The sequence below is a fragment of the Bacillus sp. WMMC1349 genome (assembly GCF_013155385.1).
In the GTDB taxonomy this organism is placed as follows: Bacteria; Bacillota; Bacilli; order Bacillales; family Bacillaceae; genus Bacillus.
Genome location: NZ_JABJUQ010000007.1, coordinates 1,714,659 through 2,176,031 on the forward strand (window position 1 = coordinate 1,714,659; position 461,373 = coordinate 2,176,031).

At 38.1% G+C, this 461,373-nt stretch carries 452 protein-coding genes, 1 tRNA gene, 26 pseudogenes and 1 riboswitch (3 of these 480 only partly in view); of the genes and pseudogenes, 217 read left to right on the forward strand and 262 right to left on the reverse strand.

The annotated features are described in order from the left end of the window. A protein-coding gene (locus tag HOO54_RS11115; RefSeq protein WP_172295207.1) for a CPBP family intramembrane glutamic endopeptidase crosses the window boundary here: on the forward strand, window positions 1-21 show its 3' end. It extends 624 nt beyond the left edge of the window; 21 of the gene's 645 nt are visible here — the last part of the coding sequence; its start codon lies off the left edge, out of view; its stop codon occupies window positions 19-21. Next, window positions 1-352, forward strand: the 3' portion of a protein-coding gene (locus HOO54_RS11120) for a hypothetical protein (protein ID WP_253907656.1). 5 nt of this gene lie to the left of the window's left edge; the window shows 352 of its 357 coding nt (coding positions 6-357); its start codon lies beyond the left edge, outside the window; it ends in the stop codon at window positions 350-352. The genes HOO54_RS11115 and HOO54_RS11120 overlap by 26 nt, the downstream gene beginning before the upstream one ends. An 89-nt stretch (window positions 353-441) precedes the next feature. Continuing rightward, window positions 442-885, forward strand: coding sequence for a YpbF family protein (locus tag HOO54_RS11125; RefSeq protein WP_172295209.1), 444 nt, complete (start codon window positions 442-444; stop codon window positions 883-885). A gap of 26 nt (window positions 886-911) precedes the next feature. Further along, entirely contained in the window at window positions 912-1,691 is a 780-nt protein-coding gene (locus HOO54_RS11130; protein WP_172295211.1) for a metallophosphoesterase, read from the forward strand. Window positions 1,692-1,855: 164 nt separating this feature from the next. Beyond that, entirely contained in the window at window positions 1,856-2,440 is a 585-nt protein-coding gene (locus tag HOO54_RS11135; protein WP_172295213.1) for a genetic competence negative regulator, read from the forward strand. A gap of 160 nt (window positions 2,441-2,600) precedes the next feature. Further along, entirely contained in the window at window positions 2,601-3,875 is a 1,275-nt protein-coding gene (locus HOO54_RS11140; RefSeq protein ID WP_172295215.1) for a Glu/Leu/Phe/Val family dehydrogenase, read from the forward strand. An 88-nt stretch (window positions 3,876-3,963) separates the two neighbouring features. Next, on the forward strand, window positions 3,964-4,932 hold the full coding sequence (locus HOO54_RS11145) for a YpdA family putative bacillithiol disulfide reductase (RefSeq protein ID WP_172295217.1): 969 nt from the start codon (window positions 3,964-3,966) through the stop codon (window positions 4,930-4,932). A gap of 217 nt (window positions 4,933-5,149) precedes the next feature. Beyond that, entirely contained in the window at window positions 5,150-5,818 is a 669-nt protein-coding gene (gene prsW / locus HOO54_RS11150) for a glutamic-type intramembrane protease PrsW (RefSeq protein WP_172295219.1), read from the forward strand. Window positions 5,819-6,232: 414 nt separating this feature from the next. Next, on the forward strand, window positions 6,233-7,261 hold the full coding sequence (gene sleB, locus HOO54_RS11155) for a spore cortex-lytic enzyme (RefSeq protein ID WP_172295221.1): 1,029 nt from the start codon (window positions 6,233-6,235) through the stop codon (window positions 7,259-7,261). Window positions 7,262-7,277: 16 nt separating this feature from the next. Further along, window positions 7,278-8,627, forward strand: a complete 1,350-nt coding sequence (gene ypeB, locus HOO54_RS11160; protein ID WP_172295223.1) for a germination protein YpeB — start codon at window positions 7,278-7,280, stop codon at window positions 8,625-8,627. A gap of 118 nt (window positions 8,628-8,745) precedes the next feature. Next, a complete protein-coding gene (locus HOO54_RS11165; protein ID WP_172295225.1) occupies window positions 8,746-8,922 on the forward strand; it encodes a YpfB family protein in 177 nt (58 codons plus the stop codon). Between the two features lie 76 nt (window positions 8,923-8,998). After that, window positions 8,999-9,679, forward strand: coding sequence for a (d)CMP kinase (gene cmk / locus HOO54_RS11170; RefSeq protein WP_172295227.1), 681 nt, complete (start codon window positions 8,999-9,001; stop codon window positions 9,677-9,679). A 204-nt stretch (window positions 9,680-9,883) separates the two neighbouring features. Next, window positions 9,884-11,029 carry a 30S ribosomal protein S1 gene (gene rpsA / locus HOO54_RS11175; RefSeq protein WP_172295229.1) on the forward strand — a complete coding sequence of 382 codons (1,146 nt, stop codon included), beginning with the start codon at window positions 9,884-9,886 and terminating at the stop codon, window positions 11,027-11,029. A gap of 13 nt (window positions 11,030-11,042) precedes the next feature. After that, complete coding sequence (gene fni / locus HOO54_RS11180) at window positions 11,043-12,092, forward strand: type 2 isopentenyl-diphosphate Delta-isomerase (RefSeq protein WP_172295231.1); 1,050 nt, start codon at window positions 11,043-11,045, stop codon at window positions 12,090-12,092. Window positions 12,093-12,318: 226 nt separating this feature from the next. Further along, window positions 12,319-12,571 (forward strand): annotated as a pseudogene (locus HOO54_RS24270) (transposase); the annotation flags it as partial. Window positions 12,572-12,930: 359 nt separating this feature from the next. Here the strand turns inward: HOO54_RS24270 and HOO54_RS11185 are convergent. Continuing rightward, complete coding sequence (locus HOO54_RS11185; protein WP_172295233.1) at window positions 12,931-13,062, reverse strand: YpzI family protein; 132 nt, start codon at window positions 13,060-13,062, stop codon at window positions 12,931-12,933. 71 nt (window positions 13,063-13,133) lie between these two features. On the opposite strand from HOO54_RS11185, the gene HOO54_RS11190 reads away from it, so the two are divergent. The 36 genes from HOO54_RS11190 (at window position 13,134) to ypjB (ending at window position 44,970) form a co-directional block, all read left to right on the forward strand. Next, complete coding sequence (locus HOO54_RS11190; RefSeq protein WP_172295235.1) at window positions 13,134-13,736, forward strand: YphA family membrane protein; 603 nt, start codon at window positions 13,134-13,136, stop codon at window positions 13,734-13,736. Further along, window positions 13,733-14,632, forward strand: coding sequence for a YIEGIA family protein (locus HOO54_RS11195; protein ID WP_172295237.1), 900 nt, complete (start codon window positions 13,733-13,735; stop codon window positions 14,630-14,632). Before HOO54_RS11190 ends, HOO54_RS11195 begins: the two co-directional genes overlap by 4 nt. Next, window positions 14,629-14,823: a capping complex subunit for YIEGIA gene (locus HOO54_RS11200; RefSeq protein ID WP_172295238.1), complete on the forward strand. Its 195-nt coding sequence runs from the start codon at window positions 14,629-14,631 to the stop codon at window positions 14,821-14,823. The genes HOO54_RS11195 and HOO54_RS11200 overlap by 4 nt, the downstream gene beginning before the upstream one ends. A gap of 129 nt (window positions 14,824-14,952) precedes the next feature. Beyond that, window positions 14,953-16,263 (forward strand): ribosome biogenesis GTPase Der, encoded by a 1,311-nt coding sequence (gene der / locus HOO54_RS11205; RefSeq protein ID WP_172295240.1) that lies wholly within the window; start codon window positions 14,953-14,955, stop codon window positions 16,261-16,263. A gap of 15 nt (window positions 16,264-16,278) precedes the next feature. Then, a complete protein-coding gene (locus HOO54_RS11210) occupies window positions 16,279-17,319 on the forward strand; it encodes an NAD(P)H-dependent glycerol-3-phosphate dehydrogenase (protein ID WP_172295242.1) in 1,041 nt (346 codons plus the stop codon). A gap of 498 nt (window positions 17,320-17,817) precedes the next feature. Beyond that, window positions 17,818-18,021, forward strand: coding sequence for a DUF2768 domain-containing protein (locus tag HOO54_RS11215; protein ID WP_172295244.1), 204 nt, complete (start codon window positions 17,818-17,820; stop codon window positions 18,019-18,021). Between the two features lie 20 nt (window positions 18,022-18,041). After that, window positions 18,042-18,758, forward strand: coding sequence for a hypothetical protein (locus HOO54_RS11220; RefSeq protein WP_172295246.1), 717 nt, complete (start codon window positions 18,042-18,044; stop codon window positions 18,756-18,758). Between the two features lie 189 nt (window positions 18,759-18,947). Next, the gene (spoIVA, locus tag HOO54_RS11225; protein WP_172295248.1) at window positions 18,948-20,426 is read left to right on the forward strand and encodes a stage IV sporulation protein A; all 1,479 of its coding nucleotides are present in this window, start codon (window positions 18,948-18,950) and stop codon (window positions 20,424-20,426) included. Between the two features lie 374 nt (window positions 20,427-20,800). Continuing rightward, the gene (hbs, locus tag HOO54_RS11230; protein WP_172295250.1) at window positions 20,801-21,079 is read left to right on the forward strand and encodes a non-specific DNA-binding protein Hbs; all 279 of its coding nucleotides are present in this window, start codon (window positions 20,801-20,803) and stop codon (window positions 21,077-21,079) included. A 187-nt stretch (window positions 21,080-21,266) separates the two neighbouring features. After that, on the forward strand, window positions 21,267-21,839 hold the full coding sequence (gene folE / locus HOO54_RS11235; RefSeq protein WP_172295252.1) for a GTP cyclohydrolase I FolE: 573 nt from the start codon (window positions 21,267-21,269) through the stop codon (window positions 21,837-21,839). A gap of 24 nt (window positions 21,840-21,863) precedes the next feature. Next, window positions 21,864-22,094, forward strand: a complete 231-nt coding sequence (mtrB, locus tag HOO54_RS11240) for a trp RNA-binding attenuation protein MtrB (protein ID WP_172295254.1) — start codon at window positions 21,864-21,866, stop codon at window positions 22,092-22,094. A gap of 118 nt (window positions 22,095-22,212) precedes the next feature. Next, a complete protein-coding gene (locus HOO54_RS11245) occupies window positions 22,213-22,989 on the forward strand; it encodes a heptaprenyl diphosphate synthase component 1 (RefSeq protein WP_172295256.1) in 777 nt (258 codons plus the stop codon). Between the two features lie 4 nt (window positions 22,990-22,993). Then, window positions 22,994-23,692 (forward strand): demethylmenaquinone methyltransferase, encoded by a 699-nt coding sequence (locus tag HOO54_RS11250; RefSeq protein ID WP_172295258.1) that lies wholly within the window; start codon window positions 22,994-22,996, stop codon window positions 23,690-23,692. A 27-nt stretch (window positions 23,693-23,719) separates the two neighbouring features. Then, complete coding sequence (gene hepT / locus HOO54_RS11255) at window positions 23,720-24,682, forward strand: heptaprenyl diphosphate synthase component II (RefSeq protein ID WP_172295260.1); 963 nt, start codon at window positions 23,720-23,722, stop codon at window positions 24,680-24,682. 245 nt (window positions 24,683-24,927) lie between these two features. Beyond that, on the forward strand, window positions 24,928-25,374 hold the full coding sequence (gene ndk / locus HOO54_RS11260) for a nucleoside-diphosphate kinase (protein ID WP_172299495.1): 447 nt from the start codon (window positions 24,928-24,930) through the stop codon (window positions 25,372-25,374). 129 nt (window positions 25,375-25,503) lie between these two features. Continuing rightward, window positions 25,504-26,271, forward strand: coding sequence for a CheR family methyltransferase (locus HOO54_RS11265; protein WP_172295262.1), 768 nt, complete (start codon window positions 25,504-25,506; stop codon window positions 26,269-26,271). A 71-nt stretch (window positions 26,272-26,342) separates the two neighbouring features. Then, complete coding sequence (gene aroC / locus HOO54_RS11270) at window positions 26,343-27,515, forward strand: chorismate synthase (RefSeq protein WP_172295264.1); 1,173 nt, start codon at window positions 26,343-26,345, stop codon at window positions 27,513-27,515. Further along, on the forward strand, window positions 27,515-28,603 hold the full coding sequence (gene aroB, locus HOO54_RS11275) for a 3-dehydroquinate synthase (protein WP_172295266.1): 1,089 nt from the start codon (window positions 27,515-27,517) through the stop codon (window positions 28,601-28,603). The genes aroC and aroB overlap by 1 nt, the downstream gene beginning before the upstream one ends. Beyond that, a complete protein-coding gene (gene aroH, locus HOO54_RS11280) occupies window positions 28,600-28,983 on the forward strand; it encodes a chorismate mutase (protein WP_172295268.1) in 384 nt (127 codons plus the stop codon). The genes aroB and aroH overlap by 4 nt, the downstream gene beginning before the upstream one ends. 246 nt (window positions 28,984-29,229) lie before the next feature. Further along, entirely contained in the window at window positions 29,230-30,747 is a 1,518-nt protein-coding gene (trpE, locus tag HOO54_RS11285) for an anthranilate synthase component I (RefSeq protein ID WP_172299497.1), read from the forward strand. Next, window positions 30,719-31,744, forward strand: a complete 1,026-nt coding sequence (trpD, locus tag HOO54_RS11290; protein WP_172295270.1) for an anthranilate phosphoribosyltransferase — start codon at window positions 30,719-30,721, stop codon at window positions 31,742-31,744. Before trpE ends, trpD begins: the two co-directional genes overlap by 29 nt. After that, on the forward strand, window positions 31,725-32,489 hold the full coding sequence (gene trpC / locus HOO54_RS11295) for an indole-3-glycerol phosphate synthase TrpC (protein ID WP_172295272.1): 765 nt from the start codon (window positions 31,725-31,727) through the stop codon (window positions 32,487-32,489). Before trpD ends, trpC begins: the two co-directional genes overlap by 20 nt. Continuing rightward, the gene (locus HOO54_RS11300; RefSeq protein ID WP_172295274.1) at window positions 32,482-33,120 is read left to right on the forward strand and encodes a phosphoribosylanthranilate isomerase; all 639 of its coding nucleotides are present in this window, start codon (window positions 32,482-32,484) and stop codon (window positions 33,118-33,120) included. The genes trpC and HOO54_RS11300 overlap by 8 nt, the downstream gene beginning before the upstream one ends. After that, window positions 33,120-34,322 carry a tryptophan synthase subunit beta gene (trpB, locus tag HOO54_RS11305; protein ID WP_172295276.1) on the forward strand — a complete coding sequence of 401 codons (1,203 nt, stop codon included), beginning with the start codon at window positions 33,120-33,122 and terminating at the stop codon, window positions 34,320-34,322. The genes HOO54_RS11300 and trpB overlap by 1 nt, the downstream gene beginning before the upstream one ends. Further along, on the forward strand, window positions 34,315-35,127 hold the full coding sequence (gene trpA, locus HOO54_RS11310) for a tryptophan synthase subunit alpha (protein WP_172295278.1): 813 nt from the start codon (window positions 34,315-34,317) through the stop codon (window positions 35,125-35,127). Before trpB ends, trpA begins: the two co-directional genes overlap by 8 nt. Before the next feature lie 5 nt (window positions 35,128-35,132). Continuing rightward, complete coding sequence (gene hisC / locus HOO54_RS11315; RefSeq protein ID WP_253907657.1) at window positions 35,133-36,224, forward strand: histidinol-phosphate transaminase; 1,092 nt, start codon at window positions 35,133-35,135, stop codon at window positions 36,222-36,224. 31 nt (window positions 36,225-36,255) lie between these two features. Then, window positions 36,256-37,371 carry a prephenate dehydrogenase gene (locus HOO54_RS11320; protein ID WP_172295282.1) on the forward strand — a complete coding sequence of 372 codons (1,116 nt, stop codon included), beginning with the start codon at window positions 36,256-36,258 and terminating at the stop codon, window positions 37,369-37,371. A 10-nt stretch (window positions 37,372-37,381) separates the two neighbouring features. Beyond that, on the forward strand, window positions 37,382-38,668 hold the full coding sequence (aroA, locus tag HOO54_RS11325) for a 3-phosphoshikimate 1-carboxyvinyltransferase (protein WP_172295284.1): 1,287 nt from the start codon (window positions 37,382-37,384) through the stop codon (window positions 38,666-38,668). A gap of 188 nt (window positions 38,669-38,856) precedes the next feature. Beyond that, entirely contained in the window at window positions 38,857-40,131 is a 1,275-nt protein-coding gene (locus HOO54_RS11330; protein WP_172295286.1) for a tetratricopeptide repeat protein, read from the forward strand. A gap of 71 nt (window positions 40,132-40,202) precedes the next feature. Next, entirely contained in the window at window positions 40,203-40,754 is a 552-nt protein-coding gene (locus tag HOO54_RS11335) for a ReoY family proteolytic degradation factor (protein WP_172295288.1), read from the forward strand. Between the two features lie 62 nt (window positions 40,755-40,816). Continuing rightward, the gene (locus tag HOO54_RS11340; RefSeq protein WP_172295290.1) at window positions 40,817-41,263 is read left to right on the forward strand and encodes a YpiF family protein; all 447 of its coding nucleotides are present in this window, start codon (window positions 40,817-40,819) and stop codon (window positions 41,261-41,263) included. Window positions 41,264-41,409: 146 nt separating this feature from the next. Beyond that, window positions 41,410-41,916, forward strand: coding sequence for a QcrA and Rieske domain-containing protein (locus HOO54_RS11345; protein WP_172295292.1), 507 nt, complete (start codon window positions 41,410-41,412; stop codon window positions 41,914-41,916). 2 nt (window positions 41,917-41,918) lie between these two features. Further along, window positions 41,919-42,593 carry a menaquinol-cytochrome c reductase cytochrome b subunit gene (qcrB, locus tag HOO54_RS11350; protein ID WP_172295294.1) on the forward strand — a complete coding sequence of 225 codons (675 nt, stop codon included), beginning with the start codon at window positions 41,919-41,921 and terminating at the stop codon, window positions 42,591-42,593. Window positions 42,594-42,625: 32 nt separating this feature from the next. Next, window positions 42,626-43,393, forward strand: coding sequence for a menaquinol-cytochrome c reductase cytochrome b/c subunit (locus HOO54_RS11355; RefSeq protein WP_172295296.1), 768 nt, complete (start codon window positions 42,626-42,628; stop codon window positions 43,391-43,393). A 119-nt stretch (window positions 43,394-43,512) separates the two neighbouring features. Further along, window positions 43,513-44,097, forward strand: coding sequence for a lipoprotein heptaprenylglyceryl N-acetyltransferase LhaT (gene lhaT / locus HOO54_RS11360; protein ID WP_172299499.1), 585 nt, complete (start codon window positions 43,513-43,515; stop codon window positions 44,095-44,097). Window positions 44,098-44,166: 69 nt separating this feature from the next. Then, a complete protein-coding gene (gene ypjB, locus HOO54_RS11365) occupies window positions 44,167-44,970 on the forward strand; it encodes a sporulation protein YpjB (protein ID WP_172295298.1) in 804 nt (267 codons plus the stop codon). Between the two features lie 221 nt (window positions 44,971-45,191). Here ypjB and HOO54_RS11370 read toward each other — a convergent pair whose 3' ends face one another. After that, window positions 45,192-46,064, reverse strand: coding sequence for a YitT family protein (locus HOO54_RS11370; protein ID WP_172295300.1), 873 nt, complete (start codon window positions 46,062-46,064; stop codon window positions 45,192-45,194). A 133-nt stretch (window positions 46,065-46,197) separates the two neighbouring features. Here HOO54_RS11370 and HOO54_RS11375 point away from each other — a divergent pair, with 133 nt between their 5' ends. The 18 genes from HOO54_RS11375 to HOO54_RS11460 all read left to right on the forward strand — a co-directional run bounded on the left by HOO54_RS11375 (window position 46,198) and on the right by HOO54_RS11460 (window position 62,343). Next, a complete protein-coding gene (locus HOO54_RS11375) occupies window positions 46,198-46,533 on the forward strand; it encodes a nucleotide pyrophosphohydrolase (RefSeq protein WP_172295302.1) in 336 nt (111 codons plus the stop codon). A 12-nt stretch (window positions 46,534-46,545) separates the two neighbouring features. After that, window positions 46,546-47,349 (forward strand): 4-hydroxy-tetrahydrodipicolinate reductase, encoded by an 804-nt coding sequence (gene dapB / locus HOO54_RS11380; protein ID WP_172295304.1) that lies wholly within the window; start codon window positions 46,546-46,548, stop codon window positions 47,347-47,349. Window positions 47,350-47,371: 22 nt separating this feature from the next. Continuing rightward, window positions 47,372-47,785: a methylglyoxal synthase gene (mgsA, locus tag HOO54_RS11385; RefSeq protein WP_172295306.1), complete on the forward strand. Its 414-nt coding sequence runs from the start codon at window positions 47,372-47,374 to the stop codon at window positions 47,783-47,785. Further along, window positions 47,778-48,479, forward strand: coding sequence for a bacillithiol biosynthesis deacetylase BshB1 (gene bshB1, locus HOO54_RS11390; protein ID WP_172299501.1), 702 nt, complete (start codon window positions 47,778-47,780; stop codon window positions 48,477-48,479). Before mgsA ends, bshB1 begins: the two co-directional genes overlap by 8 nt. Continuing rightward, entirely contained in the window at window positions 48,479-49,657 is a 1,179-nt protein-coding gene (gene bshA, locus HOO54_RS11395) for an N-acetyl-alpha-D-glucosaminyl L-malate synthase BshA (protein ID WP_172295308.1), read from the forward strand. The genes bshB1 and bshA overlap by 1 nt, the downstream gene beginning before the upstream one ends. Then, a complete protein-coding gene (locus HOO54_RS11400; RefSeq protein WP_172295310.1) occupies window positions 49,617-50,810 on the forward strand; it encodes a CCA tRNA nucleotidyltransferase in 1,194 nt (397 codons plus the stop codon). Before bshA ends, HOO54_RS11400 begins: the two co-directional genes overlap by 41 nt. Beyond that, window positions 50,795-51,775 (forward strand): biotin--[acetyl-CoA-carboxylase] ligase, encoded by a 981-nt coding sequence (locus HOO54_RS11405; protein ID WP_172295312.1) that lies wholly within the window; start codon window positions 50,795-50,797, stop codon window positions 51,773-51,775. Before HOO54_RS11400 ends, HOO54_RS11405 begins: the two co-directional genes overlap by 16 nt. Window positions 51,776-52,027: 252 nt before the next feature. Beyond that, on the forward strand, window positions 52,028-52,861 hold the full coding sequence (panB, locus tag HOO54_RS11410) for a 3-methyl-2-oxobutanoate hydroxymethyltransferase (RefSeq protein ID WP_172295314.1): 834 nt from the start codon (window positions 52,028-52,030) through the stop codon (window positions 52,859-52,861). 1 nt (window position 52,862) lies between these two features. Further along, window positions 52,863-53,726, forward strand: a complete 864-nt coding sequence (gene panC / locus HOO54_RS11415) for a pantoate--beta-alanine ligase (protein WP_172295316.1) — start codon at window positions 52,863-52,865, stop codon at window positions 53,724-53,726. After that, the gene (panD, locus tag HOO54_RS11420; RefSeq protein WP_172295318.1) at window positions 53,726-54,109 is read left to right on the forward strand and encodes an aspartate 1-decarboxylase; all 384 of its coding nucleotides are present in this window, start codon (window positions 53,726-53,728) and stop codon (window positions 54,107-54,109) included. The genes panC and panD overlap by 1 nt, the downstream gene beginning before the upstream one ends. An 86-nt stretch (window positions 54,110-54,195) precedes the next feature. Then, a complete protein-coding gene (gene dinG, locus HOO54_RS11425) occupies window positions 54,196-56,982 on the forward strand; it encodes an ATP-dependent DNA helicase DinG (RefSeq protein WP_172295320.1) in 2,787 nt (928 codons plus the stop codon). A 141-nt stretch (window positions 56,983-57,123) separates the two neighbouring features. Next, the gene (locus HOO54_RS11430; RefSeq protein ID WP_172295322.1) at window positions 57,124-57,294 is read left to right on the forward strand and encodes a YpmA family protein; all 171 of its coding nucleotides are present in this window, start codon (window positions 57,124-57,126) and stop codon (window positions 57,292-57,294) included. 9 nt (window positions 57,295-57,303) lie between these two features. Continuing rightward, window positions 57,304-57,792 (forward strand): cell wall elongation/penicillin-binding protein regulator TseB, encoded by a 489-nt coding sequence (tseB, locus tag HOO54_RS11435; protein ID WP_172295324.1) that lies wholly within the window; start codon window positions 57,304-57,306, stop codon window positions 57,790-57,792. Window positions 57,793-57,815: 23 nt separating this feature from the next. Beyond that, window positions 57,816-58,994 carry a pyridoxal phosphate-dependent aminotransferase gene (locus HOO54_RS11440; RefSeq protein WP_172295326.1) on the forward strand — a complete coding sequence of 393 codons (1,179 nt, stop codon included), beginning with the start codon at window positions 57,816-57,818 and terminating at the stop codon, window positions 58,992-58,994. A 114-nt stretch (window positions 58,995-59,108) separates the two neighbouring features. Then, a complete protein-coding gene (asnS, locus tag HOO54_RS11445; protein WP_172295328.1) occupies window positions 59,109-60,401 on the forward strand; it encodes an asparagine--tRNA ligase in 1,293 nt (430 codons plus the stop codon). Between the two features lie 78 nt (window positions 60,402-60,479). Then, window positions 60,480-61,175 (forward strand): DnaD domain-containing protein, encoded by a 696-nt coding sequence (locus tag HOO54_RS11450; RefSeq protein WP_172295330.1) that lies wholly within the window; start codon window positions 60,480-60,482, stop codon window positions 61,173-61,175. Between the two features lie 17 nt (window positions 61,176-61,192). Next, window positions 61,193-61,855 carry an endonuclease III gene (gene nth, locus HOO54_RS11455; protein WP_172295332.1) on the forward strand — a complete coding sequence of 221 codons (663 nt, stop codon included), beginning with the start codon at window positions 61,193-61,195 and terminating at the stop codon, window positions 61,853-61,855. Continuing rightward, the gene (locus HOO54_RS11460; RefSeq protein WP_172295334.1) at window positions 61,852-62,343 is read left to right on the forward strand and encodes a YpoC family protein; all 492 of its coding nucleotides are present in this window, start codon (window positions 61,852-61,854) and stop codon (window positions 62,341-62,343) included. The genes nth and HOO54_RS11460 overlap by 4 nt, the downstream gene beginning before the upstream one ends. Window positions 62,344-62,503: 160 nt before the next feature. On the opposite strand, the gene HOO54_RS11465 is transcribed toward HOO54_RS11460, so the two are convergent. Together HOO54_RS11465 and recU are read right to left on the reverse strand one after the other, a co-directional pair. Next, window positions 62,504-65,158 (reverse strand): transglycosylase domain-containing protein, encoded by a 2,655-nt coding sequence (locus HOO54_RS11465; RefSeq protein ID WP_172295336.1) that lies wholly within the window; start codon window positions 65,156-65,158, stop codon window positions 62,504-62,506. A gap of 58 nt (window positions 65,159-65,216) precedes the next feature. Then, on the reverse strand, window positions 65,217-65,813 hold the full coding sequence (recU, locus tag HOO54_RS11470; RefSeq protein ID WP_172295338.1) for a Holliday junction resolvase RecU: 597 nt from the start codon (window positions 65,811-65,813) through the stop codon (window positions 65,217-65,219). 54 nt (window positions 65,814-65,867) lie between these two features. On the opposite strand from recU, the gene HOO54_RS11475 reads away from it, so the two are divergent. Beyond that, a complete protein-coding gene (locus tag HOO54_RS11475; RefSeq protein ID WP_172295340.1) occupies window positions 65,868-66,833 on the forward strand; it encodes a DUF2515 domain-containing protein in 966 nt (321 codons plus the stop codon). A 24-nt stretch (window positions 66,834-66,857) separates the two neighbouring features. Here the strand turns inward: HOO54_RS11475 and sspM are convergent, their stop codons facing one another. Then, window positions 66,858-66,962: an acid-soluble spore protein SspM gene (gene sspM / locus HOO54_RS11480; protein WP_172295342.1), complete on the reverse strand. Its 105-nt coding sequence runs from the start codon at window positions 66,960-66,962 to the stop codon at window positions 66,858-66,860. 184 nt (window positions 66,963-67,146) lie between these two features. On the opposite strand from sspM, the gene HOO54_RS11485 reads away from it, so the two are divergent. Together HOO54_RS11485 and HOO54_RS11490 are read left to right on the forward strand one after the other, a co-directional pair. After that, window positions 67,147-67,344, forward strand: a complete 198-nt coding sequence (locus HOO54_RS11485; RefSeq protein WP_172295344.1) for a DUF5446 family protein — start codon at window positions 67,147-67,149, stop codon at window positions 67,342-67,344. Further along, entirely contained in the window at window positions 67,344-67,760 is a 417-nt protein-coding gene (locus tag HOO54_RS11490) for a YppE family protein (protein ID WP_216664760.1), read from the forward strand. Before HOO54_RS11485 ends, HOO54_RS11490 begins: the two co-directional genes overlap by 1 nt. 55 nt (window positions 67,761-67,815) lie before the next feature. Here the strand turns inward: HOO54_RS11490 and yppF are convergent, their stop codons facing one another. Beyond that, window positions 67,816-68,019: a YppF family protein gene (gene yppF, locus HOO54_RS11495; protein ID WP_172295346.1), complete on the reverse strand. Its 204-nt coding sequence runs from the start codon at window positions 68,017-68,019 to the stop codon at window positions 67,816-67,818. 165 nt (window positions 68,020-68,184) lie between these two features. On the opposite strand from yppF, the gene HOO54_RS11500 reads away from it, so the two are divergent. Beyond that, entirely contained in the window at window positions 68,185-68,550 is a 366-nt protein-coding gene (locus tag HOO54_RS11500; protein WP_172295348.1) for a YppG family protein, read from the forward strand. Window positions 68,551-68,565: 15 nt separating this feature from the next. Here the strand turns inward: HOO54_RS11500 and HOO54_RS11505 are convergent, their stop codons facing one another. Further along, entirely contained in the window at window positions 68,566-68,985 is a 420-nt protein-coding gene (locus tag HOO54_RS11505; protein WP_172295350.1) for an Hsp20/alpha crystallin family protein, read from the reverse strand. Between the two features lie 153 nt (window positions 68,986-69,138). On the opposite strand from HOO54_RS11505, the gene HOO54_RS11510 reads away from it, so the two are divergent. The 4 genes from HOO54_RS11510 (at window position 69,139) to HOO54_RS11525 (ending at window position 72,139) form a co-directional block, all read left to right on the forward strand. Then, on the forward strand, window positions 69,139-69,645 hold the full coding sequence (locus tag HOO54_RS11510) for a PTS sugar transporter subunit IIA (RefSeq protein WP_172295352.1): 507 nt from the start codon (window positions 69,139-69,141) through the stop codon (window positions 69,643-69,645). Window positions 69,646-69,906: 261 nt separating this feature from the next. Next, window positions 69,907-70,701 (forward strand): metallophosphoesterase family protein, encoded by a 795-nt coding sequence (locus tag HOO54_RS11515; protein WP_172295354.1) that lies wholly within the window; start codon window positions 69,907-69,909, stop codon window positions 70,699-70,701. Between the two features lie 87 nt (window positions 70,702-70,788). Beyond that, a complete protein-coding gene (locus HOO54_RS11520) occupies window positions 70,789-71,130 on the forward strand; it encodes a hypothetical protein (protein ID WP_172295356.1) in 342 nt (113 codons plus the stop codon). Between the two features lie 256 nt (window positions 71,131-71,386). Continuing rightward, entirely contained in the window at window positions 71,387-72,139 is a 753-nt protein-coding gene (locus tag HOO54_RS11525; RefSeq protein ID WP_172295358.1) for a T7SS effector LXG polymorphic toxin, read from the forward strand. Window positions 72,140-72,380: 241 nt separating this feature from the next. On the opposite strand, the gene HOO54_RS11530 is transcribed toward HOO54_RS11525, so the two are convergent. Then, complete coding sequence (locus HOO54_RS11530) at window positions 72,381-72,917, reverse strand: GNAT family N-acetyltransferase (RefSeq protein ID WP_172295360.1); 537 nt, start codon at window positions 72,915-72,917, stop codon at window positions 72,381-72,383. A 1,303-nt stretch (window positions 72,918-74,220) separates the two neighbouring features. Here HOO54_RS11530 and spoVK point away from each other — a divergent pair. From spoVK to glnA, 7 genes are all read left to right on the forward strand, one after another. After that, window positions 74,221-75,189, forward strand: coding sequence for a stage V sporulation protein K (spoVK, locus tag HOO54_RS11535; RefSeq protein ID WP_172299505.1), 969 nt, complete (start codon window positions 74,221-74,223; stop codon window positions 75,187-75,189). 238 nt (window positions 75,190-75,427) lie between these two features. Beyond that, on the forward strand, window positions 75,428-75,856 hold the full coding sequence (locus HOO54_RS11540) for a UPF0715 family protein (RefSeq protein WP_172295362.1): 429 nt from the start codon (window positions 75,428-75,430) through the stop codon (window positions 75,854-75,856). Between the two features lie 37 nt (window positions 75,857-75,893). Further along, the gene (locus tag HOO54_RS11545; RefSeq protein WP_375335805.1) at window positions 75,894-76,178 is read left to right on the forward strand and encodes a DNA-binding protein; all 285 of its coding nucleotides are present in this window, start codon (window positions 75,894-75,896) and stop codon (window positions 76,176-76,178) included. Window positions 76,179-76,546: 368 nt separating this feature from the next. Further along, the gene (hflX, locus tag HOO54_RS11550) at window positions 76,547-77,809 is read left to right on the forward strand and encodes a GTPase HflX (RefSeq protein WP_172295365.1); all 1,263 of its coding nucleotides are present in this window, start codon (window positions 76,547-76,549) and stop codon (window positions 77,807-77,809) included. A 17-nt stretch (window positions 77,810-77,826) separates the two neighbouring features. Continuing rightward, window positions 77,827-79,083, forward strand: a complete 1,257-nt coding sequence (locus tag HOO54_RS11555; protein ID WP_172295367.1) for a methionine gamma-lyase family protein — start codon at window positions 77,827-77,829, stop codon at window positions 79,081-79,083. An 85-nt stretch (window positions 79,084-79,168) separates the two neighbouring features. Beyond that, the gene (locus tag HOO54_RS11560; protein WP_172295369.1) at window positions 79,169-79,564 is read left to right on the forward strand and encodes a MerR family transcriptional regulator; all 396 of its coding nucleotides are present in this window, start codon (window positions 79,169-79,171) and stop codon (window positions 79,562-79,564) included. Between the two features lie 59 nt (window positions 79,565-79,623). Then, the gene (glnA, locus tag HOO54_RS11565; RefSeq protein WP_172295371.1) at window positions 79,624-80,958 is read left to right on the forward strand and encodes a type I glutamate--ammonia ligase; all 1,335 of its coding nucleotides are present in this window, start codon (window positions 79,624-79,626) and stop codon (window positions 80,956-80,958) included. 112 nt (window positions 80,959-81,070) lie between these two features. Here the strand turns inward: glnA and HOO54_RS11570 are convergent. After that, window positions 81,071-81,673: pseudogene (locus HOO54_RS11570) on the reverse strand (site-specific integrase); the annotation flags it as partial. 151 nt (window positions 81,674-81,824) lie between these two features. On the opposite strand from HOO54_RS11570, the gene HOO54_RS11575 reads away from it, so the two are divergent. The 3 genes from HOO54_RS11575 to HOO54_RS11585 all read left to right on the forward strand — a co-directional run bounded on the left by HOO54_RS11575 (window position 81,825) and on the right by HOO54_RS11585 (window position 86,568). Beyond that, window positions 81,825-83,012, forward strand: a complete 1,188-nt coding sequence (locus HOO54_RS11575; RefSeq protein WP_172295375.1) for a permease — start codon at window positions 81,825-81,827, stop codon at window positions 83,010-83,012. A gap of 218 nt (window positions 83,013-83,230) precedes the next feature. Then, window positions 83,231-84,952, forward strand: a complete 1,722-nt coding sequence (locus tag HOO54_RS11580) for a pyruvate oxidase (protein WP_172295377.1) — start codon at window positions 83,231-83,233, stop codon at window positions 84,950-84,952. Window positions 84,953-85,041: 89 nt separating this feature from the next. After that, on the forward strand, window positions 85,042-86,568 hold the full coding sequence (locus tag HOO54_RS11585) for an FMN-binding glutamate synthase family protein (protein WP_375335834.1): 1,527 nt from the start codon (window positions 85,042-85,044) through the stop codon (window positions 86,566-86,568). Between the two features lie 201 nt (window positions 86,569-86,769). On the opposite strand, the pseudogene arcC reads toward HOO54_RS11585, so the two are convergent. After that, window positions 86,770-87,615: pseudogene (gene arcC / locus HOO54_RS11590) on the reverse strand (carbamate kinase); the annotation flags it as partial. Continuing rightward, entirely contained in the window at window positions 87,587-87,745 is a 159-nt protein-coding gene (locus HOO54_RS25170; RefSeq protein ID WP_375335835.1) for a hypothetical protein, read from the reverse strand. The gene HOO54_RS25170 and the pseudogene arcC, both read right to left, overlap by 29 nt. A 260-nt stretch (window positions 87,746-88,005) precedes the next feature. On the opposite strand from HOO54_RS25170, the pseudogene HOO54_RS24915 reads away from it, so the two are divergent. The 5 genes and pseudogenes from HOO54_RS24915 to HOO54_RS25370 form a co-directional block, all read left to right on the forward strand. Further along, window positions 88,006-88,147, forward strand: a pseudogene (locus HOO54_RS24915) (hypothetical protein). An 18-nt stretch (window positions 88,148-88,165) separates the two neighbouring features. Next, entirely contained in the window at window positions 88,166-88,429 is a 264-nt protein-coding gene (locus HOO54_RS11600) for a phage holin (RefSeq protein ID WP_172295381.1), read from the forward strand. A 53-nt stretch (window positions 88,430-88,482) separates the two neighbouring features. Beyond that, a complete protein-coding gene (locus HOO54_RS25360; protein WP_253907659.1) occupies window positions 88,483-88,758 on the forward strand; it encodes an N-acetylmuramoyl-L-alanine amidase in 276 nt (91 codons plus the stop codon). Further along, window positions 88,740-88,991 (forward strand): peptidoglycan recognition protein family protein, encoded by a 252-nt coding sequence (locus HOO54_RS25365; RefSeq protein WP_483861929.1) that lies wholly within the window; start codon window positions 88,740-88,742, stop codon window positions 88,989-88,991. Before HOO54_RS25360 ends, HOO54_RS25365 begins: the two co-directional genes overlap by 19 nt. A 61-nt stretch (window positions 88,992-89,052) precedes the next feature. Beyond that, a pseudogene (locus tag HOO54_RS25370) lies at window positions 89,053-89,307 on the forward strand (peptidoglycan-binding domain-containing protein); the annotation flags it as partial. A 295-nt stretch (window positions 89,308-89,602) separates the two neighbouring features. Here HOO54_RS25370 and HOO54_RS11610 read toward each other — a convergent pair. Next, the gene (locus HOO54_RS11610; protein ID WP_253907660.1) at window positions 89,603-89,926 is read right to left on the reverse strand and encodes a hypothetical protein; all 324 of its coding nucleotides are present in this window, start codon (window positions 89,924-89,926) and stop codon (window positions 89,603-89,605) included. A gap of 1,198 nt (window positions 89,927-91,124) precedes the next feature. Between HOO54_RS11610 and HOO54_RS11615 the strand changes: the two are divergent. The 6 genes and pseudogenes from HOO54_RS11615 to HOO54_RS11640 all read left to right on the forward strand — a co-directional run. Beyond that, window positions 91,125-91,271: pseudogene (locus HOO54_RS11615) on the forward strand (peptidoglycan-binding domain-containing protein); the annotation flags it as partial. A gap of 813 nt (window positions 91,272-92,084) precedes the next feature. After that, window positions 92,085-92,234, forward strand: coding sequence for a hypothetical protein (locus HOO54_RS11620; RefSeq protein WP_172295383.1), 150 nt, complete (start codon window positions 92,085-92,087; stop codon window positions 92,232-92,234). 63 nt (window positions 92,235-92,297) lie between these two features. After that, on the forward strand, window positions 92,298-92,495 hold the full coding sequence (locus tag HOO54_RS11625; RefSeq protein WP_253907662.1) for a hypothetical protein: 198 nt from the start codon (window positions 92,298-92,300) through the stop codon (window positions 92,493-92,495). Beyond that, entirely contained in the window at window positions 92,473-92,703 is a 231-nt protein-coding gene (locus tag HOO54_RS11630; protein ID WP_172295387.1) for a helix-turn-helix domain-containing protein, read from the forward strand. The genes HOO54_RS11625 and HOO54_RS11630 overlap by 23 nt, the downstream gene beginning before the upstream one ends. A 223-nt stretch (window positions 92,704-92,926) precedes the next feature. Further along, window positions 92,927-93,082 (forward strand): hypothetical protein, encoded by a 156-nt coding sequence (locus HOO54_RS11635; protein ID WP_172295389.1) that lies wholly within the window; start codon window positions 92,927-92,929, stop codon window positions 93,080-93,082. A 220-nt stretch (window positions 93,083-93,302) separates the two neighbouring features. Beyond that, window positions 93,303-93,464 (forward strand): annotated as a pseudogene (locus tag HOO54_RS11640) (peptidoglycan-binding domain-containing protein); the annotation flags it as partial. On the opposite strand, the gene HOO54_RS11645 reads toward HOO54_RS11640, so the two are convergent. Then, complete coding sequence (locus HOO54_RS11645) at window positions 93,454-93,786, reverse strand: hypothetical protein (RefSeq protein ID WP_172295391.1); 333 nt, start codon at window positions 93,784-93,786, stop codon at window positions 93,454-93,456. The pseudogene HOO54_RS11640 and the gene HOO54_RS11645 overlap by 11 nt on opposite strands. Window positions 93,787-94,028: 242 nt before the next feature. Further along, complete coding sequence (locus HOO54_RS11650) at window positions 94,029-95,039, reverse strand: helix-turn-helix domain-containing protein (RefSeq protein ID WP_172295393.1); 1,011 nt, start codon at window positions 95,037-95,039, stop codon at window positions 94,029-94,031. A gap of 600 nt (window positions 95,040-95,639) precedes the next feature. On the opposite strand from HOO54_RS11650, the gene HOO54_RS11655 reads away from it, so the two are divergent. From HOO54_RS11655 to HOO54_RS11670, 4 genes and pseudogenes are all read left to right on the forward strand, one after another. Then, on the forward strand, window positions 95,640-96,779 hold the full coding sequence (locus HOO54_RS11655) for a tyrosine-type recombinase/integrase (RefSeq protein WP_172295395.1): 1,140 nt from the start codon (window positions 95,640-95,642) through the stop codon (window positions 96,777-96,779). 225 nt (window positions 96,780-97,004) lie between these two features. After that, window positions 97,005-97,429 (forward strand): annotated as a pseudogene (locus HOO54_RS11660) (transposase); the annotation flags it as partial. Window positions 97,430-97,660: 231 nt separating this feature from the next. Continuing rightward, window positions 97,661-98,623: a helix-turn-helix transcriptional regulator gene (locus HOO54_RS11665; protein ID WP_172295399.1), complete on the forward strand. Its 963-nt coding sequence runs from the start codon at window positions 97,661-97,663 to the stop codon at window positions 98,621-98,623. Window positions 98,624-98,698: 75 nt separating this feature from the next. Continuing rightward, window positions 98,699-99,331, forward strand: a complete 633-nt coding sequence (locus HOO54_RS11670; RefSeq protein ID WP_172295401.1) for a type 1 glutamine amidotransferase family protein — start codon at window positions 98,699-98,701, stop codon at window positions 99,329-99,331. Between the two features lie 32 nt (window positions 99,332-99,363). Here the strand turns inward: HOO54_RS11670 and HOO54_RS11675 are convergent. Then, window positions 99,364-99,639: pseudogene (locus HOO54_RS11675) on the reverse strand (transposase); the annotation flags it as partial. A gap of 472 nt (window positions 99,640-100,111) precedes the next feature. Continuing rightward, the gene (locus HOO54_RS11680; protein ID WP_172295403.1) at window positions 100,112-101,371 is read right to left on the reverse strand and encodes an MFS transporter; all 1,260 of its coding nucleotides are present in this window, start codon (window positions 101,369-101,371) and stop codon (window positions 100,112-100,114) included. Window positions 101,372-102,308: 937 nt separating this feature from the next. On the opposite strand from HOO54_RS11680, the gene HOO54_RS11685 reads away from it, so the two are divergent. The 6 genes and pseudogenes from HOO54_RS11685 to ltrA all read left to right on the forward strand — a co-directional run bounded on the left by HOO54_RS11685 (window position 102,309) and on the right by ltrA (window position 109,105). Beyond that, entirely contained in the window at window positions 102,309-103,448 is a 1,140-nt protein-coding gene (locus HOO54_RS11685) for a Rap family tetratricopeptide repeat protein (RefSeq protein WP_172295405.1), read from the forward strand. Continuing rightward, entirely contained in the window at window positions 103,435-103,584 is a 150-nt protein-coding gene (locus HOO54_RS11690) for a hypothetical protein (protein WP_172295407.1), read from the forward strand. Before HOO54_RS11685 ends, HOO54_RS11690 begins: the two co-directional genes overlap by 14 nt. 283 nt (window positions 103,585-103,867) lie before the next feature. Next, window positions 103,868-104,179 (forward strand): annotated as a pseudogene (locus tag HOO54_RS11695) (GTPase); the annotation flags it as partial. Window positions 104,180-104,478: 299 nt separating this feature from the next. Beyond that, entirely contained in the window at window positions 104,479-105,747 is a 1,269-nt protein-coding gene (locus HOO54_RS11700; RefSeq protein WP_172295409.1) for an MFS transporter, read from the forward strand. A 173-nt stretch (window positions 105,748-105,920) separates the two neighbouring features. Beyond that, window positions 105,921-106,489, forward strand: a pseudogene (locus HOO54_RS11705) (RNA-guided endonuclease InsQ/TnpB family protein); the annotation flags it as partial. 813 nt (window positions 106,490-107,302) lie between these two features. After that, entirely contained in the window at window positions 107,303-109,105 is a 1,803-nt protein-coding gene (gene ltrA / locus HOO54_RS11710; RefSeq protein ID WP_172295411.1) for a group II intron reverse transcriptase/maturase, read from the forward strand. A 980-nt stretch (window positions 109,106-110,085) separates the two neighbouring features. Here the strand turns inward: ltrA and HOO54_RS11715 are convergent. The 3 genes from HOO54_RS11715 to HOO54_RS11725 all read right to left on the reverse strand — a co-directional run bounded on the left by HOO54_RS11715 (window position 110,086) and on the right by HOO54_RS11725 (window position 113,558). Next, entirely contained in the window at window positions 110,086-110,601 is a 516-nt protein-coding gene (locus tag HOO54_RS11715) for a hypothetical protein (RefSeq protein ID WP_172295413.1), read from the reverse strand. Window positions 110,602-110,963: 362 nt separating this feature from the next. Further along, complete coding sequence (gene alr / locus HOO54_RS11720) at window positions 110,964-112,145, reverse strand: alanine racemase (protein WP_172295415.1); 1,182 nt, start codon at window positions 112,143-112,145, stop codon at window positions 110,964-110,966. 897 nt (window positions 112,146-113,042) lie between these two features. Then, window positions 113,043-113,558, reverse strand: a complete 516-nt coding sequence (locus HOO54_RS11725; RefSeq protein WP_172295417.1) for a cupin domain-containing protein — start codon at window positions 113,556-113,558, stop codon at window positions 113,043-113,045. 161 nt (window positions 113,559-113,719) lie between these two features. Between HOO54_RS11725 and HOO54_RS11730 the strand changes: the two genes are divergently transcribed. From HOO54_RS11730 to HOO54_RS11790, 13 genes and pseudogenes are all read left to right on the forward strand, one after another. Then, a complete protein-coding gene (locus tag HOO54_RS11730) occupies window positions 113,720-114,841 on the forward strand; it encodes a GNAT family N-acetyltransferase (protein ID WP_172295419.1) in 1,122 nt (373 codons plus the stop codon). Between the two features lie 69 nt (window positions 114,842-114,910). Beyond that, the gene (locus HOO54_RS11735; RefSeq protein ID WP_172295421.1) at window positions 114,911-115,798 is read left to right on the forward strand and encodes an AraC family transcriptional regulator; all 888 of its coding nucleotides are present in this window, start codon (window positions 114,911-114,913) and stop codon (window positions 115,796-115,798) included. Then, window positions 115,795-116,222, forward strand: a pseudogene (locus tag HOO54_RS24735) (DUF3788 domain-containing protein). The gene HOO54_RS11735 and the pseudogene HOO54_RS24735 overlap by 4 nt, the downstream one beginning before the upstream one ends. 138 nt (window positions 116,223-116,360) lie before the next feature. After that, window positions 116,361-117,026 carry a sulfotransferase family 2 domain-containing protein gene (locus tag HOO54_RS11745; protein ID WP_172295423.1) on the forward strand — a complete coding sequence of 222 codons (666 nt, stop codon included), beginning with the start codon at window positions 116,361-116,363 and terminating at the stop codon, window positions 117,024-117,026. Between the two features lie 95 nt (window positions 117,027-117,121). Then, on the forward strand, window positions 117,122-118,558 hold the full coding sequence (locus HOO54_RS11750; protein ID WP_253907785.1) for a flavin monoamine oxidase family protein: 1,437 nt from the start codon (window positions 117,122-117,124) through the stop codon (window positions 118,556-118,558). Window positions 118,559-118,638: 80 nt separating this feature from the next. Continuing rightward, window positions 118,639-119,142 carry a Rok-like winged helix domain-containing protein gene (locus tag HOO54_RS11755; protein ID WP_172295427.1) on the forward strand — a complete coding sequence of 168 codons (504 nt, stop codon included), beginning with the start codon at window positions 118,639-118,641 and terminating at the stop codon, window positions 119,140-119,142. 42 nt (window positions 119,143-119,184) lie between these two features. Then, complete coding sequence (locus HOO54_RS11760; RefSeq protein ID WP_172295429.1) at window positions 119,185-119,541, forward strand: hypothetical protein; 357 nt, start codon at window positions 119,185-119,187, stop codon at window positions 119,539-119,541. A gap of 276 nt (window positions 119,542-119,817) precedes the next feature. Continuing rightward, the gene (locus HOO54_RS11765; protein WP_172295431.1) at window positions 119,818-120,348 is read left to right on the forward strand and encodes a stress response protein YvgO; all 531 of its coding nucleotides are present in this window, start codon (window positions 119,818-119,820) and stop codon (window positions 120,346-120,348) included. 660 nt (window positions 120,349-121,008) lie between these two features. Further along, window positions 121,009-121,815 (forward strand): DUF2935 domain-containing protein, encoded by an 807-nt coding sequence (locus tag HOO54_RS11770; RefSeq protein ID WP_172295433.1) that lies wholly within the window; start codon window positions 121,009-121,011, stop codon window positions 121,813-121,815. A 76-nt stretch (window positions 121,816-121,891) separates the two neighbouring features. Further along, the gene (locus tag HOO54_RS11775; protein ID WP_309244871.1) at window positions 121,892-122,182 is read left to right on the forward strand and encodes a hypothetical protein; all 291 of its coding nucleotides are present in this window, start codon (window positions 121,892-121,894) and stop codon (window positions 122,180-122,182) included. Window positions 122,183-122,321: 139 nt separating this feature from the next. Beyond that, on the forward strand, window positions 122,322-122,465 hold the full coding sequence (locus tag HOO54_RS11780) for a hypothetical protein (RefSeq protein ID WP_172295435.1): 144 nt from the start codon (window positions 122,322-122,324) through the stop codon (window positions 122,463-122,465). Further along, window positions 122,458-123,282 carry a prohibitin family protein gene (locus tag HOO54_RS11785; protein ID WP_172295437.1) on the forward strand — a complete coding sequence of 275 codons (825 nt, stop codon included), beginning with the start codon at window positions 122,458-122,460 and terminating at the stop codon, window positions 123,280-123,282. Before HOO54_RS11780 ends, HOO54_RS11785 begins: the two co-directional genes overlap by 8 nt. Before the next feature lie 102 nt (window positions 123,283-123,384). Beyond that, complete coding sequence (locus HOO54_RS11790; protein ID WP_172295439.1) at window positions 123,385-124,224, forward strand: thymidylate synthase; 840 nt, start codon at window positions 123,385-123,387, stop codon at window positions 124,222-124,224. A gap of 82 nt (window positions 124,225-124,306) precedes the next feature. Here HOO54_RS11790 and HOO54_RS11795 read toward each other — a convergent pair whose 3' ends face one another. Together HOO54_RS11795 and lexA are read right to left on the reverse strand one after the other, a co-directional pair. Continuing rightward, entirely contained in the window at window positions 124,307-124,735 is a 429-nt protein-coding gene (locus tag HOO54_RS11795; RefSeq protein WP_172295441.1) for a DUF6892 domain-containing protein, read from the reverse strand. 224 nt (window positions 124,736-124,959) lie between these two features. Further along, the gene (gene lexA, locus HOO54_RS11800; protein WP_172295443.1) at window positions 124,960-125,583 is read right to left on the reverse strand and encodes a transcriptional repressor LexA; all 624 of its coding nucleotides are present in this window, start codon (window positions 125,581-125,583) and stop codon (window positions 124,960-124,962) included. 156 nt (window positions 125,584-125,739) lie between these two features. On the opposite strand from lexA, the gene yneA reads away from it, so the two are divergent. The 6 genes from yneA to HOO54_RS11830 all read left to right on the forward strand — a co-directional run bounded on the left by yneA (window position 125,740) and on the right by HOO54_RS11830 (window position 130,093). Continuing rightward, the gene (gene yneA / locus HOO54_RS11805; protein ID WP_172295445.1) at window positions 125,740-126,051 is read left to right on the forward strand and encodes a cell division suppressor protein YneA; all 312 of its coding nucleotides are present in this window, start codon (window positions 125,740-125,742) and stop codon (window positions 126,049-126,051) included. Between the two features lie 20 nt (window positions 126,052-126,071). Beyond that, complete coding sequence (locus HOO54_RS11810) at window positions 126,072-126,764, forward strand: YneB family resolvase-like protein (RefSeq protein WP_172295447.1); 693 nt, start codon at window positions 126,072-126,074, stop codon at window positions 126,762-126,764. A gap of 11 nt (window positions 126,765-126,775) precedes the next feature. Next, entirely contained in the window at window positions 126,776-127,009 is a 234-nt protein-coding gene (locus HOO54_RS11815) for a DUF896 domain-containing protein (protein WP_172295449.1), read from the forward strand. A gap of 169 nt (window positions 127,010-127,178) precedes the next feature. Continuing rightward, window positions 127,179-129,182, forward strand: coding sequence for a transketolase (gene tkt, locus HOO54_RS11820; protein ID WP_172299513.1), 2,004 nt, complete (start codon window positions 127,179-127,181; stop codon window positions 129,180-129,182). Window positions 129,183-129,349: 167 nt separating this feature from the next. Further along, entirely contained in the window at window positions 129,350-129,790 is a 441-nt protein-coding gene (sirA, locus tag HOO54_RS11825; RefSeq protein ID WP_172295451.1) for a sporulation inhibitor of replication protein SirA, read from the forward strand. Window positions 129,791-129,874: 84 nt separating this feature from the next. Next, window positions 129,875-130,093: a YneF family protein gene (locus HOO54_RS11830; protein WP_172295453.1), complete on the forward strand. Its 219-nt coding sequence runs from the start codon at window positions 129,875-129,877 to the stop codon at window positions 130,091-130,093. Between the two features lie 68 nt (window positions 130,094-130,161). On the opposite strand, the gene HOO54_RS11835 is transcribed toward HOO54_RS11830, so the two are convergent. Then, on the reverse strand, window positions 130,162-130,332 hold the full coding sequence (locus HOO54_RS11835) for an aspartyl-phosphate phosphatase Spo0E family protein (RefSeq protein ID WP_172295455.1): 171 nt from the start codon (window positions 130,330-130,332) through the stop codon (window positions 130,162-130,164). 420 nt (window positions 130,333-130,752) lie between these two features. On the opposite strand from HOO54_RS11835, the gene HOO54_RS11840 reads away from it, so the two are divergent. Further along, window positions 130,753-131,118, forward strand: a complete 366-nt coding sequence (locus HOO54_RS11840) for a response regulator (protein ID WP_172295457.1) — start codon at window positions 130,753-130,755, stop codon at window positions 131,116-131,118. A 62-nt stretch (window positions 131,119-131,180) separates the two neighbouring features. Continuing rightward, window positions 131,181-131,681 carry a CcdC family protein gene (locus HOO54_RS11845; RefSeq protein ID WP_172295459.1) on the forward strand — a complete coding sequence of 167 codons (501 nt, stop codon included), beginning with the start codon at window positions 131,181-131,183 and terminating at the stop codon, window positions 131,679-131,681. Between the two features lie 30 nt (window positions 131,682-131,711). On the opposite strand, the gene HOO54_RS11850 is transcribed toward HOO54_RS11845, so the two are convergent. The 4 genes from HOO54_RS11850 to sspO all read right to left on the reverse strand — a co-directional run bounded on the left by HOO54_RS11850 (window position 131,712) and on the right by sspO (window position 133,160). Then, a complete protein-coding gene (locus tag HOO54_RS11850; RefSeq protein WP_172295461.1) occupies window positions 131,712-132,140 on the reverse strand; it encodes a DUF2621 family protein in 429 nt (142 codons plus the stop codon). A gap of 227 nt (window positions 132,141-132,367) precedes the next feature. Further along, window positions 132,368-132,748: an Hsp20/alpha crystallin family protein gene (locus HOO54_RS11855; RefSeq protein ID WP_172295463.1), complete on the reverse strand. Its 381-nt coding sequence runs from the start codon at window positions 132,746-132,748 to the stop codon at window positions 132,368-132,370. 92 nt (window positions 132,749-132,840) lie between these two features. After that, window positions 132,841-132,987, reverse strand: coding sequence for a small acid-soluble spore protein P (locus tag HOO54_RS11860; protein ID WP_172295465.1), 147 nt, complete (start codon window positions 132,985-132,987; stop codon window positions 132,841-132,843). A gap of 26 nt (window positions 132,988-133,013) precedes the next feature. Further along, entirely contained in the window at window positions 133,014-133,160 is a 147-nt protein-coding gene (sspO, locus tag HOO54_RS11865; protein WP_172295467.1) for a small acid-soluble spore protein O, read from the reverse strand. Between the two features lie 229 nt (window positions 133,161-133,389). Between sspO and acnA the strand changes: the two genes are divergently transcribed. From acnA to HOO54_RS11890, 5 genes are all read left to right on the forward strand, one after another. Then, on the forward strand, window positions 133,390-136,113 hold the full coding sequence (gene acnA / locus HOO54_RS11870) for an aconitate hydratase AcnA (RefSeq protein WP_172295469.1): 2,724 nt from the start codon (window positions 133,390-133,392) through the stop codon (window positions 136,111-136,113). Window positions 136,114-136,250: 137 nt separating this feature from the next. Beyond that, window positions 136,251-136,376, forward strand: a complete 126-nt coding sequence (locus HOO54_RS11875; protein WP_172295471.1) for an FbpB family small basic protein — start codon at window positions 136,251-136,253, stop codon at window positions 136,374-136,376. 55 nt (window positions 136,377-136,431) lie between these two features. Beyond that, window positions 136,432-136,575: an acid-soluble spore protein N gene (locus HOO54_RS11880; protein WP_172295473.1), complete on the forward strand. Its 144-nt coding sequence runs from the start codon at window positions 136,432-136,434 to the stop codon at window positions 136,573-136,575. A 27-nt stretch (window positions 136,576-136,602) separates the two neighbouring features. Next, window positions 136,603-136,845, forward strand: coding sequence for a small acid-soluble spore protein Tlp (tlp, locus tag HOO54_RS11885; protein WP_216664764.1), 243 nt, complete (start codon window positions 136,603-136,605; stop codon window positions 136,843-136,845). An 89-nt stretch (window positions 136,846-136,934) separates the two neighbouring features. Beyond that, a complete protein-coding gene (locus HOO54_RS11890; RefSeq protein ID WP_172295475.1) occupies window positions 136,935-137,354 on the forward strand; it encodes an acyl-CoA thioesterase in 420 nt (139 codons plus the stop codon). Window positions 137,355-137,510: 156 nt separating this feature from the next. On the opposite strand, the gene HOO54_RS11895 is transcribed toward HOO54_RS11890, so the two are convergent. Continuing rightward, window positions 137,511-137,786: a HesB/YadR/YfhF family protein gene (locus HOO54_RS11895; RefSeq protein ID WP_216664889.1), complete on the reverse strand. Its 276-nt coding sequence runs from the start codon at window positions 137,784-137,786 to the stop codon at window positions 137,511-137,513. A 30-nt stretch (window positions 137,787-137,816) separates the two neighbouring features. Next, window positions 137,817-138,413 carry a glycerol-3-phosphate 1-O-acyltransferase PlsY gene (gene plsY / locus HOO54_RS11900; protein WP_172295479.1) on the reverse strand — a complete coding sequence of 199 codons (597 nt, stop codon included), beginning with the start codon at window positions 138,411-138,413 and terminating at the stop codon, window positions 137,817-137,819. A gap of 175 nt (window positions 138,414-138,588) precedes the next feature. Here plsY and HOO54_RS11905 point away from each other — a divergent pair, with 175 nt between their 5' ends. The 3 genes from HOO54_RS11905 to parC all read left to right on the forward strand — a co-directional run bounded on the left by HOO54_RS11905 (window position 138,589) and on the right by parC (window position 143,631). Continuing rightward, window positions 138,589-139,002, forward strand: coding sequence for a CoA-binding protein (locus tag HOO54_RS11905; RefSeq protein WP_172295481.1), 414 nt, complete (start codon window positions 138,589-138,591; stop codon window positions 139,000-139,002). A 231-nt stretch (window positions 139,003-139,233) separates the two neighbouring features. Further along, window positions 139,234-141,204 (forward strand): DNA topoisomerase IV subunit B, encoded by a 1,971-nt coding sequence (gene parE / locus HOO54_RS11910; protein WP_172295483.1) that lies wholly within the window; start codon window positions 139,234-139,236, stop codon window positions 141,202-141,204. Window positions 141,205-141,207: 3 nt separating this feature from the next. Further along, window positions 141,208-143,631: a DNA topoisomerase IV subunit A gene (parC, locus tag HOO54_RS11915; protein ID WP_172295485.1), complete on the forward strand. Its 2,424-nt coding sequence runs from the start codon at window positions 141,208-141,210 to the stop codon at window positions 143,629-143,631. A 224-nt stretch (window positions 143,632-143,855) separates the two neighbouring features. Here the strand turns inward: parC and HOO54_RS11920 are convergent, their stop codons facing one another. The 3 genes from HOO54_RS11920 to HOO54_RS11925 form a co-directional block, all read right to left on the reverse strand. Then, entirely contained in the window at window positions 143,856-144,638 is a 783-nt protein-coding gene (locus tag HOO54_RS11920; protein ID WP_172295487.1) for a (S)-acetoin forming diacetyl reductase, read from the reverse strand. A gap of 625 nt (window positions 144,639-145,263) precedes the next feature. Further along, window positions 145,264-145,389, reverse strand: a complete 126-nt coding sequence (locus HOO54_RS24740) for a hypothetical protein (RefSeq protein WP_301539282.1) — start codon at window positions 145,387-145,389, stop codon at window positions 145,264-145,266. 27 nt (window positions 145,390-145,416) lie between these two features. Continuing rightward, window positions 145,417-145,758 (reverse strand): hypothetical protein, encoded by a 342-nt coding sequence (locus HOO54_RS11925; protein ID WP_172295489.1) that lies wholly within the window; start codon window positions 145,756-145,758, stop codon window positions 145,417-145,419. Between the two features lie 264 nt (window positions 145,759-146,022). Between HOO54_RS11925 and HOO54_RS11930 the strand changes: the two genes are divergently transcribed. Then, a complete protein-coding gene (locus tag HOO54_RS11930) occupies window positions 146,023-147,435 on the forward strand; it encodes an alanine/glycine:cation symporter family protein (protein WP_172295491.1) in 1,413 nt (470 codons plus the stop codon). A gap of 346 nt (window positions 147,436-147,781) precedes the next feature. Next, entirely contained in the window at window positions 147,782-148,081 is a 300-nt protein-coding gene (locus HOO54_RS24920) for a hypothetical protein (RefSeq protein ID WP_172295493.1), read from the forward strand. A 190-nt stretch (window positions 148,082-148,271) separates the two neighbouring features. Here the strand turns inward: HOO54_RS24920 and narI are convergent, their stop codons facing one another. The 8 genes from narI to HOO54_RS11975 all read right to left on the reverse strand — a co-directional run bounded on the left by narI (window position 148,272) and on the right by HOO54_RS11975 (window position 158,059). Further along, on the reverse strand, window positions 148,272-148,958 hold the full coding sequence (gene narI / locus HOO54_RS11940; RefSeq protein ID WP_172295495.1) for a respiratory nitrate reductase subunit gamma: 687 nt from the start codon (window positions 148,956-148,958) through the stop codon (window positions 148,272-148,274). Beyond that, a complete protein-coding gene (narJ, locus tag HOO54_RS11945; protein ID WP_172295497.1) occupies window positions 148,955-149,497 on the reverse strand; it encodes a nitrate reductase molybdenum cofactor assembly chaperone in 543 nt (180 codons plus the stop codon). The genes narI and narJ overlap by 4 nt, the downstream gene beginning before the upstream one ends. A 15-nt stretch (window positions 149,498-149,512) precedes the next feature. Next, on the reverse strand, window positions 149,513-150,982 hold the full coding sequence (gene narH / locus HOO54_RS11950) for a nitrate reductase subunit beta (protein ID WP_172295499.1): 1,470 nt from the start codon (window positions 150,980-150,982) through the stop codon (window positions 149,513-149,515). Further along, window positions 150,972-154,646 carry a nitrate reductase subunit alpha gene (locus HOO54_RS11955; RefSeq protein ID WP_172295501.1) on the reverse strand — a complete coding sequence of 1,225 codons (3,675 nt, stop codon included), beginning with the start codon at window positions 154,644-154,646 and terminating at the stop codon, window positions 150,972-150,974. The genes narH and HOO54_RS11955 overlap by 11 nt, the downstream gene beginning before the upstream one ends. 171 nt (window positions 154,647-154,817) lie before the next feature. Beyond that, window positions 154,818-156,056 carry a DUF438 domain-containing protein gene (locus HOO54_RS11960; protein ID WP_172295503.1) on the reverse strand — a complete coding sequence of 413 codons (1,239 nt, stop codon included), beginning with the start codon at window positions 156,054-156,056 and terminating at the stop codon, window positions 154,818-154,820. After that, a complete protein-coding gene (locus HOO54_RS11965; protein WP_172295505.1) occupies window positions 156,053-156,295 on the reverse strand; it encodes a DUF1858 domain-containing protein in 243 nt (80 codons plus the stop codon). The genes HOO54_RS11960 and HOO54_RS11965 overlap by 4 nt, the downstream gene beginning before the upstream one ends. Window positions 156,296-156,377: 82 nt before the next feature. Beyond that, window positions 156,378-157,490: a TIGR04053 family radical SAM/SPASM domain-containing protein gene (locus HOO54_RS11970; RefSeq protein ID WP_172295507.1), complete on the reverse strand. Its 1,113-nt coding sequence runs from the start codon at window positions 157,488-157,490 to the stop codon at window positions 156,378-156,380. Window positions 157,491-157,597: 107 nt separating this feature from the next. Further along, window positions 157,598-158,059, reverse strand: coding sequence for a cyclic nucleotide-binding domain-containing protein (locus tag HOO54_RS11975; RefSeq protein WP_172295509.1), 462 nt, complete (start codon window positions 158,057-158,059; stop codon window positions 157,598-157,600). A gap of 128 nt (window positions 158,060-158,187) precedes the next feature. Between HOO54_RS11975 and HOO54_RS11980 the strand changes: the two genes are divergently transcribed. Then, window positions 158,188-158,910, forward strand: a complete 723-nt coding sequence (locus tag HOO54_RS11980; RefSeq protein ID WP_172295511.1) for a YwiC-like family protein — start codon at window positions 158,188-158,190, stop codon at window positions 158,908-158,910. A 223-nt stretch (window positions 158,911-159,133) separates the two neighbouring features. Here HOO54_RS11980 and HOO54_RS11985 read toward each other — a convergent pair whose 3' ends face one another. Together HOO54_RS11985 and HOO54_RS11990 are read right to left on the reverse strand one after the other, a co-directional pair. Next, window positions 159,134-159,847, reverse strand: coding sequence for a fumarate/nitrate reduction transcriptional regulator Fnr (locus HOO54_RS11985; RefSeq protein ID WP_172295513.1), 714 nt, complete (start codon window positions 159,845-159,847; stop codon window positions 159,134-159,136). 121 nt (window positions 159,848-159,968) lie between these two features. Beyond that, window positions 159,969-161,153, reverse strand: a complete 1,185-nt coding sequence (locus tag HOO54_RS11990) for a nitrate/nitrite transporter (protein ID WP_172295515.1) — start codon at window positions 161,151-161,153, stop codon at window positions 159,969-159,971. Window positions 161,154-161,276: 123 nt separating this feature from the next. Between HOO54_RS11990 and HOO54_RS11995 the strand changes: the two genes are divergently transcribed. The 3 genes from HOO54_RS11995 to HOO54_RS12005 all read left to right on the forward strand — a co-directional run bounded on the left by HOO54_RS11995 (window position 161,277) and on the right by HOO54_RS12005 (window position 164,710). After that, window positions 161,277-161,519, forward strand: coding sequence for a DUF2164 domain-containing protein (locus HOO54_RS11995; RefSeq protein WP_172295517.1), 243 nt, complete (start codon window positions 161,277-161,279; stop codon window positions 161,517-161,519). 34 nt (window positions 161,520-161,553) lie between these two features. Beyond that, window positions 161,554-162,231 (forward strand): Crp/Fnr family transcriptional regulator, encoded by a 678-nt coding sequence (locus HOO54_RS12000; protein ID WP_216664765.1) that lies wholly within the window; start codon window positions 161,554-161,556, stop codon window positions 162,229-162,231. A gap of 124 nt (window positions 162,232-162,355) precedes the next feature. After that, the gene (locus HOO54_RS12005) at window positions 162,356-164,710 is read left to right on the forward strand and encodes a nitric-oxide reductase large subunit (protein ID WP_172295519.1); all 2,355 of its coding nucleotides are present in this window, start codon (window positions 162,356-162,358) and stop codon (window positions 164,708-164,710) included. A gap of 52 nt (window positions 164,711-164,762) precedes the next feature. Here the strand turns inward: HOO54_RS12005 and ric are convergent, their stop codons facing one another. After that, on the reverse strand, window positions 164,763-165,476 hold the full coding sequence (gene ric, locus HOO54_RS12010; RefSeq protein WP_172295521.1) for an iron-sulfur cluster repair di-iron protein: 714 nt from the start codon (window positions 165,474-165,476) through the stop codon (window positions 164,763-164,765). A 152-nt stretch (window positions 165,477-165,628) separates the two neighbouring features. Between ric and HOO54_RS12015 the strand changes: the two genes are divergently transcribed. From HOO54_RS12015 to HOO54_RS12030, 4 genes are all read left to right on the forward strand, one after another. Further along, on the forward strand, window positions 165,629-166,000 hold the full coding sequence (locus HOO54_RS12015; protein WP_172295523.1) for a DUF1360 domain-containing protein: 372 nt from the start codon (window positions 165,629-165,631) through the stop codon (window positions 165,998-166,000). 299 nt (window positions 166,001-166,299) lie between these two features. Next, entirely contained in the window at window positions 166,300-167,766 is a 1,467-nt protein-coding gene (locus HOO54_RS12020) for a cellulase family glycosylhydrolase (RefSeq protein WP_253907786.1), read from the forward strand. Window positions 167,767-167,866: 100 nt separating this feature from the next. Next, window positions 167,867-168,118 (forward strand): YnfE family protein, encoded by a 252-nt coding sequence (locus tag HOO54_RS12025; RefSeq protein ID WP_172295527.1) that lies wholly within the window; start codon window positions 167,867-167,869, stop codon window positions 168,116-168,118. Between the two features lie 135 nt (window positions 168,119-168,253). Beyond that, a complete protein-coding gene (locus tag HOO54_RS12030; protein ID WP_172295529.1) occupies window positions 168,254-169,183 on the forward strand; it encodes an ornithine carbamoyltransferase in 930 nt (309 codons plus the stop codon). Window positions 169,184-169,479: 296 nt separating this feature from the next. Here HOO54_RS12030 and HOO54_RS12035 read toward each other — a convergent pair whose 3' ends face one another. The 11 genes from HOO54_RS12035 to HOO54_RS25175 all read right to left on the reverse strand — a co-directional run bounded on the left by HOO54_RS12035 (window position 169,480) and on the right by HOO54_RS25175 (window position 179,265). Next, a complete protein-coding gene (locus tag HOO54_RS12035; RefSeq protein ID WP_172295531.1) occupies window positions 169,480-170,055 on the reverse strand; it encodes a YdhK family protein in 576 nt (191 codons plus the stop codon). Window positions 170,056-170,394: 339 nt separating this feature from the next. Beyond that, complete coding sequence (locus HOO54_RS12040; protein WP_172295533.1) at window positions 170,395-170,613, reverse strand: hypothetical protein; 219 nt, start codon at window positions 170,611-170,613, stop codon at window positions 170,395-170,397. A gap of 21 nt (window positions 170,614-170,634) precedes the next feature. After that, on the reverse strand, window positions 170,635-170,769 hold the full coding sequence (locus HOO54_RS24745; RefSeq protein ID WP_301539283.1) for a hypothetical protein: 135 nt from the start codon (window positions 170,767-170,769) through the stop codon (window positions 170,635-170,637). Between the two features lie 355 nt (window positions 170,770-171,124). Next, entirely contained in the window at window positions 171,125-171,757 is a 633-nt protein-coding gene (locus HOO54_RS12045) for a Vat family streptogramin A O-acetyltransferase (protein WP_172295535.1), read from the reverse strand. Between the two features lie 49 nt (window positions 171,758-171,806). Next, window positions 171,807-172,868 carry an enoyl-CoA hydratase/isomerase family protein gene (locus HOO54_RS12050; RefSeq protein ID WP_172295537.1) on the reverse strand — a complete coding sequence of 354 codons (1,062 nt, stop codon included), beginning with the start codon at window positions 172,866-172,868 and terminating at the stop codon, window positions 171,807-171,809. 15 nt (window positions 172,869-172,883) lie between these two features. Next, a complete protein-coding gene (locus tag HOO54_RS12055) occupies window positions 172,884-173,669 on the reverse strand; it encodes an enoyl-CoA hydratase-related protein (protein ID WP_172295539.1) in 786 nt (261 codons plus the stop codon). 82 nt (window positions 173,670-173,751) lie between these two features. After that, window positions 173,752-175,206, reverse strand: coding sequence for a CoA-acylating methylmalonate-semialdehyde dehydrogenase (locus tag HOO54_RS12060; protein ID WP_172295541.1), 1,455 nt, complete (start codon window positions 175,204-175,206; stop codon window positions 173,752-173,754). Window positions 175,207-175,223: 17 nt separating this feature from the next. Next, the gene (locus HOO54_RS12065; protein ID WP_172295543.1) at window positions 175,224-176,111 is read right to left on the reverse strand and encodes an NAD(P)-dependent oxidoreductase; all 888 of its coding nucleotides are present in this window, start codon (window positions 176,109-176,111) and stop codon (window positions 175,224-175,226) included. Between the two features lie 15 nt (window positions 176,112-176,126). Further along, entirely contained in the window at window positions 176,127-177,839 is a 1,713-nt protein-coding gene (locus tag HOO54_RS12070) for an acyl-CoA dehydrogenase family protein (RefSeq protein WP_172295545.1), read from the reverse strand. A 797-nt stretch (window positions 177,840-178,636) separates the two neighbouring features. Continuing rightward, complete coding sequence (locus HOO54_RS12075; protein WP_253907665.1) at window positions 178,637-179,143, reverse strand: methyltransferase domain-containing protein; 507 nt, start codon at window positions 179,141-179,143, stop codon at window positions 178,637-178,639. A 23-nt stretch (window positions 179,144-179,166) separates the two neighbouring features. Continuing rightward, window positions 179,167-179,265 (reverse strand): hypothetical protein, encoded by a 99-nt coding sequence (locus HOO54_RS25175; protein ID WP_375335806.1) that lies wholly within the window; start codon window positions 179,263-179,265, stop codon window positions 179,167-179,169. 1,344 nt (window positions 179,266-180,609) lie between these two features. On the opposite strand from HOO54_RS25175, the gene HOO54_RS12080 reads away from it, so the two are divergent. Then, window positions 180,610-181,419 (forward strand): DUF2262 domain-containing protein, encoded by an 810-nt coding sequence (locus tag HOO54_RS12080; RefSeq protein ID WP_172295547.1) that lies wholly within the window; start codon window positions 180,610-180,612, stop codon window positions 181,417-181,419. 98 nt (window positions 181,420-181,517) lie between these two features. Then, complete coding sequence (locus HOO54_RS12085) at window positions 181,518-182,207, forward strand: DUF1963 domain-containing protein (RefSeq protein ID WP_172295549.1); 690 nt, start codon at window positions 181,518-181,520, stop codon at window positions 182,205-182,207. 147 nt (window positions 182,208-182,354) lie between these two features. Here HOO54_RS12085 and HOO54_RS25375 read toward each other — a convergent pair whose 3' ends face one another. From HOO54_RS25375 to HOO54_RS12130, 10 genes are all read right to left on the reverse strand, one after another. Continuing rightward, window positions 182,355-182,738, reverse strand: coding sequence for a four-helix bundle copper-binding protein (locus HOO54_RS25375; protein ID WP_483861931.1), 384 nt, complete (start codon window positions 182,736-182,738; stop codon window positions 182,355-182,357). A gap of 85 nt (window positions 182,739-182,823) precedes the next feature. Then, window positions 182,824-183,018 carry a hypothetical protein gene (locus HOO54_RS12090; protein WP_172295551.1) on the reverse strand — a complete coding sequence of 65 codons (195 nt, stop codon included), beginning with the start codon at window positions 183,016-183,018 and terminating at the stop codon, window positions 182,824-182,826. Window positions 183,019-183,033: 15 nt separating this feature from the next. Beyond that, complete coding sequence (resA, locus tag HOO54_RS12095; RefSeq protein WP_172295553.1) at window positions 183,034-183,567, reverse strand: thiol-disulfide oxidoreductase ResA; 534 nt, start codon at window positions 183,565-183,567, stop codon at window positions 183,034-183,036. 150 nt (window positions 183,568-183,717) lie between these two features. Continuing rightward, window positions 183,718-184,560 carry an MBL fold metallo-hydrolase gene (locus tag HOO54_RS12100; RefSeq protein WP_172295555.1) on the reverse strand — a complete coding sequence of 281 codons (843 nt, stop codon included), beginning with the start codon at window positions 184,558-184,560 and terminating at the stop codon, window positions 183,718-183,720. A 205-nt stretch (window positions 184,561-184,765) separates the two neighbouring features. Further along, entirely contained in the window at window positions 184,766-185,710 is a 945-nt protein-coding gene (gene manA, locus HOO54_RS12105) for a mannose-6-phosphate isomerase, class I (protein WP_172295557.1), read from the reverse strand. A 16-nt stretch (window positions 185,711-185,726) separates the two neighbouring features. Next, window positions 185,727-187,655, reverse strand: coding sequence for a PTS fructose transporter subunit IIABC (locus HOO54_RS12110; RefSeq protein WP_172295559.1), 1,929 nt, complete (start codon window positions 187,653-187,655; stop codon window positions 185,727-185,729). A 153-nt stretch (window positions 187,656-187,808) separates the two neighbouring features. Then, the gene (manR, locus tag HOO54_RS12115; protein WP_216664766.1) at window positions 187,809-189,740 is read right to left on the reverse strand and encodes a mannose transport/utilization transcriptional regulator ManR; all 1,932 of its coding nucleotides are present in this window, start codon (window positions 189,738-189,740) and stop codon (window positions 187,809-187,811) included. A 237-nt stretch (window positions 189,741-189,977) separates the two neighbouring features. After that, on the reverse strand, window positions 189,978-190,616 hold the full coding sequence (locus HOO54_RS12120; protein WP_172295563.1) for an ABC-2 transporter permease: 639 nt from the start codon (window positions 190,614-190,616) through the stop codon (window positions 189,978-189,980). Then, entirely contained in the window at window positions 190,600-191,472 is an 873-nt protein-coding gene (locus tag HOO54_RS12125) for an ABC transporter ATP-binding protein (RefSeq protein WP_172295565.1), read from the reverse strand. Before HOO54_RS12125 ends, HOO54_RS12120 begins: the two co-directional genes overlap by 17 nt. Window positions 191,473-191,474: 2 nt before the next feature. Further along, window positions 191,475-191,849, reverse strand: coding sequence for a GntR family transcriptional regulator (locus HOO54_RS12130; RefSeq protein WP_172295567.1), 375 nt, complete (start codon window positions 191,847-191,849; stop codon window positions 191,475-191,477). Between the two features lie 133 nt (window positions 191,850-191,982). On the opposite strand from HOO54_RS12130, the gene HOO54_RS12135 reads away from it, so the two are divergent. Together HOO54_RS12135 and HOO54_RS12140 are read left to right on the forward strand one after the other, a co-directional pair. Continuing rightward, window positions 191,983-192,489, forward strand: coding sequence for a ferritin (locus tag HOO54_RS12135; RefSeq protein WP_172295569.1), 507 nt, complete (start codon window positions 191,983-191,985; stop codon window positions 192,487-192,489). Window positions 192,490-193,064: 575 nt separating this feature from the next. After that, the gene (locus HOO54_RS12140) at window positions 193,065-193,520 is read left to right on the forward strand and encodes a hypothetical protein (RefSeq protein WP_172295571.1); all 456 of its coding nucleotides are present in this window, start codon (window positions 193,065-193,067) and stop codon (window positions 193,518-193,520) included. A 316-nt stretch (window positions 193,521-193,836) separates the two neighbouring features. On the opposite strand, the gene HOO54_RS12145 is transcribed toward HOO54_RS12140, so the two are convergent. From HOO54_RS12145 to HOO54_RS12195, 13 genes and pseudogenes are all read right to left on the reverse strand, one after another. Next, window positions 193,837-194,385, reverse strand: a complete 549-nt coding sequence (locus HOO54_RS12145) for a methylated-DNA--[protein]-cysteine S-methyltransferase (protein WP_172295573.1) — start codon at window positions 194,383-194,385, stop codon at window positions 193,837-193,839. Further along, entirely contained in the window at window positions 194,375-195,025 is a 651-nt protein-coding gene (locus HOO54_RS12150) for a bifunctional transcriptional activator/DNA repair enzyme AdaA (protein ID WP_216664767.1), read from the reverse strand. Before HOO54_RS12150 ends, HOO54_RS12145 begins: the two co-directional genes overlap by 11 nt. Before the next feature lie 508 nt (window positions 195,026-195,533). Continuing rightward, complete coding sequence (arsC, locus tag HOO54_RS12155; protein ID WP_172295575.1) at window positions 195,534-195,968, reverse strand: arsenate reductase (thioredoxin); 435 nt, start codon at window positions 195,966-195,968, stop codon at window positions 195,534-195,536. Window positions 195,969-195,986: 18 nt separating this feature from the next. Beyond that, complete coding sequence (locus HOO54_RS12160) at window positions 195,987-197,285, reverse strand: arsenic transporter (RefSeq protein WP_172295577.1); 1,299 nt, start codon at window positions 197,283-197,285, stop codon at window positions 195,987-195,989. A 6-nt stretch (window positions 197,286-197,291) separates the two neighbouring features. Beyond that, on the reverse strand, window positions 197,292-197,639 hold the full coding sequence (locus HOO54_RS12165; RefSeq protein ID WP_172295579.1) for an ArsR/SmtB family transcription factor: 348 nt from the start codon (window positions 197,637-197,639) through the stop codon (window positions 197,292-197,294). Window positions 197,640-197,821: 182 nt separating this feature from the next. After that, window positions 197,822-198,082 (reverse strand): metal-sensitive transcriptional regulator, encoded by a 261-nt coding sequence (locus HOO54_RS12170; protein ID WP_172295581.1) that lies wholly within the window; start codon window positions 198,080-198,082, stop codon window positions 197,822-197,824. 156 nt (window positions 198,083-198,238) lie between these two features. Then, entirely contained in the window at window positions 198,239-198,466 is a 228-nt protein-coding gene (locus tag HOO54_RS12175) for a sulfurtransferase TusA family protein (protein WP_172295583.1), read from the reverse strand. Window positions 198,467-198,479: 13 nt separating this feature from the next. Then, window positions 198,480-199,667 (reverse strand): MBL fold metallo-hydrolase, encoded by a 1,188-nt coding sequence (locus tag HOO54_RS12180; protein ID WP_253907787.1) that lies wholly within the window; start codon window positions 199,665-199,667, stop codon window positions 198,480-198,482. Further along, window positions 199,662-199,928, reverse strand: a pseudogene (locus HOO54_RS24310) (rhodanese-like domain-containing protein); the annotation flags it as partial. The pseudogene HOO54_RS24310 and the gene HOO54_RS12180, both read right to left, overlap by 6 nt. A gap of 116 nt (window positions 199,929-200,044) precedes the next feature. Beyond that, window positions 200,045-200,524: a DsrE/DsrF/DrsH-like family protein gene (locus HOO54_RS12185; RefSeq protein ID WP_172295587.1), complete on the reverse strand. Its 480-nt coding sequence runs from the start codon at window positions 200,522-200,524 to the stop codon at window positions 200,045-200,047. Window positions 200,525-200,865: 341 nt separating this feature from the next. Beyond that, window positions 200,866-201,192, reverse strand: coding sequence for a hypothetical protein (locus tag HOO54_RS24315; RefSeq protein ID WP_253907666.1), 327 nt, complete (start codon window positions 201,190-201,192; stop codon window positions 200,866-200,868). A 326-nt stretch (window positions 201,193-201,518) separates the two neighbouring features. Beyond that, on the reverse strand, window positions 201,519-201,977 hold the full coding sequence (locus HOO54_RS24320; protein ID WP_253907667.1) for a response regulator aspartate phosphatase: 459 nt from the start codon (window positions 201,975-201,977) through the stop codon (window positions 201,519-201,521). A 222-nt stretch (window positions 201,978-202,199) separates the two neighbouring features. Beyond that, a complete protein-coding gene (locus HOO54_RS12195; protein ID WP_172295589.1) occupies window positions 202,200-202,649 on the reverse strand; it encodes a hypothetical protein in 450 nt (149 codons plus the stop codon). Between the two features lie 251 nt (window positions 202,650-202,900). On the opposite strand from HOO54_RS12195, the gene HOO54_RS12200 reads away from it, so the two are divergent. Beyond that, window positions 202,901-203,626, forward strand: coding sequence for an endonuclease/exonuclease/phosphatase family protein (locus HOO54_RS12200; protein WP_253907668.1), 726 nt, complete (start codon window positions 202,901-202,903; stop codon window positions 203,624-203,626). A 37-nt stretch (window positions 203,627-203,663) separates the two neighbouring features. Here the strand turns inward: HOO54_RS12200 and HOO54_RS12205 are convergent. The 24 genes and pseudogenes from HOO54_RS12205 to HOO54_RS12320 form a co-directional block, all read right to left on the reverse strand. Further along, a pseudogene (locus tag HOO54_RS12205) lies at window positions 203,664-204,794 on the reverse strand (glycoside hydrolase family 10-like protein); the annotation flags it as partial. Window positions 204,795-204,875: 81 nt separating this feature from the next. Beyond that, window positions 204,876-206,078 carry a DHH family phosphoesterase gene (locus tag HOO54_RS12210; protein ID WP_172295595.1) on the reverse strand — a complete coding sequence of 401 codons (1,203 nt, stop codon included), beginning with the start codon at window positions 206,076-206,078 and terminating at the stop codon, window positions 204,876-204,878. Between the two features lie 109 nt (window positions 206,079-206,187). Next, window positions 206,188-206,931 carry a pyruvate formate-lyase-activating protein gene (pflA, locus tag HOO54_RS12215; RefSeq protein WP_172295597.1) on the reverse strand — a complete coding sequence of 248 codons (744 nt, stop codon included), beginning with the start codon at window positions 206,929-206,931 and terminating at the stop codon, window positions 206,188-206,190. Window positions 206,932-206,989: 58 nt separating this feature from the next. After that, entirely contained in the window at window positions 206,990-209,215 is a 2,226-nt protein-coding gene (gene pflB / locus HOO54_RS12220; RefSeq protein WP_172295599.1) for a formate C-acetyltransferase, read from the reverse strand. A gap of 306 nt (window positions 209,216-209,521) precedes the next feature. Next, window positions 209,522-210,991 (reverse strand): glycosyltransferase family 4 protein, encoded by a 1,470-nt coding sequence (locus HOO54_RS12225; protein ID WP_172295601.1) that lies wholly within the window; start codon window positions 210,989-210,991, stop codon window positions 209,522-209,524. A 156-nt stretch (window positions 210,992-211,147) separates the two neighbouring features. After that, on the reverse strand, window positions 211,148-212,623 hold the full coding sequence (gene dacB, locus HOO54_RS12230; protein ID WP_172295603.1) for a D-alanyl-D-alanine carboxypeptidase/D-alanyl-D-alanine endopeptidase: 1,476 nt from the start codon (window positions 212,621-212,623) through the stop codon (window positions 211,148-211,150). A 40-nt stretch (window positions 212,624-212,663) separates the two neighbouring features. Beyond that, window positions 212,664-213,242, reverse strand: coding sequence for a hypothetical protein (locus HOO54_RS12235; RefSeq protein WP_172295605.1), 579 nt, complete (start codon window positions 213,240-213,242; stop codon window positions 212,664-212,666). A 131-nt stretch (window positions 213,243-213,373) separates the two neighbouring features. Then, on the reverse strand, window positions 213,374-214,552 hold the full coding sequence (locus tag HOO54_RS12240; RefSeq protein ID WP_172295607.1) for an NAD(P)/FAD-dependent oxidoreductase: 1,179 nt from the start codon (window positions 214,550-214,552) through the stop codon (window positions 213,374-213,376). 39 nt (window positions 214,553-214,591) lie between these two features. Next, window positions 214,592-215,020 carry a DUF1641 domain-containing protein gene (locus tag HOO54_RS12245; protein WP_172295609.1) on the reverse strand — a complete coding sequence of 143 codons (429 nt, stop codon included), beginning with the start codon at window positions 215,018-215,020 and terminating at the stop codon, window positions 214,592-214,594. Window positions 215,021-215,399: 379 nt separating this feature from the next. Then, window positions 215,400-215,630 carry an excisionase family DNA-binding protein gene (locus HOO54_RS12250; protein ID WP_172295611.1) on the reverse strand — a complete coding sequence of 77 codons (231 nt, stop codon included), beginning with the start codon at window positions 215,628-215,630 and terminating at the stop codon, window positions 215,400-215,402. 941 nt (window positions 215,631-216,571) lie between these two features. Beyond that, window positions 216,572-218,506, reverse strand: coding sequence for an AMP-binding protein (locus tag HOO54_RS12255; protein WP_172295613.1), 1,935 nt, complete (start codon window positions 218,504-218,506; stop codon window positions 216,572-216,574). Between the two features lie 26 nt (window positions 218,507-218,532). Further along, entirely contained in the window at window positions 218,533-220,062 is a 1,530-nt protein-coding gene (locus tag HOO54_RS12260) for an acyl-CoA carboxylase subunit beta (RefSeq protein ID WP_172295615.1), read from the reverse strand. A gap of 24 nt (window positions 220,063-220,086) precedes the next feature. Continuing rightward, window positions 220,087-220,866 (reverse strand): enoyl-CoA hydratase, encoded by a 780-nt coding sequence (locus tag HOO54_RS12265; protein WP_172295617.1) that lies wholly within the window; start codon window positions 220,864-220,866, stop codon window positions 220,087-220,089. A gap of 19 nt (window positions 220,867-220,885) precedes the next feature. Beyond that, window positions 220,886-221,797: a hydroxymethylglutaryl-CoA lyase gene (locus HOO54_RS12270; RefSeq protein ID WP_172295619.1), complete on the reverse strand. Its 912-nt coding sequence runs from the start codon at window positions 221,795-221,797 to the stop codon at window positions 220,886-220,888. Between the two features lie 11 nt (window positions 221,798-221,808). Next, window positions 221,809-222,027, reverse strand: a complete 219-nt coding sequence (locus HOO54_RS12275) for an acetyl-CoA carboxylase biotin carboxyl carrier protein subunit (protein WP_172295621.1) — start codon at window positions 222,025-222,027, stop codon at window positions 221,809-221,811. A gap of 19 nt (window positions 222,028-222,046) precedes the next feature. Then, window positions 222,047-223,387, reverse strand: a complete 1,341-nt coding sequence (locus tag HOO54_RS12280; RefSeq protein WP_172295623.1) for an acetyl-CoA carboxylase biotin carboxylase subunit — start codon at window positions 223,385-223,387, stop codon at window positions 222,047-222,049. A 42-nt stretch (window positions 223,388-223,429) separates the two neighbouring features. Beyond that, window positions 223,430-225,067, reverse strand: a complete 1,638-nt coding sequence (locus HOO54_RS12285; protein WP_172295625.1) for an AMP-binding protein — start codon at window positions 225,065-225,067, stop codon at window positions 223,430-223,432. A gap of 38 nt (window positions 225,068-225,105) precedes the next feature. Next, a complete protein-coding gene (locus HOO54_RS12290) occupies window positions 225,106-226,260 on the reverse strand; it encodes an acyl-CoA dehydrogenase family protein (RefSeq protein ID WP_172295627.1) in 1,155 nt (384 codons plus the stop codon). A 152-nt stretch (window positions 226,261-226,412) separates the two neighbouring features. Further along, window positions 226,413-227,681 (reverse strand): glutamate-5-semialdehyde dehydrogenase, encoded by a 1,269-nt coding sequence (locus HOO54_RS12295; RefSeq protein WP_172295629.1) that lies wholly within the window; start codon window positions 227,679-227,681, stop codon window positions 226,413-226,415. A gap of 20 nt (window positions 227,682-227,701) precedes the next feature. Continuing rightward, the gene (gene proB, locus HOO54_RS12300; RefSeq protein WP_172295631.1) at window positions 227,702-228,823 is read right to left on the reverse strand and encodes a glutamate 5-kinase; all 1,122 of its coding nucleotides are present in this window, start codon (window positions 228,821-228,823) and stop codon (window positions 227,702-227,704) included. Window positions 228,824-228,863: 40 nt separating this feature from the next. Further along, window positions 228,864-229,715, reverse strand: a complete 852-nt coding sequence (proC, locus tag HOO54_RS12305; protein ID WP_253907669.1) for a pyrroline-5-carboxylate reductase — start codon at window positions 229,713-229,715, stop codon at window positions 228,864-228,866. Window positions 229,716-230,032: 317 nt separating this feature from the next. After that, window positions 230,033-230,710: a DUF421 domain-containing protein gene (locus HOO54_RS12310; protein ID WP_172295635.1), complete on the reverse strand. Its 678-nt coding sequence runs from the start codon at window positions 230,708-230,710 to the stop codon at window positions 230,033-230,035. Window positions 230,711-230,818: 108 nt separating this feature from the next. Then, window positions 230,819-231,955: a sulfate permease gene (locus HOO54_RS12315; RefSeq protein ID WP_216664769.1), complete on the reverse strand. Its 1,137-nt coding sequence runs from the start codon at window positions 231,953-231,955 to the stop codon at window positions 230,819-230,821. Between the two features lie 13 nt (window positions 231,956-231,968). Further along, complete coding sequence (locus tag HOO54_RS12320; protein WP_172295637.1) at window positions 231,969-232,679, reverse strand: phosphoadenylyl-sulfate reductase; 711 nt, start codon at window positions 232,677-232,679, stop codon at window positions 231,969-231,971. Window positions 232,680-233,020: 341 nt separating this feature from the next. Here HOO54_RS12320 and HOO54_RS12325 point away from each other — a divergent pair, with 341 nt between their 5' ends. Further along, a complete protein-coding gene (locus tag HOO54_RS12325; protein ID WP_172295639.1) occupies window positions 233,021-233,785 on the forward strand; it encodes a phosphosulfolactate synthase in 765 nt (254 codons plus the stop codon). Window positions 233,786-233,805: 20 nt separating this feature from the next. Here HOO54_RS12325 and HOO54_RS12330 read toward each other — a convergent pair whose 3' ends face one another. From HOO54_RS12330 to HOO54_RS12360, 7 genes and pseudogenes are all read right to left on the reverse strand, one after another. Then, entirely contained in the window at window positions 233,806-234,429 is a 624-nt protein-coding gene (locus tag HOO54_RS12330; RefSeq protein WP_172295641.1) for a YitT family protein, read from the reverse strand. Window positions 234,430-234,510: 81 nt separating this feature from the next. Beyond that, window positions 234,511-235,617: a mandelate racemase/muconate lactonizing enzyme family protein gene (locus tag HOO54_RS12335; RefSeq protein WP_172295643.1), complete on the reverse strand. Its 1,107-nt coding sequence runs from the start codon at window positions 235,615-235,617 to the stop codon at window positions 234,511-234,513. 17 nt (window positions 235,618-235,634) lie between these two features. Continuing rightward, complete coding sequence (locus HOO54_RS12340; RefSeq protein ID WP_172295645.1) at window positions 235,635-236,888, reverse strand: MFS transporter; 1,254 nt, start codon at window positions 236,886-236,888, stop codon at window positions 235,635-235,637. A 78-nt stretch (window positions 236,889-236,966) separates the two neighbouring features. Continuing rightward, complete coding sequence (locus HOO54_RS12345) at window positions 236,967-237,974, reverse strand: glycosyltransferase family 2 protein (protein ID WP_172295647.1); 1,008 nt, start codon at window positions 237,972-237,974, stop codon at window positions 236,967-236,969. Between the two features lie 27 nt (window positions 237,975-238,001). Further along, on the reverse strand, window positions 238,002-239,624 hold the full coding sequence (locus HOO54_RS12350; protein WP_375335836.1) for a DUF6044 family protein: 1,623 nt from the start codon (window positions 239,622-239,624) through the stop codon (window positions 238,002-238,004). A gap of 292 nt (window positions 239,625-239,916) precedes the next feature. Further along, window positions 239,917-240,330: a hypothetical protein gene (locus HOO54_RS12355; protein WP_172295651.1), complete on the reverse strand. Its 414-nt coding sequence runs from the start codon at window positions 240,328-240,330 to the stop codon at window positions 239,917-239,919. Continuing rightward, window positions 240,314-240,463: pseudogene (locus tag HOO54_RS12360) on the reverse strand (helix-turn-helix transcriptional regulator); the annotation flags it as partial. The gene HOO54_RS12355 and the pseudogene HOO54_RS12360, both read right to left, overlap by 17 nt. A gap of 162 nt (window positions 240,464-240,625) precedes the next feature. Here HOO54_RS12360 and HOO54_RS12365 point away from each other — a divergent pair. Next, the gene (locus HOO54_RS12365) at window positions 240,626-240,970 is read left to right on the forward strand and encodes a hypothetical protein (protein ID WP_172295653.1); all 345 of its coding nucleotides are present in this window, start codon (window positions 240,626-240,628) and stop codon (window positions 240,968-240,970) included. A gap of 1,002 nt (window positions 240,971-241,972) precedes the next feature. Here HOO54_RS12365 and HOO54_RS12370 read toward each other — a convergent pair. Next, window positions 241,973-242,656, reverse strand: a complete 684-nt coding sequence (locus HOO54_RS12370; RefSeq protein WP_172295655.1) for an ArsR/SmtB family transcription factor — start codon at window positions 242,654-242,656, stop codon at window positions 241,973-241,975. A gap of 103 nt (window positions 242,657-242,759) precedes the next feature. Between HOO54_RS12370 and HOO54_RS24925 the strand changes: the two are divergent. Beyond that, window positions 242,760-242,870 (forward strand): annotated as a pseudogene (locus tag HOO54_RS24925) (isocitrate lyase/PEP mutase family protein); the annotation flags it as partial. A gap of 195 nt (window positions 242,871-243,065) precedes the next feature. On the opposite strand, the gene HOO54_RS12375 reads toward HOO54_RS24925, so the two are convergent. The 3 genes from HOO54_RS12375 to HOO54_RS12385 are packed head-to-tail and all read right to left on the reverse strand — an operon-like array spanning window position 243,066 to window position 246,300. Beyond that, window positions 243,066-244,457 (reverse strand): MFS transporter, encoded by a 1,392-nt coding sequence (locus tag HOO54_RS12375; protein ID WP_172295657.1) that lies wholly within the window; start codon window positions 244,455-244,457, stop codon window positions 243,066-243,068. Beyond that, window positions 244,457-245,407 (reverse strand): methionyl-tRNA formyltransferase, encoded by a 951-nt coding sequence (locus HOO54_RS12380; RefSeq protein ID WP_172295659.1) that lies wholly within the window; start codon window positions 245,405-245,407, stop codon window positions 244,457-244,459. Before HOO54_RS12380 ends, HOO54_RS12375 begins: the two co-directional genes overlap by 1 nt. Continuing rightward, window positions 245,404-246,300 carry a ThiF family adenylyltransferase gene (locus tag HOO54_RS12385; protein ID WP_172295661.1) on the reverse strand — a complete coding sequence of 299 codons (897 nt, stop codon included), beginning with the start codon at window positions 246,298-246,300 and terminating at the stop codon, window positions 245,404-245,406. The genes HOO54_RS12380 and HOO54_RS12385 overlap by 4 nt, the downstream gene beginning before the upstream one ends. A 111-nt stretch (window positions 246,301-246,411) precedes the next feature. Between HOO54_RS12385 and HOO54_RS12390 the strand changes: the two genes are divergently transcribed. Beyond that, window positions 246,412-247,518 carry an ArsR/SmtB family transcription factor gene (locus HOO54_RS12390; RefSeq protein WP_172295664.1) on the forward strand — a complete coding sequence of 369 codons (1,107 nt, stop codon included), beginning with the start codon at window positions 246,412-246,414 and terminating at the stop codon, window positions 247,516-247,518. A 319-nt stretch (window positions 247,519-247,837) separates the two neighbouring features. Next, the gene (locus HOO54_RS12395; RefSeq protein WP_172295666.1) at window positions 247,838-248,131 is read left to right on the forward strand and encodes a DUF5316 domain-containing protein; all 294 of its coding nucleotides are present in this window, start codon (window positions 247,838-247,840) and stop codon (window positions 248,129-248,131) included. Between the two features lie 261 nt (window positions 248,132-248,392). Here the strand turns inward: HOO54_RS12395 and HOO54_RS12400 are convergent, their stop codons facing one another. From HOO54_RS12400 to gltB, 3 genes are all read right to left on the reverse strand, one after another. Beyond that, a complete protein-coding gene (locus HOO54_RS12400) occupies window positions 248,393-248,587 on the reverse strand; it encodes a hypothetical protein (RefSeq protein WP_216664770.1) in 195 nt (64 codons plus the stop codon). A gap of 136 nt (window positions 248,588-248,723) precedes the next feature. Beyond that, window positions 248,724-250,205: a glutamate synthase small subunit gene (gltD, locus tag HOO54_RS12405; RefSeq protein WP_172295668.1), complete on the reverse strand. Its 1,482-nt coding sequence runs from the start codon at window positions 250,203-250,205 to the stop codon at window positions 248,724-248,726. 17 nt (window positions 250,206-250,222) lie between these two features. Continuing rightward, entirely contained in the window at window positions 250,223-254,785 is a 4,563-nt protein-coding gene (gene gltB, locus HOO54_RS12410) for a glutamate synthase large subunit (RefSeq protein ID WP_172295671.1), read from the reverse strand. A 145-nt stretch (window positions 254,786-254,930) separates the two neighbouring features. Between gltB and gltC the strand changes: the two genes are divergently transcribed. Next, window positions 254,931-255,833 (forward strand): glutamate biosynthesis transcriptional regulator GltC, encoded by a 903-nt coding sequence (gene gltC, locus HOO54_RS12415; RefSeq protein WP_172295673.1) that lies wholly within the window; start codon window positions 254,931-254,933, stop codon window positions 255,831-255,833. Window positions 255,834-256,689: 856 nt separating this feature from the next. On the opposite strand, the gene HOO54_RS24325 is transcribed toward gltC, so the two are convergent. Next, complete coding sequence (locus tag HOO54_RS24325) at window positions 256,690-257,064, reverse strand: DUF7878 domain-containing protein (RefSeq protein ID WP_483861932.1); 375 nt, start codon at window positions 257,062-257,064, stop codon at window positions 256,690-256,692. A 632-nt stretch (window positions 257,065-257,696) separates the two neighbouring features. Then, complete coding sequence (locus HOO54_RS12425; RefSeq protein ID WP_172295675.1) at window positions 257,697-259,628, reverse strand: electron transport protein; 1,932 nt, start codon at window positions 259,626-259,628, stop codon at window positions 257,697-257,699. 184 nt (window positions 259,629-259,812) lie between these two features. Here HOO54_RS12425 and HOO54_RS12430 point away from each other — a divergent pair, with 184 nt between their 5' ends. From HOO54_RS12430 to HOO54_RS12445, 4 genes are all read left to right on the forward strand, one after another. After that, the gene (locus HOO54_RS12430) at window positions 259,813-260,259 is read left to right on the forward strand and encodes a MarR family winged helix-turn-helix transcriptional regulator (protein WP_172295678.1); all 447 of its coding nucleotides are present in this window, start codon (window positions 259,813-259,815) and stop codon (window positions 260,257-260,259) included. After that, window positions 260,256-261,983 carry an ABC transporter ATP-binding protein gene (locus HOO54_RS12435; RefSeq protein WP_172295680.1) on the forward strand — a complete coding sequence of 576 codons (1,728 nt, stop codon included), beginning with the start codon at window positions 260,256-260,258 and terminating at the stop codon, window positions 261,981-261,983. The genes HOO54_RS12430 and HOO54_RS12435 overlap by 4 nt, the downstream gene beginning before the upstream one ends. Continuing rightward, entirely contained in the window at window positions 261,980-263,788 is a 1,809-nt protein-coding gene (locus tag HOO54_RS12440) for an ABC transporter ATP-binding protein (protein ID WP_172295682.1), read from the forward strand. The genes HOO54_RS12435 and HOO54_RS12440 overlap by 4 nt, the downstream gene beginning before the upstream one ends. A gap of 562 nt (window positions 263,789-264,350) precedes the next feature. After that, window positions 264,351-265,778, forward strand: a complete 1,428-nt coding sequence (locus tag HOO54_RS12445; RefSeq protein ID WP_172295685.1) for an MDR family MFS transporter — start codon at window positions 264,351-264,353, stop codon at window positions 265,776-265,778. Between the two features lie 943 nt (window positions 265,779-266,721). Here HOO54_RS12445 and HOO54_RS12450 read toward each other — a convergent pair. Together HOO54_RS12450 and HOO54_RS24330 are read right to left on the reverse strand one after the other, a co-directional pair. Continuing rightward, entirely contained in the window at window positions 266,722-267,345 is a 624-nt protein-coding gene (locus HOO54_RS12450) for a hypothetical protein (protein ID WP_172295687.1), read from the reverse strand. A 329-nt stretch (window positions 267,346-267,674) separates the two neighbouring features. Beyond that, a pseudogene (locus tag HOO54_RS24330) lies at window positions 267,675-268,187 on the reverse strand (phosphatidylglycerol lysyltransferase domain-containing protein); the annotation flags it as partial. 493 nt (window positions 268,188-268,680) lie between these two features. Between HOO54_RS24330 and HOO54_RS12460 the strand changes: the two are divergent. The 4 genes from HOO54_RS12460 (at window position 268,681) to HOO54_RS12475 (ending at window position 272,997) form a co-directional block, all read left to right on the forward strand. Beyond that, window positions 268,681-269,559 carry a PA5033 family protein gene (locus HOO54_RS12460; RefSeq protein ID WP_172295689.1) on the forward strand — a complete coding sequence of 293 codons (879 nt, stop codon included), beginning with the start codon at window positions 268,681-268,683 and terminating at the stop codon, window positions 269,557-269,559. A gap of 152 nt (window positions 269,560-269,711) precedes the next feature. Continuing rightward, window positions 269,712-270,578, forward strand: coding sequence for a PA5033 family protein (locus HOO54_RS12465; protein ID WP_172295691.1), 867 nt, complete (start codon window positions 269,712-269,714; stop codon window positions 270,576-270,578). 425 nt (window positions 270,579-271,003) lie between these two features. Continuing rightward, entirely contained in the window at window positions 271,004-271,234 is a 231-nt protein-coding gene (locus tag HOO54_RS12470; RefSeq protein WP_172295693.1) for a flagellin family protein, read from the forward strand. A gap of 269 nt (window positions 271,235-271,503) precedes the next feature. Beyond that, window positions 271,504-272,997 carry an MDR family MFS transporter gene (locus HOO54_RS12475; protein WP_172295695.1) on the forward strand — a complete coding sequence of 498 codons (1,494 nt, stop codon included), beginning with the start codon at window positions 271,504-271,506 and terminating at the stop codon, window positions 272,995-272,997. 33 nt (window positions 272,998-273,030) lie between these two features. On the opposite strand, the gene HOO54_RS12480 is transcribed toward HOO54_RS12475, so the two are convergent. The 8 genes from HOO54_RS12480 to HOO54_RS12510 all read right to left on the reverse strand — a co-directional run bounded on the left by HOO54_RS12480 (window position 273,031) and on the right by HOO54_RS12510 (window position 283,098). Beyond that, window positions 273,031-274,140: a spore germination protein gene (locus HOO54_RS12480; RefSeq protein ID WP_172295697.1), complete on the reverse strand. Its 1,110-nt coding sequence runs from the start codon at window positions 274,138-274,140 to the stop codon at window positions 273,031-273,033. 41 nt (window positions 274,141-274,181) lie between these two features. Further along, window positions 274,182-275,387, reverse strand: a complete 1,206-nt coding sequence (locus tag HOO54_RS12485; protein ID WP_172295699.1) for a Ger(x)C family spore germination protein — start codon at window positions 275,385-275,387, stop codon at window positions 274,182-274,184. After that, entirely contained in the window at window positions 275,371-276,474 is a 1,104-nt protein-coding gene (locus HOO54_RS12490) for a spore germination protein (RefSeq protein WP_172299529.1), read from the reverse strand. Before HOO54_RS12490 ends, HOO54_RS12485 begins: the two co-directional genes overlap by 17 nt. A gap of 24 nt (window positions 276,475-276,498) precedes the next feature. Beyond that, the gene (locus tag HOO54_RS12495) at window positions 276,499-278,070 is read right to left on the reverse strand and encodes a spore germination protein (RefSeq protein WP_172295702.1); all 1,572 of its coding nucleotides are present in this window, start codon (window positions 278,068-278,070) and stop codon (window positions 276,499-276,501) included. 4 nt (window positions 278,071-278,074) lie between these two features. After that, on the reverse strand, window positions 278,075-278,200 hold the full coding sequence (locus tag HOO54_RS24750; RefSeq protein WP_301539284.1) for a hypothetical protein: 126 nt from the start codon (window positions 278,198-278,200) through the stop codon (window positions 278,075-278,077). A 134-nt stretch (window positions 278,201-278,334) separates the two neighbouring features. After that, on the reverse strand, window positions 278,335-280,026 hold the full coding sequence (gene abc-f / locus HOO54_RS12500; protein WP_172295704.1) for a ribosomal protection-like ABC-F family protein: 1,692 nt from the start codon (window positions 280,024-280,026) through the stop codon (window positions 278,335-278,337). 280 nt (window positions 280,027-280,306) lie between these two features. After that, window positions 280,307-281,497, reverse strand: a complete 1,191-nt coding sequence (locus HOO54_RS12505; protein ID WP_172295706.1) for a Ger(x)C family spore germination protein — start codon at window positions 281,495-281,497, stop codon at window positions 280,307-280,309. Between the two features lie 23 nt (window positions 281,498-281,520). Beyond that, window positions 281,521-283,098, reverse strand: a complete 1,578-nt coding sequence (locus tag HOO54_RS12510; RefSeq protein ID WP_172295708.1) for a spore germination protein — start codon at window positions 283,096-283,098, stop codon at window positions 281,521-281,523. Between the two features lie 140 nt (window positions 283,099-283,238). Here HOO54_RS12510 and HOO54_RS12515 point away from each other — a divergent pair, with 140 nt between their 5' ends. After that, a complete protein-coding gene (locus HOO54_RS12515; protein ID WP_172295710.1) occupies window positions 283,239-284,327 on the forward strand; it encodes a GerAB/ArcD/ProY family transporter in 1,089 nt (362 codons plus the stop codon). A gap of 96 nt (window positions 284,328-284,423) precedes the next feature. After that, window positions 284,424-286,409, forward strand: coding sequence for a methyl-accepting chemotaxis protein (locus tag HOO54_RS12520; protein WP_172295712.1), 1,986 nt, complete (start codon window positions 284,424-284,426; stop codon window positions 286,407-286,409). Between the two features lie 301 nt (window positions 286,410-286,710). Here HOO54_RS12520 and HOO54_RS12525 read toward each other — a convergent pair whose 3' ends face one another. Beyond that, window positions 286,711-287,553: an SDR family NAD(P)-dependent oxidoreductase gene (locus HOO54_RS12525; protein ID WP_216664772.1), complete on the reverse strand. Its 843-nt coding sequence runs from the start codon at window positions 287,551-287,553 to the stop codon at window positions 286,711-286,713. Window positions 287,554-287,861: 308 nt separating this feature from the next. On the opposite strand from HOO54_RS12525, the gene aprX reads away from it, so the two are divergent. After that, the gene (aprX, locus tag HOO54_RS12530; RefSeq protein WP_172295716.1) at window positions 287,862-289,190 is read left to right on the forward strand and encodes a serine protease AprX; all 1,329 of its coding nucleotides are present in this window, start codon (window positions 287,862-287,864) and stop codon (window positions 289,188-289,190) included. 210 nt (window positions 289,191-289,400) lie between these two features. Here aprX and HOO54_RS12535 read toward each other — a convergent pair whose 3' ends face one another. Together HOO54_RS12535 and HOO54_RS12540 are read right to left on the reverse strand one after the other, a co-directional pair. Next, the gene (locus tag HOO54_RS12535) at window positions 289,401-289,556 is read right to left on the reverse strand and encodes a hypothetical protein (protein ID WP_172295718.1); all 156 of its coding nucleotides are present in this window, start codon (window positions 289,554-289,556) and stop codon (window positions 289,401-289,403) included. Window positions 289,557-289,655: 99 nt separating this feature from the next. Further along, window positions 289,656-290,264 carry an ATP-grasp domain-containing protein gene (locus tag HOO54_RS12540; protein ID WP_172295720.1) on the reverse strand — a complete coding sequence of 203 codons (609 nt, stop codon included), beginning with the start codon at window positions 290,262-290,264 and terminating at the stop codon, window positions 289,656-289,658. On the opposite strand from HOO54_RS12540, the gene HOO54_RS12545 reads away from it, so the two are divergent. Further along, on the forward strand, window positions 290,250-290,549 hold the full coding sequence (locus tag HOO54_RS12545) for a LysR substrate-binding domain-containing protein (RefSeq protein WP_172295722.1): 300 nt from the start codon (window positions 290,250-290,252) through the stop codon (window positions 290,547-290,549). The two genes, HOO54_RS12540 and HOO54_RS12545, sit on opposite strands and share 15 nt — an antisense overlap. Window positions 290,550-290,691: 142 nt before the next feature. On the opposite strand, the gene HOO54_RS12550 is transcribed toward HOO54_RS12545, so the two are convergent. The 3 genes from HOO54_RS12550 to HOO54_RS12560 are packed head-to-tail and all read right to left on the reverse strand — an operon-like array spanning window position 290,692 to window position 292,411. Next, a complete protein-coding gene (locus tag HOO54_RS12550; RefSeq protein ID WP_172295724.1) occupies window positions 290,692-291,144 on the reverse strand; it encodes a GyrI-like domain-containing protein in 453 nt (150 codons plus the stop codon). Then, window positions 291,141-291,422: a zinc ribbon domain-containing protein gene (locus HOO54_RS12555; protein WP_172295726.1), complete on the reverse strand. Its 282-nt coding sequence runs from the start codon at window positions 291,420-291,422 to the stop codon at window positions 291,141-291,143. The genes HOO54_RS12550 and HOO54_RS12555 overlap by 4 nt, the downstream gene beginning before the upstream one ends. Before the next feature lie 53 nt (window positions 291,423-291,475). Continuing rightward, complete coding sequence (locus tag HOO54_RS12560) at window positions 291,476-292,411, reverse strand: helix-turn-helix transcriptional regulator (RefSeq protein ID WP_172295728.1); 936 nt, start codon at window positions 292,409-292,411, stop codon at window positions 291,476-291,478. A gap of 93 nt (window positions 292,412-292,504) precedes the next feature. Here HOO54_RS12560 and HOO54_RS12565 point away from each other — a divergent pair, with 93 nt between their 5' ends. Further along, entirely contained in the window at window positions 292,505-293,020 is a 516-nt protein-coding gene (locus tag HOO54_RS12565; RefSeq protein WP_253907671.1) for a CcdC protein domain-containing protein, read from the forward strand. Here HOO54_RS12565 and czrA read toward each other — a convergent pair. Both czrA and HOO54_RS12575 read right to left on the reverse strand, forming a co-directional pair. Further along, window positions 292,998-293,318 carry a Zn(II)-responsive metalloregulatory transcriptional repressor CzrA gene (czrA, locus tag HOO54_RS12570; protein WP_172295730.1) on the reverse strand — a complete coding sequence of 107 codons (321 nt, stop codon included), beginning with the start codon at window positions 293,316-293,318 and terminating at the stop codon, window positions 292,998-293,000. The genes HOO54_RS12565 and czrA overlap by 23 nt on opposite strands. A 114-nt stretch (window positions 293,319-293,432) precedes the next feature. Beyond that, on the reverse strand, window positions 293,433-293,684 hold the full coding sequence (locus HOO54_RS12575) for a YnfE family protein (RefSeq protein ID WP_172295732.1): 252 nt from the start codon (window positions 293,682-293,684) through the stop codon (window positions 293,433-293,435). A 238-nt stretch (window positions 293,685-293,922) separates the two neighbouring features. Here HOO54_RS12575 and HOO54_RS12580 point away from each other — a divergent pair, with 238 nt between their 5' ends. Both HOO54_RS12580 and HOO54_RS12585 read left to right on the forward strand, forming a co-directional pair. Then, on the forward strand, window positions 293,923-294,570 hold the full coding sequence (locus HOO54_RS12580; RefSeq protein ID WP_172295734.1) for a lysozyme family protein: 648 nt from the start codon (window positions 293,923-293,925) through the stop codon (window positions 294,568-294,570). 218 nt (window positions 294,571-294,788) lie between these two features. After that, window positions 294,789-295,226: a terpene synthase gene (locus tag HOO54_RS12585; RefSeq protein WP_172295736.1), complete on the forward strand. Its 438-nt coding sequence runs from the start codon at window positions 294,789-294,791 to the stop codon at window positions 295,224-295,226. Window positions 295,227-295,532: 306 nt separating this feature from the next. Here HOO54_RS12585 and HOO54_RS12590 read toward each other — a convergent pair whose 3' ends face one another. The 6 genes from HOO54_RS12590 to HOO54_RS12615 all read right to left on the reverse strand — a co-directional run bounded on the left by HOO54_RS12590 (window position 295,533) and on the right by HOO54_RS12615 (window position 300,782). Next, window positions 295,533-296,522: a polysaccharide biosynthesis protein gene (locus HOO54_RS12590; protein ID WP_172295738.1), complete on the reverse strand. Its 990-nt coding sequence runs from the start codon at window positions 296,520-296,522 to the stop codon at window positions 295,533-295,535. A gap of 35 nt (window positions 296,523-296,557) precedes the next feature. Continuing rightward, window positions 296,558-297,196 (reverse strand): DUF1796 family putative cysteine peptidase, encoded by a 639-nt coding sequence (locus HOO54_RS12595; protein WP_172295740.1) that lies wholly within the window; start codon window positions 297,194-297,196, stop codon window positions 296,558-296,560. Between the two features lie 195 nt (window positions 297,197-297,391). Continuing rightward, window positions 297,392-297,742, reverse strand: a complete 351-nt coding sequence (locus tag HOO54_RS12600; RefSeq protein ID WP_172295742.1) for a hypothetical protein — start codon at window positions 297,740-297,742, stop codon at window positions 297,392-297,394. Window position 297,743: 1 nt separating this feature from the next. Beyond that, window positions 297,744-298,967 (reverse strand): glycosyltransferase family 4 protein, encoded by a 1,224-nt coding sequence (locus HOO54_RS12605; protein ID WP_172295744.1) that lies wholly within the window; start codon window positions 298,965-298,967, stop codon window positions 297,744-297,746. A gap of 146 nt (window positions 298,968-299,113) precedes the next feature. Continuing rightward, on the reverse strand, window positions 299,114-299,644 hold the full coding sequence (locus HOO54_RS12610; RefSeq protein ID WP_172295746.1) for a DUF420 domain-containing protein: 531 nt from the start codon (window positions 299,642-299,644) through the stop codon (window positions 299,114-299,116). 133 nt (window positions 299,645-299,777) lie between these two features. Beyond that, complete coding sequence (locus HOO54_RS12615) at window positions 299,778-300,782, reverse strand: hypothetical protein (RefSeq protein ID WP_172295748.1); 1,005 nt, start codon at window positions 300,780-300,782, stop codon at window positions 299,778-299,780. Between the two features lie 181 nt (window positions 300,783-300,963). Between HOO54_RS12615 and HOO54_RS25380 the strand changes: the two are divergent. Beyond that, window positions 300,964-301,161 (forward strand): annotated as a pseudogene (locus HOO54_RS25380) (transposase); the annotation flags it as partial. Between the two features lie 185 nt (window positions 301,162-301,346). Here HOO54_RS25380 and HOO54_RS12625 read toward each other — a convergent pair. The 4 genes from HOO54_RS12625 to HOO54_RS12640 all read right to left on the reverse strand — a co-directional run bounded on the left by HOO54_RS12625 (window position 301,347) and on the right by HOO54_RS12640 (window position 305,680). Continuing rightward, a complete protein-coding gene (locus tag HOO54_RS12625) occupies window positions 301,347-302,309 on the reverse strand; it encodes a hypothetical protein (protein ID WP_172295752.1) in 963 nt (320 codons plus the stop codon). A 338-nt stretch (window positions 302,310-302,647) separates the two neighbouring features. Further along, window positions 302,648-303,694 (reverse strand): hypothetical protein, encoded by a 1,047-nt coding sequence (locus HOO54_RS12630; RefSeq protein WP_172295754.1) that lies wholly within the window; start codon window positions 303,692-303,694, stop codon window positions 302,648-302,650. Window positions 303,695-303,922: 228 nt separating this feature from the next. Beyond that, window positions 303,923-304,747: a LysM peptidoglycan-binding and 3D domain-containing protein gene (locus HOO54_RS12635; RefSeq protein WP_172295756.1), complete on the reverse strand. Its 825-nt coding sequence runs from the start codon at window positions 304,745-304,747 to the stop codon at window positions 303,923-303,925. A gap of 528 nt (window positions 304,748-305,275) precedes the next feature. Beyond that, window positions 305,276-305,680 (reverse strand): DUF2178 domain-containing protein, encoded by a 405-nt coding sequence (locus HOO54_RS12640; protein WP_172295758.1) that lies wholly within the window; start codon window positions 305,678-305,680, stop codon window positions 305,276-305,278. Window positions 305,681-306,255: 575 nt separating this feature from the next. On the opposite strand from HOO54_RS12640, the gene HOO54_RS12645 reads away from it, so the two are divergent. Then, window positions 306,256-306,429 carry a YjfB family protein gene (locus tag HOO54_RS12645; RefSeq protein ID WP_172295760.1) on the forward strand — a complete coding sequence of 58 codons (174 nt, stop codon included), beginning with the start codon at window positions 306,256-306,258 and terminating at the stop codon, window positions 306,427-306,429. A gap of 107 nt (window positions 306,430-306,536) precedes the next feature. Beyond that, window positions 306,537-306,610, forward strand: a tRNA-Arg gene (locus HOO54_RS12650). Between the two features lie 189 nt (window positions 306,611-306,799). Here the strand turns inward: HOO54_RS12650 and HOO54_RS12655 are convergent. The 5 genes and pseudogenes from HOO54_RS12655 to HOO54_RS12670 form a co-directional block, all read right to left on the reverse strand. Beyond that, window positions 306,800-307,201 carry a DUF1878 family protein gene (locus tag HOO54_RS12655; RefSeq protein WP_172295762.1) on the reverse strand — a complete coding sequence of 134 codons (402 nt, stop codon included), beginning with the start codon at window positions 307,199-307,201 and terminating at the stop codon, window positions 306,800-306,802. A gap of 545 nt (window positions 307,202-307,746) precedes the next feature. Continuing rightward, window positions 307,747-307,998 (reverse strand): hypothetical protein, encoded by a 252-nt coding sequence (locus HOO54_RS12660; protein WP_172295764.1) that lies wholly within the window; start codon window positions 307,996-307,998, stop codon window positions 307,747-307,749. 411 nt (window positions 307,999-308,409) lie between these two features. Then, window positions 308,410-308,616, reverse strand: a pseudogene (locus HOO54_RS24335) (hypothetical protein); the annotation flags it as partial. Between the two features lie 147 nt (window positions 308,617-308,763). Next, window positions 308,764-309,914, reverse strand: a protein-coding gene (locus tag HOO54_RS12665) for an IS3 family transposase (protein ID WP_172295766.1) whose coding sequence is annotated in 2 segments (ribosomal slippage) — window positions 308,764-309,653 and window positions 309,653-309,914 — 1,152 coding nt in all. Because the reading frame shifts where the segments join, the coding sequence is not laid out codon by codon here. 180 nt (window positions 309,915-310,094) lie between these two features. Beyond that, a complete protein-coding gene (locus tag HOO54_RS12670) occupies window positions 310,095-310,334 on the reverse strand; it encodes a hypothetical protein (RefSeq protein WP_172292301.1) in 240 nt (79 codons plus the stop codon). A 195-nt stretch (window positions 310,335-310,529) separates the two neighbouring features. On the opposite strand from HOO54_RS12670, the gene HOO54_RS25180 reads away from it, so the two are divergent. After that, on the forward strand, window positions 310,530-310,613 hold the full coding sequence (locus HOO54_RS25180) for a putative holin-like toxin (protein ID WP_375335837.1): 84 nt from the start codon (window positions 310,530-310,532) through the stop codon (window positions 310,611-310,613). Between the two features lie 1,313 nt (window positions 310,614-311,926). Here the strand turns inward: HOO54_RS25180 and HOO54_RS12675 are convergent. Further along, window positions 311,927-313,210, reverse strand: coding sequence for an IS110 family RNA-guided transposase (locus tag HOO54_RS12675; protein WP_172291902.1), 1,284 nt, complete (start codon window positions 313,208-313,210; stop codon window positions 311,927-311,929). A gap of 215 nt (window positions 313,211-313,425) precedes the next feature. On the opposite strand from HOO54_RS12675, the gene HOO54_RS12680 reads away from it, so the two are divergent. The 3 genes and pseudogenes from HOO54_RS12680 (at window position 313,426) to HOO54_RS24755 (ending at window position 314,852) form a co-directional block, all read left to right on the forward strand. Next, window positions 313,426-313,638 carry a hypothetical protein gene (locus tag HOO54_RS12680; protein ID WP_172295768.1) on the forward strand — a complete coding sequence of 71 codons (213 nt, stop codon included), beginning with the start codon at window positions 313,426-313,428 and terminating at the stop codon, window positions 313,636-313,638. A gap of 7 nt (window positions 313,639-313,645) precedes the next feature. Further along, on the forward strand, window positions 313,646-314,293 hold the full coding sequence (locus tag HOO54_RS12685; RefSeq protein WP_172295770.1) for a hypothetical protein: 648 nt from the start codon (window positions 313,646-313,648) through the stop codon (window positions 314,291-314,293). 265 nt (window positions 314,294-314,558) lie between these two features. Further along, a pseudogene (locus tag HOO54_RS24755) lies at window positions 314,559-314,852 on the forward strand (Imm70 family immunity protein). A 500-nt stretch (window positions 314,853-315,352) separates the two neighbouring features. Here the strand turns inward: HOO54_RS24755 and ybaK are convergent. The 3 genes from ybaK to HOO54_RS12705 all read right to left on the reverse strand — a co-directional run bounded on the left by ybaK (window position 315,353) and on the right by HOO54_RS12705 (window position 317,370). Further along, window positions 315,353-315,838 (reverse strand): Cys-tRNA(Pro) deacylase, encoded by a 486-nt coding sequence (ybaK, locus tag HOO54_RS12695; RefSeq protein ID WP_172295772.1) that lies wholly within the window; start codon window positions 315,836-315,838, stop codon window positions 315,353-315,355. Window positions 315,839-315,925: 87 nt separating this feature from the next. Further along, window positions 315,926-316,738, reverse strand: a complete 813-nt coding sequence (gene bla, locus HOO54_RS12700) for a subclass B1 metallo-beta-lactamase (protein WP_172295774.1) — start codon at window positions 316,736-316,738, stop codon at window positions 315,926-315,928. 410 nt (window positions 316,739-317,148) lie between these two features. Continuing rightward, window positions 317,149-317,370 carry a CotD family spore coat protein gene (locus HOO54_RS12705; protein ID WP_172295776.1) on the reverse strand — a complete coding sequence of 74 codons (222 nt, stop codon included), beginning with the start codon at window positions 317,368-317,370 and terminating at the stop codon, window positions 317,149-317,151. 440 nt (window positions 317,371-317,810) lie between these two features. Between HOO54_RS12705 and rpsN the strand changes: the two are divergent. Next, a pseudogene (rpsN, locus tag HOO54_RS12710) lies at window positions 317,811-317,949 on the forward strand (type Z 30S ribosomal protein S14); the annotation flags it as partial. A 40-nt stretch (window positions 317,950-317,989) separates the two neighbouring features. On the opposite strand, the gene HOO54_RS12715 reads toward rpsN, so the two are convergent. Next, entirely contained in the window at window positions 317,990-319,207 is a 1,218-nt protein-coding gene (locus HOO54_RS12715; protein WP_172295778.1) for a YhgE/Pip domain-containing protein, read from the reverse strand. Between the two features lie 177 nt (window positions 319,208-319,384). Here HOO54_RS12715 and HOO54_RS12720 point away from each other — a divergent pair, with 177 nt between their 5' ends. Then, entirely contained in the window at window positions 319,385-319,990 is a 606-nt protein-coding gene (locus HOO54_RS12720) for a TetR/AcrR family transcriptional regulator (protein ID WP_172295780.1), read from the forward strand. 52 nt (window positions 319,991-320,042) lie between these two features. Next, window positions 320,043-320,153, forward strand: coding sequence for a biofilm-forming protein (locus HOO54_RS12725; RefSeq protein ID WP_172295782.1), 111 nt, complete (start codon window positions 320,043-320,045; stop codon window positions 320,151-320,153). Window positions 320,154-320,530: 377 nt separating this feature from the next. Here the strand turns inward: HOO54_RS12725 and HOO54_RS12730 are convergent, their stop codons facing one another. From HOO54_RS12730 to HOO54_RS12745, 4 genes are all read right to left on the reverse strand, one after another. Further along, the gene (locus tag HOO54_RS12730) at window positions 320,531-321,157 is read right to left on the reverse strand and encodes an FMN-dependent NADH-azoreductase (protein ID WP_172295784.1); all 627 of its coding nucleotides are present in this window, start codon (window positions 321,155-321,157) and stop codon (window positions 320,531-320,533) included. A gap of 139 nt (window positions 321,158-321,296) precedes the next feature. Then, complete coding sequence (locus HOO54_RS12735; RefSeq protein WP_172295786.1) at window positions 321,297-321,641, reverse strand: PH domain-containing protein; 345 nt, start codon at window positions 321,639-321,641, stop codon at window positions 321,297-321,299. A 212-nt stretch (window positions 321,642-321,853) separates the two neighbouring features. After that, window positions 321,854-321,979, reverse strand: a complete 126-nt coding sequence (locus HOO54_RS12740; protein ID WP_172295788.1) for a YozQ family protein — start codon at window positions 321,977-321,979, stop codon at window positions 321,854-321,856. Between the two features lie 68 nt (window positions 321,980-322,047). Next, the gene (locus tag HOO54_RS12745) at window positions 322,048-322,251 is read right to left on the reverse strand and encodes a DUF6501 family protein (protein ID WP_172295790.1); all 204 of its coding nucleotides are present in this window, start codon (window positions 322,249-322,251) and stop codon (window positions 322,048-322,050) included. 251 nt (window positions 322,252-322,502) lie between these two features. On the opposite strand from HOO54_RS12745, the gene HOO54_RS12750 reads away from it, so the two are divergent. Beyond that, window positions 322,503-323,990 (forward strand): aldehyde dehydrogenase family protein, encoded by a 1,488-nt coding sequence (locus HOO54_RS12750; protein ID WP_172295792.1) that lies wholly within the window; start codon window positions 322,503-322,505, stop codon window positions 323,988-323,990. 49 nt (window positions 323,991-324,039) lie between these two features. Here HOO54_RS12750 and HOO54_RS12755 read toward each other — a convergent pair whose 3' ends face one another. Together HOO54_RS12755 and HOO54_RS12760 are read right to left on the reverse strand one after the other, a co-directional pair. Beyond that, window positions 324,040-324,600 (reverse strand): TetR/AcrR family transcriptional regulator, encoded by a 561-nt coding sequence (locus tag HOO54_RS12755; protein WP_172295794.1) that lies wholly within the window; start codon window positions 324,598-324,600, stop codon window positions 324,040-324,042. Then, on the reverse strand, window positions 324,581-325,468 hold the full coding sequence (locus HOO54_RS12760; RefSeq protein ID WP_172295796.1) for an SDR family oxidoreductase: 888 nt from the start codon (window positions 325,466-325,468) through the stop codon (window positions 324,581-324,583). Before HOO54_RS12760 ends, HOO54_RS12755 begins: the two co-directional genes overlap by 20 nt. Before the next feature lie 135 nt (window positions 325,469-325,603). Between HOO54_RS12760 and HOO54_RS12765 the strand changes: the two genes are divergently transcribed. Both HOO54_RS12765 and HOO54_RS12770 read left to right on the forward strand, forming a co-directional pair. Next, window positions 325,604-327,478 (forward strand): terpene cyclase/mutase family protein, encoded by a 1,875-nt coding sequence (locus HOO54_RS12765; protein ID WP_172295798.1) that lies wholly within the window; start codon window positions 325,604-325,606, stop codon window positions 327,476-327,478. After that, window positions 327,475-328,302: a superoxide dismutase gene (locus HOO54_RS12770; protein WP_172295800.1), complete on the forward strand. Its 828-nt coding sequence runs from the start codon at window positions 327,475-327,477 to the stop codon at window positions 328,300-328,302. Before HOO54_RS12765 ends, HOO54_RS12770 begins: the two co-directional genes overlap by 4 nt. Before the next feature lie 198 nt (window positions 328,303-328,500). On the opposite strand, the gene HOO54_RS12775 is transcribed toward HOO54_RS12770, so the two are convergent. The 3 genes from HOO54_RS12775 to HOO54_RS12785 all read right to left on the reverse strand — a co-directional run bounded on the left by HOO54_RS12775 (window position 328,501) and on the right by HOO54_RS12785 (window position 332,145). Next, entirely contained in the window at window positions 328,501-328,701 is a 201-nt protein-coding gene (locus tag HOO54_RS12775; protein WP_172295802.1) for a hypothetical protein, read from the reverse strand. Between the two features lie 54 nt (window positions 328,702-328,755). After that, the gene (locus HOO54_RS12780) at window positions 328,756-330,294 is read right to left on the reverse strand and encodes an ABC-F family ATP-binding cassette domain-containing protein (RefSeq protein ID WP_172295804.1); all 1,539 of its coding nucleotides are present in this window, start codon (window positions 330,292-330,294) and stop codon (window positions 328,756-328,758) included. A 507-nt stretch (window positions 330,295-330,801) separates the two neighbouring features. Then, the gene (locus HOO54_RS12785; RefSeq protein ID WP_172295806.1) at window positions 330,802-332,145 is read right to left on the reverse strand and encodes a sodium-dependent transporter; all 1,344 of its coding nucleotides are present in this window, start codon (window positions 332,143-332,145) and stop codon (window positions 330,802-330,804) included. A gap of 211 nt (window positions 332,146-332,356) precedes the next feature. Between HOO54_RS12785 and HOO54_RS12790 the strand changes: the two genes are divergently transcribed. Beyond that, the gene (locus HOO54_RS12790; protein ID WP_172295808.1) at window positions 332,357-333,322 is read left to right on the forward strand and encodes a bile acid:sodium symporter family protein; all 966 of its coding nucleotides are present in this window, start codon (window positions 332,357-332,359) and stop codon (window positions 333,320-333,322) included. 243 nt (window positions 333,323-333,565) lie between these two features. On the opposite strand, the gene odhB is transcribed toward HOO54_RS12790, so the two are convergent. The 6 genes from odhB to HOO54_RS12820 form a co-directional block, all read right to left on the reverse strand. Beyond that, entirely contained in the window at window positions 333,566-334,795 is a 1,230-nt protein-coding gene (gene odhB / locus HOO54_RS12795) for a 2-oxoglutarate dehydrogenase complex dihydrolipoyllysine-residue succinyltransferase (protein WP_172295810.1), read from the reverse strand. 15 nt (window positions 334,796-334,810) lie between these two features. After that, window positions 334,811-337,645 carry a 2-oxoglutarate dehydrogenase E1 component gene (sucA, locus tag HOO54_RS12800; RefSeq protein ID WP_172295813.1) on the reverse strand — a complete coding sequence of 945 codons (2,835 nt, stop codon included), beginning with the start codon at window positions 337,643-337,645 and terminating at the stop codon, window positions 334,811-334,813. A 347-nt stretch (window positions 337,646-337,992) separates the two neighbouring features. Next, window positions 337,993-339,903 (reverse strand): nitric oxide reductase activation protein NorD, encoded by a 1,911-nt coding sequence (locus tag HOO54_RS12805; protein WP_172295816.1) that lies wholly within the window; start codon window positions 339,901-339,903, stop codon window positions 337,993-337,995. Between the two features lie 10 nt (window positions 339,904-339,913). Beyond that, complete coding sequence (locus HOO54_RS12810; protein ID WP_172295818.1) at window positions 339,914-340,807, reverse strand: ATP-binding protein; 894 nt, start codon at window positions 340,805-340,807, stop codon at window positions 339,914-339,916. Window positions 340,808-340,891: 84 nt separating this feature from the next. Further along, on the reverse strand, window positions 340,892-341,476 hold the full coding sequence (locus tag HOO54_RS12815; protein WP_375335838.1) for a superoxide dismutase family protein: 585 nt from the start codon (window positions 341,474-341,476) through the stop codon (window positions 340,892-340,894). A gap of 410 nt (window positions 341,477-341,886) precedes the next feature. Continuing rightward, a complete protein-coding gene (locus HOO54_RS12820; RefSeq protein ID WP_172299535.1) occupies window positions 341,887-343,179 on the reverse strand; it encodes a C40 family peptidase in 1,293 nt (430 codons plus the stop codon). A 1,039-nt stretch (window positions 343,180-344,218) separates the two neighbouring features. On the opposite strand from HOO54_RS12820, the gene HOO54_RS12825 reads away from it, so the two are divergent. Then, the gene (locus HOO54_RS12825; protein WP_172295821.1) at window positions 344,219-345,577 is read left to right on the forward strand and encodes an MATE family efflux transporter; all 1,359 of its coding nucleotides are present in this window, start codon (window positions 344,219-344,221) and stop codon (window positions 345,575-345,577) included. A gap of 283 nt (window positions 345,578-345,860) precedes the next feature. Here HOO54_RS12825 and bshB2 read toward each other — a convergent pair whose 3' ends face one another. Genes bshB2 through rarD form a run of 4 tightly spaced genes read right to left on the reverse strand, consistent with a single transcriptional unit; the run spans window position 345,861 to window position 348,140 of the window. Continuing rightward, entirely contained in the window at window positions 345,861-346,526 is a 666-nt protein-coding gene (gene bshB2 / locus HOO54_RS12830; RefSeq protein WP_172295823.1) for a bacillithiol biosynthesis deacetylase BshB2, read from the reverse strand. A gap of 16 nt (window positions 346,527-346,542) precedes the next feature. Further along, window positions 346,543-346,893 carry a YojF family protein gene (locus HOO54_RS12835; RefSeq protein ID WP_172295826.1) on the reverse strand — a complete coding sequence of 117 codons (351 nt, stop codon included), beginning with the start codon at window positions 346,891-346,893 and terminating at the stop codon, window positions 346,543-346,545. A 1-nt stretch (window position 346,894) separates the two neighbouring features. Next, window positions 346,895-347,170 carry a hypothetical protein gene (locus tag HOO54_RS12840; protein ID WP_172295828.1) on the reverse strand — a complete coding sequence of 92 codons (276 nt, stop codon included), beginning with the start codon at window positions 347,168-347,170 and terminating at the stop codon, window positions 346,895-346,897. Window positions 347,171-347,213: 43 nt separating this feature from the next. Then, window positions 347,214-348,140, reverse strand: a complete 927-nt coding sequence (gene rarD / locus HOO54_RS12845) for an EamA family transporter RarD (protein ID WP_172295831.1) — start codon at window positions 348,138-348,140, stop codon at window positions 347,214-347,216. A gap of 90 nt (window positions 348,141-348,230) precedes the next feature. Between rarD and HOO54_RS12850 the strand changes: the two genes are divergently transcribed. Beyond that, entirely contained in the window at window positions 348,231-348,698 is a 468-nt protein-coding gene (locus HOO54_RS12850; RefSeq protein ID WP_172295834.1) for a spore gernimation protein GerT, read from the forward strand. Window positions 348,699-348,868: 170 nt separating this feature from the next. After that, complete coding sequence (gene exlX, locus HOO54_RS12855; RefSeq protein WP_172295837.1) at window positions 348,869-349,567, forward strand: expansin ExlX; 699 nt, start codon at window positions 348,869-348,871, stop codon at window positions 349,565-349,567. A gap of 43 nt (window positions 349,568-349,610) precedes the next feature. Here the strand turns inward: exlX and HOO54_RS12860 are convergent, their stop codons facing one another. After that, window positions 349,611-349,856, reverse strand: a complete 246-nt coding sequence (locus tag HOO54_RS12860; RefSeq protein WP_172295839.1) for a hypothetical protein — start codon at window positions 349,854-349,856, stop codon at window positions 349,611-349,613. A gap of 97 nt (window positions 349,857-349,953) precedes the next feature. Continuing rightward, window positions 349,954-350,271, reverse strand: coding sequence for a transcriptional regulator YodB (gene yodB / locus HOO54_RS12865; protein ID WP_172295841.1), 318 nt, complete (start codon window positions 350,269-350,271; stop codon window positions 349,954-349,956). A gap of 134 nt (window positions 350,272-350,405) precedes the next feature. On the opposite strand from yodB, the gene HOO54_RS12870 reads away from it, so the two are divergent. After that, window positions 350,406-351,017, forward strand: coding sequence for a nitroreductase family protein (locus HOO54_RS12870; RefSeq protein WP_172295843.1), 612 nt, complete (start codon window positions 350,406-350,408; stop codon window positions 351,015-351,017). A 125-nt stretch (window positions 351,018-351,142) separates the two neighbouring features. Next, a complete protein-coding gene (locus tag HOO54_RS12875) occupies window positions 351,143-352,378 on the forward strand; it encodes an MFS transporter (protein ID WP_172295845.1) in 1,236 nt (411 codons plus the stop codon). 308 nt (window positions 352,379-352,686) lie between these two features. Here the strand turns inward: HOO54_RS12875 and HOO54_RS12880 are convergent, their stop codons facing one another. Then, complete coding sequence (locus HOO54_RS12880) at window positions 352,687-354,075, reverse strand: S41 family peptidase (RefSeq protein ID WP_172295847.1); 1,389 nt, start codon at window positions 354,073-354,075, stop codon at window positions 352,687-352,689. Between the two features lie 135 nt (window positions 354,076-354,210). Here HOO54_RS12880 and HOO54_RS12885 point away from each other — a divergent pair, with 135 nt between their 5' ends. After that, window positions 354,211-354,921 (forward strand): class I SAM-dependent methyltransferase, encoded by a 711-nt coding sequence (locus HOO54_RS12885; protein WP_172295849.1) that lies wholly within the window; start codon window positions 354,211-354,213, stop codon window positions 354,919-354,921. A 91-nt stretch (window positions 354,922-355,012) separates the two neighbouring features. Then, complete coding sequence (locus HOO54_RS12890) at window positions 355,013-355,264, forward strand: hypothetical protein (RefSeq protein ID WP_172295851.1); 252 nt, start codon at window positions 355,013-355,015, stop codon at window positions 355,262-355,264. 41 nt (window positions 355,265-355,305) lie between these two features. Here HOO54_RS12890 and HOO54_RS12895 read toward each other — a convergent pair. The 16 genes and pseudogenes from HOO54_RS12895 to HOO54_RS12970 all read right to left on the reverse strand — a co-directional run. Beyond that, a pseudogene (locus tag HOO54_RS12895) lies at window positions 355,306-355,950 on the reverse strand (M15 family metallopeptidase); the annotation flags it as partial. A 31-nt stretch (window positions 355,951-355,981) separates the two neighbouring features. After that, window positions 355,982-356,440: pseudogene (locus HOO54_RS12900) on the reverse strand (M23 family metallopeptidase); the annotation flags it as partial. 201 nt (window positions 356,441-356,641) lie between these two features. Continuing rightward, entirely contained in the window at window positions 356,642-357,760 is a 1,119-nt protein-coding gene (locus HOO54_RS12905) for an RsiX protein (protein ID WP_172295853.1), read from the reverse strand. Further along, entirely contained in the window at window positions 357,696-358,280 is a 585-nt protein-coding gene (gene sigX / locus HOO54_RS12910) for an RNA polymerase sigma factor SigX (RefSeq protein WP_172295855.1), read from the reverse strand. Before sigX ends, HOO54_RS12905 begins: the two co-directional genes overlap by 65 nt. Window positions 358,281-359,101: 821 nt before the next feature. Further along, window positions 359,102-360,883 (reverse strand): ATP-binding protein, encoded by a 1,782-nt coding sequence (locus HOO54_RS12915; RefSeq protein WP_172295857.1) that lies wholly within the window; start codon window positions 360,881-360,883, stop codon window positions 359,102-359,104. After that, a complete protein-coding gene (locus HOO54_RS12920; RefSeq protein ID WP_172295859.1) occupies window positions 360,880-361,602 on the reverse strand; it encodes a response regulator transcription factor in 723 nt (240 codons plus the stop codon). The genes HOO54_RS12915 and HOO54_RS12920 overlap by 4 nt, the downstream gene beginning before the upstream one ends. Before the next feature lie 120 nt (window positions 361,603-361,722). Beyond that, a complete protein-coding gene (gene ccsB / locus HOO54_RS12925; protein ID WP_172295861.1) occupies window positions 361,723-362,898 on the reverse strand; it encodes a c-type cytochrome biogenesis protein CcsB in 1,176 nt (391 codons plus the stop codon). Window positions 362,899-362,910: 12 nt separating this feature from the next. After that, a complete protein-coding gene (gene resB / locus HOO54_RS12930; RefSeq protein ID WP_172295863.1) occupies window positions 362,911-364,545 on the reverse strand; it encodes a cytochrome c biogenesis protein ResB in 1,635 nt (544 codons plus the stop codon). Further along, the gene (gene resA, locus HOO54_RS12935) at window positions 364,542-365,078 is read right to left on the reverse strand and encodes a thiol-disulfide oxidoreductase ResA (protein WP_172295865.1); all 537 of its coding nucleotides are present in this window, start codon (window positions 365,076-365,078) and stop codon (window positions 364,542-364,544) included. The genes resB and resA (HOO54_RS12935) overlap by 4 nt, the downstream gene beginning before the upstream one ends. A gap of 86 nt (window positions 365,079-365,164) precedes the next feature. Beyond that, window positions 365,165-365,899 carry a 23S rRNA pseudouridine(2605) synthase RluB gene (gene rluB / locus HOO54_RS12940; protein ID WP_172295867.1) on the reverse strand — a complete coding sequence of 245 codons (735 nt, stop codon included), beginning with the start codon at window positions 365,897-365,899 and terminating at the stop codon, window positions 365,165-365,167. A gap of 126 nt (window positions 365,900-366,025) precedes the next feature. Next, on the reverse strand, window positions 366,026-366,562 hold the full coding sequence (locus HOO54_RS12945) for a spore maturation protein (RefSeq protein ID WP_172295869.1): 537 nt from the start codon (window positions 366,560-366,562) through the stop codon (window positions 366,026-366,028). A gap of 4 nt (window positions 366,563-366,566) precedes the next feature. Continuing rightward, window positions 366,567-367,154 (reverse strand): nucleoside recognition domain-containing protein, encoded by a 588-nt coding sequence (locus HOO54_RS12950; RefSeq protein WP_172295871.1) that lies wholly within the window; start codon window positions 367,152-367,154, stop codon window positions 366,567-366,569. After that, window positions 367,142-368,293 (reverse strand): D-alanyl-D-alanine carboxypeptidase family protein, encoded by a 1,152-nt coding sequence (locus HOO54_RS12955; RefSeq protein ID WP_172295873.1) that lies wholly within the window; start codon window positions 368,291-368,293, stop codon window positions 367,142-367,144. The genes HOO54_RS12950 and HOO54_RS12955 overlap by 13 nt, the downstream gene beginning before the upstream one ends. Window positions 368,294-368,415: 122 nt before the next feature. Beyond that, complete coding sequence (locus HOO54_RS12960; protein ID WP_172299539.1) at window positions 368,416-368,889, reverse strand: DUF3907 family protein; 474 nt, start codon at window positions 368,887-368,889, stop codon at window positions 368,416-368,418. 361 nt (window positions 368,890-369,250) lie between these two features. After that, a complete protein-coding gene (gene scpB, locus HOO54_RS12965) occupies window positions 369,251-369,841 on the reverse strand; it encodes an SMC-Scp complex subunit ScpB (protein WP_172295875.1) in 591 nt (196 codons plus the stop codon). Further along, entirely contained in the window at window positions 369,831-370,589 is a 759-nt protein-coding gene (locus tag HOO54_RS12970) for a segregation/condensation protein A (protein WP_172295877.1), read from the reverse strand. Before HOO54_RS12970 ends, scpB begins: the two co-directional genes overlap by 11 nt. Before the next feature lie 180 nt (window positions 370,590-370,769). Between HOO54_RS12970 and HOO54_RS12975 the strand changes: the two genes are divergently transcribed. Continuing rightward, the gene (locus HOO54_RS12975) at window positions 370,770-371,273 is read left to right on the forward strand and encodes a DUF309 domain-containing protein (protein WP_172295879.1); all 504 of its coding nucleotides are present in this window, start codon (window positions 370,770-370,772) and stop codon (window positions 371,271-371,273) included. 14 nt (window positions 371,274-371,287) lie between these two features. Here the strand turns inward: HOO54_RS12975 and HOO54_RS12980 are convergent, their stop codons facing one another. From HOO54_RS12980 to HOO54_RS13010, 7 genes are all read right to left on the reverse strand, one after another. Further along, entirely contained in the window at window positions 371,288-371,662 is a 375-nt protein-coding gene (locus HOO54_RS12980) for a GNAT family N-acetyltransferase (RefSeq protein ID WP_172295881.1), read from the reverse strand. Between the two features lie 101 nt (window positions 371,663-371,763). Continuing rightward, window positions 371,764-372,228, reverse strand: coding sequence for a 6,7-dimethyl-8-ribityllumazine synthase (gene ribH / locus HOO54_RS12985; RefSeq protein WP_172295883.1), 465 nt, complete (start codon window positions 372,226-372,228; stop codon window positions 371,764-371,766). A gap of 35 nt (window positions 372,229-372,263) precedes the next feature. Further along, complete coding sequence (locus HOO54_RS12990; protein ID WP_172295885.1) at window positions 372,264-373,460, reverse strand: bifunctional 3,4-dihydroxy-2-butanone-4-phosphate synthase/GTP cyclohydrolase II; 1,197 nt, start codon at window positions 373,458-373,460, stop codon at window positions 372,264-372,266. A 17-nt stretch (window positions 373,461-373,477) separates the two neighbouring features. After that, the gene (gene ribE / locus HOO54_RS12995) at window positions 373,478-374,128 is read right to left on the reverse strand and encodes a riboflavin synthase (protein ID WP_172295887.1); all 651 of its coding nucleotides are present in this window, start codon (window positions 374,126-374,128) and stop codon (window positions 373,478-373,480) included. A gap of 10 nt (window positions 374,129-374,138) precedes the next feature. After that, window positions 374,139-375,227 (reverse strand): bifunctional diaminohydroxyphosphoribosylaminopyrimidine deaminase/5-amino-6-(5-phosphoribosylamino)uracil reductase RibD, encoded by a 1,089-nt coding sequence (gene ribD, locus HOO54_RS13000; RefSeq protein ID WP_172295889.1) that lies wholly within the window; start codon window positions 375,225-375,227, stop codon window positions 374,139-374,141. A gap of 118 nt (window positions 375,228-375,345) precedes the next feature. Then, a riboswitch (FMN riboswitch) is annotated at window positions 375,346-375,493 on the reverse strand. 60 nt (window positions 375,494-375,553) lie between these two features. Further along, window positions 375,554-375,898: a hypothetical protein gene (locus tag HOO54_RS13005; RefSeq protein ID WP_172295891.1), complete on the reverse strand. Its 345-nt coding sequence runs from the start codon at window positions 375,896-375,898 to the stop codon at window positions 375,554-375,556. 707 nt (window positions 375,899-376,605) lie between these two features. Continuing rightward, the gene (locus HOO54_RS13010; protein ID WP_172295893.1) at window positions 376,606-377,043 is read right to left on the reverse strand and encodes a peptidylprolyl isomerase; all 438 of its coding nucleotides are present in this window, start codon (window positions 377,041-377,043) and stop codon (window positions 376,606-376,608) included. 329 nt (window positions 377,044-377,372) lie between these two features. Here HOO54_RS13010 and HOO54_RS13015 point away from each other — a divergent pair, with 329 nt between their 5' ends. Continuing rightward, the gene (locus HOO54_RS13015; protein WP_172295896.1) at window positions 377,373-378,248 is read left to right on the forward strand and encodes a DUF1002 domain-containing protein; all 876 of its coding nucleotides are present in this window, start codon (window positions 377,373-377,375) and stop codon (window positions 378,246-378,248) included. 48 nt (window positions 378,249-378,296) lie between these two features. On the opposite strand, the gene lysA is transcribed toward HOO54_RS13015, so the two are convergent. The 8 genes from lysA to HOO54_RS13055 all read right to left on the reverse strand — a co-directional run bounded on the left by lysA (window position 378,297) and on the right by HOO54_RS13055 (window position 384,851). Further along, on the reverse strand, window positions 378,297-379,613 hold the full coding sequence (lysA, locus tag HOO54_RS13020; protein WP_172295898.1) for a diaminopimelate decarboxylase: 1,317 nt from the start codon (window positions 379,611-379,613) through the stop codon (window positions 378,297-378,299). Between the two features lie 293 nt (window positions 379,614-379,906). After that, a complete protein-coding gene (locus HOO54_RS13025; RefSeq protein ID WP_172295900.1) occupies window positions 379,907-381,400 on the reverse strand; it encodes a spore germination protein in 1,494 nt (497 codons plus the stop codon). Continuing rightward, window positions 381,393-381,962 carry a stage V sporulation protein SpoVABEA gene (spoVAEA, locus tag HOO54_RS13030; protein WP_172295902.1) on the reverse strand — a complete coding sequence of 190 codons (570 nt, stop codon included), beginning with the start codon at window positions 381,960-381,962 and terminating at the stop codon, window positions 381,393-381,395. The genes HOO54_RS13025 and spoVAEA overlap by 8 nt, the downstream gene beginning before the upstream one ends. Before the next feature lie 7 nt (window positions 381,963-381,969). Next, window positions 381,970-382,320 carry a stage V sporulation protein AE gene (gene spoVAE / locus HOO54_RS13035; RefSeq protein ID WP_172295904.1) on the reverse strand — a complete coding sequence of 117 codons (351 nt, stop codon included), beginning with the start codon at window positions 382,318-382,320 and terminating at the stop codon, window positions 381,970-381,972. 1 nt (window position 382,321) lies between these two features. Then, window positions 382,322-383,341 carry a stage V sporulation protein AD gene (spoVAD, locus tag HOO54_RS13040; RefSeq protein WP_172295907.1) on the reverse strand — a complete coding sequence of 340 codons (1,020 nt, stop codon included), beginning with the start codon at window positions 383,339-383,341 and terminating at the stop codon, window positions 382,322-382,324. 12 nt (window positions 383,342-383,353) lie between these two features. Beyond that, window positions 383,354-383,803 carry a stage V sporulation protein AC gene (gene spoVAC, locus HOO54_RS13045; RefSeq protein WP_172295909.1) on the reverse strand — a complete coding sequence of 150 codons (450 nt, stop codon included), beginning with the start codon at window positions 383,801-383,803 and terminating at the stop codon, window positions 383,354-383,356. 12 nt (window positions 383,804-383,815) lie between these two features. Next, window positions 383,816-384,241 (reverse strand): stage V sporulation protein AB, encoded by a 426-nt coding sequence (locus tag HOO54_RS13050; RefSeq protein WP_172295911.1) that lies wholly within the window; start codon window positions 384,239-384,241, stop codon window positions 383,816-383,818. After that, on the reverse strand, window positions 384,231-384,851 hold the full coding sequence (locus tag HOO54_RS13055) for a stage V sporulation protein AA (RefSeq protein ID WP_172295913.1): 621 nt from the start codon (window positions 384,849-384,851) through the stop codon (window positions 384,231-384,233). Before HOO54_RS13055 ends, HOO54_RS13050 begins: the two co-directional genes overlap by 11 nt. Window positions 384,852-385,084: 233 nt before the next feature. Between HOO54_RS13055 and HOO54_RS13060 the strand changes: the two genes are divergently transcribed. Continuing rightward, window positions 385,085-385,246: a hypothetical protein gene (locus HOO54_RS13060; RefSeq protein WP_172295915.1), complete on the forward strand. Its 162-nt coding sequence runs from the start codon at window positions 385,085-385,087 to the stop codon at window positions 385,244-385,246. 729 nt (window positions 385,247-385,975) lie between these two features. On the opposite strand, the pseudogene HOO54_RS13065 reads toward HOO54_RS13060, so the two are convergent. From HOO54_RS13065 to HOO54_RS13120, 12 genes and pseudogenes are all read right to left on the reverse strand, one after another. After that, window positions 385,976-386,299: pseudogene (locus HOO54_RS13065) on the reverse strand (transposase); the annotation flags it as partial. Between the two features lie 499 nt (window positions 386,300-386,798). Next, window positions 386,799-387,566: an RNA polymerase sporulation sigma factor SigF gene (gene sigF, locus HOO54_RS13070; protein WP_172295917.1), complete on the reverse strand. Its 768-nt coding sequence runs from the start codon at window positions 387,564-387,566 to the stop codon at window positions 386,799-386,801. 12 nt (window positions 387,567-387,578) lie between these two features. Beyond that, complete coding sequence (gene spoIIAB, locus HOO54_RS13075) at window positions 387,579-388,019, reverse strand: anti-sigma F factor (protein ID WP_172295919.1); 441 nt, start codon at window positions 388,017-388,019, stop codon at window positions 387,579-387,581. Continuing rightward, a complete protein-coding gene (gene spoIIAA / locus HOO54_RS13080) occupies window positions 388,016-388,369 on the reverse strand; it encodes an anti-sigma F factor antagonist (protein WP_172295921.1) in 354 nt (117 codons plus the stop codon). The genes spoIIAB and spoIIAA overlap by 4 nt, the downstream gene beginning before the upstream one ends. Window positions 388,370-388,463: 94 nt before the next feature. Continuing rightward, the gene (locus HOO54_RS13085) at window positions 388,464-389,639 is read right to left on the reverse strand and encodes a D-alanyl-D-alanine carboxypeptidase family protein (protein WP_172295923.1); all 1,176 of its coding nucleotides are present in this window, start codon (window positions 389,637-389,639) and stop codon (window positions 388,464-388,466) included. Between the two features lie 150 nt (window positions 389,640-389,789). After that, on the reverse strand, window positions 389,790-390,596 hold the full coding sequence (locus HOO54_RS13090; protein ID WP_216664892.1) for a purine-nucleoside phosphorylase: 807 nt from the start codon (window positions 390,594-390,596) through the stop codon (window positions 389,790-389,792). 20 nt (window positions 390,597-390,616) lie between these two features. Next, complete coding sequence (gene deoB, locus HOO54_RS13095; RefSeq protein ID WP_172295927.1) at window positions 390,617-391,801, reverse strand: phosphopentomutase; 1,185 nt, start codon at window positions 391,799-391,801, stop codon at window positions 390,617-390,619. Window positions 391,802-391,935: 134 nt separating this feature from the next. Then, window positions 391,936-392,826 carry a site-specific tyrosine recombinase XerD gene (xerD, locus tag HOO54_RS13100; protein WP_172295929.1) on the reverse strand — a complete coding sequence of 297 codons (891 nt, stop codon included), beginning with the start codon at window positions 392,824-392,826 and terminating at the stop codon, window positions 391,936-391,938. A gap of 6 nt (window positions 392,827-392,832) precedes the next feature. Continuing rightward, a complete protein-coding gene (locus HOO54_RS13105) occupies window positions 392,833-393,060 on the reverse strand; it encodes a YqzK family protein (protein ID WP_270798414.1) in 228 nt (75 codons plus the stop codon). A 99-nt stretch (window positions 393,061-393,159) separates the two neighbouring features. Continuing rightward, the gene (locus tag HOO54_RS13110; RefSeq protein WP_172295931.1) at window positions 393,160-393,930 is read right to left on the reverse strand and encodes a TSUP family transporter; all 771 of its coding nucleotides are present in this window, start codon (window positions 393,928-393,930) and stop codon (window positions 393,160-393,162) included. Window positions 393,931-394,308: 378 nt separating this feature from the next. Then, window positions 394,309-395,088, reverse strand: coding sequence for a TrmB family transcriptional regulator (locus HOO54_RS13115; protein WP_172295933.1), 780 nt, complete (start codon window positions 395,086-395,088; stop codon window positions 394,309-394,311). Window positions 395,089-395,103: 15 nt separating this feature from the next. Continuing rightward, complete coding sequence (locus tag HOO54_RS13120; protein ID WP_172295935.1) at window positions 395,104-396,360, reverse strand: amidohydrolase; 1,257 nt, start codon at window positions 396,358-396,360, stop codon at window positions 395,104-395,106. Window positions 396,361-397,149: 789 nt separating this feature from the next. Between HOO54_RS13120 and HOO54_RS13125 the strand changes: the two genes are divergently transcribed. Beyond that, window positions 397,150-398,274, forward strand: a complete 1,125-nt coding sequence (locus HOO54_RS13125; RefSeq protein ID WP_301539285.1) for a response regulator aspartate phosphatase — start codon at window positions 397,150-397,152, stop codon at window positions 398,272-398,274. A gap of 454 nt (window positions 398,275-398,728) precedes the next feature. Here the strand turns inward: HOO54_RS13125 and fur are convergent, their stop codons facing one another. Further along, complete coding sequence (gene fur, locus HOO54_RS13130; RefSeq protein WP_172295939.1) at window positions 398,729-399,178, reverse strand: ferric iron uptake transcriptional regulator; 450 nt, start codon at window positions 399,176-399,178, stop codon at window positions 398,729-398,731. Between the two features lie 115 nt (window positions 399,179-399,293). Next, a complete protein-coding gene (spoIIM, locus tag HOO54_RS13135; protein ID WP_172295941.1) occupies window positions 399,294-399,938 on the reverse strand; it encodes a stage II sporulation protein M in 645 nt (214 codons plus the stop codon). Between the two features lie 145 nt (window positions 399,939-400,083). On the opposite strand from spoIIM, the gene HOO54_RS13140 reads away from it, so the two are divergent. After that, entirely contained in the window at window positions 400,084-400,659 is a 576-nt protein-coding gene (locus tag HOO54_RS13140) for a GNAT family N-acetyltransferase (RefSeq protein ID WP_172295943.1), read from the forward strand. 129 nt (window positions 400,660-400,788) lie between these two features. Here the strand turns inward: HOO54_RS13140 and HOO54_RS13145 are convergent, their stop codons facing one another. The 8 genes from HOO54_RS13145 to HOO54_RS13180 all read right to left on the reverse strand — a co-directional run bounded on the left by HOO54_RS13145 (window position 400,789) and on the right by HOO54_RS13180 (window position 411,151). Continuing rightward, complete coding sequence (locus tag HOO54_RS13145; protein WP_172295945.1) at window positions 400,789-402,912, reverse strand: peptidase domain-containing ABC transporter; 2,124 nt, start codon at window positions 402,910-402,912, stop codon at window positions 400,789-400,791. Between the two features lie 5 nt (window positions 402,913-402,917). After that, the gene (locus HOO54_RS13150) at window positions 402,918-404,003 is read right to left on the reverse strand and encodes a M50 family metallopeptidase (RefSeq protein WP_172295947.1); all 1,086 of its coding nucleotides are present in this window, start codon (window positions 404,001-404,003) and stop codon (window positions 402,918-402,920) included. Continuing rightward, window positions 403,997-404,719 (reverse strand): flavodoxin family protein, encoded by a 723-nt coding sequence (locus HOO54_RS13155; RefSeq protein WP_172295949.1) that lies wholly within the window; start codon window positions 404,717-404,719, stop codon window positions 403,997-403,999. The genes HOO54_RS13150 and HOO54_RS13155 overlap by 7 nt, the downstream gene beginning before the upstream one ends. A 13-nt stretch (window positions 404,720-404,732) precedes the next feature. Continuing rightward, window positions 404,733-407,777 carry a type 2 lanthipeptide synthetase LanM family protein gene (locus HOO54_RS13160; protein ID WP_172295951.1) on the reverse strand — a complete coding sequence of 1,015 codons (3,045 nt, stop codon included), beginning with the start codon at window positions 407,775-407,777 and terminating at the stop codon, window positions 404,733-404,735. Between the two features lie 81 nt (window positions 407,778-407,858). Beyond that, a complete protein-coding gene (locus tag HOO54_RS13165) occupies window positions 407,859-408,074 on the reverse strand; it encodes a lichenicidin A2 family type 2 lantibiotic (protein WP_172295953.1) in 216 nt (71 codons plus the stop codon). 192 nt (window positions 408,075-408,266) lie between these two features. After that, on the reverse strand, window positions 408,267-408,485 hold the full coding sequence (locus HOO54_RS13170; protein ID WP_172295955.1) for a lichenicidin A2 family type 2 lantibiotic: 219 nt from the start codon (window positions 408,483-408,485) through the stop codon (window positions 408,267-408,269). A 948-nt stretch (window positions 408,486-409,433) separates the two neighbouring features. Then, window positions 409,434-410,597, reverse strand: a complete 1,164-nt coding sequence (locus tag HOO54_RS13175; protein ID WP_172295957.1) for a TIGR00375 family protein — start codon at window positions 410,595-410,597, stop codon at window positions 409,434-409,436. Continuing rightward, window positions 410,594-411,151, reverse strand: coding sequence for an NUDIX domain-containing protein (locus HOO54_RS13180; RefSeq protein WP_172295959.1), 558 nt, complete (start codon window positions 411,149-411,151; stop codon window positions 410,594-410,596). Before HOO54_RS13180 ends, HOO54_RS13175 begins: the two co-directional genes overlap by 4 nt. Window positions 411,152-411,302: 151 nt before the next feature. Here HOO54_RS13180 and HOO54_RS13185 point away from each other — a divergent pair, with 151 nt between their 5' ends. Then, complete coding sequence (locus HOO54_RS13185; protein ID WP_172295961.1) at window positions 411,303-412,202, forward strand: aldo/keto reductase; 900 nt, start codon at window positions 411,303-411,305, stop codon at window positions 412,200-412,202. A 36-nt stretch (window positions 412,203-412,238) separates the two neighbouring features. On the opposite strand, the gene HOO54_RS13190 is transcribed toward HOO54_RS13185, so the two are convergent. Beyond that, window positions 412,239-412,466 (reverse strand): YqkE family protein, encoded by a 228-nt coding sequence (locus HOO54_RS13190; protein ID WP_172295963.1) that lies wholly within the window; start codon window positions 412,464-412,466, stop codon window positions 412,239-412,241. Window positions 412,467-412,607: 141 nt separating this feature from the next. Between HOO54_RS13190 and HOO54_RS13195 the strand changes: the two genes are divergently transcribed. Then, window positions 412,608-413,537 carry an alpha/beta hydrolase gene (locus HOO54_RS13195; protein WP_172295965.1) on the forward strand — a complete coding sequence of 310 codons (930 nt, stop codon included), beginning with the start codon at window positions 412,608-412,610 and terminating at the stop codon, window positions 413,535-413,537. 18 nt (window positions 413,538-413,555) lie between these two features. Here HOO54_RS13195 and HOO54_RS13200 read toward each other — a convergent pair whose 3' ends face one another. Next, window positions 413,556-413,786 (reverse strand): DUF2552 family protein, encoded by a 231-nt coding sequence (locus HOO54_RS13200; protein ID WP_375335839.1) that lies wholly within the window; start codon window positions 413,784-413,786, stop codon window positions 413,556-413,558. Between the two features lie 22 nt (window positions 413,787-413,808). Next, on the reverse strand, window positions 413,809-414,132 hold the full coding sequence (locus tag HOO54_RS13205; RefSeq protein ID WP_172295969.1) for an iron-sulfur cluster biosynthesis family protein: 324 nt from the start codon (window positions 414,130-414,132) through the stop codon (window positions 413,809-413,811). Between the two features lie 356 nt (window positions 414,133-414,488). Between HOO54_RS13205 and HOO54_RS13210 the strand changes: the two genes are divergently transcribed. Both HOO54_RS13210 and HOO54_RS13215 read left to right on the forward strand, forming a co-directional pair. Beyond that, complete coding sequence (locus HOO54_RS13210; RefSeq protein WP_172295971.1) at window positions 414,489-415,097, forward strand: esterase/lipase family protein; 609 nt, start codon at window positions 414,489-414,491, stop codon at window positions 415,095-415,097. 272 nt (window positions 415,098-415,369) lie between these two features. Further along, window positions 415,370-415,987 carry an esterase/lipase family protein gene (locus tag HOO54_RS13215; RefSeq protein WP_172295973.1) on the forward strand — a complete coding sequence of 206 codons (618 nt, stop codon included), beginning with the start codon at window positions 415,370-415,372 and terminating at the stop codon, window positions 415,985-415,987. Between the two features lie 109 nt (window positions 415,988-416,096). On the opposite strand, the gene HOO54_RS13220 is transcribed toward HOO54_RS13215, so the two are convergent. Beyond that, the gene (locus HOO54_RS13220) at window positions 416,097-416,309 is read right to left on the reverse strand and encodes a hypothetical protein (protein WP_172295975.1); all 213 of its coding nucleotides are present in this window, start codon (window positions 416,307-416,309) and stop codon (window positions 416,097-416,099) included. Window positions 416,310-416,572: 263 nt separating this feature from the next. On the opposite strand from HOO54_RS13220, the gene nikA reads away from it, so the two are divergent. From nikA to HOO54_RS13250, 6 genes are read left to right on the forward strand one after another with little or no spacing between them, the layout of a single operon-like run. Continuing rightward, window positions 416,573-418,102: a nickel ABC transporter substrate-binding protein gene (gene nikA, locus HOO54_RS13225; protein WP_172295977.1), complete on the forward strand. Its 1,530-nt coding sequence runs from the start codon at window positions 416,573-416,575 to the stop codon at window positions 418,100-418,102. Further along, window positions 418,099-419,040 (forward strand): nickel ABC transporter permease, encoded by a 942-nt coding sequence (nikB, locus tag HOO54_RS13230; RefSeq protein ID WP_172295979.1) that lies wholly within the window; start codon window positions 418,099-418,101, stop codon window positions 419,038-419,040. The genes nikA and nikB overlap by 4 nt, the downstream gene beginning before the upstream one ends. Beyond that, window positions 419,037-419,870 (forward strand): nickel transporter permease, encoded by an 834-nt coding sequence (nikC, locus tag HOO54_RS13235; RefSeq protein WP_172295981.1) that lies wholly within the window; start codon window positions 419,037-419,039, stop codon window positions 419,868-419,870. The genes nikB and nikC overlap by 4 nt, the downstream gene beginning before the upstream one ends. Continuing rightward, window positions 419,870-420,667, forward strand: a complete 798-nt coding sequence (locus tag HOO54_RS13240) for an ABC transporter ATP-binding protein (RefSeq protein WP_172295983.1) — start codon at window positions 419,870-419,872, stop codon at window positions 420,665-420,667. Before nikC ends, HOO54_RS13240 begins: the two co-directional genes overlap by 1 nt. Next, window positions 420,664-421,443, forward strand: a complete 780-nt coding sequence (locus tag HOO54_RS13245) for an ABC transporter ATP-binding protein (protein ID WP_172295985.1) — start codon at window positions 420,664-420,666, stop codon at window positions 421,441-421,443. The genes HOO54_RS13240 and HOO54_RS13245 overlap by 4 nt, the downstream gene beginning before the upstream one ends. Further along, window positions 421,443-422,786 carry an MATE family efflux transporter gene (locus HOO54_RS13250; protein WP_172295987.1) on the forward strand — a complete coding sequence of 448 codons (1,344 nt, stop codon included), beginning with the start codon at window positions 421,443-421,445 and terminating at the stop codon, window positions 422,784-422,786. The genes HOO54_RS13245 and HOO54_RS13250 overlap by 1 nt, the downstream gene beginning before the upstream one ends. A gap of 543 nt (window positions 422,787-423,329) precedes the next feature. On the opposite strand, the gene HOO54_RS13255 is transcribed toward HOO54_RS13250, so the two are convergent. The 3 genes from HOO54_RS13255 to HOO54_RS13265 all read right to left on the reverse strand — a co-directional run bounded on the left by HOO54_RS13255 (window position 423,330) and on the right by HOO54_RS13265 (window position 425,806). After that, on the reverse strand, window positions 423,330-423,965 hold the full coding sequence (locus tag HOO54_RS13255; protein ID WP_172295989.1) for a FusB/FusC family EF-G-binding protein: 636 nt from the start codon (window positions 423,963-423,965) through the stop codon (window positions 423,330-423,332). A 186-nt stretch (window positions 423,966-424,151) separates the two neighbouring features. Then, window positions 424,152-424,523: a YolD-like family protein gene (locus HOO54_RS13260; protein WP_172295991.1), complete on the reverse strand. Its 372-nt coding sequence runs from the start codon at window positions 424,521-424,523 to the stop codon at window positions 424,152-424,154. A gap of 17 nt (window positions 424,524-424,540) precedes the next feature. After that, window positions 424,541-425,806: a Y-family DNA polymerase gene (locus HOO54_RS13265; protein ID WP_172295993.1), complete on the reverse strand. Its 1,266-nt coding sequence runs from the start codon at window positions 425,804-425,806 to the stop codon at window positions 424,541-424,543. A 203-nt stretch (window positions 425,807-426,009) separates the two neighbouring features. Here HOO54_RS13265 and HOO54_RS13270 point away from each other — a divergent pair, with 203 nt between their 5' ends. After that, on the forward strand, window positions 426,010-426,219 hold the full coding sequence (locus tag HOO54_RS13270; RefSeq protein ID WP_172295995.1) for a YqzH family protein: 210 nt from the start codon (window positions 426,010-426,012) through the stop codon (window positions 426,217-426,219). 11 nt (window positions 426,220-426,230) lie between these two features. On the opposite strand, the gene pulA is transcribed toward HOO54_RS13270, so the two are convergent. Further along, on the reverse strand, window positions 426,231-429,116 hold the full coding sequence (gene pulA / locus HOO54_RS13275) for a type I pullulanase (RefSeq protein WP_172299543.1): 2,886 nt from the start codon (window positions 429,114-429,116) through the stop codon (window positions 426,231-426,233). Window positions 429,117-429,332: 216 nt separating this feature from the next. On the opposite strand from pulA, the gene HOO54_RS13280 reads away from it, so the two are divergent. Next, on the forward strand, window positions 429,333-430,568 hold the full coding sequence (locus HOO54_RS13280; protein ID WP_172295997.1) for an MDR family MFS transporter: 1,236 nt from the start codon (window positions 429,333-429,335) through the stop codon (window positions 430,566-430,568). Window positions 430,569-430,709: 141 nt separating this feature from the next. On the opposite strand, the gene tnpB is transcribed toward HOO54_RS13280, so the two are convergent. The 9 genes and pseudogenes from tnpB to HOO54_RS13325 all read right to left on the reverse strand — a co-directional run bounded on the left by tnpB (window position 430,710) and on the right by HOO54_RS13325 (window position 437,839). Then, a complete protein-coding gene (tnpB, locus tag HOO54_RS13285; RefSeq protein WP_172295999.1) occupies window positions 430,710-431,843 on the reverse strand; it encodes an IS200/IS605 family element RNA-guided endonuclease TnpB in 1,134 nt (377 codons plus the stop codon). 10 nt (window positions 431,844-431,853) lie between these two features. Further along, window positions 431,854-432,234, reverse strand: a pseudogene (gene tnpA, locus HOO54_RS13290) (IS200/IS605 family transposase). A gap of 272 nt (window positions 432,235-432,506) precedes the next feature. Continuing rightward, window positions 432,507-432,896, reverse strand: coding sequence for a VOC family protein (locus HOO54_RS13295; RefSeq protein ID WP_172296001.1), 390 nt, complete (start codon window positions 432,894-432,896; stop codon window positions 432,507-432,509). A 16-nt stretch (window positions 432,897-432,912) separates the two neighbouring features. Further along, window positions 432,913-433,872 (reverse strand): type I pantothenate kinase, encoded by a 960-nt coding sequence (gene coaA / locus HOO54_RS13300; protein ID WP_172296003.1) that lies wholly within the window; start codon window positions 433,870-433,872, stop codon window positions 432,913-432,915. 26 nt (window positions 433,873-433,898) lie between these two features. Then, window positions 433,899-434,340 (reverse strand): annotated as a pseudogene (locus tag HOO54_RS25185) (GrpB family protein). Window positions 434,341-434,730: 390 nt separating this feature from the next. Continuing rightward, window positions 434,731-435,423, reverse strand: coding sequence for a thioesterase II family protein (locus HOO54_RS13310; protein ID WP_172296005.1), 693 nt, complete (start codon window positions 435,421-435,423; stop codon window positions 434,731-434,733). Between the two features lie 26 nt (window positions 435,424-435,449). Then, window positions 435,450-436,232 (reverse strand): SDR family NAD(P)-dependent oxidoreductase, encoded by a 783-nt coding sequence (locus tag HOO54_RS13315; RefSeq protein WP_172296007.1) that lies wholly within the window; start codon window positions 436,230-436,232, stop codon window positions 435,450-435,452. Window positions 436,233-436,235: 3 nt separating this feature from the next. After that, window positions 436,236-437,231: an MBL fold metallo-hydrolase gene (locus tag HOO54_RS13320; RefSeq protein WP_172296009.1), complete on the reverse strand. Its 996-nt coding sequence runs from the start codon at window positions 437,229-437,231 to the stop codon at window positions 436,236-436,238. A 299-nt stretch (window positions 437,232-437,530) separates the two neighbouring features. After that, window positions 437,531-437,839, reverse strand: coding sequence for a hypothetical protein (locus tag HOO54_RS13325; protein ID WP_172296011.1), 309 nt, complete (start codon window positions 437,837-437,839; stop codon window positions 437,531-437,533). A 302-nt stretch (window positions 437,840-438,141) separates the two neighbouring features. On the opposite strand from HOO54_RS13325, the gene proC (HOO54_RS13330) reads away from it, so the two are divergent. Next, the gene (proC, locus tag HOO54_RS13330; protein ID WP_172296013.1) at window positions 438,142-438,960 is read left to right on the forward strand and encodes a pyrroline-5-carboxylate reductase; all 819 of its coding nucleotides are present in this window, start codon (window positions 438,142-438,144) and stop codon (window positions 438,958-438,960) included. Window positions 438,961-439,005: 45 nt separating this feature from the next. On the opposite strand, the gene HOO54_RS13335 is transcribed toward proC (HOO54_RS13330), so the two are convergent. Then, entirely contained in the window at window positions 439,006-440,613 is a 1,608-nt protein-coding gene (locus HOO54_RS13335) for a M20/M25/M40 family metallo-hydrolase (RefSeq protein WP_172296015.1), read from the reverse strand. A gap of 160 nt (window positions 440,614-440,773) precedes the next feature. On the opposite strand from HOO54_RS13335, the gene namA reads away from it, so the two are divergent. Continuing rightward, window positions 440,774-441,796 (forward strand): NADPH dehydrogenase NamA, encoded by a 1,023-nt coding sequence (gene namA, locus HOO54_RS13340; RefSeq protein WP_172296017.1) that lies wholly within the window; start codon window positions 440,774-440,776, stop codon window positions 441,794-441,796. A 95-nt stretch (window positions 441,797-441,891) separates the two neighbouring features. Next, the gene (locus HOO54_RS13345; protein ID WP_172296019.1) at window positions 441,892-442,659 is read left to right on the forward strand and encodes an alpha/beta fold hydrolase; all 768 of its coding nucleotides are present in this window, start codon (window positions 441,892-441,894) and stop codon (window positions 442,657-442,659) included. A gap of 40 nt (window positions 442,660-442,699) precedes the next feature. Here HOO54_RS13345 and rpmG read toward each other — a convergent pair whose 3' ends face one another. Both rpmG and rnz read right to left on the reverse strand, forming a co-directional pair. Next, window positions 442,700-442,849 carry a 50S ribosomal protein L33 gene (gene rpmG, locus HOO54_RS13350; protein ID WP_172296021.1) on the reverse strand — a complete coding sequence of 50 codons (150 nt, stop codon included), beginning with the start codon at window positions 442,847-442,849 and terminating at the stop codon, window positions 442,700-442,702. A 172-nt stretch (window positions 442,850-443,021) separates the two neighbouring features. Then, complete coding sequence (gene rnz / locus HOO54_RS13355; protein WP_172296023.1) at window positions 443,022-443,948, reverse strand: ribonuclease Z; 927 nt, start codon at window positions 443,946-443,948, stop codon at window positions 443,022-443,024. 177 nt (window positions 443,949-444,125) lie between these two features. Here rnz and zwf point away from each other — a divergent pair, with 177 nt between their 5' ends. Further along, the gene (gene zwf, locus HOO54_RS13360; RefSeq protein ID WP_172296025.1) at window positions 444,126-445,601 is read left to right on the forward strand and encodes a glucose-6-phosphate dehydrogenase; all 1,476 of its coding nucleotides are present in this window, start codon (window positions 444,126-444,128) and stop codon (window positions 445,599-445,601) included. 54 nt (window positions 445,602-445,655) lie between these two features. On the opposite strand, the gene HOO54_RS13365 is transcribed toward zwf, so the two are convergent. From HOO54_RS13365 to HOO54_RS13420, 12 genes are all read right to left on the reverse strand, one after another. Further along, entirely contained in the window at window positions 445,656-447,629 is a 1,974-nt protein-coding gene (locus tag HOO54_RS13365; protein ID WP_172296027.1) for a TRAP transporter permease, read from the reverse strand. Further along, entirely contained in the window at window positions 447,622-448,140 is a 519-nt protein-coding gene (locus HOO54_RS13370; RefSeq protein WP_172296029.1) for a DUF1850 domain-containing protein, read from the reverse strand. Before HOO54_RS13370 ends, HOO54_RS13365 begins: the two co-directional genes overlap by 8 nt. Before the next feature lie 71 nt (window positions 448,141-448,211). Then, window positions 448,212-449,192, reverse strand: coding sequence for a TAXI family TRAP transporter solute-binding subunit (locus HOO54_RS13375; protein ID WP_172296031.1), 981 nt, complete (start codon window positions 449,190-449,192; stop codon window positions 448,212-448,214). A 212-nt stretch (window positions 449,193-449,404) separates the two neighbouring features. After that, the gene (locus HOO54_RS13380) at window positions 449,405-450,118 is read right to left on the reverse strand and encodes a GntR family transcriptional regulator (RefSeq protein ID WP_172296033.1); all 714 of its coding nucleotides are present in this window, start codon (window positions 450,116-450,118) and stop codon (window positions 449,405-449,407) included. Between the two features lie 152 nt (window positions 450,119-450,270). Then, window positions 450,271-451,689: a glycoside hydrolase family 1 protein gene (locus HOO54_RS13385; protein WP_172296035.1), complete on the reverse strand. Its 1,419-nt coding sequence runs from the start codon at window positions 451,687-451,689 to the stop codon at window positions 450,271-450,273. A gap of 24 nt (window positions 451,690-451,713) precedes the next feature. Further along, complete coding sequence (gene celB / locus HOO54_RS13390) at window positions 451,714-453,027, reverse strand: PTS cellobiose transporter subunit IIC (protein ID WP_172296037.1); 1,314 nt, start codon at window positions 453,025-453,027, stop codon at window positions 451,714-451,716. Between the two features lie 39 nt (window positions 453,028-453,066). Next, entirely contained in the window at window positions 453,067-453,399 is a 333-nt protein-coding gene (locus HOO54_RS13395; protein ID WP_172296039.1) for a PTS sugar transporter subunit IIA, read from the reverse strand. Between the two features lie 6 nt (window positions 453,400-453,405). After that, window positions 453,406-453,714 carry a PTS sugar transporter subunit IIB gene (locus HOO54_RS13400; RefSeq protein WP_172296041.1) on the reverse strand — a complete coding sequence of 103 codons (309 nt, stop codon included), beginning with the start codon at window positions 453,712-453,714 and terminating at the stop codon, window positions 453,406-453,408. A 277-nt stretch (window positions 453,715-453,991) separates the two neighbouring features. Then, window positions 453,992-454,603, reverse strand: a complete 612-nt coding sequence (locus HOO54_RS13405; RefSeq protein WP_172296043.1) for a hypothetical protein — start codon at window positions 454,601-454,603, stop codon at window positions 453,992-453,994. A 156-nt stretch (window positions 454,604-454,759) separates the two neighbouring features. Continuing rightward, window positions 454,760-456,421 (reverse strand): alkaline phosphatase, encoded by a 1,662-nt coding sequence (locus tag HOO54_RS13410; RefSeq protein ID WP_172296045.1) that lies wholly within the window; start codon window positions 456,419-456,421, stop codon window positions 454,760-454,762. Between the two features lie 265 nt (window positions 456,422-456,686). Then, on the reverse strand, window positions 456,687-458,096 hold the full coding sequence (gene gndA / locus HOO54_RS13415; RefSeq protein ID WP_172296047.1) for an NADP-dependent phosphogluconate dehydrogenase: 1,410 nt from the start codon (window positions 458,094-458,096) through the stop codon (window positions 456,687-456,689). A gap of 87 nt (window positions 458,097-458,183) precedes the next feature. Further along, window positions 458,184-459,440, reverse strand: a complete 1,257-nt coding sequence (locus HOO54_RS13420; RefSeq protein WP_301539286.1) for a DNA polymerase IV — start codon at window positions 459,438-459,440, stop codon at window positions 458,184-458,186. Window positions 459,441-459,519: 79 nt separating this feature from the next. Here HOO54_RS13420 and HOO54_RS13425 point away from each other — a divergent pair, with 79 nt between their 5' ends. Then, window positions 459,520-459,810: a hypothetical protein gene (locus HOO54_RS13425; protein ID WP_172296051.1), complete on the forward strand. Its 291-nt coding sequence runs from the start codon at window positions 459,520-459,522 to the stop codon at window positions 459,808-459,810. Between the two features lie 81 nt (window positions 459,811-459,891). Then, a complete protein-coding gene (locus HOO54_RS13430) occupies window positions 459,892-460,692 on the forward strand; it encodes a membrane protein insertase YidC (RefSeq protein ID WP_172299545.1) in 801 nt (266 codons plus the stop codon). Window positions 460,693-461,056: 364 nt separating this feature from the next. Here the strand turns inward: HOO54_RS13430 and HOO54_RS23865 are convergent, their stop codons facing one another. After that, on the reverse strand, window positions 461,057-461,373 hold the final stretch of the coding sequence (locus HOO54_RS23865; protein ID WP_216664775.1) for an aKG-HExxH-type peptide beta-hydroxylase. The gene runs 487 nt beyond the window's last position; the window shows 317 of its 804 coding nt (coding positions 488-804); its start codon lies beyond the right edge, outside the window — the gene reads right to left on this strand; its stop codon occupies window positions 461,057-461,059.

Here is a 461,373-nt window from a genome sequence, read left to right on the forward strand (position 1 = left end):
ACAGGACCAAACTCAGACTGATCTAGATCAAAAAGAGCAGACAGAGTTAGAGCTCCTTGGAGATGAATTTCCTTCTAGACGGTCTTATCATAAAAAAAAGAAAAACAGGAAAAAAAAGACTCAAAATAGAAACCCGTTATTCACAATTCTTGCTGTCTTGTTTTTCTTTATTCCAATTATTGTCTTTATCGTGTTCATGTACATGATCAATCAAGATCAATCAGATCCTCACCAATATGATGATGTGTTTTACGAGAATGACTTAAAAAAAACATCGGAAATAGATGAAAGAATGACAGATTGGCACAATCAAATAATTGTCTTCCTAGTTAAAAAAACAAGAACTGCTTAAAGAATGGCAAAAATCCAGGGGGAACACGGTATCATTAAGCTTACACCAACATATGATGATAATAATCAATGGGACAAGGTGTGAGGACTTTGAAAAGTGTATTTGATCAGCCAGATCAATATATGGACGAACCAACAAAACAAATGCTTCTTGCCTTAATTAAGAAAAAACAGAAATATGAAAATTATGCGAGGCAATCTTTTAGGTGGCAGATGTCTGCTCTTGCTTGCGCTCTTTTGTTCTGCTTATTTTTAGCCGGACAAGGGATTGGTCATAACAGCATTGTCACAGAAGTCTTAAACGACTCTATTTATCTGTTGTTAATAATGGCATCCGCGTTTGCATACAGCACTGCTTATTATTTTAAAAAGAAAGAAGAAAAAGCAGAAGGGGAGTTCCACAAACTAAGGTGTGAGATCATTCAGAAAAGCACAGATTTATGGCCTTATCCTGAAGAATGGAAATCAAGGGAAGCTATTTTTAAGTTAATGAAACAACAATACGATATCAATTTGTATTTTGAAAGTAAATAACTAGAGTCCAAAAATGGGGAATGAAGATGATTTATTTAATCTGTTTTTGTATGGCAGTTTTGATAGGGTTGAGTGTATTGATTTGGAACATGTCAATCATCGCCAAGGAAGATCGCATCATAAAAAATGTCTTTTCGGTTGATCGTTTAACAGGGACTAAAACATTAAACATCTTTTTTATTTCCGATATACACAGACGTAAGATTCATGATGACATCATTGATAAAGTGAAAGACCACGGAGTGGACTTGGTGTTGATCGGGGGCGATCTTGCAGAGCAAGGCGTTCCAATGACGAGAATTGAAGAAAACATTAAAAAGTTGGCAAGTTTAGGGAGAATCTATTTTGTATGGGGAAACAATGATTATGAAATCGATCAGCAGTTGTTATCTCATATTTTTAAGACATATCATGTCACAGCCCTTCGAAATCAATCTGTTATTTATGAACACGACGGGCAAGTGGTCAATATTATCGGTGTCGATGATATAAGGCTTGAATTGGATGATTACCCAAAAGCGGTACAGGATATCCGTCAGGGAGCGCTGTCTCTTTTGTTGTCACACAATCCGGCGATACATCATCAAATAGAAGATAAAGACGGGATTGATATCATCTTAAGCGGCCATACTCATGGCGGTCAAATCCGCATTGGCAAATTTGGGTTTTACGAAAAAGGTGGAACTGGAATCATCAATCAGTCTAAATATTTGATCAGTAATGGCTATGGAACGACAAGGCTGCCATTAAGGCTTGGAGCACGACCTGAAACACATCTTATTCAACTTGTTCCTAAAAGTAGCTGACCTGAGCAATCGTTCTGTTTTTTACTGTTTACATAAAAAAACATCATTCTGCTTGTCTTACGATGAAACACAGTGTAAACTGGTATCAAAATTAAGAACCTATGACTCATCATCTCCATATAATAAGATATATGATGTGTGCAAGAAGAGCAGGAGGGAACGATATGCGGCTTGAGCGTCTAAATTATAATAAGATCAAAATCTTTTTGACAATTGATGATCTGACAGACCGTGGGCTGACGAAAGAGGACCTTTGGAAAGATTCATTCAAAGTTCAGCAGTTGTTTAAAGATATGATGAATGAAGCGAATACAGAGCTTGGATTTGAAGTGAATGGCTCAATCGCTGTGGAAGTATATTCTCTTCAGGCACAAGGAATGGTCATCATTGTCACTAAAAATCAAGATTCAGATGAAGATGATCATGATTATGATGAGGATTATATAGAAATGCAAGTCAAGCTTGGTGAAAGTGTTGATATTATATATGAATTTCAAACATTCGAACATCTAATTGAACTAGCTAAAAATCTCGATCGGATCGGGATTCATGGCGGAACAGTTTATCATTATGAAGATCGATATTTTTTAAGCTTGGATGATTTTGACTCACATTCTGTTGATGGTGTAATTTCGATTTTAGCTGAATACGGCTCCCCAACGACTTTAACGATTCACAGACTTCAAGAATATGGAAAAATTATTATGAATCAAAATGCTGTTCAGATGATTCAAACATACTTTAAGTAGCATTTAGTGCTAGTATTTTCCGCTGCTGTTTACAGCAGTTTTTTTCTGTGGAAGAAAGAATATGTAAAAATTGTTTTTTTCTTTGCATGCTTAGTGTGAGGGTGTATACTTATGTCTGAAAGGACAACATGCCAGAAAGACTTTAGGGGGTAAACTTATCATGGTAGCCGATCAAAACACCGGTCAAACTGAAGAAAATACACACGATGTTTTAAAATCAACACAAACGGTGATACATAAGGCGCTTGAAAAATTGGGGTATCCAGAAGAAGTGTATGAGTTATTAAAAGAACCGATCCGTTTCTTAACGGTTAAAATTCCGGTTCGTATGGATGATGGGACTGTAAAAATTTTTACGGGCTATCGGGCTCAGCACAATGATGCTGTAGGGCCGACAAAAGGCGGCATTCGCTTTCATCCGCAAGTCACAGAAAAAGAAGTTAAAGCGCTTTCGATTTGGATGAGTTTGAAGTGTGGAATCATTGACCTTCCATATGGAGGTGGAAAAGGCGGGATTATTTGTGATCCAAGGGATATGTCTTTTCCTGAATTAGAACGGTTAAGCAGAGGTTACGTTAGAGCGATTAGTCAAATTGTTGGACCAACAAAAGATGTGCCTGCTCCTGATGTTTTTACCAATTCACAGATTATGGCATGGATGATGGATGAGTATTCCAGAATCGATGAATTTAATTCTCCGGGATTTATCACCGGCAAACCGCTCGTTCTGGGAGGTTCTCATGGTCGAGAATCTGCGACTGCGAAGGGAGTTACAATCTGCATTAAAGAAGCGGCGAAGAAAAAAGGCATCGATATTGAAGGGGCTTCTGTCGTTGTGCAAGGATTCGGAAATGCGGGTAGTTACCTTGCTAAATTTATGTATGATGCAGGGGCAAAGATTGTTGGTATTTCAGATGCGTATGGCGGACTATATGATCCTGAAGGTCTTGATATTGATTATTTGCTTGATCGCCGTGACAGCTTCGGAACCGTTACTAAACTTTTTAATGATACGATTACAAATCAGGAACTGCTGGAACTTGAATGTGATATTTTAGTACCAGCAGCGATAGAAAACCAAATTACTGTCCAAAATGCGCATCATATAAAAGCAAAAATCGTTGTTGAAGCTGCTAATGGTCCGACAACACTTGAAGCAACGAAAATTCTTTCTAAGCGTGATATCCTCCTTGTACCTGATGTATTGGCCAGTGCAGGTGGTGTCACAGTGTCTTATTTTGAATGGGTTCAAAATAATCAAGGTTTTTACTGGACTGAAGAGGAAGTCGAAGAAAGATTGGAAAAAATGATGATCAAGTCGTTTAATAACATTTATGAAATGGCACATAATCGTAGGATTGATATGAGGCTTGCCGCCTACATGGTGGGTGTCCGTAAGATGGCAGAAGCCTCTAGGTTCAGGGGTTGGATCTAAGCCTAAGCATTTGCAACACAGCAAAAAATCTCCTATCATTAAATAGGAGATTTTTTGATTTGCCGGACATGACAGGAGTGAACAGAGCATGAAAGAAGAAAAAGTCATCATTATTGGGGCTGGTCCCTGTGGGCTTTCGACAGCTATTGCGATGCAGCAAATGGGGATCGATGCACTTATCATCGAAAAAGGGAATATTGTAAACAGCATTTATCATTATCCCACTCATCAAACCTTTTTTAGTTCCAGTAATAAGTTGGAAATCGGAGATGTGGCTTTTATTACAGAGCGGCATAAACCAGTCAGAAATGAAGCACTTACCTATTATAGAGAAGTCGCTAAACGGAAAAGCTTGAGAATTAACGCATTTGAAAAAGTCCATTCGGTCAAGAAAACGGATCAAAACCGATTTTTAGTGGAAACTTCAAAGAATACCTATTTGGCTTCATTTTGTATTGTCGCAACCGGATACTATGACAATCCAAATAAAATGAATATCCCTGGTGAAGATCTTTCAAAGGTGTTTCATTATTTTAAAGAAGCCCATCCGTATTTTGATAAAGATGTTGTCGTGATCGGTGGAAAAAACTCGAGTGTAGATGCGGCTATGGAACTTGTGAAGGCGGGTGCACGAGTCACAGTTTTGTACAGAGGGAAACAATATTCAGATAGTATCAAACCGTGGATCCTGCCCGAATTTGTTTCGCTAGTAAAACACGGAAAAATCCATATGGAGTTCGGTGCCATTGTAAAAGAAATTACTGACGATCAGTTAATTTATACAAATCTTTTAAATGAAGAGATCATGATTAAAAATGACTTTGTCTTTGCGATGACAGGTTATCATCCTGACCACGGCTTTCTGAAAAAGATGGGGGTCGAAATTGATGCTGAATCAGGCCGTCCTTTTTTTAACGCAAATACATTGGAAACAAATGTAGAAGGTATATTTATTTCTGGAGTTATTGTGGCAGGCAATAATGCCAATGAAATCTTTATTGAAAATGGACGGTTTCATGGTGGGATGATTGCAGAAGAACTAAAAAAACGTGTTTAAAATGAATAATAAAATGGGATGTATGAGGAACTGTCTAAAAAGTCCTTTATCAACTTGAATTAGGGGGAATGGCGAGACCTCGCAGGAGCAAGGAAAGCGAGCATATTCCCCATTTTTTATTGATCCATACTACTTCAGGGCGTCCCCCGTTTTTTAATTTCAAAACATTTCAAATTATGGTAGGATAGAATCAGTTGAAAAGGAAAGAGGTTTCCTCATGTTCGGAATTATTTCCGCAGGCTTAGCTCCTGGAATCGCCTTATTGATGTATTTTTACTTAAAAGAAAAATATGAATCAGAGCCATTTCATATGGTGATTCGTCTTTTTATCCTCGGGGTTTTACTGGTTTTTCCGACGATGTTTATTCAATATGTGTTAGAAAAAGAACACATTTCGTCTGGCAAGTTTGTGATGTCGTTTTTATCTTCTGGACTATTAGAAGAATTTCTGAAATGGTTTTTACTAATGGTCAGTATTTATCACCATGACTATTTCGATGAACATTATGATGGCATTGTATATGGGTCAAGTCTATCATTAGGATTTGCCACACTGGAAAATGTCTTATACTTAATTGGAAATGGGGTTGAGCATGCATTTGGGCGCGCTTTACTTCCTGTATCAAGCCATGCATTATTTGGTGTTATTATGGGTTTTTATATTGGCAAATCACGATTTTCAAATCGTAAAATACAGATAAAATGGCTGCTATTTTCACTTTTTTTACCCGCTATATTACATGGTCTATATGACTACATTCTTCTATCTTTGAACAATTGGATCTATTTTATGTTGCCGTTTATGATATTTCTCTGGTGGTTTGGTTTACAAAAAGCTAAAAAAGCTCGTTCATTAAACGAAAATGAAAATTCGCTGCATCTTTAAAGATCGGCAACCTCTAAGGCATACAAAGGACAAACATTGTCCATTCTGTCTCAAGACTTAAACACGAAAACAGTACTCGCCGGACTGGTAAGATCGTCCAAATATATCCAAGTAGAAAAATAGCATCCTACAAGAAATTACCCAACATTTGAGAGCGACCTTGTCCTGTTTGCTCGATTTTTCCCCATTAATAATTTGATCCGATCCGTTTTATTTTGCTTCTCTACAGGCATTTAGCGAAAAAAGCGTCTGCATATCGTCAATTGTATGAAAGCGGCAGCTCATCAGTGGGTAGCCTCTTTTTTTTACGTTAAAACCAGTTTTTTATTGTGATGAAATAGAAAGGAAAGAGTGTATAAAATTTGTCTCGTTACACAAGATATGCATACAAAAATGCTGGAGGAGGCTTAAAACATGAAGTCGAAAAGATCTTTCTGTTTGACTATCATTTTTTCCACCCTCATTGCTGTTGGATTATCACTTTCATTCAGTCAAACGAGCTTTGCCTTTTCTCAACAAATCATACAGCGAGGGGCAACTGGGGATGATGTAATTGAACTACAAGCAAGACTTCAATACAACGGCTATTATCATGGAAGAATTGATGGTGTTTATGGATGGACAACATACTGGTCAGTTCGGAATTTTCAACATCAGTTTGGATTAAAGGAGAGAGATGGTCTTGTCGGTCCGAAAACTAAAAAACATCTAATAAATCACACAAAATATTACAGTTATTATGTGCATAAACAGCTTAGAAAGGGAAATAAATTTACGCACTATGGAGGTCTCCCGTTAAAATATCAGACAAAGCCTTCCAAAAGAGTACAGCAGCAAGCAAGAAGAAGAGCAGAAGCCAAGCAGCGTCAAATACCTCAGCCGCTTCCAAAGCAAGGTGTAACGCAAAAGCAAGCTGGTCCTGCTCAGCCGAAGAAACAAGTAACACCAAAGACTGCACAACCGCCAAAAACAACGCCGAAAAAACAAGCGCCGAAAATAACAGCAAAAAAACGAACACCGAAAACAGCAGCGAAAAAACGAACACCAAAAAGACAAGATGCTGTCGCGGCTAACATGCCAGGTGGATTTTCCAACAATGAGATTAACCTTTTAGCACAGGCTGTATATGGTGAGGCACGTGGTGAGCCGTATAACGGTCAAGTCGCTATTGCAGCCGTTATCTTAAACCGGCTCAACAGCGCGACTTTCCCTAATTCAGTTGCAGGCGTTATTTTCGAGCCGCTTGCATTCACAGCAGTGGCAGACGGTCAAATTTATATGACACCTAATAAAACTGCGAAAAAAGCTGTTTTGGATGCGATTAATGGGTGGGATCCTTCTGAAAATGCTTTATATTATTTTAACCCTGCCACAGCCACAAACAAATGGATATGGGGGAGGTCTCAAATTAAGAGAATTGGCAAACACATTTTCTGCGAATAAAAGTGAGGTGGTATGAATGATCAGAGGAATTTTAATTGCCATTTTAGGAGTCGCTATTGTTGGAACAAGCTACTGGGGTTATAAAGAACATCAAGAGAAGTCTGCTGTGTTATTACATGCAGAAAATAATTATCAAAGGGCTTTTCACGATTTAACATATCAAGTGGATAAGTTACATGATAAAATTGGCAGCACACTTGCAATGAACAGTAAAAAAACACTATCTCCTGCCTTAGCTGAAGTGTGGAAAACAACATCTGAAGCACATCAAGATGTAAGCCAGCTTCCACTTACATTAATGCCATTTAATAAAACAGAAGAGTTTTTAGCGAATATAGGTAACTTTAGCTATAAAACAGCTATTCGTGATCTTGAAAAAGAGCCGTTAAGTAAAAAAGAGTATGCCTCTTTAAATCGTCTGTATAAAAACGCAAATGACATCCAAAATGAGCTTCGTAAAGTTCAACACCTTATTATTGATAATAATTTAAGATGGATGGATGTTGAACTTGCACTAGCATCTGGTCAAAAGCAAAGTGATAATACGATTATTAATGGGTTTAAAACAGTTGAAAAAAGTGCTAGTGCATTTTCCGAGACCGGCTTTGGTGTAGCACAAACAAGTATAAAAAAAGAAAATCAAGGGTTCCAACATTTAAAAGGCAAAAAGATAACAGAAAAAGAAGCACGAAAGATCGCTCAGAAGTTTGCTCCTGACAAAAATTATAATATAAAAGTGGTGAAAAGCGGTAAAAGGGCAAAGAAAGATATTTTTAGCATCAGTATGCACGATTCTGATCAAAAAGCGGATATATATATGGACATCACTGAAAAAGGTGGGTATCCTGTCTATTTAATCCAAAACAAAAAGATTAATCGTGAAAAAATCAGTTTAAACGATGCATCACATCGTGCCATGCAATTTTTGAAAAAGAATGGTTATGATACAAAAAATCTAACAATGGATGAAAGTGCTCAATACGACGGAGTCGGTGTATTTTCATTTGTTCCTTTACAGAATGGAGTGTGGCTTTATCCTGACAGCACCCGGATCAAGGTAGCGCTTGACGATGGAGAAATTGTCGGTTTCTCTGCAAAAGATTATTTGACCTCCCACAAGCAAAGAAAATTGCCAAAACCTAAATTGACTCCTGAGAAAGCAAAGAGAAGTCTGAATCCGAATGTGAAAGTTCAGGAAACGCGCCTTGCTCTTATTACGAATGATCTTTCAGACGAGGTTCTATGTTATGAGATATTAGGAACGATTGAAAACGATACCTTCCGTATGTTTATCAATGCGAATGATGGAAGTGAAGAGAAAATAGAGAAAATGAAAAACGTCGAACCAATTTATAAAGACCTATAAAAAAGTCTATAAAAGGGAAAAGGCGCTGATATGTCTTTTCCTTTTTATATTGGAATATTTCATAGTGAACCTTTCCATACTGAATATATATCATGTGAACATATCGGAGGAACATAAAATGAAAACCTTTGAACGCTTATTATTTAAAATTCTCATCCTTCAAGGAGTGATTTTAATAGGTGTACAACTTCTTTTTCATTTTTCACAGGCAGAACCTTATTTGTCAAAGGTTGTGCAGTATGAAGGCGTCAATAAATTGAATGTTGAAGAATGGATCGAGACATTTAAACCGTAAATCAAAAATCTCCCCTTTTTTGCTTAGAACGTGATACAATCCAATAAGGAGTACCAGACTAGCAAGGAGAGGAACTATGGAAAAGAAAATATCGATTGCAATTGACGGTCCTGCAGCTGCCGGAAAAAGTACTGTGGCGAAAATTGTAGCCCAAAAAAAATCTTATGTTTATATCGATACAGGTGCCATGTATCGAGCGATTACGTATTTAGCCTTGAAAAATGGTGTTGATCCTGCGAATGAACAAGGTTTGACGGCACTTTTAAAAGACTCAAATATTGATCTTTTAGTATCCGCAGATGGAAAACAGAAGGTTTACATTGCCGGTGAAGATGTAACAGAAGCCATTCGCACAGATGAAGTGAGCAACCAAGTGTCACTTGTTGCTAAACATCGAGGCATTCGTGAAGAAATGACAAAGAGACAACAGCAACTTGCCCAAAAAGGCGGAGTCGTGATGGATGGCCGCGATATCGGAACCCATGTTCTTCCTGGTGCGGAAGTGAAAATTTTCTTGCTAGCCTCAGTGGAAGAGCGGGCAAAGCGTCGCTTTGAAGAAAATATTAAAAAAGGGTACAATGTAAATTATGAAACGCTTGCAGAAGAAATTAGAAGACGGGATAAGCTTGACTCAGAGCGGGAAATCTCCCCTTTGAAAAAGGCGGATGATGCACTGGAAATTGATACGACATCATTATCCATTGAAGAAGTAGCTGAGAAAATTTTGCAAGTGGTTGACAAAAAGGTTAAAAAATAAAAAAAACGAGAAAAAAGACCTTTTTGATTTAACGTTTTGACTTGACAAATACAGGCTTTTATTAGAAGTTAGTAATAATCAATCATTTTATAGAACATTCAAATATCTATTTTTGAATGGTTCTCTAATACATATTCGGTCATCTGAATTTACGGATACCGTTTTCAAAAAGCTGTGTAGGTTTGGACCAAGGAGGTTATTGAAATGACAGATGAAATGAATCAAATTGATGTTCAAGTACCAGAGGTTGGAGATGTAGTGAAAGGTATTGTGACTAAGGTTGAGGATAAACATGTCGATGTTGACGTTCCCAACTGTAAACAAACCGGTATTATTCCAATTAGTGAATTATCAAGTCTTCACGTTGAAAAAGCAGCAGATGTTGTAAATGTAAATGATGAGCTTGAGCTAAAAGTCACAAAAGTTGAAGAAGATGCTTTGATTTTATCTAAACGTGCTGTTGATGCAGACCGCGCTTGGGAAGACCTAGAGAAAAAATTCGAATCAAAAGAAGTTTTTGAAGCTGAAGTAAAAGACGTCGTTAAAGGCGGTCTTGTTGTTGATATTGGTGTGCGCGGGTTTATTCCTGCTTCACTTGTGGAAGCGCACTTTGTTGAAGAATTTACTGACTACAAAGGAAAAACACTGACATTAATTGTAGTGGAGCTTGACAGAGATAAAAACCGTGTCATTTTATCTCATCGGGCAGTTGTTGAGCAACAGCAGGTAGAAAGAAAACACGAATTTTTACAAACACTTGAAGCAGGACAGGTTCTTGATGGGAAAGTTCAGCGTCTGACAGATTTCGGTGCATTTGTTGATATCGGTGGGATTGATGGACTAGTCCATATTTCACAACTTTCACATGCACATGTTGAAAAACCATCTGATGTTGTTGAAGAAGGTCAGGATGTTAAAGTGAAAGTTCTGTCCGTTGACCGTGACAATGAACGGATTTCATTATCGATTAAGGAAACACTTCCTGGACCATGGGCTAATATCGGTGAAAAAGTAAAATCGGGAGATATTTTAGACGGTAAGGTTCAGCGTTTAGTAAGCTTTGGGGCTTTCGTTGAAGTGCTTCCAGGTGTTGAAGGACTTGTTCACATTTCACAAATCTCCAATAAGCACATTGGTACACCTCATGAGGTGCTTGAAGAAGGTCAGGATGTTAAAGTGAAAGTTCTTGATGTGAATGAAGATGAAGAACGCATTTCTTTAAGCATGAAAGAGCTCGAAGAAAATGATAAATCTGAACAGGAAGATTATCGCCAATATCAAGCTAAAGAAGAATCTTCCGGATTCCAGCTTGGTGAAATGATTGGAGATAAACTGAATAAATATAAATAATTTGGTGATAAATGTGACGCGAGCCGAGAGAAAAAAAGAGCATATTGAACATGCCCTGCAAACAAAACAAAACCGTTTGACAGGATTTGATGATATTACATTTGTTCATGTCAGCCTCCCGGAAACGGCATTGTCACAAGTTGATATATCAACCAAGATAGGCGAACTGTTTCTAAGTTCGCCTATTTTTATCAATGCGATGACAGGAGGCGGCGGACAACAAACACTTGAAATTAATAGGGCTTTAGCAAGAGCAGCTGCTATAACAAATATACCGATTGCAGTAGGCTCGCAAATGTCTGCAATAAAAAATCGTGATGAGCGCCCCTCATATGAGATTGTCAGAAAGGAAAATCCTAAAGGGTTTGTCTTTGCCAATCTCGGCAGTGAAGCGACGGTTGAGCAGGCGAAACAGGCAATCGACATGATTGAAGCAGATATGCTTCAGATTCACCTGAATGTTGTACAGGAAATCGTCATGCCTGAAGGAGATCGCTGCTTTTCTGGTCGTTTGCACAAAATCGAGGAGATTTGTCAAAAAGTCAGGGTGCCTGTTTCTGTTAAGGAAGTCGGCTTTGGAATGAGCAAAGAAACTGCAACAAAACTGTTTCGTGCAGGTGTGACTGCTGTAGATGTCGGTGGCTTTGGCGGGACAAATTTCTCAGAAATAGAAAATTCACGCAGAAAAAAAACAATTGATTTTTTCAATGATTGGGGCATTACAACTGCCAGCAGTGTCGCAGAAGTTAGTTCTGCCTGTTCAGTTCATCCGATCATTGCATCAGGAGGTATTCATGATGCTCTTGATGTGGCGAAATCAATCGCTTTAGGAGCATCTGCAGCTGGTATGGCTGGCTATTTTCTAAAAGTACTGAAAGAGTCTGGTGAAGACGCTTTAATTGAAGAAATTGGACATGTGATAAAAGATTTGAAGAGAATTATGACTGTATTAGGATCGAACACGATCGAAGACCTTCAAAAGACCACTCTTGTCTTAAAAGGGGATACGTATCATTGGTTAAAAATGAGGGGAATGGATCCTTCTAAGTATAGCAGGCGCTAAATATTTTATACGGTATGAGTTCACGCCAGAACTCATGCCGTTTTTTTAATGACTTGCAAAACCTCCGGCTACATTATCTAAGAATGTATGCCCTCGTGAAGCACAAAGTATCACTTAGTTTTTGTCTCAAAGTACAGAAGACAAATGATTTGTGGAAAATATAGAAGAACATTAGGCAAAAAATAAGATATTTATACGGAACGGAAAGGTGTCATCATCCATAAAGCAAGATCACATCCATATGTTAGTAAGTATCCCGCCAAAATGAAGTATCTCTCAATTCATTGGTTACTTAAAAGGAAAAAGCAATCTGATAATACTTGATCGACATACCAACTTGAAATATTGATGCGGGAATCGGAAATTCAAGTGTCGAGGTTTCTACGTCGATACCTAGAAATCAGCTAAAAGATGACTATCATAGCAGATTGTTTGAAGCATACGCCCCATCTACGGGAGAGAAAAATCGGAAGAAATAAAGTAGTTCTTTAAAATGAGTAAGTGGATGTGGTGCAGAAAGGAACCTCTTTTAGGACCGGGGCTGGTAACAAAGGCTTTCCGCCGCAAAACAAGGTACTGTCAAAAAATCTCTATCAACATGAATCAGCTAGCAAATCCCCCCAATTTTTATTCATTCACACGACTTTCAGCAGGTCCCCTTGATTTTGTTTAAAATCTCAAAACGAACCGAAGGAGCTATAACCTAATAAAAAAAGGAGCAGTCTAAAAAGTCCTTTTTCAACATAAATCAGGGGGAATTGCGAGACTCCCGCGGAAAGCTAGCAAATTCCCCAATTTTTATTTATCCACACGACTTTCAGGACAGCCCCTACATCTTTTAAGAATTCCGTTTTCTGGCTTCTTCAGCACTTTCTAAAGAAGCAGCACCATTGTGCTCGATTGACTGATCACGATCAGATTCAGTTCTCCGCTGTTTTTTTAATTTTTTTTCCTGCCGATCTTTTCCCACTTCTGTTCACTCCTTGTTTCACGTTTAAAAACCTTTTTGTCATCCAATACTTCATAATGGAGGTTGAAAAAATGGATGAGTTCTACTATTTTTGGTCAATGTGGATGATGTGGGTTTTGACAACTTTTATTCTTGAGAAAAATAAAACCCGTCTCTTGACCTCAGCTTTTATTTTGCTCAACATCACATTAAGTATGTATCAGTTGAAGATTATTTTGTTTTTTAATGTTGCTTATTTATTGTTTTATACAGGTGGATATGTGTTGGGGGGGTATTTTTCACTATATAAAAGTATAAGACGATTATTTATTCACTTAACAATGGTTTTTGCTTATGGTTTTGTTTTTCTTTTTGCATTATATGATCCAGTTTGGTTTATCCTAAAACCTGAGTGGTTGATCATTATGCTATTTGTCATGCTGACGGTGGCTTTTGAAAAAAGGTTTGTTAACCGCTTAGTGATGTTTACTCTTGGCATGTGTCAAGGAGAGTTTTTATATGCTCTTGTACTCAAGAAGATTTATGCAGATGTGATGGTCGGGGGATTCACTTGGCTATCAATGTGTTCGGGGGGTGTCGTTTTAATTTGGGGTATTTCCCAATATGAACAGCTTATGCAGTATATTTACCAAAAACGGAAACGAATCAATAAAGGAGCAACAAAAATGTCATGAGTCAGTATACCTATCCGATTATCTTAGGCATTCTTGCTGGAATTGTTGTTAGATTGTACATGTTAAGAACGGATTACCGCCAGTATCCCACTTATCTGCACGGCAAAACGATACATATCGCGCTGGCACTTATTGCTGCAAGTATTGGTTCGATCATCATACCTTCTATATTAAAATCGGATTATACTGCGATCACATTCTTAACGTTGGCTGCAAGTCAATTCAGGGATGTCCGCAATATGGAACGAGAAACTTTGACACAATTAGATGGGTATGAACTTGTTTCAAGAGGCAGCACTTATATTGAAGGGATTGCGATCGCTTTTGAAAGTCGGAATTACATTGTAATATTTACGTCGCTTCTGACTACTTTAAGTTACATTATCTTCTCATCGATCTGGGCGGGATTAGTAATGGCATTGTTGTGTTTAATTGCAGGGAAAGTTTTGATGTCAGGCAGTTTTATAAAAGACATCGTTGATATCGAATATAAAAAACCACATTTTGATGGGAAGGGGCTTTATGTGGAAGATATTTATATTATGAACATCGGACTTCCTGAGAAACAAAAGCTCATTCTTGAACACGGTATGGGGTTTATTTTGAAGCCGAAAAACTTTAATGCTGCGGTAACGATCGCAAACCTTGGTCAGAGGCAGGCGATTTTGTTTGATGTCTCTAATGTGCTTGGTGTTTACCGGGATACTGGCGAACCAGCTCTCACACCTTTGGCGAAAAGGGATATAGATGATGGAAGAGTTGCGGTCTTTGTTTTACCTGCTATACAGGATAAGGAAACAGCCATCAAGGTCATTGGAAATGTACCGACGCTTGAAAATGCGATCCGCATGCCGATGGAGTTTATCAATGAAAAGCATAAAAAGGTGATTCGATGAGTCAGTCAATTGAGAAATATATACTAGCAGTCGTCACAACGAAACGCGATCGGATCATTGGAGGTACAGCAGTATTTTTTTGTGATAGTCAAGAAGAAATGAATACGTATGCTAAAAGTCTTGAAGCAATTCTTGATGGAATTGCCCACGGAATTGGAGATGACCTCTACTTGATTGTAAAACATTTTTAATTACAGTTGTGATCTTCTTAGAAATTGATATAATATATTAGTTAAGCCCTTCTGTGTTGAGAAAAAGAAGGGCTTCTTTCTGAACATTGATGAGAAAATGCTTCGAAGAGAATTGAAAGGAAGGGTTCTATGGGAAAACCTGTCGTAGCCATAGTTGGAAGACCCAATGTTGGGAAGTCTACGATTTTTAACCGGATTGCAGGCGAAAGAATTTCAATTGTGGAAGATACACCTGGTGTGACCCGGGATCGGATATATAGTTCTGCCGAATGGCTGAATCATGATTTTAATCTGATTGATACCGGGGGAATTGAAGTTGGTGATGAACCGTTTTTAGCACAAATTCGACATCAGGCTGAAATCGCTATGGAAGAAGCGGACGTCATTATTTTTATGACGAATGGACGCGAAGGTGTCACTAGTGCAGATGAAGAAGTGGCAAAAATATTATATCGAACAAAAAAACCTGTTGTTCTTGCGATTAATAAACTTGATAATCCTGAAATGAGAGCAAATGTCTATGATTTTTATTCACTCGGCTTTGGTGAACCTTTCCCGATTTCAGGTACACATGGACTTGGATTAGGCGATTTACTTGATGCTGTTAGTGAACATTTTAAAAACATACCTGAGACTAAATATGAAGATGAAGTGATTCAATTTTGTCTGATAGGCCGGCCGAATGTGGGAAAATCATCGCTTGTGAACGCCATGCTTGGGGAAGATCGCGTGATTGTCAGCAATATCGCTGGGACGACACGTGATGCCATTGATACAAGGTTTACATACAATCAACGCGATTTTGTCATTGTTGACACTGCTGGGATGAGAAAGAAAGGAAAAGTCTATGAGTCAACAGAAAAATATAGTGTGCTCAGAGCTTTAAAAGCGATTGATCGTTCAGAAGTTGTTGCGGTTGTGTTGGACGGTGAAGAGGGTATTATTGAACAGGATAAGCGAATTGCCGGATATGCACATGAAGCAGGGAAAGCCGTTGTGGTGATTGTGAATAAATGGGATGCGGTTGAAAAAGATGAAAGTACGATGAAAGAATTTGAACAAAATATAAGAGACCACTTTCAATTTTTAGATTATGCGCCAGTTTTATTTATGTCAGCATTAACGAAAAAGCGGATCCATACATTGATGCCCGCAATCATTACCGCGAGTGAAAACCACTCGATGAGGGTTCAAACCAATATTTTAAATGATATTATCATGGATGCGGTAGCGATGAATCCAACGCCGACTCATAATGGACAACGTTTAAAAATCTATTATGCGACCCAAGTGGCTATCAAGCCGCCGACTTTTGTTGTGTTTGTTAATGATCCCGAGCTTATGCATTTTTCTTATGAGCGATTTTTAGAGAATCGGATCCGTGATGCGTTCGGATTCGAGGGAACACCCATCAAAATTTTCGCAAGAGCAAGAAAATAAAAGAGGTGTAAGGAAATGAAAAAAGTAACCATTCTTGGAGCTGGAAGCTGGGGAACAGCATTATCACTCGTATTAGCAGATAACCGTTATGATGTGACGGTATGGGGAAATCGAGAAGAACAAATTCAGCAAATCAATGAACAGCATGAAAACAGCGATTATTTGCCAGGTGTCAAGCTACCTGAAACAGTAAACGCCACAATGGATTTGCAGGCGGCACTAACCGGTATTGACACCGTGATTATAGCTATACCAACAAAAGCAATTCGCGAAGTACTTAGACAAGCAGTGCCTTTCATTAAGAAAAAAATCATTTTTGTTCATGTTTCTAAAGGGATTGAGCCTGACTCACTGCTAAGAATTTCAGAAATGATGGAAGAAGAAATACCAGCAGATATTAGAAAAGACATTGTTGTTCTCTCTGGTCCAAGTCATGCTGAGGAAGTAGGCTTGCGCCATCCAACAACAGTGACAGTTTCTGCACAAAACAACATTGAAAATGCACAAGCGATACAAGATATGTTTATGAATCAGAACTTTCGGGTGTATACAAATCCTGATATTATCGGAGTCGAGCTAGGAGGTTCCTTGAAAAATGTCATTGCGCTTGCCGCTGGTATTACAGACGGTTTAGGTTATGGTGATAATGCAAAAGCTGCGTTGATTACACGAGGTTTGGCAGAAATCGCTCGTTTAGGAACAAAGATGGGCGGAAACCCGCTAACATTTTCTGGTCTGACGGGAATTGGAGACCTTATTGTAACATGTACAAGTGTCCATTCACGAAATTGGCGTGCCGGTAATATGCTAGGTAAAGGCTGTAAACTTGAAGAAGTGCTTGAAAAAATGGGCATGGTTGTTGAGGGGGTACGCACTACAAAAGCCGCATACCAGCTTTCACAGAAATATCATGTTAAAATGCCGATCACTGAAGCGTTGCATAAAGTATTGTTTGATGGTAAAAAAGTTGAGACAGCTGTCGAAGGATTGATGGCAAGAGTGAAAACTCATGAAATGGAAGATATTGTCAACACGTTTGAAAATCGAATGAAATAAATAGAGACTGTACAGACTCTTTCCTAAAGTTCGTTATAAAAGCTGAAACATTTTGGTGACTTAGGCAAGAGAGGATACATTTGTCCGAAGACTTGCATAAAATACAATCGAAGTCTAGAAGAGCTGTATCTAAACATTGGGTTTTATAGTCTTAAGTGTCAGCCTGAAGCAAAGTCCCCCTCTTTGCTTCAGGCTTTTTTTTATAGTGATATAAAATTGGGAATTTTGTTGAAGTTCTGGTTTTTCTTATATAAAATGAAATATAGCGCTTACAGATTTCTCGAACTTGAAATCTGATTTGTAAAACATAAGGATTTAGGCGGTGCCATAAATATTCAATCGTCATCATCAATCAGCCATCTTGAGACAGCTTATTTTGAAGAAGGCTGTTCAAAACAGAAATGGACTGCGAACGTGTAGTCATTCAAGAATCCCAACCGTCGCATCGTAAGGCGGCTTTAACTGTGGGAGGCGCAAATAAAGAAGGAGGGTTTTTGTGTGAGTCTTGGTCTGTTAAAAATGTGGTTTGCCTTGGGATCAATGGGACTAATGTTTTTAGCGGTGATCGCCATCTACATCAGCAGATATAGATTGAAAAACCGTTTTTTCAAAATATTTATATCATGTTTGGCTTATTCATGTATGGTTGTCTCTGGAGTGATTGTCTTTATTGTTGTCTTCAGTGGTCCTGTCAATGATTAATGTTTAAAAGGAAGATGAATATGAAAAAATTTCATGTGCTGATTACATTCCTGTTTACAGCATCTATTTTAAGCGGATGCTTATACCCTGAAGAAAGAAAGTCACAAAACAATGTTTCCTACCAAAATCAGCTCGCTGTGGTACAAGCAGCGGTAGATAAGTTTAAAGAAGCGACAGGAGGGCTTCTGCCAATTAAAACAAGGGATATGTCTGTTCCAGTCTATCAAAAATATCCTATCGATTTTAATAGATTGACACCTCGCTATTTAGAAGAACCACCGGGCACTTCTTATGAAAATGGAGGGGAATATTTATATGTTTTAGTAGATGTAGAAAAAAAACCGACAGTTAAACTGATTGATGTCAAAATGTCTGAAACGATCAGCGACCTGAAACTTCGAGTGGATATGTATAAACAACAGCATCGTTATCCGCCATATCAAAAAGTGGTTTCTAAACATTTATTTATGCTTGATTATCATAAATTAGGGTTAAAAGAGGCACCATCTGTTACCAGTCCGCTAACAGGCACCTCCTTGCCGCTTCTCATTGATGAAAAAGGGGAGATCAAAGTGGATTACCGCCTTGATTTAGCCTCACTACTTAAAAAATCTCGAAAAAAAATAAAACCCGGTGAACAAATCCAAGACTTGATTTGGAAGGAAACTCCGTTTGTTCCAGCGTTTTCAGTCAAATACACTGTAAATGACAAACAGGAACCTGTTTTTTTACAATGAAAAGAAGTTGTCATGAACCTTTCTCCTCTGCATACAATTAGGAGAAAGGTTTTTTCATGCATGGCGAGAGAAACTTTACTTAAAGCTGTCATATTGAAATAGGACAACGTCATACAATGTAGTGTCCTGTTTTTGATTGGTGAAGTAGTGAAAAATTTGACAAGGATTGGAAGTCCGGGAGGGGATCACTTGGAAAAGGTCGATATTTTCAAGGATATCGCTGAACGAACAGGAGGCGATATATACTTAGGTGTCGTGGGTGCTGTACGTACAGGAAAATCTACGTTTATTAAAAAATTTATGGAGCTGGTGGTGCTCCCAAATATCAACAATGAAGCAGACCGGGCGCGGGCACAAGATGAGCTTCCTCAGAGTGCTGCCGGTAAAACGATTATGACAACTGAACCGAAGTTTGTTCCAAACCAGGCGATGTCAGTTCATGTCAGTGATGGACTTGATGTGAATATAAGGCTTGTCGACTGTGTCGGCTACACAGTTCCTGGTGCAAAAGGTTATGAAGATGAGAATGGTCCGAGAATGATTAACACACCTTGGTATGAAGAACCGATTCCATTTCATGAAGCAGCTGAAATCGGTACGAGAAAGGTTATTCAGGAGCATTCAACAATTGGTGTTGTCATTACAACTGATGGCAGCATCGGGGAAATTCCTAGACAGGATTACATTGAAGCTGAAGAAAGAGTGATCGATGAGCTTAAAGAGGTAGGGAAACCATTCATCATGGTGATCAATTCCGTTCGACCGCATCATCCTGAAACAGAAGCACTCCGAAATGAATTGATGGAGAAGTATGATATACCTGTTCTTGCAATGAGCGTTGAGAGCATGAGAGAAACTGATGTCCTCAGTGTGCTTAGAGAAGCACTATATGAGTTTCCCGTTCTTGAAGTCAATGTTAACCTGCCTAGCTGGGTGATGGTTCTAAAAGAAAATCACTGGCTTCGTGAAAACTATCAGGATTCAGTTAAAGAAACCGTCAAAGATATTAAAAGGTTAAGAGATGTCGATCGTGTTGTCGGCCATTTCAGCGAATTTGATTTTATTGAGCGAGCAAGCCTTGCTGGCATTGAGATGGGGCAAGGAATTGCCGAAATTGACTTGTATGCTCCAGATAATTTATACGATCAAATCTTAAGAGAAGTCGTTGGTGTCGAAATTAGAGGAAAGGATCATTTGTTACAACTGATGCAGGATTTTGCCTATGCAAAGACAGAATATGACCAAGTATCAGATGCATTGAAAATGGTCAAACAAACTGGTTATGGAATTGCCGCTCCAGCCCTAACTGACATGAGTCTTGATGAACCTGAAATCATCAGACAAGGTTCAAGGTTTGGTGTACGTTTGAAGGCAGTCGCACCATCTATTCATATGGTTAAGGTTGATGTAGAAAGTGAATTCGCCCCAATTATCGGAACTGAAAAGCAAAGTGAAGAGCTTGTCAGATATTTAATGCAGGATTTTGAAGACGACCCGCTGTCCATTTGGAATTCCGATATTTTTGGCAGAAGTCTTAGCTCGATTGTCAGAGAAGGGATTCAAGCAAAATTGTCACTTATGCCAGAAAATGCAAGATATAAACTGAAAGAAACATTAGAACGCATCATCAATGAAGGTTCTGGTGGCTTAATTGCGATTATCTTATAAAAAGGAAGACCTCTTAAGATTGGGAGGTCTTTTTTGTTTTTGATGAAGTTCACATTTGGAAATATCGGAAAAATATTGAGTAAAAAAGTAAAAACAGGAATATTTGTTCGTGCATTTCTGTTTAAACCTTGACGAATAAGGGATCTAAGCTTTAAAATGCTTGATATGGCTTTTCATATGTGTTAATCTACATACAGAAAATCTTCACTCTATTGGACAAACGCTCCTTTAGAGATGAAATTTTCTTTAAAAGCTGTGAAATGCCTTTTCTATATTTATTTGAATTTTTTTTCAAACAGGTATAGAAAAAGGTTGAACTGTGAAGAAATGATGATAATCTATTGATTGATCCCTTTTGGGAGGAGGTGAAAGGCATGAACAAGACAGAACTAATTAATGCAGTTGCAGAAGCAAGTGAACTTTCTAAAAAAGACGCTACTAAAGCAGTTGATTCTGTTTTTGATACAATTTTAGAAGTACTTAAAAACGGTGAAAAAATTCAATTAATCGGTTTTGGTAACTTTGAGGTTCGTGAGCGCTCAGCTCGTAAAGGACGCAACCCTCAAACTGGTGAAGAAATCGAAATCCCTGCAAGCAAAGTCCCTGCTTTCAAACCAGGTAAGGCACTTAAAGATGCTGTAGCAGGAAAATAGTAGTATGTATAATTTATACATACCATGTTGTTTCTTCACAAAAAAGCCCCTTTTATAAGGGGCTTTTCATATTTAATAGAGTGATGCTAAAACTTGACTGTCAAAAAGTCTTTCATTTTGCTTTTAGAAGCTGAAGTATGCTAGAATCTGTATTAAATGTATGCGTTTTTTGGAGGATTATAAAATCATGAGAGAAATGAATAAAGAACAGATTGAACAAGCAGTTCGGCTTATATTAGAAGCAATTGGCGAAGATCCAAACAGGGAAGGTCTTCTTGATACACCGAAAAGGGTGGCAAAAATGTATACTGAAGTGTTTGCCGGACTAAATGAGGACCCTAAAGAACACTTTAAAACGATTTTTGGCGAAGATCATGAAGAACTTGTTCTCGTTAAAGATATTCCTTTTTATTCAATGTGTGAACATCATTTGGTCCCTTTTTACGGAAAAGCACATGTCGCTTATATTCCGCAAGGAGGCAAGGTAACAGGTCTTAGCAAGTTGGCAAGAGCGGTTGAAGCAGTGGCAAAACGTCCTCAATTACAGGAACGGATTACCTCAACAATTGCCGATAGTATTGTCGAGACTTTGACACCGCATGGGGTAATGGTGGTTGTAGAAGCAGAGCATATGTGTATGACAATGAGAGGTGTAAAAAAACCGGGAGCAAAAACGGTTACATCTGCAGTCAGGGGAACATTTAAAGAAGATGTTGCTGCCCGCTCTGAAGTTTTGGCACTCATTAAACATCGCGATTAAATAATGAAAAGGTGTGCAACGAATATGAACAATAATCAATTAAATGATTTTGTGGTCATTAAAGCCGTTGAAGACGGTGTCAATGTGATTGGTTTAACAAGAGGAACAGACACAAGGTTTCACCATTCAGAAAAACTCGATAAAGGTGAGGTCATGATCTGCCAGTTTACCGAGCATACTTCTGCTATAAAAGTCCGTGGAGAGGCTCTCATTCAAACAGCCTACGGTGAGATGAAAAGTGAAGCAAAAAAATAAAGGCTTTTCTTAATGGTTTAAGGTATAAGCCGATATATTTCATCATATTATGTTATACTTGAATTTTCTTCGTCGAATCACAAGAAAATCTGCGAATTTTGGGACAAGGGTGATATCTTTGCAAGACATCTACAGACATTTATCACATTTAAAAATGAAGCTGAATCAAAAACTGTCACATCCATATCTAGCTAAGCATCTGACTGCACCGAAGGTAGATGAGGATAAGCTGTTTCTTTTTAATGCTCTGTTTGATGAAACAGATTTAAAAGAAGCTGACAAGGAGAATTACATTTTAACGGCGATGCTTGTTCAGACAGCCCTTGATACCCATGATGAAGTGACAACAGCAGCTTCAATTAGACAGGATGACAATAAAAATCGTCAGCTGACAGTTTTAGCAGGGGATTACTTTAGCGGCATGTACTACTCTCTGTTATCGGGTATGAAGGATATTTATATGATCCGGATGCTTGCTGCCGCAATTAAAGAAATAAATGAACATAAAATAAGAATTTACGATCATTCAACAAAAGACTTAGATAGCCTTAAGAAAAGCATCAGCATAGTCGAAGCTTCACTTTTCCATCATCTTGCTGACCATTTTCACTTACCTCATTGGAAGTCTGTTGCCAATGACTTTCTTGTGTTTAAGCGGCTTGTTGTTGAAGCGAAACAAACAAATTCACGATTAGTCGAGACGATTTTGCAAGAGGAATTCTCAGCGGATCAGGCTATATGTGAGCAATTAGCTGAAGAGGCTTATGAAAAAGCAAAAGTTGAGATCAGCCAATACCTTGTGAAACAACCTGGCGTTCAGAAATGGCTCTTGGATCGTTTGCAGGAGATTAAGCCTGAAAAGCGAACCTATCATCAGAAAGTGGAAGAAGGGTAATATCATGGAGCAATCTAAAGAACAGCGTGTACACGGGGTTTTCGAAAAAATATCTCAAAATTATGATCGGATGAATTCAGTTATCAGTTTTAAACAGCATAAAAAATGGCGTGACAAAACGATGAAGATGATGAATGTTCAAAAAGGAGCTAAAGCGCTTGATGTCTGTTGTGGAACAGGTGACTGGACGATTGCGCTTGCTGATGCTACCGGAGAGACAGGCGAGATTAAGGGGTTAGATTTCAGTAAAAATATGCTTAAGGTTGCAAAGGAAAAGACTGAACACTACAGACAGGTTGAACTGCTTCACGGAAATGCAATGGAGTTGCCATTTCCTGATGATACGTTCGATTGCGTCACCATCGGTTTTGGACTTCGCAATGTTCCAGATTATTTAACCGTCTTAAAAGAGATGACGCGAGTGGTAAAACCCGGCGGACAGGTCGTATGTCTTGAAACGTCTCAACCGGAAATATTCGGGTTTAAGCAGCTGTACTACATTTATTTCCGTTTTCTTATGCCGGTATTTGGAAAGCTATTTGCAAAAAGTTTTAAAGAATATTCTTGGCTTCAAGAATCAGCAAGGGAATTCCCTGGTATGAAGAAACTTGCCGATTTATTTAAGGAGGCAGGATTAGAAAATGTTCAATATCATGCATTCACAGGCGGTGTAGCAGCTACACATGTCGGTTGGAAGCGATGATGCTGATAGGACTTAGGTGAAATCAATATGAAATTAACAACGTTATATTCTTTTTTAAACGAAGATATTGATTTAATAGAAAAAGAACTTGAAAAGACTGTGCATTCTGATTACCCTTTATTAAGTGAAGCCAGCCTTCACTTGTTGCAGGCTGGAGGTAAACGGATTAGACCGGTGTTTGTCCTACTTTGCGGCATGTTTGGAGATTATGATATTCATAAGATAAAAAATGTTGCTGTTTCTTTAGAGTTGATGCACATGGCTTCACTCGTGCATGATGATGTCATAGATGACGCCGAGCTCAGAAGAGGACAACCGACAATTAAAGCAAAATGGGATAATCGAATTGCGATGTATACAGGAGATTACTTATTTGCCCGCTCGCTTGAATCGATGACCAAAATAAACGAACCAAAAGCCCATCAAATTTTATCACAAGCTCTTGTTGACGTGTGTCTTGGAGAAATTGAACAAATTAAAGATAAATATAATATGGAGCAAAATCTCAGAACCTATTTAAGAAGGATCAAGCGAAAAACGGCACTATTAATTGCAGCCAGTTGTCAGCTGGGTGCGGTAGCTTCTGGAACGACTGAAAAAGTGCATCAAACCCTTTACTGGTTCGGCTATTATGTAGGAATGTCTTATCAGATTATTGACGATATTCTTGATTTTACTTCAAGTGAAAAAGAGCTTGGTAAACCGGTGGGAGGCGACTTACTGCAAGGAAATGTTACACTTCCGGTGTTATTTGCTCTTCAATTCCCTGAGCTTAAAGGGAAATTAAAACTTGTCAACAGTGAAACAACTCCACAGCAAATTAAGCCTATTATTGAAGAACTGAAAAAAACCGATTCGATTGAAAAGTCGTTTAAAGTAAGTGAAATGTATTTGAATAAAGCGTTTCGCCTTCTTGAAACATTGCCGAAGAACCGAGCGCGAATAACACTTTCTCAAATTGCAAAATATATTGGTAAACGAAGATTTTAGCTTAATCAGCGAGAAATTGCGCACCTTTATAGGGTGATGCGATGATTCGCTTTTTTGTTTCAACTAAATTGGAAGACCTTTATGCAATGGAATGGTGATAGATGTGTAAGTGGGGTGCTCAATTTAGACAAATGAATCTATACCATGAATATTAAATGCCCTTTATTGATTAATTGTTCGAAAAATGTTATATTTCCGATGTAGTATTTGAAAGCCTATACATATAGTGGGGTGGAGAATTGATGATGGAAAAAACGTTTGTGATGATAAAGCCTGACGGTGTTCAGCGTCAGCTTATCGGTGAAGTCTTAGCAAGGTTTGAACAAAAGGGTTTACAGTTAATCGGAGCAAAACTAATGAAGATATCCGAGGAAACAGCTGGAAAACACTATCAAGAGCATAAGGAAAAACCTTTTTTTGGCGAACTTGTTGACTTTATCACATCAGGTTCAGTGTTTGCCATGGTATGGAAAGGTGAAGATGCGATTTCGATTGCCAGACAGCTCATTGGTAAAACAAATCCTAAAGAGGCTTTACCTGGTACAATACGCGGCGATTTTGGGATGATTGTTGGAAAGAACATCATTCACGGGTCAGATTCTTCTGAAAGTGCTGAACGAGAAGTTAATTTGTTTTTTCAACAAGAGGAGCTTGTTGAGGAAGAAAAATTAATCAATAAATGGATTTATTAAAATTGAAACATAAAAAACACTTGTTTCCCATATTAAGGAAGCAAGTGTTTTTACGTTAAATATACAATTTTTTATGAAAACAGGCTATAATTGTACACATATCATCATGAGTGAATGAGGAGAGAAGACATGGACAATTATAACTTCTTTGTAGATAAATGGAAAAATATAACTGGTGTAGATTTAACTTTATATAAAGAAACCCAAATGAAAAGAAGGTTAGCTTCTCTTTATGCTAAAAAGGGCTACCGTGATTTTAAGGAATTTGCAGTGGCACTTGAAAACAATGACAGTCTTCTTCAGGAGACGTTAGATAGAATGACAATTAATGTTTCTGAATTTTATAGAAACTATAAAAGATGGGATGTACTTGAAAAAACAATTCTTCCCTTATTAAAACCAACCAAAAAACTCAAAGTATGGAGTGCGGCATGTTCAACGGGAGAAGAACCATATACATTGTCAATGATCTTAAGCCAACAATCAGATCTGACCGATTATCAAATTATTGCAACTGATATTGATGATAAAGTATTAGCTAAGGCTAAAGAAGGAATCTACCAGGAAAGATCCTTGCAGGAAGTTCCGAAAGCGATGAAAGAAAAATATTTTACACAAAACGGAAGTTATTATACCGTTAAAGATGACATCCGAAAAAATATTCAGTTCCAAAAACACAATTTATTAGCAGATCGATATGAAACAGAGTTTGATATCATTGTTTGCCGTAATGTATTGATATATTTTACCGAGGAAGCAAAAGAAGCGATTTTTCACAAATTTAGCCGTAGTTTGAAAAAGAATGGAGTATTATTTGTGGGAAGTACAGAACAAATTTTTAATCCGGAAAAATTCGGCTTTAAATCAACAGATACGTTCTTCTATCAAAAAAGTTAGCTGACTTTTGTATAAGGGGTGTGTTATAGTTTTACTTAAAAGCGTTAATGTGATGAAGGGAGATTGGAATCATGAGATATTTAACAGCTGGTGAATCTCACGGTCCTCAGCTTACAGCGATTATTGAAGGAGTCCCTGCAGGACTGCAGATCACGAAAGAAGATATAAACCATGAACTTTTGAGACGGCAAAAAGGATATGGCCGCGGCCGGCGTATGCAAATTGAAAAAGATCAGGTGAATATTACAAGTGGTGTCAGGCATGGTCGTTCTCTCGGATCTCCGATTGCGCTTGTCGTTGAAAATAAAGACTGGGCCCACTGGACTAAAATCATGGGCTCAGAACCGATTTCAGAAGAAGAAGAAAAAGAAATGAAGCGGCAAATATCAAGACCGAGACCAGGGCATGCTGATCTAAACGGTGCGATTAAATATGGTCACAGGGATATGCGAAATGTACTCGAACGTTCTTCAGCCAGAGAAACAACTGTCCGGGTTGCTGCAGGTGCGGTTGCCAAAAAAATCTTGTCTGAGCTTGGTATTCAAGTGGCAGGGCATGTCTTGGAAATTGGCGGAATAAAGGCAGAACATACAAATTACACTTCAATCGAAGACTTGAAAAAAGTGACAGAAGACTCACCTGTCAGATGCTTTGATGGTAAAGCTGGGAAAGATATGATGGCTGCAATTGACAAAGCGAAAGAGCATGGTGATTCGATTGGTGGAGTCGTTGAAGTCATTGTAGAAGGGGTGCCTGTTGGGCTCGGTAGCTATGTTCATTACGATCACAAACTCGACAGCAAGCTTGCCGCTGCGATTTTGAGCATCAATGCTTTTAAAGGTGTTGAGTTCGGAATTGGCTTTGAAGCAGCAAGAAAAAACGGCAGTGAAGTTCACGACGAGATTATTTGGGACGATAAAAAAGGATATACACGGGCAACAAACCGACTTGGAGGACTAGAGGGCGGTATGACAACCGGTATGCCAATTGTAGTCAGAGGTGTGATGAAGCCAATCCCAACTCTATATAAACCGCTAAAAAGTGTTGATATTGAGACGAAAGAGCCGTTCAGTGCCAGCATTGAACGTTCAGATTCTTGTGCAGTCCCAGCGGCAAGCGTTGTGGCCGAAGCCGTTGTAGCATGGGAAATTGCGAGTGCAATCGTCGATCAATTTGGCGTTGATCAAATGGAGCGGATCGCTGAAAATGTTGAGAAAATGAGAGAATTGGCGAGGGAGTTTTAATGAAATCACTTCAAATTGAAACAGCCTCTTTGACTTATCCGATTTTTATTGGTGAAGGCATTAGGAAAAATGCAGTTGAACTTCTGTCATCTTTACATTTGCCGATGACAAAGCTTCTCTTGATTACTGATGATGAAGTTGATAAACATTATGGGGAAGAGCTGTTTAATCTGCTACATAGCCATTGGTCTGTCAAAAAGGTGACTGTCCCTAGCGGCGAACAAGCCAAATCCATTGATATGTTCATGAAGCTGCAGACAGAAGCGATTGAGTTTCATCTTGATCGTTCATCATGTATGATTGCTCTTGGCGGGGGTGTCATCGGTGATCTTGCTGGTTTTGTCGCAGCAACTTTTATGAGAGGTATCGATTATCTTCAATTTCCAACAACATTGCTGGCTCATGATAGTGCAGTCGGGGGAAAGGTCGCAATCAACCACCAGCTCGGTAAAAATTTAGTAGGTGCTTTTCATCAGCCAAAAGCTGTTATTTATGATACAGGGTGTCTTGCAACTCTACCCGACAAAGAAATGAGATCAGGACTTGCAGAGGTTATCAAACATGCCTTTATTCATGATGAATCATTTTTAAAAGATCTTTTTACAATTGCTTCACTTGAAAAAATCTCAACTGAACAACTGAATGACATGATATATAAAGGCGTTTCAATTAAAGCAGCAATCGTTTCGAAAGATGAGCGAGAAGAAGGAATCAGAGCCTACTTAAATTTTGGTCATACATTAGGCCATGCTGTTGAAGCTGAGTACGGTTATGGCGAAATGACACATGGTGATGCTGTGGCATTAGGTATGCAGTTTGCTTTGTTTGTCAGTGAACAGGTTTTGAATTGTCCACTTGACCGGAAACATATTAAGAACTGGTTGGGAAAACTTGGGTTTCCAGTGGAATTAAAACGGGAAGTATCAACAGAATCGTTGGTCAATCGAATGATGAGTGATAAAAAGACACGTGGAGGAATCATTCAGTTTGTCCTGCTTGACCAGATCGGCAAAGTCAGTCTGCACTCTTTTAAAGCTGAAGAGATTGAGCGATGGCTGAATGTCTGGAGAATGGAGGAGATTGAATGATGATTCGCGGTATTCGTGGAGCAACCACTGTTGAACACGATACAGAAAAAGACATAACGAAAAAGACAAAACAACTGATTGACAACATGATCATTGAAAATCAAGTGAAACCAGAAACAGTGGTCCACATTTTGATATCGGCCACACCTGATCTTCACGCTGCTTTTCCGGCTAAAGTCGTAAGAATGTTTGAAGGTTGGCAGTACGTCTCTGTCATGTGCATGCAGGAAATGGATGTAACTCATGGTCTGAAACAGTGCATTCGCGTCATGATGACTGTGCAAACTGAAAAACGGCAAAATGAAATCTGCCATGTTTATTTAGAAAATGCCGTTTCCCTAAGACCTGATTTATCATTGACAAAAAAGACTGAATTATAATACGATGATAAGAACCTTAGAAATACACAGGAGTGTGTATAAAGGTTAGTTTGAGATGAGACTAGGGTAGTTTGAGAATGAGTTTTTAGATGAGCTGAGTACAAAACGTTTATTCATTCTACCCAAAAGACATCGTCTTTTGGGTTTGTTTACTTTCACGCAAATATTTTTCCCTCTCATGCTGTCTTCTCATTCTCCTTCACCTACAAAAAGGAGAGAGAAACTTTGAATAACTTTTCCTCGTTTATGGAGGACACTCGACATTTCAGAACGATTCCTATTGTTGAAAGTTATGTTGTGGATACACTAACCCCGATTCAAGTCGTCGAAAAACTAGAGAATGAGGTCGTATACTTGCTTGAAAGCAGAGATGATTCTTCGGTCTGGTCGAGATATTCTTTTATCGGTCTTGATCCATTTATGACGATTAAAGAGAAAAACGGTCAAGTTCACGTATATGATCAAGATCAGCAGAAGCTTTATAGTGCTTCACAATTAAAAAGGGTTCTTGAATGGATGTCACATACATGCTTAATCAAGACGCCTGATTTAGAAATTCCGTTTGTCGGCGGGGCTGTAGGATATTTAAGCTGTGATTTTATGTCCCTTGTTGAACCATCTATTGCGAAACATAAAGATGACACCGATTTTGAGAAATGTCTGTTATTTGTCTGTAGAAAGATGGTTGCCTATGATCATGAGTTGAGAAAGGTTCACTTGATTCATTATGCGAGGCTTAATGGCACTGAAACAGAAACAGAAAAGATCAGGATTTTTAAAAATGTAAAGCAGGAACTGAAACAGCTTAAACAGAATTTGAGCGACCGGAAAACAGCAAAGGAATTATTTTTTGCTCATCACCATGACTTACCATTGAGTGATGAAAACATTCAATCAACACATGAAAAATCACAATTTCTAGTTGGTGTTGAGCGGTTGAAAGAATATATGAAAGCCGGGGACATCTTTCAAGGGGTATTGTCTCAAAAGTTTAAAATTCCGGTGAAAGTCAGTTCATTTGAATTATACAGAGTGCTGAGATTGGTGAATCCTTCACCATATATGTACTATATCAAGCTGCCTGATCGTGAACTTGTTGGGAGTTCACCGGAACGTTTGATTCATGTTCAAAATGGACATCTCGAAATTCATCCGATTGCAGGGACAAGAAAACGGGGGACCAACCAGGCTGAAGATGAGCGTTTGCAAAAAGAACTTTTAGCTGATGATAAAGAAAAAGCGGAGCATTGTATGCTTGTTGATTTAGCTAGAAATGATATTGGCAGAGTGGCTGAATACGGGTCTGTCAAAGTGAATGACTTCGGTAAGGTTGTATCATTTTCCCATGTCATGCACATGATTTCGGTCGTCACCGGTACTTTAAAAACAGGTGTTCATCCGGTTGATGCTTTAATGAGCGCGTTTCCTGCCGGCACTTTAACAGGTGCTCCGAAAATAAGAGCCATGCAGCTTCTGAACGAGCTTGAGCCAACGCCAAGAGAGACATATGGAGGCTGTATCGCATATATCGGCTTTGACGGAAATATCGATTCCTGCATCACAATCAGGACGATGAGTATCAAAGACGGGTTGGCGACGATTCAAGCGGGAGCTGGGATTGTTGCGGATTCGGTCCCTGAAAAGGAATGGGAAGAATCATTCAATAAAGCCAAAGCATTGCTCAAGACGATCCAAATTGCAGAAAAGATTTTTCTGGGGAAAGAGGGGTACGGAAATGAACGAACTGCTGAAATCTTGCGTTAACGGGCGTACAATGAGTGAAACTGAGGCGAAAGAGATCATGGACATGATGATGGCCGGTTCATTGAGTCCGGCTGAAACAGGTGGACTGCTTTCTGTTCTTTCTTACCGGGGAGAAACAGTCGAAGAAGTGATCGGTTTTGTCAGAACAATGCGGGAGAAGGGATTGACAATAGAAGGACCAAAAGGCCTTGTTGATACGTGTGGAACAGGAGGTGATGGCCTTTCTACTTTCAATGTTTCAACAGCAGCTGCTATCATTGCTTCTGCCGCTGGTGCTAAGATTGCCAAACACGGAAATCGTTCAGTTTCATCGAAAAGTGGAAGTGCAGATGTACTTGAATATCTTGGAGTGAACATTCAGACAACACCTGAAGAAACAAAACGCAGCATAGAACAGTATAATATGGGTTTTTTATACGCACCAAGCTATTATCCTTCTATGAAGCATGTGGCGGGAATAAGGAAAGACCTCGGTTTTAGAAGCGTATTTAATCTACTCGGTCCGCTTAGCAACCCGATGAATGCCAAGCGTCAGGTGATCGGTGTTTATTCAATCGAAAAAGCGAAGTTGATGGCTGGAGCGTTAGCGTTTTTCGACCCAGAGCATGTTCTATTTGTTTCAAGCAGGGACGGTCTTGACGAACTTTCGATTACATCACCGACAAACGTGATTGAATTAAAGGAAGGTAAACGGTTCGAGTATACTGTTGAACCAAATGACGTTGGTCTGTCGTTTGGTAACCTTGCAGACATTCAAGTCAATACAGCAGAAGAAAGCGGTCAAGTCATCATCGATATTTTCAAACAAAACAGTTCAGAGTCTGCTCTTCATATCGCCGCGTTTAATGCAGGAGCCGCTTTATATGTAGCAGACCAGGTGTCTAGTTTAAAAGAGGGCGTAGCAGTTGCTCTTGAGACGATTGAAAAAGGAAAAGCTCTTCACCAGCTGTTCCAGTTAAAAAGAGAGGAAGAGCGCTATGTTGGATCAAATGATTGAGAGAAAACGAGCAGAGCTGTTAAAAATTGAATTACCTGAGGATGTAAAACTGCCAAAACGTTCTTTTAAAAATGCGCTCCTTTCCCCGAAGCGGTTTATCGCTCTCATTGCGGAGGTAAAAAAAGCTTCGCCATCAAAAGGATTAATAAAAGAGTCATTTGATCCTGTGGAAATTGCCAAACAGTACGAACAGGCTAAAGCTGATTGTTTGTCAATCTTAACAGATGAACATTTCTTTCAAGGGAAGAACGAATATTTGACAGCAGTTAAACGTGTTGTTTCACTACCCATATTACGTAAGGATTTTATTATTGATTCAGTTCAGATTGAAGAAGCAAATCGAATCGGAGCCGATGCGATTTTGCTGATTGGTGAAGCACTTGACTCGAGTAAGCTTTATGAACTGTATGAAGAAGCTGTTCAAAAAGGAATGGATGTCTTAGTTGAGGTTCATGAAGAAAAGACTCTTGAAGGGATTTTAAAGTTGTTTATTCCTGAGATTATCGGTGTGAACAATCGAAACCTGAAAACCTTTGAAACTTCCATCAGCCAAACAGAACGAATCGCCAAACTCGTTCCTGATGGTACAATTCTTATTAGTGAAAGCGGGATCGGCAAAAAAGAGGACTTGATTCTTGTGAAAAACTGCGGTGCACAAGCTGTTCTTGTAGGTGAATCACTGATGAAAGAACCATCTCAGCAAACCGCAGTCAATCAATTATTCGGTGAAATAAACGATGATTAGACCAAGTCTGAAATATTGTGGGATTCATTCGTTACACGATTTAAAGGTGACAGCTCGTTCTCTAGCTAATTACCTCGGTTTTATTTTTGCAGAGAGTAAACGATCTGTGCACCCCCTTGATGTGAACAGGTGGTGTAAACAAGTAGATTTAGCAGACAAAAAACTTGTCGGTGTCTTTGTGAATGAGTCAACCGCCACTATTGTTGAGACTGTTAAAACCGTTCCTTTAGATGTGATTCAGCTTCATGGGGATGAAACAATAGAAGATATTAAACAACTAGGCGTTTTGACAGATTGTGAGATTTGGAAGGCTCTTCCTCATGAAGATGGTACCATCCACACCATGAACAACCTCATTTCTACTGTAGACGGATTTATCATTGATTCGTCTGTGCATGGGGTAAGGGGAGGATCTGGTATAGCTTTTTCATGGGAGCACGTTCCTGTTTATAAAGAAACAGCAGCAAAAGAAAGAAAACGATTATTTATCGCCGGGGGTGTTCATCCCCAAAACGTAACCAATCTGTTAAAATGGCAGCCGCCAGGCATCGATCTGGCAAGCGGAATTGAAGAGAAAGGTCAAAAAAGTGAAAGGCTGATCAGCCTTTTCGAAGAAAGGGTGTTTATGTAATGTATCAATATCCGAACAAACAGGGCAGGTTTGGCCAATTTGGAGGAAAATTTGTCCCGGAAACTTTAATGCAGCCATTAGAAGAGATTGAAACAGCGTTTATGGAACTAAAAAGCGATCCATTGTTTGAAAAGGATTATCAACAATTGTTATATGACTATTCGGGACGGCCGACGGCATTGACCTTTGCAGAACGACTGACAAACCATTTAGGTGGAGCGAAAATATATTTAAAAAGAGAAGATTTAAACCATACTGGTGCACATAAGATTAATAATGCTCTTGGCCAAGCGCTACTTGCCAAAAAAATGGGTAAGACAAAATTAATTGCTGAAACTGGAGCTGGGCAACACGGTGTTGCCGCTGCAACTGTTGCTGCAAAGTTTGGTATGTCTTGCCTTGTTTTTATGGGTGAGGAAGATGTGGCAAGACAGTCACTCAATGTATTTCGCATGAAACTATTAGGAGCTAAAGTTGTTTCGGTAACGAGTGGAAATGGAACATTGAAAGATGCAACAAATGAAGCGATTCGTTATTGGGTCCAACATTGTCGCGATCATTTTTATATGATTGGCTCTGTTGTCGGTCCACATCCGTATCCATGCATGGTCCGGGAGTTTCAGCGGATCATTGGTGATGAGGCTAAGGCTCAATTTTATAAAACGGAACAATCTCTTCCTGACAAAGTGATCGCCTGTGTTGGAGGTGGAAGCAATGCGATTGGCATGTTCAGTGCATTTATCGATGAACCTGTTCAGTTGATCGGTGTTGAGGCGGCTGGAAAAGGAATTGGCACACCAAATCATGCCGCAACAATTACGAAAGGCTCTAAAGGGGTGATCCACGGTTCTTTAACTTATTTGCTTCAAGATGAGTACGGTCAGATTGTTGAACCATATTCCATATCAGCCGGACTCGACTATCCTGGAGTTGGACCAGAACATGCACACCTTCATCAATGTGGACGTGTCCAATATGAAGCGGTGACAGATGATGAAGCCATTTCAAGTTTAAAACTGCTTGCTGAAACAGAAGGGATTTTACCGGCAATTGAATCTGCCCATGCTTTGGCAAAAGCTTTTGAAATCGCGAAAAATACGGGAAGTGACAAAAGTATTCTTGTTTGCCTTTCTGGCAGAGGAGACAAAGATGTCCACACTTTAATGAAGGTGTTGGAAAAAGAGGTGAGTCAAGATGTTTAATTTGAAAAAACAGCCGTTTGAGAAATGTTTTGTGCCGTTCATAACAGCCGGTGATCCGCAATATGAAATTTCGATAGAATTGGCGAAATCGCTGCAAAAAGCAGGGGCAACCGTACTTGAATTAGGTGTCCCTTATTCTGATCCCTTAGCAGATGGTCCTGTTATTCAACGAGCATCAAAAAGAGCGCTTGATAGCGGGATGAACATCATTGAAACGATAAAGCTTGCAGGTGAAATGAAAAAAAATGGTGTCAATATTCCGATTATTCTCTTTACGTATTATAATCCTGTGTTACAATTAGATACAGAACGCTTTTTCGCTTTACTGCAACAAAATAAAATAGATGGACTGCTTGTTCCAGATCTGCCGTTTGAAGAAAGCGCCATTTTGAGAAGGAATTGCGAAGAACAAGGCATTACTTATATTTCCCTTGTTGCACCGACAAGTGAAAGCCGAATTCAGCAAATTATTGAGCAGGCTAAAGGGTTTGTATACTGTGTATCTTCGCTCGGCGTGACAGGCGTGCGGAATCAATTCGATGATTCTATTTCTTCCTTTATCCGGTCAGTCAAAGCAATAAGTACTGTACCTGTCGTTGTCGGTTTTGGAGTATCAAGCTCCAAACATGTCAAAATGATGAATGAACTTGCAGACGGTGTTGTCGTCGGAAGCGCTCTAGTCAAAAAAATAGAGGAGCTAAAAGATGATCTTATCTCGCCTGAGACAAGAGAACAAGCCTTAAACATGTTTGAAGAATATGCTAAAACATTTAGCCCATCGTCGTACATTGCAAACCAGAGGTGACCATGATGCAAATTAAGAAACAATTAGGACAATTAACACCATACCAGCCCGGAAAACCAATCGAAGAAGTGAAACGTGAGTTTAATCTAAAGACTGTAGTAAAGCTGGCCTCAAACGAAAATCCGTTTGGCTATTCAGAATCGGCAAAAATTGCACTGCAATCAGAGATTTTACAAATGCCCCTTTATCCAGACGGGTCCAGTCAATCTTTAAGAACAAAGCTTGCCAAACATCTTGGTGTAAATGAGATGAAGATCATCTTTGGAAATGGCGCAGACGAGGTGATCCAAATCATTTCCCGATCAATGCTAGATAGCAACTCAAACACTGTGATGGCGAACCCGACATTTTCACAGTATAAACATAATGCGGTCATAGAAGGGGCAGAAGTACGAGAAATCAATCTACTTGAAAATGGCTGCCATGACCTGGATTTGATGCTTGATGCAATTGATCAACAAACAAAAATTGTCTGGGTATGCAGTCCGAATAATCCGACAGGAAGTTATGAACCAGAACAAAAACTGATGCGTTTTCTAGATCAGGTTCCTAAACATGTGCTTGTTGTGATAGATGAAGCGTATTATGAATATGTGACTGCAGAGGACTATCCGGAGACCATTCCGCTTTTAGCTCGCTATCCTAACTTAATGATTCTGAGAACTTTTTCAAAAGCATACGGTTTGGCAGCTTTAAGAATTGGTTATGGTATTGCTTCAGAACAGTTGATTCAAACGATAGAGCCAGCGAGACAGCCGTTTAATATCAATCGGCTAGCACAAGCAGCTGCACTCGGAGCTCTTGACGACCAGACTTTTATAAAGAATTGTGTTAGAAAAAACAGGGAAGGGCTTGAGCAATATTACGATTTTTGTTCAGCACACGGATTAAAATATTATCCTACACAAACAAATTTTATCTTAATCGACTTTAACCGGGATGCAGATGAGCTGTTTGCAGCTCTGCTTCGCCAAGGTTATATTGTAAGGTCTGGAAAAGCACTCGGATTTCCGACATCACTACGGATATCGGTTGGTTCCAAAGAACAGAATGAAGGGTTTTTGAATACGCTAATAAGAATGTTATACAACAAGTGATAACTAATTGACCTAAAACTAGGTGATAAAGATGACACAATCTAATAAAACGATATTATTGGCTGGATTAGGCTTAATTGGCGGTTCGATCGCTCTTGCCATAAAAAAGCAATATCCAAGCTACCGAATCATTGGATTTGATGTATCAGAAGAGCAGATGAAGGCTGCAAAAAAGCTAGGTGTCATTGACGCATCAGCCCGTTCTTTTTTGGAAGGATTAAAAGAAGCATCAATTGTCATTTTAGCTGTCCCTGTTGAACAGACCCTTTATATGCTTGATGAGCTAGCTGCTTCAGGCATTAAGAAGAAACTGCTCATTACTGATGTAGGAAGCACGAAACAAAAGGTTGTCAACTATGCTGAACAAGTGTTGCCAAAGGAGTATCAATTTATCGGCGGACATCCGATGGCAGGCTCTCATAAATCAGGTGTTGCGGCAGCTAAAGAGTTGCTGTTTGAAAATGCGTTTTATATTTTGACGCCTTGTCACTCGACTAAAAAAGAAGCTGTTGTCTTGTTAAAACAGCTTTTAAAAGGAACAAACGCCAAGTTTGTTCAAATGTCGCCGGAAGACCATGATGCCATCACAAGTGTGATCAGCCACTTTCCCCATATTGTGGCAGCAAGCCTTGTTCACCAAACTGTGAAATTCGAGGAACAATATCCTCTGATCAAACGCTTTGCGGCGGGAGGATTCCGTGATATTACAAGGATTGCCTCAAGCAGTCCTGCGATGTGGCGAGATATTCTTTTGCACAATAAAGTTGAAATTTTAGAGCGGTTTGAAGAATGGAAATGTGAAATTGGAAGAATTCAGTCTATTATTGAAGAGGAAGATGCTGATGGTTTGTTTGCATTTTTCCAACAGGCAAAAGAATATCGTGATGAGTTGCCATTGCGGCAAAAAGGCGCGATTCCCTCCTTTTACGACCTTTATGTTGATGTCCCTGACCATCCGGGAGTCATCTCGGAAATCACGGCGATTCTCGCTGATGAACTGATCAGCATAACGAACATTAGAATTATCGAAACGCGAGAAGAGATAAACGGTGTTCTCAGAATCAGTTTTCAATCTGATCAAGATCGCAAACGTGCAGAAAAATGCATTCAAACTCGGGCTAAATATGAGACATTTTACGCTGATTGAGGTGGAGCACATGAAAAGAGGAAAAATCAGTTCACTAAAAGGAGAACTTCATATTCCGGGAGATAAATCAATCTCCCATCGTTCTGTTATGTTCGGCTCTATTGCGGAAGGAACAACAGTTATTCAAAACTTTTTGCCTGGGGCAGACTGTTTAAGCACAATTGACTGTTTTAAAAAAATGGGGGTTGAAATCAAACAGGAAAACAGTGATGTAACAGTCTATGGAAAAGGTCTTGATCATCTAACAGAGCCTAAAGAGCTTTTAGATGTCGGAAATTCTGGAACAACGATTAGACTGATGCTTGGAATTTTGGCCGGCCGTCCATTTCATAGTATAACAGCAGGTGACGAGAGCATTGCGAAAAGACCGATGAAACGTGTCACAGATCCTCTTCGGAAAATGGGTGCGAAAATTGATGGACGCAGTGGTGGAGAATATACACCGCTTGCTGTTCGCGGTGGACATTTAACAGGAATAGATTTTCAATCACCTGTAGCCAGTGCACAAATTAAATCAGCCGTCTTGTTGGCAGGTCTCCGGGCAAACGGTACAACAACAGTGACAGAACCCCATAAATCAAGAGATCATACGGAGCGGATGCTTTCAATGTTTGGGGTAAAACTGGAGGAAGACAAAACGTCTGTTTCCATTGTGGGGGGGCAAACGTTAAAGGGAACGAATGTGTTTGTGCCAGGAGATATTTCTTCAGCAGCTTTTTTCCTAGCAGCTGCTTCTCTTGTCCCAAATAGTGAAGTTGTTCTTAAAAATGTCGGTTTAAACCCGACAAGGACCGGAATCATAGATGCATTGAGAAAAATGGGTGCGGATCTTAAGGTCGATAAAAATGATCATGGTAGCGCTGAGCCTTACGGCGATTTAACAGTCAAGACCGCTGCCCTAAAAGCCACTGAAATTTCAGGGGATTTAATTCCGCGGCTGATCGATGAAATTCCGATTATCGCACTTCTTGCTACACAGGCAGAAGGGACGACTGTCATCAAGGATGCTGCTGAACTTAAAGTAAAAGAAACGAACCGTATCGATACGGTCGCATCAGAGTTAACAAAGCTTGGTGCCCGAATTGAACCGACAGAAGACGGAATGAAGATCCATGGTAAAACACCTTTAATTGGAGGGACGAGTGTATCAAGTCATCATGACCACCGAATTGGTATGATGCTAGGAATTGCTGCTTTAATTTGTGAGAAGCCTATTGATATTTCTCATCCAGAAGCTGTCAAAGTATCTTATCCGACATTTTTTGAACATATTGACAAGCTTGTCGAAAAAGCCTGAAACCGACACGTTTCAGGCTTTTTCATAGCTTTTGCATAAACAATGCAGTTCCGGCATAGCTTGTCTTTGAAGGCAACATATTTGCTTTAAAACCGTCCAGTGAATTATGATAATAAATATCTAAAGAGTATATTTTCGGCTTTAGGGTGGCCGTGTGATGATTCGAAAAAAGAAAGGGACGTTTTGATTTGAATACTTCGATCCAAGAAGCCATAAAATTAGTAGAAGCAGGCCATACTGAAAGCGGACTTAAAAAGCTTAGTGATATTGAACCTGTTCTTCATGATGAAGATAAAGCAATTGCAGCTCAACTATATTATGAATGGGGTATGGTTGACAAAGCGATTGATATCATCAGTGATTTGTATGAATTATACCCTGAAGAAACAGAGTTGACCTGTTTTTATGCTGAGCTCCTCATCGAGACCGACAATGAAGAGCGGGCGATCAGCGTATTGGAAACGATTCCTGAGACAGATCAGACCTATCCAGAAAGTCTTCTTTTGCTGGCTGATTTGTATCAAATGCAGGGGTTATATGAAGTAAGTGAGCAAAAATTGTTGAAGGCAAAAAAGATTTTACCAGATGAACCGGTGATTCATTTCGCGTTGGGTGAGTTGTATTTTACGCAAGGTGCTTATGCAAAAGCAACGCGCTATTTTCAAGAAACTTCCTGTGAAAAAGCAATGATCGGAGGTGTCAATGTTTATCAGAGGCTTGCCGAGTCACTCAGTTCTTCAGGTGAGTTTGAAGAAGCGTTAAAGTGGTATGAAAAAGCGGCCAAAGAAAGCACTGAACCTCATACATTATTTGGTTTTGGGCTTACAGCTTTAAAAGCGGGGTCTCCTAAAACGGCAATCAAACAATTAACAGGGCTGAAAGAAATGGATCCATCTTATTCCTCCCTTTATAAGCCTTTGGCACAAAGCTATGAAGAAGAAGGACTATATGAAGAAGCATATGAAACAGCTAAAGAAGGTATTCGTTTAGATGAATTTACAAAAGAGCTTTATCTCTCTGCGGCAAAGTCAGCAATAAAAACACAAAGGCTCTCTGAAGCGAAAACATTACTTTCTGAAGCCCTTGCACTTGATCCCGGATATTTGGAGGCTGTTTTCACTCTGCTTTCTCTTCATCTTGAAGAAGAAGATTTTGAGAGTATGATCGATTTGGTTCAAGAGGTCCGAAAATATGGTGAAGATGACCCTAAACTCAGCTGGTTTCTCGCAGGTGCTTACACTCAAACAGAAGCGTATGATAAGGCGAGACAAGAATATGAAAAAGCGTTATTGCATTATCAGAAAGACGAAGATTTTCTCTATGAATACGCAACATTTTTGCTTGAAGAAGGAAGGCAGAAAGAAGCGCTGTCATATTTGAAAGAACTTTCGAATCATCATCCTGCATATGAAGAAATCCAGGAAATGATTTTCAGAATCGAAGATGAAAATTACCTTGAATAAGCAGGATATTATCGGTTTGTGTGGTATTATTAAATTATACACAAGATATGATAGATAGAGGAGGGAATAACATGCAGACCCCTGTTTCTGTCAATGAAAAAAAAGATTTCATCCGCTGGTTTTTAAACAATTATCAACTAAAACGAAGAGAATGTGTATGGATTTTGAATTATTTAATGAGTCATAACTCCTTAATGGAAAAAGTCCATTTTGTAGAGCAGGCCGAGTTTTGTCCGAGAGGCATTATCATGTCTACCCACTGTGTCGAAGAAGTGCCTTTCCGTTTTTATAAAGAAAATGTCATGACAACAGACGCAGAAAAATCATTTCACGATATCAGGCTGAATAAGCAGCAAGATCTATTTATTCAGCTCAACTTTCGCTCAGCCTATCATTCACCTGAATACGCAGCTGTAATGGAAACCAATCCCCATATTCCAAAAGACCTTTATGAAAATGAAAGAGATAAAATTGTTGCTGAACAAATTTTAGAGCACTCTATTGCCACTTTTCAAAGACGAAAACTATTGGAGGAAATAGACGAAGCGCTTGACCGCCAAGATAAAGAAAGTTTCGAAAGACTGGCGAAACAATTAAGTCAACTACAACAGTCCCATCGCTAACAAGCCTTGCACTCAGCAAGGCTTGTTAAGCTCGGGGTAACTGAATAAAGGGGGATTACCGCGTGAAATGGTGTGCACAAGATGCGGATGTTTATCTAGATGCAAAAGAATATATTGATACCGCTGTCATTCCGCTTATTTCTGTTCATTTAGACCACCAGTTTAAATCAACCGTTTCAAAAGGAGAATTTACAATCAGGCTTGCAGAAGAGCTTGAAGGACAACTAAAGGGGCGCGTCTATTTATTTCCTCCGTATACATATTTGCATGTTAGTGATCAATCGGTCCGGGATATTGCCGATTTGAAAGACATGACCCAAAATCATTTTAAGCATGTCATTTTTTTGACAACGGATGAGCGCTGGAAAGAGGTGCTTCAAGATGAACAAAAACTGCTGTGGATTCCAGCGCTGCCGCTAGAGCATATGAAGGATTCTCTCAAACAAAAGCTCTTGGACGATCAAATTGAGCAAATATTGAACATTTTGTTACAATACTGGAATTCCTAATAAAAACACTTACATTTACTATTTTTAATGTTTTTGGGAATGTTGACCTTCCTAAAATATTGATATATTATGAGGATGTCCTCATTTTATGAATATTTTTCTAGTTTAGTTATATTGTAGTTGGGGACATGAGGGGGGATATGAAGATGAGCGGAAACAAGCATCAGGTATCCAGACGTCAATTTTTAAACTATACGCTGACAGGGGTTGGCGGGTTTATGGCGGCTGGAATGATCATGCCTATGGCTCGCTTTGCGCTTGATCCGGTTTTAAGGCCGACTGAGGATCAGGACTTGGTTCAGGTTGTTAGTGTTGATGAGCTGACGGAGGAACCTCAACGTTTTGACTTTAAAATCAAACAAGTAGACGCCTGGTACAAATCCGAAGAATCGAGATCAGCGTGGGTATTCAAAAATGGGGGAGAAATTATCGCTTTATCACCGGTTTGTAAACATTTGGGGTGTACGGTCAATTGGAATAGTGACCCAAAAAATCCGAACAGATTTTTTTGTCCGTGCCATTACGGACTTTATGAAAAGGATGGTACAAATGTACCCGGAACTCCACCTCTTGCTCCATTGGACCATTATGAGCAAAAGGTTAAAGACGGCTACCTTTATTTAGGGAAAGCCAAGCCGAGGAAGGATGGGTGATCATGCTAAACAAAATTTATGATTGGGTGGATGAAAGGCTGGATATTACGCCGCTTTGGAGGGATATTGCTGACCATGAAGTTCCAGAGCATGTCAATCCTGCTCATCACTTTTCCGCTTTTGTCTATTGTTTTGGCGGGTTGACATTTTTTGTGACAGTGATTCAGGTGCTTTCAGGCATGTTTTTGACCATGTATTATGTGCCGGATATTAAAAATGCTTGGGAATCGGTTTATTACCTACAAAATGAAGTAGCATTTGGGCAAATTGTCAGAGGGATGCACCATTGGGGGGCAAGTTTGGTCATCGTCATGATGTTTCTTCACACACTAAGGGTTTTCTTCCAAGGAGCTTATAAAAAACCGCGGGAATTAAATTGGATTGTTGGTGTCCTCATTTTCTTTGTCATGCTTGGATTAGGCTTTACAGGCTATCTCTTACCTTGGGATATGAAAGCTCTGTTTGCGACTAAAGTTGGTCTGCAGATCGCTGAGGCAACACCTTTAATTGGCACTCAGATTAAAACACTGCTTGCCGGTCATCCAGATATTGTTGGCGCTCAGACATTGACAAGGTTTTTTGCCATCCATGTCTTTTTCTTGCCGGCCGCCCTGTTCGGTCTTATGGCTGCGCACTTTATCATGATCCGTAAACAAGGAATTTCAGGGCCGTTGTAAGCAAGTGATTCAAAAAAGAAGGAGGGGATGGCATGAAAAGGGGAAAGGGAATGAAGTTTGTCGGAGATTCGAGAATACCCGCGGAAAGAAAACCGAATATTCCAAAAGATTATTCGGAATTTCCAGGTAAAACGGAAGCATTTTGGCCGAATTTTTTACTTAAAGAATGGCTTGTTGGAGCCGTTTTCCTAATTGGGTTTCTTGTTTTGACCATCGTTCACAAGCCTCCGCTGGAACGAATGGCTGATCCGACAGATACTGGTTACATACCTTTACCAGACTGGTATTTTCTATTTTTATATCAATTGCTTAAATATGAATATGCAGCTGGACCGTATACTGTAGTTGGAGCGATTATTGTACCGTCGATTGCTTTCGGGGCGCTTTTACTGGCACCATTCCTTGACAGGGGTCCTGAAAGAAGACCGTTTAAGCGCCCGGTCGCTGTTGGATTGATGTTGTTAGCATTATCAGCCACTGTCTTTTTAACTTGGCAATCTGTTGTGACTCATGATTGGGCAGCTGCGGAAGAACAAGGGAAAATCAAAGAGGAAGCTAAAATTGATAAAAAAGCCTCAGGTTATAAAGTGTATAAGGAACAAGGTTGCATTTCCTGTCATGGTGATAACATGCAAGGAGGGGCTGGCGGGCCGTCTCTGGTAGATAGCGGTTTATCTCCAAAGGAGATTGCAAAGATCGCCAAGGAAGGAAAGGGTAAAATGCCTGCTGGCGTTTTTAAAGGGTCTGATAAACAACTGAAAGAACTGTCAAAATTCATATCGAAAACAACAGCTAAGTAGTTGTCAAGAAGAGGTACACATGATAAGCTGGTCTCTCAAGACCATCGACATTGTCGATGGTCTTTTTAAAATTCTAACATCAATAACATAACGTTTCCGGAGAATGTGAGTTGAATGTGGTGAAATTAATTTTTTACATACTTGGACAGAGATCTATCATCTTTTTACTTTTGATCATTAATTTTTTTGGTACGATTTATGGGTATTATTGGTACAAGTCGCAACTGATTCATACACCAATTAAATTTCTAATTTTTGTGCCGGACAGCCCAACTGCTACTTTGTTTTTTTTATTTGTGCTGTTGGGGTTTTTATTTAAGCGAAATGCCGCTTTGTTTGAAGCGTTTGCATTGGTAACACTCGTTAAATATGGGCTTTGGGCTGTTTGTATGAACCTTCTTATTCTTTTAACGACGGGAAGTCTGCATTGGACAGGCTATATGCTGATTGCATCCCATTTTGCAATGGCTCTCCAAGGTGTTCTATATGCACCTTATTACAAGTTTAAAGTGTGGCATCTGGTGATTGCAGCCATTTGGACGCTTCACAATGACGTGATTGACTATGTGTTCAAAATGATGCCTAGCTACTCGATGCTGACTCAATTTATGCCACAAATCGGTTATTTTACATTTTGGCTTAGTATTGCATCGATCGGTTTAGCTTATTATCTTGTACTCTCTAAAAAAGCATTTAAGTTGTGATAAACAATCTTGGTCTAACCTTGTCCCTCTCCTCATAACTTAAAGTAGAAGGAGTGGGAGGGACCGTAAATGATACGTAAGGTGATCCTTTGCATAGTGATTGTGCTTGTTTTTCCTGCGGGCGGTTTAAAAGCGGAGGATTCAACCGCTTTAACAGAATTGAATGAACTGTCTGATACAGTATTTCAGTTAACAAGACAGTCACATTATGAGGAAGCACTTCAAATTGTTCAATATTTTAAAAATCGGTTAAAAACAGCCGAAAAAAACGGAACATTAAAAACGATGACCAGTTCGCAAATCCGCCGGGTCATTTTGGCTTGTCATGAAATGCAAAAAAGTTTACGGAGCACGGAAACACGAAAAAAAGATAAACTCAAGGCAGCCGTCCAATTCAGAATGCTGATGGATGCGATACATTCCGACCATGATCCGATTTGGGGATCGTTAAAAAAGCCGGTTATGGAATCTTTTAAAGCGCTTAAAGCCGGTATTATTCAAAAAGAAGACAGTTTAACGTTTCAGGAAAAGTGGAATCATTTTTTAGCTTTGTATGATATGATTTACCCGAGTTTAACAATCGATGTTTCCCAAAAACAATTAAAAAATGTCTCCAACCATATCGAAGTTGTCCAACATGGAGACTTTCAGAATATGTCAGAAAGCAGCAAGCTTGAACGGTTGACTACTCTGCAAAAAGATTTGGAAGACGTATTCAATCAAACCGAAGAAGATGACGCAGATCCCTCGCTTTTATGGGTTATCCTGACAACAGGAAGCATCATCCTTTCCACACTGACCTATGTTGGATTCCGTAAGTATAGAGGGGAAGCAGACAGGCGCAGGAAAAGAGAGAATGATTGGCCTAAATAAGAAACATTGTTTGAAATCGATTAAGAAAAGCCTGAAGCTGTCTAAAAAGTCCTTTTTCAACATCAATCAGGGGGAATTGCGAGACTCCTGCGGAAACAGCGAGCTAGGCGAGACCCAAGAGGAGCAAGGAACGAGCTCCGAGGAGGCTCGCGGATCGCCCGCGGAAAGCGAGCAAATTTCCCCAATTTTTATTCATCCACACGACTTTCAGGACAGCCCCTTTATCGTGTAATCGGATTCTTATTTTCATCAAGTGTAAAACCTTCCCCCATCACATCGTGAACATCGTTTACGACTACAAACGCATGTGGATCAATAGAAGTGATGACATTTTTCAAAAGAAAAACTTCATTTTTCGGAACGACACAGTATAAAACGTCTCGTTCTGTTTTAGTATAGGATCCCTGTCCTTTTAAAATCGTAACCCCACGATCCATTTCTTCCATGATTTTACGTTGGATTAGTGCATTTTTTTCAGAAATAATCGTTGCCCCTTTTGCTGCATAGCCACCTTCCTGCATAAAGTCAATCACTTTAGAAGCAACAAATACTGCGACAAGTGTATACATGGCTTCTTTATATGAGAGATAAAATATGAGTGATAATGTGATAACAAAGGCATCAAAAACGAACATCGCTTTACCCATCGCGATATGAAAGTATTTATTGATGAGTCGTACGATAATATCAACTCCACCAGTTGTCCCGCCATATCTGAAAATGATGCCGAGCCCTGTTCCAATAAAAATCCCGGCAAAAAGGGCTGCAAGGACAAGGTCATTTTTCAGAGGCATATGGATCTGATAAACTTGAAAAATCCACAAAAAAACAGACAGACTGACTGTTCCGAGAATGGTATATAAAAAAACGGTTCTGCCGAGAAACTTCCAACCGATCAAGAAAACGGGAATATTTAAAACTAAATTGGAAATGGAAGGATCGATCTGAAACAGGAAATAAAGCAACAAGGTAATACCAGTAAAACCGCCCTCTGATAGGTTGTTTTGCATATTAAAATGAACAAGTCCAAAAGAAAAAATAGCGGCACCTATTAATATAAATAAAACATTTTTAATTTTTATTTCTCTAAGCATAAAAAACCTCTCCTTCCATTAGTTGGCGTTAATATTATAGTGTATCTTTTAAAAATGGGCAAACCGATCTTAAACGTTTGTCAAACTTAGTTGAATTCGCTAACATGTAAGAGATGATAGGAGGTTTTGCCGAATGACGAATCAGAAAACGATGAAAGAGATACAGCGTGAAGTTGATGAATATATCGGGCAATTTAAAGAAGGTTATTTTAGTCCGCTGGCGATGATGGCTAGACTAACAGAAGAGCTCGGCGAATTGGCAAGAGAAATCAATCATCATTTCGGAGAAAAACCAAAGAAAAAAACTGAAACTGAAAAAAAGATTGAAGAGGAAATCGGTGATGTTTTATTCGTGTTAGTTTGTTTAGCTAATTCACTTCATATTTCATTAGATGAAGCGCATGATATGGTCATGGATAAATTCAACACACGAGACAAAGACCGCTGGACAAAAAAAGAAGGAAAGTAGAGGAGATTGATCATGTCAAAAGAAACTATCAAGATTGCCATTGCTGGACCGAGAGGAAGAATGGGAAGTGAAGCCGTTCAACTTGTTGAAAACACAGATCATTTTCAACTTGTAGGGGCCATCGATATTACATACGACCGCAAGAAACTGTCAGAAGTATTACCCTGTCATTCTGATGCGCTCATTTATACGGATATACACGAATGTTTTGCTGAAACAAATCCGAATGTACTCATCGATTTGACGACACCAGAAGTCGGCAAAGTTCATACGAAAATTGCCTTAGAGCATGGTGTCCGCCCTGTAGTTGGAACAACTGGATTTTCAGAAAAGGATCTTGACCATCTAAGGGGATTAACCGAAGAAAAAGCAATCGGAGCCATTATTGCCCCAAACTTTGCTTTGGGAGCTGTTTTAATGATGAAATTTTCCCAGATGGCAGCTCAATATTTCTCCGATGTTGAAATCATTGAACAGCATCATGATCAAAAGCTTGATGCACCTAGCGGAACCGCTTTAAAAACTGCGGAGATGATTTCCGTCGTTAGGGATGCGAAAAAACAAGGACATCCTGATGAAAAGGAAATTCTACCTGGTGCAAGGGGTGCAGAGCAAAACGGAATTCGCCTGCACAGTGTTCGATTACCGGGGTTAATCGCCCATCAAGAAGTCATCTTTGGCGGAGATGGACAAACTTTGAAAATTCGCCATGATTCGTATAACCGTACATCTTTTATGTCAGGAGTAAAGCTAGCTGTTGAACAAGTTATGAAAATCGATCAGCTTGTTTATGGCCTTGAAAATATCATGGAATAACGAAAAGAAAGAGGGGATCTCATTGAGAATAGCCTTAATTGCCCATGATCGAAAAAAACAGGATATGATTCAATTGACAACCGCTTATCGAGGTATTTTGCAAAAACATGAATTGTTTGCCACCGGTACAACAGGTTTAAAAATAGCTGAAGCAACCGGTCTTTCCATTAGGCGTTTTCAATCAGGACCGCTTGGCGGCGATCAACAAATTGGTGCAATGATCGCCCAAAATGAAATCGATCTAGTGATTTTCTTGCGGGACCCATTAACAGCTCAGCCGCATGAACCAGATGTTTCTGCATTAATCCGCTTATCTGACGTCTATTCCATTCCACTTGCAACCAATCTGGGGACGGCGGAAATTCTGATCCGTTCTTTGGAAGAGGATGCGTTCGAATTTAGGAAGCTGGTACATGATGAAGAAAAAGATGCTTGATATACTGGCTTTTGGTGCACATAGTGATGATGTAGAAATTGGCATGGGAGGAACAATTGCCAAATATATTAACAAGGGGTTTTACGTTGGCATTTGCGATTTAACAGAAGCTGAACGATCTTCAAATGGAACAGTTGCCATAAGGAAACGTGAAGCGGCTTTGGCGGCGGAAACGTTAGGTGTTAGAGAGCGAATTTCTCTTGCCCTTCCTGACCGCGGTTTATTTTTGACAGAAGATGCGATTAGAGAAATTGTTGCCGTTATTCGAATGTATCAGCCGAAGATTGTTTTTGTTCCCTACAAAAAAGACAGACACCCAGATCATGGACATGCGGCAGAAATTGTCGAAGAAGCGGTTTTTTCCGCCGGTATACATAAATATCAAGATGAAAAAAAACAGCAAGCACATAAAGTGCAAAACATCTATTACTATATGATCAACGGTTTTCATAAACCTGAATTTGTGATCGATATAACAGATACAATGGAACAGAAAAAAGCAAGTCTCAGGGCATACAAAAGCCAGTTCAGCCGGACAGAGCAATCGATAGATACACCTTTGACAAACGGATATATTGAAACAGTTGAAGCAAGGGAAATGCTTCTTGGAAAAGAAGTCGGTGTCACATATGCAGAAGGATTTTTTTCTAAGCGCATCCTTTTGTTAGACAATGATTTATTCGGGGGTGGATGATGAGAAAATTAAAAATTGGGATTACATGTTATCCGAGTGTCGGAGGATCGGGAGTTATTGCAACAGAGCTCGGTAAATTGTTGGCGGAAAAAGGGCATGACATTCATTTTATTACATCAAGCGTTCCGCATAGGCTGAATAAAGTTTATTCCAATATTTATTTTCATGAAGTTGAAGTTAATCAATACGCAGTTTTCCAATATCCGCCTTATGATCTGTCTTTAGCCAGCAAAATGGCCGAAGTGGCAAAACGGGAAAATCTAGATATTTTGCATGCCCATTACGCTGTTCCGCATGCTATTTCTGCATATTTGGCAAAACAAATGTTAGAAGGTACGATCAAAACCGTTACGACACTTCATGGCACTGATATTACGGTTCTCGGGATTGATCAGTCTTTAAAAGATTTGATTCGATTTGCAATTGAATCCTCTGATCGGGTAACTGCCGTTTCATCAGCTCTTGCGGCACAGACGTATGATTTAATCAAACCAAGAAAAAAAATAGAGACCATCTACAATTTTGTTGATGAGCGTGTGTATGTAAAAAAAGACCATTATTCATTAAAAGAGCAATACGGAATAACCCCTGATGAAAAAGTCATCATTCATGTTTCAAATTTCAGGAAAGTAAAACGGGTTCAAGATGTGATTCATGTCTTTAACCGTATTGTCAAACGAATCAAAGCAAAACTCCTTCTTGTTGGCGACGGTCCGGAAATGACTGTGATATGTCAGCTTGTCAGGCAGCTCGGTTTACAAGATGCGGTGCGCTTTTTAGGTAAACAGGACGGTGTGGAAGAGCTTTATGCCATCAGTGACTTAAAGCTTCTTTTATCTGAGAAGGAAAGCTTTGGTCTTGTGCTTCTTGAAGCAATGGCTTGTGGTGTTCCGTGCATTGGAACGAATATCGGTGGTATTCCCGAGGTGATTATCGATGGTACATCAGGTTATCTGGTAAATGTGGGTGATGTTGATGCTGCATCTGAAAAAGCACTTCATTTATTAACGGATCACAAGTTGCATCACCGTTTTGCTGAAGCTGCGCTACAAAATATTAAGGAGCGTTTCTCATCAAGCAAAATCATTAACCAATATGAGGATATTTATCACCAATTAATAGACGGGGAGTGTGACAATGGAAGATCTGTTTTTAAAGGCTCTGCCTCTCCTTCATGAACTAAAAAAACACGGCTGGCAAGCTTATTTTGTGGGCGGAGCAGTAAGAGACACACAGATGAACCGCACTGTTGGAGATATCGATATTGCAACTGACGCGGCTCCTGAAGAAATAGAAAAAATCTTTCCTAAAACAATTGATGTTGGAAAAAAACATGGAACAATCATTGTGTTGTGGGAAGGTGAGTCCTATGAGGTGACAACGTTTCGAGCAGAACTTGAATACGAGGATCATAGAAGACCAAGCGGTGTTCATTTCATTCACTCGTTGAAAGAAGATTTAAAGCGGCGTGATTTAACGATCAATGCAATGGCACTGGATACGGAATGCCGGCTCATTGATTATTTTGGAGGTCTTCACGATATTCAAACAAAACTGATTCAAACGGTCGGTAACCCGGCTGAACGATTTCATGAAGATGCGCTCCGCATGTTGCGGGCGCTCCGTTTTATGAGCCAGCTCGATTTTACGCTTTCCCCACATACAAAACAAGCGATTTGTGAGAACCGCCACTTATTAGCACATATTTCAACAGAGCGCAAAACAACTGAATTTGAAAAACTATTACAAGGGAAAGCGGTAAACGCAGCTCTTAAAATAGCGGTTGAAACAGGTCTTTACAAAGAACTTCCCGGACTGGAAGGAAAAAGGGAAGGTCTTCTCACTGCATGCTGTTTTCCGTTTCATCAGTTGGAAACCAAAGCGCAACTTTGGGCAGCTTTCATCGATAGACTGGCAATTCATCCACAACAAGCTCAAAAATTTTTAAAAGCTTGGAAACTTCCTGGAAAGGTGATGCAAGAGGCAATAAAAATTGCCGGGTACATTGATCAACACTGGGATCATTTGGCCATGTATCAAGCCGGTGAAGAGACACTTATTTCTGCAGTCATGATTCATATGCTAAAGGAGAATCAGAGCATTGACAGACGTAAATTAGCTGAAGTGAGACAAAGATATCAAAGACTGCCAATTAAAAGCTTGAAAGATTTAGCTGTAACTGGAAACGATCTGATCTTGATGAAAAATAACCCTCCTGGTAAATGGGTATCTGACGATTTAACACGGATCGAACAGGCTGTTTTGTGTGGAGAACTTGACAATCAAAAAAAAGCCATAGAGGAGTGGCTAGACCAATGCAATCAAATTTAAGGACAAAACTCATCCAATTATTTGCACAAGCTGATGGCGAATTTCTTTCAGGTCAAAAAATCAGTGAAGAACTAGGCTGCTCGAGAACGGCTGTTTGGAAACACATTGAAGAACTAAGAAAAGCGGGTTATGAACTTGAAGCGGTTAGGAAACTTGGCTATAAAATGAAAAAAAAGCCTGACAAAATCAGTGAAAATGAAATCAGATTCGGCTTAAAAACGGAAAAAATGGGACAAGTCATTTATTTCAAAGATAACGTTTCTTCAACTCAGAAAATCGCTCATGAACTGGCAAATAACGGATGTCCAGAAGGGACAATTATTGTTGCAGATCAGCAAACAGAAGGAAGGGGGAGAATGGCTAGAGTATGGCACTCTCCAGCAGGTAATGGCATTTGGATGAGCCTTATCTTAAGACCGACAATTCCAGTTCAAAAAACACCACAGCTGACACTTTTGGCGGCAGTGGCAATTGTCCAAGCAATTGAGGACCAAACAGGAATCAGTCCGGAAATTAAATGGCCGAACGATATTTTGGTCAATGGCAAAAAAACGGTTGGAATTTTGACTGAATTACAGGCTGAAGCAGATCAGGTTCATTCGGTCATCACCGGAATCGGAATTAATGTCAATCAAGCAGCTTGCGATTTTCCGGATGACTTGAAAGAGACAGCCACAAGCTTGCGCCTTGTTAGTGGTAAAAAAATTGATCGAGCAGCACTTATTCAAACGATTCTGCTTACATTTGAAAAACGCTACCAAGACTATACTCGTCACGGTTTCCAACCAATTAAACTTTTATGGGAAAGCTATGCTTTGACATTAAACCGCCGATTAACAGCGAGAACATTGAATGGAACATTTCATGGGAAATCACTGGGGATTGATGATGAAGGCGTGCTTCTTTTAGAAACAAGTGAGGGAATAAAAAGAATTTATTCTGCTGATATCGATATTAGTTCGTGATAGTTGGAACAGATGCCATGTTTTTGGTATACTTCGAGTGGACAGTATCCTTTCAAATGGAACTGTACCTAATGTGATTGAAACTGATTTCTTTTTAAAAAAAGTCTGCCTTGATCCAAAAAGGACTGGGACAGAGGGATGATTCTTGCCGATTTATGGGCGCTTTAAAAATCCTTCTTCTGAGCAGAAGGTTTTTTAATGTCCAAAAATAGCTGGCAGCTCATCTCCTCTGAAAGAAGAGGAGGAGAAACTTTGAAAACAAAACTTGATTTTTTAAAAATGAAACAGCAGGGGGAACCGGTTGTCATGGTGACAGCCTATGATTATCCGGCAGCAAAGCTTGCTGAACAAGCTGGGGTAGATATGATCCTTGTCGGCGATTCACTTGGCATGGTTGTACTCGGTTTGGACTCGACCGTATCTGTCACAGTCGCCGATATGATTCACCATACAAAAGCTGTACGACGCGGAGCAAAGGACACATTTATTGTGACAGACATGCCGTTTATGTCCTATCATTGCTCACTTGAAAGCACTCTCCAAAATGCGATGAAAATGATTCAGGAGAGTGGGGCAGATGCCTTAAAGCTTGAAGGCGGCGAAGGTATATTTGAGACGATTACAGCACTGACAAGGGGCGGAATTCCGGTGGTTAGTCATTTAGGCTTAACACCTCAATCGGTTGGTGTTTTAGGGGGCTACAAAGTACAGGGGAAAGATCAAGAAAGTGCCCAAAAACTGATCGAAGATAGTAAGCATTGTGAAGAAGCAGGAGCAATCGCACTTGTTCTTGAATGTGTTCCAGCCCGACTTGCAGCGTTGATTTCAACACAATTGACCATTCCTGTCATCGGGATCGGTGCAGGTGCCAATACGGATGGACAGGTTCTAGTTTATCATGATGTTGTTGGCTATGGCGTCAGCCGCACACCGAAATTTGTAAAACAGTACACACAAATTGATCAGATGATTGAAGCAGCTCTTTCGTCATATGTGATCGATGTCAGAAACGGTGTTTTCCCTGAAGATGTTCACTCCTTCAATATCGATCAACAAGTGCTTGAAGGTTTATACGGAGGAAGATAGCATGATTGAGATCCAAACAACAAAAGATATCCAAAAGCTGATAAAAAAGTATCAGAAAGAAGGAAAAACAATCGGATTTGTTCCGACGATGGGTTTCCTTCATGACGGTCATTTGTCACTTGCAAAACAGGCACGAACAGATAACGATATTGTCGTGATGAGCATTTTTGTCAACCCTCTACAATTCGGTCCTGGGGAAGATTATGAGACATATCCAAGGGACATAGAAAGAGACCGAAATCTTGCGGCTAAAGCCGGGGTTGATATTTTGTTTATGCCAAGTGTTGAAGACATATACAAACAGGAATCGACAATGATTGTCCATGTTAAAAAAAGGACAAATGTCCTTTGCGGCCGTTCCAGAATCGGACATTTTGACGGTGTGGCAACTGTGCTAACAAAACTGTTTCAGCTGATCATGCCGACAAGAGCCTATTTTGGAATGAAGGATGCACAGCAAGTGGCTGTTGTCGATGGTTTAATCAACGAGTTTTTCATGAATATTGAACTTGTCCCTGTTGAGACAGTACGGGAAGAGGATGGTCTTGCTAAAAGTTCAAGAAATGTCTATCTTACAGAAGCCGAACGCAAAGAGGCCGCTGTTCTCTACCAATCACTTCAGCATGGTGCCCGACTGATTCAAGATGGAGAAAGGGATGCTGGAGTCATCCAAAAACAGATTTGTAACATGCTAGAAAAGACAACCGGCTTGATTGATTATGTTGAAATATACTCCTATCCTGACCTAGAGAGTCTTGAAACCTTGACTGGGAAATGTATCATAGCGCTGGCTGTTCAATTTTCTAAAGCCCGCTTAATTGATAATCTCATCATCGATATCCCAAGTCGAAAGGAGGGCAAATGATGTACAGAACATTAATGAGCGGGAAGCTGCACAGAGCAAGAGTAACAGAAGCCAACTTGAACTATGTCGGCAGTGTGACAATTGATGAAGACTTATTAGATGCTGTCGGAATGATGGCTAATGAAAAAGTTCAAATTGTCAATAATCATAACGGTGCTCGTCTTGAAACATATATTATTCCTGGAGAAAGAGGGAGTGGTGTCATTTGTCTGAATGGGGCGGCGGCTCGCCTTGTTCAAGAAGGGGATGTCGTCATTATTGTCTCATATGCGATGATGACAGAAGAAGAAGCAAGAAACCATAAACCAAAGGTTGCTATTTTGAACGAAAAGAACGAAATCGAGCAAATGCTTGGCCGCGAACCGGCCCGTACTATTTTATAGCCCCCAGACATGGGGGTTTTTATTTCTCAAATCTCGAAAACGTGTTACACTTTTGTCGAGCGTATCAAAATTGAGGTGTCCATTTAATGAACAATCAACGTTATGTAGTCATTGATGTGGAAACGACAGGGAATTCACCAAAAAAAGGTGACAACATTATTCAAATTGCAGCGGTTGTGATTGAAAATGGACAAATTACCGAACGTTTCTCTAAATATGTAAATCCAAATCAGCCGATTCCTGCTTTTATTGAACAGTTGACAGGAATCACAAATGAAATGGTTGAAAATGAAGAGCCGTTTTCAGCCATTGCTGAAGATATCTATCGTCTGTTACATGAAAGTTGTTTTATCGCTCACAATATTCACTTTGATCTTGGATTTGTTGAGCATGAGTTAAAGCGCGCTGGTTTTCCACATCTTGAATGTGATGTTCTTGATACGGTAGAATTAGCACGGATCGTATTTCCGTGTTTTGATGGATATAAGTTGACCGAGTTGAGTGAAGAACTTCAGCTTGAGCATGAAAATCCACATCGAGCAGATAGTGATGCGGAAGTAACCGCCATGATTTTTTTACATATTATGAGCAGATTAAAGGCATTGCCGCTCCCAGTTCTTAAAGGGATGAGTAGATTATGCTGGCATCTGATTAGCGATATGAAACCACTGCTAGATATGCTGATCTTTGAAAAGCATCATCACCTTGAAGATGGTTATATAAAAGTAGGCTCATTGGTCATCAAAGCACCTGCCGAACTGCCAGAAGAACCGATGGTTGAACAGAAATTACCGTTTGACCAGCAGATTTGGGAAGCAGAAGATGGGCTTCATTCTATATTGTCCGGGCTTGAAAATAGAAAGGGACAAATATTAATGATGAAAGAGGTCTGGCAAGCGTTTGCAAATCGTGAACACGCCCTTATTGAAGCAGCAACTGGAATCGGTAAAACACTTGGTTATCTTGTGCCTGCTACTATTCATGCCAAAACAACCAAAAAGCCGGTTGTGATTAGTACATTTACGACATTGCTGCAAGATCAAATCTTGAATAAAGATATTCAACTTTTGGAAAAGATCTTTCCATACAAGATCACTGCTACGGTTTTAAAAGGGAAATCACATTACTTATGTATTGATAAATTTCAGCATGTTTTACAAGAAGATGATGATAATTATGATTCAGTTCTCGCAAAAGCGCAAATTCTTGTGTGGTTGACAGATACAAATACTGGAGACTTATCAGAAATAAACCTGCCTTCAGGAGGAAAGTTTCTCTGGGAACGAATTGCCCGCTCCCATCCTGTAAAAGGACAGTTAAAAGAATACTGTTTTTATGAAAGAGCTAAACGAAAGGCAAAAGTTGCCGACATTATCATTACTAATCATGCACTGCTACTATCCCAAGAGGTCAATCAAGGACTGGAAATAGAACATGCAGATACTTACATTATTGATGAAGCACATCATTTTGAACGGGTGGCAGGCGAACAATATGGAATAAAAGTGGATTATGTTTCATTACATAAAAAATTGATGCAGCTGGGAACTCTAAAGCAACAAGGGTTTCTTAAAAAAGTCGAGCGTTTGTATCGTGCTGCAGATGTTTCAAGCGAATCTTTTTTCAAACTGAGTGAATGGCTTGAATATCTGCTTGAAGAAAGCGATATGTTTTTTACATCTGTCCATTCTTTTGTGAAGCGCAGGAAACGTCATCACACTTTAAACCGTCTGCTTTATAAGGTTGATCAATATAGTGAATCTAGCAGCTGGCACCGTCTGCAAGAAGGGGCTGGAAGGCTGTGCTCAATGTTGGTTGAGCTCCATCAGTTGTTTTCCGAACAAAAACAACAATTAGACGAAAAAACAACTTCATTTACCAGTCATCAATTGTTTGTTATTGAGCAATATCGTTCTTGTATGACCTTTCTGGAAGAATACGAAAAAAAGCTGGGTCATTTGTTTTTTGAGAATCATGAAGATGAAGTGGTCTGGATTGAAATTGATGCAAAGGGAGCGAAAAACGCGGTCACCGTTTATGCTCAACCTTTAGATGCAGGAGAATTACTAGCCGATCGATTTTTCACCTGTAAAAAAAGCGTTGTTCTGACATCAGCGACACTTGTTGTAGAAAACTCATTCAACTATATGATTAAAAAGCTCGGATTACATGATTTTTACCCAAGAACTTTACAAATCGAGTCACCTTTCTCTTTTGAAAAGCGCATGAAAATTATCATTCCCAAAGAAATTAGTCTGATTAAAAACGATGATCAACGGGCTTATATCGATGATATTTCCCGCTATATCAAAACATTTTCAATGAAGAAAAATGTTAAAATGCTTGTATTATTTACATCCCATGCTATGTTGCGCGATGTTTATCAGACTTTGAAAAACGACGCAGACTTGCCCTGCCAAATTCTTGCCCAAGGAATAACCGGAGGAAGTCCGCTCAAGATGATGAAATCATTTAAGCTGCTTCATCATGCTGTTTTACTTGGAACAAATCATTTTTGGGAAGGTGTTGATTTTCCCGGCGATGAACTGACGATGCTGATCATTGCAAGGCTTCCGTTCAGACCACCTGATGATCCGGTGGAATCAGCTAAATGTGAAAGGGCAAAGCTAAAGGGAGAAAGTCCGTTTCAAACCGTCTCACTGCCTGAAGCTGTTCTAACTTTTAGACAGGGGATTGGCAGGCTTTTGCGTTCTGCAGACGACAGTGGCACAGTTGTCATTCTTGATCGTCGGATTCGAACCTCTTCTTATGGCAAAGTTTTTATGAAAGCACTGCCTAAAGCTTCTGTATTAGAACCAGCCTTTTCAGAATTGGAAGCGAAGTTTTCAGAAGAGAAAAAGCCGCATGAATAGCGGCTCTTAAAAATGAATGGTGTGGGTTAGGTTTTATTTTTTGGCTATATCTTAACGGGTTAATCCGTTGTAACAAATAGTTTGGCTTGCAGCAGCAAAAGTATGAATGACAATTATTGTTTGATACGGAGGTACTGAAAAATGGATAGCAAAATTGAAATTCTGTCAACCGTTAGTGTTCAACACTCAGAAGACCTTTATAAAATCGTTGATCTTTTAAACCGGACGCTTAAACGCAACGATTTAATGTTCGGTCTTGCCCTTAATGAAGAAGATCAAAAAAAAGCAACATTTACGATTTATAGAACGTAGGAGAAGAAAATGGGGAAAAAAACATTAATTTTCACACTTGTATTTGGTAGTATTATGTTGATAGCCGTTGTTCTTGTAGGTATAAATATTTATCAAACAGCGATGGCCCAAAAAGAAAGCGGGCATCAATCAGCGGTTGAAATCGCAAAGAAAAAAGCTGATTTAAAACAAGTTGACAATGTAGAAACGTATGTTGGGAAAGAAAAACAGTATATTGTTGAAGGTAAAAATCAAAAAGACGAGAAAGTCTATGTCTGGGTTCCAGCTGACAAAAAACAAAAATTGATGTTCAAAAGAGCCAAGGATGGCATCACAAGCAAACAGGCAATTAAAACGGTTCAAGATCAAGGTCATTTGTCTGAACTGAAAGGAGTTCATCTGGCCAGAGAAGGAAGTACTTTATTGTGGGAAGTGACTTACTTAAATCAAAATGATCAATATAGCTTAAGTTATGTCGACTTTACAAATGGAAAAGTTCATAAAAACATGACGCCTTAAAGATAAGTCAGGGGGAAATTGAGTTGAATCTAGCTAAAAGAGTATCAGCATTAACACCGTCTGCAACATTGGCTATAACCGCAAAAGCAAAAGAATTAAAAGCTGCTGGGCATGATGTGATCGGTTTAGGCGCGGGAGAACCCGATTTTAACACACCTAAACATATCATTGAGGCCGCTGTCCGCTCTATGAACGAAGGGCACACGAAATATACACCTTCAAGTGGACTTGCCGCCCTTAAAGAAAGCATTATCGAAAAATTCAAGCGTGATCAACAAATCGAATATAGCCAGTCAGAAATCATTGTTTGTACAGGTGCAAAACATGCTCTGTACACTCTTTTCCAAGTGTTGTTGGATGAAGGGGATGAAGTGATTATCCCGACTCCATATTGGGTCAGTTATCCTGAACAGGTTAAACTCGCAGGAGGCCACCCTGTTTTTGTGGAAGGTCTGGAGAAAAACAACTTTAAGATCTCCTCAGAGCAACTGGAAAGTGCAGTAACAGATAAAACAAAAGCAGTGATTATCAATTCTCCAAGCAACCCTACCGGTATGATGTATACAAAAGAAGAACTACAAGCGCTTGGAGAAGTTTGTCTTCGCCGCAATATCTTGATTATTTCTGATGAAATTTATGAAAAACTGATCTATGGTGAGAAGAAACATGTATCAATCGCTCAGCTTTCTTCACAGCTAAAAGAACAAACAATCATCATTAATGGCGTATCGAAATCACATAGTATGACAGGGTGGCGTATTGGGTATGCAGCCGGAAACCAAACGGTGATCAAAGCGATGACAAACCTCGCCAGCCATAGTACATCAAATCCGACATCCATTGCTCAATATGGCGCGATTGCTGCGTACAATGGACCATTTGAACCAGTTGAAGAAATGAGAAAGGCTTTTGAGGAACGGCTTGATAGAGTGTACCAGCTGCTTGTCAATATTCCTGGGTTAACTTGTGTAAAACCGGAAGGTGCCTTTTATTTATTTCCAAATGCGAAAAAAGCAGCAGCAGCATGCGGATTTACAGAAGTAGATCAATTTGCGGAAGCGCTCCTTGAAGAAGAAAAAGTCGCGATTGTTCCGGGATCTGGTTTTGGGGCACCAGATAATATTCGGTTGTCATATGCTACATCTCTTCCATTGTTGGAGGAAGCGATTCAACGAATTCACCGGTTTGTCACCAGAGCATAGTCGCGCGAGAAGACATTGACCACATCTGTTTAAAGAAGGTATAATATACGTTATGGATGTTAGAAAGAAATCGGTCGTGAACCTATTTCTTTCGTTTTTTGGAGGGAAACGATAGTGAAAACAACAATAAACCAAGTGTACAATCATGTTGGTGAAGAAGTAACAATTGGTGCCTGGATTGCAAATAAACGTTCAAGCGGCAAAATCGCATTTTTGCAGTTAAGGGACGGTACGGGTTTTATACAAGGAGTTGTCGTTAAAGCTGAAGTAGATGAAGATACGTTTCAAATGGCTAAATCAGTTACACAGGAAACTTCTTTATATGTGAAAGGGATTGTCAAAGTGGACGAGCGCTCACCGCTCGGATATGAACTTGCTGTAACCTCACTTGAAGTGATTCACGAAGCAAAAGAATACCCAATCACACCTAAAGAACATGGAACAGAATTTTTGATGGATCATAGACATTTATGGCTTCGTTCAAAACGACAGCATGCAATTATGAAGATCCGTAATGAAATTATCCGTGCTACATATGAATTCTTTAATAAAGAAGGCTTTGTGAAAGTTGATCCTCCAATCTTGACGGGGAGTGCCCCAGAAGGGACGACAGAGCTTTTTGCAACAAAGTACTTTGATGAGGATGCTTATTTATCACAAAGTGGACAACTGTATATGGAAGCTGCCGCTATGGCTTTAGGAAAAGTATTTTCATTCGGACCGACTTTCAGGGCAGAAAAATCAAAAACAAAGCGCCATTTGATTGAATTTTGGATGATAGAGCCTGAAATGGCATTTGTCGAATTTGATGAAAACTTGGAAGTTCAAGAAAACTATGTTTCATTTATCATTCAAAGTGTACTTGAAAACTGTAAAATTGAACTCAAAACACTTGGAAGAGATACGGAAAAACTTGAGCAAATCAAAGCGCCATTTCCACGTATTACTTATGATGATGCCATTCAGTTTCTAAAAGATAAAGGGTTTGATGATATTGAATGGGGAGACGATTTTGGGGCACCTCATGAAACAGCAATTGCTGAAAGCTATGATAAACCTGTGTTTATTACACATTATCCAACTTCTATCAAACCGTTTTATATGCAGCCGTCATCAGATCGGGAGGAAGTTGTCCTCTGTGCGGATTTAATCGCTCCTGAAGGTTATGGAGAAATTATCGGTGGATCAGAACGCATCCATGATCAGGATCTGCTTGAAGCCCGACTGAAAGAACACGGTTTAGCATCTGATGCATATCAATGGTATGCTGAGCTTCGACAATACGGTTCAGTTCCTCATTCAGGTTTTGGACTCGGTTTGGAAAGAACAGTTGCTTGGATTAGCGGTGCACCCCATGTCCGTGAAACAATTCCATTCCCTAGATTGTTAAATCGCTTATACCCTTAACTTGAAAAAGTCTCCTGTTATGACAGGAGACTTTTTCACAGTCATTCATGATATACTGAACAAGAGAGGTGTATCAAAATGAAAAAGCAGGAGTTTATTAAGATGCAGGAAATGGGATCTATGAGCATTCCTAATCTACTCTTCATGAATTACCGGGAACTTGGACTGAATGAAACAGAGTTTATTTTGCTCTTAAACATTAAAATGCATGTTGAAAAAGGTGCTTTTTTTCCGACACCAGAAGAATTATGCAAGACGATGACAATACCACCTGAACATTGTATGAACATGCTGAGGATCTTTATCCAAAAAGGGTTGATTTTGATAGAAGAATGTGAAGATCAAGAGGGAATTAAGTATGAAAAGTACTCATTAGAGCCTCTCTGGAGCAAACTGTTTGACTATCTTGAGTTGGTTGAGAAAAAGAAACATGATAAGCAGCAAGCGGAAGAACAGAAAAGCATTTATACTATTTTTGAAGAAGAGTTTGCAAGGCCTCTTTCCCCTTTAGAATGTGAGACACTTAGCATTTGGATTGACCAGGATCACCATGATGTTCATCTCATTAAACAAGCTTTAAGAGAGGCAGTTATTTCGGGGAAATTGAATTTCCGCTACATTGACCGGATTCTTTTTGAATGGAAGAAAAATGGGATCATGACAGTAGAACAAGCCGCCAACTACAGCCAAAAATTCAGGCGCAAGACAACTCAGAAGGGCGGACAAAAGGAGTATACAAGGCAGGTTCCTTTTTACAATTGGCTTGATCATTAAAGTGAAAAGGTGAAGTTATGTTAACGAAAAAACAAATCGAGTTTTGTTTAGAAACAATGGGTGATATGTTTCCCAAAGCAGAATGTGAGCTAGTTCACGGAAATCCGTTTGAGCTTGTCATTGCTGTTGCATTATCTGCACAATGTACAGATGCATTGGTCAATAAAGTGACAAAAACATTGTTTGAAAAATACAGAAAACCAGAAGATTATTTGGCTGTTTCCCTGGAAGAACTTCAGCAGGATATCAAGTCAATCGGGTTATATCGCAATAAAGCAAAGCATATTCAAAAACTTTGTCAAATGCTTCTAGATGAATATGATGGGGAAGTCCCTAAAGACAGAGATGAATTAGTAAAGCTGCCAGGGGTAGGAAGAAAAACGGCCAATGTTGTAGTATCTGTTGCATTCGGTGTTCCTGCGATTGCTGTAGATACTCATGTGGAACGGGTCTCTAAAAGACTAGGTTTTTGCCGCTGGAAAGATTCAGTGATGGAAGTAGAAAAAGCACTGATGAAAAAAGTTCCAAAATCTGAATGGTCTCTAACACATCACCGACTGATTTTTTTCGGAAGATACCACTGTAAAGCACAAAAACCAAACTGTGAAGAATGTCCGCTGTTTTCTTTGTGCCGAGAAGGACAAAAACGTTACAAAAAAGGGCTGGTGAAACGGCCATGACAAATGATTTATTACTAGATACATTTGCAAAAACATTAAGAGAGAAAAACATAGACAGTCAAGAAACACGAGCTATTCTGTTAGGAAATCCGCTTTATTTCGATTTTACTCTGGAAGAGGGAGCCGTTAAACCATGGGAACATCCTCAAGAATGGGTACCGCTGTTGTTTCAAACATGGGAGGAAAGAAAAAAACAGCTTCTTCCTGTTTTTCAAACAAGAAAATCAAGGTGTAGTCAGGATGAAATGTTAACAGGTGTTTGTTGTTTTATTGCAAGCCTTTACTGGACGATGGGAAAACCAGTCACAACTTTGGCTTGGAAAACGCTGATTCAAGAAAACTTTCCTGCTAAACCAATTAACTGGGCAGAACGGCTCGAATTTATTTTGTTAAAGCCGACCCAATACCATTGTTTTATTCAGCTTGATGAATTGTTTACAGAAATGAAAAAGCAGTTTTATAAATATGCAGTGATGAATAAATTGTAACAGGGCTGTCGGAGAAGATTCCGACAGCTTTTTTAGATATAAAAAAGGGGTATCCAATAAGTCGATTTTTGACTTATTGGATACCCTATTTGCTGAAAGTCAGCGATCTTGAATCATGGCTTTTTACAATTTTGCTCTTTTCGGTCAAGCCCAGGGTTCATCAGTCTCCTGAGCTGTCTCCAGTATCTTTTTTATTGTCGTCGCTCGGGCTTCCATCAGTAGGTTCACTACCGGGCTCTTCTTTTCTTCCATCCACTTTGTCTTTGTTTTTATCAGGTGGATTTTGTTGATCAGAGTTATCTCCAGGATTTTGTTGTTGTTGATCTGGTTGTTTTGTGCTTTGATCATCTTTTTTATTTTTGTCTTCCTCGATTTTTTTCTGATCATCTTCTTGTTTTTTCTGATCTTGCTCATCTTTTGAGTCATCTTCCTGATCTTCATCTCCAGCAGTCACTTTAAGTGTCACTGCAGCAGGACTACTTTCACCATCATCCGTTACAGCTGTGACTTCGAATCTGTAGGTAGATCCTTGTTTGACATTTGAGATGACAGCTTCTGTTTGACTGCTGTTTTGAATCTCGCTAGACCCGCCTCCATCAACCGATTGCGTGACTTTAAATGATGCATCATCATCATCACCCGAATATGACCATGTTACTTTAATGCTGTTTGATTGTTTATCATAATGAGCACTCAAACCAGAAGGTTTTTTCACATCATCTTCTTTTTCCTCGTATTTGTTTGAAACGGTTGTTGGTTCTGTTCCTTTAACAAAATACTCGGTTAGCTTTTTATCGGCAGGAGCATTGCTGCTTGCTAAAGCGGCTGGATTTGATCCTTTTAAGACGGTCGCTTCAACAACACTGTCCGGTTTCTTAAATGAGCCGCTACCATCATCAACCTTTGAAATGACTTTTTGGAATAACATTTTAGCGATCTGTTGTTCACTTTGATTGAGCGAGTTTCTACCTTCTTTACCAGTCCAAACCGCTGCTGTATATTGCGGTGTATAGCCGACAAACCATGAATCTTTGGCACCGTCACGACTGATGCCGTATTTCTTAACGGCAGCCTCATCAAAGTTTGTTGTACCTGTCTTTCCAGCTACAGTAACACCAGGAACTTGCGCTCGTGTTCCTGTTCCAGAATTAACAGCTGTTTTGAGCATATCTGTCATCATAAATGCGGTATAATCACTCATTGCCGCTTTTGCTTCTGGTTTTAAGTCAAGTTTTGTACCATCATTGAATTCTACAGAAGTCACAAAGTGTGGTGCATTATAATAGCCATTGTTACCAAATGCACTGTACGCTCCAGCCATTTGAAGGGGAGACACACCGTTTCCAAATCCACCGATTGCATAGGCTTCATATAATTTTTCTTCCGGAATAGATAGACCAAGACCTTTTGCGAATTGTGCAACGTTTTTCTTTTCGGCCGCCTGAAAGGCCTTTAAAGCTGGAATATTTCGCGAGTCAGCAAGCGCCTGCCTCATTGTTATCCAACCTTTATGTTTATGGTCATAGTTATTAATTTCCTGTCCAGTTGAGTAATGGTATGGTTCATCTTTAATTTGCTCATAAGTTGACCATTTTTTATGTTCGATAACAGGTCCATAATCAAGGACTGGCTTGATCGTTGAACCGGGCTGTCTTTCAAGGTTTGTTGCATAGTTGAATCCGCCTGCAGGTCGATTGCGTCCACCGCCGATCGCACGTACTTCGCCGGTTTTTGTATCAAGCAGGACTAAGCCAGCTTTCATTTTCTCAGTGTACGGTACTGAATTTCCATCCATCATCTCATCTACATAATCCTGTGCCTTCGTATCAATCGTAGTATGAATTTTTAATCCATCAGTTAAAGGATTGACATTTGTTTTTTCTTGGACTTCTTCAACAACCTGTTCAATAAATGCACTGTATTTTTTATTACCCGCTGATTTTGCGTATTTTTCAGGTGATACAAGACCTTTTTTAACAGATACTTTTTTTGCTTTATTATAGTCTGCTTCTGAGATAAATCCATTTTGTTTCATCAAGTTTAGTACAACATTCCGTCTTTTTTCTGCTCTGTCTGGATGTTTAATAGGGTTATAGTTATTTGGACTTTGCGGCATGCCGGCAAGTGTTGCCGCTTGCGAGATCGTCAAGTCATTTAAATCTTTTGCTCCATAAAACAGTTCTGCTGCTTTTCCAACACCATAAGCTTGGGATGAGAAAAAGATCCTGTTTAGGTACATTTCTAGTATTTCGTCTTTTGAATACTTTCTCTCAAGCTGGAATGAAAGCCATACTTCCTGAACTTTCCGTTTCATTGTTTTGTCATGGGACAAGAATGAATTTTTGACAACCTGTTGTGTGATTGTACTTCCACCCTCAGAACCGAACCCGCCTTGAAAGTTAGCAATAAGGGCTCCGCCGATCCGAATTGGATCAACTCCATGGTGATCATAAAAACGGGCATCCTCTGTTGCCAGAAAGGCATTTTTTACGACATTGGGTATATTTTTAATCGGTACATATTTCCGTTTTTCTGATCCAATTTCCCCGATTTTTTTCCCGTTTATATCATAAATCGTGGAAGAGTAAGGGGTTTTTAATTTTCCTTCGTCAAGAGACGGAGCATCAGCAATCATAAATGCAAATGTGGCCCCTCCAGCAATTAAACCGAGGACACCAATGATTAAAATTGATAAAAGAATTTTCTTGAAAAGCCCCATTTTCTTTTTTTTCTTGGGTTTTGACTGAGTATTAGACCTGCTTTTACCTTGTTGGGCTTTTCGCCGTTCCTGGCGGCTGTTAAATTGATCTGACATAACATCTCAACCTTTCGTAGTTAAACCTTTCCGCTACACATGACTTTAAAAGCATAAATTATGATGGCGAAAAATACAACTGATCAATAATTTTAATATAATCTATTCTTGGAGCGTATCCAAGTGAAATAGAATAAGCGGATTGTTGCAATTCATCTTTTCGAATCGATTTTCTACCATTTTGTTTTTGGCGGTTCCAAAAATAAAATAATTTTTCCGCTTCTAAAAAATAAACCTCGTCAAATGCGGATATAATAACAAAGCAAATCCCGTCTTGGGAGATAACTTGCTTCATGTGTTCGATTTGATGTTCATGGAAGTTTTTCAGCGGAAAAGATGTCTGGTTTTTCGTTTCCTTGGCTTCAAAATCGATATAGCGTCCTTTATATATTCCATTATAATCGGTTGTTGAAGACTGTTTGAAATACGCCTCTTTGATGACAGCCGCACTTCTTGCCGGGTAATCAACTTGAACGATTTGAACAGGTGTCGGTTTTTTATGGATAACCGCAATCGAGTTCGTTAGATAATATAAATTCGTTTCATTTAGATCATCTTCGAGGGTCATTCCGCGATTACTGTATGACGGCTTCTTCCTTATAGATGGGACCGCTTTTGTCGGCTGATATGTTTTGCCGTTTGGATAACGAAACACTTTCTTCAACCTCCTTTTCGAAAAAAATCTAGAAACAAACGGAAGTGAATTATTTTGCACAACAAGATCTCCGGAGTAGGGTTGCTGCATCAAATCAAAGAACAAACCAACAAACTAAACAAAGATAATATTTCACGAACCAATGCGTATAAACATTATTTTGACCATCACCCGGAGATTAAATGGGCATTTTTAGCTTCATTTGTTTCACGAAATGCTGGCTGGTCAATGACTGATTTAAAAGGTAGTTTATTTCAACTTGGCCTCACAGCTAACCAGCAGCAGTGGTTATTTATGACATATGAAAGAGCGAATTGGTTGATCTTTGCTGATGCATACCCACAGCTTCTATTGTATCAATGGTCTAAGGTGATTGGACAGCCGCTTTTTCATTTGCTGCCTGATCTAGGTGTTTCTTCATTTATGCAACTGGAATGGGAGCAGTTTTGGCATAACCAGGATACAAAGCGTCTCATGTATGCTCTTATCATAAATGAACAAAACACTATCCAAAATCCTATTATACAAAATCCTTTGTTTAAAAAGAATGTTTTTCACTCGATTCCTTTCTATATATGTGAATGTTTTCACTTTAATACTGTGATTTTTCCGACTGTTGAAGGTGTTTTTTACGGTCTATCTGTCAAACGTTTTACAAATGTAAATGAAAGAATCAAATTAGGTAAACAATTAAGTGAGCTTTTATTTAGGCCCGAGCTTTTCCCAGCTTTTTTTCATTTTACATCTTTTGTTCCTCATACAGGTTCACGGTTTGATATGGAACAATGGACAGGAATTTTCAAGAGAACTTCACCGTTTTTGAGAACGACTTATCCTGTGATCGATCATTCATTAGACGGAGTAAAAAGAGATTGGTTTCAAGGAGAAAACAGGGAGAATATGCTTAAGGAGGAAACATTACCAGGAACAATTGAAATAACCGAATGGTATTTTCAGAAAAGAAGACAGTTACAGGTTGTATTCACACTAGAAAACTGGTTTAAAAAGAATAAGAAATAAAAAAGCAAGGGAATCCCTTGCTTTTTAAGTAGATGGACGATTTGGGCCGCCTAATTTTTTATCTAATGTATCTTTTGTTTTTGTATCAGCTTTTTTGTGAGTAGGGGATTTTTTCTTGTTGTTTTCCACAGTAGACACCTCCTTACATCATAGTTTCTGCATAATTCACGCTGTTCATACACTTTTCTGCAAGGTTTATTGAAATAGTAGGAAGTTGTTATTCTTTGCCGGTTTCCTTCTAGTTTTGTCAAGCATGAAGGAGAGACGATGGAAAAAGAAGAATGCGTAGAGGTCATAAAAAGGAGGGAAGTAAATGAGTGCTTCTGTCAGTAAAGCATCAGCTCTGAAACTGCTATTGGAAACTGAAACTGACCTTGTCTTAGTAGAAACAAAGCTGGCTAAGGCTGTGAGCAAAATGAAAGTTGAAAAAGAAATCGCCTTTAGTAAGCAACTTGATCTTATTGATAAAGAACTGGTAGAACTCCTGCCTTATTTGTTGGGAACAGATTGATGGATTTTGATTCGTTGTTTTGGCTGGGTTTGTTTGATACGATAGTTGCTGAGGTGAATGTCGTGGATAAACAATCTTTTCTTAAACAAACACAGAACTTGATCCATGTAACAAAGGAAGCGGCTGACCGCTATCAAATAGGCGAGGAATACGATTTTTTTACAACCGTTAAACCTGCAGCTGACCGCTGTGAGCAGACAATTAAAAGCTGGCTTGAAAACGGTTTGGCATATATTGAGGATCATCATCCAAAGTATATTTATAAAGAACAGTTAAGTGCAGTAGAAGAAAATTTGAATGAAATCGTTCTGCAATCTTATTTTTGCAAAATCCACAAAAAACGGTTTAGAGATCTAACAGAATCTGTGCTTTATACACTCAAAAGTATTGAAGAAGATCTGAAGGTAAAAGGATAGATTTGATCGCAATCATTTCACCCCAATTGTTCACATTCACAATTGGGGCGAACTCTCATTTTTCTGTGTCTGAATACTTGTCGTAGGTAGGGTGCTGAGCTCCATTCGCCTCAAGAACTTTCATACCTGTCCGAAACTCGTTTAAAGTCAAATGTCCTTGAATGTACAAGAACTTGACAAAATCCATCAGCTTATCCATACAATCTGTCTCATACTGTTTCATCTCAGCAAAACAATTTCTTAAGTATGATACGTTCAAAAGCACATCCCCCTTTCGATTAGATTATTCTAATCGTATCATAACAATTCGACTTTTTTCTTTTTTAAAAAAATTCAAACTTTAGACACATTTTGAGATTAGGCACGGGAAAGCAATCTGGATCATACAGATATAAAAAAAGGGCTCTAGAAGGAGGGATCAAAGATGGAAGAGAGAGAAACCAGTTACCCATATGCCGCATTACACTATTCTGGATACCCGCAATTTGAGCATCAGCTTCAACATTACTACGATCATCCAACCACGCAATATGCTTATCCTGTCAACCAAGCATTTCACCCTTCACCGATTTATCAATCATCTTTGCAGGGATTCTCTTATCCCAACCCATATCCACAAGCTAGACCTGATGTTCACCAACCTTCTCAATTGCAAAATTTCATGTCACAATTTAAGAAGAAAAATGGACAGCTCGATTTTAGTAAAATGATGGATACAGCTGGTCAAATGATGAGCACCGTCAATCAGCTGGGATCGCTCGCCAAAAGCTTTATAGGATTCTTTAAGTAAAAAAAGCATGAAAAGTCATTCATGCTTTTTTTGTGCCGGAAATGACACGGTTAACGTATTACCGTTCCATGATGTTTTCATTGTTTCTTCATATACAGGATAAGGGAGCAAAATCGTTCTGGACAGATTGGTAAATGATGATGAGTCTTTGGATTCTGTTTTCTCTTTCAGTGAAACATGTAAGTACCTTGATTTCGCTTCAATCATAATATCGCCATTTTGAAATGATTCAGGGACGGTAATATCGATTAGTAGCTCGTCATTTTCCTCTCTTATATTCATGGAAACTATTAAACTTTGCAGTTGGTCTGAAACTATTTCTTGAAAAGAATTTAATAATTCGTGAAAGGGAGAGGCATAAAACAATTGTTCAAAGGCTTCTTGAACTTCGTTCATTTGGTTAGTCGGCTGTTTCTCATTATCCTTGGAATTCATCGTTTGTCACCTCTTTTCGTTTTTTACTTTTAGTTTATGCAAAGGTAGGTCATATGGTTATAAATTGATGGATGTTAAAAAATGTGGTTAAATAGTGGAGAATCCCTAACTATAAATAGATATCCTTAGGGGTGCTGAAAGGAGTTAATTGAATTGTTTAAAAAAATATTCGGTAAGGGTCATAAAGAGGAAGCAGTTAAAGAAGAAACCGTTTTTTCACCAGCAGACGGTAAAGTGATCAGCCTATCAGAAGTGCCGGACCCTGTTTTTTCACAAAAAATGATGGGGGATGGAATTGCGATTGAGCCGGCGAACGGCGAGATTGTTTCTCCTGTTAACGGGGAAGTCATCCAACTTTTTCATACAAAACATGCCATCGGTATTCGCTCATTATCAGGAGTTGAAATGTTGATCCATATTGGATTGGACACTGTTAGTATGGAAGGAGAAGGCTTTACTGCTCATGTTAAAGAAGGCGACAAAGTGAAAGTCGGTGACCCTTTAATCACATGTGATTTACAATTAATCAATGAAAAAGCAAGCAGCACGATTACACCGATTGTGATCATGAATGGAGATGTGCTGGAGCAAATTCAAAAATATGAAGAAGGCGAAGCGAAAAAGAGCCAGACAAAATTGCTTGAGCTAGTAGCGAAATAGTCAAAAAGCAGAGAGTCCATTCTCTGCTTTTTGACTATTTTCAAAGACAGTGAAGAAGAAGCTTGAAGTGTTTCACGGTACTGCAGTGTTTAAACCTATGGACAACACAAGAGAAATATGTTGTTCTGAAAGTAGTCTGGATGAATAAAAAATGGGGAATTCGCTCGCTTTCCTCTGGCAATCCGCGAGTCTCCCGGGGCTCTTTCCTAGCTCCTGCACAACTCATGTTTTATGTTCATCTGGATAAAAGGAGAAACCAAAATGAAAGTTGATTATGCTTCCGATTTACATATGAATCACCATGTCCCATTTATGAAAGACCAGTTAAAATGGGAGGCACGAACAAGAGAATGGGCAAAGAATATACTGAGAACCGGGTATGGGTCTGTTTTAATTATAGCTGGAGATTTCTCAGAATGGAATCGACAGGCGTTTTGGTTTTTAGAAGAGGCTAGCTCAATCTATGAGAAAGTTTTTTTCGTGACGGGTAATCATGATTACTATTTGATAAGTAAAAACCGAAAGAGGAAATATAAAGATTCGAAAGCACGACAGCAGGCATTAATAGAATCCTCAGCAAATCTCACTAATGTTCAACCTTTAAATCGTGATGTCATTTCCTATAACGGAAAAACCTTTGCTGGTGACAGCCTTTGGTACATTCCAAAAACACCTGATGAGTGGTTGTTCTTTTTCAATGAGTCTAATGATTCCAATTACATTTATTTAATAGATAGGTATCCTTATGGCTTTACAACAAAAGAAGAAGAGGTTCATTTTCTCTACCAGGAAGCAATGGATTGGTACAATACTTTGTCAGGAAAGAATATAGACTTAATGGTGAGCCATATTCCACCTGTTCATCCACCGATTTCTCCTTTTGCACGAAATGCTTGTTATGATTGCCCTGTATCATTCTTAGCAGCTAAGACTTGGATTTGTGGACATCAACATATTCAAGGCGATTTTGAGAAAGCAGGAACTCTTTTTTGGATGAATGCCATTGGATATCCAATTGAAAAAAATATGATAACACTAAAAACAATAGAGATTTAGAAATGCTTCAGCTTATTGACCGGTCTTTAAAAGTCTGTCCATCTTTACTGGCAAGCCGACATAATATATGCTAGGGGTGATCCGAACTTGAACAAGAGCAAGATCATTGTAAAAATAAAAAATGATGGAAATGCCATGAAATACATCCCGATCATTAGAAGCTTTACAAAAGAATCAATAAGTACAATTAAACAAGGAATTGAAAACAAACAGCCCATTTTTATCTGTCATTATATTGAAAATTCAGAGGGAATGCCAAAAATGTACCAAACGCTAAAAAACCTTCAAAGTTATGGTGCACAGTTATATATCAGACAAGAATCTTATCAATCTAGTAGAGTCATTAGTTTAGATGTAATAAAAAATTTAATCATGAGGGACAGAGAAATAGCAACGCAACTACAAGAAATAGATGATCTTTTCGATTGAATATCGATGGCATGATGGAATGGGGCCAATTTATCATGCAAAGTCCGTATACATGTAAAGTAAAACTTTAAAACGTTACCCACTGCCAAACATAACAAATTATTATTTTCTAAATATGAAATAATAGCTTTCCGATTGATTTTTTGATGTCTAAAGGAGATCGAAAGAAATTCGGCAGGTTAGGCAAAGAGACGAATGTGAGATGCTTCATTAGGTATTTACAAAAAAAGGTATCATAGTAGAAAGGGTCGTTTTCATGAAAATATATGAAGCTAAAACCTTATTATTGACAATGGAAGCTCGGTCTAAAGAATATAAACAAACAAGACAAGAATTTACTGCGTTAAAAGAAGCTTTTCTAGGGGTTACTAACTTAGGAGACGATTTCCAAGGAAAAGGTGCTGACAACATAAAGGCATTTTACAAAGATCAAGCTGGTATTATAGATAACTGGCTCGATCTAATTGACTCGCAAATTCAGTTCCTTGATGGCATATCAAATGTGATTGAAGAGGCCGGACTGTCCAATTCGTTTATCGATATTGAATTTCTCGAAAATCAGCTTGCGAATGCTTACACAAACTCAAAATCAGTAGTGTCAGAGCAGAAAAAAGAATTAATAAACATATTAGCTGATATCAAAGACTTACTGCCTTTAGAACCCATTTCAGATCAAGAGTTTGAGGAAAAATTAGATGCGGCAAACAAAGAGCGCGAGAGTACGATTCAGGCAGTCAATGATCTAGATACCAAGCTCATAAACGAATATGCTGCTTCTGAAACGACTCAACAAATGGTCATGGCAGACTATGCCGCATTGATTGATGCGACAGGTAAAGGGGAAGATGCTTCGCAGGTGAGCTATGATTCAAAAGCTTATCGAAGCAGTGAAACATATCGGCTTAAAAATGAAGTACATACAAATGCGGAAAGCTATATCAAGTTTAAAATCGATCAGGCAGAAGCGCAAAAAATCGCCAAGGAACAAGATGAATCTGCCGGACAATAAGAAGAATAAACGTATTCATGTAAGACCTGCGACTCTTAATAGTCTTTGGAAGCGATTTTATTTCGAGATTAAATGATGTACTCTGATCACGATATGGTTGGCAATTCTTTACCCAGTAGACATCATATAGTTGTTATTGAATTGAAGGATTTTAATTGTGAATCGTTTGTTTACAAAAATCTTAAATAGATCGGGGGTATGTTTTATAGAAGGGCTCCGATCCGTTTAAGATGACCAGCAATTAGTCTAGTTCTTTGTATTCCATCAACCAACAATCTTGATACTTACCTTCATGAAGTTCATGTTTTGGAAGAATACGAATTTTTTTAAAACCACATTTTTCATAGCACTTTATAGCCCGTGAATTTCTAACTTGAGGATCCATTACGACTCGCTCTGCTTGTTCATATTTCACTAAATAATTTAACATGGATGAAACAAGTAATGTCCCTAGTCCTTTATTCCAATTGGCTTTTTCCCCGATAAATTGATCTGTTCCGTAGACATTTTCGTTAAAATAACCATATTCTTTTTTTGTCACATCATCCAATTGATAAAACTGAATGTATCCTATTTCTTTACCTTTGTACTCCACTATACATTTAACTTCATCATCTTCAGAATCATAAAAAACATCGGTAACCTTGTCTATATCAAACGGATGATCCCTCCCTTCATAAAATTCAAGAATTGATGGGTCTGAAAGCCATTTTGCTAAAAAGAACTTATCAGCTTCATTTAAACTGCGAACGATTAAATTTTCATTTTGAAATAACATGATAATCCTCACTTTTATTCCAACTTAATAAAGAACATTTGAATCTTAAGAATAATTAGAATTTTCACAGCTGTCAAGGATAATCTTGTGACCTCTATACTAATAACTACATCTAATATTAATTAACTATTTTTCACTCAAAAGCAAAGAAGGTGTCCTGAAAGTAGTATGAAAGAAGTGAAAATTGTGGAATTTGCTCGCTTTCCGCGGGCGATCCGCGAGCCTCTTCGGTGCTCGTTCCTTGCTCCTGCGTGGTCTCGCAATTCCCCCTGATCATGTTGTTTTAGACATCTTCATATGATTTTAAATAAAAGGGGATTTTATTAGGTAAAACAACATTCAATCAATGTATTTACCTACACAATGGATGCCAAGGCATCATAGAACAGAAAGCTAGTGTAGTTGGCGTTAGTGTTGGCTGCGCCAATATTTCAGCTGGTGGTTGAAATTCCAGAGGTACAATTGTCGTTACATCTTGTCGATTAGCTCTCATGAAAGATGGGGGACGTCCTAGTGCTGGTCCCTGTTGTTGGATTATAATTTGTTAGTTGAGCATAAACAACACCAAATCCAGCGATAGAGATTTGGATACTAAATACTGTGTATCTTCCTCTGGGGTCCATATCATGGCAAGGGGGTGTTGTCTTTACGCTTATTGTGGGTAATAATTCATCGTTATAAATCTCTTTCTTATGTTTAAATTCACATAAGTATGGGTTATGTGAAAAATGGGTTTGGCTGAAAGCCTATGTTAAAAAGTCTAATCTGTTATAAAGGCTTATTTAGTGATGCCTTTTTAGGAAAAAATATTTTTATTAAATATTTAACAAAATAGCGCATGCCTTAGATGCTTATTCTGGTTTAGTTATTCGATTTGAATGTGAAGTGAATCTTCCGGATAAAAATACTTTAGGATCAGTTCATCAGTAAAGCCGGATCTTTAGAAGCCGAAAAACAGTTGCGAGTTTTTGTTGATTCCTTTTTCGAGCTAAAATAGTTTTATAATATCGGTTGTATTTCCATGGATTCTTCGTCTGGTAGCCGTGAATGTTTTTCTTTCATTCAAAAAAATTTATCTTGATCGGATGGCTTAGTACCGAAAAGCAGACAGAGATAAAAAAATGGTTTGTCCACACAGATTACCTGAATACAATAAGAAGTAAAGTATTTCTCGGGAAAGCGCAGATTTCAACAAAGCCGTTCTCTAAATTGTCAAACACTATCAGAATCTGCTGATGGCTGGGCGTTTGTCACAGCGCAAGCGCTTGATGAATAGGAATAAAGAGAGAATTGTGAGGTGAGTGTGTTGGAGAGGGCTGTTACTTATAAAAACAATGGGCAAATCAACATTATACTTAACGGTCAGAAACAAGTTTTGGCCAATTCAGAAGCGGAAGCTGATTATCAAGCAGCTCTGCAAAAAAATGAAGCCAAACACAGCATCCTAAAAGAGATTGAAAGAGAAATGAACACGCTTGTCGGAATGGAGGAAATGAAACGGAATATTAAAGAAATATATGCTTGGATCTTTGTGAATAAAAAACGGGAAGAGCAAGGACTTAAAGTCGGAAAACAAGCACTTCACATGATGTTTAAAGGGAATCCAGGTACAGGAAAAACAACGGTGGCCAGATTAATCGGCAAGCTGTTTTATGAAATGAATGTTCTTTCAAAAGGTCATTTAATTGAAGCAGAACGTGCTGATCTTGTTGGAGAGTATATCGGGCACACGGCACAAAAGACGAGAGATTTAATAAAAAAAGCGATGGGTGGTATTTTATTTATTGATGAAGCATATTCACTAGCACGAGGTGGGGAGAAGGATTTTGGTAAAGAAGCAATTGATACTTTAGTCAAACATATGGAAGATAAACGGAATGAGTTTATCTTGATTTTAGCTGGCTATTCACGAGAAATGGATCATTTTCTTTCTTTGAATCCTGGGCTTCAGTCAAGGTTTCCAATTGGTATCGATTTCCCTGACTATTCAGTCAGTCAGCTGATGGATATTGCGAAACGGATGATGGCTGAAAGGGAATATCAATTTAGTCCCGAAGCAGAATGGAAGCTGAAAGATCATCTGATGACAGTGAAAAGCACGGTTAGTCCTGCTAAATTCAGTAACGGCCGGTTTGTCCGGAATTTAATTGAAAAATCAATTCGCTCACAGGCTATGCGGCTGTTAATGGGGGATTGTTATTTGAAGAATGACTTGATAACAATTAAAAGTCAGGATCTTGATATAAAGGAAGACGCGTCATGTATATCATGACGTATCTTCTTTTTTGTTAAAATAATAATCTTTGTTCAGGGAAAGAGACATTACAAAATGAAACATAGACTGAGAACATAATTGTGGATATTGTAAGCATTCCCATCATAATGGTGTAGCGTTTGCAATTTGCACCAAAAATTAAAAATAGATATAATAAGGATTCGTAAAATAAAGGAGGCAAATATATAAAAATCTTCATATTTAAAAATGAAAATGTAATTCTAATCAGTAGGAAGTGATCACTGTTAAAAATTTTATTATAAAAGGCTATCCTTTGCTCACATTAATTGTTGCTGTTCTTTTTTTGGGATTATTTTTTTATTTATGGATCAACATGGAGGCATATAGAAGTGTTGCACTAGCATATGCCCAACTTGTATCAATATATGCTCTGATTGTCTATTCTGTTGCCGCTTTTCCCCTGCAATTTATGTTGCAATTGAAGAAAAAGAGTAAGAAATTTGATTTGAGTTATCTTGGACTATATGTTGCTGGGATTACCGTGGTTTCAATAGTAGCGGTTTCGATAGTCGGAGCTGGTATAATGATTCCGATATTAGGATTGCCTTTGTTTTATGGGTTAAGTATATTTAGTGGCTTAATTTATTGGTTAACGGATTCTCTATTTCTACTTTTAAAGGAACGCCTAGGTGATAGCTGTTAAAAACAAATATTAAGAGAGAATTGAAAGGAGATTGCAAATGGAGTTGATTTGGGTCGGGATCGGGTTAGCTGCTATGGGTTATTTTGTCGGTGATGGACTAAAAAATTTCAAGAATCCAAAAGCGAGTTCTTCTGATTATCCAATGTTAATCAAGGAAAAAGATTTACACTATAGCCTTGGACTTAGTAAAGAAGAAACAAAGGAACTGTTAAACAAAATTCCGAACGCACCAAAGGTAGAGTTGAAGGGGACTACATATTATCCTTATAAACAATTTCTTGAGTGGATGTCATCAAATGATATTTATAATCATAAACTATAATCTATTAATGAGTTTATTACATGACAGCATCAAGTACCTCAAAAAACTAGAAAGGATTAAGTTTGGTATTGTACCGGACTTGATCCTTTTCATTTGTCTTCATATATTGGTCAAGTTCGCTGTTTTCTCGAAACAATTGATATTCAGGGGCTGTTCGGTTTGATTAAAGTGAGAGAATGGAAGTTAAAGGTCATCTAACAGCGCGGTTAGCCTTTCAGTAAAAATGCTGAAGCTTGATATAAGAAGACGTCTCACACCGATGAAGGGTGTATTTTTTTATTTTTCGTTTGATTTCTGGCAACTGCTCCCACTGTTTGTTATGATAATACTGCTTTACATCACTATTGTTAAGAAAGGAACATGATCATTTGAATGAACAAGAATTCATAAAAGAAAAAGCGATTTTAGTTGGTTGTCAACTTCCACATATTTCTGATGAACGTTTTTCATACTCGATGGCAGAGCTTAGTGCATTGACGAAGACGGCTGATGGTACAGTTATTTCGACCGTTACTCAAAAAAGAAATCGCGCTGATGCTGCTACATATATCGGTAAAGGGAAAGTAGATGAGCTGATGATGCTTTGTGAAGAACTGTCAGCCGATGTCTTAATTTTTAATGATGAATTGTCACCAAGTCAGCTTAAAGCTCTTGCCACATATCTCGATATAAAAATTATCGACCGGACACAATTAATCCTTGACATCTTTGCAAAACGAGCCAAGACGAGGGAAGGCAAACTGCAAATCGAACTTGCTCAGCTCCAATATACATTGCCAAGATTAAGTGGACAGGGGATTAATTTGTCAAGGCTGGGAGGTGGAATTGGAACAAGAGGACCGGGGGAAACAAAGCTTGAAACCGATCGGCGTCATATTAGGAATCGGATTCATGAAATCAATCTTCAGTTGTCTACTGTTATTCGTCATAGAAGCAGATACAGAGAAAGAAGAAAGAAAAATGGTGTACTACAAATCGCGCTTGTCGGTTATACAAATGCGGGAAAATCAACATGGTTCAATCGCTTGACAGCTGCAGACAGTTTTGAAGAGAATCTGCTGTTTGCTACACTTGATCCAATGACCAGAAAAATGACACTTCCAAGTGGATATCATGTGCTCTTGTCTGATACAGTTGGTTTTATTCAGGATTTGCCAACCACTTTAATTGCAGCGTTTAGATCTACGTTGGAAGAGGTAAAAGAAGCTGATTTGATTCTTCATATGGTCGATTCTTCACATGACGATTATCAAGGACATGAAGCTACGGTAAAACGTCTTATCGAAGAGCTTGAAGCCGATGATATTCCGGTACTTACGATCTATAATAAAAGGGATCAAAAAAGAACTGATTTTATCCCTTCATCTGGGAAAAACCATATAATGACAAGTGCCAAGATTGATGGTGATTTGCAAGTGTTTAAGCAGGCTATCGAGGAATTTATTAAAAAAGAACTTCTTGTTTCCTATCGAGTAAATATTCCCGCTTCAGAAGGTAGACTGTTAGCACAAATTAAATCTGAAACGATGATAAATGCCACCACCTTTCACGAAGTTTGTGAAAAATATGAAGTGGAAGGTTACATACTTCCTGAACAAAATATAATGGGAGAGCTCAAGAAGTTTATGTAAGAAAGGACACTTTCAAAATGTTTGAGACACTAAAACATGGGGATTTACTAAAAAAGATAACGATCGAAACCGAAGATGAAATTTCAGTCGTTCATAAAACAATTGATGAAATCAGTGAGCGAAATGAGTGGAGGGTACTTGAAAGTTATCGAAAACATAAAGTATCTGATACGCACTTTATTCCTTCTACTGGGTATGGTTATGATGATATCGGCCGAGATACACTTGAAGCTATCTACGCAGACGTATTCGGTGGTGAAGCAGGTCTTGTCAGACCCCAGATTATTTCGGGGACTCATGCGATTTCAATTGCTCTTTTCGGTGTCCTCCGTCCAGGTGATGAACTTCTTTATATAACAGGGAAACCATATGACACACTCGAAGAAATTGTCGGTGTCAGAGGTGGGGAAAATTCAGGGTCATTAAAGGAATTCAACATTCAATATAATGTCGTCGAGTTGACAGAAGAAGGAACCGTTGACTTTCAACGTGTTGCAGATTCGATCACACCAAAGACAAAGGTTGTCGGAATTCAGCGATCAAAGGGCTATGCCAACCGTCCTTCTTTTTCAATTGATGACATTGAAGAAATGATTCAGTTCGTAAAAGAGATCAATAATAATATGATTGTTTTTGTAGATAATTGCTATGGAGAATTTGTTGAAGAACGTGAACCCTGCCATGTTGGTGCAGATCTTATCGCAGGTTCACTGATTAAAAATCCGGGCGGGGGATTAGCGAAAACGGGAGGTTATCTTGTTGGTAAGCAAGAATGGGTTGAAGCTTGTTCGTTCCGAATGTCATCACCTGGTCTTGGAAGGGAAGTCGGTGCATCACTTTACTCATTGCAAGAAATGTACCAAGGTTTTTTCCTAGCACCACATGTTGTTTCCCAAGCGTTAAAGGGAGCTGTTTTTACAGCGTGCTTGCTGGAAAAGTTAGGATTCCGAACAAATCCTTCATGGAAGCATAAACGAACCGACTTGATTCAATCTGTTGAATTCTCCACTGCTGAACAAATGATCGCATTTTGCCAAGCGATTCAATACGCTTCGCCTGTTAATGCCCATGTGACCCCATATCCAAGCTATATGCCGGGATACGAAGATGATGTCATTATGGCGGCGGGGACTTTTATACAAGGGGCAAGCATCGAATTATCAGCAGATGGTCCGATCAGGCCGCCTTATGTTGCGTACGTTCAAGGAGGTTTAACCTATGCTCATGTTAAAAATGCGATTTGCAGTGCAGTTGATGTTATCATAGAGTCATAATTTCATGTAAGGATTCCTGACATAATCTTGACATGTTACTTAACAACAAATATAATAGACTTAATAAGTAAAGGAGGAAATTGAGATGAGTGATAAAATTCGCCGCTCAATGCCCTTATTTCCAATAGGAATTGTTATGCAACTAACCGAATTATCAGCTAGACAAATTCGGTATTATGAGGAAAATGGACTGATATTTCCTGCAAGAAGTGAAGGGAACAGACGATTATTTTCGTTTCATGATGTAGATAAGTTGCTGGAAATTAAAGATTTGATTGAACAAGGTGTAAACATGGCGGGAATTAAACAAATTTTTGCCAAATCAGAACATCAATATCAAGATAAACCAGAAAAAGTAATGAAACACAACCTTTCAGATGAAGAATTGCGAAAACTGCTAAAAAACGAACTGATTCATTCGGGTCGATTCCAAAAGGGAACAACATTCCGTCAAGGAGATATGTCCAGGTTTTTTCATTAAGTTGTTAGCAACTGCATTGCTATATATACATTTACCTTTTTAGAGGAGGAGTTTTACGAATGGCCAAGTATTCAAGAGATGACATAATGAAATTAGTAAATGAGGAGAATGTAAAATATGTTCGCCTTCAGTTTACTGACATTCTAGGAACAATTAAAAACGTTGAGATTCCTGTGAGTCAATTGGAAAAAGCACTTGATAATAAAGTCATGTTTGATGGCTCTTCAATCGAAGGCTTCGTACGTATAGAAGAGTCAGATATGTACTTATACCCAGATTTAGACACATTCGTTATTTTCCCATGGACTGCTGAAAAAGGTAAAGTAGCCCGTTTCATCTGTGACATTTACAATCCTGATGGTACTCCGTTTGAAGGTGACCCTCGAAACAACTTAAAACGAATCTTGAAAGAAATGGAAGAGATAGGATTCTCAGATTTCAATCTTGGACCAGAACCGGAATTCTTCTTGTTCAAACTAGATGAAAAAGGTGAGCCAACTCTAGAATTGAATGATAAAGGTGGATATTTCGACCTTGCTCCGACAGACCTTGGTGAAAACTGCCGCCGCGACATCGTGCTTGAGCTCGAAGAAATGGGCTTTGAAATCGAAGCGTCTCACCATGAAGTAGCTCCTGGACAACATGAAATTGATTTTAAATATGCTGGTGCCATTCGCGCTTGTGATGACATTCAAACATTTAAGCTTGTTGTGAAAACAATCGCACGCAAGCACGGTCTTCACGCAACATTTATGCCAAAGCCATTATTCGGTGTAAATGGATCAGGTATGCACTGCAATCTGTCGTTATTCAAAAACGGTGTTAACGCATTTTTTGATCAAGACGGTGATCTTCAGTTAAGCGAGACTGCAAAACAATTTATTGCCGGTGTTGTAAAACACGCAACTAGCTTTACAGCTGTTACAAACCCAACAGTTAACTCATACAAACGTCTTGTACCAGGCTATGAAGCACCATGCTATGTAGCATGGAGTGCCCAAAACAGAAGCCCATTAATCCGCATCCCGGCTTCTCGTGGCATCAGCACCCGTGTAGAAGTAAGAAGTGTCGACCCATCTGCAAACCCGTATCTTGCACTTAGCGTATTGTTAGCAGCGGGTCTTGACGGCATTAAAAACAAACTTGAAGCACCAGCTCCAATCGACCGTAACATCTACGTCATGAGTCAAGAAGAGCGCCTTGAAAATGGAATCGTTGACCTGCCAGCAACACTTGCTGAAGCTTTGGACGAATTAAAATCCAACGAAGTTATGGTCAACGCCCTAGGTGAACACTTATTCGAACACTTCGTTGAAGCAAAAGAAATTGAATGGGATATGTTCCGTACACAAGTCCATCCTTGGGAACGCGAACAATATATGTCTCAGTATTAATCTTTGGATCCCTTGGCACATCTGGTGTCAGGGGGTTTTTAAATTTTGGTCAAAGAATTGTGGAAGCATTCTTTTTGGTCCTTGACCAAAATTTGACCAAAAAAATTTGAAGTTATGAATCTAACTCCACAATTGATGAGACATATTCTTCGTAATCCTTGATCCTATTTTGGTCAAGCTTCTTACTGATATGAGAATAGACATCAGCAGTTACGATCATGCTTTTATGACCTAAGCGTTCTTGAATGTATTTCATATCTGCCCCTGACTCCAAAAGTAAAACCGCATGTGAGTGACGCAGTGCGTGGATAGGAATTCTTTTAATACCTGCTCGTTTTAAAATACGACTAAAAGCATTGAAGAGGGTAGACTTCGGTAAGATGTTTCCATCAACTTTGCAAAAGACCAAATTCAAATGATGCTTATAATCATCTTGAAGCACCTGTTTATTTTCAAACTGCCACTTCTTATGTTTTTGTAGAGCAAAGGAAAGGGAAGAACCAATGGAAATTCTTCTTTTTGAATCGTATGTTTTTGTTTCTCCAAATAGTTCTGCATCTATCTTGGCGGAGAAATCTAACGTTTTCTTAATATCAATGTAATTTTCTCGCAGATTGATATCTGTCCATTGTAAAGCTGCTGCTTCACCTTTACGCATACCGGTTTCAATTAGCGTTCGAAAGAAAATGTAATAGATATAATTATACTTAAAAGCTTTTCTGGTTATCCTTGTATTTTGTGCAGTAACCATAAGCTTTGCCGCATATAGTCCTAAGCAAGCTGTTAGTCGTGGATAGTAATTAGTTTCTTATGGAGTACGTTTCTAATTTTAAAAACTAGGGTATTGTCTCTTTAGGGGGGATACCATGTTGGAACAAATTGCACAGTCTTCAATCACGTCATTAGGTTATTTTTGGAAGGCGGGATGGGCGTTTGTTCTTGGCTATTTTATCAGCTCCATGATTCAAGCGTTTGTCCCAAAAGGGAAAATGGTGAAATACATGGGAGATTCATCTTTTAAATCAATCGGCTTGGCCAGCCTTTTCGGGGCCATCAGTTCTTCCTGTTCCTTTGCAGCACTTGCTACTGGAAGAAGTCTTTTTAAAAAAGGAGCCAGCTTTGTTGCTACCTTAGCTTTTCTATTTGCCTCTACGAACCTCGTCATCGAGCTAGGAATTCTCATTTATCTATTCCTTGGGTGGCAGTATGTTGTTGCAGAAATTATCGGCGGGGTTCTTCTTATTTTAATCACCTGGCTTTTAGTAAAATTACATAATCCAATACAACTAATTAAAGAAGCCCGTGAAGAAGTAGATGGGCATACTCATGAGGAGTCCTTTGACTGGAAAGAAAAAATCAAAACTAAAGAAGGTTGGTTTCAGGTCGGGCATGAGTTTGCTCATAATTGGAAAATGGTCTGGAAAGAAGTCACAATCGGATTTACGATTGCAGGAATCATGTCGACCTACATACCAGACCATGTATGGAAGTCCATCTTTTTAGTCGGACAGGGAAACGGTGATTTCTTTAAAATAGTTGAAAATACCCTTATCGCTCCGATAGCTGCTATGCTAACCTTTATCGGATCAATGGGTAATATACCAATCTCTACGATTCTAGCATCAAGTGGTGTAACCTTTGCAGGCATCATGGCCTTTATTTTTTCCGATCTAGTGGTTCCGCCAATTGTTTTAGTCAATAAAAAATATTATGGCTTGAAGACAGCACTTTATATTGCAGGAGTTTTTTACATCTCTATTATTGTCACTGCTATTTTACTGCAATACGGATTTCAAGTTCTAGGATTGTTGCCTCATGGTGCAAACCTTATTATGAAGGAAAACCCGTTTCAATTAGACTATACATTTTGGTTAAATATTGTTTTTGCCTTCTTGGCGGCATTGGGTATTTATTTAAATAGGAAATTTAAAAAGCATGCTGAACATCATCATATGATGAAAATGGATGGAGATTCTAAGTTAAAGACCATCATTACATGGGTTTGTATCGCATATTTAGTTATAGGTGTTTGTTTAGATACTTTCGTCTATTAACATAGCATAACCTGAGTAGTTAATGACATCCTGATTAGTTCGGGATGTTTTGTTTCATAGAAGAGGAGGCACCCTCCAAAATCCCCTAAAAAACTATTACCAAATTTCCTAAAAATAAAAACTCCACCAAATCACTGTAAAACTCTATCTTTTACGTTTCAAACCCAAATAGCTCGGGTAACAACCACTAAGCAAATAAACCACTAGGAGGAGATTAGATGGCAAAAGTAACGGCAGGAGAAGCAGCCGCAGAGGTGCTAATGGACTGGGAAGTGAAGCATCTATTCGGTCTGCCTGGAGACACCATTAATCATTTCGTTGAAAATTTACGCAAAACGAAAGAAGACATTGATTTCATACAAGTACGGCATGAAGAAGTAGGTGCACTTGCCGCTTCATCATACGCAAAGCTTACAGGAAACATTGGAGTATGCTTGTCCATCGCAGGACCTGGAGCGATTCATTTAATGAATGGACTTTATGATGCAAAGGCAGACGGAGCACCCGTACTTGCTCTTGTCGGACAGGTCAGCACATCTGAAGTTGGAAAGGACTCATTTCAGGAGGTTCATTTAACACGGATGTTTGAAGACGTAGCGGTATTTAATCAAAGGGTGGATTCACCTAAATCCTTACCTGAACTATTAAACCAAGCGATTCGAACAGCCTATGCCAAAAAGGGTGTGTCCGTCCTAGTGATTCCTGATGATATTCCATTTGAAAAAATTGACCCGCAAACCATACAAACCACAAGCGTTCGAACCTTTTCACAGGTTGAACCGCATGAGGTGGACCTGAACAAGGCCATTAAATACATTAAAAAATCAGAAAAGCCGTTGATTCTTGCTGGAACAGGAACAAAAAAAGCACGACATGAATTAGATGCTTTTGCAAAAAACATTGGGGCACCGATTATTTTCAGTCTTCCAGCTAAAGGAACACTTCCAGACGAACATCCTCACAATCTTGGGCAGCTCGGACAGATTGGAACAAAGCCCGCTTACGAAGCGATGGAAGAGACAGACCTTTTAATCATGATAGGAACGTCCTTCCCTTACGAAGAATTTTTACCGGAAGATGCCAAAGCAATTCAAATTGATATTGATGCCAGTGAGATTGGGAAACGGTATCCAGTATCTGTTGGATTAACAGGTGATGCAGCCGTCACATTGAGCGCATTAAATGAACAAGCACCGATTAAGGCAGAGAGAAACTTTTTAGAAAAATATCAAGAAGAAATGCAGAAGTGGTGGGGTTCTTTAGAGGAAAAAGAAAAGGAAGTGACCTCAAGCCTTCGCCCACAGCAGGTCATTCCAGAGCTTCAGAAGGCTGTGGAGGACGATGCCATTCTATCAGTTGACGTCGGAAACGTAACCGTCTGGATGGCACGACACTTCCGTTTCAAGAATCAGATAATGGTCATTTCTAGTTGGATGGCGACAATGGGTTGTGGACTTCCGGGTGCCATTGCCGGCAGTTTGACACATCCTAACCAACAAGTGGTAGCAGTTTGTGGAGACGGCGGATTTTCTATGGTTATGCAGGACTTCTTAACAGCCGTAAGGTATAAGATGCCGATATTAGTCGTGATCTTAAACAATTCAAAACTTGGAATGATTCAATATGAGCAACAGGAACTTGGTAATCTGAACTACGAAACCGATCTGCAAGAAATGGATTTTGCAAAGTTCGCTGAAGCTTGCGGTGGAACTGGATATAGAGTAGAAAAACAAGAAGAATTACGCTCGGCTCTTGATAAGACCTCTAAAGAGAAAGGACCAGTCATCGTGGATGTGGTGATTGAGGACCAGCCGCCATTACCAGGAATTATATCTTATGGTCAGGCCGCCAACTATTCTAAATATCTATTAAAAAGATTTTTTGAAGATCAAAAGATTGAGTTGCCCCCTATTAAGACAGCATTGAAAAGGATGTTATAGTTCCCTCATCCCATCAATAAAATGAGAAAGAGAGAAGGCAGGGAAAGGAGCTAACCGGTTTGCAGATACTTTTTACCATTTTATTAGCGATATTAGTGATCTTACTATTAATTCCAGCTGTGATCGTCACCTATTTATGGTTGAGGGATGCTAAACAGGAAGAGCATGCAGTTTTACGTAACTACCCGATTTTAGGTAAGTTGCGTTACATCTTAGAAAAAATAGGGCCAGAGCTGAGACAGTATTTATTTTTAAATAACAATGAAGGCAAGCCTTTTTCAAGAAAAGACTATGTGAATACGGTCATTTCCGCAAAATATAAGAGCCGCATGATAGGCTTTGGATCCGAACGTGACTTTGATAAACCGGGGTATTATATTCGTAATCGTTTTTTTCCGTTGCAACGGGATGAATTGAGTATTGAACAAACGCCAAAGGTTATGACGAAAATCTATAAAATTGATGATGATAACCTGTTTAAAAGAAAGGAACATCGCGAAGACCAAGAGGCAGATCCATTTTTACTTAAGGAAGAGGATGCCCCGATTATTGGCGAACATACCTCACGTCAACCTTTTAAGGTTAAAGGGCTTGTGGGACAATCGGCGATGAGCTACGGTGCATTAGGTGAAAAGGCGATTACAGCACTTTCTACTGGTCTTGCCCGTGCTGGTGGCACCTGGATGAACACGGGTGAGGGTGGCCTGTCTTCGCACCATTTAAAGGGCGGAGTAGACATCATCTGTCAGATTGGCCCAGGTTTATTTGGCGTTCGAACCAAGGATGGTGCATTTTCTTGGGAGGAATTTAAGAAGAAAAGTGATATTCCAGAGATTAAGGCGTTTGAGTTGAAGCTTGCACAAGGGGCGAAAACCCGCGGTGGTCACGTGGATGGCTCAAAGGTAACAGAAGAGATTGCAGAGATTCGGAATGTGGAACCATGGAAAACGATCGATAGCCCTAATCGCTTCCGAGAATTCAGTAATTATGAGCAAATGCTTGATTTTATTGAGCATTTGCGAGATGTCGGAGATAAGCCGGTTGGATTGAAAATGGTACTTGGAAGTACGTCGGATCTTGAAGAGTTTGTCGCCTATATGGCTAAGTCAGGTAAATATCCTGATTTTATTACGATCGATGGCTCTGAAGGAGGAACGGGTGCAACATATCAAGAACTTGCTGATTCAGCGGGGATCCCGATATACTCTGCCCTGCCGTTTGTTGATGATATGCTGAAAAAGTATAATATTCGTCAGCATGTGAAGATATTTGCTTCAGGTAAGTTGCTGACTCCTGATAAGATTGCGGTAGCCCTTGCTTTGGGTGCAGATTTTGTGAATATCGCAAGAGCCTTGATGTTCTCCGTCGGTTGTATTCAAGCCCAGGTCTGTCACACGAATCATTGTCCGGTAGGAGTCGCGACGACCGACCCGAAACTGCAAAAGGCATTAGTAGTAGAAGAAAAAACCTATCGCGTCACCAACTACATTCTCTCGTTACGGGAGGGCCTATTCGATCTAGCAGCCACAGCCGGAATCGACACCCCCGTCAAATTCAGTAGGGAGCATATAGTGTACAAACAAGAAACCGGCCAACTAGCTGCAGTTGAAACATAAGGACTGTTCTCGTATTTCATGCGTTCATGCAGTTGAAACATGGGGACGGTTCTCCTGTTTTTATAGAATCGCTGATAAACTTCAAAAAATCACTGAAAAAAATAATTCACACTCAAACAGAGATAATAAATCATGCAAAAAAATAGTAAAAACACACTAAAGTAGAAAAACCTCTCCACCCAAGAAGAGGTTTTTCCTTTTTTATGCTAAAACTCCTGACCCGTTTAATGTAATCACCGTTCCAGCCTTTCCATCTAGAGCATCACACGCTTTTTCCAGTGAGGTTATAATTGTCCGCCGCTCCGGATTTGATTGCACAAAGTTAATCGCTACCTCCACCTTGGGCAGCATACTTCAGGTGAAAACTGCCCCTGCTCCATATAAGATAACAATTCTTGAATACTCACGTCACTTAGCCGCCGCTGAGTTGGCTTGTTAAAGTCGATGTACACTTCATCAACCGCTGTTAGAATCATTAAAGCATCAGCATCGACGAGTTCTGCTAACTTCTGAGAGGCGAAGTCCTTATCAATCACTGCTTCAATTCCCTGCAAGCCCTCTTCCGTTTCTATAACAGGAATTCCGCCCCCACCAACTGAAATGACAATATTGCCGCTTTCCACTAGAGAGTTAATCACTTCATGCTCCAAGATACTAACAGGCTTAGGAGAAGGGACGACCTGTCGCCAGCCGCGGCCAGCACCCTCTTTAAATTCCCTAGCGCTTCTTCCTCGTTATAAAAAGGTCAATTGGCTTTGTTGGATTCGAAAATGCCGGATCAGCAGGGTCCACCACTACCCGCGTCACTACCGTTACCACATTTTTCACTATTCCATGTTCTTTTAGCATCTTATCCATCGCATTCTGCATCCAGTAGCCAATCATCCCTTGGCTCATCGCTCCACAGGTATCGAGGGGCATAGCAGGATTCTTAACAGAATCAGCCACTGCCTGCTGCAACAGTATATTGCCAACCTGTGGACCATTTCCATGAGAAATAATGATATCCATTCCTTGTTCAATAAACGTCACCAGCTGCAATACCGTAAGTAGAACCGCCAATCGCAAAGAGAATCATCAGTATCGGTATCAGCGATTGCTCTCGGCCTCTGAGTTTCCGAATGACCCGCGTAATTCCAGCGTCAATCGACCCGTTTTCATTACCACTCCGAGGAATCCTCCGATAACTAGAACGAACAAGGCGATGTCCTTCGCATCAAAGAACCCACCGTGCTGTTTTTTCCAGCGCCAATTGGTGAGCTTCGGCAGTGGCATCACCAGACTGAATTGCATTACCGCCTAATGAAATGACCATTTTTTGTTTTTTCATCGCTCAAAAAACTCCTTTCACAAAATGAGACGCGGCTCCATTTACAACTAAGCTCTCTAGGCTTGTTGATTTTGTTGTACCTACAATTGGATCTTACTCAATATCTGATGACTCAAGGACCGTTTGCGGTTCTTTTTTGTTGGTAAATACAACAAAAGAAAGAGAAATACACAAAATGAAGTGCTAACCAAATTCATTGAGAAATATGATGTTGTGATTGATAAGCTAGATCAAAAAAATCTAAAATAGGAGAGGGAGTGAAGAAAAATGAAAAATTTTGATAAAGGTACAGTCATTCGGACGGTGCTTCTTTTTATTGCACTTATTAACCAAACTTTGATTATGTTTGGAAAGGGCGCTTTGCCAATCAGTGAAGATCAAGTGAACACGCTGGCAGACGCTTTGTATTTAGTAGGTTCCACAGTGTTTATGATCGTGACTTCAATCGTCGCTTGGTACAAAAATAACTATGTCACAGAGAAAGGTAAGAAACAAAAAGAAGTGTTAAAACAAAACGGATTAACAAAATAACGGGCTGCCAAGAGGCAGTCTTTTTTTATTCAAAAAAATGAGGAGTGGTTTACATGGTAAAAGTCGTGAAAAATTTTGTGAAAGTTAATCGTTATACTCGTCCAGGTGCTAAATTATCAGGAGTTAAAGGAATTGTTATGCACTATACGGCGACGCCTGGGGCATCTTCATTAAATGAACGTAACTATTTCAATGGGACATGTGTTGCAGCTAAGCGATATGCCTCAGCTCATTACTTTGTGGACCGCAAAGAAGCACAGTACATCATCCCTGAAAATGAAATGGCGTACCATGCACATGATGGAAATCAGTGTTATGTCAGCTTTTAAAACCAAATGCAAACCAAACAGCAATTAGTGTGGAAATGTGTGTTGAAAAAGACGGAAAAATCCACAGTGCGATAGTTGAAAATGCGGCTGAACTCGTTGCAAAACTATGTAAGCGATACGGACTATCTACAAGTAGAATCGTTCGTCATTATGATGTTACACGCAAAAACTGCCCGGCTCCTTGGGTGAGTGATTCAAGTCAACTATCAGCATTTCGGAAAAAAGTTAGTTGATCGTCTGTTGGGGAATAAAACCGGATCTAAAACAGACTCATTCCCAAGTAATAGTAAGTCAAGATATTCATTGCCTTCCGGTATTTATAAACTAAAAAGCCCGATGATGAAGGGAACGGCAGTTCGAAAAATTCAAGAAGCACTGGCAGCACTTTATTTCTATCCAGACAAAGGGGCGAAGAATAACGGGATTGACGGTTATTACGGTTCAAAAACAAAAGATGCGGTTAGACGGTTCCAATTGATGCATGGGTTAGTTGCGGACGGTATTTATGGGTCGAAGACGAAGGCGAAACTTGAGGCGTTATTGAAGTAATAAAAAGAGCAGGGGCTGCCTGCTCCTTCTATCTTTTTTCTATCGAGATTCAGTTGAGGATTTTAGGAAACCAATGAACAATGGTGAAATGACAATTACTGCAACAATTAATAAGAGTTTGCTAGATATCAGATTTAGAAATGTAGTGTTAATTATATATAGGGCTAAAACCATTAAATAAAAAGCCAAGTAAACATAACCGTACACTTTTTTGCTGAATGGTTCTTTCATGTAAATCATAAGAAATAGCCCTGCCATTAAAACAAAGAAAGTCATAGTTTCCCTTCTTTCATTTTTATTGTGGAAAAACCCCAGTTGGAATAGCTGCATATCCAAGTCCAGTAAAACGTATTCTGACACCATGCCCTTTATGTTCGTCTTGAATCATTTGACCAAAACCTACGAGTCCGCCTCCAATTACTCCGGCAATTGCACTTGCTAATTGTGTAGGTGGTACGGGTATAAACCTTGATATTGCAGCAAGACCAGTGGATGCTCCGCCCCCTGCTTTAAATGATTGATACAGTGTTCTTGTTTCATTACAGTCAAAATAAAGATTATACCCCCACCAGTACACTTTATGACCAGATCGGCCGCAACCTTTTTTCGCCACTTTCATTTTATTATTGTTTCCATTATCAAGCGTCAATACACTACCGTTTGCAGAATCTCGCGCTAAATCATCTAACTCTACTTGATTTCTTCCACCAGTATAGCTTCCAAATTCATCATACAGGTCAGGTTATTGCCATCTTTAACGTACCCTTAGTTCCTTTGTCAACAACTTTCCCTAGCTCATACTTCTTCGGCTTAGAAGACTCATGAGGATACTTACCAGAAACGTTTTCAGTACCTATAGTAGAATCGTGAAGCTTTTCCACCTTATGAACAGGCTCGTGAGATTTTGATTTTGGTTGATGAGGAGTTTGGGGATCTCCGTCACCATGCTCGCCTTTTTGAACCTTCTTGCCCTCGTGTTTTTTGGTCGGGCAGTGAACGGGGTTGCTGGAAGAGCTACTCGGATAAAGCTTTTTAGGTAATAGAAAAGACCCTCTGTGAAAGAGGGCTAATCACAAATCTAACAGATTAATCTTCGTCTTCTTCTAAAACATTTTTCTCTCAAAATGATATAAGAAAAAGTCAAGAAAGTTGTTCGATACTATTCAACCATAATTTTTAATTTATACTACCTAGTCTATATGTTATTCCAGAAATTTATCCAGCCTTTTAGGAACGCCACTTCATCATTTTTCTCAAAAGAAAAACCAAAATAAGAACTACCACAAAAGATATTAGAAAATTTTTAATGAAGTTAACAGAAAAAAAAATAAAATCATGATTTAATACAGAAATTATAACTTGACCTACCAAAGTGACAACAAAAACCATTACAATTAATTGGACTAGCTTGTTTTTCATACTAATTACCCCTTCCTGTTTAGGCACCTTTTTATAATATACCAATATTGTATAATAATAGCACGGAAACCATTATATAAAATGGGAGGATTTATTATGAAAAAAATTTTTGTTTTATTGATGGCGCTTTCTATGATAACACTGGTGGTTGGTCAGCAGTCAACTGTTCAGGCTTAAGAAAAGTGTCCTACTTGTGAAAGCTCAAATATATTGCTGAAACCCTAATACAACAGAGCTTAACCAACGAAAGATATTTTAAAGAAAGATGGAGTTAATGTCTCTACTTTAAATGAAGAAAGCGCGAATATCGTTAAAGGATCAAAAAGAAAAATTGTTATTATCGCAGTGAAGATAAATAAACCTATCTAATAACAAATATATAACTCTATTTCACAAATATTGCTGGTTACTACGGACCGAAAACAAAAGATACCATAAGACGGTTCCAGCTTATGCATGGTCTAGTTGCGAAGGGTATTTATGGACCTAAGACGAAGGCGAAGCTTGAAGCATTGTTGAAGAAAAAAGTCCTTTATGGAGGGTGAAACAAAAAATGGCAATGTTTTTTGGGGGGTTACCATCAGAACAAGTTAAATTTCTAGAGGAAGTAAAAAGGTTGCAAATAAAGGGGACAACCAAATAATACCTATTGGTGTATATTTTTTACTACTTATTTTGACATATATTGGCAGGTTCGACACAAGCATTCTTAAAAGATGATTTAAATAAGCACGACACCTAGGTTATTGCTAGAAGCTATTTTTATAAATATATTGTACACAGAACTGTAAAAACACCTATGACAAAATAGTCATTACTGTCCATTTTCTTACCGTTTTTAACAAAGACATTCAAAGCCCAATTCAGTTTTGTACCATCAGCAGTCTTGGTAACAAATTTTTTACTTATATGGTAGTACGTTACTTTGAATAGGGCAAATGCAAATGAACCGAACAAATAGAACAAAAAAAACTTACCAAAAAACAAAAGCATTTGCTGGTCACTCCCACTTATTTAGTTTCGTTTACCAACAACTTTATTTTACCCAAAATGTTTATTATAGAAAAGGAGACGTTTGTAATATCTTTTTCCTAGAGAAGGAAAACCGCCTGTCCAATTGGTTAAAATAACCTTCCCGAAATCAATGGGGGAGAATACAAATTTCTGCACAGCAGAGTAAAATCAACGTTTCTAGGGTTCTTGTCAATGTTCTTTAAAGAGCATTTATTCTACACTCTTTTTATAAATGTAGACATATCTAAGAAAATGATAGATCAATTCAACTAATTTAATTGCAGAAATCTACTTACTATTGTAAATAGATTTGGTATCATTAAATTATAGAAAGGAGGGCTAAAGTGGACGAGATCAGAAATATAGTACTTACTCTCGCAGGGATTGTTACCATCGTCAAAAATATTTATGATATTTGGCAAAAGGAAACCGAAAAGCGAGAAAAGAACAATAAAAAGCGCTCCGCAGATAAGCAAGAAGCGCTAAACACATAGGAGAAGGGGAGAAACCCCTTTCTTAAATCCATTATATCACGTCCACAAATTATGAAACAATATTTGAAGCATTACAGTACATTGGATATGACAACTCTGCTTATTCTAATAGCAGGCATTGTTGTAATTGATTCTGAAAAAGCCGGAACTTTTGGTATGATCACAAGCATCATTTTATATCTGGCTGTAATCGTCATATTACTAAAAGGCTTAATTATGATTTGGAGCGAGAAGAGACATGACAGAAAACGAAAAAATTAAGTTTATTCAAGAAGAAGTTTTGACTTCGGTTGAAGTTTGCGAATTACTCGGAGTCACAAGGCAGCGTTTAAGTGCTTTAGTGACTTCCGATAAGCTGAAGCCTGTAAAGAAGATCGGTTCTGTGACTTTATTTCTCTTGAGTCATGTGGAAGCGCAGAAAAAAGAATTAGAAGCCGGTCGGAAAAAATACAGGCCGTATGATGAATGAAGGCCCAACTCTAATGAGAAGGGCTTTTTTTCCGTAGACTTATTTAAATAATGTACCTAACAATTTTTCCTGCAGCACGACGGGCGATGCGTTTTCCCACTTTACCTTTAATCACATTGACCACCTAAGATTTTAGCCGACTTCTACATTATTGCTGATCTTCAATAAACGAACGCAACTATTTCAATGGAACATGTATTGCAGATAAGCGTTATACCACTTTGTGAACCACGAAGAAGTGAAGTATATTATCCGTGAAAACGAAAGATGGGACCGTTGTTATGTCAGCTTCTTAAAGCCGAATGCCAATCAAACAGCAATCAGTGTGGAAATGTGTGTAAAAAAAGACGAGGAAATCAACAGTGAGGCTGTTGAATGAACTAGTTGCAAAACTATGTAAGTGATACGAATTATCTACGAGCAGAATTGTCCGTCATTACGATGTCACACGCAAAAATTGCTCAAGTCAACTATCAGCATTTCGGAAAAAAGCTGATCGTCTGCTAGGACATAATACGATCAGACTCATCTTCATGTAATAATAAGAAATCAGGATATCCGTTGCCTTTCGCTCAAACTCCAATGAGTTGTACGACTAAAGCGGGATTGCTGGTTACTACGGACCGAAAACAAAAGATGCCATAAGACGGTTCCAGCTTATGCATGGTCTAGTTGCGAAGGGTATTTATGGACCTAAGACGAAGGCGAAGCTTGAAGCATATAGGCTTTTTTACAGAGGGCTAACATTTCTCACCAGTTAATTTCTTCAAATAATCTCTTAACAGTTTCTTTATCAAAATCATCTAAATGTTGATACCTAGAAATCTCATCTTCCTGTACTCCAAGCTTTTTCAAGGTTGCAATTGCTAAGTCACCTATTTTATAAAGACCCAACAATTTATTTTCAGTTTTTCTTTTTGAAGATAATTGAGTTAATTTTGCTTTAATATCGCCTGTGTCATAACCTTTTTTACCGATATAAGTCATGGCATGATATAACACTATAGGATTTTTTTCATCTAGAAAATTTCTTAAGTCTTCAATCGAGCATTTTTTCTCATCAATTTTTTTAATGATATTCATCGTGACTTCTCTTTTAATGACTTTTTTCATCACGGTCCATTTTTTCAGCAAATTTTCTCAAGACATATTCTTCTATTGTTAAAACCGCAAGCCCTCCACATTACAAAATACTGGGGGCATCCTATAACCGACTAAAGACGTGAGCTCATCAACTTGATTGGTAACAATACCAACTGTATGAATTTTAATTGATGGGAGTCCATTTTTTGTCAGCTCATTACTCTTTAGATTTTGATAGAACATCAATTTTCTTCTTTAAACAGCTTATTCTCTAACTCAGATCTAGATATCGTTTCTAATATTAGCTCCTCTAGGGTTTTATTTAGCCTGTTCGCTTTTTTCTCAAGTGAATCTTTTTGAGATTTTGTCACCTTCAACCTGATGATTTCGAGATCACTATCAACATAGGTTCCATTTCTCCTTTGATGTATCTCGCCTTTAACCAGATAGTTTTGTAATATTTCATACAAATCTTGCGGCAATTTACTGATAAGACAAGGGCGTACTTCTAATAGAAGATTGTTATCTGTTCCAGGATTAATCCTCATGTTAACTGGACTTATCTCTTGGTAGAATATATCTAGTAGGGTGAACATCGGATTGTGAACAGCAGAATGCTTCTTGAATTCAAATTGAATAAAACCTTCTTTTGTTATAGGTTTCTTTCTTTTAATATCATAAGCTGGAACATATCCTGCTTCCATCAATTCATTGTAGGAAAGGTGTTCATCCTCGTCTGTAATAGCAAGCATATCACCATCTAAAGACATGAATCGTGCTGCCCGATCGCCTTTAATAAACTTTTGGAGCAATACCACATTTAAGTCCTGCCTATAGAAGAACTCTTTTGTATACCTTTTCCCAACTTTGTGTTGCTTTAGGAACTGATCTACATCTTCTTCTTTAATAAAGTTGCATGGTTTACCTTTAAATAAACCCCTATAGGCTGAGAGCATCCCCCGGTTAATATAGTTCACCACTGTAGCTTGAGCCACCCCAAGTCTTTTAGCAACATCTGAAGTTGTTAAATCAGTTGGTTTCATGTCTTCCTTTAGTTTTAAAACATCTGAAAGATTAAATTCATATCCTCCATCAATCTTCCAATCTTCTTTATTTATAGGAATGAGCTTTCCTTTTGCTATGTAAGAATAAATAGTCTGTTTACTCGCTATGTCCAGTATCGACATTACATTTTGTACATTAACAATCTCTTCAGAAACTTCCTTTAAATTTTGTTCATCCATTGTACTCATAGTTACTATCCACTCCTACAATATGTTTAGAATTTAGATCCTTAAATGTCTTATCATATAATCTGAAAATTACAGCTAACGCTTCTTCATCAATATTTTTTCAAATTGAACATCATCTAAATCTTTTGAGTCTTTTTCATTCTTATTTTCGTTCTCTGGCATATCATCATCCGATTCCTAAAATGGTTTCCTTCATTATAGCATTATTTATAGTTTGTTATATAAAAATAAAGAGTTTGGTTAAACACATTAAACGTGTTTATGTCATATTGAACATTAATTTTTTATTTTTATTTATCCGGACACACATTAAATCAAAGTTAAAACGTAATAGTGATTAATTTATCAACTTCAAGTCCGTATCAAATGATTTAAACTTATACATAAATATAAAGATTAAACACTTATACTTAGTGTAGACAAATAGGACATTTTTCTATAGATGGTTAAATTACAATCGTTATTTTTGATTTGATGATAAAACAAAACAACGCTTTGACATGTTATAATGTTAATTCACTCAATTATATTGATGTTATAAAATATGTAGCACGCCATCAATATACTTAAAAGATAATGAAAGATTGGGGGATATATGTTTTGAATGATCTAACTATACATAATAAACAAATTGATATATTAAATAGCAATAATATAACACCGTCTATGTTGCTTAATGATGAAACATTCTATTTAGTTGAGGAACTAACGGTTAAGAATGAAAGACAGGAATTGAATCGATTTAGCGGTTTTAGTGATCTTGCTATGATGTATTACTTTATTCACAGGGAAAAGCACGTTCGTCATGGCCGAAACAGAGGAGGTAATACGAAACAAGAATATACTCGTATACTTTTGCAGTTTTATAAGTACTTAGAAGATAATCGGAGCTTTTTTGAACAAGAGGTGTCTGACTATGATGAATCTTCGCTCTTAAAAAACCTCCGCCCGAGACATGTGAATGCATTTCAGAAATACTTAAGTACAGCTTCTCTTGGGCGAGGAGGCAAACCATATAAAGCAGCTACACTTCATCAAAAGAATACTGTAATCAAAGGTTTTTTGATTTTCCTATTTGACAACGGTTATATTCAAGACCCTCTTCATCAATCAATGCTAAGTACATCTATATCAAAAGATGAAATCCCAAATCGTGACCTTTATTATCATGAAGTGAAACAACTCCTTGATTTGTATCAGAATAATCCAATCACACTCGGACTTTTAACAACTCTTTCAATGACAGGGCTACGTATACAAGAAGTGGCCAAAGCTAAAATGAAGGATTTATATTATGATGCGATAAGCGGGAATTATCGACTGCGTGGAATCGGGAAAGGTGGGACTCCTTTTGATGTACTTATACATCCCGTAAATTTTGAACGTATCATGGCATTTCGAAAACGTCGTAGAATGAGCACAGCCCTTGATCCTTTGGATGAAAGCCCTCTATTCGCTACTCAAAAGAGAGAGCAATATGGCTATAAAAATCTTAGTAACTTCATTATAAGAGAGGTAAACAAAACAAATTTGCCATTCCTGGTTCATAGAGAGTCAAAAATCACACCCCATAGCTTCCGGCACTTTTTTGCTATCTATAGCAGACAGATGGGAGCGGATATATCGGAAATTCAGCAAGCGCTGAGACATAAAGATAGAAGGACAACTGAACGTTATTTAGAAAAGGTTTTGGAAAGAGAACGAGAGGTCGCTCTAAGATGGGATCAAAGCAAATTTTAGATAGTTATTGAGATTCTCACAGATAAAATCGTAAGCCCATCACCGAAACAAGGTAAAGGATCGGCTAAGTTTTTCAATAGATGTAAGTTTAATGAGAAAGAGTTTCTTTAATAAACAGAAATAGGATTCTTCATGAAAGGGATGTTCCTAATTGTTAGGAGCGGGTTGACGTCTTATGCCAGAAATTTTTTATTGGCATGGTCAGTGATCTAACGTATGTAAGGGGTGTGTGTATTTGTTGATCTGTATAATCGTGAAATGATTGGATTTAGTACAGGTGAGAATAAAGATGCGTTACTCGTTTATCGGGCCCTATCGTCCATAAAGGGGAACTAGCATCATATTCAACTATTCCATACTGACAGAGGAAAAGAGTTTAAAAACCATGTCATTGATGAAGCGCTAAAAACGTTTAACATCAAGCGATCACTAAGTATGGAAGGCTGTCCGTATGATAACGCTGTAGCAGAAGCCACATACAAGATTATTAAACCCGAGTTCGTAAAGAAACGCCATTTTGAGAGCTTAGAAGAGTTACAGAGAGAATTTACAGACTACGTGCATTGGTTCAACCACCTACGCATTCATGGGACTTTAGATGATTTAAGTCAGTGGAATACAAACTTATACACCTTAAGAAAACTGTCTAGTTTAGTGTTGACAATTCAGTAGTAAAAGTGTCCGTTCAGAGGAAGTATTAATAAGGACCTTAAAAAACCGTTTAAAGGCACTAGAAGAAGAGAACAAACAATTAAAAGATATTACATGGCAAGTTGTTTTAGCTTTTTCGGTTTTCTTACTTTTAAATAGAAATTCAATGAATATGTAATGTTTTTAGTATTATTTTAAAATAAATATATTTCCATATAGAGGTGGATTCTGTGGCTAAAATTGACAATGTACTAGCGATTCTATGGATGCTTAGTTCAGGTGGAAAAATTACTGCGAAACAAATTTCAGAAAAGTTAGAGATAAATATAAGGTCTGTGTATCGTTATATTGATACACTTTCAATAAGTGGTGTACCTATAATTTCAGACGCAGGACATAATGGTGGATACACTTTATTGAACAATTTTATTGAAGCTCCTCTTTTTTTTGATTTTGAGGAGCAAACCTCGCTATTGCACGCTGCTATTTTTGCAGAAGAAGCCGGGTATTATGGAGGTGAAGCACTAAATAGGGCTATTTCAAAGCTAAGAAAATATTCGAATCAAGAGCAGGAAACAAACATAAATCAACATTTAACTAGTCTTGAAGTAATAAGTCGATTAAGTTCCCTCGCTATGGAACCTTTTTTGAAGGAGTTGGAGCAGGCCGTAGCTGACGGATACTCTGTAAAAGTTCTATACCATAAAAGTGGTGAAGGGCAATCAAAGTATAGATTGGTGGATCCGTACAGAATTATTTATTGGAATAATAAGTGGTATGTGATAGGGTTTTGTCATCTTAGAAATGATATGCGTAGTTTTAGAGTAGATCGAATGGAAAGTCTAATGTTAACAGAAAATAAGTTTAACCGACCAGAAAATTTTTCAGCGCGTGACTTTTTTATGAAAAACCTTGTTCCAACTATAGAAGATAAGGAAGGGATTATTTCTTTGGTCATTAGTGGAGATAAAAGGGCATTGGGTGATATTTGCCAACATTGGTTTTTAGGACATTATTTACAAGAGTGTACTTCTAATCAAGCAGTATTTCTCCTTGAGAAAGATATGATACATACATATGTACCTAATTTACTTTTACCGTACGGAAAATCTATTCGAGTTATTGAGCCAATCAGTCTTAAGAAAAGACTGATCGAAGTTTTGTCGGAATTAATAAAATTTCATCAAATTTGATAACTTCCCTGACGCTCGGTGTCAGGGAAGTTATGTTATATTTGCCTATATTAAATGTGATTGGAGTGTTATTGGATGCAAACAAAAAAAGTTTTTCTTTATGTATTTAATACAATGTCGGACTGGGAATATGGATATTTAATTGCTGAACTAAACTCAGGAAGATATTTCAAAAAAGATTTAGCACCTTTAAAAGTAATTACAGTAGGAGCTAATAAAGAAATTATTACTACGATGGGAGGACTGAGCATAAAACCAGATATTTCACTTGATGAGTGTACTCTTGAGAGTACGGATCTTATAATTTTACCTGGAGGGAATACTTGGGGAGAAGATATACATCAACCTATTTTGAAAAAAATTGGCGTGGCTTTAAAGCTTGGCACTATTGTTGCTGCAATTTGTGGTGCAACTGAGGGATTAGCGAATGTTGGATATCTAGATTCTAGAAAGCATACAAGCAATGACTTAGAGTATATTAAAAGTGTCTGTCCTAATTATAAAGGAGAAAAATTTTATGAGATGGAACCTGTAGTATCTGGCGAGAATTTGGTTACTGCATCAGGAGTAGCTCCTCTGGAATTTGCGATGGAAGTAATGAAAAAATTAGATGTATTTGCACCAGATACATTGCATTCATGGTATAAGCTAAATAAGACTCATAAATCTGAATACTTCTTCCAGTTAATGGACTCTATAAGTGGATGAGCTAAAAAAACTCAAAGTGAATATTTGTTATCCTCCGCTCTTTTTGCGGCTTGCTTTAAAATATCGTTTTCCATGGCCAGTTTTTGATTTTCTTTCCGAAGTTTGATTAATTCTTCTTGTTCCGGTGTGCGATGGTCTTTTTCCTGAAACGACCCATTATCATGATACTGTCGAACCCACTTATCAAAAGAAGAAGGCGTCAATTCATATTCTCTAATAATCTCCGCGCGGGGTTTACCGGACGCATGCAACTGTACCATTTGCTCTTTGAATTCCTTTGAAAAAGTTCTTCTCGCTCTTTTGGTCATTTTAAACGCTCCTCGGTTTGTATTTGAACCAAGTCTAACTGACCTTAACTAACTTGTCCAACTAAGTGTAACCGATTCAGTGCTTCACACGATTAAGGTGTGGGTATCCTTGCCGATTTTAGATGAAAGATAAGTTTAGATTAAACATCTTTTTAGCCAAGAAAACACTGGTTAACAATATATACAACAGCTTCTACAAGTTTTTTAGACTCGACTGTACCAGCAGTCGGGTTGACTAACCGATGATGAAAACCTCAGAAAGCTAACTCTTATGTTTTTATTTGGTGTTTAAGCCGCACTTTACTTGACAACCCAATGGGACTCTCAAGTAAGTCAATATTTGACTATTAGATGCCCTTTTCACATTTCATAAGCACTGATATATAAATAATATTGAAGCATAACTTTTAACAATTTTGCTCTTTTCAGCTCCTACTACATTTTAGGCAGTGGTTTTTGTATGGTGGGGTATTCACACCTTTAAACTCTGTTCTTTCTCAAGGATTAAATCTGACTTCTTTGATTTCCCCAATCGAGTAAATAATAGAATACAAATGCCAGCAATGACTTCAATAGCCCCTCCAAATGCAATTACTTTTCCTGAACCAATAATAGTAGATACATAGCCACCAATTAAAGCACCTAGCGGAATCATGACATAGGATATCATATTAATAATAGCGTACACCTGTGGCTGATCTTCATCATCGACAGACATTTGAATGATTGTATGTTCCGGAACATTTACCGCACTGACTGTAGCGCCTAATGCAAATGCCGCCAAAAATACTAACGGTAAAATTGAATACATCCCCGCAATTAAAAAAGCGGCTCCCTCCACTATCCCAGCAGAAACTAGCAATAAACCGTATCTATTCACATTGACCTTTGCCAAAATAAATCCCAACAAAAAAGCTCCAATTGCCGTTGTAACTTTCATTAATGAATGCACAATTGAATCTCCATTTAAATCTTCAGATATATATACCGCTGAAAGTGCTTCCCAAGGAGCTGATGCAAAGTTTGAGAATACACAAAATAATGCTAACGGAAACAAAATGGTGTGTTGTCGTACAAGTGAAAACCCTCTTCTTAATCTCTTTATATATGCTCCTCGCGGTTTAGCTTGTTTGACCTTCGAATCGATCTCTTTCATTTTGTATCTAATAAAAAGAACAAGACATGCTGATATGATGTAAAGCGGCAGGATGATAAACATTGTGTAGGCCGCTCCAATAACAGCAATCATAACACCACCAAGCGTTAGTGCAATCAGTCTTATAACCTCACCTGAAGACTGTATTGTTGCATTTGCTTTTTGGATAAGCTCTTCTTTCATAATTTTCGGAATTAAAGAAACAGATGCTGGATCATAAGAAGCTCCTGTTGCTGAATGTACTAGCATAAGAAAAATGATAAACCACAAAGGTGAAAACCCATTAAAATAGCATATTGGAATAACCAGCATTATTGATGCTCTAGTTAAGTCCGAAAAGAACATCCAAAATTTTAACGTGGTTGTTTTCATCAATGGTGTAATGAACGGCCCCAAAATTGCCTGAGGAAGAAAACTAACAGCGATTAAAAAAGCGGTTCCTATAGCACCTTTACCACTCAGGATAAGAAACCATAGAATCGTATTAAATGATAAGCTGTCAGCGATGATCTTCACCATCTTAGAGCAAAAAAGAAAAGAGAAATTCCTTTGCCACACACTGTTATTTTTATTCATTTTTAACCCCCTCATTACAAATATTCCTTTTTTTTACACACCTCTTTTAAAGATTATCTTCTTCCAGTTTACAAGTCAATATAAAAAAGACTTTTGAGTGAAGACAAACGTTGAAACGGTCAATTATATGTAATAAGTGAGAGAACAGATCGAATAAAGAAAGGATCGATGATAAAAGGGTATAGTAGGAGACTCGAAATGTATCCGGTATTTTGAATTATCCTTTAGTACATGTTATACAGTGACATCCAGAGCGTGGTTTCTATCATTGGTCATCCGAGAACAATGATGAAAACAGGTAGAGGAGGAGTCGAAGAAAGGTTCCTATGCGATTCAGCCGATCCCACAAGATCTTTATTCGTTTCGCTCTTGCTTCCTGATCCTGCTGTTGGAGTTCCTGTTTTTCCATCTACAACGCTTCATTTTAAATTAAATTTGGATGTGAGCCACACATATAGATTGTTCAACAGTAACATTATAGCAATTTTTCCTGTATATGTGTTATTCGCACGGAACAATTTAATCATAAGTTTTTGAAAGTGTATGTGAAAATGTAGGATTTTTTTATATTGTGAAAAATAATTTCGTTAAATTAAGAAAATGATCAATTGATTTCTGGATATTGTTGAAGAATTAACCTGAAGTATTAAAAATATTAAAATAAAATATAGAGAAATTATTTTTAGTTAAAATAGTTCGGTAAATCAGTTTATATTGTTTATATCACACTTTATTATTGGCGTTTATTATCAAGAATAGAAAGAGTCTTTTGTGAGAAACTTTAGTCTTGCAAAAAAATTATCAAATTTTTTGTGCTTTTTTGCAGTATGATAAAAAATTTTGAATTAATAATTTTTAAAATTGAATAAATGTGATAACATTACAATAAATGGACATATAGGATATTTGAGTACATTATTGGAAGGAGATTTCAAATATGAAGCAAAAAATACCATCGGAATCTGTTGCATCTAAGATGAATGAATGGTATTCAATGATTCGAAGGAATAATGTAACAGAAGCAGAATTTCTAAAGGCTGAAATACAGAAAGATATTGAAGAGATGGAGGAAGATCAAACAGTTATTGAATACTACTTATTGATCGATTTTCGACATAAGATTATGTTGAAAGACTTAAAACCTCATCAGGCTAGAGACATAAAAGATAGTTTGTTTATTGTTGAAAAGAATAAAGAGAAAATCCAACAAAGAAGTCAAGTTGATGAAATGATCAATTATTATTTTTGGTTTTTTAAAGGAATGTATGAATTCAAACAGAAGAACTTCAATATTGCTATAACCTACTATCGAATTGCTGAACAAACACTTTCAGTAGTGACAGACGAAATTGAGAGAGCAGAGTTTTATTATAAAATGGCAGAGATCTATTATCATCTTAATCAAAATTATCTGTCTATGAATTATATAACTATGGCTTTCGATACTTTTAAGGCTTATGAAACACTCATAGAGAAAAAAATCTTTTGTTACTTTGTCATGGCAGGAAATAAAATGGATTGTATGAGACATGAAGAGGCTTTGGAACCCTTTCAAAAAGCTTTGAGTGAAGCTAAAAAAACTCAAAGTAAATATTTGTTATCCTCCGCTCTTTTCAATGTAGGCAACTGTTATTTTTATTTGAATAAATTTTCAGAAGCTTACGAATACATTGAAAGATCATTAAAAATATTTGAGGAAGAAGAGTATGCTTACATACCTAAAGCGATCTTTCAGTTAATGTATGTTTGCATTAAGCAAAAAAATTATTCAGAAGCATTAAGTCTTTATAAGAAAGGAATAGAATACACCCATTCCTTAGAAGACAAACAACATGAAGCTCAACTTAATATATTGAAGGGGGTATATCTTGAAGAATCAAATCATAATATTGTAGATGAAGGATTTGATTATTTAGAATCTAAACACTTGTATGCTGATGTTGAGGAACTGGCAATAGATGCCGCTTCATATTATAATGGAATTGGCATGCTAGAAAAATCTGCTAAACTTTATCAAAAAGGTATTCTAGCAAGAACACAAATTAGAAGGGGAGATGTTGTTCATGAAAAAAAGTAAGTTAGTATTAGGAATTTTATCTGGTATGGCAATCTTGACTTTACTAATGAATTTCACTGTATCATCCGACTCCAATAAAGTTGCTGGAAAAGCGATTACTTCAAGTATTATTGAATCCAACTCAGAATTAGCATAAAAAGTGGTTTAAATTAGACTATTTACAGAAAGGAGAGGCTACCTTGTGTGTAGTCTCTTCTATATTTATTGATTTTGAAACTACTGGCTAAAGCCGCAAGCCCTATACCTTACGGTGTGACGGGGGATTCTTGAATAACTAAACGTTCGCAGTCCATTTCAGTTTTGAACACTCTCAAAAGGATTTAGTCGATAAAAATGAAAATTGAGCATTAAAAAGGCTTTGGTCAATCAGATCAGAGTTTTTTTGATGAATCAAATTGACGAAAAGTAAATATGAAAAAATCGGTAAATCATCTCTTTTAAATAGTCTTGTTCATGAAACGAAAGCGATTGTAACTGATATTCCGGGTACAACGCGGGACGTGATTGAAGAATACGTTAATATAAGGGGCGTGCCGTTGCGCCTTGTCGACACAGCCGGTATTCGTGAGACAGAAGATATCGTTGAACGGATTGGAGTTGAGCGCTCCAGAGAGGTTTTAAAAAAAGCGGATTTGATTTTACTCGTCCTTAATTATAGTGAGCCGCTTTCAGATGAAGACATGAAGCTTTTTGAAGCTGTTAGCGGTATGGATTTGATTGTCATTGTCAATAACGAGCTCCGAGGAAGCTCGCGGAAAGCGAGCAAACTCCCCAATTTTTATTCATCCACACTACTTTCAGGACAGCTCCGGAATCTTCACTGCCTTTCCATCACTTAAAATTTAACCAACTTATATATTGCCGTGCTGCTCATCTACCTTATTGGTGACGCTTTGTAAGCTTAAAAGGTGAGCCTTACAATGATGTTTTTTAACGTATCAAGTACCTCAGGTATACCTTTATAAAAAATAACCAATTTATGAATTTTGTGTTAAAATATTGTTATCTAAGTGAGAAAGGACTTTGATTAATGGGAAAATTAGATGATTCATTAAGTATTTGGAACAAGAATTTCACGTTTCTCTTTTTTTCTAGGATCTTCAAGATCTCGGCTGACAGCTTTGCATTCTACTCCATTTTATGGTTCCTGATTTTTAGTGGAAAAGGTGCTATCGGCACATCTTTATTAATCGCTGTTACTTTTCTGCCGGAAGCTTTGTTGGGACCTGTAACAGGACCTTTAATGAAAAGCAACACTCTAAAATTTTGGATGTATTTCTCTGACTTAACAAGAGCAGTGGTTGTGCTCTCGATACCAATTTGTTATTTCAACGGTTTCTCGCCTATGTGGTTTATTATGAGCCTCATGGTCATCTATTCAGCAACAGGAGCCACATATCATCCTGCATCAATTACCCTCATTCCGCAAATTGTACATGAAGAGTTCATGCAAAAAGCAAATGCGATCATCCAGTCTTCTTCTGAAATTGTAAAGCTTGCAACTGTTACACTGTGTGGTATTCTTCTAACTATAATCGGTCCAGCACCGACAATGATCGTTTCTTTCATACTTTATATGATCTCCGGTATTTTTGTTCTTTGTATCAAGTATCAAACTGAAAAGCAATTTGCTGAACATGAAACTGAGAAAAAAAGAAGTACATATAAGGAAAGATTAAAAAGAGGATTTTCTTTGGTTAGACATCATAGAATTTTATTTCCATTAGCGATCTATTGTATTTTTATGAATTTAGCAGCAACTCCTTGGGAAGCTCTGTCTGCCGTTTATGTTTCAGAAGATTTGAATAGCACACCATTTATTCATTCACTTTTGAAGGCGACGACAACTGCAGGGGCATTTTTAATTGGATTTATTCTTGCTAAAGTAAAGATCAATAAATATGGGCTTCTTTTCATAACAGCTGGAATTATTGAAGGGATAGCTTATGTTTCAACAGGTCTACTTACAATATTACCAATTGTATTTTTTGCAGCCTTTGCATTTGGTGTTGCGATAAGTTCAATCAATGTTCCAGAGTACACAATTATTCAAAAATCTGTAGATGGAGAAGATCAGCCACAAGTGTTTGCTGTTATCCATATGATTGGAAGCTGTGCATTTCCTTTAGGTTCAATTATATGCGGATATGCAGCAGAAGCGCTTGGATCAAGCAAGGTTATTGCAATTGGTGGCGGCATTGAGATACTCGCAGGTCTTGGAATTTTACTGTTCACGCAGCTTGCCAAGGCTCAGGAATCCGACCTCATCAAGGAAAAAAAGGCAAGTGCCAATATGTAAAGTTCTTTGGCTGAAGTCCTCCTGAGTTCTTGGAGATATGTATTTGAAGCCAATTTATTATGGCAGGTTATGAAAAACAAACGAATCCTAGCTTTCACCAGTCTTATTTCGGACAGAAGTATATTCATTGATTATGTGTAAAGTTAAATTGAAATAAGTGTTTAACATAAAGTAAAAAAATCGAAAAAGTTGTTGGTTTAGATTTTACGATGGATGGGTTGTTTGTTAATAGCGAGGGTGAGAAAGCCAATTACCCTAAATTTTATCGACAAATGCTTGAGAAATGAGCGAAAGAACAACGTAAACTTTTTCGTAAAAAGAAAGACTCTTCGAACTGGAATAAACAACGGATTCGTGTAGCTAAAATCCAAGAGAAAGTCGCAAATCAACGCAAAAACTTTCTTCATCATCAATCAAAAGAACTAGTAACTAACTATGATGCGGTTGTGATTGAAGATTTAGATATGAAAGGGATGTCAAAGGCTCTAAAGTTTGGTAAAAGTGTGGCTGATAATAGGTGGGGAATGTTCACTTCTTTCTTACATTACAAACTAAAAGAACAAGGGAAATTACTCATCAAAATAGATAAATGGTTTCCATCTACAAAAACTTGTTCAAGTTGTGGTTCGGTAAAAGAAGTAACATTATCAGAACGCACCTACCAATGTAAATGTGGTCTAAATATAAGCAGAGACTACTCAATATCAAAAAAGAAGGCATTCGCTTATTAGCAACTGCCTAAAGACAATATAAACTCTTGGAACAAGAGGGTTAGCTTGGTCAATTTCGCCAGCTACCAAAAGTGGCGATTACCCAAGAAGCCCCCACTTCAAGCAACTAGGGTGGTAAGTGGTGGGAGTGTGTGAAACGTTTCCTTATAAGTGCTTAAACACGAAATAGGAGGATTGCTCTAAAGCAATTACAACTGATTAACCAAAACTCGGAATGAAAGCCGTCATGTTGAGCTGAAACGAGTTGCCTAATACTCCTACATGCTATGAATGGTAGTAGCCTGAAATGGTATGAAGCTAGGTGAAGTCGGCTGAAATGAACCTAAGTTTCCATGGAATATGGCTCATGATAGGTCGGGGTGCTATAAAATATCTACGGTGAGAATGTCCAGTATAGGACTGACAAACTTGCGAATGTAAGGGTCTAAAACCACATTATGATTGAAAGACATATCTTATCAAGTATAGGGTTAAATACCGAAGAGTAAGAATACTCCCCATGAAATTCGGGATATCCAACAATGAGGATATAATTTAACAGGCTCATAGCAAGCATCTACGGATATATGTAAAGCTAAGTTAATCGGAACGTTGTAAGCAAGAAACATCTAACACAAACGACTACTATCGGGATGGTGTCTATAAGGTCCAACCGAAATGACTTTATTCTTGTGAAAGTAGGGACACAGTACCAATGAAGCGTGTAATGAACGTGGAGGGATAGTCCCAAGTCTTGTTCTTTGAAAACTAAATCAACTCAATGAAACTCACAGGGTCGAGTAAGATGATGGGACTTTTCATACGAAAGGAGAAACAATCCATCGGTGAGTACGGCATTACGACATGCGGAATATTATGATATGCAAAATATATTCGATAATCTTTATGAGCGAAGTAAAAATAACGCCACAAAAGGATTGAAATTATATGAACATATCATATCAAAAGACAATATTTTACTAGCATATAGAAACATTAAAGCTAATATAGGTTCTAAAACAGCAGGAACAGATGGTATAACTATAGACCAATACAAAATAGAAAATGTTGAATCATTTGTTGAAGATATAAGAAACACTTTAGAAAATTACAAACCTCAAACTGTTAGAAGAGTTGAAATACCAAAACCAAATGGAAAGAAACGCCCATTAGGTATACCAACTATGAGGGATAGACTTATTCAACAGATGTTCAAACAAGTATTAGAACCAATATGTGAAGCAAAATTTTACAATCATTCATACGGTTTTAGACCGAATAGGTCAACCCATCATGCAATGGCAAGATGTCAGTTTTTAGTAAATAAAACAGATAATCATCACGTAGTAGATATAGATATACAAGGATTCTTTGATAATGTCAACCATAGTAAGTTAATAAAACAAATGTATAGGATAGGCATTACAGACAAACGTGTATTAACTATCGTTGGAAAAATGCTTAAAGCACCTATACAGGGTATAGGAATACCAACAAAAGGAACACCGCAAGGCGGTATTCTTTCCCCATTACTATCCAATGTTGTGTTAAATGACTTAGATTGGTGGATTAGCAATCAATGGGAAAATATGAAAACGAGTCATCAATATAACCATAAACACCACAAACATAGAGCATTAAAGAGAACTAACCTTAAAGAAATGTTCATTGTTAGATATGCGGATGACTTTAAAATCTTCACAAACTCCCATAAATCAGCTATAAGAATATATCACGCTGTTAAAGGATATCTTAAAAATCAACTAAGCCTTGATATATCAGCTGAGAAATCAACAATCACCAATTTACGGAGAAGAAAATCTGAATTTCTAGGTTTCTCCCTTAAAGCAGTAATTAAGCGTAATAAGGTTGTAGCAAATACACACATCATGGATAAAAAAGTAACAAGCATACTAAGTAAAACTAGAGAATTAATTTACAAAATCCAAAAGAATCCTTCACCTAAAACTGTTAATCATTATAACGCTTATGTTCTTGGTATCAAAAACTACTACAAAATAGCTACGCATGTAAATAATGATATTACTAAAATAGCTTATCGTCTTTCACGAACCCTGTACAATCGTCTAAAATCAATCGGAAAATATGGAATACCTAGTAAGCCATCTGAAACATACAAGAGACTTCACAAGAATAATTACAAGACTTTTGAGATTGCAGGTATTCACTTATTTCCTCTAGCAGATATACAAACACAAAACGCTATGAATTTTAGCCAAATCATATGTGACTATACAGAAGAAGGAAGGATAAAATCTCACCAAAATCTTAAGACCGATATTGCCATAGAAATCAACAAGATGCTACAGACATCCATTAACAATGATAACCTAGAATATTCTGATAACAGGATTTCAAGATATTCTATGCAATTAGGTAAGTGTGCAGTAACAGGTGAGTTCCTATCAGCAGAAGAAGTTCATTGTCATCATAAACTACCTCGCCACATGGGAGGAACAGATGATTTCAGCAACCTTGTAATAGTACACGAAGATGTTCACAAATTAATTCATGCCACAGAAGAAAAGACGATTGAACGATATAGGAACTCTCTTCAACTGGATGGTAAACAATTGAAGAAATTAAACCAATTTCGTAAAGTTTGTAATTTAGTTGCTTTAGTCTAAAAGAATAAGATGGAACGCCTAATGCGGTGAAAATCGCACGTTGGGTGTGGAGCAGGGGAAAAGATGACGATTGCATCAAAGTCTTACCTATTGCTATAGTTCACCATATGGAAGACTGGCTTATGATTTCGGTTTTTTGTAGCTAGAAAGAACATTTAACAATTAATGAAACTTATAGTACATTTAAAACGTATCATTATTAGCTGGGCAGGTTGCTGAAATTAAAATTTATTATATAGAAAAGGTGATAGAATGAATTGGTCAATGTGGTTTACGATCATTATTTCTATGGCAGTTGTATTTGGCTTTTTTGATAAAAAAACAATAAAAATCAAGGAAAAAGATAAATAATTAAAATTACCGAAATAAAGACTGTAAATATAAGGGGGGAGTCTAGAAAAAAATATTTAGCCGCTCTTCTAAATGGGAGGGCGTTTTTTTAAAAAAGAGCATTCTTTGATTTAATTGATATTTGAAATCTGAAATAAATTCCTTTGCAAGTCCGCAACATCGGTCAAATTGAAAAGAGGAATGAAGCGATCAGTATTGAGGGGTATGAAAGTTGAAGTTGACATGCTTTAATGACACTGAAATACAAAAGTCGCTTTAGCAGTGCCTTTTGAATGATTAGCACACATGGTACAGTAAATCATTCATAGTCATCACTGTGCGAATATCACCTGGCAAAAATGAGTCTTAGAAAAATGAAGCAACAGAGAACAGAGTTTAAAGTTATTTATCAAAATATGATCAAAGTAAATGTCTAACGTCCGTCAAATTGTGAAGCACGTCAATCGTTAGTTGTAAAAACGTTATCCGTTTTCCATACTAACCCATTCATTATATTTGAGTATTTCAGTTCGGGTACGCTCCAAACCATAGCGGTTCTCTACTTCTCTGATGCTTCAAGCTGATGATTTTACATCAGCTATCAAGGTGAAACAATTTTCACCCTCATAGCCAAGGCAAAAGCCCAGCAATTATAGATACTTATCAGCTGCTTCAAACTCAATTTCATAATGATGATTTGCTTTTTCAATTGCATTTGATAAGCGATTCGCCATTCTTTCAAGTTTTAATCCTTTAGATTGCATTTTCTCAGGATCAAACATTGCTTTACGATAGCTAATAATATCAGAATAAGATGATAATCTTTCAGTTTCTTTAGAACGGCCGTAACTTTTCAGTTTATTAGCCTCACCTCTAAGTTGTTGAGCTAGCTCTAACGCTTCTATAATAGACAATTCTGTTTCATCCCATACAACTTTAGCATTGAGGTTGGCTTCAGTTACTAATACGACCAGGTCTCGATAGTCTTTTCTAACCGTATCCAGCTCGGCTTTGATTTGATCTACAGTTTTTGTAGGCTTGATGTATTCTTCTCCTTTGTCAAACTCAACATATGCAACGCTATCGCGTTCTTGTAAGAGTTCTTGAATACGTTTAGAAATAGCATTTCTTAAAGGAAGAGCCTCGAATAGTGCGATTTTTGACATTTTACTATCGACTCCTTTATAGGATTATAGATTTGATGTTAATAGATTTTTTATAAGTTTCCAACTATTATACATTATAAATTAAAAAGGCACTTCCAATCTACTTAAGTCTCAAGACCTAAACGACCCACAACAACTAATTTTAAACATTAAAATTTTGATCGATTCACCCTATATTAACATCAGACAATAGCCAATTACCTGTCTAAATAAATATCGAAACTTTCTATTGTAGTTCAACCGAATAACTGTGGACATACATCAAAGCATTAACGAGTGTTAGAGGGAAGAGGTCAATAAAGCTTATATCGAGTTCAATATTCTTCATATCAATGCTTTTTTTAAACATCATTCAAAAAAATCTACACATATAATACTGGAGACGACACCTTTAAAAGCTCGCCATCTCTTATATAAAAACGGGGGATGCGACGGCTTAGTGTAGATACAACTTCATAGTTAATTGTGTCAAGCATTTCAGCAACTTCATCAACGGAAATCTCAGCTCCCTTTTGTCGCCCATAAATAACAACTTCATCTCCTTGTTTCCCACTACCTTCATCTAAACTAACCATGATTTGATCCATTGTCACTCTTCCTACCACAGGCACTCGTTTTCCGCGATGAAGAACAAACCCGCGATTAGAGAGCTCACGAGAATAACCATCAGCATAGCCGATCGGGAGGGTAGCAATGATTTCTCCAAGATCGGCTATGTATGTAGCGCCATAACTAATCGTCCTTGGTTCTGTTATCATCGTTTTTACATAAGCAATTCGCGCTTTCAGACTTAGTGCAGGTATAAGCTTAACGAGATTGAGTTGCTTTATATATTCTGAAGGATATAATCCATACATGCCTATGCCTAAACGAATCATATCTGCACTATATTCCGGAAAAGCGATCGTTGCAGCTGTGTTATTCATATGTACGGTAGGCAGTTCAATGCCTTGATTTTTTAGGTAGCGAAGAAAACTGATAAATTTATCGTGCTGTAGTCTGGTTAGTGTCGTATCTGGTTCATCAGCTGTTGAAAAATGTGTATAAATTCCATTCCATCTAAGGAATTTACTTGCCGTTAGTGATTCCACTATAGCTAAAAGCTCTTCTTCTCTGCGTACACCTAATCGTCCCATACCAGTATCGACATTAATATGAATTGCCAACCGGCTAGAATTTATTTCTTTTTCCAAGATCTTGTTAGCTTTTTTAATCCAATCTACCTGAAATGCTGATAACTCTATATTCCAAGCTGATGCCTCTTTCACACATTTAAGGGGTGTAAAACCAAGCACAAGGATAGGGGCTTTAATTCCTGCTTTTCGCAAAACGATTCCTTCCTCTAATCCAGCAACAGCAAGCTCACTAGCTCCGTGTTCCAGGGCATGGCGTGCCACTTCTACAGCTCCATGACCATAAGCGTTAGCTTTAACGACAGCCATAATTTTGCTCTTATTTGGAATGTGATGATGAAATGCTCGCAAATTTTTTTTTATTGCATCAAGGTTTACTTCTATCCAAACTTCTCGACAAAGCTTTGTCATCAACGATTCCTTCTTTCTTATAGAATAGTAATAGTATAAGATAAGACCACATTAGCCGTTCGATAAATTCCCTGGGTGTTCCCATCTTATTCAATTTAATCTTCAATCATTCAACACCTTTGATATGCGAGAGTTGATTGATATTGGCTGGGGTGAGCTTCTTCATTGTTAAAACCTTAATCAGTTTGGGTTGTTGGTCAGCTTCTTTAATCACCAAATAAAAACAACGCTTTCCTCAAACGGCAATACGCTCTTGCTAGCGGACAGGCAGATTCAGAAAAAGTTTGTAAAGGGAACAAAGTTGAGGGCTAGTATATATATGACAATAGAGTAGAACTTGAGGCTCTATTCAAAAGAAAAACACCCTGTCTTTTAGCATTTTGGGGTTCTTTCTCTTATCCTATTCTGTTTTATGGTCTAAAATTCAAAATGAAATTCAGAACTTGGTCGATCAACTTGTATAAATCCCAAAGAAGATGACAAGCCAACTAAATAAATATAATGAAAACCTTTAAAAACCAGTTTATCTTCTAATTTTTGTATTGATTTATTTGATCACCTGTATGATCCATTTTTGGGGTTAAGTCAACTGCTCGTTCCATTAGGAACCAAAACAAGTTAATTGAAAAGATTGTTTCAAAGTATCCATATTCTCACTTGACCACAATTAAATGCTCAACAAACAGATCTGATAAAGTCCATACGCTGTCTTAAAAGTCCTTTATCAACATGAATCAAGGGGAATTGCAAGACTCCTGCGGGAACAGCGAGCTAGGCGAGACCCAGCAGGAGTAAGGAATAGCTCAGAGGAGGTTCGCGGATCTCCCGCGGAAAGCGAGCATTCCGCGATTTTTATTCATCCACATCATTTTCAGGGCCCCCCTTTTTTACTTTGTTTTAGAAAGTTGAAATCATTTGTCTTTCTGCAGCTAATGCATCAGCTTTGGTTACATGAACAGTACCAAATGGATGGTTTGGAGGTGCATATATCGAGTAAAGTTTTAGGGGAACCCTGCCTGTGTTTGTAAGATTGTGCCACATTCCAGCAGGTATGATGATTGCTGTATCATCAGAGACGTTTCTTGCAAAATTTAACTGATGTTTGTTTTTGCCCATTCGAACTAATCCTTGACCTTGTTCAATACGTAAAAATTGATCAACATTTGGGTGCATTTCTAAGCCAATATCTTCACCGGCATTGATATTCATTAAAGTAACTTGCAAACGAGTTCCTGTCCATAAAGCAGTACGATATTTATTGTTTTGTTTTGTAGCTCGATTGATATCAATGACAAATGGTCTTGAACCATAATCTTTTCTATTTGCAGTACCATTAGATCTGGTTGCATGTCCTGACTCATAATAAACTGGTATATGAACATAGTACGGGCAGGGAAGATGCATATAATACATGTTCTCAATCCTTTCACAATGATTTACCAATTATTCTATGTATTGTGTTTAGGGAATGTGTCTAGATAGATGGTTTGGGAATTGAAAAACCATCACAAACATGACATCAAAAATTGCAACTTCCAAGCGAGTATCATGAAATAAGGGAGGCAAATTCTACGATGATTCATCAATTGAGACAGAAAAAAAACTTTAAGCTTATCCGTTCACTTCTTCACGATAAGCGCCATCCTATTCTTAACGGTATAATCGAAGGACATCATAATGGTCGTATTTATGTCGATCATTTGAGTAAGCCCAATTGTGCACTAGTCTGGGCAGAACAAGAAATTTTTTATCTATTAGGTGATCCTCAGCCCGATTTTGTTACTGAGCTTCCAACTTTTATTAAAGAAGTGATCGCCCCTGAGGCTGAGCGAATAAATGATCATTTTTTTCAGGTGGAACTATGGCCAGAGTCAAAATGGAGACAAATAGTTCAGGAACATTTGCAAATGTTTCTTCCAAAACTATATGAAAGGGTTACGTTTTCTTTTGATCCTGAACTTTACATAAAATCGCCAAAAATTTCGATACCCTCTCATGTGCAAGTTAAGCGTATCACTTTAGACATGCTGTCAGAACAAAGGTTTGAAGAAATCTTGGAAAGTGTTGTAGATTTTTGGGAATCACCTGACATGTTTATTAAAAAAGGATTTGGTTATGTAGTCATTGTCGAAGAAAAAGTGAGATCAAGTTGTGTATCTGTTTTTGCTACAGATACTGATGTTGAAATAGGGATTGATACATACAACTATTTTGACCGGGGGAAAGGCTATGCTCGATTAGCTGCGCGAGCGTTTCTCGATGAATGCCTCCGTCAAGGGCGAACGCCTCATTGGAGAACAGAGGATTTTCGGGTGCCATCAATTAAATTAGCAGAAAAAGTTGGCTTTACCAACCGACAGTATTATACTGCTTTTGTATTCTTGTACAATCGGTTAGATCATTTTGTTTTCAGTGCTTATCATCGATTAAGATACGGTGGAAATGTAACTGAAGCAAACAAATATATAAAGCGAGCCCAAGTTCTTGGAGAATTAGACAAACGGCATCATTTCCTTCTTTCATGTGGATATTCATTGGCTGGCAGGTCAAATCTTTCGTTAAAGCATCTGCAGCTCGCTCTAGATCTTGGTTGGAATGATATCTCTGATATTCGCTATTTTGTAGATTTGGTTCATCTGAGGAAGACAGACAAAGGACAAGCTCTTTTGGAAGAATTTGAAAAAGCTATTTTGTGATGAATAGAGCATTGTAGATCAAGAATTGTGAATCATCATCCGCTATCTTAAAGATAGGAGGTGTACTTCATGGAAACATGGGAATTGGTTCAAAAAACATTGTCACATATTGAAACTCATTTGTCAGAGGAATTGAAAATTAAAGAATTAGCGAATATCGCGTGTTTGTCACCATTTTATTATCAAAGGATTTTTAGTCGATTAGTTGGAAAGCCAGTTATGGAATATGTAAAGCTCAGACGTTTAGCAAAAGCAGCATCAATGCTAGAGAATACGGATCAAAAAATGATTGATATTGGATTTAACGTAGGTTTTGGACATCATGAAACATTTACACGTAGTTTTAAAGATGTATACACGATTACACCTGAAATGTATCGTAAACATCCAAGACCTTTATCACACTTTAATAAACCTGATCTTTCTTTAAAATATCGGTTGGTTGATGAAAAAGTGCCCCTTATCGCTGATGGAGTTGTATTGGAAGTCTATCGTAAATACTTAGAAAAAAGCCGGTTTTTTGCTGGACTATCAATTGAAACCCCGTTTTCAAATCATCCAAGCATTGATCACTTAGCTGAATTATGGCACGATTTCCATCTAAAAAAGAAAAAGGTTGATGTTTTCAAAAAAGAAGAAATTGGAGTTGGACGCCCGGGTCATCGTGAAGGGTATTTAAACTATTTTGTTGGTGCTGAAGTTGATCATTTAGAAGGACTGAAAGATTTCTCGGAATTTATACTATTTGAAGGGAATTACATTGTTTGTTATTTTGAAGCCGAAGACTTCTATCAATTAACAAGAGATGCTCTCGATAAAGCTGTTCATTATATGTATGGCACTTGGCTCCAAAAAAATCAAGTAATCGTAGAACCGTTTATGGTTGAAATTTATTGTGAAAATGAACCTGAAACATCTTCTATGGAACTATGGTTTAAACAGCAAAAGGATGAATGACCGTGTGGGATCAAGTCTTTGATGAAAGTTGTCAACCTACATTTGAAGATATCACAACATATGTAAATCATGATTTATGGGATGAATGTCATCGGTTTATTGACAATCATTATAAAATTTCACCGAAATTGGAGTATAGTAAGTGTTCATTACAAAAAGGATGGAATGTAAAGTATAAAAAAGTGGAAAATCGCTATGTACATTATATCCAATGAAAGGATATTTCATCGTACTGGTTGTGATTGGTACAAAAGAAAAGCATGAAGCTGATATGATCGTGCAAACCTGTACACCATATATTCAGGAACTATACAAGAAAACACCTTCTTCACATCTTGGACAATGGCTGATGATTGAGGTTAAAAACAGGTCAGTTTTAGAAGATGTATTTCAACTCATTCAAATTCGCGTAAAAAAATCCTAGGCCCATAAAAAGTGGTCTGAGGATTTTTTTGTTCGCCCTATTGTCCACCTTTGAAAAATTCCTATCGTCAACCACACTTTCGAGTTGAATTTCAATGCATATATTATATTGATTAATAAGAAAAAGAAGGTGATCTAATTGACTAAAGATAAACGGTTAGTTTTTGTCCATATCCCAAAAACAGCTGGTTCTTCATTAAATCTATTTATTTATCAAAATTATAGTCGAGACGAGTGCATTTTGGTGAGTAACCCAAATGAAACACCACAAATAAATGAGCACATAAAATGTATACTAGGACATAATCTTTACGGTCAACACCAAGAATTAGGACCTTGTCATTACATTACCATGTTTCGTGACCCGATTAACCGCGTTATCTCAAATTATTTTTATCTCAAAGAGGTTTTACATTACAATCATTTAGGGAGCTTAGAAGAATTTGCCCAATCAGCTGAACGATCCAATTTGCAAACACGCTTTGTTACTGGTGGTGAAGCAAATCTTGAGCAGGCGATCATCAATTTGGATCATTTTACTTTTTATGGTGTCACAGAGGTGTTTCAACCATCTTTATTTTTATTAAAAGAAATAATGGGCTGGAAAAATATGAATTGTCCAAAAGTGAATGTAAACAAGAAAAAACCAACAAAAGAATTAATCCCTCAGGAAACGATTAAAAAAATTGAACAGGCAAATCAGCTAGATATACAACTATATCAAGTGGTAAAGAAAAATTTCGATAATCGTTTACAGTCATTGGATCACAATATGAAAATCGAACTTCAGAAATGGACAGACTAGACCATTAAAAAGTGTTAGGCACCCTTTTCACTGAATATAATGCTAAATATAATTCTGAGTGAAAGAGGGTGCCTCTTCACATGAATGCTGAATTAATGGAAAGAGATATGTTGAATATCATTAGAAATGGCCTAGAAACATCACAGTTTCCTAAACATATCGTTATCGTTGGTGCTGGACTGGCTGGGCTTACGGCAGGATCCTTGTTAAAGGATGCTGGTCACAAAGTGACCATTTTAGAAGGGAATAATAGAATAGGAGGACGTGTTTACACTCCGCGATTTCCTTTTAGTCATGGGTTGCACTTCAATGCTGGACCAATGCGCATTCCAGAAAACCACTTTTTAACTTTAGCATATATTAAAAAGTTTAAGTTACCTATTCATCTATTTATTAATCGTACTCCACAGGATATCATGTATGTAAATGGCATTAAAACACGTCTCGAAAGTTTTGAAAGAAATCCGAGTATTTTAAAATATCCAGTAGCCCCTCATGAACAAGGAAAAACGGCTGAAGAACTGTTGAATACCGTCTTTGATCCGATCTTCAATTTTATCAAACAAAATCCGGAAACAAATTGGAAGATTGTAGAGTATCAATTTAGAAATCAATCGTTAAGATCGTTTTTATACTCTCATTTTTCAACCGGTGCAATTGATATGATGGGTGTCCTTCTCGATATGGAGGCTTATATGGGGATGTCTCTTATTGAAGTACTGCGAGAATCAATCTTTTTTACATCAACAACCCGTTTTTATGAGATAACAGGCGGCATGGACCGTTTGCCACATGCATTTCTTCCACAATTAAATGAAAATATTCGTTTGTGTAAAAAAATGGATAAAATCTCTCAGTTTCAAAACAATGTCACAATCCATTGTATGGATCAACAAACTGGGCAGCGTTGTTCAGTAACGGGTGATCTTGCGATTGTGACGATCCCTTTTACAACTTTGCGATTTGTAAAAATTGAACCATATCATACTTTTTCTTACTATAAACGCAAAGCAATTCGTGAACTCAACTATACGGCTGCAACAAAAATCGGTATCGAGTTTAAGAGCAGATTTTGGGAAAGGAAGGGGCAGTTTGGCGGGCGACTAATAACAGACTTGCCAATCCGTTTTACATACTATCCTAGTTATGGAATAGGGGCAGGAGGACCTGCTGTCATTTTAGCAAGCTATACATGGGCAGATGATGCGTTGACATGGGATGGTCTTTCAGAGGGAGAACGTATTCATTATGCTTTGAAGGATTTGTCAGAAATATATGGGAATCAGGTTTATTCTGAATTTGTCAGAGGAGTTCCTTTTAGCTGGAGCCAAAATCCTTATTCAATTGGAGCTTTTACCGTTTTCGAACCAGGGCAGGAATTAGAACTATATCCTTATATTCCTACACCTGAAGGGAGGATACATTTTGCAGGAGAACATACTTCACTTACTCATGGATGGATGCAAGGTGCAATAGAGTCAGGGATAAGAGCGGCATATGAAGTAAATCAAAAAAGTTTTATCCCGCTATAAATAGTCCTAAAAAATCAATTGTGAAAGTTAAAAAAGTCCTATAAACTATAATTAAAACTAATTTTTTAGGAGATGGGATTATGTTTAATGAAAGAGATGCATTACGCTTAAGGCTTGAGCAACTAAATCATACTGAGATTACCGTCATACGAGAATTTCAAAAAGAACGAAATCAAATTTATGCAAAACTGCGTGAATTAGATGGAGCAAATCAACTTCCTTCAGTAAACAAAAAGTCATCGTTGATTGAATTAGCCAGTGCAACTGCGCAAAAATTTAAAGAAGTCAATAAACATCCTGAAACGGAAAAGCCTTCTTTCATGATAAATACAAAACAAATTCACAGATCAAAAACTTCTATTCATCGAGAGGCGGCTTTAAAAGTATTGAATACATACAAGGAGGGGATTAGAGGCACAGACCTTCGGGTCGAGATTGAAAAAGAAACAGGCATTCCAATTATGAATATGACAACTTTTATGCAAGGCTTGATGAAGCACCATCCAGACGTGAAAAAACCTGATCGTGGTCGCTATATGTTAAGTAAAGAACAAGAGCTGATTTCCGAAAAGTCCTTTAAATAAAGGACTTTTCCCCTTTAAAAAATTTTTAAGGTGATGTTTGATATGAAACCAATGATTTCTGATCAACTGACAAAAGCCATACACGAAAAAATCATTACTGATTTATGCATACATGCTTTAGAAACAAAAATGGGTAAAGACGATTCTAGTCAAAACATGCAGCTTATTAATGATTTTGAAGAGAAACTAAAAAAACTTTTTTTGCTTAGAAAACAACTCAATGATTACCTTAGAAAAGAACATGTGAAAATCCAAGATGTTGTGGTGTGTGATGATATGTTTGTTGAATATCCTTACTATATTAAAACGGAAGAAGGAGGAATTAAGCAGGGTATCTCTAGGTATTGGAAAGCCGCTTTGAAGCTCCATATGAAAAGAAAGTTAGAAGAATTTGAATAGATGGATAATTCAAAAAGTGAACAGTGCCGAACAGCTCAAAAAGACTAATCCCCGAATCATCCTCTCTACCTATCAGTTCTCATTTTGTGTCCATTGTATGGAAATGTAATCTCTTTGGTTTATTGGAAAATAGTTGTATTTCCTCATTCTTCTATGAAAAAAATTCGTTATGCTTGTTTTACAAGAAGGGAGGGAGTTAAGTGAAATAGCTGTCAATGTTTGTCTAGTAGATCATTTGATTTTCGAAAAATGGCAATTTAATTGGGAGGGTATAAAATGAAAAAAATGTTAGCTTTCATTACAGCCTTGGTGATTAGTTTATCTTGTCTTCCATATTTGGCAGAAGCTAAAGAAACGAAACAAATGGACACTGCTGTTAAATCGTTGCCATCTACGTCATTGCCATCACATGTTAATCAACCACTAAAATTTGAAAGCAAAAAATTCAAAACGTCAGCTATTAACCTTAATATCAACCTTGACCTTCTAGGAATTGGAAATCAAATTAGAGATTCTATCGTACAAAGCGCTAACCGCAGCGGCTTCGTCAAAAATTGCATGGAATCAGCTTTTTATGCTGCAGGACAAAGATATAATGTCATGGTTTTTAACTTAAGTCAAAATTATCAAAATAGATTAAAAGGAGTCAAATTCTACGGATCTGCTAACTATCATGGCGTCATTTATGGAATCTGGGTGTTTGAAGACGGAGAGTTCACAAACCAAGGAGATGGCGGCTGGATTAACTGGGCTTTTAAAGGGTGGTTTAACCGAAATGGCAAACATGTTACATTCCGTAAACCTTAAGTAGTAGCGATCGTTGAAGGTGTGCAGGTAAACTGTACACCTTTTTTGTTCGCCCGGCATGGGCGAACTCTAACGGGTGAAAGTCCCGAGTGCGACCTGGTAGCGGAAGCATATAGCCAAAAGCAACTGTGGAATCGGAAGGAAGCTTAAGGCAAAATCTGGTCTGACGGACAGAAATCATATAAGAGGCAACGTATGTGGATAAGGATGCAAAAGAATCTGAAGTCCACATACGGGATATATATGGCAGACAGTGCGGGAAAGCGCTGGACCGCTGACAACATCAGTGCAACTGGGTAATTCACTGGTTTTTCCAGCTAATTTAAATGCTGATCCTAAGGACGCGAAACAACCAAATCAAAGATGTCTGTCTTGGCTAATTTGAAGAGTTGAACGTTGTCGTTCTAACTATCTTCCCACGGAATTTAGAGAAAAAAGGTTTCAAGAGGGAATGAGAATGCCACAGGGCAACGGGCGAAAGGGCACAGCCACAACCTTTTGCCATTAAGTCCAGCACCTCCATATATACACGATACACTGCCTTTGATTAAAAAAGCATGCACCACCACCTCATTTTTAGAAATATTGCCCCTGATCATAATTTGAATGAATGGTGAATAGCCATAGTGAAGGAAGAATGTTTGATTAGGGGGAGTCATATTGAAAACATATAAAGAAACAGCTATCTTCGAACATACATTTTGGTTGCAGGTTTTGGGTGATCATGCGCGTTTTATTCTCGATTCTTTAGCCGAAAAAGAGAAGGAAGATATTCAGAAAGCAAAACAGTTTAAACAGATTTTCGATGCATTACTTAAAAAAGTGAATTCCTCAGATGAATTGTTTTCAATAACAATGGAAGTTGAAGAATACGTTCTGGCCTTGAGAAAATTTAAACTTTCTCTCATTAAAAGACATTTAGTAGGTGATATTACAATTCATCTTTCACCAACCTTTATCAATCATATGGTCAATGAACTTGAGGAATATTTGCTCGTGATCAAATATTTAAAAAAACAGGAGGTTCCGCCTGTTTTCCATGAATTGCATCATCATATGTTATGGCTTATGGATGCAGCCGGACATGCGGGAGCGATTGCCGATAATTTGGACGCTGTTGAAAAGCGATTGAAAAAAACGAGCAAAGGATTTGCAAAACATTTTGAACAGTTTTATTTAAAATCGGTTGAACTGACAGGTTACCTTAGAGCCAATTTAGAATCATTTCCTGCTCTCAGAAAAATGAATAAGGATGTTAAGTTAGAAATTGAATTGTTTAGGACATTTCTAAATGAAGTAGAAGAATTAGAACTGACAGATCAAATGCTTAGTACATTTTCAGCACTGATGGCAGATCATATGATGAGGGAAGAGTGTTATTATTTAATGAAAATCGCAGAATCAACAAATACGGAAATGCCAACATGTAACCCTGCAAAACCAAGATTGCAAGTAAATAAAAAATAGATTTTTTCATACCTTTGACCTTGTCTGGTGAAAAAGTTAACATGTAATCAGCAGAACGGGGTATGGAGGTATCAAGGTGAAAAAAGATGATAAACATGCGATTTCCATGATCAGTTATTATAAGGTTGAGCGTACTATAGATTTGAACCAGCAACAATATCAAAAAAAACAGTACGACCTTTACTTATATCAAGACATCATCATAACAGCAACCCATCGATTTCAATTAGAACATGTCACTGATATATCGTACAGACCGCTCTCGACAACCGGATTGCTTTATCTTCATACAAATCAAGGGGTGTACCCATATGAAATATGCAGTGATCCGGAGCATTTTATTCAAGAATATCAAAAACTAAAATGATACCGGGATGAAATACAATGAACAAGGCAGATGATATGTAAGATATTGAATCTGTCTTTTTAGTATGCTTTTTATCAAAAAATGAAACTTTCAAGTTCATATGAACGTAAAATAAATAAAAGTAAAGGAGGGGTGATCAGTGAAAGTGATGATTGGTTCAGTCATATTGCTCATCATAATAGGTTTTGGGGTATGGCTGATGTTAAGCCCGCTTTTTGAAAGAATCGGTAACGGAGCACGAAAAATAAAAAAAACACTGGAGGATGATCAAGATGATGAATGAAAAACAAAAAAAACCAAAAAACAAAGCGCTTCTTGGTGGAATGATTGTTGCTGTTGCACTTATTATCGGAGGATTGCTGGCTGCGTTTTTTATTGAAAAAATTCCAAATGGCTATGTTGGTGTCGTGTACTCACCAAATGGTGGGGTTAAATCAGAAACGCTAGATCAGGGCTGGCATCTTGTCGGACTATTTGATAAAGTAACAAAGTATCCTGTACGTATGCAGACAGTCAGTAATCAAAATATTCAAGTGGCAACATCTGACGGTAAAAATATTTCAATGGATATTGCTTATAACTATGTTGTTCAACCTGACAAAGTTGTTGAGTTGTTTAATAAATTTGGTGCGGTAGATGTTAATTCTATTGAAAACAGCTATTTAAAAACAAGGTTATGGGATGCAGCGAGAAAATCGATATCGAAATATTCAGTTATCGATACATACGGTCAAAAATCATCCGAGGCTGCAGCAGAAGTGCAAAAAACGTTTGCTGATGATATGAAGAGGCTTGGGTTTGTAATCGATGATTTAACACTTGGGGTTCCAAAGCCTGACAAAGCAACTCAAAAAGCAATTGATACTCGTGTCAAATCATCGCAAGAATTAGAAAGAAAACAAACAGAGCTTAAAATTGCCAAGGCTGAAGCCAAAAAGAAAAAAATTGAAGCCGAAGGAATTGCCAAATACAATGAAATTATTAAAAAATCAATGTCAGATGAGATGATTCAATATCAATGGATTCAAAAATGGGATGGGAAAATGCCTAAGGCTACCGGTTCCAATTCATTAGTACAGTTACCGAAAGATGACAAGTAGGTGTAGAGCTTTGTCCTGCACTGTCCCGCACATTAACTTTTTCTATTGAAAAAATCTCATTTTATTCATATCATTTGAATAAGGGTAAGAGGAGTGGATAAGATGAGCCAATATGATCAGCAATACAATACACTGATTAACAAAATTATTCAACATGGCATTTCAGACGAAAAAGATCAAGTAAGGACACGGTGGGAGTCAGATGGAACACCGGCACATACCGTAAGTATCATCAGTCAAAAAATGCAATTTGATAACACGGAAATCCCGATTTTAACAACAAAAAAAGTGGCCTGGAAAACAGCTATAAAAGAATTGCTGTGGATTTGGCAACTTAAGTCTAACAATGTTGAAAAACTTAATGATATGGGAGTTCATATTTGGGACCAATGGAAGCGCAATGATGGTACGATCGGTTCAGCGTACGGCTACCAATTGGGAAAGAAAAACAGAACATTAAATGGACAAAAAGTCGATCAGGTGGACTATTTACTTGATCAATTAAAGCATAATCCTTCATCACGCAGACACATTACAATGTTATGGAACCCGGATGAATTAGATGAAATGGCACTGACACCTTGTGTATATGAAACACAATGGTATGTGAAAGAAGGAAAATTATCTCTTGAAGTGAGAGCTAGAAGCAATGATATGGCATTGGGCAATCCGTTTAACGTGTTTCAATATAATGTTTTGCAGCGTATAATAGCCCAAGTTTTAAATTATGAACTAGGTGATTACATTTTCAATATAGGAGATTGCCACGTTTACACCCGTCATATCGATAATTTAAAGATTCAGCTTGAGCGAGAGCAATATGAAGCTCCACAGCTGTGGATCAATCCAGAGATTAAAAATTTCTATGACTTCACGATTGATGACTTTAAACTTATTCATTATAAACATGGGGACAAACTGACTTTTGAAGTGGCAGTGTGAAAGAAGATAACAGGCAGTGATTCTGCCTGTTTTTTGATTATTACTCCATTTATCAAAGTCTCACTTCTTATGATCCGAAAAACTACTGAATGTTAATGCCTGCTTGTTTAAATGGCTCTAATACTTGCGGCTCACACATTGAAATGTAATCAACTGTTTTTAAATTTTTAAGATGCTGAAATCCTTCAACAGATCCAACATCAAATAAACGGTCCTCACCATCCCAATCCGGCTTTAAGATATGATAAATTTCATTCCCTCCATCAAAGCAAAGGTATTCAATTTTTTGCAAATCACTCATTTCCAAAGTCAACGCTTCTAAATATTCCTTGATTTTATGAATGGGTCCAGCCCCAGTATGCCACTCAAAATGATTGGAATACTTTTGTATTAAGTCTGTCAATTCCTCTAGAAATCGCGGCTCTTTATCTAATAAAGATTCGATGACGACTAATTTAAAATTAAAATCTTTAAACATTCCACTTTTGTTCCTCCAATGATATGGTGTCATATGTTTTTCATAGTAATGTTGGCTTTGATTATAACTTTACGATTAAAAAGTTTCCTTAATTCAACTTTTTTGTTGACTACCAAACTGACATAAGAGATAATGGTTTTGTAAGCTTATCAGCAATTCCTTTTTTCAGGTTCATACCTCTAAATGAGAGTGGATATGAACCTGTTTTTTGTTTTTTTGAAAAATAAAAGACCGCCACTTATGGCAGCCTTAGATGATTAATGAACAGTTCTGAAAACCCCAATCACTTTTCCAAGGATTTTCACGTTTTGCAAAATAATAGGGTCCATTGTTGGATTTTCCGGTTGGAGTCGTATATGCGTCGCTTCTTTGAAGAAACGTTTGACGGTCGCTTCATCGTCTTCAGTCATTGCAACAACGATATCTCCGTTATTTGCCGTATTCTGTTGTTTGACGATCACATAGTCTTGATCAAGTATCCCCGCATCTATCATGCTTTCTCCCATAATCTCAAGCATAAATATCTGTTCATCAGGTGGAACCAAGCGATCAGGTAGAGGAAAGTATTCTTCGATATTTTCAACAGCGGTAATTGGTATTCCAGCCGTTACTTTTCCGATGACAGGCACATTGACCACATGGTTTTTCGGAATATGTATCTCTTCTTCTGCATCCAGTATTTCGATTGCTCTCGGCTTTGTTGGGTCTCGTCTAATCAATCCCTTTGTTTCAAGTCTTGCCAAGTGGCCGTGTACGGTTGAACTTGAGGCAAGGCCGACCGCTTCACCAATTTCTCTTACAGATGGCGGATAACCTTTGCGCTTGACTTCTTCTTTTATGAAACGCAAAATATCAAGTTGCCTTTTTGATAGTTTCGTCATGTTCTGCACCTCAAAACGTCGATTTTAGGTAGATTATAGCATGTTTTTCCTCAAAGTACAAACATAGGTTCGAAAAAAGTGTTTGACAGAAACGTTTGTTCGCATTTATACTGATGACACAAAAGGCGAACAAATATTCTGTTTGAGGTGATGAAAATGAAAAATGAATCGATAATTTTCGTTGTTGTGTTTACTGTTGTGATTAGTTTTTCTGTTCTATTTTTGTCATTTGCCACTAAGATCGAGGAAAGCAAACAATATGTTAAAATAGAAGTTCAAGAAGGGGATACTTTGTGGGAACTGGCAGATTGCATTGAAGGTTTGAGAGGGACAGATAGGGAGAAATTCGTGGAGTGGGTTGCTGATCACAACAATTTATCCACATCTGTCATTAAACCTGGTGATGTTTTGATCCTTCCAGTAACTAAACAGCATTTTAATCAAGACCAGCTGGCAGTTGTAGAATAAGTAGAATATGGGGGATTTCTATGAATGCGATTATATACACGAGAGTGAGTACAACGAAGGAACAGCAGGAAACCTCCTTGAAGCGGCAGGAAGCTGAACTTACATCTCTTGCTAACGAATATGGAATGACAATTGTTAAAGTTATTTCTGAACAAGCGAGCGGATATGATATGGATCGCGATGGTGTTTTCGATCTTCTTGCAGAAATTAAGAACTCTGCTGTTGATATGGTTTTAATTCAGGATGATACACGTCTTGGTAGAGGAAATGCGAAAATTGCTCTGCTTCACTGTTTATATAAAGAAGGGGTCCAAATTTATACGTTGTCTCATAGAGGAAAACTCGAGCTTTCAGAAGCGGATTCAATGGTTTTGGAGATCGTCAGCATTGTTGAAGAATACCAACGGAAAATACACAACTTAAAAATAAAAAGAGGAATGAAAAAAGCGGTGGAGAACGGCTATCGGCCGGAAAAGAATTTAAAGAACCGCCATGAAGGATCAGGTAGAGGGAGAATTGAAGCGCCCCTTTCCGAAATCATTAGGTTGCGAGAAAATAAACTAACTTTTGCAGAAATTGCTGCTGTATTAAGAGGATTTGGGTACAGCATCTCGAAAGCGACTGTTCACCGGCGCTATCAGGAGTTTAAAGAGAGTACACAAGAGTTGTCAAACGGAAATGGATTTAGTAGTATGAGTGATAAACAAAATTAAAGGAGTTTATGATGATTTCTAAAGAAAAAATAGCCAGAATTAATGAACTTGCCAGAAAATCAAAAACCGGTTCTCTGACAGATCAAGAAAAAGCTGAACAGCAGAAGCTTCGCCAAGAATATTTAAAGGGTGTCCGTACATCTATGAAAAACACACTAAAAAACGTGACAATCGTAGATCCTGAAGGTAATGATGTAACCCCTGAAAAACTAAAAAAAGAAAAAACAAACCGCGGTTTACATTAATTTTTAAGGAATACTCAATATTGTATTCCTTTTTGTATAGACTACTGTTAAAGGTTTGTCAAATATTCATCACTTTTTATCTAGCTTGTTAGGTTGAAAAGCTTGTGAAAACTGTTGGGGAGATTTATGATAAGTATGTAGTAAAGTACATATTGGAAGGTGATTTATGATGAAAACAATTGAGTTGAAATCTGTCGCAACAATTAGGACGCTATCCATAGACGCTATTGAAAAAGCGAAATCAGGTCATCCAGGTATGCCGATGGGGGCTGCTCCAATGGCTTATGCGCTTTGGACAAAACTGATGAATGTCAATCCAGAAAATCCAAATTGGTTTAATAGAGACCGCTTCGTATTATCTGCAGGACACGGTTCTATGCTTTTGTATAGCATGCTTCATTTAAGCGGTTACGACTTGTCAATGAATGACTTGAAGAATTTCCGTCAATGGGGAAGTCAAACACCAGGCCATCCTGAATATGGACATACTCCAGGGATAGATGCTACGACTGGTCCGCTTGGACAAGGAATTGCAATGTCTGTCGGAATGGCGCTGGCAGAACGCCACCTGGCTGAAACTTACAACCGAGATCAATATCGTGTTGTTGACCATTATACTTATAGTATTTGCGGTGACGGAGATTTAATGGAAGGGATATCATCTGAAGCTGCTTCACTTGCCGGACATTTAAAACTTGGTCGTCTTATTGTCCTTTATGATTCTAATGACATCTCTCTTGATGGTGAGTTAGACCGTTCATTCTCCGAAAATGTTCAAAAACGTTTTGAAGCAATGAACTGGGAAGTCTTATATGTAGAAGATGGAAATAATATTAATGAAATCACGGCTGCAATTGAAAAAGCGAAACAAAATGAGAATCAGCCAACATTAATTGAAGTCAAGACGACAATCGGTTATGGCTCTCCAAATCGCGCAGGAACTTCCGGCGTTCATGGAGCTCCTCTTGGTGAAGAAGAGGCCAAGTTGACAAAAGAAGCTTATGAATGGACTTATGAAGAAGATTTTTATGTTCCTGCTGAAGTGTATGAACATTTTAATGAAACAGTTAAGGAAGCGGGTAAGCGAAAGGAACAGGAATGGAATGAGTTGTTTTCCGCGTATAAACAAGCTTATCCAGATTTGGCACAACAACTGGAGTTAGGTATAAAAGGAGAGCTTCCGGCTGGTTGGGATCAAGAAATTCCGGTTTATGAAACAGGCAGCAGTCTTGCTTCCCGTGCTTCTTCAGGAGAAGTTCTAAACGGAATTGCTAAACAAGTTCCATTTTTCTTTGGTGGATCTGCCGATTTAGCAGGTTCTAATAAAACGACAATCAAAGACGGCGGTGATTTCTCGGCAAAAGACTACACCGGTCGCAATATCTGGTTTGGTGTCCGGGAATTTGCAATGGGTGCGGCATTGAATGGAATGGCTCTGCATGGAGGTCTTCGAGTATTTGCAGGTACATTCTTTGTCTTCTCAGATTATTTAAGACCTGCAATACGCCTCGCGGCTTTAATGGGGCTTCCTGTCACATATGTATTTACCCATGACAGTATTGCGGTTGGAGAAGACGGACCGACACATGAACCAATTGAGCAGCTTGCATCACTTCGCGCACTTCCAAATCTGTCTGTCATAAGACCTGCCGATGGAAACGAGACAGCAGCAGCTTGGAAACTTGCTGTACAATCTAAAAATCAGCCGACAGCCTTGGTATTGACACGTCAAAATTTACCAACGATTGATCAACCTGTCACTGCTGCATATGAAGGTGTAGAAAAAGGGGCATATGTTGTGTCCAAGAGTCAGAATGATAAGCCGGCGGCAATTTTACTTGCGAGCGGATCAGAGGTAGGGCTTGCAATTGATGCACAAAGTCTGCTGCTCAAAGAAGGTATTGATGTATCAGTGGTCAGTGTTCCTTCTTGGGACCGTTTTGAGAAGCAGTCCGCCGAGTATAAAGAAGCTGTTCTTCCTGCAGATGTGAAAAAACGTCTTGCGATTGAGATGGGTTCACCACTTGGATGGGACAGATATACAGGCACTTATGGTGATATTCTTGCAATCGATCAATTCGGTGCATCTGCTCCAGGTGAAAAGATTATGGAAGAGTATGGTTTTACCGCTGCAAATGTCACTGAGCGGGTTAAAAATCTCTTAAATCAATAAGGTAATTTCATTGAGGAGGGAATGATGTGATATCATTCCTTCTTTTCTCTGTTTTCGACAAAATTAGTTCCTTCTCTTATCATCAACAGACAATTATTTTGTTCACCCTTTTGTATAATAGAAGACATATATTCACTAAAATGTTTACAGAAGGGGATGAGAAGTAGTTGGAGCGTCATTATTATACGTATCTAATAGAAGAGGAATTTGCCAGTCACTATTTTGGAAGGGAAGTCGCGGTGTTTAAGCTTTTTTATGATTATCATTGGACAAACCTTGATCATAAGAAATCTCAGTTGGCAGCCAAACAAATAGAATATATTACTAAGCCGATTCCGATTTCTGACATACACAAAAGACTGAAAATGAATCTTAGTCGGGAAGAATATCGACAGGTGGATTGTATATACAAATTGATGGTTCCGAAAGGCAGTGTTTCTTTTATTATAAAAGATCGCTATATTGAAATTTTGGCAAAAGGCCCCTTTGAAGCAGAAACCGTATTTTTTGAAATATTGCGTAAAGTCAGCCCGTGTTTTCTAGCTATGGATTTTGGTATGGAACGATATGGTTGGTTAAACCCCGTGAAAGAAAGAAATTTTGTCTAAAAGAAAGAATTTGGGCTGTTTATGTTGTATAATAGCTTTTGGTTTAGTACACTTTATACGAGACAACATGAAGGAGGAAATTAAATGGATTTATGGGTTGTCATCCTAGTGGGCATAATCGCTTTGCTCGCAGGTGTAGCGCTTGGATTTTTTATTGCTCGCAAATATATGATGAATTATTTGAAAAAAAATCCGCCGATTAATGAACAAATGTTACGAATGATGATGATGCAGATGGGTATGAAACCATCGCAGAAGAAAATTAATCAAATGATGAAAGCCATGGAAAATCAAACGAAATAATTAAAATTCTGACATAGAAGAAACATGGTTAAAATAAAAAACCCGCTTTCTGGGTTTTTTATTTTGATTTATGGTGATTGCGTGCTACCGAGAGATAACTTTTGGTATTCTAAGAGAAGATTATCTAGCTGCTGGCTATGTTGAATGGTGATATGAGAAGTCATGCCATTTGTCATGATAATATTCACCAGTTCTTTTCTTTTTTCTTCAATTTCATGAAGCAGGTTTTCTTTCGTCACCGGAATTTATCCTTTCTCCTGTAAAAATCTTTTAATGATACTTACTAGTTAGTGCTATTATATCCATATATGGTTTTCTTTTCAATTATACAAGTGAATAGTAAAGGTTGTTAAAATAGATTATATAAAGGAATTCGAAGGAAAAAAATCTTTTTTGGTGATATGTTAGGAAATTGAAATATAAATGTCACAGCAGACGAATTCTGTAAAAAGGAATCACCGTTGTCAGCAATTCATCCTGAAAGGTTGGATCAAAAAAACGGATGCTACATATAGATCTTACCTTTCAAGATATTATTGTTCGATTTTCTGTTTTCTTTCACGAATTTGAATATGACGAATACCTTTTCGTTTTGTTGCATTTTTTGTTACAATAGAGTTTATTCACTGTAAAAATTGACAGTTGTTTTGGAGGGGAGCATGACAAGGGTTTTAATTGTTGATGATGCGAGATTTTTGAGAGATAAAATGAGAGAAATACTTGAATCAGAAAATTTTCAAATCGTAGGGGAAGCCGGAAATGGTGAAGAAGCCGTTTTGCTATATCAAGAGCTGAAACCTGACTTAGTGATTATGGATATTACGATGCCTGTCAAAAACGGTATTGAAGCTTTAAAAGACATGATTCAAATTGAACCGAAAGCAAAAGTGATCATGTGTACGGCAATGCGCCAACAGAGAATTGTCGTAGAGGCAATTGAAGCGGGAGCGAAGGACTTTATTGTCAAGCCCTTTGAAGGGGAAAAAGTGATTGAAGCAATCCGTCTTGTTTTGGGAAACTCATAATTGGTTTTTTTATCCGTGATGGCGTATAGTAACAATTAGAGAAAATTTGCTAAAACATAGGGGTGATATGTATGATGGTTGTGGTTTCATCGATATTTGCAGTGTTGATGGCTATCATTGTCATGGCAATCAGAATAAAGTCGTCTGATAAACCGGCCACAGCAAGAAAAATTATACTGCCTCCGATCTTTATGAGCACAGGAGCTCTTATGTTTCTATCTCCAATGTTTCATGTGACCTTGGCAGAATTTTTTGAAGCGATCTCTGTCGGAATGATTTTTTCAATTTTCCTGATTAAAACTTCAAAATTTGAAATTAGGGAAGATAAAATTTACATGAAGCGCTCAAAAGCTTTTGTGTTTATTTTAATTGCTTTGCTCGTCATTCGGATCGGATTGAAAAGCATTTTAAGTACATCGATTGATTATGGTGCTTTGAGCGGAATGTTTTGGATTCTCGCTTTTGGAATGATTGTTCCTTGGCGGATTGCTATGTATTTATCTTTTAAAAAGCTGTCAAGTCAGCTTGAAACATCGAACAATATACAGAATCAATTAACATAAAACCTTTCCTGAAGATTTGGAAAGGTTTTATCATTTAAAGAGCGTTTGATATGGGGTGTAATCAATATCTTTTTCTTTTAAGTGTTTCATTAAGAAGCGATGGTCTTTTTTTGGTGTAGCCATAATATAGCCTCTGATGATTAGGTCTTCATTAATAGAATGGCTGTCCTCTTTTAAAGCAAGCTCACCAATTTTTCCAGCAATTTTTGCTTTAGCAGTATCACGAAACAACTCAGGAACTGGCATTACAAGTTCATTTAGTAGTTTTTTATCATCTTCTTTCCACAAATGTCTTGTTTGTTGAATATAGTAATTCTGCCAGTCAAGTTCTGACCATCCATCTTCTTTAGGAAGACGTTTCAAAAATTTGCGAAACATAAAAAATCCACCGATCGATAAGAAGACGATCATCATGACAATCCACAAAAGCATCAGCCATAAAATCCATCCTTCTAGCATCTCTCATCCTCCTTTGTCTATATTTTATTTTACATGAACGTGTTTTAGAAGAACATAGAAAAAGAAGTATAATTTGGTGAAGATGCCTGTTCAAAACCATATTCCCGAGCATAATCTATTGAATAGCCACTCTTATTCCAAGGCCATGGAGAGTTGCTAGAGGATATTTGACGGGTGAACGGAAAAAAACCTTGTCTGGGTATTTGAACTCAGACAAGGTTTTCTTTTTACAAAAGAAAATTGAAAGAAAAAGAAGGTTCTTCATGATTTGCATCATTATTTGTTTCTTTGCTGATTTTAATGGCAAGTATTTGATTTTGATATTCGGTTTCAATTTGCTTATCATTTAGAAAAAAAGGAAGCAACAGCGTTTTTTTATATAGCTGTTCTGAAGTTTTAACAGCCAGAGTAAAATCATGATCTAAAAAAGTCATGGAAAGCTGTTGTCCATCTATTTTAGCTAAATCTGCTTCAATTATATATTCTGTACTTGTTTCGTACAAATCAATTGGAATTGTTTCATCATAAAGGATGAAAGGATCATCAACAAACTGTTTTATCCATTCATCATCAAATTCAGTAAAATCAAACTGGTCAGCATTTTTCATCGAGGCATACCTCCATACTTATGCTTTTGATAAGTTATGCGGGCTCTTATTTACTTGTGAAATGATGAAGACCAGCTCGGATCATGAAACGATTACAAATCATGGTGGGCGTTTTTCTTTTGTCTTGTATGGTTTCGATTTTTTACTTTTTTGCTTCCGCTCAGCGGCTCAGGTTGACCTGGTTGATCTCCTTTTGGTGCATTTTTACGTATGTCTTTACCATCATTTTTGTTTGTCAATGTTTTTAGACCTCCTGACTATTCAATTATTGATTGGTTTTTCGCGTTTTATTGTTTTGACGTTCGGCTTCAGTTAGGATGTGCTGATCATTTTCAATATATCCAGCTCCATTCCCTTGTCGTTTGGCATTATTCATTCCGTTTATGACATGATTTGCTTTTCGTTTTGCCAATGTGATCACCTCATGTCGTAGTATATCCCAGCATAAACTGTCGTATAAAAAAATGTATTTCCAGTAAAATAACTTTTTACATACATAAGCCATTCTTATAGAATTTAATAAAAACATTGATATTTACTTATGTTTAAAATTGATTTAAGATTGAATTGTGAGAAAAGTGTAGTGAATATGCCGATTTTTCTGGTATATGAGCTTGATCTTTAAAGGGGGATTTTGGAGAATGGCGAAACAGCAGCAAATCACAAAAAACGACGCTTTTCAATCTAGAAAAACGTTCACAGTACATGGTAAAACGTACAGTTATTATTCTTTAAAAGCATTAGAGGATCAAGGTATTGGGAAAGTGTCAAAACTACCTTATTCCATTAAGGTTCTGCTGGAATCTGTTCTTCGTCAAGTTGACGGAAGAGTGATCACAAAGGAACATGTTGAAAATTTAGCAAGATGGGGCACTGCTGAATTAAAAAATATTGATGTTCCTTTTAAACCTTCACGAGTGATTTTGCAGGATTTTACCGGGGTTCCTGCTGTTGTTGATCTTGCTTCATTAAGAAAAGCGATGGCTTCAGTTGGTGGAGACCCTGACAAAATTAATCCTGAAATTCCGGTCGACCTTGTCATTGATCATTCCGTACAGGTTGATAAAGCTGGAACTGAAGATGCATTGTCCGTGAACATGGATCTCGAATTTGAGAGAAACAGAGAGCGTTATCAATTCTTAAGTTGGGCGAAAAAAGCGTTTAATAATTATCAAGCCGTTCCGCCTGCAACAGGAATTGTTCACCAAGTGAACCTTGAATATTTAGCGAGTGTTGTTCATGCTGTTGAAGAAGATGGAGAAACAGTAACATACCCTGATACACTAGTCGGAACTGACTCTCATACAACAATGATCAATGGAATAGGTGTTCTTGGATGGGGTGTCGGGGGTATTGAAGCGGAAGCAGGTATGCTGGGACAGCCTTCCTATTTCCCTGTACCTGAAGTAATCGGTGCAAAACTGATCGGTAAGTTGCCTAACGGAACGACAGCCACGGACTTAGCTTTAAAAGTCACACAAGTGCTTCGTGAAAAAGGTGTTGTCGGAAAGTTTGTCGAGTTCTTTGGACCTGGTGTTGCTGAACTGCCGCTTGCTGATCGGGCAACTATCGCAAATATGGCACCGGAATACGGAGCGACTTGCGGATTCTTCCCTGTTGATGAAGAGGCATTGGCATACATGAGATTAACTGGCCGTGATGACGAGCATATTGCGGTTGTTGAAGAGTATTGTCGTCAAAATGGACTCTTCTATACACCAGATCAAAAAGACCCAGCGTTTACGGATATCGTTGAAATTGATTTATCAAGTATTGAAGCTAATTTATCAGGTCCAAAGCGTCCACAGGATTTAATTCCGCTATCAGCTATGAAAGAAACGTTTTATAAGCACTTAACTAGCCCTGCGGGAAATCAAGGATTTGGTTTAGAGGCAAAAGAAGCGGATAAAGATATCAAGTTTACCCTTGAGAATGGTGAAAAAGCGGTGATGAAAACAGGTTCAATTGCAATTGCAGCCATTACTAGCTGTACGAACACTTCAAATCCGTATGTATTAATTGGAGCTGGTCTTGTCGCCAAAAAAGCGGTTGAATTGGGGCTGACTGTTCCGAACTATGTGAAGACATCGTTGGCACCTGGTTCTAAAGTTGTAACGGGTTATCTAGAACATTCAGGCTTACTTCCATATTTGCGTGACCTTGGCTTTAATATTGTTGGATATGGTTGCACAACCTGTATCGGTAACTCAGGTCCATTAGCTCCAGAGATTGAAAAAGCGGTGGCAGACAACGATCTCTTAATTACGTCTGTTCTATCAGGAAATCGAAATTTTGAAGGGCGGATTCACCCGCTTGTCAAAGGAAATTACTTGGCTTCACCACCGCTTGTTGTTGCCTACGCACTTGCAGGGACTGTTAATATTGATTTGAAACATGAACCAATTGGCATCAGCAAAGACGGACAGAACGTCTATTTTAACGATATTTGGCCGACAATGGATGAAATTAATTCAGTTGTCAAACAAACTGTGACTCCTGAATTGTTTAGAAAAGAGTATGAGCGCGTTTTTGATGATAATGAACGCTGGAATGCAATTGAAACAACAGATGAAGCTCTTTATAAGTGGGATGAACAGTCAACTTATATTCAAAACCCGCCATTTTTTGAAGATATGTCTGTTGAGCCTGGGACAGTTGAACCGCTAAAAGGATTGAGTGTGGTCGGGAAGTTTGGAGACTCTGTCACAACAGATCACATTTCCCCAGCAGGTGCGATCGGCAAAGATACACCAGCAGGAAAATATTTGCAAGAACAAGGTGTTTCTCCGAGAGATTTTAACTCATATGGTTCAAGACGTGGTAACCATGAAGTGATGATGAGAGGAACATTCGCTAATATCCGTATCAAAAACCAGATTGCTCCAGGGACAGAGGGCGGTTATACAACTTATTGGCCAACAGGCGAAGTGATGTCAATTTATGATGCTTGCATGGAGTATAAAGCGAATGGTACAGGTTTGATCGTGATTGCTGGAAAAGATTACGGAATGGGCTCTTCTCGAGACTGGGCTGCAAAAGGTACAAATTTGCTCGGTATTAAAACCGTTCTTGCCGAAAGCTTCGAAAGAATCCATCGAAGCAACCTTGTTTTAATGGGTGTTCTTCCGCTACAATTTAAATCAGGAGAAAATGCTGAAACTCTCGGATTGACAGGAAAAGAAACGATTGAAGTGGATGTAAATGAAACAGTCCGTCCTCGTGATCTTGTCACAGTAAGAGCGACTGCTGAAGATGGTTCAGTGAAAACTTTTGAAGCTGTTGTTCGCTTTGACAGTGAGGTTGAAATTGACTATTATCGCCATGGCGGCATTTTGCAAATGGTTCTTCGTCAAAAAATGAAATAAAAAAATGGAGAGAAAGCTTAAAGGGCTTTCTCTTTTTTATAGGTCTTTTTGTTTGATCTGAAATAGAAAAATTCAGTCTTTTTGCTTATATTGTCGAAAAATTGGCGAAAATAAAAATATAGTTGGAGGTGATTCAATTGAAAAACTCGAAAAGACGGACTTTTGAAGAGCTTGTGATGGAGAATAAAAAAGAGCTTTTAACTAATCAGGAGTTTCTTGATCAGCTTGAGGAAAAGCTGGAACAGAAATTCAAGTTAAAATAATTGATGTTTCCAACTCTTTTTGGGAAACCTAATGTCTTAAAAGGAGGGATAAACAATGCCGAGAGAACACGACAAACAGTCTAAATTTACCCCCAACCATCTTGGGACAAAACCTGTTAAATATCGGGCTAATAACGGAAAGAAAATGCAAGACAAAACAGATGAGACACCGATCGTTATGCAAACAAAAGGCGAATAGATAATTTTAAAAAGGAGGGAATGATCAATGGTGAAAAGACATAAACACAATCCGGATGACAGATCCGACAATGTCGAAAAACTTCAAAACATGGTGCAGAATACGATTGAAAATATCGAAGAGTCAGAAGAACAACTGTCATTTGCTAATGATGAAGACAAGCAGCGGATCAGAGCGAAAAATGAACGGCGAAATGAAAGCGTTGATGCGATGCGCAATGAAATTCATGATGAAGCAGAAGCGCAACAAAAAAATAGGTATAATCAGTAAAGACCAGGGCAACCTGGTTTTTTGTGATTAGTCAAGCGTGTTTATGTTAAAATAAATATACATTTTATTTTCAAGGGAGTAGAGAAAATTTGTACGTCACAAAAAAAGAAATTGAAGTTCGCTATGCTGAAACAGACCAAATGGGTGTTGTTTATCATGCAAATTATTTGATTTGGATGGAGGTAGGCCGGACGGCTCTCATACAAGAGCTTGGTTTTTCATATGCCGCTATGGAAAAAGACGATATACTATCACCTGTTGTTGATGTCAACATTCGTTATGTGAAACCGCTTCGCTATGGGGAAAAAGCAGTTGTACATACATGGATTGAGGATTACAACGGTTTTAAGACGATCTATGGTTATGAAATTCTCAATTCTAATGGGGAAATTGCTGTAAAAGGAAAGACCTCTCATATATGTGTTGATCGGGACAGCTTTAAGCCGGTTCAATTCCGTAAGTTATATCCAGAGTGGCATAAAGTTTATGAAGAAGCGAAAAAGAAATAAGAGGGTGTCATGAAAGTCGTGTGCATGTAAGCAAATCGGGGGATGCGAGCATCATCGAGGAATGCTCCTGCGGGGGTTCGTCTCGCTGTTTCCGCAGGAGTCTCTTGCAATTCCCCTTGATTCATGTTGATAAAGGATTTTTTACACAGAGCCTTATCATTGATATTCAAACATTGGTTCTCCAGCTGATTCATGATATGTAACAAGCAAGTCATGCCCATCAAAATACCAAATATCACTTTCTTCAACAAAAAATGTGATTCCGTCTACTTCTAAACTTGCTCCAATTCGCTGAGGCTCGTCTTTTGAAATTCCTAAAGAAAACCCCTTTTGAACACTGCTGCATCCTCCATAACGGACAAAGAAGCGAATGTGATCCCCTTGTTCCAGATCTAGCTCTTTCTTATACCATTGAAGCGCTTCTTTATTCATGTTCAAATTCACTTCATAAGCACTCCCTTTTTAATGTTTGTTACTTGACATCCATTTTATTTTAGGTTCTGTTTTATTGATGATTCTTTTAATATTTGTTCTATGTCTGTAAATAACAAATACTGTGAGTACTGCGACAACTGCCACTAAAAAAATATCTTTTGTAAACAGACTATAAATTGTAGTATACAATCCGGTTAAAATTGAGGAAAGCGATACATACTTTGTAATGTATAGAAACAGGAAAAATGCTATGAGCATGGTGAGAAATAGTAATGGCTGATAGCATAGTAACACACCTCCAGAGGTAGCAACCGCTTTTCCACCTTTAAACTTTGCGAAAATAGGGAACATATGTCCAATGACTGCGGCCACACCTGCAAATAAAGGATGTACATCAATGTGTATGATAACAGGCAGAAATGTAGCAAGGGTTCCTTTTAAAATGTCTCCTACTACCACAATGGATCCTGCTTTAATTCCAAGTGTCCGGAAGGCATTAGTCGCTCCGAGATTCCCGCTCCCATGCTCTCTGATATCGATGCCTTTAGCAACCTTACCGACAATTAAGCCAGAAGGGATGCTACCGATTAAATAAGCTAAAACAAACAATAAAGCAATTAACATTTCATTTCTCCTTTTTCAATTGTCCCTTATTTTATTTTAACACGAGAGGTGTCCTTTTAACGATTTTTCTTTAAATATACCGTATTCTATCATACAGAATGCTGCACGCCAATCATATAATAATTTTGAATATCATGTTCGATTTCTGTAAACTAAGTTAAAAGGGGGGAATGTCATGCAAAACCCAACAAATCAAGACATCAAAAAAATTCTTAAAAATAGTAAACGAATTGCGGTAGTAGGATTATCAGACAATTCACAAAGGACTTCATACATGGTATCTAAAGCCATGCAAAATGCTGGCTATGAAATCATTCCAGTCAACCCAAAAATTGATGAAGTTCTTGGAGTTAAAGCAGTAGCCTCACTAAAGGATATTGAAGGGCATGTCGATATTGTAAATGTCTTTAGAAGATCAGAACATCTCGTTGAAGTGGCAAAAGAATTTTTGGAGATAGATGCTGATGTGTTTTGGGCACAGCAGGGGCTAGTCAGTGAAGAAGCCTTTCAGATTCTTGATGAAAAAGGCTGTACAGTGATTATGGATTTATGTATTAAAGTAGCTCATGCATTGACCAAATCGTCTTAAAAAAGACAAAAATCCTTGTTTTTTCAAGGTTTTTTGTCCTTTTTATTTGATAATTGATTGCGATTTGTTGTAAAACAGATACAATAAGTTTTGGACAGTTTTTTAAATGATTCTGTAAAAAAACGGTTGGAACTTTTATAAGCTTAGAAGGAAAACCGGAGATCACTTTGAATTACAATTCAGAGTGTGTTTATTTCGGCAATGTTTGATTTTTGAAAGGGGTTTATGCTTTTGGTTAAAAAACAGCAGGTTGACTATAATGATGATTCTATTCAGGTGTTAGAAGGGCTTGAAGCTGTCAGAAAACGCCCAGGTATGTACATTGGTTCTACAGACAGCCGCGGTCTTCACCATCTCGTATATGAAATTGTTGATAATTCCGTTGATGAGGTTCTTGCGGGATACGGGGATCACATTATAGTAAAAATACATAAGGATAACAGTATATCTGTACAAGATAGAGGGCGAGGAATGCCTACAGGAATGCATAAGCTTGGCAAACCGACTCCCGAAATCATTTTAACTGTACTTCATGCTGGTGGAAAATTTGGTCAAGGAGGTTATAAAACGAGTGGAGGACTGCACGGTGTTGGAGCCTCTGTCGTCAACGCCTTATCAGAATGGCTGACGGTCACGATCGAACGGGACGGAAATATTTACAAACAACGCTTCGAAAATGGCGGTAAACCGGTAACATCCCTTGATAAGACCGGAACAACTAAAAAAACTGGAACTCTCATTCATTTTAAGCCTGATCAAAAGATGTTTAGCACGATTGTTTATAACTTTGAAACGCTTTCAGAAAGGTTGAGGGAATCTGCTTTTTTGTTGAAAGGTCTAAAAATTGATTTGATTGATGAACGTCATCAAGTTAAAGAAACGTTCTGTTATGAAAATGGAATTGAGGCTTTTGTTGCTTATTTGAATGAGGAAAAAGACGCTCTTTCTGAAGTTGTCTCATTTGAAGGAGTTCATAACGATATTGAAGTTGATTTTGCTTTTCAATTCAATGATGGGTACTCCGAGAATATACTTTCTTTTGTCAACAATGTTAGAACAAAAGACGGTGGAACTCATGAATCCGGTGCAAAGACAGCCATGACAAGAGCCTTTAATGAATATGCGAGAAAAGTAGCACTGATAAAAGAAAAGGATAAAAACTTAGAGGGCACTGATATTCGGGAAGGGTTGTCAGCGATTGTGTCTGTACGTATTCCAGAAGAGCTCTTACAGTTTGAAGGTCAGACAAAAGGGAAGCTTGGAACAAATGAAGCAAGGTCAGCTGTTGATGCTGTCATCTCTGAACAGCTTGCTTATTTCTTAGAAGAAAACAGAGAAACAGCAACACTGCTTGTTAAAAAGGCAATCAAAGCTTCCCAGGCAAGAGAAGCCGCTCGAAAGGCAAGAGAAGAGGCAAGAAGCGGGAAAAAGAGAAAGAAATCTGAAGCAACATTAAGCGGAAAACTTACACCTGCACAATCAAGAAACCCTGCTAAAAATGAGTTATATCTTGTTGAAGGTGATTCTGCTGGCGGTTCTGCCAAGCAAGGAAGAGATCGTAAATTCCAGGCGGTTCTGCCGCTTCGCGGAAAAGTGATCAACACAGAAAAAGCAAAACTTGCCGACATCTTTAAAAATGAAGAGATTAATACGATCATTCATGCAATTGGTGGAGGTGTCGGTGTTGATTTCGATGTTGAAGACATCAATTATGATAAAGTGATTATTATGACTGATGCTGATACAGATGGTGCTCACATCCAAGTGTTGCTACTAACGTTCTTTTACCGCTATATGAAGCCGCTGATTGAACACGGGAAAGTATTTATTGCACTTCCACCGCTTTATAAAGTGAGCAAAGGCTCAGGAAAAAAAGAAATGATTGAATATGCATGGTCTGATGAAGAACTGGATGGTTGCTTGAAAAAAGTAGGAAAAGGGTACACCATTCAGCGTTATAAAGGTCTTGGAGAAATGAATGCAGACCAGCTTTGGGAGACGACAATGAATCCGGAATCAAGAACGCTTGTCAGAGTGAAAATTGATGATGCAGCCCGAGCGGAACGACGTGTGACAACATTAATGGGAGACAAAGTGGAACCGAGAAGAAAATGGATTGAAAAAAATGTTGCTTTTGGACTTGATGATGAAGAAAGTAACATTTTAGAAAACGAAAATTTGTCGGTCGCTGAGGAGGTTTAATAAATGGCGCAGCCTGAGATATTTCATGATTTACCATTAGAAGATGTGATCGGCGACCGTTTTGGCCGATACAGCAAATACATTATTCAGGACCGGGCGTTACCAGATGCCCGGGACGGACTTAAGCCAGTACAGAGAAGAATTTTATACGCGATGCATGCGGAAGGAAACACACATGATAAAAACTTCCGTAAAGCCGCCAAAACGGTCGGTAATGTCATCGGGAACTACCACCCTCACGGTGATAGTTCTGTTTATGAAGCGATGGTCAGAATGAGTCAAGATTGGAAGGTCCGCAATCTTTTGATTGAAATGCATGGGAACAACGGAAGTATTGACGGAGATCCACCAGCTGCAATGCGTTACACAGAAGCAAGACTTGCAGCGATCGCATCCGAGCTTTTGCGTGATATTGATAAGGAGACGGTTGAATTTGTCCCGAATTTTGATGACACGAGCAAAGAACCGGTTGTCCTTCCGGCAATGTTCCCGAACCTTCTTGTAAATGGCTCAACTGGAATTTCTGCTGGTTATGCAACAGATATACCACCGCATCACCTTGGAGAGGTGATTGACGCTGTCATTAAGCGGATTGATGCGCCAACTTGCAGTATTGATGATTTGATGAAGCTTATTAAAGGTCCAGACTTTCCAACAGGCGGAATTATTCAGGGAAAAGACGGGATCAAAAAAGCCTATGAAACTGGAAAAGGAAAAGTCATCATCAGGGGAAAAGCTGAAATTGAAACAATCCGAGGCGGCCGCGAACAAATTGTGATTACAGAAATTCCTTTTGAAGTGAATAAAGCAAATTTAGTCAAAAAAATGGATGAGTTTAGGATTGAGCGGAAGGTTGAAGGGATTTCTGAAGTGCGAGATGAAACTGATCGTTCAGGCCTTAGAATTGTGATTGAACTCAAAAAAGAGGCGGATGCACAGGGAATCTTAAATTATCTATATAAAAATAGCGATTTGCAAATTCCATATAACTTTAATATGGTTGCTATTCATAATAGAAGACCAACGCTCATGAGCCTTACTGCAATATTAGATGCATATATTGGGCATCAAAAAGAAGTCATCACTAATCGTTCCCGGTATGAGTTGAAAAAAGCAAAAGAACGCCATCATATAGTCGAAGGTTTAATCAAAGCGCTGTCTATCCTTGATGATGTGATTTCAACGATTCGCTCTTCAAATGATAAGCGGGATGCCAAGAATAACTTGATTGAAAAGTTTGCTTTTACAGAGCCGCAGGCTGAAGCGATCGTTTCACTTCAACTTTACAGATTAACAAATACAGATATTACGGCATTACAGCAAGAAGCAAAAGATCTTGCTCAAAAAATAAAAGACCTTGAAGATATTCTTTCAAATGATAAGAAATTACTGAAGGTCATCAAGGATAATTTGAAAAAGGTCAAAAAAACTTATGCAGGTGAGAGACGGTCTGTCATTGAAGAACAAATTGAAGAGATTAAAATCAATCTAGAAGTGTTGGTGGCGCAAGAAGATGTTTATGTGACCGTTACAAAAGATGGGTATATTAAACGAACAAGCCATCGATCTTTCGCTGCTTCAAACGGGCAAGACTTCGGGATGAAAGATACGGATCGTCTCCTCTGTCAATTTGAAATGAACACAACAGATGTGCTCCTCTTGTTTACGAATAAAGGGAGTTATGTGTATTGTCCGGTTCATCAGCTTCCAGATATTAGATGGAAAGATTTGGGTCAACATATTACAAATATCATTACAATTGACAGTGATGAGTCAATCGTGAAAGCAATCCCTGTCAAGGAATTCACGGAATCTGAATACCTCTTGTTTATCACAAAAAATGGTATGACGAAAAAAACCCAACTTATGCAATACAAAGCTCAGCGTTATTCAAAGGCATTAGTCGCACTTAATTTAAAAGGCGACGATGAGGTGGTCGATGTTCATGTGACAGATGGAACAAAAGATATATTTGTAGCAACACATTTAGGTTATGGCTTATGGTTTTCTGAAGAAGAAATTAGTGTTGTCGGTGCAAGGGCCGCCGGTGTCAAAGGTGTGAACTTAAAGGATGGCGATTCTGTTGTCTCAGGTCAAATCCTAATAGGATCAGATACACTTGTTCTTGTGACACAACGAGGGGCTGTTAAACGAATGAACCTTACTGAATTTGAAAAAACATCAAGGGCCAAACGCGGTGTTCTAATGCTGAGGGAGCTCAAGAAAAAACCACACCGCATCGTCGGATTGCTTGCCTGCTCATATCATGACCAGTTCATGATTCAAACTGAAAAGGACGTTACAGAGGAGATGACGGTCAAGGAAATCAAACTGCATGACCGGTACAGCAACGGATCATTTATCCTGGATGAGGATGAAACAGGAGAAGTAACGGATGTATGGATTAAAAAACATCATCAAGAATAAAAAACACATGCTTAGTGGAAGTATAATCATACTGCACCCTAATTGTTAGACACCATTTTAAGCAACGTAGACATAGTCTGGATAAACAATAAAGATAAAGAAATGGGTTGTCTCAAAAGAAAAATTTGAGGCAACCCATTTGATTTTTAAGTAAATCTACAAAGAGTTAATGAACTTTCTTAAAAATTCCTTCTCTGTGATCTTCTTGAATAATGATTTTAAAATTAATTAAATACCATTCCACCATCGATGATAAGAGCTTGACCAGTCATATAATCTGAATCTGGTCCTGCAAGGTAGGAAACACATGCTGCTACATCTTCAGGCTCAGATAAGCGTTTTAAAGTAATATTTTTAGAAAATTGCTCCATTCCCCATTCAAATGGTTTGCCTGCTTCATCAGCGGTTTGCTTTGCAATACCCATCATCATAGGTGTTTTTACGATACCCGGACAAAAAGCGTTTACAGTAATACCTAATTCAGCTAGATCTTTTGCTGCAGTTTGGGTTATACCACGAACAGCGAACTTTGTTCCACCATAAACTGCTAAGCCTGGATTACCGACTTGACCGGCTTGTGAAGAAGCATTAATAATTTTTCCACCGTGTCCAAGTTCTTTGAAGGCTTTTACAGCTGCTTGTATTCCCCAATAAGTACCCCCGACATTAACATCATAAACTTTTCGATATTCTTCATATGTAATGCTTTCAATCGGAGTGGTTGGTCCAAGACCTGCATTATTTATAACCACATCAAGTCCGCCAAGACTTTTTACTGTTTCATCAACAGCTTTAAAAACATCATCACGATCAGCAACATTTACTTTTACCGCAATGGCTTTACCATTACAATCATTAATTTCCTCAGCAACTTTTGTTGCAGTTTCTTCATTATAATCTGCAACTGCAATAGCAAATCCATCCTCTGCTAAGCGTTTACAAATTGCTTCACCAATTCCTTGTCCACCGCCAGTAACAAATGCAATTTTTCCAGATACTTTACTCATATGAACATCTTCTTTCTATATGAAATTGGTATTTATTTGGTACAGTAATATTATACCTTTTATTTGATGATTTGAATTACAGTCACAACGTTTGTAAAAAAGATGTAATATTTAAAAATTTCGTTTTTTGACAAGGTTAAACTGAGCGTTCGATGCAAACAGACGGAACGGCAAAAAAGTTGTCGATTATGCCCATTTAGAAGCTGCAATGAACTTAATTCCGACAGCATGTGTGTGCAAGTAGGAAAATCAGCACTTAAGTGCCGATCCTAACGCACATGACGAATATGATTTTCGATTTTGTCAGTGATGTCCTTTTGCATGATAAGTTGGATCATTGGTATTGAGGAGATTACTAGTTCACTATGTATGGTTACTCCACAAGGTCAATACGTTTACTCGGCAGAAAAAGTTGCCATGATGCATAGAGAGATGGGATGAATAGAAAGGGTGATGACAGCATTTTAAAGTGCATTGATATGCATGGTTTAAAACAGGTAACATGTGTAAGAGCTTTGAACATCCCGTGAAAAGAGTAATTGAGTTGATGGCAATGACAAAAGGCATGAGTCCGGTACAATATCGGGCTCATGCCAATCAAACTGCTAAACTTTTTGGGTGATATTCAGTTGTTCTGGCGATTAAATAGATCGGTAATCGCATGCATAAATTCAATTCCTTGATATATAAACAAATTTAAAGCTGTTAATGAGAAAAGTCCGATAATCACCATTCTTATAATAAATAGCATGTTGAAAAACCTCCTGTTTTCATATGATTATCGTTTTAAAACATGCGCTTTATCGAAATAAGAAGAGTGATAGAAAACTGCGAGCATGAATGCCTTTAGATGTTCTTTATGCCGGTTGAAAATATAAATTTGACTGACGGCAGCTAAGATGAAGAGAAGTATCAATTCAGTTTGAAATAAGAGTGAATTCCATAATGATTTAGCCTTTTCTTCACTATGTTTGCCGATTGACAGCTCATGAAGCCCATCTCGTAAAACTGCGACTTTTTGTACATGATTATTCGCCGGCATCTGGGGCATTGAGAACGAATAAAGGGTCACAATGACTAAAAAGGATATAGACAATTGCAATAACAATGTCTTTTTCATTAGATCTCATCCCCTTTATCAAATCAGTATATTCGTTCGGAGCGAAAAAATGATTTTCTTGTGACAGTTTCATTATATATATTGACAATTTCCAGTTTTGTTAAACTTATATGTTTGTTATAATAACAAAATAGGCAATCGTTAAGGCTGGTTTGGTATTTTCAATAAGCAGAATATTCTATCTTGTTTTACTTGATTCTTTATTATGATATAATCCTATCATGTTAAGAATGCTAACATTAAATTCATTTTCAGGAGGGTTTTATGGAAGAAATTTTAACCAATATTATCAATATTCCCAGCAAATTCATATGGACTTATTTAGTTTATATTTTAATTGGAATAGGTCTATATTTTACTTTTAAACTTAGATTTGTACAGTTTCGTTATTTTATTGAGATGTTTAGAGTTATCGGCAGAAAAGAAGAAAAGGGAGAAGGCGTTTCATCTTTACAAGCTTTTTTTGTTTCTGCAGCTTCACGGGTGGGAACAGCAAACCTCACTGGTGTAGCTATTGCTATTGCTACAGGAGGACCTGGAGCGGTTTTCTGGATGTGGGTGGTTGCTTTTGTCGGAATGGCGACGAGCTTTGTTGAGAGCACGCTTGCTCAAGTCTACAAGATAAAATATCGTGATCACTTTCGCGGTGGGCCTGCCTATTACATAGAACGAGCACTTGGCGCTAGATGGTTTGGGATCATTTTTGCCGTATTTATTACAATCTCATTCGGTTTAATCTTTAATGCTGTGCAAGCCAATACGATCGTCGGTTCTGTGGAAGGCGCTTTTCATCTGAATAAAATAACGGTAGGGATCGTACTTGCCGTATTAACAGGCTTTATTATTTTTGGCGGTTTGAAACGGGTCGTAGCTGTCACACAATTAGTTGTTCCTATTATGGCGATACTTTATCTTGCCATTGCATTCTACGTCATGATCACTAATATATCAGAGTTACCAAATATCATGATGATTATTATTAAAAATGCTTTCGGTATTGAGCAGATTGCAGGCGGTACACTGGGACAAATTATTATTATCGGTGCACAGCGTGGACTGTTTTCAAATGAAGCTGGTATGGGAAGTGCTCCGAATGCAGCTGCAACTGCCAATGTATCTCACCCGGCTAAACAAGGTTTTATTCAAACATTAGGTGTATTTTTCGATACGATTATGATTTGTAGTGCAACGGCATTTATGATCTTACTGTATAATTTGACGCCTGGGGAAAAACTTGACGGTATTCAAATTACCCAAGCTGCGTTGCAACATCATATCGGAAGCTGGGCACCTGCTTTTGTTGCTGTGGCTATTTTCTTGTTTGCCTTCAGTTCAATTGTCGGAAACTATTACTATGGGGAAACGAATATTGAATTTATTAAAACAAGTAAGAGCGCACTAACTCTTTATCGTGTAGCTGTCGTTGGCATGGTTATTTTCGGCTCTGTATCTGGTTTTAAACTTGTTTGGGACATGGCGGATTTATTCATGGGATTGTTGGTCATCATTAACCTGATTGCAATTGTCCTTCTTTCAGGAATCGCTAGCAAAGTCTTGAAAGACTATACTGTTCAGCTTAAAGACGGAAAGAATCCGGTCTTTAAAGCAAGTTCAATTCCGGGATTAAAGAATACCGAAGCATGGGAAGACGACAAAGAAACATTAAAATCAAAATAAATGATAATTTGCATGACATCAGACTGCCCGAGAAAAAACATCTCCCGGCAGTCTTTTTTTTAAAGACGCCACACACAAAAAAGCTTGTAGAAAAGTTTGGCTTTCTCTACAAGCTTTTTATGTTACGCTTGGCAGCTGAAAGAATTAATTTCTTTCAGGGCAATGCCAGAGTAGATCCAGCGATACTGGCTTGGTATCCATCTGTATCCGGCGATGGAATAACGGCCAACAAAAATAGGGTAGAACCAGAATCGTCTGCCATTTCTCAACCGGATGTACGTATAGCGATACAAGCATCTTCTAATTCCTTCTGGATCAACGGCATAAAGGGAGACACCGCTGTCTTGTGGCAATTGGCTTGGCGGCGGACCTGGTGGAAACTGTTGTTGTGGTCCACCGGCTCCAGAAGGCGGACCTGGTGGAAACTGTTGTTGTGGTCCACCCACTCCAGAGGGCGAACCTGGCGGAAACTGTTGTTGTGGTCCACCCACTCCAGAAGGCGGACCTGGCGGAAATTGCGGCTGTGTGGGAGGTAGACCAGGTTGAATCTGTTGCCGATATGGATCAGATATCGATGAATAGTAAGGATACAATATCAAAACTCCTCTCCAATTCGTTTGCTTTATCATATGTTGAAGAAGAGTAATGGGAGCTTGCCTATTAAAAAGGAGCAGTCTAAAAAGTCCTTTTTCAACATCAATCAGGGGGAATTGCGAGACTCCTGCGGAAACAGCGAGCCAGGCGAGACCCAAGAGGAGGCTCGCGGATCGCCCGCGGAAAGCGAGCAAATTCCCCAATTTTTATTCATCCACATGACTTTAAGGACAGCCCCAAGATTAAATATTTTTGCGGTTTGAGTGTTTCCGATATACAACATAACTTCTTGTCAAATATTTAATCGGCATGCTGAAGACATGAACAAGCCTTGTAAAAGGCCAAACCATGAAAATCACGTATCCCATGACGATATGGAGTTTAAACCAAATTGGCACTGTTGCCATAAGTGAAACATCCGGTTGGAACAAAAAAAGATGACGGAACCATGGTCCAATTGTTGTTCGATAGTCAAAGCCTTTTGAATCAATGTTTAAAAAGGTGGCTATTAATCCTGTGATCATGACGAACAATAAACCGGCTAAACTAACAAAATCGCTGACAGAACTTGTTTTTCGAATCCGATTATCTGCTATTCTTCGATAAGTGAGAATCATCAGTCCTGACAAAGCAACAATTCCAGCAGGCATTCCAAAACCGATCGCGATCTTGTGATAGATGTGTTCTGAGACACCCAATGCTTTGTAAAAGCTTTCTGGTATTAAAATACCCATAATATGTCCGCCAATGACAAAAATGATGCCCCAGTGAAAGAGACTGCTTCCAAGGGCTAGTTTCTTCTTTTCAAGCAGTTCACTCGACTTAGCCGTCCAGCCAAATTGATCATAATGGTAGCGATAAATATGACCTAAAATAAAAATCGTCAAGACAATGTAGGGGAGAACCCCCCAAAGAAAATGTTCGATCATGGCTGTACAGTCCTTTCAACACCGATTTCTGCTAATATGCATAACAAACTATCCAATAGCGAGGTATAGATGCTTCCATTGGTGAACAGCTGTGATCTTAATTCTTCTAAGTTCCCGATGTATTTACTAAAAGTAGCATTGATATGATTATCATCGCTAATAGCAGCAAATTCGATCATAAGCGGGAGGTAATCTGGAAGTTCTTTGTCTGTCGGCTGAAAACCTGCTTTCTGATATAAATCCTTTAGCTGTAATAGTTCCATCCCACGTTCTCTTTGTTCTCCAGAATTAAAATAGGTGACATACAAATTTGTTTTTTTACCGAAGTCGAATGTGTATACATATGTTTCGATCAATTGTTCTGGAGAAAGATCAGCCGAATCTTTTAAAAATAGAAGCAGGTGATTTTTTACATGTTCATGCTCTATTTGACTGATGATTTCTTGCCACTCAGAATGTTGTTTTCTCCATTCTTCATCAGGATAAGAAAGAAGATAGGAAAGGGCGGCGAAAACGGTTTGTTTTTCTGTTACTTCCATTTTTGTTCACTCCCTTTAGAGATTTTGACAGCCACCGGGTCCTCCGGTAAACGATAATCCGCAGCTCCCTTGTTCCATATATAAGTCGGCTACATCTTCACGATGGGCACTCGGAATCACAAAACGGTCTTCATATTTTGCGATGGCTAATAAACGGTACATCTCCTCAATTTGTTTTTCTGTTAAGCCTAACTTTGTGATCAGTTGAGGATCCATCGTTTTGTTTGTTTGGTTTGCTCTCATATAATGGCGCATCACAGACATTTTCTTTAATGTTTTTCTAATATGGGAAGTATCACCAGCTGTTAGTAACTGAGCCAAATATTCGATCGGAATTCGCATTTGATCGATAGCTGGAAAAATATCTTCTGCAGATTGCCCACTGCCTTTTCCCTCAAACATGTTCATAATGGGGCTAAGTGGTGGAATATACCATACCATTGGCAATGTTCTGTATTCCGGATGCAGAGGCAGTGCGATTTTCCAATCGATTATCATTTTATAAATCGGTGATTTTTGTGCTGCTTCAATCCATTCTGCTGGAATTCCTTGAGCTTTCGCTTGTTCTACAACATCTGGATCATGTGGATCTAGGAAAATATCAAGTTGAGAATGATAGAGATCTTTTTCATTTTCGACTGATGCTGCGGCTTCCACTTGATCAGCATCATAAAGCATGACACCAAGGTAGCGGATTCTGCCCACACACGTTTCAGAACAGATCGTAGGAAGTCCCGCTTCTAAACGCGGAAAGCATAATGTGCATTTTTCTGCTTTGTTTGTCTGCCAGTTGAAGTACACCTTTTTATAAGGACAGGATGTGACACAGTGTCTCCATGACCGGCATGCATTTTGATCAACTAAAACAATTCCGTCTTCTTCGCGTTTGTACATAGCTCCAGATGGGCAGGAAGAGACACATGGTGGATTGATGCAATGCTCGCAAATTCGAGGTAAATACATCATAAAGACATCTTCAAATTCAGTTTTAATTGATTCTTCCATTTTTTTTACGTTCGGGTCTTCAAGACCTGTTACATGACCACCGGCTAAATCGTCTTCCCAGTTTGGACCCCATTCTAGGTTCATGAAGTCTCCTGTAATAGAAGACTTCGGTCGAGCAACAGGCTGATGTTTTTTTTCTGGACTGTTTGTTAATGTTTCATAATCATAGTTCCAAGGTTCATAGTAATCATCGATTGTCGGCTGGTAAGGATTATAAAATAAATTCATCAGTCGGGTTGTTTTTGCACCTGATTTTAGTTGCAACTTTCCATTTTTAAGCCGCCAGCCGCCTTTATATTTTTCTTGGTCTTCCCATTGTTTTGGGTAACCGATACCCGGTTTTGTTTCAACATTGTTAAAGTACATATATTCTGCACCAGGTCGATTTGTCCAAGTGTTTTTACATGTGACACTGCATGTATGACAGCCGATGCATTTATCAAGGTTCATGACCATTCCAATCTGTGCCTTAATCTTCAAGCCAATCGACCTCCTTCAATTTTCTAATCACGACATTGAGGTCGCGCTGATTTCCTGTTGGTCCGTAATAATTAAATCCATAACTTAATTGTCCATAACCGCCGATCATTTGTGTCGGTTTTACATGGATACGGGTAGGGCTGTTATGTGTTCCGCCGCGGTTGTTCGTCAGTTTAGTACCCGGAACATTGATATGCCGGTCTTGAGCATGGTGCATAAATGCCATTCCTTTCGGGATCCGGTGTGAGACAACGGCACGAGCAACAACGACTCCATTTCGATTGAAACACTCAATCCAATCATTGTCTTTGATATCTGTTTCTTCTGCATCATCTTTATTCATCCAGACTGTCGGACCGCCTCTAAACAGTGTGAGCATTGGCAAAGAATCAAAGTACATGCTATGGATTGACCATTTATTATGCGGTGTTAAATAGTTCAAAACAATTTCTTTTCCTTCTTGGTCAGGACGTTTGTTTAAGAAGGGACGATGCTGTAAGATGGGTTTAAATGTTGCCATGTTTTCCCCGAACTCCATCATTAATTCATGATCAAGATAAAAAGATTGTCTACCTGTTAACGTTCTCCATGGAATGAGCTTTTCAACGTTTGTTGTAAATGGAGAATAACGACGACCGCCTTTTTCTGAACCGCTGAAAGCAGGGGAGGTAATCACTGTTTTCGGCTGGGCTGATATTTGTTCAAATGTAAAACATTCTTCTTCCCGTTCTTCAGCTAAATCTTTCAATTCGAGATTTGTTATCTTTTCAAGCGATTCCCATGCTTTAACTGCTACTTTACCATTTGAAGTCGAAGATAAAGTTAAAATGGCTTCTGACACCTGTTTGGCATCATTGATCATCGGACAGCCTTTTGCTATCGTATCTTCTGTAACTTCACCAAGCGTTTTTTTGAGTGTATTGTATTCTTTTTCAGCAGACCATGTCATGCCTTTGATTCCAAAAGGCTGTTTGCTGACATTCGGTCCAAGTGATGTCATTTTATTAAAAATCTGCTTATAATCTCGTTCAACAACATGAATTTGCGGCATTGTTTTTCCCGGAATCGCAGCACATTCTCCTTTGCTCCAATCTCGGATTTTCCCGAGCGGCTGTGCCAATTCTTGTGGCGTATCATGGAGAAGGGGGGTTGCGACTGCTTCCTTAATCGGTTCCATGTCAACTTCTTCAGCTAAATCGGAAACGGCTTTGGCTAAAGCTTTGAATATATCCCAATCAGATTTTGATTCCCATGGTGCCGAAATGGCCGGGTTAAACGGATGGATAAATGGATGCATATCTGTACTGCTGAGATCGTGTTTTTCGTACCAAGTAGCCGCAGGCAACACGATATCAGAGTATAAAGCGGTCCCTGCCATCCGAAAGTCAAGGTTGATTAATAAATCAAGTTTGCCCTCTGGTGCCTTGTTACGCCAAGTAATCTCTTCTGGGCGAATGCTGTCTTGGTCATCATTCATTAATCCATTTGTTGTCCCTAGCAGATGTTTAAGAAAATATTCATGACCTTTTCCAGAACTTGAAATTAAATTGGCTCTCCAAACGAACAGGTTTCTTGGAAAGTTCTGTTCATTGTCCGGGTCTTCAATAGCAAATTTGAGGTTTCTTTTTTCCAGTTGTTTGGCGATATATGTGCCAACTTCTTCACCTGCTTGGGTTGCGTCTTTATATAAATCAATACCGTTTTTCTCAAATGTCGGATAAGAGGGAAGCCATCCCAGTCTTGCTGCAAGTACATTATAATCGGCATGGTGACTATACCGAGCTGTTTTCGTAATTGGAGAAGCAAGACCGTCAAGCGGTTGGTCTTCATAACGCCACTGATCAGTTGCGAAATAGAAGAAAGAAGTGCCGTTTTGTAATTTAGCTGGACCTCCCCAGTCTTTTGCTGTAGCAATGGTCTGCCATCCTTCAGCAGGGCGGAGCTTTTCCTGTCCGACATAATGAGCCCAACCACCACCATTGACTCCTTGTGCACCGACGAGTAAAACGAGATTTAGTACTGCCCGATAAATTGTGTCTGAATTAAACCAATGATTAATACCAGCACCAACAATAATCATCGAGCGTCCATCAGTGTCAATTGCATTTTGCGCAAATTCTTTCGCGATTTTGATCACCATCTCACGTTTGATGCCTGTGATCGGTTCTTGCCAAGCAGGTGTAAATGGTTCTGGATCATCAAAAGATTGGGGTGTCTGTCCGCCAATCCCCCGGTTGACACCGTAGTTTGCTAAAGTCAGGTCAAATACGGTTGAAATATAAACTTCTTCACCGTTCAAGATCACCTTTTTTATTGGCAGCGGTCTTTCAAACACTTGATTTCCTTCATGTGAGAAATAAGGGATTTTAACCGTACCAATCATATCTTCATTGCCCAGCATGGAAAGCCGAGGTGTGATTTGCTCTTCTGTTTCTTCATCAATCATACGTAAATTCCATTTACCTTGACCGTCCCAGCGCGAACCCATTGTACCTTGAGGAATCGCAACATGATCTGTTGTTTCATCCCAGACAGCAGGTTTCCACTGATCGTGTTTTGTACTGCGGCCGATATCTTTCGCATGGAGGAATCGTCCGGCGGTAAATTGTCCATCTTCTTTGTTTAATGTCACTAAAAATGGAAAATCCGTATATTGTTTTGCATAATCAATAAAGCGCTCTGTTGTTTGATTGACATAATACTCTTGAAGGATGACATGACCCATTGCCATTGCTAGTGCGCCATCTGTTCCTTGGCGAATGCTCAGCCAATCATCAGAGAACTTCGTGGATTCTGCGAAATCAGGGCTGATAGAAATGACTTTTGTTCCTTTATAACGAGCTTCAGCCAAAAAGTGTGCATCAGGTGTTCTTGTGAGTGGAACATTTGAACCCCATGTCATGATATATCCGGAGTTGTACCAATCACTGCTTTCTGGTACATCTGTTTGATCGCCCCAAATTTGTGGAGAAGCGGGAGGGAGGTCGGCATACCAGTCATAGAAGCTTAACATCGGTCCACCGATCAGTGACATAAATCGTGAACCTGCTGCATGGCTGACCATTGACATGGCTGGAATCGGTGAAAAACCAACATTTCGATCTGGCCCGTATTTTAGAACTGTGTAGAGAAGGGAGGCAGAGATTAGTTTCAATACTTCGCTCCATTCGGCACGGACGAATCCGCCTTTACCTCGTGCTTGTTTATAAGCTTTTGCTTTTTCAGGGTTTTCGATAATTGATTTCCAAGCATCTAACGGGTTTTTAGTGACGCTCAAAGCCTCGCGCCACATCTTGATGAGAATTCCACGGACATATGGGTATTTCACACGCAGCGGACTGTATATATACCAAGAAAAGCTAGCACCCCTTGGACAACCGCGCGGTTCAAAATCAGGCATATCAGGTCCTGTTGAAGGATAGTCAAGGCGTTGACCTTCCCAAGTAACAATTCCATTTTTCACATAAATATTCCAGCTGCAAGACCCCGTACAATTTACCCCATGGGTGGAACGAATCACTTTATCATGTTGCCATCTGTTTCTGTATACATCTTCCCAATCCCGATCTTCATAAGAAGTCTGACTGTGATGATTTGCATGATATTCTATAGGAGAAAAGTAATTTAACCGTCTCAAAATCGGACTATTTTTCTTTTTTCTCATGGTTGTTTCACTCCTTTAGTTCAGGTGATGATACCCTCACTATATACTGAGAAAAACCAGTACCTTGTTAACTTTGTCACATCATTCATGCGTTTCACATTTTTGTCACAATTTCATTTCCATGAAAAACAGCCTGATTCAAACTAACTAGGAATCAGGCTGTTTTGCTACTTATTCATTTTTGTCTAAGATTCTTTTTTCTCCGGTGATTTCTTGAATTGGTCCAATGTTTTGTGTGAATTCTAAAGTTCCAATATAGTTGTTGTTTTCGTCACGAACAGCAAAGTACCGAATATAAACATACTTATCCTTGAATTTGATCCAAAAGTCTTCAACATCTTTTTTGTTAGATTTAAAATCATCAAGAAGCTGGTTCACAATATGAACGCTTGCCGGTGGATGACAGTTTTGAACGGTGCGACCGATGACAGCTTTTGTTCTGGCAAAAATCCGTTCTTTACCATGAGAGAAGTAGCGGACAACATCGTTTTCATCGATAAATGTAATATCAACAGGCAGATGGTTCATGATTTGTTCAAGTTGTGTTAAAGATAGAACGCCAGTAGGAAGTTTGACATAACCGTCAACTGTTTCACTGTTTGTTTTAAGCTGGTGACGCTCAGGCTTCCAAACAGTTTCAGGAGCAGTTAGGCAATAGCCGATTTCATCACTTTCTGCGGCAATTTTTAACCATTCGTCTTCTGTTAATGTCCTTTGAGCCATTGGCAGCAAAATATTCTCTTCTTTATAGATCATCTCTGTTGCTTCATTTATAATAAAGTCGAGTTCGCGAATGACAGCCTCTTTATTGTGTGGGGTGTATTGTTCCAATAAGCGTTTCACTTCTTTGATGCTTTTGCGAATAAAATCGTCAACTGCCCACATGACTTGACTCGGTCCAGTGATCCCGTACTTTTCAAGATAGGGGAACAGGAGATTTTCCTTTCGGCTGTAATGTTTATCAACATCAGCTAACAAATTCAAATCTTCGATCAGCTTGAGAATATTTTCTTGGTTGTCTTCTTTCATAAAGCGATCCATGTGAAGCTGGATTTTAAAATTCAACAGAAGATCGATTTCTTTATTTTCTTTTATAAACGTATGAACCGGGTGACCGGGTTGTTTACCAGCTTCGGTAGGGTGGATGTCCTCAATTGAACCTTTGAAAACTGCTGCATGTACGGTGCAAAGCTTTTGAATTTCTTCAGATTTGATGCCTTCTTCTTTCATTAATGCTTGTTCAAGCTGGGCAATCTCTTCCGCGTTAACAGCTCCAAAAGTTTGTTGAAACCGGTCTTGAACTTCTTCAAAAGATTTTCCTTTATGAAGATCCAAGATGATCTCTTTCAATTGCTGTTTTCTATCATTAGACATATTTGAGGTTTCTCGGTTATTGATAATCTCACTCATTGTGTTTCTCCTTTCCAAACAGGATCAAATCCATGTTCTTTTAGTTGATTGATGACATGGTCAAGATCGATTTTTTTCATTCGTGCTCCCTTTGGAATGGTCATGATACGTCCAGCTGTTTCAAGCATTCCTGGTTTTGTAATGTTTTCAAAACCGAGTTCTTTCATCAAGGTTTTTAACTCGGGATAAGAAGTACATAGTTCATAGACTGTATCATTTAAATAAAGGATTTTTTTCAAAAAGGGTCACATCCTTTTGAAATTGATGATCATTCTCATGTATAAAGATAATATAAGGACATGACGTGAATTGTGAGATAGATCACATTTTTTTTCGCAGAGCTTTTGGAATATAGACACAGCTAGGATCGCTTTCTAGAAAATCTCCTGTAAGTGCATATGCGCGAGAACGTGAACCTCCACATACATGCCTGAACTCGCAGACACCGCATTTTCCTTTAAATCCATCTGGATTTCGCAAATCCTTGAAAATCGCTGACTCGCAATAAATGTCTGATAGTGGCTGTTCACGAATGTTTCCTGCTTTTACAGGCAGCAGACCACTTGGATAAACATCACCGATATGCGAAATGAATAAAAATCCGTTTCCATCATTGACTCCTTTAGGAGCACGTCCCAAGCCGCCAACAACATCAATTTTGCCTTTTTGTAAGGCATTCTCATAGCGAATTTTCATATGTGGGTCTTTCGCATCCCGCATTTTTTGCTGAATGACGACTCGTCTATAGTGTTGAGCTGCTGTTGTTTTAATATCAAAAGGTACTTTCTTCGCCAATGAATAGAGCCATTGAAAAACTTTTTCATGTTGAATAGGGGAGATCATATCTTCTCGTTTAGCACGCCCGGTTGGAACAAGGAAAAACACGCTCCATAATACACAATTTAGTTCTTCAATCAACTTTGCCATCTCATTTAAATGATCAATGTTATAGGTTGAAATGACAGTATTGATCTGTAATGGTAAGTTGCATTCATGAATATAACGAATGGCTGTCATCGTCAGATCAAAAGATCCATCTGTACCTCGGAAGTGATCATGAATCTTGCGGTTCGGCCCGTCCAGACTAAAGGCCCAGCGAGATAAGCCGATTTTTTTCGCCGTTTGAATCGCCTCTTTTGTGACATTAGGGGTCGCGCTTGGAGTCATCGAAACTCTAACGCCTTTTTCAACCGCATATTGAATGATATCGAAGACATCTTCTCTCATTAATGGATCTCCGCCTGTTAGTACTAAAAGGGGATTGTTCATGGCATATATTTGATCGATTAATGTTTTCCCTTCTTCTAGTGAGAGTTCTCTCGGATCGCGCCAGTTTTGTGCAGAAGCCCGACAGTGTAGGCATTTGAGTTCACAAGCCCTTGTTAACTCCCAAATGACAATAAACGGAGCTTTCTGAAAATCACACTGTATCATGAATGATCTGTCCTTTCATTCTCTTTTTCATCTATCGTAGCGGAAATATCTGATTGGCAAAGTTAACTAGATCACAGTTTGAATGGTGAGGAAGGGAGAGAACTCCCTTATGAATTGATATCCTCTAAAGAAGAATATAGATAACGTGAAAACATTTGATAGGAAAAGGAATAATTACGATGGAGTAAAACAAGAAAGTTAACTTGGAATTGGTGATTATATGTCATCATTTTTTTACATATGGTTAGAGGAATTTCAAGGATGGTCGTTTCAGTGGAAGTTTTGACAGAAATAAACGGAGATAAAAAAGGTTCTCCTTTTTGGTCGATCGGAAAAACATCACCTTTCTTCCATTCAGCGATGGTGCGGAATTGGTCAGGAAGTCTTCTGTCTAAAAAATGGATCGCTCCTTTTACTACAATATAGACAGATTGGGGATGAAGGAATGATCGACTATCATTAGGTGCAGTCAAGTTAATCACTTTCCCGTTTTTCAATAATTTTTTGATGATGGGGAGGGGGACCCCAAGAAACATAGGAAGACTTTTGAGAAATAGTAAATAGTCCATGAAAACTTCCTCCTTTTTCTAGCAGTCTAGCTACAGTATAGAATGACTAATGGGACTTAGCAGTGATATACTTCACACTGACAAAGGTAAAATTTTTATATTGTAATAGACAAGAAGGGAGGTTTTTTATGAAAATCTTTATACCGAAACAACATGGTGCATGGGCCATGTTGGTGATTCCTTTTTTTCTTGGCATAATCGGAGGAGAGGCTGATGTTAAACATATTCCGTTATTTTTTGGATGGCTGTTTCTCTATCTAGCAACATTTCCTGTGATGATGCTGGTCAAAAGGAAAAACATCGCCTTTTATCGAAAATGGGCTGCTATCTATGGGATGATCTCTATTTTATGTTTATTGATCGTTGTATGGGCTGTTCCAATGCTCATTCTGTTTGGTTTTTCACTCATTCCATTCTTTCTTGTCAACCTTTATTATGCTAAAAAGAATCGTGACAGGGCTTTTGTAAATGATATTGTGGCGATCATTGTTTTCAGTGTGGGCGGACTTGCGAGCTACTGGGTTGGTGAGGGGAGACTAGATGGCTGGGCCTGGTTCATTTTTATCCAATCGATTTTATTCTTTATGGGCAGTGCTTTTTATGTGAAATCCATGATTCGTGAGAAAAATAATAAACAGTTTAAATTTTGTTCATGGGGATATCATCTCATTCTACCTTTTCTGGCAGTGATGCTAGGTGCTGGCTGGGCGGTTTTCAGTTTTATCCCCAGCAGTTTAAGAGCCTGGTTTTTCTATGGAAAGAAGCTGTCTATCATGAAAATCGGGATCTACGAATTAGTGAATTCTTCTATTTTTCTAATCGTGATGAGTATCTTTTTGTTAAGCAGGTAATAGAAGAAAGGCGCTGTCTAAAAAGTCCATTATCAACATGAATCAGGGGAATTGCGAGACTCCTGTGGGAACAGCGAGCCAGGCGAGCTCCGAGGAGGCTCGCGGATCGCCCGCGGAAAGCGAGCAAATTCCCCAACTTTCCATTTGTGTAAGATCAAAAATACAATAGTCAAGCTGAAAAAACTGCCAAGATGTTCTTGACAGCTCGAGAAGATTTTCCTGTTTAATCAATATTACATATTTCAATTGGACAGTGTTCACAGTCAATTTCCTGTTTTAAAAAATCAAGCTGATGGACAACGATTTTTCCAGACTCCTCGATTGAAATGACACCGCTCTTCCGAAGATCATTTAACATGCGATTAATACTTTCCCGGGCAGCTGCACAAAACTTCGCCAGTTCCTGATTTGTTAGCACAATATTAATCAAAATACCGTCACTGCGTTTGATACCATAGCTGTTCGTTAGGCGAATCAGTGTAGAGTATAGTGCACCTTTTTTACCATTTAAAAGAAGGTCACGGATCTTCGATTGAATTTTCCGCATATGAGTGTTGATCCATTTCATAAACTCAAATGTTAAGGCTCCATTTTGTATCAATTCTTTCTCCAGTCTTCCTTTATTGATCACCGATACTTCGCCATCTGAGAGAACCATTGCACTCAGCATATACTTTGCATCCTTAGTAAAAAGTGTCAACTCTCCAACAATATCATTTTGCTTACACATTCTCAGTGTCAGTTCTTTTCCATCAGACGTTAATTTGCCAATTTGAACGAGTCCTGAATGAATGAGATACAGTTCTTCTGCATCCATACCTTCTTGAAAAAGGTATGTATTTTGTCGTATCTTTTTTTTCGTACTGATCGATTCTAATAAATGAAGTAGATCTGCTGAGAGCAAATCTGTGTCAGATTTTCGAACAGATACATTCATTGAGCGCCACCCCTTTTAAAGAGAGTATTCAAAGCAGTACTATTTTAACGTTAATTATGTTTGGGCGCATCTATAGTTACTACAAAATTGTGAACATGTGATGAACGTCTTATAAATGGACTTATGATTCGTAAGAATTTGTTTTTGTCGATGTTTGCCTCATTTGCTGAAAATACATCCATGCTGCAATGACGAAACTGGCTAATGCTACTTCAGACAGAGCCATAAACCCAATTGCATAATGACCGGTCGCTTGAAAAACTGTTGTTAGAATTAAAGGCGGGAAAAAGCCACCAAGACCACCCATTGCTGAAACGATACCGTTTACAATTCCGGCTTGTTTTGAAAAATAGAATGGTACTAATTTAAAAACAACACCATTTCCGATCCCTGCACACACCGCAACAGATAACACCCCAAAGCCATACAATCCAAGGTTTGGTGAAAAGGCTAATAAAATTCCTGAAAAAGTGAAGCCTGCAAAAACATACATTAACAATTTAAGTGGATTGAATCGATCTGCAAGCCATCCCCCAACAGGTCTAAGAAACGTTGCTGCTGCGATAAAACCTGCCGTTCTGAGACCTGAATCAACGGGATCAAGCCCGAAGTTATGAACAAGAAAGTTGGGGAGGTAGATGGTAAATGCCACAAATGAACCGAATGTGATAAAATAAAACAGGCTTAAAAACCATAATTTCTGATTTCGATATACAGCTTTCATCTGTTCTGAAACAGGAACCGTGACTTTTTTTTCATTTCGGTCTCCGAACACATAATTCAATAAAGCAAAAACAGCGACTAAAATGATGAACATCCGCACAGTGTTTTCCCAGCCAACGGCTTTAGCGACAACGGGAGCAGAAAAAGTAGTAATGGCTGTTCCGACGTTTCCTGTTCCATAGACTCCATTAATAAAACCATGTTTTTCTTTAGGGTAATATTTAGGGAGAGACGTTACCCCAATCGAGAAGACGGCACCACTGATTCCAAGAATAAAGCCGCCGATGATCAAATCAGTTAATGAATCAGCGATACTAATCCAGAATATTGGGAAGATCAACAGAATGAAACTGATCAAAAATGTGATCCTTGCACCAAATTTGTTCGTGTAGTACCCTAGTGGAATTCGAAGCAAGGATCCTAGGATAACTGGAATCGCAGTAACAAGAGAGATCTCACCTTCGGTTAAGGCGATATCCTGTTTAATGTGAGGCATTAAAGATGATATCAGAACCCATACCATAAATCCTGCCACTAAACTAAATGATTGCAGTGGCAATTGTATTTTTTGGTGTTTTCCCATACAGATTTACTCCTTTCAAAGGAAAAGATATATTGAATTTGCATGTTTATTTTACAAGAAGTATAAAAATTACAGTGTGAAATTAGTCACACGTAATCAATCTAGAATAGGAGTGATGTTATTTTGTTTCTACATATTAGTGAAGAAGAAAAGCAGACCATCATGAATGAAATTAAACGCTTTTATTTTGAAGAAAGAGGTGAAGAAGTCGGAGAGATTGCCGCGATTCAAACGTTTGAATTTGTAAAAGAAAAACTAGGTCCTTATTTTTACAACCAGGCGATAAAAGATAGCCGGAAAGTAGTAGAAGATAAGGCAGCCGCTATTGAAGAGGAGCTTTTTGCACTTGAAAAACGTCTTTCATAAAAGCAGGCCCTTATGTTGATAAAAGAAGGGATTGATGTTAGTGGAATTTTTGAGAAAGTTTCCGATTTTTAGCGGGTTGAATGATGAAGAGTTTGAACATATTGAACGAATTTCGGTCAAACGAAGCTACCAGCCAAGAATGTTTGTGTTTATGGAAGGCGATGAACGCGAGGCGGTATTTTTTATCAAAACAGGTCTTGTCAAAGCATATAAAATTGATGAAACAGGCAATGAACAAGTGATATCGCTTCTCCAAAGCGGAGATATGTTTCCGCATGTCGGTTTTTTTGATCAGTCACCATATCCAGCAACAGCTGAAGTGGTCCAAGAAACAGAACTAGTGGTGATTAGAATTGCCGATTTTGACAAACTTCTCATCCAATACCCGCAAATGACGATAAAAGTGATGAAAGTGATGGGAAAAAAAATTCTTGATTTACAAGAACGAATTCAAGGCTTTATTTCTAAAGATGTACACTATCGTTTAACACATGCTTTAATGAAACTGGCAGCTGAACAAGGGGTAAAAAAAGGAAACGGCATTTATATCAATTTTCCAATTACAAATCAAGACTTTGCAAATATGGTAGGAACGTCAAGAGAAACGATCAACCGTACCTTAAATGAAATGAAAAAGAAAAAACTGATTTCATCCGACAGAAATGGAATATTCATTCATGATATGAGTGAATTGAATAAATATACTAGATAAACAGGTTTCGTAGGAAACCTGTTTTTTAGTGTTCACAAAATTGCCATCGTTTTAGTGATCTGGTTCACAATAGAGAAACTGTCTATCTCGTATCTTAGACTTGAAAAAGAAAGGAGTGAATCAGATGAAACTTCAAAGGGAAACGGTTTCGGTAAAGAAGACAGCGAAAAACGGCTTTTTGAAGTCAATTCTTGTCTTTACACTTATCGGCAGTTTCACGGTGCTCCTGCTGGGAGGCTATTGGATTTTCAAAGGATTGGCGCCGCGACCTCTTGAAGTAACAAATCCAAATGGGGAAGTGTTGATGACAAAGTCGTCAATCAAAGGGGGACAAGCTGTTTTTCAAAAATATGCTCTGATGGATTATGGAACAATTTTAGGTCACGGTTCTTATATGGGACCTGATTATACAGCAGAAGCCTTAAAGATTTATAGAGAAGGGATGCAGGATTATAAGGCTCTAAAACAATTCGGTCAACGGTTTAAAAACGTATCAGAAGAAAATCAGTCCATCATCCGCAGCCATGTGATAAAAGAAATGCGGAAAAATCGCTATAATGCTAGTAAAGATACATTACAGCTTACAGAAGCACAAGTATACGGCTTGAAAAAACTTCATTCGCACTACCGTGATGTGTTCACAAATGGAGACGGTTGGGGAATTGAAGGTGGACTTATAAAAGAGAGTCATATGCCTGATCATGATAGAGCATGGGTTGCGGGTAAAGACCAACTGACACAAATCTCTGATTTTATTTTTTGGACAGCGTGGTTGGCCAGTACTGAAAGACCAAATGATGACATTACATATACAAATAACTGGCCTTATGATAAAGATGCTGGCAATATTATGTCGTTTTCTGCAGTGTGGTGGAGCGGTGCAAGTGTGACGATCCTGATTTTGTTTGTTGGGATCATCTTGTTTTTGTTTTACCGCTACAAACTTGGAATGAAAGAAGCCTATAAAGATGGCGAATTTCCAGTCTTTCATTTAGAAAAACAGCCTTTAACGGTTTCACAAGTGAAGACAGGAAAATATTTTGCGGTTGTTTCAATGTTATTTTTTGTTCAAGCGATGCTTGGGGCATTGCTGGCTCATTATTATATTGAACCGGACAGCTTTTTTGGGATTGATTGGATTAGAAAACTGCTTCCGTTTAGTATTTCAAAAGGTTATCATTTGCAGTTAGCCATCTTTTGGATTGCCACATCATGGCTCGGTATGGGTATTTTTGTGGCTCCACTTGTCGGAGGAAGGGAGCCGAAGAAACAGGGGTTATTGGTCGATATTCTCTTTTGGGCATTGATCTTTCTTGTTGGCGGTAGTATCATCGGCCAATGGCTTGGAGCCAAAGGATGGTTAGGAAACAATTGGTTTTTGTTTGGCCATCAAGGAATGGAATATATTGAACTCGGCCGTTTCTGGCAAGTCATTCTTGCTGTTGGCATGCTGATTTGGCTAGTTATCGTCTTTAGGGGAATTAAAAGCGGTTTAAAAAGAGAGACAGATAAGGGTGGATTAATCCATCTGTTGTTTTATTCATCAATTGCCATTCCCCTGTTTTATGGGGCAGCTTTCTTATTTGATCCCGGTACAAACATCACGATGGCCGATTTTTGGCGGTGGTGGATCATTCACTTATGGGTAGAAGGAATTTTTGAAGTGTTTGCTGTCGTTGTCATCGGCTTTTTATTAGTGCAAATGAACTTGGTGACAAAAAAATCAACGGTCAGGGCTCTCTACTTTCAACTAACCATTCTGCTTGGAAGTGGTGTAATCGGGATTGGTCATCATTATTATTACAATGGATCTTCAGAAATTTGGATCGGCCTTGGTTCTGTCTTTTCATGCTTGGAAGTGATTCCATTGACATTACTCGTTCTGGAAGCTTATGAACAATATAAGATGATGAAAGACGGCGGTGTTGATTTTCCATATCAATCAACATTTTGGTTTTTAATTTCGACAGCAATTTGGAATCTTGTCGGTGCAGGTGTTTTAGGATTTTTGATCAATTTACCTGCTGTCAGCTTTTTTGAGCACGGTCAATTTTTAACACCTGCCCACGGTCATGGAGCGATGATGGGGGTATACGGAATGTTTGCTATTGCCGTATGGCTGTATTCATTGCGTAATATTGTCAAACCGAAATTCTGGAATGACAAGTTCTTAAAAATAGCTTGTTGGAGTCTAAATATTGGATTGTTTGGAATGGTCTTTATGAGTTTGCTTCCCATCGGTTTCATCCAATTGAAAAAAGCGTTTGAGGATGGATACTGGAGCTCACGAGCACCAGAATTTTTACAACAGAACACCGTTCAAACATTGTTGACGCTACGTTCTATACCAGATACGATCTTTTTAGTAGGTATCGTGATATTACTCATTTTTAGCATCAAAGCATTATTCCATCTACGTAAACCGACACATCATGATGGAGAAACTTTACCTGTGAAAGACATAGCTTCAGAAGATTAAAAAACAAGTATCCCCCTGTGGAGTATCTACAGGGGGATATGTTTTATCAATATTAACGTTTTGCTTCAGCCTCTAAACGTGGAAATAAAATATTATTTTCTAAATGAATATGCTGAAAAAGGTCTGATTCTAACTCATCAAGTTTCAAATAAGTCAGTGTATATGTTGTGCAAGCACCTTCAGGTAGGGCATAATCATTTGTTACTTGACGTAATTCTTTCAAGATGTTTCCGGCAGCCTCGTGTTCTTGTTCCAAAATATCAATGGCTTGAACAGCTTCAGTTAGATGCTGTTCTGATTTGGTTTGTTCATAGGCTGTGATCTTAGGAAAGATCTGCTCTTCTTCTTGAATGAGATGATGTTCTAATTCAGCTTTTAGTTGGTGGAACAATTGGTGGACTTGAGCAAGTTCAGGGTGATGAACGCCATGAACTCGGTAGACTTTTGTGACAAATCCAGATAATTCAGGTAACACTTCATTTAAATATGCGTGATGCGTATCGATGACATAATTGATCAGCTGTGAGTATGGAACTTGGCTCCAATCTGTTTCTTTTTCGTTCAAAGCTTTTGTTTCTTGATATAGTGTATTGATCTTTGTTAAGATTTCTTCTTCATTGAGATTTTGTTCTGCAATCGCTTCAGCAATCGGGCGATTTCCTCCACAACAAAAATCAATTCGATACTCCTTTAAAAGCTGACTTGCTCTCGGAAAACGTGTCACAATGTCACCGGTTTTTGTATTTCTGTCAAATAGGGCTTCCATTTTAAAAAACCTCCTCTAGTTGCTTATAGATTAACTGTATCTTTTTCACCTGAGAAGGATCGTGATCTAGATCACATAAAGAAAAAATTGCAAATAAGTCAGGATGAAAGGGGAATAGCTAAACATAACTCTCATTTGTTTGGAGGCTCGAAATGGAGCATATTTCATGGCTTACGTTTACGATACTCATTCTGGCCAGCTATCGCTTAACACATTTAATTGTCTTTGATAAAATTACTGAATTTATTCGCAAACCATTTATGAAGAAAAAGAAAACAATAGATCAACAAGGCCATACCAATATCGAGAAAGTGCCTAAATCGAAATTTGGTTATTTATTAAATTGTTATTGGTGTGCGGGGATTTGGTGTGCACTTATCATTGGTCTGGGCTATCTATTTATTCCGAAAATCAGTATTCCCCTGATTTTTATTTTGTCAATCGCTGGTGCACAGGCAATCCTTGAAACATTTGTCGGTGTCGGAACAAAACTGATCAGTTTTTTATCTGATTTTAAAAAATAGACCATTCAAACATGAGTGGTCTATTTTAAATATTTTTTACATTCTGAATAAAAGGAAAATAGACTTAAAAAGTCACTAAAAAACCAATTAGATGTGTTACCTTTAGGTCTTTAACCACCGGAATCGAACGAAAAAAGAGGATATAGATCAATTTTTAAGAGTTGTAAAAACATGAAATATGGTTGATAGACAATTCATGACAAGATTATTTACAATCAACCGGACAGATAAAATAAGCATGGGAGGAAATTATGACACAATTCAAACACCCAGTTACTGTTGTAAGTTCATACTTGGTAATGGTAGCACTAGTTATTTGCAGTTTTTTATCGCCGAAGGCAGTAGCAGCTTCACAAACACCAGTAGCAATTAACGGCCAACTGACGATCAAAGGAACACAGCTAGTCAATCAACATGGGAAAGCGGTGCAGTTGAAAGGGATCAGTTCCCATGGTTTGCAGTGGTACGGTGAATTTGTTAACAAAAGCAGTTTGAGATGGATGAGAGATGATTGGGGAATTACTGTTTTCCGTGCCGCAATGTATACGGCTGATGGGGGATATATAGATAATCCTTCTGTTAAAAATAAAGTAAAAGAAGCTGTAGAGGCGGCAAAAGAGCTGGGAATCTATGTTATTATTGACTGGCATATTTTAAATGATGGTAATCCAAATCAGCATAAAGACAAAGCAAAACAATTTTTTAAAGAAATGTCAAAGCTTTATGGTAACACACCAAATGTCATTTATGAGATTGCCAATGAACCAAATGGAAATGTGACATGGAACCGTGATATTAGACCTTATGCTCAAGAAATCACTTCAGTTATCAGAAAAAATGACCCGGATAACATCATTATTGTTGGAACAAGCAACTGGAGTCAGGATGTTGATATAGCAGCAGAACATCCACTAGAAGATGACAATGTCATGTATGCGCTTCATTTTTATGCAGGCACACACGGTCAGTCTTTACGAGATAAAGCAAATCATGCACTTCGTAAAGGAGCACCGCTATTTGTAACCGAATGGGGAACAAGTGATGCTTCTGGTAATGGAGGGGTATTCCTTAAGCAATCACAAGAATGGTTGAAATTTTTAGATCATAATAAGATCAGTTGGGTAAACTGGAATCTTTCTGATAAACGAGAATCATCAGCAGCCTTAAAACCTGGGGCATCTAGAACAGGCGGCTGGTCCCAATCTAATTTGTCTCTGACTGGTCAATTTATCAAAAAAAGTATCCGTAAGTCTACACATTTAAATCCTAATGATTCCGATTTGAGAAAGCCTGATCAGAACAAGGAAACACAACAAAATAGTAGCCTATCTGTTCAATACAAGGCAGGGGATCAAAATGTAAACGGAAACCAAATCAGACCACAGTTCAATATTATAAATAATAGTAAAAAAACTGTATCCTTAAAGGATATAACAGTTCGCTACTGGTATAAAGCAAAAAATAAAACTCAGCATTTTGACTGTGATTATGCACAGATCGGCTCCGGAAATATCACACACAAATTTGTAAAACTAAATCATTCTTTAGAAAGTGCAGATTCTTATCTAGAAATCAGTTTCAAAAACGGGACATTGGAACCTGGAACAAGTACAGGAGAAATTCAAACTCGTCTTCACAATGATGATTGGAGTCCATACACTCAAAGTGATGATTATTCTTTTTCAAATACCAACACATTTAAAGAGACAAAAAACATTACATTACATGAAAACGGAAAGCTAGTTTGGGGGATTGAACCAAAATAGCACTGAAATAGGGCTCTCCACTAAGTTGGAGGCTCTTTTTTATGGATATAAAACGTTTAATGCTGGAATATTAGAAAAAACAATTCTTGAGGTGACTAAAATGAACGAGACATTAAAACAGTACATAAGACTTGTGAAAAAAAGGAATGAGATCATCAACAAAACTGAATATGCGGACCAAGAGCCAGACATAGAGAAAAAAATCAAGCATTATGAGAGGGAACTTCAGCAAAGCTTTTCTACAGATGATGACTATGACGAGTTTACTGATGCTGTGATCAAGTGTGTATATGGGGATATTTCAATTGAGGAATTAGAAACCGTGTATCATGAATTAATTTCATCGGTCTAATGTCGAAAAATATCTTTCTTTCGAGGTAATTTCTGGTTGAAATGTGTCAAATGTTGTTTTATAGTAAAAATATGTTTATTGTCAATAGATGATATAAACAGCGTGCAAAAAAGAAACGGGTTAGGAGTGAAACTGATGAAGAATAGTTGTCGCCATTTAATTACGTTGCAGGATTTATCAGATGATGACATCATGCAAATTATGGATCGTGGAGTTGAATTTGCCTCAGACAACAGTTCGTATCAAAATCGTTTAGCTGATAAAGTGATTGGAATTTATTTTCGAAAAACATCAACTCGAACGAGAACAGGTTTTTCTGCTGCAGCGCTTAGAATGGGAGGGAAAATCATCACTTATGGTCCAGACGACCTTCAAGAAAATACGGGTGAAGCAACAGAAGACACAGTCAAAGTACTTTCAAGTATGTTAGATTGTTTTGTGGCTAGAACTTCAGGAAGTCCTGCCGAAATGCGCACTTATGCATCTCAACAACAAATGGCTGTTGTAAATGCAATGAGTGCTGATGAGCACCCAACACAAGCTTTGGCAGATCTCACAACGCTAAAACAACAATTTAATTCACTCTCCAACCTGCGTATTCTTTATATTGGTGAAGGTAACAACACAGCATCTGCTTTAACTCTAGCTTTGTCCAGGTTTAAAGGTGTTGAACTGTTCTTATTTTGTCCTCCAGGATATTCAGTTGACAATCGTTTTATATCGCTTAGTGAACAGTACACAAAGAATAGTGGAGCAAAAGTTTATGAGTTTTCTAACTTTGAAGATTTACCGTCAGAAGTAGATGTAGTCTATACAACACGCTGGGAAACAACCGGTTCATCCAAAGCAGATCCTTTGTGGAAAGAGGTCTTCAAACCTTATAGTGTGACAGAGGACTTAATGAATAAATATCCAAACGCAATTTTTATGCACGATTTACCAGCACATCGAGGCGAGGAAGTGCAGCCCGAAGTGATTGACGGACCAAAAAGCATTGTATTTAAACAAGCGGAAAGTAAATATTATGGTGCAATGGCGGCACTGGACTGGTGCCTTAACGTGTAGTTTTTAAGTTTATTAAATGCAGGATCAATTCCTGCATTTTTTATTATATTTTGTCTCAATATAAAGTATACTTTATATTTTGAGATTTAAATTCTAAAATTTTAAAGGACTTTCTTTAAGTTCTTTAACTTCCTAGAATATATATTATGTAAACTAAAATGAAAAGACAAATAAGAAGTTAAGGGTTTGATTAAATAATCGTCTCCATCTGTTTTGATGTAAATAATAAAATATCAATGCTTCCACTTGTAAGCTGATCTGCTGATCTATTGAAAATCCTTTGATATGTCCTAACCTTACTCAGCAGATGAAAGTTCACTTTCTGTTACCCACTTATGATTTTTTACTTCTTTTCCTCCAGTTGTCGGCTTATAGTCAACCATATATACCGTTGTTTTTTCTGCAGTATCAATCTTAGCGGTTGCTCCTTTCATACCTTCCATATGATTGGCCTCTAAGGTCACTTCTGATCCCGGTTTGAAAGATTTATCACCAGCATCCTTTATGTCCTCTTGAACTACCCATTTATGGTTTTCGACTCTACTACCACCAGTTGTTGGTGTATACGAAACAGCATACACAGTGGTATCATAAACCCCTACGATTGTAGCTTTGGCCCCATTCATTCCTTTCATATGATTTGCATTGATAATTGCTTTGCTTCCTACTTTATAGGTTGGATTTGTTGCTTCTTTCATACCTTTAGGAACTTCTCCACTCATGTCCATTTCACTATGATCCATACCTTGCATTTCTTCATTGTTGTTTTGTTTTTTTTCATTAGCATTATCATTATTTGTACAAGCTCCTAGTATTAAGGAAAGAGATGCGAATAATGATACAATCACTAGACTTTTCTTGCGTTTTTTCATTTAAATATAATCCTCCTTAGGCGTTTGTATTACGAAAGTGTGCAGGGATTGTGGAGATGATCATCAATTTTATAAAAGATCTCTAGTCTTGCTGTATTTATAAAATATTTTGCGCATTTTCCTATATAAAATACCCCTTTGATTTGACTTCAACTAAAGTTGTTGGGGTTGTCCTGAAAGTCATGTGGATGAATAAAAATTGGGGATTTTGCTCGCTTTCCGCGGGCGATCCGCGAGCCTCCTCGGAGCTCGTTCCTTGCTCCTGCGGGGTCTCGCCTGGCTCGCTGTTTCCGCAGGAGTCTCGCAATTCCCCCTGATTTATGTTGAAATTCGTAAATACTAATCTTTAATTGAGCTATGTGCAATTAAATAACTAGCTGCTACTTTGTTTAGAAAATAAATGTAACCCACTTGCTGTTGCTCAAACATATTTCTATGAAACTCGTAAGCGATGAAAAACTCTGTCTGATTTAGAAAGTGTTGCGGTGTTGATGGATGAACTTTTACACGATCCAGAACTTTTGAATCATTTGGTGATGTTCCTTCTTGTAAAAACATAATCATATCTTCATTAAATGACTATACTTCTATGGCAGAATCGTTCATTGATTCTACATCAATTGTTTGATTTAACAAGTCAAAATCATATTCTTTTTTCAAATATTCGTTTTGGTCTTTTAAGTAAGGCTTCTTGCCAATCGTTTTCAGTTTCAAAGCCTTTAAACATGGTTTCCATATCTAAATCAACATCAACCCCCTTTGTGATAATGATGCAATGTCTTTACTGTTGTATAAGCAAGCTTTGCAACTTCATGAAAAGTATCCTTTAGGGTAAGAGTCAACACACTTATTTCACTGACATCCTACATGTATTTACAAAAGAAAATAGCATCAACAAGACATGAAATAATCAATAAGTTGAGTGATTTTTGGTTAAAACTGCAACTCCAACTGTACCTTTATTTGGCATAGATTTACCTGCACCATAATGTTGCGTTGGAATGAGTTTAGTGAAGCAGGATGAAAAAATTAAAAAACCCATCAAGATAGGGATTTTTAAGTCGAAATATTATTTATTTAAGTTTCTTTTTAAATTGACCACATCACCATTTACAATGTCTTCAAGATTTTCATTTATCAAGTTTATATCTAGATTCCACCACTGAATTTGGAGCCAGTTTTTAATGACTTCATCAGAAAATCTCTTCTTTATTAGTCTTAAAGGATTTCCACCCACAACAGTGTAAGGCTCAATGTTTTTGGTGACAACAGATTCTGCTGCAACTATTGCACCATCACCTATTTTTACTCCAGGCATGATTGTTACATTTCTGCCAATCCAAACGTCATTCCCAACCTCTGTATCCCCTTTGATGGGCAGATTTTCTAATATTGGCGTATGACTCTCCCATCCGTTTCCAAAAATATTAAAAGGATAGGTAGAACCATCCATTCGATGATTAGCACCGTTCATAATAAATGTAGTACCTGGCCCAATTGAGCAAAACTTTCCAATTATTAATTTGTCTCCAAAAAATTCATACTGATAAAGTACTTGTTCTTCAAAGGCTTCTCCCTGTTTACTGTCATAATAAGAAAAATCTCCAACTTCAATATTTGGTTTTGTCAATGAGGGTTTGATAAATTGGACACGTTTATTATTTGATATTGGATAAATAGCATTTGGGTTAGGTCCTAGCATACCATCGCCTACCTTTGATCAATTTTAATTTTCCTAGAAGAGCAGATGTCTAAAGGTCTGCTCCTATACTGTGCTGAAAGAACTGATTTACCGCGTCATCGCTTACATCTGAAACGTGCCGGTATTCGTAGTTCGGTGATTGATCGCGGTCGATCAGGACGGACCGCACGCCTTCATAGAAATCTCTGTGTCTCAAAAAGTTCTTCGCAAGCAACAGATCCTTAGCAAAGCATTCTTCCAGCGTTTTTTGTTTGCCGTCGGCTAGTTGTTTTAACGCAATTTTTAATGAAAATGGAGACTTGGAAAGCAACAGTTTCTTCACTTTCACGCTAAAGTCACTCCCTCTGCTTTCGAGCGACTGAAGGATCTCTTCCAATTGATCAAATCTAAAATGATGATCAATGTCTTTTTGATAGGAAGAGAGCTTACTCTCTTGAGAGGGCACCGTTTGAAATTCCTCGATGATTTGTTTAAGCTTTTCCTTCACTTTTTCATGGTTCCAGTTTGTATGTTCCAGTTTTTTCATCAATTGCTCTAAAGCGCGGCTTTCCATGTAGACATCTGCACCGTTCATATACAGCACATCAGCGCCATGGATGATAGACGCTGTTAATGCCAGGTAGCGTCCTACGTAACCGGGAGCTTTATTTAAAAAATAGGCTGCGCCGACATCTGGAAAGAAGCCAATATTCATTTCTGGCATCGCCCATTTCGTCCTTTCTGTTACAATCCGGTGGCTGGCCCCATATGTAAGGCCTACCCCTCCGCCCATGACGATCCCATCTAAACAGGCGATGATCGGCTTTGGAAATCGATAGACGGCCATGTCAACCTCGTATTCTTTTTCGAAAAATCGCTCTGCATCATGCAAAGCTTGTTTGGACGAATGAGCTTCATAGAGGGTTTTAATATCACCGCCGGCACAAAGCCCTTTTGAACCTGCACCTTTAATAACCACCACAGCAACGTGATCATCTGTCTTCCATTCCAATAATTTTTCGCCAATCACACGGACCATGTCATAAGTAAGCGAGTTGAGTGCTTTCGGGCGGTTCAGAACAATGGTTGCAGTGCCGTGTTGATTGACGGAACACAAAACGTCATCGGACATCTTGATCAACTCCTTTTATGAATGATAAAAGTCTGGTTTACGTTTCTCGATGAATGCATGAATACCTTCTTTGGCATCAGAAGTTAAAAACAGTTCAGCGAATCTTTTTCGTTCTCTTTCCAGCCCTTGTTCCATGCTCTCGTTACTGCCTTGTATGATGCATTCCACTGCACGCATGACACTGGTCATGCTTTTTCCCTCTACAAATGACAATGCGAGAGCGGCTGCCGTTTTCAACAGTTCCTCCTCCTTCACAGCCTGCTGGGCAATATTAAACTCTACTGCTTCATGAGCTGAAAGTGATCGGCTCGTAAGGATGAGATCAAGCGCCGTGGCTGTACCCGTTATCTTGCGAAGCCGTTGTGTACCACCGAACGCTGGAATCAGACCGAGCTTTAATTCGGGCAGACCAACTATCGCTTGATCTGATACCATTCTGTAGTGGCAGCTCAGTGCCAGTTCAAAACCTCCACCGAGAGCCGGACCGTTTATCGCGGCAATCACGGGTTTTTTTAAAGCTTCGATTTCATCACAGAGCGCCTGACCTTCTTCAGCGAGCACCAATCCTTGCTCATGATCCCCTAATTTTGAAACGAATTCTTTTATATCCGCTCCTGCCGCAAAGAAGCGCCCTTCTCCTGTTAAGATAATGGTCCTTGTGTCATCATCTGTGGCCAGTTCCTGAAAAAGTGATCTGAGCTCAGCGATACAGGAAGAAGATAGTGTATTGACCGGCGGGTTGTTCAATGTGACAGTCGTGATAAAATGTTCTTTTTCCAGTGTTGCATATTTGCAGTTCAAGGTTTATCCCTCCCGTTGTTCAATAGAAAAAACCCCTCTACACATTTTTAATCCTGCCATTAGAGGGATCTTACTTTAAAGGCTAGAACCAGCGTTCGGTGACAACTTTTTTCCGTGTGTAAAATTGGACGCCGTCTTTTCCATTTGTCCCAAGATCACCGTAGAAAGAGGCTTTGTTCCCTGCGAAGGAGAAGAACGCCATTGGAGCCGGTACATTGACATTCACACCGATCATGCCGGCATCAATTTTGTCGCGGAATCGCTGAACGCTTTTGCCGCTTGACGTGTAGATCACAGCACCATTGGCAAATTTAGATTGATTGGTGAGCTCGATTCCCTCGTCAAGATTCTTTACACGTACAACACTTAAGACTGGAGCGAAGATTTCGTCTTGCCATATTTTCATGTCTGGCTTTACGTGATCAAAAATCGTAGCTCCTACATAGTATCCTTCATCAACATCCGGATCGCGCCCATCTACCGATAAAACGGCTCCTTCTTTTATGCCGCTTTCAATATAATCAAGGACGCGGTTTTTGTGGACTTCACGGATAAGTGGTCCGACGAAGTGATCCTCTGATCTGCCGTCTCCTGTTTTTAGTTTCCGTGTTTCAGAAACGAGCAATGCCATGAATTCATCAGCTATATCATCAACAACTGCCACCACGGAGCAGGCCATGCAACGTTCCCCGCTACTGCCAAACGCCGCTTGGATGATACCTTGAACCGATTTTTCAAGATGGCAATCTGTTAAGACAATCGCATGGTTTTTAGCGCCGGCAAGTGCTTGAACGCGTTTTCCGTTAGCTGTACCTGTTTGATACACGTACCTTGCTATCGGCTCAGAACCAACAAAGGAAATGGCTTTGATATCTTCATTCTCTAATAAACCGTTCACGACATCTTTCCCGCCATGCACGAGGTTCAGGACACCTTTTGGAAAACCTGATTCATAGAACAGCTCAACAAGCTTCTCTGCAAGAATAGGTGTCCGTTCTGAAGCTTTTAAGACGAACGTGTTTCCGCAAGCGATAGCCAGAGGGAACATCCATAGGGGAACCATCATGGGAAAGTTAAATGGCGTAATACCGGCAACGACTCCTAAAGGATAGCGCCAAATCGACCCATCGATGCCATCTGCTATCGCGGGCAGGGATTCTCCCATCATTAACGTAGGCGTTGCGGTCGCGAGTTCAACGACTTCGATTCCCCTCTGCACCTCTCCGCGAGCATCCTTTACTGTTTTGCCGTTTTCCATCGTGATGATGTCAGCTAACTGTTCTTTTTGCTGTTGAAGAAGCTGCAGGTATTTGTATAAATGTCTTGTCCTGTTGGGAACAGGAACCAATGACCATGTTTGATAAGCTTGTTGAGCGGCATGTACGGCGCGGTCTACATCCGCTCTCGTAGACAGAGGCACATAAGCAATGATGTTTCCGTTTGCCGGATTGATCACCTCTTCGACTTCGGCACCCGCAGAATCAATCCATTCCCCATTAATATTGTTTTTCATTTTTTTAGCATTGGTTGTTATCATCTCCTCATCACCTTTCCTTACATATGAGCAGTCGTCTGCTCGCTTATTTTTTTATATAAGACAGACATATCTTTTTCGCCATATCCGTTCTTTTCCGTTTCTGCATAAAGGTCAAAGAGGATTTTGCTCACTGGCAGTTCCACGTTGTTCTTTTTGGCTAAATCCAATGCAAAGCCGAGATCTTTCAGTAGCAGCTTCAATGCAAAGCCGGGTTCATAGTTGTTATCTGCTATGAAGCTTTTATAGTTGCGCTCATAGATACGGCTCTGCCCATAGCTGACATTCAGCATCTTAAACAATTGATCAAGATCTAAATTGCTTTTTTGGGCGAGGTGCAGAGCTTCGCTGACTCCAGCTGTATAAAATCCAATCAAAAGATTGTTGATCAACTTCGTATTCGTCCCGCTGTCAACCTTCTCATTCACATGGAAAATATTCTTGCCCATTGCCTGAAAAACAGACATTGCCTGATCGAAAGCGGACTTTGAACCACCTACCATAAAAGTGAGCGTCCGGTTCACCGCACCTATTACGCCGCCGCTGACGGGGGCCGCCAGAAAGTCAACGCCCTTACTCCTCGCCGCCTCTTCAATGCGAATATTCAGTTCAGGAGCGACCGTACTCGTATCGATCAGTAGGGTACCGGGTTCAGCCAGATTGACGAGCCCTTTTTCCCCTAGAAAAACCTCCTCCACTGCGTTTGATGAAGGGAGGGTTGTAACCATGACGTCACTCAATTCAACCATCTTTTCAACCGGAATGCCAATCGTTCCTCCTGCATGATAGAAGGACATCTCAGCATCTTTGTTGAGGTCCATACCATATACTGTAAAGTTAGCCAGAAGCAAATTTTTCGACATAGGAAGACCCATGTTACCTAATCCGATAAAGCCGACTTTTTTCACAAGACTTCACTCCGTTCACACCGTATATTTTTCACAAGCGGCTATTGTTTGTGCGATTTCACGTTTTTGAGTAAACAGGTTGCTGTAGAGGGGGACAGGAAGGCTATGAATCTCTTCCAATGCGAGTTTTCTTTCGGTTTCATCTGATTTGATTCCTGATAAGACGGAAACTGCCATATCCTTAATTTTTCGGAAGCCTTCTTCACAAATGACGTTGGTCATCATCTCTTTCAACCGTTCGTCTTTTTCTTTTCCGTTCTTTTGCAATGCTTTTTCCGTACGAATGACAGCAGATTCCATCATATCAATTTCTTTCTTCATGTCGGCAAGGAGCCGCGAGTATTCCTGTTCCTGCTGAAGGTTAATGTTGGAGTATGTTAGTGTGTTCAAAGATTTGTTGAGGAGACAATTGGATAGGTAAATATATTGCCAGTTGCGTTTTTTTGGCTTGTTTAATTGAGTTTCAAACTTTGCTGTGACGCTTTGCTGCGCTTTTTTCATCAAAAGCTTGGCAATTGTCAACCGGTTTATTTCGTTTGTACCTTCAAATATTCGGCTGATCCGCACATCCCGGTACAATCGTTCCACTTCGTACTCCTGCATGTATCCGTAGCCGCCGTGAATCTGTACAGCCTCGTCTACGATCCGGCCGAGTATTTCGGAGCAGTTTACCTTATTGATCGCGCATTCTAATGCAAAGTTTGCTAGTTCTCTCAATCTTTCGTCTAATGACTCAGCAGAATGAAACACATTATCCAAGCTGTCTGCCGCTCTGTAGGCAGCGCTTTCCGCTCCATAAATAGATACCGCCATATCCGCAAGTTTTTCCTGAATCATGGAAAAGCTAATGATTGGTCTATTAAATTGTTTACGATGTATTGCGTAGTTTATGGAAAGGTTCAATGCTTGTTTCGATGTTCCGATGTTTGAAAAGGCCAGTTTTAATCGTGCGATGTTTAAAATGTTCAACGCCACGCGATGCCCTTTTCCGACTTTTCCCAGAACATTCTCTGTCGGTATGCAGACATCTTCCAAGATCAAGGTTGCCGTTGAAGATCCTTTGATCCCCATCTTTTTCTCTTCAGGTCCAATCGAAACACCTTTATACGACCGCTCTACGATAAATGCGGTCATGCCTTCATCCGTTTTTGCAAAGACAACATAAACATCAGCCACTTGTGCGTTTGTAATCCATTGTTTTTCACCATTTAAGATCCAAGCTGTTCCTTGCTTGTTCAGGACGGCGGTTGTTTTGGCGTTTAAAGCATCCGATCCTGCATTAGGCTCTGTCAGGGCATATGCTCCGATCCATTCTCCAGATGCGAGTTTCGGAAGGTATTTTCGTTTTTGTTCTTCTGTTCCGTAATAAACGAATGGCAATGTCCCGACACCTGCATGAATATTAAAGGAGACGCTGAATGATCCGCCCGCTCCCATCTTCTCGGCTACGAGCCCTGAAAGCTTCTTGTTGAGAGATAGGCCGCCGTATTCTTCCGGAACTTCGATACCAAGCAAGCCAAGCTCTCCCGCTTTCTGAAATAACTTTTTTACGTTTTTGTGATTTTGATGCTGATCAATTGATTCAAGTAGAGGGATTACTTCGTTACCAACAAATAATTCCGTCGTTTTTGAAATGAGCTGCTCTTCCTCGTTGAAGTCTTCTGGAGTAAATACTGCAGCTGATTTAGAAATAAAGGGGCAATTCCATCGAAGTTCTGCTTTACCCATCACTTACCTCCTCGTTTTACGCATAAATAAATGATGTTGGAAACGCTTACATTATTTTTTTGATATGAATCATTGACTTCTTTTCTAACGGTCGGTATCTTTCTTGAATTGTTTTATTCAGCAGCGACGGCAACGGGGCTTCTTCATTTTTATGGAACGTGCATGCATATGCAAGTGTTTAGTTGCCAAACCAAGCATATCAAATATTTGAAAAATTGACAAATATTTTCGCAGGTGAGTTTATTTTACTCCGAAATGCTTGACTATATTCTTCTCCCTTTCCTAACTCTGATCGTATCTATTCTATAACTTTTTCACAAAATCAGTTAGAAAAGCTTTATGCGCCGTTGTACCGGCTTCATCGACTGTTGACAAAATGAGACTTTCGCTTATTAGATTCAATTCAGGGCATACATCTACACACAAGTTGAAGTCTGCAAAAATATCAAGAGAATCCCTCACATAAACATTGCTTGATGTCAAACCCCATGTTAGCGTGAAAAGCTATGGAATTCTTATTCATTATGTAATCTTTATGTGGGAATACTTTTTTTGAAATGCTATATCAATGTCTACCTGCCTCTTTCCCCCTTTAATTCTGTTCTAGATTGAGAGAAAAAACCGATCAGAAATCTAATCATACCCCATCCTCTTCAACAAAAAACTTGTATTGGGAAAGTGTATAATAATTTTATTTTGATTATGAATCTATTCATAAATAACACGATTTGCACTTCATTTTACAGTATCTTTCAATTTTTTATAGAACGGGAATTATTGGATATTTCACTTGATGGTTACGAAGAACTTTTCAATAAAACTAAATAAAATTTGTGGGTGATGCTATGTTTACCGTCTTTGTATTTGTCAATCAGATGGGAATGGATCTTTTTTATGATTACATTTCGTTCCTTCTCACCCAAATGTAATAACCAAGACAAAGTCCCTATTCTCTCACACCACTCTTCAGTTGTAAACGAAACTTTATAATCAAAGTTATATGTGTCTGTCATATCGAAACCGTATTTTTCCCATTCTTTGAACCATTCTATTGGAAAACTGTTTATCGATTGTTTTGAATCGGCTTTTGAACCAGCAGGCTTGAGCTGTTCGGCGGGTATAAACTTTTTTAACATTTTCATTGTATCTTTCACCACTTGGTCAAAACTGACAAATCCTGAATCCATTACAATTAAAAATCCACCAGGTTTTAAGATTCTCCTAATCTCTTTTAAAGAAGCTTCGCGATCAAACCAATGCCATGATCTTAAAGCCGTTACAAAATCAAATGAAAGGTTTGGCAATCCTGTATCTTCGGAGTACTTGTTTAAATATTCAATTTTTGTATCAAGATTAATTGGGCTTCTTGTATTAATTCCATAGAAGGCTCAACACCGACCACTTTCGCTCCTTGATCAAATAGCATCCTAGTCAGGACGCCAGTGCCCGATCCCAAGTCCACAATGGATTTTCTCAGAAAGTCAATTCCTCTTATCGTTTAACTCTTCATTAATTCCTCCGGTAAATCATTTCTATATAGAGCATACTCTTTTGCCACTTTTCCGAAGTCTGCTTTCACTGTTTACAACACCTTTCTTGATTATGATTTATGATGGTTCGTATAAAAAGACTAACCACCTTCTCACAACAATATTATGAATAATTGGGAAGTTTAGGATTCGTTGTCTTAAGTATATGTAGGCTTGATTTTTTTGTCCATTATAAAAAAATATGAAGGATGTTTTCTTATTATCCCTATGAAACACTGGATAAAGGAAAGAACCCTCCGGATCTGGAGAGTTTTATTTAAATTTTCACCTCTGTTTGCGTAACTAAAATAACAACAGGGAAAAATTATTTTTTCCACTATCTAAATTCGCTCAAAACCATCTAGGTTCTAAGCAAGGGAATGGTAAAGGTGTCTTGTTTAGACATTCCGATTGGTATGGTAAAACTGCTAATCTGGCAATGAATTGGGACAACATGGCATCGGCGATTGAAATCAAGTAACAGTTGCTAGAAAATTTAAAATCACGATTCTCTTTTAAAAGGAGAACCGTGATTTTTTAGTTTTAAGCTTTATACAGAATTTTTCTTGTCACAATGTAAGCAAGTTTGATCACATCTTGAGACATATTAATCAAACGTTAAAACCAGTACTAACTCTTATACTCTCATCATCTCTTGGACAAGGTGGTGAAAATTGGACTCCCTTGATATCCGAAAGAAGTAGTGACACAGTAGAAAATATCATAACGTTAAATAAAACAGATTATGTTCAACACACGGAACAGAAAAATTATACGCCAAATCCAAAACAAACCGGTAAAAACAAACGAGAGTACTTTTAAGTTGATTAGTGACAGAATGATATTTTTAAAATAGGTTTTTTGAACATATTATTTATACAAGTACTTTTTTTATTCCTATAAAAAACAATTTCCTAACCAAATCGATTCATGCTAAACTCGTAAACCTTCAGAAAAATATTTAAAATAAGTCCCACTTCATTTTTTCGATTTCACCAATTGCTATTTGTTTTTATTGTCCTTTGACAAAAGATCTTTAAGCGTCTCTTGATCATGTCTACCATCTTTCCTGGAACAACTTGACCAATGACTTTGCCATTATCATAAGGGAATGAATTCTTTTTCGATGTTATATTTGCTAAAATTAAATTGTTGCTTCAAGACGTAATTTTGCTCAAAAAATATACACTAAAAATACCTGATCTAAATAGATTGCTAAGTAAAATATGGAGGTAGACATCATGGGGAGATCGAGTCAAATTGAACAGTTTGAAAAACGATTTGCAAATGAAGTGATTGAGGTTGCCGCAGTCACTGGTCCATCAGGGATTGGAGCTGGAAGAGCAGGCGGTGATGTGATGTGGAATGCCTCCATTCCAGTAATTGCTTGGAAAGAGATGGATAGCAACAGACCTGCTATTCAGGAAGAGTTGAGGTTGGAATGGCTTGTCAATGATGACGAATGGCAAAAAACGAGAGATATTTTCTCGAATACCATTGTCAGACTGTATGTTCGCAAAGGAAACCAAGCGATGATGTTGGTAAAAGTGGCAGATAAAGCCTATCAGGATGATGAATTGCAAAACATTTTGCAGAATGCGCTGAAACCGATTAATTACAGGGATGAAAAATTGGGTACCTTTAAGTTGGACAAGTCGGTCAAACTGTTTGAGAAGGAAATAACTTGGGCTGGACAAGAAGGAATTCTCTACTTTGACTGGAATGAAAACGAACAGGAGATGAAGGCGTCGCTAGCAACCGCACATACTCTATTCCAAGATCCAGTTCAATGGAATGCTAAAATACGAGCTTACGCAGCGGAAGAACTGGTTGAATTGGCCAATGACTGGCTGCAAGATAACGATGAGGCAGAGTTTGACGCGATCACTAAGGAACTGTTCATCGAACTCATGGAATTTAACAGTATCAGTGTGTATTCTGATGGAGACTTTGAAGTATTCTTTGATGACGGTGATATGTTTTGGGGACACTCGATCATCGTTAGCGGTCATCGAAACGGTATATTTGAGTCAGCAGAGATTGCAGGATAAGCGGGACGGTGCATTTTGTACGGCGACAACACCCCTTTCCGCTTTCCTCAAATAGAGAAAATATTTGCGGAAGTCGTGTGAATCGGAGGTCATGATTGATGGAGATTGAAGCCTTTAAGACATTGAAAGAAATAGGAAAGACACCTGTAATCGCACAAATTGGAGGATTCCGTCCGGAAGTTGGTAGACATAGTTGGTTTGGTGGACACTTCTACATAAACACGAAAAAGGGTTGGCCAAGTGATCAGGATGGGTACATGATTCCGCTATTGCAAGCATATTTGCCGGAAATTCCCGGAGGTATCGAAAGTGTGGGTGAATCTGGGATGATTCAAGTCTTTCTGAACCGCAAGACATTGCCGCTCAATCTTGCTAAAAATGGTGACGGGTGGAAATTAATCGAATACCAGTCTATAGACGGATTGCAGCTAGTTGACACCCCTGAAGAAGCGAGACTATTAAGAGAATTTCAGATGAAATGGAATTTGTCCAATACGATTGATTATCCGTGTTGGGAAGAAGCTTGGACATATGCAGACTTAACGGAAGTGAATGAGGATGATGAGATGTCTGACCGATTTTTCGATGAATTTTCGCGCTACTCGTTTACGAAAATCGGCGGCTATGCTTCCTACATCCAATCTCCAGACTTATCGGAGGATTTTCAATTCGTAATGCAGATTGCATCAGAAGAGAAGCCGCGCTTTATGGTCGGAGACAATGGAAATCTATATTTTTTTAGATCGCTTGTAGATGGGGAATGGTACATGAAATGGGATTGTTTTTAGATATTGGTCCCTTCCCCGCTTCATTGTTTGTATTTTCAACTATCTCCCTTCTACCCCTTTTTGTTAACTCAAGAAATTTAGCTCACTTATCAAAAACGAAAAGGCATGTGCCGGTACATTTTCGGACACATGCCTTTCGTTATGTTTCTAATATTCTGACGTTGCAAAATTTCGACATTCTTGTGCACAATGTAAGCAAGTTTGACCACATCTTTGCGATCGTTCATCAGGGTGTTGTAAACAGTGGTTTCCACAAATCTCACAAATTTGCGCACATAATGAAGCGATCAATTTTGAAAAATAGCTAGAACGTGCAATATACTTTGCTGTTAATGTACATATATCAGCACAATCCCGAAGTAACCTTAATTGCTCTTTCCTATGGCTTGAACCGTCTATTTGTAAAATCAAATTCCCAGTATGTTCGCAAATTGCTTCACAATTTTGGATCGTCTTAACAATTCTATGATATGACATGTGACTTTGATTCATATAATGCGATTTATTAAGATGCATGAAAACGCCCTCCATTAACCATTTTCTATATCATCATATGGATGGACATTTACCTATGTTTAACAAAAAACAGCATTATTCAAATGCTGCTGAGAAACCTCTATGATAAAAATAACGGCCCATAATAAGTGAAGCCTAAAGCGACAAGAGCTTCTACTAACGAAACGGAAACAATTACTTTATGATTGACAGATTTTTTCACGGCAATTAGTTTTTGACCAATATAATTGACTAAATAAAACGAACTAAAGAACAATATAACTCCAAAGAAAATGGCAATAATGGAATTGAACATATGAAGTCCTCCTTTCTAAAGTTTAAGAAGTTCTTTTATCCATTGATCTAATTGCTCTTTAGACATTTCACCTTCAAATTTGCGTTTAATCGTTCCGTCAGGGCTGATAAAGTAAGAAACAGGGAGGTTGTTGACGCCCCATGAATTATAGATGTCACCGGTCTTATCTAATACGACCGGAAATGTGAGCTGATGATCATTTAAAAAGTTTTTCACAGTTGCATCTGGTTCTTGAATATTAACAGCAACAACTTCAAAACGATCATTTTTATATTGTTGGTAAGCCTGCTCGATCACGGGCATTTCTTTTTTACATGGACCGCACCAAGAGGCCCAAAAGTTCACAAGCACAGCCTTTCCATGGAGATCTTTTAAATTTATTTTTTCACCAGCTAATGTTGTCCATTTAAAATTTGGAGCTTGTTCGTTCAGTTGCCCTGCTGCTTCTGTTTTTTTGTTTGCGAAGTTTTGATAAATTGCAAACCCTACAGCTAAGGCTAAAACGAAAATGATCAAGATCCGAAACCGCGAGTGTTTTTGGTTGTTCATTTATTTGCTCCCCCTGTTTGATCTTTCATCACCATTTTAAACAAAATTTAGAAAAGGAGTCAATCAAATGAAACCAATGATCTTGTGGTTCATAACTTGTTTAGTATTTCACAAATGAGACCCGACTTTTATTAAAAATTAGCTCTTGAGCTAGGTTTTGGATGAGTTCATATCAGAACTTTTTATATATTCTTGAATAATCGAGTTTATGATGTGTAAAGAATCCAGTTCCCCAGAAGAAAAAGAGGTAACGGGATATTCTTTTTGAAATAGAACCGTATTGATCTGCCTTGGCGACAGCCCACTTTCGTAGAGCCTGATAATTTCTCCTTGGAGGTCTAACAAATAATCTAGCTTTCTCTGTAAAGCTGAACGTCCATCCTTTAAATAGCCAGCATGACAGCAAAAGATTTCTTCAAAATCATAAGTTAACACTTTTTTTAAGGATTCAATAACGGTTGGGATGTTCTCTTCACGTAAAGTAACTTTTGGCTTCTCCTGGCAGTACAAATCCCCAGTAAAAAGCTGACCGCTTTTCCGATTTAAAAATGCCAAATGATCGCTAGTATGACCAGGTGTTTCAATGACATCCCAAATGGCATGACGGGATAAAAAAGTGTTTCCAATTGGCTTTGCATGAAAAGGACTGCGCTTCCCCCAAAAAAATTCCCGATACATTTGATAATCTGGCTCCTGTTTACAATAATCTAACATCTTATGATTCATATAAATAGGCAGCTTCAGTTCTTTTTGTAAAAATGCTGCACAGCCTGTATGATCTTCATGAAAATGTGTAATGACAACTTGATCGATATCTTGTTCTTTAAAGAATGGTTTTAGTTCCTTTTCCACTGATTTTGGGCCAGTATCAACTAAAACGCCATCCACCATAAAACAATAAACATTTAATTTTATTCCTTGAGATGCTACTGTGGACTTTCCTATTCGAACAGCGTTCATTGTTTGCTGTTTGAAATTCTTTGTCAGATTCATTCAGTGACTCCTTTCACAAATCCATTTGTTAGATTTTAACACATAATGAATGAAGAATCATTCATTTATTTGAGAAGATTTTGGAAGTCTCCAACGATAACTTGCGACTTCCTTGAATTTTATATGTTGTTTAACGTAAAAAAAAGGCGTCCAATCGTCAAAAATCGACCTATGGACAGCCCCTTTGGATGAAGGCAGAAGTAAATTATAAGTTTGAGACGATACATTCAATACGTCCAGACACTTGGAAATCACCAAATTGATCAGGCAGTAAGAGATGATCACCTTTTTTGAGGGCATATTCATTTCCATTTGTAATAATGTGCCCTTCCCCATTCATGACACTGATCAAAAGAAACGGTTTTTCTTGTTTCAAGCTAACAGTTCCTGTTAAATCCCACTTTTTCACAGAGAAAAAAGGAGATTCAATGAATAAGGTAACATGCAAATCATCTATTTTTTCATATTGAATAGTGGGTTGCATTGCTGTAAAAGGAACGTCTATCACATCAATGCTTTTTTCTAGATGAAGTTCTCGTAGATTTCCTTGTGCATCTGTTCTGTCATAATCATATAATCTGTAAGTTGTATCAGAATTTTGCTGTGTTTCTAAAATTAAAATACCTTCACCGATCGCGTGAACAGTCCCGCTTGGAACATAGAAGAAATCTCCTGGTTTCACTTTTACCCGACGGAAAAGTTGATCCCATTGTTTACTTTCTATCATAGAAATAAGTTCTTCTTTTGTTTTAGCATGATGTCCGTAAATAATTTCTGCATTTTCTTGGCAGTCAATCACATACCAGCATTCTGTCTTACCGAGTTCACCGTTTTCATGTTCATGTGCATAATCGTCATCCGGGTGAACTTGAACAGACAAATCTTGATTCGCATCTAAAATTTTCGTAAGGAGAGGGAAACGATCTCCCTCCACATTTCCGAATAATTCCGGATGTTTTTCCCATAGTTCGCCAAGAGAAAGTCCTTTATACGTTCCGTTTTGAACAATGCTTTGTCCATTTTGATGTGCTGCAAAAGCCCAGCACTCACCAGTCTGTTCAGATGGAATGTGATAACCGAAAGAGGTTAAAGATTTACCGCCCCAGATTCTTTCCTTGAATACAGGTTCAAAAAATAGTGGTTCAATCAATTCAATTTACCTCACTTTATACAATTTCATCCAGAAGTTTGTATGCCTCTTCTTTTGTTTTAACAGCTAATAAACGTTCTCTATAATGATCATCCATTAATTTTCGAGACAGCATTTGCAGAAGTTTTAAATGTGCATTCCCTTCACTTTCTTTTGGAACAGCAATCATAAAGATTAATTTTGCTTTTGATCCATCAAGGCTTTTCCAATCAACGCCAGATGGCTTGATACCAAATACAACACTTGGTTTTTTGACAGCGTCTGATTTTCCATGTGGAATTGCAATGTTCATGCCGATTGCTGTCGTACTCTCTGCTTCACGTTTTAAAATAGCTTGTTTAAATTCACTTTCTGAATGTAATGCACCTGCATGTGCTAACTTTTGAATCATTTCATCAATAATATCGTCGCGAGTTTCCCCTAATAATTTAGGTTCGATCAGCTCTGTGCTTGTGATATCTGTCAACTTCTGAATATCTGTTGTTTCTGACGGTTTGCTAGCTGTTTGAACGGATTGTTGTGGAACATCTCTTGAACCTTGATTTGGTTTCACTTCTTCATTGATGTTTTTTTTCAACGCATTGACTAATAAAGCAGCTACAATTGATCCGACAATGACAGCAACAAAGAACATCAAGACATTATCAACCGCTCCTAATACCGCAACAATCGGACCACCGTGTGCCACTCTGTCTCCAACATGACCGATCATAGCGATAACCGAACCTGTCATTGAACCAACCATAATACTTGGGATGACACGAAGTGGATCTTGCGCTGCAAATGGGATAGCGCCTTCAGTGATACCGAATAACCCCATTGTAAATGATGCTTTACCCATTTCTTGTTCTGTCGCTTGGAATTTTCTTTTACCTATGAATGTAGCAAGTCCCATACCAATAGGTGGAATACAAATAGCTGCAGCAATTGGACCCATGATTTCATAGTTTCCTTCACCAATCATTGCTGAGCCGAACAAAAATGCTACTTTGTTAACAGGACCGCCCATATCAAATGAAATCATAGCACCTAAAATTAATGCGAGAAGAATAGAACTTGATCCTTTCATGCCTGATAACCAAGCTGTTAATGATTCAAATAATTGAGAAACTGGTGCACCGATAAAGAATACAAATGCTAAGCCGACGATTAGTGAAGCGAATACCGGAATAATAATAATCGGCATAATCGGCTGAATGGCTTTTGGAACTTTTAATTTCTTAATTGCCAATGCTGCATAACCTGCTAAAAACCCAGCGATAATACCACCGAGGAAACCAGCGCCGCTTTCACTTCCATAAAAACTTCCGGTTGCTGCAATGTAACCGCCGATCATACCGGGAACAAGACCTGGTTTATCTGCAATACTATATGCAATATAACCAGCCAAAATCGGGATCATGAATGAGAATGAAGCAGCACCGATTTGTTCAATCGTTTTCCAGAAAGAGGCATCCGGAATAACGATACCTTTTGGTGTTTTTTCTCCCCCAATCGTTAGAGCGATGGCAATTAATAATCCACCAACTACAATGAATGGAACCATAAACGAAACACCATTCATTAAGTGCCGATAAATCGGATTTTGTTTTTTCTCCTGTTGGTTGGTGTTTTCTGTTTTTGAATTTGACTGATAAACAGGAATATTTCCTTTTATAGCTTTGTTAATTAATTCTTCCGGTTTGCGGATACCTTCCTGAACGCCGACAGAAAGTACCTTTTTACCTGCAAATCGATCTTTGCTTACCGTTCGGTCTGCCGCAATGATGATGGCGTCTGCTTCGCGAATATCTTGTTCGGTCAGTTCATTTTCTACCCCTATCCCGCCTTGGGTTTCTATTTTCATTTGTACGCCCAATTTGTCAGCTGCTTTTTGAAGGTTTTCTGCTGCCATATACGTATGGGCAATTCCATTTGGACATGATGTAATCGCTAACAGTTTCATGTTTCAATCCTCCTTAGGATTTAGGTTTTTTCTGGGCCCATATTTACTATATATCAAAACAATCATTATAAAAGTTTTGTTTTTTACCGTAGTTTCCGGTAAAATTGCTTTTTTTCTGAAGAAAACAAAAAAAGCAAGGCATCCACCTCACTTTTAGTATTCCAAATAAGATAAGAATTTTATCACATCTGTTTCTTTCGTTAGCTTTTGAATAAATGCTGGTTGTTCGCTAATAAAAGATAGTTCATGAAATAATTGTCTTGTCATTTGTTGATCCTCATGCTTAACAGCGAGCATAAAAACGAGTGAGACTTTCTCCGTTCCCCAATCAAGCGGTTCTTTTAGTGTCGCAATTGCAATCGCAGATTGCTTAATAAATTTCGCATTTGCATGGGGGATAGCAATTCCGCTACCGATTGTGGTTGCTGACATTTTTTCTCTTTGTACGGCATGTGCAGCATAGTCTTTTTCTACATAGCCTTTCTCATACAAAGACAGCGCTAATTTTTCAATTAATTTGTAGCGATGTTGCGGTTCTTCCTGTAAAAAAACTAAAAACGGTGTTGTATTATTGATCATCGTAAATTTTTTCTGTTTTCTTTCAGGTGCTTCATCAAGGTGATTGATGAACTCTTTTAATTTCTTCTCTTCCCCTGCTTCTAAAAGTGGTGATACAACAATATGAGGAATTTTTAATTTTTCAAGAGAGACGGTTGAAATGACGGACTCAACATCCTTATGCTTTCCCAAATATTCTGCTAGATCAGCTTTTGCAATACAATCAATCACATGCATTTGCGGGAATTTTCGTTCAATCTTTGTCCGTAATAGTTGTGACATGCCAATTCCCATATGACAAACGATAATGACTTTCTTTTGTGTTTCGCTGTTTTGATTTAAACGTTCGATCGCTGCTTGAAAATGCAAAGTGAGGTACGCTGCTTCTTCTTCAGGAATTGTCAGCGCAAATGATTGATTAATGTCTGCCAAAACATCAATTACGATATTAAATAGATAAGGATACATCTTTTTAATGTCTTGAAGCATCGGATTAGATACAGAAAGATCATAATGAAGTCGATTTAATGTTGTATTTAAATGAATGGTTAATCCATTCCGCAACATTTGATCATCACTAAAATCCAACATCTTCAGTTTTGAAACACGATCAATTAAATGATTCAGTACCTCAACAAGCAGAGGGTTTTCCTCACCTTGCCATAGTGGATAACGAACTTTCCCACCCAAAATATGCAATGTTAAGTAGACGATTTCTTCTTTAGGAAAAAGGACAGAGAAAACTTGTTCAAGTCTTTTTAAATAAGCTGTTGTCCATTGAAATTCCTTTTTTTCTCGTACAAGTGTCATTTCTTTTTCAGAAATAGAGATCGGTTGTTTCATTTTCATTCGTCGAATCATCAATAAAGTGTGCAATAATAAATTTTCAAAGGTTTCGTCAGTGAAATATAAAGAATGCCGTTTCTGTAATGATTGGAGTTCATTTTTAACAAATTCAATTTCATGAGACAAAAATTTCTTTTTAATAAATTGACTGGCAAATTCCCGATTGTCAATTAAATCAGCGATCCGTGCCAACGCTTTGCGTTTATTCTTCTCACTTCCAGTAATCATTAAGCCTAGTCTTTGCTTTGATACTAATGTTAACTGATACTGTTTCAGCCATTCTTCAATTTGAGTCAAGTCTTTTTTGATGGCTGCTTTATTCAAGTAATGTTTTTCAGCAATTTCTTTTGCCGTAACAGGCTTATCATTCATTAATAAATGATAGGCGATTTGCAAAACTCTTTTCTCATCGGTTTCGTCTGTTATTTGGTGATGTTCTGAATATAATTGTTGTAGAAAAAACATCTTTTCATGTTCTTCAATGTTTAAATAAACACCTAGTCCTGGTTTTCGAATCAGTTCGGCATCAGAATGTTCTGTTATATAGTCTTCAATTACTTTTAAATCATTACGAATCGTTTTTTCAGAACACTTCACCTTGTCTGCAAAATCCTGTACTAATAAATAATCATCAGGTTCAGATAACAACAGATACAAAATGTCTTTTTGTCTTTCATTCATGAATTTCACCTGTTTCTTCTATCCTCCCTGTCCGTTTCACTAATACTTATTATAGTATAAGTATATGATATAAGAAATCGTTTACACTATATTATACAGTGAAATAAAACAACGAAAAAAATAGATTTTTACCGAAACTTCCGGAAAAACAGTTTTTTAAAAGCAAAATAAAGCCACTTTGATTAGCAAAGCGGCTCTATAATAGATATTATTTACTATATATTTTTAAATATGAGATCAAAATTCGCGTTTCTTATAAAAGTTTAGAGATAAAAAATAAGAACAGACAAAAATGAGCAGCACTACTCCAATCATGAATGTTGATATTCCTGCAGATGATAATTGGTTGAATATTGACACCAACTGTCCTTTTTCACTTAAATATTCGTATAGTTTTGTTCCTCCAAATAGAAAAGTAAAGAAAATGATAAAATTCGGAATCCTCGATTTTATAAATCCATATTTGAAAATGAATGGAAACGATAATGAAGCAAACAACGTGACAATGATGACAACCCCTTCGAGTACTTGAAAAGAAATAGACAGTTCAGGTAGAACATTAAGCTGATTGACAACCAAAAAAATAAGACTGTAACCAATTGTCGCATACAAGGCATAAACGTATACTGATAAATATTTCGCTAAAACAATCGTGCTTTTCTTAATAGGTAAGCTGATTAGGATTTTGTCACTGTTGTTTTTTTCTTCCAATGAACTTGCCCCTAATGCCAATTGATAAGAAATTGCCAAGACGCCGATCGTAAGTCCTGCCGAGCCGATTTTAGACAGAAAAAAAGTAAAGAAAATCATGATTAAAATAGATATTTTTACTGCTTTTTTTTGCATTAAAATATCCTTCTTAATAAGATAATACACGACGATCACTCCTGCTTGTCGAAAATACTAAAATATCTTCTAATGTTGGCTTTTCAACCATCACTGTATCCCCAAAAAGTTGCACAATTTCCTTTTTGTTTTTTGATAATGCTTCAAAACCGAAATTGTTTGTTTTCAAGCCGATCAACATGTCTTGATGACTCAAGATGTCTTTGCTTCCTTTAACAATGCAGTATTCCTCCAAAAGCTCGTCTTTTGTTTGACTAAGAATGATTTCACCATGATGAATGAGTGTAATAAAATCGGCGACTTTTTCTAAATCAGATGTAATGTGGGTTGAAAAGAAAACCGATTTGTTCTCATCTTCTAATAATGCTTGCAATACATCCAATAGTTCAGATCTGACTAGCGGGTCCAATCCAGATGTCGGTTCGTCCATGATCAGGAGATCAGCATGATGGGAAAGTGCAATCGCTAATGAAAACTTCATTTTCATGCCTTTTGATAACTGTTTGATTTGTTTTGCCAATGGAAGCTGAAAATCTTTTGCATATTGTTGAAAAACAGCTTCATCCCAGTTTGTGTAAAACGGACTGATGATTCCCTTCATTTCGTTTACGGTTAGTTCTTCATAAAAATGATTTTCATCATAAACAAAACCGATTCGTTGTTTAATATCGAGCTGATGTTGTTGATGATCCAACCCAAAAATATTGATTTCACCTTGATCTTTCTTAATTAAATTCATGATCAGTTTAATTGTTGTGCTTTTTCCCGCCCCATTGGGTCCGATAAAACCCATAATATAGCCTTTTTCAAGGGAAATATTGATATTTTGTAATGAAAAATCCTGATATTGTTTTGATAGATTTTTGATTTCTAGTATGTTATTCACTTTTACCACCCCTCATATATCAGTTTGAGCATCTTCTGAAGTTCTTCAAATGATAAGCCGATAAGTTTTGCCTCAGTAATGGCTGCTGTCATTTTTTCTTCGATCGATCTCACTTTCGTTTCTCTTAACATCTCTTGATTAATGGCAGCTACATATGAACCTTTCCCGGCAACTGTAACAATGAAGCCGTCTTTCTCCAGCTCATCATAGGCTCTTTTCGTTGTAATGACACTGATTTTTAGTTCTTTAGCCAAGTTTCTGATTGATGGAAGTGCCGTTGATTCTAATAGTTCTCCCTTCACAATCTGTTCTTTAATTTGGCTAACGACCTGTGCATAAATAGGTTCATCAGATGAATTTGAAATGAAAATCTTCAAAGCATAACATCCCTCTATTCGTTATTACTGTATATATACAATATAAACAGTAATAACACGTTTGTCAACTTTCACTATGCTTTTCATATAATGAGATGGGTTAAACACCGTTGAAATTTTTGGGGGGATAATGATGATAAGTGATCGAATGCAACAGCTGATCAATAAGTTAATTCAAATTGAATACCAGTCTGCATACTTATATTTAGCCATGTCAAATTACTTCAATCGTTTAAACTTGACTGGTATCGGGCATTGGTTTAGAGTCCAGCATGATGAAGAGCGCGGTCATGCATTAAAATTAATCGACTATTTAACCGACCGTAATGGGGTTGTGCAAATCAAAAATATCCCTGAGCAACCGATCAATTTTGGAAATGCGGTTGAGGCTTTTCAAAAAGTGTTAGCACATGAACAATATGTAACAGAAAATTATCGACAAGCATATACGATTGCCCAACAGGAAGGAGATCAACAAAGTATCGTGATCTTTTTGGAGTTCTTGAAAGAACAAACGGAAGAAGAAGCACAGACTATTACTATTCTGGAAAGATTTCAGCTTGCTGGCAATAACGCATCTGCTGTTCTCTTACTTGATCAAGAACTTGGTCAGCGGGAGCCTAGAGGACAAGGAGGATAATCATTCGCATATCATAAAGGGGCTGTCCTGAAAGGGGATTTTGCTCGCTCTCCGCGAGCCTCCTCTGAGCTCGTTCCTTGCTCCTCTTGGGTCTCGCCTGGCTCGCTGTTTCCGCAGGAGTCTCGCAATTCCCCCCTGATTTATGTTGAAAAAGGACTTTTTAGACATTCCTTTCGATTATTGGAGGATTTTCCTCGTATTCGTCCAGTCGGTTACAACGTCTCGATAATGATTTTGATTAAAAAACTGGGTGGAACAATTGAAGAACAGATTGCGGGACTATTACACGATGTATCTCACACCGCTTTTTCACATGTTATTGACTTTGTTGTTGATCATAAGGAAGAGGATTTCCATGAAACCATTTATAAGAATGTCATTTATAATTCTGAAATACCAGATATACTAAATATCTTAATATTGAAAAGTGATGAATATCAATAACTGGAGTATTTTAGAGAAACCTTTACCGCTTCTTTGTGCTGATAGAATTGACTATACATTAAGGGACATGTATCATTACTCTGATATAAAAAAAGAAGAGATTAATGTATTCTTAACATCATTAGGGATAGTTGAGGATTGTATCTGCATTAAATCTATTGCCTATGGCAGAGTGGTTCACAGATCTATATTATAAGGAGGTTATAGACTTTTTTCTTCATCCATTAAATGTTTACGGGTACAATACGTTAGCAAACACCTTAAAAATCGCTATTGATGAAAATGTGATTTCTCTAAACGATTTTTTATTAGATGACAAAGCAGTTCTAAAAAAATTATTTAGAAGTAACAATCAACAAATAACAAATCTACTAGCCAAACTTCATCCAAATGTAAAGGTAAAAGAAGATGAAGAAGCTTATGACATCCATGTAACTAAAAAACCCAGAATAATTGACCCGCTCGTATGCCTTGATGGTATTCAATTAGAAAAAGCTTCCGAAGTATCGCCAATTGTAAAAAAATTAAATCAAAATGCGATTAAAAAAGTCAATAAAGGAGCATTTGTTAAAGTGGTGAGTAGTTAAAAGCAAGTATTAGCAAGTAGAACCAATGCGCCTATAGGGGGTAGCGTCAGGAAAATGCGGATTTACAACGTTAAGCGCATTTTCCTGAGAACTAGCCTACTCTTAACAACGTTAAGGAAGTTTTAACGGTCTTAGGGAACTTCCTGGTACAACTGTTTTCGAATCAAAGCGATACTCACCCAGCAAATTTATATGTTCCCATCCTAAGGGTAAAATATGGTGTAACAAGACTTTATTAAATTCACCCGTCTTGCTTAAAGTGTTCACAAGGTATAGGGAGACCGATATTCGCTAATTTAAAGATGCTATATGCTGATCAGACATATTGTAACTCCTTTCCAGTGTTTGTGAAGCCTCGTTCAAGTTCCAGCAGTTGTGCTTTCATTTCCATTCCGCCACGATAGCCCGTCAGCGAACCATTTTTGCCGATAACACGATGACATGGAACAGTAATGAGGACTGGATTTGTTCCAATCGCCCTGCCAACAGCCCTAACCGCAGTAGGTTTTAGAATTTGTTGAGCAATATCCGAGTAGGATCGAGTTTGACCGTATGAAATATCACATAGTGCCTTCCATACGGCTTCCTGAAAAGGTGTGCCATGATAAAAGATTGGAATGGTGAACCGATTGAGCTTGCCTTGAAAATAACGAACAAGCTCATCTGCAATGGGTTGCAATTTTTCGTCATCTTGAATCAGGTCGTTTCCAGGCAAGTAATAATTTTTCCATTTCAACAATTCATCGAATGGCTGATTTTGCGATCCGACAAAACATAAGCCATTTTTTGTTGCAGCGATGTGCATTTTCCAGTTTTCATAAGAAAACAAGGACCAATAGAGAGCACTGCTTTTTTTAGTTGCCATTTGAAAACGCCTCCTTCAAATGTTGTCTTTGCTGTTTACGGTAAGCTTCCGGCGTTTGTCCGGTTTTCCTCTTAAACAGCGTGATAAAATATGATGTATTAGAAAGTCCGACAGACTCACCAACTTCAGAAACTGGGTCATCAAAAGTAGTCAATAACATTTTCGCCTTTTCCATTCGAACATGCTGGATGTAGTCCACCGGGGTCATACCTTTGATTTTTTTAAACGTTCTATGTAAGTGATAAGGGGTTCCATGACTCAGAAGCGCAAGGACTTCAAGCGTCAACTTTTCATCGTAGTGGCTATCCACAAATTCAGTTATGAAAGCAATCCACTCCTCATCGGGAAATCTTTTCCAGGTTGGCTTGCACCGCTTGCAGGGACGATAATGTGCCGCTAAAGCTTGATCAGCATTTTCAAAAAAGCCAATATTTTCTCTTTTGGGTACTCTTGATTTACAAGAGGGGCGACAAAAAATCCCTGTTGTTTTCACTGCATAAAAAAATTGTCCATCATAAGAAGCATTATTATTGACAATAGCCTGCCATTGTTCATCAGTAACAGGAACAAATAGAATTGGCTTGTCAGAGTCTGGTTGTTGGTTAGTTTGGTTCGTGTTTGTTTTCCAATCGTATGTCATTTTGAATCACCTCTAGCTTCAGTATAAACCTCGAAATCCTGAAAACAAGATATTGTAAGCATTTTGAAATGTAACAGCAAGATAACGAAATTATAATGACGAGTTGTTATGAAATTCAACTCGTCACAAATATACACTTGGAGGATTGTCGATATAACTGCTAGAGGACAAGGGGATAATCATTCCTATATAATAAAGACCTCCATGTGTTGTGGAGGTCTTTCGATTATTGGAGGATTTTCCTCGTATTCGTCCAGTCGGTTACAAAGACTCGATAAGCACACCTAGACCATTTTGCCTAAGAAAGCTTTTTACAATTTCGTTTGTGAACTGATTCCTTTTATTTGATCGTGTGACAGCAGATATATTGCGAAACAGGTTGAGCCAAAGCCGGCAATGTTGCTATCATTGTCTTCCTGCAACATTGCTTTCTTAGTGATTAATTAGTCGATTTCCAGCTAGCCACATGTATACTGGCAATCTGGTCAACGTCTGATGTATTCGCTTTTCATTTTCCCTCTGCCATTTCCTTTGTTTCTGCAAAACGCTTAATTCGGTCACCGATTTCATCCCGTACTCGCTGAAAAAATGCCCATTTCTCTGCTTCTGTTCCTTCGGCTTTTGCCGGATCATCGAAGCCCCAATGTTCGCGTTTCACGCTCGCTGGTGTTACAGGACATTTGTCTGCTGCGTCTCCGCATAATGTAATGACAAGGTCAGCATTGTTTAAGATATTTTGATCAATGATATCAGACGTTTGTTCAGAAATATCAATACCTGCCTCTTTCATAGCTTTAACGGCATTTGGATTTAAGCCGTGTGCTTCAATTCCTGCGCTGTAGACATTCCACTTGTTCCCTAGATGTTTTTTCGCCCAGCCTTCAGCCATTTGGCTGCGGCAAGAGTTACCTGTGCATAAAAAGTAAATTGTTTTTTTCGTCATTGGTGATCGTCTCCTTTTTTAATGAATGATGAGAAGCCAGATATAAAGCCCGATTAGTGTGATAAAAAGTGTTGGAATTGTCAAGATAATGCCGGTTTTAAAATAAGTTCCCCAAGAAATCTTCACACCTTTCAAGGAAAGAACGTGAAGCCAGAGAAGTGTTGCCAGTGAACCGATCGGTGTAATTTTTGGACCGAGATCAGAACCGATCACATTGGCGTAAATCAATGTCTCCCTGATAAGCCCATCGGTATCTGTGCTTTGAATGGCAAGCGCATCAATCATCACAGTCGGCATATTATTCATAACAGATGACAAAATAGCTGCAATAAAGCCCATACCAATTGTCGCAACAAAAAGACCTTGATCAGCTGTAGCTTGAATCACTTTTGCCAATACATCTGTTAACCCCACATTTTTCAATCCATATACAACGACATACATCCCAATCGAAAAGAAGACGACCGCCCAAGGTGCTCCTTTTAAGACTGCCTTTGTATGAACAACCGGACTTTTTTGTGCAGCAAACAAGAAAAAAATCGCGATTATACCAGCAATGATTGAGACTGGGATAGCAAACAGCTCACTAATGAAATAACCTGCTAATAGAATAGCTAAGATCAACCATGATAAGTGAAATATCTTTTTGTCTTTGATCGCCTCACTCGGTTGTTTGACATCTGTCATGTCATAATGCCGTGGGATGTTTTTTCTGAAATATAGATAAAGAACGATAATGCTTGCAAATAGTGAAAACAAGTTAGGGATCATCATTCTTGTTGCATATTCGATAAAGCCAATCTTAAAGAAATCTGCGGACACAATATTGACTAGGTTGCTCACTACAAGCGGGAGTGATGTAGTGTCAGCAATAAAACCACTTGCGATAATAAACGGAAAAACTAGTTTTTCTTTAAAGTTTAAGGCACGTACCATGGCAAGAACAATCGGTGTTAAGATTAAAGCAGCTCCGTCATTAGCGAAGAATGCCGCAACGATCGCCCCTAACAAAGATACATAGACAAACATCAGAGTGCCGTTTCCTTTGGCCGCCTTGGCCATATGCAAGGCAGCCCATTCGAAAAAGCCAATTGCATCAAGAATCAGGGAAATAATAATAATCGCAATAAAGGCAAACGTTGCATTCCAGACGATCCCTGTTACATCCAAGACATCCTCTATATCAACAACTCCGACAATTAATGCTAAAACAGCTCCGCCACAGGCTGACCAGCCAATTGATAATTGTTTTGGTTGCCAAATGACAAGTGTCAGCGTCATTAGAAAGATGCTAATGGCTAATATCGTCATAGCCATTCCTCCTTACTTGCATAAAACTGGTTTTTCTTTTTGTTTAATGACTTGAAAAAGGTGGTCATGGTCATCGATTTGATTGAGAATCGTGAGCACTAATTCACGCTCTGGAAAATCATCGTTGAGTGAATAAAACCGCCATTGTTCTTTACGTTCTTCCTTGATCAGGTTCGCTTTTTTCAATTTCCGTAAATGCTGGCTTATCGCAGGTTGACTCGTTTCAAACATGTTGACAAGTTGGCAAACACAATAAGGTTTTTGTTGAAGCAACTTCAACATAAGTAATCTAGTTGAATCACATAAAAGCTTCATACAATTCACTGTACATGCTATATCAAGTTTCGTTTGGATGATCATATCATGCCTTCCCTTCCTCCTATTTGAAGTCTGTTCAGTAAATTCATTATATAATCAGTTGCTTATATAATCAACTGATTATTAAAAATCACATCTGTATTATCTTTCCTTGAATTGATAAAAATAATCCGAGTATCAAAAGAAATAAAAAAACCCCTATTTTAAGGGGCTAAATTCTTCAACTAACGGCTTTTTACTAAAAGGTTGACCGCTTCTTCAACCATTTTTCTTGTGTCTTTGCCTGAAGCAATTTCTTCTGTCAGACATTTTTCCAGGTTTGTCGCTACGATGACAGCGATCGTTTTATCAACAGCACTTCTAACTGCAGAAAGCTGTGAAATGACATCTTTGCAGTTTTTTTCTTCATTCATCATCCTGATGACTCCGCCAACTTGTCCTTCAACTCGTTTTAAACGTTTGATGATTTGATCATTATATTCCATAACGAACACTCCCACTACAATATTTCGCTTATTTTATCTATTATACACAGAAATCTCGTATACACATACTCCTTTAAGTAGTTCTTAATAAGATTCCTAGTCTATTGTACGAATAAGATAAAGGCGACGTTTAAAACGCCGCCCATCAGGGGAAAATTACTGTTTTTGAATCCAAAATTTGAAGATCCCGTTTTCTTCTGTATGTTTGACTAATTCATGCCCAGCTGATTTGGCCCAAGCCGTTAAATCACTTTTTGAGCCTTTATCAGTTGTGTGAATTTCGAGAATCTCCCCGCTATTCAGTTCATCCATTGCTTTTTTTGTTTTAATGATTGGCATTGGGCATGCTAAACCTTTGGCATCTAATTGAGTTGTTGATTTCATGTGTATCCCTCCGTCATATGTTTTCTGGGCCTGCAACAGCGCAGCGATTCGGCCCAATTTCCATCTCTATTTGTTCATCAAAAGAAGGTGTGATTTTTCCTTGGTTGATTAGCCGAATCTCTTGATAATGATTAGGTTGTGGTGGTAGATTTTCAGTAACTATTTTCTGAAATTCTTGTTCATCTTGGATGTTGAGACCGGTATTCCATGTAAATAAATCTTCTAAACGTTTGGCTACTTCGCCACGTTTTCCAAGTTCTGAAATAGTACCGAAGTGTGCTGGTAGAACAATCATTTCTCCAGAAAGCTGTTGATAACGTTGATATAGAGTTGTTCTAAGATCACCAGCTAGTTCTTCCGCTTTTCCAGCTAGATCTGGGCGACCAATTGATTCAATGAATAAGCTATCTCCTGTCATAAGAAATTGCCCGTCAATGATCAAAGACGTACTACCGCTTGTATGCCCAGGCGAAGAGATAGGTTCAACTTTTGAACATCCAATTGTGATATCATCGCCTTCCTCTAGTTTGTGATAGGCAAATGTAATCTCACTAGCATCTCTTTCCGGAATGTAATAAGCTGCTCCTGTACGTTCCGCCAACATGCGTCCACCGGAAATATGGTCAGCATGTAAATGAGTATCAATTGTTGCGACGATTTTGGCCCCTCTTTGTTTGGCAAACTGTTCAAAAACTTTGGTTGTTCTGATTGGATCAATGACAACCGACTCTTTAGCTGATTCGACATAGTATGATAGACACCCTTTTCCAATTCGGATGAATTGGAAGATTTCTCCTCCGTTTTGTAAGTCACCGATTTTAACCGGTTCAAGATGTTCACTCCATGCGATCATCCCGCCTTTTAAGTAATAAAGGTTAGTAACACCTTTTTGCGCAAGCATATCTGCGAGAACAATTGAAGAACCTTCTTTAGCGCATACAACGATAATCTCTTGATCTTTCGGAAGTTCTCCTAATATAGAGTCGACACCATCTAACATGTCATAGTAAGGGACATTGATCATTTCAATGCCTTCTCCTTCAATTTTCCACTTAGAATAATCGTTTGAATTGCGTACATCTAAAATAAAAAGAGATTTTTTATTGATGATTTTTTTCGTTAGCTCAGTAGATGTTATGGCTTGACATGCTGTTGGTACATTGGTTTGTTTGGATGCTGTTTTCCCTGTCCATTCCCCCATACCAGGTACTACATTCATTAACTTAGTAAATCCGTGATTCGCCAATAATTGTGTTGCCATTCCACTTCGCTTCCCTGAATGACAGATCACATATATTTCATCATCTTTATTCAGTTCATCCAATCTCTCCTTTATTTCGCTTAAAGGAATATTTACTGCATGTGGGATATGACGATCTTCATATTCGTCAATCTCGCGTACATCAATAATATTCAATATTTCGCCCTGTTCTACTTTCGCTTCAAACGTTTGTAGCGCCATGACTGGCACATCATCTGTAATTTGTTTTGTTGTTTCTCGATTTTTCCTGAAAAAATGTTTCAAAATATCTCCCTCCTTTTTTATAATACAAATACGTGTAAGGGTATAAAAATAGCTTAAATAAATAAGTTAATCTGTCCCTCAGAAGCTTCGCCTAAATACGCTGCGACACCGCCAAATTCAGTACCGTCGATCAACTCTTCTTGTTTAATACCCAATAAATCCATTGTCATTGTACATGCCATCAGCTTAACTCCCTGCTCGTTCGCCAGTTCGATTAATTGCGGCAATGATAGGGCATGGTGCTTCTTTATGACGTGTTTAATCATCTTTGGACCTAAACCAAGCATATTCATTTTTGATAATGGTAGATGATCAGCACTTTTTGGCATCATCCAACCAAACATTTTTTCAATAGCTCGTTTTGCAATTGGTGTTTTAATATTTTCTTTTTTTAAGGTGTTCAGTCCCCAAAATGTAAAAAAGATCGTTACTTCATGGTCATATGCAGCCGCTCCATTTGCAATGATAAATGCTGCCATCGCTTTATCATAATCACCGCTAAACAAGATGATATTGGTTTTTTGGTCTGGCATCTTTTCACCCTCTCTTTCATACCTATACGGGTATATTAATATACATATAGGGGTATGTCAATGTTTTTTTCCTATGAAAACAGGATACGGTTCTTGTTTGGTTCATCACTTATCATCAAAGTGATCAAACGAAAAAAGGCGGCCGATTATTTGGGCAGCCCTAAAGTTTTTAAAAACAACTATACATTAAGTGTTTCTTATGGTTGTTATTAATATTGGAGATAAAAATCAAGTCTCTGCACGATCAGCAACTTTGAAGGTATCACTTTGAGTATCACTTATTGTTGTTATTGCACCAACTGCTATACCCGTTAAAAGAATTGCACAAATAAACATTTCTTTCATAAAGATTCTCCCCTTTCAATTTGGCGCTTCGCTTCATTTGCTTGCCGATAAAACTCAGCTGCTCCCCAAGCATCTGATCGGCTGAACAGAATGTCACCTACCGATTCACCGTAATGCTCTTTTTCAGCATAAAAGTTTTTTTCATTGAAGAAATCGAATGCTTCCCTCACTTTATTTAAATTATCTTCAAGAAACAACCCCTCAACGATTTTTAATTTGGCTAGGATTAATTTATTGTTATCTTTTTCAGCTATATGCTTTGCTTTGTTAAAATAATTCCTTGACCCTATATAGTCTTTTTGTTTTCCTTTGATTGTAAGCAATGAGGTGAAATGCCTTAGCCATATAGTCAAAATTTTGAGGACTGGTTATTTCTAGAGATTTACAAAGGAGAATTACTGATTTTTCGAGTTCTTCCATCTTATGATAACACAAGGCAAAATTATACAGTGAAGAACGAACTAAATGTTCACGGTTTTTTTCTTCTTTACTTAACTTGTTCGCTGATATAAATGCTTTTTCTGCTTTCTGTAGGGCTTTGTCATATTTATGACTGTCTAATAAGTTTCCGAATATTACGAATTGACAACGCACTAATTGAACACCATAAATATTTTTTCCATCCGCTTCGGATTGATCTTTAAATAATCTATATGCTTTCAGCATAGCTCATTGAAAAATGTGTTTGCTTCATATGATAATAAACTTCAGCGATTTTAAAATAAAACTCAGCTTGCTCAAGCATCGCATCTGCCCCTAACTTATCAAGGCATTTTTCTGCTTGTGTATAATATCTTAATGAATGGGTAAATTCCATCTGTCTGAAATAATACATTCCTGAAAAGAAATAATAATAGTACTCAAGCATCCCATTCAGTTTTTTGTTATTCATAGAATCTACAATATGATCATACTTCATATGTAAATCTTCCACGGAGTTAGGAAACAAATATGACATCATCATATTGTGCCTAAATTCTAATAATTGATAATAGAGTAGAGCATCTTGATTTTCTTCCATCTGCTTTATTTCTTTCTCCACTTCTTTTTTAGCACCCTCTGCCCCTGCTGGATCATTCTCTTTCATCCGCTTATACCAAAAGTTCATTTTTACAGCCACTCAGTCGTAAGGAATCACTAAATGATCTTCCAACTATCCCCCTCCCTTTTTCCACATATTTAACATTGTACCATGATATAGGATGTTGAAAATACATTTAAAAGAAATAAACCTGAATAAGAATCACTAGGTTTAGGGAAATATTTAAGAGGAGCTTAACAGAGCCAAAGGCTGACCCCTCTATTTTTTGGGACTACACTTAAAGAATGTCTATTCTTCCTCGTCTTTTTCAACCTCAAATCCCTGAATTTGACCAAGTAACTCCTTTTCACTCTCAGAAGAAAGTAAAAATCCTCCCATCTCTTCATGTGTCGTACAGGTAAACCATTCAATATTGTTTTTTATAAATGTTAAGTCTTCTGGTAATGGTGCTACCCAGTCATATAAGGAGTTCGATAATTGTTGTAGCAATTGACAAGTATCTTGATTTGCCTTAATGACATACACAGTAACAGCTGGACCTCTTGTTATTGTCTGTGCCCATTGGTTTGTTTTATATGTTTCAATCACATGAGATTGAAACTTTTCGAGGACCTCGTGATTGTAGTCGAATTCTTTCATTGTCACAAAGTAAAACTTATCAGAGTGATCACACAATACCTTTATGAAATGTCGATAAGTCTCACCTGTAGGATTTTTCATTAGATGCCAATACTCCATTTTGCAACCTCTTTCATGGGGATTTTTTTAGAGAGAAAAACTATCCGTTCACTACGTATATCTGTATGTTTTATTTTTTTTACAGCATATTTCTACTCCCGAGTATCCGAAATGTTAGGCAATTACTTCAACTGAACATGCTGGCATCAACCACAACTGTTTTTTTACTAGTTGATTTCATCATCTTCCCAATAAAATGATGATCTTTTAGATAAAATAGTAAAAAATATATGAAGGCAGGCGGGATTAAATTGAAGATCACGATCATGACATTCAACATTCACCACGGGAAAGGCATCGATAAGCGGCTTGATCTTGAGAGAATTGCTGATATTATTGCAAAAAGTGATGCTGATATTATCGGTCTGAATGAAGTCGATAAACATTTTTCAAAAAGAAGCGGGTATCAGGATCAAATCAATTACCTTGCAGAACGATTAAAGATGAATCATGCATTTAGTCCGTCATTATCAAAGCCCTCTAAAGATGCCCCCACAGAGAGACAATACGGAAATGGTCTTCTAACCCGTTTTCCAATTATCACAGTAAAGAACCACTTATTAAGTTTTGGTCCAAAGTTTCATGAAGGAAGGTCTGTTCTTGAAACTGTTATGCAAATTGGGGAAAAGCGTCTGTTCATTTTTGTGACACACTTGAGCTTAAATCCTTTTTTCCACCGTAAACAAACAGACTTTATCATTGAAAGAATGAAACAGCTTGATGAGCCGGTCATTGTATTGGGAGATTGGAATATGAATCCGAATTCACGAGGCTGGACAAGGATGGCTGAGAAGCTTGGCGATAGTTGGAATCAGGCTGGAGCTGGTCAAGGTTTCACATACCCGTCACAGCGTCCGAGAAAACGGTTAGATTACATTTTTGCCAGTCCTTGTCTTCATGTAGTACATACTGAAGTGATCAACTTGAATCCTCAAGCTTCCGACCATTTACCAGTCAAGTCTGTTATGATCTTATGAAGGACGGTGTCCTCAGGCTGTCCTTCACTAGTCACTTGAGCCACGGCATTTCAGGAATGAGAGCGGGAGTATTGTAAATATTAGCTCTTAATTTGTCCTTGATTCCAAGCGGATTTTTGTTTAAATCCTTTAAGCTAAAATGAATACTGCCTAAGCCATTCACTGAGCGGTTTAATGCAATCTGTCTCGGATACTCATCAGGATCAGACCAAGCAGAATCGTAATTATTATTAATCTTATAGGCTGCTTGTCCAATATATAAATGAACGGGGTGCCCTTTAACTTCATTTGTCCACCAATCTACTAAAATATGATAGGATGCGGGCGCAAAATTGATGCTCCAATAGATTTGTGGTGCGATATAATCAATGTATTGCTTTTGAATCCAGTCTCTTGTGTCAGCATAAAGATCATCATAGTTTGTTACTCCAGCCTTTGTGTTTGAACCGGTTGGATCATTAGCTATGTTTCGCCAAACACCAAATGGGCTAATTCCAAATTTGACTAACGGTTTTTCTTTCTTGATCATTTCACCTATTTGTTTGACGAGCTGACTGACATTGTCTCTTCGCCAATCAGCAATATTTGAAAAACGGTCTTTACCATATCGTGCAAATGTATCAAGGTCAGGAAAGTCTTTGCCAGCGATTTTATAAGGATAAAAGTAATCATCCATGTGTACGGCATCAATGTGATAATTTTTAACGACTTCTTCGATTCCTGCGATAATAAAATGTTGGACTTCTGGAATACCAGGATTGTAATAAAGCTGATTGCCATATGCGACAACCCAATCAGGGTGTTTTTTCGCGGGATGATCGTTTGAAAGTTTTGCTAAATCTGTATGGTGCATTGTGATACGGAATGAGTTAAACCATGCATGAAATTCAAGGCCTCTACGATGTGTTTCTTCAAGTAAAAACTGAAGCGGGTCATAACCAGGGTCTTTTCCTTGAACACCTGTTAAATATTCTGACCATGGTCCATATACTGAAGGATAAAATGCATCAGCGGTTGGTTTAATTTGAACAACAACAGCGTTCATTCCCATCTCCACTACATCATCCAACAGTTTGATGTACTCTTTTTTTTGTTGTTCGGGTGAGAGACCTTTTTGCGAAGGCCAGTCTAAATTTGTGACAGTGGCGATCCAGACTCCGCGCATTTCTTTGATTTGGCTGTTTTTGCTCATTACACCATCCCCTTTTTTCTACTATGATATGAAGAAAGACCAAGACATATTAGTGTCTTAGCCTTTGGGATGAAAAATTTCTTTGACCTGCTTCATTAAGAATTGGATGAATGTCTCATCTCGAACTAACCATGCCGCATAATGCCGTTTAATAAAATACTCTGCCTCTTCAAATGAGTCGAAGGTTTCTGGGTGTGTGACACCGTTTAACTGGATGTTCCAACCATCTTCACAAGAAAAAAGATAAAAGCGGTCTTCTTCTCTATTTACATAAAGAGAACCAGAGTCAGACGCTTTCAAATTATAAATATTTTTAAAAGCATCGGTTCTAACTGGTTCAAGCTGAAATGGTTCAGAGACATAAAGTTTGAACACTTCATTGGTTAATGGGCATCCGGATGCCTTCGCATGGCCACCTCCGCCAAATGTGGCGGCGATTTCTGAGACATCGATTTGGTCATGGATCGTGCGAAGGCTGACCTTTTTTCCACCCGGATTTAAAATTGCGATATAATCAAGGTGGGGGTTGTCTTTACCAAGTTCATTTCCTACCTCTGAATGATAGTTTTCCGCATAGACAATTCCAACGCAGTGTCCATTAATAAACGTTTGAACGATTTCCCGTCTTTTCCGACGAATGTATCGTTCAATTTTTTCTTCTTCCATATCGAGAATTTTTTCTTCGAATTCATTAAATGAAAACTGTTCGTTTTCTTTTAGACGGCGAATCATTTTTTCTTCAAATTCATCAATGGAAACCATAAAAAACAAATCATTCAACCGTTTTGCCTGAAGATCTTCTGTACGTTCCCATTCCCATGTATCATATTTCCGAACAAGCTCGACAAATTGATCCAATGCCTTCGTTTTTGTAAGTAGGCCGTTCTCAATTAAGTATTCGTAAAAAAGAGAAGTGGCTGATGCAAGTCGTCCATCTTCGTAGTCTACTTTGACGAGTCCCCATGGATACTGATTAAAATGCAGCGCTGTTTTATGGTGATCAATCAGTTTGATTTTGCCGCCTGACTCTGCATAGTCATTCAACCGTTTTTCGTTGTCTTGATGTACAGATAAATCTGTGATAAATAGACCTTCTTGGGTTTTTCGTCTATTTTCAACAGCACTCAAAAACCTTTCCACTTGGATGTCTAAACTTGTTACAGAATTGTAGCGAACGTCCACCTGTTCGCCAAAAGCTATTTTTGCGATAATTCCGCAGCCAACTCCATCTAAATCATTATGTGAATATACATAGTACATGGCACTGTCCACCTCAATTTTGTTGTCTTTCCTCTGTTTTACTATTGTAAAAAAACTGCAAGTTTATGCAAGTCTTAAAAAAAGACAGCTTCCCTTTTCGAGAAGTCTGTCATTGAGAAATGTTCAAATGAGCGGTTAACAGTTTGTGAGCATGTTCAACACGTTCTTCGCTAGGAGGCTCGATTCCTGCTAAAGGATATTCGAGTCCAAGTGCTTCCCATTTGTAGACACCTAACTTATGATAAGGAAGCACCTCGACCTTCTCAACATTTGCAAGTGTTCCAATAAACTGGCCGAGTTCAGCTAAATCTTCATCAATGTCTGAGATCGTGGGAACCAAGACATGACGAATCCAGACAGGTACCTGATGATCGCTCAGAAACCGAGCGAAATCCAAAATATGGTCATTTGGCATTCCTGTCAGTTTCATGTGTTTTTTTCGGTTAATGTGCTTTAAATCAAGTAATACAAGATCCGTATACTGAATCAATTCTTTGATTTGTTCTTGAAACGCTGAAGCATTGGAATAACATCCCCCTGATGAATCAATCGCTGTGTGAATCCCTGTTTTTTTACATTTTTTAAATAACTCTATTAAAAATGGGATCTGTAAAAGGGGCTCGCCTCCACTGACAGTGATTCCTCCGCCAGAGGATTGAAAAAACGGGAGATATGTTTGAATATCATCAACAATTTCTGAAACAGACATTTGTTTTCCTGTTCCGATTTCCCAAGTATCAGCATTATGACAAAATTGGCAACGCAATAAGCATCCTTGTGTAAAAATGATATAACGTATACCCGGTCCATCGACCGTACCGAATGTCTCAATAGAATGAATGTTTCCTTTCATGAGCGTGAGCACCTCTTTGTTTAAAAACGGAGCGTCGGAAAACGCTCCGTTTTATCTATTACATAGATTCGTGGAACGTACGGTTGATGACATCTAGCTGCTGTTCTTTTGTCAACTTAATAAAGTTAACGGCATAGCCTGACACACGAATCGTTAATTGCGGATATTTTTCAGGATGATCCATTGCATCAAGCAATGTTTCTCTGTTAAACACGTTTACATTTAAGTGATGTCCTTCTTTGTGAGCATAGCCGTCAAGAATGCTAGCTAAATTTTGTGCTCTGCTTGCTTCATCTTTTCCTAGCGCTTTTGGTACGATAGAGAACGTGTTAGAAATCCCATCCATTGAATAGCTGTAAGGCAATTTTGCGACTGAAGAAAGGGATGCAAGTGTACCTTTTGAATCACGTCCATGCATCGGATTTGCACCTGGCGCAAATGGTTCACCAGCTCGGCGCCCATCAGGTGTATTGCCTGTTTTCTTACCGTATACAACATTTGATGTTATCGTTAAAATCGACATCGTATGAATGGATTGACGATATGTTTGATGTTTACGCAATTTTTTCATAAAACACTTAACAAGATCAACAGCTATACGATCAACTCTATCATCATTATTTCCGTATTTAGGGAAATCGCCTTCTGTTTCAAAATCAACGGCAAGACCATTTTCATCACGAATGACTTTCACTTTTGCATGTTTGATAGCGCTTAATGAATCAGCGACAACACTTAATCCAGCAATACCTGTTGCCATCGTCCGCATAATTTCAGTGTCATGCAAGGCCATTTCAATTCTTTCATAACTATATTTATCATGCATATAATGTATCACGTTTAGTGTATTAATATACAGACCGGCCAGCCATTCCATAGTTTGATCAAACTTTTGCATGACTTCATCATAGTCTAATACATCGGCAGTGATAGGTGTCATTTCCGGACCGACTTGAAGCTTGTGTTTTTCATCTTTTCCACCATTAATAGCGTAAAGCAGCGCTTTTGCTAAATTGGCACGAGCCCCGAAAAACTGCATTTGTTTACCGATTTCCATTGCAGAAACACAACATGCGATTCCGTAATCATCACCATATTCAGGACGCATAATGTCATCATTTTCATACTGGATGGAGCTTGTCTTAATAGACATCTTTGCACAATAATTTTTAAAGTGTTGTGGAAGTCTGACAGACCAAAGAACAGTTAAATTCGGTTCTGGTGCAGGACCGAGATTATCAAGCGTGTGCAGGAACCGGAAAGAGTTCTTAGTGACAAGCGGACGTCCATCATGTGCCATTCCACCAATTGATTCTGTAACCCAAGTGGGGTCACCGCTAAATAATTCATTGTAATCTGGTGTACGGGCGAATTTGACCAGGCGCAGTTTCATAATAAAATGGTCAACTAGTTCTTGTGCTTCTGTTTCTGTTAATATACCATTTTGTAAATCTCTTTCAATATAAATATCTAAGAAAGTGGACACTCTGCCTAAGCTCATTGCTGCACCATTTTGTTCTTTAATGGCTGCCAAATATCCGAAATAGAGCCATTGGAATGCTTCAGCAGCATGATTGGCTGGTTCTGAAATATCAAAGCCATAGCTTGCAGCTAATGTTTTTAATTCAGTCAATGCACGAATTTGTTCAGAAAGTTCTTCACGAAGGCGGATGTTTTCTTCAGACATAATCGGTGTTGTACCAGCTAAGTCTTTTTTCTTTTCTTGAATTAAGAAATCTACACCATAAAGAGCGACGCGGCGGTAATCACCAATGATACGTCCACGGCCGTAAGCATCAGGTAAACCTGTGATGATCCCAACTTTTCTAGCAAGTCTCATTTCATCCGTATATGCATCAAAAACCCCTTGGTTGTGTGTTTTACGATATTCTGTGAAAATTCTTTCGACTTCTGGATCAAGCTCATACCCATAAGACTCACAGGATTGCTTTGCCATACGAATTCCGCCAAAAGGTTGAAGTGAACGTTTGAATGGTTCATCTGTTTGGACACCGACTACTTTTTCAAGTTCTTTATTCAAAAACCCAGGATCGTGGGATGTAATTGTGGAAACGTTTTCAGTATCCATATCAAGAACACCGCCATTTTCCCTTTCCTTTTTCGTTAAATCCATTACTTGGTCCCATAATTTTGTGGTAGATTCGGTTGGAGATTCTAAAAATGATTCGTCTCCCTCATATGGATGGAAGTTGCTTAAAATAAAATCGCGGACATTTACCTCTTTTTGCCATACGTTTGTTTTAAAATCATTCCATTGTTTCATTTTTATCCACCTCTTTTTATTGTTAAAAAACTTGTATAACAGATTATGCATTTACATCATAATATTAATATAACAGATTTGAATGTGAAAAAGATCACATAATTTGTGAAAATCGTAACAAATTTAAGGACTTTTTATGAATTAAAGCGATTACAAAGTTGGTTTTTATGTGTAAAAATAAGGATATTACAAAAATCTGTACTATAATAATCTAAAATCCATACCAAACTGTTATACAAAAACAAGCACCTAATATATGTCATTTGGTGGATAAAAAAGCCGGAAAAATGCCGGCTTCCTTCACTTTTAACTAAGTCCGACTGACTTTGTTTCGTTTCCGAATTTCTCCAAGGTGCTTTTTAAGACATAACGTCCTGCGGGAAGCAACGGAAATTTATAACAACCAGTTGGATCGACAGGTTTTGTTTGAAGTAAAACACCTGATTGGTCATAAAGATGAATATAATGCTGCTGGTTTGTTAATTGTTTTCTCAGTTCCTCATGAATTCCCCCTGATAATGTAAAACTTGGTTCAACGGACTTGATCGTTTTGAACTGGCTGAGTATTTCTCGTTCTATATGTTGTTTATCTTGCACTGGACGGTTTTTTGTTTGTTGATACAATTTTTCAATTGATTTAATATGACGATCGATATCCCAATATTTAATCGCTTTCCTCAATGCCTGTTTTCCTATTTGTGAGCGGATCGAGTTGTGATCTAGCAGATACCGTAGTTTTTCTGCTAGTGCTTCGCTATCAGCTGACGGAACGATCAAACCATCAGCTCCATCTGTAATGATTTCTTTAATACCGCCAACATTTGTGGCGATAACAGGTTTTGCGGAAAACTGTCCTTCCAGTATGGCGAGTGGAAATGTGTCATGTAATGAAGGTAAGACAATAATATCACTTTTATTCATGAGATGTGGAATATCATTTCGTTTTCCAAAAAAAGAAATGATAGAGCTAATTCCGAGATTGTTTGCTAATTGTTGAAGTGCGGTACGATCTGGTCCCTCTCCTGCTAGGAGACAACGGAAATCTTCCCTTTCTTGACTTAGTTTCCAGAGCGCTTTTAATAAGTAACGGTGGCCTTTTATGGGAACCAGTCTTGCAGGACAAAGAATCCTTTTTTTGTCTTCACCTGTTTGCGAGATCTTGCTTATCATAAATGGCTCTTTGTTTATTCCATAAGGAATAATCTTAATGATCGACGGTGTGACACCGATTTTGATTAACTGCTTTTTGAGCCAGTCACATGGAACGGCAACAATATCGCCTGACATCGCCCCTGCATATTCTTCAGTTTTCATGTATTGTTGTTCTTGACGGCTTTTCGCGTAAAACTCTTTTGTTATTTTTGATTCATGATATTTGAAGTTATGAAGCGACACAATTAATGGTGTATGGGAAGGTTTGGAAAGGGCAATTGCTCTTGCTGTCATAAAATCATGACAGTGAATCAGATCATATTCGTTTAAGTCAAGTTGTTTAATCGCTTTTTCCAAACTAAGGCGCTCCATTTCACGCCAGAAGATCCAGAGCGGATACTTAGTCGAATAAGATGTCTGAAAACGATCAATCAGAGTGTTTTTGATCTTGTACTTATTGATTTTTTGCTGATTGGCAATCTGGATGTTCAGCCAGTCCTTGTCATGGGATAACAAATCGACAGTGTGCCCTTTGTCTTGTAACATTTTCCGTAGTGTATCGATATAAATGGATGGACCATTTGAATGTGGAGAGTATCGATAATATACAAACAATAGTTTCATATATTTCCCCCTTGCCTGTCGGTCAGTTAGAAACCAATCTCTTATCATTATATGGCCAGTATTGAAAATAGTACGTCAGAATAAACGGATTTTATAAATGAAGTTAGTGGACTCAAAAAGAATTCCACTAACTTGGATTGTGTGTCATAGAGATATTTATTGAGCTGCTAAGATTTCAACTAGTTTGTCTTCAATGTCTTTGCCTTTGTCTTCATCTATTAGTTGATTTAAGATGATGGAGAAAATCAGAGTTTTACCGCTTTTCGTATCGACATAGCCTGATAATGAGCTGACAGTTGCAAGAGAGCCTGTTTTTGCTCTTACTTTCCCTTTCACAAGCGGATTTTTCAACCGATTTCGTAATGTTCCGCCCACCATTCTGTCGCTCTTTCCCCCAACTGGCAATGAATGAATAAAAGTGGAAAACCATTTTTCGCCTTGAGCAATATACAATAGTTTTGTGATTTGATCTGCAGAAACTGAATTAATATGCGAGATTCCAGATCCATCTCTCAAAAGTAATTGCTTTGTATCAAGCCCTAATCTATCTAGTGTTGTGTTTAACACTTCAAGACCTTTTTCCCAGCTGCCTTCATGTTTGACCGTCTTTCCCATTTCTTTGACTAATGTTTCGGCATGACCGTTATTGCTCAGTTTCATGAAAGGAATCATAAGCTTTGCAAGCGGTATCGATTGATGAACGGTAATCTGTTTTGCTTTCTTCGGTGTAATGCCAATCTTTTGTTTTCCGATCAGGCGAATACCTTGTTGGTGAAGAGCTTGTTTAAATAAATCAAGTGCATAGTGGGAAGGTTCCCATAGTGCGACCCATTTTCTTATTTTTGCAGTCTCTTTAGGAATCGTTCCATTCATTTCAATCATATTAGTTCCATGCAATCTTTCTATGTTGATTTTTTTCTTTTCTTTAGTTGTGCCGGTTTTAGCATTGTTAATGATCTTGACTTTATCTGTTTGCGGCTGAAATGTGACTTTCGGTTTTTGACCTGCCAGTCTGCCAGGACTTATTTCTAAAATAACAGTCCCAGCATCATAATCTTCATTTGGGGAAGCAGTTAAAGCAGAGACTTGGGCTCCATAATATTCGTCTTCATCATCCCAGGTAAGATCAGCAGAATAGCGGACATCATCATACCATGAGTCATCCCCAATGAGATTTCCAAAGATGGTTGTTATTCCTTTTTTGCGAATCTTTTCAGCTATTCGTTTGAAATCAGCTGCTAACAGAGTTGGATCACCTTTTCCTTTTAAGTAAAGATCTCCTTTTAGACTGTTACCGATCTGACGTCCGTCAGATAAAACCTCTGTCTGAAATGAATAATCTTCCCCTAACACAGAAAGAGCAGCCGCAGCTGTTAAAATCTTCAAGTTTGAGGCAGGTCTAAGACGGACATCTCCCAGATGATTGTATAAAATTTCACCGGATGAAGCAGATCTAATGCTGATTCCGACAAGCGTTCCTTGTAAAAGAGGATCATGTTTTAGAAGTGGATCTATTTGATCTGATATTTTATTGTTAGTTGCTGAGGCGGGTTTATCCTTATGTATACCAGAAACAAGCGCAAAAACAAACAACATGCAGATGCATAAACTAGCTTTAAAATGTTTGGTCATCCCATTTCCCATCCTTTTTCCTATGTTGTCGTAATTTATGTCAAAAACGAGATTTGTATACTTGTTTTTGATTAGGATTGTTGTTGTCATGGTCAACAGCAAATGCGAATATCACTTTAAACATATATAAACACAGTAAACAAGAGAGAATAGCGGGAAGTAATTGGAATAAGAGAAGAATGCATATACTGGAAGTCACCAAAAAAGCAGCTATGGTTCTTTGTCCTGGATGTTTTACCAAATGATTAACAAGCAGTGCAGATGTGATGGTATATCCCCAAACAGAAAGGCATATCCAGATATAGGGAACAAAGAGAAAGCCTAACACGATTGGTTGAAGATGAATTGAAATAAAAATAAGCCGGACTTTAGCATTTTGTTGATAGTAATGATTGGTTGATGATGTGAAATTTGCAAGCACCCCTCCTGTAATATCAAACGCTAATATGGCAAGCAGCATACTTTTCCAAACATCAAGATGAAGCCATTGCGAAGATGTCACAGTTAAAATCAATGCAGACATTCCAATTCCAAACAAAAGTGTTAAACATAAATCTAACAAAAAAATTTTTTTGCCAAAAAACTCGTGAAGTATTGCCGGTACTTTTAACATTTTCATTGTTCTCATCCTCTCTATCTAACTAACATGTTAGTTCATTTTGAAATATGTCATGGAGCCGTCAAATTTAAGGCATAAAAAAACACCACTTATCGTTTAAAATGATAATAAGTGGTGCATGATTTAACTAATTAATAAACTAAACTGAAAAGACCTTTAATATGTGATAAATAACGGACATTGCTTGCTTCTTTCATTAAAGAAGCAGGCATACCTTTAAGAGATGTTGCGTTTGCACCGATAAGAGCGACTGCATCTTTACGTCCAAGACTTGCAAGTGTCCCGGAGTTTACAGGATTGAATGATTCTAATGATTTATTTTCTAAATATGCATATAGATTATAGCCAATTAACTCACCCATTTGCCATGCAATTTGTGCTGTTGGCGGGTATGGACGATCATTGGGACCAAAGACAACAGCGCTGTCTCCTGCAACAAATACATTTTCATGAGATGTAGATTGAAGAAAATCATTAACTGTCGCACGTCCGCGATTGACTTCAAGTCCTGATTGGCCAACAAGAGGGTTTCCTTGGACACCACCTGTCCAGACAAACGTATTCGTAACAATTGTTTGACCGTCTTTCAATTCAACAGTATTTCCTGTGACATTTGTAACAGGCAGACCTGTTAAGAATTCTACACCGCGTTTTTCAAGGCTCGCTGTTGCACGTTCAATCAGTTCATCAGGAAGAACCGGCAGAATTTTAGGACCTGCTTCAACCAATTTCAACTTGATTTCTTTAGGGTCTACACCATGACTTTTTGCAAGGTTAGGTAAGATATCAGCAAGTTCACCGACAAGTTCAACACCTGTTAAGCCGCCGCCTCCAATTAAAATCGTTGCATCAGCTTCATTTTTTGTTTTAGAGTACTCGCGCACTCGTTCTTCAACATGTTGAAAGATCTTGTTCGCATCATTTGCCGATTTCAGCACCATACTGTTTTCTTCAAGTCCAGGAATACCAAAGTAGGCTGTTACAGAACCAAGTCCGACAACAAGTGCATCATATGTTAAAGAAGTGCCATCAGAAAGTGAAACTTCTTTTTGATCAGCTGAAAAAGAAGTGACTTTTGCAATTTTCAGATCGATATCTTTTCCTTTAAAAAGTTTTGTAAGCGGCATAGCGATCGCTTTTTCGGACACATTTCCAGCCGCAAGGCGATGCAATTCTGTAATAATTTGGTGAGTTGGGTATTGGTTAACTACCGTAATTTTTGCTTGTTCTTTGTTGTAATATTTACGAACTGTTAATGCAGATAATAATCCGCCGTATCCAGCGCCTAAAATGACAATATGTTTTGACATCATGTATCCTCCGTCCTTATTGTAAATGTATTCTGAAGGTTATTGTTGTTTTTGATTTTCGCGCTCTGACAAGATTTGCAGATAAGATTGGGCAAAGCGGAACATTTTTTGTGCTTGTGGATCTTTTAGCATTCTTAACAAACCAAATAGACCGATCACCTCATTGTTTTGCTCTGCGCGGTCTTTTGCTTCAATTGCTGTCTGTGCGATATCTTTTGCCTTATCTTTTACCGGCTCAAGTATTTCAGTAATGGCACCAACAGTATCATTTTTTAATACCTCATCAGTTGCAACTGATTGTGCAAAATCATAAGATTTTGTTAAAATGTTTACCAGTTCAGTCAGCTTTGGTAGCTGATCAACTAAAACGGTTAAAGATTCTTGTACTTCGGGCTTTAACAGCTGATCAATGAGATCACGTTGGCTTTGATTGACAGATTCTTTTGTTTGATCAATTGTTTCCGGCATAACAAATTCTCCTTTACGATAAAAAATATGCTGTTCTTTTGAAGGTAAGCTAGTTTGTGAATTTTTGCACAAACTATGCCATGCGCCTTCTTATTTTTTTGCTGTTTTCAGTTCACTAAAAACTTGCAAGCTATTTTACTATTAAATGATAACATTTTTTGAACAAAAAATGAACGCGATTGTTTAGAAAATGTAATAAAATTATTAAATCCTTGATTTATAAGGGGTGTTTAATTCCTTTTATTCCCTTAATTGTGACATTTGCAATGACTTCCCCCTTTTTTTAGTTCCTTTCGGTAAGGCAGGAGAAAACATTATTAGCATAATATAATAAATATATTAGTTTACATAATATATTTATGGTATATAAATAAGATGGTTAATCTTCATCTTTTACATCTGGATCTTCAGGAATTGGTTCGCGAAGTATTGCTTCAATTAACTCTTTATACTTTTCCATTTGTTCTAAGTGAGTATTAAACTGCTCTTTGTAGATTAAATACTGCTCTCCATCATGAATGAAGCGGATTTTCTTCTCGTTCATGAGCTGTTTGATATAGGCTTCTGTGGCTGATAAATATTGTGCTGTTTCTTTAATTGTTAAATACATCGTTTGATTTCCCTTTCTAGTTGCTGTCGGCTCAAATCCCGGCAGCTGTCTGATGTTTTATGAAGGATTTGTTGTTATACATCTTTTCTTTTTGTTCTAATGTTGTCTTTCGCTTTTAAACGTATGTTATTTTTTCGAAAAAACATTCTGCTCGAAAGTAAGAATCTTTAAATGAAAGATGCAGTTGATTGAGAGTACAAGCAAATAACAATCGGATCTGTTCAACATGACTGGATAGTCTCATTTATTTTCAATTTCTAAAACAGATTATACATTCTATTATACTTATTTCAAAATGGAGCTCAATGAAACCAACCTCTGGATTTCATGCAAATTCAATTCAGTTACATTCATCGGATTCCCTCACCCTACAGAAAGACGGTGGTGGTATCACAACGTCTTAGCAACCTTTTTCATGATTGCTGCATGTTTATGCTTCCCTTGTTGTCTTATATTAAAAAGAAATAAACCTTCCTTTGAGTGTGTGAAATTCGTAGGGAAGGTATCTCCTTTGAGCTGAGCCGGTCCTTTGAGGGGACTGGACTCAACTGTAGCAGCATTTACAAAACCTTATCTTTCTAAAAAACAAGGATATTTTCTAAGTAGATCATTCCTATCCCATTTCATTCTTTGGTGATCACTTTGTCGAATGACCCAATTTAAAACGACAATGACTTTGATAAGTACGAGTGTGTTGAATAAAACAAGAGAGTAGAAGACAGCTTTAAACGATGAAAACCTACATGGAAAATATAGATCGGTCAAAAGTCGATGACTGCCCGTATCCATATCAAATGTCAAAGAAGAAGTCTTACAGGTAGAAAATTGACTTCTTCTAAGTTCTCTTCGGTTACGGTATCTAGCTCCCTTGAACCTTGTGCCATCAGTTCCGAGCTGATCATGCCATTTTGGTAGACGTTTAGCTATTAAAAGATAAAATGCTAATGTGTTGAAAGCCGAGTCATTTCATCATACACATCTGGGTTTTCCAATGTCGATAAGTCGCCTGAAGGCTCATTTAAATATGCACTACGAATCAGTCTTCTCATGATTTTAGCATTTCTTGTTTTAGGAAGACCGCTGACGAAATATAATTCTTTAGGTTTGATTGCTTTTCCCATCATGTTGCAGACAAGTTCTAACAGGTCATTCTTTAATTGTTCTTGGGAGAGCTCTGTTTGTTTAAGAACAATGAAGCAGACAACTGCCTGCCCTTTTATATGATCAGGAATACCGATCACACCGGCTTCGACCACAGCCGGATGGCTTACTAAAACCGATTCGATTTCTGCTGGACCGATTCTTTTCCCAGCCACATTGATCACATCATCAGAACGTCCGTTAATTGTCCAGTATCCATTTTCATCCCTTTTGACCCAATCACCGTGCACCCAAACATTTTTAAAGCGGTTCCAATATGTTTTTTCATATCGGTCTGGTTCATTCCAAAACCCATCTGTCATGCCGACCCACGGTTTTGTCAGCACAAGCTCACCAACTTCGTTTATGATTTCTTTTCCAGCTTCATTAAACACATTGGCAGCCATTCCCGGCAAGGGCGAATTAAAGGTCATTGGCGTAATCGGTAGAAGCAGAACATTTCCTAATATACCACCTGATATTTCTGTTCCCCCTGAATAATTAACGATGGGCAGTTTTCCTTTTCCAACGTGCTCAAAAATCCACAACCATGGCTCAAGGTTCCATGGTTCACCTGTAGAAGCGATCACTTTGAGACTGTTTAGTTCAGGAAAATCTTCACCATACTGCATCAACGAGCGGATCAGTGTTGGTGAGACACCAAGGTGTGTAACATGATGGCGATGAACAAGTTTCCAGAGTCGATCATGTTCGGGAAAATCTGGTGCTCCATCATACAATAAAATGGATGCACCATTTATTAAACCGCCAAAAATTAAAAATGGTCCCATCATCCAACCGATATCTGTAAACCAAAAAAACGTATCACCTTGTTTAACATTCATACCAAATCCGGCATCAAATGCAGCTTTAATCGGAAAACCGGCATGGGTATGCACCGTACCTTTCGGAGTGCCTGTTGTTCCAGATGTGTAAAGTAACATGAGAGGATCAGTGCTTTCCATTACTTCCGTTTTCTCTAGCGGTTTGTTCTTTAGCAGTTCTTCCCAATTGATATCTAGCTGTTCATTCCATGGTGTTTTAATATCATGAAGTTTGTAAACAATGACTTTTTCGATAGATTCCGCCATTTTCACAGTCTTATCTACTTCGCTTTTCATGTTGACCATGTTGCCTCTTCTTAAAAAGCCATTGGCGGTAACAATCATTTTAGCTTTAGCAGCCTTTAATCTGATAGCTGCTGCATGGGCACCATAGCCAGAAAAAATCGGTAATACAACCGCTCCAAGTTTAGCGGCCGCAAGCATCGCGATCACGGTTTCGGGGAGCATTGGCATATAGATGGCAATGACATCCCCTTTAACAATTCCCAGTTTTTTAAATCCTTGGGCTACTCTTGAAATAACTTCATGTAATGCTGAAAAAGAAATCTGTTTCGTTTGACCAGCTTCACTTTCCCAAATGATCGCTGTCTGTTTGGCGGTTTCTTGATGAGACGCCCATTTTTCGACTGCATTATATACAATATTTAAGCGGCCGTCCGTAAACCATCTTGGCCACTTGATGCCGCGATCAATATTTAGCGTTTCGTTGTATCGCTTGTACCAGCTGATGCCTAGCGCTTTTTCAGCTTCTTCCCAAAACCAGGCGATATCATCTGTAGCGGCTTTGAGAAAATCGGTATATTCGGAGAAACCGAGGGATTTCATCCATTGGAACAGCCTGGTTGATTGAATGAATTTTGAGTCAGGTTGCCAAACTGCTTTTTCAGTCATCATGCTCCTCCTTTTTTGTTTTTTCATTAGACTGGATATACAGGATGCTTTCTTTCAGTAAAGATCATTGATTTTCCGGCATAGGCTGAAAGCCGTTTGCTTAGTTCTGTACGTAAGGAGTTGGCAGGAATGATAGCGTCGACAATCATTTCAGAAGCGAGCCTATAAATATCGATGTCTTTTTGATACGCCTCACGCTTTTCGGTAATGAATATGGCTCGTTCTTCCTCGGGCAATTCTTTAATCTTATTGGCATAAACAGCATTAACTGCGGCCTCAGGTCCCATCACAGCAATCTGCGCTGTCGGCAAGGCCAGGCAGCAATCTGGTTCAAAGGCTGGTCCTGCCATGGCATATAATCCAGCACCATATGCTTTTCTAATAATGACAGACAGTTTTGGAACGGTTGCTTCTGCCATTGCTGAAATCATTTTCGCTCCGTGCCTGATAATTCCTGCACGTTCCACTTTTGTACCAATCATAAATCCGGGAATGTCTGCTAAAAAAAGCAGTGGGATATGATATGCGTCACATAAATTGATAAATTTTGCCGCTTTATCTGCAGAATCATGAAAGAGAACACCGCCTTTTACCATCGGCTGATTTGCGATGATGCCAATTGGCTGTCCTTGAAGCCTCGCCAGTCCGGTAATCAGTTCAGGAGCAAACATTTTTTTTATTTCAAAAAACGAATCTTCATCAATCAGGCGGTAGATAAAATCCATCATTTGAAATGGTGCATTTTGATTTTTCGGAATGATGTCTTCTAATGGTGTTTCATACGTTTTTGGAGGTTTTGTTTCACAGACTGGAGCTTTTTCAGTATAATTCGTTGGAAAATAAGCCAGATAGCGGCGTGCCGCAAAAATCGCTTCTTCCTCAGTTTTAGCGAGAATGTCTCCACACCCCGAGACAGAGCAATGCATTCTTGCACCACCCATCTCTTCGAGTGAGACTTTTTCCCCAATCACCATTTCAGCCATGCGTGGAGATCCTAAATACATCGAGGCGTTTCCTTCGACCATGATAACAATATCGCAAAAAGCCGGAATATAGGCACCTCCCGCAGCAGAAGGGCCAAACAATAAGCAGACTTGAGGAACACGCCCGGATAATTTCACTTGGTTATAAAAAATTCGGCCTGCTCCTCTTCGACCTGGAAACATGTCGACTTGATCAGTGATTCTGGCACCGGCTGAATCAACTAAATAAAACATTGGGCAATTTAACTTTTCGGCAGTCTCTTGAATACGAATAATTTTTTCAACAGTCCGTGCCCCCCATGAACCGGCTTTAACAGTTGAATCATTGGCCATAACACAAACTGTTTTCCCTCCGATTTGACCGATTCCTGTTACGACTCCATCCGCTGGTAATCCGTCAGAAAGACAATTGGCAAAGGATGCATCTTCAAGTTGAAGATCGTTGTCAAGGAGCAGTTCCAGACGGTCTCTGACAAACATTTTTCCTTTTTTTTCATTAGCGTCATGATATTTTTCTGCTCCGCCCTTCAATATCTTGCTCATCTGTTTGTTCAGTTCTTTTTCAGCTGACATCGGTTTCTCCTCTCCTTTTCAATCTCATTCTCCTTTATATTGAGGCTTTCGCTTTTCTAAAAAAGCTCTCAGTCCTTCTGTTCGATCAGCTGTTGGAATGGTCAGTTCGTATGCTTTTTGCTCGATGGAAAGTCCTGTTGCAAGATCTATTTCGAGCCCTTTGTTGATGGCGAATTTTGCTTGTCTAATCGCAATCGGACCGTTTTCAGCAATTTTTTGTGCGATATTTTCTGTTTTTTCTTTTAGTTCTTGTGATGGGACGACATATTCGACAAGCTGAAGATCTTTTGCCTCTTTTGCTCGGAGGCGATTACCGGTAAAAATCATTTCCTTTGCTTTTCCTCTACCGATTAAACGTGGTAAGCGCTGCGTCCCGCCTGCCCCCGGAATAATGGCTAATGTTGTTTCTGGAAGGCCAAGCTCGATATGGTTAGCGGCCATTCTAATGTCACAAGCTAATGCCAGTTCAAGGCCACCTCCTATAGCACTACCGTTTAATGATGCGATAACAGGCTGAGGTAATTCTTCGATCTCCTTCATCACGTCTTGGATGAGGGAGACCGTCTGTTTTGTTTCCACATGGTTCATGTGTGCTCTTTCTTTTAAATCAGCACCTGCACAAAACACTTTTTCTCCTGTTCCCGTTATGATGACACAGCGGATAGCTGAGTTGGATTTGATGCTGTTGAGATAGCGGTGAAGATCTTCAAGAAGAGATGTTGATAGAGAATTGGCGGCATGCGGTCTGTTTAGTGTTAAGGTGGCAATTGATTTATAAATAGAAAAAAGAATGTTTGGTGCCACTCATCATACCTCCGTTTCTTTATGAAAAACAGTCTAATGATTTGGCTGCCTGCAAATTATGGCTTGGCAGCTGTCTACCTGTCTTTTCTTCGATCCACTTGGCAGCGAACAATAGCTTGCCAAGCTCAACTCCTGTTTGAATACCCATTTGGGCACACATATAAATCAGATCATCTGTTGCAGCATTGCCTGAAGAGCCAGGTGCATATGGACAACCACCTAGTCCGCCACATGCTCCATCAAATGATGTGATTCCCATATTCATCGCTGTGATGATGTTGGCTAGTGCCATGCCCCTCGTATTATGAAAGTGGAGAGCGATTTTTTCTTTCGGAAAGCGAGTTAACAATGTTTCCAAGATAAGCTCTACTTGTACGGGATTAGCGGCACCGATTGTGTCCCCGAGGGAAAGTTCATCAATTCCCATCTCAAAAAGAGTTTCAGAGATGCGAACGATTTGTTCTAGTGACACGTTCTTTTCATAAGGACAGCCAAAAACGGTGGATAAATAGGCTCTTGTTGTAAGCTTGGCTCCGGTCGCTTCAGTGATCACTTCTTTTAGAATTGGAAGTGTCTCACTGATTGGTTTATTAATGTTTTTTTGATTGTGCGTTTCACTCGCTGACATAAATACTGCCGCTTCGTCAATATTTCCTGAGATCGCTCGTTCAAGCCCTTTTCGGTTGGGAACAAGTGCAGCATATGTCACACCGGGCTGGCGTTTGATTCCTTTAGCAACATCAAGTGCATCTCGAAGAGGTGGAATCCATTTAGGGTGAACAAATGATGTGATTTCAATATAGGAAAGTCCTGTCACAGAAAGCATATCGATCCAGGAGATCTTATCACTCGTACTGAGCAGGACCTGTTCATTTTGCAGACCGTCCCGCGGCCCGACCTCTTTGATGGAGACTTTTTTTGGAACATTCATCTGTTTGCCTCCTAGCATGATTGAAGCTCTAATAATACATCACCTTCATCAGCAAACTCCCCCTCCTTTTTTTTAACCTCAATCACAGTCCCACTTGTCTCAGCAATGATGGGAATCTCCATTTTCATAGATTCTAAAATCGCAACTTCTTGCCCTTTTTCAACTTGATCACCCTTATCTACTAGTATTTTCCATACATTTCCTGCCATATTGATGACAACAGTATTCATAAAGCGCCTCCTTTCTTTTTTATTTCAAGAGATGCTGTTGGACAAAGTTCGTGTGGACACCACCTTTTTGAAAGTCTGGTGATCGTACAATCTCTTCAAGCAGAGGAATGTTTGTTTTAATTCCTGCCACTTTATATTGCGCGAGTGCCTTTGTTAAAGTTTGAATCGTCTCTTGTCTGCTTTTTCCTTTGACAATCATTTTAGAGATCATGGGGTCGTAATATGGAGTGATCTTCATTCCGGTGGATATCGCACACTCATGGCGGGTATTTGGGTGTTCAGGCAGGTTGAGTTCAGTGATGGTTCCTGGTGATGGAAAAAACGTCTTTGGATCTTCAGCGTAGATTCTGACTTCAATTGCATGACCATCTCGCTTAATATCATCTTGTGAGAAAGTGAGCGGCTTGCCCAAGGCTGCATAAAGTTGTTCCTCTACAAGATCAAGACCTGTAATTTCTTCTGTGACTGGGTGTTCGACTTGCAAACGGGTGTTCATTTCAAGAAAATAAAAACGGTTGTTTGAATCGACTAAAAACTCGATCGTTCCGACATTGGTATAGCCGATCGATTGTGCCGCTTTTACAGCAGTTTCTCCAAGTTTTATTTTTATGTTTTCATCTAATAATGGAGCTGGGGCTTCTTCAATGATTTTTTGCTGTCGTCTTTGAATTGAACAGTCACGTTCCCAAAGGTAAACTCCTTTTCCATATTGATCTACTAATATTTGAATTTCGATATGGCGAGCCTGCTCAATATATTTTTCGATATACATAGAACCATCACCAAAAAAATCGGCAGCTCGTTTTCGGTTCCCTTCATAAGCTTTTTTCAATTCGTTTTCATTATGAACAAGCTGCATACCGATCCCTCCCCCGCCAAAAGAAGCTTTTAGCATGACGGGATAGCCAATCATATGTGCAACCTTGATCGCATCCTCTAGATTGGATAAGCTTTCGGTTACGCCTGGAACAACTGGAACTCCGGCTTGTTCCATCGCTTTTCTCGCTGCAATTTTGTCCCCCATTTTTGCGATCACATCTGATGATGGTCCAATAAATGAAATATTTTCTTGATGGCATCTTTCAGCAAATTGGGGATTTTCTGAAAGCAGTCCATAACCCGGATGGATGGCGTCTGCACCTGCTTGTTTTGCTGTTTTGATGATCTTTTCAATACTTAAATAGCTTTCATTGACATGCGGTTTTCCAATCAGCCATGCTTCATCAGCCATTTTGACATGTAATGACTCAGCATCTGCTTCAGAGTAAACAGCTACTGTTTGAACACCAAGCTTTTTGCAAGTTCGAATAATACGAAGAGCAATTTCGCCGCGATTAGCAATCAGTATTTTTTTATACAAAAAGTCTCCCCCTTTCATGTTAGTCACCGACGAAAGATAAAATTACAATTGAAAATATTTTATTGCTTGTTCTCTTAACTTGAATTTTTGTATTTTCCCAGATGCTGTCATCGGAAAGTCGTTAACAAATGCGATATGACGCGGAATTTTATAGCGGGCGATTTTTCCTTTACAATAATCTAGTAATTCTTGGGTCGTTAATGATTCCCCGCTTTTCACTTTTACCCATGCGGAAACTTCTTCACCAAGTGTTTTATCAGGTACACCGATAACCTGGACATCAAGAATTTTCGGATGCTGATATAAAAATTCTTCAATCTCCCTTGGATAAATATTTTCGCCTCCTCTGATAATCATATCTTTTAATCTTCCAGTTATTTTGCAGTAGCCATCTTCATCCATGACAGCTAAGTCACCTGTATGAAGAAACCCATCCTCATCGATAACTTGAGCCGTTGCTTGAGAATTTTTATAGTAGCCTTTCATAACATGATAGCCTCGTGTACACAGTTCACCTTGTGTTCCCTTTTTAACTTCTTGGTTTGTTCCTGGTTGTGTAATTTTCACTTCGATATTTGGAAGAGCGCGACCAACAGTTTCAACTTTTCTTCTAAAAGAATCATCAAATCTTGTTTGGGTAATCACTGGTGAAGCCTCTGTTTGCCCATAAGCAATCGTGATTTCAGACATCCCCATCTTTTCAATCACTTCCTTCATCACTTCAACTGGACAGATAGAGCCTGCCATGATTCCTGTTCTTAAAGAGGATAGATCGAACAATTCAAAATCTTTTTCACTCAGTTCTGTGATAAACATCGTTGGAACACCGTGAAGCACAGTGCATTTTTCCATTTCAACCGTCTGGAGTACAGTTTTCGGATTAAATTCTTGAACGGGTACCATTGTGGCTCCGACAGTTACACATACTAAATTTCCGAGTACACAGCCAAAACAATGAAAAAAAGGGACGGGTATACACATTCGATCTATTGTTGTTAAGTTCAAACATTCTGCAATATTGATAGCATTGTTAACCAAGTTATAATGGGTGAGCATGACCCCTTTTGGAAAACCGGTTGTTCCCGACGTATACTGGATATTGATCACATCATGTTGATCAAGGCTTTCCATTCTTTCTTCAAGCTCTTGTTCACTTATGTCATCAGCAAGCTTAGTCAAATCATCCCACAGATACATGCCAGAATGTTTGTTTTTTCCTATCATGATCACATTTTTTAATAAAGGTAGTGTGCTAGATTGAAGATCACCAGCTGCGGAGTTTTTCAATTCTGGAACCACATCATCAAGAATTTTAGTAAAAGAAGTGGTTTTATAAGATTCCATTAAGATGAGTGTGGTTGAATCAGAATGTTTAAGGATATATTCAAGTTCTGATGATTGATGATTTGTATTGACGGTGACAAGCACCGCGCCAATTTTCGCTGCAGCAAATTGTGTTAAGAGCCATTCTGGTGTATTCGAAGCCCAGATGGCAACATGTTCGCCTTTTTTAATACCTAATTTCATCAATCCTTTTGCCGTTCTACGGCACAGTTGATCAAATTGTTTGTATGTCATGTTGAGGCCGCGGTCGGGGTAGACAACGGCTTCATGATCAGGTATCTGGTTCGCTGTTTGTTCTAACAGTTCTCCAATCGTCAAATGAATCCGTTCTGCCACTTGTTTCCCCCCTTTCTTATTAGTAAGCGCTTTCACTATCATCCTTGTTTTTTTAAACCCAGTTGTCTAGCAATGACAAGCCGTTGAATCTCTGATGTTCCTTCTCCAATTTCCATTAATTTCGCATCACGTAATAAACGTTCAACCCCATATTCTCTCATATAACCATATCCACCATGGATCTGAATCGCTTGATTGGATGCTCTAACAGCCATCTCTGAAGCATACAGTTTAGCAAAAGCAGCTTCTTTTGTGAATGGTCGTTTATGATCTTTTAACCAGGCGGCTTTCAGGACCATATTTCGTGAAAGTTCAATTTCCATCGCCATATCGGCAAGTTTGAATTGAATGGCTTGAAAACTGGAAATTGGCCTGTTAAATTGCTTTCGTTCGTTTGCATATTTTAATGAAGCGTCAAGAGCCGCTTGAGCGATTCCGACCGAAAGCGCAGCAATCGAAATTCGGCCGCCATCGAGCGTATATAAAAATTGTTTAAAGCCTTTGTCAGGGCTGCCTAATAGGTTTTTTTTCGGAACACGAACATTTTCTAATATAAGTTGTGAGGTGTTAGAACCGCGGACGCCCATTTTGTCATATTCACTCTTAATCGTAAATCCTTTGACATCAGTTGGAACAATGATAGCTGAAATGATATTTTTTCCTTGATCATCTTTGCCGGTTACTGCTGTAATAATGACTGTTCGAGCATATCCTGCATTGGTGATCCAGCATTTTTCTCCATTGATCACATAATCATTTCCGTCTTCTACAGCTTTTGTTTGTGTGCCTCCAGCATCAGATCCGGCATTTGGTTCAGTTAAGCCAAACGACCCAAGCCCTAGACCTTGTGCAAGCGGAACAAGATACTCTTGTTTTTGTTCTTCCGTACCAAAATAGGCAATTGGGGAAGCCCCTAGTGAAACAGCCGCAGCATAACTGAGCCCTGTACTGCCGCACGCTCTACCAATCTCTTCAACGGCAAAAGCATAAGAAATCGTATCACCACCTGAACCGCCATATTTTTCAGGAAACGGAATTCCCAAAAGCCCAAGTTTCCCCATTTTCCGAAAGGTTTCGATGGGAAAATCTCCTGTCTTGTCAAGATGTTCAGCATACGGTGCAACTTCATGTTTGGCAAAATCTCTAGCAAGTTCGCGAATCATTTGTTGTTCTTTACTTAATTCATAATTCAATGGAATGCCCCCTTTTTATTGTCTTGATGGATGAGCTTTCTATTATCATATTAGGGAAACATGTTCTTCATGCTTTTAAGCGAAGAGAAAAAATAAATAAGGCTGCCAACATTCCAATTTGATTTGGAATGTTGGCAGCCTAAAGTAAAATGCTATGCTCTAATATGACCGTTACCTGTCATCACATATTTACATGTTGTAAGTTCTTTTAACCCCATCGGTCCACGTGCATGAAGTTTTTGGGTAGAGATGCCGATTTCTGCACCGAAGCCGAGGGCCCCCCCGTCTGTAAAACGAGTTGAGGCATTATGATAAAGTGCTGCAGCATCTATCATGCTTAAAAATGCTTTAGCTGTTTCTTGATTTTCCGTAACGATTGCTTCTGAATGCTTTGTTCCATATGTTTCGATATGGTCGCATGCTTCATCAAGATGACCGACAACTTTAATGGCAATCTCAAGACTTAAATATTCATTTTTCCAATCGGTTTCATCAGCTAGGGAAGCTCCTGGAATGAAGCGAACAGCTTTTTCATCCCCATGAACCTGAATGTGATGTTTATTCAAGACTTCGATTAATTCTGTCGCATTTTGCTCCAACCACTCTTCATGAACAATCAGTGTTTCCAGAGCATTGCAGACGGCTGGGCGGTCTGTTTTTGCATTGATGAGAATGTTGAGTGCTTTTTCTGTGTCAGCTTCCTTGTCAATATAAAGATGACAATTACCAACTCCTGTTTCAAGAACAGGAACCGTCGCATTCTCGACAACCTGTTGAATTAAGGCGCCTCCTCCACGAGGAATTAACACATCTATATGCTGTTTCATTTTAAATAATGCTTTTGTAGCGTTACGATCCGTACTTTCTATGAATTGAACAGCATCTTTCGGTACTCGCGTATTAGATAGAGCACTATGCATGACAGAGACGATCGCTTTGTTAGAATGAATCGCAGATGATCCGCCTTTTAAAATGATTGCATTTCCCGATTTTAGCGCAAGCCCTGTCGCATCGACTGTTACATTTGGTCTTGCTTCATAAATCATCCCAATGACACCGAGTGGAACACGGATTTTTTCAACTTTTAATCCATTCTCAAGCGTCCAATTGGATAGCGTTTCACCGACCGGATCATCCAGTTTTGCAACCTCTTTTAAGCTGTTGGCAAAATCAATCACTCTGTTTTCATTTAGTGACAACCGATCAATATAGGCTGCATCATATTTCTTCCGAGCGGCTTCAATGTCTTTTCGATTTTCCTTGAGGATAAAATCAATGTTTTTCTCAAGATGTTCGGAAAGTGCATACAGCGCTTCGTTTTTTTCCTGTTCCGTGACAAGCCGCAATGATTTCGCTGCTTGATTTGCCTTGATTGCTTTTTCCTCAATTGTTTGTGCTATGCTGACATCAATAGTTGCCATATATATTCCTCCTCATATTTTTAGAGTGGGGCTGATAGCTCTAAATGACAAACAAATGCTTCTCTGTCAACGACAGCCTGTGAGAAAGAGGCTGTTTCCTGATTCACATCCTTCTTCCATTTACGAAGTTCTGCTGAAGAGAAATTGACAATTCCCAAACCGATCTCTTCTCCTTCTTGATCTAAAATCCGAACGACTGAACCGTTGCTAAAACGTCCGTTTATTTCGTAAATACTAGAAGGATACAGGCTTTTTTTGCGGTCGATGATAAACTCTTTACTTTCATTACTGACAATGATATCTCCTTCTGGTCCAGAGTTAAAAGCGATCCATTGTTTTTTATGGTTAAGAGTAAGCGTATCAGCATTTGATTCAAAATATGTTCCACGTGCCATTCCATTCACTGCTTTTTGCAAAATATCTGGATGATCAGCCTTTCCTAAAAATCCTTTAATACCTGAAGCCATTGTAATTTTAAAAGCGTCCAGTTTTGACTTCATGCCACCGGTTCCAATATCGCTTCCGGCATCACCTGCAGATGCTTCAATTTCTGGCGTGATTTCACTGACTTCTTTGACAAGACGGGCACCTGGAGTTTGCCGAGGATTTGCGTCATACAGTCCGTCAATATCTGAGAGGATCGTTAAAAGATCTGCATCAATTAGACCGGAAACTTTTGCAGCAAGCGTATCATTATCTCCAAATTTAAGACGATTGACAGTGACTGTGTCATTTTCGTTAATAATCGGGATAATTCCCCGCTCCAAAAGGACATTCAGCGTGTTTCTGACATTGTTGTACCGTTTTTCATCTGAAAAATCGCTTCTTGTAATTAAAATTTGTGAAGCAATATAACCATGTGATAAAAACAGTTTTGAATAAGACTCAATTAATAAACCTTGCCCGATCGCCGCAGATGCCTGTTTTTCCGGTAATGTATCAGGTCTGTCGATAAATCCGAGTTTTCGGTAACCTGCTGCGACTGCACCAGAGGAAACGAGGAGCACTTCGTGTCCTGTATCCTTCAAGCAGACAATCTGTTCAACTAACTTTTCAAGCTTTTTTCTGCTGATTTCACCATTGAGGCTTGTTAATGAACTACTTCCCACTTTGACAACAACCCTCTTTCGATTAGAGGTCATCTTATCACTCCTGTAGAATTTTTCCTTCTCTTTTAGGTGTTTATCTTGCTGTAACTAATTGTTTCAGTTCTAGGCTGATGGATTTCGACCGTTTAGCGGCGTGTTTGATCGCCTGCTCAATAGCTTCGCCTCCACCGCTTTCTTGTAATGCTTTTAAACCGGCGGCAGTCGTACCGTTAGGAGAGGTAATGTTGTCTTTGAGAACAGCAGTGTCTTCCGGGCTTTCCAAAAGCATTTTCGCAGCACCTAACAGTGTCTGTGCACCGATTTCCCGAGTTAATTTTCGGCTTAAGCCAGCATCTGACCCTGCTTTTTCGATGTGCTCCATTAAGTAATAAAAATATGCGGGGCCGCTTCCAGCTATTCCTGTGAAAATATCCATCTTGCTTTCATCGATGATATAGACTTCCCCCATACATTGCAGTAATTGTTTTGCAACTTGTGACTGTTCAGCTGTAACACCGCTTCCTTCAGAAATTGCAGTGGCTGAAGCACCGATCGTACTCGAAGTATTAGGCATCACTCTTGCAACAGGCTGGTTGGTGTGCAAGGCGTTTTCAATAAATGAAATAGAAATGCCAGCTAAAACTGACAAAATGAGTTGATGAGGTTGAACATGCGGTTTTATGGACATCAGGGCAGCCTCGGCATCTTTCGGTTTCATTGCTAAGATGATGCAATCCATCTGCTCATAATCAAGCTCTTCTTTTTTGAGACCCTGTATTCCATATTTTTGTTGAAGTTCCTTTAAGCGGTGATGATTCGTATGGTTTGTAACATAGATTTGCCTTGGAGGAAGTTTTTTAGACTGAATGATGCCTGAGATCATTCCTTCTGCCATTGAACCTGCCCCAATAAAAGCTACATTTTTTTGAATATAGATCTTTAACATCTCCCTTTTTTTGTTCGCATTCTGTTCGTGTTTTTTGAACATGGTTAGTATATTAACACTTTAGATAATTATGTCAAGTGTGTGGATTTTGACTGGACGGAGAACGCCATGCAGAAAATGAAGATTTTTGCAGAATGATGGTCTTTGTTAACAGTCAAAAATAGATCATTTGTCATAAAAACAGATTTTCATCAAGTCAGTTTTATGTCAACTAGTGACAATACCTTTATGAGTTAAGTCGATTGACTTAGTATAAAAGTATCATTTCGGATGGAAGCTGAAAAAACGAGCTCGATTGATGTCGAACTCGCTGTTTGTCAGTATGTTGAAACATAGAACCGATGTTCATCTGCTCTCCATTCGGCATACAGAACATCACTGTATTGATGAATATTGTAGTTGGATAATTGTTTTTTTAACCATTCTTCATCAAAACCAGCCATGTGCAAATTGTCTTTTTCAAGCTCGCCGTCAAGGATAATGGAAACAGGAAGACGTACTTGTTTATCCGTAATATTTAAGTCTTGATTTGTCGGTACATCATATTGATGTTTTAAGAGCACACTTATCGTTCCGTCCGTTTCTAACAGCGCATATTCAATTTCATGAAGGGAAAAACAGCCTTTTTCGCGGACTAATGTTTGTAATTGATTGAGATCCAATTTGTTTTTTTTGAGGGCATTGTAATCAATTTTTCCTTTATTGATTATGATGCTTGGTTTTCCTTCCAGAAAGCCTCTCAGTCCTTGAACTTTTTGTGATAATATCTCAATCGAAAAGATAAGAACACCCCATACGATAATCGCAAAAAGAATTTTCCAGATGGTGACTGATTCGTCAAAAATCGCATTCCCCACCATTTCCCCTAAAATTAATGCGGAAATAAAATCAAATGGAGTGATTTGATTAAATTGAGTTTTGCCCAGTATTTTCGTCATTAAAAATAAAGCGGCGAATCCAACTATTAGTTCGACTGTTAAATGTAAATAGTCCATTTTTCGGGGCCCTCCTCCACACTCATTGTTCACCATCTGCAGGCAGTTTAAACCAGTTGAATAGTTAAAAAACAAATTGTAAAGGTTTGACTATAGGTTGCAAAAAAGTTAACTGAAATCCCTCCACGCAGCTGGTTCTCTCTCCCGTTTTCTTGTTCTAATGATATACTTTATTTTATCTTTTCTATTGTTTTGAGAGTTCCTTTTGCCTGTGTGCTTCATAAGACTGACAGACCCAAGAGTAGCAAGAAAGACGCACAAAACAATAGAGATCGAATAAGGATCAGCCTCAAGAAAGATTTTGACGAGGCTGTAGGAAATGACAAGCGAAAAAACAGGAGAAACAAGCCAGACTTTTAGCAATTTTTCAATCACGCTTTTACGAAAAATGGCGCACCCTTTTTCAGATAGACCAATTCCAATAATGCTGCATGTTGTCACTTGTGTTTGCGGAATCGGAATCCCTAACAGTGATGCACTGATGACTAACATTGCACCAAGTCCGGAGACGGCTGATCCTTGTAAAAGAGTGAAATTAGTAATTTTTTTTCCGTTTGTTTCTATTACTCTCTTACCAAGGCAGATGGCTCCGAGAGCAACGAATAATCCGCCAATACATGTTCCGCTGTCAACTGACAGTAAGCCAGCCCCTACCAGCGGTCCTACAGAGTTGGCAACATTGTTCATACCTGCTGAAAAAGCCTCAAAAAAACCGGTTAAAATCACCAGCACTGTCAGGATCCGTGTCCACTTTTTTTGCTTCAGCCAGATGAACCTTCGTTCGATGTCTTTAATCAATAGATTAGCAAAAAACGCTAAAGCAAAAGCCACAATTGGGACAATCAGCCAAAACATCACGATGATCAGTAACTTATCGGTAAACACCGCATGAAAGGCAATACCAACCCCGACAATTGAACCAACAGTCACTTCGCTTGTGGAAAGGGGAATACCAGCCATGTTTGCGATAAATAGTGAAACCGCTGATGCCCCAAGGATAATGATGACAAGATTGACATTTAATATTGATGATGGGATAATGCCTGAACCAATCGTTTTGACCACTTCTTTTCCACCGATGATAGCTCCGAGAAAAACACCAATACCACTGATCCAAAGGGCAATGTTTCTTTTCTTGATTGCGCCTGATCCATAGGCAACTCCCATTGCTGCTGCGGCTCCGCTTGCTCCAATGTTCATGGCAAAAAATAAAGCGATGATAAATGCTAATATGGTTATTGTCATCTGCTATACCGCCTTACCGAAGTTGATGTAGCCCACATTCTGTTTTTCCGTGTTGGGCCCACCTTCCTGCTCTTAAGTCTGCTCCATCATCTACAGGAAGTGTACATACCTCACAACCAATACTTGGATAATGATGATCATGCAGTTTATGATAAGGAAGCTGATTTAATTTGATATAATTCCAGATGTCATCCCACCTCCAATGAATAAGAGGACAAATTTTAATCAGTTTAAACTGATCATCCTTGTTGATATAACGAACATTTCTTCTTGTTTCCGACTGTTCCCGTCGCAGTCCGCTAATCCATGCATCCATGTTTGAAAGATATTCCTGAAGCGGCTCTATTTTACGAATATGACAACAGAGATCAGGGTGGTGTTTCCAAAGCTCACGACCGCATTTCTCTTCTTGCTCTTTTAAAGTCATGCTCGGCTTCAGGTGTTGGATTGAAAGGTCGGGATACTTTGCTTCGATTTGTTTAATCAGCTCATAAGTTTCTTTAAAATGCAGACCCGTATCTAAAAAAACAATATTCGCATCTTTATTAATCTTAGAAATCAAATCGACTAAAACGATTCCCTCTGCTCCAAAACTACAGGCATAAACGATTTTGTCATATGTGCGGTACGCCCACTTTAATACTTCCATTTCACTGTCAAAGCGGTTGCTCAGTTGATTTGAGATATTCTCATTCCATGTTTCATATGTTAAACCATCGTTCATCATTACTCCCTCACTTTTATCCACCATAAAGTTTTTTCTTGAAAAATCCTCCCAACTTATAGGCAGATTATTCATAGCCTGAAGCAAATGTGCCTTGATTTTCCATTTTTAAAACCGGAGTTTTTGGTGATGGTGAGGAACCTAATAAACAGACTGTGAATATAATTAATTTGAATTCAGGTATGGATAAATACCCATTTAAACGAAAATGAATAGATAGGTCAGAGTGTTTTATGGTACCTACATGGAGGTGAAAAGTAAAATAACTACTTACCTAATTGTGGGATCTATGGGAGGAATATTTGTTCATAAATGAAAGTTAAAGATTGTGAGGGGTAATCATGATTTCTTCTGAACTGAAACTGCCTAAGAGACAACTCAAACCGAGAACGAACGGGATGACCATATTAATTGATAACGGAGTTCCGCTAAATTTGTTTAAAGACACCATTCAAGGTTCAGCCAATTATATCGATTTTGTTAAATTTGGCTGGGGTACATCTTTAATCACGAAATATTTGGAGGAAAAGATCTCTTGCTTAAAACAAAATGATGTGCGATTCTTTTTTGGCGGGACATTATTTGAGAAATTTTTAAGTCAGGACAAAATTGAAGACTATTATCGTTATTGTCAATTATACGGCTGTGAGTATGTTGAAATTTCAAATGGGACGATTTCGTTATCCAATAAAGAAAAAGCAAGTTTTATCACTGATTTTTCAAAAGAGTTTTGCGTGTTCAGCGAGGTAGGAAGCAAAGATAGTACCATCAGCAATCAACAGGAATCTTCAGAATGGATTGATCATATTATTGAAGATCTTGAAGCTGGTTCTAAAAAAGTGATGACAGAAACGAGAGAAAGCGGAACGAGCGGTTTATGTAAAAGTGATGGAGAAATGCGTTCTCATTTAATCGAGGAAATCTTGAGATCAGGGATACAGCCAGATGATTTAATTTTTGAAGCGCCGACAAAAAAAATGCAGACATATTTTATTGAAAAAATAGGTCCGAATGCTAATCTGGCAAACATTCCTTTTCAGGATGCCATCCCTTTAGAAACACTTAGGCTAGGTCTACGCTCAGATACTTTTTATTTGTTTGAATAGGTCCGTTTTTTCCTCGGACCTTATTTTTTATTGCGATAACCAAAAACGGGCATAAGTAAAGGACGCAGACGAATTTGGTATATCACATCGATCATCCTCGTGGAAATCCATTGGCAAATAAGGGCTTGGATCACAATGCCCCAAGCAATCACTGAGGCGGTTAACAGAAAAATAAAAGCGTTCATCATAAATAAAGCTGTTCCGGGCTTCCCACCCCGATAGATGGAAAGCAGCAATGCTAAAGCGCCGAATCCGCCGTTTGAAATATTATATTTATACAGGATTCCGATGCCACATCCTAAAAAAAGAGCGCCATAAAATAAGTCCAGCCAAATATTGTTTGTTATGATCACAGGAAAAAAAGATTCAAACAGCTGCACAGATACCGATGTCATCGTGATTGCTCCCATGGTACCAATAACTGTAATGGGTTCAAGCCATTTAATGGCTGTTAAAAGTAAGGAAAAATTGACAGCCCAGACAGTTAATCCGTGCGGAATCTGAAACCAAAAGTTTAGTAAAACGGCAATTCCTGCGGCACCCCCTGATGGAATATGATTTGGGAATAGAAACAGTGCCATGCCTATTCCTTGTAAGACACTACCCCATATAATTGCTTGGATAACCTTCATTTTTCTCCCCATATAGGATGTTCCCCTCTACATAACTTGTCCTCTGTATACTATATAAAGGGAAGATCTACAATATACCCTCTTTTCTAACAATCATCCATAGTTTGTCCCGTCCCACAAATAGGCTTGGATCAGATCTGTATCGACCTCTATTTTCTCAGGAACTTGCAGATAACCATCATTCACTTCCATTTTTACAAGTGATGTGAATGGATTGTCCATCACATCCCATTCAAGCGGTTCAATGTTCTCTTGATTCATTTTTGTCCATGGTGTTAAACATGCTTGGCTAAAGGCTGCATATACTCGTGATAGAGCACCATCATAACTATGTGGAGAAACACGTCTGCCAAAATGGCGGGCAAGTTTAAGCGTATGACGAAAGTCTTCTATTCCATTTCCATGCATTACATCAGGCTGGATCATATCAAGAGCATGTTCACGAAGAAGCGGTAAAAACTGGGTCACACCTTTCATATTTTCTCCGCCGGCAATCGGAACAGAAAGGGTTGAGCGAAGCAAGCGATATTCAGTTAAATCGTCAAATGGCATCGGTTCTTCAAACCAAAGTATATTGGACCACCCTGAAAAATAGCGTTCCCATTTGCGTGCAGACGCAAGATCATAACTTTGATTGGCATCAATGAAAAGACCGAGCTTTTTCTCAAACATATGTTGAATGGACTGTATGTGCAGAAGATCTTCTGTGAATGATCTGCCTCCTGTTTTGATCTTGATTTGTGAAAACCCATTTTGGACAGTATTTTCAATGAGTCGAAGGGAACGATTCACCCAATCTTTCTGGTTTGTATAAGATTGAAAAGATGCATAGACCGGAATCTGCTCCCTCAGTTTGCCACCCCATAAATCACAGATCGAAAGCCCGGCTTTTTTTGCTGTAATTTCTGTTAAAGCCATACTGACAGCTGCTGCTGCACGTTGATGCCACTTTTTGATTTGCTCGATCAGTTGGGTGTGGTTAACTGCTTGTTTTCCGATTAAAAAAGGGATGATCCTCTTTTTAAAACCCGCATCTAAAAGAGGTAGCCAATCCACACATTCCCCCCACCCTGTGATTCCTGATGCAGTTGTCACCTGAATTAAATAGTTCGTTCTATAATGTTTATAACCGTTTGCGTCTCCATAAGGTTCTGAAAGTTTGTAGAACAACGGAAATGTGTCAACTTTTTCAATTCGCATGTCGTTTTCCCTCCGCATTACCTAGCATTAGCAGGCTGGAGTTTTTTTGGATCTTTTCGTCCTTTTTTGGTGGTGTCTTCTTTTTTGACTTGGATCATGGTGAGAACTAAGAGTCCAACGACAAAACTAAGTCCACTAACTGTTAGAAACATTCCGAGTTTTGACCATTCCATCAACCGACCGAAAATCGGGGGACCGATGGCGACACCTAAAAACCTAACTGACCCGTAAAGTGATGTCACAAATCCCCGCCTCTCTTTACCGACAGCACCTGTAATAAAACTGTTGACACATGGCAGAACAAAACCTGTTCCGATACTGCTGATGACAAGGATCGAGATAAACGGAATTAAAGCAGAAAAAAATGATAGTGTTCCATAAGAAACGGTAATAAGGCCGAGACCGATAATGATCATTTTTTTCATCAATCGCTGATTTTGTCCAATTTTACTTCCGGTTATATATGAAGTCGTACACATGACAAGCAGTGGAATAGCCAAAATAAGTCCTTTTTTTACACCATCTGTCTGATATGTTTTTTCTAATACATCAGATAGGTAAAACATAATACCAAATAATGTGAATAAGCAAACAGCTCCTGCCAAATACGCTGTAAAAAGCCATCTTCCTTCATGTTTAAATACGCTAACTAAACCTTTCACATATTTCCCAAAAGGCGGAGGATCTTTCTGTTTAGCATTTTCTTTTATAAAGATCCAAGTTAGAACGATCGGAGCAATACAAAAGGCTGGAAAAGCAAAAAATACCCAGTACCAAGCGATCAGTGCAATTAAAGCGCCTAAAATAGGTGATAAAACTTTTCCGAAACCATTAGAAGCTTCGACAAGTCCAAGCACCCTACTTTCGTCAGAACCTTTAAATAAATCACCGGTCAGAGCCATTGCCAACGGTGCTGTTCCTGCGGCTCCCAGTCCCTGTAGCCCTCTGCCAAGAAGGACCCAGAAAAAAGCATTTGAAAAGATTGTTGATGCAAATCCTGCCAGGATTCCCCCTGCACCATAAAGAAATAGACAGGGAATAATAATCACTTTACGTGAAAAGCGGTCTGCTAAATAGCCAAGCATTGGAATAAAAACAGCAGCGGTAACTGAAAACACGGTAATCACAAGACTTACTTGAAATTGTGAAAGATGCAGTTCTGACTTGATTTTAGGCAAAATCGGAATTAACATCGAGTTCCCCAATGTCATGATTAACGGGATCGAACCAATCGCAACTACGGTCAGCCCGGAGGTTTGTTTTTCTTCCATAAGCTTGAAACTTCCTTCCTTTGTCCAAAGTAAACTTGAATGTCTTGATTAGAATTTCCGCATCAAATGGTTGTTATTCTACGATAAATTCTTGTTCCTAGGTTTTTCTTGATGATGTCGCCTTAGCGGTTTTGAGTATAAATCGATATCAATTGCATACTTCGGGCGACTTTTTACTTCTGTGAAAATAGTGCCGATATACTCACCAATGATTCCGATTCCAATCAATTGCAGTCCTCCTAAAAACCAGATGGATATGATCAGTGATGCCCAGCCAGCATTTGTTGTACCAAAGATCTTTTGTATGAGCGCATATACACCTGCAATCCCGCTGAACAGAAATAAGAAAATACCAACAAAGGTAAAAAAACGGATCGGTGCAACACTGAAAGAAGTTAATCCGTGAAATGCGAACGAGAGCATTTTTTTCAACGGATATTTTGTTTCTCCAGCTTGCCGTTCCTTTCGATCATAAAATACTTTGGTTGAGCGAAAACCAATTAACGGTATAATACCGCGGAGAAAGAGATTTGATTCATTAAAACGGCTCAGTTCTTTAAGTGCTCGTTTGTTCATCAGACGAAAATCGGCATGGTTATGAATGAGAGGAATACCGAGTCTATTCATCAACCGATAAAAACAAACGGCTGACGTACGCTTAAAAAATGTATCTGTTTGTCGGCTGCGGCGAACACCATATACGATTTCATAGCCTTCTCGGTATTTTTCAATAAACTGGCGAATAACAGAAATATCATCTTGAAGATCAGCGTCAATTGAAATCACGCAATCTGATTTTTGCTTCGCTATGTCAAGTCCAGCCAAAAGTGCTTTTTGATGTCCTGAATTGCGTGCTAATTTAATCCCTTTAACAAATTGATTTTTTGTACTTTCCATCACAATTAATGACCATGTCCGGTCTGTTGAACCATCATCAACAAATAACAGTTTACTGCCTGCTGAAATCAGTTTTTCTTCTGTTAAATCGTTTAAAACAGCCGTCAACTGACTCGCTGTCTCTAAAAAAACGTCCTCTTCGTTGTAACATGGGATCACAATTGTTAATAAAGGTTGTGCTGGATTCAAATGTGCCTCCTCCTTTTGATCTAGAAGTCATTTTGCTTCATATAAATAGATGTTCCAGGCTGATGCAGGATGGGTAAAGCGCTTTAAAAATGTCAATCTGTTTTGTTTTGCATTTATGATAGGAACGGAAGAAAAAATATAACGCCCTCCCATTTGCTTAAATACCCCTGTATTTAACTCAAGGTTAGTAATTTTTTTCTTGGAATTTTTCTTGAATGCATAATGTTTCCCAAGTTCATTGACAAAAACATAGCAACGGCTCCCCCATTCATCAAAATAGCGTTTTAAAGTTGGGCTTTTCTCCAGTTCTTTGGCGATTATTTTTCGAAATTGGTATTTGTATTTCAGCGGATAAATATTGGCGTAGGTATCAAGTGTATAAAAGCCGTTGTACTGGGCGATCGCAGGATGAAGACCAATACTTACCACCCTGTATGACTGTTCAGGTCGTCCGATAAATGTCTTAATCTGTTGAAATTGTTTAGTTGCATAAAACTCTCGAAATGTAGGTGAATGATAATGAGCACCATAGGTTAGTTCTTCATGAAATGGGATGAGAACCATAATCTGAGCAATAACTACGACATAAACAAATCGTTTCCACTGCTTCGTCATCTTCCATAAAATATAACATGCCACTGCAAAGCTGACATAAATGACAAGCGGTCGTAAAAAATGAAACCGTGCAAAGTTAAATGCTGTTAAGAAACTGAATGTTTCTTTTGGTAATGCCCATAGTTTGTTAAACCACAACGCATACCAGAAAGAAAGTGCATAATTAATGAAAACTAATAATATAAACATTTTTTCTTCTCGTCGTTTTGGTCTGCCTCTTAAGATCATGATGATAAAAGTCAGTAAAATGACTGGGAGAATCACTGCGGTATGAACCGTCATCACATGATTATGACCAAAGACAAAATTTTTAACAGACAAGCGCAAAGAATGCCAAATATCATGTCTTGATGACACAAATTCAACACGGTGCATGGTTTCCTCAGCAGCAAAGAGTGAATAAACAAGCCGATATTCTATCGCAAGGAAAATCCCTGTCATCAATGCGATACTTCCCAGAAAAGGAAGATTAACATCGCGTTTAGTGATAACATCATAAAGCCAGAGCAATGATACAGCGACAAGAAAAAAGAAAAATCCGAGAACAATACTGGCGTAAAACGGCAAAAGAGCAAGAGTAAGCCACTCTTTCCAAGAATAGTCCCGCATTCGAATATTTAAAAAAGCCCATAATGCGAGAGGATGCCCCATCGTACTCAGCATTCCTGACGGCCAAAAAGGGGTCAAAGCGAAAGCAAGCGAAACACCAATTCTAATCAAGTACGCTTTTTCATCACGAATAACATGCCGCTTCAGAAGCAAATACATTCCGATAAAAGCAAAAATACGTGTAATGGATTGGCTGATTGCATAAGCAGTCATTGAAGGAAATAAAGCATGCAGCCAGACAATCCCACTCCATTCTGTACCGAAAGCATCACGAGGAAGTCCATTCATGATCTGGGGAATGACCGCTTTAACACCTCCATGTAATTGACCGCTCTCTGCCAGTACCTTATACCAAGCGATATTTGAGTCCAAATTATCATGAACCCGGAGATGAGCATCTTCATTTAATATGTAAACTGGCAACATGTAGATGATAATGACACTGAAAGCAATAAAAAACCAAACGTTCTCCCGGCTGATCTTATGAACCGATAGCGGCATAAAAACAACACCTCCATCATTATCTATTCTGTGTGCGGGAAGAAATTGTTGGAATCATTTTAAAGATAGTATTGCTAGAGTCGTTTTGAAAAATGCATCAAAATAAAAAAAGGCATTACAGCCTTGAAATCATTTTTTAATAGCTCCTGAAGTGAAAAAAAAGTGCTGGTCCACTGCCGATCAGCACTTTTTTCTGTGTGAGATACAAAGATGCTTATCATTTCTTAATAATGATAGGCGCAATGACCATCGTAATGAAAAGCGTAGCAAAAGAATAGTATAAAACATATTCTGATGGGACTGTACTTTGACCCTTTAACATTAAATATCCGGTAACCCCTGAAAGAATAAGATGAGAAAGTAAGAACATGAATCCCGTAAATTTAGAGTGCATTTGTTCAATTCTTTCGTCTATCAGTGGCTCTTCTTGTTTTGAACTAGGCTTTTTGAAGTATCTGTAATATAACAAGACAAGAATCGAATAAGCTGCAAAGACAGCAAAATAGAGGATGAGGTGATTGATAAAGCTACTCGTGTTCCAAACCAGTCCGTTTATCTGTAAGTAACCAAAAAATTGACAGCCTAAAAATACTGCTGCAAACGCAGTAATTAATTCAAGTTCTTTTTTCACGGTGATCCCCCTCCGTTTCAACTAATTTGAAAAGGTCTTCTACTTTACAATCAAAAAATTTGCATAAACGTAAAGCTAATTCTAAACTTGGATTAAATTTTTGTTTTTCTATGGCGATTAATGACTGGCGTGATGGTCTATGGTGATGAATCAGCTTTTAATTCATGACCAATTAAGCAACGTGTGTTGAAGTATTTAGAATAACTTACACACATTTTTTGAAACCCCTGTTTTTTGTGTGTGATAAAATCGTGAACAAGCAGTGCAATTTAGGTGTTATTGAGGATGAAGATGATTGTTTAGTAATTTTGATGAGTTTAGAGATCTATTATTGGCTAAAAGAGATGCGGGTAGAGTAACAGTTTCATTAAGAAATCGTACCGAAACAAATGTAGTGAAAGAAGTTAATAACTTTGTAACTGAGCATAACTTTAAAAGCATTGATAGTTGGGACGAAATCAATGAGAGTTTTGCTAATGAAATCATTGTTCATGTTATATCTGTTGACATGGCATATGACTTTGATTTAGAAACAAAACCAATAGCAAGAGAACTTTCAGTGTACTTTTTAGATTTGTTTTCGAGCGATAAACATTTTTTACCAATTGTGAATTCTCAGATGGTTCTGACATCTTCGTAATTAGCAGTTGGACACCTATATCAGATGCTACATTTGATGCTGGCGTTGTAATTGTTGATAAAGAGAGCATAGGGCTTCTGTGGGCTGAGGATGAAGATTAATACTTACAGTCTCCCCTTTGGGCATTGCAGCATAAAGAACAAAAGTGGGTTTAATCGAACAGATTCATACTAACTTCTAACTGCTTGGGATATCTGTCTAAACTCAGAAAGTTTCTTTTTAGAAGCATCAACTCTGGTGGATAGGTCTTCACCAGAGTTGTAAATAGTATAGATAAAAGGAGTAAAAAAAGAAATGAACACAAAAAGAATATAATATGTTTAATCCATAGCTTTCATTCTCTTAATTAACAAAATAAAATCAATAGTAGTGTAACTTCAGAGATAACTGATATTTAAAAAGAGAAATATAAGAAGGGCGTCAAAATGTATAGACCTTTCTTATCAGCCAGGTACTGTTCTCAAAAATTTGATCCCAATAAAAACTTAGATTTTATTATTCACATCAAGTATTGAAAATTTTTTATTATCAAGGTATCGTAGCCATAAAAAAATGAAACAAATAGAAGCATTGATATGGATGCAAGTAAAAGCAGATTCATTTGAGGTAGATTAAAAAATGTCATACAATAGTTTCCAAACGGCATAGTTATTAGACCTAAAGACATTGTCAGAGATAAGATCGAGCCTGAGTATTTTTTATCAAAACTTTTTGGAACTACACTGAAAGAATTAGGTGAAAAATGACGATCTAAATTTTGATCAAAGTAGATACACGTGCATAACCAATAATCATTTGTTTCCTCCTGTACAATCATATAAATTATTGTACCAAAGATTCATTTATTGTAAGGTATTTGGGAATGTTTTTTGATAACTATTTTTGGTAATGGTATCTTTGATGAATTTGTTTATTAAAAACATATGGGATTAAGGTTCATTAGTAATTGTACCGCCAGTATTTTTGAAAAAAACACGTTAAGAAATATTTTCAATAAAAAAGCTAATTTTGTGTTATATCTATAGAAAATATTTGTTCCAATTCTTTTTTACCATTAGGAGTGACTTTGATTGCTCGTGATCTTGATACTCTTTGAATCCAATTTAATTGTAATAATTTTTCTAAAAGCGCATTTCCTAAACTGCCAGCAAGATGATGTTCTCTTTCTGTCCAATCTAAGCAAGCCTTCGCAAATATCCTTTTCTTTTGTTTGATTTCATTGACATTAATACCAAATTTGGTAAAAAATGATTGACCAGTCTTTGTTATATGAAAATGCATCTCATTTTTGATTAAGTATCCTTTATCTAGTAAGGAATTTGTAATAGCAACACCTAACTTTCCAGCTAAATGATCATAGCAGGTACGAGCACACCCAAACTCACTTGATTGAGAAGGTTGACGAAAGGGCATGATTTTTTCTTGAGGAGTAATTACAAGAAGTGATTCGAGAATTTGTGATATTTCGGAATTAGAAAGTCTATAATAACTATGCTTTCCATGTTTTTCTATAGAAAGAATTCCTTCCTCTTTCATTTTTGATAAATGATAGGTAGCTGTTTTGGGTTTTATTTTGGCAACATGAGCCAGTTCGCTAGTAGGATAGGCTTTACCGTCTAACAAATAGGTTAATATTTGTGCTCTTGATTTAGAACGAATGAATAAAGCCACTTCAGAAACATTCATTTTTTACCCTCCTAAAAAATATTCATATTCCTATGATAATCGAATTTTCAAAATGGTAAAATTGTTACAAGACAGTATTTTGGGGAGAAGATAAAATGAAAGACTGCTAATTAAATCAAAGATATTTAAAGATTATCATCTTGATTCTTCCATATTAATTTTACCAAATGCATGGGATGTTATGAGTGTAAAAATATATAAAGACGTGAACTACTCTCCGCTTAGTTAACGTTTGATGAAGTTATATCATATGAAGAAATGATAGGATTTCTTCATAAAACTAAGCGATATTTAATGTAAGCATTTATAACTGTAGTTAAATAGGATGGTATATAACACAGTTAATTAAACAAAAACCGATTTATCCTTAGGTAAATCGGTTTTTGTTATTGAAAACTTTCTTACCACCTTAAGATTTGCGGTATCCTAAAAAACACAAGATATTAAAGAGTAATAATCCCCCTGCGATATACCATGAATATCGAAAGGCTTGAATAAGCCCATCTGTTCCTAAATGGCTTTGTGTACTCATGAATGTTGCGGCAACTGCAGCACCAAAGGCAATTGCAACATTTTGTAACATGCGTTGTACGGCTCCAATGGATCCTTGTTTTTCTTTTGAAACAGATGCCATGATTGAAGCAATATTTGCTGGTTGAAAAATGCCGCCTCCAATACCGTATAGAAACAATACACTAGCTAATAGATAAGGTGACCACTGTGCTTCAATAAAACTTAAGCCGACAAATGCTATAAACATAATTCCTAAACCTATGCTCATAAATAAGGTTGTTCCAAATCGTCCCATGAATTTCCCAGCTATTCTTGAGAAAATTACTAGACCAAGTGGGGCTGATAGTAAAACAAAACCTGTTTGTAAAGGAGTTAATGACGTGAAATCCTGTAAAAAATATGGAGGGACGATAAAAATAATTGCTGATGCCACCCCAAATCCTATCGTTGCAAGTATTGGAACAATAAAGGTTGACTTAAGAAATAAATGTACATCTATAATAGGATGCTTAGTGTTGGATTCATGGAATATGAAAATACCTAATAAAATAATAGAAGCGATTATATACCCCCAAGTAGGTATACTTCCCATTACTTTGTTTGCTCCATGAGATAAGCTAAAAAGAAACAACAAAGCACTTAAAGTAAAGTATATATTTCCTAACACATCAATAGGAGCTGGATGTTTTTCCTCTTTTATAAATCGAGAAATTTTATAACAAGCCCACAACCCTATTAAACATAATGGGATGTTAATCCAAAAAATCCATCGCCAACTTCCTAAAGAAATAACAAGCCCACCTGCTGTAGGACCTAAAATTGGTCCTAAACCTATCATTACCCCTAAGGTACCTAATGCATGATTGCGATTTTCAGGACTGACAAGAGTTGTAATAAGTGCAGCAGATGTAGCCTGTAATGCAGCAGCACCAACACCCTGAATAGCACGAAATACAATTAATTGCCACATCTCTTGAGCTAATCCACATAGTATCGAGCTAATTAAAAATATGAAAAAACCATATAAACATATTCGAAAACGACCTACACGGTCACTAATTTTCCCAAATAACAGGATAGTTGCACTCAGTGCCATAACATATATGGTAACACTCCATGCTGTTATAGTTACTGTTGAATGAAACTCTTTTTCTAAATAAGGTAGAGCAATGTTAATAATCCCTGTATCTAAAGTTGATAAGAACATCCCGATACCAGCAATCAGAATGACTAACTTTTCCCTAAAAAGAGGGAGTTTACGATTTATAACCACATTTGTGTTATCCATTAAATTGACACTACCTGTTCATTATGTGCTTGTTCATCTATTTGTGTGCTGGTTGATAAAACATCATTTATAATCATTTGTAAATGAAGCCATCCATCTTTTGTAGAAACAAGAATTTTATTGTTATGTTCACGAAATACACCAATACTTTGAATTGGTTGAGGATATTCTGTTCTTTCAGCACTTAATATTCGGATTTTTTCATTATATTGATTAAATGCCAAAGCTCCTTGTGGATACCCAGCGCGAATAGTGCGGAGTATGGATTCTATATCCTGTTCCCAATTTACAAAATAATCTTCTTCTTTTGGTTGACTATAATAGGTGCGATTAGATAATAACTGCAATTTTGAAGTGAAATCTTTATTTTTAATTTTTTGAAGAACTTGTTTTAGTAAAATAATAGATTGTTTAAAATGCGTCTCTCGAATTTCTAAAGCTGTTTCAGTCCCTGACATCACAACTGGCATTTGAGCTAAAATAGGGCCAGCATCAATCTCTGGTACGACTTGGATACACGAAACGCCACCTTCTTTTTCTCCATTTTTAGCCATCCAGAAAAAAGGTGCTAATCCAGCATACCTAGGTAATGGGCTTGGATGAAAATTTATAGTATCTTCTTTGGGGATAGATAAAATATCTTCTTTTAAGATTTTTTGGTAATTAGCAATAATAAAATAGTCAGCATTATAATTTTTTAATAATTCTACTGTGTTAGAATCATTCAGTTTATGCGGTCGTAACACGGGAATGCCAATGTCCTTGGCTTCTTTTTCTAAATCAACTTGATCAGGTTCTCCAATATAATAAGAACATAACTTTCCTTCAGGACTAGTTACAAGAGCTTCTATGGAAATAGAAGGCTCTTGTGTTAATTCCTGAAGAAACGGTAAACCAAATTTTGAATTAACTTCTGAGAATAAAATGACTTTCGTTACAGGTGGAATCATTCAGACCACCACTTACCATGAACAATTTTAGATTGCCAAGCCATAGTATCAAACATAGCGTATCCCGGTTGAACTGGTAATTGTTGAGCACCTGGCAATTGATCAAGTTCTGTAATAGCTAATGCTAATCGTTCTGCTAAAACACCTTCTGCAAGCGGTGGGCATCCAGCAAAAATGGGCATTCTCTCTAAGTCGACAAACCAATGGTCTAACATTTCTTTACTTGGATATGAAGGCATTTCAGGGATAAGGCGTTCCATAAGTCGTTTAATAACCTCTGAAGTCATTGCAGCATCTTCAGGAATATCATATACCTCTTCGATAGGCATAGAATCTTTTGTGTATTTATAAATATATGTACCATGAGCAACTGTAGGAACCTTTAACATGAATTTACAACGGTCTGATTTTCGAAAAGCACGATGTAAGGCATATCGATTACGAATTTCGTAAAAATCCATCTGGTCTAAAACGTAATCACAATCCTTCATAAATTCTTCAGCACTTTCAGGAGTAATCCCCTCTGGATATACCTCTATGTTTACATCTTTCGTAAGATTGTAAGTCATTTCAGCAACAACTTCAGCTTTATTTTTTCCTAGATGATCCAGATCAGCACCCATTTGTCTATTCATATTCGTAACATCAAATGTATCTGGATCTGCAAGTTTTAGATTTCTTACTCCCATTCTAACAAGGCGTGTAGCAAGTGCTCCTCCAATACCACCAGTTCCTGCAATTCCAACAACAGCATCACGTAGTTTTTTCTGTCTTTGTACTTGTTCTTCCTCGGTGCTGCCTAACCATCCAAGGCTTCGGTTTACGCGTTCCCAATACATCTCGTTATCAAATGTTTCTGATTTGTACATAAGTCTTTCGTTTTGCTTTAACATAATAAATTTCCCCCTTAAGTGTTTTTACTTTCAATGTAATGATAAAATAAAATTATCTTAATAATCTATCGATTTCGTTTTTATCAAATCGTTTAAGGAGAGAGCATTAATATGGGAATTGAAATTATATTTCCTCCGTATATAGCAAATAATAAGGAAACGCTGTTACAACGCATTCAATTTTCTTTTTCACCTTTGAATGAAATGTTTCGAAGCATGCATGTATTAAACAATCCAAAACATCATGGGATTCACTTACCATGGGTTATTGAAGCTAAAAAAAACTTAACAAATGATATGCAAAAGGACCTACAATATTTTAACCTATGCTTTGAATTAGGAGTTCCACCCACACTTCTTCCTGGAATCTACAAATCTGTGTTTTCAATTGAAGAAGAGATAGAATTACTTGCTCAAAAATTAACTGTTAATAATGCTCGTAAAATTCTTCATGAATTAACACTTATATCTGAACATAGGGAAAATCGATTTATACCTAGTTTAGCTAAAGGAATTGAATGGACAGATTTTGCTTTCAGTGACAAAAGTGACATACTTGAAGATTTAAAGAGAAGACCAAACTTTGTTTTCTGTAGGTTACTTCATTTCTTAACAGACTATTATCAAAAAATTTTTTCAACAATATGGGAAGATTTGAAGTGTGAATTATTAAATGAAATTGTGGAGCAAACTACCTTGCTCAAAACAAAAGGATTTTCAGCATTTATTGCTTCCTTATCCTCAGAGCGCATTTCTTGGATCGATAATAAAAATAAATTGTATCTTCACAAACCATTTAAAACAATTTATCAGATGAAAAGTGATGAATCTATTATTTTTATGCTTAGTTATTTTGTTTGGCCACATTTTTTTGTAGACGAAATAAAAGAGGGGATTGTTATTGTTTATGATTCTTCAGTAGCAAGAGAACAGGCATTCCCAGAGCAACCGATTGAAAAAATGGTAGATATTTACAGAGCTTTAGGGGAGCCTTCTAGACTGCAAATTTTGAGGATATTACAGGAACGTTCACTAACCACACAATCCTTGGCACAAATTTGTCATTTGAGTGAGGGTTCGGTTTCTAGGCATCTTCAAGTACTAAAAAAAGCAAAATTAGTTACCAGTAAAAAAGATGGAAAATATGTATTATATAAAAGTCAAAAAAATATTATACAAATTCTTTCAAAGTTAGTTATGGAAGCTACAGTAACTTAATACATCACAATTTTTGCCCCAAAATACATCATATGCAAAGGGTAATGTGGAATTGAAAACAAGAGAGTTTCTTACCGCAGAACAAAGGGTGGTATGTCAACATCGAAGTGGTTCAAGTATGTGATTAAAGATAGTGGTATTGATGTCATTACTATGAGTTCGGTATCTTTTCAGAATTATGTAATCATCTTCGTTTTGGAGACATGTGGGTCGTAGAAGATCATCTACTTGGAGGCTTCAGCTCCTAAATGATGCTTTGGCTTCCTAAACCACAAAAAGTATGGTATGTTTTTATAAAAATACAAAGGTGTGAATAAAAATGAAAAAATGGGTTTGGTTCCTCATCGGTTTAGTTTCGTTAGCCCTGACCTTAATTGTTTCAATTTTCGCACAAAACTACAATCTGATCATTAAGGTTTCTGGAACAATTGGCGTCATTTCCATTCTCATCTCCGGAATCTTTTTAGGAGCCTTTGTCAATGGTGACAAACAACGCGCTAATTATTTTTCGGAAACAAAAGAGCATAGAAAGACACGGACAATCATCTCAATAAACATACTACTTGTGGGATTACCCCATATTTTTGCTAGCATCATTTTTCTTATTATGTAAATACCTTAAACTTGTAGATTTTTCTGCAAGTTTTTTTATTTTATAAAGACAATCTTCTGATGTGAATTTGTTTTGACATACAACACGCAGAAAACATAGGCAGGAATACGGCGTGTTATGCGTAATCATGCTCACTTCAATATTTTTCTTGTTTCTTAACAAACAAGTCCGTTCTAGACAGTGTTATTCGTTAAGAAATCTACTTTGTTCTGAGATAAAATAAGACTGTCGCAATTTCCGACAGTCTTAGGCTCTGCTTGTTTACCACGGATAGAACGGATAGAATGGAGAAAAAAATGGAGAATAGTAGTATGGATAAGGATAAAATGGCGGTCGTGGACGCGGTCTAGGGCGTGGTCTTGGACGAGGATAAGGATATGGATAAGAATAATAGGGTTGCTGTTGCTGCCGAAAGTTTTCCATCCCTTCATAGCCATGTTCAAACATTTGCTCCATTATAAGTACCTCCTTTTTCTTTATCGAATACTTTAGGCTATGCTAAACTCACAAAAAAAGAGTACGTACAAATCAAATAAAAAACAGTCTGACTTTTGTAGCCAGACTGATGTATTTATTTTAAACCCCTCTGTTTTTAAGGTAATACAGAACTCCCCATCAAATATTTGTCTACTTCACGCGCCACTTCTCGTCCTTCATGGATGGCCCAAACGATTAAACTTTGGCCTTTTCTTGCGTCACCTGCAGCAAATACGCCTTCGACATTTGTTTTGAAATCCCCATATTTTGCGTCAACTTTGTTTCTGACTGTGTTTATGCCGAACTGTTTTAATAACGGTTGTTCTGTCCCTTCAAAGCCGATTGCGATAAACACGAATTGAGCTGGCCAGATTTTCTCTGTTCCTGGAATTTCATGAAATTCAAGTTCCCCTTGCTCGTTTTTCACTTTTTCCATTTGAACAGTGTGTAATTCTCTTAAATTACCGTTGTTATCAGAAACCAGTTTTTTTGTTTGAATGCAATACTTCCTTGGATCGCTTCCAAATTTCGCTTTCGCTTCTTCATAAGCATAATCAAGCGTATAGATATGCGGCTGTTCTGGCCACATATTTTCAGCAGTTCTTGTATCAGGTAGTTTTGGATGTTTACCGAACTGGACGACGCTTCGTGCTTTTTGGCGCAAAGCGGTTGCAACACAGTCTGCCCCGGTGTCTCCGCCCCCGATCACAATCACGTCTTTGTTTCTCGTATTCATAAATTTCTTATCTTTAAAATTGGAATCGAGCATACTCTTGATTGTGCCAGTTAAATAATCCATCGCAAAGTGAACACCGTTTGCTTCACGGCCCTCTATTAAGAGGTCACGTTGTTTTTGCGCACCTGTACATAAAATGATAGCATCATATTGTTCTTTCAATTCAGCGGCAGTTATGTCTTTACCGATTTCAGTATTGATAACAAAATCAATGCCTTCTTGTGTTAACAATTTGATTCGGCGTTCAACAATGCTTTTTTCAAGTTTCATGTTTGGAATTCCGTACATCAGCAGACCACCCGGGCGGTCTGCTCTTTCATATACAGTTACAGAATGTCCTGCCTGATTCAGTTGATCTGCACTTGCCAAGCCGGCTGGACCAGAGCCGACAATTGCAATTTTCTTGCCAGTCCGTTTTTTAGGAATTCGCGGCTTAATCCAGCCATTTTCAAAACCTTTGTCAATAATTGTCCGCTCGATGCTTTTAATCGAAACAGCCGGATCTGAAATCGCCACTGTACATGACCCTTCACAAGGCGCTGGACAAACGCGTGAGGTAAATTCGGGAAAGTTGTTTGTTTTCAGGAGCCGCTCAAGTGCTTCTTTCCATCTTCCCCGATAGACAAGATCATTCCATTCCGGAATCAGGTTATAAATCGGACAACCTGATGTATAGCCCTTTATATCCATTCCGATTTGGCAAAAAGGTGTCCCGCAATCCATACAGCGTGCACCTTGCCGTTTTGCTGCCTCTTCAGAAAATGGCGATGAATATTCATTCCAGTCTTGAATCCGTGTGAGAGGATCTCGTTCAGCCGGCTTTTCCCGCTTGAATTCGATAAATCCTGTTGCTTTGCCCATGTTCCCCTCCCCCTTTCTTACTGTACCACTGCTTCTTTTGCAGAGGCAGCATGAGTTGGAATCTTTTGCTTTGTACCAGCTTCAAAAGCATACATCATCGCTTCTTCATCCGTTAAACCAGCTTCTTTTTGTTCTTTTATCCGCTTCATCATTTGTTTGAAATCTTTCGGAATCACTTTCACAAATTGAGTCACAGTTTGTTCCCAATCATTTAGCAGTGATGCTGCCTTTTCACTTTGTGTGTAATGATAATGTTGTTGAATCATTTCTTTCAGTTCTGCAATTTCTTCTGAATCCAGAAGCGTTTCAAACTCAATCATTTCCTGATTGCATTTCCGTTTAAAAGCTTTTTGGTCTTCAGCAAAAATGTAGGCGATTCCACCTGACATACCTGCTCCGAAATTTTTTCCGATATCTCCCAAAATAACAACACGTCCGCCTGTCATGTATTCACATCCATGATCTCCAATGCCCTCAACCACAACATTTACTCCACTGTTTCGGACAGCAAACCTTTCTCCAGCAAGTCCGTTTATATAAGCTTCACCACTTGTTGCACCGTAAAACGCAACATTTCCGATGATGACATTTTCACGGAAAGCAGGATTGAAATGATCCGGTGCTTTGACAGCGATTTTTCCACCTGATAAACCTTTTCCAACATAGTCATTGGCATCCCCTGTTAAATAAAGTGACATACCTTTAGGTACAAATGCTCCAAAGCTTTGACCTGCTGAGCCTGTGAAGTGCAGTTTGATCGTATCATCAGGTAGACCTTTTTCCCCATAGCGTTTCGAAATTTCGCTTCCGGTCACCGCCCCTGTAACGCGGTTTGTATTCTGAATTGTAAATGATGCTTCTGACGGAATTCCGTCCATTATTGAGCTTTTAACCGCAGGTAAAATTTCTGTCATATCAAGTGATTCAGAAATTTTATGATTTTGCGGTGTCCGGAATGTACGCGTGCCTTTTGGTTGGTAGAGCAAGTTTGCTAAATCTAATTGCCCCGCTTTCCAATGTGCTTTAGTACGTTCACTGATATGAAGGACATCTGTGCGACCTACCATTTCATCAATCGTTTTGAATCCTAGACGCGCCATCAATTCGCGCGCTTCTTGAGCGATAAAACGCATATAATTGACGAGGTGATCTGGATCTCCCTTGAATTTTTTGCGAAGTTCCGGGTTTTGCGTTGCAACTCCGACAGGGCAAGTATCTAAATGGCAAGCCCTCATCATGACACAGCCGAGAACTACGAGCGGCGCTGTGGCAAAACCAAATTCTTCTGCTCCTAATAATGCAGCCATGACAACATCTCTGCCTGTCATTAATTTTCCATCTGTTTCTAATACTACACGATCGCGCAAACCGTTTAACATTAATGTTTGGTGTGCTTCAGCCAAGCCAAGTTCCCACGGAAGTCCGGTATGTTTAATACTTGTCTTTGGAGACGCTCCGGTTCCACCGTCATATCCGCTGATGACGATCACATCTGCTGTTGCTTTTGCGACACCGGCAGCAATTGTACCAACACCGGCTTTGGCAACGAGTTTGACACTGATCCGTGCATCACGGTTGGCATTTTTCAAATCATGGATGAGCTGTGCCAAGTCTTCAATCGAGTAAATATCATGGTGTGGCGGTGGTGAAATCAAACCGACACCAGGCGTTGATCCCCTGACATTGGCAACCCATGGGTAAACTTTGTTTCCTGGGAGCTGACCGCCTTCCCCAGGTTTTGCCCCTTGAGCCATTTTAATTTGTAACTCATCGGCATTGACAAGATAGTGGCTTTTTACACCGAAACGACCTGAGGCAATTTGCTTAATGGCACTGCGGCGATGATCGCCATTGGCATCAGGGGTAAAACGATCTGGATCTTCCCCGCCTTCCCCACTGTTGCTTTTTCCGCCTAAACGGTTCATCGCAATCGCCAATGTCTCATGTGCTTCTTTGCTTAGAGAACCAAATGACATTGCTCCTGTTTTAAAACGGCGAACAATGGATTCAACAGATTCAACTTCTTCAAGCGGCACTGGTTTTCGTGTTTCATCAAATGAGAAAAGGTTGCGTAAAAAACCGATTCTTTCTTCATCTGCCGCTTGTGAATACTGTTTGAATAGATGATAATCGCCATTTCGACAAGCCCATTGTAACGTGTGAATCGTTTTTGGATTAAAAGCATGATGTTCGCCGTCTTTTCTCCATTGGAAATCACTTCCTGAATCAAGAGTTGTACTGTAAGTGTCAGCATAAGCTTTTTGATGGCGAACAACGGCTTCTTTTGCAATCGTGTCTAAATCGATGCCGCCAAGTTGTGATGCCGTTCCAGTAAAGTATTGATCAATCACATCTTGGTTGATGCCAACCGCTTCAAAAATTTGTGCACCACGGTAACTCTGCACAGTCGATATTCCCATTTTAGACATTACCTTGACGACACCTTCAGTGACACTCTTGCTGTACTTTGTGACAGCTTCTTCATAGCTAAATGGAAGAATGCCTTCGTCGATGATATGTTTAAAAGTCGCATATGTGAGATACGGATGAATAGCATCAGCTCCATAGCCGATCAATGCTGCAAAATGGTGGACTTCCCTAGCTTCACCTGATTGGGAAATGATACTGACTTTCGTCCGTTTACCAGTTCGAACTAAATATTGATGCAATGCACTTACTGCAAGGAGTGATGGAATCGGTGTTTTTTGTTCATCCATTTTGCGATCTGATAGGATGAGAAGTGTCACACCTTCTGCAATTGCCTTATCCGCTTCTTTAAACATATCTTCAAGACCGCTTTTTAAGTCTCCTGTAAATAGCGTATGAATCGTTTTATTTTTAAAGTGCTGGTGGACAAGTCCTCTAAGCGAGTTAAACTGAGCATTTGTTAATACTGGTGTATACAGTTTAATCCGACGGCAACTGCTTTCATTTGGATGAAGCACATCTCCTTCTGCTCCGAGCCATGTTAAAGTTGATGTTACAATTTGCTCGCGAATCGCGTCAATTGGTGGATTTGTAACCTGTGCAAAGAGCTGCTTGAAATAATTAAACAGTGATTGCGGGCGATCTGATAAAACGGCAAGCGGAACATCGTGTCCCATCGATCCGAGCGGATCTTTTCCTTCTGTAATTACTGGAATTAAATATTTTTGAATATCTTCATATGTGTAGCCAAACGCTTTTTGTCGCATGAAAAGATCTGGGACCGATTTTTCTTCACTTTCCTGAATATCATTTGCAACATGAACAATTTCTTTGCTGAGCCATTCTTGATAAGGAAACTCGTTAGAAATTTCTGACTTGACTTCTTCATCAGATATAATTCGTCCTTCTTCAAGATCAACTAACAACATTTTTCCTGGGTTGAGGCGGTCTTTATATAAAACATTTTCCTGATCAACATCAATGACGCCGACTTCAGAGGAAAAAATCAGATAATCGTCTTTTGTAACATAATAACGAGCCGGTCTGAGTCCGTTCCGGTCAAGAATAGCTCCGATTTGTCTGCCATCAGTAAACGAGATCGCTGTCGGACCATCCCAAGGCTCCATTAAAGAGCTGTGATATTCGTAAAATGCTTTCTTGTTCTTTGACATATAAGGATTTTCGTTCCATGGTTCTGGTATCATCATCATGGCAGTATGTGACGGTTTTCTTCCTGCCAATACAAAGAATTCAAAAGCATTGTCTAAAATAGAAGAATCACTGCCGTTTTCATCTAAGATCGGTAAAATTTTCGGTAAATCTTCGCCAAACGCTTCTGAAACAAACTGCTGTTCTCTCGCTTTCATCCAGTTCATATTGCCGCGGAGAGTATTGATTTCTCCATTATGAATGAGATAGCGGTTCGGGTGGGCTCTTTCCCAGCTTGGAAACGTGTTTGTACTAAAGCGGGAATGAACCAGTGCAAATGCTGAAACAAAATCTTCATCTTGCAAATCTTCATAAAAAGCATCCACTTGTTCAGGTGTTAATAGTCCTTTGTAAACAATTGTTTTACTGGAAAGGCTGGCGACATAAAATGATTTCCCATGGTCTTTTGCCCAGTGTTCAGTTTGTTTACGAATCACATATAATTTTCGTTCAAATGCTAAATGGTCATTCATTTTTTCATTAACACCAATAAACACTTGACGAACAATAGGTGCGCTCTCAGCGGCAACTTTTCCGATTTTTCCGACATTTACAGGGACAGTTCGCCAACCAAGTACAGACTGTCCTTCTTCTTCAATCAAGTGATTCATGTGAGCTTCGATTTTTCCGCGCTCACTGTCATCCTTTGAAAAAAAGATCATTCCCACACCATAGCGCCCTTTTTCAGGCAATTGAAAACCAGAGCATACTTTTTTAAAAAAAGCATCAGGTATCTGCATCATGATGCCTGCCCCATCTCCGGTGTACGGGTCACTGCCCTGCCCGCCCCGGTGATCTAATTGACAGAGCATTTGTAATCCTTTTTTGACAATATCATGATTTGGCTTGCCTTTAATATGAGCGTAGAGACCAATTCCGCATGCGTCATGTTCAAATTCAGGACGGTAGAGACCTTGCGCATTAGGTAGTTGTTGATCCGTCATCGTTCCTCTCCCCCGTTCAGGTTACCGTTTTTTCCCGGTCACAAAATCTTACAAACTCTAACTCCATTGTAGGTTTTCAAATCCATACAAACAATATATAATTTAGATTAAACTAATCTCATTTTGATATAAGCAGGTGAAAGGGATGGAATTACGCCAACTGCATTACTTTATGGAAGTAGCTGAAAGAGAACACGTATCAGAAGCTGCCATGCATCTTCATGTTGCTCAATCGGCGATCAGCAGACAAATAGCAAACCTTGAAGAAGAGCTTGGCGTGTCTTTATTTGAGCGGGAAGGCCGCAATGTCAAATTAACCCCGATCGGAAAGCAATTTTTAATTCATATTAAAGCGGCTATGAAAGCGATTGATTATGCAAAAGAACAAATTAATGAGTATTTAGATCCCAATAGAGGGACGGTGAGAATCGGCTTTCCGACAAGCCTTGCCAGCCAGTTTCTGCCGACTGTCATTTCCGAGTTTAAACATGAGCATCCAAATGTTGCTTTCCTTCTAAGACAAGGGGCATATAAGTTTTTAATTGAAGCGGTCAAAAATAGGGATATTGATTTGGCGTTTCTCGGTCCTGTTCCAATGAATGATCCTGAGATTAAAGGAGATATTTTATTCACGGAAAGCATTTTTGCACTTCTCCCAGTTAACCATCCGCTCTCAGAGCAAAAAAGCCTTCACTTAGGCGATCTCAGGAATGATAATTATGTGCTTTTCCCTGATGGTTACATTCTTCGCAAGATGGCTGTTGATGCCTGTAAACAAGCAGGCTACACACCGAAAATTTCTTCAGAGGGTGAAGATTTAGATGCGATCAAAGGCTTGGTTTCTGCGGATATGGGCGTGACACTTTTGCCTGAAAGTGCCTTTAATGAAACACCTCCCCGCTTTACGAAGAAAATCCCGATTGACTATCCTCAAGTGAAACGCACAGTCGGAATCATTACCCCAAAAAATCGGGAGCTCTCCCCTTCAGCAAAAGATTTTTATCAGTTTGTTAAACAGTTTTTCTCACATCTTCAACGATATCAATAACACATCAGTCAGCCGAGCTGAACGCTCGGCTGATCTAAAAAAATTAAATTGTATCTTACGAAATGCCTTTCAATGAATCGCTAAATAAATAGTTAACCCTAGTACAATTAGATATAGACAGTCAACTAATATTTGTTTTTTTCGATGAAAGCAAATGACATTTTTTCGAGACAACATGATATAAATATCAGGGGAAATTATCCAAATGATTTGCAATAAAAAAGACAGCTTTTGCATGACCGTTAATGGGTTAAATGTAAATCCAGATCCCGCATCTCCACCTATAGTTGACAAATACATTGAAAAATTTAGGAAAGGTATGATGAAGCAATATATTAGTCTAAAAAAGTTTATATAAAAAAATTGTTTTGCACGAATACCTTTCAATGAAAAGATCAGTCCGTAGATGAAAAGAAAAATAGTTCCAAAACTTATGATCGGATGGTTTGCAAAGTAAATAAGAGTAAGCCCTAATAAAAACATAATTTCTCCTCTTTAATTCTTTTTGTACAAAGGCTTGTGAAATCTTCACAGAGACTTAAACTTATCTTAACACACTTTTCTTATATGACAGCAAAAGGTGCTTACATATGTCCCCTGTGTTAAATCGCCGCAAATTTTCAAACCTATCTTGATACAGGGTTGGAAGGTTGGTCAAAACGGCAAGGGGTTGTATCATATACCTAATCGAGTAAAAAGGACCTTTAAAGTTTTCGCCGATCCAATCTTCTAAAAAGGACAGCTTATACTCACGAAAGAATCCCGATATGATGTAATTGCCGCATACGGGGATAAAATCACCGCACATACCGTTGTCACCCTTCCACAATTTATAAAGATCGTCAGAAAAGAATCTCTAGAAAAATAATCGATTCTTTCCAATTATTTTTTTCAATGAAATCTTATAACGTTGTTCAATATCCCGTCCAAGCTTTTCCTGCAGGATTTCCAATTGTTTAATGATGTAATGAAGATCAAATATATTATAGATCTGTTGGGTTTCCCAAATGGTCGTTAATCGCGCTTTATCACCAAATGGTATCAATGAAATAATGGGTTCGTCCCCTTCATACTCCATTGTGTAATATCTGTACTCTGTAACTTTGTTTTTTTTCTTCATTTTTTTAATCCACTCATTCAAAGAGGCATAAAATTCTAATAGGGCGATACTTTCTTTGAAATAGATGTTCCCGTTTATTTTAATTAGTAGTTCCCCCTCAACGCTCAACATGACTGAAGGGTCTTTTCTCAAATTCTTAGGGATGGGTGTGTCCTGAAAGTCGTGTGGATGAATAAAAATTGGGGAATTTGCTCGCTTTCCGCGGGCAATCCGCGAGCCTCCTCGGAGCTCGTTCCTTGCTCCTCTTGGGTCTCGCCTGGCTCGCTGTTTCCGCAGGAGTCTCGCAATTCCTCCTGATTTATCTTGAAAAAGGACTTTTTAGACAGCTCCGTGAATTTATAATTAAACTCTACTTGATTGGATACGTCGTCCATATCTTACCGTCTCACTCTCTACTATTTTTAGTTTGGTCTTACCTTTTATTTTGATGTTCTTTCCTATATTTGTAAAGCAGGTCACCCCAGGCAGAAAAAATTTTCTTGACGCAGTATCGTATCCCTTTAGATATCGCATCCAGAAGAGTAAAAGCCTTCATCCATTCAGATCAAGGAATTCACGATACAAATCCACTCTTTTAAAAGATCGTTATGCCGATCCATGTCAAGAAGTGGGAACTGTTGGAACAACGCCCCGCAAGAATGAACCCAACTAAAGCGTGAAAATAACAACTACAGATTATCAATACAATTTTAAAAAATGACTCCTGTAGAATACAGGAATCACCTTTCCAATGTAGCCTGGCTTTATTTTTTTGGCATCTCAACACTCAATAAATAATCAAGTAATGCTTGTTGTTCTTTTTTAGAAAAACCGCTTTTAGCATCTACCCAAAATTCATGTCCTTTGCCCGTGATTCTGACCGTTTTTAAGTCCGCTGAAGCGGAATTACTATTGATCACCTGTTGTCTTAAATCTCTGTCAATCATCGCTAGCAAGCTATGATAAGGATCGGTCGGTTTTCCCTTGCCAATCGTTCCCGGAATGCCGATCTCTTTTAACGAACTGCCGACCGCTACACCACCATCATGCAAATATGGTGCACTCCAATAAAGTCCGATCAGACTCGGGACCTTATAACCGCCTGGTGAGCCGTTTTTAGCCCATGCCAGTTTGATTTGCTCTTGATTAAGGTGATATGTCGGGACATTTAAAACTTTAGCATCTTTCGGAACAGGCACATTTGTATTTGGCGCGTACATTTTACTTTCCCCAAATATCTTTTCTGTTTTTTTAAAAGCTTGTGCTCTTGTTGGTTCAGTCCCGACTTTTCTTGCTGAAATCACTTGGTTATTTGTTAAATAACTTCCACCATGACAAGTGATACAACCTGCTTTTGTAAACACGTTTCTTCCTTGTTTCATCGTATTTCTACTTACTTTCCGTGGTGGTTTTGGTGGTTTTAACGTGTTTTGCCAAGCAGAAACAGCATGATTTTGTTCATTTACTTTCTTGCCTTTTGAACTGACAATAACACCATCTGGTGCCATCAATGTAACGTTAGGAAAGCTCGGCGGTTTGATCATTTGATTGACACCGGGAACATCTGGTGTAGGATCAGCTTTGGCGAAAAATTCCGATGGTGTTTTGCCGCTCTTCGGATTGTAGCGGTATTTTTGATCAGCAGCATGCTGAAGAATGGTTCCAATGTAAACGTCCTGGCTCATTCCAAACAAAGCTTTACTGGCTGGAGCCTGTGAGAGACTGTCTGAGTTTTGCGCATGAACATTATTGCTAAACACACTCAAGCCTTTAAATGGACCAGCCATCGCGATCCCGCTCCAGCTAAATGGATGATCTCCTAATGTAAAGCAATCAGGAATCTGCGTTGGATTACTTTTCATATCAATCGATGAATCGAAATATCCTTTTGGCCATTTGACTAATACTTGATCAACTGCTTTTTCTAATTTTTCCGAATTGGGCAAACGTTCCTTTTTCCCCTTTCCAACTTTGATGACAGGGCTTTGAGAATTCACGAATTGTTTAATATTCTTCACTTCAGCATGTGTAAAAAAAGCGGCAGAATTCGTTGCAAGTGCCAACATTAACCCTGTATTCAAATCAGGATTTGTGACACCTTCCATCACCTGCATTGTCTGTGGATCTGTTGTCGCATGACAAGCTGCACAACTAATCCCGACTTTTGCTTTCCCTTTCGAATATGTAATTGGCATACCAAGAGGAGCATAAGTACCTTTTACTACATCAATTCCTGTATCAATCTTCTCCCCTTTCTTAAATGTCCTATTGCCAACCTTGACTGTTTTTGCTAGTTCGACTTGTAGATTTGTTGTTCCTTTTCCATTTAACGCTATAATTGCTTTTGCCATATTCGTTAAGGTTATCGGTCCATCAAGTATTCCGAGAATATCTGTTAAAAAAACCTCGTTTCCGAATGTTTCTTTATAAAATGTTTCCCTGCCCAAATCAAGAAGCTGATCATTGATTTTAACCGCCCCTTTGTCACTTGATAAATTCATCTGCTTGGCTTTTTCATTGGTGATGAATTTTCCCCATACATCATATCCAGTCGACCGTTTTTCTTTTGAAATCACTTTCTCTTTTGGTGGCATATAAGCATATTCGGGTTCGAAGTGCCTTATTGTCAAAAAAAGAATGCCTACGATGATCGGGATGATCCCGATGATAAAGAACCATTTACGTTTTCGCATCATGCCCTCCTCCTTTCTCATTATTATTTTTCCCAATTGCTACATAAATCACTTCTTTTTTTAGAAAAGCATGTTGATTTTGATTGTTCAAAGGTTATTCATTGACTTCTTTTTGGCAATGACATTAATATGATGTTAGCTATTTAGTTTATTTACTTAATTAACTTTTTTAGAGCAGGTGCTATAAATGAAACATCATACAGTACAGGAATTAATGAAAGCTCTTCAGCGACTGCGTGATTTAGAAATGAAGCATTCGCTTCCATCGAATGAGTCAAGAGTGTTAATGTTCTTAACTGAAAATGCTAAGAGTGAAGGAAAAATGGTTTCGGATATTCATCAAGTGTTAAATGTCTCTTCCCCATTTGTGACGCAACTATTAAACAAGCTTGAAAAAAAAGAATTGATTTATCGCCGAATCGACCCAGAAGACCGCCGGATTGTCCGCATCTTCTTAACTGACGAAGGAAAAAAATTAGCACTTCAAGTGCAAAACAAACTCAATCAATCGTTTATTCAACTTGTGACTTATCTCGGCGAGACAGACAGTAAACAGTTCGCTGATTTGATTCATAAAGTAGCTGATTTTATTGAATTTGAGAAAAAAACAGATGAAAAGAAGGTTGTAAAATGATTTCCCTTTTAAAATATTTAAAACCTTACAAGCTTCAGATTTTTCTTGTAACACTTTTCACACTACTGTCGATTTTGCTTGAACTGTATCTGCCGACATTAATGGCAGACGTTGTTGATGTTGGTATTGTCAATGGGGATATTCCCTACATCTTGAAAACGGGTGTATGGATGGTGGTTTGTTCCGTTCTGGCGATATTCATGACTGTAGGCAAGGCTTTTTTTGCTTCAAGGTCATCACTTGCTTTCGGACGGGATATTAGACGAAAGCTGTTCGTTAAGACTGAACATTTTTCAATAGACGAATTTGGCAAGTTCGGGTCTAGTTCACTTATGACGCGGACGACAAATGACGTCAAACAAGTACAGGATGTTCTAAATATGATGCTTTCGATGATGACAAGAGCACCTTTAATGCTGATCGGCGGGATCGTATTAGCAGTATCTAGAGATGCACAGCTATCTATCGTATTTTTGGCAGCCCTCCCCATACTGGCGGGATTGATTTTTTTAATTAGCAGAAAGGCTGTTCCCTTGTTCGGAATGTTACAAAAAAAGACAGACCGGCTGAATCTCGTCCTTCGTGAAGGGCTGACAGGAATTCGGGTGATCCGGGCCTTTAATCGTGTAGATGTAGAAAAAGACCGCTTTAAAAACGCAAACAAAGAATTTCGTGATACAGGAACCGCGGTAAATCGAATCATGGCTTTCTTATTCCCTGTGATGATGATTATGATGAATTTTACAAACATCGCAATTGTTTGGTTTGGTGGGATTCGGATTGATCAAGGCAACATGCAAGTAGGAAACTTAATGGCATTTCTCCAATATGCTGCAATGATTTTAATGGCTTTGATTATGCTTGCTGTGACATTTGTGATGATTCCACGCGCACAAGCTTCCGCAAACCGGATCAATGAAGTGCTGACTGTTGAGCCACAGATCACAGATCCAGAAGAGCCCTTAAGAAATGACGACTTGTGCGGATTTGTTGAATTTAAAAATGTGACATTTCGATACAGAGGAGCAGAAAAACCAGTTCTCGAAGATATTTCATTTCAGGCAAAACCTGGTGAAACAACGGCTATTATTGGGAGCACAGGTGCTGGAAAAACAACGATTCTTCAATTGATTCCTAGGTTTTTCGATATAGAAAAAGGTGAAGTGCTTGTAAATGGCATTGATGTGAGACAGATTCTCCAACAAGAGTTGCGTGCAAAAATCGGCTATGTCCCACAGAAGGCTTCTTTATTCAGTGGAACAATTCGAGAAAATATCTGTTTTGGTAAAGAAGATGCTACAGAAGCAGAAATATTAACAGCGCTTAAAACAGCCCAAGCCTCAGACTTTGTTGAGGGCAAAGAAAATGGGATTGATTCTTACATTGAGCAAGCAGGAGCCAATCTATCAGGCGGGCAAAAACAGCGGCTTTCTATTGCGAGAGCATTAGTCAGAAAACCGGATATTTATTTGTTTGATGATAGTTTTTCGGCGCTTGATTATAAAACAGATCAAAAACTTCGACAAGCATTAAAAGCAACAACTGCACATGCCGCCGTGGTCCTTGTTGCTCAAAGGGTCAGCTCTATTACAGAAGCAGACCAAATCATTGTTTTAAATGAAGGAAAAATTGCCGGAATCGGCACACATCAACAATTGCTGGCTGAAAACAAAATTTATCAAGAAATTGTAGCATCCCAACAAACTGAGGAGGAAAGCGCATGAAGCAAAAACAAGAACATCAAGCCTCCTTCTCACGGAAACCGAAAGAATTTAAGAAAACCATGCTAAGACTTGCCGGTTATTTAAAGCCGCGGACATTTCAACTCGTATTTGTCGCTCTTGCTGCGGTTTTATCTACTTTATTTAATGTGATCAGTCCTAAGCTACTTGGGGATGCAACCTCCTCTCTCTTTGCAAGTTTTAGCAAAGGAACAGCTGTTCAGTTCGATTTTCTTGGCAGGCTTATGCTGATCTTAGCGGGGCTTTATTTACTTTCTGCCTTCTTTACTTTCTTACAACAGTATCTCATGGCCGGAGTTGCTCAAAAAACAATTTATGAATTGCGTCAAGAAGTCAACGAAAAACTGACGCGCCTTCCTTTGAAATATTTTGATCAACATTCACATGGAGATACACTTAGCCGGGCGGTAAATGATATTGATAATATTAATACTTCACTTCAGCAGGCACTGACACAAATGATCACATCGGTGATCACCATTGTCGGGATCATCATTATGATGTTGTTGATCAGCCCGGTCTTGACGCTTGTTGTATGTATCACTATTCCGCTCAGTATGCTTGCCGTCAAACTGATCGCATCATTCTCACAAAAACACTTTGCTGACCAGCAAAAACAACTTGGTGCAATGAATGGTCATGTTGAGGAAATGTTTACAGGTCATCAAGAAGTCAAAGCATTTGGCCATGAAGATAAAGCAATTAAGCAATTTGATCAAATGAATGAACGTTTATACGCTTCAGGTTGGAAGGCACAATTTACTTCTGGGTTAATGATGCCGATGATGACATTTATCGGAAACCTCGGTTATGTTTTTGTTAGCATTATGGGAGGTATTTTTGTTTTAAATGGAAGTTTGTTAATCGGTGGTGTTCAAGCGTTTATTCAATACACACAACAGTTTTCACAGCCTCTCATTCAAGTTGCAGGAATTGCCAATACCATTCAATCGGCTATTGCTTCCGCAGAAAGGGTCTTTAACCTATTAGATGAAGAAGAAGAAAAACTGGAAAGTCCTGCGGCTGTCGACACTGAGAAATTAACAGGTGATGTTTTATTTGAACATGTTACATTTGGATATGATGTCAACACACCTGTTATCCATGATTTAAATCTTGCTGTCAAAGAAGGCCAAACGATTGCGATTGTCGGTCCGACTGGAGCTGGGAAAACAACAATTATTAATTTACTGATGCGGTTTTATGAAGTAAGCAGTGGGACAATCAAAATTGGCGGGATGAATCTGAGCGAGCTGTCACGGGAACAAGTGAGAAGTATGTTTGCAATGGTCCTCCAAGATACTTGGCTTTTTAATGGAACAATTCGCGACAATATCGCTTATGGGCGTGAAGATGCAACGAACGAGGAAATCATTCAAGCAGCAAAAAATGCTTATGCAGATGACTTTATCCGTACTTTTCCTGATGGTTATGACACCATATTAAGTGAGGATGCGCAAAATATTTCACAAGGGCAAAGACAATTATTAACGATCGCCCGCGCGATTTTAGCAAACCCGAAAATTTTAATTCTTGATGAAGCGACAAGCAGTGTTGATACCCGAACAGAAATGAATATTCAACAAGCAATGAGCGAACTAATGAAAAACCGCACCAGTTTTGTGATCGCTCACCGTCTCTCTACTATTAAAGATGCAGATTTAATTTTGGTGATGAACAACGGGAGCATCATTGAAAAAGGAGACCATGAAGAACTTCTCCGCCAAAATGGCTTTTACGCTGATTTATATCATAGTCAATTTTCTCAGGATAAAGCTGTTAGCTAGACAAGAAGTGGCGTTTACTCGTGATATAGGGACGCCACTTTTTAGCTTTTTAACATTCGTTTTCGAATTTGTTCTACTTTTAAAAAAATGTAATGATTGGGTTAACTCTTTAAAATGTTAATGACTTTTAACATGTTTCTCGTTACAATATACAGAGCAGTTTTTCTGAAGCTCCGCACCCTATCCAGCTTTGGTCAACGATCAACTGAAGTGGTTATTCCACTTGATTTCCCGTCATCCTCTGGTTCATTTCAATTTCTGGAAAGAAAACTTCATTAGCAATAAGGTGAAACACGTTATTAGTATGGGTATGTCCATCATCAGTCACATTAGATCTAAAAATATTCTGCATAGCAATCTACCCGTGATTGAAAATTTCAGTTTCTTAGATTGAGAACAATTGTTGTAAATATTAGAAAGAACTAGTATACTTTTATAGTTGTCCCATCGTGCGGGAAAATGAGAAATGGAGGTGGAAAAAGTCGTTTATTTTAACCCATCCTCACATAAGAAATAAACACACTAAACATATCGGTAAAATAGTTATCAGAGGAGGAATGGTATGGATCAGAAAATTAATTCAAAAGCGATACTGATCACCTTTATGATCGGTGCGTTTTTTTCAATATTAAATGAAACTTTACTTAACATTGCTTTAACAGAGATTATGGCAGTGTTTAGTGTTAATGCTTCAACTGTTCAATGGTTAGCAACAGGTTTTATGTTAGTCATGGGTATTTTAATGCCGATATCTGCCTTACTTATCCAATCATTTACGACAAGACAAATGTTTATCGGGGTCATGACAGTTTTTTTGTTAGGAACAGTCACTGCTGCTTGTGCCATCAATTTTCCAATGTTGTTAGCTGGACGGATGATACAGGCTGTGGGCACTGGGTTGCTGATTCCCATCGTGATGAATGCGTTATTGTTAATTTATCCCCCTGAAGTTCGCGGGAAAATTATGGGAACTTTCGGATTGGTGATTATGTTTGCTCCGGCAATCGGACCCACTTTATCAGGAGTCATTGTTGACATTTTAGGTTGGCGCTGGTTGTTTATTAGCGTGATTCCTTTCGTGATCTTTTCCATCCTGTTTGCGTTTAAATATTTGCAAAATGTCGGAGAGGTAACACGTCCCAAAGCTGATATGTTATCGATTATTCTTTCAACAATTGGTATTGGAGGAATTGTCTATAGCTTTAGCAGTGCAGGAGAAACTTCGGAAGGTTTTCGTTCTGTTACTGTTATTTCACTTATGATCATAAGTCTGATTAGTTTATTCATATTCGTGCTCCGCCAATTGAAATTAGACGAACCATTATTGGATGTACGCGTATTTGCTTATAAAAATTATTCGCGAGGCATCTGTTTATTTGTAATTGTCATTATGGCGATGTTTGCTTCTGAAATTGTAATGCCAATGTATTTACAGGGACCTATGGGTGTTTCTGCAAAAACGGCAGGGTTATTACTGTTGCCAGGTGCATTATTAAATGGGCTAATGTCACCAGTCATGGGTACTTTATTCGATAAATTTGGGCCGCGAAAACTGATCATACCTGGTGCGATCGTTTTGACCGGTGTTATGTTCTTCTTTAGTAAAATAAGTCCAACTGTACCAATATGGTCTTTCATGATCATATATATCATCTTAATGCTATCAATTTCTGCGATCATGATGCCTGCACAAACCAATGCTTTAAATGAACTGCCAAAACATTTATATCCACATGGAACGGCAATCGCCAACACATTACAGCCTGTCGCTGGTGCACTAGGAGTTTCCGTTTTTGTCAGTATCATGAGTCAAGGGAAACAAAGTTTTCTTGCCGAACAACAAGTGCCATTAAGCAAACAAATCATCAATGAAGCGATGACTCACGGTTTACATCATGCCTATTGGTTTGCCTTGGCTTTATGCTGTATTGCTTTTGTGATTACTTTATTTATCAAAAAAGCCGTTTCACCTGATCGTAACCAGCCTTAACTTTAAACAAATCCTCCGACTGTTGTCGGGGGGTTTTCTTTTCCACAATAAAAATAAGACTTGGAAATACCAGGTCTTATTTTTAAGCTAATTCGATCAAAAGCTGCTTTGCAAGTGTCCTTGTTTGCAATTTAGGAATTTTCGTCGGATAGCCGATCTGCAAAATCGCGACAACCCGTTCATTTGAACTGCCCCCTGCCAAGTAGACAGTGGAAATAACAAAAACATACTAGACGGCTTCAGCCCTGTATTCCACCTGGATGAGGCACGTTTAGTTTTTCTTGTAAACGATCGTAGTTGTAAAAGTGGATATTATTCATCAAGATCACGTTGAAGCTTTTCGAATGTCTCGTACGAATTCCGTCTGTACTTCTCGCATTTTAATTTTCCTCAAAACGACTCGACCGGGCCGTTATCAATACATCTGCCGACTCGGGACATACTCTGTGTCATGTTCACATCTTTCATCATTCTTCTAAGCTTGTGGGACTGTGGAGGTGCTGACGCACGCGGCTTTATGAAAGGTGTCAAACACAAGGGCGTTATCCACAGTACATAAGACACGACCATTCCCTCATGTACACATAATCCTCTTATTTTGGTTTGTTTATTTATTATTTATCTATTTATCATTTGCTTGAACCCATAAAAAAATCAGCATGCCAAATGGATGCTGATTTTTAAAGCCTCTTTATTCTTTAGGCCGATCTAAAATACTCCATACAATAAATACTATCCCTATTAATAAAGATATAATACTTAATATCAATAAGTTATTAGGAACATTCTCAAGAAGAACATTAAATTCTTCTACGGACCAAGTGTCACTATTTGAAACACCAATTGAAGCACAAATATACCTAGTCGAATAAAATATAGCTGATATTAATAAAAAAACGGAACCTAAAATACTTTTAATCATAAATTTATTGCTCTTTTCATTTTAGAATTTAACCACTCTATACTGACGCTCTACCCATCTTTGCGGGTACACATATTTAGTAGCGTAAACTTTTGCACGGGGATGGGGATCATACTTTTGTACTTGTTTAACCTTATACTTTTTGTATACATGTCTATACTCTAAACGATACCTTCCACTCTTATATTCCTTAGACACAAAACCTACTGTTTGCGACCACGTGTTCGTAACATCAAAACCAACTACGCTCTCCAAATCTCTTAGCGGAATTTTAAGTGTACCAGAATATCTATTAGCAACAGTTTTAGTATGAGATGCGGTTAATCTTCCCCCACTTACCGTAGAAGCTCCAGCATATTTCCATGAGCTATATGAATGACCTTGATAAGTTTTAGAAACCCCAAACCACCTTAAGCTTCTTACTAATGGAGTAAATGAATGATCTTCTTCAAAAAAAACCTCTTCACCTATTGTCTCATCATCAGGTACAAAATCCGTGTAGACATCAACAACTACTTCACCTTCTGCTAATCCAGAATTAATATCTGCATCCAATTCACTTGCTGACGATTTTGTAGCAGGAACAAAAAATAGTGTGAAAATCAATGCCACAGATGCGATCGATGACAAAATTACTTTTTTCATACTTACCACCCTCTCAAGTTTATATTAAACTGGGTGATTTGTCTTGATACAAATGATCGAAATTTCAGATAAAGTCAAGCGTGTTTATCTTTTCAAGCCCTCCTTTCTTATTCAAATTAACACACGAAAATACATCATTCAACATAAATGTAATTTTTTACGAAAAAAAGGCTTGTAGCCTCTTTTTATCTTCGATACCATAAATATCTTATTATTGCAAAACCAATTCTAACAATCGGGCTTAATCTCTCGATATGCCTTATCTAAATTGTCGCATACTTCTGGTTTTCCGCTTTCGGTCCCGACATAGTTAAACCATCACGACTCTGTCAGCTTGTGATTTGGTGCATAAACCACGTCTTCCAGCGCTCAAGGACAACTTTTTTAGGCATCAGCCTTGTCACGAGAAACTCGTCACCGGGAGCGATCTGTTTTTTCTGTGGGTCAAATATTTCCCCCCCCCTCGTCAAACCGGTTTATATTTTTCTTTGAAAGCGCGCAGACCGCTGAAGCTGTACATATATCTGAAATTGTTGAAAATGACGGCGGCGAGCCACTCTGACCAAAAAGACTTAAAATAAAAGGATATCCCTACATTGGATAGGATCCATATTAATTGTCGTATAGCCCTGTTCTTTGGCTAAATGAAACAAATGGATAAACAACGCATCCATGATGCCTTTCGGCGCTTTGTTTCCATACCGCATCAAATCGATGGAAATCTCGCCTTTGCGATACATCGGCATGAGGCTCATAAATGCGATGATTTTCCCAGCTTCATTCTTTAATACAGCGATCGGTGCTTTTTGTAAATAGGCTTCTTGAAAAGTACCGAGAAGGAAAACCAATCTAAAAAGATCGATTCTTTCACAATTGTTGATAATGAGAAATGTTTCTTGAAGGATAAACCGGCAAGATCTTTTCTCACTTGATAAATGACAAAACAAGAGAACAGCCGCGGGAAATATGATACTCAACATTTTTTTCATCAATACCACTTCTCTCCACCTGTAAATCAATTCACGACTATACCGAAAAGAGCCTCTTCTTTCCATGTTTAACAATTCTCCATAAAATCAATACCATTTTTCTAGGCTAAAGCATCTATTTGTATCAAATATGTCTCTTCAATGTTAAACAGTTTCTTACTTTCTCGTGTCCGGATTCAGAACAAATCTGACTTGTCGATTTCTAGCAACGTTTAACTGCCTCCATTATATTTTCTAAGATTATATTCACCATCTAAACTACCGTATTTAAATATTCAGAAGGTTAAACGAATCATGATATAGAAATTAATTTTTGTTTATAAATGACAAAAAAGGAGTTAGTGCTATGAAAAAAACCGTTTTGTTTTCTAGTATGCTTGCCTGTACGTTTTTTTTCTATAACCTCTTCCCTTCTAGCGGGTATGCAGCGGTACGAAATTATCTCGGTTCTTGGGATTTAAATGGGAATGGAAAACTTGAACAAGTATTTAATTACAACGGTACAGCGATTGAAGTTGTCAGCCGCGGACAATCAACAAAGTTCCCCATTTCCAATCCAGTTTGGCACCTTGCAACTGTTGCAAATACGAACGGTACCCAAGGTGATGAACTGATAGTGAAAGCGGGAGATCATCTTCAAATCATTCATTATAAAGATAGGTACTCGACTGAATATCAAGTGTTCAATGGAATGTGGGAAGTCGTTAGTACTTCAAATACGGATCATCGCGGAGGTGATGAAGTCATTGTGACTGCCGGTGCCAATTTAAAAGTCATCAACGACAGCTTAAGAAATACGCATGAATATTACATAACAAATGGTGTCTGGTATGTCGGGGGCATTGAAGATACAAATCAGCAACCAGGCAGTGAAATTGTCGTAAAAGCAGGAAATGATCTAAAAATCATCTATGACGGGATGAAGAGGATAAAAACATATCCTATCTCAACGTCCGCACAGTACTGGAAAATTGCAAGTGTGGTAGACACTGATGGCAAATCAGGAGCAGAAGTGATCATGTCTGTCGGTGATCATCTTATGATCGTTAGAGATCGAAGCGGTGTGAAAAAAACATATCAAATCACAAAAAACGGGGTTTGGTCAATTCGCCAGATTACAGATGTTGACGGTATTGCTGGAGCGGAAGTCCTGATAGATATTCCGAATTCAAACGGAAAAATGGTGATCGACCGAACAGAAACAATGAAGAATCTTAAAAAATAACTTAAGGAGGATGGCTTATTCCTTGTAAATATTTTATATAAATTAAAAAGATATCCAGTAATATTGGTGTGTCAACTATATGGTGGTTATGAAATTTTGAGAATACGTGAGTATTTTGAAGAAAATTTAACTTTATTGAGGGAGGAAGTCTTATGAAAAAGCAGATTTGTTTATTATTAAGCCTATTCATCAGCTCGTTGTTTATTTTTCAGACACCGTCTGCTGCTTTAGATAAAGTATATCTTGGTTCTTGGGATTTAAACGGTGATGGTATAAAAGAAGCGGTTTATAATGTCGTCAGTTCAATTGAAGTAGATGAAGCAAATGGGAAAAAAACAACATATCCGATTTCCAGTGCCAGCTGGGCCCTTGCTAAAGTTGCAGACACTGATGGGATGAGTGGTGATGAATTGGTTGTTGCAAGCGGCAAAACAACGACTATCATTCACCATAAAACGAAGAAAACAAAGCAATATCCTGTTTCATACGGCAATTGGGCGATTACTCATGTAGCAGATACAGACGGTCAGCCTGGCGGAGAAGTGATTGTGATCGCGAGTAATAAAATCATGATAATTAACGACCGCACTGCGTCTTTTAGAGAGCATATCGTTCCACCGGGAAACGGTGGCTTTTGGAATCTTGTCAAAGCAGCAGACACGGACGGTAAAGCCGGAGCTGAATTAATCGTTACAGTTGGACAAAAACTTTATATTTTCAATGACAGATCGAAAACATTTAAAAACTATGAAATTCCCTATTTTTCATGGACTTTTCACGATGTTCAAGACACCAATGGAAAGCCGGGTGAGGAAATCATTTTAAAAACAAGCCGATCTGTTTTTTTAATCCGGGATTACAACAAAACGATTAAAGACTATCAGATCGGAAGTGGAGCTTGGAAGATTGCCGACATTCAAAACATCGATGGTATTTCTGGAAAAGAAATTCTCATTTCCGTACCGCAAAAAGGATTAAAAATCATTACTGATCGAACCGGTGAAATAACGGATAGATAAACCAATGAAAATCGCCCATTTGCACCAGGTTTAAACAATTCTCCCATCAAACAGGACTTTTGTATTAGTTTAAAAGCCTCATTGTAAATATAAGTAGGAACAAGTATACTTTTATAGTTGTCAATTATTCGGGAAAATGGTAGATAGAAGTGGAGAACGTCGTCTATTTTTAGACCGCCCACTCAAAAAAAAATAATTTGTGCAAAATGAACGGCCACATTACAGCGACTCCGTTAAGCAAACAAATCATGAATGAGGCCACGACTGCTATTGATTTGCCTTAACTTTGACAAATCCTCCGACTGTTGTCGGGGGGTTATCCTTATTTTCCTGATCATCCCTTTTTAAAAATAATCAAAAGATGTCGATACAATAAATGTCAGGGGTCTGTAACAAATCTCTCAAAATATGTGGAGGCAAAAAACATGCGAATCAATCATACCATTGTCATGAACAACACTCATCGAGAAATTGTAGTGGAACATGGCAGAAAAAACACAAAAGACATATCTTCCGGTCCACAGATCAACCATGTTGGGGATGATGAAGTTGGACTTGCGATCTCAAAAAAATTGAGAGGACAAATTAAAGGTCTTGAGATATCTGTTAAAAGCTTCAAGGCGGAGTCACTATCAAAAGAATTGAGATTTCATTAACAGCAAGGTGGGGTTTTTAATAGAAATAGTATCACTGTATAAAACTTACTATCTGAATAAATTTGATTCTTTCCCCTTTACTGTTCTGTTTACCCCCTTTCCTTCAAAGTCTAGTAGAAACATTTCAGCGTCACTCTCCTGCTTCTTTTGAAAAAATAAAAATCGAACATTTGTTTTATTTTTTCTTGACTTATGCAAGGCTCTTCTTTAAAATCATAATATCTTAGCGGCTTGCTAAGGTCGAATTTGTTTAAAGGAGCGCAGTTACTTTGTCACATACTAAACATCAAAGGTTAGGATTGATTGTAGCGGGTTTATTGCTGGCGATTTTTATGGCTTCAATGGACAACACCATTGTTGTGACCGCCATGGGCACAATCGTTGGCGATCTTGGTGGACTTGACAGTTTTGTCTGGGTCGTATCCGCTTTTATGGTCGCTGAAATGGCTGGTATGCCGATTTTCGGGAAATTATCTGATATGTATGGCCGCAAACGTTTTTTTCTTTTTGGTAGTATCATGTTTATGGCCGGATCTGCTTTATGTGGAACAGCAACAAATATTGAACAACTGATCATCTACAGAACGATTCAGGGCATTGGCGGCGGCGCACTTATTCCGATTGCTTTTACGATTATCTTTGATATTTTTCCTCTTGAAAAACGAGGCAAAGTGTCAGGATTGTTCGGAGCTGTTTTTGGGTTATCCAGTATTTTCGGCCCTCTCATCGGTGCCTATATTACAGATCACATCAGTTGGCATTGGATTTTTTATATTAATCTACCACTTGGTCTTATTTCTTTTATTTTGATTCTGTTATTTTATAAAGAGGCGAAACAGCACGAAAAACATAAAATCGACTGGTTTGGTATCGTGACACTTGTGGGAGCAGTTGTTTGTCTCATGTTCGCACTCGAACTTGGCGGTCAACAATATGCTTGGAGTTCAAGTGTCATTATAATGCTCTTTGGAGGATCTGCTCTATTATTTACTTGTTTCTTTATGATTGAACGAAAAGTGAACGAACCGATTGTTTCACTCCAAATGTTTAAAAACCGGCTGTTTGCTTCAAGTACACTTGTTGGCTTTTTCTATGGGGGAACATTTATTTCGGCAACGATTCAGATTCCCATTTTTGTACAAGGTGTTTATGGCGAATCTGCGACGAACTCTGGACTCGTTCTTTTGCCAATGATGCTCAGTTCTGTTGTATCAGCCCAACTTGGTGGGTTTTTAACAACAAAAATCAGCTATCGAAATATTATGATGATCTCTGGGCTTATCCTGATCAGCGGTTTTTCCTTATTAAGTACATTAAATATGGAAACTCCCCGTTTATTATTAACACTTTATATGATTGTTGTTGGCTTAGGTGTCGGGTTTTCTTTCTCTGTCTTGAGTATGGCGGCTATTCATCATTTTGATCAAAGGCAGCGCGGCTCAGCAACTTCAACGAGCAACTTTGTCCGCTCACTTGGTATGACAATCGGTGCCAGCGTATTTGGCATCATCCAAAAAAACAGTTTTTCAGATCAATTGTCAACGACTGAAATGACGGGTTTTTCTTCTCCAAATGATGCTGGTCAGATTTTATCAAGTGCAAGATCTTCCATCCCATCTGAAATTTTAAATCAGATTACGGAAGCCTTATCAAGCTCGATTGTACATACCTTTACATGGGTGATTGTACCTGCGTCAGCAGCCTTTTTATTCGTTCTGTTGATGCCGAAGGATCGGGTTCAATTAAGAGCTAAAAATAAATGACTAAAAGCTGGGGGAATTCTCCAGCTTTTGTTTTTATGAGTATTTTTCGGATGTTTTCCCTCTGTTCTTTCTCATTTTGGCGATGATTAATAACGGGATCGGTATGACCCCAAATAAAACAGCTGCTACATAGCCAACATAATCACCTAATGAGAATACACTATTTAGATTTTTAGGATACATTGAAATCAAATACATGACCGGCAGCAACCCATACATGATCGGTCTAATTTTTTTACTGAACAGCTGACTTAAACCAAGTGATGCGGTGTAATATGATATGGCAAACGTCGCAAATAACTGCATAATCCAGATGACTAGAAACAACGATTCAAACCGTTCAAACGCTAATCCGGAAATTTCAAAACTTCTCATCAAATCAATTGTCGGCCATGTCCTCCCCGTTACTCCCTCAAAAGATAAGGCACCGATGACAAAAACAACGGTGGCGAGGTAAATCAACATTGTAATCAATATTCCTATGAGAACAACGTTAACACCTTTTTCCGGTTTTTTCATAAAGGCTATCAAAAAAACCATGACTTCTGCGCTGATAAAGGAAAGCGTCGTTGATTCTGTTCCTTTTAGCACTGGCATGATACCTTTTCCCAAAACGGGACGTAAATTGTCAAGTTCAAATATGCCAACACTCATAAAAATAGCCGTGATAAAAATAATCACTGTAATTGGAAAAATGATTTCAAACAGACGGGTAATGGATCCCATCCCATCTTTAATTGAATAAAATCCAACCCACATCATCACCATGATGATCGCCCATTGAGGCGTTTTACGGAGTAAATAAAAGCCGATCATTTCCGCCATGATCCGTGCTTCAAAAGCAGCAATTGTCACAAAGTGTTCAATAAAAAACAGGCTGATCAATATACAAAGCCATTTCCCAATAATATGTTCACCATATTGAAAAAACGTTTTTTCCGGGTATTCTTGACTTAATTTTGTTAAAATGATTCCGCTAACGGCTGCAATGATACCGCCAAAAATGACAGCAAGCCAGACATCCGGTGTACCCGTTGCTTCCGCACCTGTTCGTGGTAAACTAAGAATCCCTGCTGCCATCGTATAGCTGACAAAAACAACGATCGCCTGTGAAGTTGATATTTTATCTTGAGAACGAATCATGGCGTCAATTTCACCGCCTTTCTTGGTTTGAATCTTGTCCGTTACTGATCACCTACTGTACCATAATCTTTAATTGTCAAGTCAACATGGAATTTAATCGGAATCTCAGTGAATATTTCATCCCAATTTTTCTTCAGCTTTTCCCACAATCTTGGCTGATGAATTCTTACACTATTTCCAAACCCGGCTAGATCTGCTTTGTACTTTTTTTGCATTTCTTCAATTGAGTGTTTAATTGATTGACGAGCTGTTTTTTCCGAATTTTTTTCAACTCTTTCTAAAAATTTATTATCAAAAGCTTCTTCTGCTAAGATCCTGTTTTCTGCAAGATGACCATCTGATGTTATGTTTACGTCAAATGATATAAGACGGTTTTTTTTGACAATCGGCTTGATTTCACTTTTTAAAGTTTCAATTGTATAGACGGTCAACTTTTTCGTTTTGTCCTCATAACTTGTCACAGTACCACCGGTTCCTTTGCCTTTAATCCACATCACACCATCTATATCATGTTCATCTAAATAACCGAGCAGTTTATTTGTTTTTCCATTTATCGCCACAGCCCCAGCATATTTAATTTCACCATCTGCAGCAGCAACATTTTGCAGTAGATAGCTTGTCCCAGACCTAAGCATGCCTGTTAATTTGGCAAGTGTGATGGGAGGCAAAATCTTTTTTGCACGATAGCGATTATTAATAATTTCCCGTAAGCGAAATGCTGGCATTTCACCTACGTCCTTTAACTCTAAAGTATCTCTTGCCTTCCCTCTTGTGACAAGGACAAGACTACTTGGTCTGATTTCATCATCGCGAAGGTATTGATCAAGTAATTCTTCTAATGAATATGTACGAAGCAGTTCAGCGGCAATGACAATCACCTTTAAATGGGGTCCAAATACAGGCCTGTCTTTTCGCAATGCTATTTCTCTCACATTTTGCTGTGTGGCATCACCTGTTTGATAAACATTAATATACGATTTTTGATCTCCACCGCCGCCTCCACCAGCAACCTTTGCACCCGCTGTCTGCTGGTTGACATATTGATATGTTAATGTAATCTCGTCATGTTTCGGATAGTTCCCACCGACTTGATTAAATTTTTTTTCAATGGATGTTTCCTTCCCTTTATCCATCCCGATAGCAAATGTTAAGCCCAGCTCTTCAATTTCACGGCTGCTCCAGCATCCGCTTAAAAAAAAGAGCAAACAAATAGATAAAAAACGAAGCGTGTTAATGATGGTTTTCATGCTTTCTCCTCCTCATCTTTGAGATCAATAGCAAGATTAGGGGTAATACTCCGCCGATCCAGACACCGCTATTGCCAATCATGTCTCCAAATGCAAACATGCTATTAATATTTTTTGGCATCATCGCAATCAGATAAATAATAGGCAGTAAGCCAAACAGTACCGGAGCAAGATTTTTTTTAAGAAGTTGAGACAGACCTAATGCAGCACCATAAAAGGAAATAACAAATGTATTAAACAGTTGCATAATCCAAATCACCAAGAGCATCGACTCGAAACGTTCAAAGATTAACCCTTCCACTTCAAAGCTTCGCATCAGATCGATTGTTGGCCACGTCCGGGCAACAACTCCATCGATTGATAAAGCACCAATGACCATCACAACCGTTATCATATAAAAAAGCAACGGGACGACTGTACCTATTAAAATGACTTGCATCGACTTATCCCGTTGTGCCATAAACGGCATCAAAACGAGCACGATTTCAAGTCCTGAAAAGGAGAGAGCGGTGACTTTCACTCCTTTTATCACTGGTAAAATTCCTTGACCTAATACTGGACGCAAATTGTCTAATTCAAAGATGCCGAAGCTCATCAAAATCACCAATAAAAACAAGATCACTGTGATCGGAAAAACAATTTGAACTAGGCGAGCAATCGCGTTTATGCCACCGAGCGCCAAATACAGACCCACCCAAATAAAAATCATTGCTGGTGCCCAACGAGGTGTCCCTTCTAATAAAAAGAAAAGGGTAATTTCCAACATCGAACGGATTTGAAAACCGGCATGAGCTAATAAATAACTGGCAAATACGAAACCGATCAAATATCCGATCCATTTGCCGGTAATATCCTGAGTATATTCGTAAAAGGTTTTTTCTGGATATTGTTTGTTCAGTTTGATCATGAAGAATCCGGCCGTTAGTGCAATGATTCCCCCGAAAACAAGAGTCAGCCAAACATCAGGTGTCCCTACCTCTGTTACCGATGTTCGTGGGAGTGTTAAAATTCCTGTTCCTAGCACGAAATTAAAAATGAGACCAGTTGTTTGTGTAGTGGAAAGACGTTCGTCTGACATGTTCATGATGAATGGCTCACTCCCTTCCCTGTCTTATTCTTTTCTTTTCGTGTTTTCCGGTCTCAACATTTTCGGTCTGCGTTTCATCATTAAAAGTGGCATCCGAACAACAAAATCTTTCCAATCATTAAACCGATATGGAACAGCAGGTGCGGCATATGGAACACCAAAACTTTTTAACTTGACTGCATGACTGGCAAGCATGAGGAAAAACATGATTACACCGTATAATCCAAACATTGCGGCACAGAACATCGCCACAAATCTTAGCATTCGCAAAGAAATTCCCGCACTATATTGTGGAATCGCAAATGAAGAAATCGCTGTTACCGCAACGACAATGACCATAATTGGACTGACGATGCCCGCTTGTACAGCAGCTTCTCCAATAATAAGACCACCGACAATTCCGATCGTTTGACCTACTGGTTTAGGCAACCGCAGACCTGCTTCACGCATAATTTCAATGGCTATTTCCATAATTAGCGCTTCGATCAGAGAAGGGAACGGTACCCCTACTCTTGATCCGGTAATGGAAACGACCAGTTCACTGGGAATCAGCCCTGGATGAAACGAAATAAACGAAATATATAGTGCAGGACCTAGCAGTGAAGCCATTGCCGCACCAAATCTTAACATTCTGACAAGCGACCCAGCGATCCAACGCTCATAATAATCTTCAGGCGATTGCAACAGCATACTGAAAGTAACAGGGACAATTAACACAAAAGGTGTTCCATCCAGGAGAATCGCAACTCTACCTTCCATTAAAGCCGCCATTACCCTATCTGGACGTTCCGTACTTTGCACTTGTGGAAATGGGCTGAGATAGTTATCTTCAATCATCTGCTCAACATATCCAGATTCAGGAACAGCATCCATGTCCATCTTTTGAATTCTTTTTTGAACTTCTTCAATTAGTTGTTGATCTGCAATTTCTTTAATGTAAGCGATAACAAGACTTTTTTTAGACCTTTTTCCCACTTGAGAATGAATCAGCGACAGATTTTGATTCCGTCCTTGTTGTCTTAATAATGATGTGTTTGTACTAAGCGATTCTGTGAAACCTACCCGCGGTCCTCTAACTAAAGCTTCTGATGCAGGCTCTTCAATATTCCTCTCATTTCCTTTTGCTGTTCCTAACATAAATACTTCTTGTGAACCCTCAATTAACAACGCCGTCGCACCCATCAGCACTTCCTGCACTAACGAGTTAATATGATTGACCTCTGTGATCGTACTGATCGATAAAATTTGTTTTTTGATCAGATCAGACAGATGATTTTCTATCTTAGAAATCTCTATTTTATATTCTTTAGAGAAATCAGCCATTAGCACTTTCATAATATGTTGATCAATTAGCTCTTTATCTGAGAGACCATCAATAAAAACAATTGCAGCCCGGAGACCTATACGTCCGATCTCAAATTCACGGAAATTAACATCTGCTTGGTCTCCTATTTCAGCCTTGACCATGTCCAGATCTTGCTCAAAACTTCCACTCATAAAGCCAGTTGTATCAAGTGATGGTACCGGATGATTAGGGTGATTCTGTTTCACAGACTGCCGGTTAATTCGTCTTGTTTTTGACTTCCACCATCTCATTTATTTACTCACCTTCTGGCGCACGCATCCAATGAAATACTTTTGAGATGCCGTACGGAACCAAAAAAGTCAAAAAAGCCTGCATGATAATCACCCAGTCTGGAAGATAGGATAAAATCGTTTTCCACATTTTGATCACCCTTCATCAATACTTTTCTTTATCCTATTATTACCTTGGATGACTTCTATAAATGTGGTAATTTAAACCACAAATCTAAAAAAGCCACTTCCTTATAAAAACGAAAATGACTTCTTTCCTTATGTTTATTTAGCAAGTATTTGTTTTTTCTTCAGCAGTCTTAAAAATTCTTCATCCAGTTCAGCATATTTTTGATCTTGAGGGGATAGTTGTGCTAACTCCCCGAGAATGATAGCGATTCGATTTTCGATTCGGAGAAGTTCCTCCTCAACCTCTTTTATCGGTTGCTTTTGTCTTTGCTGACTTGCTTTTATTCCTGTTTCAATCCGTTTTATACATCCCTCTTCAAATATAAGAAGTTTGTCACACAATTTTTCTATAAAGTAGACATCATGTGAAACAATGATGATCGACCCGGCGAATTTTAATAACGTGTCTTCAAGTTGCTCTCTGCTAGGCAAATCCAGATGGTTTGTTGGTTCATCTAAAATCAGAACATGATAATCCTTTAACATCATAGCTGCCAGTTTGATTTTTGTCCGTTCGCCCAAGCTAAACGCTTCAATTTTTTGATGAAATCGTTCTTTTTTAATCCCCATATTCGCCAAAATGGTTCGCGCTTTTTTTATTTCTTGCTCATCAGATAATTGCAGTACTTCTCTCACCGTTTGCTCTTCCTTTAGATCAGAGACGTCTTGACTTAAATACGCAACTTTTACAGACGGGCTTTTCCACAGTGTTCCAGCTGTAGCTTGTTCCGTTCCTAACATCATCCGGAGCAAAGTCGTTTTTCCACAACCATTATGTCCAATTAAGCCAATCCGCTCACCATGCTGAATATAAAAGTTGCTATTTGAAAACAACATTCGTCCATTAAATGCTTTTGTAACATTTTTAGCCGTAAATATCCGTTTACCTCTTTTTTCGCCAGATACAAACTGAAAATTGATTGCTTCTTCCTGTGGTTTTTCTAGTTTGTGTTTTTCAAGTTCTTTTTTTAACCGTTTTATTTTCGATTTGGCTTGATGATCTAATTTTTTAGCTTTTACCCGGTAATATTCTTTAAACCCATCCTTTTTAGTTGATTCCCGGTGGGCCTTTTCAGACCAATTTTGAAACTTTGTAATTTGCGATTCGATTTTTTCTGTTTGTTTTTGCTGAACTTCATATTGATGTAGATAAGCTTCAGAAAGCCGTTTTTTCTCTTTGTTGTATGCAGAGTAATTTCCTTGATAAACATCCAACTCCCCATTTTCAAGTTCGAAAATAGTTGAAACTGATTGATCTAAAAAATACCGGTCATGGGAAATGATCAATACAGCTCCTTTAAATGTTTTCAGTTCTTCAATTAGCCAATTGATCCCTTTTAAATCAAGATGATTTGTCGGTTCATCGAGGATCAGAAGATCAGGAGCTGTAGTCCAAACAGAAGCGAGAGCTAGCTTTAATTTTTCCCCGCCGCTCAAATGATGAATTTTCTCGTTATGCCAATTCTGAATATTTGTAAGACCTAACTGACTTGTCAACTGAAATAAACTTCCATTGCCATCTTCAGTTAAAATGTGATGGAAATCTTTGATTGAATAATCTATTGATTGCTCCAAATAACCAATTTTAAGGTTGCTTTCTGTTTGGATAGAGCCGTCATCAGCTCCTGCATGACCTGACAATATCTTTGCGATTGTTGTTTTCCCTGTTCCGTTTGATCCGACTAAACCAATTCGTTCTCCCTGTTTGATTTGGAAATGAATATTTTTTAGAATATGTTGATCTCCAAAACTTTTGTGTAAACCGCTTACTTTGATTATAACTGTCATCATCTCACCTCTTATATATTAAATGACAAAACAAAAAACCTCTTCACGAAAAACTTGGAAGAGGAAAATAAGCCAATTTTATACATGATGACAGAATGAATGACCTTACGTTAAGGCAGACGCAAAAAAGGCATAAAAGGGCAGATTCATCCTATTCTCCAAGTTTCCGTTTTTTAAATTAAAACGCTGGAAAATAAGATAAATGATGCATGTCCCCTATACCTTTTCCTTTCATGTAGTTATACAACAGTATACGAATAGAGGAAGTCTTTGTCAATTATTATTTAACATGTGGTTTGCCAATCATACCGACTCTGTGAATTTCTATGTTTGTTTGAATATTGATAGGCATAGCTGTAAATTTCTCGTTCCAGTTTTTTTTGACTTTCTTCCAGTAATTTGGATGTGAACGATGAAGTGCTTCACCAAATCCGTAAATATCTGATTTATATTCCGTCTGAGTTTTTTTAATGACCTTGGCAATCTGCTTTTTCAGTCGCTTGCTTGCCCTCTTTTCTAAATAATCGAGCGTTTTTGAATTTGTTAAATCAAGGTTGCACTGAACTTCGCCAACATTGGCTTCCACATTGATTTGAACGTTTCCTTTTAATGAGCCATTTTTAAGTTTCGTCGATACATTAGCTTTCGTATGAATCACCTCAATTGCTGCTTTCCCCCTTCCCCCTGAACAAAATACTTCTTGAATTGTACTTTTAACATCACCTAATACATAGTTAGCTGCTTTACTGTCTTTTTCATTCATCCAACCGGTCAGTTTATTATCTTTAAAAATTGCCATACCATCATATTTTAGTTTGACATCCGGGTCACTTTGTTGTATGTTTTCTGTTCTTTCTCCTTTTTTAGTGCTCCCGATCACGCGCAATCCAGTAACATGAGGGTTAATTCCTTCATTTACAGTATCTGAGATGAGTTTATCCAGTTTTAATGTGATGGCAGGCGCCCAGACCTTTTCAGATGTTTCAAGGGCTGAAAACAGTTTATTTGCTGGTATTTCTTCTAATGCTGTCAAAACTCTTAATGCGTCCTCTGCCTTCGTTTTTTTGGCGATGACAATGAAGAAGTCAGGTCTAAATTCATGGTTTCTCGATACAAAATCAAGGATATCCCCAATTCCATCTTTCGCCAAGTCCTCGCCAATAACAAGAATTCGTAAATGGGAAAAATATAATCGTCTGGCTGCCGACTTTGCCATTCTTCTGATCGCTTCAAAAATGGTGTCTCCTTTTTCCCGATACGTAATTACCGGTGCTTCCTGTCCTTTGCCCTGCTTAGCCGCAACCTGTCCAGGATTAATGACCTGTGTTGTAACAACTTGCTTTCCGTTTTTTTTATCGATCGACATCCCACCGACAATTCCCAGTTCATTTAATTCTAATCTATTCCAGCATCCTGTTAAAAGCTGAACAGAAAGCAAGAGAATGAACAATAATATGCTGTTTTTTTTCAACTCTGTTGCTCCTTTCTCTGCTTTCATTCTTTCTGTTTTTCTGAACTCGGCTTTGGTGAAGGTGTTTCTTCACGTCTGACATCTTTTTGGCTGATTAAACGCGGACGGGAAAATAAGAACCAGCGTGGCAGTCGAAAAATCGCATCTTTTTGATCAACAAGAATAAATGGAGCAAATGGAGCCATATAAGGCAGACCGAATGAGCGCAAACTGCATAAATGAATGGCAAGAGCAATTAAACCGGTAATCATTCCAAACAAACCAAATGAAGCGGCCAGTCCCATAAAAATAAAACGCAAAATTCTCACGGAAATAGATAGATTAAAGGAACTGACAATAAAACTAGATATCGCTGTAACCGCGACAACAATGACCATGGCAGCAGAAACAATTCCAGCATCAACCGCCGCGGTTCCGATCACTAGTGTCCCAACAATCGAAACAGCTTGTCCAATTGTTTTTGGCATACGAACACCAGCTTCTCTGAGAATTTCAAAGGTGATTTCCATTAAAAATGCTTCAATAAAAGCAGGAAAAGGAACCCCTTCACGCTGTGCCGCCAAGTTAACAAGCAATGGTGTTGGCAGCATTTCCTGATGAAAAGTCGTGATCGCTATGTATAAAGACGGTCCAAAAAGTGCTATGAAAAATCCGATATAACGCAGAATTCTCAGAAGTGTCGTAATATCTGCCCGTTGATAATAGTCATCAGCTGTATGAAAAAACTGAACGAACAATGCCGGGACTATTAACGCATGTGGACTTCCATCAACAAAAATCGCGATCCGTCCCTCAAGCATTTCACCTGCTGCAACATCAGGGCGTTCTGTGTGAAAGATCGTTGGAAACAGTGTAAACGTTTCATCTTGAATAAGCTCTTCAATATAGCCCGTTTCCAAAATACTATCGATTTTAATTTGATCTAGACGTCTTCGGACTTCCTCGACAATTTTGTCATTGGCGAGGTCCTTTATATATGCAATTGAAACTTTTGTTTTTGTTACGGTACCAATTTTCCTTGTTTCAAACCAGAGGTTTTGATCACTAATAATTCGTCTAAGCAGTGCCGTGTTGGTCCGTAAACTTTCGGCAAACGCTTGTTTTGGACCACGAACAGTGTTTTCAACTGATGCATCTTGAACACCGCGGTCTTTTCCGCCTTTCATATTAATGGCAAATGCACGCCGATAACCATCTAGTAATAATATGACATGACCTGTTAAAAGTGAGTCAAATAGCGTATTATAATCGGTTAGATTTCTTAAATCACTGACTGTTAAAACAGACTCTTCGATCAGATTAAATGGATTGTCTTCCAAAGAAATGTCCGTTCCACGTAAATTGAGCATTAACGATTCCAAGATAAAGTTTTGGATAGAAGGTCCATCCGTTATGCCACTTGAATAAATGATCGCTGCCTTTAAACTTCCAGCCTTTCCGATTCGGAATTCCCTAGTGACAATATCATCGCTTCTGCCAAGTGCATCTTCAATTTTTCTAATATTATCTTTAAGAGATTCTTCAAGCCCGCCTGCTTGATTTGCAGTTTGCTGTTTCACATTTTCTAAATATTGATTGTATCGTTTTTTGAAAAATTTCATCATTTCTCCTGCCGTTTTATCATTTTATGATTAATATTCCATCATTTATAAAGATCATACCCTTTCATCAAACTGTTTATAAACAATCATTTTTGTTAATGACTGAAGATATATAGGTGTGTGCTGGAGGTTGAAGCAACATGGAGAAAGCGAAGATTAGCCCCTACCAATTATTTACTTTAATTATCTTATTTGAGTTAGGAACAGCATTAATTGTTCCTTTAGGAGTAGAAGCCAAACAAGATGCTTGGCTTGCAGAATTGCTAGGTTTAGCAGGCGGTATCGTGTTATTGCTCCATTATTTTTACCTCTATCATCAATATCCGGATTTACTGCCAACTCAATATATCCGAAAAATTTTTGGACAGTATCTCGGTTATCTGGTTAGTCTTTTATACATCGTTTTTTTTATTTATGGTGCATCAAGGGATTTACGTGACGCTTCTGAGCTGTTGTTACTGCAATATGATCGAACACCCATGTTTGCTGTTAGTGCAATTATAATGCTTCTTGTTAGCTATGCTTTATATCACGGAATAGAAGTTTTAGCAAGGACTGGGGAATTAATCATTGTGTTAGTCTTTTTTATGATTACCTTGACCTTTATCTCAATCATTGGTTCAGATGTGATTCATCCAGAAAATCTGCTACCAGTTTTAGAAAATGGTTGGAAACCAGTCTTGAACACTGTGTTTCCCTATCGTATTTTTTTTCCACATGGCGAATTAATTTGTTTTATTGCCGTTTTTCCGTTTTTAAATACCCCTAAAACAGGCATGAAATATGGACTCATTGCGACGATTTTAAGCGGCTTGATTTTAACAGTGACAATTACTTTCGAATTGACAACATTAGGGGTAGCAAATTTATCTACTGCCACATTTCCATTTCTCCAGTTTGTCGAAAAAATTAATATAGCTGGATTTATTCAAGGTTTACAAGGATTTGCTGTGATCTTACTTGTTATTGGGGCCTTTTTCAAAGTTGCTGTGTTTGCCTTTGCAGCCGTTAAGTGTGCAGGAGATTTGTTTCATATTAAAAATTCAAGAAAATTAGTGACTCCCATTAGCCTGATCATCTTAGCTCTTTCATTTGCGATCGCGGAAAATTTTATTGCCCATATGGAACAAGGAAAACTCGCACTTCGTACGGTCTTTCCCCTGTTCGGATTGATCATTCCACTGTTATTAATTGTTGTTGATTTTATTCGGAAACGGCTAAGACAATAAAGAAATACCTACTAAATTATTTTGTAAATTAAAACTTATAAAATCATGATCTTCGTCCGATATAAATTCCATAGTTTAAAAAAAGGAGTCATGATTATGAAAAAAGTATTGGACCGGATAATTCGTCCGTCAATTTCTAGAAAACTCATGTTTTCATTTTTCTTTATTTTAACAGTTCCTATTTTAGTACTTGCTTTTAGCTCATATCATACAGCAAGCCAATCGCTTGAAGAAGAAATTATGAGAAGTGCAAGAAACAGTGTTGATCAATTAAATCAACTAATTGACCAAAACCTTGAGAAAAAGGCTGACACTATTACATATTTCAGTAATGTAATAGATAAAAATACCTATAAAGAAAAAGGACAAAAAACTTTGCGAGCAAAGTTTGAGCAATACAAAGCGCAAAATAAAGATGTTGAAGGTATTTTTACAGGGTCAAAAGATAGCGTATATGTTAACCAGCCTTATCAAAAAATGCCGAGCGACTATGATCCGCAAAAAAGAGTCTGGTATCAACAAGCTGTTGAGAAAAAAGGCGAAGTCATTGTGACAGAGCCTTATGAGTCTGCATCAAATGGTCATATGGTGATTACAATTGCCAAAGCAAATGAAGACGGATCAGGTGTTGTTGGTCTTGATGTTAATATTGATCAATTGATTGAAGCATCAAATAAAGTCAAAATTGGTGAAGAAGGATTTGCTTTTATCTCAAGTGCCAATACAAAATATGTTGCTCACCCATCAATTAAAGCCGGAACTCAAGGAAAAGGCGACTGGGTCACACAAATGTACAGTAAAGATAATGGTGCATTTGACTATATTTTTGAGGGCAGAGAAAAGCGAATGGAGTTTGCCACAAACAAATTGACCGGCTGGAAAATCGGTGGAACGATGTTCACCGAGGAAATTTCAAACGCTGCAAAACCTGCGCTCCATATGGCAATCTATATATTAATCGGTGCCATTATACTAGGCAGTATTTTAATTTTCTTTATCATTAGAGGGATTAGCAAACCTATGAATCAGCTAGTATCCTCAGCAAAACAGATTAGCAATGGTGATCTCACCCAAAAAATCGAGGTCCGTTCCAAAGATGAAATCGGTCAGCTTGCCACAAGTTTTAACGAAATGGCTGAATCGTTGCGTGTATTAATCGGTACAATTCAAGAGTCTGTGGTCAATGTGGCGTCATCTTCTGAACAGTTGACAGCAAGCGCAGATCAAACAAGCAAGGCAACAGAACATATTTCATTAGCAATTGAAAAATTCTCAGATGGAGCAGAAAGCCAAAGTGAAAAAGTTGAAACAAGCTCACATCAACTCAATCAAATGAATGGCATGTTACGGGAAATGAGTGATGTCTCAGAATCGATCACAGAATCATCTGTTCAATCAACAAAGATTGCTGAAAGCGGTGGAGAGCTTGTCCAAAAAACCGTTGGGCAAATGAATTCGATTGATCAATCAGTCAAACAAGCCGAAGGTGTTGTGATTGGGCTTGAATCAAAATCAAAAGACATCACAGCTATTTTGCGTGTTATTAATGGAATTGCTGATCAAACGAATTTGCTGGCATTAAATGCTGCAATTGAGGCAGCACGTGCCGGAGAATCAGGTAGAGGTTTTTCAGTTGTTGCTGAAGAGGTACGGAAATTAGCTGCTCAATCAGCAGATTCCGCCAAAGAAATCGAAACCTTGATTCAAGACATTGTCAAAGAAATTGAACACTCTCTCAATATGTTCAAATCAGTCAATCAAGAAGTGCAGTCAGGACTGAAGATCACAGAAGAAACCGAAGCAAGCTTTAAACACATTTATGAGACGACAAATGAAATTGCGGGTAAACTGCAAACGATGAATGCCGCTGTTGAACAATTATCTGGCGGATCTCAAGAAATATCAGAAGCGATTGAAGAGATTTCAGATGTCTCCAAAGAAAGCACTGCAAGCATTCAGGACATTGCGGCTTCAGCAGAAGAACAACTGGCTTCCATGGAAGAAATCAGCTCATCTTCTGCAACACTTGAACAAATGGCAGAAGAACTACGCGATTTAACGAAAAAATTTAAAATTGAATAACACAGAGAGGCTCTTTGATCATCGTGATCAGGGAGCCTCTTTTTCACAATGTTTGGTTTATCATTTTCCGACAGAAGACTCCCACTTCAATCAGAACGCAAGGTCGATAAGTGGGGGTAGTTCAACATTCCATTATCTATGACGTGCATAAATAATGAATTTCCTTTTTATTCAGTTTTCTCAAGTTATAAAATGCACAGAAACTGTCTAAAAAGTCCTTTATCAACTGAATCAGACCCCACAGGAGTAAGCAACAAGCTCCGGGGAGGCTCGCGGAAAGCGAGCAAATCTCCAGAGTTTTCTATTGACAATTTGTTATATTTAGTGGAATAGGTTGTTTCCCATCGATATCTTTATACCCGTAATCTAATGCAATTTGGGCCGCTATTTGTTTTGTTCCACTCTTTTTCAAAACATTTAAATCCGTTGCTAAAGCGGAAATTGCTAATCCGACAAATTCTGTTGATTCAGAATGAGATAGGTCAAAAAAGTCTGCTGCTTTGATGACTGACTCAGTTCTTACTAGTCCTGGATAAATCGTCACAACACTAATATGATGTTCTTTAAGTTCATGTGCCATTGTCTCAGTCATTTTATTGGTTGCGGTTTTTGCCATACCATATGCAACACCCATATCGTTTCTTTCTGCTGACCAATAAGATAGATTAATGATAAGTCCATTCTTTTGTTTTATCATCGTTGGTACGGTATAGACAGTTGTTACGTAGTGTGCCCTCACACCTGATTCATACATACTATCAAAGCGACTAATTGGAACTGTCCAGAATCCGTTTTCATTCCGAAATTCAGTTCCATCATTAAAATATTCATATCCGCCCCAAACATTATTAACCAATATATCTATTTTCCCTTGCTCTGAAATAATCCTATCCACGACCATCTTCGTTTGCATATCATCTTTGTGATCACATTTAATACCATATCCAGTGCCACCTGCCCGGTCAATTTCCTGTTTTGTCATTTCCAGAGAACCTCCAAGATTTACTGCACCTTGGAACTCCTTTTCCGTTCTTCCAGTAAAATATACAATCGCTCCATTCTTTGCAAGTGTTATAGCAGTTCCCTTCCCTATTCCTCTAGTAGCACCTGTTACTAGTACAACTTTCCCACTTAAATTAAACACTGCATTTTCTCCTTTTATCATGATTTGTCACAACGATTTCTATCTTTTTTCTCTATTATAAAATTCTTTTGAGATAACCCTTCCCTTAACAACATAAACCGATTGTATAATTCTTGATCTTCATAAATCCAGTACTTTCCTAAATGTTATAGCCAGTTATCGGAAAGTTCTTTCACAATCTTAGCCGAATCACATTAATAAAGAGTTTCGGATAAATCCCCTTTTCTACAATAATAAGGACAACCAACTTGACGAGATTCCTCTCTAATTCATAGATTATCAGAAAGAATAATAAAGAGGTGGATATAATGTTCGGGTCGCATATGGTTCAAATGGTTAGGGCAAACGCTCATAAACTAGATCGCCCTCTTAGGGAAAGAGTTTTGAGCCTTTATAAACCTTTTAAATGGACTCCTTGTTTCTTCCACAGTTTATTTGAAAAAGCGCTGATGAAAAATAAAAAACTATCGGTTATTATCGAATTTGAAGGCAACTGCTATCACCAAGGCTGTCAGTTTGTAAATCAAGTCATTCAACAAAAGAGACGAAACAAACTAAAAAATCATTTTCCTAATATTAACTGTTGCAGTGCTGAAGTCACACCTGCTGTGTTACAATCTCTTCTCTCACAATGCCAAGATATTCGCAAAGTTTATTTAAATCGAACAGTCTACACGTTATTGAATGTTGCAGTCGAAGCAAGTCATGCAAAAGAAGTCATTAGAAATCAGCAAAAATTAACTGGAAAAGGGGTAACAGTAGCGGTTGTAGATACCGGAATATACCCTCATCAAGACCTTGAGGGTAGAATTAGAGCATTTAAAGATTTTGTCAATCAAAAAACTGAGCCCTATGATGATAATGGTCATGGAACCCATTGTGCCGGTGATGTTGCCGGAAACGGAGTTTCTTCTGCTGGTAAATACCGTGGACCTGCACCTCAAGCAGATTTGATTGGAGTAAAAGTGATGAACAAAATCGGAGCAGGTACACTGGAAAACGTGATTCAAGGAGTGGACTGGTGTATTCAATTTAATGAAAAAAATCCCGATGATCCGATAGATATCATTTCATTGTCCCTTGGAGCAGAGGCGATTCAATATGAAAATGAACAGGAAGATCCGGTCGTCAAAGCCGTTGAAACAGCGTGGAACGCTGGAATTGTTGTCTGTGCAGCAGCAGGAAATTCCGGTCCCGATGCTAAAACAATTGCTAGTCCCGGGGTCAGTAACAAGATCATTACGGTCGGCTCATTGGATGACCATGACACATTAAACCGGGATGATGACACTGTAGCCCCTTACTCAAGCAGAGGTCCGACAATTTATGGGAAAGTAAAACCAGATCTTTTAGTACCGGGCACTGATGTGATCTCACTACGTTCACCTGGTTCTTTCTTGGATAAACTGAAAAAGTCAAGTCGAGTTGGTACAGATTATTTACAACTGTCCGGTACATCAATGGCTACACCCATTTGTGCAGGCATTGCCGCACTTATTCTTGAACAAGTCCCTAATGCAAAACCTGATGAGGTAAAAAGTCTTTTAAAGAACGGAACAGATCTCTGGAAAGACAGGGATCCAAACATTTATGGTGCTGGTTATATCAATGCTGAACATTCTGTCCCCAAAAGCTAATGTTACGAAAAAATCCCGCCCGTTTTCGGATGAATTCGGGCGGGTCCATCATCCTTAAGTTCTGATTTGATCGGATCTATATTTTCTGTAAATTGAACATGTGCTTTTTTCGTACTAATTTCAAATATAAAAAAACCTTGGTCATCGGTGCCGGGAAATGATAAAGATTACACCAGTTTTAGCACATGTTTGAGATCATAATATGATTCTTTAGTGTTGGGAACATGTCTGTTTATCCTCCCAAACAGATGATTGATCAAACCATGTTGCCAACTCTTGAATCCGGTTAACTAATTGTTCTTCCGAATCACCTGAAATGCAATAACCGGCTATCGCATCTACACTTGATGATGAACCATTATACATTTGACCTAGCTTTGCTGACAGATCCTGTTTTGTGACCCAATTGGCAAAAGGACGACATGGTATTTCCTTAAGTAAACCTTTCTTTGGAGGAATTAACAGTCAGCCACTCTGTACCTTTGGACCTTGAAAATCGTAAGCAGGCTTTACTGCTAATCCACATTGTGCTTGTGTGACTAAATAATTCATATCAAACCCAAATGCTTGTTGAATGGTTTGACGTACATATCCCCCTCCTGTTCGGCTCGCAATTTCACAAAATATTAATTCATCACTGGTGTTATAAAATACTTCTGCATGAAATGAAGTGTTTTCTGGTGTTGGTAGTGCCGCAAGCGCCTTTTTTGTGTAATCGATTAATCTTTGTGTTAATGGATTATCTCTGCTCAACTGATAACTTCCAAGTGCTTTGTCTTCTTGGAATGCAAGACATCCATTTATGTATTTAGACGGCCAACAATGAACAACATCTCCATTTAAAACAAATCCATCAATATGATACATGTCACCTTCAATGTATGTCTCTATTTCCATATTTTCTTCTACCCCGCTCGTAAGATAATTTATGAAGTCTTTACGATCGCGCAATATTGTTGTACTGATGGAACCCATTCCAGCGACTGGTTTAATAATGACAGGATAACCGTGTTTTTGAATAAAATGATAGATATCAATAGCCGATTCAACTTTTAAATAATGGGGAACTGCCAAACTAGCTTTTCGAACAATGTAAATCAACCGACTGTTGGATTACAATTTAATGGATTAAGCGAAACGGTAAGAGCAGTTATGGAAAGGTATGGAATAACACTTGTTTCAGCTCTTGAAGTCAAAGAATATATTCTTAACGGCAATTTAGCAAAGGTTGATGTAGAGGGAATTAATTTAAAAAATCCGATATCAATGTGTATTAGAAAAGAAGATGTATTTTCAGATCCTGCACTTCAATTCGTACAAATCGTATTAGAAGATATGAAGAGCTCAAATCCTAAATGATGACGTACCGCTCAATCCTGTCTTGATCGATTATGTATTAAGAAAAAGACTGAATTTTGAATCCCCTACAAGCAACAGACAAAAAAGCCCACCATGCAACGAAAGCACAGTGGTTAGATAACTTAATAGCCAGCTTTAAGCATCAAATGATGTGATTAACAGCTACATAAATCGCAACTTGAGCATCTTTTTGATCCATTATATGATCATATACTTCAAAATCTCCGGTATATGTCCGCAATGATTTTTTGTCCCATGTCCAAATTTCTTGCCATGTTTCTAGCACTACTTCCTCTACCAATCCCCGTCGTGAAACAAAGACGGCATATGTGGAAGCTGGGAGTGTGATCACATTATGGGTTGATTGTTCGGGTTGCAGTTCAGTAAAACTGCCGAGTGAGAAAGTATATGTGCCATATTCATCAGATTCATAATTAGAATATAAAGCGATTTGTGATCCTTCATTTTTTTCTTTGCATAATGTCCACAGTGAAGGTATTTTCCCTGCTCCCGATATTTCAAGCTTATTGTTCGTCACTGTCGACCTTCCGACAAATCTTTTTTTATCTAAAATCTCGAAATGGGAAAAGCTCATTTTGTTTGTCCTTCCGTTTTTTCAGCTGAGTTCCAACGCTTTAAATGTGGTAGTGTACTTTCTAATAAAGTTCTTGCTTCAGTTTCTGACTTACCGGCCTCCTTTACATATGGGACACATAGATTGATCATGTTTTCTAGTGTGGCATCAGGCTGTTTAAAAGCACCTTTTTCATAGCAGTAAAGACAATATTCATGATTTTTACTCCCAACCGCTTCTGTTCCAAACAATTCTTCATTCATTGGCATACCACAGCTTTGACAAAATAATTGATTCATATTTCATTCCTCCTTTACCTACATCATACAAAACGAAACCTGACAACATTGTGTCAGGTTTCATATAAATCATTAATTTGTTTTGCGAGTTCTTTTACTTTTTGGCGGATATGTGCGGGGTGGAGAATTTCAATATGGGTTCCAAATTGCAATAGAAAGCCGTAAAGCCAATCATCTTCCGGATATGAAACAGACGCAATACAAGATCCGTTCTTATATGTAAGAGAATCATAGCCAAACCATTCTCTTGCTAAAGATTCCCCTGACGGTTTGATCAAAAGCGTGAGATCTGTCATATTTTCAGGCTTATGCCATTCTGTCTCCCAGGGAAGTTCGCTCAAATGAACTTCTCTTCTTTTAAACTGATCTTGAAAAATATGAATATCTTTTATTCGAACGAGTTTAAAAAAACGAAAAGCTTGTCTTTCAAGACAAAAGGCATACAGGTACCAATGTCTTGCCTTTAAGACAAGAGTATGAGGTTCGACACGGCGCTCTCCTATTTTGCCGTCTTTATTAACGTATGTAAACGATACACTATTTGCATGATCTATCACTCGATTGAACAGCTGTATTTTTTCTTTTATTCCCTTACTTTCTCCCCATGAAGAAATGTCAATAAACCATTTTTCCGTTTTTTCACGGAATTTAGGCCATTCTTCCTTTGAGACGAGCAAGCGAATCTTTTGCAATGCGGCTCCGTCATGAAATGATTTATAAGTTGATGATACGCTTTCAAGGGCAGTTGTGATTGCAGCCAGTTCATCCGCCGAAAGCAGCTTGTTTTCCAAGCGATACTGTTCCATCATGCTAATTCCGCCTCCTGATCCTTGAGACGTGATAATTGGGATACCGGCCTGATTTATCGCTTCAATATCACGGTATATTGTCCTGACTGAGACCTCGAATAAGTCAGCAAGTTCTTTTGCCTGAATTTGTCGCCGGCTGATTAACAAGACAACAATCGCGAGCAAGCGGTCAATCTTCATAACACCGATCATCCTCCCTTTTTTCCATTTGTTTTTTCGGTTCCAATCTGAAGAAGTTGTACATATATTTGAATTAAGGGAGGTTTAAAAAAGTTGCAGTTCAGTTTTTACAGCCTAAATTTGCTGGTTGCCGTCTGCTTTATTGTTTTTCTAAAATTAAAAAAAGCGCTCGGTTTTCAGCCCATTCAGCAGGTTCGAGTAGTGATCAGACTGTTTCTCTTTTCTATCCTTACTGCTCTATTGCTGACGATGAGCGCTTTTAATCCCTTAGCATATCTATATGATACAGTTGGAATTATTGCAGGATTGGTATTAACGGTATATGCTCTCAGACACATTTCATTTGAATACCGTGATGGCACTCTTTATTATCGGACACATTTGTGGGTTGAGCTTGCGATTTTGTCTATATTTTCATTTCGGCTTTTTAATCGAATCATGAATCTCAAGTTTCTCCAAGCATTAACGGAAGGGCATTCCTTGGCGTGGGGTGAGTTCTTTTCAGAAGATCCTGCAACAATGATCTGTTTTTTTGTACTGGCTGTCTATTACATCGGTTTCTCTTTTTTTATTCTTAAAAAGCAAATTAATCATGCTGGGTATGATTGATCATCTGCTTAAGGACATCCAATACATGCTGATCCTCCGGAGAATAGAAAATAGACGTCCCTTCCCTTCTGGATTTCACAAGCCTCAAGTTTTTTAAAAACCTCAGTTGGTGGGAAACCGTTGACTGAAGAAGACTAAGTTTTTCTGCGATTTCATTTACTGAATACTCCCCTTGAGAAAGCAAATGAAGGATTTTGATTCTCGTCGGGTCTGAGAGTGCTTTAAACGTCTGTGAGACAAGAAATAAAGTTTCTTCATCTAATTCAATACGCTTCTGTTTTTGATTTTGCTCGTTCATGTTTTTCACCTTTTCCGTACGATATGTTCATACATATCATATACTAAAAGAAGCCGTATTGAAAAGCTTTCACTTTTTTTGATAGCAAACTAGCATCCCAAAAATCACGGGATGCTAGCTTTTTCCTTTCCGATAGACATTTTCCAACTGAGAAAAAGAAATATCTCCAGCAGCACAATCTACGGCTGCATCAACAATTTGATCAAATTGGTCTCCTGAAACACTTTCTTGTTTTAACCATCTTTCGTATTTTTCGATTTCTTCCTCCTGCCTTTTTAAATCATCTTCTTTTCCATAGTAGTCAGAAGCATTCATTGTTTCGATATTTTTTTTGACTATTTCAACATAGTTTTTCAATTGATCCATCATAAAAATCTCCTTTCTTTTTCCCACTAGACTCATCATTTACCGAATGATTTGTTTTTATGCACTGGTTATATAGACGGATAATTGAACTACCCCCACTTATCGACCTTGCGGTTTGATTGAAGTGGGAGTCTTCTGTCGGAAAATGATAAAATATTTAACCATATATCATTTGATGTTAACTCTTAGAATATGTCATAATAAAAAAGTTGTGCAGACTTTTACAAGAGGTGAAACGATGAAGAGAAAGAAGATGGGGTGTGTTGCCAAAGCTGGCTGTTTAATTTTTTTCTTGTTTGTCTTCCTTATTTGCTTTATCCTTTTCGGTCTTGAACAATTGAAATGGCTTCCGCTCGACACTGAACCTATTATTATGGAGAGATTGAAAGACTATAAGCCTCTTGTAGAAGATAAACTAGAAGAAAATGGACTTAAACAATATACCTCCATTCTTCTTGGCATTATGTATCAGGAGTCAAAAGGTAAAGGTAGTGATCCCATGCAATCGTCAGAATCTCTCGGTTTAAAACGAAATGAAATAGACGATCCGAATACTAGTATTAAACAAGGTGTTCGTCATTTTGTAGATATGTATCAAAAAGGGCAGAAAAATGGAGTCGATTTAAAAGCAATTATTCAAAGCTATAATATGGGATCTGGCTATATTGAGTATGTTGCGAAAAATGGAGGAAAGCATACGGAAAAACTGGCAAAGACATTTTCCAAAAAACAAGCGAAAAAAAACCCCGAGCTGTATAACTGTGGAGGAAACAAGGATAACTTCCGCTATCCTTACTGTTTTGGAGATTTTTCTTATGCTGAGAAAGTGATGGAACGAACAAAGAAAATTGAACAACAGATTGAAGGTTTAACAAGCCATTCATAAAACTGGACGTATGTATATGTACGTCCAGTTCTTTTTTCGGAATTCACTGTACAATTAAAGAAACAGAAAAAATGAGATAAAGAACGAAAAAAAGTTTCTCAATATAGTTGGACTGATGGAACCCTGCTGCATATTGGGTAACAATAGCATCTTTAGTAGGTATAACAGTAGGTCATTTAATATTGAATCCAAGGCTAATATTTGGGCAGGTGGAAATGATGCTATCACTTAATAGAGCTTTAAAATTACGTGATTTAGAAGTTTTTCGTATGCTGAAAGATGGTAACATTTTATCTTACGTAATCATTGAAGATACTCGAAAGCCATTTACAGAAGAAGACAAAAAATTAGTACCATTATGTTATATGGCCGAAGAAGATATGAGTGAGATTTTAAATGTCTTTAAGATTTCAATTGTTCATGATGAAAAATTAAATGAAGATGATTCAATTTTTATAAGATCTTATTTTTCCGACTTTGTTAATAATACGGAATTAACGAATTTTATGATTAAAGAATATGTTCAAAAGGATTTATATGATGACGATGATGAAGATGACATCATTTTCTTTAATAGAATTTTACGTAGTATAGGATCAGATTATGTTATTAAGGAATTTGACGATATAAATTGGATTTATTTATCTCAAGATTGATTTCTTATTTAGATTTTGAAGAGCTGTCTAATTGTTCAACATAAGTCAGAGGGGGATTGCGAGACCCAGCAGGAGTAAGGAACGAGCTCCAAGGAGGCTCGCGGAAAGCGAGCAAGGACAGCCACTTTTTATGAGAATTTTTATTTACTATTTGCGATTGGTTGAGGTGAATTGGTATTGTCAACGGTAAGCGGACCGAAGGAAAGCATTAAGGAGTTGCACCCGAACCCTCTTGGCAAGAACGGAACATAAGCATCGCCTGCTAAATCGCATGCCATGCTTTTTTGTCCGCAACATGAACGGGCATCATGTTGTTAAAAATCCGCCTTTTGTTAACATCTTTCTTACTTCAGCTTTGCTGATTAAAAAGTCTTCTGAGCTTAACTTTTTCGTTTGCAACGGTTTTGAGTCAGCGTATTGTTTATTTAGCTCAGGAATCATGATCGATGGTAATACAACCAAAAGGTCTTCTGTATGTGTAACAGTGTGTTGGCACTCATGTGCAGAGATCAGCACTTCATGTAGTTTTTCTCCCGGTCTTGCTCCACTTTCGATAATGGAAGACTGGTCATTTCCATACGTTTCAAGCAATATTTCTCCTATGTCCATCACCTTGCATGCTGGTGAATTCAAAATGAATGTTTCTCCACCATACCCGATTTCCGCTGCCTTTAATAACAGTTGAATCGTTTTTTCTTTGGTAATGAAGAAACGTGTCATTCTTTTGTCTGTGATCAACACCTGATTCTTCTGCTTTATTTGATCTTTAAAAAGCTGAAGAACACTTCCGCTGCTACCAAGAACATTTCCTCCCCTTACACAAATAAAGGCTGTATCTGAATTCAAGTGGTTAGCATAAATAATCAGTTTTTCACCAATCGCTTTTGTCATTCCATAAAAGTTAACAGGATCAGCTGCTTTATCTGTTGACACATTGATAACTTTTTTAATGCCGTTTTTAATTGCCGCTTCAATGACATTTTCGGTCCCAGTTACATTTGTTTTCAAAGCTTCAAGTGGCTGTTCTTCACAAACCGGTACATGCTTCAGTGCTGCTAAATGAAATACGTAATCGACCCCTTTTAAACCGGCTATTAATGCAGTTCGATCACGAATATCACCGATTAAAAAAGTTAACCGTTGATCTTCAATTAACCGTCTCATTCGAACTTGTCTGTCTTCGTTTCTAGAAAAGACAATTATTTTTTTAGGATTTAAAGCTAGTAACTGAAGGATCAGCTCATGCCCCCATGAACCTGTTCCCCCAGTAATGAAGATGACTTTATTTTCAAACATCCGCATTTTCTCCCCTTTATTGGAATCATCTTAAATTAAATGATCTTCACATCTTGAAGCATCTCTTTCCAGTACTCATCATTTGAGTGCCAGATGTCTTGATCAGGAAGTTCTACAGCGCAAATTTTTTCTAATGACCAGTCCTTTTCAACTATTCCAGTTACATTGGTGTGGTTGATGAGGAGAACGCTAAAATCATTGTGAACCAAATCGTTCAATACTTCCTCAAGTTCTTGCGCTTCTTTGTGAGTGCCGCTCGTTCTAATAAAAAGAACACGCTTTGCAGAAGATGCTTTTTCTAACAATCGGTTAATTCTTCTATTTAGTTTTTCCATTACTTCTGTATATGTTGCTAAGTGGTCAAGTGTATTGCGGTCTGCTTTAAAATCGTGCGCCGAGTCAACTTTATAAAAATCATCAGTTACAGAGATGTACTTTTCTTTCGTAGTAATTCCGGTCGAATATCCGGTGACCCTCAAGTTTTGTGGCTCCATAAAATCGTCAAACCGGTTCCGCAAAAGACGGTTTAGTTCTGTCAGTGAAGGTGTCCCCACCCAATCCAAAGGACCTGAGTAAGGTCTCATATTCAATTTTCGAAGCTGAAGAGCCGTCAGGCAAAGATGTCCCAAACTGAAAACAGCATCATATTCACCTTTTATTTGTTGCAAATTCATACTTCCACTCCTTCAAATCATTGGATAAAACAACCGAAAATGCTGTACTTCCAGTAATTTGGCCTCTCTTGAATCAAGTATGTTTTTAGTATTGTATGTTGATAGCTTTTAATTGGTAAAAGACAGTGACCTATCTTCAATTTAAATAATTCAAATAAGAAAAACCTTCGGAATACCGAAGGTTTTTGAGAAAGATCATGATTCCTTTTGTTGGGTTTGTGATTTGAGGAAATTCATTGTGTCTTGATTAGGCAATGTATAATCGGTAGGAAGTGAGGCTTTAATTGATTCAAGTACTTTTTGATTACTCTCAACAATCTTCTTATTCATCTCTTCAAAGCTAGCTGTCAGTTCGCTATAGACATCGTCTTGACTGCTCTTGTCATCTGTTTCACTTGAAACCGTTGCTTCGTTCTGATCGGTTACTTCTTCAAGCAAGCCTTTTCGAAAAGAAAATAGTAAATCTAAATATTTATCCCACCACTCTATATCAATCTCATCTTTAGATAACAACTCAAGTAAATGTGTCTTAATTTGTCTTTTCATTTCACATATCTCCTTTATTTTTAATTGTTTTTTGATAAACATCCAAAATATGGTTGACCGCTTCATCCATATTCCAATACTCCAGAGCGAATTCACGGGCATTTGCACCTAACTTTTTTCTTGTTGCTTCATCTTCCAGCAATTGATTCAGGCAGTTTAATAGCGCTTTTTCATCCCCTTTTGGGGTAATAAGACCGGTCATTTCATGTTCTACAATTTCAGGAATTCCGCCGGCATCACTAACAATGGCAGGCAGTCCGGCAAGCTGTGCTTCAATCACTGATAAAGGTTGGTTTTCCAACAGGCTCGGAAGCACAAAAATGTCAGCAAGCGTCATTAAATATGGAACATCATTTCGATTTTTTAGAAATGCGATATCATCACTTAGACCGAGCTGATCAGCTTGTATGCGAAGCCCTGCCAGTTTCTCTCCTTCCCCAACAATCCAGCATACCCAATCATTGCGAACCTCCTTTAATCGTTCAAGAGCTGAGATTAAATGATGAACACCTTTGTTTTCAATCAGCCTTCCAGTAAAAAGAATAATTTTTTTATCTGTGTCAGGCACTTCAACTGTTTTTTTGGACGTACGTTCTAAAAATTGATCAATATTGTAACCGTAATGAAATATCTCAATCTGTTCTTTAGAAACGTCAAACTCTTCGGTAAGAACAGTCTTCATCCAATTGTTAGCTACAATTGTCACATCAGCACTCATTGCCCCAATTTGTTCAAGATAGTCAAAGTATGCTCTCGCCAGACTTGATGTGTAAGATCTATGGATTGTTTTAAGTTGGTGCCTGATTTCATATGCGACACAACCATGGAGTGTAGTGACAAGAGCTGTCTTTTCTGGTTTCACCCGTTTAAGACATCCGCTTGAAATGACATCTTGGGCATGAATAAGATCATATGTTTCCAACCCAAAATATAAAGCCGCCAGTTCAAAAAAATAGCGTTGGATTTCAGTGTATTCGACTAATTCATTCTCATACAATTCAGGGCATTTCTCGTGATCTAATAGTTTGTCGATTAAAGGAAAAAGCTGATCTTTTTCTACTTTTCTGTTTTCATTAACAATATGAACAACTTGATTATCTTCTCCAAACCCAAGCAAATCTACATCATGACCTAGTGACTCAAGTTTTTCTTTCAACTGGACCATGTATGTCCAAACACCACCTACATGAGGGATATTCCAATAAGTGGCAAGTAAAATTTTCATAAGCATCTCCCTTTTCTTTTCTATCCAATGCTCTAATTATTTATATTGACTACTTCCTGTTCTTGTGTAGGACGTTTATCTAATTAAACGGGATTATTTTCAAAAGAGGGCACAAAAAAACCGGCAACTCCGAGTTGCCAGTTTTTTTAATAGTATGGAGAAATCATGATATAAACGATAACACCAGTAATACTAACATATAGCCATAGCGGCATTGTCCACCGAGCGATTTTGCGGTGTCGTTCGACCTGCATGTTTAGTCCTCTCAATAACGTAAACAAGGCAAGCGGAACAATGATGGCTGATAATACAATATGAGTGATTAAGACAAAAAAGTAGATTGGCCTTATGATACCTTCACCACCAAAATGAGTATCAGGCATAAGCGAATGATAAATTAAATATGAAACAAGAAAGATTGCCGTCGTCGTAAATGCTGCGAAAATAAACCGTTTGTGCGCTTGAATATTTTTCTGTTTAATCATAATCAGTGCTGCAACTAAAAAAATGAATGTGAAACTATTGCAGACAGCGTTCAGCAACGGCAAAAATGTTAAATCCAAATGAGCGAACTTATCACTTTTCGGCATAAAAAACAGCAATGCGATAACACCGTTGATGATGATCGTTAACATCACAACAATACCAGTATAGTTCTTGTTTTTTTCTCGACTCATAATAAATGATCTCTCCTATTGTGTAAGCTATGAAAATCGTATTCAAAATCCCCTAGCTTGTCAATGTTTTCGCTTTTGTTTTATGCAAATTAAAAATCCCCCCTAGGATTCCTTGTCCTAGAGGGAACTTGGATTAAAAGCCTTGTGATTTCATTACATCAGCTTTTACCATATCTTTTATCTCATCTTCTTTCACAATATCCTCTTTTTTCGGAGCGCTAAAAGTCACATTACCATTGAGGTTTTTATATAAAGTTTGAAATGTGAGTCCAATTGTAGCTCGTTTACTGCTATCTTGTTTAGTAACTAATGAAATATCTCCTGTTTCTGTCAAAAGATTTTCTTTCTTATCAAGTGTTGTTGTTAAATCAAACTTTTTGAAAGTCATATTCTTGAACTCATCTTTCAACTCATCTTTCTTAATGATTTCTTCTGAATTCTCTCCAAGTAATTCTATGGCATTTTCAATCGATGCTTTAGCCTCTTGATCACTATAGCTTATAACAATCTTTTGTGCAGCACCTTGTTTCTTTTCTGTATCTGTTAATTCTTCTTTTTTAAGCTTGCTTTCAGGCAACTTATCAGTTGAATCTCTCAAGTAATCCATTACTAGTTTTTGATTTGTATCTGTTTCACCTGTATCTTTTTTACCATCATTTAATGAGAATTCAAGATACTTCCCTTTAAAGCTATTGAGTTTTAGCCCAGGCATATCAACAAAAACGCCAAAATTTTCTGCGAAACTATCTGCTTTAATATAACCAAGTTGTTTCTTTTGGTCTAAATAAACAGGAATATCTAAATCCAATGTTTGACCTTTTACTTTAATCTTACCTTTAAAAGACAACTCAACTTCTTTTGTTTTCTTATTCATTTTACCATCAATTGTGAATTCAGAGTTATTTAGACTCTCAAGTATTTCTTGGTCTATAGCTGTCTGTTCAGGAATATCTAGTTTTAAATTCACTTTTGAGGTGAATTCATATGTATCAGCTGTGAACAGTTTTTTGTAAGCCGATGTATATGATTCCTTTAGTGTAGGCTTTGAATTTGAAGCAGCTTGTTTATCTTGTTGACAAGCAGCTAATGCAAAAACGAGAACTGCACTCATTAAAAACAAAATCCAATTTTTCTTCAAATGAAACGCTCCTTTAGGTGACTATTTTCTTAATGTAAACAAAGGTATTAAAGAACCAGATACATTAATATTCTATCATAAACTTTTTGATTTAAATAGCTAGATTGATGTTAGTCTAATAATTGGACACAGAGAATAGAGATTTTTATACTGAAACTAATAATTTCTAGGAGTGTCCAAAATGAACGGAAAAAGATACGATAAAGACTTTAAAATCTATGCTGTTAAGATGGTTGTGGAAGATGGAAGAAAGGTAGCTGAAGTTGCACGAGAGCTAGATTTAGTTCATCAAACCTTGCATAAGTGGGTGGATAAGTATAAGGAAGAGCAGGAGGATGCTACGCGAAATCACATGGTAGGTAACAACAATTGCGTACCAATTACGATGACACATGATGAATTAGCCCAATCCTCTCCAAATGTTTTTCCGTTGTTTATAAGAAAAGGGGCTGTCCTGAAAGTCGTGTGGATGAATAAAAATTGGGGAATTTGCTCGCTTTCCGCGGGAGTCTCGCAATTCCCCCTGATTTATGTTGAAAAAGGACTTTTTAGACAGCTCCTAAACTAACCTCGCCTTGATCTGATAATTTCTGCACCAACCATTGTTTTAAATTCAAAAAGTGTTACAATATCTTGCTTTTCTGGTATATTAAACTTTACTTCTCCATTCATATTACTGAAAGAAGTCATTGCCTTGATTTTAAAAGACGCTGGTCGTTTATGAACGTCAACTCCCATTTCAAAATCTGTTTGTTGATTCAGAATCTTTTCATGATCATCAAGTGATACTGTCCAATTAGATTTTTTAAAATTGGCATGTTTAAATACATCATCAAGATCATTTTTTGTAAACTTCTCTCCTAAATTGTCTTCATAGACTTTGAAAATTTGTTGAATTACTGATTTAATCAGTTGATCATTAAGGCTAACTGTGATTTTTTGAGCAGCACCTTGCTCTTTTTCTTTATCTGTCAAGTCCTCTTCTTTAAAATGACGATCAGACAGCTGATCTAATGTACGGTTAAGAGATTTTAATAGTTGTTCTTTCTTCTCTTCTGATGTTGCTTCATCTTGATGAAGTGGGAATTCGAGAAATTTCCCTTTGAAGTTGTCAAATTTCACATCAGGATGTTTGATCAGAATCCCAAAATGATCAGCTAAACCGTCTAATTTAAGGTAACCAAGTTGTTTTTTTTCGTCTATAAAAACAGGAATATCCAGATCCATTGTTTTGCCTTTAATTTTAATCTTACCTTTAACAGTCATTTCGGTCTCTTTTGTTTTCGTATTTGTCTTACCAGTTATTGTAATTTTCGAATTGTTTAGATCTTCAATCCCTTTCTGATCTCTATCAGGGAGGTTAGGAATATTTAAGTTTAAAACAAGATCTGTTGAAAACTCGTATGTTTTGGCTTGCAACAGATTCATATAAGCAGATGTGAATGATTCCTTAGGATTAGGTTGACAAGCAGTTAATGCAAAAATGAGAACTACGCTGAGCAAAAATAAAGTCCAATTTTTCTTCAAGTTGAACGCTCCTTCAGTATAAGGTATAAAAAGTAATTGTAATATTTTTATGTATTTTATCATATAAAGTCTAAAATATTGTTTAGTACTACCTTAAAATCACTTTATATCTACAAAAAAGTGCTAAAGGTAAAATTGTCCATATGGTCGCATTTGTAAAATCACGATTTGACTATTTGACTTTATGCTGCCGCTTTTCAAGTTTTATGTAACTAAAAAGTCCCCTCGGATCAAATCCGAAGGGGATAATATTTAAATACCTCGAATTCCTGCTGACATGGAGTCCATGCGTCTTAACAAAAATTTCTGCATGTTACATGCTCCTTAAAAGCGCAATATTAATTGTAATTCCTTTGCATTAGCAGTTCCTTCAATTCAGCTTGTGTTACAATTTGGTTTTCATTTGGTTTGTACTTAAATGTGATATCACCATTCACATTGTTATAAGTGGTTGATAATTTTAAACCGATATCTCCAGCAAAATTGCTATTTTCTAATTGACCAACATTAATTAAAATATTTGCATTAAAATTTTGAAAAGTGTTTTTGTCATCAATTGTTGCTGCAAAATCCAATTTTTTGAAATTGATCTTTTTTAAGCCATTTTTTAGCTGAGTCATCATGTTATCTGGAAGCGGTTTGTTCATTGCTTCTCCTAAGGCATTGACGAAATTAATGAACAACGCTTTAATGTTCTCATCACTAAAGCTTAGAGTGATTTTATGAGCTGCTCCCTGCTGCTTTTCTTTCTCTGTCAGCTCTTCCTTCTTGAAATTATCTTTTGGTAAATCTATTTTCTCTAAAGTCTCTAACGATTTCTGTTTTAATTCTTCTGTCTTTTGTGAAGTTAGTTGTTTATCATATTCAATTGGTGCTTCAATATATTTATCCTTAATACTCTCTAAATTTATTCCTTTTGCTTCAAGAATAAACCCAAAACTTTTGATCATACCATCCACTTTTACATAGCAAAGTTGTTTATTTTCATCTATGTATGTGGGAAGATTAATATTCATTGACAGACCTTTATAAGAAAACTTGCCTTTCAAAACGACTTCATACTGTTTCGTTTCTGTGTTCCCTTTTACATCAGCTTTTAATTTTGCACTATTGATCGCTTCTATAAATTTTTTATACTTTTCTTTGACGCTAGAAGGATCTATGTTGATGTCAATATCTGTTGAAACATCAAATGTTTTTGCATTTTGTGTGTTTGTGTATGCTGTTGTAAATAACTGTTTTGGATCGGTTATTTTTTTTGGTTCAGTCTCTTTTTGTTCAGTTGTTTTGTGACTTGCAGCTTTCTGATCTCCACCTTGCTGACAAGCAGTTAAAGCAAGTACAAAAACTGAAATTAGCACTAACAAAGTCCATTTTTTCTTCAAAATTAAACGCTCCTTCATGAATATATTTACAAAAAACCATCCAAGATGTCCGACATATATTCTATCATAAAAAATCAAAATATTAGTTTAAAATTACATTAAAATTTGAGAATTTTAAAATGTCGATTAGCGTTAACCTGCTATGATAGATCCCGACTAAGGTTTAAAAAGCATTAAAAAAACACTGATCATGATTTATGATCAGTGCCTAGCAATATCGACATTCTATTAATGTAAGACTTTAATCTTAACTGATCTAACGCCCCAATTTTTTGCAGCTGTGTTGCTTGGGACAAATACATCAATTTTGTTGCCTTTAATAGCTCCTCCAGTATCTCCTGCTATAGCTTCTCCATATCCTTCAACATATACTCTAGAGCCAAGTGGAATGACACTTGGGTCAACAGCAATTACTTTCGCATTTTTATTTGCCCGTAAATTAATACCTGTTGCTGTAACACCAGATCCCACATTAGCAGTATATGCTGTCGCTGTAACCGTCAACTCTTTCGCTGCGCTTTGAGATGAGTTTGAACGCGGAGCTGCTTTTTTTGCAGGTGTTTGTTTTTGAACGGAATCAGCCTTTCTTTCAGGCGCCTGTTTTTGTACAGGTGTCTTCTGTTTTACATCAGCTGATTGATGGTTATTGGACTCCACAGACTGTGAAGCAGCTTGATCCGTTGCTTGACCATCAACGGAAATGGTTGTATTTGCATAAATCAGATCAGATTTTAAATTGTTCCAATTTTTAAGATCGTTCACGGTGACACCGAATTTTTCAGCAATTTTCCAGAGAGTGTCCCCTTTTTTAATTGTGTATTGTTTCTTTTCTATCTTTTTTTCAGAAACGTTCAGCTTTTGACCTGGAATAATAAGATCAGTAGAAAGCTGATTCCATTGTTTCAAATCCTCTAAGTTTACACCTTGTTTTTGCGAGATACCCCAAAGTGTCTCACCTTTTTGAACTGTTACTTCTTTTGCGGAGGCACTCGCTCCGAAAGCAGTTGTTGATAATGCGGCAACTGCAACAAAGGACATAAACGTCTTCTTCATAAGTAAATCCTCCCTTGTTAGCTTTTTATTGTCCGGCTAACAAGAGCAATGGTATCATATGAAAATGTCAATTCAATAACAAAACAGTGTGATTTTGATTACAGTTATTTTACAAGGAGGATTTATGTTGCTTGTAAAATCGGATTTACACAGTCAAAATCCAATCATAATAAGGTTTTATTTAGCGGCTAATTCACTTATAAATTTTCCTTGACTTTTAGATTTATAGGCTTTAAGTTCCTTTAAAACATACCGTGTTTTTACTTTTTGGTTCCCCTCCCCCTTTGATAGACATTAATTCGGCTTCCGTCAACGAATCTTTTCATCAAGAAATCTTCAGTCCTGTGAAAAATCGGTTTGCGTTTTTTTTAATATTAAAGTTTGATGAATTTTCGACCGCGTTGTCTTTCAGTAGTTGATCAAACTTCTTATGGAACAATATCCTTCACATCTCTAAAATGTTTTCTTGCTACTATAAATATGTAAACAGCGCTTTTCCTCTAAAATCATCCCACCTACAGGTTCATATTATTTATACTTTCTGGAATAAATAAACTCTGTTATCGGGAGTGTAACAAATGTAAGACCGACAACAATAAGTAATGGATAATTCTCAATTTCATTCAAATTAGCTAGCCCTTCAGAAATAAGTAGAATTAAACCAGACAATATCATTAACACAAAGTACCCTATCTTTGCACTCCGGGTTACAATATGCTGATATAATTCATCCTTTTCTCCATCTTTTTCAAGGTTACCCCAATGGTTGCCCCAATTAAGGGAATTAAAAAAATATGATAGAGTAAGAAAACTAAAGAATATTGAACTGCCATCTATCGTTCTAAACTGTATCCATCTATATAAGGTTAAACCGACAAGCACACAGAAAACAGCAAAACATAAAACAACGATGATTTTTTTTGATGTATCCATTTCGTTTTCCTCCAACCCCGATTGTTTAAATAATTCCTCCATAGTGATACCTAAATCTCTTTTTCAATTACGATAATCGTCTGCCTGCTTATCTTATAATAACTCTGCCGACTTTCCATGTGGAAAACTTCTTTTTTTTTCGTATCTCTTTCATTCGTTTTGCCATTTTTTTAAATATGTAAAAACTTTTTACATCTATATAATAAAGGTTAAAACATGTTTTGCTGCTCTTTGAATTTTACCATTTTTACATGAGTTATAATGATAGACTCTTTATATAACATTGGGAAGGATCATTGGATCAAAGTAAAAATGATATAAGAATCAAACTTTTCAGACTTCTTGGTAAGCTGACTCTATTCTTATAGGTGCAAGAAGAAAATAAATATATGTTATCTTTGCTGCAATGTTTTTTTGAGTAATTAGAATATAATCTGTGATCGAGAGAAGCCTTATTTTTTAATAGAAAAGTCAAGAATCACTAATTGATTATTTAAATCAAAAATACCCGTTTGAATCAAAATTTAAACACAAGATTTTTTTATCCGATATAACGTGTTAAGGAGGTGATTTACATGGATATTGCTGTTCTATCTATGGCGATGAGTCAAGCAGCACTTGCCCAAAATGTTCAAGTCTCCTTGACAAAAACAGCTTTAGATGTTGGAAAGCAAAGTGCTGAGCAATTGATCGATATGGTTAAAGCACCCCATCCTGTTTCAGGCCATCATATTGACCTGAAAGCCTAGAAGATGACATGCATTCAGTTTTTGCTGAATGCATGTCTCTTTCCTGTCGAAACTTTAAAAAACATCCCTTTCTTTTTTTGTTTTTTTGTATTATAATATATTTCCATGTCCCAGTAGCTCAGGTGGATAGAGCAACAGCCTCCTAAGCTGTGTGTCGGGAGTTCGAATCTCTCCTGGGACGTTTCATTGTAAAGAGCCAAACCCGTGTGATGTAAGGGATTGGCTCTTTTTTATATAAAGCATTGGATGCTTCAGAAGAAGACAAATGTGATATGACGATTCAAAATATATAATTAGCCCTCTTTTCACAGAAGGCCTTTGGCATAAAAAATCCCCCTAAATCTGTAAGGGGGAAAGATCATATTATAAATTAAGTATCTTGTAGCAAAAATCCACATACATCGGGCTGTATATGCTGTCTTTGAAGACTCATCAATAAATATTTACTTTCAGCACTCGCCGGGAGTATTTTACTCTTATAACCTTCAAATTCTTCCCTAGTTGGTCTTTCATCTTTTAAAATTCTTTCAATACTAATATCAAATTCTTTGAACTTTTCTTTTGCTTTGTCTTCTTTGTACTCTTTGAAGTCTTTATCTTCACTTAAACGATAAGAAAAGATGCTTAATATTTCAAGAACTGCATTTACTTGCTTCTCATTTAAGTTATGATCCAAAGCAAACATAAAGAATGGAAATTCATCCCCATTAATAATTGTTTTTAATAAATGATTTTGATACTTGAGAAGTTCTATTTCTCTCTCTAAATTCATCGAGTCACTCCTTTATTGTTCTAACCAATGATCAACATGATTGCCCATGCAATAGCGTGCAGCAGATGATGGTATTCCTAATTCAAAAATCATAAAATCAATTAGTCTTGCTCAATACTGTCAAGAAAATCTGCAATTTCCTTAGAATGTTTTTTAACATATCTAGCATTTTTCTTACTCAAATTACTCAATAGATTCCCTACTAGACCGCCTCCATGTCGTAGAGCGAAAACAAGTGCTTCTTTTCTTAATCCTTGAGTAGAATATTCACCACTTAGTTTTAATACTTTCTTAACATTAGATTCAGGAATAGTCTGAAAAGCAGTTTTTGAATTTGAGTATACGCTACTTGTTAGATTCTTTCTCTGCCGCAAAAGAGGCAATTGGAGAAGCCGAAAAAACTGTCGTAAAAACTAAGCATCCCGAAATAACTTTTTTCATTAACATATTTATTTTCTCCTGCATCTACAGGTTTTTCATGTCTAAATGAAGTATATCGCCATTTTTTTGGTTAATATACATTTTTTTCGATGGTCATTATCTAATTATGATTCAAAAGCAGTTCTTTCAGGAAATGTGCCGCTTTCTCTAATAAAGCATACTGCCAATCTTTGTGCGGCTCTGTCAAAATAAAATTTAGAAGGTATGTCTGGGTCTGGGATAACTTCTAGCTCTGAAAATATTCTAGTCAACTTATTAAGTTTAATTTTACCCATAAATTTTTCATTCGGTCCAAATTTGTAAATAACACTTTCACTATCTTCATATTCTTTTAATAATAATACATAAGAACCCAATTTTATTCCCCCTCATGTGAATGCCATGGACGTCCAAATTTTACGGTTTTATCATATCTAGTTCTATAGTCCGTTTTAAAAACGCCCTCAACTGTCCTGTGCCTTGCAATTTCATAGTCTGCCTTAAAACAATGTTCTTTTCTAAGCTTATTATAGATATTCTTTATATTCTATGTTCAGGGATAACAATATTTTTTGCAATAGCCTTAACATTTATCAAGTCGTTTAAGGTATTCATAATTGAAAGCAATCTACCTTATTAATCTCTGCTCATGTTTCTTAGGCTTAGAAAAAACGTTTCCAATACCTTTTTAGACTAGCATTTTTCAACTCGCCGCGAGCTTGCACAAGTTTATTAATTTATTACCTATATCGTGTTATACCTTTATAATATTTCCTTAGTTCTATAATTTAAGGATTCTCTATGTAACTTTCTGCTATATCGATATCGTTTGTCATTTCTAATTCCGGGAATTTGTCATCTAATTTTCTTAGGCAATTAATTAGTCGTTTACTTTCTACTATATCTTCAAAAACCTCACTTATATAATTTAAATCTTCTTTACTGCAATTCTCTAAATATCTTATCGTTTTTTCTTCATCTTTTGAGAGAACTTTGGACCTATGTCAAGATATTGGACACTTAAAATATTAAATTATTGTCAAGGCTACCGCGCTTCGCTTGCTGTCCTCTTAATAGAAGGAACGGCATTCTCCCATTCCTTCTATTAAGAGGTAACTAAACTTCTACTCTATCAGTTGCATTCACTTTTGCGCATACTTTTTCTCATAAGCTATCGGTGATAAATAACCAATAGATGAATGAATACGTTTGTAGTTGTAAAAGGTCATGATATAGGCAAATATGCTTCTTTTTGCTTCTGCTCGTGTTTGATACTTCTGATGGAATATGAGCTCCTTCTTGATCACACTGTGAAAAGATTCAATACACGCATTATCGTAACCGTTACCTTTTCTGCTCATACTTGTCGTAATCTTATAGTCTCGTAGAACTGCTTGATAGTCATACGCTGCGTATTGACTACCTCGATCGGAATGGTGAATAAGCCCTTTCTGTGGTAGCTGCTGGTTTATCGCCCGTTTCAAAGCGGTAATGGTTAATTCCTTCGTCATACGTCTACTCATTTCCCAACCGATGATTCTCCTTGAAAATAAGTCCATGATCGTAGCTAAATACAACCAACCTTCTCTTGTCCATACATAGGTTATATCACCAACCCAAACAGCTCCAGGCTTGTCTACGTGGAAGTTTTGCTTCAATACATTCGGATAAATAGGATAAGAATGCTTAGAATTTGTCGTCGCCTTGTACTTTTTCACCGTTTTAGACCGCAAGTCATTCTCGCTCATGATACGAGTAACAGTCTTTTGAGATACATCCCAACCCTCTTGTTTTAATTGTTCAGTGATTTTAGGGCTACCATACCTTCTCTTGGACTCCATATAAACACGCTTCACTTCGGCTGTTAGCTTTTCTCTACGCTTTTTCTGCTCACTCTTATCTCGATTCCTCCAGTCATAATAACCACTTTTCCAAACACCTAATACTTCGCACATCTTCGCTACACGGAACTCGTGTCGGTGTTTTTCGATGAAGTCATAAATTACTTCTGGTTTTTTGCGAAGATGCCCATAGCCTTTTTTAAAATGGAAACTTCCTCTTCCAAGTCACGAATACGTTTATCCTTTTCATAATTAGCTTGATCCTTGGGATTAAGATTCCCACTTCCTACAAAGGCATCCTCCTGCTCTTCCTTATACTTATCCACCCACTTATGCAAAGTTTGATGAACTAAATCTAGCTCTCGTGCAACTTCAGCTACCTTTCTTCCATCTTCCACAACCATCTTAACAGCATAGATTTTAAAGTCTTTATCGTATCTTTTTCCGTTCATTTTGGACACTCCTAGAAATTATTAGTTTCAGTATAAAAATCTCTATTCTCTGTGTCCAATTATTAGACTAACATCACTTCTATTATTTCATTCCAACTTTTTTTTACTCCATAATCATCATTTAAATGTAATTTCTTTCTTTTATTTAATATAATTTCTATTTTATTTTCTATATTCATATTAACCTTCCAAAATCAATTTGGTATCTGGGAAAACAACCTCTATAGCTCTGTTTGTTTTTTTAATTCCTACCCTTACCCCGTTATATCCTCCAAAAATAGCCACACCATTTCCTAGATTTTTGTAGCTGCACCTTTGTTTCAATACCAAGCCTAAACATATCCCTGCAGTAGATTCCAGATGGGGTTGGAACCGTAATAGTAACACCTTTTTTTGAGTAAAATATAAATCTATATTCATTTTATTACAACAACCATTACATTTAAAAAATATTTTTACAAACTGTCCAGAGTAGATTGAATTGCTTTTGTCATGAATAATAAAAAAACACTCTCAGCAATTTGGAGTGATGTGGTAAAATATTCAATGTGCAAAGTCTTGGCTCACTCAAGGGAAGCGGCTCATCCCCTAACCTATGGAAAGGGGGTGATGCTCATGACAACATTTCAAGCGATCTATTTAATGATTGCTTTTGGCATGTTTATTCTTGCCTTGTTGTCGTATATAAAACAGAAGTAGACTTCCCTTGAGCCCGACGAAAGTTCGAGAGAAGTCTACTCTTAATTTTTGCATGAGCCAGCCCTTTGATGGGCCACTTTGTACAATGGACTCGACTGTTACCAGCAGTCGGGTCTTTTTTAGTTTATGCAATTTCTTTAGATATTATCCTTACCTTTATGATAAGTCAAGAAACAATTTTTTGCAATGAAATAGCGCCAAAATCGGCTTTTTAAAACAATTGTTCCGTTTCCTTTTAAGAAATTTATTCGCAGGAGAAACCGCGACGATGTTTTCAATCATTAAAAAATGAATGAATATAGTTCAAAATAGTCTGGTATATATTCAAAAAGGTGACCAAATGTCCAGCCAACTAAAAAGACAAGCTGAGCACCAAAGTGGTATTCACCGCAAAGATGGACTACAAAAGAAATTGTTTACATATTTAATAATAATACAAAATTCTTATGCTTGAAAATATGTTAGTATTTTTTGTAGTTGGAAAAGGGACATATCTCACTCTAGATTTGGATCAAGAACAAGAAGACGGTACTTGTCCTGTTTACTATTTTGATAAAGAAAATGGATGATGAAACAGACTATTATATTTATTTCTAAAATGACAGCAGAAGGAGTGTCCCTGAAAGTAGTGTGCAAGAATGAAAATGGAATTTGCTGACTTTCCGCAGGAGTCTCGCAATTCTCCCTGACCCGAGAGAGATTCCTTTCTAATAACTGTACTTATTGGACAGCTCCCTCTAAATGGCCGCCAACCGTTTGCTCATTTTATCTTTAATGGAACAGTCGTTTGTGCAACTGATCTTCAGCTTCTTGGGCTGCCAATACATTTTGCGATTGTTACTGTACTTGCATTATATCCTTTTGCACAAAATACGCGCTTTCCATAGTTATTTTCATTTGGTATGGCGTTCATGGTCACCTCCCTCAATAAAGTTCGTTTTTCTTCCAAATACTCATGCATTCTCACTATTTCATAACCACCATATAGTTGACACACCAATATTACTGGATATCTTTTTAATATATATAAAATATTTACAAGGAATAAGCCATCCTATCTACCAAACTGGATTAGTTTGGAAAACAAGTGTATAACCGTGCTAGGAATTCTCCACACAAATCACGGTCGCTAACCCTCCCATATCTCTCCGGATCGTATCCATACTTTCCTTCGTCCTGCGTATCCATGAGGTGGAGGTTGGAAATGCTCCTATGCTGGGTCTAAAGCCCGAATGGTGAAAATAAGCTCCAACTCTGCACTATTGGTGTTTGTATGAGAAATTGTTGGTCTTTAGAGTGTATTTCTAAAGACTTTAAACAACCTGTAATTCTTGGGTTCGAGGCAATCCTCTTAATAGTTTAGAACCATCAAACTGACATTGTTTTTGCCCAATGACAAATAATACACGTAGTAACTTACAACACAAGGCAATGAGTGATTGTTGCTTTTTCAATGGCTTTTCAGATCGCATTGTATAGTATTGATGCAATGCTTTAAACGTCGGATTATGAGCGACTAATGGGCGAATAGCCAAATATAAAGCTCGTCGCAAACGACTTCGTCCTCTTTTCGTAATTCGTGTTTGACCCTTGAATTTACCAGAGCTATGTTCTCGTAAAGAGAGACCTGCTAAATTTACTAGCTGTTGGGGATGACTATATTTTGTCATGTCACCTACCTCTGAAAAAAACAGAGCGATTGTCGTAGATCCTAATCCTGGTATCTCCATCATTTGTTTGGCTCCTGGAAGTGTTTCTACTAGAGCTTCTAGCTCTTTGTCTAACTGTGCTAACTGTTGCTTATAAAGCTCATATTGGTCGAGTAAATAATCTAGTTCACGCTGGGCAAACTGAATACCAATTTGAATACCAATACTCTTCTTCGCAGCTTCTACTAGCTTCCTCGCTCGTTTTATTCCCACTCCTCGTTGAACAAATGGTTTCCATTTCTTAAGCACCTCTTCCGCTGACATTTCTTTAATTTGAGACGGAAATGGAAACATACGCAACGTACAAAAAGCTGCTTTTCCTTCCCAATCTCTAAACACATCAAAGAATTCAGGGAAGTAGCGTTGTATATGATTTTGGATGCGACCTTCTGTGGTCATCAGTTGCTTTGTGAGCTGATCTCGTAATTTGACGCCTTCTCTTAATTCGGCATAAACGCCATCTAAGAGGTTTGGTACGGAGTATCGCCCATCCTTAATCAACTGCCCTATTACTCGAGCATCCTTTGTATCATTCTTGGTAGGGGAATTGTCATCTAGTTCTTTACTTTTCTTTACATGCATTGGATTTACCATGACAAAATCGTACCCTTTTTCTACCAAAAAATAAGCGAGGCTAAACCAGTAATGACCAGTCGGCTCTACGCCAAGAATGACGTGATTCTTGCCATTTTCTTTTCGAAGACTTTCCGCCCAAGTCACTAATTTTTGAAAGCCATGTTTTCGATTTTCAAAAATCAAGCGTTTTCCGAACTCGATACCTCGGTCATCTTGTGCACGTGCTACATGTTTATCCTTGGCAATATCAATGCCAACAATAAGAGTTAAAGGTGTAATTTGAGAGATTTTATGATTTTGTGTATAATTCATTATTGAGTCCTCCTTGGTTACTTAAATTAAGGGTCCATTTTTGCTTCGAAGCTTTGGACACCTCGTATGATACCAAGGGGCTCTTTTTTTGTTCAACTCTCAAATTTCTTCATTACAGGAATGCTCCTTAATTGAGACTATGGTTGGTATCTAACAAAAATATCCTATGTTATGCTTTGTTAATGAAGATAAATATGTATGTTTAGGAGGTACTTATGAAACCAAATGAGGAACATGAACCAAGTCCTAAAGTAGTATCGTGGTTAACTTGGATAATACCAATAATAATGATAGGGTTAATATTTCTCCTTAAAAATATCCATCATCCTTTAACTGATGTATTATTCTATATTGTATGTGCGAGTGTAATAATCTTAGTCGTTTTCAGTATCATTAAAGAGAAAAAAGCAAATAAAAACAGGAAGTGAGAACTGTTTGAAACCTGAAAGTTTTTTAAATTTACAGCCACTAAAATTTTTGGATGGCTGGACTATAGTTTTAAATGAGTTAATGTTAGAAAAATATCTGGATATAGACAGTGAAAAAGAAAAAACTCTATTATTATTGGAAAATCAAAAACGTAATGCTAGTATTATTGTTCTCGGGAAGAATAACAACTATATGATTAAAACTATAAATTTGGAAACAAACAAAGTTCTTTCTGAAGAATTACTTTTAGAGTTTCATCATTTAGTCGTTAAGTTAGAGTTAATGATTTGGGATATAGGTAGCGATTTAAATGGTAAAGAGATTCCAAATGTATTAAGTATGAAGATTCCAGCAGGTTGGTCAATAGATTACCTTTCGTTAAAAAACACAGACCCCAGATATATTGATGCTAATGATGATGCATGGTTATTCGATTTTAATCAAGATCTCTTACAAATCACTCATAAATCCAAAGGTTTATTATTGGATATAGGGTGGTATCCAGAAGGAGATTCAGCAGGTGGTTATGGAATAGTCCTAATAAGAAATGAAAATTGGGAACAACCTTTAGAGGATACTATATGTAACAATCCTAGTAAATTAATTAACCAATTAGATAAGATATTTTTAAAAGTGCTTCATCATATATACTAAAATTATGAGATTAGAAGAGAATGTCTATACCCTAGGGGTTTTTTTGATGAAATTTCTTCCTTTACTTTAATTGCATGAGTATGCAAACAGCCTTAAACATACAAATTATCCGCATATTTCCTCTAAAAGCACATACATCCATAGTCAAGGATACAAAAATGGTTCTGAAACACCGCTTCTACAGAAAAATATTAAAAAGGGCTTTGTAGAAAACGAGAAAAATCAAGTAGATTGAAGCAAATCATTTAGATAAGGATGAAGACATATGGCAGTAGGTTTTAAGGTGGGTTATTATTGGTATCAGGTTGGACACGGTGACATCTTACATTCGTTTTTTTCAACTGTGAGTTATCATTTAGAAGAAAACAGTTAGGGGTCAAAATATCCACTTTGGCTATATGATCTTTATCAAGGAAAACTCGAAAGAAAAAAGATTGGCAAAGCGCTTGAAGAATTAGAAGATATTAAATGTCAATTGAAGAAAGATAACATAAGTGAGGAGATTACTGACCTACCTCATTATTTCGTTACAAGTGATGGAGAGCAAAAGTGCTCTTAAAAAAAGGTTGAAAACAAATTCAGACGTTTATATTGACAGTATTTAATTTTGGCTTCGTTCCAGACCTGTCTGTCGCTTAACATCAGACGTCGTTGTTTTGAGTCCATCATAGGCTCTCCCTACCGATGAAAATCTCCTAGCATTTTAAGCATATATTTACTAATTGAATTTTAAGTCACTCTGATTACATAAAAGTGAACGACTTCAAATTTTAAAATTGGTAATTCGTAATATGCTGACAAGGAGCCTATCATACCTCCCACTTCATATCAAGAACTGTAAACTGAGCGGCTCACGATTTGACCAGCGAGGGCTCAATTTCATGTGAGCGAAAACAACTCCTGCGGGAACAGCGAGCTGGGCGAGAACCCACAAGAGCAAGGAACAAGCTCTGAGGAGGCTCGCGGAAAGCGAGCAAATTCCCTATCTTCAATCTTGCACACTACTTTCTGGACACCCCCATCTGCAAAATGCCGACTTTAGACATAGCCCTCATATTGTCATGATAGAATGGCTGCAAATGTTCCATTGCATGCTTTTGCTAAATCTAGTGGTGATAATTTTAGTTGCATACCAATTTTCCCTGCACTAACAATCATATAATCTAATGCTTTTGCAGTTGTATCAATATAAGTAGGAAACAACTTTTTCATACCAATCGGTGAGCAACCACCTCGAACATATCCAGTTAAACCTAGAAGGTCTTTCATTGCAATCATTTCTATTTTCTTTTTGCCGATTACTTTTGCTGCTTTTTTTAAATCTAATTCGCTTGCAACAGGTACAACAAAAACATAATAATGATGATCTCCAGACGTTGCAACCAACGTTTTATAAACATATTCAACGGGATAACCGATTTTTTCTGAGACAGAGATACCATCTACCGATTGTCCAGCATCTGTTTTGTAACTTAATAACTCATAGGAGATTTTTTGTTGTTCAACCAAACGAACTGCATTTGTTTTTGCCATTTTTTTAGCCATATTTTTCCCCCGCTATCATGTTATATCTCCATAATTGTAACAGAAAAATATGAATAACAAAGATCTATATATAGTTTACTTAAATCATTACCTCTTTATCATGAAGTCTTTCAAAGCTGTCTCTCCTTTTAAATTCCTATGTTGTTGAATGAGATCAATTGTGTGAAAGAGTAAGCTCTTATCTCCCCAGTTTCCATGTCCAGGTACTACTGTTTTGACATGTGGATATTTTTCAATTACCTTTTTAACAGAGTCTTCCCATTGTTCTACATTTGCATCTGAAAGGTTACCAAGATCATTTGCACCTAGTGACTTGATTAAGCACCCACCAAATAATAGCTTAGATTTGGGAAACCACACCGTAATGTTATCCTTCGAATGACCTTCCCCAGGATAAAAAGCTTCAATAACAGTATCCCCTACTTGCATGATTGGATTTACATCAAGTGTCGGTTTAGGCGAAGGATATCCATATTCTTTAGCTAATTTTGCTGTTAATTTTGTACTGCGCACATCGATACCTTGTGTAAGTAAAGCCTGAATACCTGAAATACTATCATCATGCGCATGTGTAATTAATGCCAGAACGACTTTTTTGTGCAAATGTTTTTTGATCATTTTTAGTAACTCTTCAGTTTTTTGGTCGTTTCCCCATGCTGTATCAATCAAAACGACTCCATGGGAAGTAGAAACGACTAACCCATTATGGTCATACGTTTTGCCATTCCACTCATTGTATGATGTATGAGCCCATACTTTGTCATTCAATTTCGTTAAAACAATCGACTTATCTTGGTTCATCATCTGAGCAGAAAAAGTTGTTGAATGGGCACTTATTGGATTATAAAACAAGATCAAGGTAACAAATAATGTTAACAACAAACGACACACGATTTTCATCTATGATTCTCACCTTTCTACATTGGGTTTTGCCAAACGTATCATACAATATTAGACATTATCCCATTCAATCCTTTAATAAAAGATGTAAAAAAATAAAGTTCTTCAGGTACAACTATATTCGTGGAATCTTCACATTTTGACTGCAAAGTGGTACTGATGTATAAAAGAAACCGATTGATTTGATTGTCCTTAGCTAACGTTCTCCAAAAGATGACTAAACAAATGTAAGTTCCAAAAGAATTGAGCTTAAATATGCTTTTTTTAAGAAGCTGTTTTTAAATATTACAGTTTAGAAAATAGAAAAATGCACTCTGCAGAGCAAAACAACTCTACAGAATGCATCATTGTAAGGAATTTCACGTTCATTGGGAAGGTCAATGTTCATTCATTTATCCGAATGTTGAAGTTTATCTGCAAGGTTTTCCGCAATAAGAATGATCATGTGAAACTGGTTTATATTTTGAATAAGTGTGCGGATAGTAATGAACGTGTTCAAATTTATGATGATGAACCTTTTTTGTATGCTGCGGATGGATGTGAGGAACGATTGCTTTAGAGAATCTATGGTGTTCACAATAGTTAGTAGGATACACAATTGGCGGCAGCACATGTGGTTTGCAAGGATACATAAATACATTCTCCTTTCCCTTTGGTTTCATTCCTTCACTATTAAATTATGATAGAAAGAAAAACTCGTACTAATAAAATGGCTGATTTAGGGGTCTTTTTGTGACCTATTTTATAGTAACGGAAGTGGATCGCTGCCATCATACTGACCATATGCCTTAGCATAAAAGACAGTAGCATATGTAAAAAATCAGTCTTCTCGAGAAAAGGGGGTGTCCTGAAAGTTGTGTGGATGAGAGCTCGCCATTCCCCCTGATTCATGTTGATAAAGGGCTTTTTAAACAGCTCCATGCTAGATTCAAAATGAAAGTCCGACCACATTTACAAAATTCATTTTGAATTTGTATTGATCGGACTAAGTTTAGCTAGACCATAATGTGCATTTTGTACAAAAATCCATACATCTTTCTATTATAAAAATCAACATAAAAGGAGGAACACAATGGCCAAAACTTCGACGATTGTTAAACAGAAACGAGATCAAGGCAGACTGCACTAGTCATTCGGAAGTTTAAACTTTGCCGAATTTTTTTCCGTGATCTTTTACCTATAAAAGGCAGGTTCCCGGTGTTAAAGAAGCTGTCAGACTCATACAAGCTGGCTTTTTTATTTTGTTTCTATTTATTTTGTTTCTACCGGATTCATTCCAATAGGATGAACTGCTTCTCCCTTTTCTTTACAAACCACACTTCGTTTTGAAGCAGATGCTAATAATAAAATGAAGCTAACAAGTCCGATCCATATCAATACAGAAACAGGTTGACTCAAACTTAAATCTTTATGGAAGAACAGTAAATCACGCAGACCGTCTGCAGCGAAGCGCATTGGTAACCAAGGATAAAACCAATCGCGATAAAAGGTTGACATAAATTCTGGTGCTATCGTTAATAATGGTGTTCCAAAAAAGAAAAGAATACCGAAAATACCTGCCCCGCCAGCTCCAATCCATGATATAACTGCAGAGACCATTAAGTAAAAACAGCCATAACAGATAGTGATGAATAATGCAGTTTCGTGCATTTGCGGTATGCTGAGACCCACCCAATCATTCGCGATCCAAACAATACTATATCCGGTGATCATGGCAAGAACTATACCAATTAAGCCTTGAGTCACTCGCGATAAAAGTGCATCAGTCCGGCTTGAACATTTTATTTTTCTTGCTGTTAGAAAGATGAGGACTGCCCCGATTAAACTAGACATCCAAAGTGGTTGAATCAAAGAAACCGGTGCATTTCCATTCGCACTGTGACTTCCGGTTTGATTGACATTTTCAACTTTACTAGTGACCGGTGATGCTATGGCAGAAGCCTGTTCAACAGTAAGTGATGCACCTTGCTTTTTAAAATTTGTCAAAATCTGTTTCCGACTATTTTGATTGATCAGTTCGACGACTTGATTCAATATTTGTCCAGATGCATTCGCTGCCATTGTATTAGCACCTTGATTGATCACAATGTGAATCTTCGGCGCGGCTGGATTTTTCGTTTGGAATGTAGCCTGTTTTTGACTAAAATCTTTTGGAATGATTAGAGCGGCATAATATTTACGATCATTCAGCCCTTCATGAACAAGTTTCTGATTTTTGACTTTCACCCATTTGGCTACAGGCTGTTTATCCGATTTTGATAAATGAATGATTTTTTGGGCAATGTCCTCACCCAAATTCATTTTTACCTGACCCGATATTTTGATTCCCTGATCTTCATTCACAATGGCAATTGGCAATTTTTTGGGAACAGGATTGACCGATGGAATTAATGTGAGTGAAAAAATCAATGTCACGGCAAATACAATGATCGGTACTAATAAAACGAATTTTTTCTTTAACAATTTCATTTGATAAGACTCCTTTTACTAAAAATAAACATTGTGTTGATTAATGTTCTCTGTGTTTATTATAATTAATTTGTATGAGAACTCAATGAACAATAAACCTGGATATGTCAATTAGTCGACACGAACATCGATATTGTTTATTTTTTAAAAAGTTTTTTAATGGAGGTTCATAAAAAAATGGAAAAGAAAAAGGCTGACAGAAGAATTCATCGGACGAAAAGGCTGATTAGAGATGCATTATCTGTCTTGATGGAGGAGAAATCTTTCGAAGAAATTACCGTAAAGGATATAACAGAAAAGGCTGATATTAATCGGGGGACATTTTACCTGCATTATCAAGATAAATACGATTTATTGGAACAAAGTGAAGACGAAGTCATTAAGGAGATACAAACATTAGGTATGGAGTCGATCAAGTTTATAGAGAGTTGGAAAGTTTCTGTAATTGAAACACCTCTCCCATTTATCGTGAATGTCTTTGAATACTTCAAAAAAAATGCTGTTTTTTTGAAGCCGATTTTAGGACCAAAAGGAACGGGCTCATTCCCTATCAAGTTTAAATCTGTATTGTCCGCCAACTTAATGCGTATTAGAAAGACGATCAAGGGTGACACTCTTGTACCAGAGGAATATTTAATTTCTTACATTGTTGGTGCTCATATCAGTGTCTTACAGCAATGGCTTGAAAGCGGAATGAAAGAAACCCCCGAGGAAATGGCACTGAACCTGTCAAGAATGACTGGTATGGGACCAGCATTTGCAGCAGGTTTAAGAACAAAATGAATGTATAACAAATCAATATCAATCCACAATATAGAACAAAGGTGGTGAGATCATGCATAAGAAAGGTATTAAAAACGGTAGTATTGAACAGCTTAAAAATGATCATGAAACAGAAAGTGCATTCCAACAAGAGCATAAAAACAAACAACAAAAAAAGCGTTAAAGTTGTAGGTGGGTGGTGTAAATGATGAACACTCATTCTCTATAAATTTTTAGTGTTCCATTTACTGACATGGTTGCCTTACTTAGTATTAGGAGCCATCTCTTACTTGGTTTCTTGCTGCCGAGAACCAATATATCACATTTAATCTGGGCTATTCTTGGTATGCAGAACAATAACTCCATATGCTTCATTAGCTTTAGCGTCTCTCGTCAGTGACCGCCTTTCATCTTTATATGACGGCAAATGGTTTTAGATGAACACTCAAATGAAAAGCGGGAAAACAGAGGCACACTACAATACCAAACTGAGACAGGATAAGAACTTTATCCGGTCTTACCTTGGTAAAAGAGTAAGCCTGCACTTTGGCAGGCTTACTCTTAAAAAATGGCTGCTGCTTTTTTCGCTTCTGTTAAACCGGCTTCAATGATTTTTTGTGCTTGATCTGGCACTGCATTGTGACCTTCAATTACAATTGTGTGCAAGTTTTCAACACCGAAGAAACCCATTACTGTTTTCATGTAATTTAAAGACATTTCCATCGCCGCCATCGGCCCTTCAGAATAAATACCGCCTCTTGCATTTAATAATGCTACTTTCTTATCTTTCATTAATCCTTTTGGACCTTCAGGAGTGTAAGTAAACGTGACTCCTGCGCGTGACAAATAATCGATATAAGTATGAAGTACCGCTGGAACAGTAAAATTCCACAATGGAAAAGCAAACACGATTTTATCTGCTTTGATAAACTGGTTTAAGTACTGATCAGCAACTGCAACTGCTTCCGCTTCATCTTTTGTCAGTTCCATCCCCTTCCCTTTTTTAAATGTTCCATTAATCATATTTTGTCCGAGATATGGTAGTTTTTCTTGATATAGATCAAGTTCTATAATCTCTTCATCCGGATGACTTTCTTTAAAGCTGTTAAGAAATGCATTGTAAAGTTTTACAGAGACAGCTTCCTCTGCTGTTCGATCATTTGCTTTTACGAATAAAATGGTAGACATATTGTTTTCCCCCTTATGCTAACTTTTTGTTATCTACTTACTAATAGTATGTTACTTTCTTTTATACTTAATGTCAACTATTTATTTCTACAAAATAAAAAAACCGTTCTTTCGCCGAAGCGTTGAACAGTTTTTCATGTTATCCACATAAGTGTTTTGTTAAAAGCGCTTGAATTTCAAGGATGTCGGCATCTTTTGAAAATTCAAGATCAAAGACCTTGCTGCTTGTCATCAATATGAGAGCAGTGTCAGGACTAAACATGCTTACTTCCCTGATTGCAAAACTTTCAATTGAACGATAAGGAAGGCAAACACGTACTTTCTTTTTGGAAAACAGTTTATTGTCAAAAAAGATTACCCGCTTGTTTGTAAAACAAATTTGATCAATTTTTAGTTTACAAACAAGTTCAATTTTTTCCCCTTCAATAAGCAGCGGCTCAAACTTTTTTCCATCCGCTGTTTTACTAGCTGAAAAAACGCCCAATACAAAACCCCTCTTTCTATATGTACATTTTATGATATACAACTTATACGAGTTCCGGTTTTAGTGTTTCATTTTCATCTTAAGTTTTATGTCTTATTCATTAGTACGGTGATTAGGGAGCTAAAGTTTCACTTTTTAATTGTTTTTTCGTTTAATTTAAGCGTATTTTTTTCTAGCACAAAAGCCCGCAGAAAGATCTCTCTTTCTACGGGCTAATGACGGTCTTCGTCTTCAATTGTACCTTCCATGTATGTGTCTGAAATCTGTTCTTCTGTTACAGTCATTCCTTCTCTTTCTTCTTTCTGAGTCCCTTCGCCTAGGTTTTTACTTTTTTTCATGATCTCACCTCTTTATTCTTTGAATTATCAATTAGTATTGATGATCAGGATGAGATTCATTCAAGGGCTTATATCTCTTCAAAATATTCCTTATAAAAACCTGCGATTTTGTTTGTATTATCGATGATAAACAGAAACTCGTCGGTTTCATTTTTCACCTCATATATTTTTCCAACAGTCAGTGCCCTGTTCACAATGTATTTTTTTGCATCTGTGTGAACACATTTCACTTTTTTTAAAGTTTGATTATTCTGCCATTTTTCATGAATCATACCAATGTCTCCTTTTTAAAAAACGATATCGTTTCCATTTTATCGTTTTTTCGCAGAAATGCAATGTCGTGTCTCTAGGCATCAATATTGATTTCATTTCCCTCTCTATTATAGAATGATGGTATGTAGTTCCAAAATCAGTAATAAACCCCACTATCCGCAGGCGTAATGACCCCAACACTGAACAAACCAGCAACAAAGAGACTCACATCAGGACAGGCTAAAATTTCAAAGGAGGTTTGTTTACAAACATGAGTTCTTTAACAATGCAGGTCAGTAAAAAGCTGGAGTCATTTTTGGAAGGCACAAAAAAACTTTACATTAATGGAGAATTTGTACCAAGTACTCTAAACAAAACATTCGAAACCCCCAATCCTGCAACAGGAGAAACACTTGCCACCCTATATGAAGCAGGAGTAGAAGATGTTGATAAAGCAGTGAAGGCCGCAAGAGAAGCTTTTGACCATGGGGAATGGAGGACGATGGACCCGGCTGAGAGAAGTCGGCTGATGTACAAACTCGCCGATCTGATGGAGGAACATAAAACCGAATTGGCTCAGCTTGAAACCCTTGATAATGGAAAACCGATTAGCGAAACGACAATTGCTGACCTTCCGCTTTCAATTGAACACATGCGTTATTATGCTGGCTGGGTAACGAAAATAACTGGGCAAACCATTCCTGTAAATGGATCTTATTTTAACTATACACGCCATGAACCTGTCGGTGTCGTTGGGCAAATCATTCCTTGGAACTTCCCGCTCTTGATGGCCATGTGGAAAATGGGAGCTGCCTTAGCTACTGGCTGTACGATCGTTTTAAAACCTGCTGAACAGACACCTCTTTCTGCCCTGTATTTGGCAGAGCTGATTGATCAAGCCGGTTTTCCAAAAGGCGTAATTAACATCATCCCGGGCTTTGGTGAAACTGCCGGGGAAGCGCTTACCAGTCATGATCTTGTTGATAAACTAGCATTTACAGGTTCCACTGAAATCGGTAAGAAAATTATGGAGAAAGCCTCAAAAACGCTCAAGCGCGTCACCCTAGAGCTTGGCGGAAAATCGCCAAACATCATCCTTCCTGATGCAGACTTAAACAAAGCCATTCCAGGGGCATTAGCAGGTGTCATGTTTAATCAAGGGCAGGTATGTAGTGCTGGTTCTCGAGTTTTCATTCAAAAAGATCATTATGACAAAGTAGTCGAAGAAATGGTTTCTTACAGCAAATCAATGCGTCAGGGTGCCGGTCTTCACGAAGATACACAACTGGGACCGCTTGTCAGTAAAGAACAGCATGAGCGAGTGCTTTCTTATATTGAAAAAGGAAGCCTTGAAGGAGCAAAAATTGCTACAGGCGGAACATGCCCTTATGAACAAGGATATTTCGTCTCTCCGACTGTATTTAGTCATGTTGATGATGACATGACAATTGCTAAAGAAGAAATCTTCGGCCCTGTCCTAGCAGCTATTCCATATGACACAATCGACGAAGTGATTGAACGTGCCAATGGAACGGAGTATGGACTTGCTGCAGGTGTTTGGACAGAAAACCTCAAAAACGCTCATCATATTGCCGACCGACTTCAAGCAGGGACAGTTTGGGTCAATTGTTATAATGTCTTTGATGCAGCCTCACCGTTTGGCGGTTATAAGCAATCTGGTCTTGGACGTGAAATGGGCTCATATGCTTTAAATAATTATACAGAAGTTAAAAGTGTGTGGCTGAATCTCGGCGAGTAATTCAGCCGAAAAAGCACCGTTCTCTGTTTGGAGCGGTGCTTTTACCTACTTACTTGAAAATCATGACCGTCATTTGTTTCCAAAGTTCCAGTAGTTGTTCTTCATCACGGAGCAAGTGACAGTGAACGATAAAACCGATCGCCAGCATGTCAAGCATGTAAAGCTGACGAGCCATGTCGTCTTCTCCTTTTTTAACAATTTCTGTTGCTGCGATGTTTTGCTTAACTAACTGAGTAAAAATCGATTGAAATGCTTGTTTTAATTCCTCATCAATAAAGCTTTTACTGATACATAAAAACAATAAATAATAGTGTTCTTTTTGTTCTCGAACTGAATGAAAAATATGCTGTCCTAAGTCTTCAACAATTTCTTCCATACTTGTGGCGTGCTGTAGAGGCATATCACGCAAACACCGATCAAATGCGTATATGGCTACTTCCTTTATCAGCTCATTAATATTAGGGAAGTAATGATAAAAACTACCTTTACTAACTTCTGCTTCTTTAATAATTTTATTGACACCTATCTTTTCAAATCCTTCTCTAACAATAAAGGCTTTCGCCGCACTCAAAATATGTTCTTTTGTTTGTTCACCTTTTATTGTGGGCATGTTCAACAATCTCCTTAAAGTATGTTTTTAAGTCATGGCTTCCATATAAAGGGGCAACCGCCTCTTCTGTCATTCCGTCTAGAAAAAATTTGACCAATGCATATTGCTTTCGACTGAGTATTTTAAAAAATGGAAGTAAAGCCTTTAAGAGTGCAACAGGAATGTGCAATAACTTCTGCTTTTTATGACTGACCTGAAAAGCGATCGCTGCAATTTCGACATGCCGATAAATATTGGGACCGCCAACTTCAAGTTCTTTCTGATCATGATGCAAAACGGAATCAACACAAAACTGAGCAAGGTCTGCACCATGGATGGGATTCATTTGTTTCATCCCATCTCCTATTAAAAAAACTCTTCCTTTTTGTGCCATTTTCAAAAACTCACTCATATCGGAAAAATATCCTGTCGGTTTTACAATGATAAAATTCATTCCTGAATGTTTAAGTTCTTGAACAAATCTTTGCTTTGCTTCAGCAATCGGATTGTTCATTTCGTCCCCTTTATAAACATGAATATACATAAACTTACGAACATTCGCTTTTTGCGCTTCTTTAAGCAGATGAAGGTTTCCTAAATAATCGACATGATGAAAGGTAAGACTCCCTTTCTGCCGTGTTAAGCCAATCGTTGAGCAAACAATATCAACTCCCCTACAAACTCCCTTTATTGAATTAGGATCTGTCACATCGCCTACCACAACTTCGTCAATCAGGTCTGAGACAGCAGGCTCCAAAAATGGCCCAGACATCATTAACTTTTGTTTATTCCTGACAAGTACACGAACTTCATAACCTTTTTGCTTAAAAGCTTGAACTAAATATCTCCCTAGATATCCTGATGCACCTGCGACTAAAACCTTTTGCATAAAAATCGCTCTCCTTAAATAGTATATTATTATTTTAGACCAAACAGTCTATTTTTTCAATGACGTGTTATAAATATCTTCATTTGCATGACACAGTCATTCGGCGAATACAGTAATATGAAGGAGATGAAGCAAATGCATTCTATAGTAGAAGAAGTAAAGACTTTTCAACAAAACATATTGACAGAACTTCAAAATAAACAAAATCCAAACGGATCATGGACGTTTTGTTTTGAAGGCTCAGTCATGACGAATAGTTTTTTCATTCTTCTGTTGACTTCTCTCAAAGAGCCCGATACTACTCTAATTGCCAGTCTAGCAAAACGAATTAAATCAAAACAAAGTGAAGATGGAGCATTTCGAAATTATCCTGATGAAGAGCATGGCAATTTAACTTCAACAGTACAGGGCTATATTGGAATGCTCGCTTCAGGTATCTATAGTAGAAATGACCCACACATGCAAAAAGCAGAATTATTCATTAAATCAAATGGCGGGCTGAAAGCTGTCCATTTTATGACAAAATGGATGCTTGCCGCAAATGGACTTTATCCATGGCCGACATTATATATCCCGATGTCTTTTTTACTGATTCCCACTAATTTCCCATTGCATTTCTATCATTTCAGCGCTTATGCAAGAATTCATTTTATACCGATGGCAATCACCTTAAATTTGAAGTACTCTTTAAAAAATGAAGCAATCGGTTCGCTTGTCCACTTAGATCAAAACATGTCAAAAAATCCATTAGATTGGTTAAGTTTTCGTTTATTTGACAAAAGAAGTTTTTACTCTTTTCATTTCCAATGGAATGAACTTTTTAAGTGGCCGGCACACCTTCACCGGCTCGGCTTTGAGACAGGAAAAAAGTATATGATCGATAGAATTGAAGAAAATGGGACCCTGTACAGCTATGCAAGTGCAACGATTTTTATGATTTACAGTTTGCTTGCACTCGGAATGTCAAGACACTCACCTTTGATCAGGAAAGCACTTAATGGGATCAAAAGTTTGCTGACTCCATGCAGTGGTAACGGTCTTTATTTAGAAAATTCAACTTCAACAGTCTGGGATACAGCATTATTAAGCTATGCAATTCAGGAAACAGGGGTGAAGCAAAACAGTTCTCCCATCTCACTTGCTACAGCATATCTTGCAAAAAGACAACATCAGAAAAAAGCTGATTGGACTGTCTCCAATCCATTTGTTAAACCGGGAGGCTGGGGGTTTTCCGATCTGAACACAAATAATCCTGATTTAGACGATACAGCGGCAGCGTTAAAAGCGATTCCCATTCAAGATCAGCCGACTGATTGGAACCGGGGCCTTGTCTGGCTATTATCGATGCAAAACAATGACGGCGGCTTTGCTTCATTTGAAAAGAATGTCAATCATCCAGTGATTAGACATTTGCCGCTTGAATCAGCTGCCGAGGCAGCGGCTGATCCGTCTACAGCTGATTTGACTGGACGTGTTCTTCATTTTCTCGGGGTAAAAGCAGGCTTTACAAAAGATCATCCCATTGTAAAGCGGGCTTTGACTTGGCTTTATCAACATCAAGAAAAAAACGGATCATGGTATGGGCGTTGGGGAGTTTGCTATATTTACGGAACATGGGCAGCTCTGACGGGAATGAAAGCCGTCGGAGTTGAGAAGCACCATCCATCCGTTAAAAAAGCTTTAGCTTGGCTGAAGTCAATTCAGCTTGATGATGGCAGTTGGGGTGAATCATGTAAAAGCTGCGAAATTAAACAATTTGTGCCCCTTCTCTCTGGCACAACAGTTCAAACAGCATGGGCACTGGAAGCTTCGCTTCAATATGAAGATCCCTGTGACCCATTGCTCAAAAAAGCAATTCGTTTTCTCATTCATACTCGGCATGTCGATTACCCGACTGGAATCGGTCTTCCTAAACAGTTTTATATTCGCTATCACAGTTATCCCTTTGTATTTTCATTACTTGCTACAAGCGCATTTATAAAACAAATTGAAAAGAGGGAAAAACAATGAATAGAGATGTATACAAAAAAGAAATCATGTCGTGGGCAGAAAACATAAAAGAACAAGTGAAAGATGGTGCATGTTTAGATGATCTATTTCGATCATTAGCTGATCCAGCTGCAACAGAACACGAATGGTATGAACAGGCAGCGATCGTTTATGATACGCTCGAGCGAAGTTCTATAGGAAATCAGAAACGGTATGAAACGGTACCAATCGGCGGCCATCGCCTGCCAAATCTCCCCTACTCTTACTCAGCACTTGAACCTTACATTGCTAAAGAAATTATGTACCTTCACCATACAAAACATCACCAAGGCTATGTCGATGGTCTGAATAAGGCTGAACGAAAACTTCAAAAAGCGCGGCAAAATAACCAATTCGAACTTGTCAATCATTGGGAAAGAGAGCTTGCTTTTCATGGCGCAGGTCATTACTTGCACACCATTTTTTGGTATGCAATGCACCCGCAAGGTAAAAGAAAGCCGACTGGTGAACTATTAGACATGATCAATCGTTCGTTTGGCAGTTATGCAGCCTTTAAAAAGCACTTTTCCGAAGCTGCGAAACATGTAGAAGGGGTCGGTTGGGCTATTCTCGTTTGGGCTCCTCGCTCCCAGCGTTTAGAAATTTTGATCGCAGAAAAACACCAGCTCATGAGCCAGTGGGATGTAATTCCTTTGCTTCCACTTGATGTATGGGAACACGCTTACTATCTACAATATAAGAATGAAAAAGCCAAGTACGTTGATAATTGGTGGAACGTTGTTGATTGGCGGGAACCGGAAAGACGTTTTGCCATCGCAAAACGCGTTCAATGGGAACCTTTTTAATTAATGTGTATCCGATCAAGCTGTCTTAATACATGAAAAGGGCGTCCAATCGTCAAAAAATCGACTCATTGGACAGTTCAATTAAGGGTTGGTCAAATTTTTAGCCTTTTTCAAACCCAAACGAACTGCTTGGTTGATCTATCAATGATTATATCAGCAGAATCCATGGACTTTTCAACTTCTATATCATCATGATCATCAGCAGGCATCAATAAATCTTCCCATAAATGACGTTTCACGTTCGGGCTGTAAACCGAAAATTTGATAGCCTATTAGTCTTTTAAACACTTCATGAGAGAATATGATGAGTTCACTTGCAGGTACATCATGCAATGGTTCTAACACTTGCGATACAGCAGTAACATCACAATTTAAAAAATGCCCAAAAGATGTATTCATATGCGCGGCTCATGATTTCCGCACATATGAATCAACTATACTGATGATCAATTATCACATGCTATGATTTTCTATATTGAAAATTTGATCTGCCCAATCTCGGTAAAAATTCTCTTCGTGAGAAACAAGTAATACACTGCCTTGAAACTGGATTAAAGCAGTTTGTAAAGATTCTTTCGCTTCTGCATCGAGATGATTTGTGGGCTCATCTAACAGAAGAAAATTACATGGAGAAAGTATTAAACTACACAATTTCACTTTTGATTGTTCTCCACCACTTAAAGTGCTCATTTTTTGTGAAACATTCTTATCTTTTACGCCAGTTCGTGATAGATGGTACCGAATCTCCTTTACATTCAGTTTAGGGAACTGTTCTGACAGGATTTGGAGAGGCGTTAATGATCCGTTGTTCCAGTTTAAATCTTGCTCGTAATATCCCACTTTTATTTGGTTTGAAAATTGAAAATAACCAGAAATGACTGGAATTTGACCTACTAAAGTTTTTAATAAAGTTGATTTTCCAACCCCATTAAACCCTGTAATGATCACTTTTTGTCCACCCCTAACAGAAAAATTCAGTTTTGGTAAAAGTACTGAATCATAGCCCACTTCAAGGTCTTGAATTGTGAGTACCGTATGTGATGAAATAGGTAATTCATGAAACTGAATGTACAGCTTTTGAGTAAATGTAGGTGGAGCGATCCTTTCTATCCTTTCTAATTGTTTTCTACGTCCTTTTGCTATTTTTGAGTTATTCCCTGCGATATTTTTCCGAATATATTCTTCGGTTTTTTCAATCTTTTTCTGCTGAACATGATATCGACGAATATAATCCCGTTGTAAATGTTCTTTTTGCCTTAGAAAATCTGAATATTTGCCATTATATTTTTTGATTGTTCCATATTCTATGTCACATATACAGGAAGATACTTTTTCTAAAAAATCAAAGTCATGTGAAACGATAATAAAAGCACCATCAAACACCTCTAAATCATGTGCTAGCCATTCGACATGTTCCTTATCAAGGAAGTTTGTAGGCTCGTCTAGCAACAGTATATTTGGTTTTTCCAATAACAGTTTGGCTAAAATGACCTTGGCACGTTGTCCTCCGCTTAACTCTTGAATCTTTCGATTGATTCCAATTGCATCTATACCTAAGCCGGCAGCCATTCTATTCATGTTGTGATCTATTGAATAAAAGTCGTTACATTCCAGTTGTTCTTGGTATGTTGCTGCTTGTAGCAATTGATCGGTATCACCAGTCATAGCACTATCTTGGTATAGTCTGTTCATTTTGCTCTCAATTTCAAACAAATCCGCAAACGCTGTTTTGAGGTATTCCTCAATCGTATCATGTAGATTGATTTCAGCATATTGGTCTAAATGTCCGATTTTAATATTGGGTTGCCATTTAATTTCCCCTTCATCTGGAATGATCTCTCCCAGCAATATTTTTATTAAAGTACTTTTCCCAGCGCCGTTTTGCCCAACGATCCCCATATGTTCGCCCTTATACAAATCAAAAAAAGCATTTTTATATAAAGTTTTGTCTACAAAAGAGTGTGATAAATGTTCAACTTTCAGTAAGCTCATCATCATTCCTTCTTTCCTTAAAAATAAAAAAGCAGAACGCCATGTTTTTTGACATTGGCCCTCTGCTTTGAATGTGTCATGTTTTTATACAAAACCAATTTGGTGTAAAACTCGGGTTGGTTTTTGCTCCAAACACAAAGGACCATAGACAAAGCATTGTCTATGGTCCTTAATCTATTGTTTCATCAGCAAATAGTCATAACTTAATAAGCATAGTAAAAAACTATCCTTTTTATGGACTATTTAACCGATGAATATAAGAAGCATTATGCTCCTTGATTAAGCTCCGTACAACGCTTCATCGTATACATTTGTACAGAGCAAAGTTTTCTAACGAGTTTTACAAATTTTATATAAAGCATTTTGAAACACCTTCCTTAATAGGAATTTTAAATCAAAGGATGATCATTGACAAGTTAAAATTTAAGTTTCATTGTTTGCAGAAACATAAAAAAACTTGTCGATAAGCGGTTTTGACAACTTTTATCGACAAGCTGATAGAATTAGTTATTTAAAAACACCGATTACATCCAAAAAAACGATGATGATGACAACTGGTGCCACATAACGAATTAATAAAATCCAAACGGCAAACGCCTTTCTGCTGATTGACGAACCTTGCTTTAACTCAGCAAACAGCTCGTCCTTTGGTATTTTCAAAGGAACAAAAACAGCGATTAATAAGGCACCAATAGGCATTAAAATATTACTGACAAGATAGTCTGCCGCATCAAAGAATGATAATTTGAAAATTGTTAAATCGTGTAGGACACTAAATGATAAAGCGGAAGGAATGCCAAGTAAAAAGATTGCAATTCCCCCTACCCATGCAAACACCTTTCTTTTTCTCGTATTTCCTTTAGAAAGAGCAGAAACGAGAATTTCCAACATGGAAAAGGCTGAGGTCAATGTTGCAAATAAAAACAAAATCAAGAATGCTAATAAGAAGACAATCCCAAACGGCATTTTCTGAAAAACCGATGGCAGAACATTAAATAAGAGCATCGGTCCTGCGTCAGGTTTTAAGCCAAATGAGAATACGGCTGGGAAAATCGCAATTCCCGCAAGAATAGCAACAGAGACATTTAATAGTGTAACCGAAACAGCTGATTGAACTAGATTTTCTTTTTTGGATAAATATGAGCTGTATGTCACCATCACCGAAACCCCAACACTAAGTGAGAAAAATGCCTGTCCCATTGCAAATAAAATCGTACTCGTATTGATATGTGAAAAGTCTGGTTTTAGGAAAAACTCAAGTCCTTCCATTGAACCATCAAGTGTTACAGAGCGGATAATCAGCAGCAAAAAAATAATAAAAAGTGCAGGCATCATAATTTTGCTTGCTTTTTCAATCCCGCTTTCGACTCCTTTTGCAACGACAACAATCGTAATGATAATAAACAGTAGTTGACTAGCAAGAACTAGATAAGGATTGGCAATTGTTGAATTAAATAGCCCTGCATAATCTGGACTTCTTAACAGTTCCCCTGTTATGCCTTTGAATATATAAATAATAATCCAGCCACCAACAACACTATAAAAAGATAATAGAATAAAACAAGTAATAATACCGAGTCGACCGATCCAATGCCAAAGTGAGCCGGGAGCAAGCTCTCGATAGGACTCAACAGCATCTTTTTGAGTCTTTCTTCCGATAATAAATTCTGCTATTAATAAAGGAAGCCCCACTAATAAAGTAAAGAGAATAAAAATAAGTAAAAATGCTCCACCGCCACTAGTCCCTGCAACATATGGAAACTTCCAAATTGCGCCAAGTCCAATTGCTGAACCTGCTGATGCTAAAATAAATCCAAGCTTTGATGACCATACATTTTGTTTGTCTTCCACTAAAGCACCTCTTCTTCTAAAAACTATATTGCAAATGATTACCCACAAGTTCTCATTTTAAAAATCATAAACGAATTCGTCAAGATTTTCAAACATTTCTTTCAGTTTACATAATAAAATTACAGTTAAACTATAATTTTGTGTTGAATTATTCAGAAAATTAATTATAATAGGAGAATGTTTAATTTTATAATGATGAGGAGCTGGACTTATGAGTAATTTAATTAAACTTAGTCAATTTGCAGGAAAAACTTTCGCTGTCTGGGTCATCATATTCGCTCTGCTCGGCTTTGCATTTCCCGCTTCTTTTGTTTGGATTAGCCCTTACATTTCAATCCTGCTCGGTCTAATCATGTTTGGCATGGGACTGACACTGACAGCAAATGATTTTAGAGAACTTTTGAGAAACCCACTTCATGTGCTGATCGGAGTCATCCTGCAATACACGATCATGCCGTTAACCGCTTTTGGACTAGCCTACGGACTAAGACTGCCCTCAGAAATTGCAGTTGGTGTCATTTTAGTTGGCTGTTGTCCAGGGGGAACAGCGTCAAATGTTATGACATTTTTGGCAAAAGGGAACACTGCATTGTCTATTGCGATTACAACGGTATCCACTTTGCTTGCACCTTTTTTGACACCGTTTCTTATTTTATTTTTTGCGAAGGAATGGCTCCCTGTATCTCCAGGGTCACTGTTCATTTCCATTTTACAAGCCGTTCTTCTTCCGATTATTGCAGGACTGCTCGTCCGATTATTCTTCAAAAAACAAGTTGAAAAAACGGTACAGGTTTTACCGCTTATCTCTGTCCTTGGAATTGTTGCCATCGTCGCTGCTGTTGTTGGAGGGAACCGAGAAAATATCATTCAATCAGGATTGCTAATTTTTGCAGTCGTCATCCTACATAATGGTCTTGGATTACTACTCGGATTGGTTTCAGCCAAATGTTTTAAAATGGATAACGCATCACAAAAAGCCATTGCTATTGAAGTCGGGATGCAGAATTCAGGTCTTGGTGCAGCACTAGCAACCGCCCATTTTTCTCCGCTTTCCGCTGTACCGAGTGCGATTTTCAGTGTCTGGCATAATCTTTCAGGCTCATGGCTTGCAACATATTGGTCTAAAAAAACAAAGGAGGCGCATTCTTCTGCCCAGTATATGGATAAAAAACTTTAAAGGTTAGGCGATTCCGGATGAAAAAAACTTCTACCTCCACCTATCTCAGGTTTAGTTAGTGATGTTTGTCTAGTATTTTAAATTTAATAACTCATGCCCTTGGACTCAGTTGTCCTGAAAGTAGTGGGCATGAATGAAAATCTGGGAATTTGCTCGCTTTCCGCCTCAGTAGTTATTTTTTTGACAGCTCCTATAAAAAAATCTCCTGATAGCAAAAACTTGCTATCAGGAGATGATTGCTGTTTATCCTTCTAAAAGAAGCTGTTCTGGATCTTCAAGTAAGTTTTTAATCGTCACTAAAAATCCGACTGCTTCCTTTCCATCGACAATTCGGTGATCATACGATAATGCGATATACATCATCGGACGGTTTTCAAAGCGTTCTTCATCAATTGCAACAGGACGAAGTTGAATTTTATGCATTCCTAAAATTCCGACCTGTGGGCTGTTTATGATTGGTGTTGATAACAGCGAACCAAATGTTCCACCATTTGTGATTGTGAATGATCCACCTTGAAGTTCTCCAAGTGATAATTTATTGCTCCTTGCTTTTTTCGCAAGCTCACCGATATCTTTTTCAATATCTGCAAATGTTTTCCGGTCTGCATCCCGAACGACCGGAACAACAAGACCTTCAGGAGCAGCAACGGCGATACCAATATCATAAAATTGTTTAATGACAAGTTCATCACCTTGAATTTCTGCATTAAGAAGCGGAAATTTTTTCAAGGCAGCCACAACAGCTTTTGTAAAGAAAGACATAAAACCAAGTTTTACATCATGCTGTTCAAGAAATTGCTCTTTTCGGCGTTTTCTCAAATTCATCACCGCTGTCATATCGACTTCATTGAAAGTTGTCAGCATAGCAGCGGTATGTTGAACTTCAACAAGACGTTTGGCAATCGTTTGTCTGCGGCGAGACATTTTTTCACGTTTAACTGGTTTTTGCGAATCGTCAAGTTTAGCAGTCTGGGCCGCTGTTTCACGTTTTGGCTCAGAAGCTTTTGGCGGTTGCTCATTTTGATATGCTGCAACATCTTGTTTTCTGACCCTTCCTAATGGATCAACAGTTGGAACTTCTGATAAGTCAATACCTTTTTCACGGGCAAGCTTTCTAGCAGCCGGAGAAGCGATCGTTCTTGTTTTTGCTGTCTCCGCATTGTTTTCAGCTGGTTTTTCATCTTCTGTAGAAGTACTGCTTTGTTGAGCTTCCCCTTGAGGCGAGCCAGATTCTTTCTCGCCTTCTGAAATCGTTCCAATGATTTCGCCAACCTGAACTGTATCCCCGGAATCTTTCAGCACTTCCTGAAGAATCCCCGACTGTTCTGCCGTCAATTCAACATTGACTTTATCGGTTTCCAGTTCGAGCAGGAACTCCCCTTGTTCCACATAATCTCCAGGTTGTTTTAGCCATTGAGCTATTGTTCCTTCTGAAATTGATTCCGCTAATTCAGGTACTTTAATTTCCGCCATTTTTCTAGTTCCCCCTTAGTTTTTGCGAGTCAAGCTATCAGATACGATACGTTCCTGTTCTTTTTTATGAATTGTCGGATCCCCTTCTGCTGGACTGGAACGTCTTCTTCTTCCAATATAACGTACTGTCACATGTTTCGGAGCAATTTCTCTTAAGTAAGGCTCAATATAGTTCCACGCCCCCATATTTTGTGGTTCTTCCTGAACCCAGACGATTTCTTCCAACTGTGAAAGTTTGCTGAAGATCGCCTTCAAATGTTTGGCAGGGAAAGGATAAAGCTCTTCAACTCTTGCAATATGAAGCCAGTCTTTTTCTGCTTCCATCTGATAAAAGCGATCACTAATATCAATTGAAATTTTTCCGCTTGATAAAACAAGGCGTGTCACCTTTTCATACTGATGAGAAAGACCTGCGATTTCGTAAACGGGCTTAAAGCCACTGTTTGTGAATTCCTCTACTTTTGATATTGTGTTCGGATTTCTGAGCAGGCTTTTTGGCGTCATTAAGATGAGTGGACGGATTTCTTCCCGAACCAGCATTTTTGCCTGTCTTCTTAAGATATGAAAATATTGAGCCGCACTTGTCAGATTAGCAACAGTCCAGTTATTTTCTGCTGCAAGTTGGAGAAAGCGTTCCGTTCTTCCACTGGAATGCTCAGGCCCCTGTCCTTCATACCCATGTGGAAGCAAGACAACAATTCCGGACTTTTGCCCCCATTTTGCCCTTCCTGCAGAAATAAACTGATCAAAGTAAACTTGTGCGGCATTTGCAAAATCCCCAAATTGAGCTTCCCAAATCACTAATGTTTCCGGTGAAGACACATTGTAACCGTACTCAAATCCAATCACAGACCCTTCTGACAACGGACTGTTATGTAGTGCAAATGCTGCCTTTGTATCTGAAAGATGATGTAAAGCGATAAATTCGTCACCTGTCTTGTTGTCATGCAGGACAAGATGCCTTTGTGCAAAAGTGCCGCGTTCTGAATCCTGGCCTGTCATTCTTACAGGTGTACCATCTTTTAAAATAGAAGCAAACGCCAGTGACTCTGCCAAAGACCAGTCGACCTTATCATCATCAGAAAAGGCTTTCGCACGTTTCTCAAGAATTCTTTTTAGTTTACCGAAAACATTAAAGTTTTCTGGCCATGAAAGCAGCTCTTGATTGATTTTGTGCAAAACATCTGTTTCAACTGATGTATCGATGTCAGGAAAACCGTTGGAAACAGGCTCTGGAAGTTCGATTTCACAAGTCATATCTTCCTTTTTCGCCGGCACTTTCCGATATGCTTCATCTAAGCGTTTCATGACGGAGTCGTGGAGTTTTCCGACGGTTTCTTTTTCGATCATTCCCTCTTGAATGAGCTTTTCTGCAAAAATATTTTTGACTGTCGGGTGTTTTCTTACCGCATCATATAGCATCGGTTGGGTTGTCGCTGGTTCATCCATTTCATTATGTCCAAATCGGCGATAACCGATCAGGTCGATTAAGAAGTCTTTATTGAAAGTCTCGCGGTACTCGATAGCAAGCTGCACGGCAGAAAGACAAGCTTCAGGATCGTCGGCGTTCACATGAACAATCGGGATTTCAAATCCTTTTGCAAGATCACTCGCATATTTTGTTGATCTTGATTCATTGCTCTCTGTCGTGAAGCCGATCATATTATTGGCGATAATATGAATCGCTCCACCAATCTGATATCCTTTCAACTGACTTAAGTTCAGCGTTTCAGATACAATCCCTTCACCAGGAAATGCTGCATCTCCATGGATCAGAATCGCCAGTGATTTTCTGACATCTTGCACTGGATAGCCGCTTTCCGTTCTTGTTTCTTGGGCAGCTCTTGTACTACCTTCAACAATCGGATCAATAAATTCAAGGTGGCTTGGATTATTCGCCAAATGAATCCGCGCTGTTTTCGTCTCTTTATCCTGAATTTCACGGTCTGCTCCTAGATGGTATTTCACATCTCCTGTCCAGCCGTAATTAATTCCAGTCGATCCTTCTGACGGAACAAGATCTTTATTAGGTGCATGCTGAAATTCAGAAAAAATAATTTCATAAGGTTTTCCAAGTACATGCGCTAGAACATTCAAGCGCCCTCTGTGTGCCATGCCAATATTGATATTTGTCGTTCCTGAAGAAACCGATTTGGCGATCATGTCATCCAGCATAGGAACTAGCAAATCAAGACCTTCAATTGAAAAACGCTTTTGTCCGACAAATGTTTTGTGCAGAAATTGTTCAAGTCCTTCAACTTCTGTTAGTCTTCTTAGAACGTCGATTAATTTCTCTTTCGGTTTTGGAGTAAACAATTCACCCGATTCAATCTTTTTCATCAGCCAGTTACGCTCTTCGAAAATGTGAACATGATCAAACTCAAAAGAAATCGTTTTTTTGTATGTGTTTTTCAAGTATTGAATGGCTTCTAAACCGTTCGATAATTCTTTAGGAGCATTTTTACATATGACTGATGCCGGAATTTTTTTCATGTCTTGCTCGGTTAGCCGGTATTCAGCAAGTGGAAAAAGCTCAGTTTTTTCTTGTGTTTTTTTTAATGGATTAACGGAAGCATTCAAATGGCCATAGGTTCTAATATCTTCTGCAAGTTTTATTGCCGCTGCGATTTTCTCAATGGTTTCAGCCGTGAAGCTTGCCTCTGTATATTTTTCAGAGGCGGTCCTTATCTCTCCCGGAGGAGCTCCGAGCTGATCAAACATCTCCCTTATGTCAGGATCGATGGCGGAAGGATCCTTGACATATTGATCGTAAAGCTCCAGCGCGTAGCCGAGGTTCGGACCGTGAAATTCTCCCCAATGCATGGTTTGTTTCATACTATTTTGAAACATTCGAACATTACCCCCAACTTAATAATCAAGTGAAAGATCACTATTTTGATATATCTCCTAAAACCCTATGCCCAGAAATATGTAATAAATCGCTTCCAAGTACATTTTACCACTGATTTAAATTTGTTTCTACACAGATTGTTCAAATAAAATTAAAAAAACGACTTGAAAATTTAAAATTTTTATACTAGCATTTTTGACTTAAAACAGATGTTTTTAACCTTTTTTCATCTTCTATTTTTACACTTGTTATTTAAGGAAAATTCTGAACATTTAAACTAAATAAAAATAATAAAAATTGTATTAAAAATGGCCGCACCTAGTTAGGCACTGACCATCTGTCTTTTCTACAATATACTTTTATTTAGCAGTTTTTTCAAAAGCGGAAACAGCATATCTGGCAACTGATCAACATCAGGAACAAATAAGCAGTACTTTCCGTACATATCCTGTATCGTTTTCATTTGCGATTCTTCAATTTCACTGTTTGATAAAAAGACATTGATCACTTCAATCTTTCTTTTTCTTGCTGTTATCACCGCTTCATGTGTATCAACAATACCATTTTGTTCATAGTCAAAAGCCGCAGGCTCCCCATCTGAAAAGACAATTAGAAATTTTTGCGACTCATTTCTCTTTATTAGCATATTCGTCATTTGTCTAAGCGCAAACCCGTCACGATTATCTTCTTTTGGCTCAAGCTGCATAATGTGAGGTCCAGCATCTTTTGCTAGAGAATCGAAGAAAGAAACGACTGTATGGAAGTAATTAGGTTGACTTATGTTTGTTGCATCATTTGTGTCTTCCCAAAAACCAACGATTTGATGGGGAACTGCCACTGATTTAAGTGCCTCATGAAAGAGGATGATACCTCTTTTTGTTTCAGCCATTTTATCAAACATACTAGCAGAACAATCGACAAGCAAAGTAAAAACCGCATCAATTTCAGTTGATGGATCATGTTTTTTTAAAAACAGTCGCGGATTTCGCTCCGTAAAATAGCGCAGCAGTTTATGATTCAATCTTCCAGCATGCAAATCGGTCCGCGGCAGGATTTTTTTATGCTCAAGCGTTTTTTGGATCATCCGTTTCAGTCGTTTTTGATAAGGTTCAATCGTTTTCGCCTGATGACGATATTCAGATATTTCATCAAGAGAAGGTTTTTCAGGTGCTTTAAAAATTGGAAAAGCGTTACGATTTTCTTTGCCGCTTTGTCCACCTGAAGGAGGGAGATCTTGAACTGTTTCAAGAGATTCCAGCTTCCTATAGTCTTTTCTGTTTGACTGTTGTGCCCGTCCTTGAACGGCACCTAGTGCCTGATCCCCATCCTCTCCTTCTCTTAAAGCTCCGCCGAAAAGGTCTGTTTTTGCACCGTGCTCTAAATCAAATTGCAAAAAGCTTTTAGCAGGTGCCTCTGTTTCCCTGTGCCATGTCGGCATTTCTTCATCGAGAACTTCTTCATCACCTGACTTTTCCTGATCAAGATTCAGTTCCTCGCTAAGCTTGGGTTTCGCTTTTAAATCTTTAAAAAGAGACGTTTCATCAACTTGTTCATAGGCCAACTCGGGAAAGAAAAAATAGGTATTCAGCATATCCTTTTCAAGAACTTCTTCAAAACTTTCCATTAAATTGATGACAATCCATACAATATCTTCAGTCGTCCGGGCATCAAATACACGGCTTAATTGATGTTCGATGAATCGTTTCAACGGATCAATCGATTGATGGATCTCAGGTATATCCTCAAGCGGCGACTTGGCTGTTAATTTCAGATAGATGGCACAAAATAATGCGTCAGTAAAAATGCTCCGTTCTTTATTGAATGTCAGTTGAGTCATAAAAAATTTTCTGTACATCTTTTGCCTGCTGAAAAACGCTCGCTTAGTTCCAGGACGCTCCTGTTTAATATACTCTTCGATTCTAATATCTTCGAACAGCATAAAGATTTGCTTTGCAAAACTTTTACACTTGAAATCCTTAATATTGTCCAACAGATCAGCAAATTCTCCCATTGAACTATATGTCGTTCCGATCGCACGCAAATAAACATCGCTTTTTAGCCCAGCGACCATATCATGATAAGATCGATCCTTCCAAAAATGACTCAAATATATCTTTTTCTCAAATGGATTGTAATAGGATTGAACACTGTACTCAACTTCAACTTGATCACTTTTAGCAAGCGTCCTTGCTAAATCTGTTAACTCCATAAATAGAAAAGAGTCAATCTTCTTGTCATTAAATTTAATAAACTTCATGACATTCCCCTCACTCAAATAAAGTTTGGGCAATATTACGAACAGCCGCTTTTTCGCGTTCGTCATCTAGTTTCTCAACGATTCCCCATTCTATCGCCCTTAGGGGTGGAATGTATGTTGAAAGGTCACAAGTATCTAAAAGTGCCCTAATTGATGCAGCATCTTCAGATACTTGTCCATTTTGTGCCTGGGTCATTAAGTCTGAGGCCAAAGTCACGAAACGGCTGATCAGCTTTGAATTTTTTAATTCAGATTGATTTTCAAGGACGCTCTTTAAAAGATCACCTTGAATATATGGCACATCAATGATAATAAAACGGTTTTTCAATGCTTCATTTAAAGGTACGGTTCCGACATATCCTTCATTAATAGCTGCGATTACGCCAAACCCTTTTTTGGCTTTGACGACTTCTCCAGTAAACGGATTTGTCATCATTTTTCGATAATCAAGCACACCGTTCAAAATTGGTAATGTTTCTGGCTTCGCCATATTGATTTCATCAATATATAAAAGGTGACCGCGAGTCATCGCTTTTGTAACAGGTCCTTCGACAAATTCAATCGTAGCTTGTCCATCCGTATTTACAATCGTCTTATAGCCAATAAGTGCCTCTGCATCAAGGTCAACAGAACAGTTGACACTGTGCATTGGCTTTTGAAAATAAGCAGACAGCGTTTCGGCAAGTTTTGTTTTCCCTGAACCAGTAGGTCCCTTTAATAATACGTTTTTTCCAAGTACTAGAGCGATTAAAGCGTCGGAAAGGATGGCACGATCCTCAGTTTCATATTCGGCAGTTCCAATCAATGATTGAAATTCACCTTCTTCAATCTTTTGCTCGACAGAGAGAGGTAGCCGTTCTTTTATTTCATTTGGCAAGTCAAGTTCATGTAGGTCATATTTCATTCCGATAATTCCTTTCTAAACACGTCATATTCACAAGTATACTAAGGAATTGTTCGTGACCTCAATTGATCTGTTTGCTTCATTCTATTTTGTACTGTCTTTTAAAAGAGCACCGCAAACCATCCGATCACCTGAGTTTCCAGATGGATTTGTTAAATCATCATCCTGATGCTGATGAATAATAAAAGCACTTCCATCTTCATCAAGCAGACTGAACTTACTGTTTTCGTCAAGGGTGACTTCCGGTGCATTTACAACAACATCAACTTTTCCATCCGCACCGACTTCAATATTAGGCAAATCACCGGCGTGATGTCCCTTCGGATTATTAAAGCCATGTTCCTTTTGCTCAGGATTAAAATGGACACCTGCACTTTCAAAGTCAGGTTTTCTGCACTCACCTGTTTCATGAATATGAAAAGCTAGTAATCCAGGTGGAAGATCATGAGCTGAAACCCTAATATCAAGACCTTTTTCAGCGGATTTAGAAACTTCTATAAATCCTGTATTTGTTCCGTCTTGTTTAATTAGCGGGACTTTCACAGGTTGTTGTTGCGTTTTAAATGTTTCTGTATGCTCTTGTTCAACAGCCTTTTGTTCCAATTCATTTTGCTGGGTACACCCTGTTGCTAAATAAATCGGAATGCTAATTAAGACCGCTTTGTACAATAGATTCAATGGAAAAGCCCCCTTTGTCATTTTCCTCTCTATTGTAGACAAGCGCTAAGTCTCATAAACCTTCTCATAAAAATAGGAGACATGCTGGATTTTTTGATTTGTTAAATGAGGATGAAGTAAAAGAGCACGGTATAAACAAATAAGAGAATGACGAGGTCACAAAGTTTATTACATATGCCGCAAAGCGATTGTCTTGATCGTATTTTCGAAAGATAAAAGCGAAGGACATTAAACAAATAAGAATAGCAATCTTCAACATCTAAGTTGTGAAGTTCGTTTTTTGGCGGTACATGTCTTTACAAGTGTCAGGACTTCATGTTTTTCCAGAAAAAAAGTAGTCTATACAATACAAATAAGGCATGAGTTCTATTATTTCAGAACCCATGCCCTTTTAAAGATGATTAAAATGCGTAACGTTTTGCACCGAGATACCGTTGTTTCCAATAAGAATTGTTCATATCGCTAATTGTAACACCAGAATCATTCGAATTGATAAATTTTCCATTACCCAAATAAATTCCGATGTGAGACGGTCCTGGTTTGTATGTTGAGAAAAAAACGAAGTCCCCTCGTTTTAGCTTATTGACCGCCCCCATACTGTTCCAATATCCGGCTGCGGTTAGTCTAGAGACAGATGTCACTTTATTCAAGGTATAATAAATAAACCCGCTGCAATCAAAGCCTGAAGGGTTGTTGCCTCCCCATCTATAAGGAACACCGATATGCTTTTCAGCTTCATCAATCATTCGTTCAACCTTTGCGCTTCCCATCGTCCCTCTTGAAACCGAGCCTGATGAAGAACTTTTTGACGGAGTTGAATGTGAGTTGTGTGCTGTGCCGGAAATTTTCAATTTCTGTCCAGTATATACAACATCCGTTTTTAAATTGTTATTTTCCCTGATGCTCTGCACCGTCACATTCATCATGTTTGCAATTTTCCATAAGGAATCCCCAGACTTAACAGTATAAGTTTCCTTTTTTGAGCTGTTTGAATGATGCTTCGTTGAGCTTGAAGAAGAACTTGAAGATGACTTCTTGTGCTTGGAAACCGTTCCTTTCACTTTAAGGACTTGACCAGGGTAAATGGTATCCGATTTTAAGTTGTTCATTGCTTTAATCTCAGCAACAGTCAAATTCATTTCATTGGCTATTTTCCACAAAGAATCCCCGAGCTCAATTTTGTATGTACTGCTTGATCTTTTAGAACGGTTAGAGGGCTTTGATGACTGCTTGACACTTGAGGATTTACGGCTGCTATTTTGTATTTCCCCTTTAATAATCAGCTTTTGCCCAGGATAAATTAGATCATTATCTAAACCGTTTAAGTCTTTAATCTCCTTGACACTTGTTTTATAATCTTTGGCAAGCATCCAGAGAGAATCTCCCAATTTAACCGTAATAGTTGACTCGGATTGATCTGATTTAGATGATTTAAAGCTTTCATCTTTCGCTTTCACGTCTTTGTCTTCTACTCCATCATCAGGAATTTGCAAAGATTGTCCAACAAAGATGGTCGTAGACGATAGATGATTAACTGATTTAAACGCCGAAACACTTGTGTTGAAGTCAGTAGACAGTTTCCATAAAGTGTCCCCGCTTTTCACCTTAATCGTCTGAGCCTCAGCAGGTGAAGCCGCCAAAGAAGTACCGACAACTGCAGAAGCCGCCAAACTTACTGCTATCTTCTTCTTCATCATGTGATAACTTCCTCCTTAGAAATTTCCTTTTTTCGCTATGTATCCAATTCCACTCATGATCAAGGTACGCCTAATAAGCCTTTATACCTATCAATACCTCCTTGAAATTGAAGAAAAAAATGTAATTCACGGTTTCTATCGGTCTTTTTTACGTTTTATTAATAGTTTTTTAATAATTTTTATAAAAATACAGACTTTTAGGCTTATTGACTAGTTTGCGTTTTTTCAGGATACGGCCATCTGTGTAAAGGTTTTTCCGTTTTGAAAGCCGGATATCTTCGTCTTTTATGTGGAAAATGCTTCAGAGCAAGAGTGGTCTTCAGAAGATAACAACAAAGGAAGATGTGACAGACTGAAAAAAGCACTTTTGTGCCTTTTCACTGTTGTCAGAAGAACGGCTTTCTCACATTCTTTAATTCAAACAAAGCCAATTACGATAGGTATGTCAATCAATGGGGATTTTAGCAAACTCTCAAAAATGGAGCTGTCTAAAAAGTCCTTTTTCAATATAAATCAGGGGGGAATTGTGAGACTCCTGCGGAAACAGCGAGCCAGGCGAGACCCAAGAGGAGCAAGGAACGAGCTCCGAGGAGGCTCGCGGAAAGCGAGCAAATTCCCCAATTTTTATTCATCCACACGACTTTAAGGACAGCCCCAACACAAGGTATCTCTCTAAATGCTTGATCACAAATTGACAATACCATACATTTTTTTCACCAACATCTGAAAATTAGAGTATTTTTTTGATCAAACTTTTTATTTAAATTACTAAATAAATAAGTTTCTATATCCTATATTTTATATTAGAATAATAAAAAAGCCCCTTTTTATAGTTCTAAAAGCTTATATAGATTATTTACAATATGATAGATTGACATGATAGGTTTTGTTAACCATCAACACAATCGTTTATTCTATCTGTTTTTGATGAATTCTTCAAGAAAAAACCCCTGATGATCAGAGCAAGCCGTCATTGCATTTTCCAGATAACGTGTTATAATTTCTCTCGTTATCCAAAAGAAATGGGGAACGCATAATGAGAGAAACAAAATATTTAAGTGAAAAAACTAAACAATTTTTAATGATTCTTATTCCAATATTGATTACACAAGTGGGATTGTCCTTTATTGCGTTTCTTGACACGGTGATGTCAGGTAAAGTCAGTGCCGCTGATCTCGCAGGCGTTGCAATCGGAGCGAGTTTGTGGACACCTGTTTATACTGGGCTTGCAGGAATATTAACGGCTGTTACGCCTGTTGTTGCCCAGCTGATGGGTGCACAGCGGAAAGAAGCTGTTCCCTATACTGTGATGCAATCGATTTATGTCGCAGCGATTCTCAGCTTGTTTGTGATGATTTTAGGTTTTTTTTTAATTGATCCAATTTTGGATAAACTCCAGCTTGAACATCAAGTTTATTTCATTTCAAGGCAATATTTATCATATTTAGGATTAGGGATTTTACCGCTGTTTGTATATAATGTTGTGCGCTGCTTTATTGATTCACTGGGAAAGACGAGGGTGACAATGATGATTACCTTATGTTCTTTGCCAATTAATTTTGTCTTAAATAGTTTATTTATCTTTGGATATTTTGGTTTTCCTAAATTGGGGGGAGCCGGTGCAGGTTTAGCATCCGCTTTGACGTATTGGTGCATTTGTTTGCTCTCATTGTTCATTATTCATAAGAAAGTTCCCTTTTATGAGTTTAGGATCTTTGGGATGCTCCATCCATTCTCATTTTCAGAAAGCCTAAAACTATTGAAACTTGGGCTTCCTATCGGCTTTGCGATCTTTTTTGAGACGAGTATCTTTGCGGCAGTCACTTTGCTGATGAGCCACTTTGACACAGTGACGATTGCTTCCCATCAGGCGGCAATGAACTTCGCTACACTGCTGTATATGCTTCCACTTAGTATCTCGATGACATTAACGATCGTTGTTGGCTTTGAAGCAGGAGCTAAACGGTTTAAAGACGCTAAAACGTATAGCTACCTTGGGATCTCAAGCGCTGTTGGATTTTCATTATTGACTGCTCTTATTATTATATTGTTTAGACAACAAATTGCCGGAATGTATACTGCGGACGACAATGTGTTACTTTTAACAAAGCGCTTTTTACTGTATGCATTGTTTTTCCAACTTTCAGACGCAATTGCAGCACCGATTCAAGGTGCGCTAAGAGGATATAAAGATGTCAATTATACACTTGTCACAGCCTTAGTTTCTTATTGGATCATCGGGCTCCCTGTTGGGATTTTGATTGCGACGTATACACCTTTAGGAGCGTATGGCTACTGGATAGGACTAATTGCAGGACTTGCCGCTGGTGCAATTGGACTTTTCTTCAGACTCAAATTCATTCAAAATCATTTTATACAAAATCATAGTATTTAAAAATGGGCGATCCAGCTAGTCGAATGTTGACTATTGGATGCCCTTTTCTCGTTTTACAAATGGGGGTAGTGTGGATGAATAAAAATTGGGGAATTTGCTCGCTTTCTACGGGCAATCCGCAAGCTTCCTCGGAGCTCGTTCCTTGCTCCTGCGGGGTTCCGCAAAAGTCTCGCCATTCCCCCTGATTTATGTTGAAAAAGGGCTTTTTGGACAGCTCCAATTCCGAATCAAAACTTTTCCAATTTTGCTCTTTTTGGGTAGCTCTTTTTTCTTGATGAAATCACTAATCATCCCACTTGTAGGTCCAAAAAAATTCTTTTTCAAACCAACTTTGTACAACGGGATGACCGTTTGCTTTCTTTCTCTCGATTTCTTTCAATAGAGCTTCTGTTTGAGATTTATGCGCTTTTAAAGCGTTCATTTTAATATTGGCAACTTCTTTTACATCAACAACAACATCAGGTTTGCCCAACACTTCTTCCCTATGATGAGTAATCGCCATACATAATGTTCTTGGCCGATCTTCTTTCTGTTTACGAGCTAATGCACGGATTACCGCTGCTCCACAAGCATCATGATCAGGGTGAACTCCATGACCGGGATAAAAGGTGACGATCAGACTTGGGTTGACATCATCAATTACAGCTTCTATCTTGTCTGCTAATCGTTCTTCATCTTCAAATTCAAGGGTTTTATCACGAAAACCGAGCATTTGTAAATCTTGGATATCCAATTCTCTACAAGCATTAATCAATTCTTGCTTTCTGAGGAGAGGAAGGGTTTCCCGATTAGCAAAAAGCGGATCACCCATATTTCTGCCCATCTCTCCTAGAGTTAGACATGCATATGTAACAGGTATCCCTTCTTTGCGGTTTAAAGCCATTAAGCCCCCTGCTCCAAATGATTCATCATCAGGGTGCGGTAAAATAACGAGTAAATGTTTTTTCATTGATAACACCTTCTTTTTAGACTGTAAATGGCTCTTTGCTTATTTGAAATGAAATGGCTAATTTACCCTCTGGCAAATGACCGGCGAGAAGCAACCTGCCTTCATGATCAATAGTATAGTCAGTTAGACCCTCTGCGTAAATCCATCCCTCTTCTGTTTTTAGACCGGCACGGAAAGGTCCGTCCCCTGTGATTTTTGCACTGGCACAGACGACCTTTGCATTTCGGATAAATGCTACTACTGTCATACTCTGTTCATTTTTATGTGCGGAATATGATCCAGTCGTTGTCTCCAGATGGATATACACAGGTTGATGCAAAAATGATTCCAAAGATGCCTGCACATCTTTTTTATTTATTTCTCTCATGTTATTCCCTGCTTTCTGCATTGATTAAGACATGTAGACGCTCTGTATGTAGTTCAATCAGCTTTAGTTTTACATCTTGTTCCAGCTTGGAATTCGTAATTCGATGAATGGATTGAAAATATTTTTCAAACCTTGTTTTTCTAAGCCTTGGATGGGTTCTAAGATCATTCAGTTCATCATCAACCAACTGGATGAGCGACCGTTCTGATCTTTCATTTATCGTTCTGTTCTTCCAAAGGCTCAAGTAAACTTGAATAAGCTGTGGTTCTTCTACCATAACTGATCAACCTCCAAGTCTCATTATACATGATCTTTGTTAATTATGAATGATGTGCGTTTTTCCTTTTTAACAGCGGCTTCACTCGTTTGTTCCAATTGAATTGTGAAAAAGTAAACAATATTAGCGCTGCCCAGATGCAGGAAAAAGTTAAGGCTTTTCCACTATTAAAAGGTTCATGATAGACGAAAACACCTAAACATAAAGTAATAGTCGGTGCAATATATTGTAAGATTCCAATTTGATACAGCGGCAGCTTTTTAGCTCCTTCTGAAAATAAAAGCAGCGGAATGGCTGTTAAAACACCGGCCAAAAACAGGAGTAGCCAAATCTTCGGATCAGAGGAAGCGGCTGAATACCATGAATGACTATAAAACAATAAAAAGATCAGGGCAACTGGTGTGATCATGATCGTCTCAAGAGTAAGCCCAATGGCACTTGTAAATGTTGTTCTTTTTTTCACCAATCCATAGAGGCCAAAGCTAAAAGCCAGTATGAGCGCAATATACGGAACAGAACCATATTGAAAGGCTGATATCAACACACCGATCGCTGCAATTAAAACAGCACCAGCCTGCATTCGTGATAACCGCTCTTTTAAAAAAACAATCCCAAGCACGATAGAAATGAGTGGATTAATATAATAACCTAAGCTCGCTTCAAGAATATGACCATGACCTACAGCCCATATGTATACAAACCAATTGATTGAAATTAAAATAGTGGAAAAAAGCAATGAAACAAGTGCTTTTTTGTTTTCCAAAAGCGACTTGAAGGCTTTCATGCCAACCTGCCACTGCTTCAAAAACAACAATACTCCACACATAAACACACACGACCAAACAATACGGTGAGCCAATATATCAAGTGCGGCGATTTGATCGAGCATTTTCCAATAAAGAGGAAACAATCCCCATAATAAATACGCTAGTGCTGCGCAAAAAAACCCTTTAATTTCTACATGATTCATAAGTTCATTTTTTCCTTTCTTGTTGATGACTTCACCCATTCCTTTGAATAAACATATACTAAAATTGGCTATGTGAAAGGAAGTGTGATCGTGTTTGATTGGCAACGTTTTTTTCCGTTTCAGCAGTTTTCTAAAAACGGCTTTAGAAACACCGATCCGAAAGATGTTGAACATTATATCCACCAAGTAATGACAAGTGTCTTTGGACCGAGGTATGAAGATCAATTTCCTTTTCGTGATCCCCTTTCAAAAGAAACACCTGTTACAAGAGAAACCCCTGTGAAAGAAACGGATCCATTTGATATATTCGAAACCGTCAGTCATATTTTTGTTAAAATTCCTCTTACAAGAGAACAACTTGATCTAATAAAAATTAAACATACTTCACAAACCTTGATATTAGAAAACTATCCCGAAGAAGAGCAACAAAAAAAAATTGTTCTCCCCTCCCTTGTACGCAGAAAAGGTACAAAAGCCGTTTTTAAAGACGACATTTTAGAGGTCATGTTTTTAAAAAATGAAGACTTTAACCTTTCTGAAATTGAGATTTCATATTGAAGTTAAGGCCTTGCTTGGAAGGAGCGGGCTGTTCTTTTTTAATATGATCACCTCCCTTGTCATTTATCAGTGAATTTGATTCTATATACCCTATCAATCTATCGATCTATTTCTTCTTTTAATAGCTATAAGATTGTCATTATAATGTTCTTGTCATTGAGGAGGTTTATATGCGAAAAAAGATTAATATTGGTTTTATTTTGATAGTGTTGATGATGTTTTGCAGTGTCCCACAAACTTCAGCTGCATATAATGATTGGCACAACGGCTATGCGACTTATACTGGTTCAGGCTACTCGGGCGGAGCTTTCCTGCTTGATCCTATTCCTTCCAATAAGGAAATTGCGGCTATCAATCCGAGAGATCTGAATTACGGCGGTGTTAACTCAGCTCTAGCAGGGGCTTATCTTCAAGTCGAGGGTCCCCGCGGAAAGACGATCGTTTATGTAACAGACCTTTACCCTGAAGGCGCTGCTGGGGCACTTGACCTTTCCCCAAATGCTTTTCGAAAAATTGGCAATATGAAAGATGGGAAAATCAAGATCAAATGGAAGATTGTCAAAGCCCCGATTACTGGGAGTCTTACATATCGAATCAAAGAAGGATCTAGCAGATGGTGGGCAGCGATCCAAGTCAGAAATCATAAATACCCGGTTATGAAAATGGAATACAATCTAGACGGAAAGTGGATCAAAATGGAGAAAACGGGGTACAACCATTTTGTCAGCACACATTTAGGGACTCGTTCTCTTAAAGTCAGAATCACAGATATCCGTGGAAAAGTTGTCAAAGACACAATCCCAAAACTTCCTAAATACGGTACATCTCAAGCGTATACAGTTCGGGGACACATACAATTCCCTGATTAAAGTCACGGCGGTTTCAAACCGCCGTTTTTGCATATTAATCATTTTATCTGTATCCATATCCTCCATATGGGGCACCTGCATATGGTCCTGGTCCACCATAAAACGGTGCCATTCCATAACCTCCATAAGGCCGAGGGTAAGCATATGGTCGAGGGTTAAAAAGCGCACTACCGATAAATCCACCCAACAATCCGCCAACTAATGGCGCTCCAAAACCCCAAAAAAATGGTGATCTTGCTGGATAACCAGCAGGAGCTGATCTTGAATATCCATAAAAATGAGGGTTCATTTCTTTTATCCTCCTTTATGTTTGCCTACAATAAGGTATTCATAAAGTTGGGAAACGTTTGGGCTAACCTTGATCAGTTACCCCGTGGTTACCTGTTTTAATGTTCAACAACACAATACCGTTCTGCCCAGTTTTGTATCTCCCGCAAAACAGGTTGTAAAGCCGTTCCTTTTTTCGTTAATTGATAAATCACTTTAACGGGTGTTTCTGGAAGAACTTGTCGTTCAATGATTTCATTCTGTTCAAGTTCTTTCAACCGTTCAGCTAACATTTTTTGACTGATCATTGGAATCATCTCATTCAATTCTTTAAATCGTTTAGGCCCGTCAAATAAAACATGAATAATCAGTCCATTCCACCGCTTGCCAAGTAAAGAAAAGGCAACCTCCATTTTAGGACACATTGTAAATCCCATTCTTTCACCTCTTCATCTTCCAGTTGACAAATTAAAATAGAGACATTACAATACTCATTACAGTTACAAAAAGTAAGTTTCTAACTTTTTGTTTGACTATATTATAACACGTTTATCAACAAGGGGGAAGCTACATGACAAACAGCACATTGAAGATATTAGAAGAACGAACATCAATTAAAGAGTATGATACTAGTGTATCCATTCCAAAGGAAGAGTTAACAGAGTTACTTCACATTACGACAAAGTCTCCATCTGCATGGAACTTACAACACTGGCATTTTACCGTATTTCACAGCCAAGAATCAAAGGAACGTCTACTTCCAATTGCATACAACCAAAAACAGGTTTCGCAAGCATCTGCTATTATCGCTGTATTAGGTGACTTAGAGGCAAACAAAAACGGTGAAGCTGTTTATGAACCTTTAGCAGAGGCTGGTTATATGACTGAGGAAATTAAAAACACGCTTTTGGAACAAATCAATAGGGCTTATCAAAACAGTCAATTTGCTAGAGATGCCGCATTTTCCAATGCGTCGCTTGCGGCGATGCAGCTCATGATCGCCGCTAAAGCAAAAGGTTATGAGACGTGTGCAATAGGCGGATTTGACCATGAAGCGCTTGTTAAAGAATTTAAAATGAATAAACGATATGTACCGGTGATGCTGATTGCGATCGGAAAGCCTGTGAAACCGGCTCATAAAAGCAGTCGTTTTGCTGTATCTGATGTGTCAACTTGGCTGTAAACATTTCATCAACCTTAGTCCTAGAATAGGCTAAGGTTTTTTTATGCGTTTTTTGACTAGCTTTGGAAATATTTTAGAATTTGGTTTACAATGAAAATTATGTCAAGAGTGGGGTGTGAATAAAAATGTTTAAAACATATCAAGAAATTTTTAAAATTCACGGTTTTCCTTATGTTTTTTGCGGTCTGCTGTTTTCCAGACTGGGCGGATGGATGTGGGGATCAGGGCTGATTCTGTTCGTTTTGTATGTATTTGACTCGCCTTTATTATCAGGAACCGCAGTGATTTTCGGTACAGTTCCCAGTATTTTATTTTCCCCTCTCGCAGGGACAATTATTGACCGCTATGATATAAAAAAAGTGATTGTATCGAGTCAATTTTTTGCAGTCATCATCATGCTGTTCATTCCCTTCTTTTTTTCTATCAATCTTTTATCTTTTCAGCTTTTTTTGGTATTGATTACTTTTATCAGTCTGATGCGGCCCTTCGCCAATATTGCTTTTCGCTATCTTTTGCCTCAAATCGTCCCTGAGAAAAATTGGGATCAAGTAAATGCGCTAGATGGAATAACCCAGGAGCTCTCAGTCATACTTGGTCCAGCTGTTGTCGGTATTCTAATCAGTACTTTTGATGCAAATACAGCGATCATAGGGATAGCACTTTGCTGGGCTGTTGGCGGAGCAAGTGTGTTTTTTGTGAAGACACTTGAAAAACCTAGCGTAAAAAAATCACAACGTAATCTATTGTCTGAATCATGGCTGGGATTAAAATACCTCTGGAAAAACCCAGTTTTACGAGGGCTCGCACTTTGCATGCCGTTTTACACTATGACGTTTGGCGTCTTAAATGTCGGCTTACCGATTCTTGTAGAAGAAAGATTATTATGGGAGAAAGCTGCGGTTGGAATATTTTGGTCAGTCATCGGTACAGCATCTTTATTATCAAATATTTATTTTGGGCGTTTTCATACAGAAGGAAAAGAACGAAACAACTTGGCTTTAGGTATGTTTATCAGTTTAATCGGATTTGCGGTCGTGGCATTTTCGGGAAATATTTTCATTATACTATGCGGCCTCCTTTTGATTGGTAGTGTTCAAGGTCTTGTTGATATTAATCTTTTATCCCTCAGACAAAGAAGCACGGATGCTAATTGGTATGGACGGATTTTTTCCATGTTAGGCATGATGCTTGGATTTGGAACACCCATCGGCTCAAGCCTTGCCGGATTCACTCTTACATATTCACTAACGTTTACCTTGTTCATTCCCGTTTTCACGGGTCTTTTCGCAGTGCTAATATGCATGATATCCATTCCTAGACAAACGGCTAAACAAAAAGACGTATATTATACAGAATCATAATCCACATGGCTCTAAATGCTTGAGAGTCCGGCACTATTGATCCATATGATCAGTCGTTTCTCAACAAAAAGCCCAGACAGCTTTGAACGTTTTCTTTAAAATTTCTTTGGCACTTTTTACGATTTACAGCTACTAACTATCGATTGTCAAAACTTACTTTTTCATTTCTCAGCTAAAGATCCAACTGCAAATTTGCATACAACACCACCAATTGGCAACATAGAAGGAACAACAAATGGCTTGTTAAACAGAAAAAGGGCTGTCCAATAATCAAAAAGTCGACTTATTGGACAGCCCCGCGTGTTTTATTATTTTTCCTTTTTGAGAACCTCAATCGCTTTCTCTAATTGAGTATCATTTTTAGACAGCTTCTCTTGTAGTTTTACCGTCATGGAAGCTGTTGTATCTCCCGTTATCACTCCAGTAATTTTAAGTTTTTGAGCTTTTTGAAAGGCTTTAACAGCCGTTTCTGTCTGTTCATCAAATGATCCGGTCGCTTTCAGTTTGAAACCAAGCGCTTGCAACATCTGCTGTGCGACTTTCACTTCATCTCCTACGCTGCCTGCCTTATACTCTTTTTTAGGATTAAGGAACGGCAGCTTAGCATAGCTTGGAAGTTCAGCCTTGTATTGAGGAAGAATCCCTTTTTCATGAATCCAGTTTCCGTTCGGTGTCAACCATTTAGCAATTGTCAGTTTTACAGTGGAACCGTCATCAAAGCTTTCTGCATTTTGAACAGTTCCTTTTCCAAACGTTTTTTCTCCAACAATCGGAATGTCTGAATCTTGGTGCAATGCAGCTGCCATAATTTCGGCTGCGCTCGCTGTTCCACCGTTGACCAGAACAACGGTCGGCTTGTTCACTTGACGTTTATTTTTAGCCTTGTATATTTTTTTATCACCGTTTTTGGATTCAACCTGCAAAATCGTTTTGCCTTTATCAACGAACAGATTGGTCATGACAATCGCCTGATCCATTAGACCTCCTGGATTGCCTCTGAGATCTAGTACAAACCTTTTGGCCCCTTTTTCATTTAAATGGTCAATTGCTTTTGCCAATTCTTGCGGTGTATTTTCAGAAAAAGTTGTGATTTGGATTTGTCCTATGTTGTCATCCAGCATTTTCGAATAAACTGTTTCAACAGGAATTGTATCCCGCTTAATCGTGACATCAATTTGGCCAACACCAGCTCTATGCAAAACAAGCTTGACATTGGTCCCTTTTTTTCCGCGGATCATTGTCACTGTTTCATTAATTGTTTTTCCTTTTATACTTTTACCGTTCACTTTCTGAATTTCATCATGTGGTTTTAAACCAGCTTTTTCCGCAGGTGACCCTTTAATAGGTGCCGCAATTAAAATTTGTCCATTTTTCTCCTCTACTTGTGCACCAATTCCTTCAAATGAAGAAGTAATACTTTCTTCAAAACGTTTCGCTTCTTTCTTGTCCATGTATGTAGAATATGGATCATCAAGAGCTTCGAGCATTCCTTTAATTGCCCCATCCGTTAATTTTTCATCGTCTGCCTTTTGATAATAATCACTCTTAATTTTGTCATATGTCGCCATTAGCTTTTCAAATTTTTCATCGTCTGATGATGACATGATATTGCCTTTACTTGCAATGTAAAGAGTGATTCCTGATGTCGCAATGGCTGTGACGAGTACAATTAATAAGAGTTTTAACTGTTGTTTCAAACGAACACCACCTTTTCTTCTTACCATATTATCATGGACGAAACTTTATTCGTCAACTCGAATCCCTTGAAATTCTTGTTTTGACAAAACGATTTGGTTATTTTTGCATATATATACAAAAAAGGAGGGCTTATTTTGAGCGATTATTTAGACATGTTAGCTTGTTTCGGTGTGTCTGGTGCTCATCCAGGTGGGATAGCATTGACAAAAGCCGTACTTGCTAAAGCTGATATCGAGCCAGAAGCACCGATTCTTGACGCTGGCTGTGGAACGGGTCAGACTGCAACATATTTAAGGCATCTGCTGTTTCCCGTAACAGCTCTTGATTCAGACGAAGTCATGATCGATAAAGCCAAAAAACGATTTGCAAGAGAAAAATTGACCATTCCCATCGTTCACTCTCAAATCGAGAAAACACCTTTTCAATCTGAAAGCTTTGGTTGTGTACTATCGGAATCAGTGTTAAGTTTCACAGATCTTCATTTATCACTACCGGAAATTCGTCGTATTTTAAAGCCGGACGGCAAACTGGTAGGGATAGAAGTTTCTCTTGCAGAGGCCAGTCTCACAGCAGAAGAGAAAAAGGAAATTATTGATTTTTATGGATTCACAGTTTTGGATGATCAAGATGGCTGGCTGCACACCCTGCGTAAAGGCGGTTTTTCACAGATTGAAATCATTGGAGCAGTTATAGAAGAAGCAGCTGATCATGAGGAGACGTTCACAGAAATGGAGCTATCTCCTTTCATCTCTGAAAAAAACTATCAAACAATGGAGACACATCAACAACTCCATCATAAATATCAAGATTTTTTAAAACCCATTATTTTTGTGTGCCAACCATAAATCATCATTTAACCTCCTTCTTTCGTCCACCCTTTTCTTTCTATTCCGTCATATGCTGAATAGGAATACATGAGATGGAAGGAGTGTTCGTATGGATCGTTACTATAGAATGTGTCATCAAAATATAGGAAAAGTTGCGAGAATAAGAGACAGACGAGGCCGTGTCCATGTCGGCAAAATTGTCCGAGTCTCACCTAACACCGTTTATATTGCTCCGCCAAGAAGAGGTCCCGGCGGCTTAGGCTATGGATTTTATGGAGGCTGGTGGGGATGGGGTCCCGCTTATGGAGTTGGTCTCGGTTTAATAGCTGGCATTGCAATTGGAAGCTTGTTTTGGTGGTAATGGAGAGGGCCAAACTTCATTGGCCCTTCCCGTATTCCAGATTATATTTTTTTCACTTGCCTGAAGTATTCTTCAAGTGTCAGACCGTGTTTTTTGATGATTTTTGCTGTTTTTTTGCCGACATAACGTAAATGCCATGGTTCATATTTATATTATGTAAGCTTTTCTTTGTTTTTCGGATAGCGAATCACATATCCATATTGAAAAGCATGATCTTGAACCCATTTTCCTTCTTTTGCTTCAGCGAACTCCTGAGAAAGAATAGAATCTGCACCTTTTTTAGAGATGTCAATCGCCAACCCTGTCTGATGTTCACTTTGACCCGGAAAAGCAACGGCTTCTTTGGCTTTCTCTTCCCCTTTTTGCCTCACCTCATTCTGATAGACCGTTTTTTGTCTGTCATAAGATCTGTAACCTGATACTGCTACTAGTGAAATCCCTTGTTCTTTTGCCGCTTTAAACATCTCTTCAAGTGCTTTGGCGGCTTCTTTCCTGACATAACGCTTATCAATATCTTCTCTAAAAGAAAACGCAACATCACGTACTGTCAAATTAGACGGTTTGTAGTCTCTTGGTAGGACGTATGTTTTATTAACAAGTGCTAATATACTTTCAGAATTTTGAATTGTCGGAAGTCCACCAACTTCTTTTATTTGATTAAAATGTTTGTTTTCAAGCAGAAATTCTTAATCTAGACTGTGCTTTGTCGCCCTATCGATTTATTGAGGCACTTCCTTTGTATACATGGACAGAATTTGGCTGGAATGCTTGTTCATGAATCACTTCCAGTGGGTTTATCGCATTTTGTTTATTCTCGGTCCATGCTCCATGATGAACTTCAAAATGAAGATGCGTTCCTGTTGATACACCCGTGTTACCAATGATTCCGATTGAATCACCTTTTTTGACAAGGTCCTTCTCTATTACAAATCGTTTACTTAAATGAGCATATACTGTTTCATACCCATTGGAATGTCTAATAAAAATGACCTGGCCGTAAGAAGCTGAAACATACGATTTACTGACTCTTCCATCAGCGGCAGCTACAATACTTTCCCCTTTAGGAGCAGCGATATCAAGCCCCTTATGTTTTCCGCCTCTTGTCCCAAATGTATCGGTAATTTTTCCTTTAATCGGTTCAATCCAGTTCGTACTGAAGGTAGCTTTAGAAGCCACGGCTGGACAGCTGGAAGTAAAAGTGAATAAGAATATACTGATGATGAATAACAGGAAGTTGAGATATCTAAACGTTTTCAATGTTCATGTCCTCCTATTATGTTAAGCTCCCGTCAATCTTACATAACAGTTTAGTATAATCCCTAAAAAAGAACATTTTATACATTTTATCCAAAAAAAAGACTCCGCTTAGCAGAGTCTTTATCCTTTTATCGTGATTGGATTTGGAGCATATGGAACCGGAACTGACTTTGATAAGTCATAATGTCCAATCCGGGTAATGTTTGTATTGATAAATTCCACTTTTGCAAACCCGAAATCTTTCGCCGTCATAAGTAAACCCTCAATCATTAAAATGGTTTGAACATCATTGTGAAGGTCTGCAGAAAATTGCAGGATCAGCTTGTTGCCTTCTTTGTCAATTTCCTGAATTTTCTGGTTATCAGATATAATTGATTTTAAATAAGAGCTGTTTGCATCGCTTTGCATCTTTTGGAATGCTTCTTCTATATTATGATATGGCTCATTTGAAGGTGCAAGAAACTGTCTTCCTTCAGAACTTTCATACAGAAAATAACCTTTTTTAGAATGTTGCTCAATCGGGATTTCAACAAGTATTCCTGAAGAAGAACTAAATTCGATACCAGGTTCACCGTTTGAAACAAACTGGACAGATTCGTATTCTCCCCATTTGAACGCGTCATTAATCATTTCCTTTACCAGTTCTAATTCATTAACTGAAATGTCTGGAACATCGTCATTCACTTGAATCGTTATTTTTTTAGCTTGTTTTTGTTCAGTGAATTTAATATGTTGGAAATATGTATCTATTGATTCAAAATGATCATCTTCAAACCGCCTAAATGCATTGTAAGCTTCTTTGACATTTGTTATCGTGTCGTTTTTTCGAATGCTTACAGGTACAATCACTGATTGAGATTGATTAATAAATGCGAGGGTAACATAATTATTTTTTTGGTTATTGGAGACGACAAAGCTTTCTTCGTGTTTCGGTTGACCAGAACTCACTTTCGAATGACCATGTTTAGCTTCATTGATTTTACCTTCAGATAATAGGTCATGAGCTTCTCCATTTTGAGAACTATTTTGTTCAACTAATTGAGGAGTAATTAGCATGAGAAGGAAGAGAACTAAAACTGTCGCAGTAAATGCCCCTATTCGCTTTTTAGAGAATTTATGTTGCGGTTTTGCCATCCAAAGCTTTTGATATATCTGGTTTGCTGAACGATCATCCTTAACCATTGGAAGTTGGCTTAGTAATACCTTCAGCCGCTCTTCGTCCCACTCTGACTTCTTCATGTTTTTGTTCCTCCTTCAAAAGCTCCATCTGTTTACGAAGCACTTTTAGGCCACGATGTTGTGTTGTTTTCACTTTACTTTCAGAAAAATGTAATGCTTTTGCTGTTTCAGAAATTGAGTAACCTTGAATAAACCTCAAGATGATAACAGATCTTTGGTCTAGTGTGCACTTATCAAGCGCCGTAAAAATCTCCTGAAGATTTTCATGTTGCATGACAACTTCTTCGGGAAGTGCATGGTGATCTTTTACGTCTTGTTTTTCCCAGTCAAACGTTCCTAAAATTCGTTGTCGGATTGTCTGTTGCTTTCTGAACCAGTCGATTGCAACATGACGAGCAATCGAGAGAAGCCATGTTTTTTCACTGCTTCTTCCCTCAAATGTTTGATAGGAATGTAACACACGAATGTACACTTCCTGTACCAAATCTTCTGCCTGACTTTTGTCTTTTACCATATAGAATAAAAACTGAAACAAGTCTTGATGATATTGATCATATATTTTCTGAAAGGTTTCCTCCATCTGAAACCCCTCCGTTCAATTTATTGTCGTTTGTCAATCTTAAAAAGTTACATTACAACTATTACAACTATATTACAAACAGATGAAAATAGAAAGGGGTGTTTTAAAAAATTAAGCTCAATTTAATCGTATGTTCCATGTTATATCAATCAACTTAAAACCATACACACTCTTATCTCTTACATTAATTGAAAACAAGTCTTAATTTTATATGACGTGAGCTCTTTTCCGTACTCTCTATATTGTGGGAGATGTAAATTTTTTAAATTCAAATGCAACTTCATCAATGGTAACAATCTTGTTCAGCCGGGTTCGAATTTGCTTTATTTTTGTTCAATGGCTAGCTAGGTCAGGTATAGTTGTATTCATGACTGGATTGTCTGAATGGCGAGAAGCCGTCGCGAAAGGCCATTATGGGAGCAATATATGTGATGGTTCTTTCTGGATTTTGGATGTATTTCTCCTGAAGATGATCATGGCTTGCCTTTCCAGAGGAATTCACTTTTCGAGGGACGGGATGTTTGCACCATTTATTGTTGTCTTTTCTTCAACTCCTTTACAAGACGGCCTATCACTTTCCATACTACGTATGAAGAAATTGTGCCAGTGACAGGAGCATTGTTTGTAATCTTTTTTATGTTAATGATTGTTACTTGCAACTATCATTTGCCGACATACTATTCAGGTGGTGCAAGACTACTGGAGACGATCTAAATGAAACAGCAGTATATAAAAAAATCCACGGGGCATAAAACCTTTTCGTGGATTTTTTAAGGTAAGTCAGGTACGCAATTTTGTTTCGTATGGAACAAGATTGTTCGTCAATTATGGTCAGTATCTTTCTTTTTTCTCGGAATGTAAAACGTAAAAGATGTACCTTCATTCAGTCTGCTATGAACTGTGATTGAACCGTGATGGGCATCGACGATGTTTTTAACGATGGCAAGTCCCAGACCTGTCCCGCCTTTTCCTCTTGTTCTTGCTTTATCTGCTTTATAAAAGCGTTCAAAAATAAATGGTAGATCTTCTTCAGGAATTCCGCTTCCGGAGTCTTTGACAGCAACTTTCAAGCCGCTTGCTGCAGACTGAACTTCAATATGAACACGACCTTCCCGATCAGTATGACGAATTGCGTTATCAATTAAATTGGTCAGCACTTGTTCCATTTTATCAGGATCAAATACAAATACCGTCTCATTCAAGTCAAGATTATGGGTGAGGTTGATGTCTTTATCACCTGCCAAACCCGAGAACTTACGAAATATTCTTTCGAAGAACTCACGGAGTTCAACTGTTTCAACATTTAAGGAAATGTGCCCAGCTTCCATTCTCGCCAGGTCAAGTAAATCGTTGACTAACCTGCCCATTCTTAAAGATTCATCATAAATCACCTGGGCGATTTCTTTTTTCTCTTCTTCGGAGCTAGCAATGTCATCGACGATTGCCTCACTATAACCTTGAAGCATTGAAATTGGTGTTCTCAGTTCATGACTGACATTAGCAATGAAATCTTTTTTCAACTTGTCAAGCCGTCTTTCTTCTGTCATGTCTCTTAGGACAGCAACTGCCCCACGAACATCTGATTGGTTATAAAGGGGACTCATTAACAACACCCATGTTCTCCCTTGTAACGTCATTTCGATCAATTGTTCTTTTTCTGTATCAACAGTATCTCGAAAAAGCTTACGTGCTTCAGGAGGCAATTCATTTCCTTCCTGGACATTCATATTCTGCTCATAGTACCAGCTTTGTAAAAAACGCTCAGCCGGAGGGTTTGTGACAAGTATTGTTCCATCAATATTAATGGTGATCACACCATCAGCCATACTGCTTAAAATATTTGATAAGTGTTCTTTTTCCTGATTTAAAGCGGTAATATGAAATTTCAGTTGACGACCCATTTGATTAAATGCAATCGCTAGTTCACCAATTTCATCCCTTGTTAAGATTGGAATTTTCGTATCAAATTTACCTTTAGCTAAACGGTGTGCCCCTTCTCTCATTTTTCTGAGCGGATATGTTACTCTGCTAGACAAGAAAAAAGCGAATATTGTTGTTAAAATGATAGCAACAGCAGCGGCTAAGAGAATATACCTTGTTGTATGCTGTGTCGTATCTTTAACAGCAAGAAGAGACTGTGAAAGAAAAACCATCCCTTTATTTTTATCGCTCCCATATGGAACCCCGACAATTAGCTGATCATTTTTTCGATTTTTTAACAGCACCCTTTTTTGCACCTTTTTATGCTTAGCCAGCGCTTGACTTAAATCAGGGTCCTGCTTGATTTCCTTTAGATGAATGGAAGACGGATTTTGATCTTGGTCAGGCGAATACCAGTATTGATTCTCATCTTTCACGATTAGAATGCTTGTCAGTTCATCTGCAAGCTCCCAGGTAATCGATCTAGCGATTTCCTGTTCCGGATGATTCTCAATAATAACAGCCACTTTGTTAGCAAGCTTTGTCAGTTCTGTTTCTGCTTCATCAACATGATAATTTTCAATAAATTCAAGCAAAAAAATAGTTAAAATAAATAAAACAAATGAAACTAAAAGAAGAATGGTAAACCAAAGTTTACCAACCACACTCTTCCAAAACATCATTCGTTTCCGACCTCAAATTTATAACCGACTCCCCAGACTGTAACAATTTTTTTCGCTGCTTTAGGTGAGACTTTGTTAAGTTTCTCACGCAACCGTTTAACATGAGTATCAACCGTTCTTAGATCTCCGAAGAATTCATATTGCCAAACTTCTTTCAGTAGCTTTTCACGATCATAGACTTTATCAGGAGTTTTTGCCAAAAAATAAAGCAGTTCATATTCTTTCGGTGTTAGGCTGACTTCACTCCCATCTGCCATCACGCGATGTGCATCATGATCAATTGATAAATGAGAAAAAACAAGCACATTTTTTGCAGTCGTATCCGTATTCAGATAAGAGGTTTGCGATGACCTCCTCAGAAGCGCTTTGACCCTCAGGACCACTTCTCGTGGACTAAAAGGTTTCACAATGTAGTCATCTGTTCCGACCTCAAATCCTTGCACTCGGTTGGCTTCCTCACCTTTTGCTGTTAGCATAATAATCGGAATTGCTTTTTTTTCACGAATTTGTCTGCACACTTCAATACCGTCTGTTCCCGGCATCATCAAATCGAGCAAAATCAAATCATAATCACTGCCAAGTGCTTTGTCGATTGCTTCATCCCCGTTTTCAGCTTCTTCAATGGTATAATGTTCTCTTTCTAAATACATTTTTAGCAGGCGCCTAATTCTTGCCTCATCATCTACTACTAATATTTTGGTCTCTTTTGTTTGTTCCATCGTAATCCTCCTGATTTGAATCTTCTTACACTCATTTTATTAAAAAAGCTTTTATAATCCAAGCGACGTTTCTTTTTTCCAAATTCACCCTTCTAATAAGTTGCTTTTACACGACAGGAATCATGCATAGGAATGAAGCCCAGCGATCACAAGGTTTACAAAGATGAGATTAAACATAATAATCGCAAAACCGATGACAGCAAGCCAAGCTGATTTTTCTCCATGCCAACCCCTTGACAGCCTGAGATGCAAGTATGCAGCATAAAACAAAAAGGTAATCAATGCCCATACTTCTTTTGGGTCCCAGCCCCAGAACCTGGTCCAAGCAAGTTGCGCCCAAATCATAGCAAAGATCAGTGCCCCTAATGTGAAAACCGGAAAACCGATTGAAACAGAGCGATAGCCAATTTCATCGACAAGATCAAGATTCACGTTTTTCACTAGCGGCTGTAACAGTGCGCTGACTCGATTCCTCATCAGCAACCTGATAGCTCCATACAATAAAATACCTGCCGCAAATGACCAAAATACAGTATTTAATTTCCGACCGTCAATGATTGGCGGTACATTGAAAAACGGTTCCATTTTTCCTTCTGTCAAAAGTTCGCCGTTGTTCGGACCAATCAATGCGGGTAGTTGATATTCCGTGACTTCTTGCTGATGATTTTTATTGATCCATTTAAACTCTGCTTCATAACCGGCTATTCGAAACGCGGTTGTCACCAAGATAAAGGCAAGAGTTGTCACAAGCATAAACATGACAAACTCGAGCCAAAATGTTTTTTTTCCCGGCTTTGATTGATCAACATGCTTGAGCAGAAAAATAACGCCAGCTACAAAACTGATGGCAAGGATAGCCTGCCCAAGTGCTGCTGTTGTGACATGAATATACAGCCAATGACTTTGGAGTGATGGAATCAACGGTGTAATCTCAGTTGAAAACATACTGGCATATCCAATTAACAAGAGCGCTACCGGGAGTGTGAACAACCCTAGCGCTGATAAGCGATACATAAAAAAGATGATGATGAACGCAAAGACTAGCATCATGCTGAAAGCTGTTGTAAATTCAAACAGATTGCTAACTGGCGCATGTCCTGAAACAATCCATCTGGTGATAAAATATCCAAACTGACATAAAAACCCGATGATCGTAATCGTGACAGCAATTGATGCCCAGCGATTCTTTTTCTTATCCGTTGAAGTTTTGCTTCTGATCGAGCCACCGAAAAAGAAAACAGCTACTAAATACAAGAGAAATGCCGCATACAGTAAATTACCGCTAAGCTCCTCCATGAAAACCCCTCCCTAGGCTGACCGATTTTCCTTCAGCAGTTCTTTTTGATCGGTCGGTTCGGATATCCCCGTATCCATTAGTACTTTTTGCAAATCCTTTTTTAGTCCATACCAGTTTTTGTTTGTATGTCCAGCGACAAGCACTTGATTGTCTTCAGATTGTAACCAAATCCGTCTATGCTGCCAGTACATCCCTTGGATAACTCCGATCATAAAAATCACCCCGCCGATCATCAGTACCCATAGTGTCAAATCTTTTCTGACCGTAAGCCCGGAGATATTTTTTGTCTCTACATGGTCAAATTTCATTTTGTACTTGTTGTTTGCAGATCCCTCTATAGTCTCTTGAATAGCTACAAAACTTTTCTCCCCATTTGGCTTGTCCGGCGTAATGATTTGGAAAACAAATGCCGGATTGTTTGGGTTTTTCGTTTTCGTACTTGGTTCCCCGTCTTTATTAAAATAAAAATCTGGCAAGTAGCTTGCAAGATGAACTTTGTAACCGTTGCCAAGATCATAGTTTGATTTCGGTTCCAAAAGATCTATCGACACACTGCCGAACGATTTCCCCGTGTCCTTTGCAATTAGCTTAAACACCATTTTGTCCAGTTCACCTTCTTTATAGGTTGTCTGGTAAAGTGAATAAGAACTAAATTTCAGGGGCTCATTGACTTTTATCGTACCATTTCTCAATTTTTTTAATTTTGGTGACTCACCTGGCAAGCTTTTATTTTTTCTCTCATAAAGTGCCACATCGGTTTGATAGTTTTTCGCAACCATTCCCTCACCGGCTTTATTAATGGCATCAGAAAACACATCTTTTTCCTGTTTGCTGTTATACATTTCCTTTATAAACCGATCGTTTTTCAAATAATAGTGCCCTTCTGTTCCCGGAATTGGAACTGTTTCTCCTTCCCTAATCCAAAGCGTTTCATCAACATACATACCTGGGACGTAACGAAGCATAACACCGATTAAAAAAACGATCAATCCGATATGGTTAACATAAGGTCCCCATCTTGAGAAGCGACCTTTTTCAGCAAATAAATTTTTGTTTTCTTCTTTTACTCGATAACGCTTTTTTTTAAGTGTTTCAATGATTTGTATTCTTTTTTCTTCAGAAAGTTCTGTTTCTGTCAGACTGTATAGTCTCTGTCTTTTCATAAAACTTGAATTTCGCGTGATTCCCTGATTTTTTAACGCCCTGTGTAAAGGGATAACCCGATCAAGACTGCATATCACGAGTGAAACACCGAGTAAGGCGATTAGAATAATAAACCACCATGATCCATAAAGATTATGAAAACCAAGAATATAATAGATTTGACCAATGAGTCCATATTGCTTTTGATAATATGTATCTGCTTGTGCATCAGGTGGTAAATACATTTCTTGCGGAAGAATGGTTCCGAATGCAGATGCTGATAATGTGATGATGATCAGCCAGACACCGACCTTGACGGACGAAAAAAAGTTCCAGATTTTATCGATGATTGTTTTTTGATAGGTTTGTGATCGTCTTGCACTTCCGTCATAACGCATATCAAGAAGTTTCTCATCCTGTTTTTGCAGCGGTTTACCGCAAGATTCACAAAGGAATGTCCCAAGCGGATTCACATGCCCACAGTCGCATTTTATTTTCGTCATGATGATGACCTCTTAGGTTTAATCATATTTAAATAATCATGGATCATCCGTTCGGTCATTTCACTTTCAACAACCTTGACAACTTCACCATCAGAGTTTATTAAAAACGTTGTCGGTATCGGAATAACACCATACGCTTCTAACACTTGCTTGTCTTTATCAAGCACAACTGGAAAATTGACCCCTTTATTTTTTATAAAATTTTGAACGGCCAATTTGGATTCACCGATATTGACAGCAACAATTTCGACACCTTGATCTTTGAACTTCTTATATTGTTTTACCATATGAGGAAATTCTTTTTTACAAGGCTCACACCAGCTACCCCAGAAGTTTAAAAATACCCCTTTACCTTTTAAGTCTTCTAGTTTAAGACGATTCCCACCAACTTTCTCAAGTGAAAAATTCGGTGCTTGTACCCCAGCTGTTACCTTTTCTTTGTTGTCAAACACAGCGCTGTAAAGTGTATAACCTAGCGCAGCAAGCAAAACAAGCAGAATAACTGTCCGGATGTAAAAACGTCTTTTTTTCATCATCCGCCCCCTATTTTTGACATTCAGCAACAGTGTACCATCCCTATATTACCAACCATTTTCTTTTTTTAAAAGTTATATGAAACCTATAAAGCGTTTTTCCCGTGCTCTGCTAGGGCTCTCAGCCTTTTTACTTCGTGCGGTGTCAGCTCTCTTTTTTCGCCAGTTTTTAACCCTTGCAAATTCAAAAAAGCATACTCTTCCCTTTTCAGTTTGATCACTTCATGACCGATCGCTTCAAACATCCTCCGTACTTGGCGGTTGCGTCCTTCATGAATGGTGATTTGAATGATGCTTGTCTGCTTTTTCTTATCTATTGACAATAGTTTAACCTTAGCGGGAGCAGTTTTGCCTTCTTCAAGTCGCAAGCCCCTTTCAAGTTTTTTTAAGTTTTCCTTTGCTGGTATACCTTTTATTTTTGCAACATATGTTTTATTAATTTCATATTTAGGATGCATTAATTTATTAGCGAAATCCCCGTCGTTTGTTAAAAGTAGCAAGCCACTCGTATCATAATCAAGTCGACCAACTGGATAAATTCGTTCTTGAACCCCATGAAAAAAATCGGTCACCACTTTACGACCTTTATCATCTTTCACTGCCGATATAACGCCTTTCGGTTTATAAAAGAGGAAATAAACGGGTTCTTCACTTTCAAGTTGGATTCCGTTCACCTCAATCCGATCACCGCTAGATACTTTAACCCCGAGTTCTTTTATTGTTTTCCCATTAACTGTAACTTTTCCTTCTTTTATTAGTTCTTCTGCCTTTCGCCGCGAAGCAACGCCAGCATGAGCGATTACTTTTTGAAGTCGTTCCATATCTTTCACCTCATGTATTATCTTACTTTTTTCAAAACGAACAAACAAGCATTCCTTTTATACCTGATCTTAAATGTATCTTTTCTGAAGCAAAAAGTAAAATTGTTTAATAAAAAAAACACCTTTTTAGGTGCTTCCAAATAACAGTGTCACAATAATAACAGCGGCAATAACCCCTGTTAAATCGGCAAGCAGCCCTACTTTTAAAGCGTCCCCCATTTTTTTTATTCCAACCGCTCCAAAATATACAGTGAGAACGTAGAGGGTGGTGTCTGTTGAGCCTTGCATTACAGATGCGAGCCTGCCGATAAAAGAATCTGGACCGTGAACAGCGATTAAATCTGTTGTCATACCAAGTGCAGCCGTTCCTGAAATTGGCCTGATGATCGCAAGTGGAACGACTTCTGTCGGCATGCCGATTGCTGTAAAAACAGGTTTTAACAAATCCATAAAAAAATCCAGTGCTCCAGAGGATCTGAAGACTGTAACAGCTACAAGCATACCGACCAAGTAAGGAATGATTGAAAAAGCAATTTGGATGCCTTCTTTTCCCCCTTCAACAAAAGCTTCATAAGTCGGAACTTTTCGAACTGTTCCATATAAAAGGATCGAGGCGATGATAAACGGGATAAGGGCTAAAGAAAGCCCATTAATGAATTCCAAATTCTCACCCCTTCTTTTTTCTTTTATGGTAATAATACCTATCGATGATAATCGCGAAAATCCCTGAAATGAATGTTGCTAATATGCTAGGACCAACAATATCTGTTGGTGTTTTTGAGTCATATGTCATTCTCACAGCAATCACTGTTGTTGGAATCAATGTAATACATGATGTATTGACTGCTAAAAAAGTGATCATCGAACGACTTGCTTCCGGCCGGTTTTGATTGAGCTGTTGCATTTGTTCCATAGCTTTAATGCCAAGCGGTGTTGCTGCATTCCCTAATCCGAAAAAATTAGCAATGAGATTAGATAAAATATAACCCATTGCTGGATGATCTGAGGGGATTTCCGGAAACAGTTTGGCGATAAACGGTCGGCACATTTTGCTGAGCTTTTCCAAGAGTCCGGACTGTTCCGCTATTTTCATCAACCCCAGCCAAAATACAAGAACACTGATAAGTCCAATTGCAATTGTAACCGCTTCTTTTGCGCCTTTAAAAACCGCTTCATTGACATCCTGAACTGTTCCATTAAAAAAGGCAAATACGAGACCAATCACCGTTAAACCAACCCAAATTATATTGACCATGTAGAACCGCCCGCAAACTTATGAAATATAGATTGAAAAGTCTCTATAAATGACTTTTTCGGTTTTTGATTCCGTTCATTTTCATAAAAAATCGGCAATTCAGCAATTGATTTACCTTTAAATATCACATTCATTGAACCGATAATATCTGGAATCGCCTCTTGATCTTTCTTCCACTTTCGTTTTGGTTTAAGAAGTGTTGTCTTAATCTTCACTTGTTTTTTTTCATCATCACTTAATAAATAGGTGACATCCCTTTTAATAAAAGCTTTGTTTCCATAAAAAGTATCTTTCAAATCCGGTATTTCCCCTTTTTTAGCTAGTACATATGTTTTGTAGTGTTCGTACACATACTCAAACATCCGAATATGATCATCCCAATCATCAGGTGCATTTATTGTAACGGCAATTAAATCTGTGTTGTCCTTAGATGATGTTGACACAAGCGTTCGCTTGGCAAGTTTTGTGTATCCCGTCTTTCCTCCTGTACTATAGCGATAAAGGCCGGTTAATAGTTTATTTTTGTTTTTCCAAACACCTTGCATTGTTTCAGCTTTGTAACGTTTTGTGCCAGAGATCTTCTGATAAGTCTTATCTTCCATCGCATATTTTGTTAATAGTGCCATGTCATAGGCTGTAGAATAGTGATTCTTATGATCATCCAGACCATGTGGATTTTGAAAAACAGTGTTTTCCATACCAATTTCAGTTGCTTTTTGATTCATCATATAAATAAAACCTTCCAAACTTCCACCGACATGTTCAGCAATCGCAACAGCCGCATCATTGCCGGATCTCAGCATCAAGCCGTACACAAGATCCTGAAGTTTTACCTTTTTTCCTCTTTTTAAATAGATGGAAGATCCTTCCGTTCTTACTGCCCTATCACTGATGGTTACCATCTCGTCCAGCTTTCCTGATTCTATCGCTAAAATCGCTGTCATGATCTTTGTAATACTGGCAATCCGCCGTTTTTGATGCTCATTTTTAGCAAATAACACTCTGCCAGAATGTCCGTCTATAACAATTGCGCTTCTTGCACTGACATGTATTTGATGATTTGCTTTAGTCATTGGGGAAAAGGAAAAGATAAGAGAAATCATGAGTGTGACTTGTACAGCTCTTTTTAGAAAGCGCATTTCCTCACGTCCTTGTAAGTATTTGTACAAGTTTATGCGCTTGTCTCATGGTTATGAACATCAATTATACATTTTCAAGAAAAAAACTCCTCCTTAAACATAAGGAAGAGTTTTTATATAGGCTACATCATTTGGTAATTAGTGCCGTAGCATTCCAAGTTTTCTCTCATTGATTGATAGTATGTTTCAAGTGAAGCCATCAATTTTTCTAATGAGGCTGGTATCGATTCATGAAAACAAATCGCATTTCCTCCTGTATACAGTGCCCTGCTGTCTTCATACCATGTATCTTTTTTAGGAGAAAAGTATTCCTCGACACAGCGATGATAAATCTGATATAACACTCGTTCTGCAGCAGCGTCCTGAAATGGCTTTTGCTGAAGAATGATTTGACAAGTGTCAAGCCCTTCTTCACAGCAGACAGCAAGCTTTCTCAAATTACTAAGAACCTCTCTATAATAAGCTTCTCGTCCTGGTTCTTCCGCTTTGAGGGATGTTAATGTTGTTTCATTTAAAAAATGATTCAACATTTGTACAGCCTCTGATAAAAATACGCCCGTTTGCTCAGTATGGGCTTTTGCCGCTGATTTTTTCATTGGTGTTGGCAACCTTCCTCTCATCACTTTGTTTCTCAATATATTCATTTGGAAACTCCCCCGACTTACGCTTCGCATAGAAGTAGTCGGAACTTCCCTAATCTCATATACCAAGCGATCCCCGTAGTTCCTTTACGGTTCTAGGCTAAATAATAATTTGACTAGCAGCAAGACCGGACTTTTTGAAAATTGAAAGGGTTTTTTTGCCTTCTTGATGTGAATGCAACTTTGTTTGTACAAGATGTTACTCATCAAACTTAATACAGAAACGGATGTTCTCAAGCATTGGAAACTCCACCTTGTGTTTATGTCCTTCGAACGATCCTATTCTGTTTTACAACATCATATGACTTCTCGCAGATTAAGTTAGATCTTCAAATGTTTGATTAAATTTTTCAAAGAATAGATCAGCTTCTTCTTGGACACCTTCATCTATATTTTCCGGAAGCGGTGGAAGCTCATCCAGTGCCTTTAATCCAAATTGTTCAAGAAAAGTCTCTGTTGTTCCATACAAAATGGCTCGTCCAGGACCGTCTGCGCGACCAACTTCACATAAAAGTGCTTTAGCAACAAGACTATGAAGAATCCGTTCTGATTTGACTCCCCTAATATCTTCAATTTCCGCCCTTGTAATAGGTTGTTTATAAGATACAATGGCTAGCACTTCAAGCGCTGCTTGAGAAAGTCCTTTTGAAGGAACTTCAACTAGTCTTTTCAAATAAACGGCATAGTCTTTTTTTGTTGAGAGCATGTAATGATCTGCATATTCGATAAGCTCTATTCCTCTATCTGTTTGATGGTAGTTTTCCTTGACATCTTTCATAATATCTTGAAGCTCGGTTTCGTTTATATCTAAGACAGACATAAGCTGTTTTTTTGTGAGACCTTCATCACCTGCTGTATATAGCAAAGCTTCAACAATGGCCTGCCAATTCACGATATCAAGCGTCATGAATCGTTTCACTCCCTGTTATGTAAATATCAGAAAAGTTGTGTTCTTGGTCAATCACAATCAATTGTTTTTTCATCAACTCTAAAATCGCTAAAAAAGTCACGACTAAATGTTCTTTCTCTTCATTTGGAAATAATTCCATAAAGTTCATTCTTGCGCTAGTCGTTTTCAAATTGGTCATAATTTGGTTCATTCTCTCCTCAATTGGGATTTCTTGCCGAGTAATTCTTGTTTCCTTAGGGCGATTGATTTTTTTCCGAGTCAGCACTTTTTGAAATGCACCTAACATGTCATAAACGGTCACAGAAAGCTTTTGTTCGCTCAAATTGACTTCCTTAGCATAATCACTTAAATCACTTGGTGGTTTGGCAAACGATTTTTGCCTTTCTTCTTCACGTTCTTTTAAGTTTTGTGCTGCCTTCTTATATTTTCGATACTCTATCAGTTTTTCAATCAGTTCTTCGCGCGGGTCCTCTTCTTCTTCAAGAAACTCCTCGTCAAACAGGTCTTCCTCTTGTTTCGGGAGAAGCATCCGACTCTTTATACTTAGGAGGGTTGCAGCCATCACCAAATACTCGCTTGCCACATCCAGTTCAAGCTCTTGCATTGTATGCACATATAATAAATATTGCTCAGTTATTTTCGCAACAGGTATATCATAAATGTCTATCTCGAGCCGGTTGATTAAGTGTAAAAGCAAATCCAAAGGTCCTTCAAACGCCTCGATTTTCACCTGATATTCGATCATTCATTCTCACCATTTTCAAAATCACTTCTTAGCCTGTCTTTCTTAGCTACACTTTAGTATAAATTACGGTCTATATGAAGTCCAATATAATTTAAGAAATGACCGTTTCTCTTAAAAAATGAATGGTTTTGCGACATTTCTTTTCTATGGTACACTTTAACGGAAAAAGGAGAATGTAAAATGTACCCTTCAGCTTATATTCATTATTTGACCGAATTTCATGTAGAACGAGATTATTTTGAGTGTCACGAAATTTTGGAGGAATATTGGAAGAAAGATCCTCCCCAAGCTAGAAAACGTTATTGGGTTGGCTTCATTCAGTTAGCTGTCGCTCTCTATCATCAAAGGAGAAACAACTTTATTGGAGCAAAGCGTTTAATAGCAAACAGTCTTAGCATTCTAGAAAAAGAAAAGGCTGCTGTTGAATCTCTCGGACTGGATCATGAAGATTTAATCAACCTCTTAAAACAAACTGATCAAAAAATAGCAGCTCAGTCTCCATACGAAAGCATCATGCTTCCTCTCACTGATCAAGCCCTCATCAAAGCTTGTCAAAAACAGAGCAAATCAAATAGCGGTCAACCAAATGATTTTCTCATTCATAAACATCGACTAAGAGACCGTACTGATGTACTGCAGGCGCGAGAAAAGGCAAAAATGCTTCGAAAAAAGAACAGAGACTAACTGTTAGTCTCTGCTCAATTGTTATATGTGATGTCTTCATGTTCGTGATCTAGACAGCGTTCAAAAAATCCCTTCGTTAATTCATTCGGAACAAGCGGTTTTGTTTCAAACATTTTTGAAAGCCCAACAACCATTTTTTTGCCGATTCCTTGATGACGGTGAGACGGATTCACACTGATATGTCTAATTTCCACTTCTTCCTCTTTTTTTTCAACCCCTACACAGCCGACAATATCCTCGCCTTCTTTCCATAGGAAGAGCTGTCTTTCAGTGTCCGTTTCATAGTCTTTAATTGTCTGTTGAAGCTGCTTGACATCCTTTTCATTCGGCATGAATGAAAGGAGTCCCATCGCAATCTTTTCAAATGACTTTTTATAACGAATTAACATAAATACCCCTCAATATTCAAAATATGGATCTAACGAAGGCTAGTCGCTTCACATCACATTATAAACATTTTTATATCCTTTTTAAACTGTTTTTGAGGAATTTAATGTAGCGTTCGTGTCAGATTTGCCATTTCAATTGCTGCTACAGCTGCTTCGGCACCCTTATTCCCGGCTTTCGTTCCAGCCCGTTCAATAGCTTGTTCTATCGTTTCTGTTGTGACAATTCCAAAGATCACCGGAATACCGGTCGACACGCTGCTTTGAGCGATACCCTTGGCTGCTTCATTACAAACGTAATCATAGTGGCTTGTAGCACCTCTAATCACTGTCCCTAATGTAATGATGGCATCATACTTTTTAGACTCAGCCATCTTTTTTGCAATTAGCGGAATTTCAAATGCGCCCGGGACCCATGCCACATCGATATCATCTGATTTAACTCCATGTCTCATTAGCGTATCTTCTGCTCCACTTAACAGTTTACTTGTAATAAAATCATTGAATCTTGAAACAACAATCCCGATTTTTAAGTCTGCTCCTATGACATGACCTTCAATTTTATTCATATGAATCCCGTCCTTTTTTTGTGAAGTTTTTATTTTTAAAAGTGAAGTAAATGCCCTAACTTTGATTTTTTTGTTTTTAAATAGTGTTCATTATCTTTATTCATTTCCATTTGCAATGGAATTCGTTCAGTGATTGTCAAGCCGTAGCCTTCAAGTCCGGCAAGTTTTCTCGGGTTGTTTGTTAAAAGCTTGATTTTTTTCACGCCGAGATCCCTTAAGATTTGGGCGCCAATTCCATAATTTCTTAAATCAGGGAGAAAACCGAGTTCTTCATTAGCCTGGACTGTATCATAGCCTTCTTCTTGAAGTTTATAGGCTTTTAATTTATTGATTAAACCGATGCCTCTCCCCTCCTGTCTTAAGTACAAGAGCACACCGCGTCCAGCTTTTTCAATTTGCGACAGTGCAGCGGCAAGCTGCGGACCGCAGTCACAGCGGTGGGAACTAAAGACATCACCAGTTAAACACTCTGAATGAACACGAACAAGCACAGGCTCATCATCAAAAGGGATATCTCCTTTAATAAGGGCAAGATGCTCTTTCTGATCGATTTCATTTGTATATCCAACACAATGAAATGTACCGAAATCAGTTGGAAGTGTAATGTTTACTTCACGATTGATCAATGTTCCTGCACTGTACCGGTATTCGATCAAATCCTTAATCATAATCATTTTCAAACCGTGCTGTTTAGCAATCTCTTTTAACTGCGGCACCCTTGCCATTGTGCCGTCTTCATTCATAATTTCACATATCACACCCGCTGGTACCGAACCAGCTGCCATTGCAAGATCAACAGTGGCTTCTGTGTGCCCTGCTCTTTTTAAGACTCCACCTTTTTTAGCGATCAATGGAAAAATATGTCCTGGTCTTTTAAAATCATGTGGAACTGCTGTTTCATCGATCAGCGCTTTAACTGTCAATGACCGTTCCTGTGCGCTGATCCCTGTTTTAGTCTCCCGATGATCCACAGATACTGTAAAAGCAGTTTGATGGGAATCGGTATTTTCGTCAACCATTGGATAAAGATCAAGCTTTAATGCAATTTCTTCACTAAGGGGCGCACAAATTAAACCTCTGCCATGCGCCGCCATAAAATTAATCATTTCAGGTGTTGCATACTCTGCAAGTGCAACAAAGTCGCCTTCATTTTCCCTATCTTCATCATCAACTACAATAATCGCTTTTCCTTGTTTCAGATCAGATATGGCTTCGTCAATTGTATTAAACATCCTTCTCTCGCCCCTTTTTAATGAAAGCCGTTTTCTTTTAAAAACGCTTCAGTCAATGTGCTGCTCTCTGTTTTCACATTTGCTTGATGGAGAAATCTGTAAATGTATTTGCCGATCAAATCACATTCAATATTAACAATACTTCCTACTTTTTTTTCGGAAAAAATCGTCTCGTCCAACGTATGAGGAATCAATGAGACTGTCACTTGGTTATCAGTTAATCCAAATATCGTCAAACTTACACCATCAACAGCGATTGAACCTTTCATCACTAGAAATTTTGTCAATGATGGTGAAACATCTAAACAATAGTATATGGAATTTTCCGCTTTTTTTATCCGCACGATTGAACCTGTCCCATCAACATGACCTGATACCATATGTCCGCCAAAACGACCGTTAGTTGCCATCGCTCTTTCTAGATTGACAGAACTTCCGATTGTCAAACGACCGAGAGATGTGGCTTTCAGCGTTTCCAACATAACATCAGCGGTAAACTGGTCTTTTTGACATTCATGGACAGTAAGACAAACACCATTGACAGCAATACTATCACCAAGGTTGACATCCTCTGTCACTTTGCTAGCTTTAATAAGTAATGACATGGCATGATCTGTCTTTTTCATACCAATGATCGTGCCGATTTCTTCAATAATGCCTGTAAACATGGGCACCACCCTATTCTTCGATTGGTTTTGCTATGATCTTTAAATCTGGACCGACTTTGGTAATAGTTGAAAATTGTAATAAGGGGACATCTTTCATCAATTGAAAACCTTCACCGGAGACAGCAGTGGGAGAGTGCAGTCCTCCAATTAGTTTTGGGGCAAGATAGATGATGAGTTGCTGGTAAAGCTCTTCGTTCATAAAGCTTGCGTGAACGGTTGATCCGCCTTCTACAAAGACTGAGGTGATCTTGTTTTTTGCCAATTCCTGCAAAACATCTCTGACAGAAATCGTTTCTGTCTCAAATACTGTAACCGTTACACCGTGACTTTCTAAATAACGAATCGCCTCAACTTTGGCTTTAGAAGTAGTAAATATCCAAGTAGGTGCTGCTTGATCATGAATGATTTTAGATTGCAAAGGAATCGTAAGCTTAGTATCAAGCACAATACGCACCGGTTGTTTCGAAACACCAGGCAAGCGGCAAGTCAGACTTGGATCATCTTTTTTTATTGTGCCCACTCCGACTAAAATACTCTGATGGTTTTTTCGATATGTGTGAGCATCCAATCTAGCTTCTTCTGAAGTAATCCATTTGCTATCACCTGTCATAGTAGCCGTTTTCCCGTCAAGACTTGTTGCAGCTTTTAATGTGACAAAAGGCAGCCCTGTCCGCATGAAGTGCATGAATTTCTCATTCACTTCTTCCGCCTGCTCTTTAAGCACACCTGTTATCACTTCAATCCCAGCACTTCTCAGCATTTGTACTCCTTTTCCGGAGACGAGCGGATTTGGATCCTCTGTGGCTATGACCACTTTCTTCAAACCGGAACGAATGATCAATTCCGCACAGGGTGGTGTTTTTCCATAGTGGCTACAAGGTTCAAGCGTGACGTAGATCACAGCTCCTTCAGCATGGCGGTCTGCCATTTGAATCGCATGAACTTCAGCATGAGCTTCCCCGTATTTTAAATGAGCCCCCATACCGACAACCTGACGATCTTTAACAACGACCGCTCCAACAAGCGGATTTGAGCCTGTTTGACCCTCGCCCTGCTTTGCTAGTTCTAGGGCAAGATTCATAAAATACTCATCTGTCATGTTTTTGTTTCCCTCCCTTCTTCTCAAAAAATCACACAAAAAACCCCAGAGTTTTTCCGGGGTTAGTTTTTTTGCATTAGAAATAAAACTATGTTTCAATATTTTTTTACATAGTTTTATTATCCTTCTCCCATCCAGACTTTCACTGTCGGCTTCAGCTTTTCACTGAATCCACCGCATGCATAAGCATAGCGGGTCACGGGCTCTAAAGCTCTATCGGCTTTATTACCGCCGGTCGGGATTTTCACCCAGCCCCGAAGGATACAATCGATATTTTCTTGTCCTTATCGGTATTATAGCTTTGAATATCTGAATTTGCAATCGATTTAATTCGCCACTTTTACTACTTTAATTAATCCATCAATTCGATTTTCCTTACTGAAGTAAGCCTTTACTTTGTCCCCTTTTTGAATATCGGAAAGGTCTTGATTTAAATTTTTTTCGTCAAAAATAATCTTTGTTCCGTTGTCTGAGATACCATGGTACTCAGTACCATCGACTTTTGTAATTTTATATTGAATAATGGTATAGTTCTTTTCCTCAGATGAAATGGTTTGGCTGAGTGCCGTTGAAACGTCTTGCATAGTCCCATTTTTCAAATAGTAAAAACCACCTGCCAAGACCGCCGCTAACACTAACAACAGTGTGAGTTTCATTTTTATTTTTCCCATGATCATAACCCCCAGAACACATTCTAAAATATCATATGTTTTATTCGAATTTTTGATGAAATTTCAGACGGAAAAAATATTTGTTTATTTCATTATAACGCAAACGGGAGGCAAATCGTTTCAAATTGCAATCAAACACTTTTTTAAATCTTTTTGAGTAGTGAAAAAGATCCCGTTTGAAGGGGGACCTTTTTGCATCTTAGTGAAATTTGATATCTCCGCTTTTTCTGATTATGCCTGTCTTTCGGCATAAGAGCCATTCCAAAATTTTCTGATAAAATTCAGATATACTTTTTGATTTACATGCATTAAAAATGTACTCTCTTGTTTTTCTTATATTCATGAAAAAACACACCCAAGAGTCATTTGATTTACCCTCACTGTTGGTTGCCCTACACTATTTGGAACAATTCCGCTTACAGATTCACACATTGCTTATGAATGGTCAAATCAAGTTGTGTATTCTCGTTTCGTATACCTAACATGACATATGCAAATTAAACCATTGTGCAGTCCCTTAATCAGGATTACCCTAAAAACTACCTCTAAAATCGGTGTCCAAATAAAACACCACAAACATTAGAAATGTTTTATTTTAAAAATGAAGAGAAAATAAAAAGACATGGCTCGGTAAAATGCCGAACGCATGCCCTTAAATTGCCCAATCTGGTCCTGCTCTTCATTTAGCATGTGGGGATATATTGAAGTTAAACTTCAAACACTTCAACCTTTTCCATGCCTTGCCCTTGATCCATTGACGTCACAGCATCAAGACCTGAGGTCACTTTTCCAAATACAGTGTGAACACCGTTTAAATGTGGTTGTGGTTCATGAACGATAAAGAATTGGCTGCCACCCGTATCTTTTCCGGCATGTGCCATTGAGAGTGAACCAGCCTCATGTTGATGAGGATTCCCTTCTGTTTCACACTTAATTGTGTAGCCTGGACCGCCTGTACCGGTACCGTTCGGACATCCTCCTTGGCTGACAAAGCCCGGAATAACCCGATGAAATTTCAGACCATTATAAAATCCTTCATTAGCAAGTTTTTCAAAATTTGCCACAGTGCCTGGTGCTGCGTCTTCATATAATTCAAATTCGATTTTTTTGCCGTTGGTTAACTGTATGTATCCTTTTTTAGCCATCTTCATTCTCTCCTTTCATTTTCAAACCTCATTATATAATATCAAACATTTACTTTAAATAAACAAGTATTTGGCTAAATTTATTGATTTCGATAAAATACACTTTATAAGCAAATTTTTTATGATGGGAGGTTGATGGTTGTGTTGTTTTTCTACTATGACAAAATCATCAATAAAAAGAGGAGGTATATCTCATATTAAAACCATTTGAAACCTCCCGTACTTTTCAATCGTCTATATTTCGGAACCGATGAATTTCGTTCCGGCAGGCTTCTCAAATCGAACAGCAATTCTGCCTGAAGCCTGCATTTTTAAGGAGGGCATAAAGCTTGAAAAAAACGTTATTTGGAATATTGACAGCACTGTGTTTGTTCATCTTTCCACAGATCAGCTACGCTGATGCCGCAGTAGGAGATGTTATCATCACACTCGGTAAAGACCTATCTAGCCAACAAAAACAAAAAATACTAGATGAACTGAATCCGCCTCAAAACGCAACCACAATTGAGGTGACAAATGCTGAGGAACACAAATATTTAGGATCTTATATACCAAAAGCACAAATCGGTACAAGAGCCCTATCATCTTCATCGATTACAATTGCCGAACAAGGAACCGGTTTGGAAGTACAAACAAATCATATTACAGGCATTACAGATGAAATGTACTTAAATGCATTGATGACTGCTGGAGTAAAAGATGCGAAAATTCATGTTACAGCTCCGTTTAATGTGTCTGGAACAGCTGCTTTAACAGGATTGATGAAAGCATATGAAACAACTTCTGATCAGGCTATTCCTGAAGATGTCAAAAAAGTCGCCAATAAAGAACTCGTAACCACTTCTGAACTTGGAAAAGACATCGGTAAAGAAAATGCAGCAGCTTTAGTGGCGAAAGTCAAACAAGACATTGCGAAAAACGGTGTTCCTGAAACACAAGAAGAATTGAAAAACATGATTAATCAGGCTGCATCTGATTTAAATGTCACTTTGACAGAGAAACAAATGCAATCTCTCTTATCGTTGTTTGATAAGATGAAAAATATCGATATTAACTGGAATCAAGTTGGTGATCAGCTTGATAAAGCAAAAGATAAAATTTCCAACTTTCTTCATTCAGAGGAAGCTAAAAACTTTTTTCAGAAACTGATTGAATTCTTTGTTGCTATATGGAACGCCATCGTCTCCTTTTTCACAGGCGGCTGATGATAAAAACACCTCTTTCATCATAAAAGAGGTGTTTTTCATGTCTTTTTATTTAACTTTTGATTTTAGCGGAAGATCCAATTTGATAATATCCTCATATGTCTCTCTCTGAATGACAAGCTGTGCTTCGCCATTTTCAACAAAAACGACAGCTGGACGAGGAATGCGGTTATAATTATTGGCCATGCTATAACCGTAAGCACCTGTACAAAAAACCGCTAAAAGATCACCATCGGAAACCTCTGGAACTTCCAAATCCCAAATGAGCATGTCACCGCTCTCACAGCACTTCCCAGCAATGGATACCGTTTGATCGCAAGCTATATTTAATTTATTCGCTACTGCCGCCTCATATTTCGCTTCATAAAGGGCTGGTCTGAGGTTATCATTCATTCCCCCATCTACTGCCACATATTTGCGAATTCCCGGAACTTGTTTTTGAGAACCAATTGTATAAAGTGTCGTTCCCGCATCTCCGACGAGAGACCTGCCAGGTTCAATCCAGATTTCAGGGATCTCAAAACCAAAATGCTCTGCATTCGTTTTAACAGCTTCAATAATTTTTTCTACATAAAAATCTGCAGGTAATGGCTCATCCTCTTCCGTATAGCGAATACCAAAGCCACCACCCAAGTTTAATACTTTCGGCACATATGAATATGTCTCTCTCCACTCTGTAAGCTTTTCGAAGATTTTATCGGCCGCCAGAACAAACCCTGCTGTATCAAAGATTTGCGAACCGATATGACAGTGTACACCAAGTAAATGAAAAGCAGAGGATTGAAGAACTTTTTCAATCGCCTGTTCTACCTGACCATTATGCAAATCAAAACCGAATTTTGAATCTTCCTGACCTGTCGTTATATAATCATGTGTATGCGCTTCAACTCCAGGAGTAATTCTTAGTAAAACATTTACCGTTTGTTCCATTCGCTTACAAAGCTGTTCTGTTATCGCAATCTCATGAAAGTTATCAAGTACTATACAGCCAATCTGGTGCTGAAGTGCCATTTGCAACTCCGCCGGACTTTTATTATTCCCATGAAAATGAATACGTTCAACAGGAAATCCCGCTTGAATGGCTGTAAAAAGTTCACCCCCTGAAACAACATCCAATGATAGTCCTTCTTCTCCAGCAAGCTGAATCATCGCAACTGATGAAAACGCCTTGCTCGCATATGCGACCTGTGCTCTTAACCCGGCTTCCTGAAAAGCTTTTTGAAATTTCCTGGCGCGTTCGCGTATTAAAGCAACGTCATATACGTAAAGGGGGGTACCATATTTTTCAGCTAACGTTAAAACATCGACACCACCAATTTCAAGATGTCCTCTTTCATTTTGTCTACTAGTCCCGTGTAAAAACAATTGTCATTCCTTCTTTCTCTATCTACTGTCCAGATCCCTGCCCTTAATTTTCGGATTCATATGATGTATTATAGCATTCATATCAAAATCAAAACACTTTATTTATTCAAAATTGTCATAAAAAATGATGAGTCAAACACATGCTTTCTTATAGAATAACAGAAAAATACAATTGATAGAAATAGGTAGTTATTTCATATTTGACACAAATTTTTACATCTCAATTACCGCAAATTTACCATTTCGACAGATGGGATCAAAAAAGAAGCTAATCACTAAGAATTAGCCTCATCTTAACTATTTGACGGTTGTCTTTCTCGATTTTTCGGTTGAACAATACTCGGTCTGATTTTCCCTCCAGGTACGGATGTCCTCACAAGAATATTCCAAAATGCTTTACCGTTAAATGGTATAAACGGCCAGAGATACGGTGTCCGTAATGAACGGATCGATGCCATTGCCAAAGTGGTTATAGTTAAGCCGATAATAAATCCTTCTACTTTAAAAAGGGCAACTAAAATAAGCATGACAAGTTTCACCATTTTATTTGCCAAGCTCAACTCATAACTCGGTGTCGTATACGCTCCGATCGCTGAGAGTGCAACATACAATATAACTTCAGGGGAAAATAGCCCGACATTGATCGCAATGTCCCCAATTAAGACTGCCGCGATTAGACCCATAGCAGTTGAAAGTGCAGTTGGGGTATGGATCGCTGCCATTCTTAAAAACTCAACACCAAGGTCGGCTAAAAAAATCTGCATAATAATTGGAATATGATAATTTTTGTCGTTTAAACCGATATATGATAGTCCTTCAGGCAAAAGTGACGGCTGAATAACAAATAGGAGCCAAAGCGGCAACAAAAAGGTTGAAGCAAAAATACCAAAAAACCGTACCCACCTTAAAAAGGTTCCAACGGCCGGAGTTTGCCTGTATTCTTCCGCATGTTGGACATGATGAAACAACGTAGTCGGTGTAATAATCACACTTGGTGATGTATCTACAATAATAATCACATGCCCTTCCAAAATGTGGCTTGCTGCTACATCGGCTCTTTCTGTAAATCTGACCAGTGGGAAAGGGTTGAAACCTTGACCAACGATAAATTCTTCAACCGATTTGTCTGACATTGGCAAACCATCGATTTTCACATTTTCAATCTCTTTTTTCAAGATGTCAACAAGGTCTGAATCTGCAACATCTTCTAAATAACAAAGACAAATATCTGTTTTAGAGCGCTCTCCAATATGAAGCATTTTATAGCGGAGCCTTTCATCCCTGATTCTTCGTCTAATAAGAGATGTATTGACCACTATATTCTCTACAAAGCCATCCCTTGCTCCACGAACGACTTTTTCTGTATCTGGCTCCTCTGGCGTTCTTCCTGGGTAACTTCTGACATCAACTACAAAGGCAAATCCGGTTTCTTCAACAATGATAACGATAAGACCAGACAATACTTGATCAACTGCTTCATCAAGCGTTTCCACTTTGGAAACCTGCTGATTTAATAGCCGATTTTCAACGATTTTTTCTGGTTCTGAAGATTGTCTTTCCAGATCGTTCAGATGAACCAATTCTCTTAAAAGATGAATGATGTACTGTGTATCACATAATCCGTTAACATAATAAAGCTGGATTTCACGGTCAAGGATGAAAAACTTCCGGACACCTAGATCGAAGCTTACTCCCATACCGACCCGCTTTTTAAAATATGCTTCATTCTTAGAAGGATCATGGAATATGTTTGTTTTTGTTTTTCCTCTTGTTGTTTGATCACTCATCATACCCGCTCCTTTCTAAAATCAGCTCAACCGCTTTCATTGTAATCGGAGAACCCTTTTTCACATCGTCTTTTCTGGCCATTTTTCCGATATCACCAATTCCGACGATAATCGGGACATCAAGCTGATCAAGACAATAGACTGTGTCACCACTCATTCGTTTGACATCAAATTCTTGTACACCATACTTATCGACTCCGAATTCAGTCAGTTCCCCTTTGGCATCAATGGAAACATCAATTCGTGTCCACTCTGCATGATGGGTCTTTGAAGCAACAGCGATCACGCCGAGAACTTCAATTTGAGAATGTAATGCGACATATTTCATCGCTGCTTCTCCTGGTCCTTCTCCTGGTAAGCCAGAATCATCAAACATCACAAAAACAGGATCATAAGGTGTTTCAAGGATCATTGTTACGAGTTCTGGACCGGTTTTTTCACTCGGATTCCCCATTGATTGAGAGATACAGCGTCCGCCAATTTGTCGAGCAGCATATTCAATGGTTTTTGCAGCATAAATATCCCCATCCGTAACTAAAATAACCTTTCGTTTTGCTGTCATTACGTTTTTATCCTTTCGGTTTAAAGATTAAGGCGATCAGAAAGGCAAATAAAATAGCTGCTGAAATACCGGCAGACGTCAATTCAAAAATCCCCATACTAATTCCGATTAAACCGTGTTCCTCAGATCTCTTCATTGCTCCGTGTAAAAGAGAATGCCCGAAGCTAACAATTGGTACGGTTGCACCCGCTCCAGCAAAATCAATGAAACGATCGTAAATGTTAAAGCCATCCAAGATTGCCCCTGTCACGACAAAAGTTGACATGACATGTGCCGGCGTTAATTTCAAGACATCCAAGAGGAGTTGTCCGATCACACAAATCAAACCGCCTACAATGAACGCGATCACATATTCCATTTTACGAGTTCACCCCTTCGGCTCGTTCGAATACGACACCATGTGCAATACTAGGAATCGATTCTTTTTGTTGAATAACGGTCGGGTTTAACAGTGCTCCCGTAGCAACAACCAATACCCTGTTTAATCTTCCGGCTTTTATTTCTTTGAAAATATGACCAAATGTTACAACAGCTGCACAAGCACAACCGCTTCCACCTGCAAATACCTGTTGATCTGGCGTATAGATGAGCAGCCCACAATCATTGTGCTTTGTTCCAACATTGATCCCGTCTTCTTTTAAGAGGTCTTTGACAATCGGACTCCCCACTCCTGAAAGGTCTCCAGTTAGAATTAAGTCATAATCATCAGGAGTACGTCCGAGATCTTGGAGGTGCTGCTTAATGGTATCAGCGGCTGCAGGTGCCATTGCTGACCCCATGTCCTGTGAATCTGTAAGCCCCAAGTCGATAACCTTGCCAACTGTCGCACTTGTGATTTTGATTTCACTCGCCTGCTGACTGAGCACCACTGCACCACTTCCTGTAACAGTTGATGTCATGGTGCCTGGTTTTTGCCCACCGTATTCTGTTGGATAACGAAATTGTCTTTCAGCCGTTGCATTGTGGCTGCTTGTCGCTGCAAGCACTCGATTAGCAAATCCGCCATCTATGAGAGCAGAACCGATAGCTATCGACTCCATTGATGTTGAGCATGCTCCAAACAAACAAAGAAAAGGAATTTTTAAGTGTCTTGCAACATAGTTGGCCGTGACATTTTGGTTGAGTAAATCACCTGCCAAAAAGATGTCAATATCTTCTTTTGTGAAATTTTGTTTTGACAAAGCAACCTGAATAGCATCTTCCATTAGCTTACGCTCTGCCATTTCCCAATTATTTTGTTCACAATGCATGTCATCATAGGTTTTGTCAAACATGTGCCCCAATGGTCCTTGTTTTTCCTTAGGTCCAACTGCTGTACCGCTAGAATTGACAAACAGCGGGTTTTGGAACAACCATGTTTGTTTTCCTTCTAATTTCATCATGCCTTCCTCCTAAAAAAGCTTATCAAACGCATAGCGGATCATTCCGACAATATAAGCCGAAACAACACCAAAGACGATCACACTCCCAGCTAGTTTAAACATATTTGATCCAACCCCAAGGACAAAACCTTCACTTTTATGCTCAAGAGCAGCGCTCGCCATACTGTTTGCAAATCCTGTAACTGGCACAGCTGAACCAGCACCAGCAAACTGTCCGATCTTATCGTAAACACCAAAACCTGTTAAAAGAGCTGAAATTAAGATCAATGTTGCAACCGTTGGATTTCCAGCTGTTTGTTTATCAAAGTCAAACACATTCATATAAAAATTTTGAAATGCTTGACCTATCGTACAGATAAGCCCTCCCACAAGAAAAGCTTTTAAACAATTCATAAAATAAGGCGGTGTGGGTTGATATGTTTTCACCTTTGATTGATAATTATCTTTTAAGCTTGACATGAGCGTCCTCCTCTAAGAAATATGAACAAAAATGAACCATTGAAATAAAGAGCCGAGAATTTTCCCAAGTACAATGGCCATTAAAAGAATTAAAACTCTATCTGCCATACCGATTCGTTTTGCTAAAATCGGCAGGACATTCAACACTTCTGTCAATGCAGCGGCAAGCATGCCAATAAAAGCACCTGAAAAAAGACCAATGGGAATAAGCAACCATTTGGAGAGGAAAAATCGGTCTGTGTTTAGTGTTTCCCACCCTCCAAAAACGGCTCCTAAAATAACAGCCCATTCATATGCCCTGATATAGGTTTTTGTTTTTGTCAACTGAATCAACCTAGGGATGACTCCTAATACGGTCAGGAAAGCGACAAAACCAGACCCGACAGCTACCCCTCCTGCTAGACCGAGAAAGCTGATAAAAAGCAACTTAATGGTCATGCAGATCCTTTGTGGTTTCTTTATTTTCATTCATTGCCACGTACTGGTCTAAGTCGAGCTGGTATTTAAATAATTCCACTTCCAGCGGGCTTGGCTCTTCATTAAACCGCTTTTTAAATAAGTGGTTAAAAAATAAAATCATTCCCAGACCTAAACCAATGCTATAAGGAACCTGTAAAAGATAAGGGTAGTGATCTACTTCACCCGTAATCATTTCATAGAGCCGAATATGTACTTCCCTCATACTGACATCTTCATGAAAATTCATAACTGCTAGGCCAGCACCAATAAACAATAACAGCCAGACGGCGATGAAAAAAACAGGTGATAATCTTTTTTTCGGATAATGAACTTCCACAATTGTTTCTGAACTGCCAACCGTTTGAACATCAAGATCTGGAAATGATTGATGAATGATTTCGATGACCTTTATGACATCTAACACCACCATGTTTTGATCTGATGGACTGACTTGATAGACAAACAACTGTTCAAGCTTTTCTTTGTACTTGTGGTCACCTGCTACCTGTGCGATATTCCCTAGCGTAATATATTCATTTGGATCAGCCTGAAGACGGTGGCGGAGTCTAATAAAAACTTGGCGTTCCATCTCTAGTCACTTCCTATACGATGGTTATAGTTGTAGTATGTAGTTCAGTTCATTTATCATTCCATGAGATAAAAATAACCGTAATTTACCATCAAACGGGATTTCCTGAAATCTAGTGTACATGAGTGAAAATCGAGGAATTTGCTCACTGAAAAGCATACTGATATTAGTAACGCAGACCAAGGGCATGGTTTGTGCCAGTATGTTTTTAAGGAAAACTTGCAGCAGATCAATTGGCAAACGACTTGGAATTTATCTTCGAAAAGGCTTCAATGGTTGATGAAAACGGTAAATATATTGTCAATAAGGAATTAGATGCTGAAAAATTCGGTCAAACGTCCGTTGCTTCTATAGAAGCATTTGTTAAAATGGTTAATGGTGAAGAAATAACGTAATCCACAAACAAGCGAGTTTTCTACTGCCTCATGAAATCATGTGTAATTGACAAAATTGTTGATTTCACAGGGCTAGGGTTTATTTTTGAGGGAATAAGTTAGTAGAAAGAAAATTGTGGCTAAAGGCAGCGAAAGTAATTATTAGAATAGTGGAGAAATACGCCATTAAAGGCGGGTCTGTTTGGATTAGCGGGAGTTTCGCATGACTCTGCTTCAAGTATATAGGGAAATAAAATAGCTTAAAGGGGATGTTATTACAATGAGTATCACAAAATTGTTGTTAGCGTTTATAATAACGTTCGGTTTACAATCGATACTATTTTTTGTAATAAAAAAAGATACGGATATAACTATTATAGACATGGGGGTAATGTCCCTAATATTTGCAGTGTTAATGGGTGTATTAGACAAAATCCAAAGTAACAAGAAGCAGGCTTAATAAACCCAACTTTTGTGACCATCTTTGAGACTATGTGTTAATCTAAAAACAATATGATCCAAAAGAGGTGTATACATATGGAAAACAGTGTGAATGTTAGCAAGCAATGTGACGAAAAGGAACTAAGCCAAATTTTGGATCTCTTTCAGAAAATCAAGGCAAATGTCCGAGGATTGAAAAATAAAGAAGCTAAAACCAATTTGAGGAAAAAATTAAAAAAGTCTACGAGAAGCTGGACGATCTAACTTTGGGTCAAGAGTATCTAACTGGGAAAATGGGAAAACACGATATGCTGATACCGAGTATTTGTGACGGTCATTTCGAATTACATCTACTTTTGTCCCATGATCAGCGCGGCTTGCTTTAAAAATATCGTTCTCCATGATAAGTCGTTGATTTTTCTTTTCGGAAATTAACTCTTCTTGTTCAGGAGTCCGATTATCCTTTTCTTCAAACGACCCGCAAAACTGATATTGACATACCCATTTACCAAAGGCAGATGGCATCAGCTCGTACTCTTTGATAATTTCTGCACTTTACTTTCGAGACGCGTGTAATTGAACGATTTGCTCCTTAAATTCTTTAGTAAAACTCCTTCTCACTCGTTTGGACATGGTTGATCCTCCTTAGATTTATTTTGGAATCAAGTTTATATGACTTTATCGAATCTGTCCAACTAAGTGTAACCTCTCCACTATGCTCACCTACAGTCTCACTATCATTAAATTCATTATACGCAAAAAAATCCCCCTAAAAAATTCCTCTTCAAGCGGCAGCTTAATTCACCTTCTGCTCCATTATAATAACACCAATAGTCACCAGCATTTGTATAAGCAAAAGGTATCATTTTAATATTATGAACTGTCCTCTTTCTATATAATTTAAATTAATAAACCACAAATCATTCTGACTAACATCATCAATTTTTATGTTTATTCCTCTTCTAGTCTGCGGATACAAAGTAACTTCCTTTTTGCCTGTATTTTATTTTTATTCTTGTCCAGCTATCTCCTAAATTCAATTTTTTGGATGCAATATACACTGGCTGTTTATTTTCAATGTTCATATGCATGGAGTACCAAAAAAAGCTCCCGGAAACTATACCGGCAGCTTCTATTGTTCATGATGGTCCATTTTACTTTTGATTTGCTGTAAGATTTTTTTCTCAAGCCTTGATACTTGTACCTGTGATATACTAAGACGCTCGGCTACTTCTGATTGCGTCTTATCTTTGTAATACCTTAAGTAAACAATCAGTTTTTCCCTTTCATCCAAATCTTTGATCGCTTCTTTTAAAGCAATTTTATCAAACCATTTTTCTTCTGATTGATCAGCAATCTGGTCAAGTAGTGTAATTGGATCTCCATCGTTTTCATAGACTGTTTCATGAATAGATGATGGCGAGCGAACGGCTTCTTGAGCCATGACAACTTCTTCTGAACTGATTTCCAAATAGTCAGCGATTTCCTGAACAGTTGGTATTCGACCATTTGACTTTGAAAGCTCATCTTTTGCCTTTCTGATTTTATTACCTAACTCTTTAAGTGATCGACTCACTTTGACTGTTCCATCATCTCTAATAAACCGTTGAATTTCACCGATGATCATTGGCACAGCATAGGTCGAAAACCGTACATCATAAGACAAGTCAAATTTATCAACCGATTTCAGTAAACCGATACAACCGATTTGAAAGAGGTCATCAGGTTCATAGCCTCTATTCAAAAAGCGCTGAACGACAGACCAAACAAGACGCATGTTTTTTTCTATGAGGAGGTCTCTTGCTTTTTGATCGCCATTCTGACTATTTTTAATCAATTCTTTGACTTCATGGTCTTTAAGCTGAGTGTTCTGATTTTCCTTTTTAACCTCCACATCCATAACAAATCTCCCTTAATTGCAAAGCGCTTTGCTTTTTGATAAGTGCTTTGTTAAGTGTATTGTAGTCCCCATTTCAGGTGACGAGGTAATCGAGATGCTATCCATAAAATTTTCCATAATGGTAAAGCCCATTCCTGATCTTTCAAGCTCAGGCTTTGTTGTGAATAAAGGTTCGCGGGCTTCTTCCAAATCAGTAATACCGATTCCTTCATCACGAATGGTTAAATGGACAAGATGGTCTTCTAATGTAACAGAAATATGGACGTTTCCTCTGCCTGTGTTTTCGTATCCGTGTATAATTGCATTGGTAACCGCTTCTGACACAACCGTTTTAATTTCCGTTAACTCATCCATCGTCGGGTCAAGCTGGGCGATAAAAGCAGCAACTGTCACCCTTGCAAATGATTCATTTTGACTGAGTGCTGAAAACTGAATACTCATCTCATTTTTCATGAAGCCACCCCCAGAGTTTCTAAGGCATGCTGTTCTGATTGTTCAAGGCGGATAATCTTAAACAGACCTGACATATCAAATAAACGCTTGACTGACGGAGAAATCGCACAGACGATCATTTCTCCGCCAAGCTGTTTAATTTCCTTATATCTTCCCAAGACAACGCCCAGCCCTGAACTATCCATAAATGATAATTCTCCAAGGTTTAAAACAATGTGGCAAATTTTGTTTTTTCGCAAATGTTCATTTACTTTGTTTCGCAACTCTTCTGCTGTATGATGGTCAAGTTCACCTGTCAGCCGAATACAAAGCACAGATTCTTTGACATTGAAATCGATTCCGAGGCTCATCCTCATTCCTCCTTGATTGATATCGGATTATGAGTAGTTTCGATTCGGACTTTCTAAATTCCTTCACGATGACAAAACTAGTGATTGTTCGGCATTATTCATTCCACTTTGTCCAGTCTGAGATTGTCCGTTTAAACAATGTCCATGTGCCTGCCTGATTCATATCCTTTTCAGCAACAAGCGGGCTTTCCTGTAACACTTTCCCGTCTTTTTTCAGAATAAGTGTACCAAGTTCAGTTCCTTTTTTGACAGGAGCATGGATATCGCCTTTTTGCTTAATCTCTTTTTTGACAGATTCCACATTTTCTCCTTTTTTCGTTAAAAGAGAAATCGGTTCTGATGTGACAAGATTGATTTTTTTGTTTTGTCCCTTATTGACTTTCACTGATGAGATGATTTGATTCCGCTTATACATTGGATGTGTTTGATATTGGCTAAATGCATAATCAAGCATTTTCGTAATTTGACCATTTCGCTCTTTTGGTGTACTAGCCCCAAACACAACAGCAATAACACGCATGTTACCTTTTTTCGCAGAAGCTGTTAAACAGTACTTTGCTTCATTTGTGAAGCCTGTTTTTACCCCGTCAACCCCTGGGTAAAATTTAACAAGACGGTTTGTATTGACCAGCCAAAACTTCTTGTCTGTGTTTTCTCTTAGATAGCCTTCATATGTTCCAGTAAACTTCGTGATTTTATCATATTTTAAAAGCTCCTTTGCCATGATAGCCATATCATAGGCTGTACTGTAGTGTCCTTTTTCAGGAAGTCCTGTCGTATTTCGGAAGGACGTATCTTTAAGACCTAATTCTGCCGCTTTTTCATTCATTCTTTCGACAAATTCTTCTTCAGATCCGGCAATATGCTCAGCCATTGCGACAGAAGCATCATTTCCTGAACCAATTGCAATTCCTTTTAACATCTCGTCAACAGTCATTTCTTCACCTGGTTCAAGAAAAATTTGCGAGCCTCCCATTGAAGCTGCGTATTCACTCGTTCTGACTTTATCTTTCATTTTAATCTTACCTTCATCAAGGGCTTCCATAATCAGCAGCATGGTCATGACCTTTGTCATGCTGGCTGGCGGAAGTTTCTCATGACTGTTTTTATCATACATAACTTTTCCTGAGTCCCGTTCAAGCAAAACAGCAGATTTGGCTTCATGAGCAAGCTCAGAAGTGTTTTGTTTCGTTTTTTCTTCAGCAAACGCTGACGGTGCTGTTAGTAGGATGATCATAAAAATCAGCAATTTGGGTAAAAAATGTTTCATCAGCCAGACCTCCATTTCGTAATCCTTTTTATTTTTTCCAATCATAATGGATTTATACGGTTTAATTGGTATAAATTTCATCAACAAAAAAACCAATATATCCATGCTCACTATAGGAGCTAGATATATTGGCTTTCACCTTAAGATCTTTTATCCAATTTTCGCGACTATCATTGTTACAAGCTGCAAAAAGTCCGATTTCACCTTTTCGGTGACTTCCATCACTTCATCATGTGATAGCGGTTGATCTAAGATCCCTGCAGCCGCATTTGAAATACAAGAAATTCCCAAAACACGAACTCCTGCATGTCTAGCAACAATGACTTCAGGGACGGTTGACATACCAACTGCATCTGAACCGATCGTTCTCAGAAAACGAACTTCAGCCGGTGTTTCATATGTTGGACCTGAAACAGCTGTATACACACCAACTTGAATGTCAATGTTTAATTCTTCAGCTGTAGTTTGGGCCAATTCTCGTAACTCTTTATCATAAGCTACAGACATATCAGGAAATCTAACACCGAGCGTTGAATCATTTGGACCAATCAATGGGTTTGTACCCATATGGTTGATATGATCCGAGATAATCATCAAGTCACCCGGCTGGTAAGATTCGTTAACACCACCAGCAGCATTGGTCACGATTAAAGTCGTAACACCAAGTTCTTTCATGACTCGAACAGGAAATGTGACTTTATCGAGTGAATAGCCTTCATAATAATGGAAACGTCCTTGCATTGCAACAACCTGAACATTTTCAAGTGTTCCGATGACAAGTTGCCCGGCATGACCTTCCACAGTAGAAACCGGAAATTCAGGAATATCTTCATATTTGATTTGAACAGCATCTTTTATTTCATCGGCAAGCACCCCAAGGCCTGACCCCAAGATCAAACCGACTACAGGTTTATGCTTGATCTTACTTTTCACATAATCTGCAGCGTTTCTAATCATTTCTTTCACCAGTTTTCCTCCTATTTAAGCAGGTCTAAAAAGCTTTTTCCGTACTTTGGCATGTTCGTTTTAAAATTATCGGCAATGGTAGCCCCGATACCGGCAAATGTATCAGCAAGCGGAAGTTCAGACGGTTGTGTATGTTTTTTGCTGTAAACAAGAAGTGGAACAAATTCTCTTGTATGGTCTGTCCCATGGTGAATCGGATCATTCCCATGATCAGCCGTAATCATTAATAAATCGTCTTCACGCATTTTTTCGAAAACTTCCGGAAGTCTTGCATCAAATTCTTCGAGTGCTTTTCCGTATCCTTCAGGATCACGACGGTGTCCAAATAGTGCATCAAAATCAACGAGGTTCACAAAACTGATGCCGGTAAAATCTTGATCAAACGTTTGAATCAGCTTGTCCATTCCGTCCATATTAGATGTCGTTCTAAGTGCTTCAGTAATCCCTTCACCATCATAAATATCGGAGATTTTACCGATCGCAATCACATCAAAGTGATCATCTTTCATTTCGTTCATCACAGTTCGTTCAAACGGTTTTAAAGCATAGTCATGGCGGTTCGGTGTCCGTTTAAATTGACCCGGTTGTCCAACAAATGGTCTTGCAATGACTCGACCAACCATATACTTTTCATCAAGTGTGAGCTCGCGCGCAATTTCACAAATTTTATAAAGTTCATCAAGTGGCACAATCTCTTCATGAGCAGCAATTTGCAATACAGAGTCTGCTGATGTATAAACGATAAGCGCCCCTGTTTCCATATGTTCCTTACCTAATTCATCTAAAATCGCTGTTCCAGAAGCAGGTTTATTCCCGATTACTTTTCTTCCCGATCTCATTTCCAATTCATTGATCAGTTCATCAGGAAACCCGTTAGGAAACACTTGGAATGGCTTATCTATGTAAAGACCCATAATTTCCCAATGTCCTGTCATTGTATCTTTTCCATTTGAAGCTTCTTGCATTTTTCCATAATAAGCAAGCGGTTTTTCAGTTTTTTGTACTCCTTTAATCTCACGAATATGGCTAAGTCCGAGTTTTGCCATGTTTGGTAGGTTAAGACCTCCCATATGTTCGGCAATGTGCCCCAATGTATCGGCACCTTTATCATTAAATTTTTCAGCATCTGGGGCTTCGCCAATTCCAACAGAATCCATCACAATTAAAAAAATGCGGTGATATTGATATGCAGGCATTTAAATGGCCTCCTTTTTTTCTTGTTTGACATAAAAAAACAAAATCCCGCTATAAAAAGTATAAACCGTTTACATAGATCTTGGCAATACGAAGGGAAATAGTGAGAAACTTCCCGCTATTGAAAAAACCGTGCCTAAGCACGGGGATGATACTTTTTGTAGACATCTTTTAATCTTGTTTTCGTTACATGTGTATAAATTTGTGTCGTTGAGATATCAGCATGTCCAAGCATTTCCTGAACCGCTCGCAAATCCGCTCCATTTTCAAGCAAATGTGTAGCAAATGAATGTCTCAATGTGTGCGGTGTCAATTCTTTTTGAATCCCTGCTTCCAACGCTATTTTCTTTAAGTTCTTCCAAAATCCCTGCCGACTGATCTGTTTGCCATGATGATTTAAAAACAAGGCATCTTCCGTATTTTTCTTGAGGAGTTTCCCTCTTGCCTTAGAAAGATATTCTTCGACAGCATGTGATGCCGCTTCACCAAGTGGAACAATCCGCTCTTTTCTTCCTTTTCCGAAACAGCGAATAAAGCCCATTGATAAATGGACATCAGATAGCTTTAATTCGATCATCTCACTGACCCGAACCCCTGTTGCATACAATAATTCCAACATCGCCTTATCACGATAGCCGAACGGACTCGTCAGCTTTGGAGTGTTAAGAAGGGTTTCAACCTCTTCTAATGACAATACCTTGGGCAACGTCCGCTCTGTTTTTTGCGATTCAATATGGATGGATGGATCTTGATTCGCCACTTTTTCCCTCAGCAAAAATTGATGAAAAGCGCGAATGGATGCAAGATGTCTAACGATTGTTTTCCCTGACTTCCCAGCGTCTTGCAAATATTTTAAAAATTGAATGATATGCAGTCTTGTCACCTGATCTACAGATGTCAGATGTTCTATCTCTTCTAAATAAGTGACATAACTAATCAAATCCCGTTCATAACTTACCACCGTATTATGGGAAAGTCCCCGTTCCACCACGGCATAGTGGATAAAATCTTTAATATGAACTTTCACACTATCCTACTCCCCGTTCAAATAAAAAAAGATTAACCTGTCAAACCAGCTGCGCTGTTCGTCCTCTTCTAGCGAAGCAACCTTAATTGCAGCTCCATCAGGTTGGTCATACCGATGATAGTTTTCATACTCTGAATTTATCCATATCATAGCATAATAAAACAAGACGGTAAAACCGGTAAACAGCAGAAACACCTTGATCATATCAACAGCTGTTTTCAGTATTTTCATCACGATTTTAGCCCCTTCTTTTCATTCGATTATTAAAACTTATGCCAAATGAGACAAGTTTTATACGCAAGAAGGTTAAAAAACTTGGGGAATGTATAACTGTTAGCCATTAAAAATATAGTCGACAATATTTTTACCTATTAATAAAACGGTCACAAAAATAAATAGGACTTTCACATAATTGACTCCCTTTTTGATCGCAAAATTAGAGCCGACTAAAGCACCCAAGATCATCGACAATCCCATTGGAATACCGTAAGAAAAATGAACGGTCCCGAGAAAAATAAACATGATCAATGCCGCGATATTACTGCCAAAGTTTAAAAACTTCGCATTTCCTGCAGATTGTAAAAAATCAAACCCGATCATGAGAAAAGCAAACATCATAAATGATCCAGTGCCTGCTCCCAAAAAGCCGTCATAAAAACCAATTAAACAAATGATTGTGGCAAATAAAATATATTTTTTAATTGTAAGTTTTCGATATGTAGATTCAGTTCCCCAGTTTTTCTTAAATATCGTATAGATTGTCACAACGATTAACAGGATGAAAACGAGCGGTTTTAATATTTCGGATGAAATGAAATTGACAGTTAGAGCACCTGCTAAAGAGCTTACAAATACTAAAGGAAATAGTTTGAAAATCACTTGGAAATCAACTTTCCCTGATCTGATAAAAGTAATTGTACTTGTCAAAGCTCCCATTGTACTAGCTAGTTTATTTGTAGCGATCGCTACTTGGGGTGGAAGCCCGGCAAATAATAAGGCTGGAATAGAAATCAACCCGCCTCCCCCTACGACAGAATCAATAAAAGCTGCTAGAAAGCCAAAGCATATTAACAATAAAAGTGTAGACAAATCGATGTACTCCATTTGGAAATCCCCTTTTCACACAACTTTTTAGTCACTACACAAATAGTAACTAAAGTTTCTACACCTGTAAATGTATTTTTTGAAAATTTGCATCTTTAATTGATGAATGATCAATTCTATGAAAAAATACCAATGTCGGGAGCGCATTTGTGCTGAGATTCACATTCCCTGAGATCGTGTAAGTGGAGAAGCGGGAAAAGAAGAAAGTATTTGTTTAAATCGTTCAGTAAAAGCAGGGTGGACACTCTTTTATTCAAGGGGTGTCATGAAAGTAGTATGGATGAACAAAAATCGAGGTGCGGGCAATCGCGAGACCCCGCAAGAGTCTCACAATTCCCCCTGATCGATGTTGAAAAGGACTTTTTAGACAGCACAACCTTATTTGTCCTGAAAAAAGATTTCCCTTTCATTTGATATCCAATTTTCAATATCATCTTTTTCTTTTTTAACAAGCCGATTGACAAGGACATCATGCCAAATATAATTCTCCAACAAATAGATATGGACAGGATCATCAGTGTAAAACGCTGTTTCCCTTTCTTCAAGAGCAGGGCCGTATATCATTTCCCGTGCATCAATGGACAAAATGAACCACTTGTTCTCGCCAACATTTTCTATATACTTTGTTTTTCGGTGAGTATCCAGCACTGATAGTGGATTTTCCTTTTGAAATACAATCCCTTTTAAATCACACTCAGTATCTTTTAACTCTTGTTCGAGATTCTCATACATCTTGTCCCATAAAGAAACAACAACTCTTTTTTCTGCCTTTTTTAATAGCGTCCGACAAAAAGCCAGAATATGGTTCTCCCCTTTGAGTGTCATCACCCTGTTGTCCTCTGCAGGTTCAGTTTTTTCTAAATATTTTAATGTATGGCTTAATGATTGATAAGTATGATTCCAACTTGTTTGCAAAGATTCTAAAAATACATCGACTGGTAATGATGAATAGTGAATCGCTTCATTTTTTTCTTCTTTCATCACGATACCTTTTTCTTCAAGCCCTTTTAAAATTTCATATATTCGTGCTCTAGGGATGCCTGATTCTTTACTAACTTGATAGGCACTTGCCGTCCCTTGGCGAACTAAAGAAAGGTAAGCCTTTGCTTCATATTGGCTAAACCCTAATGATTGAATGGTTTGAACAATATCTTGCATAATACCCTCCTTCCTTTATTGAAGCGTTCTTTTTGCCAGTCGTGTGAGAAGCTGAACAGCAACAAGCAAAACCTTTTCATCAAGATCAAATTTTTCATGATGATGTGGAGCCTTTAGCGAAGAGCCAAACACCATATAAGTTGCTTGACCACCCATTTTTTGAACACGGTTCATGAAAAATGTAGCATCTTCTCCAGCACCAAACGAGTGATATTTCCTTACATGTTTAATGTCTGCCATTGTTTCTGCTTCTTCTTCCACTAATGTCATCATGTCTGGATCACAATGAGCAATCGTTGTTTGACCAATCACTTCAATGCCATACTCTAAATCGTGCATCATGGCACTATGTTTAATGATGTTGCGAACACGATGTTCTAATTCTTCATTCACCTCAAGAGAGTTGGAACGAGTCTCCAGTTCCATCTCGGCATAAGCTGGAATAATATTGACAGAATTCCCCCCATGCAGTGTCCCTACATTAATTCGTGTAGCGGCAGTGCTGTAGCGTGGTAATGCTTGGATATTTAAAAGTGCTGTTGCTGCACCTACTAATGCATGACGACCTTGTTCAGGTGCACACCCAGCATGTGATGGTACACCTTTAAAAAACGCCTTCAATTTTGTTGAAGCAAGAAAATCAACAACACCGGCACTGATCTCCCCTGAAGGAAGCCCCATGCCGAGATGAAAACAGAAGAGATGGTCAACATCATCAACGACTCCTTTTTTCACCATTGCGTATGCTCCACGGCCTCCCTCTTCAGCAGGTTGAAAAATCAATTTTAATGTCCCAGCAAAATTTTTGTCTGCCATGTTTTCAGCAAATGCTAAGCCAATTGCAGTATGTCCATCATGTCCACAAGCATGCATGACACCTTGATGGTTTGAGCGAAAATGCAACTGTGCAGGAACATGATCAATCTCATCACTTTCTGCGACAGGTAGAGCATCGATATCAAACCGATAAGCAACTGTCGGTCCTTCAACATGCCCCTGCAAAATACCGACAATCGCTGTTAACCCCCCTTTCATTTTTGAAAGACCGGTCTGCTTACCTAGATTCTTCACAGCGTTTTCATATGTATCTTTTAACACTTGTTCTGATGGAACACCAAAACGGACATCTGCATCCATTGCATCATCACCATATAATACTTGATAACCTAAAGATTGCAGGATTCCACCAATCTTACTTGCCGTACGGAATTCAGTAAATCCTACCTCTGGATGTCGATGAAAATCACGGCGTAATTCAATAACATTCATCATCTCACCTTTTTTTCTATAATATTGATCTTTTTATTCTATCATATAAAGCGAAATACGCTCTCAATCGCATTGGCAAAAACCTTAGAAAAACTGATACACCAACAATACAAAGGGACATAGGAAAGATGAGCAGCAACAAAAGGTACAGATGGAGTTCGTGTTGCCGGATGAGTCTAAAGAAAAAAGCAAACTATCATTAGAGCACAGACCATGGCCATGGTTTCTGCTAGAACCGTTCTAACGTTTTGGAATCCCCCTAATAACTGTTCACAGATTGCTGTTCTATTTGAATATAAAGAACAAAAATACCAGAGATCATATACTGGACAAGTCAGAAGAAACCCACACAGTGTAACAGTTGCAAGCTTCACAATTTCCGACCTTTTTGCATGAACATTGGATGAACAATTTGTGGAATGAGGGTAATTGATGCAGGATGATATGTGGCTCCTGTTGCTTAATAAATAACATGAGGCTGATAATAAACCACATAGGTGAAAAGCCGTCAAAATAACTAATTGGTATCGAGAGAACAATCACTGCTCTTGTAAGTCAGAGAAATACATCCAAAATTTCAGATTACTTCTTTTCATTAGAGTCTGTCATAGGTCTCAACAAAGCTTCAGGAAGAAAGGTAACAGCAAGTACCACAAGTCCTTTCCGCTAAAAAGATCATATGGATGATTTTAACACCACACAACATTGCTTGAAATTAATTTTTTCTGCTTTATTTTTGGAATATTTGTGTTATTATTTTAACATAAAAAGGATATTTTCATAAAGAAAGGAATGATCAGATTGAAATTTGTACCATCTCCGGTTGTAGGGATGAAAATTAATGAATGGTATAATGAGATACAAAAATTAAATGTGGTAGAAGCAGAACGGCTAAAAGAAGAAGTTCGGCAAGAAATAGAGAATATGGAAGAAGATCAGGACGCTCTATTGTATTTTCAACTGATGGAATTAAGACATCAGATGATGTTAGACTATTTATTCCCGAAAGAAAAGAAGATGACAATTGCTGATTATCTTAGAGTGATAGAGGGAAAAGGAAGAAAATTTTCGGAATTGTTAGCGTATTATTTTTCTTTTTTTTCGGGGAGATATTATTTTTCAGAAGGAAAATACATAACAGCTATTAAATCCTACAGAGAAGCAGAAAAAAAATTAACGAAGGTTTCAGATAAAATTGAAAAGGCTGAATTTTTTTACAAACTCGCTGAAGTCTTTTATTATATGAAACAAAATCATATATCCATGTATTACATATCTCTGGCAGATGAAATTTATAAAAAACACCCTACGTATAAAGTTCGCCAGATTCAATGTCATTTTGTTATTGCAGGTAATTATGATGATTTACACGCACATCATAAGGCTTTACCTCATTTGCATAAAGCACTAGCTCTTGCTAAAGAAAGTGGAAATTTATCTATGATTACCAAAGCTTTGTTGAATATGGGGCATTGTTACAATCATGTAGGGAGCTTTCATGCTGTGTCCTTTTACCATGAGGGTATTAAAGCAGCCAAAAAGACAAATGCTGAAGAAATTACGAAGGCTTACTTCTATTTGTCTTTAATCCATTTTAGTAACAATGAAGATGATAAGGCTAAGGAATACTTTGAAAAAGCTAGTGAAAGTGCTCAGCTATTCAAAAATGACTTGTTTTTGTGTTTGTTGGATGTTGTAGAAGCGTTGTTTATTAAAAGAGCTGAGGGACCTGAGGTATCAACTACTTTCGAGCCACTTAAAAATAGTAAAGGTTATCCTTATATGGAGGAAATCTCGTTAGTTGCAGCAAGATTTTATACAAAAAATAGACGTCTTGATGATTCCATGATTTTTTATGAACAGATGTTGGATGCCCAACAGAAGATTAAAAAATGCGACTTTCTATATGAAGTGTGAGAGGTTATGAGAATTATAGCATTTTTAAGTGATTTACAGGTGGCAGTACACTATTATATTTGCAACAGATACATTTATCAGTCTTAGCTTGTCGAAAAAGTCGTGAAAAATCGGCTTCATCGTCAAGCTTTTTTTACAATGTTCACCGTCAACTTGTACTTGACGATCATTGGAACTATTTGAAGCGAAGTTCAGATTGTTACACAGGCGATGGATCATGGCGCGTTGACCTTTCAGATACCTTTATTTATTGAAAAAGCGAATGTCAATTCATAAAAGAAGGGCTGTCTTTATCAACATGGACAGCGGGAATTGGAAGAGCCCGCAGAAGCAAGGAACGAGTTCTGAGGAGACTCCCTATTTTCAGGACACACCCAATTATACTAGGTTTTTAAAGCTATTGAATTCTTCATACATAAGAAAGAACCCTTCAAAAAGTGAAAGGGTTCTGGGTCTACTCCGCTTGTTTTTCTTGGCAGTTGTGACAAATGCCATGAAAGGTCAGCCTGTGATCTTTAATTTTAAATTTCCAATCTTTTTCAACGATGGCTTCTACATCTTCTAGCAAGTCTTCTTCAATCTCAACAACTGATCCACAATCCATACAGACCAGATGGTGATGAAAATGAGCAGCTCCTTCTTTACGAAGATCATATCTTGACACACCATCACCAAAATTGATTTTATCCACTACTTTTAATTCAGTTAATAATTCAAGCGTCCGATATACAGTTGCAAGACCAATCTCAGGAGATTTCTCTTTCACGAGGAGGTATACATCTTCTGCACTTAAATGGTCTTCCTCATTTTCAAGTAGCACCCTTACAGTAGCCTCACGCTGAGGAGTAAGTTTATAACTGGAGGAATGCAATTGTTTTTTTATTCGATCAATCCGGTTTTCCATTAACTTTCCCTCCTACGCCATTACTAGCCTATTATAACAAAACGAACGCAGGAGAAACAACTATAACCATTATAAATTGATAAATACAATGAGTATTTTTTAATAATAATTTTAATCATTTGAACATGCTCATTAATTTTTCGATTAATAACGGAGAAAGACAAGCTTCAAAGAATGAAGAGATCAGTGCCATGATAAGTATCAAACCAAGCACTATCACATACCGCCCAAACCATTGAACAGGGGCTTCATTAATACCCCGTTTAACAAATAATTGTCTGATTAGTTTTAGAGAAAATGCGATCGCACATGTGCCTACTATTAAATAAGCAGGAATTAACAGGATATTTTGTGGCAGTACGGACACAATCGACAGAAAAAACCCGTTGATTCCCATTTGATTGACTAAAAAACCGACTGTAAAACCAACAACAATTCCTTTTAAAAAAACCATAATAAAAATGATGGGCAACCCGATAATCGAAATTCCAAGAATCCACATCAACCCTAAATACTTCGCATTATGCAGTAAACTTTGCACAAACATCTCCTTAGAACTGGCTGCTTTACCTTCTGAAAGATGTCCAAAAAATTGATTTAAATAATAAAACAAATCCTCTTTTTGACCGATTGTCATACTGTTGACAATGATAGCTCCGAAAATCACACCCATTAAAAATAGCACAGAAACAAATAAATAGATTGACAGATGATCTTTCAAATGCTGAAATACGACTTCTTTTATTGAAGTTTTACGCATGATCTTCCTTCCTCCCAGACGAACTTTTGATTTAATAGATTGTATGAGAGAAAAGAGAATGACATGACTTTTTTTATCTGCTAGTGGTTTACTAAATTGTTTTTATGTAGGATGATAGACAAAAATAATTGTGGAGGGTAAACCGATGAATCCGATTTTGCTCAATTTTCCGGACAGTTTTCAAACCGAACGTCTATTGATCAGGACACCTGTTGCTGGTGATGGTAGAGCCGTCCATCACGCCATTCAACTCTCTATGCCTGAACTAAAACCGTGGATGCCATTTGCAAGAGAATTACCTGACCAAGACGAAACAGAACTAAATATCAGAAAAGCACAAGCTGACTTTATTTTAAGAACAGACTTGAGAATGCATATTTTTCATAAAGAAACCGGAGAATTCATCGGCAGTACCGGACTGCACCGCATGGACTGGAAAGTGAGGCGGTTTGAAATCGGCTATTGGTGCAGCTCAGCATTTACTGGATACGGATATATGACAGAAGCGCTTTTTGGTCTAATTGATTTCGCCAAGGACAAGCTTTCTGCCAAAAGGCTGGAAATCTTGTGTGATAGCAAAAATCAAAAGAGCAGAAAACTGGCTGAGCGTCTTGGCTTTCAGCTTGAAGCAGTACTACAGCAGCATGATCTTGCCAATGATCAAAAGGAATACAGGGATACTTGCATGTATTCCAAACTTTTTAGGAAAGCCCCCTTCTGATTTTCGTGGGACAGATGATAGGGGGGATTGGATTCATTTATTATTAAGAAACATGAAAGGCTACAGGTATCATTTTATAGAAGTGTGACTAGCTGAGTCCAGTCTTCCACATTAGTACCCCTTATTTTATTAAGAATTAGAGTAAAGTCGATAATAATTTCCTTTTTGTTTGAGTAATTCATCATGTGTTCCTACTTCTTTTATAACACAATTATCTAAATAGAAAATTTTATCAGCATTTTTTATAGTATCGAGTCGATGTGCTACAATTATTTTTGTAGAATGTTCAGCTTGAAGGCTTTGCTTTATATATTTTTCAGATAGATTATCCAAGCTGCTTGTTGCTTCATCTAGCACTAGAATGACAGGTGAGAATACTAATGCTCTAGCTAATAATATTCTTTGTCTTTGTCCGCCAGAAAAATTCCCGCCTGATTCTGAAATGATTGTTTCAAAACCTAAAGGAGTATCCATTATATCTTGGTAAATAAATGCACGTTTACTAGCTTGGATTATTTCTTCATCTGACGCCTGAGAATTCATTTTAATATTTTCTTTTATTGTGCCATTAAATAGTTTTGCCTCTTGAAGAACAGAACCTATCAAAGATCTAAGATGGGTGAGATTATAAGCATAAAGAGGGTGATCATCAATTAAGATTTCCCCAGATGTTGGTTTATATAAACCTAATATCAGTTTAGCTATAGTGCTTTTTCCTGACCCTGAATAGCCAACAATAGCAATACTCTTTCCAGGTTCAACTGTAAATGATATATTTTTTAAAACATATGGACTAAACTGATTATATCGAAATGAGACATTCCTAAACTCTATTTTCCCTCTTAACTTTTTAGGTTCCAAATATTCTTTACTGTAATCCTGTTCCTTCTTTGTTCTCAAGACATCTTTGATTCGCTCAAAGTAAGAACGTAGTGATATAATTTGCGTATAATTACCACTTATAGAAACAACGGGAACGATGAAAGAACTCGCAACTGAATTAAATGCTAAGAGAGTACCAAAAGTAATCTCTCCATTAAATAAAGAAAAACTGCCAAACCATAAAATAAATATAGGTATTATATATTGTAAAGAGGAAGTAACAGTTTGAATACAAGACTCCCAGATGTTCAATTTTTGTGTGCTAGCTAACTGGTCCTGGTATTGAGATTTCCATTTATTCAAAAGCTGCTTTTCCAAACCTAACACTTTAACGTCAGTATAATTATAAACCATTTCAGTAAGTAATGATTGAACTTTGACCTTATCTTGCACATTTCGATCAACTAATTTTTTTACAATTTTAGCGTTAAAAAATAACATTAGTGCTAAGAGGAGACTTACCAATACCAGAATAATACTTAGTTTAATTGATAAAAACATCATTAGAAATGTATAAGTAAAAATTAACATCACGTCTATCAATAATGTAACTAACGTAGTGGATAGTATCTCTCTTATATATAAATTCGAATTGGCTCTAAAAAGAATATCTCCATTACTCCTATTGTCAAAAAATGAAAACGGGAGATGCATCAAAGTGAACATAAAATCACTCATAATAGTCCAATCTAGTCTTGTCTGAAAAAACGAAATTGCAATTCCTCTTATGGCATTTATAATAATAAAGGAAAGAAAAAATGCTACAATAATAACTCCTGAAAAATAGATTAAGTCATAATTCTGAACTGTTAATACATTATCTATAAACCATTTGTTCAACAAAGGTACTGTAACCATAACCCCTTGTAATAATATTGTAATCAAAATAATCCAAGTAAAAAACAGCTTGTGTTGCATTAAATATTTTCTAAGAAAATGATGTTCTTTAATTTTTCTTTCAGGGGTTTTTATTGGATTCATTTCCAATAAAAACCCACTGAATTTTTTACTAATTATTTTTTTATTAATAGTAAGTCTTCCTTGAGCTGGATCTAATATGATATACTTTTGACCTTTTATTTTTTCTAACACAACGAAATGCGTCCCCTCCCAATGTAATATACAGGGGAGTTTTATTTTGTTTAGATCATTAGGGGACGCTTGGAATGCATTTGTACTCAAACCTTTTTTATCTCCAATTTTTACGAGGTTTAGCAAAGAATATCCGCCTCTAGGAGCAGGATATTCCTCTCTTAAGTCATTCAAATGAATTCTATGACCATAATAATTTAAGATCATAGTGATACAAGCTAACCCACATTCACTTTGCTCCATTTGTCGGACAAAAGATGTTCTATTTTTTATCATCATAGCCCTCAACTCACTACTTGATTTTTATTCGTTATACCTTGAATAAAGTTCTTTAAAATTCTCTCTTGATGCACATCTAACAGCTGATGAAGATTTTTCTCGGCCAATGTAAGCAAATGTTTCCCCTTTGAACTCTCGCCAGAATGATAAGAAATGATTCCTTCACTAACCAAATCATAAATTTTCATAAATGAAAAATCTATATCTTTTAATTGTAAAATATCATGAGGGGTAAGTCTATTTTGACAATTCAATTGCATGATACAATAGTAAAAATAAAGGATTTTGAAATTTAGGTCATTATTTAAGTTTTTGTTTTTTTGTTGTGTACTTAGGGATTTTTTCAACAATTCTGCAGCTTTTTCATACTGTTTCTTAGAATGATAGTAACTAATTAACAATAATGTGATAACAAGTAAATCTCCACCAACTGAAATCTTTTGATGATAAATTTTGTTTAAAAACTCTATATGATGCTCATTAAAAACTTTATTAAGATCTTTATTCAAATACAAGTTTTGAATTTTAAAATTCTCGAAGAAGTTTTGTGATTTGTATAAGTTTACAATCGCTCCTCCATCATTTTCACTTGATAAAGGAACAATTGTACAAATTGCAATTGCAAAATTAAGAATCCCAAAATAGGTTATTGCATCATCTAACATACCGATTTTAAAGTCTATACTAGATGTTATAGAATAGGCAATTGCTGTACAAATAAAACTAATTATAGGCCCCCCTGCATAACATAATGTTAAAGCTTTCTTTAAGGAATTTTTTGATAAATTGATATCTTCATAGAACATACAAGTATATCCTAAAGAAAGCTCGAGAGAATGATTAGCTTTTATTTTATTTGGATGACCTGTCAGTAAAACAAACCACGCTGACATAAAATTCAACTTCATTCCCATTACTTTACCAAAAATCAAATGTCCTAATTCATGTAAAAGTATACTAAAAAAACCAAGGAATAGTACCATTATTAATACTAAAAAGATAGTGTCTTGTATGACGAAATAAAGCAACAGCAAGATGCCTGTTATGACAAAACTAAAATTAAACGGTTGAAGTAGCATGTATTTTAACATTTTAGAGCGTCTGTACATAATTTAAGCAGATTTTCAAATGAGTCACATTCAAAAAATCCATTCTCCTTCCAATATTTGTATTCAAAATGACTTTCAGGATAGTTTTGTAACAATAATTTTAAGGTTTGAAAGGTGACTTCTTGGTTAACACTAGGTGTTAACTTATAATCTGATGAACAAATCTTTAAAATATGTGTAACAATTTCATCCAATTTATTTTCTCTCAAGTTATCTTCAGAATTTACAAAACTTGTTTTTAGCTCTACTTTTGAACCCATAAAACTCAATACTTTACCTAAGTAATCTGTAACAAAGTCCGCACCATTACTTTCAGCAGAAGCTATTACTATACTTGGTTTTCCTATTAATTTAAACAAGTGTGCCCAATAAGATAAGCGATCAATAAGAAGTTTCATATCTGATGAAACATTATGAGAGTAAACAGGGCTTGCTAAAATAATCAAATCTGCTTTTTCAATTTTTTCTTTGATTAAAGCCCCATCATCATTTTCAAGTATGTCATTTGGACAAGACCCTTTGTTAAAACAATTTTTACATCCCGTAGAGGGATGTAAATAAAAATCCAAAGGGGTTAATAAATCTATATTCACCTCTCCTTTCAACTTATGTTTAGTAACATTTAAAATATTGTTAGTATAACTTACAATTCGTGAACTTTTATTTCGCGATCCTACATACACAAAAATGTTCTTCAAATTCTCACCTCATTTAAATAGAAAGTACAGAAGGAACCTTTTCTGGATTATTCACTCTTAACAATTGATAAGCAATTCCTGCCAACCCTGTAAATAAGCTAATATCTCTATAGTTATCTGTATCTATTAATTTAAATTCACCATTTTTGCTCTTAGCCATAATGACTTGATCAGCAATAGCTTTAGCAACTCCCAAACTATTGTCGTTATCTTTTTTATATTTCGATAATAGAAAATCTATTATTCCCATGTTACCATGACAAATAGTGTCATTATTCAACAAATGACTTGATATTATTTTGTTATATATAGAGTCTATATTTAGTTTGTTTTTCGGAAATTCAATACCGATATTTTCAATATCAATCATTGCTAATCCAATACCAGTAATACCATTACACCACCTGTTTTTCAAGATATTATCATCGAAGTTTTTATCTTCATACAACAATAACTCTCGAGCTTTTATTAAATATTTATTTACGTTTGTCACTTTCCACATCTTTAGTAAGACTAATGCATATCCAATAGCTCCGTGTGAAAATCCATTACCTAAATTACTAACCTCATTTAATCGTTGAGTAAGATATTCAGTATACTTTATGGCTAACTCTATAAAATGAAGATTTTTATTACGATTATAAAATTTTAACAAAATATTGATTAATCCTGTTACCCCATTAAGATAATCTACTTGTACATTGTTTTCTATTTCATTATCAAGTAGTTTACAATATTCTTTTACCAACTTATTTATCTCCAAGACATTTTCTTCACAATCTTTCATAATAGAAAATGAATATAAAAAGCCCGGGAATCCAGTAAGCCCTACTTGCTTATTATCATATAAATCTTCTACATAACATTGATCCAATAATCTATTAGAAAAGTCGAAATATTTCTTGTCGTTTGTTTCTTTATAAAGATAATAGAAAAATAAATATAATCCGCCTAATCCACCGTAAAAATCTTGTCTAATAGGTATGAGCGACCAATTATTATCGCTTATATTATAAGGTACTATCCAACTTATATCTTCTTTAATTACTGCCCGATTTATAATTTCATCACCTATATTTTTTGCCTCACTTAGATAGTCTAGATTTAAAGGCTGAATATATTTTATTTTCAAATTGGTTTTATACATTTTCTCATTAATAATATTTTTTTTGTAGTCAGTGAAATCACCAAAAAACATATATATAATAGATATTTGCTTTTTAATTTCTTGTTCATCTATATTTTGAATATACTTTTTAAAATAATCAAAAGATGTTGAAGTGAAAAACTTAGAAATTCTATTATTTTCGCTATCTATAAGATCTGTACTGCAAGTATTGTTAAAAAAAATAGGAATATCATTGTTTAACATATCCTTGACTTCTGAAAGTATTAAATGTTTATCCTCAAAAGGATAACCCCACATATTTTCTAGAGCTTTCTCTCTGTCTAGCATATCAGTCAGGAACTCTGGATGTAATGTATGAAATAATATATTAGCATATTGACTAGTATCTCTAAATAAGCATCTGACTGATATATTATGGAATTCATTTATAATTCCATTTTCTTCGGTTAATTTCTTTTTGTTTTTTAAAATTATTTCAAAAACATTTTTAAAACCCTTAATAATCTCTTCTTTGTATTTTTTATAATCAATTTCGCAATTTTCCATAAATGGAAGGTTATTAGCTCCATCTGTAGTATATTCAGTATAGTCATATCTCATTTCATCTGAATTAACATTAACTGGTTGCAGCACTTTAACTTTTTCAGATTTACCGTTTAGTGCACTTAAATCAATGTTAACAGGACTATCAGTCTTGAGACCAATTGTCGGAAGAAACATTGTTCGAGTTACATGATGAAAAATTGTGTTATTAATTTCATTTAGAGAACCATTTTTATTATTTTTTATTTGTAGTGGTTGCTGAATTAGAGTTTCAAGATCAATAATAACCGGGTACTCTCCATGTGAAATTAAATTTTCCATATGTATATCAGTACCGTTCAGTAAAAAAATTACTCCCATTAACTGTCCAAATCTTACATAGTAGTCTTTTACTTCCTCTATTGAATTACACGGTTTGTATTCTATATAACTTTCAAAAGTATAACTATCGAATATTAAAGAGTCTGGCACTTTCATATCTTTTATATTCTTTTGTAAATTAAGCCAATCAATAAAGCGTTTAAATGCAATATTAATACTAAGAGGCTTTGGCTTGTAAAAGATTGTCTGAGATGAAGAAAAGTTTATTTTAGCAACTGTTTTTCCTTTTTGATGTGTATCACCTTCTCCGAATATTATTTCACTAACTTCGTAATTTTTTATTCCATATTTGTCTATAATACTTTTTTTATCCTTATAAAGTTTATCTATTATTGTTTGTGTATTTTCTATAAAAAATAACGTTGTTGTTGAAAGTAATCTTGTCATCACAATATATTCGTTGTAGAATTCAATTAATTTTCCTGTGTTGCTATATTGTTCAAGAAAATATTGAAATCGTTCTGTAGATGAGTCACCTTTTAACTCGTTATTCTCTCTTTGTAAGTTCAATTCTAAAACAATACATTTATGGGCAATATCTATTAAAAATGAACCTAATTGTTTTACTAAATTGTCAACAAAATGATTTTTAAATATAACATCATACTGATTATCATTTATAAATGATTCAATTTTATTTTTACTATAATTTATAAACGGTCTTAATAAATATTGGGGTGATTTTTCTTCATTTTCATTACTATTGTCATAAGTGAACTGATGAATCGATTTATGAAAAAGTTTATACCATTCTTGCTTTTTAACGCTTTCTTCATATAGTTGATTAATTTCTTTATTATATGATCGATTGACTGCATTTGAAAAAATATCTTTAGAGTAGGAATTATAAGACAGCATTTTTTCAAATGTTTGCTCAGATATAATACTCATATCTGTACGCCACAACTGAAGTGAATTACCATTTATAGACTCATTTAATTTCTCATGTACTTTATACCGCTCTTTGATAGTCAATGATTTTGAGAGATTTGTAATGTTAATCATTTTAGTTTACTCCTTTAAAAATATAGGTTGATAAAAAATAAAATATTTTATCAACCTATATTATTATTTTTAATTCAATCTTTATTTATTATCTTTTCCACATTTAAATGCTGCTGAACCTAGATAAGATCCTACCCCACTAATAAGAAAACTACAAATAGGTGTAGAATTTGGCTCAACTTGTCCCCTACTACCACTAGATCCATATATTTTTTCCATTTCACTGATAGATAGTTCTCTTAAGCTACTTCCAATTGCTGAATAAACTTTTTTATCAGAAATAGATGTACTTTTCATCTATCTATCCTCCTCAAATCATAAATAACTATTCTCATATCCAAGTCAATTGATATGAGAATAAAATCACAGTAGCAGTAATAATTACCGAGTATATACATATACACGTCAATGGAAACTCTACAAAAATTATTTAAAAAACTATATTTTATTAATTGGTAATCCAACAAATTCTATCAAGAACTAATGCTATTAACCTAAGCAGTCTTTGTTGTATGATACAATGCCACCTATCGCACTACCAACTGCTGATATACAGAATTTTGAGCTTCTAAACGTTGCACTTATTATCGGCGTAATATTTGGACTAACCTCAGATGCTCCATAAATAGTTTCCATTTCATTCACCGAAAGCCTTTTAAGACTCTCTCCGCATGGATTACTTTTTTTTAAAATAGCTTCTCTAGTCATTTTAACAACCTCCTACTATTTTTTGTTTAGTACTAAACAACCCTATTATAGAATTATATGGTTTAAATGTCAATTAAAAGCAACAATAAATCTTTTAATTATTTTACTTATTTGTTTTGTTGGGCAAAGTGAGAATTCCTTTTTAATCTAACATAACCTATTTATGGTTTATTAGTCAATATTATCATGGTCTATTTACATTATTTTAAAAAAGGTATCAAACTCTGGTAATCTTGGTTATCATATGATGGGTTTATAACAGATTTTCAATAGCATGGAGCTCCTCCTTTATTATAGTAATCGGAATTCAACAAACGTCATCACGAGAGAAATTACTGAGGCTCCGACAAGATATGAAACAAAGAATATAGATATGAGAGTTTTTTTGAAAAAGAGAATTCAATATATTCCTATATAAACAAATTATTCTGATATCTAACTGTTTTTTTAAAAAAAAGACAAACTGTTTAACATTGTATGAGTAAGGAAAAACGCTAAGATGAACCATCAGTAAAATATGAAGTCATTCATAAAAACATCTACAGTACTAAATGGGAAGATAGACAACAATCTGGAAGAAGAGTGAAGACAAAAGCATGGGGAATTCTCTAAAAATATTACAAATTCATCAATAACATGGCACTGTCAAAAAAATGATGGGTATTAAGATAAATGGAAGAAACGTATTACGGATCATGACTAAAACTGTCTTTTTAAAAAAAGATTAATATATTTCCAAATATTAATATCATGAGTGAAAATATGATTTAAGCTTAAAAAGCTATAGAGGAGAGATGTCACCAGTATTACACCAAATGAGGGGGCTCACCATAGTTGTGGGCTATTCACAACGATTTTAAGAATCAAACGAGACTTTTAAGTTTTGCAATTCATAAGGCATCTATCCCCACTCTATGCTAAAAGAATGGGGATATCATGCAACTTTTATTATACCTGAACCTTCCCATACGTCCCGCCGCCTCCAGCTTTTAACTGCATCTCTCCGTTTCTCGCTTTGATCACGAGTTGCGCGGTTTGCGGGCGAAGCAATTGAAGGAGTTCCTCTTCCTTCACATGATGAAGAATATTCATTTCGGTTCCGAAGGCTTGTTTTAATTTCTCAATCGTCTTCGGTCCAATACCAGGAATCATCTGGAGTGGTACTTGATGGACGTATGGAGGACGTTTGATTGGACTTACATCTTGATCGCTGAGTTCTTGCAGTCGGATGCTGACACCTTTGGTGAATTTTTGACTGCCGCATGCTTTGCATTCGGTTTGATCATGCTCTTTAAGGTATCCGCATTTTTCACATGCGGTTTGATAATATTTTCCTAATTGTGGATTCATTCCGTAATTTGCTGTAATCCGTCTTCCTTGGCTGTTTGTTAAGGCAAGCGAGATTTCGTGAAAACTTGCATGTTTGAGCAGCAGTTTATTATATTCTCTGCCGATTTTCCCTAAAGAGTGGGCATCCGAATTGGTCAGAAAAGGATACTGATTCAGTTCAGAGATATGTGATGCCATCGAGGTGTCACTTGAGAGACCAAGTTCGACCGCGTCGATCAACCTCTCATCAAAAACCTCTGTCAACGATAACTTAACGCCTTTTCCGTACAAACTTTTATGTGGTGTAAAAATATGAGCGGGAATGAATAAACCGCCAAGCTTCTTCACTTCCTGCTGAAGGTTAATACCTGTCTCATAGAGACGTTGTGAGCTGAGATGGATGTTTGTCACTCGTTTTGAGAGCCAGTTAGAGAATTGTTTCATTTTGGCGATCGTCGGCATAAACGCCAGTACGTGAATAGGACCACGGCACTTGTTATCATAGATTTCGATTTCAGATCCGCATAACAGGACGGTATCTTTGTATTGAATTCCGCCGTCCTCAAGCTCCCGGTAACGTCCCAAGGAAACCCCTTTTTCAATTTCAGCTAGCACCTCGGGCGAATGGCAATCAATAATCCCAATTAATCCCATTCCTTTATGTTCACTTGCTTCAATTAAAATCTCAGCGAGCGTTAATGATTGAGCTCCAGTGATTTTGACAGGTCTGCCTGATTCAGTTCGCCCGATATGGATGTGCATATCCGCGAATATGTCTATCATGACTTCGCTTCAAGTGCTTTTTGCATCTGCAAATACAAAATGGCATAAGCCGTCTTTGCATCATAGATTTCTTGGCTTTCTACCAGTTTCTGCGCTTCCTGAAGCGGCACCTCCATGACTTCAACAAATTCGTCTTCATCAAGGTCTCGTTTTTCTTCAAGCGGGGTTAATCCTTCAGCTAAATATAGATGTATCAATTCATCAGCAAACCCTGGAGATGTGTAGAAAGCCGTGATTTTCTTCAGGTTTTGAGCCGTATAGCCCGTTTCTTCTTCAAGTTCCCGAAGTGCTGTATATTCTGGTTTTTCTCCTTTTTCAAGCTTACCCGCAGGAATTTCAACAATCGTCCGTTCCAGCGGCTTTCTATACTGCTTAACCAAGATGATGTTGTTTTCATCTGTTAAAGCCAACACAGCCACAGCTCCAGGATGCTTCACAATTTCTCGTTTGCTCGTTTTGCCGTTTGGCAGTTTGACATCTTCAATATAAAGATCGATCACTTTTCCTGAAAAAAGTTTTTCTTTTCGGATGGTTTGCTCCTCTAAATGTTTCAATTTCATCATCTCCTAAGTTCTGTTGCTGCTATTTATCCCATCCATTTTATCATACAACATGAAAGTCTGCTGTTTGTTACCGGTGTCAATTAGTTGAAAACCTCGTTCCTTTGTATTACGTTCAATATAATGAGAAATGAGGAGTGAGACGATGGAAAAACGAATGCTTGGTCATTCTGATTTGAAAGTAAGTGAAGTTGGTCTTGGCTGTATGTCTCTCGGCACAGACAAACAGCAGGCATTAGCCATTTTAGATGAAGCACTAGCGTTAGGTATCAATTATTTGGATACTGCGGATTTATACGATTTCGGACGCAATGAAGAAATGGTTGGCGAAGCCATCAAAGCCAGACGAAAAGACATTATCTTGGCGACAAAAGTAGGAAATCGCTGGGAGGATGGCAAATCGGGCTGGTATTGGGATCCTTCAAAAGCATACATAAAAGAAGCCGTCAAAAAAAGCTTAAAACGTCTGCAAACCGATTATATTGACCTTTATCAGCTTCACGGCGGAACAATTGCAGACAACATCGATGAAACAATTGAAGCATTTGAAGAATTAAAACAGGAAGGTGTCATTCGCTATTACGGTATTTCTTCGATTCGCCCAAATGTTATAAAAGAATTTGTCAAAAAATCGAGTATTATCACGGTGATGATGCAATACAGTTTATTGGATAGACGTCCTGAGGAATGGCTCTCATTTCTGACAGAACACAAAGTCAGTCTGATCGCAAGGGGCTCGCTAGCAAAAGGACTTCTCACAGAGAAACCTGTCTCCAATAGCGGTTATTTAGCTTATCCCAATGAAGAACTCCTCAAAGTGAAAACAGACATTAAAAAAACAGCGCCTGATTTAACCATGACTGAAATGGCCTTGAAGTATATTCTTGCTCAACCCGGAGTCGGTGCGGTGATTCCAGGAGCAAGCAATCTCACACAGCTTCGGGAAAACACGATGGCTGTCGGCGGACGCCAATTGACAGATCAAGAAATGAAAGCATTGCGGTTTTATACAAAACGTAACGTGTACACCGTTCACCGTAGCTAAAAAAGAAAACACCGTCTTCTTTAAGGCGGTGCTTTCTCATTTATATTGCTTCCAGTCGAGTCCGCTTTCATTGAGCAGTTCTTCAAAGCTTTTGTTTTTTTCTTGTTCTTTTCTTTGCTTGATGAGGCACTCATTTTCACGTTTTTTTCGTTTGTCGTCTTCCGCTTTTAATTCGCTTTTCATTTGCTTTAGTTTATCTTTTAAATCATCTGCGAGTGCATCTTTTAGCAGGTGTTTCTCCTCAGGCTGTTTTTTCTTCTTCATTAGATTCCCTCCGTTCTTTAATTGATGATAGTTTATCAAGAAAAACTGAATTCAGGCAAACCATTACTCTTCTGATCTTTTTCATCGTTTATATGCTAAAATAATGATAGAAGCTTTTACAGAAAGGGAGAAAAATTAGAGATGTTTATTGGGCTTGCTATACTTGGAGCATTTTTACTCCTTCTCTTTTTAGGAGGAATTTATTTTACGAATCAAATGATGTACATAAAAACAAGGTCAAATCAATTTATTATTGAACGGGAAACGGCAGCCGGGCATTATGATCAAGCGGCATTTGATGCTTTACCGAAAGAAGACATTACCCTCCAGTCTCCTTACGGCTATGATATTAAAGGGTATTATGTCCATCCACACGAAACGAAAAACACGGTTATTATTTGTCATGGGGTCACAATGAATTTACTAAATTCAGTCAAATATATGAATCTGTTTTTAGAACTTGGTTGGAATGCAGTCATATATGATCATAGAAGACATGGAACAAGCGGTGGAAAAACAACGAGCTATGGCTACTACGAGAAAAACGATTTAGAAACCGTTGTGAATTGGTTGAGGAAAAAGACTGGAGAGCATGCACTGATCGGTATTCACGGTGAATCCATGGGCTCCGTGACAACCCTTCTTTATGCAGGAATGCCAAGTGATGTCGCAGATTTTTATATTGCAGACTGTCCGTTTGCTACATTTGAGGATCAGCTCATTCACCGTCTGAAAGAGGATTTTCATCTTCCAAAAACATTTCTTTTGCCGCTTGCAAATACCTTTTTGAAGTGGCGGGATGGTTACTCGATTCATGATGTCTCACCTTTAGCTGTCATGGAACAAATCCATAAACCGGTCCTTTTCATTCACAGTCAATTTGACGACTATATTCCGGTCAAATCCAGTAAACAACTTTATGAGAAAAAAAGCGGGCTGAAAAAACTGTATATCGCTGAAAAAGGCGCGCATGCCATGAGCTATACAGAAAACCGTGAGACTTATAAACAAACTGTGCGGGACTTTCTCAAGGAGATGAAAGAGCAGTATAAAGAAAGCGAACGAGCTTAAACATCGTTCGCTTTTTTCTTACAAAATATCTGTAATATCACTCATATTTTCACTAATAAAAACAATCGCTGCTTCGATCGTATCAAATTCCTTTGTTTCAAAAGTCATTTCATCCTGAAGAAGCCATACATCCTTTTGGAGCGATTCTGTTCCTCCAATGGACCAATGAAGGAGACTGTATGGATGATTTTGATGTAAAAACGATACCCATGTTTTGTTTTGAGCCGTTTGTTGTAAAGATTTCATCATTTGTTTCAAAAATAACGCCACCCTATTTTACTAAAATACTCATTCGCGAAGAAAGTATCTGTGCCGGGCTTTTCAACATTAAAGCCCCAACCTTCTCATCATAATCGATTGTCATCATTTCATCAAAGAAAACCTTTTGTGATGACTGAATATAAACGGGGGTCCCGTTTGTCTCCAACAGTTCACATTCTCCAAACAATTCCTCCATCAGCCAAATGGTTGGAACACCGCTGACAGCGCACCCGCAACCTTCGGTATCATAACGCAACTGGATTTGTTTATCGGGATAGGTTTCTGTTGTTTGGCGAATGACTTGTTTTGCTTGTTCTGTGATCGTAAGTTGCATCATATCATCCTTCGTTTGTTTTTTACGGACATTGTATCACATGATATACCGGTCATGCATTGTTTCCGTTTTCCGCCACCTGAATGAAAGTGAAAACAACTTATTATTTCAATATATCAATATAAAAATAGGATAAAATGACCAGCACTTTGTAACTAACTTAGTTTTGTTAACGTTTTCACTCAAGACCAATCATCCCATATTATATAAGGGATTTTTAAGCTAAAAGGATAAAAAGAGATCATTGATCATTCTATTTTTTTGGGCAAAAAAATAGATAAATTTACACTTCGTTTTTACATATACCTTTTATAGAATAATCGCGTAAGTTAATTTTTATGATGAGGAGGAAAGTTATGAAGAAAATTTTAGGCGTTTTATTGATTTGCCTGATGTCAATTACATCAGTATTTTCCTTTCAGCCTTCAAAAGCTGAGGCTGCTGAGCATAACCCCGTTGTTATGGTACACGGTATTGGTGGTGCCAGCTATAACTTTATGAATATAAAATCATATTTACAATCTCAAGGATGGTCAAGTGATCAGCTTTATGCCATCGATTTCTTTGACAAGACCGGAAACAATATCAATAACGGTCCTAAACTATCACAATTCGTAAAAAACGTATTGAAAGAAACAGGAGCAACAAAAGTAGATATTGTTGCCCACAGTATGGGTGGTGCGAACACTCTTTATTATATTAAAAATTTAGATGGCGGCGATAAAGTAGGGAATGTTGTAACGCTTGGAGGCGCCAATGGTTTGGTCACAAACACAGCTCCATCAGGTACTGATCCAAATCAAAAAATCTCGTACACTTCGATTTACAGTACAGGTGATTTTATAGTATTCAACAGCTTGTCCCACTTGAATGGCGCCAACAATATCAAAATCTCCGGAGTCAGTCATGTCGGTCTTCTGTTTAATAGCAAAGTGAACAACATGATTAAAGATGGTCTTCATTAAGATTGAAACCCTTGAAGAGGACAAGCCCTTTTCAATGGTTGATCTCTAAATCGGTCTCAAATATATCATCACATCGTATTTTAATGATGTTCGAGAACCTTACGAAAATAGGATAATAATTTGTCCATTACTTTGTCAAAAGCATCCTCATCCGTTGGTTGATAAGGAATGCTCTAATTAAAACGGCTCGCTTTCCATACTGGTTTTCGGGCAAAAAATTGATCATTTTACACTTCGCTTTCACATGTTCTTTTATTTTTAGGAGGAGAGTCATGAACCGTCAAAAGTATTTATCCGTTTTACTCATTTGCTTAATGTCTATCGTATCCGTATTTTCCTTTCAACCATCAAAAGCTAAAGCTGCTGAGCATAACCCCGTTGTCATGGTTCATGGGATAGGCGGTGCCAGCTATAATTTTGCAAGTATTAAAGCGTATTTGCAGTCTCAAGGATGGTCAAGCAATCAGCTTTATGCGATTGACTTTTTAGATAAGACGGGGAATAGTTTCACGAATGGACCTGCATTATCGTTATACATTAAAAGTGTATTGAGAAAAACAGGAGCAAAAAAAGTAGATATTGTCGCTCACAGCGCAGGCGGAGCCAACACCCTTTATTATATTAAATATTTAGATGGTAGCGATAAAGTAGGAAATGTTGTAACGCTTGGAGGCGCCAATCGTTTAGTCACAAGTACAGTGCCTCATTCAAATCACAAGATCTTGTATACTTCCATTTACAGTACGGGCGATTTAATTGTTTCCAACTTTCTATCTCACTTGAATGGTGCCAAGAACATCAAATTATGGGGTATTGGTCATATCGGCCTTTTATATAACAATCAAGTGAACAGCTTCATTAAAGGAGGCCTTACCGGCAGCGGGTACTAGGTTTTCAAACCTTGAAGAGACAAGCCTCTTTTTAAAAGGCTTGTCTTTTCCACAATCATAAAAGGACTCTAAATAAACGTGTTCGTTCATTCAGTGTCCATATCCTCCATTATTCCACTATAATTTCAAACACCCTTTGCTCAAGATTATACTTAGCATCCTGAAAGGAAAATTTATAATCATCTGTTTCGGCATCAGGTGAAAGCCATGCTCCATATTTTCTGATGGTCTGGACAATATTTTCAATTTCAGCCGGAGTGAAGTCTCCTATATCGGTGCCTTCGGTTTCAGCAGTATGGCGTATTTTTACGGTAATCAGCATCACTTATAACTCCTTTCACTTGCTGTTTGAACACATCTTAATAACAGCATATTTCTTTTTGTACTAAATCGTGTCTTTACTCTTAGTTTCAGATTATTCGAGTTTTCTTTTTTAAAGACCTAATTTATTGGAAAAGCCGAGAGCACTCATGAAAAAGAACTTTCCAAATCACACTTTTTAAAATTTTTGTTTACAAAACAGGAAATATTTCATAAGATAGTGAAAGTAAATCGTAATCATTACTTTTTGGAGGTTTTTTGATCATGTTATACATAGCGAAACGATTCACCATCCTCATTGTTTTTCTTTTGTTGCTTTCTGCCTGCTCTGCTTCTAACAACGGATCAGTGCGAGAAAATGATAAAAAACTTAACTTTCTTTTCAATATCCCAAGCCAGACTCTTGATCCCCATTTAGATGTTAATTACACGTCTGTTCGTGCAGGTATTAGTGAAACACTTGTAAAAATCACTTCTGATCTCACCATCGAGCCTTGGCTTGCAAAAGATTGGAAAAGTACAGACGGACAAACATGGGTATTTTCAATTAGAGATGATTTGACCTTTCAAAACGGCAAAAAAGCAGATGCTAAAGCTGTTAAAGCATCTTTAGAAAGAGCAATTCACGACAGTAAAGCCATAAAAAATGCATTAAAGGTGAAAGAAATGAAAGCCCAAGGACAAAGGTTGACGATTAAGACAACAGAACCTTTTCCAGAATTCCCTTCTGAACTGGTCCATCCAAACACAGCCATCATCGATGTCAGTGAAACGAATTTCTCACAAAAACCTATTGGAACAGGACCTTTTCAAGTCACTTCATTTGAACCAGGCCATAGAATTGAGCTTGAACGCTATGAAAATTATTGGAATGGTAAACCGAAGCTGAAGCAGGCGACTTTCTCGTTCAATGAAGATGCAAACGCACGTATGTTAGCTTTACAGTCAAAAGACGCAGACATCATTTACAGACCGAGTGTTGAAAACATTGAACATATGGAAAAAGACCCGGCAATTGTTGTTGACTCAGTTCCGAGTCTGCGTGTTCATCAACTGCTCTACAACATGAAGAAGAGCAATTTATCCGAAGTTCATCTTCGACAAGCACTTGATGCTTTACTAAATCGGAAAGAAATTGCAGAAAATATAATGGCCGGGCAGGCTCAGTCGGCTGAAGGACCATTTCTTAAGAAATTCCCGTTTTCTTCCAAAGTCATACAGAAGCCAAGTGGATTAGATGCGGCAAAAGATGAACTGAAGAAAGCAGGCTATCAATTTAAAGATGGCAAAGCTGTTAAAAACGGCAAAGCTTTATCTTTGACTCTTCTTACCTATCAGTCACGTCCAGAACTGCCTTTAATTGCCCAAGTCTTTGAGTCAAACGCAAAACAACTTGGGATATCTATTAAGATTCAACAAGTGGAGAATATTGACGAATATTTGACTGAAAACAAGGATTGGGATTTGGCTACATACAGTGCAATGACCGCACCTAGAGGGGATGCCGGCTATTTTCTGAACACAGCTTATATGCCAGATGGTGCTCTAAACTACAGCGGGGTACACCAGCAATCATTGATCAAGTGGATTGAGGAATTTAACCACACCATTGATAAAGACAAACGAAATCACCTTGCCAAAAAAGCGGCTGATTTTATTCAAAAAGAGACATTGAACTCTTTTATTGTTACTCCGCAAAATATCACGGCATATAGAGATTATGTTTTAAACTGGGAAACGAGCAAAAGCGAGTATTATATGTTGACTAAAGATTTGGATGTGAAAACAGAATGAAACACATAACGAAGCGACTGTTTGAGCTGGTCTTGTTCTTATTTTTACTCTCTTTTATCAGCTTTATTTTTATGAAGGCGGCTCCCGGTGATCCAGTCAAACAAATGCTTCGTGTTGATGATATTGCGGTAACAAATGATCAAATTGAGAGATTTAAAGAAGAAATTGGATTCAACAAACCCGTTTATCTCCAATATTTGGACTGGCTAAAGCAATTTTTCCAATTTGATTTCGGTCATTCCTATACTACCCACAAGCCCGTCATTGATGAGCTTAGTCGCACATTCCCGGAGACATTGCTGTTAAGTATGACATCACTTATCGTCATGCTCTTGATATCTGTGCCAATCGGGACGCTTTCTGCCCTATATCAGGATCGCTGGATCGATCATATCGGCCGAATATTCGCGTTAATCGGCGCTTCGATCCCTAGCTTTTGGCTCGGTTTGATCTTCATTGATCTCTTTTCTGTCAGATTGAATTGGTTGCCTTCAATGGGATCAGGTACAGTTTGGCATTTGATTCTTCCCTCTCTGACACTGGGCATTGCCATGTCTGGCGTCTACGTCCGCTTTGTGCGATCAAGCCTGATTGAGAGTTTGGGTCAAGATTTTATCAGATCAGCTAGAGCCCGCGGAATTAGTGAATTTAAAATCTTTTGGTTTCATGCGTTTCGACACAGCCTTATCCCTGTTATTACGATATTCGGTGTCAGTTTAGGGAGTTTACTTGGAGGAACGGTCATTATAGAAGTACTTTTTGCCTATCCAGGCATCGGTAAACTTGTTGTTGATGCAATTATTCAGCGGGATTACCCAATTATTCAAGGTTATATTCTTTTGATGGGGGTCACCGTCGTTATCATTAATTTATTGATCGACCTTTCTTATCAATTCCTCAATCCTGAGATTCGTTTAAAGGAGGCTGAACGAAAATGAAAAAATCGGTTGTTAATCAAGTGTTGAGCAAACCTCTGCTAATCGGTTTTTTGTTGATACTTTTTCTAGCGCTATTAGCAGGCCCATTATTTGTCCCATTTGATCCGCTTCATACAGATATGACAAATCGGTTGCAGCCGGTAAGCTTTCAGCACTTGCTTGGTACCGATCATTTGGGGAGAGATATCTTTTCGCGTCTGCTGACTGGAGCGAGAGCAACAGTTGGTACAGCCTTTGCTGCAATTTTCATCTCCATCTGTTTAGGTGTTCCTATCGGATTGATCTCCGGATTTTTTGGCGGGAAGCTAGATCGAATCACCATGAGATTGATTGATGCTGTTATGGCTTTTCCTGACTATATTGTCGCTATTGTCTTAAGCGGGTTGCTTGGACCTGGTCTGATGAATTTAATTTTGGCAGTCGTCACTGTCAAATGGGTTAGCTATGCAAGGCTTGTCAGAAGTACCGTGTTTTCTGAAAAACAAAGGGATTATATCGCTTTAGCCAAGTTGGCAGGGCTCAAACCGCTGTCAATTTTAAAAAAACATCTTACTCCTCATATACTTGGACATGTCTCAGTTCTTATGACACTTGATATCGGGAAAACGGTGTTAATGATTGCAGCTCTTTCTTATATCGGATTAGGTGCCCAGCCCCCTCACCCAGAATGGGGAGCGATGCTAAATGAAGGGAGAACTTATTTCTTAAATGCTCCCCTTCTAATGATCGTTCCTGGCCTTGCGATTATGCTCATTGTGTTCATTTCAAACTTATATGGCGATCTTTTAAGAGACCGATTTGACGTCAAGAACAAGAAAGGAGTTTCATAATGCCGATTCTGTCTGTTCAACACTTATCAATCAGCGATCAGCAAAAAGACATTGTTAAAAATGTCTCCTTCTCAATTGATAAAGGTGAATGGTTTGCGTGCCTCGGTGAAAGCGGGAGCGGTAAAAGCCTGACTGCTTCTGCCATCGTCAGGCTGCTCCCTAATCATATCACTGTTTCTTCTGGGAATGTTGTATTTGGAGAGCAAAATCTGCTACAACTCACCCGCAAAGAAATTCAAATGATTCGCGGTAAAGAAATCGCCTGCATTTTCCAAGACTATCAAGGGACATTTACTCCTTTCATGCGGATTGGTAAACAAATTGATGAGATGGTAAAAACCCACACGGATTGGTCTTACAAACAGCGAAAAGATGAAATTCTTCGCTCTTTTAAAGAAATAAACCTACCGGAAACACGGGTGTACGAAAGCTATCCTTTTCAATTGAGCGGCGGTCAATTACAAAGAGCCGCTATCGCTCAGGCATTGGTGCTCAAACCAAAACTCATTATTGCCGATGAGCCGACTACAGCTTTAGACAGCATAACTGCAGCCAATGTTTTAAAACAGCTTGAATTGTTACGTGGCAAAACAAACTGTGCTGTCTTTTTCATCACACATGATTTACGCCTTGTTAAAAGATATGCTGATCGGGCATCGGTCATGCTGAATGGAGAAATTGTTGAAAGCGGCTCAGCCGAAAGCTTAATCAAGCATCCGAAACATGATGTTACAAAGCGCTTATTTTCAGCCATTCCATCGCTTAAAAAACCTGCTGAAACAGGAGTGGTTTCATGAATCAACAAAAGGAGACCATCCTGATGGTCAACAACCTTACAAAACATTATGCTTGCGGTCATAAAGCTGTTGACAATGTCTCTTTTTCTATTCGAAAAGGTGAATGTCTTGGGGTTACTGGAGAGAGCGGCAGCGGAAAAAGCACACTGGCCCGCTGCCTTCTATTGCTCGAAACAATTGACCAGGGCGAGATTCAGCTTCATCATCAACAGATCAGCAGGCTAAACAAACAAGAAGCTCGGCTGCACTGGCTGAAGCTTCAAGCAGTTTTTCAAAATCCCGCTGCAGCATTAAATCCAAAATTAAAGATCATTGATTCTTTAATGGAACCTTTAGATTTTTCTAAAAAAGCAGTGCAAGATGGTGGGCAAAATCGAATCCGTACGGCTGAACACCTTTTGGTTATGGTTGGCCTCTCATCTCACCTCCTTGATCGCTATCCACATGAACTAAGCGGCGGACAGCAACAACGTGTACTGATCGCGCGGGCTATTAGTACCCAACCCGCTGTCATCATATTTGATGAACCAACGGCAAGTCTTGATGTAATTAGTCAAGCAAACATTTTGAGTTTCTTAAAAGATTTGCAAGATCACTTGGGGATGTCATACTTATTTATTTCTCATGATCTTGCCGCTGTTCATTTTCTGAGTCACCGCATCATGGTGATGAAAGACGGGCGGATTGCAGATCATTTTGGAAAAGAAGAGCTGTTTTCTGAAAAAAGACAGCCTTATACAAAAAAACTGCTTCAGGTGTTTGAGGGGGGTTTTTAGTGACTCACAAACACTATCTGGCGATTGCTGTTCCGCTGATCATTTCAACGATTACGACACCTTTATTGGGAGCGGTTGATACAGCGGTCGCTGGACAGCTTTCTTCCTCTGCTTACATGAGCGGGGTTGCAGTCGGAACGATGATTTTTAACACGATGTATTGGCTGTTTGGTTTTTTGCGTGTCAGTACATCGGGGTTTGCCGCCCAATCACTTGGTGCACAAAACAAAATGGAGAGCGTTTTGGCTCTAGCCCGCCCTATTTGTATCGCACTGTTTTGCGGGATATTATTCATCACACTGCAAAAACCGTTTAAAGATTTTTCACTGATGCTGATTCAGCCTGACCAGCACACGGCAGAATTTGCGTCACAATATTTTTCCGTGCGAATTTGGGGTGCCCCTTTCGCTTTAGTCAGCTATTGCATTCTTGGGTGGTTGATGGGGATGTCTCTGATCAAAATGACTTTATTTCTGCAAGTTTCGATGAACATTTTGAATATTGTGCTTGATATCCTTTTTGTTCAAATGATGCATATGGAAGTATCCGGAATCGCAGCGGCTACCGTGATTTCTGAAGTATATGGCTGTTTTATCGGCTGCTGGCTTGTGAAAACAAATGCTGCTATGGGAATAAAACTTCCGTCTCTCAACCTGTTGTTTCACCCTAAACCATTTAAAAAAATAATAGCGGTTAACCGGGATTTATTGATCAGAACATTATGTTTACTAACGGTTTTCAATTTGTTTACAGCAAAAGGTGCCGCTTTTGGTTCTGACGTTTTGGCCGCTAATGCTATATTGCTTCAGATTCATTTTATCATCGCTTATATCTTTGACGGATTTGCCAATGCGTCAAGTATTTTTACCGGAAAAGCCATTGGGAAAATGGATCAATCGCTCTATTCTCGAACGTTTTCTTTATCTATTCAGTGGTCGTTTATTTCTTCAACTATTCTGACCGTCTGTTATTTTTTCTTCAAAGAGGAAATTATTCCTTTATTTACAACACTTGAAACCGTTATAGACATTGCAAAAATATATGATGTGTGGATGCTCTTATTCCCTTTGACCGCTAGCTTCGGATTGATTCTTTATGGAATCTTTACTGGTGCAACCGAGATCGTTCCTGTCAGAAATACGATGATATTAGCTGTTCTTATTTTTTTCGCTGCTTTTTTCACACTTGTACCCATTTTCGGAAACCATGGGTTATGGATGTCTTTTATTTTATTTAGTCTAAGTCGTTCCGTGCTTTTATGGATGGCCATGCCTCGCTTGACTGAACAGGTTTTCGGACGGCATGAGCTGGTTCATGGAATTGGGAAGTTCACGGCTAAGTAAGAACCCGGCTGACGAAAACTGGGTTCTTTGGAATACCCGCAGCCTTCATTCACCAAAGTCAAGTGGTTTTTTCATACGGAGACTGAAGGGATATTGCATGGTTTTTCAATGAAAAAACTATATGTATGATGGGCAAGAAACATTAGAAAACTTACCATGATTCAGGGGGAATGGCGAGACCCCGCAGGAGCAAAGAACGAGCTCCGAGGAAGCTCGCGGTACGCGGTTCATCCATAGACACCCCCTTTTATAAGTACAATTGGATTGAACGATTGGTAAGCTTAAACGGGCGGAAATTGGTAAAGACATTCATCCTGATGAAGCTTGTCTTTTTTAACTCGTGTGTATTGAATGTGAAGGCATCAATATTAGGCTCCCTTGCCTCACTGATATTGTAGCCCATTTGGTCCAAGCTAGGTTCACGTCTTGATCTATTTCAAAACGACCAAGTTTTTCCTTTGCATCACTTTTCATCAATATAGAAAAAAGAGTCTGCCAAAACGTCAGAAAAACTGACTTCTGGGACAGACTCGTTTCAAATGATCATTTCTTTAATTGGTTGATGAAATCATGCAAATGATCTAAAGTACTGATATTTTGGTTGCATTTTTCACTATCATAGCAAATGTAATTACCTCTGTCTGTGTAAGTTTCTTTGCCGCTTTTCACTCTGGACATGAATAATCCGACTTCATCAATTTTATGACATAGCGAACAGACGCCTTTTTTATGACTATGTCTAATGGTTCCATGTATCCCCATCAACTTTCCGTCAACATCCACAATCATGTATTTTCTCCCTGAGCCTGTATCGTTCCAGCCTAAATAGGAATACTCGGTCAACTCGATATTGTCAAGCGCCGGCATCTTTAATTTTTTCACTTTAGGGAACAATTTTTTAACAGTCTTTTCTGTTACTTGTTGAAATGGGATCACGTAAAGTTTCAATCGGGACAAAAATTGTTCAGCTTCCACGCTTTCTTTTATGTCAACCATCCTGCTCAATAAAGCTCTCTGTTCGCTTGTTAGGTCAGGAAATAAATCCACCACTTTTGCTAAAGCACTAGATATTAAAGCCTCGAGAACTGCTGTGTCCTTTACACTCGCATGTCCGAGAACAAGGGTTTGTGTTTGAAATTTAATAAATTGATATTGATCATTTCTGATAAAAACGTCCATATTTTTTGCCAGCTCCTTATTTTTGTGATCTTGAAATAAGGTGCAAAGCCATATTGAGATCAGAAACGATACCATACATTAGGCGATTCGTTTAAAACTTGACCTCATGCAAAGTATCGCCTGCTAAGATCATAGGCTTTGCATGAGACGTTGCAATCCCTGGAAAATAAATATCATTTACCATGGTCATATCACCTCCGAACCATTATCATCATTATAAAATAGGTTTGAATCATATTCAATGTCCACCATATCATCTAACTTTAAAATGAAGGTTTGAGAGGTGTCACTTAAGATTCGCAATTCCCGTTGCAACACATCAACATAATGAATGCACCCGGTCAATTTTTTCAATTCGCCTTTCTGAAAATAAGTAAATTGCAGCGGCCTGTTGTTTTCCATTGCTTCACAAATCACTTCATCAAATTCTTGATATTTTTGTTCATCCAATACCGGTTTTTCTACTTTATCAAGGCTTTCCTGATATTCTCTAAGTAATTTCACATGTTCTGGCAACATCATGGACACCCATTTGATCGTACCTCTGTCTCTCAGCATCCTTCATTCCCTCCTTTCTATGCCTGATGCCCGCCGACAAGTTTTGAACGCAGCCGAGCAGTCCCGGCATTTGTATAAGAAACCGCGTGTAATAGTGCTGTTGAGCCATACCGGTCTCTAATGTTATCCATCACATACCCGAGTGTTCGCTTTTTTTCTTGGTCTGGCCGGAAAAGATCGAGCTGTCTATTCGTATCATCCTGAACATTTGATAGAGAGAGGGAAATTTTCCGAACCGTTTTTCCTTCATAAAAGCGTTCAAACAAGGCAAGGCATGTGTGATAAAGATCTAGTGTGATATTTGAAGGGTTTTCCATTGTTTTGGAACGATAAAATCCCCCTCCAAATTCATCGCGACTGTATTCTATTCCCAGACTGATGGTCCGTCCTGCATGATGGTGATCCCGCGCCCTTTTGGCGACTTCTTCACACATTTCAAGAATGACAGCCTTTACTTCAGCAGGATCTGGATAATCGCGAAGCAAAATCTGACTTTTTCCATAGCTGATCTGCCCCGCCATAATCGGTGCTCCAATTGTTGAGAGGTCAATGCCCCAAGCGTGGTAATACAGCTGGTTCCCCATAAGACCAAATTTTTTTTCAAGGCGTTTGAGATCGTATTGCGCCAACTGACCAACTGTAAAAATGCCCATCCTGTTTAATGTTCTTTCCAATCTAGAGCCGATCCCCCACATTCTTTGGAGCGGAGATAATGGCCAAAGTTTCTTCTTTACATCTTGATAATTCCAAACTGCAATCCCTCTATCCGCTTTTTTCGCTTCAAGATCAAGACACAGCTTCGCCATCAACATATTGGGACCAACCCCAACAGTACAAGGCAGACCAAACTCCCTTTCCATGTCATCTTGAATGTTGGCGGCAATGATTTGCGCATCTCCCCACATATTTTCAACACCATCAACTTGAATAAAGCTTTCATCAACACTGTACGTATGAATCGCATGATGGGGTACATAACGACCAAACAGCCGGGTCAGCTCTTTTGATACACGGATAAAGACAGCCATCCTTGGATTAACGAGCTGGATGCGCGGATCATCGGGTAGCTGAAACAACCTTGTCCCCGTCTGAATGCCAAATTCCTTTTTAAGAGCTGGAGAAGCGGCTAAAACAATGCTTCCCTGCCGCTCTGTATTCCCAACAACCGCCAAGAAACAGGTCATTGGATCAAGCCCAAGCAAAACTGCAGCACAGCTTGCATAAAAACTTCGCATATCAACACATAAAATCGACCGCACCGGATATTGACTGTAATCTATCATCTTCTCCTCCACAAAAAGAACTGATGTTCGTTTACTAGTGTATGATTACTATACTCCGAATATACGTTCTATTTCTAGGTGTAAATTTATCCATGGAAAATCTCCCTAAAAGGATTAAAAAACACCTTCTATTGAAAGAAGGTGACATGGTATAATATCCTAAATCAGAATGCAGTCTCTTTAAGCTAAAAGGAGCAAACAAAATGGACGAGAAACTAATTGAAAAAATGCTAGGACAAACTCTACGCCAATACGGTCGACATGTTGAAATCGATCCGGTCAGCCCCCATGAAAAACAACTGCTGAAGCTGGCATTAACAGAAAAGCGGCTCAAGGAGCCTGCCGAAGATCTGCATGCCCATATTGAAGATGTGATCTATGATTATGTTACAAATCAAGGATTATTTTCATAATAGAAGAAACATTATCTCACTAACACAAATGTTGAAAGTGGTGCAACAGTGATGTGACTTCCTTTTATAACACCTATCGTCTTCGTTCCGGCATGTTGACCATCGACTAACAGTTTCCATGCTCCATCTACAGGTAACGGAATGACCTTAGATTGCTTATTTGCGTTGTGAATCACAGCAATTTCGTTTGCTTTGTCTCGATTTGCTTTTGCATGTAAGGTATACGCTACTACATTAGCGGGTGCATCGAGAAATTGCAGATTTCGCTGAATCGCTTTTGCATTTGTCATTCGAAATGACGAGTATTTTTTTCTGAGAGCAATCAAACCTTTCATATAGTCCACCTCTCGACTGAAAGTAGCTCGGCGCTTCCAATCTAATTGATTAACTGAATCTGGTGATCGATAGCTGTTATGATCTCCGCCTTTCGTTCTCATAAACTCTTGCCCCGCATGAATAAATTGAATTCCCTGCGATGTTAAAACAATTGATGAAGCAAGCTTGTGCATTTGTTTTCTAGTTTGTTCTGAATCGTTTGGATTTGTTAATTGAAGCTTATCCCACAGTGTATGATTATCATGAGCTTCAACATATGTGACGACTTGATCGGGATCTTCATATGTTGCAATCGAGCGATCATAATCTATTCCGGCGGCTATACTTTGTTGGATCAGCTTTTCCTGTCCCTGCTTTCCGTTGACAAATCCATTGTCATCATCAAAAAATACGCTTCCCTTGAGACCATCTCGGATTCGGTCATTAAAATGAGCAATCCGTTTCATATGTTGGGCATTTTTCTGATTGGCTTTTTGTTCTGGTGTTAGCTCAGTTGCTAAATCCCAGCCTTCTCCTAATGTGAGAATGGAACGGTCAATGTGAGTCAGCTTTTTTCTTACTTGATTCATCGTCTTTGTATCGTGAATGCCCATCAGGTCAAAGCGAAATCCATCGATATGGTACTCTTTTGCCCAATACGTTACAGAATCAACAATGAACTTTCGAACCATGTTTCGTTCAGAAGCCGTATCATTTCCAACACCAGTCCCGTTTGATAAGCTTCCATCTTCTTTGTAACGGAAAAAGTAACCTGGCACTAATTGATCAAAACTGTGTTCACTGACTGCGTACACATGGTTATAGACAACATCCATGACAATCCGAAGTTGGTGGTCGTGAAGGGTTTGAACCATTTGTTTTAACTCCTTAATTCTTGTTTTCGGTTCATAAGGATTTGTAGAATAAGACCCTTCTGGAACATTATAGTTTTGCGGATCATACCCCCAGTTAAACTGTGGTTCATTTAGTTTGGTTTCATCAACTGTACGGTAATCATAGATAGGCAGGAATTGAACATGGGTAACACCTAAATCTTTTATATGGCTTAACCCTGTTTTTACCCCCTTTGGACCTTTCGTATTCCATTCTGTTACACCTAGGAATTTTCCTTGATGTTTAATACCGCTTTCTTTTTGAGAGGATAAATCTCGAACGTGAAGCTCATAAATAATCGAATCTTCTGGATTCTTTAACTTCGGCCTTTGTTTCGTCCATCTTTGAGGATTTGTTTTCGCTAAATCAACAACAACCCCCCGCTGTCCATTTACAGTTGTTGCTCGCACATATGGATCAACGGCTTCGTTCCACTGATCTCCAATTTTCACTTTATACGTGTAAATTTGCTCATCATGATTCCCTTTTAATACAGTTTTCCATGTCCCTCTTTTACTTTTTTTCATCGGTATTTCTTTCATAGCCGGCCCATTCCATGATCGATAAAGAACTAGTTTCGCCTCGCTTGCTGTCGGAGCCCAGACACGAAACTTTGTTTTTGCTTTAGTGTACGTATTTCCTAAATCATGACCTTTATAATAAAATTTTTGATCAAATTTTTTCGTACGGACGATCTGACCGTGAGCAACTATAGCAGATCCATACCCTGTTTTCTTTACTTTATACGTTTTCGCCACATCAAGAGGCTGTTTTGTGATCACTTTAACTTTATTCGTAACAGCGCTTTCATTTCGTTGGTAGGGAATCACTTTGGCAATTTGAACCCCGTCAATTTTGATGTGCCGGAAGTCTTTTTCGCAATTAAAAGGTACGTTTGTTTCTAATGTAATTTGTTGAAATGTATCCATTGATGCTTTTGTAATTTTTCGAGTCGTGTCTGCATCACCTTCTTCATCATAAACCTGGGGCTTTCCTTGAACGATCCATATTTCTACACCGCCATCTTTCTTAATGTTTGTGATGAAACGATCCCCTCCATCTCGTTCTGCCCATTCATTTTTAGCAGTCGATTTTCGGACGATAAAACCGATTTTTTCAAAAAGGTCGCCATTTTCGTTGCTGATTGTATAAGTTGCTCGCTTGCCAAAAGCAGTTGTTTCAGTAAATTTAACTTGTTTTCCCTTGCTTCCTTTTTCAGGCCATGTCCAAATGTTCCAACCTTGATAATCTCCATTGTAGCGATGATAATTGATCGTAACATTGACTTTCCCATACTTTGGAACGTCACGATATTCTCCATCAGGTGGTGATGTATACGTCTGTTTATCTCCCCCTTTTACCCATACTTCTCCTTCTCCGTTCACAATTTGAATGAAGCGGTCTCCTCCATCCTTTTCCCATGACTCTGTACGGACGATAAATCCTACTTTATCATAATTTCCAGGCAACTCGATTTCTGCTACTTTTCCAAAAGCATCTTCATCCGTAAAAGTGTAAGCCTTTCCCTCTCCTCCTTCAGGAAAAACCCACAATCCCCACTCCTTTGTATCGTTTACAGCAGGCTGATAATGGATGATGACCTTTGTCGCCCCTAGACCAGATGCAAACGATTGCATAAACGGACTAAAAAAAGTGCTTTCTAATAACAATAGAGCAGTTAGCACCATAAAACAACGAGATTTCAATCAAAACCCTCCCTTAAAATAGTTGTGTACAATTTCTACTATAACTATATTTGTAAGCGTTAACATAAGGAATTTTTACTATTTTGTGTCAACAAATAAAGACCAACTTTATCTACTTATATTAAAAAATGTCTATTCATGACCAATTGTTTCCTGTATGATAATATCGTAAATATATAATGGTCGGGGGAGTTCATCATGAAACCAAACTGGAAAGATATACATCCGCTTAGCTGGACCATTATTATCGGAACAGTATTCGGGCGGATGGGAACGACAATGAGCATTCCTTTTTTAGCGATTTATTTAACACAAGTCAAAGGTGCTTCTGCCGCTTTTGCGGGAGCTGTGATTGCGACAAGTTCGCTGATCGGGCTTGCAGCAAGTTTTTATGGAGGATACTTATCAGACCGATTTGGACGGAAAGCAATGATGCTGCTGTCGATTTTTGTCTGGGTACTGGTGTTTGTAGGCTTTGCACTTGCTGATCATGTCTGGACTTTCTTTTTGATGAACGCCCTCAACGGATTGTGCCGGGCCCTTTTTGAACCAACTTCAAGAGCGTTGCTGTCAGATGTATCCAAACCTGAGACACGACTTTTTGTGTACAACCTCAGATATACAGCGATCAATCTTGGTGTTGTCTTTGGTCCGCTGTTAGGGCTCTACCTTGGTTCTTCAAAAACGACATTGCCGTTTTTGATTGCAGCTATCACTTATCTTATGTATGGGATCATGCTTGTGATTCAATTTAAAAAACATGACATACCGAAGCCTGAAATCAACAAGTGTATTCAAGTACAAGATGCCTTCAAAGTGACAAAATCAGACCGTGTCTTTTTGATTACATTGATTGGTACAACTCTTTGTGTGTTCGGCTATTCCCATTTCTCCTCAACGCTTGCTCAGTACATGGCGGCAAGTCCATTCATTGAGGATGGGACAAAGCTATTCGGGATCATACTAACATTAAATGCGGTAGTCGTGTTAACTATTCAGTATCCGATCGTCCATATTGCCAAACGATTTTCTCCCCTTATATCATTAATTATAGGAGATATTTTAATCAGTATCAGTCTGTTTAGCCTCTCATTTTTCCATCATCTATTATCGATTGTCATCATTGTTGTATTGTTTACAATCGGGGAAGTGTTGTTGTTTTCGATGATGGATGTATTGGTTGACCAAATTGCGCGTCCTGAACTAAAAGGGACTTACTTTGGAGCGATAGGTTTCAATCAGCTAGGAAATGTTATCGGTCCATGGATAGGTGGAATGCTGCTGGATGCTTTTGGAGCAGAGAAACCGTTTATCACCTTTTCAGTCTTGGCTATTGTCACCATTTGCGGAGTGCCTTTCTTATTTACAGCCTTCCATAAAGTTAGAATAGCGGAAACTGCAAAAGTAACTACCCATTCAGAAAAAACATTTTGAACTACCCCCACTTATCGACCTTGCAGTCTGATTGAAGTGGGAGATTCTTGGGAACAGAGCGTACTTGTTGACGTATTTCTTTGCCAACAGAGGTTTCTCTTATTGACCAAGCTATCCCCGTAGATTCCTACGGTTCTATATTTAATCCAAAACTAAGGTTCTTAAGCCTTCGGCTAGGATATTTTTGCTGGCATTTATATCTCTATCGTGATGTTCATAACAAACAGGACAAGTCCAATTTCTTATTTCAAGAGTTTTCTTGCCATCTTGATGTCCACAATCGGAACATATTTGACTAGACGGAAACCATCTGCTTATTTTTACGATTGTTTTACCGTGCCATTTCGCTTTGTATTCTAATTTCGATACAAAAGCAGACCATGACACATCAGAGATTGATTTTGCTAACTTATGATTGCGTAACATTCCTTTAGGATTCAAGTCTTCGATACAGACAATATCGTGGTTTTTGATTATTTCTGTACTTAACTTATTAAGGAAATCGTCACGTTGGTTCATTACTCTTTCGTGTAATCTAGCAACTTTACGTTTTTGCTTCTGATAGTTTTTTGCATCAAGAAGGTGAATACCATGGTTTTTAGCATTTAATGCACGTCTTGAAAGCTTTCGCTGTTCACGTTTTAGTTTCTTTTCCATTTTTAATGTGAACTTATTATTGTCAATCTTACGACCATCAGAAAGAATGGCAAAGTCAGTGATACCTAAGTCTATACCAATAGATGAATCCGTTTTCTCCAATGGTTGTACTTCTGTTTCGGCTAGAATGGATACAAAGTATTTGCCACTAGGATTTCGTCTAACAGTAGCATTAAGGATACGACCATGTACTTCACGACTTTTGGCAAAGCGAACAAGACCAAGTTTCGGCAATTTGATTTTGCTGTCTACAATAGCAATGTTGTGATTTGTTTCTTTAGTCGTGTAGGATTGTACGTCATTCTTTTTAGACTTGAAGCGTGGTGCTTTATTTTGTTTCTTGAAGAATCGTGTATATGAATCAGCAAGGTTTTTCAGTGAGGATTGAAGGGCAATGCTATCAACTTCTTTTAGCCATACGAATTCCTTTTTCAATTTTGTTAATTCAGCAGAACAAGAATGATAAGTTAATCCTTTGCCTGTTTCTTTGTATGTATTATTCCATTGCCCTAAAAATCGATTGAATACGAAACGACTACATCCGATTGTTTTAGCAATTAAAATTTCCTGTTCTTTAGTTGGATAGATGCGGAATTTGTATGCCTTGTTGACTAACATTGTTTTCACCTCATTTCATTCCTTGATTTTCAATATATTTCTTAACTACATTGATGGGGGAACCGCCAGTTGTTAGTAAGCCAAAACTTCTTGACCAAAACATTTCTTTCCACAGCTTTTTTCTAACCTGCGGAAAACCTTTTTTGATTCATCGTGAACTAGCACTTTTATAAGCATTGATGAACTTTGATAATTCAGTGTTAGGATGTGCTTTGAACAGGATGTGAACATGGTCTTTATCATGATTCCACTCAACTAGAGAGATATTGTATTTCTCGCCTAGCTTTACAAACATATCCTTAGCATAGTCAGATACTTTATCATCAAAGACTTCTCTACGATATTGATAATACATTGAGAATACTGAATGATTATTACTGTCTAATTTCATTGTAACATCAGCTTTATCTTATATAAGACTGTATCCTTAAGGTAAACAAAATAGCCTTTAGGCTATCGCCGAACCGACATTCATCTCCCACCTATCGTTTGGTTTCGCCCTTCACACGACTGAGGAGGGAGTCTTCTGTCGGAAAACGATAAAATCGCTGGATTTGCTCGCTTTCCCCGAGCTCTTGCGGGGTCTTGCCTAGCTTGCTGTTCCCGCAGGAGTCTCGCTATTTTCATTTGTCCATGTTGATAAACAATTTGGCTCTTTTCATTTCAATCACATGGTGCTACAAGTTCAACTTTGATACGGTCAGGATCTTCAGCATACAATGCATAATGTTCACTCCCGCCGGCAAACGGGTGTCTGTCTTCATACAAAATCTTGTCACCCTGTTTGCGGAGTTGCTCTGTAATGTCATCGACTTGCGCTCTTGATGACGCACAAAAAGCGATGTGGTTTAAACCAACCCGACACCGATGGTAACTCGCTTCCAAAAACCTCTCTTCCGCCTGAACTAAGACAAGGTAAGCATCATTTGCTTTCCAACTGATTCCGTTTTCCCAATCTTGATAAACCTCATAGCCAAGTTCACCGAGAAACCATCCCCAAAACCGCTTTGACCTGGCTAAATCTGAAACATACAATTCAATATGGTGAATCACTGTTTTTTTCTCCCCTCTATACCCGTCTGACTAGAATCTCTTCAACTTTGTGGCCGTCTCCTTTTTTCAAAATTAAATCTGAACGAAATTTAGTAGGCAAAATGTTTTCATACAGGTTTGGACGATTAACCGTCTCCCAAACTGATCTCGCCATCTCATCAGCTTCAGCATCTGTCAGATCCCTAAATTGATGGAAATATGAAGTCGGGTCTTGAAAGGCCGTCTTCCTGAGGATTCGGAAACGCTCGAGATACCATTTCATGATCAACTCTTCATCTGCATCTACATAAATAGAAAAATCAAAAAAGTCGGATACGAAAACACGTGGCTTTGTCCGGTCATCTTCAATCGTGGGTGTTTGCAAGACATTCACACCTTCAATCAACACGATATCAGCTTGCTCAATCGTTTCATAAACACCTTCAAGTCTGTCATACGTTAAATGAGAATAGACTGGTGCTTTGACCATTTCCTTACCTGATTTTAAATCGTTTAAAAACTCAAGCAATGCCTTGACATCATAACTTTCTGGAAACCCTTTTCTCGACATGATTCGTTTTTCTTGAAGAACTGCATTGGGATACAGAAAACCATCAGTTGTGATAAGACTGACTTTCAACTGCTCCTTTAACCGAGAAAGCACTGCCTGTAGGATCCGGGCTGTCGTACTTTTCCCGACTGCCACGCTTCCGGCTATTCCGATGATAAACGGAATGTTGGTTGTTTGAGAATGGTTTAAAAAACCGTTTACCTCTTGATTCCGCTGATATTGGAAAGTCCTGTAGAGATGAAGAAGCCGTGCCAGTGGAATGTAAATCGTTCGAACTTCTTCTAAAGACAAATAATCATTTAATCCTTTAAGCTGTTTGGTTTCCTCTTCTGTTATCGCAACTGATAGGTGCCCGCTTAATCTCGCCCAGGCAACACGAGTATGATGAGTATATAATGTTTGCAAATTGATCTCCTGGTTCTTCATATGGCACACCTTCCCTCTAATCTAGTCTAGTCATTGGCTTTCCAAAGAAGAGCATCTTGTTCAAGTTGTTTAACAAACTTATCTTTTCCATCCATGTAAGCTTCGATATCATAAGGAAACTGCTTTGCAAGTCGTGCTTTTAAACAACCATATTTTTCAGCTTGCTCAGGGTGCACTCGCAAATAATCCCTAACCGCTATATGGCGCTCAATCTCCCCATCGTGATCAAATTGAAACATATGGACATGGTGGGTCCGATTCTTTCCGCCTTTCTGGAATCCCCGCTTCTCCTAGAGATTCATAACCAAGCTGAATCATTTCCTCCCTGAATGATTCGGCCTTTTCGATATTTTTAACAACAGGTGTTTCGCTACAAGTCCAAGGTACAGAAGTGCTATCAATATGATGAATATCAATACACTCATCATCAAAAACAGCCTTCAATGCTCGTGCTTCTTCCTCAAACATACCGGGTCATTGTTCATCATAAACAGTTACGATGTCATTCATATTCATCCCCCTTATCTTTCTCTCAACATACTTATTTTATCAAAAATATCATTTTCCTTAAATTTTTTCCAACATAATAGAATCACTGTCTGTGGATGCTGACAAATAGATTTTGGGTGATCAGAACTTATTCAATGTGAAAGAAAATCGTTTTTTCGCGAGAGGCAGAAGGAGGTTTGAGGGAAATGGACTTTAAAGTGCTGCTCAGGCAGCACTTTGTTCTCGATCCCTAATTTCAAATGATCAGCTGATAAACAAGCTCTAATTCCAACAGCTCGATCCCCCTCTTTTTCATGAGATTCTGAATGACGACGAGCACCCGAATGTATCATATAGTAGATAGCATATTTAGCCCTTCAGTGTTTGCTTGATCATATGAAGTATATGTTCTTGTTGGTGATGAATATAAAAATGATTACCGGGAAAATCATAATATTCAAAATGGCCAGCAGTATGATTTTCCCATTCTAGAATATCGTTTAAATCTATCTCATCGTCTATTCCGTTTAAAATGGTAATATCACAGTCGATGTTGATATCTCTTTCCTTATATAGATATGTTTCCACCATCTTAAAATCGCTTTTCAACAATGGTAGAAACAGTGCAAACAGCTCTTCATGATCAATCAGTTCTTCCGGTGTTCCGCCAAGATCTTTAATTTTTTTCTTAAAGAGAGGATCTGGCAAAGTATGCAGTATTTCTTTTCTTTGGATTCGATGAGGGGCCTTAAAGCCAGAAAAAAAGATATGCAACGGTTTTTTCAGGTTGGCTTCACAGATTTTATAATACAGCTCATATGCTAAAAGGCTGCCCATACTATGTCCAAAAATAGCATAATCCCTATTTTTTATGTTGCTCTGGACTTGTTCAAAAATATCTTGAACCGCTTCTTCTAAGTTTTCATAGAATGCTTCATGATATCTTGCCCCTCTTCCTTTTAGCTTGATTGGATAAATATCAATATTGGAATCTAAGTGATTTTTCCATGAATAAAATATTGATTCAGATCCCCCTGCATATGGAAGGCAAAACATAATCATTAACCTGATTCACCTCATAAATCTTGTTATTTTTTATAAAAAGCACTTCGCCCAATTCTTTCAACTAGTGAAGGAAACACCTGATAAAGTTTACTAACCCCATTCATCCAGATAGGAAGGTTGATTTCGCGTTTATTTGTCATCATGATAGAAACAATCTTCTGAGCCACTTGATCAGGATCTAGCATCCATTTACCAACACTTTTCACATATTCACCATTTTGATCAGCCAATTTGAAAAAATCGGTTTTAATCGGACCTGGATTAACAGTCGTTACCTTTACACCTGTTTCGACAAGCTCCATTCTTAGACTGTTTGAATAGCCGAGAACCGCATGTTTTGTTGCTGCATAAAGGCTTGACTTCGGTGTCGAGATTTTGCCAGCTTGTGAAGCAATATTGATGATATGCCCGCTCTTTTTCGCTATCATATCCGGCAGTACGGCCCTTGTCCAGGTGATCAGACCAAAAACGTTTACTTCAAACATCGATTTCATATCTTCTAAAGACGTTTCAAGGGCTAGTTCAAAAAGGCCAAAACCAGCATTGTTCACAAGGATATCAACTGGACCGACTGTTTGGAAAACCGCGTCAATTTCTTCTGTTTGACTCATATCGAAAACAATGATGTGACACTCCACATGACATTCAGCCAAAATTTTTTGTTTGACTGCTTCTAATCGGTCTTTTCTACGTCCTGTGAGAATAACATCTGCTCCTTCTTTGGCAGAAAAATAAGCGATTCGTTCACCTAATCCACCAGAAGCTCCAGTAATCAGGATTTTTTTATGTTGTAGTCTTTTGGACATATTCTATCCCTGCCTTGAATGATAATAATAAATTCCATTGATTTCTTCACTGATGATGCGGTTACACGCTTGCAAATAATCGAGTTGGCCGACTGTTTCAGACATGGTCAAAAACAATTCTTTTTCGTAGACTGTTGGAAATAATTTCTGACAGATGGCAAATGCAGTATGAGTTTTTTCCGAGAGTATGTCATAGACCTCTTCAGCTCTGTTTTGTTGTTTTTCTAATCGTCTTATGATTAGTTCTTGAATACCCGTAATCTGCCCGCCATGACCTGGAAAAATCACCTTTAAAGGTAGCTCTGAAAGACGGTTGATTGATGCGAGATAATCCAAAAGCGGCAAAGGACGCTTTTCCCCTTGTTGGGGCACTTCTAATAAAGGATTTGATGAGGATGTTTTTAACAGCAAATCTCCGCCGATCAACCTTTCACTTTTCTCGTGATAAAGAACAATATGAGATGTAGCATGTCCAGGTGTTTCAAGCACAGTCCATCCTTCAAGACCGTCAATCTGATCATTTTCCTTGATTGTTTGCGTTAAAGAACGTTGGCAAGAAAGCCGGTAAGACCGTTCTACTGTACGACTTGATATCATATGGTGTGGTACTCCAAGCTGCCCAAATAAATATGTAAAAAAAGCAGACTGTTTCTTAATAAAGTCTGGATTCTGACTGATATATGGTTCATTATACATATGTCCGATAATCTTGACACTGTCTGGAAATTCGTCTAATAATCCAACATGGTCAGCGTGATGGTGTGTCAATACAACTTGGTCAATATCGTCTAAAGTCAGCCGATACTCAGCAAGACTGTTCTTTAACATTGCGGAGGCTGCTTCTGTTTTTGGACCGACATCTATTAAAGTCAGTGCCTCTCCTTTCACTAAGTAAATGTTGACATCGCCAATGGCAAATGGTGTCGGTATTGAAATAGGAATGATCTTTTCATGTTTGAACATTTTCTTCTCCTTTTGATGAAAAATGATGTTGATCATATTTTACCTTTTTCTCCCGAGCCATTTCCACCTAAGAGCCTCTTGTCCAATACCCCACAATATATTACGTGCGATAGTTAAACGATCTTAATGGTGCAAACATTAAACATATCAATACGCAGACTAGCCTTGAAAAAACCCATCATCTGTCTGCCTTTAATGGAATACTGTAAGGTAGTTCTGTTATATAATCTTCAATTTGTTTTACTGACGGCTTTTCTGAACCAGAACTATCCATAAATAGTGAGGGCACTGTATTGAATTCGATATATTTTTTGTAGAAACAATGACCTACTTTTTTATAATAAATCTTTATCACAACAGCCAAGCAGTTGTTTTTCATAAACAAGATACTTGCCATCTTCATCTGATTTAGCCTCCACAGCTCCAAAATTATTCCACCATATATATAAAACAATTAGTAACAAGTAAGGAAACTTTCGTTTTAATAGTTGAGAAATAAAAAATGGAATCAGTAACGAAACGATCATCATAACAGTTAAATCAAGGTTTATTCCGCTTACTACATAGAGTCCGGAGGCTCTCACGATTAAGTACACAAAAGATACAGCAATGGTCACTATTAATCCAATTAGATTTACTTTCATCATATCTTCCTTTTTAATCGTTTATTAAGTTTCGTAGAAATCGTACGCCATTTATTGTAAACGATCAAATAAAATGAGTGATTATTAACCAGTTCAATTGATAAATGTAATTTTCCGTTAGCTACATATTCAGCCGTTAAACGAACGAATGATGTTGACTTTTATTAGTCTCCCGTAGCATAATGAGATTTAATACTGTGAAGAGGAATAGTAAAAAATCTAAACATTCCCTCAATGCGAAACCTTTTCGTCCTTTAAGCAGGAAGAAAGGTTTTTTATGTTTGATAGAAGGAGGAACTGATGTGAAACGAATTGTATTTATCGGAGCTGGCTCAATGGCAGAATCGATGATAAAGGGACTTATCAAAAGCGGCACACTAACACCTAAGCAGATTACGGCTACAAATAAGTCCAATAAAGCCCGCTTGAAGGAACTTCACGATGCATATGAAATCAATACGGAACAAGATATAGGTCAAGCAATGGCTCAATTTGATACAATCGTGCTTGCGGTAAAACCGAAAGATGCGGCGGAAAGCATTGAGAAGATCCAGCCTTATTTGCATAAAGATCAGCTGATCATTTCGATTCTTGCTGGTATTTCGATTGATGCCATTCAACACTTTACTCGCAAAAAACTGCCAATTGTCAGGGCGATGCCGAATACATCAGCTTCCATCCAAAAATCTGCGACAGCCTTTGCGGCTGGTCCCTATGTCACAGAAGAGCAAATTGATGAAGTCACCCATCTCTTTCACACGATCGGCAGTGTGACAATGGTTGAAGAAACAGCTCTTGATGCAGTTACAGCAGTTGCTGGAAGCGGCCCGGCTTTTGTCTATCGATTTGTCGAAGCTCTAGAAAAATCAGCTCGGGAACTTGGGCTTGAGGAATTAACAGCCAAACAGTTAATCATCGATATGATCATTGGAGCGGCGCAAATGCTTGAAAGCGGAAAAGAGCCCGCTTTATTGCGAAAAGAAATCACAAGTCCCGGAGGTACAACAGAAGCCGGAATCCGTGTCTTACATGAGCTTCAATTTGAAAAAGCAGTCATCACTTGTGTGAAGGAAGCGGCAAAGCGTTCAGCAGAAATGAGAGAACAGTTAACTGCTAAATAACAAAAAGTTTACGGTGAACATGAAGCTCTCCGTAAACTTTTTTTCTTATGCTAACAATCTGTGGATCGCAAACTCAAGCAAATGAGGTAATGTTCCAAAAGAATAAGGTAAATGAAGACGTTCCGTCCATTTATGCGGATCTTTTCCGAAAGGTCCGATATTGATAACTGGAACAAATAATGTGTTTTCCTGGTCTGTTGGAAGAGAATAGCCCCGGCTAAAAAGCGGCATGTTAGCTGTATATTCATCAAGCGATTGTTTACTAAGTTGAAAGTAACTCAAATCAGAAAGACCAGGGAAGTACTGAACTTCATTGAACTCAATTCCATATTGGTGTCTTGCAAATTCCCCTAAATGATCAATCGTCTTCTTAATCAATGGATCTCCTTTTGAAGAAACAGCTGGATAAAATGGCGGACTGTAAAATAGCACAATCATTGGTGCATCATCTTTGCAAAGTGAAACTAGTTCAGCAACAATCTTCGTTGAAAAATCGCGATCGCCAAGCTCTCCTCTGTTAGCAATGGCAAAATTGACAATCCGCTCTACCTCAGCCTTTCCAACCTTGTCTTGTGCTCTGTCCCATAGTTCTTCAAAAGCCAATACACGAATATGCCGTTTAATTGGAGTAAAGTTGCCAAACCGCTGATAATCAACAGTTTTTTCTTCAACAATGGTTTGAACATGAATGGCTGCTTGTTTTGCGGTGTTTAACAGCATCTGATGCAGTTCAGCCGCCGATCGTTTCATTGTCAGCACATTAAATAATGATACTGCCATATGTGGAGTCTGAACAGAGTATTTTTCCTTCAGATCCTTTTGCATAAGATTGACTGGAGGAGGCGTCATTTCTCCATCAACAGCTTCACAATAATCGGCATTTAATTCAAGGAGTCGGTTTATTTCGGATACCATTAAATTTGCATTCAAACCAGAAAAAGGCTCACCTGCATGGGTCTCAATCCCTTTGCAAAAAAAGCCGGGAAGTACTTTGCCGATACTCCCTGAATAAACATACTGCCCAGGATCTCCAGGATATTTTTCAAACATCGGCTCACCATTCAAACAAGCCTTAAATGTAAGATCATAGTCTTCTTCTAAACCTTTTAAGACAGGAATCGCTTCAATCATCCCTTGTGAATTGACTTCTTCATCAGGTACAGTGATCAAGAGAAGATTCCCATCAAACTCTCCGTTCATTGCTCGCTCAAGCATGGAAAACTGGACAGTAAGACCGGCTTTCATATCCATGCTGCCTCTGCCAAACAACCACTCCCCACTTTCTAAATCTTGTTTTGCTCGTTCAGGTAGCAACTCCTTTTTTTCCAGCAACGAATTCAGCAACTCTAAAGGTTTGCAAGCCATTCGTTTAAATTCTCCATAGTCTGATGTATCGACAACATCAAAGTGGCTGAGCAATAACACCGTATTTTTTTTCGCCGGTTTTTTCACAAGAGCTGTCAAGAAATAGCGACCATCTTTCATTGGATGGAGTTTCAAATGATCAGGGTGTTTTTGAAAGTACGAACGCTCTTTTAATAAATGATACATATATTCCGCAAGCGCTACTTCGTCAGTCGTACCTGATACACTTTCATGTTGAATGAGAGAAATTAACAACTGTTTCAATTCTTCCTTCGTCTGCCATTTCATTTTGTAATCCCTCTTTTTCTGTAAAATTATAGGATAATTAATATAGTCAGCCTTATTGTACTGCAGTTTCTTTCATTTGAATATCATTTGAGCAGTTTATATGACGAGGTTTTTCAAGATTGATATAATCAACTAGAAAACTTACGGGAGGCGAAATAAATTGACTGAACGAAAACTGTTTACACCGTTGGACATAAAAGGAGTTACACTAAAAAACCGAATTGTGATGTCACCGATGTGTATGTATTCTTCCCATGATAAGGATGGCAAGATACAGCCATTTCATTTCACACATTATTTATCACGTGCCATTGGTCAAGTCGGACTCATTATGATTGAAGCTACCGCTGTCACACCAGAGGGACGGATTTCTGATCAAGATTTAGGGATCTGGAATGATGAACATATGAAAGGTTTATCTATGTTAACATCACAAATTCAATCATATGGCAGCCGAACAGCAATCCAACTGGCGCATGCCGGGAGAAAAGCTGAAGTAGATGGTAAGATCTTTGGGCCTTCTGCGATTCCTTTTGATGAAAACTCCAGAACCCCTATCGAAATGACGAAAGAAGATATTAAAGAAACGGTCCAAGCCTTTCAAACAGGTGCTAAAAGAGCGAAAGCAGCCGGATTTGATATCATTGAAATTCATGGAGCGCACGGATATTTAATCAACGAATTTTTATCTCCGCTTTCTAATCAGCGTGAAGATGAGTATGGCGGATCAGCAGAAAACCGCTACCGGTTGCTTCGAGAAGTGATAGATTCTGTAAAACAAGTATGGGATGGTCCTTTATTTGTAAGGGTTTCAGCTTCTGATTATAAGAAAAACGGACTCAATGTTTCCGATTATGTCGTCTTTAGCACATGGATGAAAGAACAAGGTGTCGATCTGATCGATGTCAGTTCAGGTGCAGTCGTACCAGCAGACATGAAGATCTTCCCAGGATACCAGGTCGATTTTGCCGATACGATCCGCGCCCAAGCCAGCATTCAAACAGGTGCTGTCGGACTGATTACAAATGGTTTACAGGCGGAAGAAATCCTTCAAAATGGTCGAGCTGACCTTATCTTTGTTGGAAGGGAATTGTTAAGAGACCCGTATTGGCCAAAAACAGCGGCGAAACAGTTGCATACAGAAATCGAAGGACCTGGTCAATACAGTAGAGCATGGTCTTAAACGACTGATAAAAAATTTTCACTCTTTAGAAACGATCAACCTTGTTCATGCGTCATTCGTAATAGAATAACATTTATAGAGAGAGGATGACCTCCATGAATCAAGGTTTAACAGAGCAGACCTATACAGTTGATGGTTGTACATTTTATACAAAGCATCGGAAAGGGAAAAAGAACGCCACTATTATTTTTGAAGCAGGTTATGCTACTTCCTCAGAAACATGGGAGCCCATTTTACATGATATAGATGAAGATCTCGGTCTTTTTGTTTATGACCGTGCAGGTCTTGGAAATAGCCAAACAAGCAACAAAATCAGAACGGCTGACCAAATGGTGAAAGATTTAATAGCACTTCTCCATGTAGCAAAAGTAAAACCTCCCTATATTTTTGTTGCCCATTCCTTCGGTGCGATTATAGCAAGACTATTTGCCAGCCTTTACAGCGATGAGATTATCGGTCTCGTTCTGCTTGATCCAGCTTGTGAAGAACAGGAAGAAAAAGTGTTGCCGCACTTGCCAAAAGAAGCACAGCAAGACTATTTCAAACAGTTCGCCCTTGAAACGTCACACAAGCTATTTCAACAAAGTCTGTACACGTTAAAACAGAAACAAAAACACTTGGGTTCAACCCCATTACTGATCATCTCATCCGGAAATCAAAAAGCGAACTTGAGAAAAGCTCATTCAGAGTGGCTAAAACTTCACAATAGACTGCTGTCTCTTTCACATCAAAGCGGCTGGATAGAAGCGAAAAACAGCTCACATATGATTCACTTTGATGAGCCGCATATTGTACAGCTTGCCATTTACGATGTCTGGTATGCGGCACAGCAGCATCACTATATTTATCAAACGGCGAACTAAAAACCAGCAGTCCAAAAAGACTGCTGGTTTCTTAGTTTCTCTACTTTGTTTCACGATGAAGAGTATATTTTTTCAGACGTGGAGAATACTTTTTCAATTCAAGACGATCCGGAGTTGTCCGCTTATTTTTTGTCGTGATATAGTTGCGGTCTCCAGTTTCAGTACATGCCAGTGTGATATTTACTCTCATGCTATCCCTCCTACAAAACGTAATAATTACGTTTTATTATACAAAATCTCCTAAACAAAAGTCAATTGTTAAAAGCCATTGATTCGAGAATGCTGACATATCAGCATTGTTAAATGTGAACAGGGCGTCCAAATAATCAAAAATCGACTTACTGGACAGCCCCGTCACATGATCATGCTCTTCGTTTGACTTCAAATTCATAAAAATCAAAGGCAACCGTACTGTTTGCAAAGACTTCTTTTGCTTCATTTGCTAATTCAGTTGCAATGTCACCTTGATATCTTGCACTAATATGGGTTAAGATGAGGTTTTTTACTCCGGCTTGTTTTGCTGTTTCAGCTGCTTGTTCTGTCGTACTGTGAAAATAGTCACCTGCAAACTCCCGATCACCTTTAGCAAATGTTGCTTCATGAACGAGAACATCAGCATCCACCGCCAGCTCTCTTACACTCTCGCACTGTTTCGTATCTCCGGAAATGGCGATGATCCGCCCTTTTTTGGCAGACCCAATAAAATCTGAACCTTTGATGACACGTCCATCATCCAATGTTACAACTTCACCGTTCTTTAATTTTTGATAGACTGGTCCAGGAGAAATCCCTATTTCTTTCAATTTATTAGCTTCGAGTGCCCCAGGTATATCTTTTTCTTTGACCCTATAACCAAAGGCTGGAATCCCGTGTTCAACACTTTTGGCTGTCACGATAAACTGATCATCTTCAAAAACCGTGCCTTCTTCAATCTCTTCAATTACTAAAGGATAGGTAAGATGTGTTCCTGTTGTCTCAAGCACTGTTTCAAGATACTTTTTAATTCCTTTTGGCCCATAAATCGTTAAACAGCTCTCCCCGCCTTGAAAAGAGCGGCTACTAACCAATCCCGGTAGACCATAAATATGATCACCATGTAGATGGGTAATGAAAATCTTTTCAATTTTTCTCGGCTTAATTGATGTATGTAAAATTTGATGCTGTGTAGCTTCTCCGCAATCAAACAGCCAAACAGATCGTCTTTCTTCTAAAAGCTTTAATGCAACAGATGTGACATTCCTTGTTTTCGCTGGAATGCCTGCCCCCGTTCCTAAAAATAATAATTCCAAGTATCTCCCTCCTGTAACATAAACTACTCTTTATTAAGATACATGAAGTCTGGGAAAAAAGAAATACAAGCCTGATTCTTCATTTATTTTTTAGTCTCAAATGTTTGCTTTAAAGAACTATTAGCTTTAAAATGAAGGAAATATACTTATGCTTCGAATAAAGTGAGGTACGTCTAGTTGAGAAAAGAACAAATTGAACCAAAAGCAGTAATTGTTATTTTTGGCGCAACAGGTGATTTAGCAAAACGAAAACTTTACCCATCCATCCATAGACTATACGAAAATGGTCAAATTGGTGATGATTTTGCAGTTGTCGGGGTGGGAAGAAGACCTTGGACAAATGAGGATCTTCGCGATACTGTACAACATTCAATTGCAAAGTTTGAATATAAGAAGGATGTAAAAGAATTCACATCTCACTTTTATTATCACCCATTTGATGTTACTTGCTCAGATTCGTATCGCGATTTAAATCAACTAATCGAGCAGCTTGAAAGTACATATCAAATTCCGAATAACCGGATGTTTTATTTGGCGATGGCTCCTGAGTTTTTTGGAACAATCGCTCAGTTTTTAAAATCAGAAGGTGTCACTTCGACAAATGGCTGGTCAAGACTTGTCATTGAAAAACCGTTCGGTCATGATTTAGCAAGTGCAAAAGCATTGAACCAAGAGATTCGCGAAGCCTTTACTGAAGATCAAATTTATCGGATTGACCACTACTTAGGAAAACAAATGGTCCAAAATATTGAGGTGATTCGCTTTGCCAATGCGATTTTTGAACCGCTTTGGACAAATCGGTACATCTCAAACATCCAAATCACTTCAAGTGAAGATTTAGGTGTTGAAGACCGTGCAAGATACTATGAAAAATCAGGGGCGCTTAGAGATATGGTCCAAAACCATATTCTCCAAATGGTAGCATTGCTTGCGATGGAACCGCCAATTAAACTGAACACTGAGGAAATCCGGAGTGAAAAAGTAAAGGTGCTTAGAGCGCTTCGCCCTATTCAAACAGATCAGATTGAACAATTTTTTGTTCGCGGTCAATATGATGCCGGAATGATCGATGAACATCAAGTGAAAGCTTATCGAGATGAACAAAATGTTGCGGCAGATTCCAATACTGAAACATTTGTTGCTGGAAAGTTGCTAATCGATAACTTCCGCTGGGCTGGAGTTCCATTCTATATCCGTACAGGAAAACGGATGAAGAAAAAATCAACACAAATTGTTGTTCAATTTAAAGATATTCCAATGAACTTATATTACGGAAATGGCGACACAATGCATCCTAATTTATTGGTGATCCATATCCAACCTGATGAAGGGATCACACTTCATTTAAACGCAAGAAAACTTGGAGGCAGTACATTTGCTGAGCCGATCAAACTTGATTACTGTCATAACTGTGAAGATGGTATCAATACACCAGAGGCTTACGAAAAACTCATTCTCGACTGTTTACATGGAGATGCAACAAACTTTGCCCATTGGGATGAAGTTGCCCTTTCTTGGAACTTTGTGGATGTGATCTCGCAATACTGGGAAAACAATAAAACATTGTCACCAGACTATAAAGCTGGATCTATGGGCCCGAAAGCTTCTGACGAACTTCTTGGCAGAGACGGGTTTCATTGGTGGCCAATCTAATGAACATACAGCAATCAGCCTTCAAAGATTCTATTCTTTGAAGGCTGATGTTCTTTAAACATTTAAAGTTGTTAAGGGACGGTTTTTATCTCGTTTCCATATCAACTGGAGAATAAAGAGAAGTACAAACAGACCAAGCCCAATCAGATCCGTATATCCCTCAGGATAAATCAGCAACAATCCACTAAGAAGTGCCAATATTCGTTCAAACCACAACACTTTTCTCATCCAGAATCCGATCATTCCCGCTCCGATGGCAATCATGCCTGATAATGCCGTAAAGATGACCCAGATGATTTCATACCAATGAGCATTGATCATCAATAACTCCGGAGATAAAACGAAAATATATGGGATGATAAAAGCGGCAATAGCAAGCTTAGCAGAGTTAATCCCCGTTCTGATCGGCTCTCCTCCAGCCACTCCTGCAGCCGCAAAAGCAGCCAATGCCACAGGCGGTGTAATATCGGCAACGATCCCGAAATAAAAAACAAACAAGTGAGCTGACAAATCAGGTACATTCAATAACATAAGAGCTGGGGCGGCAATCGTCGATGTGATGACATAATTTGCTGTTGTCGGCGAACCCATGCCAAGAATTAAAGCCGCGATCATTGTCAAAAAAAGCGATGGCAATAGTGCGCCTCCAGCCAAGTCTAACAGCCCATTGGCCAGTTTGAGACCGAGCCCTGTCTTTGTGACTACTCCAACGATAATTCCTGCAGCGGCTGTTGCAGCCGCAACTGAAAGCGCCATTCTCGCTCCGTCCGTCAGTGCCAGAACGATTTCTTTAAGCCCCATTCTTGAGCCTCTGTTAAAAAAACCGACAATTACCGCTAGAACAATCGAATATAGAGCAGCATGCATGACAGTAATCCCGGACATTAACAAAATGACGACTGACACGATAGGAATTAATAGATAAATCTTTTTAAACACTTCCATCCGGTTTGGCATCTCTTCTTTTGTTAAACCACGCAAACCGACCCGTTTCGCTTCAAAATGTGTCATAATCCAAACGCCTGTGAAATAAAGAATGGCAGGAATCGCTGCCGCTTTTGCGATATCCCAATATGTGATGCCACCGATAAACTCCACCATTAAAAAAGCGGCAGCACCCATAATTGGCGGCATCAGCTGACCACCGGTCGATGCAGACGCTTCAACCGCACCGGCAAACTCCTTTTTGTATCCCAACTTCTTCATCATTGGAATTGTAAAAGACCCTGATGTGACAACATTGGCAACAGAACTGCCGCTAATTGTTCCCTGAAGCGCGCTCGAGAATATTGCCACTTTAGCAGGACCGCCCGTACTTCTCCCGGCAATGGCAACAGCAAGATCATTAAAATATTGACCGACACCGGTTTTCACGAGGAAAGCGCCAAATAAGATAAATAAAAATATGAAAGTCGAAGAAACAGCAAGCGGAGTTCCCAAAATTCCTTCAGTTGTAAAATACATGGTCTGAACGAGCCGTTCCAGCGTTAATCCATTATGCGACAAAAATCCCGGTAAATATGAACCATAAAGACCATAGAGAAGAAACAAACCGGCGATAATTGTAATCGGCAAACCAACAGCCCTTCTTGTCGCTTCAAGCACTAAGAAAATCGCCAGCAACCCGACATAAAAATCAGTTGTTGTAATCAAACCAATCCCAGTGACAATTGTTTTATAATTGATGACCCAATAAACACCGACACCCGCACCTAAAATAGCTAGTAAGCAATCATACCAAGCGATTTTAAATTTTCCTGTCTGACGCATGTTTTTTCTCGCTGGAAATAATAAAAAGATGAGACCAAGGGCAAATCCTAAATGAACGGATCTTTGAATTTGCGCTGGAAAAACGCCAAAAATGGCTGTATATAATTGAAACAATGAAAAGCCGAGGAGACCGAAAAAGGCAACAATCCCCGCTAATCCTGCCAGTTTTCTCGTCCCTGCCTCAGGATCGTATTTGTCCAAAAGTTTCTGTTGTTCCGTTTCAGAAAGCGTCCTATCATGTTCCTTTTGGTCAGCCATTGATTTTCACTCCTTTCAACTGTTGTACCTTATTCAAATGTTGAACAGACATCCTTACCCATGAGCCTGGACGAAAAAAGCGCTTTAATTGATATACTTTACCAGCGTATCCGATCCGATGATTTGCCCTCACCCTTCCGATCCGCATGTCAATGAACGGAAAGGTTCGCTTCATATTGGAAATCGTATATATACCATCTTTTATCACAAGTTTTTCTCCAGGTCCGGCATTGGCAGGCATTCCGACAGCAGGATCATGATAGGTCAAAGCGATCTGTTTTAGCTTCTGTTGTTTACAAACATACGTTTCAATCACTTTTGTATTATGGATCGAATGCGTATAAATAATCTCAAACGATTGCTCCTCCTGAAGAGGAAGATATGCCACGATCTCACCGCTATCTTCTTTCGTAAATACAACGGCTTTTTGAGATGGAATCAGACATAAGAAAAGCAGTGTCAAAATCGCAACTAAAAAAGACAGCATGATGATCAATCTGTATTTGTTCATTTATTGGTATCCCCTGACGAACAGAAAAACGATAGACTGAGGTCGGTGCTACAGTCTATCAATTCGTCATTTTAAGATTTTTCAATTCCTTTTTCTTTAAAATATTTGGCTGCTCCAGGATGAATATCAATACTTCCTAACCCTTCAAGTGCTGTTTTAGCTTTAATAAACTTACCTTTTGCATGATTGATTTTTCCAGCTTCAAACAACGCTTTTGTCATTTTATACACGGTCTTTTCATCAAGTTTATCAGATGCAACAAGCATCGCTTTAACAGCCACTGTGCTGACATCCTCTTTGATCCCGTAAGTGCCGCTTTTTATCGTATCAGACGCATAGAATGGATATTGATCCATCAGTTTTTTTTGTTTATCTTTTTCAATATTTAAAATTTTAATATCATTTTGGGCAGATAGTCCTTCAACAGCGCCTGTTGGGGTTCCTGCTGTAATAAAGGCAGCATCAATGGCACCGGACTGAATACCATCAGTTGATTCTTCAAACGAAAGATTCTGCGGTTTGATATCTTCGAATGACAGCCCATAAACCTCCAAAATTTGTTTTGCATTAATATTAACCCCTGATCCAGCTGCACCGACAGAAACGGTTTTACCTTTTAAATCTTCAATCGAATTGATTCCGCTTTTTTCTGTTGTCACAACCTGTACAGTTTCAGGATATAAGGCGGCGATCGCTTTAATCCCATCGATTTTTTCTTTAAACATCTCTTTTCCTTCTATTGCATAAGATGCAATATCGGTTTGAGAAAATGCAACTTCAGCTTCTCCTTTTTGCAAAGTCGCCATATTTTCAGCGGAAGCTCCAGTTGTTTGAGTTGTAAATTTGTCACCTGTCGCTTCATCCCAAAGCTTTGCAAACTGACCGCCAAGAGGATAATATGTACCGCCAGTTCCACCTGTAAGCAGGCTGTAACTGCCTGAACCTTTGGCGTCTTTACCATCCTTTGATGCTTGATTGCCTCCGCAGGCCGCCATCCCCATGACAAGACCAAGCATCATGACAATCATCATTTTGCCTTTCCATTTATTCATTCATTTACCCCCCCATTGTTGTACAAAATAACAATTCTATCCTACCATAAAATATGTCTCATTTGTCAATAAATTCTCTTATTTCCAACTGTTTAGTCAATTTTATGTAAGACCCTCTATATGTATGCGCTTTCTTTAAGAGCCGTAAAAAAGGTCATATGAAAACCAGTGGACACGATGTTCTCCACTGGCTTCATTTTTAAAACAAATAGCTACTTTCGAATATGAACACTGGAAAACTCGAACTTGTCATAACGGTGTCTGGCAAACGAATATTCAAAAGGTTCACCAGTGTTTAAAAAAGCGATCTGCTCAACTTCAAGCACTGGATCGTCATCTGCACACTCCAAATATTTTTGATCCAGATCTGACGACTTAGCCGCTCTAATCTTTCGGTGTGAGCCGGCAATTTTAAGGTTTAAGGTTTCGGTGATATGCCGATAAATCGAATCGAGCAAAACATCTTCAGTCAATTCAGAAATGAGATTTGAAGGCATATACGTTTCTTCAATAACATATGGTTCATTCTCAACTTTTCGCAGTCGGATAATATGATATACTGGAACGCGTTTTTCGATTGATAATTGTTTTGCTACTTGGTCTGTCGGAAATTCAACATCAAACTGGATGATGTTACTTTCGATCTGTTTGCCGACAAGGAGCTTTGTTAGCCCAAGATTTTCCTTGTCTGTTACACTAACGGGAATATTTTGTATAGAAGACTTCACAATGAAAGTGCCATGTCCCCGTTTACGATACAGTATGCCTTCGGAAACAAGAATATCGAGCGCCCTTTTCATCGTCATTCTGCTGCAAGAAAATTCTTTTGCAAGAGAAAGTTCATCGGGGATTGGTTGATCTGCCGAATAGTATTTTTCTCGTATCCTTTTTCTTATTTCATTTGAAATAAATTCATATTTTCTCATTATTTTAACCACCAATACTAAGGATCTTCTTTCATTACAAACGGCTTTATTATTATTATAATCGGTTTCCTTTAGGAAATAAAAAGATGGCCGAAACAAGACCATCTTTTTACAGGTTCATTCGGTTCTAAAATCCTTAGCACATGTTCGTATTAAAAACCGTTGTTTTCTGTAACACGTTTAAACCAATAACCGCTCTTTTTAATGGTCCGTTCAGCGTTTTGATCAAGGTTAACAGAAACAAAGCCATAACGGTTTTTATACGCGTTCGTCCATGACCAGTTATCCATGAAAGTCCACAAGTGATAGCCTTTTACATTTGATCCTTCCTGAATGGCTTTGTGCATCCATTTTAAATGTTCACGAATAAACTCAATCCGATAATCATCTTGGATCATCCCGTTTTCATCCCGGAATTTTTCTTCCCCTTCGACACCCATACCGTTTTCAGAAATGAAACATTCAATATTATCATAGTTGTCTTTCAGGTTGATTAATATATCATAAATACCCTTTTCATAGATCTCCCATCCACGGTGACGATTCATTTTTCTACCGGGCATTTCATAGTTGTCAAAGAAGCGCTCAGGCATAAAAGGTGCATCAGGATGCGGCAGGTATTCTTTTGCTTTTACGCGTCTCGGTTGATAATAGTTAACACCAATTAAATCAACTGTGTTATTCTTAATCGTCTCTACATCACCTTGTTCCATTTTAGGAAGATAATCATACTCTCTTAAAATATCAACTAAAAGCGGTGGAAATTCCCCTTTAACAGCCGGATCAAGAAACGATTTGTTAAAGAAAGCATCAGCAATTTCTGAAGCTTTCACATCCTGAGGATGTTGGCTGCGCGGATAAGACGGTGTTAAATTTAAGACAATACCAATTTGACCATCCCCGCCTAGCTTCCGATAAGCTTCGATTGCTTTCGCGTTTGATAGTAATTCATGATAAGCGACTTGGACAGCTTTTCTGAAATCAACAATTTCAGGATAATGAAAGTTGTATAAATATCCGCCTTCTACCGGAACAATTGGTTCATTATGAGTAAACCATTTCTTCACTCTGTCACCGAACAAGCGGAAACATGTTTCTGCATATGAAACAAAATGATCAACAACTTCACGGTTTTCCCAACCACCGATTTCCTGCATAGCAAGCGGCATATCAAAATGATAAAGATTAACAAAAGGTTCGATTCCAGCAGCGATCATTTCATCGATCACTTTGTTATAAAAATCTGCACCTTCTTGGTTTAATGCCCCTTTTCCTTCCGGAAACATTCTTGACCATGATATGGACATTCGGAATGAGTTATGACCAAGCTCTTTCATAAGACGAATGTCTTCTTGATAGGTCTCATAAAATCGCGAAGTCTTTTCAGGACCTACTCCATTAAAAAAGCGGTTTGGTTCATGTTCGAACCAATAATCCCAAATATTTTTGCCTTTCCCACCTTCACTTGCTGCACCTTCTGTTTGAGTTGCAGAGGCTGCTGAACCCCACCAGAAATCTTGGGGAAAACGATATTTGATCGTCTCTTTTGTCGTTACTTCTGTTTTTTGCATACGATCATTCTCCTTTTTACTTTTTTACATTTCAACCGTGTTACTTTGTTCAGATGCACTGGATTCCTGTTCTTTTTTCAAATTCATTCGATCAATGAATTTCAGGAATGGGAACCAGATCATAAAGACGACGGCTAAGTTGAAAATTTGCAAAATACCGCCGGCAATTGAATTGGTCGCCATCATACCGCTAAGAAAAATCGGCACTGTCCAAGGAACATTGACTCCTGTAGGTGGCGGTACAAGCCCTGCTGACATCGTAAAGTAAGTTATCAATGTTACAATCATCGGTGATATCACCCATGGAACAAGAATCAACGGGTTCATGACGATTGGCAATCCAAAAATAATCGGTTCGTTGACATTGAAAATGCCTGGTGCCACTCCAAGTTTTGCCACTTGTTTCATCTGTTTACTTTTCATAAACAATAAGATGGAAATAATAACAGCGAGCGTCATCCCTGTTCCGCCCATTCCGACCGTATATACTTCCATAAACTGCTTGCTAATAATATGGGGAACTTCCCCTGTTGCTGTATAACTATCCATGTTTTCAACGGAAAGTGTATTCCAAATTGGATCCATTACTGAGTTTACAATAATTTGCCCGTGTAGCCCGAAGAACCATAAGATCTGAATAAAAAATATCGCAATCAAGGTTGGGATGATACCGCTTCCAAGTCCGACAAGTGGAGCTTGTACAAGATGATAGATGAGATCATGCATATTGTTGTCGAATCCTTGAGTGATCACAATATTAATCATTAAATAGACTGTCAGTGTCAGTACAGCAGGAATGAGAGCAGCAAACGATTTCGCTACGGCTGGTGGAACACCCGCAGGCATTTTAATGGTAAAGTTTTTCTGTACGAAGAATCGGTAAATCTCGGCTGCTGTAAAGGCGGTAAGCATACCAAGAAACATTCCTTTTGCTCCGATTCTGTCAAGCGGAATAACTTCTGGAACCACTTGTCCTCCTTCACCATTCAAAAGAAAAGGTGTTAAGATGAAGAATGCAGCTAAAGCGACAACTCCTCCAAATATTGCTTCAACTTTATAACTTTTTGATAAATAATAACCAATTCCGAATACGACGAACAATGACATGATTTTAATCGTGGCATTTGGTGCAACATTTAATGCGGATTGAAATGTTCCCAGTGCCGACTTGCTCATGATTTTTTCGAGAAACGGTAAATTTGCAATAACGACCATAATTGACCCGAAAATCGTTAGCGGAAAAGCAAGCATAAATGCATCTCTAAGGACACCTAAATAACGGTTATTGTTGAGCTTTCCGGCAATCGGAACCAAAAACTTGCTCAGTTTATCGAACATTGCCTATTGACCCCCTTTTATTGATCAGCCTTTAATACATCATAAATTTTTCTCTTTGAATATTTTTAATAACTCTGTAACAAGTTCCTTCATCGTTAATGTCGACATTAAATGATCTTCCGCATGCATCAGAAGTAGGGAAAATTCACTTTTTTCTCCGTCTGCTTCTTTTTGAACCATTTTGAAATGAATTTCATGTGATGCTTGTAAATCTTGTTCAGCCTGAACAAGAAGTTCTTCTGCTTCCTCTACACTGTTGTTTCGGTATTTTTTTAAAGACTCCATGACTTTGCTGCGTGCATTACCACTATGAAGAATCAGTTGAAAACAAATTTGTTCGTTTGTTAGTCCATCAAGTTTTGTCTCTTCCATGTTTAATCAGTCCCCTATTAAGCTTAATGCCTGTTCATATGCTTTTTTTCCATCTGCCATTCCATACGCTACCATATCAATGACAGCAACCTGAATTCCGTATTTTTCAGCTTCTTCTTGCAACTCATCTTTTAAAAAACTCATTTGCGGACCAATTAATACAACATCAGCATGTTCCATCTCTTTTTTTGCTTGATCTTGCCCCACTGCCCAAATCTTAGCTTCATCACCGATTGATTGAACATGCTCCTCCATTTTAGTCACTAAAAGGCTTGTTGACATTCCTGAACTGCAAGCAAGTAGAATTTTTTTCATGATGATCTCCCTTTCCTCTCGAAATATTAAAAGCGCTTTCACAATTATTATTATATCTGTTTATTTCTAAATGTCTAGACATTTAGAAATAAATGTTTGTATTAATTTTGACATTAAGTGTTTTATTCGACGCTTTTTAAGTCTCAGGTTCCAGAAGCAGCACCTTTCCGGTAGGGTGTCTAGCTTTTAATTTGCAGGAATTGATTGTGTGACATTAAACAAAAAAACTTGTCGAACAAGCCTTTTTTTACGACTTTTTCGACAAGCTGATATATTGTTATTCATCTTCTCCTAGTATATTCTCTGAATCCATCAAGAAAACTTCATATAACGTAGTGTGCTTCGCTTCATTCCGTTTAACTTTAAGAGAGAGAATATGCATTAAACTTCTCGGATTTCGTTCATAGTAAATGTCTTCGTCTTCAAAATAAAGAATCGGTTCATTTAGATCAGCATGTGACTTAGGCTTTGTGAAGAATGTCCACTGAACTTGGGGATAATGTTTTATAATAGCTTCACCATAATATACTGCGATATCCATCGCTAACGCATAGTCTTCTTTTATTAAATCTACAGGATTTTCCAACAAACGTTCTTTTTCATCTTCATAAACAAAGCCAGGGTATTGACGTAAATCATCTAGTTCAACTTGAATTTCTTCTTCAGACAGTTCATAAATTGTAACTTGGGATAAGTACCAAGTAAACAAGTCAATAAGTGACTGTTTGGAATAATCCAACTTGATCTTATGGTCTGTTAGTTCCTGCAAAACTTTAATGCGAGAAGGAATTTCGCCAATGTACCAATCGAAGAATTGTTTTGCATCTTTTTTTGTCATATTTCCAAATTCTTTCATTTCAAATGGTGGTGTTGTCAATGGATAATTCATCTATTGATCTCCTAATCTATTTTTCATGCTCTGCAGTGAATTCAGCGCAAAAGGAATTCGCTGCATTTGTTTCTGTTTTTTTAAAACAAGTTTTAAGGTTTCATCCTTTTCAAAAAAGAAGACCGCAAATGAAGCGGTCGAAGTGGTACTTGCTTGTTAATGGACGTATTTCTGAAACTTGCGGACTGCCTCTTTCGGTACATAAAATTTCCCATCACTTTCAACTATTATACTGTTCAATTGATATTCCTTTCCTTCCACACGAATAACATTTTTGTTGACAGGCATCTCTGCTTTCACATTTTTGCGTGTTACAACAAGTACTGGGTTTTCTCGATCTGAACGATCAATGGTCACTTTGGTATCCTCTTTTTTAAATGCTTGATGTGCTTCAATAAATAAATCTTTAGTTAAACGATTCAAATTGAAACCCATTGCCTTCGCTACCATTTTGGCAATGTCTATATTTTCAATGAGACCCACTGGTTTTTTTGGTCCGTAGGAATATAGGAAAACATCTTCCCCTGTATGACCACCTGTTGTAAAGCCAATGTTCGATCGATTTGCCAACAGTGTTGTAAAAACAGTTGCCGCTTCTTTTTTATTGTTCACAGCAGCAAGCTGTTTTTGTTCAGTCGCTGTTAAATGGTCAAGACCATAAAGTCGCGCGGCTTCTTCGATATTAAATAAGTCATCTTTTAATTGACTTGTAGCACCTTCCAGTGTCATTTTTGCTTTTTTAAGCGGGTCAATATATGCTGAAACAGGTGTAGTGTTATACCCTTTTGTCGTATGACTGTTACCGATGGAAATGCCGCTGTTCCCATGGTCAGTAACGGCAATGATCATTGTGTTCTTATCTTTTTTGGCGAAATCTAATGCTTCTTTAGCAGCCTCATCAAACGCTAATACATCACTAATAAGACCAACTGGATCATTTTGGTGTGCCGCCCAGTCTGACTTGCTGCCTTCCACAAATAAGAAGAAACCATCTTGATCTTTTGACAACGTCTGAATTGATTTTTTAGTCATCTCAGCTAGTCTTGGTTGCTCAGGATGTGTAGATTGACGGTCCATGTCAAAAGCCAAGTCTCGTTGTGAAAAAATGCCCCAGATTTTTTTCGACTTTGATTTCATGAGGTCTGCCTTTGTATCCACAACATCATATTTTTTGTCTTGAATCACCTTCAGTAAATCTTCACCATCGCGGCGGCTTTTTTGTTTCGTTCCCGGTAGAAGCGACTCTTTCCCTCCACCAAGCACAATGTCAATGTTTTGGTACACTTGTTGTTCACCAAGGACATCGAAATGGTTTCGATCATAGTGGTGAGCAGAAAAAGCGGCTGGTGTGGCGTGTTGAATTTCCGATGTTGCAATGATTCCGGTTGCTTTACCAACCTTTTTTGCACCTTCTAATACATTTGCAACAGGGCGGAACTGATCTCTTTTACGGATCTGATCAACACCTGGAGAATCGACCAAAGAAGGCAAAACTCCAATATAACCAGAATTCGATTTGTGTCCACTGGCCATTGCTGTTGCAGCCGGGGCAGAATCTGTAATTGCCGATTCAGCTGAGTAAGTTCGGACACCGCCTGAGATGATGTTGTCCATGGCTAGAGGTTTTCCTTTATACCAACGAGCTAAAGTTGCTGCAGTTGAGCTTGTCCCGTCCATGACCATCATGATGACGTTCTTTACTTTGTGCTCTTCCTTTTTGGCTACTGTATCCCTTGCAATACTATTTGTGCCTGCCGCTCCTAAAACGGTTGCACTTGCTAATGTAAGACCAATCATTTTTCTGCAAACAAAATCCATGATGCATCCCCTCCAAGACAGTCGTGACTTAAGTGTTCTATTGATCTGGTAACTACCCTTAAGTTCCCATAAAAACGCTCAAACCATACATGAGAGGAAAAAAGGATTATCATGAATATCCTAGTGTGGATGAATAAAAATCGGGAAATTTGCTAGCTGTTCCCGCAGGAGTTCGCAATTCCCCCAGATTCATGTTGATAAAGGACTTTTTAGACAGCTCCACATATAAAGACCACAGCCGTTTATGACTGTGGTCTTCATCTGTTTATTTCATCCACTCAGTGTGGAAAATACCTTCCTTATCAGTACGTTCATAAGTGTGTGCACCAAAGTAATCACGTTGTGCCTGAATCAAGTTAGCAGGCAGTGTTGCCGTGCGATAACTGTCAAAATATGCAAGCGCACTTGAGAAGCATGGTACTGGAATTCCTTGTTCAACTGCAAGGGCGATCGTTTTACGCAATGCTCCTTGATAGCCTTCAACAATCTCTTTGAAGTATGGATCAAGCAACAAATTATCAAGCGCAGGATTGCGGTCATAGGCATCTTTGATTTTCTGCAAGAAAGCCGCACGGATAATACAACCTCCACGGAAAATCATCGCGATATCACCGTATTTTAAGTCCCAGCCATATTCTTCTGATGCAGCTCTCATTTGTGCGAATCCTTGTGCATAAGAACAAATTTTGCTCATGAAGAGCGCTTTTCTAACCGCTTCAATCAATTCTTCTTTGTTCTCCGCAACCGTTGTTGCTTGAGGACCTTTAAGAAGTTTACTTGCTTTAACACGTTCTTCTTTCATGGAAGAGATAAACCGCGCAAACACGGATTCTGTAATAATTGGCAGCGGCACACCAAGATCAAGCGCACTTTGGCTTGTCCATTTCCCTGTGCCTTTTTGGCCTGCTTTATCCAAAATCACATCAACAAGCGGTTTGCCTGTTTCGTCATCGGTTTTCGTGAAAATATCTGCTGTGATTTCGATCAAGTAACTGTCGAGCTCCCCTTTATTCCACTCAGAAAATACCTCGTGAAGCTCATCAGATGATAAACCGACAAGGTGTTTCAGAATAAAGTAAGATTCGGAAATCAGCTGCATGTCGCCATATTCGATCCCGTTATGAACCATTTTCACATAATGGCCTGCACCGTCTGGTCCGATATATGTTGTACAAGGCTCTCCATCAACTTTTGCAGAAATCGCTTCAAGTATCGGTTTGACAAGCTCATGCGCCTCTTTTTGACCACCAGGCATAATAGATGGACCTTTTAAAGCACCCTCTTCACCGCCAGAGACACCTGTCCCAATAAAATGAATGCCGCTTTCGGCAAGCTCTTTATTGCGTCTTTGTGTATCTTTGTAATATGTATTTCCACCGTCAATCAAAATATCGCCTTTTTCTAGATGAGGCAGAAGTGATTGAATTGTTGCATCGGTTGGAGTTCCAGCCTTTACCATTAACAAAATTTTGCGCGGCTTTTCAAGAGATTCTACGAACTCTTCAATGCTGTATGTGCCGACAACTTGTTTGTCTTTTGCTTCTTCTAGAAACTGATCTGTTTTTTCTCTTGATCTGTTATACACAGATATTGAAAAACCGCGGCTTTCAATATTTAAGGCTAAATTTTTTCCCATTACTGCTAAACCAACTACACCGATTTCCTGTTTTGCCATGTCTAACGTCCCTTCTAGAAACACTTATCATATAGTTTAATTTTTTTATTAAATTGAAATTACCATACTTTGACCCATCTTTTCAAGCTATTCATCTTTTTGATCGACTTGAAAAAAGTCTTTATTGAAGCTTGTACCACTTGTCTTGCTTTCTTTTTTAATGATTTTCACACCTTTTTTGAGTAAATTTGTTCCATATTTTTCATTAATCTGATTCATCAATTTGACAATCGGCTCTTCTTTGACATCCTCTTGAAATGAAAACAAATCAAGCTGTTTGACTGCATCTTTTTGTTTTACAAGCTCTGTCCCTGTGACACCTAAAAGTCTAACCTCTTTTTCCTGCCAATGTTTTTGAAACAGCGTTTTTGCTGTTTGGGCAATGATATTTGTTGCATCGGTCGGATTTTGAAGTGTTTTGCTTCTCGTTATATTTGTCCAGTCCGCATAACGAATCAAAAGTGCTATCTTTGTTGCCAGCACTTCTTTTCGTTTCAGCCTTTCGCTTACAGATGAAGAAAGCTTTTCAATCAGCTGATTGAGCTCTGTTTCATCTGCCGTGTCATAAGGAAGAGTTGCAGAATTGCCCACACTTTTAAACTCATAGATTCTTTCAGGATCGACTTCAGCATTATCAATTCCATTTGCTCTATTTTTTAACCTTGGACCATTGATACCAAGAAGCTGTTTTAAAACATGTTCATCCGCTCTAGCTAAATCACCGATTTTTGTAATGTTTAGGGTCGCCAGTTTTTGCGCGGTTTTATTTCCAACTCCATGCATTTCCCCGATATCAAGGGGCCAGAGGATTTCAGGGACTTGTCGTTTTCTTAGTATCGTGACGCCAAGCGGTTTTTTCATATTTGAAGCCATCTTCGCTAAAAATTTGTTTGGAGCAATCCCAATACTTGATGGCAAAGAAAGTTCTTTTTGAAGACGCTTTTGAATGTTTAAGGCAACTTCATAAGCTTTTTCTTTGTATGGTGTATTTGTTAAATCCATATAGCCTTCATCAATGGATACTGGCTCAACAAGGTCTGTATATTCTCTTAACATTTGAAACATTGCTTTTGAAGACTTTCGATAGCGGTCAAAATTCGGTGGTTTAACAAGCAGATCGGGGCAGATCTGTTTTGCTTCCCAGAGTGGCATAGGAGGTTTTACACCGCGTGCTCTTGCTTCATAGCTACTTGTGACGACAATTCCTTTACGTTCTTTTGCATTACCAGCGATGGCAAGCGGTTTGCCGACTAATGAAGGGTCATGCGCCATTTCGACAGATGCGTAAAAGCTGTTCATATCAACATGAAAGATGACTCTCCCCTTCTTTTTTCCAGTAGACAAGACGGCTCCCTCCCTATTCTCTCCATTAGACATAGAAAAGTTCATATAGTAAAATATAATGTGAAACGGATGTGAAATCATGTTTTTAGAATCTTTAAATGATGCTCTTTTTTTGTTTGAGTTTTTCACAATCATCCTTCCTGCGTTAACAGCCATTGGAATCGCACTGATTTTAAAGGATCACTGCTATACAAGCGAAGATTGGAAAACCAAACGTTTTGAAGTCGACAAAACGATTCATTTTTATAATAAAATTGATAACCTTGTTATCTTCTATCATCGCATTACCTTATGGATTAGTAAAGTCATTCGTATGAAGGCTTCATCGAATGATGATGAAGACCATCGTTCCCTTCTTCTTTCAATATAAGCGGAAAAGGCGCCCGTTTGCCGGGTCCTTGATAAGAAGGAGGAGAACGTGTTGAACACGAGTTTAAAGAAACGATTGACAATGATACTTTTAGTTATGGTGACATTTTTTATGGGTGGCAAAGTCTCACTTGCTGCTAGCAATGGGACACAAGGAAGTGAAGATGGGTTTTTACATCACTATTTTGTGATGCCTTTTTCAGAGCTCATTAAAGGAATCGGCGAGTTTTTTCACGGGAATTATGGACTTGCCGTGATCCTTGTGACCATTATCGTACGGCTACTCGTCTTGCCGCTGTTTGCGAACCAGTTTAAAAAACAGCGAGCAATGCAGGAAAAAATGGCAGTGGCCAAGCCTGAAATGGATGCGATCCAAAGCAAATTGAAAAAAACAAAAGATCCTGTTAAACAGCGGGAGATTCAACAGGAAATGATGATACTTTACAAAAAACATAACATCAATCCACTGGCAATCGGTTGTTTGCCGATGCTCATTCAGCTCCCGATTTTATATGGTTTCTATAATGCGATACGTTCGACTCAAGAAATTACTGACCATTCTTTTCTTTGGTTTAATCTCGGACATTCTGATCTGTTCGTATCTTTATGCGCTGGTATGATGTATTTAATCCAATTTTATGTTTCGCAAAAATTAAATGTTCAAAATTCAGTACAATCAAACCCAGCAGCCCAACAATCAGCTAAAATTATGGGAATATTTTTCCCGGTGATGATGACAATTTTCTCGCTTAACGCACCCGCGGCACTGCCACTTTATTGGATGACCAGCGGATTGTTTCTCACTGTCCAATCCGTTGTGTTCCACCAAGTTTACAAAAAAAAGAAGACTTCGCTTCAAACAGCCGAATCAGCTCCTAAGTAATATAATGGCTTTTCTCAGTCAGTAATGGCTGTGGGAAGCCTTTTCTATTTTAAGATTTTTCATATCGATATACGATAGGCTGCATCATGAATAAACTAAACACAAGCCAAATCAAAACAGTAGACCATTTCAATATCGAATTCCACTCACTTGATACCATGCTTACAAAATAAAAAATTGGCAAAATAAATAACAAAATGAATAACAGTTTAGAAGCTGTTGGAGTATTTTTAAAAAAGCGCATGAGTTGTCGAAAAAGATCAAATGATTTAAATGGAGGGAATCGGATTGTTGGAAGAATTGTTTCAAAAGATTATTGATATGACTTTTTTTTACAGTTTTTACATTAGCTCATAAAACAATTTTAAAACTTCAAAAATTGACTTATTGACTTATAATCTTGTTTATCTATGAAATTGTTTAACCCTTTTAAAGTTTCAATCCCTCGTTCTCCAAGGTATTGTTTTTTATTATTAAGTTCTTCAATTGTTTTACACAAAGGTTTATAAAATGATTTTAATTTTTTGAAGTCTCTTAACATATAATAAAAGTGCATTATGCCCACAGCTACACAAGCAGAATGATAAGCTCTATCTAGTGGTCTTTTTCTCTTGAGGATAGTAGAAGTAACTAAGGCCTCATCTTCTGCACATGCCTTTGGATCCGGAAAAACTGAATTGA

Bases quoted from the DNA above. Each gene is read 5' to 3' on its own strand.
- HOO54_RS12955 (WP_172295873.1), bottom strand. From the start codon at position 368,293: ATGCGCTTTCTAAAAAGAGCTGTACAAGTCACACTCATGATTTCTCTT.
- HOO54_RS11545 (WP_375335805.1), top strand. From the start codon at position 75,894: ATGGAGTTGATTTGGGTCGGGATCGGGTTAGCTGCTATGGGTTATTTT.
- HOO54_RS12595 (WP_172295740.1), bottom strand. From the start codon at position 297,196: ATGAATTTGCAACAAATAAAAGGTGAATATGATGCTGTTTTCAGTTTG.
- HOO54_RS12745 (WP_172295790.1), bottom strand. From the start codon at position 322,251: ATGATTCATGAAAAATGGCAGAATAATCAAACTTTAAAAAAAGTGAAA.
- HOO54_RS11725 (WP_172295417.1), bottom strand. From the start codon at position 113,558: ATGTATTATATGCATCTTCCCTGCCCGTACTATGTTCATATACCAGTT.
- HOO54_RS12975 (WP_172295879.1), top strand. From the start codon at position 370,770: ATGTACCCTTCAGCTTATATTCATTATTTGACCGAATTTCATGTAGAA.
- HOO54_RS12835 (WP_172295826.1), bottom strand. From the start codon at position 346,893: ATGAGAGAAATAAATAAAAAAGATGTGCAGGCATCTTTGGAATCATTT.
- sucA (WP_172295813.1), bottom strand. From the start codon at position 337,645: ATGTTTCAAAATAGTATGAAACAAACCATGCATTGGGGAGAATTTCAC.
- HOO54_RS11810 (WP_172295447.1), top strand. From the start codon at position 126,072: ATGAATGCGATTATATACACGAGAGTGAGTACAACGAAGGAACAGCAG.
- HOO54_RS12860 (WP_172295839.1), bottom strand. From the start codon at position 349,856: ATGAACCCTCATTTTTATGGATATTCAAGATCAGCTCCTGCTGGTTAT.
- tlp (WP_216664764.1), top strand. From the start codon at position 136,603: ATGGTGAAAAGACATAAACACAATCCGGATGACAGATCCGACAATGTC.
- HOO54_RS25175 (WP_375335806.1), bottom strand. From the start codon at position 179,265: ATGCTATTTGATCAAGGAGCGAAAGTGGTCGGTGTTGAGCCTTCTATG.
- spoVAE (WP_172295904.1), bottom strand. From the start codon at position 382,320: ATGGAATATGTGATCGCGTTCATTGTAGGCGGTTTGATTTGTGTGATC.
- HOO54_RS12905 (WP_172295853.1), bottom strand. From the start codon at position 357,760: ATGAAGAAGTCAGAGTGGGACGAAGAGCGGCTGAAGGTATTACTAAGC.
- HOO54_RS12350 (WP_375335836.1), bottom strand. From the start codon at position 239,624: ATGTTGCCAGTTTACATATTAAATGAAGATGCTCATCTCCGGGTTCAT.
- HOO54_RS13215 (WP_172295973.1), top strand. From the start codon at position 415,370: ATGAACCGTCAAAAGTATTTATCCGTTTTACTCATTTGCTTAATGTCT.
- HOO54_RS11850 (WP_172295461.1), bottom strand. From the start codon at position 132,140: ATGCTAGAAGGATGGATTTTATGGCTGATGCTTTTGTGGATTGTCATG.
- acnA (WP_172295469.1), top strand. From the start codon at position 133,390: ATGGCGAAACAGCAGCAAATCACAAAAAACGACGCTTTTCAATCTAGA.
- cmk (WP_172295227.1), top strand. From the start codon at position 8,999: ATGGAAAAGAAAATATCGATTGCAATTGACGGTCCTGCAGCTGCCGGA.
- HOO54_RS12720 (WP_172295780.1), top strand. From the start codon at position 319,385: ATGGAAAAGAAAAAGGCTGACAGAAGAATTCATCGGACGAAAAGGCTG.
- HOO54_RS12820 (WP_172299535.1), bottom strand. From the start codon at position 343,179: ATGAAGAAGAAGATAGCAGTAAGTTTGGCGGCTTCTGCAGTTGTCGGT.
- HOO54_RS12485 (WP_172295699.1), bottom strand. From the start codon at position 275,387: ATGAAAACCATCATTAACACGCTTCGTTTTTTATCTATTTGTTTGCTC.
- HOO54_RS12445 (WP_172295685.1), top strand. From the start codon at position 264,351: ATGGATCAGAAAATTAATTCAAAAGCGATACTGATCACCTTTATGATC.
- HOO54_RS11265 (WP_172295262.1), top strand. From the start codon at position 25,504: ATGGACAATTATAACTTCTTTGTAGATAAATGGAAAAATATAACTGGT.
- HOO54_RS12770 (WP_172295800.1), top strand. From the start codon at position 327,475: ATGAATAGAGATGTATACAAAAAAGAAATCATGTCGTGGGCAGAAAAC.
- deoB (WP_172295927.1), bottom strand. From the start codon at position 391,801: ATGCCTGCATATCAATATCACCGCATTTTTTTAATTGTGATGGATTCT.
- HOO54_RS12840 (WP_172295828.1), bottom strand. From the start codon at position 347,170: ATGGTAGAAGAACCACAGCTTATTCAAGTTTACTTGAGCCTTTGGAAG.
- HOO54_RS12545 (WP_172295722.1), top strand. From the start codon at position 290,250: ATGGGGAACTGCCAAACTAGCTTTTCGAACAATGTAAATCAACCGACT.
- resA (WP_172295865.1), bottom strand. From the start codon at position 365,078: ATGAAAAAAAGACGTTTTTACATCCGGACAGTTATTCTGCTTGTTTTG.
- HOO54_RS11300 (WP_172295274.1), top strand. From the start codon at position 32,482: ATGATTAGACCAAGTCTGAAATATTGTGGGATTCATTCGTTACACGAT.
- tkt (WP_172299513.1), top strand. From the start codon at position 127,179: ATGAAAACAATTGAGTTGAAATCTGTCGCAACAATTAGGACGCTATCC.
- nikC (WP_172295981.1), top strand. From the start codon at position 419,037: ATGAAAAAATCGGTTGTTAATCAAGTGTTGAGCAAACCTCTGCTAATC.
- celB (WP_172296037.1), bottom strand. From the start codon at position 453,027: ATGTTCGATAAACTGAGCAAGTTTTTGGTTCCGATTGCCGGAAAGCTC.
- HOO54_RS13185 (WP_172295961.1), top strand. From the start codon at position 411,303: ATGGAAAAACGAATGCTTGGTCATTCTGATTTGAAAGTAAGTGAAGTT.
- HOO54_RS11905 (WP_172295481.1), top strand. From the start codon at position 138,589: ATGCAAAACCCAACAAATCAAGACATCAAAAAAATTCTTAAAAATAGT.
- HOO54_RS11785 (WP_172295437.1), top strand. From the start codon at position 122,458: ATGAATGAAAAACAAAAAAAACCAAAAAACAAAGCGCTTCTTGGTGGA.
- bshA (WP_172295308.1), top strand. From the start codon at position 48,479: ATGAGAAAATTAAAAATTGGGATTACATGTTATCCGAGTGTCGGAGGA.
- HOO54_RS12950 (WP_172295871.1), bottom strand. From the start codon at position 367,154: ATGGTCAATATAATTTGGGTTGGTTTAACGGTGATTGGTCTCGTATTT.
- HOO54_RS13165 (WP_172295953.1), bottom strand. From the start codon at position 408,074: ATGAAAAGTACATCTATTTCTGATAAAAAAGTTTATTCAGCAATTGGA.
- dacB (WP_172295603.1), bottom strand. From the start codon at position 212,623: ATGACCAAACATTTTAAAGCTAGTTTATGCATCTGCATGTTGTTTGTT.
- HOO54_RS11925 (WP_172295489.1), bottom strand. From the start codon at position 145,758: ATGAAAAAGACATTGTTATTGCAATTGTCTATATCCTTTTTAGTCATT.
- HOO54_RS11575 (WP_172295375.1), top strand. From the start codon at position 81,825: ATGTTGGAACAAATTGCACAGTCTTCAATCACGTCATTAGGTTATTTT.
- spoVAD (WP_172295907.1), bottom strand. From the start codon at position 383,341: ATGAAATTAGAAGGAAAACAAACATGGTTGTTCCAAAACCCGCTGTTT.
- HOO54_RS11490 (WP_216664760.1), top strand. From the start codon at position 67,344: ATGGATTTTGATTCGTTGTTTTGGCTGGGTTTGTTTGATACGATAGTT.
- lexA (WP_172295443.1), bottom strand. From the start codon at position 125,583: ATGACGAAACTATCAAAAAGGCAACTTGATATTTTGCGTTTCATAAAA.
- HOO54_RS11975 (WP_172295509.1), bottom strand. From the start codon at position 158,059: ATGGACTATTTACTATTTCTCAAAAGTCTTCCTATGTTTCTTGGGGTC.
- HOO54_RS12460 (WP_172295689.1), top strand. From the start codon at position 268,681: ATGAAAAAAACCGTTTTGTTTTCTAGTATGCTTGCCTGTACGTTTTTT.
- HOO54_RS11760 (WP_172295429.1), top strand. From the start codon at position 119,185: ATGAAACCAATGATTTCTGATCAACTGACAAAAGCCATACACGAAAAA.
- HOO54_RS12515 (WP_172295710.1), top strand. From the start codon at position 283,239: ATGGAGAAAGCGAAGATTAGCCCCTACCAATTATTTACTTTAATTATC.
- HOO54_RS13430 (WP_172299545.1), top strand. From the start codon at position 459,892: ATGATACTTTTAGTTATGGTGACATTTTTTATGGGTGGCAAAGTCTCA.
- HOO54_RS13050 (WP_172295911.1), bottom strand. From the start codon at position 384,241: ATGACCATTAAGTTGCTTTTTATCAGCTTTCTCGGTCTAGCAGGAGGG.
- HOO54_RS12780 (WP_172295804.1), bottom strand. From the start codon at position 330,294: ATGAGCTTACTGAAAGTTGAACATTTATCACACTCTTTTGTAGACAAA.
- HOO54_RS13005 (WP_172295891.1), bottom strand. From the start codon at position 375,898: ATGGGAAAAATAAAAATGAAACTCACACTGTTGTTAGTGTTAGCGGCG.
- HOO54_RS12340 (WP_172295645.1), bottom strand. From the start codon at position 236,888: ATGGAAGAAAAACAAACCTCCGGGCTGACCGTAGTTGCGATTGGTTCG.
- rpmG (WP_172296021.1), bottom strand. From the start codon at position 442,849: ATGAGAGTAAATATCACACTGGCATGTACTGAAACTGGAGACCGCAAC.
- HOO54_RS12380 (WP_172295659.1), bottom strand. From the start codon at position 245,407: ATGATTCCACCTGTAACGAAAGTCATTTTATTCTCAGAAGTTAATTCA.
- HOO54_RS11685 (WP_172295405.1), top strand. From the start codon at position 102,309: ATGAAGCAAAAAATACCATCGGAATCTGTTGCATCTAAGATGAATGAA.
- folE (WP_172295252.1), top strand. From the start codon at position 21,267: ATGAGAGAAATGAATAAAGAACAGATTGAACAAGCAGTTCGGCTTATA.
- HOO54_RS11610 (WP_253907660.1), bottom strand. From the start codon at position 89,926: ATGAAAGTGGCGAAAAAAGGTTGCGGCCGATCTGGTCATAAAGTGTAC.
- HOO54_RS12740 (WP_172295788.1), bottom strand. From the start codon at position 321,979: ATGAAAAAAAGTAAAAACCTAGGCGAAGGGACTCAGAAAGAAGAAAGA.
- HOO54_RS13140 (WP_172295943.1), top strand. From the start codon at position 400,084: ATGAATCCGATTTTGCTCAATTTTCCGGACAGTTTTCAAACCGAACGT.
- HOO54_RS12435 (WP_172295680.1), top strand. From the start codon at position 260,256: ATGATTTCCCTTTTAAAATATTTAAAACCTTACAAGCTTCAGATTTTT.
- HOO54_RS12610 (WP_172295746.1), bottom strand. From the start codon at position 299,644: ATGAGTCGAGAAAAAAACAAGAACTATACTGGTATTGTTGTGATGTTA.
- HOO54_RS13200 (WP_375335839.1), bottom strand. From the start codon at position 413,786: ATGATGAAATCTTTACAACAAACGGCTCAAAACAAAACATGGGTATCG.
- HOO54_RS12715 (WP_172295778.1), bottom strand. From the start codon at position 319,207: ATGAAATTGTTAAAGAAAAAATTCGTTTTATTAGTACCGATCATTGTA.
- gltC (WP_172295673.1), top strand. From the start codon at position 254,931: ATGGAATTACGCCAACTGCATTACTTTATGGAAGTAGCTGAAAGAGAA.
- HOO54_RS11190 (WP_172295235.1), top strand. From the start codon at position 13,134: ATGGATGAGTTCTACTATTTTTGGTCAATGTGGATGATGTGGGTTTTG.
- HOO54_RS11335 (WP_172295288.1), top strand. From the start codon at position 40,203: ATGCAGACCCCTGTTTCTGTCAATGAAAAAAAAGATTTCATCCGCTGG.
- glnA (WP_172295371.1), top strand. From the start codon at position 79,624: ATGGCCAAGTATTCAAGAGATGACATAATGAAATTAGTAAATGAGGAG.
- HOO54_RS12980 (WP_172295881.1), bottom strand. From the start codon at position 371,662: ATGTTAATTCGTTATAAAAAGTCATTTGAAAAGATTGCGATGGGACTC.
- HOO54_RS13410 (WP_172296045.1), bottom strand. From the start codon at position 456,421: ATGGATTTTGTTTGCAGAAAAATGATTGGTCTTACATTAGCAAGTGCA.
- HOO54_RS12990 (WP_172295885.1), bottom strand. From the start codon at position 373,460: ATGTTTAATACAATTGACGAAGCCATATCTGATCTGAAACAAGGAAAA.
- bshB2 (WP_172295823.1), bottom strand. From the start codon at position 346,526: ATGAAAAAACATTTACTCGTTATTTTACCGCACCCTGATGATGAATCA.
- coaA (WP_172296003.1), bottom strand. From the start codon at position 433,872: ATGAAGAACCAGGAGATCAATTTGCAAACATTATATACTCATCATACT.
- HOO54_RS11840 (WP_172295457.1), top strand. From the start codon at position 130,753: ATGACAAGGGTTTTAATTGTTGATGATGCGAGATTTTTGAGAGATAAA.
- HOO54_RS12440 (WP_172295682.1), top strand. From the start codon at position 261,980: ATGAAGCAAAAACAAGAACATCAAGCCTCCTTCTCACGGAAACCGAAA.
- HOO54_RS11345 (WP_172295292.1), top strand. From the start codon at position 41,410: ATGAGCGGAAACAAGCATCAGGTATCCAGACGTCAATTTTTAAACTAT.
- HOO54_RS13365 (WP_172296027.1), bottom strand. From the start codon at position 447,629: ATGGCTGACCAAAAGGAACATGATAGGACGCTTTCTGAAACGGAACAA.
- narI (WP_172295495.1), bottom strand. From the start codon at position 148,958: ATGATCGAACATTTTCTTTGGGGGGTTCTCCCCTACATTGTCTTGACG.
- HOO54_RS13400 (WP_172296041.1), bottom strand. From the start codon at position 453,714: ATGAAAAAAATTCTACTTGCTTGCAGTTCAGGAATGTCAACAAGCCTT.
- bshB1 (WP_172299501.1), top strand. From the start codon at position 47,778: ATGCTTGATATACTGGCTTTTGGTGCACATAGTGATGATGTAGAAATT.
- HOO54_RS12920 (WP_172295859.1), bottom strand. From the start codon at position 361,602: ATGGAACAAACAAAAGAGACCAAAATATTAGTAGTAGATGATGAGGCA.
- HOO54_RS12390 (WP_172295664.1), top strand. From the start codon at position 246,412: ATGGGAATTGAAATTATATTTCCTCCGTATATAGCAAATAATAAGGAA.
- HOO54_RS12385 (WP_172295661.1), bottom strand. From the start codon at position 246,300: ATGTTAAAGCAAAACGAAAGACTTATGTACAAATCAGAAACATTTGAT.
- HOO54_RS13160 (WP_172295951.1), bottom strand. From the start codon at position 407,777: ATGATTAACATTACAAATCTCTCAAAATCATTGACTATCAAAGAGCGG.
- dinG (WP_172295320.1), top strand. From the start codon at position 54,196: ATGAACAATCAACGTTATGTAGTCATTGATGTGGAAACGACAGGGAAT.
- HOO54_RS12580 (WP_172295734.1), top strand. From the start codon at position 293,923: ATGAAGAGAAAGAAGATGGGGTGTGTTGCCAAAGCTGGCTGTTTAATT.
- HOO54_RS12135 (WP_172295569.1), top strand. From the start codon at position 191,983: ATGATAAGTGATCGAATGCAACAGCTGATCAATAAGTTAATTCAAATT.
- spoIIM (WP_172295941.1), bottom strand. From the start codon at position 399,938: ATGCGTAAAACTTCAATAAAAGAAGTCGTATTTCAGCATTTGAAAGAT.
- HOO54_RS11680 (WP_172295403.1), bottom strand. From the start codon at position 101,371: ATGAATAAAAATAACAGTGTGTGGCAAAGGAATTTCTCTTTTCTTTTT.
- HOO54_RS11795 (WP_172295441.1), bottom strand. From the start codon at position 124,735: ATGACACCATATCATTGGAGGAACAAAAGTGGAATGTTTAAAGATTTT.
- HOO54_RS13125 (WP_301539285.1), top strand. From the start codon at position 397,150: ATGATCAGATTGAAATTTGTACCATCTCCGGTTGTAGGGATGAAAATT.
- HOO54_RS12060 (WP_172295541.1), bottom strand. From the start codon at position 175,206: ATGATAACAACCAATGCTAAAAAAATGAAAAACAATATTAATGGGGAA.
- HOO54_RS11370 (WP_172295300.1), bottom strand. From the start codon at position 46,064: ATGCTTAGAGAAATAAAAATTAAAAATGTTTTATTTATATTAATAGGT.
- HOO54_RS12425 (WP_172295675.1), bottom strand. From the start codon at position 259,628: ATGATGCGAAAACGTAAATGGTTCTTTATCATCGGGATCATCCCGATC.
- HOO54_RS11130 (WP_172295211.1), top strand. From the start codon at position 912: ATGATTTATTTAATCTGTTTTTGTATGGCAGTTTTGATAGGGTTGAGT.
- HOO54_RS13375 (WP_172296031.1), bottom strand. From the start codon at position 449,192: ATGAATAAATGGAAAGGCAAAATGATGATTGTCATGATGCTTGGTCTT.
- HOO54_RS11960 (WP_172295503.1), bottom strand. From the start codon at position 156,056: ATGAGTGAGATTATCAATAACCGAGAAACCTCAAATATGTCTAATGAT.
- HOO54_RS11750 (WP_253907785.1), top strand. From the start codon at position 117,122: ATGGAAAGAGATATGTTGAATATCATTAGAAATGGCCTAGAAACATCA.
- HOO54_RS11505 (WP_172295350.1), bottom strand. From the start codon at position 68,985: ATGAATTCCAAGGATAATGAGAAACAGCCGACTAACCAAATGAACGAA.
- HOO54_RS11700 (WP_172295409.1), top strand. From the start codon at position 104,479: ATGGGAAAATTAGATGATTCATTAAGTATTTGGAACAAGAATTTCACG.
- spoIIAB (WP_172295919.1), bottom strand. From the start codon at position 388,019: ATGAAAAATGAGATGAGTATTCAGTTTTCAGCACTCAGTCAAAATGAA.
- HOO54_RS12915 (WP_172295857.1), bottom strand. From the start codon at position 360,883: ATGATGTTTTGGAAGAGTGTGGTTGGTAAACTTTGGTTTACCATTCTT.
- HOO54_RS12270 (WP_172295619.1), bottom strand. From the start codon at position 221,797: ATGAATGTTCCAAAAAAAGTCTCCATCAAAGAGGTCGGGCCGCGGGAC.
- HOO54_RS12875 (WP_172295845.1), top strand. From the start codon at position 351,143: ATGTTTAAAACATATCAAGAAATTTTTAAAATTCACGGTTTTCCTTAT.
- gndA (WP_172296047.1), bottom strand. From the start codon at position 458,096: ATGGCAAAACAGGAAATCGGTGTAGTTGGTTTAGCAGTAATGGGAAAA.
- HOO54_RS12470 (WP_172295693.1), top strand. From the start codon at position 271,004: ATGCGAATCAATCATACCATTGTCATGAACAACACTCATCGAGAAATT.
- HOO54_RS25180 (WP_375335837.1), top strand. From the start codon at position 310,530: ATGACAACATTTCAAGCGATCTATTTAATGATTGCTTTTGGCATGTTT.
- HOO54_RS12535 (WP_172295718.1), bottom strand. From the start codon at position 289,556: ATGTATAATGGTTCATCATCAAGTGTAGATGCGATAGCCGGTTATTGC.
- dapB (WP_172295304.1), top strand. From the start codon at position 46,546: ATGTCAAAAGAAACTATCAAGATTGCCATTGCTGGACCGAGAGGAAGA.
- HOO54_RS12400 (WP_216664770.1), bottom strand. From the start codon at position 248,587: ATGGAGCAAATGTTTGAACATGGCTATGAAGGGATGGAAAACTTTCGG.
- HOO54_RS12730 (WP_172295784.1), bottom strand. From the start codon at position 321,157: ATGTCTACCATTTTATTCGTAAAAGCAAATGATCGAACAGCAGAGGAA.
- gltB (WP_172295671.1), bottom strand. From the start codon at position 254,785: ATGACGGATCAACAACTACCTAATGCGCAAGGTCTCTACCGTCCTGAA.
- rluB (WP_172295867.1), bottom strand. From the start codon at position 365,899: ATGGAACGACTTCAAAAAGTAATCGCTCATGCTGGCGTTGCTTCGCGG.
- HOO54_RS12680 (WP_172295768.1), top strand. From the start codon at position 313,426: ATGAAACCAAATGAGGAACATGAACCAAGTCCTAAAGTAGTATCGTGG.
- HOO54_RS12825 (WP_172295821.1), top strand. From the start codon at position 344,219: ATGAGAGAAACAAAATATTTAAGTGAAAAAACTAAACAATTTTTAATG.
- HOO54_RS11580 (WP_172295377.1), top strand. From the start codon at position 83,231: ATGGCAAAAGTAACGGCAGGAGAAGCAGCCGCAGAGGTGCTAATGGAC.
- HOO54_RS13320 (WP_172296009.1), bottom strand. From the start codon at position 437,231: ATGATCAACATCATTTTTCATCAAAAGGAGAAGAAAATGTTCAAACAT.
- HOO54_RS13425 (WP_172296051.1), top strand. From the start codon at position 459,520: ATGTTTTTAGAATCTTTAAATGATGCTCTTTTTTTGTTTGAGTTTTTC.
- HOO54_RS12275 (WP_172295621.1), bottom strand. From the start codon at position 222,027: ATGAATACTGTTGTCATCAATATGGCAGGAAATGTATGGAAAATACTA.
- trpC (WP_172295272.1), top strand. From the start codon at position 31,725: ATGTTGGATCAAATGATTGAGAGAAAACGAGCAGAGCTGTTAAAAATT.
- der (WP_172295240.1), top strand. From the start codon at position 14,953: ATGGGAAAACCTGTCGTAGCCATAGTTGGAAGACCCAATGTTGGGAAG.
- HOO54_RS13190 (WP_172295963.1), bottom strand. From the start codon at position 412,466: ATGAAGAAGAAAAAACAGCCTGAGGAGAAACACCTGCTAAAAGATGCA.
- HOO54_RS12160 (WP_172295577.1), bottom strand. From the start codon at position 197,285: ATGGCTATGACGATATTAGCCATTAGCATCTTTCTAATGACGCTGACA.
- ccsB (WP_172295861.1), bottom strand. From the start codon at position 362,898: ATGGAGGAGCTTAGCGGTAATTTACTGTATGCGGCATTTCTCTTGTAT.
- HOO54_RS24740 (WP_301539282.1), bottom strand. From the start codon at position 145,389: ATGCTATTTATTATAAGAATGGTGATTATCGGACTTTTCTCATTAACA.
- HOO54_RS12110 (WP_172295559.1), bottom strand. From the start codon at position 187,655: ATGAAACTGTTAGCGATTACATCATGTCCAAATGGAATTGCCCATACG.
- HOO54_RS13385 (WP_172296035.1), bottom strand. From the start codon at position 451,689: ATGCAAAAAACAGAAGTAACGACAAAAGAGACGATCAAATATCGTTTT.
- spoVAEA (WP_172295902.1), bottom strand. From the start codon at position 381,962: ATGACAGCAAAACGAAAGGTTATTTTAGTTACGGATGGGGATATTTAT.
- HOO54_RS12450 (WP_172295687.1), bottom strand. From the start codon at position 267,345: ATGAAAAAAGTAATTTTGTCATCGATCGCATCTGTGGCATTGATTTTC.
- aroC (WP_172295264.1), top strand. From the start codon at position 26,343: ATGAGATATTTAACAGCTGGTGAATCTCACGGTCCTCAGCTTACAGCG.
- HOO54_RS13055 (WP_172295913.1), bottom strand. From the start codon at position 384,851: ATGGAACGCCAAGTTTTTATTAGACTCCGCCACCGTCTTCAGGCTGAT.
- HOO54_RS25360 (WP_253907659.1), top strand. From the start codon at position 88,483: ATGGTAAAAGTCGTGAAAAATTTTGTGAAAGTTAATCGTTATACTCGT.
- aroA (WP_172295284.1), top strand. From the start codon at position 37,382: ATGAAAAGAGGAAAAATCAGTTCACTAAAAGGAGAACTTCATATTCCG.
- ypeB (WP_172295223.1), top strand. From the start codon at position 7,278: ATGATCAGAGGAATTTTAATTGCCATTTTAGGAGTCGCTATTGTTGGA.
- HOO54_RS11560 (WP_172295369.1), top strand. From the start codon at position 79,169: ATGAGTGATAAAATTCGCCGCTCAATGCCCTTATTTCCAATAGGAATT.
- HOO54_RS13170 (WP_172295955.1), bottom strand. From the start codon at position 408,485: ATGACTAGAGAAGCTATTTTAAAAAAAAGTAATCCATGCGGAGAGAGT.
- HOO54_RS12635 (WP_172295756.1), bottom strand. From the start codon at position 304,747: ATGAAGAAGACGTTTATGTCCTTTGTTGCAGTTGCCGCATTATCAACA.
- ribE (WP_172295887.1), bottom strand. From the start codon at position 374,128: ATGTTTACAGGCATTATTGAAGAAATCGGCACGATCATTGGTATGAAA.
- plsY (WP_172295479.1), bottom strand. From the start codon at position 138,413: ATGTTAATTGCTTTATTGTTTGTTTTAGCTTATTTAATCGGTAGCATC.
- HOO54_RS12600 (WP_172295742.1), bottom strand. From the start codon at position 297,742: ATGAAAAGACAAATTAAGACACATTTACTTGAGTTGTTATCTAAAGAT.
- HOO54_RS13345 (WP_172296019.1), top strand. From the start codon at position 441,892: ATGAATCAAGGTTTAACAGAGCAGACCTATACAGTTGATGGTTGTACA.
- HOO54_RS12165 (WP_172295579.1), bottom strand. From the start codon at position 197,639: ATGATCATCCAAACGAAACTTGATATAGCATGTACAGTGAATTGTATG.
- HOO54_RS12175 (WP_172295583.1), bottom strand. From the start codon at position 198,466: ATGAAATCAACAACTCAATTAGATGCCAAAGGTTTAGCATGCCCAATG.
- HOO54_RS11220 (WP_172295246.1), top strand. From the start codon at position 18,042: ATGAAAAAATTTCATGTGCTGATTACATTCCTGTTTACAGCATCTATT.
- HOO54_RS12250 (WP_172295611.1), bottom strand. From the start codon at position 215,630: ATGTATTTAACAATTAAAGAAACAGCACAATATTTATCAGCCACAGAA.
- scpB (WP_172295875.1), bottom strand. From the start codon at position 369,841: ATGACGCTTGATATCGTGAATTGGCAGGCCATTGTTGAAGCTTTGCTA.
- narJ (WP_172295497.1), bottom strand. From the start codon at position 149,497: ATGGAAGTAACAGAAAAACAAACCGTTTTCGCCGCCCTTTCCTATCTT.
- aprX (WP_172295716.1), top strand. From the start codon at position 287,862: ATGTTCGGGTCGCATATGGTTCAAATGGTTAGGGCAAACGCTCATAAA.
- HOO54_RS13315 (WP_172296007.1), bottom strand. From the start codon at position 436,232: ATGTCCAAAAGACTACAACATAAAAAAATCCTGATTACTGGAGCTTCT.
- HOO54_RS12295 (WP_172295629.1), bottom strand. From the start codon at position 227,681: ATGGCAACTATTGATGTCAGCATAGCACAAACAATTGAGGAAAAAGCA.
- HOO54_RS12395 (WP_172295666.1), top strand. From the start codon at position 247,838: ATGAAAAAATGGGTTTGGTTCCTCATCGGTTTAGTTTCGTTAGCCCTG.
- HOO54_RS13280 (WP_172295997.1), top strand. From the start codon at position 429,333: ATGAAACCAAACTGGAAAGATATACATCCGCTTAGCTGGACCATTATT.
- HOO54_RS12035 (WP_172295531.1), bottom strand. From the start codon at position 170,055: ATGAAAAAACGCAAGAAAAGTCTAGTGATTGTATCATTATTCGCATCT.
- HOO54_RS12310 (WP_172295635.1), bottom strand. From the start codon at position 230,710: ATGGACTATTTACATTTAACAGTCGAACTAATAGTTGGATTCGCCGCT.
- HOO54_RS11320 (WP_172295282.1), top strand. From the start codon at position 36,256: ATGACACAATCTAATAAAACGATATTATTGGCTGGATTAGGCTTAATT.
- HOO54_RS12330 (WP_172295641.1), bottom strand. From the start codon at position 234,429: ATGGGGAGAAAAATGAAGGTTATCCAAGCAATTATATGGGGTAGTGTC.
- HOO54_RS12015 (WP_172295523.1), top strand. From the start codon at position 165,629: ATGGAGCATATTTCATGGCTTACGTTTACGATACTCATTCTGGCCAGC.
- HOO54_RS13110 (WP_172295931.1), bottom strand. From the start codon at position 393,930: ATGGAGTACATCGATTTGTCTACACTTTTATTGTTAATATGCTTTGGC.
- HOO54_RS12145 (WP_172295573.1), bottom strand. From the start codon at position 194,385: ATGGCAACTAAAAAAAGCAGTGCTCTCTATTGGTCCTTGTTTTCTTAT.
- HOO54_RS12675 (WP_172291902.1), bottom strand. From the start codon at position 313,210: ATGAATTATACACAAAATCATAAAATCTCTCAAATTACACCTTTAACT.
- HOO54_RS13085 (WP_172295923.1), bottom strand. From the start codon at position 389,639: ATGAAACATTTTTTACCCAAATTGCTGATTTTTATGATCATCCTACTA.
- HOO54_RS12430 (WP_172295678.1), top strand. From the start codon at position 259,813: ATGAAACATCATACAGTACAGGAATTAATGAAAGCTCTTCAGCGACTG.
- HOO54_RS13010 (WP_172295893.1), bottom strand. From the start codon at position 377,043: ATGGCTAAAAAAGGATACATACAGTTAACCAACGGCAAAAAAATCGAA.
- HOO54_RS13270 (WP_172295995.1), top strand. From the start codon at position 426,010: ATGGACGAGAAACTAATTGAAAAAATGCTAGGACAAACTCTACGCCAA.
- rpsA (WP_172295229.1), top strand. From the start codon at position 9,884: ATGACAGATGAAATGAATCAAATTGATGTTCAAGTACCAGAGGTTGGA.
- HOO54_RS12725 (WP_172295782.1), top strand. From the start codon at position 320,043: ATGCATAAGAAAGGTATTAAAAACGGTAGTATTGAACAGCTTAAAAAT.
- HOO54_RS12320 (WP_172295637.1), bottom strand. From the start codon at position 232,679: ATGAACGATGGTTTAACATATGAAACATGGAATGAGAATATCTCAAAT.
- HOO54_RS12760 (WP_172295796.1), bottom strand. From the start codon at position 325,468: ATGCAAAAGGTTTTAGTCGCAGGTGCATCAGGATATCTAGGGAGATAT.
- czrA (WP_172295730.1), bottom strand. From the start codon at position 293,318: ATGAACGAGCAAAATCAAAAACAGAAGCGTATTGAATTAGATGAAGAA.
- HOO54_RS13335 (WP_172296015.1), bottom strand. From the start codon at position 440,613: ATGAAATGGCAGACGAAGGAAGAATTGAAACAGTTGTTAATTTCTCTC.
- spoVAC (WP_172295909.1), bottom strand. From the start codon at position 383,803: ATGTCAAGCTTAAAAGATAATTATCAATCAAAGGTGAAAACATATCAA.
- HOO54_RS12185 (WP_172295587.1), bottom strand. From the start codon at position 200,524: ATGCCAGACCAAAAAACCAATATCATCTTGTTTAGCGGTGATTATGAT.
- HOO54_RS12240 (WP_172295607.1), bottom strand. From the start codon at position 214,552: ATGTCAAAACATATTGTCATTTTAGGCGCTGGATACGGCGGATTATTA.
- HOO54_RS13175 (WP_172295957.1), bottom strand. From the start codon at position 410,597: ATGATAGACATATTCGCGGATATGCACATCCATATCGGGCGAACTGAA.
- pulA (WP_172299543.1), bottom strand. From the start codon at position 429,116: ATGGTGCTAACTGCTCTATTGTTATTAGAAAGCACTTTTTTTAGTCCG.
- HOO54_RS11250 (WP_172295258.1), top strand. From the start codon at position 22,994: ATGGAGCAATCTAAAGAACAGCGTGTACACGGGGTTTTCGAAAAAATA.
- HOO54_RS11735 (WP_172295421.1), top strand. From the start codon at position 114,911: ATGGAAACATGGGAATTGGTTCAAAAAACATTGTCACATATTGAAACT.
- HOO54_RS13240 (WP_172295983.1), top strand. From the start codon at position 419,870: ATGCCGATTCTGTCTGTTCAACACTTATCAATCAGCGATCAGCAAAAA.
- HOO54_RS12810 (WP_172295818.1), bottom strand. From the start codon at position 340,807: ATGAAATATGACCTACATGAACTTGACTTGCCAAATGAAATAAAAGAA.
- HOO54_RS13370 (WP_172296029.1), bottom strand. From the start codon at position 448,140: ATGAACAAATACAGATTGATCATCATGCTGTCTTTTTTAGTTGCGATT.
- proC (WP_253907669.1), bottom strand. From the start codon at position 229,715: ATGTTAAAGATCTATATTCAAAAAAATGTAGCTTTTATTGGGGCAGGT.
- HOO54_RS12255 (WP_172295613.1), bottom strand. From the start codon at position 218,506: ATGACTGAAAAAGCAGTTTGGCAACCTGACTCAAAATTCATTCAATCA.
- ric (WP_172295521.1), bottom strand. From the start codon at position 165,476: ATGGAAGCCCTATTTGACAGAAATACAAAAACCGGTGACATTGTGACA.
- tseB (WP_172295324.1), top strand. From the start codon at position 57,304: ATGGGGAAAAAAACATTAATTTTCACACTTGTATTTGGTAGTATTATG.
- HOO54_RS12025 (WP_172295527.1), top strand. From the start codon at position 167,867: ATGAACGAGACATTAAAACAGTACATAAGACTTGTGAAAAAAAGGAAT.
- HOO54_RS11955 (WP_172295501.1), bottom strand. From the start codon at position 154,646: ATGAGAAAAAAGAAAAATAGTCCGATTTTGAGACGGTTAAATTACTTT.
- HOO54_RS12640 (WP_172295758.1), bottom strand. From the start codon at position 305,680: ATGGATACATCAAAAAAAATCATCGTTGTTTTATGTTTTGCTGTTTTC.
- HOO54_RS11400 (WP_172295310.1), top strand. From the start codon at position 49,617: ATGGAAGATCTGTTTTTAAAGGCTCTGCCTCTCCTTCATGAACTAAAA.
- sigF (WP_172295917.1), bottom strand. From the start codon at position 387,566: ATGGATGTGGAGGTTAAAAAGGAAAATCAGAACACTCAGCTTAAAGAC.
- HOO54_RS13145 (WP_172295945.1), bottom strand. From the start codon at position 402,912: ATGATGATAAAAAATAGAACATCTTTTGTCCGACAAATGGAGCAAAGT.
- tnpB (WP_172295999.1), bottom strand. From the start codon at position 431,843: ATGTTAGTCAACAAGGCATACAAATTCCGCATCTATCCAACTAAAGAA.
- HOO54_RS11985 (WP_172295513.1), bottom strand. From the start codon at position 159,847: ATGAATGTATCTGTTCGAAAATCTGACACAGATTTGCTCTCAGCAGAT.
- HOO54_RS12585 (WP_172295736.1), top strand. From the start codon at position 294,789: ATGCTATCACTTAATAGAGCTTTAAAATTACGTGATTTAGAAGTTTTT.
- HOO54_RS12315 (WP_216664769.1), bottom strand. From the start codon at position 231,955: ATGACAATAACCATATTAGCATTTATCATCGCTTTATTTTTTGCCATG.
- yneA (WP_172295445.1), top strand. From the start codon at position 125,740: ATGAAAAATGAATCGATAATTTTCGTTGTTGTGTTTACTGTTGTGATT.
- HOO54_RS12245 (WP_172295609.1), bottom strand. From the start codon at position 215,020: ATGCCGGAAACAATTGATCAAACAAAAGAATCTGTCAATCAAAGCCAA.
- manR (WP_216664766.1), bottom strand. From the start codon at position 189,740: ATGAATGAAAGACAAAAAGACATTTTGTATCTGTTGTTATCTGAACCT.
- HOO54_RS11645 (WP_172295391.1), bottom strand. From the start codon at position 93,786: ATGAATATCATTAAAAAAATTGATGAGAAAAAATGCTCGATTGAAGAC.
- HOO54_RS13120 (WP_172295935.1), bottom strand. From the start codon at position 396,360: ATGATGAATGTTATTGAATTACGCCGTGATTTTCATCGACATCCAGAG.
- HOO54_RS12590 (WP_172295738.1), bottom strand. From the start codon at position 296,522: ATGTTTGAAAATAAAGTCATCTTCATTACTGGGGGAACAGGTTCATGG.
- HOO54_RS12020 (WP_253907786.1), top strand. From the start codon at position 166,300: ATGGTAGCACTAGTTATTTGCAGTTTTTTATCGCCGAAGGCAGTAGCA.
- aroB (WP_172295266.1), top strand. From the start codon at position 27,515: ATGAAATCACTTCAAATTGAAACAGCCTCTTTGACTTATCCGATTTTT.
- HOO54_RS11830 (WP_172295453.1), top strand. From the start codon at position 129,875: ATGGATTTATGGGTTGTCATCCTAGTGGGCATAATCGCTTTGCTCGCA.
- HOO54_RS24325 (WP_483861932.1), bottom strand. From the start codon at position 257,064: ATGTTGAGCGTTGAGGGGGAACTACTAATTAAAATAAACGGGAACATC.
- HOO54_RS13245 (WP_172295985.1), top strand. From the start codon at position 420,664: ATGAATCAACAAAAGGAGACCATCCTGATGGTCAACAACCTTACAAAA.
- ybaK (WP_172295772.1), bottom strand. From the start codon at position 315,838: ATGGCTAAAAAAATGGCAAAAACAAATGCAGTTCGTTTGGTTGAACAA.
- HOO54_RS12575 (WP_172295732.1), bottom strand. From the start codon at position 293,684: ATGGATCAATTGAAAAACTATGTTGAAATAGTCAAAAAAAATATCGAA.
- HOO54_RS12670 (WP_172292301.1), bottom strand. From the start codon at position 310,334: ATGAATATAGATTTATATTTTACTCAAAAAAAGGTGTTACTATTACGG.
- HOO54_RS12465 (WP_172295691.1), top strand. From the start codon at position 269,712: ATGAAAAAGCAGATTTGTTTATTATTAAGCCTATTCATCAGCTCGTTG.
- HOO54_RS13210 (WP_172295971.1), top strand. From the start codon at position 414,489: ATGAAGAAAATTTTAGGCGTTTTATTGATTTGCCTGATGTCAATTACA.
- odhB (WP_172295810.1), bottom strand. From the start codon at position 334,795: ATGGCGGAAATTAAAGTACCTGAATTAGCGGAATCAATTTCAGAAGGA.
- HOO54_RS12480 (WP_172295697.1), bottom strand. From the start codon at position 274,140: ATGATTCGTTCTCAAGATAAAATATCAACTTCACAGGCGATCGTTGTT.
- resA (WP_172295553.1), bottom strand. From the start codon at position 183,567: ATGAACAACCAAAAACACTCGCGGTTTCGGATCTTGATCATTTTCGTT.
- trpE (WP_172299497.1), top strand. From the start codon at position 29,230: ATGGAGGACACTCGACATTTCAGAACGATTCCTATTGTTGAAAGTTAT.
- HOO54_RS11375 (WP_172295302.1), top strand. From the start codon at position 46,198: ATGACGAATCAGAAAACGATGAAAGAGATACAGCGTGAAGTTGATGAA.
- HOO54_RS11500 (WP_172295348.1), top strand. From the start codon at position 68,185: ATGGAAGAGAGAGAAACCAGTTACCCATATGCCGCATTACACTATTCT.
- HOO54_RS12520 (WP_172295712.1), top strand. From the start codon at position 284,424: ATGAAAAAAGTATTGGACCGGATAATTCGTCCGTCAATTTCTAGAAAA.
- HOO54_RS11895 (WP_216664889.1), bottom strand. From the start codon at position 137,786: ATGAATAAAGAAGCGCTTCAATGGTATAAGAAAGAGCTAGATCTGGAA.
- HOO54_RS12070 (WP_172295545.1), bottom strand. From the start codon at position 177,839: ATGGGTAAAGCAGAACTTCGATGGAATTGCCCCTTTATTTCTAAATCA.
- HOO54_RS11145 (WP_172295217.1), top strand. From the start codon at position 3,964: ATGAAAGAAGAAAAAGTCATCATTATTGGGGCTGGTCCCTGTGGGCTT.
- HOO54_RS12510 (WP_172295708.1), bottom strand. From the start codon at position 283,098: ATGAAATTTTTCAAAAAACGATACAATCAATATTTAGAAAATGTGAAA.
- HOO54_RS12050 (WP_172295537.1), bottom strand. From the start codon at position 172,868: ATGTCCGATGACGTTTTGTGTTCCGTCAATCAACACGGCACTGCAACC.
- pflA (WP_172295597.1), bottom strand. From the start codon at position 206,931: ATGAAAGGAAACATTCATTCTATTGAGACATTCGGTACGGTCGATGGA.
- HOO54_RS11715 (WP_172295413.1), bottom strand. From the start codon at position 110,601: ATGTCAAAAATCGCACTATTCGAGGCTCTTCCTTTAAGAAATGCTATT.
- HOO54_RS11450 (WP_172295330.1), top strand. From the start codon at position 60,480: ATGAAAAAGCAGGAGTTTATTAAGATGCAGGAAATGGGATCTATGAGC.
- HOO54_RS12225 (WP_172295601.1), bottom strand. From the start codon at position 210,991: ATGAAACTATTGTTTGTATATTATCGATACTCTCCACATTCAAATGGT.
- HOO54_RS12005 (WP_172295519.1), top strand. From the start codon at position 162,356: ATGAAACTTCAAAGGGAAACGGTTTCGGTAAAGAAGACAGCGAAAAAC.
- HOO54_RS12325 (WP_172295639.1), top strand. From the start codon at position 233,021: ATGATTTCTTCTGAACTGAAACTGCCTAAGAGACAACTCAAACCGAGA.
- HOO54_RS11730 (WP_172295419.1), top strand. From the start codon at position 113,720: ATGATTCATCAATTGAGACAGAAAAAAAACTTTAAGCTTATCCGTTCA.
- HOO54_RS11515 (WP_172295354.1), top strand. From the start codon at position 69,907: ATGAAAGTTGATTATGCTTCCGATTTACATATGAATCACCATGTCCCA.
- HOO54_RS12555 (WP_172295726.1), bottom strand. From the start codon at position 291,422: ATGAATCAATTATTTTGTCAAAGCTGTGGTATGCCAATGAATGAAGAA.
- HOO54_RS12755 (WP_172295794.1), bottom strand. From the start codon at position 324,600: ATGCCCACAATAAAAGGTGAACAAACAAAAGAACATATTTTGAGTGCG.
- HOO54_RS11670 (WP_172295401.1), top strand. From the start codon at position 98,699: ATGCAAACAAAAAAAGTTTTTCTTTATGTATTTAATACAATGTCGGAC.
- HOO54_RS11485 (WP_172295344.1), top strand. From the start codon at position 67,147: ATGAGTGCTTCTGTCAGTAAAGCATCAGCTCTGAAACTGCTATTGGAA.
- HOO54_RS11990 (WP_172295515.1), bottom strand. From the start codon at position 161,153: ATGGGAAAACACCAAAAAATACAATTGCCACTGCAATCATTTAGTTTA.
- HOO54_RS12335 (WP_172295643.1), bottom strand. From the start codon at position 235,617: ATGCGAATTGAAAAAGTTGACACATTTCCGTTGTTCTACAAACTTTCA.
- spoIIAA (WP_172295921.1), bottom strand. From the start codon at position 388,369: ATGAGCCTCGGAATCGATTTCAATGTCAAAGAATCTGTGCTTTGTATT.
- sleB (WP_172295221.1), top strand. From the start codon at position 6,233: ATGAAGTCGAAAAGATCTTTCTGTTTGACTATCATTTTTTCCACCCTC.
- HOO54_RS11210 (WP_172295242.1), top strand. From the start codon at position 16,279: ATGAAAAAAGTAACCATTCTTGGAGCTGGAAGCTGGGGAACAGCATTA.
- HOO54_RS12790 (WP_172295808.1), top strand. From the start codon at position 332,357: ATGAGTAATTTAATTAAACTTAGTCAATTTGCAGGAAAAACTTTCGCT.
- HOO54_RS11630 (WP_172295387.1), top strand. From the start codon at position 92,473: ATGACAGAAAACGAAAAAATTAAGTTTATTCAAGAAGAAGTTTTGACT.
- HOO54_RS13325 (WP_172296011.1), bottom strand. From the start codon at position 437,839: ATGAAAGTAAATCTAATTGGATTAATAGTGACCATTGCTGTATCTTTT.
- hbs (WP_172295250.1), top strand. From the start codon at position 20,801: ATGAACAAGACAGAACTAATTAATGCAGTTGCAGAAGCAAGTGAACTT.
- ribD (WP_172295889.1), bottom strand. From the start codon at position 375,227: ATGACAGATGAGTATTTTATGAATCTTGCCCTAGAACTAGCAAAGCAG.
- gltD (WP_172295668.1), bottom strand. From the start codon at position 250,205: ATGGGCAAAGCAACAGGATTTATCGAATTCAAGCGGGAAAAGCCGGCT.
- HOO54_RS13090 (WP_216664892.1), bottom strand. From the start codon at position 390,596: ATGATTAGAAACGCTGCAGATTATGTGAAAAGTAAGATCAAGCATAAA.
- HOO54_RS13150 (WP_172295947.1), bottom strand. From the start codon at position 404,003: ATGTTAAAATACATGCTACTTCAACCGTTTAATTTTAGTTTTGTCATA.
- aroH (WP_172295268.1), top strand. From the start codon at position 28,600: ATGATGATTCGCGGTATTCGTGGAGCAACCACTGTTGAACACGATACA.
- HOO54_RS11600 (WP_172295381.1), top strand. From the start codon at position 88,166: ATGAAAAATTTTGATAAAGGTACAGTCATTCGGACGGTGCTTCTTTTT.
- mtrB (WP_172295254.1), top strand. From the start codon at position 21,864: ATGAACAATAATCAATTAAATGATTTTGTGGTCATTAAAGCCGTTGAA.
- HOO54_RS12960 (WP_172299539.1), bottom strand. From the start codon at position 368,889: ATGAAAAAATCAGCGGCAAAAGCCCATACTGAGCAAACGGGCGTATTT.
- HOO54_RS25375 (WP_483861931.1), bottom strand. From the start codon at position 182,738: ATGGAGGGCGTTTTCATGCATCTTAATAAATCGCATTATATGAATCAA.
- HOO54_RS24750 (WP_301539284.1), bottom strand. From the start codon at position 278,200: ATGTGGAAAACGATTTTATCCTATCTTCCAGACTGGGTGATTATCATG.
- abc-f (WP_172295704.1), bottom strand. From the start codon at position 280,026: ATGACAGTTATAATCAAAGTAAGCGGTTTACACAAAAGTTTTGGAGAT.
- HOO54_RS13395 (WP_172296039.1), bottom strand. From the start codon at position 453,399: ATGGAAGAGACAAAACTTGATGGACTAACAAACGAACAAATTTGTTTT.
- HOO54_RS12655 (WP_172295762.1), bottom strand. From the start codon at position 307,201: ATGAATTTAGAGAGAGAAATAGAACTTCTCAAGTATCAAAATCATTTA.
- HOO54_RS11140 (WP_172295215.1), top strand. From the start codon at position 2,601: ATGGTAGCCGATCAAAACACCGGTCAAACTGAAGAAAATACACACGAT.
- HOO54_RS12080 (WP_172295547.1), top strand. From the start codon at position 180,610: ATGGGGAGATCGAGTCAAATTGAACAGTTTGAAAAACGATTTGCAAAT.
- HOO54_RS11530 (WP_172295360.1), bottom strand. From the start codon at position 72,917: ATGTTATTTCAAAATGAAAATTTAATCGTTCGCAGTTTAAATGAAGCT.
- parC (WP_172295485.1), top strand. From the start codon at position 141,208: ATGGCGCAGCCTGAGATATTTCATGATTTACCATTAGAAGATGTGATC.
- HOO54_RS11430 (WP_172295322.1), top strand. From the start codon at position 57,124: ATGGATAGCAAAATTGAAATTCTGTCAACCGTTAGTGTTCAACACTCA.
- rarD (WP_172295831.1), bottom strand. From the start codon at position 348,140: ATGAATCATGTAGAAATTAAAGGGTTTTTTTGCGCAGCACTAGCGTAT.
- alr (WP_172295415.1), bottom strand. From the start codon at position 112,145: ATGACAAAGCTTTGTCGAGAAGTTTGGATAGAAGTAAACCTTGATGCA.
- HOO54_RS12180 (WP_253907787.1), bottom strand. From the start codon at position 199,667: ATGGGGGAATGGACAGGGAAAACAGCATCCAAACAAACCAATGTACCA.
- HOO54_RS12750 (WP_172295792.1), top strand. From the start codon at position 322,503: ATGAGTTCTTTAACAATGCAGGTCAGTAAAAAGCTGGAGTCATTTTTG.
- sigX (WP_172295855.1), bottom strand. From the start codon at position 358,280: ATGGAGGAAACCTTTCAGAAAATATATGATCAATATCATCAAGACTTG.
- hepT (WP_172295260.1), top strand. From the start codon at position 23,720: ATGAAATTAACAACGTTATATTCTTTTTTAAACGAAGATATTGATTTA.
- pflB (WP_172295599.1), bottom strand. From the start codon at position 209,215: ATGAAACAATGGAATGATTTTAAAACAAACGTATGGCAAAAAGAGGTA.
- HOO54_RS11855 (WP_172295463.1), bottom strand. From the start codon at position 132,748: ATGAAAAATGCTGACCAGTTTGATTTTACTGAATTTGATGATGAATGG.
- HOO54_RS12605 (WP_172295744.1), bottom strand. From the start codon at position 298,967: ATGAAAATTTTACTTGCCACTTATTGGAATATCCCTCATGTAGGTGGT.
- HOO54_RS12765 (WP_172295798.1), top strand. From the start codon at position 325,604: ATGCATTCTATAGTAGAAGAAGTAAAGACTTTTCAACAAAACATATTG.
- HOO54_RS13205 (WP_172295969.1), bottom strand. From the start codon at position 414,132: ATGCAACTTACGATCACAGAACAAGCAAAACAAGTCATTCGCCAAACA.
- HOO54_RS11555 (WP_172295367.1), top strand. From the start codon at position 77,827: ATGTTTGAGACACTAAAACATGGGGATTTACTAAAAAAGATAACGATC.
- HOO54_RS11405 (WP_172295312.1), top strand. From the start codon at position 50,795: ATGCAATCAAATTTAAGGACAAAACTCATCCAATTATTTGCACAAGCT.
- HOO54_RS12210 (WP_172295595.1), bottom strand. From the start codon at position 206,078: ATGTACTATGTATATTCACATAATGATTTAGATGGAGTTGGCTGCGGA.
- qcrB (WP_172295294.1), top strand. From the start codon at position 41,919: ATGCTAAACAAAATTTATGATTGGGTGGATGAAAGGCTGGATATTACG.
- trpB (WP_172295276.1), top strand. From the start codon at position 33,120: ATGTATCAATATCCGAACAAACAGGGCAGGTTTGGCCAATTTGGAGGA.
- HOO54_RS12150 (WP_216664767.1), bottom strand. From the start codon at position 195,025: ATGACATACGATTGGAAAACAAACACGAACCAAACTAACCAACAACCA.
- yodB (WP_172295841.1), bottom strand. From the start codon at position 350,271: ATGGGATTTACAATGTGTCCTAAAATGGAGGTTGCCTTTTCTTTACTT.
- HOO54_RS11650 (WP_172295393.1), bottom strand. From the start codon at position 95,039: ATGAGTACAATGGATGAACAAAATTTAAAGGAAGTTTCTGAAGAGATT.
- HOO54_RS11465 (WP_172295336.1), bottom strand. From the start codon at position 65,158: ATGTCAGATCAATTTAACAGCCGCCAGGAACGGCGAAAAGCCCAACAA.
- HOO54_RS12805 (WP_172295816.1), bottom strand. From the start codon at position 339,903: ATGAAGTTTATTAAATTTAATGACAAGAAGATTGACTCTTTTCTATTT.
- HOO54_RS12085 (WP_172295549.1), top strand. From the start codon at position 181,518: ATGGAGATTGAAGCCTTTAAGACATTGAAAGAAATAGGAAAGACACCT.
- HOO54_RS13405 (WP_172296043.1), bottom strand. From the start codon at position 454,603: ATGAATTATCCATTGACAACACCACCATTTGAAATGAAAGAATTTGGA.
- HOO54_RS13255 (WP_172295989.1), bottom strand. From the start codon at position 423,965: ATGGACGTTTTTATCAGAAATGATCAATATCAATTTATTAAATTTCAA.
- HOO54_RS12170 (WP_172295581.1), bottom strand. From the start codon at position 198,082: ATGGAATATAATGATCAAATCATCAAACGTTTAAAACGAGTTGAAGGA.
- HOO54_RS11880 (WP_172295473.1), top strand. From the start codon at position 136,432: ATGCCGAGAGAACACGACAAACAGTCTAAATTTACCCCCAACCATCTT.
- nikB (WP_172295979.1), top strand. From the start codon at position 418,099: ATGAAACACATAACGAAGCGACTGTTTGAGCTGGTCTTGTTCTTATTT.
- HOO54_RS11525 (WP_172295358.1), top strand. From the start codon at position 71,387: ATGAAAATATATGAAGCTAAAACCTTATTATTGACAATGGAAGCTCGG.
- HOO54_RS11755 (WP_172295427.1), top strand. From the start codon at position 118,639: ATGTTTAATGAAAGAGATGCATTACGCTTAAGGCTTGAGCAACTAAAT.
- HOO54_RS12775 (WP_172295802.1), bottom strand. From the start codon at position 328,701: ATGAATACATCTTTTGGGCATTTTTTAAATTGTGATGTTACTGCTGTA.
- nth (WP_172295332.1), top strand. From the start codon at position 61,193: ATGTTAACGAAAAAACAAATCGAGTTTTGTTTAGAAACAATGGGTGAT.
- HOO54_RS12260 (WP_172295615.1), bottom strand. From the start codon at position 220,062: ATGTCAGCTGAAAAAGAACTGAACAAACAGATGAGCAAGATATTGAAG.
- HOO54_RS13310 (WP_172296005.1), bottom strand. From the start codon at position 435,423: ATGATTATGTTTTGCCTTCCATATGCAGGGGGATCTGAATCAATATTT.
- HOO54_RS12090 (WP_172295551.1), bottom strand. From the start codon at position 183,018: ATGTTCAATTCCATTATTGCCATTTTCTTTGGAGTTATATTGTTCTTT.
- HOO54_RS13380 (WP_172296033.1), bottom strand. From the start codon at position 450,118: ATGAGAAAATATGAATTTATTTCAAATGAAATAAGAAAAAGGATACGA.
- HOO54_RS12890 (WP_172295851.1), top strand. From the start codon at position 355,013: ATGGATCGTTACTATAGAATGTGTCATCAAAATATAGGAAAAGTTGCG.
- ribH (WP_172295883.1), bottom strand. From the start codon at position 372,228: ATGAATAAAATTGAAGGTCATGTCATAGGAGCAGACTTAAAAATCGGG.
- HOO54_RS12375 (WP_172295657.1), bottom strand. From the start codon at position 244,457: ATGGATAACACAAATGTGGTTATAAATCGTAAACTCCCTCTTTTTAGG.
- trpD (WP_172295270.1), top strand. From the start codon at position 30,719: ATGAACGAACTGCTGAAATCTTGCGTTAACGGGCGTACAATGAGTGAA.
- HOO54_RS13265 (WP_172295993.1), bottom strand. From the start codon at position 425,806: ATGATAGATTACAGTCAATATCCGGTGCGGTCGATTTTATGTGTTGAT.
- HOO54_RS12235 (WP_172295605.1), bottom strand. From the start codon at position 213,242: ATGAAAATGTTAAAAGTACCGGCAATACTTCACGAGTTTTTTGGCAAA.
- ypjB (WP_172295298.1), top strand. From the start codon at position 44,167: ATGATACGTAAGGTGATCCTTTGCATAGTGATTGTGCTTGTTTTTCCT.
- HOO54_RS12030 (WP_172295529.1), top strand. From the start codon at position 168,254: ATGAAGAATAGTTGTCGCCATTTAATTACGTTGCAGGATTTATCAGAT.
- HOO54_RS12870 (WP_172295843.1), top strand. From the start codon at position 350,406: ATGACAAACAGCACATTGAAGATATTAGAAGAACGAACATCAATTAAA.
- HOO54_RS11460 (WP_172295334.1), top strand. From the start codon at position 61,852: ATGACAAATGATTTATTACTAGATACATTTGCAAAAACATTAAGAGAG.
- HOO54_RS11195 (WP_172295237.1), top strand. From the start codon at position 13,733: ATGAGTCAGTATACCTATCCGATTATCTTAGGCATTCTTGCTGGAATT.
- bla (WP_172295774.1), bottom strand. From the start codon at position 316,738: ATGAAAATCGTGTGTCGTTTGTTGTTAACATTATTTGTTACCTTGATC.
- trpA (WP_172295278.1), top strand. From the start codon at position 34,315: ATGTTTAATTTGAAAAAACAGCCGTTTGAGAAATGTTTTGTGCCGTTC.
- HOO54_RS11790 (WP_172295439.1), top strand. From the start codon at position 123,385: ATGAGCCAATATGATCAGCAATACAATACACTGATTAACAAAATTATT.
- exlX (WP_172295837.1), top strand. From the start codon at position 348,869: ATGCGAAAAAAGATTAATATTGGTTTTATTTTGATAGTGTTGATGATG.
- HOO54_RS11165 (WP_172295225.1), top strand. From the start codon at position 8,746: ATGAAAACCTTTGAACGCTTATTATTTAAAATTCTCATCCTTCAAGGA.
- HOO54_RS12705 (WP_172295776.1), bottom strand. From the start codon at position 317,370: ATGTATCCTTGCAAACCACATGTGCTGCCGCCAATTGTGTATCCTACT.
- HOO54_RS12550 (WP_172295724.1), bottom strand. From the start codon at position 291,144: ATGAGCTTTTCCCATTTCGAGATTTTAGATAAAAAAAGATTTGTCGGA.
- HOO54_RS11930 (WP_172295491.1), top strand. From the start codon at position 146,023: ATGGAAGAAATTTTAACCAATATTATCAATATTCCCAGCAAATTCATA.
- HOO54_RS12100 (WP_172295555.1), bottom strand. From the start codon at position 184,560: ATGAATCTGACAAAGAATTTCAAACAGCAAACAATGAACGCTGTTCGA.
- HOO54_RS11980 (WP_172295511.1), top strand. From the start codon at position 158,188: ATGAAAATCTTTATACCGAAACAACATGGTGCATGGGCCATGTTGGTG.
- HOO54_RS13115 (WP_172295933.1), bottom strand. From the start codon at position 395,088: ATGCAAGATATTGTTCAAACCATTCAATCATTAGGGTTTAGCCAATAT.
- HOO54_RS11815 (WP_172295449.1), top strand. From the start codon at position 126,776: ATGATTTCTAAAGAAAAAATAGCCAGAATTAATGAACTTGCCAGAAAA.
- HOO54_RS12495 (WP_172295702.1), bottom strand. From the start codon at position 278,070: ATGAGATGGTGGAAGTCAAAAACAAGACGAATTAACCGGCAGTCTGTG.
- HOO54_RS12560 (WP_172295728.1), bottom strand. From the start codon at position 292,411: ATGAAGATTGACCGCTTGCTCGCGATTGTTGTCTTGTTAATCAGCCGG.
- panC (WP_172295316.1), top strand. From the start codon at position 52,863: ATGATTGAGATCCAAACAACAAAAGATATCCAAAAGCTGATAAAAAAG.
- HOO54_RS24320 (WP_253907667.1), bottom strand. From the start codon at position 201,977: ATGAACTTTTGGTATAAGCGGATGAAAGAGAATGATCCAGCAGGGGCA.
- fur (WP_172295939.1), bottom strand. From the start codon at position 399,178: ATGGAAAACCGGATTGATCGAATAAAAAAACAATTGCATTCCTCCAGT.
- panD (WP_172295318.1), top strand. From the start codon at position 53,726: ATGTACAGAACATTAATGAGCGGGAAGCTGCACAGAGCAAGAGTAACA.
- hisC (WP_253907657.1), top strand. From the start codon at position 35,133: ATGCAAATTAAGAAACAATTAGGACAATTAACACCATACCAGCCCGGA.
- HOO54_RS11765 (WP_172295431.1), top strand. From the start codon at position 119,818: ATGAAAAAAATGTTAGCTTTCATTACAGCCTTGGTGATTAGTTTATCT.
- ndk (WP_172299495.1), top strand. From the start codon at position 24,928: ATGGAAAAAACGTTTGTGATGATAAAGCCTGACGGTGTTCAGCGTCAG.
- HOO54_RS12370 (WP_172295655.1), bottom strand. From the start codon at position 242,656: ATGAATGTTTCTGAAGTGGCTTTATTCATTCGTTCTAAATCAAGAGCA.
- proB (WP_172295631.1), bottom strand. From the start codon at position 228,823: ATGACCTCTAATCGAAAGAGGGTTGTTGTCAAAGTGGGAAGTAGTTCA.
- nikA (WP_172295977.1), top strand. From the start codon at position 416,573: ATGTTATACATAGCGAAACGATTCACCATCCTCATTGTTTTTCTTTTG.
- HOO54_RS11200 (WP_172295238.1), top strand. From the start codon at position 14,629: ATGAGTCAGTCAATTGAGAAATATATACTAGCAGTCGTCACAACGAAA.
- prsW (WP_172295219.1), top strand. From the start codon at position 5,150: ATGTTCGGAATTATTTCCGCAGGCTTAGCTCCTGGAATCGCCTTATTG.
- HOO54_RS12045 (WP_172295535.1), bottom strand. From the start codon at position 171,757: ATGCTAGGACCTAACCCAAATGCTATTTATCCAATATCAAATAATAAA.
- HOO54_RS11690 (WP_172295407.1), top strand. From the start codon at position 103,435: ATGAAAAAAAGTAAGTTAGTATTAGGAATTTTATCTGGTATGGCAATC.
- arsC (WP_172295575.1), bottom strand. From the start codon at position 195,968: ATGACGAAAAAAACAATTTACTTTTTATGCACAGGTAACTCTTGCCGC.
- HOO54_RS12645 (WP_172295760.1), top strand. From the start codon at position 306,256: ATGGATATTGCTGTTCTATCTATGGCGATGAGTCAAGCAGCACTTGCC.
- HOO54_RS13195 (WP_172295965.1), top strand. From the start codon at position 412,608: ATGTTTATTGGGCTTGCTATACTTGGAGCATTTTTACTCCTTCTCTTT.
- HOO54_RS12040 (WP_172295533.1), bottom strand. From the start codon at position 170,613: ATGTTTTTACAAGAAGGAACATCACCAAATGATTCAAAAGTTCTGGAT.
- HOO54_RS12970 (WP_172295877.1), bottom strand. From the start codon at position 370,589: ATGATCGAATATCAGGTGAAAATCGAGGCGTTTGAAGGACCTTTGGAT.
- HOO54_RS12195 (WP_172295589.1), bottom strand. From the start codon at position 202,649: ATGGAGTATTGGCATCTAATGAAAAATCCTACAGGTGAGACTTATCGA.
- HOO54_RS13025 (WP_172295900.1), bottom strand. From the start codon at position 381,400: ATGAGTGATCAAACAACAAGAGGAAAAACAAAAACAAACATATTCCAT.
- HOO54_RS11920 (WP_172295487.1), bottom strand. From the start codon at position 144,638: ATGAGTAAAGTATCTGGAAAAATTGCATTTGTTACTGGCGGTGGACAA.
- HOO54_RS11135 (WP_172295213.1), top strand. From the start codon at position 1,856: ATGCGGCTTGAGCGTCTAAATTATAATAAGATCAAAATCTTTTTGACA.
- HOO54_RS11355 (WP_172295296.1), top strand. From the start codon at position 42,626: ATGAAAAGGGGAAAGGGAATGAAGTTTGTCGGAGATTCGAGAATACCC.
- HOO54_RS13220 (WP_172295975.1), bottom strand. From the start codon at position 416,309: ATGCTGATTACCGTAAAAATACGCCATACTGCTGAAACCGAAGGCACC.
- HOO54_RS13260 (WP_172295991.1), bottom strand. From the start codon at position 424,523: ATGCTGAGAGACAGAGGTACGATCAAATGGGTGTCCATGATGTTGCCA.
- resB (WP_172295863.1), bottom strand. From the start codon at position 364,545: ATGACGAAAATAAAATGCGACTGTGGGCATGTGAATCCGCTTGGGACA.
- HOO54_RS12000 (WP_216664765.1), top strand. From the start codon at position 161,554: ATGTTAGTGGAATTTTTGAGAAAGTTTCCGATTTTTAGCGGGTTGAAT.
- HOO54_RS11970 (WP_172295507.1), bottom strand. From the start codon at position 157,490: ATGATACAGTGTGATTTTCAGAAAGCTCCGTTTATTGTCATTTGGGAG.